Here is a 450328-nt window from a genome sequence, read left to right on the forward strand (position 1 = left end):
GTGGTGACCACCATGGCGTGGCCGTTCGCCGAGTCCGGCGCGGACGGGCACACCTGGTGGGGCGTCGCCTGGATGAGCCTGCTGCGCACCCTGGATCCAGGCACGATGGGGGGCGACGACGGCAATCCGATCTTCGTCCTCATGATGCTGGTCGTGACGATCGGCGGCCTGTTCGTCGTGAGCGCCCTGGTCGGCGTCCTCAGCGCCGGTCTGGACAGCAAGCTCGAAGACCTGCGCAAGGGCCGCTCCCGGGTGGTCGAGCAGGGCCACACGATCATCCTCGGCTGGTCCGAGGAGATCTTCGCCATCGTCGCCGAGCTTATCAAGGCGAAGGAGAGTGAGCGGCGCGCCGTCGTGGCCGTGCTGGCCGACAAGGACAAGGTCGAGATGGAGGAGCAACTGCGCGCCAGACTGGGTGACACCGGCCGGGCACGCGTCGTCTGCCGCTCCGGCGACCCGGCGGAACAATCCGCTCTGCACCTGGTCAGCCCGGACGCCGCCGCCTCCGTCCTGGTGTTGCCCACCGATGACGCCGAGCTCATCAGGATCATGCTGGCGCTCAGCAGCAGGACATGGAGCGGCGTGCGGCCTCCCGTCGTGGCCGCCGTCTCGGACAGCGACAATCTGGCAGCCGCCCGCCTCGCGGGCGGCCCGCACGCCGAGGTGATCGACTCTCAGGACATCGCGGCACGGCTCGTCGTGCAGTCGTGCCGCCAGTCAGGGCTGTCGGCGGTCTACAGCGACCTGCTCGACTTCGACGGCGACGAGATCTACATGCGCAGTGAGCCCGTGCTCGTCGGCAGGATGTACGGCGAAGCGCTGTTCGCCTACGAGAGCGCCACGCTGATCGGGCTGCGAACGAACGACGGCCAGGTGATCGTCAACCCGCCGAGCGACACGGTGATCCGGCAGGGCGATCTGTTGATCCTCATCGCGCCGGACGACTCGATGATCAGGCTGGCCGGCGCCGCTCCCGCGGTCGTGCCGGAAGCGATCTGCGGTCCGCGGGCCGCGCGGAGGCAGGCGTCCAGGACGTTGATCCTCGGCACCAACAGCCGCAGGCATCGCATCCTGCGCGAGCTCGCCCCCTACCTGCCGCCGGGCTCAGAGATCCATCTCGCGGGCGCGCCCGCCGACGCGGTTCCCCTTCCGGCCGGGGTGCTCGTCAGCGCCAAGGAGTGCGACACCACCAGCGGCGCCGCGCTCAAGGCCTTGGACGTGTCCGGTTACGACCACACGATCGTCCTGTCCGACGAGGCCTACGACGTGCAGAAGGCCGACGCGCGCACGCTCATGACGCTGCTGCATCTGCGCGACATGCGCTCAGGGGGCACGATCGTCAGCGAGATGAACGACGAGCGGAACCGCCACCTCGCCGAGGTGGCCAGGGCCGACGATTTCGTGGTCGGCGGCAAGCTGGTCAGCCTGCTGCTCACCCAACTGGCCGAGAACAGGCACCTCGCGCAGGTCTTCGACCAGCTGTTCTCCCACCAGGGGTCGGAGATCTACCTCAAACCCGCCGAGGACTACATCCGGGTCGGCGCTCCCGCGACGTTCGCGACCGTGCTGGAGGCGGCCAGGCGACGCGGCGAGACGGCCATCGGCTACCGGCTGGCGGCCGGCTCCGCTCGGGCGCCCGGCTACGGCGTCGCGCTCAACCCGGACAAGTCCCTGTCGCTGCGATTCGGGCCGGGCGATCGGGTGATCGTGCTCTCGGAGGACTAGCGGCCGGACTGGTGCTGCTCGGGCAGGCGGCTCTGCGGGTGCACCCACAACAGGATGTTGTCCGGCCGTGCGGACCCGAGCCGCCGGAAGAACTCGAGGATCTCCCGATCCGAGTGACGCAGGCTGAAGTGGGTCAGGACGAAGAGAGTCTCCGGGTGCGCCTCGACCACGGGCCTGAGCCTGCTCCAGACCGTGTGCCCGACCCGGTCCGCGCGGTCCAGCTCGGCGTCGTCGAGAAAGGTGCACTCGGTGATGACGACCGGGTACTCGAAGAGCCACGGGTTCCGCTCGAACACGTTGACATGCGTGTCGCCGAGGAAGGCGAACAGCGGCCGCCGGACCGCGTCGTCGACCTCGGCCCCCTCCTTGCGCTTCCGCGCCATGATCCGGCCGAACTCCCCGCCCCGGCCCTCCCGCGCCAGGGACCGGCGTAGCTCCTCGAACTCCGGCCGCAGGACCTTGCGCCGCTCCGAGAAGGCGTACCCCACGCAGGGCACCTTGTGCTCGCACTCCACCACCCGCACGTGGTGTCCCCGACGTCCGAAGACGAACTCGTCGTCGTGTCGCACGCCGTGCAGGCGGTAGCCGCCCGCGAGGGCGGGGTCGAACCCCGGCCCGTGGTTCAGCTCGGCGGACGCGCGCAGGTAGGACTCCACGTACGGCACCGCCGCGGCGGGCAGGAAGACGTCCGCACCCTGGGCGGCCAGGAAGTCGAGGTCCTTGGAGTGGTCGTGGTGGGTGTGGGTCAGGAAGACCGTGTCCACCTGCCGCCCTTCGCACAGCCCCGCGTCGAGGCTGCAACGCAGCTCGGGGAGGTGGAAGAAGGTCTTGTCGTTGGCGCGGGAGTAGCCGGTGAGGGTCAGCTCGGCGCCGGGTATCCGCCATGTCTTCCACTGCCGGAACGGATGCCCGCGCTCCAGCGGCTCGGGATGTTCGGCCCGTCGTTCCGGCGCCTGCGTCATCGGGTGCGCCCCCTCGAAGAGCCCTCGTGTTCCTGGCGCCGTGATCAGGCGTCCGCCGATCGTAGCGGCCCACATTCCACGCGCACGAGGAGTTTTCCGCCGGGCCCCGGCCCCACCCGCGGGCGGGTACGGCCGGGGCCGCGCCGCTACCTGTTGAGCGGATCCAGCTTGAGGTCGCCCTTCCACCGGGGGTTCGGCTTGCTGTAATCGGCGAAGCGATAGGTGTGGCTGCCGCCCCACGTGCCCTCGATGAGACGCCAGTCGCCCTCCGTCTTGATGCCGAGCTCGTGGCGCATCGGCGGCTTCGGCGGGATGGCGTTGGGGTTGTAGTTCTCCCGGATCGGGACCTTGAGGTCGCCCCGCTCGGCGATCAGGAGGCGGTAGACGAACCTGTCGCCCGAGCTGGTGGTGAACACCAGGGTGCCGTCCTCGTTGAAGACGGCGCCGTCGCGGTCGGCCACCTCGCTCTCGGGGATGTCCACGTACGGACCGTTGACCCCGTCGTCGTCGGCCGCGTCGGCGTCGCCGTCGCCGTCGAGGTCGCAGTCATCGCATTCGAGACCGTCGGCGTTGTAGTTGAGTTTCTCCTGGACCAGGATGGCGTGGTACTTGATGAGGCGCATGTCGTCGTTGGTCAACTGCGCCCACTCGCTGGCGAGGGCGTCGTTGACGAAGGCGGTGAGCTCCTGCTGGTTCTTGATGTCCCGCTTGAACTTGTCGATGATCGCCTTGATCACCTCCTTCAGCACCCGCTTCGCGAGGACGGGAACGATCATCCGCTGCTGGGCGGAGACGGACTGGGTCGCAACGGTGGCCGCCTGCGCGGGCGGCGGGACGAGCACGAGGCTCGATACGGTGGCGATGCCGGCGACGGCGCCGGCGAGTCGTGTCTTCATGGACGCCGATCCTGTGCCACCGCGATAGACAGCTGATGTCTGTACTGCCGACGCCCCGTCCCGACGGGGCCGTCGGCTCAGCCCTCGCGGGCCGGTAGGTCGGCCAGCAGCCCGAGCGCCTCAGCCAGAACGACGCGGTCGTCCTCGTCCCGGCAGAGGTTCCGGCAGAGCGTGACCGCCCGCTCGATGTGCGGGCGGGCTTCCTCTTCGCGGGCGGTGGAGGCGAGGATCCAGCCGAGGGTGTAGGCGGCCCTGGCCTCGCCGCGGGGGTGGCCCCGCCGTACCGACTCGTCGAGGACGGCCACGGCCGCGCCCTCCAGCTCGGCCCGGTGGCGGCCGTCCTCGCGCAGGATGCCGAGGGAGAAGAGCAGGTCGGCGGCCGAGGACAGCGGGCTGTGGGGGACCCCGACCAACTGCGTGATCAGGCCGATCATCGCCAGGGCCTCGGCGTCGATCCACTCGCGAGCCTCCTCTGCCGACGCGAACGACGCGAGGGACGCGAGGGACGCGTCGGCGGCCGGAGCGGAGACGAGCGCGCGGGAGTTGAGCATCCGCACAGCGTCGGCCTGCGTGGCGAGCAGGTGGTCCAGCAGCCTGAAGAGCGCGGCGCGGCGCTCGTGCGGGTGCTCCGACTGCTCGGCGAGGTTTCGCCCGTAGAGGCGCAGCAACTGGTGGAAGCGATAGCGGCCCGGGGTGGGCGAGTCGAGCATGCCCAGGTCGACGAGGCTCTCCACGATGTCCTCCGCGTCGAGCGGCTCAAGGCCGAGGATCGCCGCCGCGGCGGGCAGCGAGAACGAGGTGGTCTCGGGGATCGCGAGCAGCCTGAAGGCCCGTGCCTGTTCCGCGCCGAGTCGCTCGTAACCGAGCTGGAAGGTGACCTCCACGGTCATGGTGCCGAGACGCAGCTCGGACAGCCGTCGTCGCTCGTCGGCCAGCCTCTCGACCAGGGAGGAGATCGTCCATAGCGGCCTGGAGACCAGCCGGGACGCCGCGATGCGCACCGCGAGCGGCAGGAACCCGCACAGGACGACCGCGTCCTCCACCGCCTCCGGCTCGGTGGCGACCCGCTCCTCCCCCACGATCCTGGTGAACAGCTGCACGGCGTCGCGGGGCGTGAGCACGTCGAGGTCGACTCTGCGGGTCGTCGGCAGGCCCGCGGGCTTGGCTCTGCTCGTCACCAGTACGGCGCAGCCTCCCGTGCCGGGAAGGAGCGGCCTGACCTGCGTGTCGTCCACGGCGTTGTCCAGGATGACCAGCATCCTGCGGTTGACCATGAGGCTGCGGAACAGCGCCGCCCGCTGTGTCAGGTCATCGGGGAGGTCCGCGTCCGAACGGCTGAGCGCGCACAGGAACTCGCGCAGTGCCGCGGTGGGCTCGACGGGCAGGCCTCCTGCTCCGCACAGGTCGATGTAGAGCTGACCGTCCGGGAACGCCTCGCTGAGCAGGTGCGCGACATGGATCGCCAGAGCGGTCTTGCCCACCCCGCCCTTGCCGGACAGACTCACCACGGTGGTCGCCTGCCCGGAGCCGGACTTCAGCACCTCGGTGAGGAGAGCGACCTCCTCCTCCCTGCCGGTGAAGTCGGACAGGTCGGCGGGTATCTGGGCCACCGGCGGGAGTCCGGCCGTCGGGACCTCTTGGGGGGCGGGCGACGGCCCGGGGGCGGGCCGGGCGGGCAACAGTTCGGGGTCCGACGTGAGGATGCGGTGATGCAGCTCCCTGAGCTCGCCTCCTGGGTCGATGCCCAGGTCCTCGGCGAGCAACCGCCTGGTCCGGTCGAACACCTCCAGCGCTTCGGCCTGCCGTCCGCACCGGTACAGAGCCAGCATCAGCAGACCGCTCAGCGATTCCCGCAGGGGATGTGCGGCGCTCAGCATGGTCAGGTCCGCCACGGCCTCAGTGGCCCGTCCAAGCTCGATGTCCAGTTGGAGCTTGGCCTGCAGGGCGCTCAGGCGGCGGTCGCCGAGCCGGTCGCGCTGAGCCTCGGCGTACGGCCCGACCGTGCCGTCCAAGGCGTCGCCCTGCCACAGGCCGAGGGCCTGTGTCAGCAGCGTGCGGGCGCGAGCGGGGTCGCCTTCGGTCCGGGCCTTCTCGGCCTCGGCGTACCTCTCTTCGAAGACCTGCGCGTCCAGCGAGCCCCTGGGAAAGGACATGGCGTAGCCGGTGCCCACGGAGACGACCGTGCCGGGCCTCGACCGGTCGGCTTCCAGCACCTTCCGCAGCCGGTAGGCGTAGGTCCGCAGGGTACTGAGGGCGCGCGATGGCGGGTCCTGTCCCCAGATCGCGGCGATGAGCGCGTCGCTGGTGATCGCCCGGCCCTCATGGAGAAGGAGGGCGCCGAGCAGGGCGCGCTGCTGTGGCGAGCCGAGGTTGAGCTCCTCGTCGCCTTGCCACGCCCGCACGGGGCCGAGTACCGAGAAGCGCAAGCCATCAGATCGATCCATACCCCGCCTTTGAAATATTCGTACGAATGATAGCCATTTGATCTGTTCGGCGGGCTTGGCCGTAGATCAGGCGGCGGCAGAGTTGGATAACGTATACGCGATTGGCGGGGGAATTCCGGTATTTGTAGTGCATTGTTATGGCGACGGAGGGTTAAGGGTGAGTTACGGTACGTTGCCGCCTGCGCAGTTACCGGCTGACATCCCTGACTTCACCGGCAGAGAGCATGTGATCGCCAAGCTGGCGGAGCGGCTCACCACCACCGCAGGCAACGCGCTGACCGTGGTGGCCGTCTCAGGGGCGGGCGGGATCGGCAAGACCACCCTGGCGCTGCACGTGGCGCACGCCGTACGAGGCGCGTTCCCCGACGGGCAGCTCCACGCGAGCCTGCGCGGAGCGGGAGCCGCGCCCCTGCGCCCCGCAGACGTGCTCGCCGACTTCCTGCGGGCGCTCGGCCTCAGCGACAGGGAGATCCCCTCGGGGATCCACGCGCGGACCGCGCGGCTGCGGTCGGCGCTGTCGGGACGGCGGGTGCTGATCGTGCTCGACGACGCCATGGACACGAGCCAGGTCGCGCCCCTGATACCCGGAGCCGCCACCTGCGCGGTGCTGGTGACCAGCAGAGCGTGGCTGGGCGACCTGCCAGGCGCCCACCCGGAGCGGCTCGACCTCTTCAGCCGGGAAGAGGCGCTGGAGCTGCTGGCCCGTGTCGCGGGGGCGGAGCGTGTCGCGGCCCAGCCCGCGGAGGCGGTCAAGCTGGTCGAGTCCTGCGGCCTGCTGCCACTGGCCGTGCGGATCGTGGCGGCACGGCTGGCCGCGCGGCCGGGTATGAGCGTGGAGGTGCTGGCGAGCCGGCTCCTCGACGAGCGGCGCAGGCTCGCGGAACTCAAGATCGGCGGCGACGCGGTGGAGTCGTCCTTCGCGCTCGGCTATGCGCCACTCGGCGCCGATCACGCCAGGGCGTTCAGGCTGCTGGCACTGATGGACGGGCCTGACCTGTCGGTCGCCGCCGCGGCGGCCGTCCTGGATGTGAGCCAGGCCGAAGCCGAGGACCTCTGCGAGTCGCTCGTCGACCTGAGCCTGCTGCAGTCGCGGGGGCTCGCCCGCTACCGCTACCACGATCTGGTGCGCCTGTACGCCAGAGGGCTGGCCGAGCGGGTGGACTCGGCGCAGGAACGGACGGCCGCGTCCGACAGACTGCTCGACCACTACCTCGCGGGAATCAGAGGAGTGTGCAGGGTCTCGCTCCCCGGGTTCGTCCATCAGGCCGGGCACCAGGCCCCCGAGCTGACCTTCGCCGACGCGCCCGCGGCCCGCGACTGGGTACGCGCGGAGCAGGCCAACGTCAGCGCCGCGATCGAGCAGGCGGGACGTTCGGGAACCCGTGCCCTCGCGGAGGAGGTGCCGCTGCTGACAGAGGTGACAGGTCTCTCCGACCTCGACGACCGGATCATCCTCGGCGCCGTGCTGATGGCGCTGGGGCTGGGCGCGCTCCGGGTGCGCGGCCCCGACGAGGCGACCAGCCTGCTGTCGGCGGCGCTGACCGTCGCCGAAGCCCAGGACAGCCCTCGGCTGGCGGCCAGTGTCCACGGTCTCCTGGCCATGACGCTGGGCGATGCCGGCTTCGTCGGAGAAGCCAGGGCACACGTGGCGCAGGGGCTCCGGCTGGCGTACGAGATCGATGACGCCCAAGGGATCGGGGTCAACCTCCTGGGCGCGGCGGCGGCGGCGTTCCGTTCCGGCGACATGGAGGAGGCCATCGACAGCCTGCTCAGGAGCGCCCAGGCCTACCGCGACGGCGGGCTGCCGCTCAGGGCGGCGTGGGCGGCACACCGCCTGATGGACGCCTACCGCGCTCTGGGGCGCCACGAGGAAGCGGTGCAGGTCGGCGAGGAGGCGCTGCCGCTCTATCAGTCGATGAACGACCCCCTGCTGTTCGGTTGCGTCCTGAGCCGCCTCGGACAGGCGTGGACCGACCTCGGGGACCCCGATCGCGCCCTGCGCTGCTGGAAGGAGGCCGACGCGATCCTCGGCCCGTACGACGTGCCCGAGGGACGCGCTGTTCGCCGTCGTCTCGGCATCACCTGAGGACAGAGCGCGGCGAGTGCGCCGCCTGACAGGGCCCGAATACCCCTTGGTGATCGGACGTCAATCGCCCTCCGGCAGGCTCAACCCGGTTTCACGAAAGGAAAACGACGTTGAGCGGACGATCCAGCATCAACGAGGGGAGCGCGTCAGCGGCCCAGGCCGCCGACGATCCCGGCGACCACTTCGCGACGAGGCTCAGATCCGCGGTGAAGGGCGCCGTACTGTTCCCTCGCGACCCCGGCTTCACGGCGGAGCACGCCGGCTTCAACCCCGCCGTCCGGCACACGCCCGAGGCGATCGTGGTGCCCGACGACGCCGGCGACATCCGCGCGACCGTCCGGTTGGCGAGCCTTCTGGGGCTTCCCGTCGCCGTGCAGGCCACCGGCCACGGCATCAGCGCCGCCGCCGACGGCGGGATCCTGATCAACACCCGGCGGCTGGGCTCGGTGACGATAGACCCGGTCGAGCGCGTCGCCCGGGTCGCGGCAGGCGCGAGGATGCGGGAGGTCGTCGAGGCCGCCGCGGCGCACGGTCTGGCGGCGATCAACGGCGCCTCGCTCGACGTGGGCGCGGTGGGCTACACGCTGGGCGGAGGTCTCGGGCCGCTGGGCCGCAAGCACGGCTACGCCGCCGACCATGTCAGGGCCATCGACCTGGTCACGCCGGGCGGCCGCCTGCTTCGCCTGTCACCGGACCAGCACGAGGACCTGTTCTGGGCGGTTCGCGGCGGTAAGAGCAACTTCGGGGTGGTCACCAGCATGGAGATCGGCCTGGTCACGATGGCGGCCCTGTACGGCGGGGCGCTGTTCTTCCTCGGCGAGGCGGCCGACCGGGTGGTGCGCGCCTACCCCGCCTGGGCGGCCGAGCTACCCGAGGAGATGACGACGACGCTGGCGTTCATGCGCCTGCCCGAGGCGCCCACGGTGCCTCCTCCCCTTCAGGGCCGGGTGGCGGTGCGCCTGACCGCCGCGTACCTCGGCGGCGAAGAGGAGGGCGAGCGGTTGCTCGCGCCGATGCTGGCCGCCGGGCCGAAGCTCGGCTCCATGGGCGCGCTGCCGTACGAGAAGATCGGCACGATCGCCAACGACCCGCCCGTCGCGCCCCTTCCCGTCTACGAGCGCACCGGGCTGCTCCACACTCTGGACGACGCCGCCGTCGAGCGGCTGCTAGCCCTGGCGGGCCCGGACGCCACGCTGCCCCCCGGCGTGATCGAGCTCCGGCAGTTGGGCGGCGCCCTCGCCCGTCCGGCCGCGGTGCCCAACGCCATCGGCCACAGAGACGCCGGGTTCCTGCTCTTCATGGCGAACCCGGCGCCCGCCGATCAGGCCCGAGAGGTGAAGGGGCTGCAACAGAACCTGATGGACGCCCTCGAGCCGCACCTCACGGGCGGCATGCTGCCGAACTTCATGAGCAGCTCCGACCTCGCTCCCGAGCGGGTCCGCGCGGCCTACACGCCGGCAGACTACGAGCGGCTGGCGCGGCTGAAGCAGCTGCACGATCCGCGCAACCTGTTCCGCGTCAACCACAACATCGAGCCCGGTGACGTGACTCGGCCGGCCGCCACGCCGTGACCTCCGGCCGATGCCGGGTGCGGCGTGGCGCCGGCCCTTGCGCGCGGGGCGGTTACGCGGCCGCGCTGGCCATCTTGCGGAGGCGGGCCAGGGCGTCGCGCTCGATCCGGCGGGCGCGGTCGCGGCCGATGCCGTAGCGCTCGCCCACCTCCGTCAGCGTGTGCTCGCGACCGTCGACCAGCCCGTAGCGCCAGCGCAGCATCTCGCGGGTGTCGCCTTCGAGGTCCGTCAGCCACTGGTCGAGGCGTTCCCGCTCCAGGATGTCGATCGCCTGCTGCTCCGGGTCGGCCCATGTCTCGTCGGCGATCATGTCGCCCAGCTCGGTCTCGTCCTCGTCGCCCACGCCGAGCTGCAACGACACCGGGTCGGACGCCCAGCGGCGCAGCTCGCGCACCCGCTCGATCGGCAGGTCGAGGAGCTCGGCGAGGTCGTCGTCGGTCGGCTCGGTGTCGAACTCCGCGAGCAGGTCGCGGCGCACCCGCATCAGCCGGGTCATCTGCTCCCCGGCGTGCGTCGGCAGCCGCACCGGGCGGGCCTGCTCGTGGATGGCGCGCCCCACCGACTGCCTGATCCACCACGTGGCGTAGGTCGAGAACTTGTACCCGCGCTTGTAGTCGAACTTCTCCACCGCCCTGACCAGCCCCAGGTTCCCCTCCTGGACCAGGTCGATCAGCGGCATCCCCCGCCCGGAGTACTTCCGGGCCACCGCCACCACCAGGCGCAGGTTGGCCTGGATGAACTCGTCCTTCGCCCGCTGGCCGGAGACGGCCAGGCGTTCCAGCTCCTCGTCGGCCGCGTCGCTGACGCGCGGCTCCGAACCGCCGCTGTCGAGCAGCTGCTCGGCGAAGAGACCCGCCTCGATCCGCTTGGCGAGCTCCACCTCTTCCTCCGCCGTGAGCAGCGGGACCCTGCCGATCTCCGCCAGGTACGTCCCCAGCAGATCGCGCTCGGCGACGTGCTGCTCCTGCGTGCGACTCCCCGTAGGCCTTGCCATCCCCAGGCACCTCGTTCCGCAGCTGCGTTCTATACCGTGGCAACGTCCGGCCAGATGCAAAGATTCCCTAAAGCACTACGACCAAGGGACGGTTCTGGATGTCCTCCTAGAGGAGGAGACCGTCGTGAAACACCTGGCGAACGAGGGGAACACCGGGTCGGTAAGCGAGGTGCACGTAGGAAGGGGCGTCGAGGACGACGAGGTCCGCGCGGGCCCCCGGGCGCAGCCAGCCTACGTCCGTACGGCGCAGCGCGCGCGCCCCTCCGTACGTCGCCGCCCTGACCGCCTCCAGCGGCGTCATCCGCATCTCCCGGACGGCGAGCGCCACACAGAACGGCATGGACGAGGTGAACGACGAGCCCGGGTTGCAGTCGGTCGCGATCGCCACGGTCACGCCCGCGTCGAGCAGCCGCCGGGCGTCGGGGTACGGCGACCGGGTGGAGAACTCGGCCCCCGGCAGCAGCGTCGCCACCGTCGCCGACGAGGCCAGCGCCTGGACGTCGGCGTCGGACAGGTGCGTGCAGTGGTCGGCCGAGGCCGCGCCGAGCTCGCACGCGATCCGCACGCCGGGGCCCTCGCCGAGCTGGTTGGCGTGCACCCTGGTCTGCAACCCGGTCTTGATCCCCGCGGTGAGGATCTCCCTGGTCTGGTCGCCGTCGAACGCGCCACGCTCGCAGAAGACGTCCACCCACTTCGCGTACGGCGCGCAGGCTTCGAGCATCTCCCCCGTGACCAGCCGGACGTAGTCGTCGGCGTCGATGCCGGCCGGCACCACGTGCGCGCCCAGGTAGGTGGTCTCGTCGGTGAAGCCGCCGGCGATCTCCAGTGAGCGGCGCTCGTCCTCGACGGTGAGCCCGTAGCCGCTCTTGATCTCGACGGTGGTCGTGCCCTGCGCGAGCATCTCGTCCACCAGGGCGGCGGCGCGGGTGGCGAGGGCGGCGTCGCTGGCCTGCCTGGTGGCCTCGACCGTGGTGCGGATGCCGCCGGCGGTGTAGCTCTGACCGGACATGCGGGCCGCGAACTCGGCGGTCCTGTCGCCGGCGAAGACCAGGTGGGCGTGGCTGTCGACGAAGCCGGGGATCACGCACCGGCCGCCCGCGTCGACGCGCACGTCGGCGTCGGGGGCCTGGCCGGCCTCGCCGACCCAGGCGATCCGGTCGTCCTCGATCACCACCGCCGCGTCGCCGATCTCCTCCCGTTCCGGGTCGCCGGTGTAGAGCAGCCCGATGCCGCAGATCACTATGGATGTCATCGCAGTCGTCCAATCGCCTCGGTGAGCATGGTCCCGACGTCGCCCAGCACGTGCCTGCCGTCCCTGACCACCCGGCGGCCTCCGGAGACCACCGAGTGGACGTCCGCCGCCGTGGCCGCGAACACCACGGCCTCCAGCCCGGACGTGCCCGCCGTCCGGACCGTGTCGGTGCGCACCGAGACCAGGTCGGCCCAGGCGCCCGCCACCAGCAGCCCGGCGTCGGGGAAGCCGAGCGAGGTGTGGCCGACGGCGGTGGCCGCGCCGAGCAACTCGGCCGCCCGCCAGGTGCCGCGGCGCTCGCACGCCAGGCGCTCGTCCAGCTCGACCGCGCGGGCCTCCTCGAACAGGTCGATCATCGCCTGGCTGTCGGAGCCGAGCGTGATCGCCGCGCCGCGGTCGAACAGGGTGCGGGCGGGGCCGATGCCGTCGGCCAGGTCGCGTTCCGTGGTGGGGCACATGCAGATGTAGGTGCTCGACTGGGCGAGCAGCTCGATGTCCACGTCGGCCAGGTGGGTGGCGTGGACGGCGGTCGAGCGCGGCCCGAGCGCGCCGGCCTCGTGCAGCACCCGCACGGGGGTGGCCGCGTACATCTCGACGCAGGCGGCGTTCTCGGCGCGCTGCTCCGACACGTGCGCGTGCAGCGGCGCGGCGTGCCGGTGGGAGAACTCGGCGACCGTCGGCATCTGCTCGGGCGGCACCGCGCGGACCGAGTGGATGGCGGCGCCGATCTCCACGTCGGGCTGCCCCTCGTAGGCGGCGGCCAGCTCCTGTGCCCGGACCGCCCACAGCTCCGCGTCGCCGTCGCCGAACCGCTCCTGCGGGCCCGACAGGCCCGTGCCGAACCCGCCCGTCAGGTAGCAGGTGTCGAGCAGCGAGATGCGCAGCCCGGCGTCGCGCGCGGCCTGGATGAGCGCGTGTCCCATCGTGTTCGGGTCGTCGTACGGCCTGCCGCCGGGACCGTGGTGCAGGTAGTGGAACTCGCCCACGCAGGTGACGCCGGCCAGCGCCATCTCCGCGTAGGTGGCCCTGGCCAGCGCGAGGTAGCTGTCGGGGTCGAGCCGGCCCGCCACCTCGTACATCACCTCGCGCCACGTCCAGAAGTCGCCCTTGGCCTCCTGGGTGACGCCGCGCAGCGCCCGGTGGAAGGCGTGCGAGTGCGCGTTGGCCAGGCCGGGGATGGTCAGGCCCGCCAGCCGTTCCGCACCGCCCGGCTCGCCCTGCTCCACGCTGGCGATGCGGTCGCCGTCGAGCTCGACGAGCACGCTGTCGGCGACCCCGTCGGGCAGCCAGGCCTGCTCGCACCAGTAGGTCAGCGACACAGGTCCTCCAGCACGTTCGCGAGCGCCACCACTCCCGCCTCGCAGTCTGCCTGCTCGGCGTGCTCCTCGGGCGAGTGGGACACGCCCGTGGGATTGCGCACGAACAGCATCGCGCTCGGAACGCCCGCCGTGGCGAGGATCCCGGCGTCGTGCCCGGCTCCCGTGGGCAGCACCGGCGCGGGCGTGTCGCCGCCGCCCCCACCGCCGATCCCGCTGCCGACCGTGCTGCCGACCACGAGGGCCAGCCGGTCTCTGAGCGAGTGCTCGAAGTCCACGACCGGGGTCCACGACTCCTCGGCCACGTCGGCGTCGCGTGCCAGCTCCGTGACCAGGGCGCGGACGCCCGCCTCCGTCGCCCCCCTGGCGTCGAGCCAGGCCGAGACCAGGCCGGGCACGGCGTTGGCGTTGTTGGGGGTGATCCGCACCTTGCCGACGGTCGCCACCACGCCTTCGCGCTCGGCCACCTCGCGCGCCGCGAGCACCATCCGGGCGAACGGCAGCATCGGGTCCTCGCGGTCGGCCAGCCTGGTGGTGCCCGCGTGGTTGGCCTGGCCGCGGAAGTCGAACCGCCACCGTCCGTGCGGCCAGATCGCGCTGGCGACGCCCACCGGGCAGCCCTGCTCGACGAGCCCGCGGCCCTGCTCCACGTGGAGTTCGACGAACGTGCCGACGGTGGCGAGGGTCTCGTCGTCGCGCCCGATCCGGTACGGATCGCGCCCCGCCCTGGCCATGACGTCGGACAGGGTGTCGCCGTCGTCGTCGGTCAGCGAGAGCGCCTTGCCGGGGTCGAGCACGCCGGTCATCAGCCGCGACCCCACACAGGGCACGCCGAACCTGGCGCCCTCCTCGTCGGTGAAGCAGGCGATGCCGAGCGGGGTGCGCGGGGAGAAGCCCCGGCCTCTCAGGACGTCGAGCGCGGCGAAGGCCGACACGACGCCGAGCGGGCCGTCGAAGGCGCCGCCCTGCCGCACGGAGTCGAGGTGGCTGCCGGTGACGACGCCCGGCTGCCGGGACGGGTCTCCCCACCAGGCCCACAGGTTGCCGTTGCGGTCCTCGCGCAGGTCGAGCCCGCGTTTCGTGGCCTCGCCGCGGAACCACTCTCGCAGTTCCAGGTCGGCGGGGGACCAGGAGTCCCTGACGTAGCCGTTGGTGGCCGGATCACGTCCGATGCGCGCGAGTTCCTCAAGCATGGACCTACTGTAGTGAATGACTCCATTCAGCACAGTAGGGCCTCATGGTTGACGGGTCCGTCAGGTCGCAGCGCTGGGGCGGAGGGTCAGTTCGGTGAGGTGGGCGTCGGGGCCGGCGTTGACGGCGGCGAGGACGGCCCGCGCCACCGTCGCCGGGGCGAGGTACTTGTCGGGCTCGAACGCGCCGCCCTCGTGCTGCCGGACGCCGCGCTGCATCTCGGTGGCCACCCGGCCCGGGTAGACGGTGGTGACCCTGAGCTCGGGCTCTTCCTCGCGCAGCGCGTCGGCGAAGGCGCGCAGCGCGAACTTGCTGGCCGCGTACGAGCCCCAGCCCGCCCTGACACGCTGACCGGCGCCCGAGTTGACGCAGACGACGTGGCCGTTCGCGCGCCTGAGCGCGGGCAGCAGGAGCCTGGTGAGCTCGGCGACCGCGACCACGTTCAGCTCCATCGTGGCGCGCCACGTGCTCGCGGGGACCTCCTCGATCCTGCCGAGCGGGCTCATCCCCGCGCTGTGCACCAGCACGTCGAGCCGGTCGACGCCGGCGACGTCGGCCTGCGTCACCTCGGTCAGCTCCACGGGCCAGGGACGCGCGTCGGGCAGCCGGGCCGCCAGTTCGGCCAGCGCCCGCTCGTTGCGGCCGCCGAGGATGACGTGATGCGTCGGCGCCAGGGCCTCGGCGACGGCCTGGCCGACACCTCCGGAAGCGCCCGTGATCAGCGCCGTCGGTCGTTCGTTCATGAGGGCAAGCCTAGGGGAGCTTGACAGTTACTCAAATTTGAATACAAGCTTGAGCATGTCCTCGACACGCATCCTCATCCTCGGCAGTCTGCTCGACGGGCCGATGAACGGCTATCAGGTACGCAGGCGGCTGGAGGTGATGGGCGCCGACAACTGGGCCAACGTGGCGTTCGGCTCGATTTATCACGGGCTGTCGAAGATGGCCGACGAGGGGTTGCTGGAGGTCGTCGAGAGCGGCAAGGGCGGCAAGACCGTCTACGAGATCACCGAGACGGGCCGCCTGGAGTTCCACCGGCTGCTGCTGACCTCCTGGCACGAGATCAAGCCGATCGTCGACCCCTTCCAGGTGGCGCTCACGTTCATGGACCGCCTGAGCAAGGAGGAGGTCCTCGACGCCATGCACAGCAGGATCCACCAGCTCAAGATGCAGATCAGCATGATCGAGAACGTCATCGGCGCCAAGCAGCGCTACGGCGCCCCCAGGCACGTGGACGAGAACCTCCGACTCACCTCCGCCATGTACTCCGCCCAGCTCGCCTGGGCGGAGAAGGCCGTCAAGCAGGTCGAGGCGGACGAACTTCCCTGAAAAGGAGCCCCATGATCATTGACGCGCACCAGTTACGCAAGACGTTCACGACCAGAGGCAGGAAGGGCACCCAGACCGTCGAGGCCGTCCGCGGCGTCGACCTCGAAGTGAAGAAGGGCGAGATCTTCGGCGTGCTCGGCCCCAACGGCGCGGGCAAGACCACCACGATCAGGATGCTCGCCACGCTGATCGTCCCCGACGGGGGCACGGCCACCATCGCCGGGCACGACCTGCGCAAGGAGCCCGGCGCCGTCCGGCGCAGGCTCGGCTACGTCAGCCAGGCGGGCGGGGTCGAGGAGAACACCACTCCCCGGACGCAGGTCATGATGGCCGCGCGGATCCACGGCGTCCCCGACCCGGCGCGGGCCACCGGCGAGGTGCTCGACCGCTTCGACCTGACCGAGATGGCCGACCGTCCCGGCCGGACCCTGTCGGGCGGGCAGAAGCGGCGGGTCGCCATCGCGCTCGGCCTCGTGCACAGCCCGCTCCTGCTCTTCCTGGACGAGCCCACCACCGGCCTGGACCCGCAGAACCGGGCCAACCTGTGGGACCGCATCAGGCAGCTCCGCGAGCTGGGCACCAGCGTGCTGCTCAGCACCCACTACCTCGACGAGGCCGACGCCCTGTGCGACCGGCTGGTGATCGTCGACCACGGCCAGGTGGTGGCCGAGGGCACGCCGGGCGAGCTGAAGCGGGAGGTCTCCGGCGACGTCGTCACGCTCAGGCTGGACGAGCCCGAGCGGGCCACCGGCACGCTCGGGCCGCTCGCCCGCGAGATCCGCGCCGACGGGGACCTGCTGCGCGTGTACGTCGACGACGGCGAGCACACGCTGCCCGTGCTGCTGCGGGCACTGGAGGAGCAGGACATCGCGCTCAGCTCGATCGCGCTCGACCGCTCCACCCTCGACGACGTCTTCCTGGCCAAGACCGGCCGGTCCCTTCGCGACGCGGGAGCCGCCGCATGATCCGCCACACCCTGCTCTTCCTGGTCTACGAGCTGCGCAACACGTTCAGGAACCCGATCTGGCCGCTGTTCGGCATCGTCCAGCCGGTGGTCTACCTGCTGCTGTTCGGGCCGCTGGTGGCCGGCTCGATGAACCAGCCCACCTCGGCCGCGCTCACCGGCTTCGCGCCCGGCATGCTGGTGATCACCGCGCTGTTCGGCGCGATCGGGGTCGGCTACGGCATGATCTACGAGCTGCGCAGCGGCGTCCTGGAACGTATCGCGGTCAGCCCGGCGTGGCGCCCGTCGATCGTGCTGGGCCGCACCCTGCGCGACGGCGTGGTGCTGGTGCTGCAGTCGGTCGTGGTGATCCTCATCGCGCTGGCGATGGGCATGCGGGCCAGCCTGCCGGGCCTGGCCGTCATGGTGCTGCTCATCGCGGTGACCGGCCTGTTCTCCTCCGGCATCGGGTACGGCCTGGCGCTGTCGCTGCGGGACGAGAACGGCATGGCGCAGATCATGCAGTTCTTCGCGCTGCCGATCATGCTGCTGTCGGGGGCGCTGCTGCCGATGACGCTGGCCCCCGACTGGATGCAGAAGGTGGCCGTGTTCAACCCGATGTACCACCCGGTCGTCGCCGGGCGCGCCCTGTTCGCGGGAGACCTGACCGACGCCTCGATCCCGGTGGCCTTCGGCATCATGCTGGCGCTGGCCGCGCTCACCGTGACCTGGTCGGTGCGCTCGCTACGCAGGATCGCCGGATAGGAACGTGCCGGTCTCGTCGGTCATCCGCTCGTACTCCTCCAGCCGCGCCTGGGTGCGCAGCGGCGCCGCGTCGGCCATGGCCTCGACCAGGGCCATGGCCAGAGCCAGCGGCGCCGCGTGGGAGTCGAACACGAGCCGGTCGCCGACGGGCGCGTCCAGGACGACCTCGGCGGGGAAGCCCGGCTTGTCGGTGATCACCGCCGTCCTGAGCCCCAGTTTCTCGGCGTACCCGAGCGCCTGGACGGCTTCGGACGGATATCGGGGCAGCACGACCGCCACCACCCACTCGGCCCCCGCCCGCTGGGCCGCGTGCAGCCCGTCGACCAGCTCGGACCCGCCGTGCGTCAGCAGCCGCACGTCCGGATGGATGCGCCGGGCGTAGTAGGCCAGGGTGGTGGCGAGCCCGCACGAGACCCTGAGCCCCAGCACGGGCAGCGGCTCGGTCGCGGCCAGCGCCGCCCCCAGCTCCTTGAGGGGGAAGGCGGCCAGCCGCTCGCGCACCGCGGTCAGGTTCCTGATCTCGCTGTCGATGGCCCCGCGCAGCAGGGTCTCCTGCGGGCCCTCGGGCGGGCCGCCCAGCACCAGCGGGCGCAGGGCCTGCCGCAGCTCCGGATACCCGGCGAAGCCCAGCACCATGGCGAACCGGGTCACGGACGGCTGGCTCACCCCGGCCCGCTCGGCCAGCTCGACACTGGACAGGAAGATCGCCTCATCCAGGTTCTCCGCCAGGTAGTGCGCGATCCTGCGCTGCACCGGGGACAGTCGCCTGCCCCCCAGCAGCCTCTCCAGCCCGCCGTGGTATCCGCCCGTCACGCCACTTCCAACACCGGCCGCCTTCCCTGTCATCCCGCCGGAGCGTCGCGGGTCAGGACTCGCTCATCGGGACGCGCACGCCGCGCTCCCGCGCGACCGTGGCCGCCTCTTCGTAGCCCGCGTCGACGTGGCGCATCACGCCGGTTCCCGGGTCGTTGGTGAGGACGCGGTTCAGCTTCTCCCCCGCCAGGGCGGTGCCGTCGGCGACGGTGACCTGCCCCGCGTGGATGGAGCGGCCGATGCCGACCCCGCCGCCGTGGTGGATCGACACCCAGGCGGCGCCCGAGGCCGTGTTCAGCATGGCGTTGAGCAGGGGCCAGTCGGCGATCGCGTCCGAGCCGTCGGCCATCCCCTCGGTCTCGCGGTACGGCGAGGCGACCGAGCCGGAGTCCAGATGGTCGCGGCCGATGACGATGGGGGCCTGGAGCTCGCCGGAGGCGACCATGTCGTTGAAGCGCTCGCCCGCGACGTTCCGCTCGCCGTACCCGAGCCAGCAGATGCGCGCGGGCAGGCCCTGGAAGTGCACCTTCTCCCCGGCCATGCGGATCCACCGCGACAGCGGCTCGTTGTCGGGGAACAGCTCGAGGATGGCCCTGTCGGTGGCGGCGATGTCCTCGGGGGCGCCGGAGAGCGCGGCCCAGCGGAACGGGCCCTTGCCCTCGCAGAACAGCGGCCTGATGTAGGCGGGGACGAAGCCGGGGAAGTCGAAGGCGCGCTGGTAGCCCGCGAGCTGCGCCTCGCCGCGGATGGAGTTGCCGTAGTCGAAGACCTCCGCCCCCGCGTCCTTGAAGCCGACCATCGCCTCGACGTGGCGGGCCATCGACTCGCGGGCGCGCTGGGTGAAGCCCGCCGGGTCCTTGTCGCGCTCGGCGGCCATGTCCTCGAAGGCCACGCCCAGCGGCAGGTACATCAGCGGGTCGTGGGCCGAGGTCTGGTCGGTCACGATGTCGATCTCGGCGCCGCGGGCCAGCAGCTCGGGCACGGCCTCGGCGGCGTTGGCCACCACGCCGATCGACAGCGGGCGGCGGGCGTCGCGCGCCTCGTAGGCCAGGCGCAGCGCCTCGTCCAGGGTGGCCGCCTCGACGTCCAGGTAGCGGTGCTCGATGCGGCGGGCGACCGAGCGCGGGTCGCAGTCGATGCAGATGGCCACGCCACCGTTCATCGTGATGGACAGCGGCTGCGCGCCGCCCATGCCGCCGAGCCCGGCCGTCAGCGTGATCGTCCCGGCCAGCGAGCCGCCGAACCGCTTGGCCGCCACCGCCGCGAACGTCTCGTACGTGCCCTGCAGGATGCCCTGGGTGCCGATGTAGATCCAGGACCCGGCGGTCATCTGGCCGTACATGGTCAGCCCGGCCGCCTCCAGCCGCCGGAACTCCTCCCAGTTCGCCCAGTCGGGCACCAGGTTGGAGTTGGCGATCAGCACCCGCGGCGCCCACTCGTGCGTGCGGAAGACGCCCACAGGACGCCCCGACTGGACGAGGAGGGTCTCGTCGCCGCCGAGCGTGGTCAGCGTGCGCACCATCGCGTCGAACGACGGCCAGTCGCGGGCCGCCCGGCCGGAGCCGCCGTACACGACGAGCTGCTCGGGGTGCTCGGCGACCTCCGGGTCCAGGTTGTTCTGGAGCATGCGCAGGGCTGCTTCCTGCGGCCACCCCTTGGCGGTGATCGTTGTGCCTCGCGGCGCGCGCACGATGCGGCTCATGCGGTACCCCTTCTGAATGAATATATTCACCTATGTCACTCGAAGGGTACGGTACGGCGGAGCGCCGCGCGAGGGTGCACGACGCTCCATCCTCAAGACTCAGCCGCAGTGGAAGGTCTTCGAGGGGTTGTAGTTGGCCCAGTTGTGGTTCTTGTCCGCCACACCGGCCTGGGCGGTGATGCACTTGCCCTTGCCCTTGACGGAGATCGGGCCCGCGTACTGGCCGTACTGGCCGCTGTCCTGGTCGTGGATCGAGCTCCGGCGGCAGGTGGCAGCGGACGACGTGCCCTTGGCACAGGCCCAGAGCTGGACGATCATCCCGCTCCTGGTGCCGTAGTCGACGACCCGGTCCAGGCGGGCGCAGTTCGTGCCCGTCGAGCCGTTCCAGTAGAGCTTGAGCGTGCCGTAGGTCTTGCCGCTCCGCTTCACGGGGATCGAGTCGACCTGCGATCCACTGCAGGAGGCGGCGCTGGCGGGCGCGGCGATGGTGAGAGGGACGACCGTGGCGCCGATCAGGGCGGCGGCTGCGAGTCCAACGGTGGCGAGCTTCACAAACACTCCTTGCTGACAACAGAAAACTGGTCAGCAAAAAACCGTAGGGATCAAAAGCGGGATCCGGATGGCCGGAACCCGCCTAGATCGTTAACGGATGATGATCAGCAGTTTACGCCGAGGCTTCCGTCAGCCCACCAGGAACTGCGTGGCCGCCAGCTCGCGGTACAGCTCGTCCTCCCCGACCAGCTCCTCGTGGGTGCCGACCGCGCGGACGCCGCCCGCCTCCATGACCACGATCCGGTCGGCGTTGGTCACCGTCGACAGCCGGTGCGCGATGACCAGAACGGTCGTCTCGGCGGCCACCTCGGCGATCACCTCCCGCAGCCGCAGCTCGTTGACCGCGTCGAGCTGCGAGGTGGCCTCGTCCAGCAGGAGCAGCCTGGGCCTGCGCAGCAGGGCCCTGGCGATCGCGACCCGCTGCCGCTCGCCGCCCGACAGCAGCACCCCCCGGTGGCCGACGGCGGTGTCGAGCCCGTCGGGCAGCCTGGACACCAGGTCGTCCAGGCGGGTGCGGGTGATCGCGCGGCGCAGCTCGTCCTCGGTGGCGTCCTGGGCGGCGAAGAGCAGGTTCTCCCTGAGGGTGCCGGCCAGCACGGGGGCGTCCTGCTCGACGTAGCCGAGCGCGGCGCGCAGCTCGCCGAGCGGCCAGTCGCCGATCTCGCGCCCGTCGAGCACGATCGCTCCCGACTGGTGCTCGTAGAACCGTTCGAGCAGGGCGAACACCGTCGACTTGCCCGCGCCCGACGGCCCCACCAGCGCGGTGAGCCCTCCGGGCGGCACCTCGAAGCTGACGCCGTCGTGGACGAGCGGCCGGTCGTCGCCGTAGCGGAACACCACATCGCTGAACGTGACGCCGAGCGGTCGCGAGTCAGACGGGGCGGGGTCGCTGACCGGCTCGGCGGGCAGGTCCTCGATCTCCTTGATCCGCTTCATCGCGGCCAGGCCCTGCTGGAGCTGGACGGCCCCCTCGACGAGCTGCCCGATCGGCGCGACCAGGTAGAACAGGTACAGCAGGAACGCGATCAGTGCCGAAACCTCCAGCGCGCCCGACGCGACCCTGGAGCCGCCCACCGCGAGCACGCACAGGAACGCGATCTGCACCGCCATCCAGGTCGCCACCCCGGCCAGCGAGGTCCACCCGGCCACCTGCAGCCCCCGGTCGCGGGCCCGCTCCGCCGCGTCGGCGACCACGCCGATCTCGCGCTCCTCCGCGCCGCTGGCCTTGACCGTCCGGTACGCCTGCAACGCCCGGTCGAGCACCGAGCCCATCTCGCCGACGGCCTCCTGCGCGCCCTTCTGCGCCCGCTGGATCTTCGGCATGATCAGCCCGGTCAGCCCACCGATCACGACCACCACGAGCAGCGTGACCAGCAGCAGCACGCCGTCCATGGTCGCCATCATGACGATCGCCCCGACCAGCATGAACACCGAGCCGACCGAGTTGACGATCCCGTTGGTCAGCACGGCACGCAGCAACGTCGTGTCACCGGTCACCCGTGACAGCAGGTCGCCGGGCTTGAGGCGGTCGACGTCCGCGACCTTCAGCCGCAGCATCCGGTCGACCAGCTTGCGCCTGGCGCCGAGCACGACACTCTCGCCCGTGCGCTCCATCAGGTACATGCCCCCGGCCGAGACCACCGCTCCGACCAGCACCGCGACGGTCAGCCCGAGTAACGGCCCGGCCATCGACCGGTTCTCGCCGAAGGCGTCCACCACGTACTTGGCCAGCAGCGGCATGGCGAGCCCCGCCAGCGAGCCGATCAGGCCCAGCACCCCGCCCACGATCAGGATCCCCCTGTGCGGGCGGATGTAGGCGAGCAGCTCCTTGATCACCGTGTCTCCTCTCATGGCGAATCCCCGAAACCCCAACGAACAGCGGCACGGATTCGACACCGGTCAACTTAGATTGACGACCTTAGTATGTCAACTTTCGTTGACACCTCCTCCTTGAGGAGGAGATGACACATCCGCCGCGCGCCTTCCGACGAATCAGGCGTCGAGGAACCCGGCCGGAACCTCTCCCACCCGATCGACCCGTCGAAAGGACCGAACATGGAGCTCCGGATCAACCGGCGCGCCCTGATCGGACTGGGCGTCGCGGCGGCGCTGACCGCCTCCTCGTTCGCCCTGCTCCGCCCCGGCTCCGGCACCGCTTCCTCGCACCGCGAGGCCCCGATGATCGCCGGCGACCCGCGCAACGACAACACGGACGTCTACGCGTTCGTCAGCCCCGACAAGGCCGGCACGGTGACCCTGCTGGCCAACTGGATCCCGTTCGAGGAGCCCATCGGCGGGCCGAACTTCTACACGTTCGACACCAGGTCCCGCTACAACATCAAGATCGACAACAACGGGGACGCCAAACCCGACATCACCTACCAGTGGACCTTCCGTGACGAGGACCGGCGCGGCACCGGCACCTTCCTCTACAACAACGGCCCCGTCACGTCCCTGGACGACCAGAACCTCCTCTACCGCCAGCACTACACGCTCAAGCGCATCACCCACGGCGGCACCAGGACGCTCGTCCCCGACGGCATCGTCGCGCCCAGCAACGTCGGCCCGGCCTCCATGCCCGACTACGGGACGCTGCGCGCCCAGTCCATCAAGAGCCTCGCCGGCGGCGGCCGGACCTTCGCCGGGCAGTCGGACGAGGCGTTCTTCCTCGACCTGCGCGTGTTCGACCTGCTCTACGGCGGCAACCTGTCAGAGGTCGGCCAGGACACCACCAAGGGCTACAACGTGCACACCCTGGCCGTCCAGGTGCCCGCCGCGGACCTGGCGCTCAAGGGCGACACCAAGCGCAACCCCGTCATCGGCGTCTGGGCCACCACCGACAAGTGGAGCCCACGCGGCTACGTCCAGGTCTCGCGGCTGGGCAACCCGCTGGTCAACGAGGTCGTCGCGCCCGCCGGCCTGAAGGACGCGTTCAACGCGCTGCCCCCGCACAAGGACGCCGACGTGGCGGCATTCGTCAAGCGGGTCACCGACCCCGAGGTGGCAAGGCTGCTCCAATCCGTCTACGGCATCAAGGCCCCCGCCAGCCCGCGCAACGACCTGGTGGAGATCTTCCTCACCGGCATCGCCAAGGGCAACGGGCCGATCGCCGCCGACCTCAACTCCCAGAGCCTCAACAAGGACGCGGGCAAGCTGCGACCGTCGGAGATGCTGCGGCTGAACATGTCCATCCCACCGGCGAAGGACCCCAACCGCCTCGGCGTCCTCGCGGGCGACCTCCAAGGCTTCCCGAACGGCCGCCGGCTCTCGGACGACGTGGTGGACATCGCCCTCCAGGCGGTGGCGGGGGCGGCCCAGACGGGCAAGCTCGTCCCTGGCTTGACGGACAAGGTGGACAGGAACGACAAGCCCTTGCTGCAGGCGTTCCCGTACATCCCCCTGCCGAGCAACGTCGCGGTCAACCAGCACTGACCCGGCGGCACTCCCCGACCGGCTGTCATCTCCGCGGCCGGTCGGTCCCCCGGCGGACATCCGTCCGCCGCCCCCTCGGCCGGCCGGCCGTGCCGCCCGTCGCGGCCGGCCGGCCACCCTCACGACTCCGGAGCCCACGATGCGATCCCTCGCCCTGGCAGGCGGCCTGGTCCTGGCCGGCGCGCTGGCCTTCACCGCCGTGGCGGTGTCCGCGCCCGGACGCGACCAGCAGCCGGCCGCCGCCGTCGCGCCCTTCACCGAAACCCTGCAGTCCCGCCTGCGGCGCCTCCCCGGCGACTACCGGTCGTGGGCGCGGCTCGGCGTCGAGTACGTCGACCAGGCCAGGGTCACCGGCGACCCGGCCTCCTACTCCAGGGCCGAAGGCGCCCTGGCCACCGCCGCCCGCCTGGCGCCCGACGACGACGCCGTCCTCACCGGGCAGGCCGCGCTCGCCGCCGGACGCCACGACTTCGCCCTGGCCGCACGCCTCGCCGGCCGCGCCGTCGCCGCCAACCCGTACAGCGCCGCCGCCTACGGCGTGCTGGCCGACGCCCGGACGCAACTCGGCGACCTCCGCAACGCGCGCGCGGCCATCGACAAGCAGCTGAGCCTCCACCCGGGGGTCGCCGCCTTCGCCCGCGCCTCCTACGCCGCCGAACTACGCGGAGACGTCCGGGCCGCCCGCGCGTTCATGCAGGACGCGCTCCAGGACGCGAACACCCCGTCCGACATCGCCTACAGCCGGTACTACCTCGGCGAACTCGCCCTCCACGCGGGCCGGCTCGACACGGCGAACCGCTGGTACGCCACCGCCCTGGAGGCATACCCGGCGTTCACGCCCGCCATGGCGGGCCAGGCCAGAGTGGCCGCGCTCAGCGGACGCCTACAGGAGGCCCTGGCCCTCTACGAGCGCGTGGTCGCCCGCCTGCCGCTCCCCCAGTACCTCGTCGAACAGGGCGAAACCCACATAAAGGCGGGGCTTCCCGCCGACTGGACCCTCCTCAGCGCCCAGCGCCGCCTCTTCCAGGCGGCCGGCGTCCGCGACGACCTCACCTGGGCCGAGTTCGAAGCGGACCACGGCGACCCCGCGCGTGCGGTACGGCACGCCAGAGCCGAGTACGCCCGCAACCCCAACCTCGTCGCCGCCGACGCCCTCTCCTGGGCCCTGTACAAGTCAGGAAAACCGCGAGAAGCCCTGAAGTACGCCAAGCGGGCGACGGCGACCGGCTGGCGCAACCCGCTGCTCGCCCACCACCGAGCCGTCATCGAGCGGGCACTCGGCAAGCCCGTGCGAGAGGTCCCGCGCATCGATCCGCAACTGCCCGCATTGGCGAGGTTTTCATGAGACTGATCCGGCTCGGCCTGCTCTCCGTCCTCGCGGGCCTGGTGCTGTCGGCGTGCGCTTCTCTCCTACTCGTCGCCGCCGCCCACGCCCAGCCCCCGCTGACACCCGCCACCTCCGCGCGAACCTCGCCGGCACCCGCCGCCTCCGCGCGGACCTCGCTGGCAGCAAGCCAGGGGCAGACCTCACTGGCGTCCACCACCGGCACACAGACCTCACTGGTGGCCTCCGTCGGCGCGCGGGCCTCGCTGGTGGCCGACGGCGCGCGCCTGGCCGGAACCGCTCGGGCGCACCCGCTGGGCAACTTCACCGTGAACCACTACAACGGCCTGCGGCTCTCCGCCACCAGCGTCACGAACACCGCCGTGGTGGACCTGGCGGAGCTGCCGACCCTCCAGGCCAAACCTGAGGTGAACGCCGGGTACGCGTCCCGCCGCTGCGCCGCCCTGGCCGCCGCGCAACGCCTCACGGTCGCGGGGGCGGCGGTGCCCTGGCGGGTGACCCGCTCGGCGTACACGTACGCGCCCGGCCAGGGGGGCCTCCAAACCAGCCGCCTGACCTGCGCCCTGGTGGCCGAGGCCCGGGTGACCGGCGACGTGCTGTTCACGGACGCCTTCGAGCAGGACCGGATCGGCTGGCGAGAGATCACCGCAGTGGGCGACGGCCTGACGCTCGGGCACTCGTCCGTACCGTCGACCAGCGTCAGCCACGAACTCCGCGCCTACCCCGGTGACCTGCTGTCGGCCCCCCTCGAGCAACGCACGGCCACCATCACCGTCGGCCCACTCCCGGCGACCACCCAACCGCTCCCGGACACCACCCCCACCCCGAACACATCCACCAGCCCGGGCGGGATCTCCACCGGCGGACCGGCGGGGATCACCATAGGCGGGCCGATCGGAGACGCGCTGGCGGCGCTGGATCGCACCTTCACCGGCCTGATCGGCTCAGACGTGCTCACCGTGCCGCTCGGACTCCTCGCGGTGGGACTGGCGGTGCTGCTGGGTGCCGGTCACGCGCTCATCCCCGGACACGGCAAGACGATCATGGCCGCCTACCTGGCGGGACGACGCGGCAGCCCGCGAGACGCCCTGGTAGTGGGCGCAACGGTGACGGCCACGCACACGGCCGGAGTCCTCGTGGTGGGCCTCCTCCTGACGGTGTTCACGACGCTGGCCGGCGAGTCGGTGCTGGCCTGGCTGGGCGTCGCGAGCGGTCTCATGATCGCCGCCATCGGCCTCCGCCTCCTCACGTCCTCCCGCCGTCACGCGTTCGCCCCCCATCACGCCCCCCAGACCGAGGACGAGAGCGGAAGCGACCAACCGGCCCCCTCCCCGCCCCACCCCCACCACTGGCCGGGGCACGACCACGACCACACGCACGGGCACGTCCACACGTACGGCCGGACGCACCGGCACGACCAGGAACACGGCCACAGGCACGGGCACGACCAGGAACACGACCACGGGCAGGAACACGACCAGGGACACGGGCGCGGACACGGGCACGGGCACGGGCATGGGCATGGGCACGGGCACGGGAGACGGATGGGTTTGCTGGGGATGGGGGTCGCAGGCGGGCTGGTGCCGAGCCCGTCGGCGCTGATCGTGCTGCTGGGGGCGATCGCGCTGGGCCGCACCTGGTTCGGAGTGGTGCTCGTCGCCGCGTACGGGGTGGGCATGGCGGCGACGCTCACCGCGACCGGACTGCTGCTCGTCAAGCTCGTCGACCGCCTGGAGAGGCGAGCCGCGAGGGGCCGCCGGATGATGGCCAGGCTGTCGAATCTCGCCCCGCTGGGCACGGCCGCGATGGTGGTGCTCCTGGGCGCGGGCCTGGCACTCCGCTCGATCGCGACCCTCTAGTCACCAGGCGACCAACCCCCCTGACGCCACACACCACCCACGTACACGCCACACACACCACACAGGAACACGCCGGACACATCACACATGAACACGCCACACACACCACGCACGAAGACGCCGGACAACCACGCACGAACACGCCCGGACAACCACCCCGGCGACCGCAGCCGTGTCGCTCCTTACCCTTGGTCGATCAGTCGATGTCCGGGAGGTCGGGGTCGTCGTAGTCGGTGTCTCCGTCATCGGCGCGGCGGAGTTTGATGTCCTCCACCCAGGACATGGCGAACCGCCGGATCTCGACGATCCGCTCGGGGGCCTGCCCGTGCGCTTCGAAGGCCTCGTCGGCGATCTGGTCCGCGAACTCCAGACGGGTGGCGAGTTCGTGCGGCGAGAAGCCCTCCGTGTGCAGCCGGGCGAGGTGTTCGAGGTCGCGGAAGGAGTACAGCCCGGCGACCGATGCGATGTCGATGAGGTCGCGGGCGAGGCAGCGCTCGTGCAGGGCGCGCATGACGAGCCCGACCGCGTCCTCCAGGCCGACCACCCACAGGTCGCCGCACCGGGTCGGCGGCTGTTGGAGGGCCTCGCGCAGCACGTCGACGTCGCAGCCCTGGCCGGTCTCCGGGGCGGTGACGTGGAGGCGGGCCGTCAGGAAGGTAAGGGCGGTGACCGTCGCGTCGAGGCCGGTGCCGCGGAACGTCCGCGCGGCTTCTTCCGCCGCCTCGGCCAGCGGCGTCTCGGCGGCAGTGGCGTAGGCGAGGCCCTCACCAGGACAGGCGGGGAAGCCGTGCGCCCGCAGCGCGTGCCCTCCCGCCATCGCCAGGCCGTGAGGCAGCGCGACCGGCAGCAGCCGCCGCTCGACGCCCCTGAGACCATCGAACAGGCCAGGGCCGTCGAGCGGATCGGGACCATCGAACGGGCCAGGGCCATCGGACGGGCCAGGGCCGTCGAGCGGGCCAGGGCGCTGTGGTTCCTGCCCTGCGCCGGGGCCGGCGTGCGGGCCGGAGGGTTGGGCGTCCTGCCAGGGCGGTGGCGGCATGGGGTCAAGTATGGCGGCGGGTGCGGCGGGTGGAGGGAAGGTCGTGGCGGCCGGAGACGAACTCCTGGAAGGCGATCTTGACCTTGATCACCGGACGTCGCCAGCGCTCCTCCCGTCGGAGGGCCTTGACCAGCTTGCGCGAGGAGCCTCCGTCGAAGAACCAGTGCGCCCACGGCGACCCGGGACGGGCCAGCCGAAGCGCGCCCACCAGCAGCAGGACGGGGACGAACAGCCCCACCAGCCCTGTCCAGATCTTGCCCTTGAGCAGGGTGACGACGGCCAGCACCAGGTTGCCGACGATCAGCACCGCCGGGTCGACCAGGGGGCCGTAGTCCCAGGTGAGCGGGCGCAGCCCGATCAGCAGCAGAGCGGTGACCGCGACGGCGATGAACACCGCGTCGACGGAGGTCCGGCCCTCCTCCTCCCAGTACACGTCGTGCAGGTGCAGGATCAGCGCGAACTCGTCGAGCACCAGCGCGGAGCCGACGCCGAAGACGGACGCGGCGGCGGCGTACCCGATCTGGGACCCGGCCGACAGCACGAATCCGGCGACGCCGCCGATCAGCATGAGCACGACGCCGAACACCACGTGGTGGATGTGCATCTCGCCCACGCTGACGTTGCGGAACCAGCCCACCTTGGCCCTGATCAGCCGGACGTTGATGCGGGTGGCGACGAAGGCGACGATGAGCGCGACGAAGTAACAGAACAGCGGCAGCCGTCCCGTGTCGACAATGCTCTGCTGCAACCAGTTACTCATGACCTAGAAACAGATGTTACGAGCCGTTCCGGTCGCGTGATGCCGCGTGGTTGCCTTATGACCGTCAAGGACCGGTAGAGCCCTGCAAGAGGCGTGTGTGAGGTTCAGGCCAGGAAGGCGCGGAGGAGCGCGGCCGTGCCCTCCAGGTGTTCGGCGACGGCGCGGCGGGCCGCGTCCGGGTCGCCGGCGAGGATGGCGGCCACGATCGCCTGGTGCTGGACGGCGGCGTGGTCGAGGTTCACCTGGAGCATCGGGATGGCGTTGAGCAGGTCGCTGACCCGCAGGCGGGCGTCGGCGCAGGCGGTGGCGAGCAGGGGCGAGCCCGTCAGCTCCGCGATCGACAGGTGGAAGGCGGTGTCGAGGCGGCGGTAGTCGTCCACGCCGGCCTCGTTGAGCTCCGACAGCTTGCGACCGAGCAGCGCCCGCTGCTCGTCGGTGAGTTCGGACGTCGCCAGCACCTCGGCGGCCCCGCACTCCACGGCCATGCGGAAGGTGAGCGCGTCGGACAGGTCGGCCAGCCCCATGTCGGCCACGGCCTTCCGCAGGTCGGCCTGCCCAGGCGGGGGCGGGACGTAGGTGACGAACGCCCCGCCGTAGCGTCCGCGGCGGACGTCCAGGTAACCCGCCTCCTGGAGGGCGCGGATCGCCTCGCGCAGGGTGACCCGGCTGATGCCGAGCTGCACGGCCAGCTCGCGCTCGGGCGGCAGCTTCTCACCGGGCCCCACCACGCCGAGCTTGATCGCCTGGAGCAGCCGTTCCACGGTCTCCTCGAAGGCGTTTCCCGCCCTGACGGGCCGGAGCATCGTCAACGGGTTCATCGTCATGGCAGCCTGCTGCTTCGCCGCGCTCCCACCTCGGGCTCCTCCACTTCGCCGCGCCGAGCCGTCCGCCGAATCGTCCAAGGTGTCCTCAGGTCTTGACAAGCGATCCCACCATGCACCTCAATGGTCTGAGACTAGCCCAATCAACGGGAAAGCGCGTCGGGGAGCGAATGTGAGTGAGCGATCCAGCACCGGCTTCCTCACCGTCGAGGAGCTGCGGGTCGAGGCCGCGGCCGGGCGGATCGACACCGTCCTGCTCGCGATCGCCGATATGCAGGGCAGACTGCAGGGCAAGCGGCTGTCCGCGCGGTTCTTCCTGGACGAGGTGCTGCACCACGGCTCCGAGGGCTGTAACTACCTGCTCGCTGTGGACGTGGACATGACGACGGTCGAGGGCTACGCGATGTCGTCATGGGAACGAGGTTACGGCGATTTCGTGATGAAGCCCGATCTGTCGACGCTGAGACGCGTCCCCTGGCAGGAGGGCACCGCCATGGTCATGGCGGACCTGGCCTGGGAGAGCGGCGAGGACGTCGCCCCCTCGCCGCGCCAGATCCTGCGCAGGCAGCTCGCCCGGCTCGCCGAGCGCGGCCTGGCCGCGTACGTCGGCACCGAGCTGGAGTTCATCGTCTACGAGAACAGCTACGAGGACGCGTGGAAGCGGGCATACCACGACATGTCCCCCGCCAACCTCTACAACGTCGACTACTCCCTCCTCGGTACCGCCCGCGTCGAGCCGCTCCTGCGCCGGATCCGGCGCGACATGGCGGGCGCGGGCCTGTACGTCGAGTCGGCCAAGGGCGAGTGCAACCTCGGCCAGCACGAGATCGCCTTCCGCTACGACGAGGCGCTGCGGACCTGCGACAACCACTCGATCTACAAGAACGGCGCCAAGGAGATCGCGGCCCAGGAGGGCAAGTCGATCACCTTCATGGCCAAGCCGAACCAGCGCGAGGGCAACTCGTGCCACATCCACATCAGCCTCCGCGGCCTGGACGGCGAGCCGGTCATGGCGGGCGACGGCGAGCACGGCCTGTCGCCGATGGGCGCGAGCTTCGTCGCCGGGCAGCTCGCCTGCCTGCGCGAGCTGACGCTGCTCTACGCGCCGAACATCAACTCCTACAAGCGGTACGTCCCCGGCAGCTTCGCCCCGACCGCGATCAAATGGGGCGTCGACAACCGCACGTGCGCGCTCCGCCTCGTCGGCCACGGGCACTCGCTGCGGGTGGAGAACCGGGTGCCGGGCGGAGACGTCAACCCCTACCTCGCCGTGTCGGCGCTGATCGCGGCCGGCCTGTACGGCATCGACCACGAGCTGCCCCTGGAGGACGCGTTCGCGGGCAACGCCTACGCCTCGGGGGCCGAGACCGTCCCGCACACGCTGCGGGACGCGCTGGCCCTGTTCGAGGGGTCGAAGCTGGCCCGCGACACCTTCGGCGAGGACGTGGTGGAGCACTACGCGAACAACGCCCGGATCGAGCTGGCCGCCTTCGACGCGGCGGTCACGGACTGGGAGCTGTTCCGCGGATTCGAGCGCATGTGAAGGACCTGCATTGAAGATCATCAATCCTGCGACCGAAGAGGTCATCGCCGACGTCGAACTGGCCGACACGGCGGAGGTCGATCGGGCCGTGGAGCGTGCCAGGCGGGCGTACCCGGCCTGGCGTGACGTCTCTCCCGGCGATCGGGCGCGGCTGCTCAGAAGGTTCGCCGAGGTCGTGGACGCCCACGGCGAGGAGCTGGCGCGGCTGGAACTCGCCAACGCCGGCCACCCGATCGGCAACGCGACGTGGGAGGCGGGCAGCGTCCGCGACGTCCTGCACTTCTACGCCGGGGCGCCGGAGCGCAACCACGGCAAGCAGATCCCGGTGCCCGGCGGAGTGGACATCACGTTCCAGGAGCCGCTCGGCGTCGTCGGCGTGATCGTCCCGTGGAACTTCCCGATGCTCATCATGAGCTGGGGCGTCGCCCCGGCTCTGGCGGCGGGCAACACGGTGATCGTCAAGCCCGCCGAGTGGACCCCGCTCACCGCGCTGAGGCTGGCCGAGCTGGCCTTGGAGGCGGGCCTCCCCGAGGGGGTGCTCCAGGTCCTGCCTGGCGCAGGGGAGGTCGCGGGTGCCCGCCTGGTCGAGCACCCGGACGTGGCCAAGATCGTGTTCACCGGCTCGACCGAGGTGGGCAAGGAGATCGCGGCAAAGGCCGCAAAGCACGTCAAGCGCATAACCCTCGAACTAGGCGGCAAATCCGCAAATATCGTCTTTGCCGATTCTGATGTGGAAAAGGCGGCGAGAACCGCGCCCTATGCCGTCTTCGACAACTCCGGCCAGGACTGCTGCGCCCGGTCGAGGATCCTCGTCCAGGCCGAGATCCACGACGAGTTCCTCGACCTGCTCGCGCAGGCCGTCCGGAAGGTCAGGGTCGGCGACCCGCTCGACCCGGCCACCGAGATGGGCCCCCTGGTCAGCGCCGAGCACCTGGAGCGGGTCCGCGGCTTCGTCGAGGGCACGCCGTACCTGCGGGGCGGCTGCCCGACCGGCAAGGGCTACTGGTTCCCGCCCACGGTCCTGACCACGCGGGTCACCGACCGGACGTTCACCGAGGAGATCTTCGGCCCCGTGGTGTCGGTGGTGCCCTTCGCGGACGAGGCCGAAGCCGTCCGCATCGCCAACGACACCCGGTACGGCCTGAGCGGCTCCATCTGGACCCGCGACGTCGGCAGGGCGCTGCGGGTGGCCAGGGCCGTCGAGGCGGGCGCGCTGTCGGTGAACTCGCACTCGTCGGTGCGCTACTGGACGCCGTTCGGCGGCTTCAAGGAGTCCGGCCTCGGCCGGGAACTCGGCCCGGACGCCCTGGCCGCGTTCACCGAGACCAAGAACGTCTTCATTTCAACGGATTGACATCCTCCCCCCACTCGAAGTCGAGGGATTTCAACAGCAACTACCTTACGAGGAGGAGGTCGCGTTGAGGTTCACGGTTCACCGGCCCGCCCAGCGGCAGGCCTCCCCGTGCAGCAACCGCATGCCCTGCGGCGGTATCCCGGATGTTCCTGGCCGCGTTGACGTCGGCGTTGTCCTGCCATCCACAGGCGACACAACCGAATCGAGATTGGCTCTCTCTCGATCCGGCCGCGATGTTCCCGCAGGCGTTGCAGGTCTGCGACGTGTAACGCGGGTCGACCTTGACGACCCGGCCGGCAGCCTTGTGCTCCAGCCGGGTCACCAGCAGCCCCCACCCGCTCGCGAGGATGGCCCGGTTGAGCCCCGCCTTCTGCCGGACGTTACGCCCCGGCTCGGCGAGCGTGCCCTTGGCCGACCGGGTCATGCCGCAGATGTTGAGGTCTTCGACGGCGATCACATCGAAGCGGCGGGCCAGATCGGTGCTGGTCTTCTCCACCCAGTCCTTACGCCGGTCTGTCTCACGCACCTTCAGACGCGCGATGGCGGTCTTGACCTTGCCGCGCCGGTTCGATCCACGGCCGGCCCGGGCGAGCTTGCGCAGGAGCCGCTTCAGCCGGGCCTTCTCCGTCTCGCGCAGGGTCGGCGCGTTCAGGATCTGCCCGGTCGACAGGGCCGCCGATGCGGCCACGCCTCGATCCACACCCACCGTCTCGCCCGTACAGGGGGCGGGGATCGGGTCGGAATGGCAGCGAACGCGACATGCCAGCGGCCCGCCGCATCACGGGTGACCCGAAAGGACCTCACCCCATCGGGCACTGGACGAGACCAGCGAAACCGCACCCACCCCACCTTCGGAACCCGCACCTCGCCCACATTCCGGGACACTCGGCGCACATCACCGGGCTTCACCGCGACGATCCGGAACCCTTCACCCCGCCCGCGCCTGCGGAAGGCAGGCCGCCGATGCGTCCCGCCGAAGAAGTTCGCCATCGCCTGCGCGAAGTCCTTCAGCGCCTGCTGCTGCACCACGATCGGCCCAGCCCGCAGCCACGCGAACTCCGCCCGCGCCTCGGTCAGCTGCCTGCACTGCTCGGCGAAGCCAGGCGCGCTCTGACGCCCCGGCCGCCAATACGCATGCTGCTCCACAGCAAGATTCCACACATACCGGGCATGCCCGAAATGCTCCACCAGCACCTGCTCCTGGGCAGGCGTCGGCTGGAGCCGGTAGCGGGACACGCCGATCAACCTACCGACCACCACCGACAAAACCAGGAGACCACAGTGTCCGACCGTTCCGCCTCTCCTCCCCGCCATGAAGGGCGAGGCATCCAGGCTGTAGGTAAAGGGTGAAACACATGCAGCGTTTGCAGGACCGCGTCGCCGTCATCACCGGCGCGGGCAGCGGCATCGGCCTGGCCACGGCCCGCAGGTTCGCCGAGGAGGGCGCCAGGGTCGTCTGCGTGGACGTCGACGAGGAGGCGGGCAAGAAGGCCGCGGCCGAGGTCGGCGGCCTCTTCGTCCGGGCCGACGTGACCAGCGAGGACGACGTCGCCCGGATGTACCAGACGGCGTTCGACACCTACGGCAGCGTGGACATCGCGTTCAACAACGCGGGCATCTCGCCGCCCGACGACGACTCGATCCTGGAGACCGGCCTCGACGCCTGGCGGCGCGTCCAGGAGGTGAACCTGACGAGCGTGTATCTGTGCTGCAAGCACGCGATCCCGTACATGCGGCGGCAGGGCAAGGGGTCCATCATCAACACCGCCTCGTTCGTCGCGGTGATGGGCTCGGCGACCTCGCAGATCTCCTACACGGCGTCCAAGGGCGGGGTGCTGGCGATGTCGCGCGAGCTGGGCGTGCAGTTCGCCCGCGAGGGCATCAGGGTGAACGCGCTCTGCCCGGGGCCGGTGAACACGCCGCTGCTCCAGGAGCTGTTCGCCAAGGACCCGGAGCGGGCGCAGCGCCGCCTGGTGCACGTCCCGGTCGGCCGGTTCGCCGAAGCGTCCGAGATCGCCGCGGCTGTCGCCTTCCTGGCCAGCGACGACGCCTCGTTCATCACAGGCTCGGAGTTCCTGGTCGACGGCGGGATCTCCGGCGCCTACGTCACCCCGCTGTAAGGAGAAGCCGTCATGCGCCGTCCCGTCATCGGCATCACGTCCTATGTCGAGCCCGCCCGGTTCACCGTGTGGGAGCTGCCCGTCGCGTTGCTGCCGTACATGTACGTGGAGCAGGTGGTGCGGGCCGGTGGCCAGCCCGTGATCCTGCCCCCGGCAGGCGACCCGGCCTCGGTGGTACCGCGGCTCGACGGGGTGATCCTGGCGGGCGGCGGCGACATCGATCCCGCCCTCTACGGCGAGAGCCCGCACGAGCGCACCGGCTTCGTCAGAGACTTCAGGGACGAGGCGGAGTTCGCGGTCCTGTCCGCCGCGCTCGACGCGGGCCTGCCCTACCTGGGCGTCTGCCGTGGCCTCCAGATGCTGAACGTGGCGCTCGGCGGAAGCCTGCACCAGCACCTGCCTGACGTGGTCGGGCACTGCGGCCACTCCCCCGCGCCCGGCACGTTCGGCCCGCTGCCTGTCACACCGGTGCCGGGCAGCCGGGTGGCCAAGGCGCTGGGCCCGGACCCCCTGGAGGTCATGCACTACCACCACCAGGCCGTCGACAGGCTCGGCCCCGGCCTCACCGTGACCGCCACGGCCGACGACGGGACCGTCGAGGCGGTCGAGCTGGACCCGTACCCGTTCGCGGTGGCCGTCCAGTGGCACCCTGAGGCGTCTGAGGACGGCGCGCTGTTCGAGGCGCTGGTGGCGGCCTGCTGACCCCCTGGCCGGACCGCGAACTCGGACGTACGCGACAAGAGCCCCGCGACGGCACTAGGCTGGCGGACGACACCGACGAACCCGTGCGGGAGAGCGTCCTGACAGCCGGTCAGGGCCCCTGAAGGAGCAAGCCCTCCCCGCGAACCTCTCAAGGCAAAGGACCGCGCGGACGAGGTGGCTCTGGAAAGCAGGCCGGTTGGCCTCGCCGAAGGTGAAAGTCCGGCAAAACTCGGGCGAATCTCTCAGGCATCGATGACAGAGGGGGAGGATGCTGGCATCCGACTCTGCCCTGAGGTGCGACACATGTCCCGACCCACACCGCTGCGAGACGTCCACGAGAGCCTCGGCGCGACCCTGACCGACTTCGCGGGCTGGCTCATGCCCCTGCGCTACGGCAGCGAGTCCGCGGAGCACAACGCCGTACGGCAGGCGGCGGGGCTGTTCGACCTCTCGCACATGGGCGAGATCTTCGTGACGGGCCCGCAGGCGGCCGAGGCGCTCGACTACGCGCTGGTGGGGCACCTGTCGGCGCTGGCCACCGGCCGCGCCCGGTACACGATGATCGTGGACGAGCGGGGCGGGGTGCTGGACGACCTGATCGTCTACCGGCTGGGCGACGAGGAGTTCATGGTGGTGGCCAACGCCTCCAACTATGAAAAAGTCGCGAATGAGCTGATAAATCGCAGTAAGTCGTACGACGCGGTGGTTGACGACCGGTCCGAGCAGTACGCCCTGATCGCCGTGCAGGGGCCGCGCGCGCAGCAGATTCTCGCCACGCTCACCGACGCCGACCTCGACGGCCTCAAGTACTACGCGGGCCTGCCCGCCCTGGTCGACGGCCGGCAGGCGCTGATCGCCCGCACCGGCTACACCGGCGAGGACGGTTTCGAGCTGTTCGTGGCCAACCAGGACGCGGTGCCGCTCTGGCACGCCCTGACCGAGGCGGGCACGCCGCACGGCCTGCTGCCCGCGGGTCTGTCCAGCCGCGACACCCTCAGGCTCGAAGCGGGCATGCCGCTGTACGGCAACGAACTCTCCGCGAAGCTGACCCCATTCGACGCGGGGCTAGGCAGAGTGGTGAAATTCGACAAGCCGGGCGACTTCGTCGGCAGGTCGGCGCTCGAGGCGGTCAAGGACGACGCGCCGCGACGCAGGCTCGTCGGGCTGGTCGCGCGGGGCCGCCGGGTGCCCCGACACGGGTACCCGGTCACCAAGGACGGAGCCGTCGTCGGCGAGGTCACCAGCGGTGCGCCATCCCAGACCCTGGGCAAGCCCATCGCGATGGCGTACGTCGACGCCGGGGTCAACGAAGGTCTGGCCGTGGACATCCGGGGCAGCCATGAACCCGTGGACCTGATCGAGCTGCCCTTTTACAGGAGGAACAAGTGAGCAACATCCCTGACGAGCTGAGCTACACCAAGGAACACGAGTGGATTTCCGGCCTTGAGGACGCCATCACGGTGACCATCGGCATCACGGCCTTCGCCGCCGAGGCCCTCGGGGACGTGGTCTTCGTGCAGCTTCCGGAGGCCGGCTCGGTCGTCGAGGCGGGCGACTCGGTCGGCGAGGTCGAGTCCACCAAGTCCGTGAGCGAGATCTACACCCCTGTCGGCGGTGAGGTCGTCGAGGTCAACCAGGCCATCGTCGACGACCCGTCGCTCGCCAACAGCGACCCGTACGGCGAGGGCTGGATGTTCCGTGTGCGCGTCCAGGGCGACCCGGAGGACCTGCTCACCGCCGAGGAGTACACGGCGCTCACCTCAGGCGAGTCCTGACCCACCCGCCGGGGTCCTGACCTGGGCCCCGGCCTTTCTGAAGGGCGCACATCAATGGCGATCAGCGTCTTCGACCTCTTCAAGATCGGCATCGGCCCGTCGAGCTCGCACACCGGCGGCCCGATGGCCGCCGCGCACCGCTTCGCCCGCGGCCTGCGCGACGACGGTCTCCTGGAGCGGACGGCGCGCGTCGAGACGATCCTTTACGGCTCGCTCGGGCTGACCGGCAAGGGTCACGGCAGCGACAAGGCCGTTCTGCTCGGCCTGTCGGGTGACAAGCCCGAACTGGTGGACGTCGACGGCATCGACGCCCGCCTCGCCGACATGCGCGCCTCCGGCACCGTCAAGCTGTTCGGCACCCGCGAGATCCCGTTCGTGATCGGCGAGGACCTCGTCTTCGAACGCAAGATCTCGCTCCCCGAGCACCCGAACGGCATGCGGTTCACCGCGTTCTCCGACTCGGGCGAGAAGCTGCGGGAGAAGGTCTACTTCTCCGTGGGCGGCGGCTTCGTCGTCGACGAGAACGCCACGGGCGCCGACCGGATCAAACCCGACGACACCGTCCTGCCCTACCCCTTCACGACCGGGGAAGAGCTGCTCAAGCACTGCTCGAACACGGGGCTGTCCATCTCGGCGCTGATGATGCGGAACGAGCAGGCCTTCGGCCGCACCGAGGAGGAGATCCGCGCCGGGATCCTGAACCTGTGGCGGGTCATGTCCGACAGCGTCCGGCGGGGCATCGCCCAGGAAGGCGTGCTGCCTGGCGGCCTGCGCGTGAAGCGCCGCGCCAACCAGCTCCACCGCCGCCTGCAGGCCGAGTCCTCGGAGAAGGACCCGCTGCACGTGATGGACTGGGTCTCGCTGTTCGCGCTGGCCGTCAACGAGGAGAACGCCGCGGGCGGGCGCGTCGTCACGGCCCCCACGAACGGCGCGGCGGGCATCATCCCCGCCGTCCTGACGTACTACAGCCGGTTCGTCCCGCACGCCGACGACGAGGGCGTCATCCGCTTCCTGCTCACCGCCACCGCGATCGGCGTCCTGTTCAAGGAGAACGCCTCGATCTCCGGCGCCGAGGTGGGCTGCCAGGGCGAGGTCGGCTCGGCCTGCTCGATGGCCTCGGCCGGCCTCACCGAGGTCCTGGGCGGCACGCCCGAGCAGGTCGAGAACGCCGCCGAGATCGGCATCGAGCACAATCTCGGCCTGACCTGCGACCCGATCGGCGGCCTCGTCCAGATCCCGTGCATCGAGCGGAACGCGGTCGCGTCCATCAAGGCCATCACCGCGGCCCGCATCGCGCTGCGCGGCGACGGCCGCCACTTCGTCGCCCTGGACAAGGCCATCAAGACGATGCGCCAGACCGGAGCGGACATGCTGGACAAGTACAAGGAGACATCGCGAGGCGGCCTGGCCGTCAACGTGATCGAGTGCTGACCGACCTCGCAAGTGGTAGGTAGTGCTGTACCACTTGCGAGGGGGATCGTGTCCTACCACGAGGCGGTCGACGGGCGTTACGAGCGGCACGAACTGCTGGGCGACGAGGGTGCTCGGTGAAGGTCGCGTCCACCAGCCAGGGCCGAATGCTAGCGGCGGACGTGCAGGCGGACGACCGCGCCCACCTCGTCGTCGCGGATCTCGCGCCGGATGCGGCCCACGATATCCCGGTCCAGCTTGTTCACCACCGCGCCGACGTCGGCCGAGGACGGGCAGCTCAGGCCGATGCGCAGCCTGTCCGCGTCGCCCACGACCCGGACCGCCGCGTGGCTGAGCCCGTCCACGTCCTTCAGGCCGATGCAGAGCATCGCGGTGCCGGTGCCCGTGCGGGCGCCCCTGCGGCCCCAGCCGAGGCTCAGCAGCAGCCACCGGAGCGCCACCAGGGCCAGCACCGTCATCAGGAACGCCAGCAGCCACAGGGCCCAGGGGTTGTCCGCGGCCGCCGCGGCCGTGCGGTCCGGCAGCAGCCGGGCGCGTGGTGACAGGCCGGGAATCCGGTCCTTGGCCCGCAGCCAGGCGTAACCGCCCGCCAGCAGCAGGAGCGCGCCGACGACGGCCAACCCGATGCGGTTGCCCGGGTACTGCCTCATCAGATCCCCCTCCTGCGCAGCCGCACCACGACCTCGCCGCTGGCCAGCGTGCCCACACCGGCCAGCCGGTCCCCCACCGCGTTGCCCACCTGCTTGAGCATGGCCCCCGAGCTCTCCGGGCCGGTCACCACCGTGACCTCGATCGTCCGCCTGAGCAGCTTGACGCGGGCCTTCTCCACGCCCTCCACCTCCTGCGCGACCGCCCGCAGCGTGCGGCGCAGGCCGATGCGGGTGATGCCGATGACGATCCGCGCGTCGGACGTCTCGACCGGCACCAGCCGCGACCGGCCGGGGACGGCGGCGAGCAGCAACATCACCACGCCCGCGAGCGCCATGACGAGCGCCCAGAACGACACTTCCAGCCAGGACGATCTCCGGGCCGCCGCGATCGCCTCGTCCACCGGCACCCAGCCGAGCGGATTGCCGACCAGCGCCGAGACCACCTCGGCGGCCGTCAGGCCGAGCCCGGCGGTGACCGCGAAGGCCACGGCGACCCCCGCCGGAGTGCGCGCCGGGCGGAGCACGCGGTTCGCCCGGCGGCGCGGAGTCTCGTGCGCGGCGAGCACGGCACCTGGCAGTAGCTGCTGGAACGCGGTCATCACACCGTCCACAGGTACACGTGCCGGGCATCGGCTGGACCGCGCCCCCGCCGCCGGTTTGCACGATCATTACGGACGCCCCAAGAGATATGAACCCCCCTCATGTTCAACTGGGCGCCCTGCCGATACGCTGCTGGTATGGATGACCGCCAGCGCTACGACCGGGCGACGGCGACGCTCGAGGCGCCGTTCGCACTCCTCGACCTGGCCGCCGTCCGCGCCAACGCCGCCGACATGGTCCGGCGGGCGGGGGGCAAGCCGATCCGGGTGGCGAGCAAGTCGATCAGGTCACGGCCGATCCTCGAACGGATCCTGGCCATGGACGGCTTCCGCGGTGTCATGGCCTTCACCCTGCCGGAGGCGCTCTGGCTGGTGGAGCGGGGGTTCAGCGACGTCCTGGTGGCCTACCCCACGGCTGACAGGCACGCGCTCGCCGCGCTCGCGGCCGACGCCAGGGCGGCCGGTGAGATCACGGTGACCGTCGACTCGCCCGGCCACCTGGACTACCTGGAAGCGGCGATCTCCGGGGTACACCCTCGGCACGAGATCCGGATCTCCATCGACATCGACGCCGGATATGTGGCCCTTGGTGGGAAATTTCGGGCGGGGGCGCTGCGCTCACCCGTGCGCCACCCCGACCAGGCCGCCGACCTGGCCGCCGACATCGCCAAACGCCCCGGCCTCCGGCTCGTCGGGCTGATGGCGTACGAGGCCCAGATCGCGGGAGTGGGCGACACACCTCCCGGCCACCCCGCCTACGCCCGCGCCATCAGGCTCATGCAGGCCAGATCGGCCAGGGAACTCGTCCTGCGCCGCGGACGCGTCGTGAACGCCGTCCGCGAGCTCTGCGACCTGGAGTTCGTCAACGGCGGAGGCACCGGCTCCATCGAGCGGACGGTCCGCGAGAAGGCCATCACCGAGGTCGCGGCCGGCTCCGGCTTCTTCCACCCGCGGCTGTTCGACTTCTACCGCGGCTTCACCGGGCACCCGGCGGCGCTGTTCGCCCTCCCGGTCGTCCGCCGGCCCTCGCCCGGCGTCGTGACCGTCCTGGGGGGCGGCTACCTGGCGTCCGGGGCGCCCGGGCCCAGCCGCCTGCCGCAGCCGTACCTGCCCGCCGGGCTCCGCTACACCGCCGACGAGGCGGCGGGCGAGGTCCAGACCCCGCTGCTCGGCCGCCCCGCCGAGGACCTGCGCATCGGCGACCGGGTCTGGTTCAGGCACGCCAAGGCCGGCGAGCTGTGCGAACGCTTCGACACCCTGCACCTGATCGACGGCGACACCCTGGTGGACGCGGTGCCGACCTACCGAGGCGAAGGCCAGACCTTCCTCTGACCCCCGCCACCGAGGACAACGGCCGCCCCTCTCGGCGGCCGTCCTTCTCCTCACGCCCCGTGCCCCCGAGGCCTCCTCCGTCCGGCCCCGGACCCCGGGATCAGCGGCGGCGGCGCCGGAACAGGACGATGGCCGCGCCGATCACCAGGACCGCGCCCACGCCGATCAGCACCGGCGCCAGGCTCGGCGGCTCTTCCTCCCACAGCCGGTCGGCCTCCCCGCCCTCGGCGGGCCGCGGCGTCACCCCGATGGCGTCGCCGACCGACGCCACGAAATGCCCCGCCTTGGTCTTCACGTCCGCGACCGTGCGCTCGGCGACACGCTTGGGACTCACCCGGTCGGCGATGGCGTCAACCGTCTGCGCCAGCTCCGCCCGCGTCCGCGCGATCCGCCGCTCCAGCTCATCGGGATCGGTGTCAGCCATGACTCTCCTTTCGACCGCGCTCATGGCGGGCCCCCTCCGCCTTCGAGCGGACCCGTCGGCGCTGGTCGTGATCAGTCTGTCAGGTCGCCGTGCCGTACGGCACGGCGGGCAGCCAGGTAGGTTTTGCAGGACGAACTCTGGAGGGCCCATGACCGAAACCAAGCTCGCGCCCGGCGACGCCGCGCCCGAGTTCACGCTACCCGCAGCCGACGGCACCGCCATCTCCCTCGATGCCTACCGCGGCAAGCGAGTGATCCTCTATTTCTACCCCGCCGCGATGACGCCTGGCTGCACCAAGCAGGCCTGCGACTTCCGCGACAACCTCGCCCAGCTCACCGCCGAAGGTTTCGCAGTACTCGGCGTGTCGAAGGACAAGCCGGACAAGCTGGCCAAGTTCGTCGAACGCGACAGCCTGACCTTCCCGCTCCTGTCGGACCCCGACCTCCAGGTCCACAAGGCGTACGGCGCGTACGGCACCAAGAAGCTGTACGGCAAGGAGGTGGTGGGAGTCCTCCGCTCCACCTTCGTCATCGACGCCGACGGCAAGATCGAGCAGTCGCTCTACAACGTGAAGGCCACCGGCCACGTAGCGTCCCTCAAGAAGAAGCTCGGCCTCACCTGACCCCCCGCGGGCCCTCCCCGGAGGGCCCGCTCGCGCCACCGCCGGCGCGGCCCGTTCACGCGCCCTTCACGGCCGGGGGTAATGGCGCGAGATGCGCGGGTGAAGGGCCGCCACATTGCTGATCAAACTCAGTGCTGTCGCGTGCCAGTGTGGCGCTAAACTAGCCGAGGCCCGCCATGGCGGGAACTTCGCGGGCGTGGCGAAATGGCATACGCGGCAGGTTTAGGTCCTGTTGGTGGAGACACTGTGGGGGTTCGAGTCCCCCCGCCCGCACTTCTAGCGTTCTGTCTGGCGGCCACGGTTACGTCCGGCGAATGTCACCGTCTGCGAGTGACAGTTCGGGCAGAGGAATCTCAGGTTCTCCCTGCGGTTATCGAGCGGATTACCGTTGATGTGATCGACCTCCAGCGTCAACGGCTCCCCCTGCCACGCCTCTCCGACCTGGCACTTCGCACACACCGCGGGAATTCCGATGTGGACGAGCGCGCGACGGAGGGCCGCCCCCGGCGTGCGGCCGGTATCACGAGGACGCTCCACGAGCACCGCCGCCGGATCTCTGCGCGGCCGACTGAGCAGCGAACTCGACAACTCGCGGGAGAAATGCGAGGTGTCGACCCCGTAGTGTCGGAGGCATCGCAGGACCCGCCGTCTGTTGGTCTCATTGACCGGAAGCTTCATGAAACGCATCATTCCGGCCACGGAACGCGAAGCTTCAGCGGCGGCCCGGACGGCCTCCTCCTCCAGATGCAACCGCCGGAAACGGGCCGGTTCGTCGATGCCGTATTCCCGAAGTTGACGGCGGATCTCCTCACGGACCCTGCCATAGTCGGGCAGGCGCAGGCGTTGAAGGACGTCCCTCATACTTCGCGCCTCCTGCGCGGCTTCGGCGAGGGTGTCGCGGTCGAATCGCCCACAGGAGGAAAACTGCGCACCTGAGGCATGGGAAAAGTGCGATATATCGATACCTGCCGCTCTTATCCTTCGGGCGATGTGGGAATGAGCGCCGCCTCTGCGCGGAATTCCAAGGTAGTCCAGAACGCCGTAGACGCTTGTCGAAGCGGCCACCGCCTCGGCCAGGACGTCGGGCGTGTACTTCGTCCAGGCCATCCGCCGGAAATGCGTGGTGTCAAGGCCCAGCTCGTCTATTCTCCGCCGAATTCCGGTGCGGCGACCGCCGGAGTTCTTCAACCCGAGCATCGACAGCACCTCGGCCATCGACCTGGCCTGGCTCACGCATCGAGCCAGTTCTTCCGGGGAGATATCGGCACGCGACATGAGGGCAGCGTATAGACGCCGACAGACATTTCCTGGCGGCGCGAAATGTTAATAGATCAGGTCACCAGGTTGGCGGGCTGGTTGCCGTTGGCGTATTGGGCGATCTGGGCGGCTGCTGTCCGCCAGGCGCGGTCGTCGGCGTTGTGGACGTCGCCCGCGACGTGCGGGGTGATCAGGACTCCCGGGATGTGCCACAGAGGGTGGTTGCACGGCAGGGGTTCCGGGTCCGTCACGTCGAGGATGGCACGGAGGCGGCCTGATCTGGCCTCCGCCACCAGGGCGTCCGTGTCCACGATGGGGCCGCGGGCCGCGTTGACGAGGATGGCGCCGTCGCGCATCTGGGCCAGGAAGCGTTCGTTCACCAGATGGTGGGTCGTCTCCGTCAGGGGCAGCATGATCACGACCACGTCCTGGTCCGGGAGGAGGGTCCGGAGGTCCGACATGGCGCGGACGTCCTCGCGGGCGTGGCGGGCGATCAGCGTGGTGTCGACGCCGAAGGGGGTCAGGCGGGCCTTCAGGTTCCTCGCCAGGTCGCCCGCGCCGAGGACGAGGACGCGCTTGCCGTCCAGGGTGTCCGTGTCGTGCTCCTGCCAGGTGGCGAGCCTCTGGGCGGCGGCGAAGGACGGGAGGTCGCGGTAGACCGCCAGGAGGGTGGCGACCGTCCACTCGGCCACGGGCGGGCCGAAGACGCCCCGGACGTTCGACAGGCACACTCCGCCCGGCAGGCGGCCCTCCCACTGGTCGGTGCCGGCGCTCAGGGTCTGGACCAGGCGGAGGGAGCGGAGGCCGGCGATGATCGCCAGGATCTCGTCCACCGGGCCTGAGGGGACGACCATGACCTCGGCGTCCGCGGCTTCGTCCGGCAGGGGGGCCGTGAGGTTGTAGAGCAGGGGCCTGACACCGTCGAGGGCGGACAGGACGGCCATGCCGCGCTCTTCGGGCACCAGCGCCAGGATGGTGCGATCTTCCGGGCGGTCTGTCACGGTTCCCCCCGTTCCGCCGCCTGTGGGACTCCCCCTGTCATTGCCCTCGACCGGACGGGGAAACCTCAGAAAAGCCCAGGTGAGAGCCGCCCCCGGCCCATGATGATCACGGGCCGCCGCGGCTTCTAGCCGGTTCGGGTCGGGACGGGCAGGGGCGTCGTGGGCATGATCGTGGGCAGGGGCTTGGGCGCCATCGACGGCCACGGCGTGGGCACCGCGTATGGCGGGTAGACGTAGGGGCCCTGGTCACGGCAGTAGGTGCCGCCCGGGACAGCACGGCAGTCGGGGAAGTCCGGGTAGCGGTGGACGGGGCCGCGATGCGGGCCCCAGCCGTCGCGGCCAGGGAGTCCCTCCCAGTGGGCGTAGCCGATGCTGCGGTGCGCGATGCCGCCGATCAGCGCCACCGCTCCACCGCCGAGCAGCCCGCCGATGACGAGCCCGATCAGCCCGGCGCCGATGATCTGCGCCGGCTTCTGCCGGATGAAGTCGCGGAAGGCGTCCGACCGCGGCGGCCGCGAACCGGCCCAGGCAGCACCCGCCGGCGGCCCCGACGCGCCCGCACCGGCCTGTGGTCCTGACGATCCAGGGGCCGCCCCCTCCTGCGGTCCCTGCCCGCCATGGGCCGCCGCGGCCTGTGGCGGCTGCGTTCCAGCGGGCCCTGCCGCCGCGTGGGCCGCAGCGGAGGTTCCGGCGGCCGTCCCGGACCCAGGCAGGTGAGACGCCGTCCGGACCTCGGTCGGCGCGTACGCGCCTGGCACGGTGTGCGCGGGGTCGGGAGCCGGGCGGGCGCCCTCCGAATCAGCAGCACCATGGGGTGGCGCAAGGTCGACGGACAGATCTGCAGGATCGGCAGATTCACGGGTGTGCGCGGGGTCCGGCGGCTCGGATCCGGCCTCAGGGCCCGGTTGCACGTGGGCCACAGGCTGGGGAGCGGTGGGTTCCGTCGCCGGTGACGCGTCCGGCGCGGGACGGGTGCGGGCGGGGTCCGGTAAGCCGGTGGCTCCAGGGGCCGGGTCGCGCGGCGCTTCCTCTTCGCCGCGCGACCCAGCGTCGCGATCATGATCCGCCATCACGATCTCCCTTTACTCGCCCGCGAGGGCGCTCCCATCGACAAGATTGCCGAATCTCCCGTAAGGCCCGCGTAAGACCCACCCGACGTAAGACTTGGGTCGTACACCAACTTCCCCCTTCAGGTGGACCATACGCCAGCGACCCTTACATATCGTGATGATGTGTTCGGCAGGGTACGAGTGTGGACCACGAGCCACCGCAAGCTGATGGACGCCCTGCGAGTGGCGCCACTCGCCGCGCTGTGCCTGCTGCTGGCCATCCCCTACGCGACCGTCCCCACAGCGGGCGGCGACTACCCGGGGCTCTCCGGCTACTCGGTGCTGTCGGTCCTGCTGCTGGTCCCGCTGCTGTGGCAGCGAGACCGCCCGCTGACCGTCTTCGCCGCCGTCGCGCTGATCAGCTTCGGGCAGTGGCTGGCGCAGGTGAACCCGCTGCCCGCCAACATCGCGGTGCTGGTGGCGCTCTGGTCGGTGGCCTACAGGTGCTCACTGCGATGGGCGCTGGCCGCGGGCCTGGTGGCCGAGCTGGGCGCCTTCCTCGCCGTGGTGCAGTGGGGACAGCCCACATTCGGCATGTTCTTCAGCAGCTCGATCTTCATCGTGACGGTCTGGCTGACCGGCCTGTACGCCAGCACCCGCAGGCGCTACCTGGAGGGCCTGGAGGAGCGGGCCGAACGGGCCGAACGGGAACGCGACCAGCAGGCCAGGATGGCCGCCGCGGCCGAGCGCACCAGGATCGCCAGGGAGCTGCACGACGTGGTGGCCCACAACGTGAGCGTGATCGTGGTGCAGGCCGACGGCGCGGGCTACGCCATCGACAGCGACCCGGAGCAGGCGCGGCTGGCCGTCAAGAACATCTCCAAGACCGGACGCGAGGCGCTCGCGGAGATGCGCAGGCTGGTCGGCGTGCTGCGCGAGAACGAGGCCGGCGGCACCGACTACCTGCCGCAGCCCGGCCTGGCGCAGCTGGAGGAGCTGGTGGGCGGCGCGGGCGTCCCCGCGAGGCTGCGCACCCGCGGCGCGCCGGGCGAGCTGCCGGAGGGGCAGCAGCTCGCGGTGTACCGCATCGTCCAGGAGGCCCTGACGAACGCGCTCAAGCACGGCGGTCCGGGCGTCAGCGCGCTGGTCGAGCTGGACTACGGCGGGGCCGAGCTGGTGGTCAGAGTCACCGACGACGGCAGGGGCGCGGCGGCGCCCCGCAGCCCGGACGGGCACGGGCTGGTCGGGATGCGCGAGAGGGTCGGCATGTACGGCGGCGCGGTCTCCGCAGCGCCGAAGCCGGGCGGCGGGTTCGAGGTGCTGGCACGGCTGCCCGTGCCCCAGCCCAGAGCGGCGTAGAGGAGGTACGGCCGGTGATACGCGTGATGCTCGTCGACGACCAGGAGTTGCTGCGCGCCGGGTTCAGGATGGTGCTGGGCGCCCAGCCGGACATCGAGGTGGTCGCCGAGGCCGCCGACGGGGCCGCGGCGCTGGAGATCCTGGAGCGCACCGAGGTGGACGTGGTGCTCATGGACGTCCGCATGCCGAGGATGGACGGCGTCGAGGCGACCCGCCGGATCGACGGCCCGAAGGTCCTCATCCTGACCACGTTCGACCTGGACGAGTACGCGTTCTCCGCGGTCAAGGCGGGGGCCGCCGGCTTCCTGCTGAAGGACGTCCCTCCTGCCGAGCTGGTGACGGCGATCAGGTCGGTGCACGACGGCGACGCGGTGATGTCGCCGAGCACGCTCAGGCGGATGCTGGACCGCTTCGCCGCGCACCTGCCCACGGAGGAGCTGGCGGCGACGGACGAGCTGACGCCGCGCGAGCGCGAGGTGCTTCTCATGGTCGCGCGTGGCCTGTCGAACCTGGAGATCGCCGCCCGGCTGGAGGTGGCGGAGGCGACGGTGAAGACGCATCTGGGCCGGGTGCTGGCCAAGCTGGGGCTGCGGGACCGCGCCCAGGTGGTGGTGTACGCGTACGAGGCGGGCCTGGTGGTGCCGTCCCATCGGCCGAAAGGCTGAGCGAGGTCATCTCAGGGCCTACACCAAGTCCCTCCTTGAGGCCCATAATTCCTGAACATTCCACTCATAGCGTTGGTCGCGTTCCAGACATGACGACGTTCCAGAAGGACGCTAGGAGTGAACGTGACCCTGACCGAGACCCGGCGCCAAGCGCCTGCCGCCGTGGTGGCCAGAGCCCTGACCAAGGTGTACGGCCAGGGCGACGCGCAGGTGCACGCCCTGCGCGGCGTGGACGTCGCCTTCGCCACGGGCGCGTTCACCGCCATCATGGGGCCTTCCGGCTCTGGCAAGTCGACGCTGATGCACTGCCTGGCCGGGCTCGACTCGGCGACGTCGGGCACCGTCCACATCGGGGACGTGGAGCTCACCGGGCTCAACGACAAGCAGCTCACGCTGCTGCGCAGGGAGCGGATCGGCTTCATCTTCCAGGCGTTCAACCTGCTGCCGACGCTGACCGCCGAGCAGAACATCCGGCTGCCGCTGGAGATCGCCGCCCGCCAGCCGGACCAGCTGCTGTTCGACCGCGTGATCGAGACTGTCGGGCTGAAGGACCGGCTCGGCCACAAGCCGACCGAGCTGTCGGGCGGCCAGCAGCAGCGGGTCGCCGTGGCCAGAGCGCTCATCAGCAAGCCACAGGTGATCTTCGCGGACGAGCCGACGGGCAACCTGGACTCGCGCAGCGGCGCCGAGGTGCTGTCGTTCCTGCGGACGTCGGTGCGGGAGCTGGGGCAGACGATCGTCATGGTCACGCACGACCCGGTGGCCGCCGCCTACGCCGACCGCGTGGTGTTCCTGCGCGACGGCGAGCTGGTCAGCGAGATCACCGCGCCGTCGCCGCAGTCGGTCCTCGACACGTTGATGAAGCTGGAGGCCTGAGGTGCTGAAGACGGCACTGGCCGGGCTGCGCGCGCACACGTTGAGGCTGCTGCTCACGTCCCTGGCCATCACGCTGGGCGTGGGCTTCATCGCGGGCACCTTCGTGCTGACCGACACCATCAAGGCCGGGTTCTCGCAGCGGGTCACGGCGGAGGCGGACAAGGTCGCCGTCGCCGTCCTGGCGAAGAACGCCGAATCCGGCAAGTCCGACGCGGTGCTGCCGGAGGCCACGCTGGAGCGGGTGCGCGCGGTACCGGGGGTCACCGACGCGCGGGGCCTCGTGCGCGGCCCCGCGCCGCTGCTGGGCAAGGACGGCAAGGTGGTCGGGAGGTACACCCCGACGACGGCGGTCTCCGTCGTCACGGGGCCGCTGAACCGCACCTCGATCGTCAGCGGCACCGGGCCCGGGTCCGACGACCAGGCGGCGGTGCTCGACAAGAACACCGCCAAGGCCCAGGGCTTCCACGTCGGCGACACGATCACGGTGCTCGACGCCAAGCAGGGCAAGCACCCGTTCAAGCTCGTCGGACTCTTCGACCCCGGTGTGGACCAGGAGCTCGCCTACACCGGCGCGCTCGGCTTCACCACCGCCACCGCGCAGCGCATGACCGGCGCGAAGGGCTACCACGAGATCGACGTCGCGGGCGCCGACCCGGCGCGGCTCAAGCAGGCCGTGACGGCGGCCGTGGGCGGCGGGGCCGTCGTCAAGACCGGCGCCGAACTGGCCGACAGCCTGGCCTCGGCAGCCGGTGTCGAGGTCGAGACGCTGTCGATCGGGCTGCTGCTGTTCGGCCTGGTGGCGATGCTGGTGGCCGCGCTGGTCATCTACAACACGTTCAACATCCTGATCGCCCAGCGCACCCGGGAGATGGCGCTGCTGCGCTGCATCGGGGCCACCCGCGGGCAGGTGTTCGGCTCGGTCCTGATCGAGTCACTGGTGGTGGGGCTGCTCTCCTCGGTGCTCGGCCTGCTGGCGGGGTACGGCCTAGGGGCGCTCACGATGCTGGTGCTGGGCTCGCTGGACGTCCCGCTGCCGACGGACGCCGCCGTCACGCTGGCCCCGGCGACGGTCGTGATCGGCCTCGTCCTGGGCCTGGCGGTGACGGTGGGGGCGGCGCTGCTGCCCGCGCGCACCGCGACCAGGGTCGCGCCGATGGCGGCGCTGCGCACGCAGGTGGAGGAGCAGACGTTCCGCACGGGCGCGCTGCGCGCGGTGTTCGCCGCGCTCTTCGTGCTGGCCGGGCTGGGGGCGGCCGCGGTCGGCGCGCTGGTCATGAAGCCGGGCGAGCAGACCTCTCTGCTCGTCGTCATGGGCGGCGGCGCGCTGACCTTCCTGGCGGTGCTGATCCTCGGGCCGGTGCTGGTCAAGCCGCTGAGCGCGCTGGTCGGGTGGCTGCCCCGCAGGCTGTTCGGCGTGCCGGGACGGCTGGCCGTCGACAACTCCGGACGCAATCCCAGGCGCGCCGCCACCACGACCGTGGCGCTGACCGTCGGCGTGACCCTGATGACGCTGATCTCGGTGATCACCGCGTCCATGCGGGTGACCATGGACGCCAAGCTGGACCGCCAGTTCCCCGTCGACTACGCGCTCGTCACGCAGTCCGGTGAGGCCGCCATCCCCCGCACCGTCGGCGACGGGCTGCGGGCCCGGCCCGAGCTGGCCTCGGTGGTGCAGATCCGCGGCACCGAGGTCAAGCTCGACAAGGGACGGTACGAGGTCGGCACGTTCAAGGGCCCGATCAAGCCGCAGGTCACGACGGGGTCCATGAGCGCTCTCGGCTCCGGGCAGGTGGCGGTGGCCGACTACGCGGCCGAGCGGCTCGGCGTGCGGGTGGGTGACACGCTGCCGGTGCGCACCACCAAGGCCGGCACCGTCACGCTGACGGTCGCCGCCGTCTTCACCGGCGAGAACGCGCCGCTGGCGGCGCTGACCGTCGGCGAGCGACAGTTCGACGAGTACTTCGGGACGCTGCCGGACGCTCGGGTGATGGTGAACATCCGGGACGGCGTGCCGGCCGAGCAGGCCCGCAAGGTCGTGGACGCGGCGGCTGCCGCCTACCCGGCGGTCCAGGTGAGCAGCTCGACCGAGGTGCGCGGCCAGTTCGACGAGACGCTGGACATGCTGCTCATGATCATCACCGGGCTGCTGGGGCTGGCGATCCTCATCTCGCTGCTCGGCATCGCGAACACGCTTTCGCTGTCGGTGCACGAGCGGACCAGGGAGTCGGCGCTGCTGCGGGCGCTCGGGCTGACCAGGCCGCAGCTGCGGCGGATGCTCTCGCTGGAGGCGCTGGTGCTCGGGCTCATCGGGGCGCTGGTCGGCGTGGTGCTCGGCAGCGCGTACGCGTGGGCGGCGATGCGGGCGATGGTGACGGACGCCGTGTTCTCGGCGCCGGTGTTGCAGATCGCCCTGTTCGTGGTGCTGTCGGGGCTGGCGGGAGTGCTCGCGGCGGTACTGCCGGCCCGCCGCGCGGCCCGCGCCTCGATCGTCGGCTCACTAGCTACCGGATAGATACCCCCGCGACCCGATAAAGGTCGATAAATCGGGATAGAGACCGTGCGGGGCCGCAACGGCGAGTTGCATCCCCGCGGCCCCGCACCTCCCGGCCGGGCGTTCAAGGGGGGCAACGCCCGGCCGCAGTACCCGTACCGCCCGGCAGTCGGCCCGGGCACCGGCTCCTCACCGCACGATTCCAAGCCGACGCGGCCGGCGCGTCTGTCCCCCGGTCAGCGGGGGGTGCGGCCCGGCCACAGTTCGGCGACCGTTTCCGGGTCGAGGAGCGGACGGTTCACCACTTCTCCAGTGGCCCTGTCGATCACGATGCAGCCGCCGCCGACCTCCCTGGGCAGCACCACCGGATCTTCGGAATCCGTCTCCCTGACCCAGGCAACGTAGCCTTCGCTGAACCTGTAGATCCCCACGCAGACGGCCTCGTGCGCGGGGCGGACCCCGTTGAAGTACTCCTCCGCCACCGCCCTGGCCTGGTCGAGGTTCATCGGGGGTGCCCCTGTCTGTCGACGATGACGCAGAACACGCCGGTCACCGTGGTGTACGGCGGTTCGACGGCCATATGGCCGCGCTGCGCGTCGATCCAGATCACCTCGCCGTTGGAGTTGACGGCGTTCCACGCGTGCGCCCCGCCTCCCGGCCAGCGCACCACGATCACCGCCGCCGCCCCGTGACCGGCCTCCAGCAGCCTCCGCGCCACCATCGGGTAGGCGTGCCGTCCCTTGCCCGCGTACTGGAAGCGCTGGCCGATCCACCGTTCCATCCTGGACACGCCACCGACCTCGGGGGTGAGCAGGGGCCTGCCGATCCGGTCGTACTCGCGCAGCCTCGGCGCGGCGGCGGCCGGTTCGCCGTGCCACGTCGAGACCACGGCCAGCGCGCAGTCGGCCGCGTTGGACGCCCGGAACGGGTCGTCGGCAGGCCCGCCACCGTTGATCAGCCTGACCCAGGTGCCGCGCGGGTCCGGGAAGCGGGTTCTGGGGGGCACTGCGAGAGCGAGGTCCTGCTCAACCTGCGCCTCCGGCTCCGCCAGCCCGCCGGGCAGGCCGTACGGTCGGCTGTCGGCGAGCCGGGGCGGCCGATGCGGCCGGTCGAACCAGTCATGCCCGGCAAACCCCACCTGCCGAACAGCACCCCACGCCCCGGCCTCCCCGTCCACGACACCTGCCGGGACTGCCCCAGCGGTGACCGCCCCGGCAGGGAAGCCAGGCGGCACCGTCCCGGCGGAGACAGCACCAGGCAAGACCGTACCCGCAGGCGCACCACCGGACGGCACCGCACTGACAGGCCCACCACCGAGCGCCATACCCACAGACGAAGCACCAGGCAGCGCCGCACCAACCGGCCCAGCACCGGGCAGCGCCGTACCGGCAGGCGCACCACCAGGCGGCACCGTACTGGCGGGCGCAGCACCGGGCAGCGCCGTACCGGGCGGCACCGTACCGGCTGGGACAGCGCCGAGCGGGACGGCGCCGGAGGCTCGCCCGGCCCGCGCGCCACGCTGACCGGTCGGCGGAAGCCCGCCCGCCACGGGTCCGCCTGCAGAATGTTCACTTCCCGGCGCAAGCCCACCCCCCATGAGCCCGCCTGCCGCAAGCAGGCCTCCCACCGACCCAGCTGCCGAAAGCCCGCCTCCCGCCGCCCCAGCCGCCGTAAGTCCGCCTCCCATGGGCCCGCCTGCTGAAGGCCCGCCTCCTGCTGATGCGGCCGCCGCAGGTCCGCCTGCTGTGGGCCCGGCCGCCGAAAGCCCGTCGAGCCCCTCCGCCGAATGTCTGTCCGCCGGAAGTGCGCCCGCCCTGAGTCCGCCAAGTCCCTCCGCCGGAAGTCCGGCCGCGGGGAGCCCGCCAAGCCCCTCCGCCGGAAGTCCGGCCGCGGGGAGTCCGTCAAGTCGCTCTGCCGGGAGTGCGCTCGCAGGCTCGATCGCGGGTGCGCCTGTGAGCGTGCCGTCGGCGCCAACGCCGCCCGTCGAAGCGCGGACCGGCGAACCGCCCACCGGCCTCTCCTTGTGCTCGTCGCCCCCAAGGCTCTCTCCTACCGGAGCCTCTTGACGACCGTCGCTCGCCGAAAGACCTCTCCCCGCAGCGGCCTCGGGGTCACCGCCCACCGGGAATTCCCTCGCCCTCGCAGTCGGAAGGGCGGCACTCGCCGAACGGCTGTCTGGAGGGCCGTCGTCAATGCCGTCACCCGCCGGAAAGCGTCTCACCCCACCGGTCTCAAAACCACCCCCCGTCGGAAGGCGCCTGGTCACACGGGCCTCAGAGCCATCCCCCACAGGAAGGCGTCTCGCCCTACCGGTCTCAAAGCCATCCCCTATCGGAACGCGCCTGGTCACACCGGTCTCAGAGCCATCCCTCGCGGCGAAAGCTCTCGCCGCACCGGCCGGAAGGCCGCTCACCGAGGTCCCCCTCGCCAGAGCACCGTCCATGCCGTCGCTTGCCGAGGCGCTCCCCGCCGCAGCGGTCCCCCTAGAGGTGCCCACCGTCGAGGCGCTCCTCGGTGAGGTGTCTTCGAGGCTGTCGGTTGCTGAGGAATCTCTTGCCTGAGGGTCTCCGAGGCCGTCGCTCGTCGCGGAAGCCCTTGTCGGAGCTTCGGTCGTGGAGTCGTTCGCTGAGGAGTCGGCCGGTGGGAGTTCCCTCGAGGGCGGTGGGGTGTGCTCGGCGGCGCGTTCGTAGTCGCGCCACCTCACCCCCTCGCCCACGACCGGGTCGTAATGCCCTTCGGGAAGGACCCACCGGACGCTGGGCTTGCGGTCGCGGGACACGTCCTGCCTCCTGTCGTGCTTGACGACCGATCGTAGAGGCGCGGCCGTGGCCGGGAGGGGCAGTCAGGAATGTTCGCGCGGCAAACTGGCCGCCGTACCAGGGCAAACACGGAGATCCTGGGCGGACGGCCGCACGTCACGGTCGCCTCCACAGCGCGACCGGACGGCCCTGGGCGGGTGGTCTCACGTCACCTCGACGGCGCGCACCGGGTGGCCCTGGGCGGGCTCACGTCACTGTCAACTCAACGGTGTGCCACCCGGTCGCGCCGTCGGGCGCGGGTGGGGCCTGCTGCTCGGTCTGTGTGCGGCCGTGCGCGTCGGTCGCCCGCACCTGGATCGTGTGTTTCCCGGGGGACGCGTCCCAGTCGTACGACCACTGCCGCCAGGTGTCGGGGCCCGGAACCTGAGCCAGCCGCGCCTGCCGCCACTCCCCCCGGTCGACGCGCACCTCCACCGCGTCGACGCCGGTGTGCTGCGCCCACGCCACCCCGGCCACGGTGGTACGTCCGGCCGGCACGGAGGCGCCCGGCCTCGGCAGGTCGATGCGGGACTGGGTCTTGATCGGCCCCTTGGCCGCCCAGCCCCGGGGTGTCCAGTAGGCCTCGTCCTGGTCGAACCTGGTCACCTTGATGTCCGTGACCCACTTGGTGGCCGAGACGTACCCGTACAGGCCGGGCACCACCTGCCGGACGGGGAAGCCGTGCTCGACGGGCAGCGCCTCGCCGTTCATCGCGATGGCGAACAGCGCGTCGCGGCCGTCCGTCACGACGTCCAGCGGGGTGCCGCAGGTGAAGCCGTCGGCCGAGGTGGACAGCAGCATGTCGGCGTCGGACCTGATGCCCACCTCACGCAGCACGTCGGCCATCCGCACGCCCAGCCAGCGCGCGTTGCCCGCGTACGGGCCGCCGACCTCGTTGGAGACGCAGGTCAGCGTCACGTAGGACTCGGTGAGGGGACGCCTGAGCAGGTCGTCGTAGGTGATCTCGACGGGCCGGTCCACCAGGCCGTGGATGCGCAGCTTCCACTGCCTCGGATCGACCTGCGGGACGATCAGCGCGGTATCGACCCGGTAGAAGTCCCGATTTTTCGTGATGAAGGGTGACAGGCCGTTGATCCGGAGGTCCGCCCCGGCGGGCAGCGGTTTGGCGGGGTACGCGGGGGCGGGCAGCGCGAGCCGGGTCCTGGCGGCGTCGATCATCTTCCGCCCGCCCAGCATCTGCCCGACGACGGCCCCCACCCCGGCGACCGCCACGCCGCCGGCGACCCCGGTCAGCAACCGCCGCCGATCGAACGCGTACGGCTCACCCCCGGCCCGCATGACGGCGGGCCGCTCGGGGCCGGTCGCGCCTTCGCCCGGCACAGCACGCGACTCGGGAGTCGTCTCGCCGCCACTCGGCACGGCGGGCCGCCCGGGACCGGTGTCGCCGGTGCCCGGCACAGCAGCCCTCCGCATCAGCCGGCCGAGCGCCCACCCACCGGCCAGGACGCCCACCGCCGTGGGAAGCGCGTCGACGACCCCGGCGCCCGGCCTGGTCAGCACGGCGAGCACGCCCACGACGCCGAACAGGCCGAGCCCGGCCCACCCGTAGCCTGGCCGCCGCCTGGCCAGGACGCCGATCACGGCCGCGATCAGGGCGAGCACCGCGAGCACCCCGCCGACGAGGACGGTCTTGTCGTTCTCGCCGAAGTTCTCGATCGCGAACTCTTTCAGCCACGCCGGCGTCAGGTCGACGAACGCGTCGCCGACGGCCACGACGGGAAACGTCTCGGGCCCGACCAGCCCGGCCACCAACTCCGCCACGCCCAGCGCGACGCCCCCGGCCACCAGGCCCACCAGCGCACCGGCCCAGACCGGCACGACCACGTTTCTCTGCACGCAACAGACGCTACGCCCCCGCGTGCGGGCCGGTTCTTACACGGTGGTTACGTGAGTGGTTACGTGAGTGGTTACGTGAGTGGTTACGTGAGTGGTTACGTGGGTGCTTACGAGGCCAGCAGGCCGCGGACGACCGGCGCGAGAGCGCGGAAGGCCCGCCCCCGGTGGCTGATGGCGTCCTTCTCCTCGGGCGACAGCTCCGCCATGGTGCGCGTCTCGCCGTCGGGCACCAGGACGGGGTCGTAGCCGAACCCGTTGGTGCCGCGCGGTGTGGTGATGAGCCGCCCGCTGAGAGCGCCTTCCACGACGCGTGACTCGCCCGACGGCAGGGCCAGTGCGGCGGCGCAGGCGAAGTGGGCCGTCAGCTTCTCGGCGGGCACGTCGGACACCTGCGCCAGCAGCAGCTCCAGGTTGGCCTGGTCGTCGCCGTGCCGCCCGGACCAGCGGGCCGAGAACACGCCGGGCATGCCGTTCAGCACGTCCACGCAGAGGCCGGAGTCGTCGGCCACCGCGGGCAGGCCCGCCCCCTGCGCGACCGCGTGCGCCTTGAGCAGCGCGTTCTCCTCGAACGTGACGCCGGTCTCGGCCACCTCGCCGATGGCGGGGAACTCCTCCAGGCCGACGATGTCGAAGCCGGACAGGATGCGGCGGAGTTCAGCGATCTTGCCCGCGTTGCGCGTGGCCAGCACGATCTTCATGCGCTCAGGGACTCCTGTTGGATCAGCGTGAGCTCCTCGCAACCGGCCGCGGCCAGGTCGAGGAGCCGGTTGAGCAGGTCGCGGTCGAAGGGGGCGCCCTCGGCGGTGCCCTGCACCTCGACGAAGCTGCCGTCGCCGGTCATCACCACGTTCATGTCGGTCTCGGCGGAGACGTCCTCGGTGTAACAGAGGTCGAGCATCGGCACCGAGCCGACCACGCCGACCGAGACGGCCGCGACGGAGCCGACCAACGGGTCGCCGGGGCACATCTTGCGCTCGCGCATCCACGCGACCGCGTCGGCCAGCGCCACGTAGGCGCCGGTGATGGCCGCGGTGCGGGTGCCGCCGTCGGCCTGCAGGACGTCGCAGTCGAGCAGCACCGAGTTCTCGCCCAGCGCCTTGTAGTCGACGCAGGCGCGCAGCGAGCGCCCGATCAGCCGGGAGATCTCGTGCGTGCGCCCGCCGATCTTGCCGCGCACCGACTCGCGGTCGTTGCGGGTGTTGGTCGCCCTCGGCAGCATCGCGTACTCGGCGGTGACCCACCCCTGGCCGCTGCCTCTGCGCCAGCGCGGCACGCTGTCCTGGACGGAGGCCGCGCACAGCACGCGGGTGCCGCCGAACTCGACCAGGACGGATCCTTCTGCATGGGCCAGCCAGTTCCTGGTGATGGTGATCGGGCGGAGCTGGTCGGGGTTGCGGCCATCCTGTCGAGACATGCAGTTCACCCTATCTCCGTGCCGTAACACTCTTGACCGAAAGTGTCCGACACATAGATCCTTACGCAATGACAATGGGGGTGTTGCGAAACCCTGACTTTCTCCGGTTCCTCAGCTCCCACGTGGCGAACGAGCTCGGTGCCAATGTCGCACGTGTCTCGCTCCCTCTGGTTGCCGTGCTCGTCCTGCACGCCTCCCCCCTCGAGCTGGGAACCCTCTCCGCACTGCAGACGGTCGCGTTCCTGGTGATCGGGCTGCCCGCCGGAGTCTGGGTCGACCGGATGCGCAAGCGACGCGTCATGCTGACCTCGGACCTGATCCGGTTCGTCCTGCTGGGCAGCATTCCGCTGGCCTACGCGCTCGGGCTGCTGTCGATCCCCATGATGTTCGCGATCGCGCTGCTGGCCGGCACCGCGCAGGTCTTCAACGACGTGGCCGACCAGACCTACACGCCCGAACTGGTCAGCCGGGAGAACCTGGGCGACGGCAACGCCAAGCTGGAGTTCGTGCGCTCCGGCGGCGCGCTGGCGGGGCCCAGCCTCGGCGGCCTGCTCGTGCAGGTGGTCGGCGCCCCGTGCACGCTGCTGGCGACCGCTCTGGCGTCGCTCGGCTCGGTGCTCTTCCTGAGCAGGATCAAGACCCCTGACGCGCCGCCCGGCGAAGTGGAGCGGTCCGGTCTGGTCAAGGGCATCGGCGAGGGGTTCGCGTTCATCTGGTCGGACCGGCTGTTACGGATGATCGTCGCGACCACGGCGGCCACGAACTTATGCGTCAGCGCGGTGCTCGCCCTGTCAGTGCTGTTCCTGGCCGACGTGGTCGAGCTGTCGCCGGGCGTGATCGGCGTGCTGCTCATGTCCGGCGCCGTGGGCGGCCTGCTCGGCGGCGCCACCGGGAGCTTCCTGTTCAAGCGGTACGGGACGGCACGGGTGACGTTCCTGGCCATCACCCTCAGCTCGCCCTTCGGCCTGCTGCTGCCGATGACGCAGCCCGACTGGCGGGTGGCGTTCTTCACCATCGCCTCGATCGCGCTCTCGTGGGGGGCGATCCTCTACAACGTCGGCCAGATCACCTACCGCCAGCTGGTGGCCCCCAGCCACATGCTCGCCCGGGTCAACGCCACGGTGCGGTTCGTGGTCTACGGCACGCTGACCGTGGGGGCGCTGCTCGGGGGGCTGGTGGCCCAGCAGATCGGGGTCCGGCAGGCGCTGTGGCTGTTCATGGCCTGCCGTCTCCTCTCCTTCCTGCCGCTGCTCTTCTCACGGCTGCCGCGCCTGCGCGACTTCACCGAGGCTCAGGCCAAGTCGTAGGTGGCGCCGCTCCTGGCCAGCTCGATCGGCCCCTGGTAGCCGCCGGTCGCCGCCTCGTCCATGACCTTGTTCTGGTCGTTCCAGGGCACCAGGTGGGTGAGCACCAGCCTGCCGACGTCGGCCCTGGCTGCGTGCTCGGCGGCCTGGCGGCCGGTCAGGTGCAGGTCCGCGGGCAGGCCGGGTCTGTCGAGGAAGGACGCCTCGCACAGCAGCAGGTCGGCGCCCTTGGCCAGCCGCACCAGCTCGGACGACTCGCCGGTGTCGCCGGAGTAGGCCAGCACCCGTCCGCGGTCGGCGACGCGGAAGCCGTACGCCTCGACGGGATGGTTCACCAGGCCCGCGGTCAGGGTGAACGGCCCGATCTCGAAGCTGCCCGGCGCGAGCGCGACGAAGTCGAAGGCGCTTTCCAGGCCGGGCTCGTCCGGCATGCCGTACGCGGCCGCCAGCCGACGGGGCGCGTCGGCGGGGGCGTAGACGGGCACCTTCGGGTACGGCGCGTCGGGCCCGTACGTGCGGGCCACGTGGTAGCCGCAGATGTCCAGGCAGTGGTCGGCGTGCAGGTGCGACAGGCAGACGGCGTCGATGTCGTAGAGGCCGGCGTGACGCTGGAGCGCTCCTAGGGAGCCGTTGCCGAAGTCGAGCAGCAGCCTGAACCCCTCCGATTCCAGGAGATAGCAGGACGCGGGGCTGTCGGGGCCGGGAAAGCTACCCGAGCAGCCGACGATGGTCACCTTCATGTGGGCCTCCGTTCCAGGTACTACCCCCCAAAGGTGCGACTTCGACCGCGTCGATCTCCGGGCCGAGGAATCGCCGCCCGAGCTGGGCGAAGAGCGTGGAGTCGCCGGTGGCGAGGAAGCGGTGCCGGGGGGTGGCTCCGTTCCGCGCCGCCAGGTCGCGGTCGTGCAGGATCCGATAGACGTCCTTGGCCGTCTCGTCGGCGCTGGAGACCAGCGTCACCCCGTCGCCCGCGACGTACGAGATCGCGCCGGTGAGCAGCGGGTAGTGGGTGCAGCCGAGGATGAGCGTGTCGCAGGAGGCGGCCCGGATGGGTTCCAGGTAGCCGCGCACGACCTCGATGAGCTCGTCGCTCGTCGTCTCTCCTCGTTCGACGTACTCCACCAGGCGTGGGGCGGCCACGCCGGTGAGTCGCACGTCGGGGGCCGCGGTGAAGGCGTCGTGGTACGCCATCGAGTCGATGGTGGCGCGCGTGGCGATCACCCCGACCCTGCCGGTGCGGGTGGCGCGCACCGCGCGCCGGGTGGCCGGCTGGATCACCTCGACGACCGGCACGTCGTACCGCTCGCGGGCGTCGCGCAGCACGGCGGCGCTGGCGCTGTTGCAGGCGATCACGAGCAGTTTGACGCCGTGCTCGACGAGGTGGTCCATCACCTCCAGCGCGTAGGCGCGCACCTCGGCGATGCGTTTCGGCCCGTAGGGCTGTCGGGCCGTGTCGGCCACGTAGGTGATGGACTCGTGCGGGAGCTGGTCGATGATCGCTCTCGCGACCGTCAGACCGCCCACTCCACTGTCGAAGATCCCAATACTCGCGTCCGGCACAGTTCTAGAGGGTAGGCGACCTGCGGGATCTTCTCTGCGTAAGAATCCTCACACTGCGCGTCGTCAGCCGCGTCCCACGCGGGCGAGCTGGCGTGACTGGGCGACGAGCCTGCCGGTTGAGTCGCGGACCTCGACCTCCTCGTCGAACCAGCCGTCGGAGACCAGGCGGCCGGCGCCGATCAGGGTGAGCAGGCCGGGAGCGGGCAGGGCGCGCAGGTGCCAGGTGAGGTCCACGGTGGGGGCCCAGCCGCGGGCGCCCGCGGAGAACACGACGGGCGGGAGGGCGTCCACGGCCAGGGCCAGCACGTACGGGTCGGGGTCCTGCGGTTCGGCCATCCGGAAGTAGGCGCGCGACTCCGGCCTGCCGGTCGGCGTGCCCGTCAGCCAGCCGATGGTGGGCGGGTCGAACAGCAGCTCCAGCTGGGCGTTCAGCGTCATGTTGGACTCGGGCTTGGGATTGGGCAGCTTCACGCAGTCTTCAGGACGTGGCATGACGAAGGCCGATTCATCGGCGTATACGGGTTCGACGTCGTGCAGCGTGGCCGTCGTGACCAGGCTCTCGATCTGCGCCACGCCGTCCTGGACCAGCGTGGCCCTGGCGAAGGCGGCGGTCCTGCCCGCCCTGAGGTGCTCGACCCGCACCTGGGCGGGGCCCGCGACGGGCGCCTTCAGGAACTGCGCGGACGTGGTCACCGGGTGCTCGAACGGCGAGGCGTCCACCGCGGCGCGCAGGAGCACGGCCAGCAGGTAGCCGCCGTTGAGCGGGCCGCCGATCGCGTATCCGGGGTCGAGGCAGACGTCGTAGGTGCCCTCGTCGACCCGGATCGCCTGCGTGGCCTCGTCGAACTTGGTCATCCGCCCTGCCTCAAAGCCGGAACTATATTCTAGTAGCCTCACACTCTACGACATTCGCCCATCAGCGCGCCTACCTGCGGAAACGGACTCCCGGTGAGAAAGTTCGATCATGGGAAACGTCACAGAGCTGCTGGGGCAGTCGGTCTGGGACTCCAACGGGGTCTGGGTCGGCCAGGTCGTGGACATCCGGGTCATCAAGAACAAGGGCGAGCTGCAGCAGGCCCAGACGATCTGCGGGCTGGTCGTCTCCGGCAGGCGCGGTCCGCTCCTGCGCCGGTTGACGGGCGATCGCCAGGGCAGCCTCGGCTGGCTGGCCGAGCTCCTGGCCCGGGTGTTCTACGTGGGCTGCACGTTCGTCCCGTGGACGGACGTCATCGACTACAGCGGTGGCGAGGTTCACATCAGCACCACCCGTAATACCCTTACCCGCGCCTAAATCCGACTTCAGTACATTGCAAGCGCCTGTCTAGCAACATCAGCTACCTTCTTTGTGGTCAAAAGTCCACATTGTGAGTTGAGTGATGTCTGCGAATAATCCCCCAGGCGGCCAGGATCCCAACCGGACCACGGCGTACCGCTGGAACCAGGAACAGCCGCCAGAGAACCCGGCGTCTCACGGCCAGCCGTACCCGCCCCAGCAGCCCCCGTACGGCCAGCAGCAGTACGGGCAGCAGGGCTCCGCCTCGTACGGGCAGCAGGCGCCATACGGGCAGCAGGCGTCCTACGGCCAGCAGCCCCAGGGGCAGCCGTACGGCCAGCCGCAGTACGGACAGCAGCCCTACGGCCAGCAGCCCGCGTACGGGCAGCAGCAGCCCTCCTACGGCCAGCAGGAGCAGTACGGGCAGTCCGGCTGGCAGCAGCAGGGCCCCGACGGTTTCGGGCCCGCCGAGCCCGCCAAGAAGGGCCGCAAGAGCTGGATCATCGCCATCGCCGCCGCGCTGGCCGTGGTCCTGCTCGGTGGCGGCGCCGTGTGGGCGGTCGGCGCGATCGGCGGCGGCGGCACGCAGCCGCACGAGGTGCTCCCTCCCAACTCGGTCGCCTACGTCCGCTTCGACCTGGACCCCGCGGCCAACCAGAAGCTCGCGCTGTTCCAGATCGCCCAGAAGTTCACGGCCACCAAGGACGTCTTCAAGGGCGACGACCCGCGCCAGGCACTGTTCGAGGCGATCAAGAAGGACGGCGACGAGGACCTCGCCAAGATCGACTTCGCCAAGGACGTCGACCCGTGGCTGGGCAGCAGGATCGGCGTGGCGGTGGTCCCGTCGGGCGGTGAGGAGCCGGACTACGCGCTCGCCGTCCAGGTGAAGGACGAGGAGCAGGCCAAGGCCGGCATCGCCAAGCTGATGGGCAAGGACAAGTACGGCCTCGCCTTCCGCGACGACTACGCGCTCATCACCAGCGAGCAGGCGAAGGCCGACAAGTACGCCGCCGAAAGCGGCAGCCTGGCCCAGAACGCCGAGTTCAGCGACGACCTGAACGCGCTCGGCGAGCAGGGCGTCATGTCGTTCTGGACGCATCTCGGCGAGATCGGCAAGCTGGCCAAGAGCGGCATGACCCCCCAGGAGGCCAAGGCCCTGGAGCAGGTCAAGAACGCCAGGTTCACCGGCGCCCTCCGCTTCGACAGCGCCTACGCCGAACTGGCCGGCGTGATCAGGGGCGGCGAGGGTCTGACGGACGGCGACGTGCCCACCACCAACCTGGCCACGCTGCCGGGCTCGACCGCGGGCGCGCTGTCCATCTCGGGCCTGGACCAGGTCATCACCAAGAAGTGGGCCGAGGTGGAGCAGTCGGCGGCCGCGTCGCCGGAGGTCAAGTCCTTCATCGACCAGGCCAAGACCAACCTCGGCCTCCAGCTTCCCGACGACCTGGCGACGCTCTTCGGCAAGAACCTGACCCTCGCGGTCGACAGCGAGGGCCTCGACGGCAACCAGATCAAGGGCGGCGTCCGGATCGTCACCGACCCGGCCAAGGCCCAGACGGTGGCCGACAAGATCGAGCAGGCCCTGACGTCAGGCGGCCAGCAGGCGCCGAAGCTCGCCAAGATCAAGGGCGACGGCACGTTCACCGTCGCCACCACCGACGAGTACGCCAAGAAGCTGTCGGAGGACGGCAACCTCGGCGACAGCGAGACCTTCCAGACCGCCATCCCCGACGCGGGGAACGCCACCTTCGGCCTGTACGTGGACCTGGACAAGGTGGAGAAGTACTACCTGCAGAGCATGGAGGGCGACGACAAGGCCAACGCCCAGGTGCTCCGGGCGGTCGGCCTGAGCGGCAAGACGTCCGAGAGCGAGGCGACGTTCTCGCTGCGGGTGCTGTTCAACTGACCGAGCGCGAGGGGCCTGGCGGCTCCGTCTGACCCGAGCGGGCGGCCGGCGACATGCCGGCCGCCCGATTCGTTCCCGGCCCTGGCCCAGCCGCGAAGCCTCAGGCCCAGAGCTGGCCTTCGAGCCTCTCCTCGGCCTCGTCCAGGGTGCCCTCGTAGGCGCCGGTGGACAGGTACTTCCAGCCGCCGTCGGCCACCACGAAGACGATGTCGGCGCGCTCCCCCGCCTTGACGGCCTTGCTCGCCATCCCGAGGGCGGCGTGCAGGGCGGCGCCGGTGGAGACGCCCGCGAAGATCCCCTCGGACGCCAGCAGCTCGCGGGTGCGGCGCAGGGCGTCGGCGGAGCCGACGGAGAAGCGCGTGGTGAGCACCGACTCGTCGTACAGCTCGGGGACGAAGCCCTCGTCGACGTTGCGCAGGCCGTACACCAGCTCGCCGTAACGCGGCTCGGCGGCCACGATCCGCACCTCGGGGACGCGCTCGCGCAGGAACCGGCCGACGCCCATCAGGGTGCCCGTGGTGCCGAGCCCGGCGACGAAATGGGTGACCGTCGGCAGGTCCGCGAGGATCTCCGGGCCGGTCGTCTCGTAGTGGGAGCGCCAGTTCGCCGGGTTGCCGTACTGGTACAGCATCACCCAGGACGGGTTCTGCGCCGCGAGCTCCTTGGCGACCCGCACGGCCTCGTTCGAACCGCCCGCGGCGGGCGACGAGATGATCTCGGCGCCCCACATGCGCAGCAGCTGCCTGCGCTCCTCCGAGGTGTTCTCCGGCATCACGCAGATCAGCTTGTAGCCCTTGAGCTTGGCCGACATCGCCAGCGAGATGCCGGTGTTGCCGCTGGTGGGCTCCAGGATCGTGCAGCCGGGCGTGAGCAGGCCGTCCTTCTCCGCCTGCTGCACCATCCAGAGCGCGGGCCTGTCCTTGATCGATCCGGTCGGGTTGCGGTCCTCCAGCTTCGCCCAGAGCCGCACGTCCGCGGACGGCGACAGGCGAGGCAGGCCCACGAGCGGCGTGCGGCCGACCGAGTCGATCAACGATTCGAAGCGCATGTCACCCGCCGGCGACGGCAGGCAGCACGGTCACCGTGTCACCGTCGGACACCGGAGTGCCGAGGCCGCCGAGGAAGCGCACGTCCTCGTCGTTCAGGTACACGTTGACGAAGCGGCGCAGGGCGCCCTGGTCGACCAGGCGGTCCTTGAGGCCCGGATGGCGGGACTCAAGGTTGCTGATGAGCTCGTCGAGGGTGGCGCCCTCGGCGTCGACGGACTTGGCGCCGTCGGTGTAGTTACGCAGGATGGTCGGAATGCGAACCTCGATGGCCATCGCGGTCAGTCTCCTCAGGTCGGGTCGTCCCATCGGCGGCAACGCCGACGGCTGGCTGTGGATTCCAGCTCAGCGACAGTCGTAGACGACAACGGCCGGGGTGTGCGCGAAGAGGAAGCTCTGCACCGGCCGGACCATCATGGGAGAAACCTTACCTCCTCCTCCATGACCGCCCCATCGAGGATCCGGTAGGAGCGGAACTCCACCTTGTCCTCGTCCCTGGTCGACACCAGGACGTAGTGGGCGTTCGGCTCGGAGGCGTAGGTGATGTCGGTGCGCGAGGGGTAGGCCTCGGTCGCCGTGTGCGAGTGGTAGATCACGACGGGCTCCTCGTCGCGGTCGTCCATCTCGCGCCAGACACGGAGCTGCTCCAGCGAGTCGAAGCGGTAGAACGTGGGCGAGCGTTCGGCGTTCTCCATCGGGATGAACCGCTCGGGCACGCCGTCGCGGCCGGCGATCACACCGCACGCCTCGTCAGGGTGGTCGGCCCGGGCATGGGCCACGATCTTGTCAACCAGTTCCTGCGCGATCGTCAGCATGCCCGGAAGCTACCAGAGGGCGCGAACCAGGCTGTCCTGGAGGAAGGTGAGCCAGTCGTAGGTGACGTAGGCCGGGTAGCGGGGGTCGTCCTCGGACATCGTGGCGATCACGTCGTGGATCTCCTCGGTCACCTCCAGCTTGGTGCCGAGCGCCAGCCGCACGTCGTTGAGCGCGCGCAGCCACGCCTGCGCCTGCTCGGGCGTGAGCTCCCTGCGACCGGGCTCGGCGGTGTCGAGCATGGTCTGGGCGTCGGCGCGCTTGCCGTCGCGCAGCGTCGCCTCCGTGTAGCGGCGGAACTCCGCCGCCTCCTCCGGATCCTGGTAGGCCGACGGGAACAGGCGCGCGAGCACCGGGTCGGACGGCGTGCGGGCGTCGCCGATGCCGAGGGCGCGCTCCAGCGGGTCGTCGCTGGTCTCGCCGGGAGCCACCAGGCCGAGGACCTGGCTGACCAGCGAGCGCAGGATCGACACCTCCGCCGCCTCGAACTCCGCGATGACACCGCCGCCGCTCCTGGCCGAGAACCCCGAACTCACCCGCGCCGCCTCACTTGATCGAGTCCGGCTGGACCGTCGCCCACAGGCCGTAGGAGTGAAGAATCTGCACATCGCGTTCCATCTCTTCACGGGTGCCGCTGGACACGACGGCCTTGCCCTTGTGGTGGACGTCCAGCATGAGTTTCTCCGCCTTCTCGCGCGTGTAGCCGAAGACGGTCTGGAAGACATAGGTCACATAGGACATCAGGTTGACCGGGTCGTTCCAGACGATTGTCACCCATGGCAGATCGGGCCGGACGTCCGAGGACGGACGCTCGACGGCGATTGGAGCGGTGCTACCCACATTCACCATCCTGCCCTACCTCGGCCGTAGTCTTCGACTTGTGACAATGACCATGAGCACTGCGTTGCTCACAGATCACTATGAGCTGACGATGTTGCAGGCGGCGCTGCGGAGCGGCGCCGCCCAAAGGCGCGCGGTCTTCGAGGTGTTCGCCCGGCATCTGCCTGGTGGACGGCGTTACGGGGTTGTCGCCGGCGTGGGACGTGTCCTCGACGAACTGGAACATTTCCGTTTCGGTGACGAGGAGCTCACCTTCTTGCGGGAGAACCACGTGGTCGACGAGTCGACCCTGGCGTTCCTCGCCGACTACCGGTTCTCGGGGAGCATTTACGGCTACCGCGAGGGCGACGTGTACTTCCCGGCCTCCCCGATCATGGTGGTGGAGGGCAGCTTCGCCGAGGCCGTGCTGCTGGAGACGCTGATCCTGTCGATAATGAACCACGACTGCGCGATCGCGTCCACCGCCTCGCGGATGTCCAACGCGGCGGGCACCCGTCCGATCATCGAGATGGGCTCGCGCCGCACGCACGAGCGGGCGGCCGTCGCCAGCGCCCGAGCCGCCTACCTCGCCGGTTTCGCCTCGACGTCCAACCTGATGGCCGGACACGTCTACGGCGTGCCCACGGCCGGTACGGCGGCGCACGCGTTCACCCTGCTGCACGACTCCGAGCAGGAGGCGTTCGAGGCCCAGATCGCCTCGCTCGGCCCCGAGACGACGCTGCTGGTCGACACCTACGACGTGGCCGAGGCGGTGCGCACCGCGGTCGAGCTGGTCGGGTCCAAGCTGGGGGCGGTCCGCATCGACTCGGGCGACCTGGGGGCTGCGGCGCAGGACGTCCGCGAGCAGCTCGACGCGCTGGGCGCGTTCAACACCCGCATCCTGGTCACGTCCGACCTGGACGAGTACGCCATCGCCGCGCTCGCAGCCGCCCCCGTCGACGGGTACGGCGTCGGCACCTCGCTGGTGACGGGCTCGGGAGTCCCGACGGCGGCGCTGGTCTACAAGCTGGTGGCGCGCGAGACCGCGGCGGGCTCGCTGGAGCCGGTGGCCAAGCGCTCGGTCGGCAAGCCCTCGCGCGGCGGGCGCAAGCAGGCCTACCGCCTGATGGACGAGTCCGGCCACTTCGACACCGAGCTGATCACCACCTCCGGTCTGGTGCCGGACGGCGGCATCCCCCTGCTGCACGAGCTGGTGCGCGACGGCGAGGTCGTCGGCAGGGAACCGCTGGCGGCGGCGCGCATCAGGCACGCCGAGACGGTCGCCAGGCTCCCCCAGGAGGCGCTCCACCTCGGCAGAGGGTACGCGGCGATCCCCACGGAATTCGCCTGACGTATCGTGCTCAGTATGGGCAGCGCGCTGATCGTCGTGGACGTGCAGAACGACTTCTGCGAGGGAGGCAGCCTCCCCGTGGCCGGCGGTTCCGAGGTGGCGGCCGCCATCACCCGCCACCTGTCGGAGCACGGCTACGACCACGTGGTGGCGACCCGCGACTACCACGTCGACCCCGGCTCCCACTTCTCCGAGACCCCCGACTTCGCCGGCACCTGGCCCCAGCACTGCGTGGCCGGCACCCCCGGCGCCGACTTCCACCCGTCCTTCGACGTGTCAGGGGTCGACGAGTTCTTCAGCAAGGGCGCCCACGCGGCGGCCTACAGCGGCTTCGAGGGCTCCTCGGGAGACGGCGTCACCCTGGCCGGCTGGCTCGACGAGCACGGCGTGCGCGAGGTGGACATCGTGGGCATCGCCACCGACCACTGCGTGCGGGCCACCGCCCTGGACGCCGCCAAGCACGGCCTCGCCGTCCGCGTCCTCCTGGGGCTCACGGCCGGCGTGGCCCCCGAGACCACGAAAGCGGCCCTGGAAGAGCTGAAGGCGGCCAGGATCATCCTCCAGGGCAGCCCGGTGCTCCGCTAGGCGGTTCCCGTGGTTTCAGGAGTCCGGCCTAGGCTTCGGCCCGCTTCTCCAACCGGCTGCCACGCGGCAGGGTGACGGCCATGATGTTGCTGGGGACGTCCAGCTCGATGCGGTGCCATCGCCCGCGCGGGACGATGGCCGCGGTTCCGGCCACCAGCCTGATCTCTTCCTCCTCCTGCCCCGGCAGCTCCGGACGGAGGTAGAGGCGTATCTTCCCGATGAGGCAGGACACGACCTCCTCGGCCTCGGGGTGAACCTCCCAGTGGTCGGCGTGGACGTCGGCGTCGGTCTTCGCGTGGAAGGCCGTCAGCTGCCAGCCGTCCTGGTCGGAGTCCGTTGTTCTGCTCCCGGCGTGGATCTTGCCGCCTTGGTGAAGGTGGATGAAGGACGCGAGGAGCTCGATCGGGGTGACAGTCATGGCGAACCGGCCTTCCTGCGATGATCTTTCAACGAGTGGATCGCTGGTCAATCCCGGACGAGGAGCGAATCGCGGTCATCGCTCTGCTCAGCCCGTGATGGCGGGCTGGTCCGGCGCAGGACGGTGAAGGCGATGAGGACGGCGGCGACCAGGAGCGCGGCACTGACCGTCAGGCCGAGCGCGTACCCGTCGTTGAGGGCCTCGGGCGTGACGGCCTGGCCGGTGCGGTCGTGCGCGACGGTGCCGAGGGCGGCCAGCCCGAGCGAGGCGCCGATCTGACGTGAACTGTTGAGCAGGCCCGAAGCGGTGCCGGTCTCGCGGGGCGCGACGCCGGTGGTGGCGATGGAGACGACCGGTCCGAGGCAGAGCCCGAAACCGATGCTGGTGACGATCGAGGGCCCCAGGACGTCGGTGGCGAAAGCGCCGTCTGGGCTTATCAGGCCGAGCCAGGCCAACCCGGTCGCCGTCAGCAGTCCGCCGATGACCAGCAGGGTCCGCGGCGCGAGACGGTAGCCGAGTTTGACGGCGAGCACGGAGCCGGCGACCACGCCGAGGGCGAACGGCAGGAACTCGATCCCGGTCAGGGCCGGCCCGATCCCGAGCACTCGTTGCAGGTAGAGGGAGACGAAGTAGAAGGCCGAGGCGATGGCGGCACCGGCCAGGAGGTTGTAGGCGTTCGCTCCGGCGACCGAGCGGTTGGCGAACAGGCCGAGCCGGATCAGCGGTTCACGGGCGGTGGTCCGCTCGACGTGGACGAACGCGGCCAGCAGCGCGGCGGCGACCGCCAGGGTCGTCACGGTGATCGGCGAGGTCCACGCGTACTGCTCGGTGCGGACGACGCCGAACACCAGCAGGGTCATGCCCGCCGTGGCCAGGACGGCACCGAGGACGTCCGGACGGCCGCCGCGAACCGGGGGCGGGCCGGCGGCGACTCGCCGGACCATGGCCAGCGCGCAAGCGGCCATCGGCACGTTCACGAACATCACCCAGCGCCAGCTGGCGTACTCAGTGAGCAGGCCGCCGATCAGGACGCCGAGGGCGCCCCCGGCGGCGTTCATCGCGCTCCATACTCCGAAGGCCCGGACGCGGACCCTGCCCGTGGGGAACGTCGCGGTCAGCAGCGCCAGCGCGGCCGGAGCCAGCGCCGCGGCCCCGATGCCCTGTACGGCACGAGCGGCGACAAGATGGCCGGGTTCCTGGGCGAAGCCGCCGACGAGTGAGGCGAGGCCGAACAGGCTGAGCCCGAGCAGCAGGACCCGCCTGCGGCCGTACCGGTCGGCGGCCTTGCCTCCCAGCAGGAGCAGCCCGCCGAAGGTGAGCGCGTAGGCGTGGATCACCCAGGTCAGGCCCACTGCGCTGAAGCCGAGGCCGACGGCGATCTGCGGGAGTCCGACGTTCACGACCGACAGATCCAGCGACACCATGAACTGCACGACGGCCACCGCGGCGAGGATGATCCCCGGCCGGGCACCCGACTCGATGACCACGCTTCCGCCAGCTGATTGTCTACTCAACTCAGTCCTCTGCGCTCGAGGCGTTCTTGACATGGGCGTTTCAGTCGCCGCACAGCGCTTGCTGCCTGAAGGTCGACAGCGCGTCGTCGATGGGGTGGTGCTGTGGCTTACCCGAAGAGTCCAGCTTGTTCCACCGCACGAGATTCATCGCGACGGACATCTGCCGCCTGCCGTCGGCACGGGTCAGAGACACCGTCGCGGCCCCCCAGACCGTGCCGTCGTGGCCCCAGAAGGTGCCGCAACCCGGGATCTTGACCTCAAGCAGGCCGAGGCCGTAGTCGATCTTCTCCCCAGATTGGGCGTAGACCGGGACCGTGCGCTGCATCTGCGCCAGCGATGACCTCTTGACGATCTTGCCGTCGAGCAGCGCGCCGTAGAAGCGGTTGAGATCCGCCATGGTCGACACCAGAGCGGCCCCTGTCCGCACCCAGGACATGTCATAGACGCTGTAGTCGCGCGGCGGGTCGATCAAGCCGTGGAACGCCTCGTACATCCGTGGGTGCGGCCCCTTGATACGCGGCCCGGCCGGAAACGCGGTGTGCTGGAGCCCCGCGCGCTCGATGACGTTCCGGGTGATGTACTTCTCGGCCGTGGTGCCGGTCACCTGCTCCAGGAGCTCGCCGAGGAGCAGGTAATTGGTGTTGGAGTACACCCCCGGCGAGCCTCCCGGCTTGCCCACGGCGGGCGCCGAGAGCCCCATCTTGATCAGCTCAGCTGGGCGGAAATGCCTGAACCGGTTGTCGTCCAGGCTCTTGGGCGAAATATCCGGCAGAGAGGGGTACTTCTCGAGGGACGGGAACGCAGAGAGGAGGTACTCGGCGATGCCGCTGGTGTGGTTGAGCAGCATCCGAACCGTGATCTTCTTGCCGCGTTCGCCCGGCACCAGCCGCGGCAGATAGCGGCCGATCGGCGCGTCCAGCCGGATCCGCCCCTTCTCGACCTGCTGCAAGATTGCGGCGGCGGTGAAGGTCTTGGTGATGCTGCCGACGCGCTGCCTCATGTCGGGCCTGATGAGACGGCCGGTCCCGACATCGGCGACCCCGGAGGCGCCGCGCCATACCTGGCCGGCATCGCGCACCTCGGCGTGCACACCCGGCATCCCCGCGCGGTGGACACCGTCCATGGCGGATTTCAGCCCTGCGGGATCGAAGCCGGTCAACGGGCTCGTGCTGCCGGCCAGCACGGCCCCCGCCTCGTTGGGCGCGGGAACCGCCGTCACCAGGCCCGCACTGACACTCAGCACGGCCACGCTCGCACATGCCATCAGTCGGATCTTCAAGACACCCGTCCTCTCACGATCAATGACGCCGCCTGGGGTTCTCATGACGGCAATCGTCGTCCAGTTGCTGTTCAGGGGCGTCCTACAAGCGGAGTCATCTGCGCTACCGCACCGGGACCAACGACCGACCGGACTACGACGCCGGGAGTAGCCCCGCACTACGGCATCGCAGGGATGATCGGGTCCCGCGGCGTCCTTGATCGCGAAGAGTACGCACTGCGCAACGTTCTGTTGATGTGATATCCAAGACGGCAAAAGCTCTCCGAAGCCGAAGTACTACAGAGAGCTACATACGTCCGTCCGGTGTGAGGTTCTTCATGCTCGCCTTCTGTCTCGGCCTGGCCTGGTTGTTGCTCGCGCCCCTCGCCCTGTGGGTCCTCGTACGCGGCAGGAATCCGGCGCGGGTCGGGGCCGTGCTGACGTTCGGGCTGCTGGAGGCGGCCACCATGGCACTTCAGCCCACCGGCTCGGCGGAGCCCGCGCCGGAGATCGTCGCGCACGGCCTGCCCGCCACCCCGCAGTGCGAGGTGCGCACCCCGGTGCCCGAGAGCGCCCGGCTCGACGGGCCACGCGACGGCCTGCTCCTGTCCTGGCCCGCCGCGTCCGACGAGTGCGCGACCGCCAAGGTGGTGCTGCGCCAGGACGGCCGCAGGCTGCGGGTCTGGGTGCACGAGGGCCCGCTCAAGGGCGAGCACACGGGGGTGCGAACCGTCCCGGTCAGCGTCGCGGGTGGCGCCGCGTCCCTGGTGGTGCCGGTGAAGCTCGCCGGAAAGGGCCGGTACGTCGCGATCGACGGACGTTCCGGCGACCGCATCCCGGCCGAGCCGGCGCACGCGCAGCCGAGCACCACCCCGTAGCGATCGCGGCTTCGGCCCGCAAGTCCGCCGGGCTCGTCAAGGACGCCACCCTCAACGTCTACCCGGGCCCCCGCACGGGCTGGCGGGCGCGTTCAACGGACTTCATCGCCGACCTGCCGGCCTTCACCAAGAGCTGACCCGCCCCCGCCCGACCTGCTCCAGCTCGTCACCGACCATCCGCTGGTGCTCGCGTCGTACGACCTGGCCGAGGGTCACGGCGCCACCCTCCTGTGTGGCGCCATGAGCGTCGACCGCCCGGGTGGTCCGGCGCTCGCGGCCCCGTCCGGCAGCCGGAACCGTGCGGGGCCTGCCGCCCGGGCTTGGGCGGCACACCCGCGCCCGTTGAGGGCGGTCAGCTGAGAGCGGTCAACGTCGTTGGGTGGCCCAGCGGCGAATGGTGTTGATGCGGTCCTGGATCTGCTCCGTGGTGGCCTGGGCGATCGGGGGGCCGCCGCAGGCCCGGCGTAGTTCCGAGTGGATGACACCGTGGGGCTGGCCCGTGCGGTGGTTCCAGGCGCCGACCAGCCCGTTCAGCTCCTTGCGCAGCTCGGCGATCTGCTCGTGCGGGGCCAACTGGGTGCCGGACGCCTCCTCCGGGCGCTTGCGCCGGGCGGCCTGCTGGTCGGACTGCCGTTTGCGGAGCAGTGTCGCGACCTGGTCGGGCTCCAGGAGACCGGGGAGGCCGATGAAGTCCTCCTCCTCCGCGGAGCCCACCTCGGCCCCGGTGCCGAACTCGCCGCCGTCGAACAGGACGCGGTCGAAGGTGGCCGACGTCTCCATCGTCTCGAACGGCAGTTCGTCGCCGAGGACGTCCGGGTTGTCCTTCTGGCGGTTGGCCTGCTCCAGGAGGCTGTCGTCGAGGCCGTCCTCCGGCGGTTTGCGGTTGAGGACGTGGTCGCGCTCGACCTCCATCTCGTTGGCCAGGCCCATGAGGGTCGGCACCGAGGGAAGGAAGACCGAGGCCATCTCGCCCCGCTTGCGAGCGCGCACGAACCGGCCGACGGCCTGCGCGAAGAACAGCGGCGTCGAGGTCGAGGTGGCGTAGACGCCCACGCACAGCCGGGGGATGTCGACGCCTTCCGACACCATCCGGACCGCCACCAGCCACCGGTCCTGGGACGCGGCGAACTGCTTGATCTTCTTGGACGCGCCCGGGTCGTCGGAGAGCACCACGGTGGCGCCCTCTCCGGTGATGTTGCGCAGGTGCCTGGCGTAGGCGCGGGCGGTCTCGTGGTCGGTGGCGATGACCAGCCCGCCCGCGTCGGGGACGCCCCGGCGCACCTCCGTCAGCCGCCGGTCGGCCGCCTGCATGACCTGGCGGATCCAGTCGCCCTTCGGGTCGAGGGCGGCCCGCCACGCCTGCGAGAGCTGGTCCTTCGTCAGCGGCGTGCCGAGGGTGGCGGCGATCTCGTCGCCCGCCCGGGTGCGCCACTTCATCTCGCCGGAATACGCCAGGAAGATGACGGGACGCACCACGCCGTCGTCGAGGGCCGGGCCGTAACCGTAGGAGTAGTCGGCGACGCTGCGCTTGAACCCCTCGGCGTCCTCGTCGTAGGCGACGAACGGGATCGGATTGTCGTCGGACCGGAACGGGGTGCCGGTCAGCTGAAGCCTGCGGGTGGCGGGCTCGAACGCCTCGCGGACGCCGTCGCCCCAGGACTTGGCGTCGCCGGCGTGGTGGATCTCGTCGAAGATGACGAGCGTCTTGCGGGCCTCGGTGCGCGCCCTGTGGAGGGCGGGGTGCATGGCGACCTGCGCGTAGGTGACGGCGACCCCCACGTAGTCGCGGGACGTGGCCCCCTGGCTGTTCTTGAACTCGGGGTCGATGTTGATGCCGACCCTGCCGGCCGCGTCGGCCCACTGGCGCTTGAGATGCTCGGTGGGCGTGACGACGGTGATCGCTCTGATCACCCCGTTGGCCAGGAGCTCGCTGGCTATGCGCAGGGCGTAGGTGGTCTTGCCGGCGCCCGGGGTCGCCACGGTGAGGAAGTCGCGGGGCTCCCGACTGAAGTAGAGGTCGAACGCCTGCTGCTGCCAGGCGCGCAGCTTGGGGGCGGTGCCCCAGGCAGCGCGGTCGGGGTAGGAAGGCGAAAGGTGGGACGCGGCGAACGTGCTCACCGCATCACCTCTGGGGTTCGTGTGCTTCGCTTTCTCACAGTGACCCAAGAGTAATCGGGCCCACTGACAAGACGTGCCGTGCACCGGGAATCCTGGTCAAGCTCATCCTTGCGTGCTAATGGGCGTCACGTGGCTTATCGGACGCCTGACAGCACCGCGTCGAGCGCCTGCCTGCGGTTGCCGTCGTCGGGTTGGAGGAGGCCGACGAGGAGGACATCCCTCCCCGAACGAGTGAGAAGTGTCACGCGCAGGTAAGCCGGACCGTTCACGACATCTCGGTATTCGGCCCTGAGCGCACGGGTGTATCCGTGTTCGAGCGACCTGTCGTCGACGACCACGACACGGTCGCCCTTGAGCAGGAGCCGGGAGTACAGCTCCGCCGCCTCCCGCGCGGCCTTCCGCGCGTCGGCCGCGGAATCGACCACGGAATCAGCCACGGAATCGGCCACCGGTCCCGCCATCACGAGTGCGCCGCCGCCGTCACGCAGCACGGACGTGAACCCCGTCACGGGCGGCACCGCCTCCTCCCGCCACCCCGGAGGCAGGGAGAGGGTCACACCGGCCACCGCGTCGCGGACCTGCGCGGTCACGGCCTCGGGAGCGGCCGGCCGCATCAGGATCACGACCAGCCCGGTGACGAGCCCTCCGGCCAGGACGAGCGCCAGCCCCGCACCCGCCCACCGCCGCCACCGGCGGCCCCTGACCTTCCGCCCCAACCCCGGATCGGCGGGGGCGCCGTAGAGCCGGGCGGACGGCGGCATCGACTCCCACGGCACCTTGTCCCCGACGGCCCTGATCCGGGGGTTCCACCGCTCCTGCTCGCCGGGCTCGTCTCCGGGCCACTCCCCGTCGTCGGGATCGTCACGCCGCCCCCAGGCGGTGGGCGGACGCCGACCGTGCCGGGGCTCGGGGGCTCGGGAGGCGCCCTGCGAGGACGTCAGGTCCCAGGGATCGCGGCGGTCACTCCGCGAGGACTCCGGGGCCGGTGAAGGGGCACGGTCACTCCGACGAGATCCCGGAGCCCGGGAAGCACCCAGCGAAGGCGCCGCGACATAGGGGTCACGACGGTCGCTCCGCGGAGGCTTCACATCACGGGAATCACGGGGGGAACTTCGCGGGGGCGCCAGATCACGGGAATCACGGCCCTCACTTCGCGGGGGCGCCAGATCGCGGGGATCACGGCCGTCAGTTCGCGGGGGCGCCAAATCGCGGGGATCACGGCCGTCACTCCGTGGGGGCTCGGGGGCCCGGGGAGAAGTACGGCGGTGCTTCGGCGGGCCCGGCGGCCAGACACGGCGATCATCCTCCATGGCACCTCCCTGTCCCGCTGTCCTATCACTCCTTGTCGTTCTCGACCGGCGATCCGTGATCGCAGTGACAGGAGATGCGGAATCCCCCTCAAGGACAGGCCCGAAACGCGTATACCGGCCGTGGAGGAACGAACGCGTGCGGGGTGCCGCCAGGGCGCGGAGACGGTTGCCGCGGGCCGTAGCGGCGGCCCGCCCCGTACCGGTCAGCGGCCGTCTCCCTGGAGGCCCTCAGCCCCGTACGGCGGATGGCGCCGGCCCATGCGTGCCGTAACGAAAGGAAGGCGCCACGCCAGCACCGGCCCGCACCGGCGACGAGACGATCAGCGGGCGCGACGGGAGAGCAGCAGCGCGGCGAGGGCGACGAGCGCCATCAGGGCCCCGATCACCCCGAACCCGCGGGCGATCTCGGACGGGCCGTGGCCGATCAGGTTGACCAGCGCGCCGCCCACGCCGAGGGCCAGGGCGCTGCCGAGCATGTCCGTGACCGACAGGGCCGCCGAGTTGGCCCCCTGCTCGTTGACCGGCGACTGCTTGAGCGCCGTGACGCTCACCGTGGTCATCCCGAGCCCCATCCCGAACCCCGCCACGATCCAGGCCGGGACGGCGACCCACCCGGTGACCCCGGGAAGCACCGAGAGCAGCGACAGCAGCACGCCCGCCATCACGCAGGCCGCCCCGGTCCTGATCCGCCGGTACGGCTCGGCGCTGCGCCTGCTCTGCAGGTACGACCCGGTGGACCACCCCAGCGCCCCGGTGGTGAGCGCGATGCCCGCGTCCCTCAGCTCGAACCCCTTGACCTGCTCCAGCGCGAGCGGGATGAACCCGTTCACCCCGAAGAACGCCGCCGAGAAGAACCCACGCAGCATGATCGTGGTCGGCAGCCCCGCCCCGAAGCGCAGCGCCCCTGGCGGCAGCAGTTGGCGCAGCCCGTAGCCGAGCGCGGCCAGGCCGGCGACGACGGCGACCGCGCTGAGCGCGAGCCTGATGTGCAGGTTGTCGATGCCCCACAGCAGCGCTCCCGCTCCCCCGGCGGCGGCCAGGGCGGCCAGCGTCATCGCCACCGGACGGGAGCGCGGCCCCTCCGACGGCGCCGCCTCCTCCTGTGAGGGACGCCTCTTCAACGCGGGCACCAGCATGACCAGGGCGGGCACCACGAGCGGGATGATGCCGTAGAACACCCACCGCCACCCCCAGGCTTGGGCCACGGACCCGGCCACGGCCGGGCCCACCATGGCGGGCACCACCCACGCCGCCGACAGCCCCGCGAACACCCTGGGCCGCACGTCCGCCGGATAGACCCGGGCGATCATGACGTAGATCGCCACGATCGTGCAGCCCGCCCCCAGCCCCTGGACGGCCCGCGCCGCCAGGAACAGCTCCTTGTTCACCGCCGCGCCCGCCAGCCCCATCCCCAGGACGAAGAGCACCACGCCGAGGAGGAACGGCATGGTGTAGCCGCGGCGATCCGCCCAGAGCCCGGACACCACGTTGGCGAACAGGCTGGCGATGAGGAAGGCCGAGAAGCTCAGCCCGTACAGGCCGAGGGCGTCGAGCTGTTCCGACACCATCGGCATGACGACGCCGACGGACATGCCCTCGAAGGCGACCAGCGTGACGACCAGCAGGATGCCGATGGTGGCCGTGCGGTAGGCGGCACCGAAGATGCGGGGTGGTTCGTATGGAGTGTCGACTGCCTTCGGTGCTTTCACTCCGACATCCTATTTCCCACCCGAACGGGGCAAACGCGCGTGGGTGGGAATCGCGGACATGGGGAAGACGGTCGCGACCCCGGCGGGAATGCGGAGGGCCGCCGAAGAGCGGGGGGTGCGGTAGGCGGCCCAGGCTTCGCGCATGCGGGTCGCCTGACCGCTGGTGAACTCGCGCATGCACTGGTCGTCGGCGTAGTCCATGAAGTTGTGCATCGGGTCGTCGCCCGCGTCGGGGCAGGTGTCCTTGGTGGTGGGGCAGCCCTCGGTCGGCCTGGCCTCAGGCGCGGTGTCGGCGATGCCGTCGCCGGGGTCGTCGCAGCCGTTGTCGAAGGTGTGGAAGAGCCCGAGCCAGTGGCCGATCTCGTGGACGCCGGTGAATCCGCGGTCGTAGTCGCCCAGCGACCCGCCAGGCAGGGTGCGCCAGTCGATGACGACGCCGTCGAGGACGGGGGCGCTGTCGTACAGGTACGGGTAGGTGGAGAAGCCGAGGAAGGCCTCGCTGAGCTGGGCGAGGTAGAGGTTCAGCGTCTCGGGCCCGCCGCTGCGGAGCGCCTGCTTCATGGCCGTCTCGTTGCCGACGGGGTCGATGAACCAGCCGGTGTTCTGCTCGACCGAGATCTCGTCAAGACGGAAGCGCACGCCCGTGTCGACGCCGCCGTACCGGCCGGAGTAGGCGGCGTTGAGCGTGTCGATCTGTTCTCTGGCCGCCTGGTCGGACGCCCGCCTGACGCCGTCAGTGAGGACGTGCACCCGGGTCGGCACGGTGACGACGTCGGGCGGGGTGCTGCCGCGCAGCCGCCTGCCCAGGTCGGCGAGCATGTCCGACACCAGATTCGGCCCCAGGGACCTCGGCTCGGGAGATCGGGGGGCGTCGGCGGACCGGCGGCCGGGTTTCGGCTTGACGCAGACGGGTTGCGCGACCAGCGCGGGTTGGGGCGGCAGCGTCGGCCCGGCCGCGAGCAGGCACGCCAACGAGACGGCGGTCGCCCGCCTGGCCATGCGGCCTCCAGTTACGATTTGAGTCGATGTGACTACAAACCGTAACTCGGTCTAGGGTGATGACCAGGCAGCGACACTCACTGGTTCTTGTCGCCGCCGCCCTCGCCGCCGCCGGACGGCAGGCCCTCGTAGATCTCCTTGCACTCCGGGCACACCGGATACTTCTTCGGGTCGCGGCTGGGCACCCAGACCTTGCCGCACAGGGCACGGATCGGCGTGCCGGTCACCATGCTCTCGGTGATCTTGTGCTTGTCGGCGTAGTGGGAGAACCGCTCGTGATCGCCGTCGCCATGGGACGTGCGTGGCGTGGTCTCCTGCTCAGGGAGGATCTTCGTGGTGCTCACCCCGCCAAGTCTATGCCCCGCGGCCCAGCGCTCCCTCCGGCTCGGCGAGCCCCCGGCGTCCCTGGAAAACAGGACGGCTCCCGCCCCGGGAAGGGAGCGGGAGCCGCGAGGAAGTGAGCGTCAGCCGACGTGGACCGGCGCGCCCTCCGTCTTGCGACCGGCCTTGACGAACAGGGCCAGCACCGCGGTCAGGATCGCGATGCCGGTGCTGACCAGGAAGGCCAGGTGCATACCGTCCATGAACGCGTTGTGCACCGCGCCGCCGACCATCTGCTTGAGCTGAGCGGGGGTTCCCGGGGGCAGCCCGCCGAAGGAGGCGGCCTTCTCCAGCAGCGTCATCTGCTCGGCCGGGATCGCCTTGGCCGCCGGGCCGAGGTAGCCGGGCAGCTTGCTGGAGATCTCGGCGGCCATGACGGCGCCCAGGATCGCGGTGCCGAGCGCGCCGCCGACCTGCATGGCCGACTGCTGCACGCCGCCCGCGACGCCGCTGAGCTCGAGGGGCGCGTTACCGACGATGATCTCGGTGGCGCCGACGAACACCGGCGAGAGGCCGAAGGCCAGCAGCAGGAAGGGGATCCCGCTCTCGATGAACGAGGCGTCGATGCTGAGCCGCGACATGAGGAACATGGAGGTCGCGGTGATCAGCAGACCGACGGCCATCGTGATCTTCGGGCCGGCCTTGCCGATCATCATGCCCGCCAGCGGCGAGGCGACGATCATGCCCGCGCTCATCGGCAGCATCCGCATGCCCGCCTCCAGCGGAGTCAGGCCGTGGACGCCCTGGAAGAAGAAGCCCAGGAAGAACATGGCGCCGAACATCGCGAACGCGACCATCATCATCAGCACGGTGCCGATCGAGATCGACGGGTTCTTGAACAGCCCGAGCGGCACCAGCGGCTGCTTGGCCCTGCTCTGCCAGAAGATGAACCCGGCGATCAGCACGGCGAAGCCGGCCAGGAAGCCCAGCGTCTTGCCGTCGCCCCAGCCCCACTCGGGGGCCTTGATGATCGTCCACACCAGCGCGAACATCGCGCCGGACAGCAGCACCACGCCGCCCCAGTCGATGCGCGCGAGCGACTTGGCGCGGTTCTCCTTGATGATCAACACGCCCATGAGCAGGGCGATGACGCCCACCGGGGCGTTGATGAAGAAGACGGACTGCCAGCTCACGTTCTCGACCAGCACGCCGCCCACGATCGGGCCCGCGGCGCTCGACAGGCCGATGATGGCACCCCACGCCCCCATCGCCTGGTTCAGCTTCTCGCCGGGGAACGCTCCACGCAGCAACGCCAGGGCGGCGGGCTGGAGCAGCGCGCCGAACAGGCCCTGCAGCACGCGCAGGCCGATCAGGGCGCCGACCGGCGACAGGCCGGGAATAACGTCCGAGATCTGGGCGCTGAGCCCGATGCCCACCGAAGAGATCGCGAATCCGGCGACGCCGATCAGGAAGACCCGCTTGTGCCCGAACAGGTCACCGAGCTTGCCCGCGGTGATCAGGAACACCGCCAGGGCGAGCAGGTAGCCGCTGGTCACCCACTGCAGGTCCGACAGGGAGGCGCCGAGGTCAGCCTGGATCACCGGGTTGGCGATACCGACCACGGTCCCGTCGAGCATCACCATGATGACGCCCAGACAGACCGCGAGCAGAGTCAACCACGGGTTGCCCGCTCCCGTCTTCTCTGGGCCAGACGACGACGGCGCGTCGACCGTCCTCGTGTGAGCCATAAGTCCCCCTCAAGTACAGCTGCCCCACGCCAGGGCATAAGTCTCGTAAGCCTTAGGTAATATATGTCAGCAGATGACAGATGACAAACGGATTTCATTCGGCGCAGTATGACTTCTGGCATCCTGTGACAGAATGATGTCGAGGGAGTGAAATCTGTGGGGCTGCGGGAGCGCAAGAAGGAGAAGACGCGGCTGGCGATCCTCGACGCCGCGATCGACTTGTTCCTCGAACAAGGGTACGACTCCACCACCGTGGAGCAGATAGCGGGGGCGGTCGACGTGTCGCCGCGCACCTTCTTCCGCTACTTCACCAGCAAGGATCACATCGTGCTGTGGTTCCACGACCACGGCGAGGAGATCATGCGGGAGACCCTGCAGGCCCGCCCCGCCGACGAGCCTCCCTTCACCTCGCTGACGCACGCGTTGCGCGCGGTGCTGAGCGATGTCGCCGATTCAACGCCCGCCGACACCCAGAGGTTCCTGAAACTGCGCCGCGTCATGGAGGAGCACCCGCACCTGGTGGGGCTGTCGGTGGCCAGGGGCACGGAGACCGAGAGGCGCCTGGCCGACGAGATCGCCGCCCGCCGAGGTGTCGACCCGGCACAGGACCAGCTCACCCACCTCATCGTGGCGTTCGCCATGTCGACGATGCGGGTCGGCTTCGAGTGCCCGCAGTCCGAGCAGCACGACCTTCCGCAGATCGTCAGCCGGCTGGAGACGACGATCCAGCTCGCCGAGCAGTCGCTGCGCCCCGGCTGGGACACCTAGTTCAGCGTCGGATCGTCGGGGCAGGTGGCCACGAAGGCCAGCTCGCCGGGCTGCCGCCGCAGGACGTGCCGCCAGAGCTCGCCGGGGTCGGCATGGAAGGTGTCACCCACCTCGGAGTCGACCACGTACCAGGCGCCCTCCGCGATCTCGCTCTCCAGCTGCCCGGACGTCCAGCCCGCGTAGCCGGCGAAGATCCGCATCTGCGCGATCTCGCCCTGCAGGATCTCGGGCGGCGCGTCGAGGTCCACCGTGCCCAGCCTGGAGACGGCGGGCGTGCCCGCGTGAAGCCTGCGCCAGCCCAGCGGCTCCTCCCCGCTCGGGACCGCGGCCAGCGCCAGCGCGCTGTCGGTCTGCACGGGACCGCCCTGGAACAGCACGGGCGGCCCGGTGACCAGCGGATCCCAGACCGGCAGCACCTGCGTGACCGAGATCTCGCTCGGCCGGTTCAGCACCACGCCCAGAGTTCCGCCGTCGTGGTCGTGTTCGAGGATCAGCACGACGCTACGCCGGAAGTTGGGGTCGTCTAGGAGCGGGGTCGCCACCAACAGACCACCGACGTAGATCGCCTCCGCCATACCTCCATCATGAAGGGTCAAACCCGCATCTCGCTCCCCCGTCGTGTCGATGTTACTTTCCGCAACCGAAAGGGGACCATGGGTAGCAGAGATCACTTTCGGAGGAGCAATGCGCATCGGCACCCGCCTCGCCCTGGCAGCGCTGCCTGTCGGGGCGACACTCCTCCTGCCGTCGGCGGCCTGGGCGTGGCCGCAGCCCGACAACCCCGGCGACCCGTTCACCATGTCGACGGACCGGGTGGCCTGCGGCAGAGGGCGCGTGGGGGTCAACCTGACCAACGACAGCGGCGAGGTGGCCAGTTACGACCTGCAGTCCGACTCGCAGACCGTCGCGACCGGCTCCATCGAGGCGCACGACACGATCACCAGGAACATCAGGGTCGGCCGCGGGAGCAGCGTGCGGGTCGAGGCGTTCTCGGTGGACGAGGACGAGGCCGACTCGCTGATCGACTCGACGCTCATCAGGAACGACTGCCCCTGGGGCCGCCGCTTCGACCAACCGCCCTACGCCGGTGGCACCTGGGGCCGCCGCTCCGGCCGCCTGCCCTACACCGGCCCTCCAGCCGACCTGTGGGGCAAGCTCGCGACCGCCGGGGGCCTGGTCATCACCGGCGGAATCATCTGGTGGTACGGCTCGATCTGGCCCCGCCAGACGTACTCCTAGCCGCCACCACGACCCGCCGACGCAGGCCCAGGGAGGCGCGCGCCGTCCAGACGCCGCCACGACCCGCCGACGCAGGCCCAGACGCCCGTCACGCGCCCCCCACGAAGGCCCCGGCACGGGCGGCCGCCAGGGCGCGCGTGGCCGCCAGGGTCGCGACCGTCTCGTCCACCGGCTCCCTGGTGACCACCAGGCGGTAGTAGAGCGGGGCCGAGACCGCCCTGACCAGCTCGCGGCCGTCCGTGCCCGCCGGGAGTTCGCCGCGCTCCACCGCGAGGTCCACCACCTTGGCCCACTCGTCGATCCTGCGCGCGTAGAAGGCGCGCAGCGCGGTGGCCGCCTCCTCGTCGCAGGTGGCGGCCGCGATGACCGCCTGGAAGGTGGCGCTCAGGCGCTCGTCCCTGAGGGCGGCGAGGACGCCGGCCGCGTTCGCGCGCAGGTCCCCCTCGATCGTCCCCGTGTCGGCGTGGGACGCCGACTGCTCGGCAAGCTCCGTCATGAGGTCGGTGACCAGGCCCGCGGCGCTGCCCCAGCGCCGGTAGACGGTGGTCTTGCCCACGCCGGCCCTGGCCGCCACCGCGTCCATGCTGAGGCCGTGGAAGCCGTGTTTCACCAGTTCGTCCTGGGTGGCCTCGAGCACGGCCGACCGGATCCTAGCCGTGCGGCCGCCGGGCCGCACCGTCCCCGCCAAACGGGACTCTTGTTCCATTAGCGCGTCTCCTTGTGTTACCGTCATGCCCACCTTAACGGAACCTCTGACCCATTAAGGGGGATTCATGACCACACTCACCGAGAGCCAGGACGCCCGGATGACCGCGCGCCAGCGGATGGTGCTCGTGCTGCTGCTCGGCTCGCAGTTCATGCTGGCCGTCGACTTCTCGATCCTGAACGTGGCGCTGCCCGTGATCGGGTCCGGGCTCGGGTTCGCGCTGGCCGACCTGCAGTGGGTGGCGACCGCGTTCGCGCTGGCCGCCGCCGGGTTCACGCTGCTGTTCGGACGCGTCGCCGACCTGTTCGGACGCCGACGGCTGTTCCTCGCCGGGATGGCCCTGCTCGGCCTGTCCTCGCTGGCGGGAGGGCTGGCCGCGTCCCCGGCGATGCTGCTGGTCGCCAGGGTCGCGCAGGGCCTGGCCACGGCGATCGTCACGCCCGCCGGGCTGTCACTGCTGACCACCTCGTTCCGCGAGGGGCCGCTGCGGGCTCGGGCGCTGGGCCTGAACGGGGCGTTGATGTCGGCCGGCTTCACCTCGGGGGCGATCCTGGGCGGGCTGCTGACCGACCTGCTGAGCTGGCGGTGGGCGTTCCTCGTCAACGTGCCGGTGGCGGTGGCCGTCCTGGCCGCGGCGCCCGCGCTGCTGACCGAGAGCCGTCCCGTACAGCGGCCCAGGATGGACCTGCCAGGCGCCGCGACGGTGACGGCGGGCCTGCTCGCGCTGGTCTTCGGGCTGACCCGGGCCGGCGAGCACGGCTTCGCCGACCCGGCCGGGCTCGGCGGGCTCGCGGCGGGCGCGGTGCTGCTGGTGGCGTTCTGGTTCGTGGAGCGGCGGGCGTCCTCGCCGCTCGTGCCGGTGACGATCCTCGCCAGGGCCAACGTGAAGTGGGGGAACCTGGCAGGGCTGGTCGCCTTCGCCACCGAGACCTCGCTGGTCTTCCTCATGACGCTCTACCTGCAGAAGGTGCTGGGCTACTCCGCGTTGGCGACGGGGCTGGCGTTCGGCGTGCTGGGGCTCGGCACCGTGCTGGGCGGCGTCCTCGCTCCCCGGGTGCTGTCGCGCCTCGGCACCGGGCGGGCGCTCGCGGCCGGGTTCGCCGTGCAGGCCGTGGCCACGGCCTCACTGGCACTCCTCGGGACGGGGTCCGGCTGGATCTGGCTGCTGCTGGCGGCCACGTTCATCGGCGGTGTCGGGAACATGGTGGCCATCGTCGGCTTCATGGTGACGGCCACCTCGGGCCTGCCCGACTCCGAACAGGGGCTCGCCACCGGCCTGGCCACGATGACCCAGCAGGTCGGCATCGCCATGGGCATCCCGATCATGAGCGCCGTCGCCACCGCCGCCATGGGCTCCTCGGTACTGCGCGGGGTGACCGTCGCGGTGCTGGTCAACGCCCTGCTGACGCTGGCGGCCGGATTCGTCCGCACCGGTCGTGGACGGTGACCGCCGCGAGCTTTACACCCACTCCGAACGGGAAACAGGACCACCGACGGCCCCGACCGGCAAAGGACGCGCCATGAGAACCCACGAGGCGTTGCTGCGCCACTTCCGCGACCTTCGCGACGGCACCCACGGCCACGCCTCCTCCCGCGAGGACAAGGAACGCCTCTTCACCGAGACGGTCGCCCTCATGGACGCGGTGGCCCGCCAGACCCTGGACGAGGTCAACACCGAACTCCTCCTCGGCACGGGCCAGATCCAGGCCACCGGCCTGACCAGGGGCCAGGACGGCGGCCTCATGGCCGCGTGGTCGCTCACCTGGCCGGAGCAGCGGCGGGCCGGAGTCGAGCCCGTCGCCCTGGTGGCGCACTACGGCCGCGGCTTCCAACACCCGCACCTGCGGGGCGGCACGGTCGGCGAGTGGCCGCTGAACGTCTTCAACGCCTCGGACGCGGCCGACCAGCTTCCGACGCTGCGCGCCATCGCCGCGGCCGACGTCCACAACCTGGTCTTCCAGGCCGACTACCGGCTGATCCCGGCCGTCGCCGAGGAGGCGCCCCCAGGCGGCAGGTGACGCCGGGGATCAGGCCTCGGTGAAGCCGCGGGCCCGGCCGCCCGCCGACTCCCGCACGGCCGCCGCGACGGCGGTCGCCACGTCGGGGTGGAAGACGCTCGGGATGATGTAGTTGGGGCCCAGTTCCTCGGGGGTGACGACGGCGGCGAGGGCGTGCGCGGCGGCCAGGAGCATCTCCTGGCTGACCTCGGTGGCCTGGGCGTCGAGCAGACCGCGGAAGACGCCGGGGAAGGCCAGCACGTTGTTGATCTGGTTGGGGTAGTCGGAGCGGCCGGTCGCCACCACGGCGGCGTGCTCGCGGGCGTCGTCGGGCGAGACCTCGGGCTCGGGGTTGGCCAGGGCGAAGACGACCGCGTCGCGGGCCATGCCGGCGATGTCGTCGCCGGACAGGATGCCCGGGGCCGAGACGCCCACGAACACGTCGGCGTCCTTGACGGCGCCGCGCAGGTCGCCCGAGTAGCCCCCGTCGTTGGTGTGCTCGGCGATCCAGCGCAGCGACTCGTCGAGGTCGTCGCGGCCCTTGTGGACGGCGCCGAGGTAGTCGCAGACGACGATGTTGCGGGCTCCGGCGGCGAGCAGGAGGCGCAGCACGGCGTTGCCCGCCGCCCCGGCGCCCGCCATGGTGATCTTGACGTCCTCGATCGACTTGTTGACCACGCGCAGCGCGTTGGTGAGCGCGGCCAGCACGCAGATCGCGGTGCCGTGCTGGTCGTCGTGGAAGACCGGGATGTCGAGCAACTCGCGCAGCCGCCGCTCCACGTCGAAGCAGCGGGGCGCGGAGATGTCCTCGAGGTTGATGCCGCCGAAGCCGGGCGCGATCAGCTGCACGGCGCGGACGATCTCGTCGACGTCCTGCGTGTCGAGGCAGATGGGCCAGGCGTCGATGCCGGCGAACCGTTTGAACAGCGCCGCCTTGCCCTCCATGACCGGCAGCGCCGCCTCCGGGCCGATGTTGCCGAGGCCGAGCACGGCCGAGCCGTCGGTGACGACGGCGACGGTGTTGCGCTTGATGGTCAGCCGCCGGGCGTCCTCCTTGTTGCGCGCGATCGCCATGGAGACCCGCGCCACGCCGGGCGTGTAGGCCATCGACAGCTCGTCGCGGTTGCGCAGCGGCACCTTCGACTTCATCTCGATCTTGCCGCCGAGGTGCATGAGGAAGGTCCGGTCGGACACCTTGTGGATGACCACGCCGTCGACGGCCTCGAGCTGGTCGACGATGGCCTGGGCGTGGTCGGTGTCGCGGGCCGCGCAGGTGACGTCGATGCGGAGCTTCTCGTGGCCCGCGTTGGTGACGTCGAGGGCGGTGACCACGCCTCCCGCCGACTCTACGGCGTGGGTGAGCTGGCTGACGGCCTTGCCGCCTGCGGGCACCTCGAGCCGCACGGTGATGGAGTACGACACACTGGGGACGGTCGCCACGTCAATCGCTCCTTCGCGCCTGACCAGGAAGTCCTCCCATGGTAGGGGGTTTCGGTCAGTCCAGCGCCTCGGCGGCGGTGACGATCAGATCCACGCAGGTCGGCACGGGGATGCTGGTGCTGTCGAGCACCAGATGGTACTGGCAGGGGTCGGCGGCATCGACCCGGTAGAAGTGGCGCACGTAGGCGCTGCGCGCCCGGTCGTTGTCCTCGATGAGCTTGCGGGCCTCGCGCTCGCTCAGCTCGCTGATCGTGGACGTCTGCCGGACCCGGCGTTTCAGCGGGGCGTCGAGCCGGACGTGCAGCGCGCCCGGATGGTCGGCCAGCACGACCGCGCCCGCCCTGCCGAGGAAGACGCCGCCCTCGGCGCGGGCGATGTCCTTCAGCATGCGCTCGGTACGGCGGACGAACTCCTCCGGCGCGAGCGGCATCGCACCGGGAACGTACATGTCCACGCCGCCGAAGGTGACCGTCGGCAGTCGCATCGCTCCGCCCAGGAGCCTGGCGAGGCCGTGCTCGGCCCTGTCGTCGTGCGCCAGCGCCTCGTCCAGGGTGCAGCCCAGCTCCTGCGCCACGGCGCTGGGGATGGCACGGTCGACGAAGGGCACGCCCAGACGTTCGGCGACGGCCGGACCGATGACGCTCCCGGCCGTGCCGTATGTCGCCGAAATCGTGACGACCCGCATACCTTCAGGTTAGAACAATGCGCTCGACAAAGCTCTACGTGCTTTGGCCAGAGATGGGTCATCTGCCGGAAGTGCGGTGAAAAGGTCGAGCAGGTGACGCCTGGCCTTGTCGCGCTCGTCGCCCGAGGTGCGCTTCACCGCCTGGATGATCCGCTCGAACGCCTCGTCGACCGCGCCGGACAGCATCTCCAGGTCGGCAGCCAGCAGCACGGCGTCGATGTCGGACGGGTCCTGCAGGCGGCGCTGGACCTCGGCCGGGTCGGCGTCGGCCGTCCGCTTGATCAGGCCGACGCCCGCCAGGCCCATCTTCGCGTCCTCGTTGCCCGGCGAGCGGGCCAGCAGCCGCTCGTAGGCGGCGGCCGCCGCGTCGAGGTCGCCCTTGTCGATGGCCTCCTCGGCGGCCACCAGGTCGGGGTCGGCCGGGGGCTCGGCGGGAGCCTCCTCCCCGCCCTCGGCCGCGGGCGGCCGGGCGTCGGGATTGGCCTGGTAGAACTGCTCGACGGCGGCCATCAGCTCGTCGAGCCAGCGGCGCACCTCCTGCTCGGGCAGCACCTGCTGGAAGCCGGTGACCGCCTGCCCCTGGAAGATGGCCAGCACGGTCGGCACCGCCTGCACGCGCAGCGCCTGCGCGATCTGCGGGCTGGCGTCGACGTTCACCCTGGCCAGCACCGCCCGGCCGCCGGTCTCACCGACCACCTTCTCCAGCACGGGGCTGAGCTGGGCGCTGCCGGGGGCCCGCGGTGACCAGAGGTCGAGCACGACAGGCACGCTCACGGAGCGGTCGATGACGTCGGACGTGAACGTCTCCTCGGTCACGTCGACGACCGTGGCAGCGGAGGCCGCCTGAGGACCCGCGACCTCCCGCCGGGCCTGCGCCTCCAGTGCCTGCTTGCGCGCGCCCAGGTCGATGGCTCCGTAGAGCGACCCGGGCCTAGAGAAGTCCGCCATGCTCCTCATCTTGCCGCATGTCGGAGGTGGGGAAGTCACCAGCGGCCACCCTGAGCGTGCGCAACTGGTCGAACATCTGCCCCAGCGCGGCCTCGTCGTACATCCCCAGACCGAAATCCGCCGCCATCAGGTCGTCGGTGGCCCGCCGCACGACGTCCCGGCCCGCCTCGGTGATCTCGGCGAGCACGCCGCGCCCGTCGCGCGGATTGGGCATCCGGGAGACCAGCCCCGACTTTTCCAACCTGTCGACCGTGTTGGTGACGCTGGTGGGATGGACCATCAGGCGTTCACCGATCTTTGACAGCGGCAGCGCTCCGGACCTGCTGAAGGTCAACAACACCAACGCCTCGTACCTGGCGAAGGTCAAGTCGTACGGCTTCAGGAGCGAGTCAAGTTGCGACAGCAGGATCTGATGCGCTCTCATGATCGACGTGACGGCGGCCATGGCGGAAGAAGGGCCGAAGTGAACACGCCAGGTCTCCGCGGCGCGCGCGATCGGATCGAACGGCAGGTTGAGCGGCTTCGGCTGCGACACAGCGCTACGGTAGCGCGCCGCTCGTCCGGGTTCGTGCGGTTACTCTGAGCGATCAGATTCACTGCTTGCCCAAGAATCCGGACGACAATCATCACGCTCAGTTATGGTTCTCGCATCAAGGGTGACGCGGAAGCCAAGTCCATCGCCTGTGGGGACCGGCGTGGGCTGCTCCGCTTCCGCATCGCCCACGGGGCACGGGGGGTGCTTGATGGACTTCAACGGGATGATGCGTGCGTGAGCACGCGGGCGTTGCACGCGAGGAGCTGAAGCAGAGCGCGGCCGTCACGGTCGCCGTGCTGCTCGCGCTCGGCCTGGCAGCCGCGTGGAGCGTCCTGATCCCTGGCGTCGACGCGTGGGACAACATCGTGGCCGCCGTCATCGGGTCGCTGCGGCTGACGGGTCCCGTCGCCGCGGCGTTCGCCGCATGGGTGGCCCTGCGCAAGCGCAGGGCCCTGCGCCGCCGCGCGCTCACGCCCTGGCGCGCGCTGAAGGCGCCGCTCGCCATCATCGTCGTGGTGCTCGGCTCGTTCGCGGCCACCGTGCTGGTGCTGGCCGTCAAGACGGTGCTGACCGAGCAGTCCGGACGGCTGAGCCTGCCAGGTCTGGGAGTCGGCGTGGCCGGTCTCGCGCTCTACTCGGTGATCGGCTGGATCGCGGGCTGGGCGCTGCCGCGCGCCGTCACCCCGCCGATGGCCGGGCTCGGCTGCTACGGGCTGTTCACCTGGCTGGCCGAGGGCCAGTCGTGGGCCGACAGGCTGGCCCCGGGCACCGGCGAGCCCTACGACCTGTTCCAGGGGTTCAGCGGGGCGGCCTTCTTCGACCAGACGATCTGGCTGTTCGGCGTCACCGCGGCGCTGCTGCTCGGCTGGGCGGCGATGGTGACCAGGCAGGCGCTGGTGCTGGCGTGCGCGCTGCTCGCCGTGCTGGCCGCCGGCCTGGGCGTGGCCAGGCTGCTGGCCGAGCCGGAACCCGCCGCCGCCCAGGACATCGCCTACAGCTGCCAGGACTGGCCGATCACGGTCTGCGTCCACCCGGGCATGCGGGCGGGCCTGACCGAGCTCGGCGCGGCCTTCACCCCGATCGCCTCCCGGCTCGCGGGCACGCCCGCCGCCTTCACCCGGGTGGAGCAGCGCCCGCTCGACGAGCAGTTGAAGCCGTTCGCCGGGCTCGCCCCGATCCACGTCCCCGATCTGTCGGCCGGGTTCGCCGACGAGTCGGCCTCCGAGTACCTCGAGTCGCTGGCGGCCAGATGCCCCGACACCACCGCCGACGGATACCGCGAGATCGTGATGGCCTGGCTGCGCGGCGAGCCCCTGCCCGGCGGCCCGCTGCCCGAGCACCAGTACGCCGCCGCCTGGTTCTCCGGGCTGAGCGAGCACCAGCGGCGCGAGTGGCTGCGCATGTTCTACAGCGACTTCCAGTCGTGCAGGCTGTCGAGCACCCACTTCGGGGGCGGTCCCGCGCAGGCGGCCGCGCGTCCGACGCCCAGCGCGTCGCAGGTCTACCCGGTCTACCCGCAGCCCACCGCCGGGCCGACCCCGAACTGGGGACCGGAGATGTCACCAAAAGGCTGGAAATGATGATCGCCGTTCGGGTAGTCAAGCCCACATGACGACTTCCCAGACGGCGCCCGCCACGCTCCCCCCGGGGCGGCGCCGAAGGTGGCGATACCTGGCCGGGCTGCTGGTCCTGGCCGTCCTGCTGGTCGTGGGCGGACGGCTGGCGTGGTCCTGGCTCAACCCCCTGGGCGAGCGGACCGTCGACCGCAGCCAGCCGGTGCTGCTGCAGTCCATCAAGGACCTGAGCAGGTTCGAGGCCGCCACCGGCACCTTCCAGGTGGTGGTCGACCTGGAGAAGGACGCCGCGTTCCTGCCCGACGCGGTCAAGGGCACCCGCACGCTGTTCGTCGGCGCGGGCAGCGTCGACGCCTACGTCGACTTCTCCGGCATGGCCGCCAACGCCGTGACCGTCTCCGAGGACCGCACCCAGGCCACCATCCGCCTGCCCCGGGCCCAGCTCGAGAAGCCCAACCTCGACAACCGCCGCTCCTACGTCTTCGCCCAGCAGCGCGGGCTGCTCGACCGGGTGCAGGACTTCCTGTCGTCCTCCCCCGGCGACCAGCGCGAGCTCTACGTGCTCGCCGAAACCAAGATCACCGAGGCGGCGAACGCGAGCGACCTGCGGTCCAGGGCCGACGGCAACACCAAGGCCATGCTGGAGGGGATGCTCAGGTCCCTGGGCTTCACCAAGGTGACGGTCAAGTTCGCCGACGAGCCCTAAGCACCTCCTTAGGCGTCCTGAGCCCTGCCCCCGGCGGGGAGATAAGGCATCCGCCCGATGTGCGAGGGTGGGCCTTAGGCGGAGTCTTAAGAGTGCAAGAAGCCGAACACAAGCACGGGAGCACTCGGATGCACGCCGAACTCGAGTACGTCGTCATGCAGAACCACGCCGCCGAGCTGCGGAAGGCCGCCGCGGAGCACCGGCAGGCGCTGGAGGCGCAGCGGGGCCAGAAGGGCGAGCGCCGCCACCGCTCGCTGTTCGCCCGCTTCCTCGCCTCGTGACCCGCCCAGGACACCCCGGCCGCCCACGCCTGCGCGGCCGGGCCAACCCTCCATAGCGCCACCATCCCCGGAAGGGACAGGCCCCCACCAAAGGGGCACTCCCGAGGGCCGCCCCCGAGGCCCCGGACCCAAGGGGACAGAACCTCGCCCCGAGGCCCCGGACCCGTCCGAGGAGTACCCGACTACGGGACCCGGATGATGAGGGCGTCGCCCTGGCCGCCGCCGCCGCACAGACCCGCCGCGCCGATGCCGCCGCCGCGCCGCTTGAGCTCGTGGGCGAGCGTGAGCACGATCCGCGCCCCAGAGGCCCCGATCGGGTGGCCGAGCGCGATGCCGCCGCCGTTGACGTTCACCTTCTCCATCGGCACGCCCAGCTCCTTGACGGACTGGAGCACCACGCTGGCGAACGCCTCGTTGATCTCCACCAGGTCGAGGTCGTCCGCCGACAGCCCCTGCTTGGCCAGCGCCTGCTTGATGGCGTTGGCGGGCTGCGACTGCAGCGACGCGTCGGGACCCGCGACGTTCCCGTGCCTGCCGATCTCCGCCAGCCACGGCAGCCCGAGCTCCTCGGCCTTGGCCTTGGACATGACCACCACGGCGCAGGCGCCGTCGGAGATCTGCGACGCGGACCCCGCCGTGATCGTCCCGTCGGCGGCGAACGCGGGACGCAGCTTGGCCAGCGCCTCCACGGTGGTGTCAGCGCGCACGCCCTCGTCGTCCCTGACCACCGTCGGCTCGCCACGCCGCTGCGGGATCTCCACCGGGACGATCTCGTCCTCGAACACGCCGTTCTTGATCGCCTGGGCCGCGAGCTGGTGCGAGCGGGCGGACAGCTCGTCCTGCTCCGCGCGCCCGATGCCGAGGCGGGCGTTGTAGCGCTCGGTCGACTCGCCCATCGCGCACTGGTCGAAGGCGCAGAACAGGCCGTCGTGCGCCATCGAGTCGACCACCTCGGCGCCGCCGTACTTGACGCCCTTGCGCAGGCCGGGCAGCAGGTGCGGCGCGTTCGTCATGGACTCCATGCCGCCCGCGACCACGATGTCGAACTCGCCCGCGCGGATGAGCTGGTCGGCCAGCGCGATGGCGTCGAGGCCGGACAGGCACACCTTGTTGATGGTGATGGACGGGACCGTCATCGGGATGCCCGCCTTGACCGCGGCCTGGCGGGACGGGATCTGCCCAGCGCCCGCCTGGAGCACCTGCCCCATGATCACGTACTGGACGTCGGTGGGCGCGACCCCTGCGCGCTCCAGCGCCGACTTGATCGCGCGTCCGCCCAGGTCGACCGCCTGGAGCCCGGACAGGGCGCCGAGCAGTCTCCCGATCGGCGTGCGCGCTCCTGCGACGATGACAGATCCAGACATGACGGCGGGCCTCCTGTGCGCAGGTCGGGTTCTTTGACACCATACCCACGAGTAAGACGCTGTTCGCCATGGAGGTAGGCCACACATGTTCATGCGGATCGACCACATCGGGATCGCCTGCCGCGACCTGGAGGAGAAGATCGCGCTCTTCTCCGGCCTGTTCGAGCTGACCGTGGTGGCCCGCGAGGTGAACGAGGAGCAGGGGGTGAAGGAGGCCATGCTGCACATCGCGGACGGCGAAGGCGGGGGCTCCTACATTCAGCTTCTGGAACCGCTCTCGGAAGACTCACCCGTGGGGAAATTCCTGGCGAAGCGGGGCGAAGGTGTACATCATGTGGCATTTGGAGTCCCCGATGTCTCGGAGGCGATGGAACAGATTGGCGCGAAAGGCGTCAGGCTGCTGGATGCTCGGCCCAGGCACGGTTCCATGGGATCCTCGATCGCGTTTCTGCACCCCAAGGACACGGGAGGAATGCTGACCGAGCTGGTCCAAGCAGCCAAGGCCTAACAAACGCAAAAAACGCTCATATGTAACTAGTCACGCAGAAAGTCGGACGGGGCTTCGAAGGCGGCATCAGCGGAGTACGCTGGCCTTCCACCGGACATGGGGCCTGCCGCGAGGCACGGGCTCCTGGCGCGGATGTCCCGAACCCCCCGTCCGGCACGTGTAGCCGTCTCGACAACCCAGGATCGAGCCTCCATGCAGTCCGACATCGACGCCCAGCTCAACAACTTCTTCGAGGACGCTCCAGCACGCGAGTTCGACGTGGTGCTCCGTGGTTACGACCGCCACCAGGTCCACGACCACCTGAAGCAACTCGACGGTGAGCTTCGCCAAGCCCGCGAGCAGGCAACGTCCCTGCAGCGCGACCTCTCCGACTCTCAGCGGCAGCTCCAGGAGCAGGAGCGCCCCACCTACTCCGGGCTCGGCGCCCGTATCGAGCAGTTGCTCCGGCTGGCCGAGGAGCAGGCCACCGAGCTCGTCCAGGCCGCCAGGTCCGAGGCGAACGAGATCAAGGCGGCCGCCAAGGTGGAGGCCGCCGACATGCGCGCCGCCGCCGAGTCCGAGGCCGCCGACAAGCGCGCGCAGGCCACTCGCGAGAGCGACGAGATGCGCACCACGGCCGAGCGGGAGGCCGACGAGATCCGCTCGACGGCCCGCCGCGAGGCCGACGAGCTGACCAACACCACCGAGCGCGAGGCGGCCAAGCTGCGCGCCACCGCCGACCACGAGGTGGCGGAGAAGCGAGCCGACGCCGAGCGCGAGATCGCCAAGCTGCGCACGACCACCGAGCGCGAGGTCGCCCAGCTCAGGGCCTCCACCAAGCGCGAGCGCGACGAGGTGCTGACCACCGCCAAGCGCCAGGCCGACGAGATGCGCGCGCAGGCTCAGCGGGTGCTGGAGGAGTCCGAGGCCAAGCGGGCCCAGGACGAAGCCGAGTTCGAGATCCAGCTCGCGTCGCGGCGTGAGGAGGCGGAGCGCCAGGAGGCAGAGCGCCACGCCACCGCGCAGGCCGCCACCCAGAAGCTGGTCGCCGAGGCCGAGCAGCGCGCGGCCACGGCCGAGTCGCGGGCCACGAAGGCCACCCAGCAGGCCGACCAGACCCGCCGCGAGGCCGATCTGCACGCCAAGCAGCTGGTCGCCAACGCCCGCAAGAGCGCCGAGACCATCGTCTCCGAGGCCAAGACGAGCGCCGAGACCATCGTCACCGAGGCGAAGAACGAGGCTGAGCGCACCCGCACCTCGATGCAGCGCCAGGTCGACGAGCTGACCCGCCAGCGCGACAGCATCACCAGCCACCTGGCGCAGCTCCGCCAGCTGCTCGGTGGCGCGGCGCTGCCGGGTTCGGAGCCCGAGCCCGCGGTCGCCGCGGCCGTCCCGAAGCCGGCGCTCGCGGCGCCGGTCAGTGACAAGCCGAGCTCGCCCGCGCCCACCGCCACCAAGACGGAGGCCAGGTCCGAGGACGACGCGGAGTGGTGGCAGGAGTAGTCACCGCACGGGGGCTGATCGACGGCTGAAGAGAGCCTGGCGACCGGGAGGTCGCTAGGCTCTCTTTGTTGTCGAGCCCGGTCGTCGAGCCGCGGCCTGCGTCCGGCTCGTCGTGATTGTCCGCGACCCCCCAGGAGTTCCCCGTGTCCGCAGAGGCCCAAGCCCGCGCTGACGACCCACAGGAGACCAGCCGGGACACGGAGTCGCAGACGGGCTCAAGCGCTGACGGCCCGCAGGCGACCACCAGGAGCACGGGGGCACGGGCAGGCTCAGGAGGCGAAGCCGGCGCTGACGGCCCGCAGGAGGGCGGGCGCAGGCGGGAGGCCGACGAGCAGGGCGATTCGCTGCCCTACGGGCTGCCCGGCAAGCCCCTCACGCGCGGGCCGTTCCTGTTCGGGCTGGTCGGCGGGCTCGGCGTGCTGACAGCGATCGCGATCGCGCAGATGGTGGTCCACTCGCTGAGCACGATCATCCTGGTCGTGGTGGCGATGTTCCTGGCGGTCGGGCTGAACCCGGCCGTCGAGGCGCTCCAACGGCGCGGGCTGGCCAGGCGGGCGGCGATCTCGATCGTGTTCGCCGGGGTCATCGTGGCGTTCACGCTGTTCGGCCTGGCCGTGGTGCCGCCCGTGAGCCAGCAGCTCGCGGACTTCGTCGCGGCGGCGCCCGGCTATTTCACCGAGCTGAGCCGCAACCCGACGCTCCGGCAGCTCGACACCGACTACCAGATCCTGCAGCAGCTCCGCACGTTCGTGACCACCACGCTCGGGCCCTCACTGGCCACCGGGATCATGGGGGCCGGTCTGGTGGTGCTCGACGGCGTGTTCACCACGGTGACGCTGCTGGTGCTCATGCTCTACTTCCTCGGCTCGCTGCACACGATCAAGGCGTACCTGCTGAGGCTCGTCCCTGCCAGCAGGCGTGAGCGCACCGGGGCGATCACCGAACAGGTGCTCTCCGGGATCGGCGGCTACGTCGCCGGCAACGTCCTCATCTCGGTCATCGCGGGCGTGCTGACCTGGATCTTCCTGTCGGTCGCCGGCGTCCCCTACGCTCTGGCGCTCGCCCTGGTGGTCGCGCTCACCGACCTGATCCCGCTGGTGGGCGCCACGATCGGCGCGGTGCTGGTGACGGGCGTGGCGCTGCTCGGGTCGGTGCCCGCGGGCATCGCCTGCGGCGTCTTCTTCGTGGTCTACCAGCAGGTCGAGAACTACCTGATCTACCCACGCGTCATGAAGCGCTCGGTGGACGTGACGCCCGCCGTGACGGTGATCGCCGCGCTGTTCGGCGGCGCGCTGCTCGGCATCGTGGGCGCGCTGCTCGCCATCCCCGTCGCCGCGGCCATCGCGCTGATCATTCGCGAGATCGTGATACCCCGCCAAGCCCGTTACTGAGGAACTCCGTCACGGCCGCGTTGAACGCCTCGGGCTGCTCGACCGCGCTCAGATGCCCCGCCTTGGGAATGATCTCCAGCCTGCCGTCGGGGACGGCCCGCGCCATCGCCTCCGCGTCCGCGACGGTCGCCAGCTCGTCCTCCTCCCCCACCAGGACCAGCAGCGGCACCTTCAGCCCGGCGAGCGTGTCGAACGACTCCGGACGGGCCGCCATCGCCCGCTGGGCCCAGGCCACCGCCCCGGGGGGCGCCGACTGCACCAGCCCCTTCACGCGTCCGAACACCATCGCCCTGCGCGCCTTGGTGGTGGGCCCGATCAGCGCGGGCAGCACCTCCGTGACCAGCACCTCGCTGCCGCCGGACAGCACCGCCGCGGCGATACGCTCGCGGTTCGCGCGGGCGGCGTCGGCGTCGGCGCTCGCCTTGGTGTCGGCGAGGATCACGCCCAGCACCCGATCGGGGTGGCGGCGGCAGAACGCCATCGTGACGTAGCCGCCCATGGACAGTCCGCCGACGACGGCCCTGTCGATCCCCTCGGCGTCGAGCAGCCGGGCGACGTCGTCGGCCATCACCTCGACGGACGGCTCGTCGTCGCCCAGCCGGGTGCCGCCGAAGCCGCGCAGGTCAGGCGTGATCACCCGGCAGGTCCGGGCCAGCCCCTCCCGCTGGGCCAGCCACATGGCCGAGGAGAGCGGGAACGCGTGAAGCAGGACGACCGGGAGCCCGGTTCCGGCTGATCTCGAGTAGAGCTGCACGGACCACACGGTAGCCCTGATCTCGCCGACAATCACTCAACGACGTATGCCGATATACCCCTCTCGGCCTGACCGCTTCCCCATCTATCCCGCTTTTTCACTGCACGCGCCTTTTGCACCACCCAACCGCCCCAGGGCAAGCCGCAGGCACGACGGGGCTGCAACGGCGCCCGGCCAGCGGGCGGGCGTGGCGGGTCAGACGTCCGTGGGGAGCGGGTACGCGGCCGGGTTGACCTGCCTGACGATGTTGTTCAGCGCGATACGGACGTAGGGCTCGCCCACCCACAGGTGCTTGGCGCCGTCAACGCCCACGACCTCCGCCTGCGGCACCCGGGCGAAGCGCCTGCGGGCCTCCTCCGGACGGAGGTAGTCGTCGAACTCCGGCACCAGCGCCACCAGCGGACGCCCGAACCGCGCCCAGGCGTCCAGGTCGTCGTCGGTGGCCCGGTGCAGCGGCGGCGACAGCAGGATCGCCCCCTCCACCACCGGGTCGTGCGCCCACTTCAGCGCCAGCTCGGTGCCGAACGACCAGCCGACCACCCACACGTGCGGCAGGTCGTGGTACTCGGCGTACTCCAACGCCGCCGCCACGTCGAACCGCTCGCCCTCTCCCCCATCGAACTCCCCCTGCGAGGTGCCGCGCTCGGAGGACGTGCCGCGGGTGTTGAAGCGGAGCACGGCCAGGTCGGCGAGGGCGGGCAGGCGGTTGGCGGCCTTCTTGTAGACGTGGCTGTCCATGAACCCGCCGTGGGTGGGCAGCGGGTGCAGGGTGACCAGCGTCGCCACAGGCGGGCGGTCGAGGGGTTGGGCGAGCTCGCCGACCAGGGTCAGGCCGTCGCCGGTGTGCAGCTCGATCGGTTCTCGCCGGGCGGGCAGCACGGTCGCCGCGCGAATCTCCACATCGGTCCTTTCTGGGGTGTCGGTCGGGGCTCGGGCTCAGTAACGGCTGCGTCCGGGGCCGCGGTCCAGTCTCTTGCGCCAGCACGCCGCGTGCCAATGGCGGCGCTCCTCGTCGCCTCCTGCCCAGTTCGGCCAGCTCACCAGGTGCGGCAGCCCGCTGGGGATCTCCTGGTCGCAGCCGGGGCAACGGTAGCTCTTGGACGAGGAGGCGCCGGTGAGCATCCGCACCTTCCACTCGCCGTCGGGCCACTCCTCGACCCGGTCCATGCCTCGGGGAAGGCCGACGGGGCGGGATTCGTCCCTGCGGCGTGCGCGACGCGGGCTCATGGGCGCGGGAAGGCGCGCAGGCCCGCGGTGACGAGCTGGTCGAGCAGGGGGGCGGGCGCGTAGGCGGGCTCGCGGTACTCGGCGTACAGGGCACGCAGACCGTCGCGCACCCGGGCCGGGCCGATCGTCTCCAGCATCTCGAACGGGCCCGCCGGGTAGCCGCAGCCCAGCCGCATGGCCGCGTCGATGTCGTCGGCCGAGGCGTATCCGGCGGCGTACATCCGGACGGCGTCGTTGAGGTAGGGGTAGAGCAGCGCGTCGACCACGAACCCGGCCCGGTCGCGGCACTCGACCGGGGTCAGCCCGATGGCCTTCGTCAGGTCGCGGGCGGCGTTGGCGGCCTCCGGCGAGGTGAGGACGGTCGCGGCCAGCTCGGCCACCCGCGAGCCGACGAGGTGGACCCCGACCATGGTCTCGGGACGTTCCAGCCGCACGGCGTGCTCGATCACCGGCCGGTCGCCGAGCTGGAGCACCACGTCGGCGTCGTCGGACAGCTGGAAGCCGGCGGCGGCGAGCCGGTCGGCGAGGTCCGCGCCGCCCTCGCCGAGCACCCGTACCGTGGTGATCTTGGACTTCTCGGGCTCTGCCGGTGTCGCGGGCCCGTCGTGGAAGCCGCGGCCGCTCTTACGCCCCAGCAGGCCTGCGGTGACCAGCTCGCGCAGCGGCGGCGCGGGGGCGTGGCGGCGGTCGCGGGTCTCGTCGAAGAGCGTGCCCATGACCTCGTAGGCGGTGTCGAGCCCGATCAGGTCGAGCAGCGTGAACGGGCCCATGGGCAGGCCCACGCCGAGCGTCATCGCCGCGTCGATGTCGTCGCGCCGCGCGACGCCCTGTTCGAGCAGCCACGCGGCGTGGTTCAGGTACGGCAGGAGCAGCCGGTTGACCACGAACCCGGCCCGGTCCCCCACGGCGACGGGCGTCTTCCCAAGCCTCCGGGCAAGCCCCGAAATTTCCTGAACCATTCCCTCGGCGGTCACCACCGTCCCGACCACCTCGACCAGCTTCATCACCGGGGCGGGGTTGAAGAAGTGCATCCCCACGACCTGCCCCGGACGCCCGGTCGCGGCGGCCACGGCGGTGACGGGCAGCGAGGACGTGTTCGTCGCCAGCACGGTCTCGGGCTTGCAGATCCGGTCGAGGTCACGGAAAAGCGAGATCTTGTACTCCAGGATCTCCGGGATCGCCTCGACCACCAGATCGACCTCGCGCAGGTCCTCGCGGGAGGTGGTGAGCATGATCCGGCCCAGGATCTCGTCGCGCTCACCGCCGGTGAGTTTGCCCTTGTCGACCGCCCTCCCGGTGGACCTCTCCAGATGCCCGCGCCCCCGGGCGAGCGCCTCGGCGTCGGCCTCGACGCCGATCACCCGCAGCCCGGCCCGGGCGAACACCTCCGCGATCCCGGCCCCCATTGTGCCGAGCCCGACGACTCCCACCATGTCGAACGCCATGCCCCCAGTTTTCCAGAGCCGATAGGGTAGGCCGTCATGCGGTTGGTCATCGCGCGATGCAGCGTGGATTACATCGGACGGCTCACGGCGCACCTGCCCATGGCCCCCAGGCTCGTGCTCATCAAGGCCGACGGAAGCGTGTCCATCCACGCCGACGACCGCGCCTTCAAGCCTCTCAACTGGATGAACCCGCCGTGCAAGCTCAAGGAGGACGGCGAGACCTGGACTGTCACGCACGGCAAGACCGGCGAGAAGCTGGTCCTGACCATGGCGGAGGTCCTCCATGACTCCAGCCACGAGCTCGGCGTCGATCCCGGCCTCATCAAGGACGGCGTCGAGGCGCACTTGCAGGAACTGCTGGCGGAGCACATCTCCACCCTGGGCGACGGCTACTCGCTGATCCGCCGCGAGTACATGACCGCGATCGGCCCGGTCGACATCCTGTGCCGCGACGGCGCCGGCGCGACGGTCGCGATCGAGATCAAGCGCCGGGGCGAGATCGACGGCGTCGAGCAGCTCACCCGCTACCTCGAGCTGCTCAACCGTGACCCCCTGCTGGCCCCGGTCCGCGGCGTCTTCGCCGCCCAGGAGATCCGGCCCCAGGCCCGCGTCCTGGCCACCGACCGCGGCATCGACTGCGTCACCCTCGACTACGACGCCCTGCGCGGCATCGAACCCGAGAACCCCACCCTCTTCTAACGCCCCGCGCGGGGCTCCCTTCTGGGGAAACCGCGCACACTCCTGCCTTGACATTCCATAATTGACAGGTCACATCTGAAGGTTCTACGGTCGACCTATCAAGATTGGAGCGTGCACATGACGATCCCCGCCTATCTGAGCGGCAACCTGGCTCCCGTCCCCGACGAGACGGAGGCGTACGACCTGCCGGTCACCGGTGCCCTCCCGCCCGAACTGACCGGCCGGTACTTCCGCAACGGCCCCAACCCGCGGCCCGGCGAGGACCCGGGGCACTGGTTCGCCGGGCACGGGATGATCCACGGCGTGCGGCTGAAGGACGGCCGGGCCGAGTGGTACCGCAACCGCTGGGTGCGCACCAGGAAGTTCACCGACGACGCCCCCTTCTTCACCGACGAGGGCCTGGACCGCACCGCGGTCCGCGCCAACACCCACGTGATCAGGCACTCCGACCGGATCCTCGCCCTGGCCGAGAACGGCCTGCCGTACGAGATGACGCCCGAGCTGGCCACGGTGGGCCCGTGCGACTTCGGGGGGCGGCTGACGACGGCGATGACCGCGCACCCCAAGCAGGACCCGCTGACCGGCGAGCTGCACTTCTTCGGCTACGGGTACGCGCCGCCGTTCCTGACCTACCACCGGCTCTCGAGGGAGGGCGAGCTGGTGGAGAGCCGCGAGATCGAGGTGCCGGGCTCGACGATGATGCACGACTTCGCGGTCACCGAGAACCACCTGATCTGGCTCGACCTGCCCGTCACCTTCGACCCGGACCGCGCCGGCATGCCCTACGCGTGGGACGACGCCTACGGCGCCCGCCTCGGCGTCACGCCACGCGGGGGCGGCGTGACCCGCTGGTTCGACGTGGATCCGTGCTACGTGTTCCATGTCGGCAACGCCTGGGAGGACCAAGAGGGCCGGATCGTGCTGAACGGCGCCCGCTACGCCCCCGGCTCCTTCGTCGCGGGGTGGAAGCGCATCGGCGGCTCGACGGACCCCGCCAGGCACGCCGCCGCCACGGGCGCCGCGCGCCTGCACCGCTGGATCCTTGACCCGGCCTCGGGGGCGGTCAAGGAGGAGGCGCTGGACGACCGCGCGGTGGAGTTCCCGACGTTCAACGACGACCGGCTCGGCCGCGCCAGCCGCTACCTCTACGCGGTCGGCGACGACGCCGTGGTCAAGTACGACCAGCGCACGGGCGGCGGGGCCGTGGTCAGGCAGACCGGGGGCGACACCGGCGAGGCCGTGTTCGTGGCGGCGGAGGGCGCCACGGCGGAGGACGACGGCTGGCTGCTGTCCGTGGTGACCTCGGGCGAGTCGTCCGAGCTGCTCGTGCTCGACGCGAGCGACCTGTCGAGCGTGGCGTCGGTGCGGCTGCCGCGCCGCGTCCCCGCGGGGTTCCACGGGTCCTGGCTGGAGGAGTCATGACCAGCGCTGACATCCGGCCCGGCGACCCGGTAGAGGCCGGCCGGGTGCTGGCGAGGGCCTTCCACGACGCCCCGGTGATCAACTGGATGCTGCCCGGCAGCACGGGTGTGCCCCTGATGTTCGCCATGCTCTCCCGCCACATGCACGCGATCACCGAGGCCGTCCACGACGAGGGCGGGGCGATGGTGGGCGCCGCCCTGTGGGATCCGCCCGGCCACGTGCCCGACTTCGAGAGTGCGGTGCCGGGGTTCGTGGAGGCGATGGGCGAGCGGGTCTCGTACGGCATGGTGCTGGAAGAGACGCTGGCCGCGCACCGGCCGCAGGAGTCGCACTGGTATCTCGCCCAGATCGGCACCGTCCCCGAGCGCCAGGGCTCCGGCCTGGGCGGGGCGCTGATGCGGTCGGGGCTGGCCAGGTGCGACATCGACGCTCTGCCGGCCTACCTGGAGAACAGCAAGGAGGCGAACCTGCCCTTCTACGAGAGGCACGGCTTCGCGGTGACCGAGAAGTTCTGGCTGCCCGACGGCCCGCCGATCTGGGGCATGTGGCGCGAGGCCGTCTAGTAAGCGTCGGCTTACCGGTCTATCGTGGCGCCATGACGACGCCGACCTTCGACTCTCTGAACCCGGCCACCGGCGAGGTCGTCGGCAGCCATCCCAAGCAGCCGGCCGACGCCGTGAGCGCGGCCGTAGGCAGGGCCGACGAGGCCGCGGCCTGGTGGTCGGAGCTGGGCGCCGCCGAGCGCAGGCGGCGGCTGCTCGACTACAAGGCGGTCCTCACCCGGCACCTCAGGGAGCTGGCGGGGCTGGTCCACGAGGAGACGGGCAAACCGCTCGGTGACGCGACGCTGGAGATCGTGCTGGCCATCACGCATCTCGACTGGGCCGCACGCAACGCGGCGAAGGTCCTCGGCCGCCGTCGCGTGGCGACCGGGATGATCGGCCTGAACCTGGCCGCCACCCTGGAGTACCTGCCGCTGGGCGTCGTCGCGGTGATCGGGCCGTGGAACTACCCGGTCTTCACCCCGATGGGCTCGATCGCCTACGCCCTCGCTGCGGGCAACGCGGTGGTGTTCAAGCCCAGCGAGCTCACGCCCGGGGTCGGCGTGCGGCTGGCGGAGCTGTTCGCCGAGTCCGTCCCCGAGCAGCCGGTCTTCCAGACCGTGACAGGGCTGGGCGAGACGGGCGCGTTCCTCGCGCGGGACCCGCGTGTCAGGAAGGTCGCGTTCACCGGCTCGACCGCGACCGCCAAGCGGGTGATGGCGGCCTGCGCGGAGAACCTCACCCCGATCGTGGCCGAGTGCGGCGGCAAGGACGCCTTCATCGTCGACGCCGACGCCGACCTGAAGGCCGCCGCCGACGCCTGCCTGTGGGGCGCGATGTCCAACGCGGGGCAGACGTGCGTGGGAGTGGAGCGCGTGTACGTGGTCGACGCCGTGTACGACCCCTTCATGCGGGAGTTGTCGGAGCGGGTCAGCACGGTCAGGGCGGGCGAGGACTACGGGCCGATCACCATGCCGGGCCAGCTCGACATCATCAGGAGACACATCGACGACGCCACCAGGTCCGGAAAGGCACTGGCGGGCGGCCCTGAGTCCGTCCGCGCGCCGTACGTGGACCCGGTGATCGTCGAGGATGTCCCGGAAGACTCCCCCGCCGTGCGCGAGGAGACGTTCGGGCCGACCATCACCGTACGGCGCACCCGCGACGCGCGTGAGGCGCTGGAGCTGGCGAACGCCTCGGCCTACGGCCTGGCCGGCACGATCTTCTCCCGCGACGCCCGCCGCGCGACGGACCTCGCCCGGATGATGCGCACCGGGATGACGGCCATCAACTCGGTCATCTCGTTCGCGGGGGTGCCCGCGCTGCCGTTCGGCGGCGTCGGCGACTCCGGGTTCGGACGCATCCACGGCGCCGACGGCCTGCGGGAGTTCACCAGGCCAAAGGCCGTCTCCCGCCAGCGCTTCGCGCTGCCCGGCATGAACCTCACCTCGTTCTCCAGAGGCCCCGCGGAACTTGAGCGGCTGATCAGGCTTGTCACGTTCTTGCATGGCCGACGTAAGAGGTAATCCGTCCACTCTTTCCCAAAACGGATCATCCGTCCATAATTGTGTGCTCTGGGGGCTACGATCATGTTGGACGGGTGGAATTGTGAACCGGTCTTACCGGGGAATGACGGCTGAGCAAAGGCTGGCAGACAGACGGGAGCGGCTGATGACAGCCGCCTACACGCTATACGCCAAGCCTGGATTCGCGGCGACGACGATCGAAAGGCTGTGCTCGGAGGCCAGGATCTCCAACCGCGCCTTCTACGAATGTTTCGGCGGGCGCGAGGAACTCCTTCAAGCCCTCCACGAGCGGTGCGTGGAGGAAAGCCTGGCCGTCGTCACCAAAGCGTTACAAGAGGCCCCCGGCACGCTTGACGGCAGGATCGAGGCGGGGATTCGCGCGTACGTCGAATTCACCACCGCCGACTGGCGCAGGGCACGCATCATGCACCTGGAGGTCCGCAGGTCGGGTGACGTTCTCGCGGCCTCGCGGCAGCGCGCGGTGCAGTCCTTCGCCAGGCTTGTCGAGGAGGCGGTGGCCGATTTCCCCGAATCACAATCGCTCAATCGCCGCCTCGTGGCGCGTGGAGCAATTGGAGCGCTACAAGAGCTGCTCATCGAATGGCTGCTGGCCGACGATCCTCCAGAGGTCGGCGAACTGGTCTCCGTGGCCGTGCACATCTTCAGCCGGACCCTCGGTAGACCGTGAGGTGTCGATTACGGTTCGTGATTATCAGGCAATCTGGTAGGACGATAATCAGCTATTCGGCATAACCGTTGTATTGGTCGTCCGGACACCCGAGTCAAGGGCCATCCGAAACTGAAGAGAGCGGGCAACGGCTGATCGCGGCCCGCTCCGATATGTTCGGCGACCGCCGGCGGCACTCCCGTGAACCGCCGGCATCGCCTCAGGCCACCGCGGCCGCGGGCACCTCGACGTTCAGGACCCGATTCAGCCGGGTCACCGCAAGTGTCCGCATGACCCGCGGAGGCACCCTCCGAAGGACAAGGCGACGTTGCACGCTGAGCGCGCGCCGATGTGTGCCCACGAGCACTCCGAGGCCGGTGGCGTCGATCATCTCCAGGCGGGAGACGTCGAGGATCAGGTCGCCCGCCCCGGAGTCGACCGCCGTGTGCAGGCGTTCGCGCACCCCCGCCGACGTGCCGGCGTCGAGCCGCGCACCGATCCGCACCACCTGGGCTCGTGGATTGCCCTGGACGCGCATGTCACCTCCTCATGCCCGCCGCGCATCTCACGCAGCGTAGCCATACCCTCCCATACAGCGAAGGTCGAGCCGAAACCTGACACCTCCACTACCCACGCAGCGGAAGTGACACGGCCACAGTCAGAACAAATGCCCCGTCACCCGTCGGCAGAGCGGACATCTTCCCGCCCACGGCGGCGACCCGCTCGCCCATGCCGGTCAGCCCGCTTCCCACATCGACGCCCTGACGGCGGGCCACCCCGTCGTTGCGCACCTGGAGCTCCGCCATGGCGTCGGTGAAACGCAGGGTGATCTCGCAGTAGGTCGCCATGCTGTGCTTGAGCACGTTCGTGACGGCCTCGCGCACAGCATAGGCGAACACCGGCGCCACTCCGTCCGGCAGGTCGCGGTACGGCAGCCGCACCTCGCACCGGATCCCCGCCGCCTCGAGCACCCCTTGCACGCTCTTCAGCTCAGCGGTCAGGTCGAGGTCGCGGTAGCCGCGCACGGCCTGCCGCAGCTCCCGCAGGGCGGTCCTGGTCAGCTTGTTCACCTCGACCATCTCCGCCTTGGCGGCCGGGCCGTCGCTGTCCGACAGGCGCACGGCGAGCTCGGTCTTGACGGCGATGGCGGAGAGCTGGTGCCCGACGAGGTCGTGCAGGTCCCGGGCGAAACGCAGGCGCTCCTCGGCGAGCGCCAGCCGCGTGTGCGCCTCCCGCCCCTCGTGCGCCTGGACGGCGAGCGTCCAGATCCACGCCCAGATCCGGTTGGACGGCGGGAACGCCGCGCTCATGATGGCGTAGATCACGATGACGGAGACCAGCACCGTACCGCGGTCGGCGCTGCCCGCCAGCGCCATGTCCAGCCCCGTGAACAGGGACAGGGCGCTCAGCGCGACGGCGACCGCGAACGTCGCCAGGGTCAGGAGCACGGCAGTCCGCCGTGACACCCCCACGGTGGCGATGGACAGCCAGACCATGAGCATGAACCCCCAGCCGATGGGGTCGGCCCCGCCCACGGCCGCCGCGAACACGGCGAGAGCGCCGGCCACCACCACGTCCCTGGTGGCGTGCCGACGCTCGAGGATGGCGTTGGTGATGCGCAGGTACAGCCAGGTGAAGCAGATCGCGGCAATCAACGCGGGAGCGACGCGCACCCAGTGCCCCTGGGCGAGCATGAAGCCGGTCGAGACGACGACGCAGACCCACATCGCCACCAGGACCGAGTTCAGCACCCCCCGGGTGAGGCGTCGCGCCCGCTTGATCGCGTCCATCTACTTGGCGCGCAGCACGTCGCCGAGCTTGACCCTGGCCCCGGTGCGCAGCACGGCCCGCTGGTAGACCTTCGCGCCGACGGACAGCACACCCAGCACGCCCAGCACCATCAGCGCGCCCGACACGCCGACCTGCCAGAACGGCACGTCCACGGCGGCCATCCGCACCGGCATGACCATGGACGAGAACGGCGGGACGAACGACAGCACCTCGGCCAGCGTGCCGGTCGGGTCGCTGGTGGCGTAGAACGCCGCGAGGTACGTGATCATGATGAGCATCGTGAGCGGCGACATCACGTTGCTCACCTCCTCCTGGCGGGAGACCAGCGAGCTGAGAGCGGCCGCGAGCGTGGCGAAGAAGGCGTACCCGAGCACGAACCAGACCAGCACCCCTGCCACGATGCCGGGCATGCCGGGCGGGAAGTCGGTCGCGAGGCCCGAGCCGACCGAGGCGGCCACGCCCACCACCAGGATCGTGACCAGGTTGATCAGCCCCAGCACGCCCAGCCCGAGGATCTTCCCGGCGAGCAGCTGCCAGGGACGCACCGAGGCGAGCAGGATCTCCACGATCCGGCTGCCCTTCTCCTCGACCACGCCCATGGCCACCATCATGGACTGCCCGATGATGAGCATGAACAGGACGAGCACCAGCACCACGGCGATCCCGGTCCGGGCGGACTGGTAGCGGGTGTCGGCGCCGACCGACTCCATCTGCAACGGCGCGATCCGCACGCCGGCCGCGCCGAGCTTGACCTCCCGGTTGGTGCTCTGCAGCAGGACGCCGAGCTGCTGGTCGATCTCCCCGTCGGTGATCACCTTGGCGCCGTTGACCAGCACCGCGTCCACGTCACCGTCCAGCACGGCCTTCTTGGCGGCGGCCTCGTCGGGGAAGGTCCGCCACTCGATCTCGGCGTCGGGGGCGGCCGCCTTCAGCGGCAGCTGCTGGGAGTTGACGGTGCCGAGCTTGTAGGAGTCGGGCCCGCCGAAGACCTTCGGCGCGAACGCCGCCGCGCCCACCAGCGCGGCGGTGATGAGCAGGCCGATGAGGAACGCCCTGGTCCGGATCTGCGTGGTGATCTCACGCCGGGCCACCAGCATCACGCCGTTCACGCCACTGCCTCCTTGAAGATGTCGGTGAGGGTCGGTTGCTCGGCGCCGAAGTGCTCGACGTGCCCCGCCTTGAGGGCACGGCGCAGGATCTCCTGGTCGTCGCCGTCCTGGGTGACCAGCACGTGCCGGTCGCCGTTGACGGTGACCGTCCCGGGCAGGCCGTCGGCCCAGCCGGGCGCGGGGTCGCGCACCACCACGCGCAGGGTGTGGCTCTCGGCCGCCCGCAGCTCGTCGACGGTGCCGCTGGCGACCATCCGACCGGCCGAGACGATGCCGACCGAGTCGCACAGCCGCTCGACCAGGTCGAGCTGGTGGCTGGAGAAGATCACCGGCACTCCGCCCCGGCAGCGCTCCTGGAGCGCCGAGGCGAGCGCGTCTACCGCGATCGGGTCGAGGCCGGAGAACGGCTCGTCCAGGATGAGCACCTCGGGGTCGTGCACCAGGGCGACGGCGAGCTGGGCGCGCTGCTGGTTACCCAGCGACAGCGACTCGACCGCGTCGTTCCTGCGCTCGGTCAGCGCCAGCCGGTCCAGCAGCTCCTCGGTCGCCTTCCCGGCCGCGGACGGGCTCATGCCGTGCAGCCGCCCGAAATACTCGACCTGCTCGGCCACCCGCATCTTCTGGTAAAGCCCGCGTTCCTCCGGCATGTACCCGAACCGCCGGCGGTCGGCGTGGTCAAGCGGCCTGCCCTGCCAGCTCACCGAGCCGGAGTCGGGCTGGAGCACCCCCATGACGATCCGCATCGTCGTCGTCTTGCCGGCGCCGTTCGCGCCGACGAACCCGAACATCTCACCCGGGCGCACAGTGAAGCTGACCCCGTCGAGGGCGACCTTGCCGTCCGGCGCGTCCGGGCCGCCCGCGAAGCGCTTGCGCAGTTCACTGATCTCGAGCATCAGATCCACTCCTTCGTCATGCGGTAATCGTGCCTTGCGGGCGATACGCCCAGGTAGTCGCGGAAATCACGGGCCGGATATGGATCCTGAGTCCGTCCGAGGTGACATTTGTCATTACGCTGAGGCCATGACGCGCGCAGACAAGGACAAGCCAGTCGTCCTCTCCCGCATCTACACCCGCACCGGCGACGACGGCACCACCACGCTCAGCGACCTGAGCCGGACGTCCAAGACGGACCCGCGCCTGGCGGCCTACGCGGACGTGGAGGAGGCCAACGCGCACCTGGGCGTGGCCCTGTCGCACGGGACGCTCTCGGAGGACCTGACGGCCGTCCTCGGACGCGTCCAGAACGAGCTCTTCGATCTCGGGGCCGACCTCGCCACCCCGGTCGTGGAGAACCCGGAGTTCCCGCCGCTGCGGGTGGAGCAGCCCTCCATCGACTGGCTGGAAGAGCAGTGCGACCGCTTCAACGCGGGACTGAAGCCGCTGCGCAGTTTCATCCTCCCGGGAGGCGACCCGGCGACGGCGCACCTGCACGTGGCCAGGGTCACGGTCAGAAGAGCGGAGCGGACGACCTGGTCGGCGCTGCACGAGCACGACGACATGAACCCGCTGACGGCCAAGTACCTCAACCGGCTCTCCGACCTGCTGTTCATCGCCTGCCGGGTGGCACACGCGGGCAACGAGGTGCTGTGGAAGCCGGGAGCGACCCGCTAGATCACAGGATCCGGCACGCCGAGCGAGTCAGGCGACGTCCAGGTACGCGCTGGGCGGCGCCGACTCCAGCCAGGCGAGGAACCCCGTGAGCGCGTCGGCGCTCATCGCCAGGGAGACGTCACGCGTGGAGCCGGAGCAGTCGACCGCGTACAGCCCGCCCTCCAGCTCCCTGCGGGCAGAAACGATCAGGCCGCGCCTCGCGATAGCGTGGCGCGGCCTGAGTCGCACACCCATGAGCGGGATCCAGTGGAGTTCCCCGTCGGCGTATCGGGCTACCCCGCTCCGCCAGCTGTGGTCGCCCACACGCAGCCGACAGGGGACGCTTCCCCTGGAGCGGACCAGCGTGAACCAGCGCAGGACCGCCAGGGCGGCAAGCAGCAACACGAAGAACAGAACCGCCGCTACCATGCCGCCCCCTGAGTTGTCGGTAGACCTAGACCTCTTCGCCTGCGGCGCGGAGCCGGGCCCTGGCGCGCTTGGCCTCGATCGCCGCGTCGACGTCTTCCTGGTTGGCCTCGACCGAGGCCTGGGCCCGCTCGAGAGCGTCGCGGGCAGCCGCGACGTCGACCTCGGAACCGAGCTCGGCCACCTCGGCGAGGATCGACACCTCGTCGTCGGCCACGGAGATGAAGCCCCCGTGCACGGCCGCGACGAGTTCGTCCTCGCCCTCACGCTTGACCCGCAGCACGCCGCCCTCGACGAGGACGCCGAGCACGGGTGCGTGTTGCGGCATAATACCGATCTCGCCGTCGACCGTCTTGGCAATCACCATGTCGGCCTCGCCCGACCAGATCTCACGCTCGGGTGAGACAACCCCTACGCGTAGCTTCGCCACTGGTGTAGGTTCCTTTCCGATCAGGTGGCGGCACGGCGTCGCCGCGCCGCCACCGTGGGGCGATTTAGCGGCGCTCGAGTTCCTTGGCCTTGGCGATGGCCTGGTCGATGCCGCCCACCATGAAGAACGCCTGCTCGGGCAGGTGGTCGTACTCACCCGCGCAGAGGCCCTTGAAGGAGGCGATGGTCTCGTCCAGCGGCACGTTCTCGCCCGGCTGGCCGGTGAACGCCTCGGCGGCGTACATCGGGTGCGACAGGAACCGCTCGATGCGACGCGCCCGCTGCACCGTGACTTTGTCCTCTTCGGACAGCTCGTCGATACCGAGGATCGCGATGATGTCTTGGAGCTCGCGGTACTTCTGCAGGATCCGCTTGGTCTCCTGGGCCACCCGGTAGTGCTCCTCGCCCACGATCTGCGGGTCGAGGATGCGGGAGGAGGAGTCGAGCGGGTCCACCGCGGGGTAGATGCCCTTCTCCGAGATCGGCCGCGAGAGCACGGTCTGCGCGTCGAGGTGCGCGAACGCGTTGTGCGGCGCCGGGTCGGTGATGTCGTCGGCGGGCACGTAGATCGCCTGCATGGAGGTGATCGAGTGACCGCGCGTCGAGGTGATGCGCTCCTGGAGCACACCCATCTCGTCGGCCAGCGTCGGCTGGTAACCCACCGCGGACGGCATGCGGCCGAGCAGCGTCGACACCTCGGAACCCGCCTGCGTGAAGCGGAAGATGTTGTCGATGAACAGCAGCACGTCCTGCTTCTGCACGTCGCGGAAGTACTCCGCCATGGTCAGCGCCGACAGCGCGACCCGCAGACGGGTGCCCGGCGGCTCGTCCATCTGGCCGAAGACGAGCGCGGTGTCCTTGAGGACGTCCGCCTCCTCCATCTCCAGCCAGAGGTCGTTGCCCTCACGGGTGCGCTCACCCACGCCGGCGAAGCACGAGGTGCCACCGAAGTTGCGGGCGACCCGGCGGATCATCTCCTGAATCAGAACGGTCTTGCCCACGCCGGCGCCGCCGAACAGGCCGATCTTTCCACCCTGCACGTACGGCGTGAGCAGGTCGATGACCTTGATGCCCGTGACGAGCATCTCGGTGCGGGACTCGAGCTGGTCGAACGCCGGGGACGGCCGGTGGATGCCCCACCGCTCAGAGATCTTGAGCGACGAGGTCGGCACGTCAAGCGTCTCGCCCAGCGCGTTCCACACGTGGCCCTTGACGACGTCGCCGACCGGCACCGAAATGGGAGCGCCGGTGTCCTTGACCGCCTGGCCGCGGACCAGGCCGTCGCTGGGCTGCATGGAGATGGTCCGGACCACGTTGTCGCCCAGGTGCTGGGCGACCTCCAGGGTCAGGGTCTTGGTCTCACCGCCGAGGGTCACCTCGACCTGGAGAGCGTTATAGATGTCCGGCATCGCCTCGACGGGGAACTCCACGTCGACGACGGCGCCGGTGACACGTGCCACGCGGCCCGTGCCGGCCGCCGCGGCCTCTACGTTTTCAACAGCCTCTGCAGTCATTTCACTCTTTCCCCGCTGCGGCGTCAGCGAGCGCGTTGGCGCCACCGACGATCTCGCTGATTTCCTGGGTGATCTCCGCCTGGCGAGCCTGGTTCATCTCCTGGGTGAGCACCCGCATGAGCTCGTTGGCGTTGTCGGTCGCGGACTTCATCGCGCGGCGCCGTGCGGCCTCCTCCGAGGCCGCGGACTGCAGCAGCGCGGTGAAGATACGGGACTCCACATAACGCGGGAGCAGCGACTCCAACACGTCGGCAGCGGTCGGCTCGAACTCGAAGTACGGCGGGATCGCGGTGGCCTCCGTCGCCTCGGTCTCCTCGACCTCCAGCGGCAGGACGCGCTTGACCACGACGTTCTGGGTCAGCATCGAGACGAACTCGGTCGAGACGATGTGGATCTCGTCGATCCCGTTCTCGTCCTTGAACGAGTCGATCAGCGTCTGCGCAATCTCCTTGGCGTCGGCGTAGGACGGCTTCCTGGAGAAGCCGACCCACTGGCCGCCCATGTCGCGGCCGCGGAAGGAGTGCCAGGTGACACCCTTGCGCCCGGTGACGAACGGGACCACGGTCAGGCCGCGGCTCTCCAGCAGCCCGCGCAGGGCCTCGGTCTCGCGCAGCACGTTGGCGTTGAAACCGCCGCAGAACCCGCTGTCACTGGTGACGACGAGGACGCCCGCCTTGGCGGGGTTCTCCTTCGCCACGGTCAGCGGATGGTCGACGCTCGCCGCGTTGCTGACGACGCCGGTGACGGCGCGAGTGATCTCACGCTCGTACGGCAGCGCCGCCTGCATCCGCTGCTGCGCCTTCACGATCCGTGAAGAGGCGATGAGCTCCTGGGCGCGCGTGATCTTCGCGGTCGACTTGACCGAGCTGATCCGCCGCCGCAGCAGCCTTAGCTGGGCACCCATGTCCTACTTCTTCTCCGCCGGACGGACGACCTTCTTGATCTTCTCCTGGCCGACCTCTTCGGCGCCCAGCGGCGCCACCGGCTCGTCCTTGACCAGCAGTTCGCCCGAAGAGGTGGTGAAGCTCTTCTTGAAGTCCGTGACGGCGTCCTTCAGAGCGGTCACCGTGTCGTCGGACAGGTCCCTGGTCTCCCGGATGGTGTCGAAGATGCCCTTGTGCGAGGTCTGGATGTGGTCCAGGAACTCGGACTCGAAGCGACGGACGTCCTCGATCGGTACCTCGTCCAGCTCGCCCGTGGTGCCCGCCCAGATCGAGGCCACCTCGCGCTCCAGCGAGAACGGGCTGTACTGGGGCTGCTTGAGCAGCTCCACCAGCCGCTGGCCACGCTCCAGCTGAGCCTTCGACGCGGCGTCCAGGTCGGAGGCGAAGGCCGCGAAGGCCTCCAGGTCACGGTACTGCGACAGCGACAGACGCAGCGTGCCCGCGACCTTCCGCATGGCCTTGGCCTGCGCGGAGCCACCGACTCGGGACACCGAGACGCCCACGTTGATGGCCGGACGCACACCGGCGTTGAACAGGTCGGTCTCGAGGAAGACCTGGCCGTCGGTGATGGAGATGACGTTGGTCGGGATGAAGGCCGAGACGTCGTTGCCCTTGGTCTCGATGACCGGCAGACCGGTCATCGAGCCGCCACCCATGTCGTCAGAGAGCTTGGCGCAGCGCTCCAGCAGACGGGAGTGGAGGTAGAAGACGTCGCCGGGGAAGGCCTCACGGCCCGGCGGGCGGCGCAGCAGCAGGGAGACGGCGCGGTACGCGTCCGCCTGCTTGGTCAGGTCGTCGAAGACGATCAGGACGTGCTTGCCCTGGTACATCCAGTGCTGACCGATCGCCGAGCCGGCGTAGGGCGCGATGTACTTGTAACCAGCGGGGTCGGAGGCAGGGGCGGCGACGATGGTGGTGTACTCCATCGCGCCGGCCTCCTCCAGGCGAGCGCGCACCTGCGCGATGGTCGAGCCCTTCTGGCCGACCGCGACGTAGACGCAGCGGACCTGCTTGGCGGGGTCGCCGGAGGCCCAGTTCTCGCGCTGGTTGAGGATGGTGTCGACGGCGATCGCGGTCTTGCCGGTACCGCGGTCACCGATGATCAGCTGGCGCTGACCACGGCCGATCGCGGTCATGGCGTCGATCGCCTTGATGCCGGTGGCCAGCGACTCCTTCACGGGCTGCCGCTGGACGACGGTGGGGGCCTGCAGCTCGAGGGCACGAATGGCCTCGGCCTCGATGGCGCCCTTGCCGTCGAGTGGGTTGCCCAGGGGGTCGACCACGCGACCGAGGAAGTTGTCGCCGACGGGCACGGACAGGACCTCACCCGTCCTGCGGACCGTCTGGCCCTCCTCGATGCCGCTGAAGTCACCCAGGATCACGGCACCGATCTCGCGGGTGTCGAGGTTGAGTGCCAGGCCGCGCGTGCCGCCCTCGAACTCGAGCAGCTCGTTCGCCATCGCCGAGGGAAGGCCGGAGACATGGGCGATGCCGTCGCCACAGTCGACGACGGTCCCGATCTCCTCGCGCGCGGCGCCTTCCGGTTCGTACGCCTGGACGAAGCGCTCAAGCGCGTCCCGGATCTCGTCCGGCCGGATCGTAAGCTCCGCCATCTCTACTCTGTCTCCCTATTCGCCTAGCCGGCCAACCGGCGGCGGACTTCTTCGATTCGTCCCACAATGGTGGTGTCGATGATCTCGTCGCCGATGCGGACCGAGAACCCACCGAGCACTCGCTTGTCCACCTCGACGTTCAGGTGCACGTCGCGACCGTAGGAGGTGCGTAGCCACGCGCTCAGGCGCTGCCTCTGCTCCTCGGACAGCGCGATCGCGCTGCGCACCACCGCGACGAGGCGCTGGCGCTGCTGAGCGACGAGCTGGCCGAACTCCTCCAGGCCCGCTTCCAGGCTACGTCCTCTCGGATGTACGGCAGCCTGCGCGATGAGCCGCAGGCTGGGCTCCGCGACCTTGCCGCCGAGCAGGTCGCGCAGCAGCTGCCGCTTGCCCTCCTCGGGGACGGCCAGGTCGACGAGGACGCGACGCAGACCGGTGTTGGCGGCCACGATGCGGCCGAAGCGGAAGAGCTCGTCCTCCACGTCGTCGAGCTTGCCGAGGCTCTCGGCCTCGGCGGTCGCGGCCGCGACGCCGAACCTTTCCAGCGCGTCGGCCAGGTCACCGGGGCGCGACCACTTGGCCGAGACCGCGGTCTCGCTCGTGGCGAGCGCGGCCTCGCTGACCTTGCCCGCGAGCAGCGTGCGCAGCGTCTGCGCCTTCTGCTCGCTGGGCCTGGCCGGGTCGGACATGGCACGGCGCAGGCCGTGCTCCCGGTCGAGCAGGTCGGCGACAGCGAACAGCTCGTCGGAGAGGGTGCCGAGGTCGGCGCTACCGGCGACCGCGTTGAACCGCTCCTCGACCTCTGCCAGCGAACTCCTGCTCAGACCACGCATCAGCGCACCGCCTCTGCGCCCGAGCGCTCCAGCTCGTCGAGGAACCGGTCGACCGTGCGGCGCTGCCTGACCTCGTCCTCAAGGGACTCGCCGACGATGCGGCCGGCCAGATCCGTCGACAGACGACCGATCTCGGTACGGAGCTGGGCGAACGCCGCCTGGCGGTCGGCCTCGATCTGGGCGTGCGCCGCCTCGACGAGGCGACGGGCCTCGGCCTGCGCCTCCTCGCGGAGCTCTGCCTTGATCTGCGCGGCCTGCTCGCGAGCCTCCTCGCGCAGCCGGGCGGCCTCGTGCCTGGCCTCGGCGAGCTGGTCGCGGTACTGCTGCTGCAGCGCCTGCGCCTCCGCCTGGGCCTCCTCTGCCCTCTTGATGCCACCCTCGATGGCGTCGGTGCGCTCGGCCAGCGTCTTCTGGATACGCGGGACGAGCAGCTTGCCGACGACGAAGAGAACGACGAAGAACGAGAAGATACCGACGACGAGCTCGTAGGGATGCGGGATCAGAGGGTTGGCAGGCCCCTCCGCCGCGAGGAGCGTAGCTGCCTTGATCATGTCTGCAGCCTTTCGTCAGAGATTTCTGGTCTTAGAGCTGCGCGAAAATGAACGGCGCGACCAGACCGATGAGGGCCAGGGCCTCGGTGAGGACGAAGCCGAGGAGCATGTTCTGGCGGATCAGGCCGTAAGCCTCGGGCTGGCGCGCGATGGCCTGCACGCCCTGACCGAAGATGATGCCGACGCCGATGCCGGGGCCGATGGCGGCAAGACCGTAACCGATGGCGGTGACGTTGCCGGAGACCTCAGCGAGAACGCTCATTGCTGTTTTCCTTTACTGGACGGCCGGTGATCGGAGTTTCACCGGTCATGGATATTCCGGTCGTTGGTTCTCTAGTGCTCTGGGTGCAGCGATCCACCGATGTACATCGCGGCCAGCATCGCGAACAGGAACGCCTGCAGGAACTGGATGAACATCTCGAACCCGGTCAAGATAATGGTCATGACGACGCCGATGACGCCGACGGGCGCGCCGAGCGGGGTCAGTTTCTCGAACAGGAACCAGAAGCCCACCATGCTGAAGAACGCCAGGAGCATGTGGCCGGCGAACATGTTCGCGAACAGTCGCACGGCGTGCGTGAACGGCGCGATGATCAGGTTCGACAGGAACTCGATCGGCGCGAGGAGCAGGTAGATCGGCTTCGGCAGCCCCGGCGGGAACATCATGTTCTTGAAGTAGCCGATCGGGCCCTGGGTCTTCATGCCGAGGTAGACCTTGAGCACGTAGATCGTCAGCGCGAGCACCGCTGGGAAGGCGATGTGCGAGGCCACGGGGAACTGGATGATCGGGATGACGCCCATGATGTTCCACAGGAACACCAGGAAGAAAAGGGTGACCAGCAGGCCCATGTAGCGGTCGGCGTCCTTGCCCAGGAAGGGCCGGGCGACCTGGTCGCGGACGAACATGTAACCGTATTCGGCGACGTTCTGCACACCCCTGGGCACGATCTTCGGGTTGGCGAAGGCGGACCAGCAGAAGACGATCACGACGATCGAGGTGAGGATGGCGAGCAGAACCGGCTTGGTCAACCAGTCGACCCCAGGAATGATGGGGGGAAGATCGAACAGCTCGTGAGGCGTCGGCGCCCCGAACTGATCGTCAGCGAGGACCGTCAGCGCAATCACGCGGCGTTCCCTTCAACGTCGTAGTGGATCACAAGGATTTCCTCAGCAAAGTGGTCGCGGTGCGGAGCTAGCGACCGTACTTGCGGTAGACCAGATACACGGACAGCACGACCCCCAGGACGACGCCTATGGGGAAGAACGCGGACGTGTCGAGCCAACGGTCCAGCAACCAGCCAGCTCCGCCGTAGATCGCCATCCCGGCGAGCAGGTAGCTGGGGATCGACCATGCGGCGTTGGCGAAGTCCTGGCCGTCGTCTTCCGGCCGGCGTTTCTGTTCGCTCATCGCGCGCCTGACGATAGCAGGCAAGGAGAGGACTAGTCATATCAGGCCTCATCCCTTTACCTGTTGGCTTCGTCATGAGTCGCCATGCCCGGGAACCTTGGCGTCGGGATCGACGTACAGCATTTTCGTCTTGATGAACGCTCGAACCTCGAAGGCCGTCCAGACGATCGTGCAGACCACCACGGACCAGGCGAACGCCCTCGAATTCCAGGCGGTGGTATCGCCGAAAGTGGCCAGCATCAGCATGATGACGACCACTTTGACGAGATAACTGCCCATCGCGGCGATGGCCATCATCTGGGGGGAGATCCGGGAGGCATAGGACACGGCTACCACGCTGATGCTGAAGAAAACGCCGACCAGCAACGTTCCGACCGCCGCGCCCAGCGCACCCTTGCCTCCGGAGAGCAGCAGCGCCACGACGACGGCGACCACCCCCACCGCCAAGGTGGGCAGCGCGGCGCTCTTGAGTACGCGCACGTCGTTGGCCTGCATCAGTGCTCCAGAAACGAGTTGTCAAGCGAGCGTTTGCTACCCCCAGAGCATGTGCATTGGGGGCCCCTGCTCGTGAAAGATATCACAAGCTCACGGAAGACCGCTTTTACCTGCCGTTTCTAGTTCACGATCATGATCGACCCGGGAATGCAGGAATGACCGGTTTCCCCTCGGCGCTCGCCCGTTCCTGCGACGGCCCGTCAGGGCGCCGAGCCTGCCCTCTGACCTGCGTGTCAGGCCTGACGGGCGGCATCGGCCCGGTGGGCGGGCCGTCATCGTCGTCGTCGCGGCTCGACGCGTGCACGCCGCCCCTGCCCCGCCACCGCGGCGCGGCCATCAACACCAGGACGCCGAGGGCGAGCAGAATCAGCGGAAGGAAGAGCAGGACCGGCACACCGATCTTCGACATCACCACGATGCCGAACGCGAACAGGAACGTCCACGCGTACATGATCAGGACGGTCCGGCGGTGGGAGTGGCCGATGTCGAGCAGCCGGTGGTGCAGGTGACCGCGGTCGGGCGCGAACGGCGACAGGCCCTGTGAGGTGCGCCTGACGACGGCGGTTATCAGGTCGATGAGCGGCAGAACCAGCACCGCGGCCGGGATGATCAGCGGCAGCAGCACCCCGAACTTGTTCATGTTCTCGATGACGGACGGGTCGAGCGGCGTGACGGTGACGATCGAGGAGGCCAGCACCAGCCCGATCAGCATCGCGCCGGTGTCGCCCATGAAGATCTTCGCCGGGTGGAAGTTGTGCGGCAGGAACCCCAGGCAGATGCCGATGAGGATGGCGGCGATGGCGGCCGTGGTGTCGATGCGCAGGCCGCTGATGCTCTCCTTGAGGAAGATCGAGTAGGCCCAGGTGGCCATGGCCGCGATGCCGACGATCCCGGCCGCGAGCCCGTCGAGCCCGTCGACGAAGTTGACCGCGTTGATCGCCACGACCACGACCAGGATCGTGATGATCGTGCTCAGCGTGTAGTCGAGGCTGGTGGAGCCGCCCCAGTCCTTCGGCAGCGGGATGTAGGTGAGGCGGAGCCCGAAGTAGACCAGCACCCCGGCGGCGGCGACCTGGCCCGCCAGCTTGATGAAGGGGTCCATCCCCCACCAGTCGTCGAGGAACCCGGTCACCGTGATCAGGCCGCCGGCGATGATCAGCGCCAGCACCGGCTGGCCCTCGGACTTGCTGAGCGCCTCGCCGGTCTTGGTCAGCTCGCTGGCGACCAGCAGCCCCGCGACCAGCCCGCCGTACATCGCCAGGCCGCCCAGCCTGGGTGTCGGTGTGGTGTGCACGTCACGGGCGCGAACCTCGGGCACGGCGCCGATGCGGATGGCGAAACGGCGCACGAGTGGCACGAGCAGGTACGTCACCGCTGCCGCGATGAGCGCCATGAACAGGTATTCGCGCACGGACCTAGTTTCCCGGATGCTCCGGCCAGCTGTGACCGGAAAACGACACAGACCAGCTTAATATTCGCTGAGATATGGCTGATGGATGGCGAGAAGCGCCGCAACCCGCTCCCGCACGCTCGCCGCGGTTCCGGGATGTCGAACGGCCTGTGCCACCAGAGTGCCTACCTCTTTGAGCTCCTGAGGCCCCATGCCCTGGGTGGTGACGCACGGCGTGCCGACGCGCAACCCGGACGTGATGGCCGGTGGTTCTGGATCATACGGGATCGCGTTGCGGTTCAGCGTGATCGCCGCCTCCGCGCAGCGCCTCTCGGCCTCCGCGCCCGACACTCCCAGCTCGCGCAGGTCGATCAGTGCCAGGTGGGTGTCGGTGCCCCCCGACACCGGCCGCATCCCCTCGGCCGCCAGCGCGTCGCACAGCGCCCGCGCGTTGACCACCACTTTCCTGGCGTAGTCGGCGAACTCCGGCCGCATCGCCTCCCCGAACGCCACCGCCTTCGCCGCCACCGCGTGCATGAGCGGGCCGCCCTGGATGAACGGGAACACCGCCCTGTCGATCCGCGCGGCCAGCTCCTCCGTGCACAGGATGCCGCCGCCGCGCGGGCCGCGCAGCGCCTTGTGCGTGGTGAAGGTGACGACGTCCGCGTACGGCACCGCCGACGGGATCGCCCCGCCCGCCATCAGCCCGATCGGGTGCGCCACGTCGGCGAGCAGCCAGGCGCCCACCTCGTCGGCGATGCCGCGGAACACCGAGAAGTCGATCAGCCGGGGGTAGGCGGTGGCGCCACAGACGATCACCTTCGGCTGGTGCCGCAGCGCCAGGTCCCGGACCTCGTCGTAGTCGATGAGCTCGGTATCGCGCCTGACGCCGTACGAGACGACGTCGAACCACCTGCCCGAGAAGTTGACCTTGGAGCCGTGGGTCAGGTGGCCGCCGTGCGACAGCGCCATCGCCAGCATCGTGTCGCCCGGCTGGAGCAGCGCGGCGTAGGCGGCCAGGTTCGCCGACGCGCCCGAGTGCGGCTGGACGTTGGCGTGCTCGGCGCCGAACAGCCTGCGCGCCCGGTCGATCGCCAGCCGCTCCGCGCGGTCGACGACCTCGCACCCGCCGTAGTAGCGCCTGCCGGGATAGCCCTCGGCGTACTTGTTGGTCAGGGTGGATCCGAGCGCGGCCAGGACTGCGGGCGAGGTGAAGTTCTCGCTCGCGATGAGCTGGATGCCGCCGCGAACCCTGTCGAGCTCGTCGAGCAGCACCTGAGCCAGCTCCGGGTCCTGCCGCTGGAGCAGGCCGAAGTCTGGACCGTAGTAGGGTTCACCACCCATTTTCCTACTGTACGACCGATCTACTGGAATGCGTGGGGCGCCCCGGCAGAGCTGGGAATCCAGCGAGGGGTGTCGGCGGCCTCGTCGCTGATCGAGGTGAGCACCGCCTGCCGGTACAGGGCGAGCCTGGAACGCCACTGGGCGATGTCCTCGACGTAGCGCTTGCCCACGGGGGCGTCCCACGTCTGCGGGCTCCTGGCGAGCTGGTAGGCCTTGTCCAGGGACGTTGTGAGCGTGTCCAGGAGAGGCAGGACGGTCTGCCACGCCGTGACCAGGCGCTGGTACTCCGGGTTGAACTCCCAGGTCCTCGGCTGGCCGTCGAGGGGGTTGGCGGAGGAGGACGCGGGCGGCTTCTCGCCGGGTTGGCGGGGCTGGGGGGCGGGCGGGTCCACGTACATCACGCGCTCCTCTCCGGTGTGCCCGGGTCGACCGATCCCGGCGGGCCGTCGGGGCCGACGTCCCTCGGCGCCCACTCGCCGTGGCCGTACTCGCCCGCGGGCACGTCCACGGAGGGCAGGTCGAGGGGCTGGATGTCGCGGGCGTGCTCGACGACCGTCCTGAGGGTGTCGAGGTCCATCGGCCGGGCGTCCACGGAGACCACGTCGCCGCCGTCCGCCAGGGCCGCGCCTGCCTCGGTGGTGTGCTGCGCGACCAGCGTGATCGAACCGTCGCCCGTGGTGGGGGGCCGCGCCACGTGCGTCGCCGTGGCGTCGCCGCCGACCGTGCTCGGGGTCTGCGGGACCTGTGTGGCGGAGGTGTTGTCACCGGCCGGCGCGGTCGGCGGGATGACGTCGCCGGTGCGCGGCGTGGTGGGTGTTGCCGTGCCGTCGGTGGGCGGAGTGGTGGGTGTTGCCGTGCCGTCGGTGGGCGGTGTCGTGGGCTGGGTCGTTCCGTGTGTGGGCGGAGTGGCCGGTGTGACCCGGCCGTCGGTGGGAGGGGTGGTGCCGTCGGTCGGCGGAGTGGCGGGTGTTGTCGTCGTGCCGTCACTGGGTGGCGGCGTCGGTTGGACGGTGCCGTCCGTCGGCGGTGTCGTCGGCCTGGTGCCGTCGGTGGGAGGCGTGGTCGGTTGGTTCGCGCCGTCGCAAGGCGTGGTGCCCGTGGTGGAGGGCGTGTCCGTGGGGTCGTTACGGGGGACGTCGATGGGCTGGACGTTCCTGGCATGGTCGGCCGCGGAGGCGTCGGAGTTCGGCGGGGTGGCGTTGGCGACGTCGCTGCCGTCGTTCGCCCAGGGGTTCGTCGCCTCCGTGCCGGTGCCGGTGGTGCCGTTGTGTGCTCCGTGGGGCATGGCCGGCATGTCGGCGGGACGGATGTGGTCGATGTTCCTCAGCAGGTCGTCCAGCTCGGCCGCGGTGGGCGGGTCGATCGGCACCTGCAGCACCTTGACGCCGTCGACCACGACCACCTGGGGCTTGTGCGCATCGGGGTGGTTGTCGATCGGAGTGGTGCCCGTGGGGGTGTCGCCGGTTTTCGGGGTGCCGGTGGCCCTGGGGTCCTCCGTGGCCCGCGTGCCGTCGCCGGTCCTGGTGTCGTGGCAGGGCTTCCCGTCGTCGCCCGTCCTGACGTCGCCGCCGGTCTTCGGCGTGTCCTTCGGCTGAGCGTCGTCGGCCTTGGGGGTGTCCTTGGGGTGGGTGTCGCCGGTTTTCGGGGTGTCCTTCGGCTGGGGGTCCTCGGCCTTGGGGGTGTGTTTCGGCTGCCCGTCGCCCGTCCTGGGGGTGTCCTTGGGGTGGTCTTCGCCGGTCTTCGGCGTGTCCTTGGGCTGAGCGTCGTCGGCCTTGGGGGTGTCGGCTCGGGGGTTCTCGTACCTGGCGCGCTCGTCGCCGTGCCGCTCCTTGGCGTCGCCGCCGAGCGTGGCCCCCGTTTCGGCCGCCTTCGGCCGGTCGGCCTTCTTCTCCAGCAGCGTCAGCCTGGTGTTGACGTCGCGGACCATCTCCTCGGCGGTGTCGGCCACCTGCGCGGGACGGTACGTCGCGTGCGTCGCCAGCCCGGCCGTGCTCATGGCCTGCGTGACCCGGCCCTCCATGGTGCGCAGCTGCGTGGTGGCCCGCTTCACCTCGGCCAGCAGATCGCGAACCAGCTTGGGATCCATGCCGTCGAACTTGCCCATGCGCCACTCCCGGACCTGTCGCCGCTCCAGGATTCACCGTACGCACGCGAGGCCCGCGGCCGCAGCCGGGATAAGCAGACGGTATACGTCACTCGTCGGTGGCGACGTACCCGATGATGCCGCGCAGCTTCTGCACGGGGATGGCGCCGCTCCTGAGCATCCTGGGCACGGCCGTGGTGAGGTCGAGGATGGTGGACGGCGTGTCGTCGGTGGTCTTGCCCCCGTCGAGGTAGACGGCCACCGAGTCGCCGAGCTGCTCCTCGGCCTCCTCCGCCGTGGTGGCGGCGGGGGCGCCGGAGCGGTTGGCGCTGGAGACGGCCATCGGGCCGGTCTCCTTGAGCAGGTCGAGCGCGACGGGGTGGAGCGGCATCCGCAGCGCCACCGTGCCCTTGGTGTCGCCGAGGTCCCACGACAGCGCCCGGTTGGCCTTGCACACCAGCGTAAGCGGGCCGGGCCAGAACGCGTCGATGAGGTCCTGCCCGTAGGGGCCGAGGTCCTCGACGAGCGCGGTGGCGGCCCTGACCGTGCCGACGAGCACGGGCGGCGGCATGTCGCGGCCCCTGCCCTTGGCGTCGAGCAGGGCGGCGACGGCGGTGTGGGTGAAAGCGTCGGCGCCGATGCCGTACACGGTGTCGGTCGGCAGCACGACGAGCTCGCCGCGCCGCACGGCGGCCGCGGCCTCGGTCAGGCCCTGGGCACGCTGCTCCAGGTCCGTGCAGTCGTAGCGGTTGCCCATGGCGTGCTCCTAGTCCTGGCCCAGTCGGGCGGTGACGAAGCGGTCTCTTCTGGTGAGATCCTGGCGGAGGCGCACGTCGCGCCAGCCGTTGTCTTCGGGGAAGGTCAGGTAGACGTCCCTGCCCTGCTGGTCGGCGTGCTCGACGGCGGCCCAGCCACCGGGACGCAGCAGCCGACGGGCCGTGCGCTCGACGGCCCGCACCTCGCCGAGCCCGTCGTCGCCGGTGCCGTACAGCGCCCGCGTCGGATCGTAGTCGCGGACCTCGGGGTCACGCGGGATCGCGCCGGGCGGGATGTAGGGCGGGTTGGAGATGACCAGGTCGACCTTGCCGTTCAACTCGGGCAGGGCTTCGGCGAGGTCTTCCGGGTGCAGGTGGACGCGGCCCTGGCCGTGCTCGCTGATGTTGCGCTTGGCCCACCCGTACGCGTCGGGATCGACCTCGACGGCGTGCACCTCGGCGAGCGCCACCTCCTGGGCGATCGACAGCGCGATCGCGCCGGAGCCGGTGCCGAGGTCGACGACCAGCGGAGCCGTGACGTCCATCGCGCGCAGCGTCTCGATGGCCCAGCCCGCCATGACCTCGGTCTCGGGACGCGGCACGAACACGCCCGGCCCGACCCTGAGCTCCAGGTAACGGAAGTAGGCGTGCCCGGTGATGTGCTGGAGCGGCTCGCGGGCCTCGCGCCTGGCGATGCCCTCCCAGAACAGGGCGTCGAAGTCGGCGTCCTTGATCGTGTGCAGCTCGCTTCTGCGCACGCCGTGGACGAAGGCCGCTATCTCCTCCGCGTCGGTGCGCGGGGAGGGCACGCCTGCCTCGGCCAGCCGGGCGGTGGCGAGAGCGATCTCGTCCAGCAGAAATGTCATGAGTGTTGTGCGAGCTTCTCCGCCATCTCGGCGTCGATGAGGGCCTGGGTGACGGCGCTGAGCTCGCCGTCGAGAACCTGGTCGAGGTTATACGCCTTGAAGCCGACGCGGTGGTCGGAGATGCGGTTTTCCGGGAAGTTGTAGGTGCGGATGCGCTCGGAGCGGTCGACCGTGCGCACCTGGGACTTGCGCTCCGCCTGCGCCGCGGCGTCGGCCTCCTCCTGGGCGATGGCCAACAGCCGGGCGCGCAGGATGCGCAGCGCGGAGTCCTTGTTCTGGAGCTGGCTCTTCTCGTTCTGGCAGGAGACCACGGTGCCGGTGGGCAGGTGCGTGATGCGGACCGCGGAGTCGGTGGTGTTGACGCTCTGACCGCCCGGGCCGCTGGAGCGGTAGACGTCGATGCGCAGGTCGTTGGGGTCGATCTGGACGTCGACCTCCTCGGCCTCGGGGTAGACGAGCACTCCGGCGGCGCTGGTGTGGATGCGACCCTGCGACTCGGTGACGGGCACCCGCTGCACGCGATGGACGCCACCTTCGAACTTGAGCCTGGACCACACGCCGTCGTCGCCCTTGGCCTTGATCGCGACCGTGACGTCCTTGTAGCCGCCCAGGTCGGAGGGCTGGGAGTCGATGATCTCGGTCTTCCAGCCGATGCGCTCCGAGTAGCGCAGGTACATCCGGAGCAGGTCGCCCGCGAAGAGCGCGGACTCCTCGCCGCCCTCGCCCGCCTTGATCTCCATGATGATGTCCTTGTCATCGTTGGGATCGCGCGGGATGAGCAGGTGCTTGAGCCGCTCCTCCAGATGGGGGATGCGCTCCTCGATCTCGGCGGCCTCGGCGGCGAACGCGTCGTCCTCGCTCGCCAGCTCCCTGGCGGCGGTGAGGTCCTCGCGGGCCGAGTCGAGCTCGCGGTAGGTGCCGACGATCGGGGTGAGCTGGGCGTAGCGCTTGCCGAGCGTGCGGGCCTTGTTCTGGTCGGCGTGCACGGCGGGATCGGCGAGCTGCGTCTCCAGCTCGGAATACTCCTTGAGCAACTCGTCGAGATTCACCGTGCGTCCTTCTTCTGGGTGGTACCGGGCGATTTACCAACAACGCCGACCCGGCGCACGAGCGTGCGTCCGGGCCGGCGTCGGTTGGGCTAGTTGCCCGAGGACTTCTTGCCGAAGCGCTTCTCGAAGCGCGCCACCCGGCCGCCGGTGTCGAGGATCTTCTGCTTGCCCGTGTAGAACGGGTGGCAGGCCGAGCACACGTCGGCGTGGATGACGCCGTTCTTCGCGGTGCTGCGGGTGGTGAACGTGTTACCGCAGGAGCAGGTCACCTGGGTCACGTGGTAGTCGGGGTGGATATCGGCCTTCATGGCTGTCCTTTCGGGGTGCGGCCGCCGGGTCGCCAGCGTGGCGGGAACCGGAACCGCTCAATGGTCAGCTACCAGTGTGCCAGATGCTGTAACCGTCCCAGGCCACCAGGCATTCCCACGATCTTTATGACGAAGGCACCCCAGTCACACTAGGCTCCGGCGCACAAACCATAACTTTCCCCACATATGGGATCGAGCCCGAAGGACAGACCAACACATGAAGAGAAGGGTGCGGTTGCTTCTGGCGACCGCCACGGGGGCCGCGATTCTCCTGGGAGGCGCCGGCCTCTCCGCCACGGCCGCGCAGGCCTCACAGCAGGCTCTGACGGCCGGGGACGACTTCACGGGGGACGCCTCGGCCAACGCCCACGTCCCGCTCCAGAGCGACGTCGAGGCGACCGTGACGCTCAGGCTCAAGGACCCGGACTCGGTCAGGAGCAGCATCACGGGCAGCATCGAGCCGCCCGGCAAGTCGGCCCGCGGGGTGAGCTTCGACTTCACGCCGAGCACCTCGACGGGCACCTCGACGGGCACCTCGACGGGCACCCCCAGCGCCACCCCGTCCCCGTCCGCCGACCGGACCATCACCGGCAGGTGGACGATCAGCAAGGACGACCCCGTCGGCGACTGGAAGCTGACGGTCAACGTCACGCGCAACGGCGGCTCGCAGTCGACCGCGTTCGTCGTCAAGGTCACCGGCAAGCAGGGCATCTCCGGCGCCAACGTCACCCCCGACCCGGTCAAGCTGGTCAAGGGTGAGGACGTCAAGGTCACCGTCGAGGCGTCCGTGAAGGACGCGAGCACGGTCTCCGCCAAGCTCGTCAGCGACACGACCAACGAGTACTACGACCTCGGCGACCTGTCCAAGGACTACGACGGCTACTACCGCGGCACCACGTACTTCAGCGACGACACCGCCCCCGGCGCGTGGACCGTCGAGATCTACGCCAGCCGCGACGGGCAGGCCCTCAAGGGCGTCGGCTCGTTCTCGGTCGAGGCCCCGGCGGGCGGCGCCTCCAAGAAGGCCAAGGCCAGGGTCACCATCAACGCCCCGGCCAAGGTGAAGAAGGGCAAGACCTTCAAGGTCTACGGCAAGGCGTACCGCGGCACCAAGGCCTACAAGAACAAGACCCTGGAGGTGTACTTCAAGGCCAAGGGCGCCAAGTCGTACAAGCTCCTGGGCTTCGCCAAGGCCAACTCGAGCGGCAAGTACTCCAAGACGTACAAGGCCAAGAAGGACGGCTACTTCCGCGTGAAGGCGCCGGGCACCGGTTCCACCCGCAGCGCGCTGTCGCCGCAGGAGTTCGTGGACGTCAGATAGCCGGTACGGCCCGCATCCCCAACCCCGGATGCAGGCCGTATCAGCGCCCTCGGGCATCAGCCCGGGGGCCGGCGCCCGCCACAGAACGCGCAGAGGCGGCCGGGGACTCCCCCCGGCCGCCTCTGTCATGTCATGAGCGGCACGTCACCGCGCCGCGGTCACGACGCTGGACCTAGTCGCGGTCGTTGCTCACGGTGGTCTTCTGGACCTGCAGGAGGAACTCCGCGTTGGACTTCGTCTCCTTCATCTTCTCCAGAAGCAGCTCGAGAGCCTGCTGCATGTCGAGCGCGTGCAGCACCCGGCGCAGCTTCCAGACGATCTGGAGCTCTTCCTTGGCCATGAGGATCTCTTCCTTACGGGTGCTGGACGCGTCGACGTCCACCGCGGGGAAGATGCGCTTGTCGGCCAGGGAGCGGTTGAGCTTGAGCTCCATGTTGCCGGTGCCCTTGAACTCCTCAAAGATGACCTCGTCCATCTTGGACCCGGTCTCGACCAGGGCCGTGGCGAGGATCGTCAGCGAGCCGCCGTTCTCGATGTTCCGCGCGGCGCCGAAGAAGCGCTTCGGCGGGTACAGCGCGGTCGAGTCGACACCACCCGACAGGATGCGGCCGCTCGCGGGAGCCGCGAGGTTGTAGGCGCGCCCGAGACGGGTGATGGAGTCGAGCAGCACGACCACGTCGTGGCCCAGCTCCACCAGGCGCTTCGCCCGCTCGATGGCGAGCTCGGCGACCGTGGTGTGGTCTTCGGCCGGACGGTCGAAGGTCGAGTGGATGACCTCGCCCTTGACCGACCGCTGCATGTCGGTGACCTCTTCAGGGCGCTCGTCCACGAGCACGACCATCAGGTGGCACTCGGGGTTGTTGTGGGTGATCGCGTTGGCGATCGACTGCAGCACCATCGTCTTACCGGCCTTGGGCGGCGAGACGATGAGACCGCGCTGGCCCTTGCCGATCGGCGAGACGAGGTCGATGATCCGCGTGGTGAGGACGTTCGGCTCGGTCTCGACACGCAGGCGGTCCTGCGGGTAGAGCGGCGTCAGCTTGTTGAAGTCGGGCCTGTTGCGGGCCTGGTCCGGGTCCATGCCGTTGACGGTGTCAAGGCGGACCAGGGCGTTGAACTTCTCGCGCCGCTCGCCATCGCGCGGCTGCCGGACGGCGCCGGTGATGACGTCGCCCTTGCGCAGGCCGTTGCGGCGGATCTGGGCGAGCGAGACGTAGACGTCGTTGCTGCCGGGCAGGTAGCCGCTCGTGCGGACGAACGCATAGTTGTCGAGGATGTCGAGGATGCCGGCGATCGGGATGAGCACGTCGTCGTCGCCGATGACGGGCTCGCTGCTGTCGAAGCGGTCGCGGCCACGACCGCGGTTGCGCTCCCTGAAGCGGCCCCTGCGGCCACGCCCGCCGCGCTCGTCGTCGTCACCGCGCTGGTCACCGCGCTGATCGGCACGCTGGTCACCGCGCTGATCGCCACGCTGGTCGCTGCGCTGGTCACCGCGGCCGCCCGCGTCGGCGGCGCGCTCGCGCTGGTCGGCGCGGTTGCCGTCGCGCCCGTCGCGGGAGTCGCGGGAGTCGCGCCCGCTCTCGCCACGGCCGCCCTCTCCGCGGTCGTTGCCGGGCCGGTCGCCACGGTCGCGGCGCTCACCGCGGCTGCGGCGCTCGCGGCGGCTCTCGCCCCGCTCGCCTCGGCTGTCGTTCGCCGGGTCGGCAGACTGCGCAGCCTGCTCGACGACCGGCTCGGCCTGCGCGACCACGGGCTCGGCGGCCTGCGCCACCGGCTCGGGAGCCTCTACGGCAGGCGCCGGGGCGGGCTCTTCCGCGGCCCGCGTACGGGAACGTTCCCGACGGGCACGGGTGGGCCGCTCCGCGGCGGGCGCCGGGTCGGCGGCGGCAGGCGCCTCCGCTGCGGCAGCAGGCGCGCTGTCTCCGGTACCGCCACCCTGCTTCTCCTGGATGGCCGCGATGAGCTGGCTCTTCCGCATCCGCCCGGTCCCGCTGATGCCCAGCTCGGCAGCCATTTTCTGCAGCTCGGGCAGCACCTTGGCGGACAGGCCGGTGCCAGAGCGACGCGCGCGCGGCTTGGCCGCGGCGCGGGTGGGGGTGTCGCCGGACGCACCTGATGCGTCGGAGAGGAGTTCGGTGGTGTCGCTCAACTAAAAGGTCCTTCCCAGGGGTCGGGCGCCGGGTTTGTTCTGCCGGACGTCCCGGAGGTGCTTGCGATCCGGCGGGACAGACCGGGTCGGGGTGCACGTTGCGATCTTCGGCCGCCTCTGGGGACGGCCGCCACTCTTGGGGAGGGGCTCGTCCAGGCCGCCACAGGACGGTGGCGCGTGGATAACACCCCCCAGATTGCTGTCGCCAGCCAGATGTCGAGTGATTCGAACGCGCAGGCCCCCGTCGCCACCGCCTCACGTTGGGCCAACCGGGTGTGGGCCAACCGGAGGCAACGGATTCCGGGGAGACAGCCGCGCTGCTCACGCCTCGCGACGTGAAGCATGATGCAGCGATGTGTGGCTGACAAGCACGCACCCACCAAGGGGGCATCTGGTGCGGCTACCAGCCTAACATCACCAGCGCACACGGCTATTCCCTGAAGGTCTAAAGAGGCATCAGCGTGTCTCGGGGAACCGAACGTCCGCACCAACCGGGTCGACGTCCATTTGCTGGATGTGCCAGTCTTTACCCACTTCTGGCGCGATCAAATCCTGCGTATCCGGTGTCGAAAACGCAAGAACTGTGGGACCCGCTCCCGAAACGACCGCGGGCACGCCCACTGCACGGAGACGTTCTACCAGATCCATGCTCCCCCGCATCGCAGGCGCGCGGTAGGCCTGGTGGAGCCGGTCTTCCGTGGCGGCGAGCAACAACTCCCGCTCCGGCCGCTGGGTCAGCGCGGCGATCAGCAGCGCGGCCCTGCCGGCGTTGAAAGAGGCGTCCTTGTGGGGCACATCCTTCGGCAGCAGCCCCCTCGCCGTCTCCGTGGACAGCCGCGTCGCCGGTACGAGCACGACGGGACGAATCCGCGGATCGGGTTCAAGTTTCACCATACGCGGTGCGCCGGAGTGGTCGGACCAGGCGATGACCAGCCCACCGGCCAGGCAGGGCGCGACGTTGTCGGGGTGCCCCTCGATCTCCGTGGCCAGCGCGAACACCTCGTCGTCGGACATCTCGGCGTCGCTCAGCGCACGCGCGGCGAGGATGCCGGCACTGACGGCCGCGGACGACGAGCCGAGGCCGCGCGCGTGCGGGATGCGGTTGCGGCAGCGCAGCCGGATCCCGGCGGGCTGCGGGACGCGCATGTGGTCGAACGTCTTGCGCATGGTCTGGACGACCAGGTGCCCCTCACCGAGGTCCACCTCGCCCGCGCCCTCGCCCTCGACGCTCACCCGCACGCCCGGCTCGCCGGTGATGGCCGCCTCGACCTCGTCGAAGAGCGCCAGCGCCAGCCCGAGCGCGTCGAACCCCGGCCCCAGGTTCGCCGACGTCGCCGGCACCCGTACCTCAACGGTCCTCATGTCGTCTTCCTCTGGTTGTCTCTCATGGGCACGCCGACGGGACGGGGCACGCCGGCACGGCCCCGTCTGCGCGTCGCGCGCGCTACGCCAGGTTCAGCGCCGCGGCCGCGGCGTGGACGTCGATGGGGATGGTGACGGGCGCCGGAGCGCCGGAGATCGCCCAGTCGGGATCCTTGAGGCCGTTGCCCGTGACCGTGCAGACGACGCGCTGCCCGGGAGCGATGAGGCCCTGCTGGTGCGCCTGCAGGAGCCCGGCGACGCTGGCCGCGGAGGCGAGCTCGACGAAGACGCCCTCCTCCTGCGCGAGCAGCTTGTAGGCGGCGGCGATCTGGCGGTCGGTGACGGCCTGGATCGCGCCGCCCGACTCGTCGCGCGCCGCCGTGGCGAGCTGCCAGGAGGCCGGGTTGCCGATGCGGATGGCGGTGGCGATCGTGTGCGGGTGCGCCACGGGCGCGCCGTGCACGATCGGGGCCGCGCCGCTGGCCTGGAAGCCGAACATACGCGGCGCCTTGGTGGCGACGCCGTCGGCGGCGTACTCCTGGTAGCCCATCCAGTAGGCCGAGATGTTGCCCGCGTTGCCCACGGGGATGCAGTGGATGTCGGGGGCGTCGCCGAGGGTGTCGACGATCTCGAAGGCGGCCGTCTTCTGGCCCTGGAGCCTGAACGGGTTCACCGAGTTGACCAGCGCGATCGGATAGCTGGACGACAGCTTGCGGGTCATCTCCAGGCAGTCGTCGAACGACCCCTCGACCTGCAACAGGGTGGCTCCGTGGACGAGCGCCTGGGCCAGCTTGCCCATCGCGATCTTGCCGCGCGGCACGAGGACGGCGCAGGTCAGCCCGGCGCGCACGGCGTACGCGGCGGCCGAGGCCGAGGTGTTGCCGGTGGAGGCGCAGATGACCGCCTTGGCCCCCTCCTCCACGGCCTTGCTGATGGCCATGGTCATGCCACGGTCCTTGAAGCTGCCCGTCGGGTTGGCGCCCTCCACCTTCAGAAAGACGTCGCACCCGGTGAGCGCAGAGACGCGGTGCGCGGGCACCAACGGCGTGCCGCCTTCGAGGAGCGTGATGACGGGCGTCTTCGTGGTGACCGGAAGCCGCTCGCGGTACTCCTCGATGAGGCCACGCCAGGACCTGCTCATGTTGACTCCCCTACCTGCGGTGTTGGGCACAGAGTCTACCGGGATGCGAAGGCTGGGCCGGAGCCGCGTCCGGCCGCGCGGACAGTCAGCAAATCAGGAAATTCTCAGCATCTCCCGATACAGTCTCGGCAGGGGGGTCATCACCATGAACGCGCGTCCTGCTCTGGCGCAGAACGACTTTTCTCCACTGACGCCACCGCCGCTCGGCGGCTGGTCGCCTGCCCTGTCCGTGAGCGTGGTGATTCCCGCACACGGCGGACCGCACCTGGGCCTGACGCTGGCGGCGCTGGCCGCGCAGACGTACCCGGACCACCTCATGGAGGTCCTGGTCGTCGACGACGGCAGCGAGCCGCCGATCCACCTGGCGGAGATCAGGCCGGTCAACACCCGCGTCGTCAGGGTGGAGACGGGCTGGGGCATCTCGAACGCGGTCAACACCGGCGCGCGGGCGGCCGACGGCGAGATCATCCAGCGCCTCGACGCCGACATGCTGCCGAGCCGCGAGCACATCGAGGCGCTCGCCCGCTGGCACCACCTGACCGACTACCTGGTCACGATCGGCATGAAGAAGTTCGTCGAGGCGCCCTCGCTCACTCCTGAGCAGGTCTTCCGGGCCGGGCAGCTGTCGGACCTCGTCGACCTGGACCGGGCCGTGGCCAGCTCCACCGAGGCGACGATCGCCAAGACGGACGGCCTGCGCAAGAGCCGCAACCCCTACCACGTGTGCACCGGGCCCACCGTCTCCCTTCCCCGGGACGTCTTCCACGCGGTGGGCGGCCTGGACCCGACCGTGGTCCGCGGCGAGGACACCGAGTTCGCCTACCGCCTGGCCATGCACGGCGTCGTGTTCATCCCCGACCTGGACGCGCAGGCGGTGCACCTGGGCCTGCCCGCGCAGCACCTCGACAGGGAGCGCGCGGTCCGCGCCGTCGAACCGTACCTGGCGCACCGCGTCCCGCTCCGTCGCGACCTGCGCAAGGACCGCGGGCGCCGATGGCTGGTGCCGTACGTGGAGATCGTCCTGGACGTGACGGACGCGTCCGAGTCCGTGGTGCGGGAGGCGGTCGCGGCGGCCCTGGACGGCAAGCTGCAGGACGTCGTGGTGACACTGGTCGGCCCGTGGTCGCGGCTGGCCGGCGGGCGGCGCTGGTCGCTCGGCGACCCGGACTTCGAGCTGCGGCTGATGCGCGACCTGTTCTCCCATGACGAGCGCGTCAGGCTGATCGACGAGGCCGCGCCGACGCCCGCGCCGACGCCGTTCCGCTACCGGGGCCCGGTGGACGTCCCGCTGCACAGGGCGACGCTGGAGCGCATGATCGAGACGGTCCAGAAGGACCTGACGGGCGTGCTGGTCGTCGACCTGGACGACGGCAGGACCGCGCGTCTCGAGCGCACGTCCGCCCTGGCCCGCGCCCTGCTGCTGGCCGATCCCGGCGACGACCTGGACGGGATCATCGCGACCACGCACGGCGTGCGGCACGCCGAGCCCGCCCGCTACTGGCCGCCGGCCCCCGCGCCCCAGCCGGTCACGATCCCGGCTCCCGCGACGCCCGCCCCCGAGGCCGCCGCCCCGGAGGAGGGGGACAAGAAGCTGCTCCGCCGCCTGCGCTCGGCCCTGCGCGCCAACTGACGGGCGCGATCGCGCAGCCCGCGCTCGGCCCCGCGCGCCACCTGACGGGCACGGTCGCGCAGCCCGCGCGCCAACTGACGGGCACCCGGCCCATCGGTCAGGTGCGTGGCTTCTTGCCCAGGGCGCGCTTGACCGTGGTCGAGAGCAGGGCCCGCATGCCGGGCTGGGCGCGGTTGGCGGCGCTGAGCTTGCGGCGCAGCGTGCCGACCTCGCGGCGCAGTTCCACGGCGCTCTTGCGCCAGCGCTTCGACTCGTCACGCCACTTGGTGACCTGGCCGCGCAGCCGCTCGACCTCCTTGGCCAGGCGGGCGGCCTCCGCCTGGGCGTCGACCCTGGTGCGGTAGGCGCTCCTGCGTCCGGCGGGCTCTCCGGGCTCGCGAGTGAAGCCGTAGGTCTCGCCCTCGACCCAGGACACGCCCGACACGTCGTCGACGGCGTCGTCCAGCGACTCTCCCGGCCGGACGACCAGCGCGGCGCGGGCGAAGGCCGACACGCGCTCAAGGCGGGCGGAGACGACCCCCTGCTCCGACTCGTCCAGCAGCACGTTGACCAGCCCCAGCCCCTCGTCGCGGGCCAGGTCGAGGAGCCTGGCGAGGCTGTCCTCCCCCGGGGCCCAGCCGGGCGGCAGGCGCAGCACGTACGGCGCGCCGGGGTCGGGCTCGCCGGTTTCGGCCAGGCACACCCGCCCCTCGTGCAGGTAGTGGCCGTGGACCAGCACCAGTTCGAGCGAGGGGTCCTTGAGCGGGGCACGGCGGTCGCGCTCCAGCGAGGCCCACGGGCCGACCAGCGTGACCGAGACGTCCGGGACGGTGCCGGCCAGCAGGGCGTCCACGGCGGGCCGGACGACGTCGTAGCCGGCCGTCCCGTCGAGGACGGCCGCGACGTACGGGACCTTCCACTGCCGGGACGGATGCGAGCGCAGCCAGCGGTAGGCCGGGATGCGGTCGGCGACGAAGGCGTGGCTGACCCGGTCGATGCGCTGCTTGTCGCGCATCCGCATGGTGGGGCCGAGGTGGTAGGCGCGAGCCCGCGGCTCCGGCACGAACACCGCGCCGGCCTGCGCCAGCCGGTAGCCCATCTCGGTGTCCTGGCCGAGGATCAGCTCGTCGTCCATCGGGCCGGCGGCCTCGACCAGGCGGGCGTTGACCGAGGTGGCGCCGCCGACGTGCAGGCTGAACGGGCGCTGCGGGTTGTCGGTGAGCCCGTTGGTGCGCTCGACCAGGTCGACGATCCAGGCGTGCGGCTCGGCGGGCTCGAACGCGCGCTCCAGGTCGTCGGGCAGGCTCACGGGCACGGGGGCGTCGGTGAACCTGATGTAGCCGGTCACGACCAGGTACGGCGCGGCGTGGTGCCAGCGCATGTGCGCCTCGACCGCGCCGGAGGTGAGCACGACGTCGGAGTCGAGCCAGTGGATGACGTCGCCGCTCGCCTCGGCCAGCCCGGCATTGCGGGCGGCGGCGCGTCCGGGCTGCTCGCAGACGAGCAGGCGGGCGGCCGAGCCGGACGGCAGCGTGAGCGGGGGCGAGCTGCCGTTGTCGACCACGATGATCTCGGTCAGCTCTGCCGGGTAGGTCTGCCGGTCCAGCGCCGCGAGGACGAGGTTCAGCTGGTCCTGGCCTCCGTAGGCCGGGACGATCACGCTGACGCGCAGCTCGGGCGTGAACCGTTCCGGCGGCTGGAGGACGCGGTAGTCGTTGCCGCGTACCCTCATGCCGCTTCCATCAGCAGGCTCGGGCGGAAGCCCCGCCACTGGTTGGCGGCGATCTTGAGGAAGTGGGCGAGCGGCAGCTGCCAGGTGTGCTCACCGCTGAGCATGCGGCGCAGCACGTATCCGAGGCCGTGGGTGCGGTAGATCCGGGCGCCCGCCTCGTGGGCGGCCTTGAGGAATTCGCGGTCCACTGCACTGGTCAAGGCGGGAAATCCACCAATATCGCGGAATTGCGCTCGGGCTAACAAGATCGTTCCGCCCGCGACATGATCACTCCAGACCTCGCTCGGATAGGCGGCGCCGCTGCCGAATGTGGTGCGCCTGATCGTCGCTTTCAGGGGCTCCAGATAGAAGAACTCGGCGGCGGCGCCGACGATGTCGGCCCCCGAGTACGACTGCGCCATCACCAGGTCGGTCAGGTGGTCGGGGCCGTACCAGTCGTCGTCGTCCCACTTGGCGACGAAGTCGCCGCTCGCCATGGCCGCCACGTCGTTCAGCACCTGACCGAACGGCACCTCGGCCGCCGCCTCGAGCCACGCGACCGGCAGCGGACAGCCTTCGACGGCCTCCCGCACCTGCTCGAAGGCGAGCCCGTGCAGGCCGAGCAGCACCTCGACCTCCAGGCCGCGCTGGCGGGCGAGCTGCGCGAGCGCGCCGCCGAGCAGGTGCGGACGCCTGGTCGACATCACCGCGCTGACCTTGGGCGGGTTGGCCGCCGGATGGTGGGCCAGGCGGCGCAGCCGGACGCTGTGCTCCTCGCGGCGCAGGTCGGCCAGGCAGCGCGCGGTGCCGTCGGCGGCGTGCGCGAGCCAGGCGCGGTCGGTGAGCAGCGCGGCGAGGCCGGCAGGCAGCCAGGCGGGGGTGCGCTCGGCGGTCAGCGGCACGCCGGCCGCCGCCAGCCGCATGAGGCCGTCAAGCGGCACCGCGGCCTCGGGCCACTCGATCTCCAGGCCGCGCAGCGGGCGCAGGCTGTCGACGTCGGCCGGACAGCCGTCGACGGCCCAGCCTTCGCTGGACCAGTGCAGGCGGGCGAGCCCCTTCTCCGGCGTGCGGGCGAAGCCGCAAGGGGTGACGGGCATGGGTGGTGCTCCTTGACCGGCGGGACTCAGTCAGGCGCCTACCTTACGCCGGTTTTACGGAAGTCTGACCAAGACTTCACACCCGGCAGGGCAGGCGATGCAGGTCGAGCGCCGGGGAGATTCCCAGTTTTCGCCCAGGAACCTATGGCACCGTAGTGGTGGCTGTTTATTAAGGTGTCAATATCCCCTGACATCCCCGACGCCCGTTTAAGTCCTGATGTGAAAGGTATGCGCGGATGCTCTCGCCCCGTCGACTGGCAGCGACCGCCGCAGTATTCGGAGTTCTGGCCTTCGCCGTACTCGTGCTGCTCGTCCTGACGGACGCGCTCACGCTCGCCGCTGCCGCCGCCACGGGGGCGTTCCTGCTCTCGCTCGCCGCCCTCGCCTTCCTCGTGCTGACCGTGCGCCGCCTGGACGGCAAGGCGCACCGCATCGACCTCCGGGTCAAGAAGTACGAGGCCGAACTGGCCAGGACCACTGCCGCGATCAGACAGATCGAGGCCGACCTCGACAGGCTGACCGGGGCCGTCGAGGAGTCCAACGCGCGGCGCGGCGAGGACCTCGGCGCGATCCTGGCCTCGCTCGGCGAGGACCGGGTCAACGCCATGACGCGCGCGCGAGAGGTGGAAGAGCTTCGCGAAGAGGTCCGGGCGCTGGTCAAGGGGCGGACGTGAGACGGGTCAGGCACAACGACTACGGGACGTTGGAGCCGCCGCCCCTGGGCGGCTGGCAGCCCTCGCTGACGGTCTCCGTGGTCATCCCCGTCTACGACGACCTGGCCGGGCTGGAGCGGACGCTCACCGCCCTCGCCGCGCAGACCTACCCGGCGGACCTGGTCGAGGTGGTCGTCGCCGACGACGGCAGCGAGCCGCCGATCGACCTGCCCGGCGTCCGGGTCGTCCGGGTTCGTGACGGCTGGGGACGCGGCGCGGCCAGGCAGGCCGGCAGGCTCGCCGCCGCCGGCCAGGTGATCCACTGGCTGGACGCCGACATGATCCTGGACGAGGACCACCTCGAGGCGCACATGCGCTGGCACCACCTGATCGACTACGCGGTCGTGATCGGCGACACCCGGTTCGTGCAGGAGCTGGGCGAGGAGGGCGTGCAGAGCGAGTACACGAGGAAGACCCTGGAGGCGACCGACCGGCTGAAGACCGCCGGGTCCAACGCGTACCTGCTGCACACGGGGGCGTCCACGTCGGTCAGGGCCGACCTGCTCAGGGCCGCCGGGGGCGTCGACACGTCGCTGAACATGGCCGAGGACACCGAGCTCGGCTACCGGCTGGCGCAGGCGGGCGCGGTGTTCGTCCCCGACCCGCTGGCGCGCGGCTTCCACGTCGGGCCGTCCACGGTGATGCTGCGCGAGAAGGAGGTGCACCGGCACAACTGGTCCTTCCTCGGCGACTACATCCCGGACCTGCGCTGGCTGCGCAACCATCCGCGACGCGGCTGGCTCGTCCCCTACGTGCGGGTGGTCGTCGAGGCCGGCGGCTACGAGGAGACGCGCGCCGGCGTGGACTCCGCGCTCGCGGGGACGCTGCCCGACACCTCCGTCACCCTCGTCGGCCCCTGGGGCAAGCTGACGGACGAGCGCCGCTCCAACCTGGACGAGCCGCTGCTCGACCTGCGGCTGCTGCACAACCTGTACAGGCACGAGCCGCGCGTCGCCTTCGCGGAGTCCGTCCCGGAGTCGGCCGCGCCCTCGCCCTTCTCGCTGACGCTGCCCACCGGCTGGGTGCTCGGCGCCGACACGCTCACCAGGCTGGTGCGGCTGGCCGAGCCGGACCAGCTCGGCCTGGTCAACGTGGCCCTGGAGGAGTCGGCGTCCGGCGTGCTGACGGCTCGGCTGCGGCGCACCTCCGCCTTCGCGCGGGCCGCCAGGTTCGACGGCCCGGCCGGCGAGCAGGCCGACGACCTGGTCGACGAGATGTTCGGGACGATCTGGGTGAGCGGCGCCGAGTACGGTTTCACGTCCGAGGACGAGGCCGAGCCGCTCGCCGGGGACGCGGCGAAGTGGCGGGCGCTGGCGGAGCGGCGGCAGGGCGAGGTGAAGTCGCTGCGCCAGGAGGTGGCCCGGCTGACGGCCGAGGTCGAGCGGCTGTCCGAGCAGCCCGCCGAGGAGCCGCAGAGCGGGCCGATCACGTCGCTCATCAGGCACCTGCGGAGCGCGGGGTGATCCGTCAGCTGATGGCGGAGATGCCCACGGCCCGGGTGTTCTTCGCGGGCGTCGAATCCCCGCCTGCCCCCTCCCATGACCTGGACCGCGACCTCCTGGAGCCCACCAGCCCGCAGCAGGTCAAGGAGGTGCTGGTGGTCGCCCGCACACCGGCCGACCTCCGGCGCGCGGCCACGCTGCACAAGCTGCTGCCCGACGCCGAGCGCGTGGTGGTCGCCGTCCTGGACACGCCGGCCTCCCACCCGGCCCCCGTCCCGACGCCGACGCCCGCGCACCGCTGGCGCGCGCTCACCGAGCTGCGGGTCCACCAGCCGAAGGCCCGGGTGTGGGTGGTGGACGCCCGCTTCTCCGCGTCCGTCCCGGCCGGCCGCACGGTGACGGCGACGGCCCGCGCGTTCGCCGGGCACCGCCTCGACGTCATCGCCGCGCCCGCCGCGGCCATCGCCGGAGTGGGGGCCGCCGACTGGCGTCCCGGCGACCCCAACGCCACTCCCGCGGAGGTCACCGGCCCCGTCCCGGAACGCGTCGGCGCGCCCGGCAGCGACGTCGTCCTGCGCACCCTCGACCCGGAGACCCCTGCCGCGGCGCACGCCCTCCACCTGGAGGCCACAGCCGAGCCCGTCTCTGAGGGCGGCGGGCTGGCCGAGTGGGCCGGAGCGGAGACGCCCATCGAGCGGCCCACCCTGGGGGCCGTGAGCTGGGAGCGGATCGGGCGTCCTGGCATGGCCGAATCGCCGCTGGCCGACCCCGACGTGCTCGGGGAGCCGTCGATGATCCCGCCCGTGGACGAGCGGCTGGTGAACCCGCAGGGCTTCGTCACCACCCCGTCCCGGGGGACGGCGTCGCTGGCCGAGCGGGACGGCCGATGGTCGGTCCTGCTCGACGGCAAGGTGGTGACGGCGTTCGCCGAGTCCGGCGGCGTCACCGACGCCGAGGTGTCGAGGCTGCGCCAGATCCGCGCCGTCGAGGTCGACTGGCACCACGCGCACAGCGGGCCGCTCGCCGCCGTCCGGGTGCTGGCGGGGCTGGCCGCCGCCGGGGTCCCGCTGGTCGCGGACGCCGTGCCGCGCTGGGCGGGGGCGCTGGGCGACGACCTCGTCGCCCAGCTGACGAAGCAGCCCGACCTCTCGGACGACCTCCGCCGGGAGGAGCACAGCATCAGGCTCCGCCGGGAGGCCCTGCGCACGCACGGCGTCGCCGCCCGCTGGGAGCAGCTCGGCTCCCCCAGCCCCGCGCCCCCGCTGACGTCCGTGCTGCTCGCGACGCGGCGCACCGACATGGTGGGCTTCGCCCTCGACCAGGTCGCCCGCCAGCGCGGCGTCCAGCTCGAAGTGATCCTCGCCCTGCACGGCGTCCCCCGGCGCCACCCGGACGTGGCCGCCGCCGTCGAGCGCTTCGGCGGGCCGATCACCGTCCTCGAAGCCGACAACCAGGCCGTCTTCGGCGAGGTGCTGAACGACGCCGCTGCCAGGGCGTCGGGCTCCTTCCTGCTCAAGATGGACGACGACGACTGGTACGGGCCCGACTTCCTGTCCGACCTGCTCCTCGCGCACTCCTACTCGGGCGCCCAGGTCGTGGGGACGGTGCCGGAGTTCGTCTACCTGTCGTCCATCGACGTCACCGTCCACCGCAAGCAGGTCACCGAGCAGATCACCAGCTTCGTCGCGGGCGGGACGATCCTGGTCGAGCGCTCGGCCTTCCAGGCGGTGGGCGGCTTCAGGCCGCTGCGCCGCTCGGTCGACACCCAGTTCCAGGAGGCGCTGCAAGCGGCGGGCGGGCAGATCTACCGCACCCACGGCCTCGGCTACATCCTGCGCAGGGGCCCGGCGGCCAACCACACCTGGCAGGAGCCGATCGGCACCTTCCTGCAGCGCAACAGGAACCAGTGGCGCGGCTTCCGCCCGAGCGCCCTGATGGAGCTGGACGGGAGCCCGCGACCATGACCCCGGTGCCGCGCATCCCGCACAACGACTTCGGTGTGCTGACCCCGCCCGCGCTGGGCGACTGGGACCCCACGCTCACCGTCACCGTCGTCATCCCGGCCCACAACCGGCAGGACACGCTGGACCTGACCCTCGCGGCCCTGTCAGCGCAGAGCTACCCCGCCGACCTGATGGACGTCATCGTCGTCGACGACGGCAGCGCCGTCCCCCTGCGCCTCCCCGCCCTGGCCCCGGCCAGAACGCGGCTCGTCCCCAGCCCGGAGGGGGGCTGGGGACGGGCCTGGGCCGTCCAGACCGGGCTCGACCTGGCCACCGGCGAGATCGTCTTCGTCCTGGACGCCGACATGGTCCCGCACAGGCAGCACGTCGAGGCCCAGCTCCGCTGGCACCACCTGGCCCCCTACCTGGTGGTGCTCGGCTGGATCGACTTCACCCCCGCCGAGACGCTGCCCACCCCGCACGAGGTGCGCGAGTCGCTGGAGTCGGGCACCGAAGCCAAGCTCTTCCCCCTGTCGCCGCACCGCCACGACTGGGCCGAGCAGATCATCGCGGACCACGACGGCCTGCGCACCGCCCCCAGCTCCCTGGCCACCCGGGTGCACGTCGGCGCCACGGCCTCCTACCCGGCCGCGCTGCTGCGGTCCATCGGCGGGATGGACACCTCGCTGGTGCTGGCGGAGGACACCGAGCTCGGCTACCGGCTCACCCAGGCGGGCGCGGTCTTCGTCCCGGACCCGGAGTCGCGCGCCTGGCACCTCGGGCTGCCCACGGCCATGCGCGAGTTCGCGGCGCTCAAGCGGTACAACGACCCGTACGTGGCGGACCGCGTCCCCTACCGTCGCTACCTGCGCACCGACCACGGCAGGCAGTGGCTGGTGCCGTACGTGGCGGCGACGGTGCCGCCGGGCTCCTACGAGGACGTCCGCGCGACGGTGGACGGCCTGCTCGCCGGCTCGCTGCCGGACCTCGCCGTCACCGTCCCGGCGCCCTGGAGCTCCCTGACCGCCGCCCGCCGCTCCCCCCTCACGGACCCGGACCTCGACCTCCGCCTGATCCACGCCACCTTCGAACACGACCCCCGCGTGCGCCTGACAGACGAGGCCGCACTGCGGGACCCCCTGGCGATGGCCCCTTTCCGCCTGCTCGTCCCGCCAGGCTGGGTTCCCGGCAAGGACACCGTCGAACGCCTGGTCGCCCGCCTGGAGGACGGCGACGCCGGCGCCCTGTCCGTCGCCCTCGACGAGACCCAGGACGGCGTGGTGGTCGCCCGCCTGGAACGCACGTCCGCCCTCTCGCGCGCCGCCCTGGTGGCCCGGCCCGGCGACCGCCTGGACGACCTCCTCGACGACCTGTTCGGCCTGGAATGGCTGGACGGCGCCTCGTGGGGCTTCAAACGCCGCCCCAGGACGTACCCGCCGCGCAGGCGTCCCGTCCCCGAGCACGACCTCCTGCTGGCCCAGCGCGACAAGGAGATCCTGCGGCTCCGCAACAGGACCGCCACCCTCCGCGCCGAACTGGCCCAACTCCGCAGGCAAGCCGGAAAGGCGGACAGGGACGCGGCCCGCTGGCGCGAAAAGGCGGAAACCTGGCGCCAAAAGGCGGTTGCCCTCTCCCGAGCCCAGAACCGCACGGTCCTCAAACGGGCCGCCCGCCGAGTCCGCAACCTGGCCTTCCCCGACAACTGACCACCAGACACTGCCCGGTCCTCACGATGGGGCGCGCCACGTTTCGCCGTTCCAGTCGCCAGATCACCCCTCCCTGAGTGCGGCAAGAGGCGCGAGCGTTCCCCTCGACAAGCAGAATCCCGGCGTACGGCCGCCGCCTTGACCTGCCCGGCAGTCTCCAGTCCCTCCGGGTGCGCGCGTGACTTGACCATCGGCGTGAACAGTTTCCGGACGGTCGGCGAAGGAGGAGCGACAGAGAGGCAGGGAGATGAGACGAAGGACCACGAGGTGATCGCGATGACACGGGCGCTCCCGACTCAGGACGCCGGGGACGCCGTGATCATCGAACAGTCCTGGCGGGAGCCGGAACGCTTCGCCGCCCTGTTCGACCGCTACTACACCCAGATCCACGGGTACGCCGAGCGCAGGCTGGGCCGGAGCCTGGGCGACGACGTCGCCGCGGAGACGTTCTTAATCGCGTTCGACAAACGCACGCACTACGACGTGTCCCGCGCAGATGCCCTGCCCTGGTTGTACGGGATCGCCTCCAACCTGATCGCCCGGCACCGCCGGGCGGAGGTGCGCCAGTACCGGGCACTGGCCAGAACCGGCGCAGCGGAGTTCGCCGAAGATCATGCTGATCGGGTCGCCGGCGAACTGGACGCCGCGGCTCGCAAGGGCAGGCTCGCGGCGGCCCTGGCGAAGGTCTCCAGCAGGGACCGGGACGTGCTGCTCCTCGTCGCCTGGGCCGAGCTGACCTCCGAGGAGGCGGGCCGAGCGCTCGGCATTCCGGCGGGCACGGCGCGCTCACGGCTGCACAGAGCACGGAGAAAGATCCAGACAGCGTTGGGAGAGGACTGATGATGAGCGACCTGGACGCGCTGCGCGAGGCATGGGGCCGCCCTGAGCCTCCTTCCTCGTCGGCCCACTCCTCCGCCAGAGCGGCCCTGCTGGAGCGTGCCGCCGCGCCCGCACCGCGGCGCGGGCGCAGGTGGACCGTGCGACTGCTGGCCGTCGCAGCCTCGGCGGTCGTGATCGCGGCTGGAATGACCGCCGTCCAGACCGTCGGAGGGGTGGATGACAGGGCTCCCGGCCTGACGATCCCCGCCGCCAACGCGCAGGCGGTGCTGAACAAGGCGGCGGGCGTCGCACAGGGCAGGGAGTTCGTGGCGCCACGCGCTGATCAGTGGATCTATCTGGAGGTGCGAGGCCAGTACCAGCGCCCCGGGGACGGCGAGACGGTCACGCCACAGACGCCGCTGAAGACCACGGTCACCGCCGACTGGACGAGGGCCGACGGCAAGGTCCTGGCCAACTTCGAGGACGGCAAGCTCGTGACCTCGCCCACCGGGGGCGCGATGCCGCCGAACGACTACCCCACCATCGCGTCCCTGCCCACCGACCCGGACGCGCTGCTGTCCTGGTTCCGCGAGCGGACCAGGCGGGCCCCCTGGAACTCGACGCAGCAGGACGTGGAAACCGACAACTTCCGGATGCTGAGCGGTCTGCTGGCCAACAACCTGGTGCCGCCTGCCCTGGAGGCGGCGATCTACAAGGCGATGGCGAAGATCCCCGGGGTGACGGTGAACGAGGGGGCGAGGGACATCGAGGGACGGCCGGCCCTGGCGGTCACGCGCGTCATCGAGGGCTGGCTGAGCTCCGAGATCCTCATCGACCCGATCACGTACACCTTCCGAGGGACGCGCGACACCGTCGTCAAGGACCACACGGGTTACAACGGGGTCAGGGAGTTCAAGAAACAGGATGGGAAATGGGTGGCCCTTTCCACCCCGGACCCGAGCCGCATGTGGACCCTCAAAGCGGGGACGGTGAACAGCCGTTCCACGAGGATCGTGATCGGAGTGGTCGACCAGCCCGGGCAGAAACCCTGACGCACTCGTCCGAGGTGGGGGCCGGAGAAATTCGCCCCTTCCTCAGCTCCGGCGGGCGCGCCCAGGCAGGATGGGTCGGCACGCGCCGACAGGCGCGCCCGGGCCGGTGGTCAGCACGCACCGACGGGCGCGTCATGGCCGGTGGTCAGCACGCACCGATGGGCGCGTGCTGGCCTGTGGTCAGCACTGCCCAGACCGCGCGCCGCCTCCCGCCCAGCCGGCGTACGCCCCACTCGGCCGCGACCTGCTCGACCAGCCACAGCCCCCGCCCGTGGCAGTCACCGTCGCCGAACTCGCGTGGACGAGGAACGGTGTCCGCGCCGTCGTCAGCGACCTCGACCCGGACCGTGACGGCGTCAACGGCGACGACCTCCACCACGACCACACCACCGTGCAGCCCCGAGGCGGTGTGGACCAGGGCGTTGCTCACCAGCTCGCTGACGACCAGCCGCGCGTCGTCCACCTCCCGATGCCCTGACGCCGTCAGGATCTCGCCGAGGCAGCGGCGGGCCACCGCTACCGAATGTGCCACCCCTGGCAACACGATCTCACCGAGAAAGCGTTCGTCCACCGCGACACCTTCCAGCGCCGCGGAGCCGGCTCCACGTCCTGCGCGGCGCCACCCCGCGACCCGAAAGACGACCCCGTCCTTGTCCACCGGGGCCACGCCGCGGTTCCAGGCGAACCGCCCCAGGTCGAGGTGCTGCTTCTGCCTGTCGGGCAGCGGTTCCGTGGTCATACGATCACCTCGTACCGGGCCGCGAGCACCGATCCCCGGACACGCCCATCGCGCTGCCCCTCACCCGTCCGTCTGAGGCGCGTACGCCGCTCCCCCGCGACAGACATCTCGTCTTGTACGACCGCGTGGATTATCAGCATGCGCATTCGCTCGGGCTAATGGAGCGCTTACCTTATGAAAGCTGGGCGACAAATAACGACACACGAACTGTATTGATTGTCACAGCTCTGTCACTGTACTGTCACGCACAGTGATTTACCTGGGACGCGGCAACGGGGGAGGTGGATTGGACACCAACGATCGGACGTCTCCCCGGGCGCACTTCGCCTTCGACCTGGCGCACTACCGCAAGGAAGCGGGCATGTCCCAGGTGGCGCTGAGCACGCGAATGCGCTGTCACACGTCCCTCATCAGCCATGTCGAAAGGGGACGGCGAGCCCCCACCCTCGACTTCGCCGAGGCGCTGGATCGCATCTTTCAGCTCGACGCGCATTTCGCGAATCTATATAGGCAAATATCCCATTCGCCCACTCTCGGGTGGTTCGCGCGCTGGGTGGAGGAGATCGAACCACAGGCGGTCATCCTTCAGTCGTGGGATCCGCTCCTGGTACCGGGCTTGCTCCAGACCCCGGAGTACGCGAGGGCGATCTTCGCCACCATGGCCTCCGCCGATCAGATAGAAGACCGCGTTCAGGCTCGAACGCGACGCATGCAGATCTTCGACACTCCCGACCCTCCGGTCTTCCTCGCCCTGATCGACGAGGGCGTCCTCCATCGTCCGATCGGAGGGCCGAAGGTTCTCTCGGAGCAGCTTCGCTACCTGCTGGACATGTCAGAGCATCCGCGGATCACCATCCAGCTCGTGCCGGTCGTCGCCGGTTGCGCGGCCGGCATGATGAGCGCGTTCGCACTGGCGCGGCTACGCGACGGGACCGAGGTCGTGTCGGCCGACTCCGTCCTGTCCGGCCAGGTCACGGGGGATCTCGATTCTGTCGCACAGCTCAAGATGAGGTATGACACCATCAGAGCAGACGCGTACCCACAGTCACAGTCGCAACAGGCAATAGAGGATGCGGAAAGAAAATGGACCAAATGAACCTAGAGCAAGCGGAGTGGCGCAAGGCGACTGCCAGCGGCGACAACGGCCAGTGCGTCGAGGTGGCGACCAACCTTCCCGACGTCGTGGCGGTGCGTGACAGCAAGCACCCGAACGGATCCGCCCTGGTCTTCACGCACCAGGAGTGGCGGGCGTTCCTGCACGGAGCCACCCACGGCGAGTTCAACATCTGACCGCACAGCGCCCTCCCGGCCCATCCGCCAGGTCCGCCGTCGCGAGGACCACGGATCACACCAACATCCTGACGACCCATAACCTCGCTCGTCACCCTTGGTTACCCTGGCGGGAACGCTTGAGCATCGGATCCGACTGCTCGTCCGGTGGTTGTCGGCCTCAACTCGCTCAACGCCGGGGTGCAGGAGGCCACCTGCCAAGGGGCGCGGGGGAGCTCGGCTCCCCCGCACAGTGCAGCCCGAGCCGGTACGCGCGAAGCGCGCCCATCGTCGAGGGCCACCCCGTCAGGACCTTCGTCTAGTCGTCGCCCTCGACGCGCATGACGCTGGCCACCGCGCGGACGATGTCCAGGTCGCGGAGGCCCTCCATGGTGGCCGTCAGAGCCGCGTCGGTGGCCCGGTGGGTGACGATGACGAGCTGGGCGTCGTCGCCGTGGCCTTCCTGGCGCACCGTCTGGATCGAGACGTCGTGCTTGGAGAACAGCTCCGCCACCCGCGCCAGCACGCCGGGCTTGTCGGCCACGTCCAGCGCGACGTGGCAGCGCGTGACCGTCTCGCCCATCGGGTGGACCGCCAGGTCGGCGTAGGTGGACTCTTCGGGGCCGCGGGTGCCGGCGAGGCGGTTGCGCGCGACCGCGACCAGGTCTCCGAGCACCGCGGACGCCGTGGGCGCGCCGCCCGCGCCCTTGCCGTAGAACATGAGCTGCCCGGCCGACTCGGCCTCGACGAAGACCGCGTTGTACGCCTCGCGGACCCCGGCCAGCGGGTGGCTCCGGGGGATCATCGCGGGGTGCACCCTGACCCCGATGGTGCGGCCGTCGTCGGAGCGGGCGCAGATGGCGAGCAGCTTGATGACGTAGCCCATCGCCTTGGCCGAGGCGACGTCGGTGGCGGTGATCTCGGTGATGCCCTCGCGGTGCACCTCGGCGGCCGTCACACGGCTGTGGAAGGCCAGCCCGGCCAGGATCGCGGCCTTGGCGGCGGCGTCGAAGCCCTCGACGTCGGCGGTGGGGTCGGCTTCGGCGTAGCCGAGAGTCTGGGCCTCTTCCAGGGCGTCGGTGAAGGACGCGCCCGTGGAGTCCATCTTGTCGAGGATGTAGTTGGTGGTGCCGTTCACGATGCCGAGCACGCGCTTGACGTGGTCTCCGGCCAGCGACTCGCGCAGGGGGCGCAGCAGCGGGATGGCGCCCGCGACGCTGGCCTCGAAGTAGAGGTCGCCGTTGCCTGCGCGGGCGGCCTCGTGCAGCGTCGCGCCGTCTTCGGCCAGGAGCGCCTTGTTGGCGGTGACGACGGACTTGCCCTTGCCGAGGGCGGCCACGATCAGCGACCGGGCGGGCTCGATGCCGCCGATGACCTCGATCACGATGTCGACGTCGTCGCGGGTGACGAGCGACTCGGCGTCGGTGGTGAACAGCCCGGGATCGATCTCGACGTCGCGCTTGCGGCCCAGGCGGCGGACGGCGACGCCCGCCAGTTCCAGCGGCGCCCCGATGCGGGCCGCCAGGTCGCCGGCCTGCTCGTGCATGAGCCTGATGACCTGCGAGCCCACCACGCCACAGCCCAGCAGGGCCACTTTCAGCGGTTTCACAGCTGCCCCCTCAACAGGTCGTCCTCGGTCTCGCCTTGCACGATCACCCGGGCCTTGCCGCCCGAGACGGCGACCACCGCGGGCTTGGGCAGGTAGTTGTAGTTGCTGGCCAGCGACCGGCAGTAGGCGCCGGTCGCGGCGATCGCGATCAGGTCGCCGGGCGCGAGGTCGGCGGGCAGGAAGCAGTCGCGGACGATGATGTCGCCGCTCTCGCAGTGCTTGCCGACGATCCGGCTCAGCATCGGCTCGGCCGTGCTCTCGCGGCTGGCGAGCACGGCGGTGTACTCGGCGCCGTACAGGGCGGTGCGCACGTTGTCGCTCATCCCGCCGTCGACGCTGACGTACGTGCGCAGCCCCTCGACGTCCTTGACGGTTCCGACCTCGTAGAGCGTGATGCCGCCGGGCCCGATGATGGTGCGGCCCGGCTCCACGGTCAGCCGTGGCACCGGCAGCTTCGCGTCGCGGCAGAGCCTGGTGACGATCTCGCGCAGGCTGTCGGCGAGCTCCTTGAGGTCGGGGGCCTCGTCGCCCTCGACGTACGCGATGCCGTACCCGCCGCCGAGGTCCAGTTCGGGCAGGACGACGCCGTGCTCGTCCTTGATCTGCACGAGCAGCGCGGCCAGGCGGCGCGCGGCCACCTCGAAGCCGGCGGTGTCGATGATCTGCGAGCCGATGTGTGAGTGCAGGCCGACGAGTTCCAGCTGCGGGAGCGCCAGGACGCGGCGGACGGCCTCGGCCGCGGCGCCGGTGTTCAGCGACAGGCCGAACTTCTGGTCGTCGTGGGCGGTGGCGATGAACTCGTGCGTGTGCGCCTCGACCCCGGTGGTCACCCTGATCATGACCTTGGGACGCTTGCCGTGCTGCTCGGCCAGGTAGCCGAGCCTGGCGATCTCCTCGTAGGAGTCGACCACGATGTGCCCGACCCCGGCTTCCAGCGCCCTGGTGAGCTCGGCCGCGGACTTGTTGTTGCCGTGCATGGTGATGCGCTCGGGCGGGAACCCGACGCTGAGCGCCACCGCCAGTTCGCCGCCGCTGGCGACGTCGAGGCCGAGCCCCTCTTCCGCAAGCCAGCGGACGACCTCCTTGCACAGGAACGCCTTGCCGGCGTAGTGCACCTCGGAGCCCGCGAAGGCGGCGGCGTAGTCGCGCATACGGGAGCGGACGTCGTCCTCGTCGAGGACGTACAGCGGAGTGCCGTGCTCGCGGGCGAGGTCACGGACGTCCATCTGGCCGATCGTGAGCGTGCCGTCGGCCCGGCCCGACGTTCGGGGCCAGATCGCGGGGTTGATCCGGTTGAGGTCGTCGGGCGCCAGCGGAGGGCGCTCATGGGGCAGCATCTCGGCGTGCCTGTCCCCGGCGGGATGGACGAATCGACTCACCCGAACGAGGCTATCGGAACCGCCGCTCCTCTCGGACCGCTGCCCACGTATCGAGACACCATCCGCCCCAGAAGTGGGATATTTTCACACGATTCGTTGTTTGGCCGGATATTTTGCGACCCATCACAGCCGTTCCGGCCCTGGCAGCACCCCGCGCACCGCGGCGGCCAGCCGCACCCGCGCGGTGTGCACCGGCGCGGGCGCCTCGTCCCCCCTCGGGACGGCGGGCGCCAGCTCGTGCGCGTCGTGGTAGGCCAGGGCCAGTCGCACCAGGTAGGGCTCCCATCCGGCGTCGCGGCTCACCAGCCGTCCCGGGATCTCGGCCAGCACCCGCAGCACGGCCCGGTCGCGGACGTCGTCCAGCAGCTCGGGCCGGAACCCCGCCGCGGGCACCCCGAGGTCGCGGGCCCACCTGAGCACGGCCGCGGCCCGCGCGTGCCCGTAACGCACCACGAACCCGGGGTTGTCCCAGGTACGCGGCAGATCGGGCCAGACGTCCGGCAGATCCAGCGCGGGCGTCTCGTCGAGCAGCGCCCCCGGCACGTCCACGACGATCCGCAGGAAGCCGTTGCGCAGCACCTCGCACCCCGGAATCCGGGCGGCCAGGACCTCGGGCGGGATCCCGCGGCGCAGCGCGGCGGCCGAGACGTAGACGGCCTCCCGCTCCCACGTCCCCTCGGGCACCGGCGGCTCCCCCAGCACCTCGGCGAGCCGCCCGGGCGTCACGCGAGCCTCAGATGAGCGCGTGCGGCTCGGCGGAGCCGTACTCGACGAGCTGCGCCGCGCCCAGCAGCCACCGGTCCTCGTCACGCACCCGGACGTAGCCGAACCGGTCGGCGGAGAAGACCTTGACCCCGTCGGCGCGGCACTGCCGCATCATGACCTCGTCCCAGCCCTCGGTGAGGTCGGCGAAGCCCAGCTCGCGCAGGGTGTTGCGGCGGGCGAGCAGGGTGGCGCCGATGATCTCGGGCAGGTAGGAGTACTCGGCGTCGGGCTGCTTGAGCAGCGTCGCCTGCGGCTTGCGCAGGTGCGCGTAGAAGGCGGCCTTGCCGACGATGTCGGCGGTGCTGAACAGGAAGGCCCGGCTCAGGTCCGACAGGTAGTGGGTGCCGTAGACGTCGCGCGGGTCCATCACCGCCACCAGGTCGGACTCGCACAGGTCGAGCCCGCGGCCGAGCATCGCGCCGGTGGAGCGGGCGGCGTGGAGGTGACGGAAGACGACGTCGACGTCCGGTAGGACGTCACGCGCCCGCTGCTCGGCGTCCGGAGGGCCGAACAGCACCAGCTGCGAGACCCCCGACTGCCGCGCGACCTGGGCCAGGGCGTGTTCGAGCAGCGACGGGTCGGTGACGGGCAGCAGCACGGAGACGTTCAGCGTGGCGCGGGCGCCCGGCAGGCCGATGGCGTCGAGCAACTGGTCGACCCGCTCGGTCATGGTCCCGCCCAGGTAGGCGCGGCGCATCGCGACGTGCGCCCTGCGCGAGTCGGGCTCGGCGCCGATCGACGTGCCGCAGGCGGCGATCTCGGCGAGCCGCCACTGCGGCGTGCCGGGCGGCACCTCGACGGCGGCGGGCCACCGGTAGGACGTCAGCACGTCCGGATAGCTCAGGTGGTCGGGCAGGAGCTGCTCCAGCGTGAGCACCCGATCGACCCGGCCGCCCGACAGCGGCATCGGGTTGTGCACGCGCGGCTGCACGCCGAACTGCAGGCGCGGCCAGCCCACGGTCAGGTCGGTGGTGAAGCGGTGCTCGAACAGCTCGGCGGCGGCCGCGTAGTCGGCCACGTCGCCCCCCGTGTGCCAGAACACGGTGCGGATGCCGCGCTCGGCGCACCAGGCCAGCAGCGCCCTGAGGCCCTCGCCCGGCTCGCCGACCAGCTCCTCCACCCACGGCCCCTGCGTGACGGACTCGACCACGAGCAGGTGCGGCACCTCCAGCGGCAGCACCCTGGCGAAGTCGCGCGGCGTGAAGCCGGTGGTCTGCCGCCACTCGTAGCGCAGCAGCGCCTCGACGTGCGGGTCGGCGACGACGGCGGCGGTCAGGTGCGGACGGGTGTTCGGGCCGGTCGGCACCCGGAACGGCTTGAGCTTGAACGAGGCCCCTTCCAGGACCCTGGTGGAGGTGGTGGCCTGGAAGGCGGCACCGGGCCTGTCGGCCTTCTGGCCGGCGGCGACGGGCTTGCGCTTGGGCGCGACGGGCCGCTTGACCGGCTTGGCCGCGCCCTTCAGCCCCCTGGCCAGGCGGACCGGGTTGCTCTTGCCGCTCTTGATGGCGTCGCCGAGGCGGTTCCAGCGGGCGACCTTGATCGAGGAGAGCTTCCAGTTGGCCACCTCGGCCTGGTAGCGCTGCTCGGCCAGCTCCTTGCGGAGCTTCTCGGCGGCGGCGCGCTCATCCTCCAGCTGCTCCTCGGCCGCGCTGAGCCGCTCGGCCAGCGTCCGGGCCTCTTCCGCGCTCTGGTCGGCGGCGGCCAGCTTCGCCTGGGCGGCGTCGAGCAGCCTGGCCAGCTCGGCGGCGTGCTCCGCCTGGGCGATCGCCTCACGCAGTGCCCTGCGCGTGCTTTCCAGCTCGGTTGACAACTGGACCTCCGCTCTCTCAGCCCGGCAAAGGATACTCTTTTGCGGGAAGCGTCTCGAAGGGATGAGATCCGGTGCAGTTCAATGTGCGGCCCTATGTCTGCGGCGCTCTCGGCCGGATCGACCCCGTCATGCTCGGCAAACTGGCGGGATCGGGCCCGAGGGTGCGTCCCGCGTTGCAGACCGCCGAGGCCGCTCTCTTCAGCACGGCTCCCCTGCCGCCGTACCACCGAGGCGAGGGCACGTTCGCGTTCTCCTGGGGCGAGCGTCGCCCGTCGGGCCCCAGCGAGTGGATGACGATCGCCGAGACGTACGAGACTCCCGGGCTGATCGGCGACGGCAGGCGGGTCACGCTGCACGCGGGCGCGCTCGGCCTGGTCGACGTCTACTACGTGCGGCTGGGCGAGGCGGTCTACTTCTCCTCGCTGATCAAGCCGCTGCTGTCGCTGGTGCCGATCGAGCTCGACTGGTCGGCCTGGGCGTCCATCCTCCAGGTGACCTTCCCGCTCGGCGACGCCACGCCGTACCAGCAGGTCAAGCGGCTGCCCGGGTCGAGCGCGCTGGTCTTCGAGGAGGCCCTGTCGACCGAGCGCAGGCTGCCGCGCTGGCTGCGCAGCGAGCCGTACGAGGCGTGGACCAGCGCGAACGAGATCCTGGAGATCCTGCACGAGGTCTACAAGGAGTACGACGGGCGCAGGCTGCTGGTGCCGGTCAGCGGCGGGTACGACTCGCGGCTGCTGGCCAGCGTGGCCATGGCCCGCGGCGCGGACGTGGAGTCCTGGACGACCAGCCCCGACGACGGCACCGACACCGACATCGCGTTCGCCAGGGCGATCACCCGCGAGCTGGGCATCCCGCACCGCGTCATCACCCAGGACCCCGCCGACTACCCGGCCGACGCCCGGGAGGTGGCGCGCAGGCTGGAGTATCTGACGCCGCACCACGCCTGGTACGCGCCGTTCGCCAAGGAGGTGCACGGGGCCGGGCGGGTCCTGGTCGACGGGCTGGCGGGCGGGCCGCTGCTGAAGAACTTCATGGTCAGCGGGGCCGCGCTGGAGGCCACCTCGCAGGCGGAGCGGTCGGCGGCGATCCTGAACTCGCTGTCGCTGGGCACGCCGTCGCAGCCGTTCCTGTCACCGCGGGCGCTGGTGTGGATGGAGGAGGCGGTCAGGGAGCAGTTCACCGCCGCGACCTCGATGCTGCACGGCCACCGGGCCGAGCTGCCGCTGTCGGTCCTGCACACCCGCACCGTGCGCGGCATCGCCCGCTCCGCGGTCAACCTGGTGGGCCCGGAGGCGTCGTTCGCGGCGCCGTTCATCCATCCGGAGTTCTTCGACGCGGCCCTGTCGGTGGGCGTGGCCCGCAAGGACAAGGGCCGCTTCTACCGCGAGCTGCTGCACGCGGCCAACCCGCGGGTGGCGGCGCTGCCGTCCACGAACGTGGTGAAGCAGCCGCTCCAGCGGGTGCCGCTGCGCTCCACGGCCGCTCCGGCGCGTCAGTACTCGCACCAGTTGCTGGAGACGCTCGCCTCGCGGGTTCCCGGGCTGCTGTCGGACGAGTTGTGCGAAGTGATCTCCGGTGGACCCGACGCGTTGACGCGTTTCAATGGGTGGAACGACCGGTTCTGGGTGCGCGGGCTGGTGCTGTTCGGGCTCTGGTTGAATGACATGGAAAACGACCTGGTAGACGTGACGCCGCCGTTCTAGGTGAACCGTGGGTAACAGGACGATTACACCGCGATCTCGTGGGTATTAAAGGTCCCACAGCAATAGCGGGTTCCGGAAAGCCAACGGGCTGGTAGTGTTCGGCCCGTAAGCGCCGCACAAGCGGGCACCGGATCACAAATCCGGTCCGTCAAGGGCATGGAGTTCGCAGGGATGACGACTCCAGGCGGCGCGGTCACCAGATAAACGCCGGGGTAACCGGTGACTTCGTCCTGCCCACATCTCTTCCTGTGAGCGACATATGATCAACACATCCCCAACACCGGAGCCGATCTCGGAGGCGTTCGTCTCCGAGGATCCCTCCTGGTACAAGCGGGCGGTGTTCTACGAGGTACTCGTCCGGGGGTTCAAGGACTCCAACGGCGACGGCACCGGCGACCTGCGCGGTCTCATCGAGAAGCTCGGGTACCTGGAGTGGCTGGGTGTCGACTGCCTGTGGCTGCTCCCACTGTACGAGTCACCGCTGCGCGACGGCGGCTACGACATCTCCGACTACATGAAGATCCTGCCTGACTTCGGGGATCTTGGGGATTTTGTTCAGCTGATCGAGAAGGCTCACGAGCGCGGGCTGCGGATCATCACCGACCTGGTAATGAACCACACAAGCGACCGTCATCCCTGGTTCCAGGCGTCCCGCCACGACCCCGAGGGGCCGTACGGCGACTTCTACGTGTGGGCCGACGAGCCGACCGGGTTCCCCGACGCGCCGATCATCTTCATCGGCGCCGAGGAGTCCAACTGGACCTACGACCCGGTGCGCAAGCAGTACTACTGGCACCGCTTCTTCCACCACCAGCCGGACCTGAACTACGACAACCCGGCCGTGCAGGAAGCCATGCTGGAGGTCCTGCGCTTCTGGCTGGACCTGGGCATCGACGGCTTCCGCCTGGACGCCGTGCCGTACCTGTTCGAGCGCGAGGGCACCGCGTGCTCGGGGCTGCCGGAGACGCACGCGTACCTGAAGAAGATCCGCGCCGAGGTCGACCGCCTCTACCCCGACCGGGTGCTGCTCGCCGAGGCGAACGGCTGGCCCGAGGACGTCGTCGAGTACTTCGGCGACCCCACGGCCGGCGGTGACGAATGCCACATGGCCTTCCACTTCCCGCTGATGCCGCGCATCTACATGTCGGTCAAGAAGGAGACCCGCGAGCCGATCTCCGAGATCATGTCGCGCACTCCCAAGCTGCCCGAGACGGCCCAGTGGGGCATCTTCCTCCGCAACCACGACGAGCTCACGCTCGAGACGGTGACGGAGGAGGAACGCGACTACATGCACAAGGAGTACGCCAAGGACCCGCGCATGCGCGCCTACCTGGGCATCCGCCGCAGGCTCGCGCCGCTGCTCGACAACGACCGGGACCGGATCGAGCTGTTCACGGCCCTCCTGCTGAGCCTGCCGGGTTCGCCGATCATGTACTACGGCGACGAGATCGGCATGGGCGACAACATCTGGCTCGAAGACCGCGACTCCGTCCGGACGCCGATGCAGTGGAGCCCCGACCGCAACGCCGGCTTCTCCGCCGCCGACCCCGGGCGGCTGTACCTGCCCGTGGTCATGGACCCGATCTACGGCTACCAGGCGGTCAACGTGGAGGCGCAGCAGAAGAACGAGGGCTCGCTGCTCCACTTCACCCGCCGCATGCTGGAGATCCGCCGCAACCACCCGGTCTTCGGCATCGGCGCGTACACCGAAATGTGGTCGTCGAACCCGTCCGTGCTCACGTTCGTGCGCGAGGACCGCGACGACATCATGCTGTGCGTGAACAACCTGTCGAAGTACCCGCAGCCGGTCGAGCTGGACCTGCGGCGCTTCGAGGGGATGACGCCCGTCGAGGCGCGCGGCGGAGTGCACTTCCCGCAGATCGGCGAACTGCCGTACCTGCTGACGCTGCCGGGCCACGGCTTCTACTGGTTCGCGCTCAAGCCCTAGCTTTGAGCTAGCGCGAGGCGACGGGAACCTGGGCACGGGCCGCGCGGCGGGCCGGGATGAGCGCCACCGCGAGGGCCGTGCCCACGGCGATCAGCACCGCGACCACCAGGGTCAGCACCGAGGGCGGGCGGCCGATGCCCGCCCCCACCCCGCTCGTGTGCCCCTGCAGGTCGATCAGCCCGGTCACGACCGAGGCCCCGGCGGCGGTGCCCGCCACGACGCCGAGCACGACGAGCAGCCCGGTGCCCGTCACGAGCGTGGCCATGACCTGCCGGGGTGTCAGCCCCATCGCCTTCAGCACGGCCAGGTCGAAGGCGTGGTCACGCAGCCCGAGCGCGCTGGCGGTGAGCAGGTTCGCCAGGCCGATCAACGTCAGGACGGCGATCAGCGCCACGATCACCACCCGGATGATCGACAGCCGGTCGGCGGGGTTGACCGCCCGCTGCACGTCCAGGCTCTCCCCGGACGCGGCCAGCAGCCTCGCACGCACCTCGGCCGGGTCCGCGCCGGGCCGCAGCGCCAGCGCGTAGAACTCGGGTGGCACGGAGTCCTTGGCCGCCAGGCTGTCGAGCCCGACCGAGAGCACCTCGCCGTCGGAGTCGGGCTCCACGGTCCGGCCCACCACCCGGACGATCAGCGGCGTGCCGCCCACGGTCAGCCGCACCCGGTCGCCGATCTTCACGCCCAGCAGGTCGAGCAGCCCCTGGCCGGCGACGGCCTCGCCCTGATCGCCGTACGCGCGCCCCTCGACCACCGGGTACGGGTACGGCTCCGTCGAGCTGCCGATGGCCCGCACCCTGACCGAGCGCGCCTCTCCCGGCGCCAGCGCGTTCACCTCGGTGCCCGGATAGACGGTGCGGACGTCCTTGTCGTGTTCCGCGATGCTCTGGGCATCGGCCGGCTCGAGCTTGCCCGGCCTGACGTACAGGCCAGCGTGCTGGCCCACCTGCTCGGGGTGGCTGAGGAAGTTGTCGAGCGTGGCCCACACGCCGAGCCCGATCGTGATCATCATCATCGGGACGGCCAGGCCGAACGCGGTCAGGAACGCGGGCACCCGCCGGGTGAAGGCGTCTCGGGTGCCGAGGATGAGCGCGGGCGGCAGCCGGACCAGCAGGGCCAGCCTGGCCAGCCGTGACAGGTGGCCGCGCGGCGGGGCGGCGGGCGCGTCCGGGATGGGCGGGGTGCGCCCGCCGCGCCACGCGGGCAGCCCCACGGCGGCGAGCACCACCAGCGCCGTGCCCGCGACGAGGGCGAGCACGGGCATCGGCGCGACCGAGGTGGCGCCGAGCACGGCCACCGTCGCGCCCCACCCGATCAGCGTGCCGACGCCGATGCCGAGCAGGCCCAGGGCTCCGTGCTCGACCAGCAGCAACAGCGCCACCTGCCCCCTGGTGAAGCCCATGGCCTTGAGCGTGGCCAGGTCGCGCAGCTGGCCGAGCACCCGGCCACCGGCCGCGTTGGCCAGCGCGAGCGCCGCGGCCACCAGGCCGACCACGCCGAACAGCGCCAGCAGCGTGCCGAGCAGCCGGTTGTCGAGCTCCATCGCGGCCCGCACCTCGCGCCAGTTGTAGACCCGCTGGAGCTGGTCCTCCAGCATGACGACCACCCGCTGCGAGACGACCTGGGTCGCGTCGGGGTCGGCCAGGCGCAGCCCGGTCACCCATTCGCTGCGGCCGAGCATGGGCTCGACCTGGTCCAGCGTGGCGGGCAGCACCCAGGCCAGGCCGGGAGTCCACTCCGGGTAGAAGCCCTGTTCCGCGGAGTCGGCGATGCCGCGCACGTACAGCGTGTGGCGCTCGCCGCTGAGCGCGATGACCGTGAAGGGGGCGCCGGGCCTGAGCCGCAGCGCGCGGGCGAAGGAGTGCTCGACCACCACGCCGTCGGGCTGTGACCGGTCCAGCCACTGCCCCTCGACCACCACCGGGTGCGCCACCTGCGGCTGCGTTTCCGGCATGGCGCGCAGCGCGGCGGGGTCCTTCTTGCCGTCCTGCACCACGGTGACGGGCGCCGACCGGTAGGGGCCGGCCGTCTGGGTGACGCCGTCGATGTCGTGGAAGCGGGCCTGCGGGCTGTCGCGGGTGTAGAGCCAGACGTGCGCGCCGTCGGTCTGCGCGAACAGGCTGCGCCACGGGTTGGTGCCGTCCTCCAGCAGGGTGACGGCGGTGATCAGGGCGGCCACGATCCCGGCCACGACCAGCACGGTCAGCGCGGCCTGGCCCTTCCTGGCGCGCAGGTCGGCCCTGATCCACCGGCTGCCCGCCCGTGCTGTGCTCATGGGGTGCTGCTCATCGGAGGTCGATCACCTGTCCGGCGGTGCCGGTGCGCCTGCGGGCGATCCGGCCGTCGTCGACGATCTCGCCGTCGAACAGCGAGACCAGGCGGTCGGCGAGGCCGGCCACGCGGGCGTCGTGGGTGACCATGATGATCGTCTGGCCTTCCTTGTGCACCTCGCCGAGCAGCCGCAGCACGTCGCGGGTGTTGCGGCTGTCGAGGTTGCCCGTCGGCTCGTCGGCGAGCAGCACGCTCGGCTGGTTGGCCAGCGCCCTGGCCAGCGCGACGCGCTGCTGCTCCCCGCCGGACAACTGGGCGGGCGCGGCGTCGGCGCGCTCGGTGAGGTTGAGCGCGCCGAGCAGGTGCTCCCTGCGCTCGCGGGCGTCCTTCGGGGACGCGCCGGCCAGCAGCGCGGGCAGTTCCACGTTGTCGGCGACGGTCATGTTGGCGACCAGGTTGAAGAACTGGAAGACGAACCCGATCTTCTTGCGCCGCAGCAGCGCCCAGGCGCTCTCGGAGAGCGTGTCGACACGCTTGCCGTCGAGCCAGATCTCGCCGCTGGTGCGGGCGTCGAGCCCGCCGAGCATGTGCACGAGCGTGGACTTGCCCGACCCGGACGGCCCCATGACCGCGACGAACTCGCCCGGCTCGACCTGGAGGTCCACGCCGCGCACGGCGGGGACGGGCACCGCGCCGCCCGAGTAGATCTTCACCAGGTTGACCGTCTTGATCACGGGGCTCGTCACGCGAGGTCCTCCTGACAGCGTTCCAGCCAGTCGAGGTCCGCCTGCAGGTGCAGCATGGCGCCCTCGATGAGGAGGGTGGCCACCCGGTTGTCGGGGTCGGTGCGGGCGAGCAGGTCGTTGAGGTCGCCCATGAGCGAGAGGTAGTGCCGCCGCTGCCGGTTGATGAGGGCCATGCGGTCGGCGATGCCGGTGAGGGGCGCCAGGACGAGCTTCATGAAGAACTCGTCGCGCACGCGCGGGCCCTCGGTGGGCTCGTCGACCCAGATCGTGAGCAGCTCGCGGCCCTTGGCGGTGAGGTAGTAGACCTTCTTGTTCGGACGGTTGCTCTGCTCCACGTCCACGGCCCGGACGAGGCCGTCCTTCTCGAGCCTGCCGAGCGTCACATAGATCTGGCCGATGTTGGGAGACGGGTAGGCGCTGCCGAAGGTCTGTTCGAGCGCCTGCTTGAGCTCGTACCCGTGGGCGGGCTCCTTGGCCAGGAGCGCCAGCAGGTGAAGCCGCACGCCTCACCTCCCCGCTGTGTTACGTAGGCGTTACATGGTTATCCGTTGACCTCCAGATTACCTCTGTGCATAACATGAATGCATCTACCTAACACGTATGTAAACCATCCTCACCATGGAGGTAACAGGGTGAGACGCTCGTTTCCCCTCATGCTGGCCGTCCTCCTGGCGGCCGGATGCGGAACGGCGAGCGACGAGGACGGAGGCGAGACCGGGAGCACCGGCACCGGCCCGATCACCTTCGCCACCGGACGCGACACCACGGCGTACCTGCAGCCCTTGCTGGACCGCTGGAACCAGGCCCACCCGGCCGAGAAGGTGACGCTCCTCGAACTGCCCGAGGCCGCCGACGAGCAGCGCGCGCAGATGGCGGCCAACCTCCAGGCCCAGAGCACCCGGTACGACGTGCTGGGGCTCGACGTCGTATGGACCGCCGAGTTCGCGGAGAACGGCTGGATCATCCCCCTGGAGCGCGGGCTCTTCCCGCTCGACAGGTTCCTGCCGCCCGTCGTGGACACGGCGGTCTACAAGGACAAGCTCTGGGCGGTGCCGTACACCAGCAACGCCGGCCTGCTCTACTACCGAACCGATCTGATCAAGAAGCCGCCCCGCACCTGGGCGGAACTTCGCGAAAAAGCACTAGAAGTAACGAAAAAGCATGATATCGGAGGTTATGCCGGGCAGTTCCTCGCGTACGAGGGGCTGACCGTCAACTTCTCCGAGGCCGTCCAGTCGGCCGGCGGGCAGATCGTCAGCCCCGACGGCACCAAGGTGACCCTCGACCTCGCCAAGGCCAGAACCGCCCTGAACTTCCTCACCCAGGCCCTGCGCGAGGGCTGGATCCCCAAGGAGTCGCTGAGCTACAAGGAGGAGGAGTCCCGCCTGGCCTTCCAGGAGGGCCACCTCGCCTTCGCCCGTAACTGGCCGCACGCGTACGGCCCCGCCAAGGCCAAGCTCGGCGACAGGTTCGCGGTCACCAGGCTCCCCGGCCTGGACGGCCCCGGGTCCAGCTCACTCGGCGGCGTCAACCTGGCCATCAGCGCCTACTCCAGGCGCCAGCACACCGCACAGGAGTTCATCCGCTACTTCACCGGCCTCGACAACGAGCGTCGGGTGCTCACAGAAGGCTCGTTCCCGCCCGTGTGGACCGAGCTCTACGACGACCCCGAGCTGATCAGGCGCTTCCCCTACCTGCCGGTGCTCAAGGAGAGCATCCTCGCCGCCAAGGCCCGGCCGGTGAGCGCCAACTACAACCAGCTCAGCCTGGTGATCGCCAGTTCGGTCGCCAAGGGGCTCAGCCCGCCCTTCGCCGAGTCCGCCGACGACGTCGCGGCCTCCATGAAGTCAGAACTCGAAGAGATCATCAGAACCCAGTGAGGCAAGCCATGCGAAATGCCAGAGCAGCAGCGATCCTGGCCGGGCTCGCGGTAGCGGCCGCGGCCTGCGGCAACGCGCCGACGACGACGGAGCCGACCGCGTCCGGCTCGGCGTCGGCACCGGCCGGCGCCGCCAAGCCGCTCCAGGGCGTCAAGCTCGAGGTCGCCGCGAAGTGGACGGGCAAGGAGCAGAAGAACTTCGAGGAGGTGCTCAAGAAGTTCACCGAGAAGACCGGCGCGCAGGTCACCTACGCGTCCACCGGCGAGGACACCGGCGCCTACCTCGGCCCGCGCATCCAGGGCAAGAACCCGCCCGACGTGGCCATCCTGCCGCAGCCGGGCCTGGTGCAGCAGTACGCCAAGCAGAACGCGCTCAAGCCGCTGACCGACGCCGTGATCAAGGAGATCGACGCCAACTACACGCCGTACTGGAAGGAGCTGGGCTCCGCCGACGGCAAGGTGTACGGCGTGCTGGTCAAGGCCGCGCACAAGTCGCTGGTCTGGTACCGCTCGTCGGCGTTCGACGAGGCCGCGGTGCAGCCGCCCACGAACTGGGACGAGCTGATCAAGGCCGCGCAGACCATCGCCGACTCCGGAACCGCGCCCTTCTCGCTCTGCGGCGCGCACGGCTGGACCCTGACCGACCTGTTCGAGAACGTCTACCTGTCCACGGCGGGCCCGGAGAACTACGACAAGCTCTCCAAGCACGAGATCCCGTGGACAGACCCATCGGTGGCCACCGCGCTGGAGAAGATCCAGCAGATCGTCGGCAAGAAGGAGTTCGTGCTCGACGGCACCTCGGGCGCGCTGCAGACCGACTTCCCCACCTGCGTCACCAAGGTCTACAGCACGAAGAAGGCGGCCATGGTGATCGAGGCCGACTTCGTGGCCACGGAGGCCACCCAGTCCGGCGCGAAGGTGGGCGAGGAGGCCAAGGTCTTCCCGTTCCCGAAGGTGGGCGACACCGCGCCGGTCATCCTCGGCGGCGACGTCGGGGTCGCGATGAAGGACTCCCCCGGCGCCATGGCCCTGCTGCAGTTCCTCGCCTCCACCGAGGGCGGGTCGATCTGGGCGAAGCTGCCCGGCTACCTCTCGCCCAACAAGAACGTCTCCCCCGACAACTACCCGGACCCGCTGACCAAGCAGCTCGGCCAGACCATCATCTCGGCCGGCGACTCCGTCCGGTACGACATGTCCGACCTCGCGCCGAGCGCCTTCGGCGGCACCGACGGCAAGGGCGAGTGGAAGGTGCTGCAGGACTTCCTGCGCAACCCCAGTGACATCAAGGGCGCCCAGACCAAGCTCGAGGACGAGGCCAAGAAGGCCTGGAAGTAAGAGGTAAGGCCGTGACCGAACGGTTGGACGGCCCGCAGGACCCGCCTTCGGGCGGGTCCCCCACCGGACCGGCTGAAACCCCCCGCACTCGACGACGCCTCGGCCCCTCCCCGGCGGTCGCCATCGCCTTCCTCCTCCCAGCTGCCCTGCTGCTGGGCGTCTGGGTGGTCTACCCGATCGTCTACTCCGTCTTCCGCAGCCTGTTCGACGCGTCGGGCAGCGGATTCGTCGGGCTGGGCAACTACACCACGATCTTCACCGACCGCGGCATGCTGACCACGGTCCGGAACAACCTCATCTGGGTGGTCGTCGCGCCGATCGTGGTCACCACGCTGGGGCTGATCTTCGCGGTGCTGACCGAGCGCCTCAGGTGGTCGACCGCGTTCAAGCTGATCGTGTTCATGCCGATGGCGGTCTCGCTGATGGCCGCCGGCGTGATCTTCCGTCTCGTCTACGACGAGGACCCCGGCAAGGGCGTGGCGAACGCCGTCCTGACCACCGTGCACGACACGTTCTCCTCGTCCCAGGGCTACCCGGAGGCGCGCCCACGCGAGGGCGACCAGTCGTCGGTCGTGGCCGACAAGGGCGCCGTCGTCACCAAGCAGCCCGTCCAGGCGGGCCAGCCGGTGCTGATCCCGATCGTCGGGATCAAGCAGGAGATCATGCCGGGCAACGCGCAACCCGCCAAGTCCCCGCCGGGCGGCGGCGGGCTGTCGGGGACGGTCTGGTTCGACTTCACGCCGGGAGGCGGCGGCAAGAACGGCGCCGTCGACCCCAAGGAGAAGGGCCTGCCGGGGATGACCGTGGAAGCGGTCAAGGACGGCCAGGTCGCCGGCACCGCCACCACCGCCGACGACGGCTCGTTCCGCTTCGAGGGACTGCCCGCGGGCTCCTACGTGGTACGGCTCCCGCAGTCGAACTTCGAGGCGTCCTACCGCGGCCTGACCTGGCTCGGCCCGACCCTCATCACCCCGGCGATCATCGGCGCGTTCGTCTGGGTGTGGGCCGGTTTCGCGATGGTGCTGATCGCGGCGGGCCTCGCGGCCATCCCACGTGACGCGCTGGAGGCCGCCCGCATCGACGGCGCCACCGAGTGGCAGGTGTTCCGCCGGATCACCGTGCCGCTGCTGTCGCCGGTGCTGCTCGTCGTCTTCGTGACGATGATCATCAATACGCTGAAGGTGTTCGACCTGGTGTTCATCATCGCGCCGCCGTCCGTCCAGCCGCAGTCGAACGTGATCGCGCTGGAGATGTGGCGGGTGTCGTTCGGCGGCGGGAACAACCAGGGGCTGGGCAGCGCGCTCGCGATCTTCCTGCTCGTCCTGGTCCTTCCCTTCATGATCATGAACATCCGCAGGTTCAGAAGGGAGAACACATGACCACCGCAACGGCCGAGGCGCACGTGGCCCGGCATACAGGGGCGCCGCGCAGGGGCGTGCTCGGCCGGATCGTCGACCGCCTCGGAGGCGGCGCCGTCCAGGTGGTGATGGTCGTGCTGGGCCTGTTCTGGCTGGTGCCGACGCTCGGCCTGCTGGTCGTCTCGCTGCGCACGGTGGAGGTCAACAACGCCGAAGGCTGGTGGACGGTCTTCACCAAGCCGGCCGAGCTGACCATCAAGAACTACCGCGACCTGCTGGCCAGCGGCTTCACCGCGTCCTTCTGGAACACCGTGCTGATCACGGTGCCGACCACGATCCTGGTGATCGGCATCGCCGCGATGGCCGCCTACGCCTTCGCCTGGATGGAGTTCCCCGGCCGCGACCTGCTCTTCCTCATCGTCGTCGGGCTGTTGATCGTGCCGATCCAGATCGCGCTGATCCCCGTCGCCGTCTTCTACGGCAACGTAGGGATCTTCGGCTCGATCCCCGGCGTGGTCCTGTTCCACGTGGCGTTCGGACTGCCTTTCGCGATCTTCCTGCTCAGGAACTTCTTCGTCGGCATCCCGTCCTCGCTGCTGGAGGCGGCCCGCATGGACGGCGCGCCCGAGTGGAAGATCTTCGCGTCGGTGGTGTTCCCGCTGGGCAAGCCGGCGATCGCGTCGCTCGGCATCTTCCAGTTCCTGTGGGTGTGGAACGACATGCTCATCGCGCTGGTCTTCGCCAACACCGACAACCAGCCGATGACCAAGGCCCTGCAGTCTCAGATGCGGCAGTTCGGGTCCAACGTGGACATCCTCTCGTCGGGAGCCTTCCTGTCGCTGATCATCCCGCTGATCCTCTTCTTCGCCTTCCAGCGGTACTTCGTCCAGGGCATGATGGCCGGCTCGGTCAAGTAACCGCACTTGTGATCATTCTGGTACGGCCTGTACCCCGGTTTCGGGCACGGGCCGTACCAGACCTGGATAGGCTCAACGGCCATGGCCGGACGTCCACTACACGAAGTCGTTGAAGCCGGATGGGCCCGTGCGCTCGAGCCCGTCTCCGAGCGGATCTCCCACATGGGCGAGTTCCTGCGCACGGAAATCGCCGAAGGCAGGCAGTACCTCCCCACGGGCGCGAACGTCCTGCGCGCGTTCAACCAGCCCTTCGACGAGGTGAAGGTGCTGATCGTGGGCCAGGACCCGTACCCCACTCCCGGCCACCCGATCGGGCTGTCGTTCTCGGTCGCCGCCGACGTGCGGCCGCTGCCGGGCAGCCTGCTCAACATCTACAAGGAGATGGAGAGCGACCTCGGGCTCCCCCGCCCGTCCAACGGCGACCTGACCCCCTGGGCCGAGCAGGGAGTCCTGCTCCTCAACAGGGTGCTCACCGTCATGCCGGGCAAGCCCGCCTCGCACCGCGGCAAGGGCTGGGAAGAGGTCACCGAGCAGGCCATCCGCGCCCTCGTCGACCGCGGCAAGCCGCTGGTCGCCATCCTGTGGGGCCGCGACGCCCGCAACCTCGCCCCCATGCTCGGCAGCGTGCCGCGCATCGAGTCGGCCCACCCGTCGCCGCTGTCGGCACGAAGCGGATTCTTCGGCTCCCAGCCCTTCAGCCGGGCAAATCAGCTCCTCGTCCAGCAAGGCGCAACCCCTGTGGAGTGGAAGCTCCCGTAGCATCTCCTCCCATGAGCGATAAACCAAGCTTCCTGCGCCTCACCGTCGAACTGACCGTCGAAGTGCTCGACGTCGACGCGCTGCAGGCAGCGGCGCTGGCCGAGATCCGGCACCCCGAGGCCGATCTGAGCGACGAGGAGCGGGCCGAGCAGGCCGACCTCGTCTCCTCCGACGAGACCGGCGCGTCCGCGCTGCAGTGGCTGATCGAGCCCGACCACGTGCTCGCGCTCGTCGACCACATCGACGAGATCGAGCCTCGTGAGGCCATGCTGGGCGTGGAACCGTCCGAGGGGCCCAGCGAGGAAGACGACGAAGAAGCGCACGCCCACTGACTTTGCCGCCGATGGCCACGGCGCCGCCGCGCGTCGTGGCCATCGGCGTGCCCTCCGCTAAGCTCGGACCCGGCCCAGCCGTCATCCCTCCGGGAGGCATCTCGTGATCGTCGCCTTCTCCATCACCCCGCTCGGCGTAGGCGAAGGCGTCTCCGAGCCCGTGGCGCGGGCCGTCAAGGTCGTCCGCGACAGCGGGCTCCCCAACCGGACCGACGCCATGTTCACCACCGTCGAGGGTGACTGGGACGAGGTCATGGGCGTCATCAAGCAGGCGGTCGACGCGGTGGCGGAGGTGGCTCCTCGGGTGAGCCTCGTCCTCAAGGCCGACCTCCGCCAGGGGGTCACGGACGGGATGACGAGCAAGCTCGAGTCCCTGGAACGCCACCTCCCCTGACCGCCCGGGCGTGACGTCTGTCACAACCACGCGCGCGACGCCTGCTGTGTGTGCCGATGTCAGGCTTTGAACGAGGACAGGCGAGCGGTGCCGAGGGTCTGCTCCGCGCCGAACTCCTCGAAGGTGCTCTCGTGGCGGAAGCCGAGGCGGGCGGCGAGTTTCAGAGAGCGCTCGTTCGCGGTCTGGGTCACCACCAAGACCGGCTGGTCGGGGAGCTCGTCAGCGGCGGCGCGCAGCGCGACCGTCGCGGCCTCGAACGCGAGCCCGGCGCCCCACGCACTGCGCCGCAGCACATAGGACAGTTCCAGTTCCTCGCCGTCCTCGGTGACGTGCCCGGGCCGCTCCGCGGACCGACGGTCGAGCATCAAGGTTCCGAGGAGCCGGTTCGTCGTGTTGTCGGCGATGACATAGCTGCCGGGCGTGGACGTCGCGTTGGCGGTGCCGACGGCATCGAGGTACTGCTCGACGTCGCTCCGGGGCCGCGGACCGCCGAGGTATGCCCGGACCTCGGGATCGGTGAAGAGCTCGATGAGTCCTTCGCGGTCAGCATCGTGCGCTTTGCGCAGCAGGAGTCGATCGGAGAGGACTTCCGTGGCGGACAGCGTGGGCAATCGGATCATGGGCCCCCATCCTTGCTGTGAACGCCCTGGCGTTCAACCGTGTGCACCGCACCCGCCCATGGTCGCTGGTGGCAGATACTCCTTGTCATGACCGTGATCGAAACGGAACGACTCGTCATGCGACCCCTGACCGGCGACGACTTCGACGACTACGCCGAGATGCTCGCCGATCCCGAGGTCGCGGGCGGGCTGGCGGAGAGCGTGGGGACCTCGCCGAGCGACGCCTGGAGGAGCCTCGCCACGTTCATCGGGCACAGGGAGATCCGCGGCTACTCGCATTGGGCGCTCGTCGAGAAGGCCACGGGCCGGTTCGTCGGCCGCGCCGGGCCTTGGCGACCGCACGGCTTCCCCGGGCTGGGGGTCGGCTGGTGCCTGGCCCGCGAGCACTGGGGCAAGGGCTACGCCACGGAGGCCGCCCGCGCCGCCCTCGACTACTGCTTCGGCGCACTGGAGGCGCAGGAGGTGATCTCCCTCATCCGCCTCGGCAACGTCCGCTCCATTTCCGTCGCCGAACGCATCGGGCACCGCTATCTGCGCGACACCGACTATCGCGGACAGACCGTCCACATCTACGGCCAGCGCGCCGCCGCACGACCGTAGCCGCCCGAAATCCGCTCGGGACTCCGGGCCGGCTTCATCGGGCCGTTGATCGTGGCAGGTCAACGGTGTATCGCCCGGTCTACGGGAAGCCAGCCGCAGCGGGTCGGCGGGTGTGGAACGTTACATCGCACAGGAGGTAGCGGAAGGGCGCCACGCAGAGGAGCGAATCTCGACCGCGTTCCTGGCCAGATCCCTAGTATCGAGATATGTCTTGACTCGCCTCAGAGACGCGACATATCGTGTCGTTCGACATTGACGCGATATTACGCGTTCCGGAGGTGGACATGGAGCACGAGCGAGTACCCGTCCTCATCGTCGGCGGCGGCTACGCGGGCCTGAGCGCCGCGGCGCTGCTCGCCTGGCGCGAGGTCCCGGTCATGCTGGTTGAGAAGCATGCGAGCACTTCGATCCAGCCCAAAGCGTTCGGCGTGGGGCCCAGAGCCGTGGAGATGCTCCGGCCGGCCCACGGCATCGAGCAGGAGCTGAGCAAGATCTGGCAGGGCATCGGCGACAACATGCGCATGGCCATAGCCTCAAGCCTCACCGACCCGAACCCACGCATGATCATAGAAGACGAGTCGGAGACGTTCGCCTTCCTGGCCGACGCGACCCCCGCCGTGCGGATCGGCGCCCCGCAGGCCGAGGTCGAGCGGGTGCTCCGGGCCAAGGCCGAGGAGTTCGGGGCCGACCTGCGCTTCTCCACCGAGCTGGTCTCCCTGGAGCAGGACGCCGACGGCGTGACGGCGGTGATCCGCTCGGACGGCGTCGACAGCACCGTCCGCGCCGACTACGTGGTGGCGGCCGACGGCTACAGGAGCCCGCTGCGGAGCCGGCTGGGCATCCCGACGTCCGGCAAGGGCGAGCTGGGCCAGATGTGCTCGATCATGTTCGACGCCGACCTGACCGACCTGGTCCGCGAGCGCGAGGTGACGCTCTGGTACCTGCAGAACGAGGTCTTCACCGGCGTGTTCATCACCGGCACCGGCGTCGGCGCGCACGTGGTGGGCGTCAACTACTCCCCCGGCCAGGGCGCCGACGACTTCACCCCCGAGCGCTGCGTCGAGCTGGTGCGGCTCGCGGTAGGCGTCCCCGACCTGGACGTGCGCATCCTCGACACGACCACCTTCGCCATGGCCCACGTCCTGGCCGACCGCTACCGGGAAGGCCGGGTGTTCCTCGCCGGGGACGCGGCGCACACCATGCCCCCCACCGGCGGCCAGGGCGGCAGCACCGCGCTCCAGGACGGCTGCGACCTCGCCTGGCGCCTCTGGCTGGTCACCACCGGCCAGGCGGGCCCGGACTTCCTTGACAGCTACGACGCCGAACGCCGCCCGATCGGCGCGCTCACCGCCGACAGCCAGCTGGCCAACCTCGGCGTGCGCATGCCCCCGGCCATGCGCACCGACTACCCGGAGCCGCTCGAGGACCCGATGGAGGTCATCCTCGGCTACCGCTACCACTCCGCCGCCATCCTGGCCGAGCCCGGCGACGACGGCGCCATCACCGAGAACCCCCGCGTGCCGACCGGCCGCCCCGGCAGCCGCGCCCCGCACCTCGTCCTCGACTGGGACGGTCAGCGCATCTCCACCATCGACCTGTTCGGCTCCGGCTTCGTCCTGATGGCCAAGCAGCCCGCCGGGCAGCCGTGGCTGGAGGCGGGGCGCGTGGTCAGGGACCGGCTCGGCATCCAGCTCACCCGCCTTCTCCTGGACGACGAGCTGAAGGACGTGGACGGCCGCTGGCAGGACCGGTACGGCGTGAGCGGGGGCGGCGCCGTGCTGGTCAGGCCCGACGGCTACGTGGCCTGGCGCTCCTCGGGGCCGGACCCGGACCCGGCGTCCACCCTGGAACGCGTCCTCAGGCGGCTCCTCAACCGCTGAAGCCGTCGGACCCGGCGCTCCCCGGGGCGTCCGCTCAGAACAGCCGGAGCTGGCCGGTGCGCTGCGCCCGCGCCTCGCCGACCCGGAGCGCAACCACCGCCGCCAGCAGCAGCACCCCCGACAGCAGGCCGAGCCCCAGCAGTTCCCCGGCGAGATCCCCGACGCCCTGCCCGTCGAGCAGCGCACCACGCACGACCGCGAGACTGCCCGTAAGCGGCAGCACCGCGCCGATCGCCCGGATCCAGCCGGGCAGCGCGAACAGCGGCAGCCGGACCCCGCTGGCGAACCACATCGGGTCGTCGAGCACCGTGTAGAGGAACGCGGCGTCGCGGGAGAACATCAGCAGGCTGTTGAGAAACGCCCCCCACGCCACCGCGGGCACCAGCAGGGCCAGGAACACGACCGCGTACATGCCCGGATGGGCCACGTGCGCCACGTCCAGCACGGTGAACATCGCCACCGTGAAGCAGGCGAACAGCCACACGTTCTGCACCAGCGCGCCGAACCCGTTGGCGACGACCACGACCAGCCGGTTCGCGGGCGACAGGAACAGCAGCTCCAGGGTGCCGGTCCTGCGCTCGAAGGTGAAGTGCCAGGCCGACTGCACCAGAGAGAAGAAGAACGTGAAGCCGAGCGCCCCGGTGGCGAGGAAGGCGAGCAGCCGTTCCGGGTCGGCGGCCAGCGGCCAGCGCCCGGCGATGCCAGGCGTCTCGGCCAGCGGCCTGATCGTGTAGTAGGTCTCGGCCAGCTTCACCAACGGCCAGAGCAGCATCGAGAAGACCACCAGCTTGCTGCCGAAGATCTGGCGATGCTGCTTGAGCGCCTCCGCCCGTACGATCTTGAGTGCGTGCCTCACCTGGCCACCTGCCAGGGGATGACCAGGCACGGGCACAGGGCGCTGGGCGACGGCTCGCACGCGGCGCACAGGACCGCCCGCGCGGGGTCACACGCGGTGCACGGGGTGCCGGTTCCGCGGCGGCGGCTCGTCCAGATCACGCGACCACCGCTTCGGGACGCGCGGTGCGGTCGTTGAGCGCGAGGATCGCGTCCTCTAGGGAGGGCTCGGCGATCTCCAGACCGCCCAGCGCGCCGCCCGCCTCGATGATCGTCGTGGTGAGCGCGCCCGCCAGGTCGTCGGGGTGGCTGAGCTCGACCACCCCTCCCGGCGCCAGCCGCACCCCGGGGTCGAAGGCCAGGGCGGCGGACTCGATCTCGGGCGACAGGTTGGTGACCGTGACCCGGACCGTGCGATAGCAGCCGGTCTGCGCCATCAGCTCGGCGGGCGTGCCCTCGGCGAGGTGACGTCCCTCGCCGATCACGTAGACGTGCTCGCAGAGCTGCTCGACCTCGGCCAGGTAGTGGCTGGTGAGCAGCACCCCCTTGCCGCGCTCGGCCAGCCCGGCCACCACCCGGCGCAGGTCGCGGGCGATCGGCGCGTCGAGTCCGAGTGTGGGCTCGTCGAGCAGGAGGTAGTCGGGGTCGTTGACGAGCCCGCGGGCGATGGACAGCCGCTGGGTCATGCCTCGCGAGTACTGCTCGACCCGCGTGCCGGCGGCGTCCGACAGCCCGACGAGGTCGAGCAGCTCGGCGATCCGCGGCCTGAGCACCTTGGTGGGGATGTCGTAGAGCTGGCCGAAGTACCAGAGGTTCTCACGGCCGGTCATCCGCGCGTAGACCATGCGCTCGCCGCCCGCGATCAGGTTGATCCGCCTCCGCACGGCGTGCGGCTGCCTGATCGGGTCGAGCCCGCCGACGCTCACACTGCCGGACGTCTGGCGCAGCAGCGTGGCGAGGATCTTGATGGTGGTGGTCTTGCCCGCCCCGTTCAGCCCGAGCAACCCGGTGACCCGGCCGTTCGGGATGGCCAGGTTCAGCCCGTCGACGGCGACCTTGGCGCCGAACTGCTTGCGCAGGTTCACAGTCTCGATCATCAGTAACTCCTTTCCAGGGCTCTGCGCTCCGCCCACGGCATCGTGAGGAGCCCGGCGACGATGTATCCGGCGCTGACCAGCGCGGCGGTGGCGAGGCGTCCCGCGTCGAGGCCGGCGCCGCCGGTGAAGACGCCGCGGATCACGTCCATCGCGGCCGTCACCGGGACCACCTCGCCGAGCCACTGGAGCGCCTGCGGCAGGTACTCCCTCGGGAACGCGAACCCCGACAGCAGGGCGATCGCGTGGAAGACGGTGTTCTGCGTGATGTGCGCCTCGCCCGCGACGATCATCACGTTGCTGAGCACGACGGACATCCCGAACACGGCCAGCGCCAGCCCCGCCAGGGCGAGCACCGCGTCGGCCGCGCCCGTGACCCCGACCCGCACCCCGAACAGCGCGGCGACCCCCAGCAGGACGGCCACCTCCAGCGCGACGGCCGTGAAGGCGAACGCCGAGAACCCCAGCAGGTACGGCAGACGCCGCGCCGGGGCGACCACCAGCGCCCCCATCGTGCCCTCGCGCTGCTCCTGGATCACGGCCTTGCCCGTCCAGAGGACGCCGTGCACGACGAACATGTACGCGGCGGCGCCCACGGCGATGTACCCGAGGTAGTCGCCCGTGCCCGCCATGCCGCGGAACTCCGCGGAGATCTCACCGCCCGCGATCGCCCACAGGCCCAGGTACGCCAGGCCGACGGTGAAGACCCCCAGTAAGAGGGTGCCGACGAAGTACGACCACGGGTACGCCCGCCTTGTCACCAGCCACGACCGTCTCATGGTCGCCCACGCCACTGTCATAAGTCTCCTTTGGGAACTGACTGAGTTTCTATCAGAGACTCACTTGCGGGTAAAGTCGGGTCATGGCCAGGGAACTGCGTTCACAGGACGTCGAGTGCTCGATCGCCCAGGCGGCCGCCGTCGTCGGCGACTGGTGGAGCCTGCTCATCGTGCGGGAGGTCGCACGGGGTCATCAGCGCTTCGAGGATCTCCTGAACGAGCTGGGCATTTCCCGAAAAGTCCTGACAGAACGGCTCAAGCATCTGGTGGATCACGGGGTGCTGTCCCGCGAGCCGTACCAGACGGGGCCGGTGCGGCACGAGTACGTCCTGACGGACGCGGGCTGGGCACTGGCGCCCATGCTGATCACCATGCAGGACTGGGCGGACCGCTGGCTCCTGGGCGACGGCGCCCTCACGGGGGTCGCCGGCCCGCACAGCGCTGAGTCGGCCCGCGTCCACGCCCTGCTCGACGCCCGAATCCCGGCGCCGCTGCGCCTCCCCACCACCCGGCCTGATGACGAGCACGCGCCCCCGCTGCGCCTCCCCACCACCCGGCCTGGCGACGAGCACGCGCGCCCGCTCCTCGACGTGGTCGCGGACGCCCCGGTCACCGTGCTGTTCGGCTACCCGGCGACCGGCATGGCCACCTCGCTGCCACCCGACTGGGAGCAGGTGCCCGGCGCCACGGGATGCACCCTGGAGAACCGCCTCTTCAGGGACCGGCAGCCGGAGTTCGCCGCGGACGGCATCGCCATCCGCGGCGTCAGCACCCAGCGCCCTGACCAGCAGGCCGCCTTCGCCACCGCGGAAGGCATCCCGTTCCCGCTGCTCTCCGACATGGACCTGCACCTGACGGCGGCCCTCCGCCTGCCCACCTTCCGGGCGGGCCAGGCGCTGCGCCTCAAACGCGTGATCCTCGTGATCGACCGCCTGCGGACGATACGGCACGTCATCTTCCCCGTCGTGGACATCCCGGCCGCGATCGCCGACTCCCTGCAAGCAGCCCGCTCCGTGCTCACCTCACCCACCCGCTGAGCAGCCCGCCGTCAGCAGGTGAACCGGCCGGGCCCAGACGGGCAGCGGTGCGCGGGCCCGACGCGGCAGCCGTGCGCGGGCCCGACGCGGCAGCGGCGACGGGACCTGCCCGTCGGGGCGGGCCGCCCCCGGCCCGGCTAGGCGACGTGGAAGAGCCCGCCTTCGCCGCGTTCGGCGACCGCGAGGACGAACGTGCGGAACTCCTCGAAGTCGTCCTTGATGAAGTCGTGTTCGTCCGGCCCGTCGTACACGTCCTCGAACCGTACGCTGCTCAGCCAGTCGGCCAGCTCGGCGATGAGGCCCGAATCGAGCTCCATGGCCTGGCTGCGGTCGTCGTCCTCATCGTCGTCGAGGGCGTCGCCTTCGTCGTAGTCCCAGTTCAGGTCGAGGTAGTCCGCGCCCATGAACACGTTGACGGGCGCGTCCCGGACCAGGCTCTCCCACAGGTCGAGCGAGAAACGTTCGATGTGAAAGGTGGTGCGCCGAACGCTGAGGCTCGAGTCGAGCGGGGTCTCGTCGCCCTCCGGGAGCTCGTTCAGCAGGTGCGCGGCGTACGACGGGTCCTGGCGCGCGCGGGCCATCTGCTGTTCGGTGACGCTTCGGAAGGTCGCGGTGACGCCCACAGGGTTGGCCTTTCACGCAGTGGCACAACACAAGATCGACCTGGCGGATCGTACCAGGCGGCGGCGGGGTTGCCCGGGACCCGCCAGACCCCGAGCGCGTCCTTGAGGGCGGCGCGATCGTGCACCTGCGGCGCAGGCGGTAGGCGGCGACCAATCCGGAGTGGCCGATCACGCACGTCGTTCACCACGGGGTGCGCCGCGACCAGTCCATGGCCCGGCACAAGGCCGACCACGCCCAGATCGCGGACGCACCGGACGGCGCGACCGCCGACACGGCACTCGTCGCGAAGGCGGCGTTCTTCCAGCGCCTGAGCGTCGAGGCCCACGACTCGATGACTCAAGGACTACGCGAACAATGTCCGCGCCCATGCATAGTCGAGTTTGCCCACGGGAGTCCGCTTGATCTCGGGCACGATCCGCAGCGCTCGCGGGATCTTGTAACCCGCGAGCCGCCCACGGCAGTGATCAGCCAGCTCCTCCAGCGTCACCTCACCTGCGACCACTGCTGTCACCCGCTGGCCGAACCGCGGATCGGGCGTGCCTACCACCAGCGCGTCGTGCACCTTCGGGTGGCTGCGGACGGCGATCTCCACCTCCTCGGGGAACACCTTCTCCCCGCCGGTGTTGATCACCATCGAGCCCCGGCCGAGCATGAGCGCGGTGCCGTCCTCGTGCAGGATCGCCTGGTCGCCCTGCAGCGCCCAGCGGGTCCCGTCCGGCCCGGTGACGAAGGTGCTCGCCGTCTTCACCGGATCCTTGTAGTAGCAGAGCGGGATGTTTCCTGATCTGGCCAGCACGCCCTGCTCGCCCGGCCGTACCGGCAGGTGATCGGAGCCGAGCACGGCGAAGCCGGGACCCAGCGCGAACCTGGGCCGCTCCTCCTCGGCGGCGGTCCCTACCGCGCCCGTCTCCGACCCGCCGTAGTTGTCGACGATCATCGCGTCGGGCAGCGCCGCGCGGATTCTCTCGCGCGTCGTCGCCGACAGCGGCGCCCCGCCGGAACCCACCGAAAAGACCTCCAGCTTGTACGGCCGGCGCCCCAACTCGTCGGCGACCGGCCTGACCATGCCGTCCCCCGCGAACGACAGCACCTGCGACCGCTCGCGCTCGGCCAGCTCCAGCACCGCGGCCGGATCGAAGTGCCGCCCCGTCCACAGGATCACCGTGCCACCCGCCGACAGGCAGATCCAGGTGCTCCACTGCCCGTTGCCGTGCATCAGCGGCGCGTGCACCTGGAAGCGCAGCCCCTCGGGCCCGAAGCACAGTTCCGAAACATCCTCGATGGGCCCCGAGTAGACGCTCATCGCCGCGAGGTAGATGTCCTCCGAACGCCACAACACGCCCTTGGGCAGCCCGGTCGTGCCGCCGGTGTACAGGATGTACGGGTCGTCCCCCGACCGCGGCCCGAAGTCCCTGCTGCCCGGCACACCCGCCAGCGCCCGCTCGTACGGCTCGCCGAAGGCCAGCTTGGGATGGTCGAACGGCGCCCTGGCCAGCAGGTCGGCCTCGCCCAGCAGCGCCACACAGTCGGCGTCGCCGAGCAGATGGGCCAGCTCCCGCTCGACGTAACGGTAGTTGACGTTGACCGGCGCCACCCTGGCCTTGAAGCAGCCGATCATGCTCTCCAGCCATTCCGCCCGGTTCCAGGACAGAATGCCCACGTGCTCGCCCGGCCGTACCCCTTGGGTCTGGAGCCAGTGCGCCACCCGGTTGGCGCGCTCGTCCAGCTCGCGGTAGGTCAGCCGGACCTCGCCCGCGACCAGCGCGAGCCGGCCGGGCACTGCGTCCGCGGCGCGTTCGAAGACGTCCGCGAGGTTGATCACCGCGCCTCCAGGACGATCGGGAAGGACGTGACGCCGCGCACGAACGAGTTGCGCATCAGCCGCGGCCCCTCCGCGTCGGCCCACGTGGCCGAGCCGACCCTGGCCACCCACTCCTCGAAGAAGATCTTCAACTCCAGCCTGGCCAGCGCCGCGCCGAGGCAGAAGTGCGTGCCCAGACCGAAGGCGATGTGGCCGCCCTGCTTCCTGGTCACGTCGAACACGTCGGGGTCGGCGAAGACCGCCGGGTCGCGGTTGGCCGAGCCGTACATGAGCAGGACCTGCTTGCCCTTTCTGATGGTGTGGCCGTGCAGCTCGGTGTCGCGGGTGGCGGCGCGGCACATGTTGAGGATGGGGGTGGTCCAGCGGATGAACTCCTCGACCGCGTTCTCCACCAGCGACGCGTCCTCGCGTAGCAGCCGCCACTGGTCCGGGTGCCTGATCAGCGCGTCGATGGCGGTGGCGATCACCGTGCGGGTGGTCTCCGCGCCGCCGTCGAGCAGCAGCAGCGCCTCGTTGGCCAGGTGCTCGTCGTCGAAGTCGGGCCGTGCCGACCACAACGACATGAGGTCGTCGTGCGGGCACTTGCGGCGCTCGGCGGCCAGGTTGAGCACGGCCAGGCCGAACTCCCCGGCGGCGACCGCGGCCTCGTGAGTGACGTAGCGCAGGCCGCCCCCCGCCGCGATCGTCGTCTCCGACCAGTGCTTGAGCTTAGGCCAGTCAGTGTCGGGGAAGCCGAGCAGCCAGCCGATCATCTGGGCGGGCAGCGGCGCGGCCAGCGCGGGCACCGCGTCCACCGTGCCCTCCTCCAGCGCCTGGCCGATCTGCTCGACCACCATCGCCCTGATTCGCTCGGCGTAGCGTTCGTGCACGTACCGCGGGGTGAAGCGGCGGTAGACGAGGCGGCGGCGCTCGGCGTGCTGCGGATCGTCTATGCCGATCATGGAGGGGTCGGACGGCAGCTGCGGGCGGTAGCCGCCGGTGCTGGTCCAGAGCTTGGGATCGCGCTCGATGGCGGAGATGTCGGCGTGGCGGGAGACGCCCCACAGGTCGTTCGCCTCGTCGTAGTGGACGGGGGAGTGCTCGCGCAGCCAGGCGTACAGCGACCAGGGGTCGTCCGCGTACATGTCGCCGTCGAGCAGGTCGATGCCGGTCCGGTGGCCGGCCGCCGTGGCCTTCCTGGCCGCGATCGCCGCTTCCGTGGTCCTGAACAGTTCGCTCATGCTCCGCCTCTGATCAGCCGGCCGGGCAGTGCCCCGGTGTGCTCACCGTGAGAGAAGGTCTGGGTCCCGCCGACGAAGGTGGCGACGTAGCCATCGGCCTGCTGGATGAGCCTGCGTCCGCCCGCGGGCAGGTCGCGCACCATTCGCGGGCGGTGGTTGCCGACCCGCTCGAAGTCGATGAGGTTGAGGTCGGCCTTCATGCCGGGGAAGATCGTGCCGCGGTCGTGCAGGCCGTACAGCCGGGCGGTGTCGCGCGACATCAGCTTGACGACGTGCTCCAGCGGCAGCCGCGCACCGCGCGAGCGGTCGCGCGCCCAGTGCGAGAGCATCGTGGTGGGCATGGAGGCGTCGCAGATGAAGCCGCAGTGCGCGCCGCCGTCGCCGAGCCCGAGTACGGCCTGCGGGTGCAGCAGCATCTCGCGCTGGGGATCCAGGTCGCCGTTGGCGTAGTTGAGTAGCGGCAACAGGAAGATCGTCTGGCCGTCATCCTCCAGCATGAGGTCGTACAGCAGCTCGAGCGGCTCGCGGCCCTGGCGCTCGGCTTGGGCCTTGACGGAGGTGCTGGGGTGCGGCTCGTAGTCTGGGTTTTCCGGATTCAGCGGAAAGAGGCGGTCGGTGAAGCCGCGGCAGAGGGCCGCGAGCATGTCCTCGTCTTTCGGGACCTCGTGGAGGATGCGGTGCTTAACCTGGGAGTCGCGCATGCGGTGGACACGCTCGTGGCGCGGCAAGGTGGAAATTTCCTGATATGAGGGGCGATCGGCGAAGGCGTGCAGCGCCTCCAGGCCAATGAGCATCCCGAACGGCCGGCAGGCCACCTGCGGGTGCAGCCGCGCCACCTTGGCCGACTCGCTCAGCAGCTCACGCCACAGGTCGGGCACCGAGTCGATCTGCAGCAGCGCGAAGGTAACCGGCCGATCGATCGCCTCGGCCAGCCTGCTCATCCAGGCAACCTCCTTCATCGGCGCGTTGACGTCCTCGCCCGCGGCTCCGGCCGGTGCGATCTCATAGACGCCCCTGTCGAGCTCGCGCAGTGCCTCCCCGATGCCGAACAGCTCGTCCTCGGCCGCGAACGTGCCCGGCACAGGCTCGCCGTCGATCGCCTTGTGCGCCAGCGTCCGGCTCGTCGAGAACCCCAGCGCCCCGGCCTCGATGCCCTCCTTGACCAGCTGCTTCATCCTGGCGACGTCATCGGGCGAGGCAGGTTCGTTACGCGCGCCGCGCTCGCCCATCACGTACGCGCGCAGCGCCCCGTGCGGCACCTGGGTGCCGATGTCGAGCGCGTGCGAGTGCCGCTCCAGCGCGTCGAGGAACTCGGGGAAGCTTTCCCACTCCCAGGCGATCCCCTCGGACAGGGCGGTGCCGGGAATGTCCTCGACGCCCTCCATGAGGCCGATCAGCCACTCGCGCCGGTCCGGCCTGGCAGGGGCGAAGCCGACGCCGCAGTTGCCCATGACCACGGTGGTGACGCCGTGCCAGCACGAGGGACCGAGCAGCGGGTCCCAGGTGGCCTGGCCGTCATAGTGGGTGTGCAGGTCGACGAAGCCGGGCGTGAGCAGCAGCCCGTCCGCCTCGACGGTGCGCCGGGCGCGCCCTGGCCGATCCGCGCCGTTCTGGCGGGCGACCTCGGTGATGCGGCCGTCCGTGACGGCGACGTCGGCGGTATACGGCGGGGCGCCGGTGCCGTCGACGACGGTGGCGGCGCGAATGACAAGATCATGCATGTCAGCTCCGGTGGGGGGAGTGTTACGGAGCCGCCGCATCGCTCGCGGCCGACGATTTGGCGGTCATGCAGAAAGTTCCTGATATGTCCGGCGCTGGCGCCGGACATATCAGGATGGGGTCTGGCTGGGTGTCACCCCTCTCAGGCCGTCGCGGCCGTAGGCGGGTTCGAGCCAGGGGGAGAAGTCGGGGCCGCGGCGCAGCGAGTGGCCGCCGTCCACGTTGATGACCTGGCCGGTGATCCACGAGGCCTCGGGCGACAGGAGGAAGGCCGCCAGCGCGGCCACGTCCGCGACCTCGCCCACCCTGGGCAACGGGGTGCATGCTTGGTAGTCGGCCAGAACCGGGTTCTCCGCGTCAGTGATGATCGACACCATCTCGGTGCGGATCAGACCGGGACGGATCGCGTTCACCCGGACGCCGCTGGGGCCGAGCTCGTCGGCGGCCAGCATGCACAGGTGGTCGATGCCCGCCTTGGCCACGCCGTACGGGCCGAACCAGCGGTGGGTGTTGGAGGCGGCGATCGAGGAGATCGCCACGAACGAACCGCCGCCCGCCGCGGCCATCAGCGCGGCGGAATGCTTGAGCGCCAGCATGGTGCCGGTCAGGTTCGTCTCGATGACCTTCTGCCACTCCTCAATCGGCAGCCGGGTGATCGGGCCCAGCCAGCCGGAGCCGCCCGCCGAGGCGACCACCCCGTCCAGGCGGCCGCCCGCATGCTCCCACGCCCGCCGTACGGCGGCCGCCATCTGCTCCTCGTCGGCCACGTCGGCCACCACGTAGTTCGCCTTGCCGATCTCCGCGCAGGCGGCGGCCAGCCGGTCCTCGGTGCGGCCGCAGATGGTCACGGCGGCGTCCGAGGCGGCAAGGCGCTTGGCGACGCCCAGCCCGATGCCGCTGCCGCCGCCGGTGACGAGCACTCCCGGGCCGCCGAGGTTCATGGCTGCTCCCTCCACAACGGTTCGTCGACGGTGAAACCGACCGGGTCGCCCCACCGGTTGCGATAGCTCACCAGATGCACCGGGCGGCGGGGCGCAACGCCCCAGCGGCCGGTCGGGTAGCCGAACGTCACCGTGCACGCCAGCCGCCAGCCCTCGCCGTCGGGCACGCCGAGCACGCTCAGCGTCTGCTTGGGGTAGAAGATGCCGAGAATGCTGGTGAGAGCGGTGCCGACGGCGTGCGCGCGGGCGGCGAGCTGGGCGTTCCAGACGGCGGGGAAGATCGAGCCGCCGCTCGGGTCATGCTGCACGAAGGCGAACAGCATCAGCGGGTAGTTCTCGAAGTTGTCGGCCAAGTGCTGCGCCGAGGCGAAGACGCGGCGGGCTTGATCGTCGGCCTGGTCCAGCAGCGGCCTGTAGTAGCTGTCGAACAGCTGGCGCAGCCCGTCCCGGTAGAGCGGTCCGAGCTCGGCCTTGACCTCGGGGGAGTCGACCAGCATGAAGCGCCAGTTCTGCTGGTTGCCGCCGCTGGGGGCGCGGACCGCGGCGTCCAGGACGGCGCGCTGCACCTCGAGCGGGATCGGGTCCGGCTTGACCCGGCGCATCGCGCGCGTGGTGTAGAGAGCCTCGAAGACGTTCATGCTCATGGGTCACTCACCACTCCTCATTCGCTCCATCAGGCCAGCACCCCGCCTGCCGCGGTTTCCGCGCCCTCGCTCAGGCACCAGGGCGACAGGTCGGTCAGCTGGGTCGCCAGGGACAGACCGGGCGCGGGCGCGCCCGGCAAGCGTGGTGCCGGGGACTTCAAGTCCGGCCCGATCGTGTGCTTGCCGCGGTCCATGACGTCGACGCGCGGCTTGTCGGAGACCGTCTTGACGCGGTCGACGCGCAGCACCTCGGCGCCGTGGTCGGCGGGCGAGCATCATCCCGGCGAACGGGCCCGGGGCGAGCCCGGCCGGCTCCAGCGCCCGCACTCCGGCCAACGGACCTTCAGGCATGGACATCTCCTCGACTCTAAGTCCGTACGACTATCACAAGCAAGCGCTTGGTGACATGCCTGTTCCGTCGCCTCAAGGGAGCACATCGCCGAGATGCGGGGGCCGGTAACGAAGGTGTCTTGAGGTACACGCTCTTGCTCCGGCGCAGGTCAGTACGGGCAGCTACCGCGGCCGCAGGCGCGCTCGCCCGAGGCATGGCCACATGACCTGCGCGAACGCAATCGCCTGTACCTGGGCTGGGCCGGACCGGGGCGCAGTGCTGACCTTGCGATCAGTCCGATTCCCCGGCCCGCCCGCCGCACCCGGCATGCATGTCGCATGTCGTGGAGACGCCCCCCAGAACCCCGGCTGCGGCGCAGCGCCCGCCCAGGTCGGGGCTACGCTGCGAGCAGCCGGCGCGGGCGGGCGGTGGAGGTCGGGGGGATGGCTCCGGCTTGCTGGGTGGCGCAGAGCCAGTCGTTCACCGAGCCGTCGAAGCCTGAGGGTGGGCCGACCTTGAGGCAGGCGGGGCGGCCGGTACCAGGGGCCGGGCCGACCTTGAGGCAGGCGGGACGGCCGGTGCCGGGGGCCGGGCCGACCTTGAGGCGTCTGATGCCGCCCAGTTCCACCGGGTCGGTGTCGCACGGAGTGAGGCGGACTCCGAACGTCTGGTCGGCTCCTTCGATCCGCAGGTGGTCGTCGATCGCGCGGACCTCGGCCCGTGGGTGGGCGGAGACGAACGCGAGTTGGTCGGCGACCAGGCGTTGGGCGACCGTGCGCAGGAGGTTGGTCGCGCACAGGGTGTGGGCGCAGGCGGCTCCGCCGACGGTGATCTCGGGCAGGGCGAAGCGGCCCAGCCCCTTGGAGGTCACCCGCAGGCAGTCGCAGGCGGCGGCGTCGGCCGGGCCGGACTGCGGGCAGACCACGTCGCCGTGCGCCTGGACATCCCAGCCCAGCCAGTCGTCCGCGAGCCTGAACTCGGTTGGCTCGCCCGGGCACCTGTCGCAGCTCAGCACGCTCGCGCCCGTCAGCGGGTCGATCACCAGGCCGCCGCACCCGCGCGCGAGCGCCCGTGCGGTGGCACGGGCGAGCTGGGCGCCGCCCGGCAGCTCGGACGGCGGCGCCGTGGACGAGACCAGCAGGTGCTGCCTGGTTCTGCGCAGCGCGCCGCGTTCCTCGTCGCTGAGGTCGACCCCGGCCGGCTTCCAGGGGGAGCTGTGATGGGTGACGGTCAGCAGCGGGCTGCCCAGCGCGGCGACCGCGGCCTGTCTGTACGGCCGACCGACACGCCAGGGCAGGAACGACCCGAGGTCGAACGGCATGCGCTCGACGGCGACGACGAACAGGGACGTCAGGAGCGCGGGCAACGGCAGGTTGATCTTCATGCGAGCCTCCGGGGCCTTCGGTGAGGCGCCCAGCATGAGCGACTCCGGAACCCCGGCAAGGAGCAGAACGCGACTCTGTGGATAACTGCGGCTTCCGAGAAACCCTGTGTGGATTGACGGGTGCGGCTGCCCGGGTGGGTCAAGGTGCCGGGTGGCAGATCACCATGGCCTGCCCGGGGAGGCGCAGGCCGTCCTGACCTGCTCGGACTGGTTCGTCCGAGGCCAGCAGCACGGCTCCGACGTTGATCGGCAGCGTCACCGACTCCTCGGAGAAGTTGACGACGACGCAGAGCGACCCGCGCCACATGACCAGCCAGTTCCCAGCGGGGTCGGTGTCTATCCTGACCCGGTCGAGGCGGGGGTCGGACAGCTCGGGCAGCGCCTTGCGCAGCGCGATCAGGTCGCGGTACCAGCACAGCAGCGACCAGTGCTCCTCCTCCTTGAGCTCGTCCCAGTCGAGTTTGGACTGCTGGAAGGTCTCCTCGTCGGACGGGTCGGGCGCGTCCCAGACGTACCCGAACCCGTCGAACTCCCGCTGCCGCCGGCCCCCTTCACCGTCGCGTAGTTCCTGTTCGACGTGGTCGGAGAAGAACAGGAACGGCGTGCGGGCCCCCCACTCCTCGCCCATGAACAGCATGGGCGTGAACGGCGAGGTGAGCAGCAGCCCGGCGCCGAGTTTGAGCGCCGGCATCGGCAGCCTGTCGCCCAGCGGCCGGTTGCCGATCTGGTCGTGGTTCTGCAGGAAGGCGACGAGCCGGTGGCCGGGCACCCCGGCGTACGGCCGTCCGTGGGAGCGCTCGCGGAAGCTGGAGTAGCCGCCGTCGTGCAGCACTCCGGACGTCAGCACCTTGGCCAGCGCCGACAGGTCGGCGAAGTCGCTGTAGTAGCCGTGCGCCTCGCCGCTGACGGCGGCGTGCAGCGCGTGGTGGACGTCGTCGTCCCACTGCGCGGTCATGCCCAGCCCGCCCGCGTCGAGCGAGCGCACCATGCGCGGGTCGTTCAGGTCGGACTCGGCGATCAGCGACAGCGGCCTGCCGACGGAGCAGGCCAGCGCGTCGACCTCCTCTGCCAGCTCGGCCAGCAGGTGCGTGGCCCGTTTGTCGTGCAGCGCGTGCACGGCGTCGAGCCGCAGCCCGTCGAGGTGGAAGTCGCGCAGCCACTGCAACGCGTTCTCGATGAAGTAGCGGCGTACCTCGTCGGACCCCGGACCGTCCAGATTGACTGCCTCACCCCAGTAGCTCCCGTCGAAGCCGGAGAAGTACGGCCCGAACGGATGCAGGAAGTTCCCCGAGGGCCCGAGGTGGTTGTAGACCACGTCGAGGAGCACGCCGATGCCCATCCGGTGGCACGCGTCGACGAACGACTTGAGCCCGTCGGGGCCGCCGTAGGTCTCGTTGACCGCGTACAGGTCCACGCCGTCGTAGCCCCAGTTGCGCCCGCCCGGCACCGGGGCCACCGGCATGACCTCGACGAAGTCGACGGAGAGCTCGACGAGGTGCTCCAGCTTCTCGACGGCCGCCTCGAACGTTCCCGCCTGGGTGAACGTCCCGACGTGCAGCTCGTAGATCACCGCCCCGCGCAGGTCGCGGCCGGTCCACTCGTGGTCGGACCAGGTGTAGCGGGCGTGATCGTAGACGGCGCTCGGCCCGAACACTCCGTCGGGCTGGCGGCGGGAGCGGGGGTCGGGGTAGGGGCCGTCGCCGTCGAGGACGTACCCGTACCGGGTGCCGTGCGCGGCCTCCGGCACCTCCGTACGCCACCAACCCCTCTCCCCCGAGGTCATCGGCCGGCGCCCGCCCAGGACGTCGACCTCAACAGCCGTGGCCTTCGGTGCCCAGACCTCAAAGATCATGTCTCTCCAGGAGTGCGACGGGATGCTGACCCAGCAGATGCGCCAGGGGGATCCGGCCGGTGTAGAGGCCGCCGGTGAGCAGGTCGCGCCAGGTTCCGGCGGGCAGGGTCAGGGTCGTGCCCCTCCACCCCAGCCGCACCTCTCGCTCCCCCAGTTCGTTTCCCCGATGTCCGCCGATCTCTCCGGCCTCGACTGTGACGGCCTCGACTGTGACGGCGTTGTCAGGGCCGACCAGGGTGCCGGCCCGGCTGCCGGCCCCTGAGACGACCAGGTCCGCCTCCAGTTCGGCGACCTCCATGACGTCCGCGCGGAGGCCGCGGCGCGCCAGGCCCACGGGGAGCCTGGTGGCGACCGCGATGGCGTGCGGCCGGGAGGGCACGCCCCTGGCGGCCGCGCGGTCGCGGCGGAAGGCGATCACGTGCTCCGCCGCCTCGCCTTCCGCCCGCAGCGGCGTGTACGGCGCGGCGGGGTCGAGGCGGCGGCGCAGCCGCAGCGCCTGGGTGGTCACGAGCAGCTTGGCGGAGTCCCAGGACGAGGACGGCGTGCGCGGGTAGCTCACCGGCCGCCGGTTATCGGGATCGACCAGGGAGAAGTCGGTCGTCTCGTTGCCCTGGTAGACGTCCGGCACCCCGGGCATCATGAGCTGGACGAGCTTGGCCCCCAGCGAGTTGGACCTGGCGAAGACGTCGATCCGCGCGGTGAACTCCCCGACGGGCAGCCGCACGGCCTCCCGGGCGAACTCCCGCAACCCCTGCTCGTACGACGGATCCGGATTTATCCAGGAAATGGCGGTCTTGGCCTCGCGAGCCGCCTTGAGCAGGTAGTCCGTGAAGCGCTCGGCGGAGATCGGCCACGCGGCCATGAGATTCTGCCAGGCCAGGTAGTCGAGGTGCGGGTCGAAGCGCAGAGCCGACGACCACTCGGACACCGCCTCGGCCCACTCCTCCGGCATCTCGGACAGCACGGACAGGCGCGCCCGCACGTCCTCGGACCGCTTGGTGTCGTGCGTGGAGAGCGTCGTCATCGTGTGCGGACGCAGATCGGCGCAGAACTCGTGGAACTCCTCGACCGAGACCCCGAACGCGTCGGGCTCGCCCCCGACCTCGTTCAGGCACGACAGCGGGAACCACCGGTACAGCGCGGTGTCCTCGACGCCCTTGGCCATGACCGGACCGGTGGTCTGCTGGAACCGCGTGATCGCCTCGGCGGCGCCGTACAGGACCCGCGGGACGAGCGACCGCGCGGCCGGCGAGCATCCGGCGGCGGCACGCTCGACGATCTCGACGGACATGCGCGGCGGCGCCTCCCCCGGCACCACGTACGCCCGGTAGACCGGCATCGCGGCGAGCAACTCCGCGACGGCCGCCCGGAGCGTCTCCCGCCCGTCGGGGCTGTCAGCGCCGTCCGGGCCGAGCGCCTTGGCGAGCCTGGCCACCTCGGCGCCGAAGAACAGGTCGATCACCTCGCGCTTGGCCCGCGCCATCACCGCCTGGTAGTCGCCGGGCTGCCCGGTCAGCCGGGTGAACAGCTCGACGAGCGGCCCCTCGCTCGCGGGATCGACGAACAGCCCGTTGACCTTGTTCAGCACGTCGTAGCCCGACGTGCCGTCGCACGCCCAGTCGTCCGGCAGCCGCTCGTCACCGATGAGGATCTTCTCCACGACCGTCCACACCCCGCCCGACCTGGCGCGCAGCCGCTCCAGATAGCCGCGCGGGTCGGCCAGCCCGTCGGGATGGTCCACGCGCAGCCCGTCGACCAGCCCCTCGTCCAGCAGCCAGAAGAGCACCTCGTGGGTGGCGAACAGCACCACGGGGTCCTCGGCCCGCAGCCCGATCAGCGACGACACGTCGAAGAAGCGCCGATACCCCGGCCCCTCACGCCAGTCGACGAGCCGGTAGTGCCCGGGGTGGGGGAACTCGTGCTCGTGGTAACGCAGCACGTCGCCGTCGACCACCGGCTCGGTGCTGTCGCCGAGCACCGGCAGCGCGACCTTCCCGTCGACCCAGTCGATGTCGAACCAGTTCGCGTACGGCGAGGCCGGGCCGTCCTTCAGCACCGACCAGAACTGGGCGTTGGCGGTGTTCATGTGGTTGGGCACGATGTCCAGGACGATGCCCAGATCGTGGGCGGCGAGCTGCTCGGCCATCTCGCGGAATCCCGTCGCGCCGCCGAACTCCGCACGGATCCTGGAGTGGTCGATGACGTCGTAGCCGTGCCGCGAGGCGGGCGTCGCCTGCAGGACGGGCGACAGGTAGACGTGGCTGACCCCCAGCTCGCGCAGGTACCCGGCGATCTCGGCCACCTGCGCGAAGCCGAAGTCGGGCGTGAGCTGGACCCGGTAGGTCGAGACCGGCCTAGACACGCCGGAGCACCCGTACGCTGCGGCCCGGCACGGGCACTCCTTCCCCGGCGTGACAGATCCGGACGTCGACGCTGATCGGCATGGCGGTGTCGATCTCGGTCTGCCACAGGTCGCCGTAGTCCTTGGGAACGGTGAACTTGATCGTGTCGTGGTGGGCGTTGAACAGCAACAGGAACGAGTCGTCGATGATCGGCCGGCCGCGACGGTCGGGCTCGGTGATGGCCTCGCCGTTGAGGAAGACGGCCAGCGACTTGGCGTATCCGACGTTCCAGTCGCTGTCGGTCATCTCCTCCCCCGACGGGGTGAGCCACGCGATGTCGCTCAGCCCGCGCACCGGTTTGCCGTAGAAGAACCTCCTGCGGCGGAAGACCGGATGTCTCTTGCGCAGCGCGGCCAGGCTCTGGGTGAACTCGAGCAGCAGCCAGTTCTCCCTGATGTCGGACCAGTCGACCCAGGTCAGCTCGTTGTCCTGGCAGTAGCCGTTGTTGTTGCCCTTCTGGGTGCGGCCCAGTTCGTCGCCGTGCGAGAGCATCGGGACGCCCTGCGACAGGAACAGCGTGGTCAGGAAGTTGCGCTTCTGCTGCTCGCGCAGCGACTCGATGCTCAGCCCCGCCGGACCTTCCTCGCCGCAGTTCCATGAGCGGTTGTCGTCGGTGCCGTCGCGGTTGCCCTCCTTGTTGGCCTCGTTGTGCTTGCTGTTGTACGAGACGAGGTCCTGAAGGGTGAAGCCGTCGTGGCAGGTGACGAAGTTGATGGAGGCGGCGGGGCGGCGGCTGTCGTCCTGGTAGAGGTCGCTCGACCCGGTGATCCTGGAGCCGAACTCGGGCAGCGTGGCGGGCTGCCCGCGCCACAGGTCGCGGATCGTGTCGCGGTAGCGGCCGTTCCACTCCGTCCACCGGGAGGGGAAGTTGCCGACCTGGTAGCCGCCGGGGCCGACGTCCCAGGGCTCGGCGATGAGCTTGACCTGCGACAGCACGGGGTCCTGCTGGACCAGGTCGAAGAAGGAGCTCAGCCGGTCGACCTCGTGCAGTTCCCGGGCCAGCGTGGACGCCAGGTCGAACCGGAACCCGTCGACGTGCATCTCCGTGACCCAGTAGCGGAGCGAATCCATGATCATCTGCAGGACGTGCGGCGACCGCATGAGCAGGCTGTTGCCCGTGCCCGTGGTGTCCATGTAGTAGCGGCGATCGCCGTCGACCAGCCGGTAGTAGTCGCGGTTGTCGATCCCCCTGAGCCCCAGCGTGGGACCGAGATGGTTGCCCTCGGCCGTGTGGTTGTAGACGACGTCCAGGATGACCTCGATGCCCGCCTCGTGCAGCGCGCGCACCATCGCCTTGAACTCGAGCACCTGCCCGCCGCGCTGCCCCTGGCTGGAATAGCGGTTGTGCGGCGCGAAGAAGCCGATCGAGTTGTATCCCCAGTAGTTCGACAGCCCGCGCTGCTCGAGGATGTCGTCGCTGACGAACTGGTGCACCGGCATCAGCTCCAGCGCCGTCACCCCCAGCTTCGTCAGGTGGTCGAGGATCTCCGGGTGCCCAAGGGCCGCGTACGTGCCCCTGATGTGCTCGGGGATCTTCGGATGGCTGACCGTCAGGCCGCGCACGTGCGCCTCGTAGATCACGGTGTCGTGGTACGGCGTGGCCGGCGGCCGGTCGTGGCCCCAGCCGAAGAACGGGTTGATCACGATCGATCGGGGGACGTACGGCGCCGAGTCGAGGTCGTTCCTGCTGTCGGGCTGGCCGAAGCGGTACCCGTACACGGCCTCGTTCCAGGTGACGTCGCCCTCGATCGCCATCGCGTACGGGTCGAGCAGCAGCTTGGCCGGGTTGCACCGCAGCCCGCGCGCCGGATCGTGGGGCCCGTGCACCCGGTAGCCGTACCGCTGGCCCGGCCCGATGCCCGGCAGGTAGCCGTGCCAGATGAACCCGTCGACCTCGCTGAGCGGCACCCTGGACTCGGTGTTGTCCTCGTCGAAGAGGCAGAGCTCGACCTGGTCCGCGACCTCCGTGTAGAGCGCGAAGTTGGTGCCCGCGCCGTCGTAGGTCGCCCCGAGGGGATACGGGTCTCCCGGCCAGACTTCGATCATCGAGGCTCCCTTGCGGTCTCTCCCATGTTCCGTTCCCCCGCTCCACCGGACAAGCCCGGCCTCGTAGGCGACGATGACCGGATGCGCCCGGCCCCGTGCCGACCTGGCCGATCCCCTCGGGGAGCCGGACGACCATCACGCTCTTTCCCCCGCGCACGCCGATTACCACTCACGGCGTCGGCCCACTCCGAGGTTTCGCGCCGCGCCACGCGGGCGAGCGGCGGCCGGGGCGGGGGTGTGGCGCTTTCCTGGCCGGGCTGCGCGGAGCGGGGCGGCCGTTCGACACAATGGGGTGGATGAGCGTTGAGTTGATGGTCTGGGACGAGCCGGAGCCGATCACCCGGGATCAGGCGCGAGCCGTGTATCTGGCGGTCAAGAAGTCCGAGCCCGTCGGGGGCGTGCTACCGGAGATCGTCAAGGAGCTGCCCGGCCAGGTCACGGTGTATCCGGGGCACGTGCTGGTGGGCATGGACCTCGAGTCGATGGACGAGATGTCGGCCCAGGTGTTCACGATCGCCAGGGAGCACGGGCTCGTCTGCTACGACCCGCAACGCGACCTGGTGCACAACGTGGCGCCGCTCGGCGTCTACCAGGGGATGCAGCTCCACACGGGCGACGGGATGATCGTCCACGACCCCGACCTCGGCCTGGTGCGGGACGTGCTGGCCACCATGTCGCCGCAGAACCCGTTCGTCGCCCTGGTCAACTTCGGCCATCACTTCCTCCAGGTCTCGCCGGGGTACGAGCTGGAGTACAAGGAGCAGGTGCTCCAGCGCGCGCTGCTCACCGACCTCGCCGACGTCCAGCGGGCGTTCCAGGAGTACGCCACGGGCGAGCGCGCCTTCCTGACCAGGCACGAATGGACGGTCATCTGACGGACAGGCGCCCACCGGATCCCGGACATACTGGCTACATGAGATCTCTGTACCCTCCGATCGAGCCGTATGACTCCGGGCTGCTCGACGTCGGCGACGGCAACCAGATCTACTGGGAGGTCTGCGGCAACCCCGACGGCAAACCCGCCGTCATGCTGCACGGCGGTCCCGGCGGCGGATGCAGCGAGAAGCACCGCCGCCAGTGGAACCCGGAGCTGTACCGGATCGTCCTGTTCGACCAGCGCAACTGCGGGCGCAGCCTGCCGCACGCGAGCGACCCCGAGACCTCGCTGGCCGCCAACACCACCTGGAACCTCGTCGCCGACATGGAACGGCTCCGCGAGCACCTGGGGATCGACAGGTGGCAGGTGTTCGGCGGGTCGTGGGGCAGCACGCTGGCCCTGGCGTACGCGCAGACCCACCCCGACAGGACGACGGAGCTGGTGCTGCGCGGCATCTTCATGCTCCGGCCGAAGGAGCTGCGCTGGTTCTACCAGGAGGGCGCGTCGTTCGTGTTCCCCGACATCTGGGAGTCGTTCGTGGCGCCGATCCCCGAGGAGGAGCGCGGGGACCTGATGGCGGCCTTCAGGGCGCGGCTGGAGGGCCAGGACCCGGACGCGCAACTGGCCGCCGCCAGGGCGTGGGCGCAGTGGGAGGGCAGCACGATCCACCTGCTGCCCGATCCCGGACTGGTCGAGAAGTTCGGGGAGGAGAAGATGGCCGTCGCGTTCGCCAGGATCGAGAACCACTACTTCACGCACGGCGGCTGGCTGGAGCCCGAGCAGCTCCTCAGGGACGTCGACAGGATCAGGCACATCCCGGCGGTGATCGTCCAGGGCCGCTACGACATCTGCACGCCCATGGCCACCGCCTGGGACCTGCACAAGGCCTGGCCCGAGGCGGCGTTCGAGATCGTGCGCGACGCGGGGCACTCGGCCACGGAGCCCGGCATCATCGACCGGCTTGTTGCGGCGACAGACGGCTTCGCGCCAGCCGCACCACCGGCGTGACGGCGCCCACCAGCAGCAGCGTGAACAGCGGAGCCAGGGCCAGGCCGATCAGGTAGCCCGCGGCGACGTCGTGCGGGTAGTGCACGCCGACGAACACCCGCGAGAACGCCATCAGCGCCGACAACGGGAGCACCACCCAGGCCAGCGCCCGCCAGGCCAGGATCAGCGCGCCCGCGGCGCCGGCGGCGATCACCGAATGGTTGCTCGGGAAGGACCAGTCGCCCACGGGCGGGCACGTCGCGATCGTCGCGACGCCGCCCCGGCACGGCCGGTCCTCCTGGATGAAGACCTTGAGCACCTCGCTGACGACGTACGCGCCCACCACCCCCGCCGGCCCCGCGACGGCGATCGCCAGCTCGCGGGCGGGGGCGGACCGGGCCCGCCACCAGCACAGCGCGAACAGCGCCACGAAGAGGAACAGCCCGGCGTCGGTGCCTGTCTCGGCGAGCGAGTGCAGCCACGCCGGCGTGCTGAGAGCGAAGTCGACGATGTCGCGGTACACACGTGTCCAATCAGTAAACGGGTGATGGACACGACCTTACGAGTGATCAGTGGGTGAACGCCTCGACCGAAAGTCCGACTGCCGACCGGCGCTCTCGCGTAGCCCCTGTTCGGAACGGGTAAGGAGGAGTTCGTGATCGGAGAGCACGTCGTCGTGGGATACACCGCCGACTCGGGCGGGCGCGACGCTCTCGCCCTCGGCGCCGCGATCTCGCGGATCACCGGCGGCGAGCTGACGGTGGCGACCATCTACCCGCCGGGAAGCCCGGGGCTGGCCGTCGAGGCCCAGGCGAACCTGGCCGACGCCGCGTCGGAGCTGGGCGCCGAATCAGGAGACGTGCCGGCCGAGTTCCTGACCTTCGAGAGCCGCGGCTCGGGACGCGGGCTGTCAGTGCTGGCCAGCAGGATCAGGGCGGACCTCATCGTGGTCGGCTCGGCCGGCGGCAGGCAGCGCGGGCGCATCGGCATCGGGTCCACGTCCGACCACCTGCTGCACCTGTCGTCCGAGGCGGTGATGCTGGCACCCGAGGGGTACCCGCCGTTCGACGGCGTCGCCCGGCTCACGCTCGCCTACGTCCACCGCCCGCAGTGCGACGAGGCCGTGGAGCGGGTGGCGCAGGCGGCGCTGCGGCTCGGCGTGCCGCTCCGCCTGATCACGTTCGACCTGCGGACGGAGGATCAGGGACGCCTCAGGGACGACCTGGCGCTGGCGGTGCGGCTCGCGTGGGAGTCCACCGGGATCGAGGCGGAAGCCGAACTGGCCGAGGGGCACGACGTGACGGCGGCCATGGCGAACGTCGAATGGCTGCCGGGCGAGCTTCTGGTCTGCGCCGCCAGCGAGGACGCGCAACCGCACCGGGTGTTCCTGGGCGAACTGGCGATGAAGGTCCTGCGCGCGTCCCCCTGCCCGGTGACCGTCCTCCCCCGGGGGTTCACGTAGTCATCGGCGGCTGACGGTCTCGTACAGCTCCAGGTAGCGCTCGGCCATGACGGACGGCGAGAAGCGGCGGCGGGCCTCCCTGCGGCACTCCTCCGGGTCCAGCTCGCCGACCCGCAGCACCCACTCCGCCAGTTCCTCCTCGGTGTCGGTGAGGAAGCCGGTGCGGCCGTGCTCGATGATCTCCGGGAGGCAGCCGCGGCGCAGGCCCACCGGGGGGACGCCGAGCGCCAGGGCCTCCACCACGGCGGTGCCGCCCGGTTCGTCCCACTGGATGGGGAAGAGGGCGGCGCGGGCGGAGGCGTAGAGGTCGTCCCTGGCCTGGCCGCCCACCGCGCCTATCCAGCTGACCAGGTCGCCGTCGAGGTAGCGGGAGACCTGGTCCAGGTGGTAGCGGACGTCGGGGTGGCCGTGCAGGGGGTGGTCGGGGTCCTGGGCGACCTGGTCCAGCTCCGCGCGGGTCTGCAGGCCGCTGACCGGGCCCGCGAGGACGAGCGGGAGGCCGAGCTTCTGGCAGATCCTGGCGGCCACGTGCTGGCCCTTGAGGTGACAGACCCGTCCCATGACGATCAGGTGCTCGCCCGGCTCCGCGCGCACGTCCTGGCAGGCCAGCGGGGTGGCCAGGTGGACGGCCCCCAGGGAGGCGTCGCGCAGGGCGGCGGGGGCGCGTGCCAGCTGTGACTCCGACACGCCGTTGACCGCGATCGACTGCGGGAACGCGCCGTAGAAGGCGGGGTGCTTGCACAGGTCCCAGTGCAGCGTGTGCAGGACGGGCGGCCCTGCCAGGGCGGACAGGACGGCGGGCCCGACGACTTCCAGGTGGTCGTGCACCAGGTCGATGTCGTCGCGCGCGCGCAGCTCGGCCACCACGCGGGCCTGGTGGGCGTGGGCGATGCCCATCACCTGGTTGTACGGCTTCTGCAGGTGCGGGAACTGGCCCTCGTCGTACGCGCTGATCAGCTCGTCCACCTCCAGCGTGCTCGACCCGACGGAGGCGAGCACGACCCGGACCCCGCGCTCGCGCAGGGCGGGCACGAGGGTGGCGACCACGTTCTCGATTCCGCCGTATCCCGGCGGCGGGACGGCGAGCCACGGTCCCGCGTTCACCAGCACGTTCATGCCACGTCCTCCTCAACGTCCACCCCGACGGCGAGGGAGGCGAGGGGCGGCCGTTCCGCGACGGAGACGTCCACCACGCCGGCCTTCCCGCCGATCCCGAACTGCAGCAGCGTGGACACGGGCGGCTCCGCGACGCGGGCCCGTCCCTGGCGTTCCAGCCGCGACCAGGCGGTCAGCATGATCTGCCCGGACATTTGGCCGAGCGCGGCCAGCGACTGGTGGCTGTGGGCGCGGACGCCCAGGTCCACCTGGGACATCGCGTCCAGTCCCGCCAGGTCGAGCAGGTCCACCAGCAGCCCGAACTCCACCCCGTACTCGGTGACGAACGGCACCTGCTCCAGCACCTGGCGGCGGCCCGCGTACTCGCCGCCGAGGGGTTGCACGAAGCCGGCCAGTTCCGGCCAGAACATGTTGAGCAGCGGCCTGGCGACCAGCTCGGTGACGCGCCCGCCGCCATCGCGCAGCATCACCCCGTCGTCGCCGGTCAGCGGCCGCTCGTAGGCGCCTTTCACGAACTGGATGTCCTTGTCGAGCAGCAGCGGCCCCAGCAGCCCCGACACGAAGTGGGCGCCGAAGTTGCGCAGGTCGGAGTCCACGAACACGACGAGGTCGCCGGTGGACGCGGCGAGCCCCTTCCACAGCGCCTCGCCCTTGCCCGTCAGAGGCGGCAGGTGGGAGAGCACCGCTTCCTGCGCCACCACGCGGGCCCCCGCCGCCGCGGCCCGTTCGGCGGTCGCGTCGGTGGAGTTGGAGTCGACGACGATGATCTCGTCCACCAGCGGGGTCCGCTCGACGAGGTCGCGGCGGATCACGGTGACGATGTCTCCAACGGTGAGCTCTTCGTTTCGAGCGGGCAACACCACGCTCACCGTTGTGGCCCCCTTGGCAAGGAGGAGGGAATCGAGCGGCCACTCTGCCGCTGTGCTGGAATGTGGCCCGTACCATTCCCGGACCTTGGCCAAGGCCCGCAGATCTGTGTCCATGCGGTCAGCCCCGATCTCACGAGGTCACGGTCGGCGACTTCTGCCCGATCAGTGAGGCTTGGAACATCTTTGTTTGGTTTCAGTCAGATGTGGGATATGCCGAACTGTGTCCCCAACTCGTGTCGGCATCATCGGCGCCGGAAATGTCGCCGCTCGCCATGCAGACGTCCTGTCCGGCTTTCCCGATGTGACGATCGCCGGAATCGCGGACACCGACCTCCACAGGGCAGAGGCACTGGCTTCATTGCACGGTTCCCCCGCCTATGGCGGCCATGCCGACCTCTTGGAGGCCGGCGGTCTGGATGCTGTCTACGTGTGTGTGCCTCCTTTCGCGCACGGTAATCCGGAGTATGACGTATTGTCGTGCGATCTACCTATTTTTGTGGAAAAACCGCTGTCTCTTGACCTCGCAACCGCAGAAAAGATCTCAGCCGAAATAGACCGCCGAGGGCTTCCGTCCGCCGTAGGGCATCACTGGCGATATTTGGACATTCTCGAACGTGCGCGTGACCTACTTGCCGACCGGCCGGTACGGCTGGCGCTGGGGCACTGGCTGGACAAGGTGCCCCCGGTCGGCTGGTGGCTGAAACCCGAGATGTCGGGCGGGCAGGTGCTGGAGCAGGCCGTCCACGTGCTCGACCTGGCGAGGGTGCTCGTAGGCGAGGTGACCATGGTGCACGCCGTCTCGGCCGAGAACGGCGTGCACGGCGAGGTGGACAGGGCCACCGCCACCGTCCTCAGGTTCGCGACAGGCGCGGCCGGGCTGCTGGCCGCCACCAGCCTGCTGCGGCACAAGCACCGGGTGGGCCTGGAGGTGCACGCCGAGGGCGTCACGCTCGACCTGAGCGAGACCCGGCTGATGATCGACGGCGAGACGCTCGTCCAGGACGGCGGGCAGGCCAAGGTCCGGGTCGACAGGGAGTTCGTCGACGCCGTACGGGGCAGGCGGGCCGACGTGCGCGTCCCGTACCGGGAGGCGCTGCGGACGCACCGGCTGGCCCACGCGGTCGCCCGGTCGGCGCTGGAGCGGACGCCGGTGACGCTCGATGGGTGAGGTGCTGAGCATCGAGGCGCCGGGCGAGATCACGCTGGTCCAGGAGCGGTTGACCCGCGTCCCCGACGGCGGGTTCAGGGTGGCGACCACGCACAGCGGGATCTCGGCGGGCACCGAGCTGACCTACGTCAAGGGCAGCAACCCCTACCTGACCTCCAGCTGGGACCCGGCGCTCGGCCTGTTCACGCGGGGCACGCCGTCGATCTCCTATCCGGTGCGCGGCATCGGATACATGCAGGTCGGCATGGTCGTCGAGACCCGGACCCGGGTGGTGCGCGAGGGCGCGCTGGTGGCGATGGCGTACGGGCACCGCTCCGCCTACGTGGCCGACCCGATGGCCGACCGGTTCGTGGAACTGCCCGGCGACCTCGACGGCATGCTCGGCATCTACGTCGCCCACATGGGCCCGATCTGCGCGAACGGGCTGCTGCACGCGGCCCACGACCTGCACGGGCCGAACGTGCGCGACCTGGGCGACGGCGTGCGCGGGCGGCGCGTCGTCGTGGTGGGCGCGGGCGTGGTCGGCCTGCTGACGGCGGCGTTCGCGATGGCGCACGACGCGGCCGAGGTCGTGGTCGTGGACGAGACCCCGGCCAGGCTCGGCGTCGCCGAAGCCCTGGGCGCGAACGTCCTGTCCGTCGAGGACGACCCGGCGGCCGAGCTGAAACACCGGTGGCGGCACGCGCCCAACGACCGCGGCGCCGACGTGGTCTTCCAGTGCCGGGGTCAGGCCAGGGCGCTGGCGCTGGCGCTCAAGCTGCTCAGGCCGCAGAGCACGGTGATCGACCTGGCCTTCTACACCCGGGGCGCGGACGAGGTGCGCTTCGGCGAGGAGTTCCACCACAACGGGCTGACCCTGCGCTGCGCCCAGATCGGCAGGGTGCCGCGCGGGCTCGCGCACGCCTGGGACAGGGAGCGGCTGTCGCACGAGACGATCAGCCTGCTCAGGAGGTACGGCGGGCTGCTACGCGAGCACGTGATCACCGATGTCGTCGGCTTCGCCGAAGGACCCCGGCTGCTTGCCGACCTTGCCGCCCGCCGGCGGCACGCCGTCCAGGCCGTGCTCCGCGACCACGTCCAGGATGAGGGCGGCTGACCAGCTGAAGTCGCGGCAGCCGTGGCCCTGCAGGGTGAACGGGTCGAAGTACTCGCGGAACCCGGACCGCGTGACAGCGGTGATCATGCCGTCGGCCAGCGGCGCCGCCAGGTCGGACCGGCGGTGCCTGAGCCCCTGCCAGACCAGCCAGGTGAGGTTGATCCAGCTCGGCCCGCGCCAGTAGCGCGCCGGGTCGAACTCGGGCGCGGCGGGCGCGAAGCTGGGCAGCACGCCATCCTTCAGCGCGAAGCGGTCGAGGCCGGTGCCGATCAGCCCGTTGACGATGTCGCGCGGCAGGTCGGGCAGCATCAGCGGCACCAGGCCGGCGGCGCTGTTGGAGCGGACCAGGCAGCCGGTGAGGACGTCGCGGGCGTGGAACAGGCCGTCGTCGTAGAGGTGCTCGACCATGGCGACGGTGGTCGCGGCGGCCTCGCGGTGATGCGGCTCGGGGTCGAGCCCGCACGCCTTGGCGATCTTCGCCAGCGTCACCTCGGCCACCCCGTAGGCGGCGTTGAACAGCGGATCCTCGACGCGGAACGCCCCCGCGCGGCGGTAGCCGGTGTCGCGGTAGGCGCGGGCGAGGCCGACATAGCGCTCGTAGTCGCGGTCGGTCGGCCGCTCGTCGGCGCTGACGTGGGTGAGGTCCCTGCGCCTGACCCCGGTAGGGGACGCCTCGACCGCGGCGAGCGGGAGGTCCCAGGCCGGGCTGTTGTCCATGCCCGACTCCCAGGGATGGACGATGGAGATCAGCCCCTCGTCGGACCGCCTGGCGGTGCGCAGGAACTGCTGCTGGGCCACCAGCCGGGGGTAGATCCGGCGGAGGAAGGGAATGTCGGGCTCGGCCAGGTGCACCCGCCAGGCGGCCAGCGCGTGCACGGGCGGCTGCACGATCCCGGACGTCGCCACCCCCGACGGCGCGCTCACCTGCCAGAAGTCGGGCCCTGGAAAGTAGGCGCCGTCGGGCACCTTCGGGTTGAACGCGATGTGCGGCACCCGTCCGTCGCGCCACTGCGCGCCGAACAGCGTGAGCAGCTCCGACCTGGCCCGCCTCGGCGACCAGCGGGCGTTGCCGATCGCGATGAAGGCGGAGTCCCAGCTCCACTGGTGGGGGTAGAGCCGGCGCGACGGGACGGTGTAGCTCCCGTCCCAGTTGGAGACCAGGACGCGGACGGCATCGCGCAGGATCATAGGAACTTCCTGATGAAGGCGGCGGTCTCGGGGAGCACGGTCTCGGGCTCGCCGCGCAGGCGGCACTCCAGGGCGAGGTAGCCGTCGTAGCCCGCGGCGTCGAGCGCGGCGAGCTGCGCCCCCCAGTCGAGGTGGCCGGTGCCCGGCTGGTTCCTGTTCGACTCGCTGATCTGCATGTGCGCGAGGTAGGGCGCGGCCTCCAGCAGCGAGCGGCAGGGGTCGTCCTCCTCGATGTTCATGTGGTACGTGTCGCCGACGACCCTGATCGAGTCCATGGAGCAGTACGACACGGCCTCGGCGAGGGTGTTGACCATGTGGTTCTCGTACCGGTTGAGCGGCTCCAGCATGATCAGCACGCCGTTGCGCTGGGCGTGCTCACCGAGGACGCCCAGCGCCTCCGTCAGCACCTCACGGTCCTCCTGCGGGGAGCGCGGCGGCTCGAACGGCGGCAGGCGGCGGGAGAACTGCCCCCACGAGGCGGGCGTCATCACGCCGAGACCGCCCAGCTCGGCGATGACCGTCAGCTGCGACCGGAGCTGCTGGATGGCGTCCATCCGCTTGGCCGGGTCGAAGTCGCCGATGAAGTGCGGCATCTCGACGCACACGGTCGGCATGACCACGCCGTCGGCGAGCGCCCGCTTCAGCTCGGTCAGCCGGTTGGCGAAGTGGAACTCGCCCTTGCCGCGCAGCTCGATCGCGTCGAACCCGGCCTCGACGGCGAAGGCGAACTTCTCCTGCAGCGTGCGACCGGGCAGAAGCTGCTCCTGGACGGAAAGCTTCACTGTGCTACTCCTCGAATCGGAAGACGAGCTGGAGGACGTCGGAGGGCTGCCTGTCGAGCAGGTCGTACGCCTCGGCGGCCTGTTCGACGGTCATGACGTGGCTGACGAGCTCGTGGACGTCGACCTCGCCGCGGTACACCAGCTCCATGAAGGTGCGCTGGAGGCGTTCGATGTCCCAGCGGTGCGCGAGCCAGGACGCGACCCCGCCGATCTGGGACGAGACGAGCTGCACCTGGTTGTGGTGGAACTCCTCGCCGAGCCGCAGCCCGACCCCGTCGCCCTGGTAGAAGCCGGCGGCCACGACCCTGCCGCCCTTGCGCACGGTGCGGATCGCCTCGTGCAGGCCCTGGTTGCTGCCGCTCAGCTCGATCGCGGTGTCGGCGCCCTCGACGCGCTTGCGCATGAACTCGGCCACGGAGCCCGACTGCACGTCGAACGTCTCGGCCGCGCCGAACCGCCTGGCGAGCTCCAGGCGGGCCGGGAGGGCGTCGGCCGCGACCACCCTGGCGCCGCTCAGCACGGCGAGGCGGGTGGCGAGCAGGCCGATGACCCCCTGCCCGAAGATCGCGATCTGGTCGCCGAGGTGCACGTCGGCGGCGTGGACGGCGTTCAGCGCGATGGCGCCCACCCGCGCGAAGACGCCGGTCAGCGGGTCGATGCCCGGCGGCAGGACGTGGCCGACGAGCTTCTCCGCCGGGACGACGGCCTCGGCGCGATGGCCCCAGATGCCCCAGACGAGGCTGCCGACGGGCGGGTCGGCGACGTCGGGCGCCGCCTCGACCACTTCGCCGACCTCCTGGTAGCCCCAGCCGCTCAGCGGGTAGGCATGGGTCTGACCGTCGAGGAACAACCGGCGCTCGGTGTCCCACTTGCGATTGAGATAGGGATTGGTTCCGCGATAGGCGGTGAGCTCGGTGCCCGCGGAGACTCCCGAGTACACGGTCCGGACCCGCACGCTGCCCGGCACGAGTTCGGCGGACGGCTCCGCGGTGACGCGAACCTGGCCCGGCTTTTCAAAGGTTATGACGCGCATTCCTCAACACTTACGCTTTTTGATCATACAAAAGTCAAGGGATTATAGATTGTTCGCCTACGATAGTTGCGCCCAGAACACTCTTAAGTCTACGACTTCTGCCGGAGGTGACTGATGAAATTGGGTTTCTTGACAGCGTGTCTTCCGGAAAGCGATCTTACCGACATAGCACACTGGGCCGCACAGCAGGGTTTCGAGGCGCTCGAAGTGGCCGGATGGCCGTCCACGGATGACCGAAATCACATCCGGGTCGATCATTTCGACGAGGCAGAATGTGATCGCGTCAGCGGAATCTTCGCGGAGACCGGGCTCACGCTCTCCTCCATCGCCTACTACGAGAACAATCTGCACCCCCGCGAGGGGGCTCAGGTGAACGCGCACGTGCGCCGGTGCATCGACGCGGCGGCCGCACTGGGCTGCCCGACGGTCGGCACGTTCGTCGGGCGCGACCCCGGGCTGCCTGTGCGCGACAACCTCAAGCTCGCCGCCGACGTCTTCAAGCCGCTCGTCGCGTACGCCGCCGACCGCGGGGTCGAGATCGTCATCGAGAACTGTCTGATGAAGAGCTGGCATCCCGACGGCTACCCGGGGAACCTGGCCTACTCCCCCGAGCTGTGGGAGTGGATGTTCACGCTCGGGCTCAAGCTGAACTACGACCCGTCGCACCTGGTGGCGCTGGGGATCGACCCGGCCGCGGCAGCCATGCCGTACATCGCGCACATCGCGCACGTCCAGGCCAAGGACACGCAGATCATGCCCGAGAAGATCAACCGGTACGGCTACTACGGGCCCATCACCGGCGAGAAGGGGTGGTACCAGTTCCGGGTGCCCGGGCTGGGGCAGGTCGACTGGGTCCGGGTGATCGACGCGCTGCAGGCGGGCGGGTACGACGGCGTGGTCTCCGTGGAGCACGAGGACCCGGTCTACAGCGGAAGCACGGAGAGGGTACAGACCGGTCTCGGTATCGCCTACCACACGTTGCGCCATCTCGTGAAGGGGTAAGTCGGGCTTATCCCCAAGCAGAGGAGCGTGCCATGCCGAGGCAGGTAACCGCCGTCCTCTCCGTCGCACTGCTGTCGGCGGCCGCGCTGGCCGCCTGCGGCAGCGACGGCGGCAACGACAAGAGCGCCGGTCAGATCACGGTCTGGACCGAGGAGAACCTCGCGGACCGGATGGGCGCGCAGCAGTGGATCGTCGACGAGTTCACCCGCAGGACCGGGATCAAGGTCAAGCTGGTCGGGGTGGGCGAGGACCAGTTCAGCCAGACCATCACGGCCGCCGCCGCGGCGGACGACCTGCCCGACGTGATCGGCGCGCTGCCCCTGGCGTCCGTCCGCGAGCTGGAGGCCAACGACCTGCTCGACACCGAGACGCCCGGCAAGGTCGTCGACCAGCTCGGCCGCGGCTCCTTCTCGCGGCGCGCGCTGGAGCTCGACTCCTCGGGCGGCAAGCTGCTCGCCGTCCCGAGCGACGGGTGGGCGCAGCTCATCCTCTACCGCAAGGACCTGTTCCAGAAGGCCGGGCTTCAGCCGCCCGACACCTACGAGCGGCTGGAGGCCGCGGCGGCCAAGCTGAACACGGGCGGGGTCGCGGGCATCACGCTGGCCGTCGCGCCCAAGGACTCGTTCACGGCGCAGAGTTTCGAGCACGTCGCGCTGGCGAACGGCTGCCAGCTCGTCGACAGTTCCGGAAATGTCGCTCTTGACTCGCCGCAGTGCGTGAAGGCGTTCGAGTTCTACGCGAAGCTCGCGAAGAACTACTCCGTCAAGGGCAAGCAGGACGTCGACTCGACCAGGGCCACCTACTTCTCCGGCAAGGCCGCCATGACGATCTGGTCGTCCTTCATCCTCGACGAGCTGGCGGGGCTGCGCAACGACGCGCTGCCGAGCTGCGCCGAGTGCCGGAACGACCCGCAGTGGCTGGCGCGGAACACCGGCGTGGTCACGGCGCTGAAGGGCCCCGACGGCCGGGCCCCCGCCCAGTACGGCGAGATCGTGTCGTGGGTGATCACCCGCGACGCGGCCAAGAACTCGGCGGCCAGGTTCGTCGCGTACCTGATGAACGAGGGCTACCAGCGCTGGATCGGCATGGCCCCCGAGGGCAAGTTCCCGACCCGCGAGACCTTCGCCGCCGGGTGGAACAAGCTGCCCGCCGGGGTCGACGCCAAGAAGCCGCTGGCGGACGTGTACCCGTCCGAGGTGCTCGACGCGCTGCGCAGGAGCCCCGACACCTTCGCCCGCTGGGGCATCCCGCAGGGCCAGGGCAAGCTCGTCGGAGCCATCATGGGCGAACTGCCGGTGCCCAGGGCGCTGAGCGGCATCGTGGAGGGCTCGCTCACCCCGCAGGCCGCAGCGGCGCAGGCCAAGGCGAACGTGGAGACGATCAAACGCGGGATCCGGCAGTGAGCCCGCGAGGGAGCGCCGTCGCCTGGACTGAGGAGCGGCGGGAGCGCAGCGACCAGAGCGACGAAGGAAGGCGACGGACCCCAGCGACCGAGCCGCCGCACGGAGTGCGGCAATGAACACGCGCCGCCAGGAGGGACGCGCCGGGCTGGCGTTGATCTCCCCCACGCTGGTCATCACGCTGGTCGTGGTGGTCGTGCCGCTGCTGTGGGCGGTCATGCTGGCCTTCCAGGACGCCCGGCTGATCAACATCCGCCGGGTGGGCGTCTTCGGGCACTACACGCTGGAGAACTTCGGTTACGTGATCTCCGAGCCCGGGTTCTGGTCGGCGCTGGTCAACACGCTGGTCTACACGGTGGCGGGCACGGCGCTGTCGATCGCCCTCGGGCTGGTGGCCGCGCTGGCGCTGCGTGACAGGTTCCGGGGTAGGACCCTGGTCAGGGCCTCGATCCTGGTGCCGTACGTCGCGCCGGTGGTGGCCGTGGCGTTCCTGTGGGAGACGATGCTGAACCCGCAGTACGGCATCGTGAACTCCTGGCTCGCCGAGCCGATCGCGTTCCTCACCCAGGCGAAGGGGACCTTCCTCGGCGTCCAGGTGCCGGTGGCGCTGCTGACGGTGATCGCGTTCGAGGCGTGGCGGTACTTCCCGTTCGCGTTCCTGTTCATCCTGGCCAGGCTGCAGGCGCTGCCCGCCGAGCTGGAGGAGGCCGCGGTGGTCGACGGCGCGACGCCCACGCAGCGGTTCCGGTACGTGATCCTGCCGCAGCTCTGGCGGGTCATCGCGCTGCTGTCAGTGCTGCGCTTCGTCTTCACCTTCACCAAGTTCGACGACGTCTACCTGCTGACCGGCGGCGGGGCGGGCACCGAGGTCGTCAGCGTGCGCGTCTACAACTTCCTGACCTCGCGCGACGACATCGGCGCGGCGGCGGCCCAGGCGATCGTGCTCGCCGTGGTGCTGGTCGTGTTCCTGGCCCTCTACCTCAGGTTCTTCGCGGGAGGCGAGCGTGAGCAGGGATAGGTTCGAGCGGGGGCTGTTCAGGGTCCTCAGGCCGCTGGTGATCGCCTTCCTCTTCGCGATCACCGCGTTCCCGTTCCTGTACATGGTGACGCTGTCGGTGCGCGACATCCAGGAGCTGATCCTGGACCCGGGCTCGCTCTGGCCGCAGCACCTCACCCTCGGCACCTACGCCGACGTGCTGACCAGACAGGGCTTCCTGACGTTCATGCGCAACAGCGCGATCGTGGCGGTGGCGTCGGTGGCGGCCACCCTGCTGATCTCGATCCCGGGCGCGTACGCGGTGGCCAGGCTGCGCTTCTTCGGACGGCGGCAGGTGCACTTCCTGTTCCTGGCCATCTATCTGTTCCCGGCGATCGTGCTGGCCATCCCGCTGTTCGTGCTCTTCACCATGCTCGGGCTGCGCGGGTCGTTGGCCGGGTTGATCCTGGTTTACAGCGCACAGACGGTGCCGGTCACGGTATACATGCTCCGCAACTACTTCGAGACCGTGCCGCAGAGCGTGGAGGAGGCCGCTGCGATCGACGGCTGCTCACGGCTGTCGACGATCTGGCGGGTGGTGTTGCCGCTGTCCAAGCCCGCGCTCATGGCGACAGGTCTGTACGCGTTCATGATCGCCTGGAACGAGTTCCTCTTCGCCCTGCTCTTCCTCGTCGAGAAGCGGGAGAGCTGGACGGTCTCCCTCGGGCTGTCACAACTCGCGGGGAGCATCGAGATCCCGACTACGGTGCTCATGGCCGGTTCGGTGGTGCTGACGCTGCCCATCGTGATCGTGTTCTTCGCCAGCGAGCGACTGCTGACCGAGGGCCTCACGGCCGGGGCGGAGAAGGGATAGACCATGCTCACGGCAGGGCAGATCCTCCAGCTCATCAGGAATGGCGCCTGCCGTACGCGCAAGGAACTCATCCAGTACACCGGTCTGTCCCGCTCGACGATCACTGACCGGGTGGACCGGCTGATCGAGGCCGGGTACATCCACGAGTCCGGCGTCGCGACGTCCGGGGGCGGGCGGCCGCCTTCGGTGCTCGACATCGACGCGGCCAGGCACCTCGTCCTGGTGGCCGACCTGGGCGCCAGTCACGCCCTGGTCGCGCTGACCGATCTCGCGGCCCGGCCGCTGGCCGAGGAGCGGACGGAGATGCGCATCGAGCGCGGGCCCGAGCCGGTCCTGTCGTGGGTGCGTGAGGCGTTCCAGCGGCTGCTCGACCGCACCGGGCGGAGCGCCGGCCAGGTCTGCGGCGTCGGGCTGGACCTGCCGGGCTCCGTGGACCGCACCGGGGGCAGGCTCATCAGGTCGTTCCTGATGCCCGGCTGGGACGACTACCCGATCGGGGAGGCGATGCGGGGCTCGTTCGACGTCCCGATCCTGGTGGAGAACGACGCGAACGCGATGGCGCTCGGCGAGTGGTGGTCGTCCTGGCGGGAGTCGAGGGCGCTGGTGCTGGTCAAGGTCTCGACCGGGATCGGCGCGGGGATCGTCCTGGACGGGCGGATCTATCGGGGGGTCGAGGAGGCTGCCGGAAACATCGGTCATGTGCGGTTGCGTGAGACCGACGACCGCGTCTGCACCTGCGGCTCGCGCGGCTGCGTCGCCTCCCTGGCGAGCGGCCACACCGTGGCCGTCGAACTCGGCCAGCAGACCAGTCAGGACGTCGTGCGCCTGGTCCAGGCCGGCGACCCCACGGCCATCGCGCGCACCCAGGAGGCCGGGCGGACCCTGGGGATCGTCCTGGCCACCACGGTCAGCCTGCTCAACCCCGGCGTGCTGGTGCTGGCCGGGGACATGGCCGAGACCGGGGAGCACTACCTGACCGGCATCAGGGAGAGCGTGTACCGGCGCAGCCTGCCGTTCACGACCCGCAACCTGGAGATCGTCACCAGCTCGCTCGGGGACCGCGCGGGCATCGTGGGGACGGCGGTGCTCGTCATCGAGCACGTCCTCTCCCCCGCCGCCGTCGACGCCGCCCTGGCCATCGCCCCCGAGACGCGAACCTGACTCCCTGCGTCTGGCGCCTTCCTTGGGACGACGGGCAGGCGGAGCCAGGAGGCCCACCACCCGAGAGCGAACGGGCCTCCCTGCGGACGACGGGCAGGCGAGGTGGTCAGGGTTCCAGGCAGGGGCGGAGGTGGGCGGGCGCTTCGATGAGGGAGGGGCCGTACCAGGTGAGATAGCGCCCGCTGACCAGGGCGCAGGGGAGGCCGGGGAACGCCTCGGGTCCGTCGTCCTCGCTGAAGGCGTAAGGCTCGTCCGGCAGCACCACCAGATCCGGATTTTTCCCGACAAGCTGGTCCAGTGGGATCTTCGGGTACCGCTCGGGATGATCGGCGTAGAGGTTGGCCACGCCCAGCCGCCTGAGCACGTCCCCGGTGAACGTGTCGCGCCCCACCACCATCCACGGACGCCGCCAGATCGGCACGATCGCGGTCCTCAGCACCGGCGGCGGCTCGCCCCACGCCTCCCGCGCCCGGTCGAGCCACTCCGGCCGCCCGGTGCGGCAGGCGTGCCTGAACATCCGGTCCAGCGACAGGAACGCCTCGTCCAGCGTCTCGATCCTGGTCACCCAGACCGCCACGCCCGCCTGCCGCAGCGCCTCGATGTCGGGTGCCCGGTTCTCCTCGGCGTTGGCCAGGACCACGTCGGGTTTGAGCCGCCTGATCGCGTCGAGATCCGGGTTCTTCGTCCCCTTCACCCGGGTGACGTCCAGGTCAGCCGGGTGGGAACACCAGTCGGTCGCGCCGACGAGCGCGTCCGGCAGCGTCGCCGCCACCGACTCGGTCAGCGACGGGACCAGCGACACGATCCGGGAGACGTTCTCCGGCACCGGCACGGGCACGCCGGTGTCGTCTGCTTGGATGCTCACATCTGAACCCTAGGCCGACGAAGCCGGTAGAACCGGTTGTGAAAACATCTCCACAAGCATGGTTACTAATCCGTAGAATCCCAAAAAAGATCGTTAACTCTAGATCGGGGGATCGCTGGTTGGACCAGGAACCGCTGGGCTTCGATCCGACGACACCGAACGTCGCCCGGCTGTACGACTACTACCTCGGCGGGAAGGACCACTTCCCCGCCGACCGCGAGGCCGCCGAGAGGCTTCTCAGGGTGGCCCCGGAGGTGCGCGCCGCCGCCCGTGCCAATCGGGCGTTCCTGGGGCGAGCCGTGCGATTCCTCGCCGACTCCGGCATCACGCAGTTCCTCGACATCGGGACGGGTCTGCCCACGCAGGGCAACGTGCACGAGGTGGCGAGAGCCGTCGCGCCCGAGTCCCGCGTCGTCTACGTCGACCGCGACCCGGTGGTCCTGGTGCACGCGCGGGCCCTGCTGGCGGGGGACGAGCCCACGAGGGTGGTGCAGGGCGATCTCCGCAGACCAGAGGAAATCCTGAAAAATCCAGATTTACTGGATTTGATCGATTTCACTAAGCCCGTCGGGGTGCTGCTGGTGGCGATCATGCATTTCATCAGCAAGTCGGACGATCCACAGCGGATCGTGGCCACCCTGCGGGAGGCGATGGCGCCGGGCAGCTTCCTGGTCATGTCACACGGCACCAGCGACGCCCGTGCCGACGCCGTGCGCAAGAGCACGGAGGTCTACCGCACCTCCACGTCCCCGCTCAGCCTCCGCAGCCGACAGCAGGTGGAGGAGCTCTTCGAGGGCTTCGACCTGGTGGACCCCGGGGTGGTGTGGCTGCCGGAGTGGCGTCCCGACCAGGCCGACACGATCGACTTCGTCAACGGCCCGGAGTCGTCGCTCATCCTGTGCGGGGTGGCCGGGAAGAGCTGACATGAGGGGCGGGTGGGACACCCGCCCCTCATCAGCCTCTTGCCCCTACTTGATGGCGCTGAGAGCGCCCTCGTAGTCGGGCTCCTGGGTGATCTCGGGCACCAGCTCGGAGTAGATCACCTTGTTGTCGCCGTCGAGCACGATCACCGCGCGGGCGGCGAGCCCGGCCAGCGGCCCCGACTCCTGCGCCACGCCGTAGTCCGTCAGGAACTCGCGCCCCCGCATGAGCGACAGCATGGTCACGTTCTCGATGCCCTCGGCGCCGCAGAAGCGCTTCTGGGCGAACGGCAGGTCGGCCGAGACACACAGCACCTGGACGTCGGGGTAGTCGGCGGCCAGCTCGTTGAAGCGGCGCACGGAGGCCGCGCAGACGCCGGTGTCGACGCTCGGGAAGATGTTCAGCACCTTCTTGACGTCGCCGAAGTCGGCGAGCGTGGCCTCGGAAAGGTCGCCGCGGACCAGACGGAACGCGGGCACGTCATCGCCGGGCTTCGGGAAGGTGCCGCCGACGGTGATGGGGTTGCCCTTGAAAGTGACATCGGACATAAGAACCTCCTGGTTAACTGTGGTGCCCCGAGGTGGTGATCCTATCGGCGCGGGTTCCGCCCGAAGGGCGAGCCCCGCCCGGCGGCGAGCCCGCCCAACAGGAGCTCAACACATCCTCAACAGCGCCCTGCCTACCTTCCTCTCATCAGCCGAATCGCAGAGGGAGAAGGCAATGACCACCATCCGCAAGTCGCTGGCCGTCCTGACCGCCGTGGGCGCCGCCTCGCTCGGCCTGCTGGCCACCGCCCCCGCCCAGGCGAACGCCGACGCCGCGACGGCCAGTGGGAGGGTGCCGTCCTGCGTCCGCGTCTGGCAGGCGACGGGCACCATCAAGAAGACCGGCTACGCCTACAACGGGTGCGGCCGCCAGATGAACATGAAGATCGTCTGGGCGCACGGCGCCGACGGCCCCTGCGACACCGTGTACCCCGGGGCGACTCTCAGGCACCGGGTCCCCAGGGGGATCCGCACGTTCGACGGCGCGAAGACCTGCTGACCCCGCGTCCGGCCTCCCCGGCGAAAGGGAGGCCGGCGGTCGGGGAAGGTCAGACGTTGCGGCGGTACTGACCTCCGGCTTCGAACAGGGCCTCCGTGATCTGCCCCAGGGAGCAGACCCTGGCCGCGTCCATCAGCACCTCGAACGCGTTGCCGTCGGACATCGCGGTCTCGCGCAACCGGGCCAGTGCCACGGGGGCCTCGGCCCGGTTGCGCTCCTGGAAGGCGTGCAGGCGGTCGAGTTGCGACCGCTTCTCCTCTTCCGTCCCCCTGGCGAGCTCCAGCTTGTGCGGCTGGGGCTCGTCGCCGCGCGGGTTGCGGAAGGTGTTCACGCCGATGATCGGCAATGAGCCCTCGTGCTTGCGGGTCTCGTACAGCATCGACTCGTCCTGGATCCTGCCGCGCTGGTAGCCGGTCTCCATGGCGCCGAGCACGCCGCCTCGGTCCGACAGCCGCTCGAACTCCCGCAGCACCGCCTCTTCGACCAGGTCGGTCAGCTCGTCGATGATGAACGCGCCCTGGAGGGGGTTCTCGTTGCGGGCCAGGCCCCATTCCCTGTTGATGATGAGCTGGATCGCCATCGCCCTGCGCACCGAGTCGGGCGACGGGGTGGTCACGGCCTCGTCGAAGGCGTTGGTGTGCAGGCTGTTGCAGTTGTCGTAGATCGCGATCAGGGCCTGCAGGGTGGTGCGGATGTCGTTGAAGTTCATCTCCTGGGCGTGCAGCGACCTGCCGGACGTCTGGATGTGGTACTTCAGCTTCTGCGAGCGTTCCGCCGCGCCGTACCTCTCGCGCATCGCGACCGCCCAGATCCGCCGGGCCACCCGGCCGAGGACGCTGTACTCGGGGTCCATGCCGTTGGAGAAGAAGAACGACAGGTTGGGCGCGAAGTCGTCGATCCGCATCCCGCGCGCCAGATACGCCTCGACGTAGGTGAAGCCGTTGGCCAGGGTGAAGGCGAGCTGGCTGATGGGGTTCGCCCCGGCTTCGGCGATGTGGTAGCCGGAGATCGACACCGAGTAGAAGTTGCGCACGCGGTTCCGGATGAACCACTCCTGGATGTCGGCCATCATCCTGAGCGAGAACTCCGTGGAGAAGATGCAGGTGTTCTGGCCCTGGTCCTCCTTGAGGATGTCGGCCTGCACGGTGCCCCGCACGGTGGCGAGCGTCTGCTCCCGCAGCTCGCCGGCCTCGTCCTCGGACGGTTCGCGTCCCTGCAGCGCGCGGAACCTGTCGAGGGCCTGGTCGATGGCGGCGTTGAGGAAGAAGGCGAGGATGGTCGGGGCCGGGCCGTTGATCGTCATCGACACGGAGGTGTTGGGCGCCGACAGGTCGAAGCCGTCGTAGAGCGCCTTCATGTCGTCGAGCGTCGCGATGGACACTCCAGACGTACCGACTTTTCCGTAAATATCCGGCCGCAGGTCGGGGTCGTGACCGTACAGCGTCACCGAGTCGAACGCGGTGGACAGCCTGGTCGCCGGCTGGCCCTCCGACAGCAACTTGAAGCGCCTGTTGGTGCGGAACGGGTCGCCCTCCCCCGCGAACATCCTGGTGGGGTCCTCGTCGTCGCGCTTGAACGGGAACACCCCCGCCGTGAACGGGAAGGTGCCCGGCAGGTTCTCGCTCCGCAGGAACCGCAGCAGGTCGCCGTGGTCGGTGTGCCGGGGCAGCGCGACGCGCGGGATCCGGTTGCCCGACAGGGTCTCGCGCCACAGCGGCGTGTGGATCTCCCGGTCGCGCACCTTCACCACGAGCTCGTCGGCCGTGTACCGCTCCCTGACGGCCGGCCAGCCGTCGAGCAGCGCCCGGCTCTCGTCGCTCAGCTCGCCGTCGGCCCGCGCGGCCAGCTCGGCCAGCCTGGCGTCGTCGCCGTCCAGGAGGGAGCGGACGGCGGCGAGCTGCTGGCGGCGGCGCGCCACCTCGGCCTGGTCGAGCGTCTCGGCATGGTAGCCGCGGACGGTATCGGCGATCTCGGCGAGGTAGCGCACCCGCGCGGGCGGGACGATCGCGTCGGTCTCGTGCGAGGTGCGGCCCCGCACCACCGGCAGCAGCCCGGGCCCCGCCGGCATGCCCTTACCTGCCAGCAGCCCCTTGAGATGCTGGTAGAGCGCGGTTACCCCGGCGTCGCTGTAGCGGGAGGCGATCGTCCCGAACACCGGCATCTCGTCGGGCGACACGCCGAAGGCCCCGCGGTTCCTGACGAGCTGGCGGCGCACGTCGCGCAGGGCGTCCTCGGCGCCGCGCCGCTCGTACTTGTTGATCACGACGGCCTCGGCGAAGTCCAGCATGTCGATCTTCTCCAGCTGGGACGCGGCGCCGAACTCGGGCGTCATAACGTAGACGGGCACGTCCACGTGCGGCACGATGCCCGCGTCGCCCTGGCCGATGCCGGGGGTCTCGACGACGATCAGGTCGTATCCGGCTGCCCGGCAGGCGGCGAGCACGTCGTCGAGGCAGGCGGGCACCTCACGGGCGGCGCCCCTGGTGGCGAGCGAGCGGAAGTAGGTCTGGGGGCCCAGGCTGTTCATCCGGATCCGGTCGCCGAGCAGCGCGCCGCCGCCGCGCCTGCGGGTCGGGTCGATCGCGATGACCGCGATGCGCAGCTTGTCGTCGTTGTCCACCCGCAGTCTGCGCAGCAGCTCGTCGGTCAGCGACGACTTGCCCGAGCCGCCGGTGCCGGTGACGCCCAGCACGGGCGCGCGGGTGCCGCTCGCGGCCGCCGCGCGCAGGCCGTCGAGCAGGCCCTCGGGGGCGCGATCGGCCTCGATCAGGGTGATCGCCCTGGCGAGCGCCGCCTGGTCGCCCGAGGCGACGGCCTCGACCGAGGGAGAGCCGTCAAGCTCGACGTCGCACTCCTCGATCAGCTTGTTGATCATGCCGGGGAGTCCGAGGCGCTGGCCGTCCTCGGGCGAGAAGACCCGGGTGACGCCGCGCGAGTGCAGGAGGTCGATCTCGTCCTGGACGATGACGCCGCCGCCACCGCCGTAGACCTTGACGTGCCCTGCGCCGCGCTCGCGCAGCAGGTCGACCAGGTAGGAGAAGAACTCCACGTGCCCGCCCTGGTAGGAGCTGATCGCGACCCCCTGGACGTCTTCCTGGATGGCGGCGGTGACGATCTCCTCCACGGACCTGTTGTGCCCGAGATGGATCACCTCCGCCCCCTGGGTCTGAAGGATGCGCCGCATGATGTTGATCGCCGCGTCGTGGCCGTCGAACAGCGCAGCAGCGGTGACGAACCGGACGGGATGGATCGGGACGTGCACGATCACTCCTTCGTGAAAGGGCCTCACTCACGAAGATACTAGGACGTCCTACTAATTCCCAAGAGACGCGACATCACGCCTGTCCTCGTGCTCCCGCGGCTCGTACGGCCTGCGCCGCGTCCCGGCGGGCGGCCCGGCCTGCTTGGGGACGGTGGCCACCAGGACGGGACGGCCCATCGGCTCCGGGAGCTCCAGCTCGACCGGTTCCGCGGGCGGGCCGGATGGCGCGTTCCACGGCAGCGCGAACCCGCGGCGGACGCCGCGGCGGCGGCCCGCCAGCCGGAAGGAGACCACGACCGTGGTGAGGACCATCGCCGCGAGCAGCGCCTGCGGCGTGCCCAGGAAGTCCAGCGGAGAGCCCTGCGACTCCCGCGGCCCCACCCGGACGAACGGCTGCTCGGTCGAGCGGATCTCATCCACCGGGGCGTCGGGCTTGACCAGGCGCGGCAGGCCGTACCCGACGACCTTGTCCGTCTCGCGGGTCTTGCGCTTGAGCCAGACGCGGTCGACGTTGGCCTCGATCGTGTGGATCTTCTTACCCTCGACCCGCTCCACCACGCCGACGTGGTCGATGCCCTTGTAGCTCTTCCCGCCGCTCCAGTCGAAGAAGACCAGGGCCCCCGGCTCGGGCTTGCGCGACCAGGCGCCCTGCTTGATGAACCAGGCGGCGTGGGACGGGGTCCAGGCGAACTGGCCGACCTGGTGGGCCACGCCGGCCTTCTGCGCCGCCCACGCGATGAACATGTCGCACCACGGAGCGTTGCGATACTGCGCGTCCTGGACGCGATCCGCGTACCAGTGGCCGAACTTGGTGTACTGGCCGCCTTTCTCCCGGTAGCCGACTTCCCGGCGCACCTCTTTCAGCAGGGATTCCGCGATCGGGTCCAGGGTGACACCTCCCAGAAAACCGCCAGATCACGATGGACTGTAGTAGCGGCATCGCGTTCCCGCGCGGAACACCCAGAAAGTGTCGAGCTATGTACCGAAATTTCGGTTTTGTTGCTGGTGGGGCAGGTGAGGCTGACTACTATCGACGCTAGGAGCCGGCGCCGACCCGGTAGACCTGCGCCTCCCCGGCGCCCGGCGCGACCACGTCCGCCACGATGACGGTCACGTTGTCGGGAGAGCCTCCCTCGTTGGCCAGGTCGATCAGCCGCTGGACGGCCGCGCCCGGGTCTGCCACGGTGGTCAGGACCTCGTGCAGGACCTCGGGCCCGAGCACGGTCGTGAGCCCGTCGGAGCAGAGGAGGTAGCGATCATCAGGCTCGGCCTCGCGCAGCGCCATGTCCGGCTCGGCCCTGCCCTCGCTGCCCAGCACCCGGAGCACCATCGACCGCCGGGGATGAACGGCGGCCTGATCCTCCGTTATCCGCCCTTCGTCCACCATCGACTGCACAAGTGTGTGATCCTTGGTCATCTGGTAAAGAGCACCGTCGCGAAGCAGGTATCCGCGGGAGTCACCAAGATGAGCCAGGGCGAACCGGTAGCCGTCCCACAGCATGGCGGTCACCGTGGTTCCCATCCCTCTGCGGGCGGGGTCGATGTCGGCCAGCTCGACCAGCCTCCGCGCCGCCTCGTGCACGGCGCTCTCAAGGGCGGCCTCCAGGTCGGACCCCGACTCGGGAAGCGTGGCATCCAGCTCGCGCATGACGGCGATCGCGGCCGAGCTCGCCAGCTCTCCCGCCGCGTGCCCGCCCATCCCGTCGGCAACCACGAGCAGCCGGCCGCTCGCGTATCCAGAATCCTCGTTCTGCTCCCTGCGGCGCCCCACGTCTGAACCGGCGGCATAGCGGATGTTGTGCTTCATACCATGCAGTAAATCATTGGTTGAAAGACTTCACAAGCAGATGCGGTGAAGACTCTTGTGAACTACTGTGGGCTCCATGAGCCACGACCCGACCGTGAACGCCGGGGACATCGCCCGGCTCGCCGGTGTCGGGCGTGCCGCGGTGAGCAACTGGCGCCGCCGCCACGACGACTTCCCGCAACCCACCGGCGGCACCGCCAACCAACCGCTGTTCTCGCTGCGCCAGGTCGAAGCCTGGCTACGCCGCTATGGGAAGTCCTACCAGGTCTCGCTGGGAGATCGGGTGTGGCAACGCCTGAAAGCCGCGGGAGATTTGCGGCTGGGCGAGCTCGTGGCCCAGGCGGGAACGCTGCTGACCACGGGTGAGAGCCCGCTGGAGCCCGAGCTGGCCGCCCTCGTGTCGGAGCTGGCCGCGCAGCACGGGGCGCTCACCGCGTACGAGTTCCTCGTCGAGCGCTACCTGGAGGCGCACTCCCGGCAGCTCTCGGTCACCCGCGACGACGTCGCCGAGCTGATGGTCAGGCTGGTCGACGCCGGCGGCACCACGATCCTCGACCCCGCCTGCGGCGTCGGCACGCTGCTGCTCGCCCCGAAGGCGGCCAGGGTGCTCGGGCAGGACCTGAGCGAGACGTCCGCGTCGATCGCCGCCGCCAGGCTGCGCCTGCGCGGCGCCGAGGCGTCGGTGGTGGCGGGCGACTCGATGCGGCACGACGGGTTCGCGGGCGACAAAGCCGACGCGGTCGTCTGCGATCCGCCGTTCAACGAGCGGGCGTGGGGCTACGAGGAGCTGACCGGCGACCCGCGCTGGGAGTACGGCCTGCCGCCGCGCGGCGAGCCCGAGCTGGCCTGGGTGCAGCACTGCCTCACCCACGTCAGGCCGGGCGGCCTGGTGGCCGTGCTGATGCCTCCGGCCGCCGCCAGTCGCAGGGCGGGCAGGCGCATCAGGGCGAACCTGCTGCGGGCGGGCGCGCTGCGGGCCGTGGTGGCCCTGCCGGGGTCCGACCTGTGGCTGCTGCGCCGCCCGTCGGCGGGTGAGCGGCCGCCGTCCGAGGTGCTGATCCTCGACGCGACGGCCGACCTGTCGGCGGTCGAGCCCGCGTGGCGCGCCTACCTCGACGACCGCTCCGACCAGACCGTCCGCATCATCGACCTGCTCGCCGACGAGGTCGACATGACCCCGGCCCGCCACCAGCGCCGCGGCGACCTGGGCCGGGCGTTCACCGAGGCCCGCGACCGCTTCCTCGCGGCCGGCGCCACCCCGCCCGACCTCAGGGTCCTCGACGAGCCGCTCGACCAGCCGGTCACCACGGTCGGCGACCTGATCAAGGAGGGGCTGATCATCGCGTTGCAGGCGCCGGCGAAGATGGCGGCGCACGGCGGCGAACTGCCCGTCCTCACCGCCGACGACGTCGCCCACGGCACCCCGCCGTCCGGCCGCGCCACCGCCCAGCAGGGGCTGGTCCACGTACAGCCGGGCGACGTGGTGGCGTCCTACTCCAGCGTCCGGGTGCTGGCCGACGGCGGCTGCGTGCTCGGCCCGCACCTGACGCTCTACCGCGTCGACGCGCGCCGGCTCGACCCCGACTTCCTGGCGGGCTTCCTCAGGGCCGCGGGCAGCCGGGTGACCACCGGCTCCAGCCGGTTCGACGTGCGCCGCACCCGCCTGCCGCGGCTCTCGCTCAAGGAGCAGGAGCCGTACGGCGCGGCCTTCCGGCAGCTCGCGGTGCTGGAGGACGCGCTGCGCGAGATCTCCACCCTGGGCCAGACGCTGATCCGGCTGGGGCTCGACGGGCTGACCGACGGCCACCTGCACCCGCCTGCTCATGGCCTCACTCCGTAAGGCGGGCTCGGTCGTTGGGAGCCGTCGCCTTCCCTCGTCGCTCTGGTCGCTACGCTCCCGACGCTCCTCAGTCCAGGCGACGGCACTCCCTCGCCTGACGGTGTAGTTTTTTCCCGATGGACGGCGGGAGGGGCTAATGGTCATCGGCGACCGCTATGAGCTCGACGACCTCCCTCTCGGGCAGGGCGGCATGGGCGCGGTCTACGCCGGGCACGACAGGCACCTCGAACGCCGGGTGGCGGTGAAGCTGCTCAGGCTGCCGAGCGGGCCCGACCAGGAGCTGGAGCGCCGCTTCATCCGCGAGGCGCGCATCCTGGCCAGGCTGGAGCATCCGGGCGCGCCGGTGCTGTACGACTTCGGCACCCACGAGCAGCGGCTCTACCAGGTCATGCAGTTCATCGAGGGCGTCACCGTCGCCGACCTGGTCATCGAGCACGGCCCGCTGCCGGTGTCCTGGGCGGCCGCCATCGCGGCCCAGGCGTGCGCGGTGCTGTCGGCGGCGCACGCGCTGTCGATCTGCCATCGCGACCTCAAGCCGACCAACCTCATGCTCTGCCCCGACGGCAGCGTGAAGGTGCTCGACTTCGGCCTGGCGCTGCTGCGCGACGCGGACGTCACCACGTTCACCCGGATCGGCCAGATCCTGGGCACGCCCGCGTACATGGCGCCCGAGCAGATCCAGCGCGGTGTCGCCGAGCCGCGCAGCGACCTGTACGCGCTGGGCTGCGTCCTGCACGAGATGCTCACCGGGCAGCAGCTCTTCACCGGCCCGACCGACTACGTGGTCTTCGAGAAGCAGGTCAAGGAGCGTCCGCCGACCATCCCCGGCCTGCCACCCGAGCTGGCCAGGCTGCTGGCGGAGCTGCTGGAGAAGGAGCCGGCCGCCCGTCCGGCCGACGCCGACGAGCTGTACGCGCGGCTGGAGCCGTTCGCGGTGGCCCTGCCGATGCTGCCGGGTTTCCTGGCCAGGTCGCCGAGCCCGGGGCGGATGTACGCCCGGATGGTCGGCCGCGTGCTGAGCGGCTGAACACGCTCTCTCCGTAGCCCGGATCGTTACCCAACCACCGTTGACAGCTCGGCGTGATGGCCATGACTCTTGCGAGAGAGCGCTCTCTCAACCACCCCCCAGGCACGAACCCAGGAGGGTTCCATGACCCCTCGCGTCCGACGGCTCGCCCTGCCCCTGCTCACCGCGTCCCTGCTCGCCCTGACGACGGCGGCCTGCGGGGGCGGCGGCGGTACCGGCACCGGGACCGCCGCGAAGCCGGGAGAGAAGATCAAGCTCACCATCGGCCTCTTCGGCGACTTCGGCTTCAAGCCGCTCTACGAGGAGTACAAGAAGACCCACCCCGACATCGAGGTCGTCGAGCAGGTCACGCAGTTCAACGACCACCACAACAACCTGATCAAGCGGCTGGCGACGAACGCGGGGGCGGCTGACATCGAGGCGGTCGAGGTCGGCTACATCAGCACGTTCACCGCCCAGCCCGCCAAGTTCTACGACCTGAAGCAGTTCGGGCTGGAGAAACGGCAGGGCGACTACCTCGACTGGAAGTGGCAGCAGGGCGTGAGCAAGAGCGGCGGGCAGCTGCTGGGGCTCGGCACCGACGTGGGCGGCCTGGCCATGTGCTACCGCAAGGACCTGTTCAAGAAGGCCGGGCTGCCGACCGACAGGACCGAGGTCGCGGGCCTCTGGCCGACCTGGGAGCAGTACATCGGGACCGGCAGGAAGTTCGCCGCCGCCAACGTCGCAGGGGCCAAGTTCGTGGACAGCCCCGGTGAGATCTTCCGCGCGATGGTGAACCAGGCTCCGCTCGGGCTGTACGACGCACAGGACAAGATCATCGTCGACACCAACCCGGACGTGAAAAAAGCCTGGGACCTGTCCAACCAGCTCACCCAGGGCGGCCTGACCGCCAAGCTCGCGGCCTTCTCCCCGCCGTGGAACACCGGTTTCGCCAAGGGCTCGTTCGCCACGATCATCTGCCCGGCCTGGATGACCGGCTTCATCCAGGAGCAGGCCAAGGACTCGGCCGGCAAGTGGGACATCGCCACCGTGCCCGGCGGTTCCGGCAACAGCGGCGGCTCGCACCTGATGCTTCCAAAGCAGGGCAAGCACCCCAAGGAAGCCGCCGAGCTGATCGACTTCCTCACCTCCAAGGACAACCAGGCGAAGGTCTTCAAGGAGGAGGGGACGTTCCCGTCGATCCCGTCGCTCTACGACGACCCGTCGATCCAGAACTTCACCAAGCCGTTCTTCGGTGACGCCCCGATCGGCAAGATCTACTCCGAGGCGGCCAAGGCGCTGAAGCCGCAGCACCTCGGGCCGAAGGAGGCGGACGTCCGCGTCGTCATCGGCGACGGGCTCGGCCGGGTGGAGCAGGGCAAGCAGACGCCCGACCAGGCCTGGGCCCAGGTGCTCGAGGACGTCAAGAAGATCAAATGAGCAGCCTTCCCCTGGCGGCGCCGAGCCGGCGCCGGCGGAGCGTGCGGCACACCCTCGACGTGAGGGTGTCGCCGTACGCCTACGTGGCCCCCTTCTTCCTGCTGTTCTGCGCGTTCGGCCTGTTCCCCCTCGCCTACACGGCCTGGGTGAGCCTGCACGACTGGACGCTGCTGTCCGAGGAGCACACCTTCGTCGGCCTGGACAACTTCGCGACGCTGCTGGGTGACGGGTACTTCTGGAACGCGACGTTCAACACGCTGTCGATCGGCGTGCTCTCGACGGTGCCGCAGTTGCTGCTGGCCATCTGGCTGGCGCACCTGCTGAACCGGCGGCTGCGCTGGCAGACGCTGTTCCGGATCTCACTGCTGCTGCCCAACGTGACCAGCGTGGTGGCGGTCGTGGTGATCTTCAGCCAGCTCTTCGGACGCGACTTCGGGCTGATCAACTGGGTGCTCTCGTGGTTCGGGGTCGGGAAGATCGAGTGGGCCGCGGGCACCGCGACCTCGCACATCGCCCTCTCGACCATGATCATGTGGCGCTGGACCGGCTACAACGCGCTGATCTTCCTGGCGGCGATGCAGGCCGTCCCGCGCGAGCTGTACGAGGCGGCCACCATCGACGGCGCGTCGAGCTTCACCCAGCTCCGCCGGATCACGATCCCGATGATCCGGCCGACGATCATCTTCGTGGTCATCGTGTCCACGATCGGCGCCATGCAGATCATCGCCGAGCCGCTGCTGTTCGGCATGAGCAGCGGCAGCGGGGGCGGCGCGGTCAGCGGCGGGCCCGACCGGCAGTTCCAGACGCTGGCGCTGTTCGTCTACGAGCAGGGCTTCACCAAGTTCGACTTCGGCTACGCCTCGGCCGCGTCCTGGTTGATGTTCCTGGTCGTGGTGGTGATCGCGACGGTCAACTACCTGCTGACGCGCCGGATGAGGGGTGGGCTGGCATGAGGCTGCGCTACCTCACCCTGACCGCGGTGGCCTTCTTCTCGGCGTTCCCGCTGTACTACAGCGTGGTCGTGGCCTCCAGGCACAACTCGGCGCTGGCCGAGGTGCCGCCGCCGCTGTGGCCGGGCGGGAACTTCTTCGCCAACGTGTCCCGGGTCTTCGACACCGTGCCGTTCGGGCTGGCGTTGCTGAACTCGGTCGTCGTGGCGGGGTCGATCTCGTTCGCGGTGATGTTCTTCTCGACGCTGGCGGGCTTCGCCTTCGCCAAGCTGGCGTTCAGGGGCAGGAACATCATGTTGCTGATCACGGTCGGGACCATGATGGTGCCGACCCAGCTCGGGATCATCCCGCTCTACCTGCTCATGGTGAAGCTGGAGTGGACCGGCACGGACTACGCGCTCATCGTGCCCGCGCTGGTCAACGCGTTCGGCGTGTTCTTCATGACGCAGTACCTGTCCAGGGCGCTGCCGACCGAGCTGCTGGAGGCCGGGCGGGTCGACGGGTGCACGACGTGGGGGCTGTTCTGGCACGTCGTGCTGCCGGCCGCGCGGCCCGCGGCGGCGGTGCTCGGCATGCTCACGTTCATGTCGGCCTGGAACGACTACTTCTGGCCGCTGGTCGTCCTCACTCCGGAGAACCCGACGGTGCAGGTGGCCCTGTCGTCGCTGGCGAGCGGCTACGTCAACGACTACGTCCTGGGTCTGACCGGGACGGCGGTGGGCACCCTGCCGCTCGTCCTCGTCTTCGCCCTGTTCGGCAAGCAGATCATCGGCGGAATCATGCAAGGAGCTGTAAAAGGATGATTTTCCCGGAAGGCTTTGTCTGGGGTGCCGCGACGGCTTCCTACCAGATCGAGGGGGCGGCCAAGGAGGACGGGCGGGGCCAGTCCATCTGGGACACCTTCTCCCATACCCCCGGGAAGGTGGCCGGCGGCGACACCGGGGACGTGGCCTGCGACCACTACCACCGCCACGCCGACGACGTCGGTCTCATGCGCGAGCTGGGGCTCGCGGCCTACAGGTTCTCGGTGGCCTGGCCGCGCATGCTGCCCGAGGGTCAGGGCCGGGTCAACCCCAAGGGCCTCGCCTTCTACGACAAGCTGGTGGACGAACTCCTAAACGCCGAAATTTCGCCGTACGTCACGCTTTATCACTGGGATCTCCCCCAAGCTCTGGAGGACCGCGGCGGCTGGACGTCCCGCGACACCGCCTACCGCTTCGCCGAGTACGCCCAGATCGTCCACGAGCGGCTCGGCGACCGGGTGAGCCACTGGACCACGCTGAACGAGCCGTGGGTCGCGGCCTACCTCGGCTACGGCAACGGCGTGCACGCGCCCGGCCGCCGCGACCCCGCCGCCGCCATGCGCGCCGCCCACCACCTGCTGCTGGGCCACGGCCTGGCGGCGCGGGCGCTGCGCGAAGCGGGCGCGCGGAGTCTCATGCTGGTCGTGAACTCCGCCCCGGTGCTCACCCCCGCCCAGGTCAACGATCCGGAGGCGGCGCCGGGCGAGGCGGACGCCGCCGCCGCCCACCGCATCCACGCGTTGCTGACCAGGCAGTTCCTCGATCCAGCCGTGCACGGGAGCTATCCGGCGGAGGTCCTGGACGCCGCCGCGCGCAACGGCGGCCTCGGCCACGTCCAGGACGGCGACCTGGAACTGATCAACGCCCCGATCGACCAGATCGGGATCAACTACTACAACCCCTGCGTGGTGGAGGCGAGCCCGGGCGAGCCCGCCGACGCCGCCTGGCCCGGCTCCGAGGGGGTCAGGTTCGCCGGCGCCGACGCGCCGACCACCGCGATGGGCTGGCCGATCGTGCCTGACGGCCTGTCGAGGCTGCTGGCGCGGCTCTCGCGCGACTACCCGCGGGTCGGGCTCATGGTCACCGAGAACGGCGCCGCCTTCGACGACGTCGTCGAGGACGGCCGCGTCCGCGACCGGGACCGGGTCGCCTACCTGCGCGGCCACCTGCGCGAGGTGCACCGGGCCATCGAGGCGGGCGCCGACCTGCGCGGCTACCTGGTGTGGTCGCTGCTGGACAACTTCGAGTGGGCGGAGGGCTACCGCCGCCGGTTCGGCATCGTGCACGTGGACTATCCGACCCAGACCAGGACGCCGAAAGACAGCGCGCTGTGGTACCGCGACGTCATCGGGAGGAACCGGCTGTGAGGCCAAAACGGTCTTCTGTGAGGATTGGGGCCCGCTAGTGCTCGCTCGTCCCGGAGTCTCCCACCGTGTCACGTGGTACGAAGATCGTCGCATCCCTGCTCACCGCCGCCGTCCTCCCAGGTTGTTCGGCCCTGCTCCCCCACCCGGCGCCGCCGTCGGCGGCCCCCTCGTCGGCCCACTCGTCGGCGCCTTCCCCGACGACCTCGACGGCGGGGCCCGCCATCGACGCGGCGGGCGCGCAACGGCAGCTGGAAACCTACGTCGACCTGAACAACAAGGCCAACAAGGCCAGGGACGGCGAGCAGCTGAAGGCCTACGAGGCGGGTTCCAGCCTGCCCATCGACCAGGCGTCCTACCGGTCCAGCAAGATCCTCTACCCGAAGCAGCGCTCCTACACGCCCTTCGGGTACACCGACGCCACCTTCCACACCCCGGCGGGCCAGCCGTGGTTCGCGGCCGACGTGGTCTCCACGAACCTCGTCACGAAGAAGCCGAGCAAGGTACGGACCCTGCTGCTCTTCCGCAAGGGCGAGGACGGCTGGCGGCAGGTGTACTCGCCCTACACCCTGGAGGCCAAGCCGTTCCCCGGCCTGGCCAAGGACGGCTCGGGCCAGGCTGTCGCGCGCTCCCTCACCGACGGGACCGGCCTGCTCAGCTCCCCGGCCGAGTTCGTCAAGCTGTACGCCAGGCAGCTCGCCGGAAAGACCCCCACCGAGCAGCAGCGCCTGTTCGCCGACGACGCGTGGGTCAAGGACGCGGTCGCCGAGCGGGTCAGGATGAGTCAGTACGCCAAGGTCAGCACCACGGTGCGGCCGGCGCCCGACTACCCCTCCTACGCCCTGCGCACCGCCGCCGGCGGCGCGCTGGTGCTGAGCACGCTGTCCAGGACGGTCCGCTTCGACGTGAAGCCGGGCATGAACGTCTTCCACTCCAAGGAGGGCCTGCTGAAGGGCAAGTTCTACCGCTTCATGCAGCGCAGGGAGCTGATCCAGATCGTGGCCCACATCCCCGCCAAGAGCGCGCAGAACGGAAAGTTCCGGCTGGTTGCCGCGTACGGCGGAATCGTGGAAGGGTCTGGCCGCTGAACCAGCCGGCAGGTGCCATCATTCCTCTCGTGGCCTTGTACTCCCTGTGCTCCCCGCAGTGCCGGATCCCGGCATGAGGCGTCCCACGCTGGAGGCGGTCGCCGCCCGCGCCGGGGTCTCGCGCGCGACCGCGTCCCGCGTCGTCAACGGGCAGGCGACGGTGGCGCCCGGGATCCGCGACGCCGTGCTGCGCGCCATCGACGAGCTGGGGTACGTGCCCAACCCGGCGGCGCGCAGCCTCGTCACCCAGCGCACCGACTCCGTGGCCCTGGTCGTCTCCGAGCCGCCGACCAGGGTCTTCTCCGAGGACCCGCTGTTCTCCACGGTGATCCGCTCGGCGAGCCTGGAGCTGGAGGCGGTCAACAAGCAGGTCGTGCTGATGCTGGCGTCCTCGGCCAAGAGCCACGCGCGGGTGGAGCGCTACATCGCGGGCGGGCACGTCGACGGGGTCATGCTGATCTCCATGCACGGCGCCGACCCGCTGCCCGCCGCCCTGTCGCGGCTGCGCGTCCCCGTCGTCTCGTACGGCAGGCCGGCCGTGCCCGTCGAGATCCCGTTCGTCGACAACGACAACGTGGGCGGGGCCGAGACGGCGGTCCGCCACCTGGTGGAGTCGGGCAGGCGCAGGATCGCCACGATCGCCGGCCCGCAGGACATGATCGCCGGCCAGGACCGCCTCGCCGGCTACCGCAACGTCCTGCGCGACTCCGACCGCCGCTCGATCGTCGCGGTCGGCGACTTCACCAGGGAGTCGGGAGCGGTGGCGATGCGCCAGCTGCTGGGCGACGACCCGGCGCTCGACGCCGTCTTCGTGGCCAACGACCTGATGGCGGTGGGCGCGCTGCAGTCGCTCAGGCAGGCGGGCCGGACGGTTCCGGGCGACGTCGCGGTGGTCGGCTTCGACGACATCGAGGCGGCGCAGTACACCGAGCCGCCGCTGACCACGGTCCGCCACCCGGTGGCCGAGCAGGCGGCGGCGATGGTCCGCCTGCTGCTCGGCCTGTTCGTCGGCGGCCCCGCCGCCCCGGTCATCCTGCCCACGGAGCTGGTCGTCCGCGAGTCCGCCTGACCGGCCCGCGGCTCAGCCAAGCCGCCGCACGCGCCTGACCGGCCCGCGGCTCACCCGGAGCCCGCACCCGCCGGACGGGCCAGCGGGTCAGCTTCCGGGCTCCTGGGTGCCGGCGGGGGCCTGTTTCGGCTGCCAGGGGAGGCGGCCCTCCAGCTCCACCTGGAGCGAGAAGCTGAGGAACGTCCGGACCGCCACGATGACGGCCAGCACTCCCACGCTCTGGAAGGTGGGCGAGACCGCCACGGTCCTGATGATGTCGGCCGCCACCAGGAGTTCCAGCCCGAGGAGGATCGCCCGGCCCACGTCCTGCCGGAACAGCCGGTAGGAGTCGCCCACGCGCCACACCCTGACGTAACGGACGACGAACGCGACGGTGGCGATGGCGGTGCCCGCGGCGATCACGAGCACTCCCGCGAAGTCCAGCACCTCGCCGATGCGTTCGATGATCTCCTTCATCCGTCCGCCACACCTCCACTCGTCTCCTTCCTGCCCGCGGGCGGGGTCGCGAAGACGCGGAGCTGGAGGGCGAGCGTGCCGTAGTAGCCGACCAGCGTGGTCAGCTCGACCAGGACGCCGGGCTCCAGCTGCGCGTACTCCTCGTCGTTCAGCTCGCCGCGGGTGACCAGCGCCCGCGCCACCCGCAGCACCGCCGCCTCCTCGGGGTCGTCGAGGTGCAGCGGCGCGCCGGTGCGCAGGGCGTGGAGCTGGGCGTCCGTGAGGCCGAGGCCGCGGGCGATCGGCTCGTGGACCCCCTGCTCGAACGCGCTGTCCTGGTGGCCCGCCACCACCAGGATGGCGATCTCCCTGGCCCGGTCGCCCAGCCGGGAGCGGTAGCGGATCGCCGCGCCGAGCTCCTGCAACGCCTCACCCACCGGCGGGCTGAGCAGCATCGCGTTGAAGGGGCCGATGAGCGCGCCCTGGCCGTCGAGCATCGACCTGCCGCGCGGGCCGGCGATGATCTTCTCGTACAGGGCCAGGGCGTCCGCGTCGAGCCGGTCCGGCGGCAGCGGTGGGAGGCGGTTCACTCGAGCGATGTTAGCCAGACGGTCGTGTCGGGCGGCAGGTCTCCGTCCGCCATGGGGCCGCTGGCGAGGACGGTCCGGCCCGGCGGGAGCGGGATCGGTCCGGGGCCCAGGTTGGTCACGCAGATCAGGCCCGACGAGCGGATGAAGGCCAGGACACCGTCGCCGAGCGGCAGCCAGCTGAGCGAGCCGTCGCCGAGCAGTTCCCGGCGCAGGCGCAGCCCGGTGCGGTAGAGGTTCAGCATCGAGCCGAGGTCGGCCTGCTGCGCCTCGGCCGTGAGCTTGCGCCAGCTCTCCGGCTGCGGCAGCCACGGGTGCGGCCCGCCGAAGCCGAACGGCGGCTCCTCGCCCGCCCAGGGAAGGGGGACGCGGCAGCCGTCCCTGCCCGGGTTGGCGCCCTGCGACCTGGCGTACATCGGGTCCTGGCGGAGCTCGTCCGGGAGGTCCTCGACCTCGGGAAGGCCCAGTTCCTCGCCCTGGTAGACGTACAGGGAGCCCGGCAGGGCCATCGCCAGCAGCGCCGCCGCCCGCGCCCGGCGGTAGCCGAGCTCCAGGTCGGAGGGCGCGCCGTGCAGGCGGCCTCCGTGGGCGAAGGCGGTGTCGGCCCTGCCGTACCTGGTGACGGGGCGGGTGACGTCGTGGTTCGACAGCACCCACGTCGGCGGGGCCCCGACGGGGGCGTGCGTGGTGAGCGTCAGGTCGATGACCCTGCGCAGCTCCGCCGGGTCCCAGGGGCAGGAGAGGAAGTCGAAGTTGAAGGCCGTGTGCAGCTCGTCCGGACGCAGGTAGCGGGTGAAGCGCTCCTGGTCGGGGAGCCAGACCTCGCCGATGAGGATGCGGTCGCCGTACTCGTCGGCGATCCGTCGCCAGCGGCGGTAGACGTCGTGGACCTCGTCCAGATCCTCGTAGGCGGTCGCGGACTTGAACAGCAGAGCCGCCGAGTCGATGCGGACGCCGTCGACGCCCTTGTCGAACCAGAAGCGCAGCACGTCCTCGAACTCCTGGTGGACCTCCTCGTTGGCCCAGTTGAAGTCGGGCTGCTCCGGGGCGAACAGGTGGAGGTACCACTGGCCGTCGGGAACCTGGGTCCAGGCGGGGCCGCCGAAGATCGACTGCCAGTCGTTCGGCTCGTCCCTGAACCAGAAGCGGTCTCTCGCCGTCCTGTCGGTGAGCGCGCGCCGGAACCAGGCGCTGGCCGTGGAGCTGTGGTTCGGCACCACGTCGATGATGACCTTGATGTCCAGCTCGTGCGCCTCCGCGATGAATTTCTCCGCCTCGGCCAGGGTGCCGAACACGGGCTCGATGTCGCGGTAGTCGGCCACGTCGTAGCCGCCGTCGGCCATCGGCGACGGGTACCACGGGTTCAGCCAGATGGCGTCGATGCCCAGGTCTTTCAGGTACGGCAGGCGCGCGCGCAGCCCGGCGAGGTCGCCGACGCCGTCGCCGTTGCCGTCGGCGAAGCTGCGCAGGTAGACCTGGTAGATCGCGGCCCCCCGCCACCACGTGTGGGACATGCTCACCCCTTGATGCTTCCGGCGGTGAGGCCCGCCATGATGTGCCGTTGGAAGATGAAGAAGACGATGATCGTCGGGATGCTCGCGATCACCAGGCCGCCCATGATGGCGTTCTGGGTGACCGCTCCCGCCGTCTGCGACAGGCCCACGCTGATCGTCATCTTGTCGCTCTCGGACATGACCAGCAGCGGCAGGACGAAGTCCCTGAAGGCGTTGACGATGGTGAAGATGGAGACCACGCCGAGGATCGGCCTGGAGACCGGCAGCACCACCGACCAGAGCACGCGCAGCGCTCCCGCGCCGTCGATCTGGGCGGCCTCGACCAGCTCTCTCGGGATGGAGTCGAAGAAGCGCTTGAGCAGGAAGATGTTGAACCCGTTCGCCGCCGCCGGGAACCACAGGCCCCACGGGTTGTTCAGCAGGTTCAGGTCCACGATCGTGACGTAGGTCGGGATCAGCACCACCATCGGCGGGATCATCAGCGTGGCCAGCATCGCGCCCAGCACCACGTTGCCGAACAGCGGCCTGAGCTTCGACAGCGCGTACGCCGCGGCGACGTCCACGGCCATCGAGAACAGCCAGCCGCCCACCGCGTAGTAAGCGGTGTTGCGCAGCAGCAGCCCGATGTCGAACAGGTCCCACGCCTCGACGAACGCGTCGAGTGTCGGGTGGGCCGGGAAGAGTGACGGCGGCATCTGGGCGATCTCCTCGCCCGTCTTCATGGCGCCGGTGATCATCCAGTAGAGCGGGAAGACGAAGACCAGCGTGAAGCCCACCACGACCGTGACCAGCACGCTCCAGTAGATCCGCCGCCCCCACCTGCTGTTGAGCTGGTGCGGGGAGACGATCGTGCGGAACTGCACCTCGATCGGCTTCGGTCTGCGTCTCTCGCGTCTCCGCCCGGTGACGGCGCGCGCGCCGACGGAGATCATGCCTTGTCCTCTCGGGTCAGCCGGAGCTGGAAGGCGGCGAAGAGGAGCAGCACGATCATGAGCATCATGCCGAGCGCGCCGCCCGCGCCGTAGTTCTGGTAGGTGAACGCGTACTGGAACATCAGGTAGGCGACGGTGACCGTGGCGTTCTCCGGGCCGCCGCCCGTGAGCATGTACGGCTCGATGAACACCTGCATGGTCGCCACGATCTGCAGCATCAGCATGAGCAGCAGGATCAGCCGCGTCTGCGGGATGGTGACGTGCCTGATCCGCTTGAGGATGCCGGCTCCGTCCAGCTCGGCGGCCTCGTACAGCTCCGGCGGGATGTTCTGCAGGGCGGCGAGGTAGATCAACGTGGCGCTGCCCATGTTCATCCAGGTCGAGACGATGATCAGGGAGATCAGCGCGGTGGCCGAGGAGTCCAGCCAGGCCAGGGCGGGCAGGTGGAAGAAGCCCAGGATCTGGTTGAACAGCCCGGGGCCCGGGTCGAAGAACCACCTGAACATCAGCACCGCCACGATCGGCGGCAGCATGACCGGCAGGTAGACCACGAACCGCAGGTAGGCGCGGGCGTGGCGGAGCTCGTTGAGCACGAGCGCGACGCCGAACGGCACGGCGTAGCCGCACACCAGCGCGAGGAAGGTGAACTCCACGGTGCTCAGCCAGGCCTGGCCGAACGCCGGGTCCTGGCTGACCGCGCGGAAGTTGTCCAGCCCCACCCAGGTGGGCGGGTCGATCAGGTTGGTCTTCTGGAAGCTCAGGATGAACTCCCTGGCCATCGGATACCAGGCGAACACCGCGAAGCAGGCGAGTGCCGCGCACAGGAACCCGTAGGCCGTCAGGTTGCGTCTCAGGACACCCATGCGGGTCAGCCCTTGGCGGCCAGCATGGCGTCGGCCTTGGCTGCCGCGTCGGAGAGCAGCTGGTCGAGGTCGGCGTCCTGACGGCTCAGCACGCCGGACATGGCCACGTCGAGGATGGCGTACAGCTCCTGCGCGTGCGCGGGCTCGGCCTTCGGCGGGATGGTCGCGGCGGCCTGCACGTACGGCTCGTAGTTCTGCACCGGCAGCGAGGCGTTCGTCACCCGGTCCTGCTGGATGGCCTTGCCAGTGGGCGAATCGCCGTAGACGGCGTTGTCGGGGACGCCGACGGGGTTGCCGATGGCCTTGCCCCTGGCGAAGTCGAAGCGTCCCTTGCCCACGGTGTTGAAGCGGAAGTCGACCCACTCCAGGCCCGCCTTGGCCTCCTGCGGGGTGGCCTTCGGGTTGATCATGAAGGCTTCACCGCCGCTCAGGGACGCCTTGGCCTCGGGGAAGCCGGTGATGCCGTAGTCGGCGACGTTGCCCTTGAACTTGTTGACCACGTCGGTGACCACGTCGGGCGCGCCGAGCATCATGCCGACCTTGCCGCCGCCCATCGCCATCATCAGCGACTCCCAGCCGACCAGGAGCTTGTTGCCCATGCTGTTGTCGACCCAGCGCATGTCGTGCAGGTTCTGCAGGACGGCCTTGCCCTCGGGCGAGTTGAACGCGGCCTTCTTGCCGTCGTCGGTGAGGATGCTGCCGCCCCGGCCGTAGATGGCCTGGGTGAAGTGCCAGCCTCCGGTGTTGCCGCCGGAGTACTCGCCGTAGCCGACGTAGCCGGGGCCGAGCCCGGCGATCTTCTTGGCCGCGTCGCGGATCTCGGCCCAGGTCTTGGGGGGCGCGTCGGGGTCCAGGCCGGCCTGGGTGAACAGCTTGCGGTTGTAGACGAGGCCCACGCCGTAGTGGACGTTGGGGACCCCGTAAACCTTGCCGTCCTTGGTGACCAGTTCACGCACGTCGGGACGCAGGTCGTTCCAGTTCTTGACCTCGCCGGTGTACTGCGTGATGTCCAGCGCCTGGCGCTGCCCGATGACGTCGGCGTAGTTGGTCACGGGCACCACGAAGACGGTCTCCATCTGGCCGCCCGCCAGTTTCGGCCCGAACGTCTTGGGGTCGAAGCAGGGCTGCTGGTCCGTGCTCTTGACCGTCACGCCGGGGTGGGCCTTCATGAACGTGGCCACGTCGTCGTCCCAGGCCTGGCGCTCCTTCGGCGCGGACTTGGCGGGCTGGCAGGCCACGGTGATCGTCACCGGTGCGGCGCCGCCCGCCGTGGGCTTGGCCGGCTCGCTCGAACCACAGGCGGTGGCGGAGAGCCCGAGCACGGTGACGATCAACAGCCCTGTGGATCTTCTCTGCATGGGTCTGACCCTTCTGATGCGAGGTGCCCACACCATAGGATCGCCGACCGAACACTGCAATATTTCGACGGACTATTGCAAGATAACGACTGCATTACGCCCGAGCGCGGGCAGTAGACGCCCTGACCACCAACTCCGGCTCGAACAGCAACTCGTCGGCGGGCACCACGGCCTTGTCGATCTGCGCGACGAGCAGGTCGACGGCCGCCCTGCCCATCGCGTCGATCGGCTGGCGGACCGTGGTCAGCGGCGGCTCCGTGCAGTTCATCAGCGCGGAGTCGTCGAAGCCGATGACCGACACGTCGGCGGGCACCGACAGCCCGGCGCGGCGGGCGGCCCTGATCGTGCCGAGCGCGAGCAGGTCGCTGGCGCAGATCACCCCCGTCACCCCCCGCCTGACCAGCCTGGCCGCCGCCGCGTGCCCGCCCTCCAGGGAGAACATGGTGTGCTCGACCAGGGCGGGGTCGCCGCCCTGCGCTTGGAACGTCTCCAGCTTGCGCCGCGAGGGCATGTGGTCCTTCGGCCCGAGCACCATGCCGACGCGCTCGTGGCCGAGGGCGCGCAGGTGGGCGAGCGCCATCTCGGCGGCCACCACGTCGTCGCACGACACCTGCGGGAAGTCGAGGTGCTCGACCGCCGCGTTCACCAGGACCGTCGGCAGCTTGCGCTCGTGAAGCAGTTCGTAGTGCCCGTGGCCGGCGTCGGCCTGCGCGTACAGGCCGCCCGCGAAGACCACGCCGCTGACCTGCTGCTGCAGCAGCAGGTCCACGTAGTCGGCCTCGGAGACCCCGCCGACCGTGCGGGTACACAGGACGGAGGTGAACCCCTGCTGCGCGAGGGCGCCGCCGACGACCTCGGCGAACGCCGGGAAGATCGGGTTCTGCAGCTCGGGCAGCACCAGCCCCACGAGCCTGGCCCTGTCGCCGCGCAACTGGGTGGGCCGCTCGTAACCGAGCACGTCGAGCGCGGTCAGGACGGCTTCGCGGGTGGCTTCCGACACCCCGGGCTTGCCGTTGAGCACGCGGCTCACGGTCGCCTCGCTCACCCCGACCTTCTTGGCCACCTCTGCGAGTCGTCGTGTCATGCGCAAACTATACGGCTGTCCGCGCAAACGCTTGCAACCGCTTACGCCGATCAGACGTCGCCACTTGCGCAGGTCTGTGGCAGATTAGTCGCCTCTTGCCCCACTCTGACCAGCCGAAAAGCCCTTCACGCTCCGCTGCTCGACTGTCAATAGTTTGCGAAATCTCGTCGAAATATTGCTGTCATCTGATTGACAGCCTATGGTTCGGCCATCCGTCTCCTTCGAAGGGCCAACCCCCCATGAGAGCTCTCTTAGCCGCCCTTACGTTAGTGCTCGGAGTCCTGGTCAGCCCCGCCCTCGCGGCCGAGACCAACCTCGCGGCGGGCAAGCCCGCCACCGCCAGCAGTTACACCGACGTCTACCCCGCGCCCAACGTCACCGACGGCGACCAGGCCACCTACTGGGAGTCGGCCAACAACGCCTTCCCGCAGTGGGTCCAGGTGGACCTCGGGGCGGCGGCCACCGTGAACAAGCTCGTGCTCAAGCTGCCGAACGGCTGGCCGAGCCGCACCCAGACGCTGACCGTGCAGGGCAGCGCCGACGGTTCGAGCTTCACCACGCTCGCCGCGTCGGCCGCCTACACCTTCGCGCCGGCCGCCACCGTCACCCTCACCCCGGCCTCCGCCCGGTACGTCCGGCTGCAGATCACCGCCAACACCGGCTGGCCCGCGGGCCAGCTCTCCGAGTTCGAGGTGTACGGTCAGCCCGGCAACGGCGGCGGAGACGGGACGAACCTGGCGACCGGCAAGCCGATCACCGAGTCGTCGCACACCCAGACCTACGTGGCCGCCAACGCCGACGACGGCAACGTGGCCACCTACTGGGAGGGAGCGGCGTACCCGAACCTGCTGACCGTCCAGCTCGGCGCGAACGCCGACCTCACCTCGGTGGTGCTGAAGCTCAACCCCGACCCGGCCTGGGCCAGGCGGACGCAGACCATCCAGGTGCTCGGACGTGAGCAGAGCGCGAGCGGGTTCACCAGCCTGGTCGCGCAGGCCACGTACACCTTCGACCCGGCCTCGGGCAACACGGTGACGATCCCCGTCACGGCCAAGGTCGCCGACGTGCAGCTGAGGATCACCGCGAACTCCGGCGCGCCCGGCGGGCAGGTCGCCGAGTTCCAGGTCTTCGGCACGCCGTCCGCCAACCCCGACCTGACGGTCACCGGCGTCACCGCCAGCCCGGCCGCGCCGGTCGAGACCGACACGATCACGCTGTCGGCCGCGGTCAGGAACGCGGGCACGGTGGCGTCCGGGGCGACCTCGGTCACCTTCTACCTCGGCAGCACCAAGGTCGGCACCGCCGCCGTCGGCGCGCTCGCCGCCGGGGCCTCCGCCACTGTGACCGCCGGCATCGGCGCCAGGGACGCCGCCACCTACCAGGTCACCGCCAAGGTGGACGAGGACGACAAGGTCATCGAGACGAACGAGACGAACAACTCCCTCACCGTCCCGCTGACCGTGAAGCCGGTGGACACGGCCGACCTGGTCGCGTCCTCGGTGTCGTGGACGCCCGGCAACCCGGCGCAGGGCGACAGCGTGACCTTCGCGGTCTCGATCAAGAACCAGGGGACGATCGCGACGTCCAGCGGCTCGCACGGCCTCACGCTGACGGTCGCCGACGCGTCGGGCACGGTCGTCTCGACGATGACCGGCTCCACCAGCGGCGCCATCGCCCCCGGCGCCACCGCCAGCCCCATCTCCATGGGCGCCTGGACCGCGGCCAACGGGCGGTTCACGGTCAAGGTGGTGCTCGCCGACGACCCCGCCGAGCTGCCGGTCAAGCGCGCCAACAACACCAGCACGCAGCAGCTGTTCGTCGGCCGCGGCGCGCACCTGCCGTACGACACCTACGAGGCCGAGGACGCGGCCATCGGCGGCGGCGCCGTCCGCGTCGGGCCGAACAGGACCATCGGCGACCTGGCGGGCGAGGCGTCCGGACGCAGGGCCGTGACGCTCGGCACGACCGGCTCGTACGTCGAGTTCACCACCAGGGCCAGCACGAACACGCTGGTGACCAGGTTCTCGATGCCCGACGCGCCGGGCGGCGGCGGCACGACCTCCACGCTGAACGTCTACGTCGACGGCGTCTTCCTCAAGGCCATCGACCTGACCTCGCGCTACGCCTGGCTCTACGGCGCGGAGGCGAGCCCGAACAACTCGCCGGGCTCGGGCCCTCCCAGGCACATCTACGACGAGGCCAACCTGCTGCTGGGCACGACCGTCGCGAAGGGCAGCAGGGTCAGGCTGCAGAAGGACGCCGCGAACGGCTCGACCTACACGATCGACTTCGTCGACTTCGAGCAGGTCTCGCCCATCGCCAACCCGGACCCCGCGCGCTACGCCGTCCCCGCCGGCTTCACCCAGCAGGACGTGCAGAACGCGCTCGACAAGGCCCGCCAGGACAGCACGCTGACCGGCGTCTACCTGCCTGCCGGCGACTACCAGACGTCCGGCAAGTTCCAGGTCTACGGCAAGGCCGTCAGGCTCGTCGGAGCAGGCCCCTGGTTCACCCGCTTCTACGCGCCGTCAGGGCAGGAGAACACCGACGTCGGGTTCCGCACCGAGGCGTCGGCCAACGGCTCGATGTTCGCGAACTTCGCCTACTTCGGCAACTACACCTCGCGCATCGACGGCCCAGGCAAGGTGTTCGACCTCTCCAACGTGGCGAACATGGTGATCGACAACATCTGGGTGGAGCACCAGGTCTGCATGTACTGGGGCAGCAATACCGACAACATGACGATCAAGAACTCGCGGATCCGCGACACGTTCGCCGACGGCCTCAACATGACCAACGGCAGCACCGGCAACCTGGTCACCAACGTCGAGGCCCGCTCGACCGGCGACGACAGCTTCGCGCTGTTCTCCGCCATCGACAACAACCCCGGCGAGCAGCGCGACAACGTCTTCGAGAACCTGACGTCGCTGCTCACCTGGAGGGCGGCCGGCGTCGCCGTCTACGGCGGCTACGCCAACACCTTCAGGAACATCTACGTCGCCGACACGCTGGTCTACTCGGGCGTCACGATCAGCTCGCTGGACTTCGGCATCCCGATGAACGGCTTCGGTGCCAGCCCGCCCACGAGCTTCGAGAACATCTCGCTGGTCAGAGCCGGCGGCCACTTCTGGGGCCAGCAGACCTTCCCGGCGATGTGGTTGTTCTCGGCGTCGAAGGTGTTCCAGGGCATCAGGGTCAGCAAGCTGGACATCGTCGACCCGACCTACCACGGCATCATGTTCCAGACGAACTACGTGGGCAACCAGCCGCAGAACCCCGTCAAGGACACCGCCTTCACCGACGTCTCGATCAGCGGGGCGCACCGGAGCGGCGACGCCTTCGACGCCAAGTCCGGGTTCGGCATCTGGGCCAACGAGCTGCCGGAGCCCGGCCAGGGGCCGGCCGTCGGCTCGGCCACCTTCACCAACCTCAGGTTCTCCGACAACGCCCAGAACATCAGGAACACGACCTCGACGTTCACCATCAACGTGAACTAGGGAGCTCGGCCCTGACGGGCAGCCCCTGCCAGTCGCTCGCGCTGGTCACCGCGGCGGCGCTCAGCAGCGCCCCGCGGTGCAGCCGTTCCTGCGGGGTCAGCCCGTCCAGGGCCGCGCTGATGTATCCGGCCACGAACGCGTCGGCCGAGCCGGACGTGTCGACGATCGGCACCTGGATGACGGGCTGGTCGTAACGGACGCGATCCGCCCGCACGCTGGCGCCCTTGACGCCGCGGTTCACCACGACCTCGCGCTCGGGGGTCAGTGCGGGCTTGACCAGGTCCAGCTCGTCCTGGTCGAGGAAGAGCAGGTGGGAGTGGCAGGCGAGCTCGCCGAGCACCTCCTCGGCCTCCCGCACGGACGGCCACAGGTCGGGGTGGTACTCGACGCTGAAGGAGATCATCACCTCCGCGGTCCTGGCTGCGCCGACGGCGGCCCGGACCGCCTCCAGCGCGTCCCTGCCGAGCGCCGCCGTGACGCCGCTGACGTGCAGCATCTTGGACGCCGCGATCCGGTCGATCGGCACGTTCCCCGGCGACAGGCCCGAGCCCGCCGAGCCGGTGCGGTAGTGCGTGACGTGCGGCTGCCCGCCCACGCGCGACTCCCTGAGCAGCAGCCCGGTCCGCGCGCCCGCGGCCACCCGCATGTCCGTGACGTCCACGCCCTCGCCCCGCAGGACGGTGCGGATCCTGGCGCCCAGCTCGTCGCCGCCCACCTTGCCCAGGTAGGCGCACTGGTGCCCGAGCCTGGCCAGGGCGATGGCCAGGTTGAACTCGGGGCCGGTGACGTCCAGCCTGGCCTCGCTCTCGTGGCGGACCCTGCCGCTGGACACCACGCCCAGGGCCTCACCCAGCGTGTAGACGTCGGTCATGCGCCAGACTGTAGTCCCCCCAAGAGCACGCAAATCGGATTTTTCCGTAACGGTGCTGGTGGCGGGCGTGATCAAATTTTTTCTATATTTTTAGACAACCTTTCTCCCTTCTCATGCCTCAAAGTAGTAGAGGGGCTGGCGATCCCGAGCCGGCCCTAGCGTTACGGGGAAATGAGAGGAATCAGCACCCTCATGAAGAAGATCGCTGTAGGCATCGTCTCCGCCGTCGTCGGCGGAGCCCTCCTGGTGACCGGCGGGCCCGCGTTCGCCGCCAAGAAGGCACCCACGGTCGAGATCCAGTCGATCTCGCCGAACCCGGTCGTGGTCAAGGCCGGTAGCGAGACGGAGGCCTTCTTCAAGGTCGCCGCCAGCTCGGACCTCGACAGCGTCAAGCTCAGCGTCCAGCCGGTCAACCCCGAGCGGCGCACGCTCGCGGCCAAGGACGTCAAGCCCCTGGAGAGCTGGCGCTTCTCCGTCCCGTTCAACGAGAACGACGAGGACGGCAAGTGGAAGGCCACCGCCACGGGCATCAAGGACGGCAAGGTCGTCGTCACCGACGACGCCGTCTTCTCCGTGGAGATCGAGCAGGGCAAGTCCGACACCCGCATCTCGCGCTTCAGCGCCGACCCCTACAAGGTCCGCAAGGGCAGGACCATCGAGTTCACCGGCCGTCTCCAGGCGGACGACGACGGGTGGGAAGGCGTTCGCGGTGAGAAGGTGAGCATCTACTACCGCGCCGACGGCTCGAGCGGCTGGAAGTGGGTCGCCAACAGCACGACCCGCTGGGGTGGCAAGTTCTACGCCACCACCCGCGCCTACCGGAGCGGCTCGTTCAAGGCCGTCTTCGAGGGCAACGACGAGCTGACCGGCTCCGAGAGCCGCAGCGACTACGTCCGCGTGGTCAAGCGCTGGTGGCACTGAGCACCAACTGACTGAAGGCTCGGTTCCCGCTCCGGCGGGGCCGGGCCTTCGGCATGTCCACACCCGCGGCCCCCTCGCCCGCCCGTTCTTTGCTCGTTGGTTCCCCCGGCCCGCGCACTCCCCAGCTGCGTTTCTTGCCGTGAATAGGTGACGCCCTGCGGGTAGCGTCCTGGTATGGGTGAGGACCTGCTGAAACAGTGGAACCCGTTCGACATCTTCGACACCGAGGCGGCCAGGCTCGACGGCTTCTTCTCGGGGCTCGCGGAGGGCGACGAGGAGTGGCAGCGGCCGTCCCGCTGCGCGGGCTGGTCCGTCCGCGACGTGCTCGCCCATCTCGCGGGCGAGGAGCTGTACAACCACGCCTGCCTCGACGGGAACGTCCAGGACCTGCTCGCCCGGCTCGCCAGGGAGGGCGTGAACGGCTTCCACGACTTCAACGAGTGGTCCGTACGGCAACGCCGGGCGCTGCCGGTGGGCCAGGTGCTGGACGAGTGGCGCACGCAGAACGGCGAGACCCGCGCCCGCATGCGGGCCCTCGGCCGCGACGCGCTGATCGACACGATGGCGGGGCCGTACCCCGTGGGGTGGCAGACCTTCCACTACGACTCGGAGTACGCGACGCACGCCGACGACGTCGGCGCGCCCGTCGCGGACGCCGAGGCCGACGGCAGGACGCTGTGGCGGGTCGCGGTGGGCCGGTTCGTGCTGGCCGAGCAGGAGTCGAAGGCGCAGGTGGAGCAGACGGCCGACGAGATCTGGGTGTGCGCCGACGGGGTGACCACCACGCTGTCGTACCCGGAGTTCGTCGCGGCCACGGTGGGCCGCCTGGGGCCCGGCCACGAACTGGACCCGCGCGTCGCCGCGGCCCTGAGGTGCCTGGCCTGAGCCCGTCTGGGAGGAGGCCGATCATGTGGTTGCGGAATCGTGCGGGCACCGAGCCGGTGACCGCGCTCAGCGCGCTGCGCGCCCGGCGGATCCTGTCGATCATCGCGCTGGTGGTCGGCGTGGCGGCGGCGGGATTCTTCGGCTGGCTCGCGGCGGGCACCGGCGAGGCGGTCTGGGACTGGGAGGCCGCGATCGCGGCCGCGGTGGCCGTCATCGCGGCGGTCGACCTCGCGATGATCGCCAGGCACCGCGGCCGGAACTCACCGTCCGGACACCATCAGGAGCAGGCGGGACGGTGATCGCCAGGGCTCGGCGTCGGGACGGTGATCGCCAGGGCCCTGTGTCGGGTCGGTGATCGCCAAAGGACTCCGCCAGGTCAGGACGTCGCCACGGCGAGTATCAGCAGGATCACCGTGAGTACTCCGGCCAGGACGATCACCCATACGTGGCCGAGTGCCCACACCCGGATCCGCTCGCCGTACAGACGGGGCGACGAGTCACCGCCCTCGATCCTGTTGATCGCCGCCACGCGCCGGGCCAGATCGGGATCCTCCAGCTCCAGCGCTTGCTCGATCTCAGCGAGGATGCGGCGTTCCTTCCCAGAGAGACTCATTGCGATCACCATCGCTTCCACGCCGGTGAAAGCCTTGTACCCATAAGTAACCGCCGCATGCGCCGCCCGCGGCTCGTGCGGACGCTTCGATGATGACACCGATTCGCCGCGACGGCACCCCTGACCGGCGACCTGGTGGAACGACGAAGCCCCCGGCCTCCCGGCTTGGGGAGACCGGGAGTTCGGGGGCCTGACGTCACCGCTTGCCGTAGCGCTGCCTGAAGCGCTCGACGCGCCCGGCGCTGTCGAGGACGCGGCCGCGGCCGGTGTAGAACGGGTGGCTCGCCGACGAGACGTCGACGTCGATGACGGGGTAGGTGTGGCCGTCCGCCCACTCGACGGTCCTGTCGCTCGTCAGGGTCGAGCGGGTGAGGAAGGCGAAACCCACGCTCGGGTCACGGAAGACCACGGGACGGTACGAGGGGTGCAGGTTCTTCTTCATGCCCCCTCCAACCATATGACAATGGTTTTCATTCCTTGACTTCCGGATCCTGTCCGAGGACGGCGCGACCGCCAACGACGAACCCATGGCCACGACGCTAGGCGATCGCCGTGGGCGAACAGGGCGATCGCACTCCGGCGAACACGTAAGGTAGCCGCATGGATACCCCCACCGAGGTCCTCCACCGCGTGTTCGGCTACGACTCCTTCAGGGCGGGCCAGCAGGAGATCATCGAGCACGTGGTGGCGGGCGGCGACGCGCTCGTGCTCATGCCCACCGGCGGCGGCAAGTCGCTGTGCTACCAGATCCCGGCGCTGGTGCGCCCCGGGGTCGGGGTGGTGGTCTCGCCGCTGATCGCGCTGATGCAGGACCAGGTCGACGCGCTGACCGCGCTGGGGGTGCGGGCGGGCTTCCTCAACTCGACGCAAGACTTCGCCGAGCGGCAACAGGTGGAGTCCGCGTTCCTGGCGGGCGAGCTCGACCTGCTCTACCTCGCGCCCGAGCGGCTCAGGGTCGAGGCCACGGTGCGGCTGCTGGCCAAGGGCGAGATCTCCGTGTTCGCCATCGACGAGGCCCACTGCGTCTCCCAGTGGGGCCACGACTTCAGGCCCGACTACCTGGCCCTGTCCGAGCTGCGCGAGCTGTGGCCGGAGGTGCCGCGCATCGCGCTGACCGCCACCGCCACCCCGGCCACTCACGCCGAGATCTCCTCGCGGCTGGGGCTCGACGGGGCCAGGCACTTCGTGGCCAGCTTCGACCGTCCCAACATCCAGTACCGCATCGCGCCCAAGAGCGAGCCCAAACGGCAGCTCCTCGAGTTCCTGCGCACCGAGCACCAGGGCGACGCGGGCATCGTCTACTGCATGTCGCGCGCCTCGGTCGAGAAGATCGCCGCGTTCCTGGTCGACAACGGCGTCGACGCCGTTCCATACCACGCCGGGCTCGACTCCCGCACCCGCGCCGCGCACCAGGCCCAGTTCCTGCGCGAGGAAGGGCTGGTCGTGGTGGCCACCATCGCGTTCGGCATGGGCATCGACAAGCCCGACGTCCGGTTCGTCGCCCATCTCGACCTGCCCAAGTCCGTCGAGGGCTACTACCAGGAGACCGGGCGGGCCGGGCGCGACGGGCTGCCCGCCACCGCCTGGATGGCGTACGGCCTGCAGGATGTCGTACAGCAGCGCAAGCTGCTCACGGAGGGCGACGAGGCGCACCGCCGCCGCCAGGCGCTCCACCTCGACGCGATGCTGGCGCTCTGCGAGACCGTCGGGTGCCGCCGGGTGATGCTGCTCGACTACTTCGGCCAGCAAGGGTCCGAGCCGTGCGGCAACTGTGACACCTGCCAGGCGCCGCCCGAGTCGTGGGATGGCACGGTCCCCGCGCAGAAGGTGCTGTCGGCCGTGCTGCGGCTGAAACGGGAGCGGCGGCAGAAGTTCGGGGTGGGGCAGATCGTCGACATCCTGCTCGGCAAGCAGACGGCCAAGGTGCTGCAGCACGGCCACGAGTCGCTGACCGTGTTCGGCGTCGGCACCGAGCTCGGCAACGCCGAGTGGCACGGCGTGGTGCGCCAGCTGCTGGCGCAGGGGCTGCTGGCCGTCGAGGCCGACTACGGGGCCCTGGTGCTCACCGACGCGAGCGGCGACGTGCTGCGCGGCCAGCGCCAGGTGCCGCTGCGCCGCGACGCCCCGCGTCCCCTGCGCGCCAAGACGGCCGCCGCCGCCAAGTCCCGCCCGGCGGCCGAGCTGCCGCAGGAGGCCGCCCCGGTCTTCGAACGGCTCCGCGCCTGGCGCGCGGCCACGGCCAAGGAGCAGGGGGTGCCCGCGTACGTCATCTTCCACGACTCGACGCTGCGTGAGATCGCCACGCTGGCGCCGTCCACGCTGGAGGAGCTGGCGACGGTCAACGGGGTGGGCGAGAACAAGCTCGCCAAGTACGGCGAACAGGTCCTGGAGGCGCTCACCGCCTGACGCCTTGGCGGGGCTCTCCCCCTCCCTGGCCCGGAACGCCGCCGCGTCCCGGGGGCCGGAGAGGAACATCCCATCAAGCGGCGTCGAGGGCTGCGGTGATCTTGCGGGCCATGTCAGCCATGGTGGGGCTGGGCGGGCGGGCGTACCGGGCGCGGGCTCGGCGTCAGTCGTCGATCGCCTGGTAGAGCGTGGTCCAGAAGTCGTGGATGAGCCGCGCCGCATTCGGGACGGACATCCCGACCTGGGTGAGCAGGATTCCGGTGAGCTGCTTGTCCGGGTCGGCGTAGGTCGAGGTGCCGCTTCCGCCGTCCCAGCCGAACTGGCCGACGGGCGCGTAGTCGCCACGGTAGGTGCGCACCGCCATCCCCATCCCCCAGCCGCCGTGCTGCCCCTGGCCGAATGACAGATGGACGTTGTCGCGGGCCATGGCGTTTCGGGCGGCGTTCTGCTCGGGCGTGAGGCGGTTGGTGGTCATCAGCTCGACGGCGGGCCGGGACAGAATCCGGTCGCTCCCGTGCATCCCGCCGTTCAGCAGCATCCGGAAGTAGGCGTGGTAGTCGTCGACGGTGGAGACCAGCCCGCCGCCACCGCCCTGGAACGCCGGAGGCCGGCTCCACCGTCCACCCTTGGCCTCGTCCCACACGTTGAACTCGCCGGTCTGCGGGTCGGGGGCGTACAGGGTCGGCAGCCGGTCGATCTTGTCGGCGGGCACGTGGAAACCGGTGTCCTTCATCCCCAGCGGATCGAAGATGCGTTCACGCAGGAACGTCTCGAACGACTGGCCCGTGACTCTGGCGACGAGCACGCCGAGTAGATCGTTGCTGATGTGGTACTGCCAGCGCTCTCCGGGCTGGTACATCAGCGGAAGCGTGCCCAGACGGCGCATCCACTCATCCGGCTCGGGCATCGGCTCCGGCAGATCGGGTGTGAGCCCCTGCTCGAAGATCGCGCCCATGATCGGAGTGCCCAGCGACGTCATATCCATGCCGATCCCGAACGTGGAGGTCAGCAGGTCCCGTACGGTGATCGGCCGCCGCGCCGGCACGGTGTCGTCCAGCGGGCCGTCGATCCGCTTCAGCACCCGCCGGTCGGCGAGTTCCGGCAGCCAGGGCTCCACCAGGTCATCCAGCCGCAGCCTGCACTCGTCGAGCAGGACCATCGCCGCCGCGACCGCGACCGGCTTGGACGTCGAGGCCATCCGGAAGATCGTGTCCCGGCGCATCGGCGCGCCACCGTCATGACGCATCGTCCCGATCGCTTCGACGTGCGTCTCGCCGCCCCGGCCGACCAGGGCGACGAGCCCGGGAATCTGCCCGGACGCGACATGCCGCGCCAGCACCTCGCGCAGTCTGCGCAGCCCTGCTTCGGAGAAGCCGCTGTTGCCAGTTCCCATCATGAATCTCCTTACACACAGTGTTCGATCTTGCGAGACCCGTCCCGGCGTGGCGCTCATGGGCTGCCATGAGCGACGCACGAGGGTCGGGAGTGAGCTCGGCGTGGCCCAGTTCGCAGCCCCGAGGCCGCCATCGCTGAACCGTGCATGGCGTCCACCATCGCCGACCGCTCTGATACCGGGCTGTCGCCGTCCTGACGCCGCCGCTGACACCACACCGCATGGTCGAGGACGTCGCGCGGCTGTCAGCTCAGATCCGGGGGCCGAGGAAGCGGCTGAGCACCTCGATGGCGGCCTTGCTCATCGCGTACGGCTGCTCGGGCATCGCGATCCTGGTCGCCGCCGTGGACACGTTGATGATGCGGCCGCCGTCGTTCAGCAGCGGCAGGGCCCGCTGGGTGATGAACAGCGGCGCCTTGGTGTTGACCGCGATCAGGTGGTCGAACGCCTCCGGGGTGATCGTCTCGATCGAGTCGGCGGTGACGGCGGCGTCGTTGACCAGGATGTCCAGCCGCACCTGGCCGGTCCACGCGAGCAGGCCCGCCTCCAGCTCGGCGAATTCGGCACGGCCGCCTGACCCGCCACTCGCCGTTCAGGCGGCTGCGGCCGTGGTAGCGGGGCGGAAGGTGCGGCGGTATGCCTGGGGGGTGACGCCGATGGCGGCGTGGAGGTGCCGGCGCAGGGAGACGCCGGTGCCGATCCCGGCGCGGTGGGCGACGAGGTCGACGGGCCAGTCGGTGGTCTCCAGGTAGTGACGCGCCAGGTCGACGCGCTGGCGGATCAGCCATTGGCTGGGGGTGGTGCCGGTCTCGTCGCGGAAGCGGCGCGTGAAGGTGCGCACGCTCATGTTGGCGTGGGCGGCCAGGTCGGCCAGGGTGAGGGATTCGGCGAGTCGTTCCATGGCCCATGCCTGGGTGGGGGCGGTGCCGGTGGCCGCCGGGTCGGGGACGGGGCGCTGGATGTACTGGGCCTGTCCGCCGTCTCGCCAGGGCGGCACCACGCAGGAGCGGGCGACGTCGTTGGCGATCTGGCTGCCGTGGTCGCGGCGGACAAGGTGCAGGCACAGGTCGATCCCGGCGGCGACGCCGGCGGAGGTGAGGATGTCGCCGTCGTCGACGAACAGCACGTCGGGGTCGATGCGGGTGGTGGTGAACATCCGCTGCAGGCGCTCCGCTTCGCGCCAGTGCGTGGTGGCGGGACGGTGGTCGAGAAGCCCCGCGGAGGCCAGGACGTACGTGGCGGTGCAGATGCCCACGATCCGGGTGCCGGGGCGGATGGCGGCCAGGGCGTCGCGCAATGGGGCGGGCAGGCGGCCCTCCTCACGGATGGGGCCGAGGGCGTGGGAGGGCGGGATGACGACGGTGTCGACGCCGGCCAGCAAGGAGGCGTCATGGGTGACGGTGAGGCCGTAGTCGGCCTCGGCCCGTACCGGGCCGCCGTCGATGCTGCACGTGGTCACGGTGTAGAGCCGGTTGCCCGCCCGGTCGCGGGCGGCGCCGAAGATGCGAGCGGGGATACCGAGCTCGAAGGGGACGACGCCGTCCAGTGCCAGAACGCCAACGTGGTGCATGGCCAGATCTTTTCAGGACGTGGCCGGCACGCCGCTACTGGGGACCCTCGGGTCCCGGCAGTCTGATGGCGCGCCCGAGAGAACCGGCACAAACCACACAGAAAGAGGACGTCATCATGTCCCAGACCACCACCATGCGTGCTGTCTCCCAAGACACCGCCGGAGCCCCCGACGTCCTCAAGGTCATCGAGACCAGGCGGCCGGAGCCGGGCTGGGGCGAGATCCTGGTCCGGGTGCACGCGGCGGGTGTGAATCCGGCCGACTGGAAGACCCGGGAGCGGGGGGTGTTCCCCGACGGGACGCAGCTTCCCTTCACCCTGGGATTCGACGTCTCCGGGGTGGTCGAGGAGACCGGCTACGGGGTGACTCTCTTCCAGCCGGGCGACGAGGTCTTCGGGATGCCATGCTTCCCGCACCCGGCCGGCGCCTACGCCGAGTACGTCACCGCCCCGGCCCGCCACTTCGCCCCCCGCCCCCAGGGCCTGACCCACATCGAGTCGGGCGCCCTGCCGCTGGCCTCGCTCACCGCCTGGCAGGCCCTCGTCGACACCGCCGACGTCCGGCCCGGCCAGCGCGTCCTCATCCACGCTGCCGCGGGCGGCGTCGGCCACCTGGCCGTCCAGATCGCCAAGGCCCGCGGCGCCCATGTGATCGGCACCGCCAGCGCCGCCAAGCACGACCTGCTGCGTTCCCTCGGCGCGGACGAACTGATCGACTACCGCACCCAGAACGTCGCCGAGACCGTCCGCGACGCCGACGTCGTCCTGGACACGATCGGCGGCGCCAACTGGGCCCACTCCCTGCGCACCCTGCGCCCGGGTGGACGGCTGGTCTCGATGCTGCCTCTGGACGACACCTTCCCCTACAAGGAGGCCGAGGCGGCCGGGGTGCGGGCGGGGTTCATGCTCGTCGAGCCCGACCAGCAGGGCCTGCGCGAGATCACCAAGCTGGTCGAGGACGGCCGCCTGCGGGTGATCGCCGACGCGGTCTTCCCGCTGGAGGACGCCGCCGTCGCCCACACGCTGGGCGAGGCCGGCCGCACTACGGGAAAGATCGTCCTTTCCGTCACGTCGTAACCGGCCCTACTACTAAAGAGACGCCCGCCGCATCGATCGGCAGATGTGGCCACGCCGCCCCTGATCCAAGGTGGGGCCATGGCACCAACACACACGGCCGGCAGGTGGAAGACCCCTGCTCCCCTCCATCGCAACGTCTGGTTCCCTGGCCGGGTCATCGGCGGAGCGGCCCTCGTCGTGGCTCCCGTCGTGTGGTTCGCGGGGCTGCTCCTGCGCTACCTGGCGCTCCACGCGGGGGCCTTCACTCCGGAGCGGCTGGAGCAGTTCGACAGGCAGCCGTTCGCGGCTCCGTCGCAGCTGGCCGCGTACGTGGAGAATCCGGCGCTGGTCACGGCCGGCTACGCGTGCTTCGCCGCCGGCGCCATCCTGATGTGCCCCGCCGTCATCACCCTGGCCAGGATCGTCGCCGCGAGAGCCCCGCGGCTCGCCCTCGTGGGGGGCACGCTGGTCGTCCTGGGTCTCTTCTCGCGCCTGTACTGGGCGGGGGTCGACCACACCGCCTTCCAGCTGATCGGGCAGCTGGGCCTCGAACAGGCCACCAAGATCGTGATGGACACCTATGTGGAGATCTCGTACGGGCCGTGGAGGGTCCCGGTCACGGCGGCGTTCGGCCTGTACGTCGGCGCGATGGTGCTGGCCGTCGGGGCCTTCCGCTCGGGCGTGTTCGGTGTGGGGCGTCTCGTGCTGTTCCTCTGGTCGGGGACCCTGTGGACCGGCGTGCTCAAGGGCAGCACCCTCTTCGACGGCGTCGTCTCGTCGGGCGTGCTGTGCCTGGTGTTCGTGCCGCTCGGCATCCAGGTGCTGCGCGACGCCGTGCCCGAGTTGCGGGCCGAGCGGCTGCCCGCCGCCGACCGCAGGCCGTTGAAGATCGTGAGCTGGTGACACGCCGTTCCTGGCATCGCTCTACGCTGGGGCCGGTGGGGGGCTTGTCATCGATGCGCGACCGTCTGACGCCATGGCTGCTCCCCGCCGCCGCCTTCTGCGGCGCGTTCTTCCCGTCGGTCCTCCCCGACGCGCGGGTGTACAGCGATGAACTGCCAGGGCTCGCGTCGGTGCCCGGGTACGTCCAGGCCGCCGTGGTCGGGTTGCTGGCCGTGGCGGCGGTCCGGATCTCACCCGAGCGGCGCTGGCCCCTGTTCGTCCTCGCAGCCGCGGATTCCCTGGTGCGGTCGCCGGGGCTCCTGCTCGCCGTGACGACGTATCTCGCCGCCACCACCTGTCGACGGCCGCTCAGCCTGACGGTGTACGCGGCGGTCGCGAGCCTCGTCGCGGTGGTGCCGCAGCCCGGCACCGAAATCGCCTCCTCGCTCGGCGGCGCGCCCCTGTTCGTCTGGCTGCCGCTGGCGCTCGGGCTGTGGGCCGGCGCGCGCAAGCAGGTGGTGGCGGGGCTGCGGGAGCGTGCGGAACGACTGGAGCGCGAGCAGGCCGCCCGCACCGAGCAGGCCCGCGCGGAGGAGCGCGCCCGCATCGCCCGCGACATGCACGACGTGGTGGCACACCGGGTCTCGCTGATGGTCCTGCGCGCGGGAGCCCTGGAGATCAACGCCGCCGATGAGCAGACCGCGGCGGAGGCCGAGCTCATCCGCGCGACGGGCAAGGAGGCGCTCACCCAGCTCAGAGCCGTCCTCGGGGTGCTCGACCGGTCGAGCGGGAAGCCCTTCCATCCGCAGCCGACGCTCGCCGACCTCGACTGGCTGCTCGACCAGTCCCGATCAGTGGGCGTCCCCGTGGAACGGCGCGACGAGGGCACGGCCGGCGAGCTGCCCATCATGGTGGAGCACACCGCCTACCGGGTCGTCCAGGAGGCCCTCACCAACATCCACAAGCATGCGGGGCCCGCCGCGACACAGGTGGTGCTGCGCCATCATCCCGCCGCGCTGGAGGTCACCGTGAAGAACGTCGCGCCGCCCGACGGCACGCCACCGCTGCCCGGCAGTGGGCTCGGCCTCATCGGGCTGAGAGAGCGCGTCGAGCTGCTGGGCGGCGAGTTCAGCGCCAGGGCGGAGGCCGATGGAGGGTACACCGTCTCCGCGAGGCTGCCGGCATGATCCGGGTGCTGATCGTCGACGACGAGGCCCTGGTACGCACCGGGCTGCGGATGATCCTGGAGGCCGCCGGCGACATCGAGGTGGTCGCCGAGGCGGAGAACGGCGCGGAAGCCGTGACCGCCGTCGCCCGATACTGGCCGCACGTCGTGCTCATGGACGTGCAGATGCCCCGCATGGACGGCGTGGCCGCGCTCAAGGAGATCAACCGCTCCCCCGACCCGCCCAAGATCGTCATGCTGACCACCTTCGACCGCGACGAGTACGTCTACAGCGCCCTGCGTGCCCGGGCCGCCGGGTTCCTGCTGAAGGACACCGCGCCCCGCGACCTGATCGCCGCCGTCCGCACGGTGGCCGACGGGAGCGCCATGCTCGCGCCCTCGGTGACCAAGCGGATGATCGACGCCTTCGCCGGGCAGCAGGCGCCCGACACCCGTGCCGCGCGGGAGCGCCTGGCCGTCCTCACCGAGCGCGAACGGCAGGTCGTGCAGGCGGTGGCCCGCGGGCTGGCCAACGCCGAGATCGCCCGCGCGCTCGCCATGACAGAGACCACGGTGAAGGCCCACGTCAGCCGCTCGCTCACCAAGCTCGGGCTGAGCAACCGGGTGCAGATCGCCCTGCTCGTCCGCGACGCCGGCCAGGACCAGCGCGGCACGGGCTCCGCGTGATCAGCGGGCGTTCCCAGTCGCCGCGAGCGCGTGATCAGTGGGTGCTCAGCTCCATGCGGGGCCAGGCAGACGGCGGGCGCCCCCCTGCCTGCGGAGCCCGGGGTGAGCGGTGGGTGCTCGTCTCCATGCGGGCGCCTATTCGTCGGTGGGGACCTTCGTGATGGACGGATGGACCGCGACGAACAGCCTGTGCTCGCGTCCGCCCTCGGCGTTCTCGTCGTGGTACTTGCCGACCAGCGAGGTGACCGCGTTCGACAACTCCTCGGCGAAGGCCGCCCTGTCGGCGGCCGACGCGAACCGTACGTCGGCGTCCAGCGCGAACGTCGCCACCCGCTTCCGCGCCCTGTCCGCGCCCGTGAGGAGGATGCCCACGTCGCGCACGAGGCGCGCGGCCAGCGCCAGCAACCAGCGGGCCGAGAGCTGGTCGGGCGATCGGGCGGGGTCAGGCTGCACCGCCGCCAGCGCCGTGGGCGAGATCACGTACGAGGCGGCGGAGGCCTGCATCACCCGCTCCGTGCAGTTGCCCTTGCGCCGTTCCTCGACCAGTTCCACCAGCCCGTGCCGCTCCAGCGCCCTGAGGTGGTAGTTGACCTTCTGCCTGGCCAGTCCGACCTTGGCGGCCAGGGTCGTGGCCGATTCCGGCTCGGACAGCTCGGCCAGCAGCCGGGCGCGCACCGGGTCCAGCGATATCTCGGCGGCGGCCGGGTCCTCAATCACCGCGACTTCATACATGGCTCAACGCTGACACCGACAATTATTACTGTCAAGGTCCTGACAGTTGTCCAAGCGCCACACGCCTCCCCCTCCCGTCACGGCGGGCCTTCGGTGGGCGGCTGCCAAGGTCTCCGCAGCCGTCCGGCGGCCTGGTGCGGGTCGCGGCCGAGGAAGGCCAGCAGGCGGTCGGCCGCCGAGGCGTGCGGCGGGAGCGGGCGCGGCGCGGCGAACCGGTCGGGACGGTCATCGGGCGCGACGAGGAGGGGCGCCAGATCGACCAGCTCCTCGGCCATCGGCTCCGGGATCGGCAGGGAGCCGCCGCAGGCCCGGACGACGTCCCAGCCGTGTACGGCGACCTCGACGGCCCCGACGGCGGCCACCATCGCGGACGTCAACCAGCAGTCGCCGACCACCACCCGGCCACGCGCCACGCCGGCCCACGCCCCCAGCAGCCCAGAGGCACACCTCCGAAGAGCGAACACCGGATCGCCCGGCCCGCACCGAACGCCCCCTCCCCCAGCGACGTGGACGCGCTCCACCTCACCGGCCTGATTCGGGTTCGGGGGGTGGACGGCGCCCGCGATGGCGGCCTGGTGCAGGGCGGCGAAGGAGTCGTTCAGATGGTGCAGGAGGGCGCGTACGTCCCAGGCCGCACAGGGGGTCGGGCGGGTGAGGGTGTTGGGAGTGATCAGGCACAGGGCGCCAAGGGTGTAGGCGACGGCTCGCTCCAGCAGGGCGACGCCCCCCAGAAGGGCCGCCGGGGTCTGTTCGTCGGTCATCGGATGCTCGCGGCGAAGCGTGTCATGGCCACCTTCCTTCACAGGGAAGACAGCTGAGCGGCGGAGGAATCATCGGCCCGGCGACGACTTCCCGGCGCGGGTCAGCCCGTCCCGTGCGCCTCCGGAGAAGCCGACAGAGTTGATTTTTATGGCGAAAAGCCGCGGTGCGGATTTCGCCAATTAACCGGCGCGGGTTCCCGCGTATTCTCTGTGGCATGGATCCGAACCTGGGTCGCGACGAATGGGGTGATGGGGGAAGGCGCCACACCTTCGTCCCAGGTTGCCTGGTCCTCTGCATCGTCGGCGCGTTTATCTGGATAATTGCGTTGAGCATTGTCGTTTATTTGATCGTGCGATCTTAATGGCGTCTGGAACCTCGTGGCGCGCTGGAGCGTACGTGAGGCATGAGAAGGTTGATGACGGTGGCCGTTCTCGCCCTGGCGGCCGGATGCGCGACCGGCGGGCGGGCGGCGACCTCGCCGAACGTCGTACCCACTACTTCTGGCCCACCCGCGGCGACCTCGCCGGGCGCCGGGCCCTCCACCGCCCGCACGTCCGCCACCCCGGCCGTGACCAGCGCGGGCTGTAACGGCACGACGGTGGTCAGGCAGGGTCGCGACGGCTTTCCCGAGGTGCGCGGTGTGGCGACGGACGCCGAGTTGTGGGGGCTGCTGTTCGCGCCGGTGCCGTTCCGGCGCGGCGAGGAGATCAAGATCGTGTGGCGGATGACGGGCGAGGGGCCGCTGAAGGTCACCGCCACGCTCCCCGACGGGACTCGTGCCAGGCGCGTGTTCGGGCCGGAGCAGCACAGCGGGTCGACCTGGGAACGTCCGGGCGAGGAGTGGGGGACGGGGTTCGCCTTCCCCAAGAAGGGGTGCTGGAAGCTGGAACTGACCCGGACCCGCGGGTCCGGGTACGTCTGGCTGCCCGTCAGCTGAGCATCCGGCCCGCCATGTCCGGCAGGTGCCTGAGCGGACGGCTCGTGGCTCGGGTCAGGCGACGACGCCGTCGATGAAGGCGGTGACGTCCGCCAGTACCTCGTCCTTGTTGGTCTCGTTGAAGACCTCGTGTCTGGCTCCCGGGTAGACGCGCTCGGTGAGGTCGTCGCCGCGGATCGCCTCGACGCCTCCGCGACTGCCCGAAAGCGGGACGAGTTGGTCGTCCTCGCCGTGGACCCAGAGCGTCGGCAGGGTCCCGAGCGTGCCGCCCTTGGCGATCGCGGCGAGCGTGGCGGCGAACGCCTCCAGCGTCGGACGTTTGAACGGCCCGTGCCAGACCAGCGGGTCCTCGGCGTAGGCGGCTCCCACCGCCAGGTCGCGGGAGAGCGTGGCCGTGTCGATGGGGACGTCGGGAAGCTCGTCCAGGGCGAGCAGCGTGGGGACGACCTCCCACTCGCCGATCACGGGCCCCGACAGCACCAGCGCGGCCAGCCCGTCGCCGTAGCGCTGGGCGTAGCGGGCCGCGATCATGCCGCCCATGGAGTGGCCGATCAGGACGACGGGCAGGTCCGGGTGGTCGGCTCTGGCACGTCCCTCGACGGCGTGGACGTCGGTGACCACGTCCTCGAAGTCCTCGACGAGGACCCGGTCGCCTTCGGACCTGCCGTGCCCGGCATGGTCGAGGCCGTAGACGGCGGCGCCGTGCCGTACCAGGACGTCCGCGACGTACTCGTACCGGCCGATGTGCTCGCCGTAGCCGTGGACCAGGACGGCGAGGTACCTCGGACGCTCGTTCGGCCACACCCGTGCCACGTTCGTCCCCCGCGTTCCGGAGAAGGGGTACTCTCGCGATTCCGCCATGTCAGCTCCCTTTGTCCGAGTTTCGGAGAGGGTACGCCGCAGCTTGATGATCAGTCCAGGTTGCCGGGTGCCTCGAGGTCCGAAAACCGCCGACTTCTGGCGGGCTCACGTTGTTGTACAGGGCATGAGCATCTACACGACCATCGACAGCCCGCTGGGTGAGATGCTGCTCGTCGGTGACGGCCGGGCGCTGACCCGCGTGGCCTTCCTCGACGGCGCGGCCGTCGACCCCGGCTGGCAGCGGGATCCGGCTCCGCTCGCCGAGGCGGCGCGGCAGCTGCGGGAGTACTTCGCGGGCGAGCGCACCGCTTTCGACCTCGACCGGGCCGGTCAGGGCAGCGAGTTCCAGGAGCTTGTCTGGGCCGCCGTGGACGCGCTCCCGTACGGAGCCACGACCACGTACGGCGAACTGGCGGCCGAGATCGGCGTGTCACGGGACCGCGTCCGCGCGGTGGGCGCGGCGATCGGCGCGAACCCGCTGCTGGTCGTCCGGCCGTGCCATCGGGTCGTCGGCGCGAACGGGTCGCTGACCGGGTACGCGGGCGGCGTGAAGCGCAAGCAGCGACTGCTCACGCTCGAAGGCGCCCTCCAGCCGCAGCTCTGGGAGGTCTCATGAGCACCGAGCCGGAAGGCGTCGTGAGCGCTGACTGGGCCGCGCTGGCCGAGGAGGTCAACGCCTACGGTTGCGCGCTGACGCCACAGGTCCTCACGCCGGACGAGTGCGCGAGCATCTCCGAGCTGTACGACGACGAGGCCCGGTTCCGCTCCACGATCGACATGGAGCGGTACCGGTTCGGCCGCGGGCAGTACCGCTACTTCCGCAGCCCGTTCCCCGAGCTGGTGGCGGAGCTGCGGGCGGCGTTCTACCCGCAGCTGCTGCCGATCGCCCGTGACTGGGCGGCCAGGCTCGGGCAGCCCGCGCCCTGGCCCGACTCGCTGGACGAGTGGCTGGCCATGTGCCACGAGGCCGGGCAGACCAAGCCGACGCCGATCCTGCTGCGGTACCGGGAGGGCGACTGGAACGCCCTCCACCGCGACCTGTACGGGGACCTGGTGTTCCCGTTGCAGGTCGTCATCGGCCTCGACCGGCCGGGCCACGACTACTCGGGAGGCGAGTTCCTGCTGGTGGAGCAGCGTCCCAGGGCGCAGTCGCGGGGCACGGTGACGATGCTGCCGCAGGGGCACGGGCTGGTCTTCACCACCCGCGACCGTCCGGTGCGGTCGGCGCGCGGCTGGTCGGCCTCCCCGGTGCGGCACGGTGTCAGCACGGTCCGCTCCGGCCTGCGTCACACGCTGGGCCTGGTCTTCCACGACGCTGCCTGATGTTCACACTGACCAGCGCGGACGGCGACTACCTCAGCCCCACACCGGGCACGCTGGGCGGCCACCGCCGCGCCCGCCTGTACGGCCGGCTGGACTGCCCGTCGGCGCTCCGCGCGATCGCGCGTGGCGGCTACGTCCGGCACCGTGTCTTCTTCGCCGACGAGGCCGCGGCGGTGGCGGCCGGCTACCGCCCCTGCGCCTCCTGCCTCCCGCAGCGGTACGCCGAGTGGAAGGAGCAACGCGCCGCGGCCGGGCACACCGATGCCGAGCTGGGCGCGCTGATCGGGTTGCTGGAGCGGGAGCGTCCGCGCGTGCGGGCGGTCGTCGTGGGGCACGGCCGCGACGCCGCCTCCACGACGGCCGCCGAGGCGTTCGCGCGAGCCTGGGACGGGGACCTGCTCGCGGTCGTCGACTGGCCGGAGGAGGCGGCGTCCTGGTTGCGCCAGGCCAGGCGGTTCGCCTCGGGCGAGCCCGACGCGTGGGTGGTGGCGGGGGCGCCGCTCGGCTGGGCCAGGATGAGCCGCCGCCTGCGGCTCAGCACCGCCTGGGATCCGGCGCGGACGTTCGGGTTCGCCTCCGTCGCCCGCGCCGTCGCCCTGGCCCCACCTGGGACGATGGAAGGTGTCCGCGGCGCCGACCCCGACGGCCGCGCCTGGCGGATCGGCCGCAACCTGATCACCTACCACGAGGACGAACGATGATTCCGCTACCGGCGCGGGAGATCGCGCCAGGCGCCGTCCACGTGCCGGGCTGGCTGACACTGGACGAGCAGCGCCACCTGGTGACGGCCTGCCGCGCGTGGGCGACGGGCCCGGTGCCGATCCGGCACACGGTGCTGCCGCGCGGCGGCGTCATGTCGGTGCAGACGGTGTGCGTGGGCTGGCACTGGCAGCCCTACAAGTACACCCGCACCGCCGAGGACGTGAACGGCCGCCAGGTCGCCGACTTCCCCGGCTGGCTGGGCGACCTGGGCCGCCGCGCCCTGGCCGTCGCCTACGGCGCGCCCTCCGACGGGTACGCGCCCGACACCGCCCTGGTCAACTTCTACGACGACCAGGCCAGGATGGGCATGCACCAGGACAAGGACGAGAGGTGCGACGCCCCGGTGGTGTCGCTGAGCGTCGGCGACGACTGCCTGTTCCGCTTCGGCAACACCGAGACGCGCGGCAGGCCGTACACCGACGTCCGGCTGGCGAGCGGCGACCTGTTCGTCTTCGGCGGCCCGTCGCGGTTCGCCTACCACGGGGTTCCGAAGGTCTACCCGGGCACCGGCGACCCGGCCACGGGCCTCGCCTCGGGCCGCCTGAACATCACGATGCGGGTGACCGGCCTATGACTCGGGGTACTCGGGGGTGACGTAGTCGAACTCCGACGGGTCGAGCTTGCGCTGCAGGATGCGGATGACCTTGCCGGGGTCGTCGTTGGGCCCGGCGACGAAGAACGGCCTGCCGTCCCTGCCGAACGTGATCGCCGAGTCGCCCTCCCACTTGCCGAGCAGGTCGGACACCGGCGGGAAGTCCTCGTGCGGCTCGAACCCGAGGGTCTGCGCGTAGTCGGCGGACCCGAAGACGATGTCGCGCGCCAGCTCGATCGGGGCCTCCTGCCAGCCCGCGTAGTCGCCGAAGAAGTAGTCGCGGAAGGCCCGCAGCTGCCGCTCGTCGAGGACGTCGGGGCCGATGGTGTTCTTGACGCCCAGGCAGTACACGTCGGCGAGGTAGCCGCAGACGGTCATCTTGTCCCAGGTGTGACGCCGGGCCAGCAGCACGCTCACCATGCCGCCGGGCCCCGACGGGTTCTCGTCGACCCAGCCGCGCGCCGGGTCGACGCCGAGGCCGACGCTCCAGCCGACGTTCACCCAGCAGCCGACGACCACCGGCTCACGGGCGGTGCTGCCGCCCTCCGCCGCGATCTCCCGCACCAGCGGCGCCACGGCCGACGGCGACACGCCGAGCGCGCGGGCGATCTCCTTCGGTGACCCGCCCTGCGCCCGCAGTTCGCGTACCCGGTTCTTCAGTTCTGCGCTGTCCACGGGCGAAGCCTAGCCGCTCCACCGGCTCCCGATAGGATGATCTTCCCCGGTTGAAAGGAACTTTGTGCTCACCGCGGCCTTCGTCCTCAACCCCGACGTTTTCGACGACGTGTACGGCCCGTGCCTGGACCGGCTGCGGCGCTTCGCCCGCGTGGCGTACGGCCCTGCCGCCAAGCCCGACCCCGACCTGATGTCCGGCGTGGAGGTGCTCTGCACGAGCTGGGGGGCACCGGTGCTCGACCGGGCCACACTCGACGCGCTTCCCCAGCTCAAGCTGGTCCTGTACGCGGCGGGATCGGTGCGGGCGATCGTCACGCCCGAGTTCTGGGAGCGTGACATCCCGATCGTGTCGGCGTACCGGGCCAACGCGCTCCCGGTGGCCGAGTTCACGTTCGCGCAGATCGTCTACGCGCTCAAGCAGGGGTGGCGGCACGTCCTGATGGCGAGGGAGCGGCGGGCGGCGGCCGACCGCGTGGCGGCGGCGGGCACGTACGGCTCCCGGGTCGGCCTGCTGTCGCTCGGGGCGATCGGGCGGCTCGTCGCGTCCAGGCTGGCGCCGCTGGACGTCGAGGTGATCGCCCACGACCCGTTCGCCGACCAGCGCGAGGTGGCTCCGCTCGGCGTCCGGCTGGTGGGGCTGGACGAGTTGTTCGGCACCAGCGACGTGGTGAGCGTGCACACGCCGCTGTTGCCCGAGACCCGCGGCCTGGTGAGCCGCGAGCTGGTGGCGTCGATGCGGTTCGGCGCGACCCTGGTCAACACCTCGCGCGGCGCGGTCATCGACGAGCCGGGGCTGGTGGAGGTGCTGGCCGAACGTCCGGACCTGTTCGCGGTGCTCGACGTCACCGCCCCCGAGCCGCCGCCGGTGGGCTCGCCGCTGTTCACCCTCCCGAACGTGGTGGTGACCCCGCACATCGCGGGCAGCCTCGGCGCGGAACGGGGCCGGCTCGGCGACCTGGTGGTGGCCGAGCTGGAACGCTTCGCGACGGGCCAGCCCCTCGAGCACGCCCTGACCAGGGAGGCCGCCGAGAGGCTGGCGTGACCGCTGCCGGGTCAGGACGGCAGCGGCGGTGCCTTCTTGGCGGAGCCCCGGTACTGGTCGGGGTGGTAGCGGCGGTCGCTCTCGTCCAGCTTGGCGTGGGCGGCCTCGACCAGGTCCACGCCGAGCCGGTCGGCGAGCCGCACCAGGTAGAGGGTCACGTCCCCCAGCTCGGAGCGGACCCTGGCCAGTTCCTCCTCGCCCAGGCCCGCCGACTCGTCGGCGGTGAGCCACTGGAACTCCGCCACCAGCTCCCCCACCTCGCCGGCGAGGGCCATCGCGAGGTTCTTGGGCGTGTGGAACTGCTCCCAGTCGCGGACGCTCGCGAACTCCCGCAGCCGCCCCGCCAGTTCCTCCAGTTCTGTCCTCACAGGTGACGACCCTAGTCGCCCGCCAGAGCACGCCGCGTAAGCGGTGGAGGCGGCGGGCGTCAGGCCAGTTGGCGGTGGAGGCGGCGGGCCTCCTCTGCCACGCGGCTGGCGCCCTTGCGGGCGGCCACGTCCGCCAGGCCGGGGAGGTCGCCCCGCGCGCCCGTCAGGGCGGCCGCCTTGGCGGCGATGGCCAGCAGCGGGCCGAGCCCGGCCTTCGGCGTCGCCCCCGGGGTGGGCAGCAGGCTCGGCAGCGCCTCGGCCAGGATCGTCCACACCGCCGCGTGCGCTCCGGCCATCGTCGCCTCCTCCAGCGCCGAGGCGAGGCGGTTGACCTTCACCAGGTCCTCGGAGACGAGCCGCCCGATGGCCCGCCCGAAGTCGGCGGCGGGGACCTCGTCGCGGGACGCCAGGGTGATCAGCGCGTCAGCGGCGGCGGCCCGCTGGGCGGGCGCCCGGTGCCCCATCCCGAGCGTGATCGCGGCGGCGGTGACCGCCCCCACCGGGCCGTCTCCGTGCACCAGCCGCGCCACGACGTCGATGTGCCCGTCGCGGCTGTTCATGGCCTCGCGCATCGGGTGCATCAGCCACGCGGCCACGGCCTCCCGGTGCGAAGGCATCAGGGACGGCCACCACATCGTGTCGCGCGCGTAGGTCGGCATGTCCCCCACGGTCCACAGCCGGCGGATGTCCTCCGGCAGCTCAGGCGCGGTCGCCTCCTGCCGTGGGGCGGCGTCACCGTCCACGGTGCCGATGCATGGCGGGGTGATCCCGCGGTCGGTGGCGACGGGGTCCGGCAGCCCGCCCGCGCGCAGCCAGGCCGCCAGGTTCCGGCCCGCCTCCGAGGTCAGCCTTCCCGCCCGTTCGGCGAAAGCCTGGTCGATCCGGCGCGGCAGCCGCAGGAGGGCCTGGGCGAAGTCGGCGGGCAGCGGTTCCGCCCCCTCGAGCCGCTCCATCCGGGCCACGAGGGTCTCCGGATCGAGGTGGCCCGTCGGGGCCGTCGGCGTGGCCAGCAGCACCGGCAGTGTCGCGCCCGACTCCAAGAGGGTGACGATCTCGCGTATCCGTCGACGGACGAACAGCTCCGCCGCGCCGCTGTATGAGTAGGGCTCCCTGCGCCCATTCAGCATCGCGGTCAGCCTGCGACTGCTGGCAGGCGCGATGACCGCCAGCGCGCACCGCGCCAGAAGCGGCTGCGTGTGGTCGTCGTAGTAGTCGTGGGCGTAGCTATGGACCTCGGTCTCGACCATCGGCTGCCACATCCGCTCGAACCACGGCCGCAGCGCCTCCGCCAGGCCCCCACGGTCGTGGTGCGCCGTCTCGACCAGCGCGGCGAGGATCCGCTCGACCTGCTCGGGCTCGTCCGGCCACCTCAGCGACTCGACCTCGTCAGCCAGTTCCTCCAGCGAGGCGATCGGCGGCAGCAGCTCCGCCAGCGCGTTCACGACCGGCGCCGAGAGCACGGGGACGTCCTCGACCGCCGCCTCGACCTCGCCGAACACCGCCGCGATCCGCTCGCGCAGCTCGTCCGGCAGCCCGGCGGCCGCCTCGCGGACGGCCTCCCACCCCGCCCCGCCGACGGCCTGGCTCTTCGCGGCCGGGCGGGAGGCGAGCTTGACCGCCAGCCGCACGGCGCGGTCGCGGAGGGCGGGGGTGTCCTGGGCGAAGACCAGCGCGAGCGCCGCGAGCGCGCCGTCAGTGCGGGCGGGGCCCGCCTTGGCGATCCACTGCAACGCGGACGTGACGTGCTTCTTCTCCGGCCGGAACGCCAGCGCCTCCACCGCCTCGGCGAACAGCGCGTCGGACAGGCTGCCCGCGTCGTCGACCCGGCGCAGCTCCTCGACCGCCAGCTGGGCGAACGCGGACGACGACGACGGCAGCAGCCGGACGAAGTCGAGCGCCGGAACCTCGGTGACCTCGACGTCCAGAGCACGCCAGAGCGCGACGAACGGCGCGATCTCCTCGGGCTCGCCACCGACGAGGAACCGGCCCGCGCACCCGTGGAGCAGGTCGTCGCGCTTCAGCCTGCCCTCCGCCTCCAGTTCGGCGAGCGCGTCGACGAGGGTGTGCTCGGAGTTCCACATCTGGTCCCAGGCCAGCGCCTCCGCCACTCCGTCGGCTTCGAAGATCCTCGGCACCATGGCGTCGAGCAACGGGTCGTCGCGCAGGACCGCCGTGCGGCCGCGCACGCCCGCCATCCGCCACACCCATCCGGCCACGAACGCGTCGGCGCCCGAAGGGTCGATTCCGGTCTCGACCGCCAACCCGGCGGCCAGGTCCCAGCCGGCCGGCCCCTGGTCGCGCTGCCAGCGCGCCACGCCAGGCCTGAGCCGTTCGACCAGCCGGGCCGCCAGGTCCTTCCGCCACTCCTCCGGCCGGTTCCTGATCAGCGACAGGATGCGCTCGGCGTCGGTGCGGGGGCCCTCGACGTCGCGCAGCTCCCGCCGGTTCAGCCAGGACGCCACCTGCGCGGCCCCTCCCAGGCAGGCGGCTCCTGCCATGCGGAACCTCGCCGCCTCTCTCTCGACCTCCCATCGCGCGTCCCAGCCCTGGCCGAGCCGCTCCGACAGGTATCCGGGCAGTTGGACGGCCACCGCCCGGCGTCCGAGGTCGTTGAGCGACGCGAGCAACCGGGCCATGGCGACGCTGTCGCCTCCCTCGATCTGCTCGACCACCTCACGCCAAGGGTTCATACCGCCACCTCCGTCACGTCCGATGCCTCGTTGCGGACCCGCTGGGCGGCGAGCACGTGCTTGCACGGCCCCCGCGTGCCCCGGTAGTCGACCCACCACGGGCAGGTGCAGGTCGGGCCGTCGGCGGTGAAGCGGACCCTGCGCTCGCCGACCTCGGCCACGCCGGGCGCGGTGAAGCGCACCGCGCCCCGCGCCACCAGCTCCATGGCGCCCTTCAGGCGCGGGTTCATCGCCAGCACCCGCCCCGCGTCGTAGGGCAGCTCGCGGTGGAAGTGCGCCGCCTCCGCCACGTCGTAGCCGACCCGGCCCGCGGTGCCGAGCTGGGTGAGCGCCGCGCGGACCCGGTCGCGCGACAGCCCGGACTCCTCCGCCAGCAGGTCGGCGTCGAGCCTCGGCTCGAACGCCAGCAGGACGCCCACCAGGTCGGCGTCGTCGGCGGCGTGGTCGGTGGACAGGTCGTCGAGCACCGCCCCCTCGCCGGAGAAGCCGCGCTTGGGTTCGGGCGACAGCGTGAGGACGTACCGCATGCCCGGCAGCTCCAGCTCCCAGGCGCTCGCGATCGGCAGCCCGTTGGACGGCACGGCCGGGCCGTACGCCTTCAGCCCGGTGGCGAAGCGCAGCAGCGGCAGCAGGGTGGCCAGCCGGTCGGGGCCCGGCAGGCAGACCGCCCCAGCGGCGGGACGCGCCGACAGCCGCAGCGTCCGCCCGGCCGGCACCGCCCAGAGCACCCCGCGCTTCGGCAGCCCGCGCAGGAACCGGACCGCCTCCGGGCCGGTCAGCTCCGCGCGCAGGTCGAACCCGGAGGCGATGACCTGGACCTCGGCGAACCCGCGCACCCACCGCTCAGGCAGCGGCACCTTCTTCTCCACCACCGCCCCGTCGAGCGTGGTGGCGACCAGCTCGTCGGCGCCGACCGCCAGGTGCAGCGGGTCGCCGCCGCCGACCCGGGCCAGCGCCTGCCTGAGCGGGTTGTTGACGTCGACGTTCGTGGTGCCGAGTTCGACCACGTCTCCGTCGAGCGCCTCCTGGAGCACGTCGAGCCTGGCGTACACGCCGCCGCAGGCCGAGAACGACTCGAACCGCAGCCGGTCGCCGTTGCACGTCACCACCGGGTCGCGGACGATCCCGGTCGGGCGGGCGTCGTAGTAGCGGGCCCTGGCCACGTCGGCCACGCCGAGCAGCCCGGACGCCGCGCAGGCGGGCCGGGTGAGCAGCCCGCTGAAGAAGTGGGGATGGGCCACCAGGCCCTGCCGGGTCATTCCCCCGGACGTGGACAGGCCGAGCTGGCCAGCTGCCAGGTCGAGCCCGGATGAGCGGGCGTATGAGTACGCCACCACCGCGTCTGCCATGCCCCGGGACAGTAATGATCGTCACCGACAATCCGGGCAGCGCAGCCGGGACGGCCCAGAGGGTACGGGTGGCGGCGAGCACCTGGCAGACGACGGGCTGCGGGCGTGAGGAGTGGTGAAACGGCAGGTGGCGGGCTGTGTCGGGGGGAGACGGCGGCGACGTGACCCGGCCCAGGCGGCGGCCGGCAGCGTGCCTCCTGACGGGATGGGGGCCAGGTCGAGGAGCGAGAGACGGTCGGAAACCAGGCCGTCAAGCGCGCTCCAGCGCGCACGCCGCCGCCTCCGCGACCGTTTCGGCGAATCCGGGCAGCGCGTCGCGGTCCTCGACGAGAAGGAAGAGCCAGGCGAAGATCGGGCCGAGCAGCAGCGCGTGCACCGTGACGGGATCGGGGCGGCTCGGCAGCTCGCCGCGCGCGACCGCCCGATCCAGGACCTCGGTCACGCAGGCCCGCTCGGCGGCGACGAAGGTGCTCGTGAACGCGGCCGCCAGCGCCGGGTCGGCGTGGACGTCCGCGAGCAGCCCCGGCACGGCGTCGGCGGCGGGCACGGCCAGGGTGGCGACGATCTCGCCGGTCAGCGCGGCGAGGTCGGCCCGCAGGGAGCCCGCGTCGGGGGGCGCGACCAGGGCCAGGTCGTGCATCACGGCCGAGAAGATCATCCCCTGCTTGGTGGCGTGGCGGCGGTAGATCGCGGCCTTGCCCACGCCCGCCCTGGCGGCGACCGCGTCCACGGTGAGCTGCGCGTACCCCTGCTCGGCCAGCAGTTCGCGCGCCGCCGCCGCGATCGCCTCGTCCACCCGTCCCTCGCGGGGCCGTCCGCTCCGTGTCGTCATGCCGGACATTCTACGGAACTCATAGTTCCGTAATGTGTGACGCAGCCGACATTGCGCGCCAAGCTCACCAGGAGCAAGATTCGGAACTATGAGTTCCGATACTAAGGTTTCCGTAACGAGCGCGCTGTGGGCGGGACGAATCCTGGCGACCCTCTCCTGCCTGCACCTGGCGCTGACCGGAGTGGCCAACGCGCGGCACGTGACCGGCTGGCTCACCGGCGGGCTGTGGATGACCCCGCGCGGGCTGGACGACCTCGCCACGCTGGGCCCGGACGGCGCCGGGTTCTGGATCTTCTGGGGCAGCTTCGCCGTCCCCCTGGGGCTGCTGGGCGCCTTCGTCGCCAGGATGGCCAAGATCGGGCAGGTCCCGCCGCCGTACGTCGCGGTCGTCGTGGCGATCTGGGCGCTGGTGGCGGCGGTCGTCTTCGAGCCGTCCCCGTTCGTGCTCGGGGTCGTACCGGCGGCCATGCTGCTGGCGGCCTGGCGCAAGCAGCGGGCGGCGGCCGCATGAGGACGCCGCCGGCGCCGCTCGGCCGCTAGCGGGTCAGGTGTCGTCCGCCCGCCACCGAGAGGACCTCGCCGTTGACGTGCCCGTTCGCGGCCGAACCGAGGTAGGCGACCGCCGAGGCGACGTCCTCCGGGGTGCAGATGCGGCCGGTCGGCGTCTTGGCGCCCTCGGCGTCGACGGCCTCCTGCCCGAACCTGGGCGCGGTCAGGGCCCGGTCCGTCAGCGTGAAGCCGGGCCTGACGACGTTGGTGAGGACGCCGTGCCGAGCCTCCCGGGTGGCGAGCACCTTCACCGCCGTCTCCAGCGCCCCCTTGGCGGCCGGGTACGCCACGCCCGCGGGCATCGGCTGGTCGACCACGTCGGACGAGATCACCACCAACCGCCCCCACCCGGCAGCCCTCATGCCGGGGAGGACGGCGTCGATCATGGCCAGCGTCCCTGTCACATTCGCGGTGAAACCGTCCGTCAGGGTGTCCCACGTCTCCGGTGTCCACGTGGGCCAGACGACCGCGTTGGCGAACAGGACCGCGATGTCGCCGAGCTCGCGCTCGACCTGGCGCGCCGCCGCCTGCGCCGAGTCGCGGTCACGCTGGTCGATCCGGACCGTCGTGCCCTTCCCACCCGCCTGCGTGATGGCGTCGACGACGGCGCGCGCCCGCCCTTCGTCGCTGTGCCAGCCCGCGGCGACGAGCGCGCCCTCCTCCGCGAACATCCTGGCGATCGCCGAGCCGATGTCGCCGGACGCCCCGGTGACCAGCACGACCCGACCGTCGAGACCGAGATCCATTGTCCCTCCAATAGTTAGCCGACTATCTATTAGCCGACTATATACCTAGTACAATGAGGGACGTGGATGCAAGCGAGGCGATCCGCGTCAACCGGGCGCTGAACAAGATGAGCAAGCTCTACCGCGCCGCGAAGGCCCGCAAGCTCGCGGCGCTCGGGCTGCACCCCGGGCAGGATGTGCTGCTGTGGTTCCTGGCGCAGGAACGTGAGGGGATCACGGTCTCGGAGCTGGCGGCGCGGCTCGGCATCGAGCCGCCGACCGCGACCCGCAGCCTGGCTCGGCTGGAGAGCGGCGGATGGTTCCGGCGCGAGCCCGTCGCCACGGATCGCCGCCAGGTGCGCATCGTGGTCACGGACGCCGGGCACGAGCTCGTGCCCGACATCGAACGCGCGTGGGCCGAGCTGGCCGAACTGGCGATGGGCGACACGAGCGAGGAGCAGCGCGAGGTCGCGATCGCCGCACTCGAGCGGGCAAACGACCGGCTCCGCCGGGTCGTCGGGGAATCCGTCCTGAGCGAGGAGTGACACCGACGCGCGAGGAACGGCGCGCACGCCGCCACTCCGAGCGCGAGGACCCGATCGCCGACCGCAAGCGAAGGGGCAGCCACGGGGGCGCGGTCACCTTCAAGGGTCTGCGCGCTACTGACTGACCCGCTCCCAGATCTGCGTGGCCTTGGGCGAGAAGGCGGCGTCGAAGTCCTTGCCGCACTCGATGTCGTCGACCGCCGTCTTGATCTCTTTCTGCAGGTACTGACGCTTTTCCTGATCGGTCAGCCTGGTGGTCCCGTACGCCACTCCGCTGTCGGGGTCGTAGGGGGGAATGTCCTTGTCCTCCTTCCTGGCACGCTCGTGAAGTTCCCGTTCGACGGACTGTCTGCCCCAGTCCCCCATGAGCGTCGGCTTGGTCGAGCTCACCTGGTAGCCCTTGGCGGTGAGGCAGTCGGCCTTGGCCGTGGCGAGTTCGACGAGCTGCGGGTCGCCGTCGAGTTCGCGCTTCATGCGCTGGGCGTACAGCTTGTTCATCTGCTGCACCAAGTCGCCTGCGGACGTCACGACCTTGCCGGTGACCTTCTTGATCGCCTCGGCCTCGCACCCGTCCGAGGCCGTTCCGTAGGCCTTCTGCTGGGCGGGCGACAGGTCGTCCCTGATGGCGCCGTTGGGGTCGACCGGGGCGTCCTTGGCGCCCTCGGGCCGCCCGTGGATCTGGCGGTACATGATGTCGTAGCCGTGCGTTTCGCGATACGCCTTCCGTGTCGCGAAGTCAGGGGAGAGACGCTGCTCATCCTCGTCGGTAAGGGGCACGTCGGGATAGACCCAGGCGACATACTTGAACCCCTTTCCTTTCATGCAGTCCGCCTTCAGGGTCTGGATCTGGAAATCCCTGCCCTGGGTCGAGGTGGGACTGGCGGACGGCTGCGCGGCGGCGCCGGTGCCCCCGCAACCGGCGACAAGGGCGAGGGCGGCCAGCGCCAATGATCTTCTCGGCATGAGCACAGACCATACTACGTTGAACGAAGTATGGTCAATCGTCACGCGTACTGGCTAGCCGGTCTGGGGAGGTCGTCCCAGAGCGCGGTCACCACCTCCAGGAACCCGTGCGCCCCGGCGTACCGCTCGGCGTGCACGGGGTGCTCGTCCAGCACGCGGTGCGGCTCGGCGCCCCGGTAGCGCCAGGCCGCCTCGTGGTGGCCCGCGGGGTAGACGAGCTGTCTCACAGGGCTCCTCCTGTCACGCCGAGCGCCCGCAGCAGCTCGGCCCTGGTCTCGGTGCTGCTCCTGCCGGGGCCGAGCCGCTGTTCCGCGGCGATGCGTCCGTCCCGGAGGACGAGCACCCGGTCGGCGAGTGCGATGGCCTCGTCCACGTCGTGCGTCACCAGCAGCACGGCCGGGCGGTGCTGCTGGTGCAGGCGGCGGAGCAGCGCGTGCATCCTGATGCGCGTGAGCGCGTCGAGCGCGCCGAACGGTTCGTCGGCGAGCAGCAGCTGCGGCTCCCGCACCAGGGACCTGGCCAGCGCCACCCGCTGCTGCTCGCCGCCCGACAGCTGGTACGGCCAGGCCCGCTCGCGCCCGCCGAGCCCGACCTCCGCCAGGCTGTCGCGTCCCTTGCCCTCGGCTCCGTCGAGGCCGAGCACGACGTTGTCGAGCACACGCTGCCAGGGCAGCAGCCGCGCGTCCTGGAACACCACGGACACCTGGTCGGGCACCTCGGCCAGGCCGCTGCCCGCGACGTCGTGGTCGAGCCCGGCCAGCGCCCTGAGCAGGGTGGACTTGCCCGACCCGCTCTGGCCGAGCAGCGCCACGAACTCGCCCGCCGGGATCTCCAGGTCCAGCTCGTCCAGGACCTTCCTGTCGCCGTAGCCGCGCGTCAGCCTCTCGATCCGGACGGCGGGCGCGGCGGTCAACTCGCCAGGGTACGCCGCCACGACAGCGCCCTCCTCTCGACGAGGCGGACCGCGGCGTCCGAGAACAGCCCGAGCAGGCCGTAGAGCACGATGCCGACGAGGATCACGTCCGTCTGCCCGTAGGTGCGGGCCAGGTCCATCAGGTAGCCGATGCCGCTGGTGGAGTTGATCAGCTCGGCCACCACCAGGAACAGCCAGGCCGTCGTCACGGCGAACCGCATGCCGAGCAGGAATCCGGGCAGCGCGCCCGGCAGCACGACCTTGCGGACGAACGTCCCGCGGCGCAGGTTCACGGTCTCGGCCAGCTCGACGTAGCGGCTGTCGATGCCGCGCAGCCCGTTGTGCGTGTGGATGTAGATCGGGACGAGCACGCCGACGGCGATCACCGTCACCTTCATCACCTCGCCGATGCCCAGCCAGAGGATGAGCAGCGGCATCAGCGCGAGCGCCGGGATGGCCCGCTTGATCTGGATCGGCCCGTCGATGACGGCCTCGCCCCAGCGGCTGAGCCCCGACACCAGCGCCAGCACCGTGCCCACGGGCACGCCGAGGGCCAGGCCGAGGGCGACCCGCCGGACGGAGGTCAGCAGGTTGTCCTGGAGCCTGCCGCTCTCGACGAGGTCCGCGGCCGAGGCGACGACGGTCCAGGGCGCGGACAGGAAGCGCGGGTCGAGCAGGCCCGTGGCGGAGCCCACCGCCCAGAGCGCGAGCAGCAGGGACGGGCCGACCAGGGAGCCGAACCTGAGCGCCGGGCCGGGACGCAGCCCCCGCCGGGCCCTGGCCCGTGCGACCGCGGCGGGCCGGGTGGCGACGAGGGTCATCGCACACCGTCCTTGATCGCGTCGGCTTCGACGGACTGGAACCGCAGGTCGTACAGGTCCCGCGCGTTCAGGACCGGGTTGCCGGTCTCCGCGGCGAGGATCTCCACCGTCTCCTGGTGCCGGGCGATCGCGTCGGACCAGTCGGCGGGAAGGTCGGGCTCGCCCGCGAGGTCCACCAGGTACTGGCCGTCGGCGGCGCTCAGCCCCTGGTCCTTGACGTAGTAGCCGTCGATCCACTCCTTGGGGTGCTCGTAGGCCCAGACCGAGGCCCGCGCCCACGCGGCGACGTACTCGCGGATCGCGGCGGCCTTGGCCGGGTCCTGGAGGGTGGAGGTGCGCACGTACAGGTGACCGGGGTCGTCGCGCAGGCCGTGCCTGATCGTGGCGGCGCCGTCCTTGCCGAACTTGGCCAGGTACCGCCTGATGTAGACGCCGCCGAGCGGGGCCACGTCCACCTGCCTGGCGGCCAGCGCGTTCGGGTAGACGTCGCCGGTGCTCGGCAGCTCGACCAGCGTGACGTCCTTCTTGGTGAGCCCGGCCTTCTTCAGCACCCGGAGCACCAGTGCGCCCTGCGCCTGGCCGGGGCTGTAGGCGATCTTCTTGCCCCGCAGGTCGGCGAGGGTCTGCACGCCGGCGCCGGGCGCGATCCCGAGTTCGTAGACGGGATGCGCGAGCGGGTCCTTGCGGAACTTGGAAGCGACGATCTTCACGGGGAGGCCCGTCCAGGTCGCGTGGATCGCGGGGATGTCGGCGACCGCGCCGACGTCCAGCGCGTCGGCCCTGAAGGCCTCGCTGGTCTGCGGGCCGCCGCTGATGTTGGCCCACTCGATGTCGAACGAGAACGCGTCGAGCTCGCCGGAGAGCTGGAGCGCCACCTTGGTGACGGGGTCTCCGACTCTCAGCGTGGTCCCCTTCGGGACGGTCGTGGGCAGCGGCGCGCCGGCCGCGAGGGTCGCCGCCTGCTTCCCGTCGCCGCACGCGGCCAGGGCGGTGATCAGCAGGAGCGCGGCGAGCGCGGGACGGAACAGCAGGGGAACAGGCATACGGGGAAGCCCTTCGGCAACGCGGATGCGGGGACTCGCGCTCGCCACGATAGGCAGACTCCACCCGTTAAATCAACATTTCCTACTGGTTTTACCGGAAATACCCGACCTTAAGCCGGCGCGAAGGAGACCGTAAGCCCCGTCCGGCATCGTCGAAGACATCAGCCGAACACCACCGAAGGACACCACGATGAGCCAGACCGCCGAGTACGAGATCACCCGGGTCTTCGACGCCTCCCGCCAGGACGTCTACGCCGCCTGGACCGAGCCGGCCCGCTTCGCCCAGTGGTTCGGGCCGCGCGCCATGGCCACCCCCGAGGAGAAGGTCGTCCTGGACGTCCGCCCCGGCGGGACATGGCAGGCCACGCTGGTCGGAGACGGCGGGTTCGAGGTGACGCTGAACGGCGTCTACCGCGAGATCCACGCCCCCCACCGGCTCGTCTTCACCACCGGCGACCCCGACAACCCCGGCGACGGCCCCGCCTCCGTCGTCACCCTCACCCTCACCGACCTCGACGGCAAGACCGAGATGCGCTTCCACCAGTTCGGCGTCAACACCGACGCGGCCCACGCCGAGCAGGCCAAGGCCGGCTGGATCGAGTTCTTCGACCAGCTGGGCGAGCACCTCATCCGGCAGTGAACGGCGGGGATCAGGCCAGGCCGGCCGCGTCCTCGGGTTTCAGCCTGGTGCCCTGCTCGTACTCGGCGGTGAACGCGGCGTCGCCGAGCGCCTCGCGGGCGCGGGACGCGACCCGCTCGAGCTCCGCGGCGTCCGCGATCCCCGCCGGGGTCTGGCCGGCCTCGCGGGCGGCGGCGGCCAGGCCCAGCAGGCGGGCGGCCCGCTCGTGCCTGCCCGATGCCGCCAGCGCCGAGGCCAGCCCCTCCGCGGCGAGGGCCGTCGTGGCGGGGTCGCCCACCTTCTGCGCGGCGACGATCGCCTCCCGTTGCAGGTCGCGGGCCGTCGCGACGTCGCCGCGGCGCTCGTGCAGGAAACCCAGCTCGACGAGGGTCGTCGGGACGTGCAGGAGCGGTTCCCCGTCGGGGTCCCTCGGGACGCCTTCCAGCAGGTGGTTGAGGTGCTTCTCGGCGAGGTCCAGCTCGCCCGCCCGGCGCGCGGCGAAGGCGAGCCCCATCTCGGCCATGATCTCGCCCTCCTTGTAGCCCTGGCCGATCGCCAGCCGCATGGCCCGCTCGCAGTGCTCCATGGCTCGCCCGTACTTCCCGGACTGCAGCGCCACCCAGCCGAGCCAGGAGATCCGCCGCGCGACCTCCGGCCACAGGCCCAGCTCTTCGGCGATCCGCAGCCCCTCCTCGAACAGCCGGTTGGCCTCGTCGGGGTCGGCGCTCATCTCGGCCAGGCCGCCCAGCCACTCCACCGCCTGGAGCTGCCCCCACCGGTCGCCGAGCTGCCGGAACAGGCGCAGGCTCTCGTTGCCGTCGCGGTCGAGCGCGATCACGTCCCGCAGCACGAAGGCGTCGCGGGCGCGCCTGCTCAGCGCCGTTTTCCGGGCGTGCAGAACCCTGGGGTGGCCGCCGCCGGGCGGCTCCCGTGGGCGGCACTTGGCAGGGTATGTTCCAGTTTGTGAACACGGTGATCGATGGGCGGCCGGCGGGCGCCGGGGACGTGGCGCTGGCCGTCACCGCCCGGTACGGGCACTTCACGGCCATGCAGGTGCGCGGACGGCGGGTGCGCGGCCTCGCCTTCCACCTCGACAGGCTGGACTCGGCGACCAGAGAGCTCTTCGGCCAGGAGCTCGACCGCGACCTCGTCCTCGACTCGATCCGCACGGTCCTCGACCGGGACGACGCGAGCGTGCGGGTGTACGTGTGCGAGGTGGACCGGCTGCGGGTGATCGCCACGGCCGCGCCACCCGCCCAGGTCGCGACGGTCCCGCAGCGGCTCAGGTCGGTCCGTCATCAGCGTTTCCTCGCGCACGTCAAGCACACGGGCGGCTTCGCCCAGGGCTACCTGGGCAGGCAGGTGCAGGCGGAGGGGTTCGACGAGGCGCTCTTCACCGGCGACGACGGAGTGATCTCCGAGGGCTCGATCACGAACCTGGGCTGCTTCGACGGCTCACGGATCGTCTGGCCCGACGCCCCGATGCTGCGCGGCATCACGATGCGGCTGCTGGAGGTGTCCGGCATCCCGTCGGAGAGGCGGGTGCTCCGCGTGGCCGACCTGCCGGGCTTCGAGGCGGTGTTCCTGAGCAACTCGCACGGGGTCGTGGCCGTCGGCCAGGTGGACGACGTCACCCTCAAGGTGAACGACGAGGCCGTGGCCACGGTCGTCGGCGCCTACGAGGCGACACCATGGGATGCGCTGTAACGCGCCGCGCCGGTCGCGGCGGAGCAGGCCAGCCAGGACGCGCCGTGACGGCCGCGGCCGAGCAGGCCGGTCAAGGACACGCTAGGACGGCGGCAGGGCGGGCGGGTCCGGGACGCGGAGCGGCGGGGCCGACGGGGCGAACGGCACCGCGAGCCTGAGCCCGACGCTGGGCGCGAAGCCGAGCAGCGAACTCTGCGCCATCGGCGGCAGCTTCCCGAACCATCCGGGCGACGGCACGCCCCACTGCCCCGGCCCGGGGTTGAACAGCCGCCCGACGGCCCCGTTGAAGCCGCCCGCGATGCCGGCGAACAGCGCGACGTCGCTCCACGTCTGGCCCCACGACTTGCCCTCGATCCTGGCGTTCCAGAACGCGGGCACGCCGCCCGCGATCGCGCCCATCGTCACGTTGTGCGTCATCGGGCTGACGGCGTTGAGCCGGGTGAACGCGCTGGTCGCGCCCAGGGGGCCGGTCAGCCCGGCGACGGTCGAGGCGTTGGCGGTCTGGGCCAGCGACAGGATGGAGACGTCCAGCGGGTTCTGGCCGAAGGCGCCTCTGGCCACGCCTCCGGCGAGCAGGTTGCCGCCGGCCGACCAGCCGTAGATCTGGCCGTACTTCTTCAGCGCCTCCAGGGCCGTCCGGCCGAAGCCGCGCGAGCCGTACATGGCCAGCCCGCGCACCAGGCGCGACCTGCCGACGGCCGCCAGTCCGCGCACGACGGCCGCGGCGGCCCTGCGCAGGGCGAAGAACCTGCTGAGGATGTTCGTGGCGGTGGCGGCGCCGCGGGCGGCGGTCGCGGCCGACGACGCCCAGGCCGCGAACGTGCTCACACCCGCCGACGCGAGGGCGACCGCGCCGCCGGCGGCCACCGAGATCAGCAGTGACCTGATCAGCTCTTCGACCGCCTGCCTGGTCTTGCGGGTGGCCTCGATCGACTGCCGGAGCACCTGGGCGGCCGTGTCGAGGTGGCCGATGGCCTCCCGCCTGAACCGGGGGTCGAGGTGGTCCGCCCACTTGGCGCGGAAGGTGTTCGCGTCGTCGCCCACCCAACCGTCCAGGGAGTTCGGGACGGGGGCGAGGCGCTGGCCGGCCTGCTCCATGGCCTCCTTGAGCCGCAGGCAGGAGGCGGCCATGACGGCGAGCCGCTGCTCCTGTCGCTCGTCCCCGAGGGACGCGACCGCGTTGCGCAGCGTCCTGACCAGGTCGAGGACGGGGTCGAAAGGACTGGGCACTCAGCCTCCTCCTTGGCTGCGGGCGCTCTCCCGCAGGCCGGTGGCCGTCTCCGCCAGCTTGGCGGTGAGGTCCTCGGCGAAGGCGAGCAGTTCGGCGTGGAAGTCCCGGTAGGACTCGGCCAGCTCCTGGGAGCCTCGCTCCACGAGGCCGAAGCAGTCGTCGGTGGGCGCGGCGGAGGTCCGGAAGTCGTCGACGGCGGGCCGCAGGCCGTTCCCGGTCTCCTCGCACGCGCGGGCCGCGTCAAGGAGTGTTTCCGGTTCGATCCTGATCCCGTCGCTCATGGGTTCACCGTGCCGTAACAAAAGGCAACAAATCAATGAATCACCTCACACTTCAATTTTTCGCGAAATGGAGCGGGAAAGCGTCCCGAGTTTGGAAGGGTTCGTGAAGTGAACGGTTTTGACGAATTCCGTCCTGAGGATCTGGAGCGCATCACCGCCCAGGCCGAGGACATGCTGGCGCGTATCGAAGGCATCCGCGGCGAGGTCGGCGGGCTGGTGGGCCGGGGCGAGTCCGCAGACGGGCAGGTGCGCGTCAGCTCGGACGCCAACGGGCGGCTCACCGGGATCGAGCTGGCCCCGCGAGCCATGCGGCTGGACAGCCAGAAGCTCGCCGAGGAGTTACTCAAAGCCGCTCAGCAGGCGCAGGACGACGCCGACGGCAAGGTCAGGACGGTGATGGCCGAGACGCTGGGCGAGCCGCTCGCCGACCCGGCGGCCGTCGAGGAGCGCTTCGGCCGCGTCCTGGAGTCCTTCGAGTCGTCGCTGGACGTGCAGTTGCAGGCCATCGAGGAACTACGCAGGAACCCAGCCTGACATTTCGAGGTTGTTTGAAGGGTCGCCGCCGGCCGGCCGCGCCGTTCTAGGGTGTCCGCGCACGCATGGGCCCAAATGTCACAGGATGTGAAACGGTTGGCCATTCAGTGGCAGAAGGCGACGAGACGCCGCATCGCCGGTGTGGTGGCGCTCGCCCTCGTCGTCGTGCTGACAGGCGTCGCGGTCTTCGTCAGCACGGGCGTGTCCAGTGCCCGTCCCAAGCTCGCCGACGTCGGCGCGTGGCTGGCGAGCGCGCTCAACGGCGAGGTCGTGCACGCCAACGGCCTGTCCGGGCAGGTGGACGGCCGCGTGGACCTCGCCTCCGCGAAGAGCGACCCGCTCAAGGTCGTCCAGGACGGCACCAGCGTGCTCGTCGTGAACGAGTCGACGGGCGAGGTCAGCCGCATCGACCCGACCCAGCTCGACGTCGCGCAGACCAAGGACGTCGGCGCGGGCGGCACGCAGCTCACGATGGGCGCGGGCAAGGCGTACGCGGTGGACCCGAAGGCGGGCACCGTCCAGCAGATGGACCCGACGTCGCTGGCCACCGTCGGCGCGCCGATCACCCTGAAGCCGCCGCTCGGCCAGGCGGGCATCGACAAGAACGGCACCCTGTGGGTGCCGGTCCCCGGCGACGGGACGCTCGCCCAGATCAACGGCGCCCAGCAGGGCAAGCCCGTCTCCGTGGGTGAGCCCGGTGACCCGCTGACGCTGACCATGGCCGGCGGCGTGCCCCTCGTCACCAACGCCGCCAGCGCGTCGGCCATGGTGATCGGCCCGACCGGCGCCCGGCTCACGGTGAGCCTGCCCAGCACGGTGACGGAGGCCGGGCGCGGCGGGATGCTGGTGCCCGCGGTGGCGGAGGGCGTCACCGTCCCGATGCTCGCCCCGAAGCAGGGCGCGCTCGTGCTGGTGGACACCGCCAGCGGCGCTCTCACCACCGTCTCGGTCAAGGGCGGCAAGCTGGGCGCGCCGCAGGCGCTCGGCCGGCGTGTCTACCTCGCCGACGAGAGCACCGGGCGGCTCATCGTCTACGACACGGTGACCAAGGCGTTCGAGGCCGACAAGGTGGTGACGGGCAAGGCCGGGCCGCTGGAGGTGTTCGTCAAGGACGGCCTGCTCTGGGTGAACGACCAGTTCAGCGAGGCGGCGCTGGTCATCGAGGAGGACGGCAGGTCGCACCGGGTCGGCAAGTACGACGAGGCGCTCGGCCAGAAGGACACCCCGACCCCGCTGCCCGTCCCGACGGACACGTCCGCGATCGTCCCGCCGACCACCGTGCCTACCAGGGCGACGGCGAACCCGACCGCGAACCCGACCGGCAAGCCCACCACCAGGCCGACAAGGGCGACGGCGACCGCCACGCCCAAGCCGACGGTGACCGTCACGGTCACGCCGACGTCCACGCCGACCACGACGCCGACTCCCACCCCCACGCCGACCGAGACGCCCGGCCCGCCGGGCTCCGTCACGGCGAACTCCGGGCCCGGCTGGATGGAGATCGTCTTCACCCCGTCCAGGCAGGGAACCGTCACCGCCTACACGCTCAGGGGCGCGCCGGGCGGCGCGGACGTCACTCCCAACCGGGTCCAGCCCGACGGGCCCTTCCAGTTCCGGGTGACCGGCGGGCAGTGCGACCAGGAGTACACGTTCCGGGTCGTGGCCGAGTACAAGGGCGGCGAGTCGGTCTCCGAGCCGACCATCCCGGTACGGCCCTGCGTGGCGCCCGGCAGGCCCGCGGGCTTCGAGGCGAAGGGCAAGAACCACGGCGCGGACCTCACCTGGTCGGCCCCGGAGAACGCCAAGGACGTCAGCTACGTCCTCGACGGCCCCGGCCAGCACCCCGGCACCCCGGACGGCACCAGCGCCGAGGTGACGGGCCTGCGGAACGGCCAGGACTACACCTGGACCTTACGGGCCAAGAACGCCGCGGGCGAGAGCCAGGAGAAGGCCGAGGCGCGGGCGTCGCTGCAACCGCCTCCCGCCCAGTTCCGCAACGCCAACAACAACAATCGCGACACTCTGATCCGCGGCGGGCCGTCGGCGGGGGCCGAGGTGGGGCGGATCCCGAAGGGCGAGTACATCACGATGACCGTGATCTGCCAGACCAAGGGCGCGTCCTACACCGACGCCGACACCGGCATGAGCAGCGACGTCTGGAACAAGGTGGAGTCCAGCCGCGGCAACGGCTGGCTCAACGACGCGCTCATGGAGACGCCCAAGGGGGGATATCCGGCCGCCCCCCTCTGGGAGTGCGAATGATCACCAAGGCGGGCTGGGGGACGCTGGCCGCGTCCGCGCTGCTGTACGCAGCCGGGGCGCCGCTGGGCTACCAGCAGGCGGCGACGCTGTCGGCGGCCGGGGTGGCCGCCGTCGGCGCGAGCCTGCTGTGGACGCTCCGCCGCCCCCGGCTCCGGGTCCGCCGCGACCTCGCCCCCGCCAAGGTGGCCAGGGGCGAGCCCGCCATCGCCATGCTGCACGTCACCAACACCGGCCGCCGCCGTCGCGACGGTCTCAGGGCCCTGGACGCCTGCCGCGACACCGCCATCGCGGTGGACCTGCCGTCGCTGGCGACAGGCGCCTCCAAGACCGTGTCCTACCGGCTGCCCACGCGCAGGCGCGGCGAGACGCCGGTCGGACCGCTGCGACTGGACCGCGCCGACCCGTTCGGCCTGGCCCGGCGCACCACGTCCTACGGGCAGCCGGACACGCTCCTGGTGCGGCCGAGGACCGTCGCGCTCGGGCCGCTGAACTCCGGCAGGCAGCGCCACCTCGACGGCCTCGCGTCCCGCTCCGCGCCGAGCGGGACGATCACCTTCAACGGGGTGCGCGACTACGTCATCGGCGACGACCTGCGCCACATCCACTGGCGTTCCACGGCCCGCACCGGCGTGCTCATGGTCAAGGAGCTGGTGGACGTCAACCTGCCGCACACGACCGCCGTCCTCGACACGCGGGACGCCTCCTACAGCGGTGACGACGAGTTCGAGCTGGCCGTGGACGCCGTCGCCTCGGTGGCCTGGTCGGTGGCGCGCAACCGGTTCCCGCTGCGGCTGCTCACCGGTGACGGGGAGCTGCTGAACGTCCGGGGCGGGCCGGAGGAGGCCGAGGAGGTGCTCGACCGGCTCGCCCTGGTGGAACGCTCGGCGGCGGCGCAGGCCCCGTCCGACGCGGCGCGCCGGGCGGGCTCGTGCGGCTCGCTGGTGCTGGTCAGCGGGAGCCGGGCGGCGCTCGCGGGCGCGGCGTCCGTGCGGCGGCGCTTCGACCAGGTGGTGTGCGTGTGGGTACGCGACCCGGAGGACGACGACCCGCTCGCCGTGGCAGGGGCGACGGTGATCGAGGTGACCGACCTGGAGGACCTGGCGGCGGCATGGCCGCTGTAGCACCGCCGTCCGGAGACCGCGCCGACGTCGGCGCCGCGAACGGGGTCCCCCTGCCCGGCGCGATCCGGCAGGAGGGCACCGGCCGGGAGGCCCCGCGGCCCGATCCGGGGGGCGAGGTCCGGCGGGTGGCGGCCGTGAGCGTCGTCGCGCTGCTGGCCTGCGCGGCGGGGCTGGCGTTCGACGGCGTGTTCACGCTGGGCGCGCTGGTCCCGGTGGTGGTCGTGGCCTCGGTCGCGCCCTGCGTGCTGTCGGCGCTGCTCGCATGGCGGCTGCCGGTGGCCGGCGGCGGCGGGCGCGTGCCGTTGCGGGCGGGGCTGTCCGTGAGCGCGCTGGCGTGGCTGGTGGCGGTGTCGGCGACCGTGTACCGGGCGGAGGCGTTCGCCGGGTTCGTGCCGAGTCCGGCGAGCGTGCGGGCGGCGCTGCTCGGGGTGCGCGACGCGTGGAAGGCGCTGCTCACCACGATCCTGCCCGCCGACGACGCCGGCCGGACCGTGGTTTTCGCGCACTTCCTGGTGTGGGTGGCAGCCGTCGCGGGAGCCGAGCTCGCGCTCAGGACCCGGACGGTCGTCCTGCCCGCCGCGCCGGCCGTGCTGGTGCTGGCCGTCGCCGTGGTGCTCGGCGTGGGCGGGGCGGGGTCGCGGCTGCCGTCCGTGGCGGTGTTCGCCGGGCTGGTGCTGCTGCTGGCGCTGGTACGGGCCGCCGGTTCGGTGCGGACGGTCCTGCTGGGGGTGCCGCTGCTGGTCTGCCTCACGCTGGTGGCCGTCGCCGCGGGCCCGGTGCTGCCGCGGGCGGCCCGGCCGTACGACGTCCGGCAGCTGGTGGAGCCGCCCCCGGCCCGTCCGATCAAGGGGATGAGCCCGCTCGACCAGGTGTCCGGGTGGCTGCAGAACCCCTACCGGGAGCTGTTCACGGTCCGGTCCGCGGCGGAGGAGAACTGGCGGCTGGCCGTCCTCGACCGGTTCGACGGCGTCACCTGGACGTCCAGCGCCGGGTTCGTCCCCACCGGCGGCCGGGTTCCCGTCCAGGACGGCGATGGCCCGCGGGACGTCGTCCAGCAGCAGGTCACCCTGCAGAAGCTGCCCGGACCGTGGCTGCCGGCCGCGGACCGCCCGCGCCAGGTCTCCGGCACCGGCCTGCTGGTGGACCCGGCGACGGGCATGCTGGCCGCCGCCGCGCCGCGCGAGGGCATCACCTACCGGGTGACCTCGGACGTCCGCCGCTACTCGGCCGCGGAGCTGCGCGAGGCCGTCCCCACCGCGAACCCGCGGGCGCTGGAGCTGCCGGACGGCCCCGACGGCCGCACCCCGCCGCAGCGGGCCCGCCTGCGCGCCGTCGCCCGGCGCGCCACGTCCGGCGCCACCAGCCCGATGCAGCAGGCGGCCGGGCTCGCGGCCTACCTGCGCAAGCACGCCGTCAACGACGTCAACGCGCCCCCCGGGCACAGCTACCGCAGCATCCAGTTCTTCCTCACCGAGTCGCGCAAGGGGACCACCGAGCAGTTCGCCACCTCCTACGCGCTGCTCGCCCGCACGCTCGGCCTGCCCACCAGGGTCGTCGTCGGCTTCCGTCCCGGCGCCGCCGGCAAGGACGGTACGCGGCAGGTCCTGGCGGGGGACGTGCTGGCCTGGGCCGAGGTCGAGTTCGCCGGGATCGGCTGGGTGCCGTTCTACCCGACCCCGTCCCGCAGCCGCTCGGGCCGGCGCGGGGACGTCGCGGAAGGCGTGTCCAAGCAGCAGCAACAGATCGAACAGCAGCTCAACTCCGACAACGCCCGCCCGCAGCCCACGCCGACGCCCACCAAGCCGTCCCCCACGCAGGCGCCGCGCCCCGGCAGGCCGGGCTCCGCGACGTCCTGGCTGCCGCTCGCCGGAGCCGCTGCGGCCACCCTGCTGGCCGGCTACCTCCTGCTGGTGCTCGCGCTCCCGCCGCTGCGCCGGACCGTCCGCCGCCGGGCGCGCGACCCGCGGGTCCGGCTGGCGGGAGCGTGGCGGCAGACCCTGGTGCGGCTGCGCGTGGCAGGCGTCCCGGCGGCGTCACGAGCGCTGACGGCCGGCGAGGTCGCCGTCCTCGGCACGTCGGCCCTCGGCCAGGCCGCCTGGGAGCCGCTGACCGGGCTGGCGGAGCTGGCCAACCTCACCGGCTTCGGCGACACCCCGGTGGACCACGTCACGGCGGACGCCGCCTGGCGCCACCACGCCGCCGTTGACGCCCTGGTGAGACGGCACGTACCGCTCCGGCGCAGGCTCCTCCACCGCCTGGCCCCCACCTCCCTGGTCCGCTGAGCCGTCGCTACGAGGTCGGCGGGGTGGCGAGGGGGAGCACGATCGGGGGCTGGACCTGGTCCTCGTCGTCCACCTCCGTGGCTCCGCGGATGCACAGCGAGGGCGACCAGGCGACGGACGACGGCCGGCCCAGGCTGACGACCGTGCCGACCTTGAAGCAGTAGCCCGTGGCGGGGTCCAGACCGCCGATCGTGTACGTGGTGCTGCCCGCGGCCGTCGCCATCATCCGGGCGCCCGGCGACTGCTGGAGCACCATCGGGTAGTCGCTCGTCCGCCGGGCCTTCCACGCCAGCGTCACCGTCGTCCCGTTGTCGGCCACCATGGTCAGGTCCTTGGGGCGGTGCGCGGCCAACGTCCGCGGGTCTGCGGTCCGCGCGGGGCGGAGCGTCGCGGTCGGGTGAGCGGTCGGTTGAGCGGTGGGCTGGGAGGGCGTCTGGGTGGTGGGCTGGGAGGGCGTCTGGGTGGTGGGCTGGGCCGTCGGGGTGTCCGCGACGGTGGGCCGGTCGCTGTGCTGACCGCCGTCGTCGGTTCCCTGGTCGGGGCTCTGGCCCTGGTCGCCGCTGAGCGTCCCGCTGGACTCCTGCGCCACCGGGCGCGTCCCCGCCAGTTGCCCGTTCACGGCCACCGCCACGCTGGCGACGCCGATCACGACGGCCGCCGCCGAGATCCCCGCGATCAGCAGCGGAACCTTCCTGCCGCTCCCCCGCTCGTCGGCCTTCTTGCCGTCCTCCGGCTGGTCGGCATCGGCCTGCGGCGGCGCCGCAGGGGCGAGAGGCGCGGCGGGCCCGTCCCAGCCGGTCGGGGGCGGGTCGGGATCGACGGTCCACACCAGCCGCCGCGGCTCCTCGACCGCGGCGGACGAGACGAGCAACCGATCGCCCGGCGGCATCCCACCCGCCGGAGCCCCCACGGGGTGACCGGTCAGCGAGCCCGGCACCACGGAGTCGGCGGCGGGGGTCGTCGCGGGGTGGCCCGGCAGGCCGGTCGGGGAGTTCGGAGTCGAAGGGGTCGTCGCGGGGTGGGCCGGGAGGCCGAGGGTGGGGTGGCCTGGCGGTGCGGTCGAGGTGGGTGGGAGGGCGGCGGCCTGTTCGGCCAGGCGTTCGCCGAAGGCCGCCGCGCTGGGACGGGCGGCGGGGGCCTTGGCGAGCGCCTCCTCGATGGTCTCCGCGATCGGGCGCGGAATGCCGGGACGTCCGAGAGGCGGAGGCTTCTCCGTGAGGACGGCGAGCGTGAAGCGGGCCGCGGTGCCGGGGCCGTCCAACGGGAACGGGGGGCGGCCGGTGAGAAGCTCGTAGAGCGTGGACGCGAGCGAGTACACGTCGGACGCGAAGGCCGCCGGTCGGCCCTCCAGGAGTTCGGGGGCGACGTGCACCGACGGGGTCGTCCCGTCCGGGAGGTCGGCGAGGGACATCAGGCCGCTCATCCCGAACCCCGTCAGCACGGGCGCGCCGCCGTCCGGGAGGACGATGTTCTCGGGTCTGACGTACCCGTGCGCGCCGCCGGCCGCGTGGGTGGCGGCGAGCACGTCCGCGACCGCCCGCACCACGCGCAGCGCCTGGTCGAGCGGCATCGGCACGCCGCGCCCAGGCCGCTCGGCGAGCGTCAGCCCGGCGTGCGCGCTCGTCACCAGGTACGGACGTCCATCGCCGGTCGCGCCGAGGTCGAGCACCGGGACGACCCCGGGGTGCGCGGCCAGTTCGGCGGGGAACACGAAGCTGCGCGCCAGCCACTTGAGCCTGCGCTTGTCCACCCGGCGGCACGCCAGCGTCTTCAGCAGCACCCGCTCCCCGCCGCCACCGTCCTGGGCCAGGTAGGTGGTCCAGGGGCCGTCCTGGCCCGCTCGTTCGACGAGTCGGTAGCCGCGGACCCGCTCTGGCGCCGTCATGCGATCACAGCGGGACCGCCCAGGTCATCGGTCTCGAAGACCTCGTCCTCCACCAGCGGGTACCGGGTGCGCTCGCGGTCCTGGTCCTGGCCGGACCCGCCCGCGCCTGTCATCGGCGGCATCATGCCCATCGGCATGCCGTTCGCCCCCGCCCTGATCCCGGCGCCCCCCAGCGAGCCGGTGATCCCCTGGGCGGCCGTGGCGGAGCCGACCGGGCTCTGCGGCCCGCCCGTTGTGGGAACGGACGTGTGCAGCGGGTTGGTCAGGTTGGTGTTGGGCAGGCCCGACAGGTCCGCACGAGTGTCGGGCTGCGGCAGACCGGGCGTCTTGAGGTCGGGGTTCTGGAGGTCGGGCGTCTTCAGGTCGGGCGTCTTGAGGTCGGGGTTCTGCAGGTTCGGGTTCTGCACGTCCGGCAGCTTGGGCTGGTTCGTCCCGGGAAGCTGCAAGCTCGGGTCGGACGTGCCGGGCGACGACAGGCCGGACGGGTCTCCGAGGCCGGGCGTCCGCGGCCCGTCGAGCCCGGACGGGTCGTAAGGGCTCAGGCCGGCCCCCGTGTACGGGTCGCCGACCCTGCCGAGGTCCGGGGTGCCGAGTCCGGTCATGCCCGGAATGTTCGGGGAGGTGCCTCCGGCGCCGGAGGGCGCGGTGGCGCGCTGCGCCATCTCCGCCGGCAGCGCGCCGTAGACCTGCCCCATGAACCTGTTGAGCTGTTGCAGGTGGTGACGGGCGAGGGTGTGGGCGTTCGTGTCGGTACCGAACTGCTCGCCCACCCAGTCGTCGAGGGCGGCCTCCCCCGTCCTGGGCACGTTGTCGCGGAACCAGGGCAGCACCTGCTCCCCGTACGTGACCAGCGGCTTCCCGACGGACTGGGCGGTCCAGTCCACCCGCGCCAGGTCGTCCTGGAGCTCGCCGATCTTCTTGAAGACGCCCTCGAGAGGCTCTCCGCCGAGGTACTCGGCGATGCGCTGGGCCTGCCCGTACAGCGTCTCCACCGAGTTGCGGCACATCTCGGCGACCTCCAGATAGGCCCTGCCTGCGTCGGCGATCCTTCTCGGATTGGTGGCCTGGAGCAGCTCGAAGATCCCGTCGCTGGAGTCGGAGTCGCCGCCCTTGACGGCGGCGATGTCCTCGACCAGCGGCTCCCTGCCGTCCCTGATGACGTAGTTGGTCATGTGCGCTTCCGAAGGCCGTCAGCCGTGGCCTGGTCCGCCTGCTTGGCGGCCTGCACGGTCTGGTCGAGTGTTTCCACGATCGCCTCGTAGACCGAGCAGAGCTGGGCGACGGCGCTCCTGAGGCTGTTCTGGGCGGAGTCCGTGCTCGCCTTGAGGTCGTCGGCCGCCTGCCAGGCGCCCAGGTCGCGGTCGGTCAGCGTGGCGCGGGCGACGAGGACCTCGGCGCTCGGCTTGTCTCCCAGCCCCTGGAGGCGTTCCAGATCGCGGCGGAGGGTCTCCACGGGCGAGTCGTAGAGCGGCTTGCCGGTCTTCGGGTCCTCGAACTGGGCGATCTTGATGAACATCTCCTTCTTCGGTGCCCCCGGGTCGACGTGTTGGGAGGCGAGCCACGCGTCGTTCTTGGCGGGCGGCAGCGGGATGTCGTCCGGGTAGTCGCCGATCCTGTGCCACTCGGCGTGGTCGGCGGGGGTGTCCATGGTCATGGGGGCCCGGCTGATGTAGTCGGCGTAGGCGTCCTCGACGCTGCCGGCATCGGCGGGCTCCTGCTCGGGGGCGCCGAACTCCGTGGACCTGGTGACCTGTTCGCGCTCAGCCGCCGGGGTACCGATGCCTGGCCGCCGCTGGCCGTCGGCGGTGCCGCCCTCTTCTGGTTTCGGCATGGAGTCCCCCTCGCGCATGTGCCTGCAGGCAAGTACCTCTCTATCCCCCGCGGCGACACCCTCAGCGCCACTTCAAGATATTTCGAAGAGAAGCGAGATATGTACTCTCAGTGCCGCAAATAGGGCACACTCCATCTCCGTGCCCCTTCCATGGAGCGGTACGGCGGCCGTCGCCCTCGTACTGGCTCTCACCCCCACACCCGCCTCGGGGCAGAACGCCGTGCCCGCGTGCAGCCCCGAGGCGGGCGTGGCCGAGATCACCGGCAGGCCGTGGCCGCAGGAGCGGCTGCGGTTCCAGCGGGTGTGGCGGCTCAGCAGGGGCGAGGGCGTGACCGTCGCCGTCGTCGACAGCGGCGTGGACGCCTCCCACCCGCAGCTGTCCGGAGTCGTCTCCGGCTCCGTGGACCTCACGGGGACGGGCGAGCGCGACTGCGTCGGGCACGGCACCGCCGTCGCGGGCATCATCGCGGGCCGCGACCTCACCTCGCGCGGCATCCCCTTCCTGGGAGTGGCCCCCGGCGCACGCATCCTGGACGTCAAGCAGACCGACACGCAGGACGGCGAGGTGACGAAACTCGCCGAGGGCATCAGGCGGGCGGCCGAGCTGGGCGCGAAGGTGATCAATGTGTCGGTCACGGCGCACGACCTGCCCGAGCTCAAGTCGGCGGTGGCGTACGCGCAGAGCAGGGACGCGGTGATCGTCGCGGCGGCGGGCAACGTGAAGCGGGAGGACGGCGCGGTCACCCCCGCCTATCCGGCCAGCTACCCGGGCGTGATCGCGGTCGGCTCGGCCTCGCGGGACGGCAGAAGGTCCGAGTTCTCCAACAGTGCCACCCGCGTGTCCGTCACCGCCCCCGGCGCGGAGATCACCAGCACCTGGACCGGCGGCGGCTACCGGGCCGACCTCGACGGCACCAGCTTCGCCGCCCCGTACGTCTCGGGCGTGGTGGCGCTGGTGCGGGCCCGGCATCCGGAGCTCGACCACTGGCAGGTCAAGCGCCGGGTGGAGTTGACCGCGGAGGGCGGCGGCGCTTCGGGCACCGGCGCGGGCCTGGTCAACCCGATGCAAGCCGTCAGCGCCGTGCTCCCCTCGGCCGCCGAACAGCCCGCCGGCGGCGCGCGGCCGGTCGTGGTGGCGAAGCGTCCCACGCCGGACGAGGAGACGAGGAACGCGGCGGCCGGGATCGCGGGGGCGGCGCTCGGCGCGACAGGCCTGGTGGTGTTCGTCTCACTGACCGTGCCGAGGGCGCGCAGGCGCGGCTGGCGAGCCGGGCTGTCGCAACATTTCCAGGAAAGTTGAAGTTGCGGACGCCCGGAGTGATCACACATAGGTTGCTCGCGTCGTCCGACGTCCTTCAGGCGCCGAATCCGGGGCCTGCCCGAACCGGGAGGTGAACCGTGGCGCAGCCGACGACGTATCAGCAGGGAAGCCAGCACGACGCGGCCATGCGTGCGCTCTCCGCGCACGAGAGCATCATGCAGATCCACAACAGGCTGGTTCAGATCCCCGAGCAGCTCGGCGCGTCATGGAAGGGCGAGTCCGCCGCGGTCTACGCGCAGGTGCTCAACGAGTGGAACCCGCAGTTCAAGAAGGTCATCGACGCTCTGCAGATGATCGCGGAGAACCTCAAGGGCTCAGGCATCCAGTACGAGGAGGCCAGCACGGGCGCGCGTGAGGTGGCGCAGAACCTCATGGCGGCGCTCAACGGCGGCACCGTCCGCTGACCCATGGCCGAGACGAGAAGGGGACCGCGATGACCGGTGGCGGAGAGATCATTCTCGCCCATTTCGACGAGATGGAAGAGATCGCGGCGGAACTCGGACGAGCCTACGCCAACCTGGTCGGCGAGCTGACCGACCTGGAGGCGGACCTGAAGGTCCTGGAAACCTGGGAAGGCGCCGCGAAGGACGTCTACCTGGAGGCCAAGCGCGAGTGGAACGAGGCGGTCGTGTCCATGGGCGACACGATGCAGCGTTTCGGCCCGGCCCTGCACGACGCCACCGAGATCATGCGCGACGCCGAGAACGCCAACGTCAGGCGCTGGGGCGGCTGAGCCGGTTGATCGATGGCTGAGGGCGAGAACGGCCGGCGGCCGGATCTCATCGACCCGGCGCAGGCGGCGGACCAGGCTGTGTGCAGGCCCGACGCGCTGCTCGACGTCGCGGCGAAGATGTCGAAGGACCTGCTCCCGCGCCTCCGGTCGGCGCCGGACGGCCTGCTCGACCTGCCGCTGACCGCCGCCGGCGACTGGGACGTCGCCCGAGGCTACGGCGAGACGGTGCAGCGGGCGCGGCTGGCCACGGACGACGCCCTGCGGTTCGTGGCGGAGCAGGTCCAGCGGATCGTCGACGACCTGGTGGCCACGGCGGACGCCGCGAGGGACGCGGACCAGCAGGCGAGCGACGCGGCCCGCCGCACACGAGGTTCCGGATAGGGGGCACATGGGAGAGCCGAGAGCGATCAAGGAAGGCGGGCTGACGGGCGGCGAGCCCGCGTCGTACGGCGGGTACGCCCAGATCGGCCTGCTGCTCACGCCGACCAGGCCCGAGGAGTTCGAAGGGGTCGCGCAGACCTACGGGGCGGCGGCCGAACAGCTCGGCCAGGCGTTCACGGAGCTGAAGAGTCACGCCTCGCGCCTGGTGGCCGACGGCGACTGGGGCGGCGAGTCGGCGCGGGCCATGCTCGGCCGCATGGCCCGGGTTCAGGCGTACCTGGAGACGCTGAAGGGCGCGATCGACCGGATCCCGCCCGCCGTCCGGTCGGCGGGCCACGACCTCCAGCGGGCCAAGGACGCCTTCGCCGGCCTCGAGCAGCGGTACGGCACCGCGCGGGTTCCCGAGAACGACGTGGACGAGGCCGCCAGGGAGGTGATGGGAGCGCTGAACGGCAAGCTCGCGCAGGCGTACGGCTCGCTGCCCGACCGGCTCCCGTGGGACGCGGACCTGGCCTCCGGCGCCCCCTGCCTGCCGCCGCCCGTCCGCGTGGAGGCGGGTACCGGCGACTCCCTCTCCGGCCTGGAGACGGCCGGCGCGCCCGCCCCCACGACGAGCCTGTCCGGCGCTCCCGGCACGCCCGGCGTCCCGGGCGTCCCCGCCGGGCCGACCGCTCCCGCCGGGCCGGTGGCTCCCGGCGTCCCCGGCACGGCCCCGCTCGCCGGAGCCCCGGCCTCGCCGCAGCAGCTTTCCGCGATGGCCGCGCCGCTGCCGAACACGTCCACGGCGGCGCTGCCCGCCACGGTCGTCCCGCACCTCTCAGGGACGCCCGCGACGCGCACGGCGTCGCCCCTGGTGGGCGCGCCGGTCCGGACGCCCGAGCCGCCGATCGGCGCCCGCGCCACGCCCCAGCGCAGGACGGGCGACCCGGCCACACCCAGCTCCCCCATCCACGACCAGGCCGCGCCGCCCGGCTCCCCGCGGGAGACGGGCCCCACGGTGCGTCGGGCGTGGTGCCGGTCGTCGACGGATCCTGGCCCGCCACCAGAACGCCGGTCGCCGCCGCCGGCGAGCCCGGCCACGGGGGCATGCCGTTCCTGCCCGTGGGCGCCCCTCCGGTCGGCGCGGACCTGCCGTCCGGCCGCCACACCCCCGCGCCCTCCCCTGACGACGCCGCCTTCTGGCGTTCCAGCAACGACTCCGGACCTTCGGTGGTGACCTGACGTGGACGAAGCCCAGCGCCTCAAGGTTGAGGTCGACACCATCCTGGACATGGGCCGCCGGATCGCCGACGCTCCGATGAAACAGCTCGACAGGCTGAACGCGACCGTCTCCGCGGTGGAGCTGTCCTCCGGTTCCTACGGCGTGTTCGGCATCCTGGGCGGCTCGCTCGGCCAGGCGCACGACGAGGTCAAGGAGGCCGCCCGCCACTACCTGGCCTCCCGGCGCGAGCACGTCGCGGGCATCAGGCGCAAGGCGTTCGACACGGCCAACCAGTACGGCGAGGGCGACGGCGACGCCGCCAGGACCGCCGCCGCCACCCAGTCCCACGCGTGAAAGGCGAGTAACAGGCATGCTCGAACAACCCTGGTCGGTGGTGCAGGGCGCGGCCGTCGCCTCTCTGGGCTCGATGCTGCTCGGCATGGGCCGCGCCCGCTATGCCGCGCTGCTCATCCCGCTCATGTACGGCAGGCCCGACGAGCAGCGGGAGGCCGCCAGGGTGTGGGAGGAGATGGAGGCGGGGCTGCGCGCGCACCCCGCCGAGGTGGAGAAGGCTCTCGACGGCCTCGCCTGGACCGGCAGGAGCGCGCAGTTCTTCGACCAGACCATCGCCGCGCACACGGCCGACACGCTGGAGAAGGCCGACTCGCCCAAGGCCACGGCGCACGCGCTGCGGGTCTCCGCCGACGTCTACGACACGCTCGGCTACGCCGCGTTCGGGCTCGGCACGGCGATCTTCACGGCGGGTGTGATGCACCGGGTCTCCCAGGTGAACCCGTTCCTGCGGCCGGCCGCCGAGGTCGGCGCGACGATCTTCGGCCGCCAGGCCGACCGGCAGGCCGGTCAGACGGCCGCCAGGGCGAGGGCGTTCATGGAGGGCGGCAGGGGCGTGCTCGGCTCGGTGCTCAGGCGGCTGGCGCAGATGTCACCGAGGAGGGTGGCGCTGCTCGGCGGGGCCGCCGCCGTCGTGGGCGGCATGGAGCTGCAGTCCACGGTCGCGTCCGGGCTGACGGACACGGCCATCAAGACGGGAGGGCAGGCATGATGGCGACGTTCGACGAGGCGGCCGTCGACCGCCTGATCGCGGCCGCCCAGCAGCCGCTCGACGGGCTGCACGAGGCGTACCTGGAGGTGCTGGCCGTGCACGGGGTCGCGCAGGACCCCGACAAGCTGGTCAGCGTCGAATGCTCCGCGCAGGGCGTGACCGGGTTGGACATCGACCCGCGCGCCCTGCGCTGGGGCTCGCGGCGGCTCGCCGACACGATCCTGGAGCTGATCGCCCAGTCGCTGGCGGACCTGCAGGCCAAGTCGGACGCGATCATGGCCGATCGGCTCGGCGAGGGCCCGCTGGACCTGACGTCCGACGACAACGCGGCCGTCCGCCTCATGCAGGACACGCAGCTCGCCTACGACCAGGCCATGGACGGCGCCATGGCGGAACTCGCCCGTATCCGGAGCACCCTGGACGGCCCATGACGCGGCCCGGGCGACGGCGCGGGCCGCGAGGCCGGCACGCTGCGGAGCCGCCGCGAGGCCCGCGCCGTCAAGCCTGCCTGTCCAGCCCCGCCGTCTAGGCTGGTGGGGCCGGGTCCGGCGGGGTCAGGTAGGCCGTCTGGATGAGACGGGCCCCCGAGCGCCGGTCCACATAGAAGCCGCGTCCCGGCGGCAGCTGCTGGGGCCGGACGTTGCCGAACAGCTGCCCCTCGTCCCTGGACCCCGACAGCATCACCGCGGGCGTGTTCATCTCCTTGAGCCGCCGCACCACCGGGTCGATCATGCTGCGGCCCGCGCCGCCCATGGCCCGCGCCAGGACGAGGTGCAACCCGATGTCGCGCGCCTGCGGCAGCAGATCCCCCAGCACGGCCAGCGGGTTCGCGGAGGTGGCCACCAGGTCGTAGTCGTCCACGATCACGTACAGGTCCTGCCCGGTCCACCAGCTCCTGGTGCGCAGCTGCTCGGACGTGAGGTCGGGCGGCGGCAGACGGGTCTGCATGACCTCGTGCACGCCCTTGAGGACGGTCGCCGCGGCGGTGCTGGAGGCGGCGTAGCCGATGCGGTGCTCGGTGTCGGCCGTGTCGAGGAGCGAGCGCCGGTAGTCGACGACGATGAGCCGCGCCTCCATCGGCGTGAACCGCGCCACGATGCCCTCGGCGACCATCCTGAGCAGGTTGGTCTTGCCGCTCTCGGTGTCGCCGAAGACGACGAAGTGCGCGTCGGCGTCGAAGTCCAGCGAGACGGGCGCGAGCGCCGCCTCGTCGATGCCGATGGGGATGCGCGGGCCGCTCTCGGCGGGCCCCGGCAGCGTGTGCACGGGGAAGCGGTCGGGCAGCAGCCGCACGGGCGGCGCGGGGTGCTCGTGCCAGGCGTCGGCGGCTGCCCGCACGAGGGCGGCCACCCCGTCGGCCAGGTCGTCCACGGTGTGCCGCCCGTCGCAGCGGGGCAGCGCGGCGAGGAAGTGCAGCCCCTCGCGGGTGAGCCCGCGCCCCGGAGCCCCCTCGGGGACGTTGGCCGCCGCCTTGCGGTCGATCTCCGACTCGAACGCGTCGCCGAGCCTGAGCTCCAGCCGGGTCGCGAACATGTCGCGGACGCTGGAGCGGAACTCCGACCACTTGTTGGCCGTGCCGATGACGTGGATCCCGAAGCCCAGTCCCCTGGCGACCAGCTCGCCGAGCGCCGGCTCCAGCGCCTCGAACTCCTGCCGGACGGTCGCCCACCCGTCCACGGCGAGGAACACGTCGCCCCAGCCGTCGCCCTTGTACTCGCCGGCGGCGACCATGCGGCGGTAGGTGGCGATGGAGTCGATGCCACGTTCGACGAACACCTGCTCGCGGCGCTGGAGCAGAGCGGTCAGCTCGGCGACGGTCCGCCGCACCCGGTTGGCGTCCAGCCTGGTGGCCACCCCACCGACGTGCGGCAGTCCGGCCAGCGCCGACAGCGTGCCGCCGCCGAAGTCCAGGCAGTAGAACTGCGCCTCTCTGGGCGTGTGGGTGAGCGCGATGGACGCGATCAGCGTACGCAGCAGCGTGCTCTTGCCGGTCTGCGGCGACCCGACGATCGCGGCGTGGCCCGCGGCCCCCGACAGGTCCAGCCAGTACGGGTCGCGCCGCTGGTCGAAGGGGCTGTCCACGACGCCGACCACGGCGTGCAGCCGTCCAGGACGGGCGGGGCCGCTGCCCGCGGCGGTCAGCCCGTGCGCGGGCGTGGTCTCGATCGGCGGCAGCAGCCGGTCGAGCGGGGCGGGCTCCCTGAGTGGCGGGAGCCAGATGCGGTGCGCGTCAGGGCCCTGCCCGGTCAGGCGGCTCACCACGATGTCCAGGAGGCTGTCCCGCAGCTCGCGGTCCTCGGCGGGCGGCTCGGGCTCGACCTGGGGAGGCGGCGGCAGCGGCACGCGTTCGCAGCCGTACCAGACGATCTTCCCCTGGTGCCCCGACCTGGTCGCGACGGCCTTGCTCTCCTGCCGGGCGACCTGGTAGGGGCCCGACACGTAGGCGGCCTTGAACCGGGTCATGCCGGTCGTCTCGAACATCAGGTAGGCGTTGCCCGGCTCGGGCGGCAGCGAGTAAGCGTCGGCGACGCCCAGCACGGCGCGGCTCTCGGCCGCCGAGAAGGTGCGCAGCCCGATCCGGTACGACAGGTGCGTGTCGAGGCCGCGCAGCCGTCCCGACTCCAGCCGCTGCGAGGCCAGCAGCAGGTGGACGCCGAGCGAGCGGCCGAGCCGTCCGATCATCACGAACAGCTCGATGAACTCCGGCTTGGCCGACAGCAGCTCGCTGAACTCGTCCAGCACGATGAACAGGGTCGGCAGCGGGCGCAGCGGCGCGCCCTGCTCGCGGGCCTGCTCGTAGTCGCGCAGCGAGGCGTAGTTGCCCGCGGCGCGCAGCAGCTCCTGGCGGCGTACCAGCTCGCCGTGGAGCGCGTCGTGCATGCGGTCGACCAGCGGCAGCTCGTCCTCCAGGTTGGTGATGACGGCGGAGACGTGCGGCAGCGTGTCGAGCCCGAGGAAGGTGGCGCCGCCCTTGAAGTCGACCAGCACGAAGTTCAGCACCTCGGACGAGTGCGTGATCGCGAGCGCCAGCACCAGCGTGCGCAGCAGCTCGCTCTTGCCGGAGCCCGTCGCACCCACGACCAGCCCGTGCGGGCCCATGCCGCCCTGCGCGGCCTCCTTGATGTCCAGCTCGACCGGACGGCCGTCGGCGCCGAGCCCGAGCGGCACCCGCAACCGGTTCCTGACCGGCCGGGCCTGCCAGGTGAGCGCGGGCGACAGCCGCCGCGCGTCGCCGATGCGCAGCAGGTCGGTGAGCGTGGTGTTGGTGGCGAAGACGTCGCGTTCCTCCTCCGCGCCGCCCCCGGTGCCGGCCCGCAGGGGGGCGAGCTGGCGGGTCAGCGCGGCGAACGCGGACGCGCCCAGCCGGTCGGGACGGCCGAGCCCGGTCCTGATCTGCTTGCCCAGCTCGTCCTCCACCACGCGGACGACCTCGTCCTCGGTCACCTCCAGGTGCAGGGTGAGCTGCGCGGGGACCTGCCCGGCCGACCCGCTCAGGTCGATCACGGTGACGCCCTCGATCGCGTCGGCGCCGAGCTGGCTGCCGGGCGGCACCTTGCCGCCGTCGACGATGACCAGGTGGTACGGCAGCGCGTCCGGGGAGAGGCCCCTGCTGAAGCGGGGCCGGTCCTTCAGCTCGAAGCCCAGCAGGTCGTCCAGCTCGCCGAGGTCGCCGGTGACCAGCCGGACCGGTCCGGCGCCGTCCTCCTCCGACGGGTGCAGGGCGTGCGGCAGCCACTTGACGCACTCCCAGGCGGGCCCGTCGGCGCATACCGAGATCCGCAGGTCCTCGGGCGAGTGCAGGGCCACCGCCTGGGCCAGCGCGGCGCGGACCAGGCCGCGCGCCGCCGCCGGGTCGCCGGTGAGCGCGATCCGGGCGAAGGAGTGCACGGCCAGCGCGACCGGCAGCCCCGGCACGGTGGCGTGGGTGCGGACGAAGCGGCGCAGCGCCCCGGCCGCCATCGGGTCCAGGTCCTCGATCGGCGCGCTCTCCGGCGGGATGAGCGGCAGGGCCAGCCGCTGCGCCGAGGTGGCGATGCGGAGCTGGCCGAAGTCGTCGTCGCGGGGCCGCCGCTCCCACAGCCGGGACGTCATCACCAGTGACCAGAGCGCGGCCGGTTCCGGATGGTTCCAGGTCATGGCCTGGCGCTGCTGCTCGGCGGCCCGGCGGACGCGCCTGCGGACCTGCTCCAGGTAGCGGTAGTAGTCGCGGCGCTGGCCGTTGATCCGGTTCTTGCGGTCGCCGGAGTTGCGCGCCAGCTGGCCCAAGGACATGCCGACCATCGAGAAGGCGAACAGCCCGCTGGACACCATCATGATCGGGTTGGCGGCGCCGCCGCCGGTGAACATGAGCGCCATCGCGCCCGCCCCGGCGATCATCGGCAGGTAGGTCAGCACCTGGGTGAGGCCCCCGCCCGAGACGGTCTCGGGGATCTCGGGCGGCGCTTCGAGCAGCACCTCGCCCGAGGGTTGCTCGGGCGGCCTGCGCCGCTCAGGCCGACGGACCATCACCGTGTTGCCGCTCACCGCTCGTATAAAAGCGCGTCATCGCACCTGTTAGGCGACATTTCAAATTTTCTCGAGATATTCGCACCCGCCATTCGGAGTCCCTAAACTCCTCCGCGTGAGCGCCACCGGAACCGACCTCTGCAAAGTGACGGTCGTCACGCCCCGGGGAACGCTCGATCTGGGGCTGCCCATGGACATGCCGCTCGCCGGCATGCTGCCGACGCTGCTACGCATCGCGGGCGAGGGGCTGGCCGAGGCGGGCCTGGCCCACGGCGGCTGGGTGCTCCAACGCGTAGGCAGCAGGCCGTTCGACCTGGACGCCTCCCTGTCGGAGCTGGCCGTCCACGACGGCGAGACGCTGCATCTGCGCCCGCGCGGGCACGAACTGCCCGAGGTGGCCTTCGACGACGTGGCCGACGCGGTCGCGACCGGCGTCACCGAGCGCACCAGCCGCTGGCAGCCCGCCGCCACCAGGGCCTACGGCCTGCGGGTCGCGGTCGTCGCGCTGGGCGCGGGCGCGCCGGCGCTGCTGCTGACCGGGCCGCCCTGGACTCCAGCGGCGCTGGTGGCGGGCGGGATCGCGCTGGTCGTCCTGCTGGCGGCGGTGGCGCTGTCGCGGGCGCTCGGCGACGCGGCCGCCGGGGCCACGCTCGGCTACGCGGCGCTGCCGTACGGGTTCGTCGCCGGCCTGCTGGGGCCCGCGTCCGCCACGTCGGGGCTGGACGGGCTGGGGGCCGCACACCTGCTGTCGGCATTCGGCGTGACGCTGATGCTGGCCACGGCGACCGGGTTCACGGTCGCGCACGGGCTGCCGTCCTTCGTCGGCGTGGCCGTCGCGGCGTTCTGCGAGCTGCTGGCGTCGTGCGCCGTCATGATCTTCGACGTGCCGGCGGCCGGGCCCGCCGCGGTGCTGGCCACCCTGGCCGTCGGCCTGACCACGGTGATCCCGTCGGTGTCGGTCCGGCTGGCCGGGCTGCCGCTGCCCGCGCTGCCGACGACGGCCGAGGAGCTGCGCCGCGAGAGCGGCGACCTGGACGGAAGGCTGGTCATCGACAGGACGGTGGTCGCCGACGGCTTCTGCACCGGCCTGATCGGCGGCGTGGCACTGATCGCGCTCGGCGCGCAGGCGCTGCTGGCCGCGCAGGGCACCTGGGCGGCGGTCGCGATGAGCCTGGCGATCTCGCTGGCGCTGCTGCTGCGGGCGCGCGTGTTCGAGGGCCGCGGGCAGCGGCTCTGGCTGCTGACGGCGGCCCTGCTCGGCGCGGCCCCGCTGGTCCCCGTTCTGGCGCTCGGGACGTCGCGGTCGGTGCTGCTGTTCGGGGTGGTGCCGGGGCTGGCAGTGCTCGGGCTGGCGGTGACCGGGGTGGCGCTCTGGCTGTCGGCCTCGCGTCCCACCCCGTTCTGGGGGCGGCTCGGCGACATCGTGGACATCGTGCTGATGATCGCCCTGATCCCGCTGGCCCTGGCCGTGCTGGACGTGTACGAGACGATCCGCGGCCTGGTGAGCTAGCCGTTCTCGGCGAGCACCTGCCGCACGGAACCCGTGATCGGGATGAGCTCGTCCCTGAGCACCTGGCGGACCCCACCGATGGCCCCTGGGGCTATGTAACGCGTGTCCGGCTTCACGCGGCTCACTATGTAATAGACCGGAGGAATTCGGGCGGCTCTTCACTTGATGGCCATTTATCTGCCACCAGCGATTCGGAAATTTCGCTAAATTAGGCCCGACAGAACGGATCGAGAGCCGGGGGTGTGGGGTTGCACAGCCAACGCGACCTCTATCAGGCGTACCGGCTCACCGTCCAGCGGATCGGTCTGGCCCTCATCCGCGCCCAGCCGAACCAGCCCGAGTGGCCGCTGCGGCGGCAGAACGTCGGCTTCCTCGCCGGGGCGATGGTCGCGGTGCTGCTGTGCGTCGGGTTCGCGGTGTTCGGGCTGCTCCGTCCGGGCGGCACCAAGTCGCTGGAGGACCCGGGGACGCTGATCATCGAACGGGAGACCGGCGCCCGCTACGTCTACAGCCAGCCGGAGCACCGGCTCGTGCCCGTCGCCAACTACGCCTCGGCCCGGCTGGTCCTCGACGCGCCGCAGGTCACCGAGCGGGTGGTCGCGCGGGAGGCGCTGAACGGCTACGAGCGCGGCGTGCCCGTCGGCATCCCTGACGCGCCCGACTCCCTGCCGCCTTCCGGGCAGCTCGCGGGCGGACCGTGGTCGGTGTGCGTCAGGGAACGCGACACCGACACGGGACGCGAGCCGTACGTGTCGCTGGTGGCCGGCCAGCGGGTCGGCGGGCAGCCGGTCGCCGACGGCAGCGCGATGCTCGTCGGCGTCGGCGGGCAGGCGTGGGCGATCTGGCACGGGGTGCGGATGCGCGTGCCCGCCGGGATCGCCCGCGGACTGACCGACGCCGACCCCGCGCCCGTCCCCGTGGCCTGGCTCAACGCGCTGCCGGAGGGACCCGACCTGGCCGCGCCGGCCGTCGCCGGGCGCGGCAGGCCGGTGGCGGGCCCCGGAGGCCGGGCCGCCGCCGTGGGCCAGGTGTTCAAGGCCGCCGCCGTCGCCGGAGGCGAGCCCCGCTGGTACGTCCTGCTGCCGGACGGGCTGGCCGCCATCACGCACGCGCAGGCCGTCCTGTTGCTGAGCGACCCCGCCAGCAGGGCCGCCTACGGCGGCGGGGCGGTCACCGAGGTCGAGATCGACGCGGCGACCGCCAACGCGGCGCCGCGCTCGCGCACCAGGATGGCGGCCGATGGGCTGCCGTCCGCGATGCCGAAGATGGCGGCCTACGACCGGGCGCGCCCGCTCTGCGCCGTCTACGCCGAGGCCGACAAGGGCTCGGCCCGCGCCCGCCTGGTGGTGGGCGGCGACCTGCCCGCACCGCGCGGCGACGGCGCCGACCTGGTGCGGCTGCCGCCGGGGCGGGCGATCGTGGCCGGGGTGCTGCCCGGCGACGGCCAGCTCAACGCCGTCCAGACGTACTACCTGGTGACCGGCGACGGTCGGCGCTACCCGGTGCCGAACGCGGACGTGCTGACCAAACTCGGCTACGACGCCGCCCGCGCGACCCCGGTGCCGGCGAACGTGCTCCAGCTCATCCCCGAAGGGCCGGCGCTCGACCCGGCCCGCGCCGCGAAGCCCGTTACGGCCGCGCCCCAGTAACGGCCGCCGTCCCGACGCTCTCGCGCGGCTCTGTGCCCCCCGCCACGATGACCGGCCGTCCCGAGGCGCGGTGATGGCCGCCGCCACCGTGACCCGCCGTCCCGAGGCGCGGGTCAGTAGCCGCGGTAGCCTCCGCCCGCCCTCACGCCGACGATTCCGGGGACGTTCGAGACCGACCCGTAGCGTCCGATCGCGTACCGCACCCCGGCGATGATGTTGTCGACCGGGTCGTAGATGTTGTCATGGCCCGGCAGCTTCCACCGGTTGAAGGTGGGGTCGATGGTCTGCATCAGCCCCTTGGAGGGCGTCCCCTTGGCGGCGTTGGAGTCCCAGTTGTTGATCGCGTGCGGGTTGCCACCCGACTCGTGTCTGATGATCGTCCAGATGTCGTTCGGGTTCATCTTGTCGAGCGGGTAGCCCTGCGTCTGGAGGATCCGGATGGCCTCCGCGATCCAGTCGGCCGCCTGCCCCTGCGGCACGGGTCCCGAGGGGGGCGGCCCGCTGGGGCCGTACCCGCCGAAACCGGGCGAGCCGCCGGAAGGCGCGCCGGCCCTCGCCAGCGTGGTGCCGTCCCCCTTGGCCGGCGTCCAGTTGAGCGAGTGCCCGGGCGCGGGCGCGAACGGCTGCGTGTCCGGCTCGCCCAGGTTCCTGAACGGCTCGGCCAGCTCGCCGATCGCGCTCCTGATGCCCTGGGCGGCCTGGCCCAGCGCGGTGTTCGCGGCGCTGACCTGCTGGTCCAGCGCGCCGCGGGCGTGGGCGAGCAGCGGTTGCGCGCCTTGCGCCAGCTGCTCGGGCGTGGCCTGCGGATTCCTGGCCTGGAAGTCGCGCACGGCGGCGGCGTAGTTCCGGCAGATCTCGGTGGCCTGCGACTCGGCGGTCCGTAGTGCCTCCGCGGCGGCGGCGAGCCGGCCGGCGCCCTGCTCGAAGGCGCGCTGGAGCGCGTCACCGCACCTGGTCGCCGTGTCCATGTACGAGACGAACGCGCCGGCGCTGGCACCCTGCCAGGCGGCGCCCACGTCGCCGACCGCGCCGCGCAGGGCCGCGGTCTGCTCCCTGCCCGTCGCGGCCGCGGTGCTCCAGGTGGTGGCGAGACGGCTGAGGGCGTCCGGGTCGCCGACGACCTTGGCCGCCTGGCCGGCCAGCTCGGGGCCGCCGGGCAGGCCGGCCAGTTCGGCGAGCACGCTCACCGGCGCACCGCGCCGCCGTCGGCGCCGGTGAAGGTGCGCTCCACGGCGTCCAGGGCCTGCTCGACCGCCTGCATGCGGCTGCCGAGCGTGCGCGCGTTCTCGCCGGCGACCCGTCTCAGCTCGGCCACCGCCGCCGCGAGCGCGGGGGCGTTGTCGAGGCCGCCGTACGCGGCGGTTCCCTCGTCGGAGCCCTGCGCCGCCAGCCCGGCGAACGCGCCTGACGCGCTCTTGGCCGCCGCCCCGCACCGGTCGAGGGCCTCACGGTGGAACTCCACTACTCCTCCTCAGCGCCGGAACAGCTCCAGCAGCGACTCCGCCCGGTCCGTGCGCGCGATCCACACCTCGCGCCCGCGCCGCTCCCGGCTGATCAGCCTGGCGGCGTGCAGCCGGTCGCAGTGGTAGGTGATGCCGCTGGGCGCGATCTTCATGTTCGACGCCAGCATGCTCATCGTCATCGGCTGGTTCAGCGAGCAGAGCAGGTCCCCGCGCACCGGGCCGACCAGGGCGGTCAGCTCGTCCGCGGCGGGCGCGATCGGGCGCCGCCACAGCGACTCGGCGCCCGGCACCGGGTAGGCGATCCACACGGCGTCGGGATGGTCGAGGCTGACGATGACCGCGTCCTTGCCGGAGAGCATCGGGACCAGCACGATGGGCCGGTCCCCCAGCTCGTAGACGCTGGACTCGAGGTCGGCGATGAGCAGGCCGTGCTCGCCGTACTGGATGCGCTCGTTGAGCGAGCCGAGCAGCAGTTCCGGCCCGCCGCGGACGCTGGCGACGCCGACCCGCTCGATCTCCCTGTCGAGCAGCGGGCGGGCCCGCTGCCAGAGCGGTTCGGTGGTGTTCCAGACGTCGGACAGGGCGCTGGCGTACCCGCGCAACCAGCCGACGGGGTTGTCGGCGGCGCCCCGCCAGTGGACCGGCAGCGGCCCTGAGCCGAACGCCTGCTCCAGGTCCTTGAGCAGCCAGTCGGGCGGGATGTCGCGCAGCATGCCGATGTGCGCCTGGACGGAGACGTCCTCCAGGGGCGCGCGTGGTGCCACGCTGTCGGGGACGACTGAGTGACCGGGTGCGGCGAGCGGCAGCACGGCTTCGCGTCCTGGTCTGCCCACTCTTGACTGCACGGCGCGCCGCCACAGTTCGGGTAGGCCGCGTTTACGTCCGGCCAGTGCGTCGGCGATCACCGCGACGGCGGTGAGACTCGGGGAAATCGACACGGATAGGTGCGGCGGGGAGGAGACTCGCAGCTCGCTCCACACCTTCATTCTGGATACCGGGGCCCCCACGGGTCGCAACTGTAATCAGAGATCGCATATCTCCATGGATGCTTCAAAGAAGCTGGAAATGGTGGAGACCGGCCCAGCGCCGTCCGGTCTCCACCGCCATCCATGGGTCAGGTGATACGAATACTCCGCATGATGTGCTCCGTTCGTGATCATTTTTCATCCCTTGCGGCAAGGGAGAACTTACGACCAGTCACTCACATCTGGCTTACAAGTCACTTAAAAGGGGAATCGCGGCGATTGTCAGATCATTGCTGTCTGTCCGAGAACCGGGCCAGCACCAGCGACTCGACCACGCCGACGGCCGCGTAGGCGAGGATCGACACGGCCGTGACGACGACGATGTCCGCCCAGACCTCGTCGTAGCGGAAGCCGCCGATGGCACGCAGGATCCCGGCCCCGATGCCCTGCCCGGTGGCCAGCCACTCGGCGATGAGCGCGCCGATGATCGAGGCGGGCACCGAGATCCTGGCCGACGCGAACACCGACGGCATCGCGGTCGGCACCGCGACCTTGCGCAGCACGGTGAACCTTCCGCCGCCGTAGGCCATGACCAGGTCGGTGGCCTGCGGGGACGCCGAACGCAGCCCGAAGGCGATGTTGACCAGCGCCGGGAAGAACACCACGATGCCGCCGATCACCGCCACGCCGACGAGGTCCCGGCCGAACACCAGCGTGATCAGCGGCGTCATCACCACGAGCGGCACAGACCGCAACAGCATCGCGACCGGCATGAACGTATGCTCGACCGTCCTGAGCAGGACGAACGTGATGGCGACGGCCATCGCCGCGACCATGCCGCTGGCGAAGCCGATGGCCGCGTCCCTGATCGTGACGCCGAGCGCGCCGAACACGGCGTCGCGGTGCGCGGCGGCCTCGGGCACGGTGAACAGGTAGTCCCAGACCTGGGGCGGACGCTTGCCGACGAGCGGGCTGATCCCGAACGCCTCCAGGAGCAGCCACCAGGCGGCGACCACGATGACCACCGAGGGCAGCAGCGGGCCGACGACCCGCAACACGGTACGGCCGATCACACGCTTCTCCCTGACGACCAAGGGGTCACCACGCGCGCGACCACGGCCACGAGCGCGTAGCCGAGGCCCGCGATCAGGCCCGCGACGAGCGCCAGCCCCCACGTCCTCGACACCTGGAACTGCTGCTGCGAGATCATCAGCGACACGCCGAGCCCCTGGTCGTTGCTGCCGAGGTACTCGCCGATGATGGCCCCGAGCAGCGCGGACGGGGCCGAGATCTTCAGCCCGGCGAACGTGCTCGGCAACGCCGAGATCACCTGGACGTGCCGGAGCTTGGCCAGCTTGCCGCCCCCGTACACCGTGATCACGTCCAGGCTGGCCCGGTCGGCGGAGCGCAGCCCGAGCAGGGCGCCGATCAGCGTGGTGAAGAAGACCGAGATCGCGGCCAGGAACACCACGGCGGCCTGCCCACCGAAGACGACCAGGATGATCGGGCCGATGGCCAGCAGCGGGATGCAGTAGCTGATCACCGCGAGCTGGGTGGCGACGGCCTCCAACCTCGGCACGAGCAGCACGACCACGGCCACCGCGAGCGCCAGCCCGTTGCCCCAGAGGAAGCCCTGCAGCGCCGCGCCCAGCGTGGCCGAGGCGTTCGGCCAGTAGAAGGCCCAGCCGTCGTGCGCCATGCCCGACAGCACCGCCCACGGGGTCGGCACCGCGCCGCCACCGGCGAAGACGGTCACCGCGAGCAGCCACCACAGCGCGACCAGCGCGACGACGCCGACCAGCCCCTGCAGCCGCCTCATGCGCCGTGCCCGAACAGCAGATCGCTGAGGTGGTCGTGGATCGCGTGGAACTCGGGGGTGCGCATCATCTCGGGGGTGCGCGGGCGCGGCAGGCCGATCTCCACCATCTCGACGACCCGGCCGGGGCGCGGGCTCATGACGGCGACGACGTCCGACAGGAAGATGGCCTCGCCGATGCCGTGGGTGACCATCAGCGTGGTGGCGGGCTTCTCCGTCCAGATGCGCAGCAGTTCCAGGTTCAGGCGCTGGCGGGTCATGTCGTCCAGCGCGCCGAACGGCTCGTCGAGCAGCAGCACGCTGGGCTTGACCACCAGCGCGCGGGCGATCGAGACGCGCTGGCGCATGCCGCCCGACAGCTCGGCGGGCCTGGCCTTCTCGAAGCCCTCCAGGCCGACCAGCTTGACCAGGTCCTCGATGACGCCGGGTTCCGGCTTGATCCCGGCGACCTCCAGCGGCAGCCGGATGTTGGCGGTCACGCTGCGCCAGGCCAGCAGGGCCGAGTCCTGGAAGGCGATGCCGAGGTGGTGGCTCCTGCGCAGTTCCTCCGGCGTCTCGCCGTTCACCCGGATCTCGCCCGTGGTGGGCTCCTCCAGCCCGGCGAGGATGCGCAGCACGGTCGACTTGCCGCAGCCTGACGGGCCGAGCAGCGACAGGAACGAGCCCTTGGGCGTCTGGAGGTCCACGCCGTCGATCGCGGTCAGCCCTTTGCTGAACGTCTTGCTCAGCCCGGTGATGCTGATGCCGCTCATGCGAGCTTGAGGCTCGGATCGGCCTTGTACACCTCGTCGATGATCGACAGGTCGAAGAGCTGTTCGGCCTTGATGGTCAGCCCGGCCTTGGCGAGGGAGGCGATGTTCTGCTCGATCAGCTGGGGGGTCATCGTGAACAGGCCGTTGGCCTTGGCGTCGGGGGTGACCACGAGCTCGTTCTGCATCTTGGCCTCCTCCGTCTGCTCCTTGACGTCGAGGTTCTGGTCCTTGCCGTAGGTGCCGGCGGCCAGCTCGGCCGACTTGGCCGGGTCGGCCACCGCGTCCTTCCAGCCCTTGATCTCGGCCGTCAGGAAGGCCTTGAGCTTGTCGCGCTCGCTGTCGATGGTCTGCTGCGCGACCGTGAACGTCTCGGCGACCAGCGGCAGGCCGTGGTCGGCGAAGAGCATGTGGGTCGCGTCGACGCCCTGCATCTTCAATCGCACGGGGCCGCTGGTGACGAAGCCGACGTAGCCGTCGAGCTGTCCGGACGTCAGCATCGACGGGTCGGACTGGAACGGCACCCTGGTCACGCTCGACGGGTCGATGCCGTTGGCCTTGAGCAGCGCGTTCCAGACCAGCTCGTTGGAGTCCTGGACGCCGATCTTCTTGCCCACCAGCGCCTTGGGGTCCTCGATCGGGTTCTTGCCGAGCGAGACGATGGCGAAGGGGTTCTTCTGGAACGTCGCGCCGACGATCTTGAGCTGGGCGCCCTGCAGGATGGCGGGCGCGGTGATGGTCGGCGCCGACAGGCCGATCCAGCAGCGCCCGGTGGCCAGGCCCGACTCGACCGAGGTGCCGGAACCGCCGCCCGACAGCAGCTCGACCTGGGAGAACCCGGCGGCCTTGAAGTAGCCCTTGCTGTCGGCGAAGTACTCGCCCGCGAACTCGACGTTCTTCTTCCAGGACAGCTGCAGCTTGACCGAGCCGTGCCCGCCTTCTCCGCCGCCGGCCCCGCTGGTCGTGCCGTTGTCGCCACAGGCGGCCAGGCCGAGCGCCAGTCCGGCCATACCTGTCGTCCGCAGGAACGCGCGACGGTCGAGGGTAGCCATAATTCTCCTTGAGCGGGCGGTGAAGATGCAGGTCAGGAGGGTATATATCGATTATTACCATCATGTGACGGAATTTCGGGCATCGCGGTGGAGGTGGGCCGCGCGACCCGGGCCGGGCGGCGAAAGCCCTGTACACGCTGGCGGGCCACCTGTAGGTAGCTACGAGAGCGCCCCACGAGGTCCGTAGGTCTCTCCAGCCGCAGGACGGAGCCGGTAACGTCGGGCCTGACATGAGACTTGACGGAATCCCGCTTTGGGACGGTACCGAACCCCGCGGCCCCGTGGACCTGTCCTGGGAGCCTGACGAGATCGTCGACGTCCGGCCCGCCGCCCAGCGCCACGACGAGCTGTGCGTCATCCCCGGCCTGGTCGACACGCACGTCCACCTCATCGGCGACGCCAGTCCGCGGCAGTCCGACTTCGCCACCTGGCCGCTCGTCACCACCCGCGACGAGCAGGTGCTGCACGGCGTCGCCCACGCCCAGCGCGCCATGCGCCACGGCGTGACCACCCTGCGCGACCTGGCCGGCGACGAGGCGCAGATCGCGCTGCGCCGGGCCTTCGACACGGGCGTGCTGCCCGGCCCGCGCATCCAGGTCCACGGCGTCGTCGGGATGACCGCCGGGCACAACGACCTGTTCGTGCCGCCCGCGTTCCCGATCCGCAAGCCCACCGCCGACGGCCCCGACGACTGCCGCAAGCTGGTGCGCACCTGGGCCAGGGCCGGGATGGACGGCATCAAGCTCACCACCAGCGGCGGCGTCCTGTCGATCGGCGACAAGAACGCCTGGCGCAACTACACCCGCGACGAGATCCGGGCCGTCGTGGACGAGGCGCACGCCCTCGGCATGCTGGTCGCCTCGCACGCCCACTCCGAGGAGGGCATCCGCGTCGCCGTCGAGGAGGGCGTCGACTCGATCGAGCACGGCACGCTGATGGCCCGGGACCTCGCCGAGACCCTCGCCGCCCGCCGCACCCCGGTCGCGCCCACCCTGCTGATCAACGAGGCGATCGCCGCCGGCCGGGTGCCGGTGACCGAGGAGGCCATGGCCAAGGCCGCCGAGCTGGTCGCCAGGCGCGACGTGCTGCTCGCCGAGGCGTACGCGCTGGGCGTCCGGTTCGTGCTGGGCACCGACGCCAACGGGCACCACGTCCAGTTCGGCGACCAGCTCGCGGAGGTCGTCCACATGACCCGGGTGCTGGGCATGGACGCCGAGACGGCGCTGCGCGCGGCCACGTCCGACGCCGCCGACTCGATCGGCATGCCGGTGGGCCGCATCGCCCCTGGTCTCGGAGCCGACCTGGTCGTGCTGCGCGGCCGTCCGTGGGAGCGGATCGAGGATCTGGCGACCGAGAACGTCGTCGCCGTGGTGTCACGGGGCCGGCTGGTCGCCGGGCGGCTGCCCTGACCTGAGCGCGAGGTACAGGTCCGTGCGGTCGCGCATGGACGACATGCGCCGGCCGGTCAGCTCCTCGATCCGCTGCATCCGGTAGCGCAACGTGTTGACGTGCACGTACAGCTCGTCGGCCGTGCGCTGCCAGGAGCCGCACGTCTCCAGGAAGACGTCCAGGGTGCGCAGCAGCTCCGAGCCGTGCCTGGCGTCGTACTCCTCGACGGGCCCGAGCAGGTGCTCCCTGAACGACCTGCGCACGCTCGCGGGCAGCGAGGCCAGCAGCAGCTCGTGGGTGTCGACGTCGGCCGCGGACATGATCGACACGGGGCCCGCGCCGTCGCCGGCCGCCTCGACGCCGCGCCGCGCGGTCTCCAGCGCCTCGGCCAGCCGCGACACGCTGGACGCCGCCTCGCTGATCCCCGCCGCGATCCGCAGCCCCGGCCTGGCCGCCGCCAAGCCGCGCAGCTCCTCACTCAGGCTCTTGCGCGTGGTCTTCCCGTTGACCAGCACGACCGCCTCGCCCGGCAGCCCGCCGACGATCAGGTGCCGCCCCTTCCTGGCCAGCCCCTCGTGCAGGACGGCGGGCAGGTCGTGGCCGTCAGACCCGCCTGTCAGCCGCACCACCAGGGCCGTCGTCGGCAGCCCCGGGTCGGCCCCCAGCAGCCGCAGATGGGCCGACACCTCTCCTGGCGGGATCTGCTGCGTGCCCAGCACGTCCAGCAGCGTCTGCGCCCTGGCCCGCTCGGCCCTGCGCTGCTCGACGGCGAACGACTCCTCCGCGACCGCCTCGGTGATGGCGCCGAACGACTGGTCGGGCGCGGCCAGGATCAGCGGGAGGTTGCGCCGCTCGCACGCCTCGACCAGGGCGGAAGGCAGCTCGCCGAGCACGACCAGCCCGACGACCAGGCCGGCCACGTCGGCCGCCCAGAGCGCGTCGGCGAAGGAGTCGCAGTCGGACGGCCGCCGATACCAGACGCCGCTGGTCAGCACGAGATCACCGGCACGCAGGTAGCGGCGCGGATCGGGCAGGTCGGTAGGGTAGGCGCGGCACACCTCGCGGCCCAGGTGGCCGTGGCCCGTGACCGGCGTCAGATGCAGGTCGTCGCGCGCCAGCAGATCCGCCAGTCTCAAGAGCGCCACCTCCCGAAATCTGATGTTATGCCAGCTCATGCGGTGATAGTTCGGAGGTTCGCACGATACCGTGAGCCGCGGCCGTCCGGTTTACTCGACGCCATGCGCCCCAAAGCGGAACTCCACCTGCACATCGAAGGCACCCTCGAACCCGAGCTCGTCGTCGAGCTGGCCCGGCGCAACCGGATCGAACTGCCGACCTTCGACGTGGAGGCCATCAGGGCCCGCTACGACTTCACCAACCTCCAGTCGTTCCTCGACATCTACTACGAGAACATGGCGGTGCTCAGGACCGAGCAGGACTTCTACGACCTCGCCACCGCCTACCTGAAGCGGGCCGGGGTCCAGCACGCCGAGATCTTCTTCGACCCGCAGGCCCACCTGATCAGGGGCGTGCCGCTGGAGGTGGTGTTCGGCGGGCTGACGGCGGCGCTGCGCGACAGCGACGTGTCGGCCGAGCTGATCCTGTGCTTCCTGCGCGACCGCGGGGCCGAGGAGGCCGAGCAGGTGCTGCGGGCGGCGCTGCCGTACCGGGACCAGTTCATCGGCGTCGGGCTCGACTCGGCCGAGGTGGGCTACCCGCCGTCGCTGTTCAGGCGGGTCTTCGAGATCGCCGCCGCCGAAGGGCTGCACCGGGTGGCGCACGCGGGCGAGGAGGGCGGCCCCGACTACGTGTGGGAGGCGCTGGACATCCTGCGGGTCGAGCGGGTGGACCACGGCATCCGGGCCATGGAGGACCCGCAGCTCGTGGCCCGGCTGCGCGAGGAGCGCATCCCGCTGACGGTGTGCCCGCTGTCGAACGTGCGGCTGCGCGCCGTGCCGTCGCTGCGCGACCACATCCTGCCCGCCATGCTGGACGAGGGCCTGCTCGTCACGGTCAACTCCGACGACCCTGCCTACTTCGGCGGCTACGTCGAGGACAACTACCGCGCCCTCCGCGACGAGCTGGGCATGACCGAGGACCAGCTCGACCAGCTCGCCCGCAACTCCTTCGAAGCCGCCTTCAAAGCCCGACACAGCGCCTGACGGCGCGGACCCACCGCGAGTTGCCTTGACACTGGCGACAAGGTTCTAACGTGGCCGCGGTGGACAGGAGGCGATCGCGCATCCGCCGATTGAAGGAGTGACGGTGAAGTTCGGGATCAGCTACAACACGGCCTACTACGGCGTCGACCCTGAAATGATCACGGCCTACGCCCGGCACGCCGAGGACTGCGGCTTCGAGTCGCTGTACCTGCCGGAGCACATCGCGCTGTACCCCGGTGCCATGGTCGGCCCCTTCGAGCTCCCGCCGTCGCTGCCGTACGGCGATCCGCTCGACTGCCTGAGCTTCGTCGCCGCGGCCACGCAGCGGATCCTGCTCGGGACGGGAGTGCTGCTCCTGCCGTACCACCACCCGGTGGTCCTGGCCAAACGCCTGGCGACCATCGACGTGCTGTCCAAGGGCCGGATGCGGCTGCTGACCGTGGGGCTCGGCTCCCTACCGGGCGAGGCCAAGGCGACGGGGGTCGACTTCGGCACCCGCGGCCGCCGCGCCGACGAGGCGATCGACGTGCTGCGGCTGCTCTGGGCCGGCGGCGAGGAGGGTGTCAGCCACGACGGTGAGTTCTTCGCCTTCGACGACCTGTGCCAGTTCCCGAAGCCCTACGGGGTCACGCATCTGCCGATCCACATCGGCGGGTCGAGCAGGGCGGCCGCGCGCCGCGCCGGGCGACGCGGCGACGGCTACTTCCCCGGCGGCAGGCTCGACCTCGAAGAGCGCGCCATCCAGATGGGCCTCGCCCGCTCGGCCGCCGTCGAGGCCGGACGCGATCCGGACGCGCTGGAGTACACCCGATGGGGTTCGACCGACATGTCCGCCGAACAGGTCGAGGCGTTCGCCGAGCAGGGCGTGACCCGCATCGTCGTGAACCTCAGCGCCGCCGAACCGGAGCAGCAACGCGAGGAGATGTCCGCGTTCGCCCAGCGCTTCGCCCTCCTTCCGGAGTAGCCCGCCCGGCCGTCGGCAGTTACCGGATCGACGTTCCGAGACGGGCCACTAGCGCGAAGACCGCCGGGCAGTGGTCACGCCAGATCGAGCAGCTGCTCGTAGAAGCCGCCGAAGCCGCGAGCGCGGTCCACGAAGTGCAGCTCCAGAATCCAGTGACAGGTCCTCCCCGCACGGTCAGTGCGCCGCAGCGGGGTGTCGTTCTCCGGGGTGATGTAGGACTCCGCCTTCGCGCCGTCGTTCACCTCGTGCGGAAACTCCCCCACGAGATGCCCGGCGTGCCAGATGCCGATCTCCCAGCCGGCTTCGCCCGCCAGCCGTTCCACCTCGGTGTACAGCTGCCGGCCGGTGATATCCGGATCGGCCGCGAACGCCGCACGTCCGGCGTCGAAGACGCGCGGCAGGTCGTGCAGCAGCCGGTGCTTGTCCGGGTCGTCGCCGAAGACGTACGTGCGGCCGAAGTCGGCTTCGTACTCCTCGAAGATCGGACCGAAGTCGGCAAAGGCGACGTCGTCCTCGCCGATGATGCGGTCAGGCGGGTTGTCCCGGTACGGGAGCAAGGTGTTGGGGCCGGAGCGGATGATCCGCTTGTGCCAGTGCTTGGTCGTGCCGAACATGTCGTTGGCCAGGTCCCGGATGCGATCGCTCACCTCCCGCTCCCCGACTCCAGGTGCGACCAGTCCGCGTGCCTCCACTTCGCCGAACAAGGCGATGGCCTTCTCCTGCGCCGCCACCAGGCCCGCGACCCGCCGAGCCTCCTCCGGCCCGGAATGATCAGACGTCATGCGTGTCCCCTGTGTTCTTCATGTCGTGGTGCCCCCTGCCGACGCGAGCGACTCAGCCGGCCCGGAGATCGAACGCCAAGCAGTCTCCCAGACGCCTGCGGCTGGGATGAGGTGAGGTCGGTCGCGTGACGGGCCCCTAGCTCCCGCCGTCCCCGCGCAGGGCAGGCGGCGGGACGGGGATGGCGGGGAAGGGGTTGTCCGGCAGCAGGATGACCCGGCGGGCCTGGTCGGGCTGCATCGCCGCGTCCAGGTGCAGCAGGGCCGCGCCGATACCCGCCGCGCCCACCATGTACCCGGTGTCGGCCGACACCTCCCCCGGACGCAGCCGCCGGTACGCCTGGTACCAGCGGAACCCTCTGCCGTCGTGGTCGGTGGCCCGGCCGATGAGGTGGTCGGCGAGCGTGCGGGCGTGGTCGAGGTAGGACCGCCACCCGGTCGCCGCCCACAGCCCCACGAACAGTTCGAGCAGCCCGGCGGTGCCGCAGCACTGGCACGACACGTTCCAGTATCCGGACGTCTGCCGGTGCGGCGCCCCGCTGCGGACGATGCCGTGCGCGAGCCGTACGGCCCAGTCGAGGTCCTCGACGTCGCCGGTGACGCGGTACAGCTCGTAGAACGTCCGGGCGACGCCCGCGGAGCCGGAGCAGAAGCCCAGGTAGTGCAGTTCCCTGCCGTGCGGCAGGTGGTGGGGCACGGCCGCGCACCTGTCGGTGATGACGCTGACCGTCCTGATGAAGTCGGCGCCCCGGTGTGCCGCTTCGAGGAACGCGTGGTCGCCGGTGACGCCGTACAGGCGGGCGAGGAGGTAGGCGGTGCCGGCCGTCCCGGACAGGAAGCCTGGGGTGACGGCGTCGACGGGCAGGTCGGCGCAGTCGCCGAAGCGGTGGCCTGGCACGGAGAGCCCGGCGATGCGGGCGCCCGCTTCGACGGCCACGTCCTCGTAGGCGGGCGTGCCGAGCATGGCGGCGGCGTGCAGGAGGCCGAGCACCACGCCGCCGTCGCCGCGCTGGGCGTGCTCGCGTGACCAGCCGAGGCCGCCGTCGTCGAGGCGGCGCGCGGATCTGACGATCCGGTCGGCGGCGCCCGCGGCGGCTTCGTCGAAGCGGCTGTCGCCGAGCACCCAGCCCGCGTGGGTGAGGGCGACGGCGATCCCGGCCAGGCCGTGGTAGAGGGTGACGTCGGTGACGTCCTGCCAGGTGGCGGCGAGGTAGCGGGCGCCGGCGCGGGCGTCTTCGAGGTACGCCTCGTGGCCGGTCGCGGCGGCCAGTTCCAGGAAGAACAGCACGATGCCGGGCGCGCCCGCGTAGAGGGACGCGGGTTCCGGTGCGACGGCCGATCTGCCCCGGACGTCGGGGTTGGCCCGCCAGTGGCGGCCGTGCTCGTCGTCCACGGCGGCCGAGCGGATCCACCGACCCGCCATGATCGCGGCGGTCAGCGGTGTCTCGGCGCGTTCGCTCGATGAGCGCGTGCGATCCAGGCTCATACCTCAGTATCCCATATATCTGGTAGGGAATTGAGGTTAACCTGAAAGGCATGCCTTTACCGAACTTCTTGGTGATCGGCGCACCCAAGGCCGGGACCACCGCCCTGCACTCAGCCCTCCGCGCCCATCCGGCCCTCTACCTGTCGCCGGTGAAGGAGCCCAAGTACTTCCTCACGGACGGCCCACCCCCGGCAAGGGGCGGCCCGGGCGACGCCCGCACGTTCCGCGAGTGGATCTGGCGGCGCGCGGACTACGAGGCCCTGTTCGCCGCCGCCCCCGCCGGGACGCTGTGCGGTGAGTCCACCCCGTTCTACCTCTACGACCGCGCCGCGCACCACCGGATCAGGAAGACCCTCCCGCAGGCCAGGCTCATCGTGATCCTGCGCGACCCCGTCGAGCGGGCCCACTCCAACTGGACGCACCTGTGGTCGGCCGGGCTCGAACCGATCGACGACATCGTCCAGGCCTGCGCCGCGGAGGAGCAGCGGATCGCCGCCGGCTGGGACCACTTCTGGCACTACACCGCCCTCGGCCGGTACGGCGAGCAGCTGGCGAGCCTGTTCACGCTCTTCCCCCGCGAGCAGGTGCTGATCTTCCGGTACCGCGACCTCGTCGACAGGCCCGCCGGGACGCTCGACCGCATCTGCGCCTTCCTCGGCGTGGAACAGGGCCTGCTCGCCGAGGCCCCACGGGAGAACGTGACCGCGCATCCGGACCCCGGCCAGCGGCACCGGATGCTCGCCACGTTCCGCCGCTTCCTGCCCGGCGCGCTGGGCGAGCCGATCGAGCGCCTGCTCCAGCGCCGGGGACGGTCGCGACGTCCTCTCACCTGGGAGCAGCGGCAGCAGCTCATCCCGTACTTCGCGGCCGACGTCGAGCTGTTGCGGAAGGTCACCGGCGACGACTACTCCGACTGGCTCCGCCCCAGGGAGCGCTCGGGCGGGCTGATCGGCGCCCGCCCGCCGGGCCAGCGCCAGGCCAGGAACGGCCGTTTCGCCGACTCGTGACCGTCAGCGGAGTTCGGTGCGGAGTTCGTGGGCGCCGTCGGCACGGGTGTACTCGTAGTAGAGGCGCACCCGCCCGCCGGGCAGGTCCACCAGGTCCAGGTAGCGCAGCCCGCCGCCGCGGTGCGGGGAGGACGCGGCGGGCGCGGCGCCCACCGGGGTCAGCGCGGCAGGATCCGTGCCCACCGCGAGGCCCGTGCGCTCCTCATAGTTCTCCCCGGCGCCGGCCCGCCCGTCGTAGTACGCGAGGACGCGGTCGCCGTCGAAGCGCACGGCGGTGATCCGGGCCCCGCGGGAGTCCCAGGCGCCGGGGCGGCCGGTCAGCGCCGTGCCGTGCCAGGTCCAGTCGAGACCGTCCGCGCTGGTCGCGTAGTCGCTGACCATGCGGTCGGTCTCGTCGGGGTCCTGCAGCGGGTGGCAGCACGCCCACAGGTGCCACCTGCCGCCCTTCCGGACGATCACCGGGTCCTTCACCCCGGTCTTGGGGTCGCCGGGCAGGACGGTCCGGCGCTCGCGCGGGTCGAACGCGGCCGGGTCGTCGGCTTCCAGGACCTCCACGCGCCAGTGCTTGGTGTCGCGGGTGGCGCAGCTCAGGTAGAGCCGCCAGCGCCCCTCGGGCGTACGCATCAGGGCCGGACGTTCGAGGGAGTCGGTGTCCATCTCGTCCTGGGTGATCGTCGTCAGCGTCTCGAACCGCTCGCCGTCCGCGGAGACGGCGACCACGATCGCGTAGCCGCGCCCCTCCCCCACGGGACGCCGCAGGCGGTAGGCGAGGTAGATGCGGCCGTCAGCCGCGACCGCGCTGGGCGCGCCCGCCCAGTGTCCCTCTCCCGCGACGGGCGGGACCACCGCGACCACCGAGCGGCCAGGCTCTGGAAGCACATCGATCGACATGGGGACGAGGGTAGGAGCCGGCTGGCGCGCACTCATGGAGATTCACCGATCCTTGGCTGGCATCATAGGTTTTCCTGTATTTCCTATGAGCTTAATGGGAAAGCGGGCGCCGGTCGTGGCGCCCGCTCCCTCCCCGGTGTCAGCCGACGATCTTGGCGGTGGCCGTCTGGCCGCCGCGCACGGGGACGACGGCCATCGTGTACCGGACCCCGTCGATCACCTTGGGGAGCCCGGCGACGCGGTGGCCGTTGACCTCCAGCCAGCGGTGCTCACCCAGGAAGCGCGCCTCCCAGAAGCGCGGCCCGTCCGACCCGTTGGTGAACGTCGTGGACGTCTGCCCGTCGTGCCGGACGCTCACCGTCCCGTTGCCGACGGGCACGTCGTCCACCTGCAGCCAGCCGATGTCGGCGGGCAGCCGCGACAGCGTGGCCACGGTGCGCCTGGGCGCGTCGGGCTGGATGCCCATCAGCCCCTCGACCGTCTGGCTGACCAGCGTGAACGACACCTCCGGGTAGTCGCCGTTGAGCCCCTGGCGGCTGCTGACGTGCTTGCTCTCGCGCTGGTCGTAGACGTACTGCATCCACTTCCAGGCGGTCTCGTTCCTGTTGTGCCTGAAGAAGGTGTCGGGCAGGTACGTGATCGCCTCGATGTTGCCCGGCTTCCCGGCGCCGCTCGCCTCGGCGTCGATGAAGTCGAGGTAGGCGTCGTTGCGCGGGCCCGCGTCGATGATCCCCTTCATCGGCATGAACCAGCTGTTCTCCTTGCCGAAGCCGGTGAGCGGGGTGCCGTCGACCGTGTAGGCGCGGACGAACTCGCCGGTGCCCGGCTTGACGCTCCAGGTGTCGTTGAAGTAGCGCTTCAGGTCTCGCGCCTTCTTGGCGGCCGCGAGCGACGCCTTGACGTCGCGCTTGTCGAAGGCGAGGTCGGCGAGCGCCCGGTACGCCTGGTACTGCGCGCCGATCGCGTCGCCGGCCTCCGCCAGCGGCTCGTCGCCGGACTCGTTGTAGCTGGCGGCCCCCTGGAAGATGCCCTTGCCGGTGCCTTCGGCCACTCCGTTGGCGCGCCGGCCGTCGTGCAGGGTGACGAACTCGCCGGTGGCGTGCCGGTAGTAGTCCCAGAACACCGGGTCGTCCACGTAGGAGCGGTCGCCGCTCCAGCGGTAGGCCTCGTTGGCCTTCTCCACCAGCTCGAACGTGGCCGGCACCTCGCGGACGAAGTTCGTCGGCGACCGGTAGTCGATGTCCAGGTAGGTCTTGGCGTCGAAGTTCAGCGCCCACACGGGGTAGAACTTGTGCTCCTCGGTCGCGGAGGCGGCGAAGGAGCGCAGCATGTTCTTGTTCTCGTTCGCCAGCCCCAGGATGTGCGCGCCCGCGAGCTGGTGGGCGAAGTCGCGCGAGTAGTAGCCGCTGCGGTGGGCGTACCCGGCCCAGTACGACGGGGCGTAGGTTCCCTCGCCGGTGCCGCCGGGCTGGCGCTCGTCCACGTTGAGCGGGCCGGGCGCGCCGTCCTGGTGGACCCAGCTGCCCGCCTTGGCCTTCGACCACTCGAACAGCTCGACGACCTTGGGGTTGGACGAGGTCACGCGGGGATTGGCGGTGGCCCCCGGCGAGATCATCACGTCGTCGGCGTTGACCCAGCCGGACCCGGAGCCGAACACGATCTCCAGCCGGTCGCCCTCGGCCAGTTCCACGTTGGAGATCGTGTACCTGCTGTAGGTGGAGCGCGCGGGCAGCGTGACGGTTCCGGCGTCGGCGCCGTTGCGCCGGACGGCGAACGTGCCGCCGGGGCCGCCCGTCGCGATCCAGGCCGAGATCGTGTAGCGGCCGGCCGCCGGGGATGTGATGGCCTGGCTCACGCTCCTGCCGGGGCCCGCGTCGAGGTAGATGAGCTTGGCGCCGCCGTGGGGCTTGTTCGTGGCGACGCCGGTGCCGTCGGTGAACGTCCAGCCCTCGGCGTCCTTCTCGAAGCCGGGGTTCACCACGACCAGCGGACCACCGCCGGCCGCGGCGTGCGCGGGCGTGAGCGCGGCGGCGGCGAGCAGCGAGGAGCCCAGCAGGACGGTTAACACTCTCATGTGATTCTCCCGATGATCGGATGACTGGGGGGTGAAGGAGAGGATGAGAAAGGGGGATCGCGAACGTCTAGCGGGGGTCGCGCGGAAGCGCCGTGGAGCCGCGCACCACAAGCTCGGGGCTGAACAGCAGCTCGCCCTTCGGGACCTCGCGGTTGCTCACCAGGGCGATGATGGTGCGGGCCACCTCCTTGGCCAGCCGGTCGATCGGCTGCCGGACGGTGGTCAGCGGCGGGTCGACGAACTCCATGATCATCGACCCGTCGTGCCCCACGATCGAGACGTCGCCGGGGACGGTCAGCCCCTGCCTGCGCACCGCCCTGACGGCCCCGAGCGCCATGTAGTCGCTGGCCGCCACGACCGCGGTCACGCCGCGCCTGAGCAGCTCGGCCGTCGCCGACTGCCCGCCCTCGATCGCGTAGTGCTGCCTGACCACCAGCGCCTCGGGGTCGTCGACCCCGCGACGCCGGAGCGCGGCGATGAACCCCTCGACCCGCCTGTCGGCGGGCCGGTTCCCCGCCGGCCCTGAGGCCAGCCCGATCCGGCGGTGCCCGAGAGTCCACAGGTGGTCGACGGCCAGCTCGGCTGACAGGTAGTCGTCGGTGGAGAAGACGGGCGCGTCGTACCCGTCGAAGCCGCCGTTGACGCCGATGAACGGGATGCGCCGGGCGGCCAGCACGTTGTACGTCTCGGGGTCGGCGTTCTCGATCGTGTTGCTGGCCGACAGGAACACCACCCCGGCCACCCCGTGGTCGGCCAGCGCCGTGACGAACTCGCGCTCCTGGATCCCTCCCGGCATCGCCGGGCAGACGACCCCCTTGAGCCCGTGCGGGGCCAGCGCGGCCTCGATCAGCTCGGCGACGTCCGCGAAGAACGGGTTGGACAGCCACGGCGTGATCACCGCGACGATCTGCCCACGGGTGCTGCGCTCGTAGCCCAGCTCGGCCATGGCGCGCTCCACGGCCTCGCGGGTCTTCGCGGACACCCCGGCGCGGCGGTTGATGACGCGGCTGACGGTGGCCTCGCTCACCTCAGCCCTCGCCGCGACCTCGGTGATGCCGATCCTCACACTCTCACCTCCAGCACCGCCAGCCCGGAGGGCGGGACGTCCAGCGAGCACAGGCCCGGCCGCAACGTCCCGGCCGTCGGCACGATCATAGAGCCGTCCGCGGCCCGGGTTTCCGAGACGGAGAGACCGTCGCGGGCGACGTCCAGCACGAGCCTGCCGGACGAGGTGCCGTTCACCACGGTGACCTTACGGAACGCCCCGACGGTGACCACCCGGTCGCTCGTCACGCTGATCACGCACTCGTCGCCCAGGGCCGCGCTGACCACCGGGTACAGCTCGTCGGGGCGGCCTGGCTCGACCTCCCCGTCAAGGAGCAGCGGCCGCAGCTCCTGCCAGCGCCGCAGCCAGAACGCGACCGTCCGCCGGTGCTCGTCAGGAAGCTCGCCGAGCCTGGCCGAGATCTGGGGGACGGCGTGCAGCGCGCCGATGAGCTGCCGCGCGGCGGCGTGCGCGGGGGCGGACGGGTCCCACATGAGCATGTCGGCGTGGACGACGCCGCGGATGGCGAGCAGCCCGACGTCGATGGTGCGCACCCGGTTGGCGACGGCGTCGGCGGGGCAGTCGTCGGCCCGCAGCATGGAGCCGAAGGGCGCCATGCCCGGCCCGACGTACGGCTGCCGCAGCTCGATCAGCGCTCCCGGCCGCACCGCCTCGACCGCCGCGACCAGGTCCGACAGCATGAGCAGCATGGCGGTTCCCACGTCCGGGACGTCACAGCCGGGCCCCGGCCGCCCCGCGTAGACCATCGTCTGGTCCAGGAAGTCGATCTTCAAGCCGTCGAGCCCGTAGTCGGCGACCAGCCGCGCGCACAGGTCGACGACGTGCGCGCGCACCTCCGGCCTGCGCGGGTCGAGCACCTGCGCGCCCGGCGCCCAGCCCGGCTGCGGCGCGTACTGCGACAGCTCCGCGTAGCACCGGGCCTCGGGCCCGAGCAGCAGCGGAGCCACCCAGGCCAGGTACTTCAGCCCGTATCCCTGTACCCGAGCGACATGCCCCGCGAAATCCGGAAATTTCGTCGTATCGGGTTGCCAATCCCCCAGGCCCTGGTAGCCCCGCCCGTTGCCCAGCTCCTGCCACCCGTCGTCCAGGATGATCACGCCGCAGCCCAGCTCCGCCGCCAGCCGCGCCTCCTCGGCGACGGCCGCGTCCTCGACCGCCTGGCTGAACCCGTACCAGGTCGAGTAGACCGGCAGCCGCGCCCCCTCCGGCGCCCCCGCCTGGCCCTCCCCCAGCCCGCGGCGCAGCACCCGCATCGCGGCGGCGACGCTCGGCGAGCGGCGTGCGAACGCGATCCGGTACGGCGAGCGCCCAGCCGGCACGTGCAGGTGCACCACGAAGGTCTTGTTCTCCTCCGAGACGCCGAACCGCATCGTGGTCTCCGGCACCGGGTCGAGCGCGGCGAACGCCAGCATGGACGCCCCGGCGTTGTCGTACAGGCACCCCGCGACGGCCCCCTGCACCAGCGAGACCCGCGCCTGCCCGGCCCAGTCGGCGACGACCGTCCGCTCCCAGCCCGCGTCGGGATGCCAGAACCCCACCGCGTCGCCGAGCGGAACCGACAGCCTGATCTCCAGGTCGTCGTCGGCGCGCACCTCCAGCACCTCCGTGCCGTCCGACGTGCTGTCTGACGTGCCGTCCGACTGGGGCTCCAGGGACCACCGGGCAGGCGCGCCCTTCGTCAGGACGGCCAGCCGTACGTCGTCGAGCAGGTGCTCGGTGGGCGCGGGCGCGAGCCCGGCGGTAGTGACGCTCACTCTTTTACAGCTCCCGCGAGAAGTCCGGATACGAAGTGTCGTTGTAGCAGCAGGAAGAGGATCGCCATCGGGATCGCGGCGACGGCCGTACCCGCCAGGATCTGGCCGTAGTCGGTCTCGGTGGCGCCCTGTAGGGACGCGATGGCCAGCGGGATCGTGTAGGCGTCCCGCGTGCGCAGCGCGATGAGCGGCCAGACGAAGTCGTTCCACTGGTAGAGGAAGAGGTAGATGCCCAGCGCGGCGAGCGCGGGCCGCATCGGCGGCAGCACCACCCGGACGAACAGCCGCAGCTCGCCGCAGCCGTCGACGCGTCCGGCCGACAGCAGCTCGGTGGGCAGCGCCGACATCGACTGCCGCATGAGGAAGATGCCGAACGGCAGCGCCAGGTTGGGCAGGATGATCGCCTGGTAGGTGTTCAGCCAGTCGAGCGCCAGCATCATCTTGAACAGCGGCACCAGCGTCACCTGGCTGGGGATGATCAGGCCGAGCATCAGCAGGCCGAACAGGAGCTCCTTGCCGCGGAAGTCGTACTTGGCGAAGCCGTACCCGGCCATCGTGCAGACCAGCCCGGCGAGGACGGTGTAGATCGTGGCGATCAGCACCGAATTGAGGACGACTCTGCTGAAGCCGATGGAGGACTCCAGGTTGGCCAGGTTCTCCAGGAGGTGGGCGCCCGGCAGCAGCGGCGGCGGGTTGCCGAACACCTCGGCCGTGCTGTGCGTGCTGGCGACGACCAGCCAGTAGAAGGGCGCCAGCACCAGGGTGACGGTGATCAGCAGCGACGAGGTGAGCATCACACGGCGGGTCACGGGCGCTCTCCCAGGAAGCGGAACTGGATGACGCCGAGGATCCCGATGATCACGGCGAGCGCGTAGGCGATGGCCGAGGCGTAACCGAAGTCGAGGAACCTGAAGCCGTTGTTGTACAGGTACACGCCGACGGTCATGGTGCTGTTGTCGGGCCCGCCGTTGGTCATCACGTACGGCTCGTCGAACAGCTGGAGCGTGCCGATCGTGGACATCACCACCGTGAGCAGGATGACCGGGCGCAGCCCCGGCAGCGTGACGTGCCTGAAGCGGCTCCAGGCGCCGGCCCCGTCGACACTGGCGGCGTCGTAGTGGTCCTTGGGCAGCGACTGCAGCCTGGACAGGAAGATCACCGCGTTGTAGCCGGTGTAGTGCCAGGTCAGCGCCAGCCCGATGGAGATGCGGGCCCACAGCGCGTCGGTCAGCCACGGGATCGCCGGGACGCCGAACAGCCCGATGACCCAGTTGACCAGCCCTGACTGCGGGCTGAGCAGCACCGCGAAGAGCAGGCCGTACGCCACCAGGCCGGTGATCATCGGCATGAAGAAGCCGAGCCTGATGAAGCCCTTGAACCTCAGCAGCGAGGAGTTGAGCGCCACCGCCAGGCCGATCGCCAGCGCCAGCATGATCGGCACCTGGACCAGCAGGATGATGCCGGTGTTCTGCAGCGACTTCCAGAACAGCGGGTCGGCGGCCAGCCGCTGGTAGTTGGCGGCCCCCGCGAAGGTCTGGAGCGCGCCGTCGGTCCTGAACAGGCTGAGCCAGAAGGACCAGGCGATCGGATACAGCTTGAAGATCGCGAACAGGGCGATCGCGGGCAGCACGAACAGGTACGGCGCGAGCCGCATGCCCTGCCGCCTGTCCCGCGCCCTGGTCGCCGGCCTCGCCGTCACCCGTTCGGAGAGCGCGGTCATCGCAGGACCTTGCGCCCGGTCTGCTGGGCGATGAGGTCGGCGGCCTCCTTGAGCACGGCGGCCGGGTCGGCGCCCTTGAGCAGCACCTTGCCCTGGGCGTCGTCGACGGCCTTCAGCGCGCGCGGGTAGTCGGCCGAGTAGTTGGTCACGTACGACGGCTGCTCGAGCGCGTTGAGGAAGATCTCACCCTTCTTCTGCCCGCTGAAGAACGCCGACGGCTCGTGGAAGACCGGGTCGTCGTAGGCGGCCATCAGCGCGGGCGCGATGCCCTTCCCCTTGTAGATCTTCACCTGGTTCTCGGGACGGGTGAGGACGAACTCGGCGAAGGCGAAGGCCGCCTCCCTGTGCTTGCTGGTGCCCGCCACGGCCAGGTGGGTGGAGTTGACGGTGGCCGAGACCTTGCCGCCCGCCGTCACGGCCGGGGGCAGCCGCACCTTCCACTTGCCCTTCTGGTCCGGGGCGGTCTCCTCGATGATGCCGCCGAACCAGGTCGGCATCGCCTGGACCGCGACGCTGCCCTTCTTGATCGAGCTCATCATCGTGTTCCAGCCGCCCGCCAGGTCCGCGACGAGTCCGGCGTCGTTGAGCTTCTTGATGATCGTCAGAGCGGTGACGGCCTGGGGCGTGTCGAGCGTGACGTTGCCCTGCATGTCGAAGTAGAAGCTGTCCTGCAGTTGCAGCAGCATCTGGAAGAGGCCGGCGGAGTCGGCCTGCGTGGCGGGCTTGTTGATGCCGAGGAGCTGGACCCCGGTCTTCTCCTTGAGCTTGATCCCGGCCTCGATGACCTCGTCCCAGGTCTGGAGCGCGTCCACGTCCACGCCGGCCTTCTCGAACAGGTCGGCGCGGTAGTAGAAGCCGGCCGAGTTGGCCTCCCAGGGCAGGGCGTAGACCTTGCCGCTGCGGCTGACCGTCTCCCACATGCCCTGGGCGAACTTGGCCTTGTGCTGGTCGGCGCCGAGCGGCACCAGGTCGGCCAGCCCGTCGGGGAACTTCTCGATGTAGGCGGGCAGGTAGTCGACACCGATGTGCAGGACGTCGCCGAGCCCCTGGCCACCGGCGGCCATACCGGACGTGATCTTGTCCCAGATGGCGGGGTTACCGATGTCCTGGACGTCCACCTTGATCCCGGGGAACTGCTTCTGGAAGTCCGGGACGAGGGCCTTCATCATCGCGGCCGGGCCCTGCCAGCTCCACACCGTGATGTCGCCGGTGGCGGCCGTGCCGGTGGGTCCGACGGTGGCGGGAGCCGAGGCGGCGCCTCCGCCGCCGCACGCGGTGAGCGCCGCACCTCCCGCGGCCAGAGCACTGAGCTGGAGGAATCGGCGGCGGTCGAGGTTGGCCATGGTCGGTCTCCCGGGGGGCGCAGAGATGGGCCTGATGCGCCGAGACGTTACATCCAGGTTTCTCGGACTTGCAAGAGTCGAACGAAAGCTTTCAGTCCAAGCGACGACAATCGACCGCAAGCCATTGACACACGCCCGTAGCGCCGCTGAAATATGGGAAACCAACATAGATCCGCAGAAATCCGGAGGATTTGCGTTGGAACGTGTGCGAACCAGGCGACCGCCCTGATCGCGTTACCTCTGGCCTCCAGTCACTGATGCCGAGAGGTCATGGCATCGGGATCCCGGTGTCGGCGCCGATGCAGACGAACCCCGCCGAGGCGGCCAGGGCCTCGTCGGTGGCCGACTGCTGGACCCGCGCCAGGGCGGCCGCGGCCGAATGGCCGGCGGCGAGCAGCCGGTGCAGGGCGATCATCAGCGCGGTGGTCTCGGCGTCGGGGACGGGGATGACGGACGCGACGATGGTCCTGGAGCCGTGCGCGAGGAAGGTGGCGCTGAGCCCGAGCAGCTCGTCGCCGGCCCGCACGATCGGCCGTCCGCTGTCGCAGGCGGCCAGCACGACCAGCCGCGGGGCGCGCCGCAGCCGTTCCAGGTCGTAGATGGTCAGCGGGCCGTCGGCCAGGTGCAGGGCGGAGAAGAGCGGGTTCGTGGCGTGCAGCCGCCCGTGCGCGGCCAGATGCGCGAGGCGGGCGCCGTCGAGCCCCGCCAGCACCGCCTCGGCCGTCGCCTGCCCGCCGACCAGCGCCCCGGCCGCGTGGATGCCCGCCACCGCCTCCGCCTCCACCCGCGCCCCCGGCAGCCCCGGCCCGGCGACGCACAGCACGTGCCCGTCCCCGGCCGCTGCCCCCGCCCCGGTCTCCGGGGACACGGCCGCGTGCCAGAGCGTCGCGGACGGGGACACGGTGACCGGACGGCCCGCGCACGACGGCAGGAGCGACCACGGCAGCGCCTGCAACGGCCCGGTGGGGATCACCACGAGGGGACGGTCGGCGAGGCGGCGGGAGAGCGGGCGCAGCAGCAGGTCGTCCAGGTGCTCGACGGCGTGGCCGAGCATCTCCGCCGCCGCCTTCCTGCTCGCGTTGCTCGTGCGGCCCGCCAGCCGGCGCAGGGCGAAGGGGACGCGGTCGATGAGGTCGCGGACCGGCGCGGCGGGCCCGAGGTGGTCCAGCCAGAGGCGGCCCCCGTCGACGGTGACCGCGTGCAGCTCCCCGTCCAGCAGGACGAACTCGACCAGGACGGCGTCCCCCGCCGCCTCGGCCAGCCGCCCGGCCGGGACGGGCCGCGCGGGCAGGCCGGGACGGGCGGCCGGCTGGCGGCGACGGTGGTCACGGATCTCCCGCTCGAGGGCGAGCTGGTGCTGGTCGAGCAGCGTGGTGGGCTGCCCCGCGCGCCGCCGGTCGTGGATCTCGTCCACGACCATCCGCAGCTCGCTCAGCCGCTTGGCGAGGTCGGGGTCGTCGGACGGGTAGACGGGCGGCATCAGCAGATGGCTCGCCCGCCCCTCCTCCGCCCAGGCGAGGACGGCGGCGGGGCGGCGGGCGCTCAGGGCCGTCCGCAGCCCGAGTTCGGCCAGTTCCACCCGGTACTGCGCGCTGTGCGCCCGTAGATCGGTCGCCCCCAGCGTGGCCCGGTGCTCGTCCAGGACGCGCAACCCGGCCCGCGCCGCCGTCGCCATCCCCCGCCGGTTGCCGGTGGACGAGCGCAGCAGCGCGGCGGCGTACCAGGCGCGGGCCCGCAGCAGGGCCGGCCCGCGGAAACGGGCCGCGGCGGCCCGGCCTAGCTGGCCGCGGGCCCGCTCGGCCACCCCCCGCTCCATGGCGAGCCGGGCGGCGAGGATCTGCGCCTCCAGCGCCGCACCCGGCCAGCCCGCCTCGCCCAGCTCCCGCGCCGCCCGCTCCAGCGTCGCCACACCCGGCGGCCTCGCCCCCCTCGATCCGGCCAGGGCGACCCGGGCGCGCAGGACGGCGAAGCGGGCCAGGGCCGCCCAGTCGGGGCGGCCCTGCCTGGTGAACTCGGCGACGGCCCGCCTGGCCTCCTGCTCCGCTTCGAGGTGGGCGCCGTCCAGGCCGGACGTGCGGGCGAGGAGGAGGCGCACCTCGGGCAGGCCGATCGTGCGCCGGCCGCTCTGGAGCTCCTCGACGGCCTCCTGGGCGGCGTGCCGGGCCTCCGTGACCAGGCCGACCGACAGCAGCAGCTCGCTGCGGTCGGTGAGGAGCCAGCCGAGCTGGTGCGTGCCCAGCGCGCGGAAGCGCTGCTCGGCGCTGTCGAGGTAGGCGAGCGCGGCCGGGATGTCGCCCCGCACGGCGCTCACCCAGCCCAGGTTCATCCGGACGATGGCGAGCGACAGGTCCAGGTCGAGCGCGGTGCAGAGCTCCTCCGCCTCGCGCAGGTCGGCCTCGGCGGCGGCGAACTCGTGGCGGTAGCCGTGCACGATGCCCCGGTTCGACAGCACCCGTTGCAGCCACAGGTGGTCCCTGGCCCGGCGCAGGGCGGGGACGGCGATCCGGTATCCGGCGAGGGCGTGGTCGCGGCGTCCGAGATGGTTGAAGACGGCGGCGCGCTGGGCTTCGGCGCGCGCCCGCGCGACGCCGTGCAGGGCGGGCAGGGCGCCGTCGATCTCTGTCAGCGCCTGCTGCGGCTTACCGCGCAGGCTGATCACGAACGCCAGCCTGATCCTGGCCTCGGCGGCCAGTTCCGGTGAGCCGGCCCGCTGGCCCAGGCGGATGGCGGCGCGCAGGTGCCGGGTGGCGGTGGCCAGGTCGCGCAGGTGCGTGGCGGCCACACCCATGGCGCGCTCGGCCACGGACCCGAGCGCGGCGTCGCCTCCGGCCCTGGCCCGCTCGGCGGCCTCGGCCGCGTCGCGCATCAGCCGGGCCGGATCGGCTTCGGCCAGGCGCAGCAGCTCCTCGGCTTGATCCGTCGTCACCACACGAAGTCTGGCGGACATTTTTCCGCCTGTGATGTATCAAGCGGGCGACAACCCTTCTCTCTAGCTCTAGGCACCATTCCGCTCACGGCGGCAGGAGGCATTGGATGCGGGAAGACCCGACGGTCATCGCCCTGGTCACACGGGCCGGCAAGGGCGATGAGGCGGCGTGGAACGAGTTGCTCGATCGGTACCTGCCCTTGATGTGGTCGATCTGCAACCGGTACCGGGTGGGCCGGCCCGACGCCGACGACGTGGTGCAGACGGTCTGCCTGCGGCTCGTCGAGCAGCTCGCGGTGCTGCGCACCCCTTCGGCGCTGCCGGGCTGGATCGCCGTGACGACCCAGCGGGAGTGCTTCCGGGTGCTCCGCTCGGCGCGTAGACGGGAGCTCGCGGAGTCGCCGCTGGGCGGCGACCTGGCGGGCGACGGCTCGGAGGTGATCGAGCGGGAGCTGGAGCGCGCGGAGTTCCAGGCGGCGATGCGCGCCGCCTTCGCCCAGCTGCCGCCGATGTGCCGGGATCTGCTGACGACGCTGATGGGCGACCCTCGGCCTTCGTACGCGGAGATCAGCCAACAGCTGAGCATGCCGGTCGGCGGCATCGGCCCGAGCCGGGCCCGTTGCCTGGCCAAGCTTCGCCGAAGCCCCTATCTGACCGCTTACCTGGGCCTTGACGAGGAGGGCGAGGGCAATGCCTGAAGGACGTTGGAGCGACGAGGAACTGCTGGCCGAGCTGGCGGCGGCACTGAGAGCCGAGGAGACGGTGCCGCCGGAGGTCGTTCACGCGGCGCAGGCCGCGTTCCTCGCCCGCGACCTCGACGACGAACTGGCCCGGCTCGCCTACGACTCCGAGGTCGACGGCCTGGCGGCGCTCACCCGCGCCGAGTCGGCCTCGCTGCGGGCGCTCACCTTCGTCTGCCCGGCGCTGACGATCGAGCTGGAAGTCACCGATGACGCCCTGGTCGGCCAGGTGGTGCCCGGCCAGGCTGTGGACATCCAGGTGCGTGTCCTGTCGAGCCAGGACACCACCGTCCACGCGGACGAGATCGGCGGGTTCTCCATCCGTCCGATCCCCGGCCACCCGTTCTACCTGCAGTGCCGCACAGCCGACGGGACAAGCGTGTCCACGAGCTGGATCACCCTGTGACCAACGAAGAGGAGCAGTTCATGCCGATCCATCGCACGAGCACCGGCACCTACCGCCTCGACGAGATCGTCGTCGACGCGCAGCACGACCAGCTCGTGCTCGACAGGCTGAAGAGCGTCACCGCCGGCCACGACACCGACCCGGTGCTCGGGCTGACCCGGCTCCAGCTCGTCGACCTCGGCCAGTTCCCCCTCAGGCCCGACCTGCAGACCCGGCTGACCGGGGAGCCGAGCGTCCTCGACAGGGTGCTGTTCCAGCTCCGCGAGGAGTTCAGGGAGGAGCACCACGGCTGGACCCCCACGATGGCGAAGGTCCGCATGTACGCCGAGGGCACCCCGTACACGGGCGGCGGCGCGGGCGACCCCGAGCGGCTCGCGCCGGGCGAGCGGGTGGAGATCCCGGCCCGCGCGTCCACCAGGGGCCGCCGCGTGCGGGTCGGGATTCTCGACTGCGCGCTCTACCGCCACCCGCAGCTCGACAAGCGGTACCTGACCGACTCCGCCGCCTTCGAGCAGCCCGCCGACCCGCCCCCGGCGACCCTGGGCCACGCCGTCTACCTGAGCGGCATCGTGCTCCAGCGCGCCCCGGGCGTGGAGCTGGTGGTGAGGCAGGCGCTCGACGGCTCCAACCAGGTCGACTCCTGGACCCTGGCCAGGACGATGGCCGAGTTCAGCCACGACGTGGACATCCTGCTCACCTCGCTGGGCGGCGCGACCTGGGACGACCAGCCGCCGTTCGTGCTGGAGCGGGCCGAGTCGCGGCTCGGCTGCCTGCACGTGGCGAGCGCGGGCAACTGGGGCAGCGTCACGCGGGCGGCGTCGTACCCGAGCCCCACCAGGGAGAGCACGATCTTCCCCGCCGCGCTGCCGGGCGTGATCGCCGTGGGCGCGCTCGACGAGACGGGTGAGCGGGCGGCGTACTCGCAGTCGGGGCCGTGGGTCGACCTGATGGCCCCCGGCCGCCACGACGGCCTCTTCCTGGAGCACGCCAGGCTGCTGCGCCGCGACGAGACGGGCGTCCTGCGTCCCGGCGACCCTGTCGGCTTCGACGGCGTCACCAGGTGGGAGGGCACGTCGGCGGCGGCGGCGTACGTCGCGGGCGGCATCGCGGCGGTCGCGCTGGAGCGGGGCGTGACCATCCAGGAGGCGGCGGAGGCGCTCCTGTCGGGCGACCCTTACCTGGCCCGCGACGTGCCCGCGGTCGCCGGCGTCCGCCCCTACGCCCCCGAGAGGGACGGCTACCGGTAACGGCGACGGGCCTGCCGCACCCGCGCGGGTGCGGCAGGCACCCGGCTAGCCGATCGTGATCCTGTCCAGGTTGGGGCCGCCGTTGGCCGTGGTGGCCGTCGCGCGGATCGTGTTGGCGCCCGCGGTCAGCGGGACGGTCAGCGTGGACGTCGCCCAGGTGTCCCAGGTGGCCGTGGCGTCGAAGGCCCGCTCGTCGGCCACCAGGACCCCGTTGACCGTGATGTCCATCGGCCTGTTCGCCGCGGTGCCGTTCGCGTAGCGCAGCGCCAGCGGCACGTCGCCCGCCTGCGCGGCGGTCACGGTGAACTCGACGTAGCCGCCGGCCAGGTTGTCGTAGTTGACGAATCCGGTGCCGGTGAAGCCGGTGTGGTTGGACTCGACCACGCCCTGCGAGATCGTCGCGTTCTCGGCCTGGTAGTCGACGGGTGCCGGGCCCTGCGCGGTCACGTCCAGGTAGTCGAGGTTGGGGCCGCCGTTCGCGGTCGTCGAGGTGGCCCTGATCGTGTTGGCGCCCGCGGTCAGCGGGGCGTTGACGACGGCGGTCGCCCAGGTGTCCCAGTTGGCGGTCGGCGGGAAGGTGAGCCCTCCGGCCACCGGGACTCCGTTGACCGTGATGTCCATCGGCCTGTTGGACGTGGTGCCGTTCGCGTAGCGGACGTTCAGCGCGGCGTTGCCCGCCTGGGCGGCGTTGGCCGTCCACTCGACGTAGCTCCCGGTGACGTTGTCGCCGTTGACGAAGCCGGTGCCGCTGAACCCGCTGTGGTTGGACTCGACCACGCCCTGCGAGATCGTCGCGTTCTCCGCCTCCAGGAAGTCGGTGCCGCCGGGGGTGCAGCTCTGCGTGGAGCCGGTGGCGCTGGTGCGCAGCGCGCCGCCCGTGGTGTTCTGGCTGTTGGACACGCAGTAGCCGCTGATCGACTGGAAGCCCATGTCGAACGGGCTGTTGCTGCCGCGTTCGGCGGTGAAGCGGTCGAAGGTGACCGTGCTGCCCGTGTTGGCGATCACGGCCGGGCGGCAGTCGTTGCTCACGAACCGCACGGAGCTGTCCACGAACGAGACGTCGTGCGCGTTGTGGATGTACCACCCGTACGCCGGGCGGGTGCCGATGCTGTTCGGGTTGTAGTCCGTCGCGTTGTTGCTCGGAACCCCGGTGCCCATGCAGGAGTTGCCGCCGGGAACCGTCAGGTCGACGTTGGTGAACGTGACGTTGCGGATCCGGTTGGCGGTGTTGGACTCGCCCCACAGGGTCGCGGTGAAGTTGGCGCTGCTCTGCCCGGTCGAGGTGACGTTCTCGTAGGTGATGTTCTCGATGCGGCCGACCCCCGGGCTGTTTCCGCACCGTCGTCGGGTGCCGATCTTCTCCATGATCGCGCTGCGCACGTTGCTCATGGTGATGTCCTTGTAGTGGACGTCGGAGATCACCGTTCCGTCCATCGACACCATGCCGAGGCCCGACTTGTTCGCGCCGGTGATGTTGATGCGCTCGAAGTGGTAGCCGGTGAAGTCGCCGCAGGTCTCCGAGCCGAACATGAGGGCGTTGCAGCAACCCGCCGACAGGTGGCTGTCGGTCACGGTGACGTTGCCGTTGGGGTAGGTCTGCCCGAGCGCCCAGTCGCTCTTGAACACAAGCGCGTCGTCGTTGCCGGCGATGTCGGCGTTCTTGATGGTCACGTTCCTGGCGCTGATCACGTTCCAGCCGTCGCGGTCGCTGGCGGTGTCGATACGCAGCCCGTCGGAGGTGATGTTGTTGCAGGCGTTGGTCAGCATGGCGAAGTGGCCGCCGCGCCGCAGCTTGATGCCGTTCACCGTGAGCCCGTCACAGCGGGTGAGCGAGATGATCTTGTCGGCTTCGCCCGAGTTCGGGTTGCCGGTGATGAGGTTGCCGCCTCCGTCGATCGTGCCCGACCCCACGAAGGCGATGTTGGTCAGGCGGTCGCCCCAGATCATCGCGTTGTGGAAGTGGCTGTGCCCGTAGTCCTGGTAGTTGTCGTTGGGGTTGGACTCGGGCGCGTCGTAGGTGTCGTTCGGCGAGCCCATGATGGTCGAGCCGGCGTCGAGCTGGATCGTGACGTTGCTCTTCAGGTGGATGGAGTTGGCCGACCGGTAGGTCCCTGACGGGAACTGGACGGTCCCGCCGCCGGCGCTGTTGGCGGCGGTGATGGCCGCGTTGATCGCGGACGTGTCGTTGGTTGAGCCGTTCCCCGTCGCCCCGTAGTCCCTGACGTTGAAGACCGCCGCGGCCACGGCTGGGGTGGCCGGGACGGCGATCGCCAGGGCGCTCAGGCTGGCGGCGGTGAGAGCAGCGACCCAGGCGGCTGCTCTCCGTAAGGCGGTCTCGCTCATGGATCTCTCCTGACTGAGAGTCGCAACAAAGCCCCCGCCGCTTCAAGTTAGAGCGAAAGATCGGATGTAACAAGCATGCACTTGGCATTACAACCGATATTTTCTCCCACCCACAGGCGCGGACGAGAGAAGACCTCGGGTCAATCGCGGACGGACACCACGCGGTACCGCGTCACCAGCCGCCCGTCGTCGCCCAGCATGTGGAAGGCGACGGACGGCGGGCAGTCGTAGTCGGCGACCTCCGGCCCCTGCTCCCACGGCAGCCTGAGCTCCGACACCACCCCCGGGGCCACCAGCAGCGGACGGCCGGCGAAGGTCGACGCGACGGCCGCGTGCGCGTGCCCGCAGAGCACCGCCGCCACGTTCGGGTACGCGCCGACCAGGTCCGCGAGCGGCTCCGGGTTGCGCAGGCCGATCGTGTCCAGGTACGGGTGGTTCAGCACGATGGGCTGGTGGTGGAAGGCGACGAACACCGGCGTGCCGGACGGGGTGTCGCCGAGCACGCCCGCGAGCCAGTCGAGCGTCTCCTCGGCGAGGAAACCCGCGTCCTCGCCGGGGATCGTGGAGTCGCAGAGCGCGAAGACCGCCTTGGGCGTGCGGTGCACCCTGTTGATCGGCCCGTCGGAGGCGGGCCGGTCCAGCAGCCCCCGGCGGAACTCCGCGCGCACGTCGTGGTTGCCGGGCAGCACGTGCACCGGGTGGCGGAGGTCGAGCAGCTTGCGCGCGTCCGCGTACTCGGCGGCCAGGCCGTGGTCGGCGATGTCGCCCGTGACGAGCACCGCGTCGAAGTCGTAGGGCAGCTCGTCGAGGTAGCGCGTGACGGCCCGCGCGCGTGCGGTGCTGCGCCGGCCGCCGTCGAGGTGGGTGTCGCTGACCTGGGCGATCACGATCATGAAGGGTCCTTTCCCGAGGTTCCGGGGTCACCCTAGGCGCCCCACCGGCCCTCCCCGAGATCCACTCCTCGCGCGGATCGCCGAACCACTTTCCGGCCCCTACCTGCGGTGACGTCAAAGGGGGGACCCTTGTCCGGAGCTGAGGCTTGCATTAGGTAGGCTCCACCTGCCCTAATTTAGGTAAGCCTTTCCTATTGTCATGCGGGAGTGACGGTGTTCGCCAGCTACCTCATCGGCCTGCGCGAAGGTCTGGAGGCGACACTCGTCGTCTCCGTCCTCGTCGCCTTCCTCGTCAAGAGCGACCGCAAGGACAAGCTCCCCCAGGTGTGGGTCGGCGTCGCCGGCGCCGTCGCCCTGTCCGTGGGCTTCGGCGCGCTGCTGACCTTCACGGCCGCCAACCTCGGCCACACCGGCCAGGAGCTCTTCGACGCGATCACGTCGCTGCTCGCCGTGGTGTTCGTCACCTGGATGATCTTCTGGATGCGCCGGGCCGCCCGCGCGCTCTCCGGCGAGCTCAGGGGCAGGCTCTCCGACGCCCTCGAGATGGGCTCCCTGGCCGTCGTCGTCATGGCCTTCCTGGCCGTGGCCCGCGAGGGCCTGGAGACGGCGCTGCTGTTCTTCGCCTCCGTCCAGGGCGCCACCGCCACCGCCGCGCCACTGATCGGCATCAGCCTGGGCCTGCTGACCTCGGTGCTGATCGGCTGGGGCATCTACCGCAGCGCCCTGAAGATCAACCTCACCAAGTTCTTCACCTGGACCGGCCTCCTGCTGATCCTGGTCGCCGCCGGGATCTTCAAGTACGGCGTGCACGACCTCCAGGAGGCCAACCTGCTGCCGGGGCTGACCACGTACGCGTTCGACATCAGCGCGGCCGTCCCCGCCGACTCCTGGTACGGCGCGCTGCTCTCGGGCATGCTCAACATCACGCCGCAGCCGAGCGTCCTGGAGGCCATCGCCTGGCTGGTCTACCTGGTGCCCACCCTCTTCTTCTTCCTGCGCCCGCAGCGGACGAAGTCCACCCCCGCGCCCGCGTCCACCGCCTCCGCGGCCTGAACAGGAGCATCATGCCTACCACCGCCCGTATTCTGGGCCTGTCCCTCGGTGCGCTCGGCCTGGCCGGGCTGACCGCCTGCGGCTCGGGGACGACGACCGACGCGACCGCCGGAGCCGGCAAGCCCGGGAAGATCACCGTGACCGCGTCCGACACCGACTGCAAGGTGGCCGCCACCGAGGTGGCGGCGGGCACCAGCACGTTCGCCATCACCAACGGCGGCACCAAGGTCACCGAGTTCTACGTGTACGCGCCGGGCGACCGGGTGATGGCGGAGCTGGAGAACATCGTGCCGGGGCTGACCCGGGAGTTGGTCGCGGAGCTGCCCGCGGGCGCGTACGAGGCGGTGTGCAAGCCCGGCATGGTGGGCAAGGGCATCCGCAACCCGCTGAAGGTGACGGGCGACCACAAGCCGCTCTCGAAGGACGCCAAGCTGGCCGACGCCATCGCCAGCTACAAGCGGTACATCAAGACCCAGAGCGACACGTTGCTGGTCAAGACGCAGGAGTTCGCCGACGCGGTCAAGGCGGGCGACGTCGCCAAGGGCAAGCAGCTCTACCCGGTCGCGCGGACGTACTGGGAGCGGATCGAGCCGGTCGCGGAGATCTTCGGCGACCTCGACCCGGCCATCGACGCCCGCGAGGCGGACCTGGCCGCCGGCGAGAAGTGGACCGGCTTCCACAAGATCGAGAAGGACCTCTGGATCACCAAGGACGTCAGCAAGGACGGCCCGGTCGCCGACAAGCTCGTCGCCGACGTCAAGACCATCGTGGCCAAGTCCAACGCCGCCGAGCTGACCCCGCTGAACCTGGCCAACGGCGCCAAGGAGCTGCTGGACGAGGTGGCGTCCGGGAAGATCACCGGCGAGGAGGACATCTGGTCGCACACCGACCTGTGGGACTTCGACGCCAACGTGCAGGGGTCCAAGGCCGCCGTGCAGGCGCTCCGCCCGGTGCTGGAGGAGCGCTCGCCCGACCTGGTCAAGACGCTGGACGAGAAGTTCGCCGCCGCCGAGGCCGCGCTGGGCGCGCACCAGCAGGGCGACGGCTGGAAGCTGCACAACGAGCTGTCCAAGGCCGAGCTGAAGTCGCTGTCCGACGCGATCAACGCGCTGGCCGAGCCGATCAGCAAGATCGCGCCGATCGTCGCGAAGTGACCGAGGGGAGAGTCATGGGCGAGCGCATGAGCCGCAGGACGCTGTTCGGCCTGGGCGCGGCGGGAGCGGCGGTGGTCGGGGCGGGCGCGGTGGCCACCCGCTCGCTGCTCGACGAGCCGCCGGCCGCGCACGCGTCGTCCACGTCCGACCCGGTGGTCTTCTACGGCGAGCACCAGGCGGGCATCGTCACGCCCGCCCAGGACCGGCTGCACTTCGTCGCCTTCGACGTGATCACGAAGAGCCGGGATGAGCTGGTCGACCTGCTGCAGGAGTGGACCGCCGCGGCGGCCAAGCTGACCCAGGGCAAGGACGCGGGGACGTTCGGCGCGGTCGGCGGCGCCCCCGAGGCCGCCCCCGACGACACGGGCGAGGCACTCGGGCTGCCCGCCTCCGGGCTGACGCTGACGATCGGGTTCGGGCCGTCGCTGTTCGACGACCGGTTCGGGCTGGCGTCCAAGCGTCCCGCCGCCCTCGCCGATCTGCCGAAATTTCCGGGAGAGCAGCTCATACCGGAAATTTCCGGTGGCGACATCTGCGTGCAGGCGTGCGCGCACGACCCGCAGGTCGCCGTGCACGCCATCCGCAACCTGGCCAGGATCGGCTTCGGCAAGGTCTCGGTCCGCTGGTCCCAGCTCGGGTTCGGACGCACCTCGTCCACGTCCCGCGCACAGGCGACGCCACGCAACCTGATGGGCTTCAAGGACGGCACGAACAACCTCAAGCTCGAGGACGCCGACCTGCTGCGCGACCAGCTCTGGGCGGCGGCCCAGGACGGCACGGACTGGATGGCGGGCGGCAGCTACATGGTGACCAGGAAGATCCGCATGATGATCGAGACCTGGGACCGGACGTCACTCGCCGAGCAGGAGCAGATCTTCGGCCGCGACAAGGGCGAAGGCGCCCCGCTGGGCGCCAAGGCCGAGTTCGACCCGGTGAACTTCGCCGCCAAGGGCGCAGACGGCCGGCCCGTCATCAAGGACGACGCCCACGTCAGGCTGGCCCACCCGAGCAGCAACGGCAACGCCCACCTGCTGCGCCGCGGCTACAACTACGTCGACGGCTCCGACGGCCTCGGCCGCCTGGACGCGGGCCTGTTCTTCATCGCCTACCAGCGCGACCCGCGCAAGCAGTTCGTCACGGTGCAGACGCGGCTGGCCAGGAACGACTCGCTGAACGAGTACATCAAGCACGTCTCCAGCGGCCTGTTCGCCTGCCCACCCGGCGTCCGCGACGCCGGCGACTACTGGGGGCGCACACTCTTCGCCTGACAAAACTGTCAGCCAGGTCTGGTCACACAGGAGGCCGTGCCTGACGGCAGGTCCAGGCAGCCCCCGAGAACGACGCCAACCATCACGACCTGACCAGGGCGCCCCATCCAGTGTCCGTCAACTGGCCGTTCTGAGCTGCTGAACGCGCTTCGCCGACAGGCCGAGCAAGATCGCCGTGTCCGCATCGGACACGCCCGCGCTACCCAGGACTTGAGCTGCCCTCTGCGACCGGGCCGGATACTGGGCGCGGAGCCTGGCAGCTTCGAGATAGCGGTTGAGGGCCTCGGTCGCCTCGGCGTCGAGTTGGTAGTCGTACTCCACGGTGATGGTCTCGCTGGTCGGCAGGTCGAGAACGAAGTGCTTGATCGCTTCGGCTTCCTCGTGCAGGTCGGCAAGCGTGAACGCGCTGACGCAGCCGATCGTGTGCCCCACAGGTCCGGCCACCCAGACAGGTTCGCCGGTGTCCACGGTGGGTTCGCGTGTGACGCGGAAGGTCACCTGGTGGGCGGTGGTGGCCGTCATAGGAGCCAGTCCTTTCCGAAGAGGTGCTCGAGTGCACGTTCCAGTTCTGTTAACGCCCGGACGGTGACGGGCTGGACGGGCACGATGGCCCGCCCGGCTTCAACCTGGTCACGGTTGTAGAGCAGAAGCAGACGCGCCGAACGCGTGGTTTCTCGCCAGTCCGGCCGTAAGCCGTGCTCGCGGGCCAGGCTGTAAATCCGGTCTCGGATCTGGGGGTAAGCCATTACCACGGGTCGAACCTAACACGTTAGACGCTCGCACCCTTTCGTGTTTCCTCAGAAACATGTCTCACAACTACGTCGACGGCTCCGACGGCCTCGGCCGCCTGGACGCGGGCCTGTTCTTCATCGCCTACCAGCGCGACCCGCGCAAGCAGTTCGTCACGGTGCAGACGCGGCTGGCCAGGAACGACTCGCTGAACGAGTACATCAAGCACGTCTCCAGCGGCCTGTTCGCCTGCCCGCCCGGCGTCCGCGACGCCGGCGACTACTGGGGGCGCACACTCTTCACCTGACGAAACTGTCGGCCGGCTCTGGTAGGACAGGACGCGCCAACCCCCCGACCGAGGACGTCCTATCCATGATCGAGTACGACCAGTACCACGGCTACCAGCACCAGTACACCGAGACCTACGCCGGCCTGCCGGTCGCCCATCTGTCTTCCGAGGAGAGGCCGTCCGACCCCGGCGCGGTCGCGTGGCGGCTGTGCGCGAACGAGTACGGCGGCGACGATCCCAAAACCATGGCCGAGACCTTCGACCTGTTCTTCGAGCAGGTCGACACCGCGCGCGTCACCGCGATCGTCATCGGCGAGTGGGAAGACTGCTACTCGACCAGCTCAGCAACGATCGTCGAGCGGCTGGCGGGGAGCGCCGCGAAGCTCCCGGCGCTGCGCTCGCTCTTCTTCGGCGCGATCAGCAGCGACCAGGCCGAGATCTCGTGGATCCAGCAGTCCGACATCACCCCGCTGCTGGAGGCGTTCCCCCGGCTCGAACGGCTGGAGGTGCGCGGCGGCACCGGCCTGGCGCTGCAGAGCGTGCGGCACGAGTCGCTGCGGATGCTGCGCATCGAGTCGGGCGGCCTCCCCGGCGAGGTGGTGCGGGCCGTCGCCGGCTGCGACCTGCCCGCGCTGGAGCACCTGGACCTCTGGCTCGGCGTCGACTCCTACGGCGGCGACTCGACGGCCGCCGACCTCGACGGCGTCCTGACGGGCGAGCGGCTGCCCGCGCTGCGCCACCTCGGCCTACAGGACAGCGAGATCCAGGACGACATCGCCGCCGCCGTGGCCTTCGCGCCCGTCGTGGCGCGGCTGGAGACGCTGGCCCTGTCGATGGGCACGCTCACCGACACCGGGGCCGAGGCGCTGCTGAGCGGCCAGCCGCTGACCCACCTGCGCGAGCTCGACCTGCACCACCACTATCTCTCCGACGCGATGATGAAGCGCGTCGCCGCAGCCCTGCCGGGCGTCGAGGTCAACCTGTCGGAGCAGGAGCGTGCCAGCGGTAAGGACGACTGGCGCTACGTCGCGGTGAGCGAGTGACGTACGCACCCGACGACTGGAACGAGGAGATCCCCGCAGACCCTCGTGATCCTGGAGAGGTGTTCATCCCCGAGAGCGGCGCCTACCGCCACGACATGGCCGGCGCGCACCGCGAGCGCTTCGCCGGGCTGCCCATCATGCGGGCGGCGGACTGGCAGGCCGGGGCGGTCGCCGCGGGGCCGGCCGAGGTGGCACATCCCTATCCGTGGCAGGTCGCCTGGGAGCTCGTCGTCGGCGAGACCGACGGGTCGCTGGAGAACCTCCTCGACACGGTGGAGGGGCACCACGTCCGGGCGATCGTCTTCCCGGACGGCGGGGCGCGCGACGCGCCGGAGATCCTCGCCGCGAACGCCCATCGGCTGCCGCGCCTGCGCTCGGTGTTCCTGGGCATGATCGAGCCGGAGTACTTCGAGATCTCCTGGATCCAGCAGGGCGACCTCACCCCGCTGCTCGAGGCGTACCCCCGGCTGGAGCGGCTCGACGTGCGCGGCTCCGACGGGCTGGAGCTGTCGCCGGTCAGGCACGAGCACCTGAAGGTGCTGCGCTTCGAGTCCGGCGGGCTTCCCGGCAAGGTCGTCAGGGCGGTCGGCGAGTCGGCGTTCCCCGGGCTTGAGCACCTGGAGCTGTGGCTCGGCGTCGCGCACTACGGCGGCGACGCCACGGTCGCCGACCTGCGCGGCATCCTCTCGGGCGAGCGGCTGCCCGCGCTCAGGCGGCTCGGCCTGCGCGACAGCGAGTTCCAGGACGACGTCGCCGCAGCCGTGGCCGCCGCCCCCGTGGTGGCACGGCTGGAGTCGCTCAGCCTGGCCATGGGCGAGCTCACCGACACCGGCGCGGAGGCGCTGCTCAGCGGCCAGCCCTTCACCCACCTGCGCCACCTCGACCTGCACCACCACTTCGTGAGCGACGAGATGGCCGACAGGCTCCGGCGCGCCCTGCCCGGCGTCACGGTCGACCTTTCCGAGAAGCAGCCCTTCGCGGAAGGCGCGACGTACGTGGCGGTGAGCGAGTGACGATCCGCTTCGCCGTCGTCGGAACTCCCGGCGACCGTCGTTTCACCATGTTCCGCGACGCCGTCCTGTCCCACGGCCTCCCGGAACCTCACCTGATCCCGTGGCGCGACGTCCTGGCACTGGGGGGCGCGAGCGCGTCCGGGCTGGTGCCCGAGGGAGCGCTGGTGCGGATCGACTCGCCGGGCGAGGACGCCGAGGCCGACGCGCTGTTGCGCGGGCCGGGCGATCCGACGCGGGTCGGCGGAGGCGCCGCCTGGTACGCGGCGTTCACGCGCGGGCTGCGCACGATCGCCTCGATCCCCGGCGTCACGCTGCTGGGCGACATCGACGAGATCGCCGTCCTGTTCGACAAGCGCCGCTGCCACGCCGTGCTGGAGCGCGCCGGGGTCCCGGTGCCGCCCGCCTTCGAGGCCACCTCGTACGACGACCTGCGGGAGAAGATGGCGGAACGGGGCTGGGCCAGGGTGTTCGTGAAGCCCGCCCACGGCTCGTCGGCGTCCGGAGTGATCGCCTTCCAGACCCACGCGGGTCGCGTCAAGGCCGTCACGTCCGCGGCGTGGGTCGGCGGGGTGCTGTGCAACTCGCTGCGCGTCCGCTCCTACGAGGGCGAGGCGGACGTGCGGCGGCTCGTGGACGTGCTCGCCCCCGACGGGCTGCACGTCGAACGCTGGTTCCCCAAGGCGTCGATCGGTGCCGAGGTGTTCGACCTGCGGGTGGTGACCGTGGCCGGGGTGCCGACCCACGCGGTGGTCCGCGCCAGCCGCACCCCGATGACGAACCTGCACCTCGGCGGCCGGCGGGGCGACCTGGAGGCGGTGCGCTCCCGTCCGGCCCTGTGGGAGCGGGTGCTGGACGTCTGCTCGCGGGCGGCGGCGTGCTTCCCCGGCAGCCTGAGCACGGGCGTCGATCTCATGGTCGGCGGCGACTGGAGCTCCCTGGCGGTGGCCGAGGTCAACGCGTTCGGCGACCTGCTGCCGGGCCTGGGCGACCTGTCGGGCAACCATCGCGACACCTACACAGAGCAGGTCAGAGCCATCCTCGGCGCGGCATACGACGGCACGAACCATCCCAAAGCGAACCGCCCCGACAGCGCGAGGAGGGCGTCGTGGACATGAACGAGGTCGTGGGCAGCCACGACATCCTTCTGGTCACGCTCGACACGCTGCGCTACGACGTGGCGGCCGAGTTGGCCGACGCCGGGCGGCTGCCCAACCTGCTGCCGACCGGCGCGCGCTGGGAGCGGCGGCACAGCCCCGGCAGCTTCACCTACGCCTCGCACGCCGCGATGTTCGCCGGGTTCCTCCCCACTCCGGTGACACCGGGGCCGCATCCGAGGCTGTTCGCGGCGACGTTCCCCGGCAGCGAGACGACGGCCGGCGGCACCTGGGTGTTCGACGCGCCCGACCTGCCCACCGGCCTCGCGCGGGCGGGCTACCACACGGTCTGCATCGGAGGCGTCGGCTTCTTCAACAAGCTGACCCCGCTCGGTTCGGCGCTGCCGGGCCTGTTCGCGGAGAGCCACTGGGCTCCGGAGTTCGGCGTGACGAACCCCGCGTCGCTGGAGCACCAGATCGACCGCGCCGCTGCCCTGCCCCGGCAGCCGGGGCGGCCGCTGTTTCTGTTCGTGAACGTGTCGGCGCTGCACCAGCCGAACCACGTCTACCTGCCCGGCGCCGCCACCGATTCGAAGCGGAGCCAGGCCGCCGCGCTGGAGTACGTCGACCGGCACATCGGCCGGCTCTACGCCCTCATGCGCCGTCCCTGCCTGGTGATCGTCTGCTCCGACCACGGAACCGCGTACGGCGAGGACGGGCACGTCGGCCACCGAATCGGCCACGAGGTCGTCTGGACCGTCCCCTACACCGAGTTCATCCTGGAGCGTCATGCGGCCGTATGAGGGATATGTCTACGCCTACCCGCACAAGACCGCCTACCGGCCGCTCGACCCGCGTCCCCTCCTGAAGGACGTCTGGGCGGGGGAGCGTGCGGGCGCGCTGTACGTGCACATCCCGTTCTGCGAGATGCGCTGCGGGTTCTGCAACCTGTTCACCCGCACCGGCGCTCCCGAGGACCTGGTCGCCGCCTACCTCGACGCCCTCGAACGGCAGGCCGGGGCCGTCCGCGACGCCCTGGAGGCGTCCGCCTCCACCGCTTTCAGCACGGCCGCGTTCGGCGGGGGCACGCCCACCTATCTCAGCGCCCGCGAGTTGTCCCGCCTGTTCGACCTCACCGAGCGGACCATGGACGTCGACCTGACGAGTATCCCGCTGTCGGTCGAGACCTCCCCCGCCACGGCCACGCCCGACCGGCTCGCCGTGCTGGCGGAGCGCGGGACGTCCCGGATCTCCATCGGCGTGCAGAGCTTCGTCGACGCCGAGGCCCGCGCGGCCGTCCGGCCGCAGAGGCGCGCGGAGGTCGACGCCGCGCTCGACGCGATCCGCGCGTCCGGCATCGCGACGCTCAACATCGACCTGATCTACGGCATCGACGGGCAGACGCCCGATACGTGGCAGTACTCGCTCGACACCGCGCTCAGCTGGAAGCCCGAGGAGCTGTACCTCTACCCGCTCTACGTCCGGCCGCTGACCGGGCTCGGCAAGCAGGGGCGGGCCTGGGACGACCAGCGGCTGGAGCTGTACCGGGCGGGCCGCGACCACCTCCTCGCGGCGGGGTACGAACAGGTGTCGATGCGGATGTTCCGGTTACCCGGTTCCGGCACGTCCACCGAGTACTGCTGCCAGACCGACGGCATGGTGGGGCTGGGCTGCGGGGCGCGATCGTACACGAGCACGCTGCACTACTCCTTCGAGTACGCGGTGGGTGTGCGGCACGTCCGGTCGATCATCGACGACTACCTGCGGCGCGCCGACTTCGACATGGCCAACGTGGGCTTCACGCTCTCACCGGGCGAGCAGCGGCGGCGGCACCTCATCCAGTCGCTGCTGCAGGCCGACGGGCTGTCACGCGACGTCTACCGGGCGCGGTTCGGCGGCGACGTGCTCGACGACTTCCCGCTGGAGCGGTTCGACGACTGGCTCGTCGTGGAACCGTCCGTGATCAGGCTGACCGCCGAGGGGCTCGCCCACTCCGACGCGATCGGCCCCGCGCTGTTCTCCCCCGAGGTCAGGCAGCTCATGGACGGGTACGCGGCATGCTGACCTCCAAGGCACGGCGACTCACGGAGAGGGCTGACCGTAGAAGCGGGACGGCTCAGGAAAAGGGACGCGATGTGCTGACCATCCTCTATCGGGGGCCGCTGGCGAGCTGCGACTACGACTGCGCCTACTGCCCGTTCGCCAAGCGACGCGACACGCCCGAGCAGTTGCGAGCCGACAGGGCCGCGCTGGAGCGGTTCGCGTCCTGGGTGGCGGCGCAGGAGTTCGACGTGTCCGTGCTGTTCACGCCGTGGGGTGAGGGGCTGGTGCGGTCCTGGTACCGAAGGACGCTGGTGGAGCTGTCGTGGCTGCCGAACGTCCGGAAGGTGGCCATCCAGACGAACCTCAGCTGCCGCGCCGACTGGCTCGCCGACGCCTCGGACCGGGCTGCGCTCTGGGTCACCTACCACCCGACGCAGGTGCCGTACGACCGGTTCGTGAGCAAGGTCCGGTCGCTGCCGGTACGGCACAGTGTCGGCATCGTGGGCGACCCGGCCCACCTCGAACCCGCCAGGCGGCTCAGGGCCGACCTGCCCGCCGAAACGTACCTTTGGGTGAACGCCGAAGAGGGCCGCCTCTACACGGACGCCGAGGCGGCCGAGTGGTCGGCCATCGACCCGCTGTTCCACCACAGCCGCTTCCCCCACGCCAGCGCGGGGCTGCCGTGCCGTACCGGCGACAGCGTGATCTCGGTCGACGGCGACGGGACCGTCCGCCGCTGCCACTTCGTCCCGCAGGTGCTTGGCAACCTCTACGACGGGTCGTACCGCGCGGCGCTGCGCCCGCGAGGGTGCCCGGCGGCGGCCTGCGACTGCCACATCGGCTACGTCCACCTGGAGCCGACGGGTCTGTACGACGTGTTCACGGGCGGCATCCTGGAACGCGTCCCGAGCGCCTGGACTCGTTCGTAGCGGCGGCCCGTGACGGTGGCCAGGTGCGCTTGCGCACACTTCGGAGTCACCTTGCCGGACGGCTCGTCTGGTCGCGCCACATGGCGAGAAGCCCGCCGATTCCCGGGACGACCGCGAACCAGCGGGCGCTCGGCGAGGCGTCGGTCCTGGCCAGCAGAGTGGTGGCGACGACGACGAGGTAGGCCATGCCGTGCAGCGGGCCGACGATCGTCGCGACCGCCTTGGTGTGTGTGGTGAGCAGGTTGACCAGCAGGATCACGAGGGAGACGGCCTCGGCCCAGGCCGCGATCCGCAGCGCGCGCACCAGCTCACGCTCCCACGGTCGAGCCGGGGCGGACGATCATGAGGACGACGACCACCGCCCACAGCAGGTTGTAGATCCCGGCGAGCATGGAGAGCGTGCGCAGCTGCTTGCCGTCGTCTGGTTCGGCGAGGGCTTCGCGTTGGCGCGGATAGATCTGCAGGGCCAGCAGGCCGCCCGCCGCGGCGGTGAGGACCATGGAGACCATGATCCAGATTTCGCCCGTCCGGCCTTGGACGGTGGCCAGGACGATCCCGACGAGGGGCACGACGACGCCGAAGACACCGTAGCCACGGGTGATGCGGTGCAGCGCGACGGCCACGGCCCGATTCCGCTCCCCCGAGGCGTCCGCCGACAGCTCAGCGGTGCCACCCCCGACGACCGCACCCGCAGGCACGTCCCCGACAGCGGGGCCTGCAGCAACGCCGGCGGTGACCGGTGCGTAGCGGGAGAACAGGCTGGCCGCGACGGCCGAGCCCCCGACGAACACGATGCCGGCAAGCACATGAACCGACAGCAACACGGCTTCCATGGATTCTTCCTCACAATCCTTCAGGCAGCCTAAAGCTTAACAGAAAGCTTCAGTCTGCTTGAAGGTTGCTGGGGTGCGAAGAGTCACCTAGCCGGGCGGAGCCGCCTCACGAACGGGTCAACGCATGGAAGAACTAACCCGGCCAGCGGGCCCCGCGAACAGGTCAGGGTGTTGACAAACCCACGTGATTCGCACAGTCGGCACAGCGCGTGGAATGACCACGCGGCCAGCTGGGTCGCGCCGACAACGGGTCAGGGTGCGGAGAAGCCCTTGAAGGCGGCGCGGACGGCGTCGGCGACCTGCCGTTGAATCGGGTCCGCATCGGGGCCGAAGAGCCGATCGTCGACCTCGGACGCCGCCTCTTGGGCCGCCTGGAGGAGACGCGCGCCGTCAGGGGTGATCTCGATGGTCGAAGCAGCGCCGGCACGGGCGGTGTTATCGCGCACCAGCCCCGCACCGGCGAGCACCTTCACCGCGGCGTGGACGCTCTGGACCGTGGTCCCCGACATCCGCGCCAGATCGCTGAACGACACTCCTGGCACGCCCGCGATGTGACCGAGCAGCCCGAGCCTGCTGACCGTGAGATCGAGCGACGCGAGGGCGGCGTTGAGCTCGGACTCGATCCGGCGCGCCAACGTGAGCAGCACGATGGAAACGCTCGTGGGCGGGCTGGGGCGGTCGTTCTCGATACTCACGCCCTCAGTCTCCCCCACCACGCCTCCAGAGACCGCCGCCATGTCACCAGACGGCCGACCCAGCCTCCCGCCCCTGGCTCTTCAAGTACCTTCAGCCGCCCCACTCCGCGCCAGCGGCTCCGTCGAGCAGCCCACGAAGCGCCCCACCTCTCCAAGGCCCAGCCTTCCCCCGGCCCTCCAGCCGCCCCGCCTGCCGGCCCACAAACGGCTGAGTCTCCAGGGCTCCTGCCTTCTCTGCCCTTCTCAGCGGCCCCCAGCTCACCGCACCGGCGGCCCGTCCTCGAGACTGGCTTTCGCCGCCACTCCTCAGCAGACCACTCCCCCGATCCAGCGGCCCGACGCCGAGGCCAACGTTCCCGGACCTTCGGCAGCCCCGTCCCCGGTCCAGCGGCCCTGGGTGGTGCGGGTCAGGTCTCGTGTTGGGGGATGTAGTCCTGTTCGGAGAGGCCGAAGGTCCAGGCGACGCCTTCGCGGGCGCGCCGCACCCATGGCGGCACTCGCAGGAAGTAGGTGCGGCGGGTGCCGTCGGGCTCCGGTGTGGAGTTGACGACCTCGACCATGGCCACCGGCTCGTCGTCGAGCAGTTCGATCCGCCACAGGACGCCGGTCTCGTCGGAGTGCTGCGGCTGCGCGCCCGACTCGGCCAGGTAGCGTTCGAGGCCGAAGTGCTCCAGCATGACGCGGCGCAGCTCCGCGTTCTCCTCGTCGCGGATCCGTTCGGGGGTGAGCTCGCTCATCGTCGCCCCGAACTCGGCGGGGACGGGCATGCCGTGCCAGGCGTTCAGCGCGAACCCGTCGGAGAAGGCCATCGCGGGACCGTCGGCCCGGTGCAGCCGCCCCAGGTCGTCAAGGTGCAGCTCCGCCGGACGCTCGGTGACGATCGCCAGCCGCTCGTACGGCCACCACCACCCGGACGCCTCGGCCGCCCGCTTGAGCCCGTCGAGGCCGTCGAACGCCGACAGCCAGGGCGCCTCGTGCTGGCCGAGCACCGCGTCGAGGGTGACGTGCCGCAGGTCCTCACCGAGGTCGGCGACCGAACGGCGAAGGTCGGCGACGATCCGGTTCACCTGCGGCCAGAGCCGCCCCCCGGTCTCCGCCCACAGCGCCGCCCACCCGGCTGGGCCCAACTCGGCGTGGGCCGCCGTCCGGGCCCGCTCCCACGGCACGGTCCGGACCGCATCACGCACAGACCGCCCCGGGTCGAACCCCTCCCGCCCGGACAACACCTCCAACTCACGCAGCAACCCCTCCCAGCTGAACGCCTCACCCTCGACGGGCCCGGCCACCTGTTCCACCCCACCGGACGAGCCGGTGCCGACGGATGCCCCGGCTCGGGCCGAGCTTCCAAGGCCGGCCGACGCGCCCGGGACAGTCGGCCTCCCAGGGACGGTGGAAGGTTCAGGGCCGGCGGGCATCCCGGAGCCGGTAGGGGCGCCAAGGGCAGCGGCTGCCTCGGCGGGAGCCTTGAGATCGGCGGACGTCTCGGGGGCTGCGGGAGCCTTAAGGTCGGCAGGTGCCCCGGGGCCCGCGAGTGTCACATGCTCGGGAAGTGAGCGGAGGACGGTCTGTTTCAGGCGTTCGCGCAGCGCGGCGTCGCCCGTCAGCCAGGCCGCCGCGACCGCCCCCGCCGCCGGCGAGCCGAGCGTGATGATCCACTCCGGCTCCGGCAGCCCGGCCTCGCGGTACGCCTGCCGTACGCCCGCCTCGGCGTCGCCTCCCGCCCCGGTGGCGAAGGCGACCCGCTCCCATGACAAGGTCTCCATCAGTCGGCCACCACCCGGTACGACCCCGGCACGTACTCGCGCTGCCGCACCACCCGGTACCAGCCCTTCGGCAGGGAGATCGGATCATGCTCCTCGTGGACGACCCTGCCGCCCTCGGGCAGGTGCAGGTAGCCGCCGGACAGGGTGCCGGGCCCGGGGATCGCGTGGCAGTGCCCGGTGGCCTCGCCGTAGGCCAGTACCAGCCTGCCGCGGGCGTCGCGCGGCTCCGGACGTAACGTGCGCGGCGCCGTCTCCTCAGGCACCGGCATGATCAGGATGTCGCCCTGTCGGTACATCGACCAACCTCCATCGCGTCGGGGGATGATCGAAAGCTATCGACCGCCACCGACAGTTCCGGCCCACCGAACGTCCCCCACAGAACAAGCCGCACCACCCCGGCCGACGCCACACAACGGACGCGAAGCCACTGATGCGGCGAGGCGGCGGGAGCGAAGAGGCACCGAGACGAAGAACCCGAGGTTGTCGGCGCAAGGGGTTCCGTGCTCGACCACCGGGCTCCCACAGGTCTGTGGGAGCCCGGTGGCGGATCTACCGGTTCACGGGAACGGTGACGTCACTCCTGAGGGGCGGACGCCGAGCCCGGTTACGCGGGCAGGATCGCGCCGCTCCACAGCAGAACGGCGTCAGAGTAGACCTGCCCCAGTTCGCCATCGAAGTACGGAGAGAGGCTCGTGTCGTAACGCAGGTTGCGATCGGTGTCGGCGACGCTGACGGTGATGCCGTTGAGGTAGCCCATGCGGCTGCTGTTGTTATAGCGCACCAACCAGGAGGAGCCGAGGGAGCCTTCACCGGTGAACGGGGAATCGACGGCGATGAATTCCTCAGCCTTCAAGCTGGGGACCGTGGCGGTGGTCATGCGACCGCTGGACGATTCGATGGTCTCACCTGTGTAGGGCCGCTTGCCGTCGGGATGAGGGCCGGCCGGGTAGCCGAAGACGTCGACCGAGGAGGCCAGCGGCTGGTTCCAGGCCATGCCCTGTCCGCCGACGTTGTCGCCCAGCCTCCCGAAGTTGGTCAATCCACCTGAGGGAGAGGAGACGACGCCGCTGTAGACCACGACGAAGGCGTAGTCGCGGTCGTAGTCGTCGTACGTAGTGAAGTCGTAGTGCGTGTAGGCCTGCTTTCCGACGTAGAGACCCCATGGAGTCGTGCCGTCGGAGTAGCCGGGTACGAAGACCCACTTGTCGAGGGTGCTGCCGGGGCGCTGGGTGTCGTACCCGCAGTGCCCTGCGGTTGCCACGAGGTTGTGGTATTTCGATTGCACGGAGGTGCCCGTGCACCAGTGCGGCTGGCCGTCGGCGCCGATGAAGAACACCTTGCCCGCGGTGGTGGGCGTCTTGGCGCCCACCACGCCTGAGGTGGACGGAGGCAACGGCTCGATGGTGACGGGCTTGTTATCGGGGGAGACGCCGCCGCGGGGAAGGGCTAGGTCGACGGCGGTCTGGACGTTGTACGGAGTCGCGTTCTTCAGGTTGGCGCCGCCATCGCCAAGCCAGAACGTCGCGACCTCGACAGCGGCGCCTTGAGAGGAGACCAGAGGGTCGGTCTTCACGCTGAACGCCTCGGCGGGCGCGGCCACGAGACCGGAGGCCAGCAGGCCGACGGCTAATGCAACTAGTGTTCGCTTCATCTCATCATCTCCAGATACGCTCGGGAGCACGCGGCGATAATTCGAACAGGTGATCGCCACTGAGAGTAGACGCTACCTGTCCGACTCATGATGATCAACGGGTTTGTGAGCCGTCTGTAAACCACTGTGAGATGACAGGTCGAGGGGCGGGCGGGTAGAGCTGCTCCATCAACCACCCGGAGGTGCACGACCTGGGCGCCCCGAAGGAGTCGCCCTTGCCGCCTGCGAGCTCCAGGGGCGGGGAATCGCGGCCGGCAGATTCCACGCAGAAGCACCTGGTGGGAGGCGGTGGCAGCGGTCATTTCGGTGGCGAGCCCGGGAGGCGGTGGCAGCGGATCGTACGGCTTGGAGGCGGTCAGGTCCGGTGGCGGGCTCGGGAGGCGGCGGCGTGGGCTCGGTTGGCGCAGCGGGTCGAGCAGAACTGGCGGCGTCCGGGCCGGCTGCGGTCGACGAACGCGTCGCGGCAGGGCGAGGCGGCGCACAGGCGCAGGCGCTCCCAGTCTCCGTCCGCGGCGAGGTCGAGCAGTTCGCGGACGGCGCGGACGGCCAGCCGCGCCGCCAGCCCCGCCTCGTCGGACGCGATGAGCCGCAGTTCCGGAAGGCCGCCGGCGTCCTGGACGAGCGCGCGCAACGGCAGGTCGGCGGCCCAGCGGGCGAGGGCGGCGGTGCGCCCACCGGGCTCGGCCAGGAGGACGGCACGCAGCCGCTCGCGCACCGCCCGAACGGCGTCGAGGTCGCCCCTGTCCAGGCCCGCCATGGACGTGGCAGGTCTGCCTGCGGCGGTCGTGTCCGGCGGTTCGTGGAGTTCGTGGCAGAAGCGGAGCAGAGCCGCGACGTCCGGTAGCCGTTCCGGGTCGTCGAGGTACTCGTCCCACGTGTTGGCCAGGTCGATGGCCACCAGGCCCGTCTCGGCGTACTGGCGCATCCCGCCCACCTCCTGTTAACGTCACGACTATGAACACAATAACCCCTGACAGCCGCTACGCCGTCCTCGACGCCCCATCCAACCTCGGCCTGCGCCCGCCCGCGCCCGACGTGATCCCCGGCACCTACAAGGCCCCGTGGGCGCTGCGCGACGCCGGCCTGGTCGAACGGCTCGGCGCGCACGACGCGGGAGCGGTCGTTCCGCCCCGGTACGTGGCCACCTGGCAGCCTGGTGACGGCGTCCGGAACGGGCGGGCGATCGCCGCGTACACCAGGAAGCTGGCCGGGCGGGTGGCCGCGATCCGCGAGTCGGGCAGGTTCCCCGTGCTGCTCGGCGGCGACTGCTCGATCGCGCTCGGCCCGGCCCTGGCGCTGCGCAGGACCGGCCGGTACGGCCTGGCCTACGTCGACGCGCACCCCGACTTCCGCCACCTCGGCAACTCCCCGCACGTCGGCGCCGCCGCCGGCGAGGACGTGGCCCTGGTGACCGGCCGAGGCGACGACTACCTCACGGACATCGACGGCCTGCGCCCGTACGTCAGGGACGAGGACGTGATCGTGCTCGGCGTCCGCGACGAGGAGGACATGCGCGACTTCGAGGGCTCCGGCGTGGCGTTCGCGTCCACCGCGGACATCGTCGCGGGAGCCGGGCTGGAGGCCGCCAGGAAGGTGCTCGCCCGCGACGACCTGGACGGCTTCTGGATCCACCTGGACGTGGACGTCCTCGACCCGTCGGTGCTGCCGGCCGTCGACTCGCCCACCCCCGGCGGCCTGGACCCCGCCCAGCTCTCCGGCCTGCTCCGCGGCCTGCTGGAGCTGCCGGGAGCGGCCGGGCTGGAGGTCTCGATCCTCGACCCGGACCTGGACGAGGACGGCTCCCAGGCCGCCCTGATCGTGGACGTCCTCACCGAGGCCCTGACGACGGCCCCGACGACGGCCCCGACGACGGCTCTGACCACAGCCGCGGCGCCCGCGCCGGGTCGGCGATGATCTGCTGGATGACCAGCCCGGCGGCCCCCAGGACGGCGGCGTCCGCTCCGGTCTCCGACACCGCGAGCGGCGGCGGGACCCTGCGCATCTGCCCGAGCCGGGCGGAGAGCGTCGCCCTGACGTCCCCTTCCAGCCAGGGGAACAGGGGCGCGTACACGCCGCCCAGCACGATCATGCCGGGGTCGAGCAGGTGGACCGCCGAGGTGAGCGCGAGTCCGAGCGCCCGCCCGGCCTCCGCGCAGCCCGCCAGGGCCGTCCGGTCGCCGGCTTCCAGCAGCGCCACCAGGTCGGCCATGGACGCGGCGCCGCCGAGCAGGGCGTCCTGACCCGCGTACACCTCCAGGCAGCCGCGCCCGCCGCACCTGCAGGCGGGCCCGTCGGGCGTGACGACCACGTGGCCCAGCTCGCCGGCCAGGCCGTGCGTCCCGCGGAAGACGGAGCCGTCCACGACGAGCCCCGCGCCGATGCCGATCTCGCCGGACACGTAGAGGAAGTCCGGCTCCGCCGAGCCGAACCACAGCTCCCCCAGCGCGGCCAGGTTCGCCTCGTTCTCGACGGCGAGCGGCAGGTCGAGCAGGTCGGACACGCGCACGTCCCGCCAGCCGAGGTGGGGGGCGTTGCACAGCAGGCCGTCCTGTACGGGGCCGGGCACGGCGAGCGCGGCGCCGGCGATCCGCAGCCCTGAGCGCTCGGCCTCGGACGTGGCCGCGTCCGCGAGCTCGCGCAGCCGCCGCAGCGTGTCGTCCGGACGGGAGTTGCGGTTGTCGACCGGCAGGGTGCGGCGCAGCCGTACCGCGCGGGTGAGGTCCACGACGCAGACGGCCAGGTAGTCGACGTTGATCTCCAGGCCGAGCGTGGCCACCCGGTGGCCGCTCAGGCTGACCGCCACACCGGGCCTGCCGCGCTCGCCGTCGCGCACCGCCCCCGACTCGACCGCGACTCCGCTCTCCAGCAGGTCCGCCACCAGCGTGGACACGGTCGTCTTGGTCAACCCGGTCAGCTCGGCGAGCGCGGCCCTGGTGAGCGGCCCGCCCCGGTGCAGCTCCCCGAGCACGACGGCCAGGTTGCGGGCGCGCATGGAATCGTGCCGCACGCCCGTTGACGAGATCACGTCCACCTCCCAGGATTATGTGCAGATTATGGACTAAATGTGCGAGAAGGGGTCACTGCATGCCCACGTTCTCTCCCACGCCCGATGATCGCTTCACCTTCGGCCTGTGGACGGTCGGATGGCAGGCCCGAGATCCGTTCGGCGACGCCTCCCGCCCGCCGCTCGACCCGGTGGAGAGCGTCCACCGGCTGGCCGAGCTGGGCGCGTACGGCGTCACCTTCCACGACGACGACCTGCTCGCGGTCGAGCCCGACCGGGAGCGGGCGGTCGCGGCGTTCCGCAAGGCGCTCGCCGAGACCGGCATGAAGGTGCCGATGGCCACCACCAACCTCTTCACCCACCCGGTCTTCCGCGACGGCGCGTTCACCAGCAACGACCGCGACGTCCGCCGGTACGCGCTGCGCAAGGTGCGCCGCAACCTGGACCTGGCCGCCTCGCTGGGCGCGCGCACGTACGTGTGCTGGGGCGGGCGCGAGGGGGCGGAGTCGGACGCGGCCAAGGACGTCCGCTCGGCGCTCGACCGCTACAAGGAGGCGCTCGACCTGCTCTGCGCGTACGTCAAGGAGCAGGAGTACGACATCCGCTTCGCGATCGAGCCCAAGCCGAACGAGCCGCGCGGCGACATCCTGCTGCCGACGATCGGACACGCGCTGGCGTTCATCGACGAGCTGGAGCACCCGGAGATGGTGGGACTCAACCCCGAAGTCGGGCACGAGCAGATGGCCGGGCTGAACGTCGTGCACGGCATCGCCCAGGCGCTCTGGCACGGCAAGCTGTTCCACCTGGACCTCAACGGCCAGCACGGCCCCCGCTACGACCAGGACCTGGTGTTCGGCCACGGCGACGTGAAGAGCGCGTTCTTCCTGGTGGACCTGCTGGAGCACGGCGGCTACGAGGGCCCGAGGCACTTCGACTACAAGCCGCTGCGCACCGAGGACCCCGAGGACGTGTGGGTGTCGGCCGCCGCCAACATGCGCACCTACCTGATCCTGCGCGAGAAGGCGCGGGCGTTCCGGGCCGATCCCGAGGTGCGGGAGGCGCTGCGCGCCTCGCGCGTGGACGAGCTGGCGACCCCCACGCTGGCGCCCGGCGAGACCCTGGCCGACCTGTCGGACGACGGCTTCGACCCGGACGTGGCCGCCGAGCGCGGCTACCACTTCAGCCACCTCAACCAGCTCGCCCTGGAGCATCTGCTGGGCGTGCGAGGGGCGGCCTGATGACCGGCGTCCAGCTCTACACCGTCAGGGACCAGCTCGCCGCCGACCGCGACGGCACGCTGCGCAGGATCGCCGGCATCGGCTACGACTCGGTCGAGCCGTTCGACCCGATGGCCGACCCGGCGGGCTTCCGCCAGGTGGCCGACGACCTGGGGCTCAGCGTGTCGAGCACGCACGCGTACGCGCTGCTCGGCCAGGAGTCCGGCCCGGTCTTCGACGCCATCGCCACGATCGGCACCGACCTGGCGATCATCCCCGGCGGCATCGCGCACGAGGAGTTCACCACCCACGACGGCCTGTCGCGCACCGCCGACCTACTGAACGGCCTGGCCGAGCAGGCGGCGGAGCACGACGTGCGGATCGGCTACCACAACCACTGGTGGGAGATCGAGCCCAGGATCGACGGCAGGCACGCCCTGGAGGCGCTGGCGGACCTGCTGGCCCCCGAGGTGTTCCTGGAGGTCGACACCTACTGGGCGGCGGTCGGCGGCGCGGACGTGCCCGACCTGCTGCGCGGCCTCTCCTCCCGCACGCTGGCCCTGCACGTCAAGGACGGACCCGGCGTCAAGGACGCGCCGCACACGGCCGTGGGCGCGGGCGTCATGCCGGTGCGGGACATCCTCGCCGCCGCGCCCGGCGCGCTGCGGATCGTCGAACTCGACAGCTGCGAGGGGGATGTCTTCGCCGCCCTCGCCGACAGCCACGCCTATCTGGAGGCCTCTTGACCAGCGGACCGGTGGGCGTCGCCGTCGTCGGCGCCGGCGTGATCAGCGGCCAGTACCTGCGCAACCTCACCTCCTTCCCGGACGTCCGGGTGCTCGGCGTCGCGGACCTCGACGAGGACCGGGCCGCCGCCGTCGCGCGGGAGCACGGGGTGCCCGTCTCCGGCTCGCTCGACGCCGTCCTCGCGGTGCCCGAGGTGGAGATCGTCGTCAACCTCACCATCCCGGCGGCGCACGCGCAGGTGGCGCTCGCGACCCTGCGCGCGGGCAAGCACGTGTACGGCGAGAAGCCGCTGGCCCTGGACATGGATGAGGCCGCGAAGGTCCTCGCGGAGGCCGGCGACCGGGGGCTGCGCGTCGGCAACGCCCCCGACACCTTCCTCGGGGCGGGCATCCAGTCGGCCTTACACGCGCTGCGCTCCGGTCTGATCGGCGAACCCGTCGCGGTGTCGGCGGCCACGCAGGGCCTCGGCCCCGAGAGCTGGCATCCCAGCCCCGAGTTCCTCTACCAGCGCGGGGCCGGCCCGCTGTTCGACCTCGGCCCCTACTACCTGACCACGCTCGTCGCCCTGCTCGGGCCCGCCTCCCGGGTCGCGGCGGGGGTCCGTCGGGCCCGAGCGCACCGCGTCGTCGGCTCGGGGCCGAAGGCGGGGACGGCCTTCCCCGTCGAGGTGCCCACGCACGTCAACGCGCTGGTCGACTTCCCGGGCAGCGCGACGGCCGCGGCCACGTTCAGCTTCGACTCGTCCGTCAACCGGCGGATGATCGAGATCATCGGCACCGAGGGCGCGCTGTCGCTGCCGGACCCCAACACCTTCGACGGCCCGCTGCACGTGCGCGGCCCGCACGACGCCGACTGGCGGGAGCAGCCGCTCGCCGGCACCACCGCGGGGCGCGGGATCGGCGTCCTGGACCTGGCCAGGTCCCTGCGCGCGGGAACCCCGCACCGCGCGTCCGGCGAGCTCGCGCTGCACGTCCTGGAGCTGATGGCGGCCATCAGCGACTCGGGAGAGCAGGGCGAGTTCCAGCGTCTCCGCTCCACGGTCACCTCGCCCGACCCGCTCCCCGCGGACTGGGACCCGCACGCCGCCACCCTCTAGCGCATCACGTAGCCGCTCCTGCTGGAGCGGCCCGCGCCGTTGGTCGCGGCGACGGAGATCCACGCACCGCCCGCGTCGCCGAACGCGAAGGGCGCCCAGGCGTGACCGCCCCGCTGCTCCAGCGGGGCGGTCACGCTCTTCCCCTGGTACGTGACGCGCAGCGTGCCGCCCTTCAGGTTGTAGCCCTCGACCGCGATCCCGTCGCGCCCGTCCACGCTCTTCCTGGACGCGTCCACGATGATCGGCTCGTTCCATCCGGAGGCCAGGGTGTCGCTCAGGGAGGGCCTGGCGAAACCGTCCTGGCAGGTGAAGAACGGGTCCCAGCCGTAGGAGATGATCTTGGAGGTGAACGGGGCCGCGGCCGCGACCTGCCGGTCGATCCGGCCCTTGGCGGTGCGCCCCCTGAGCGGCAGCGGATCGGCCCGTCCGCACTCGCCGGCCACCTGGGTGGGCTCGAAGGACTCGACGTTCGCCCACAGCTCCACCCCCGGCAGGGGACGGCTCGCCGCCGCCGCGAAATAGTCGCGCGTGGGGCCGTAGTAGGCCTGCCTGTTGGTCACGTCCCCCACCATCGGGGCCAGCCTCGGGTCCACCCTCGCGTCGCTCTCGTCGGCTCCGTAGACCGGCGCCTTCCCCGTGCCGCGCCCGTCCTGCGCCGCGATCGCCATGGGCGCGCCCGCCCGCGTCGCCGCGATCTCCTCCAGCCCCCGCGCCACCTGCCCGGGCGGGAAGCCGTGCGTCCTGCGGGCGTCGAAGTAGGGGCTGACCAGGATCTTGCCGCCGGGCAGCGCGGCGGCGACGACCGCGTGCTGGGCGGTGTACAGGGCGAGCGTCGGGTCGGACCTGGGCCGGTCCTTCATGGCCAGCTCGAACGACTGGTACACCCCGCCGAACGCGGGTGAGGCCGCGTACCGCTGCCGGTAGTCGGACAGCACCCGCTCGGTGAGCCTGTCGAGCGCGGTCAGGTGGGCGAGATCGGGCAGCCACGGCCGGGCGATGTCCTGCGGCGCGGCGGGCAGGCCGGGGAACACCTTCATCCCCAGCGTCGCCGCCTCCGCCAGCAGGTTCCCGACGCCGTCGCCGTCCGTCGCGACCAGGACGAGGTCGTACGCACTGTCGTCGCAGGACCCGCCCAGCAGCAGGCGGTAGTAGACGCGCCCGCGGCTCTCGATCCGGCGGTCCAGCCCGGGGCAGCGTAACAGCACGGGCCCGAACAGCTCGTTCACCGCGTACCCGTAGACCTGGCGGATCGTCTTCCCCCGGACCGCGTCGCGGGCCGCCAGGTAGCACGGCCTGCCGCCGTCCACGCAGTCGGCGAAGTCGGGATCGACGCTCCCCTCCCTGAGCAGCCGTCCCGCGCCGTCGACCGCGCTCGGCACCAGCCGGGGTCCGAACGTGATCAGCGTGTCGCCGCCGATCCCGTGGATCGCCTCGACCGTCCGCCGGGTCACGCACCGGTCGGGACGCGGCACCAGCCAGTACCCCGTGATCGGGTAGGGGGTCGCCACCCGCGGGTCGGGAGGCGGGCACTCCCCGGGGGCGTACCGCGCCGACGCCCAGCTCTCCGGCACCACGATCCCGAGCACCGCCGCGACGGCCACCACCCAGCGCAGGACGCGACCGGCCCGCTGCCCAACCACCACGTATCCCCCCGCACCAGGACGCTGTGCCTCAATCCTGCCCTGTGTGCGGGTGTGCCTCTAGAACCACTGCTCCTTGTCGACGACGTTGACCAGGTCACGTCCCTCGGCGAAGCGGCGGGCGTTCTCCAGCAGGACCGCGAAGCGGCGCTCGTCCGCGTGCGGCCCCGACCCGGCGACGTGCGGGGTGAGCAGCACGTCGGTCCGCTGCCACAGCGGGTGCGACGCGGGCAGCGGCTCGGTCTCGAACACGTCCAGCGCGGCGCCCCTGAGCCGCCCGGCCTCCAGCGCGGCGACCAGGTCGTCCAGCCTCACGATGGCGCCGCGTCCCACATTCACCAGGTACGCGGACGGCTTGAGCAGCGCCAGCCGCCCGGCGTCCATCAACCCCTCGGTCTGCGGCGTGTGCGGGACGGTGAGGATCACCAGGTCCGCCTCGGGCAGCAGGTCGTCCAGCCGGTCGGCGGGGAGGATGCCGGGGCCAGTGCGGCGGGCGTCCACGCCGACCACCCGCGTCCCGAACGCCTCCAGCAGCCTGCGCACCTCCGCCCCGACCGCGCCCACCCCCACCACCAGCGCGGACGTCTCCGCCAGCGCCAGCACCGCGCCCGGGTCCCAGTCTGGTTCCCACCGCGCCGCCGCCTGGTCGCGCACGTACCGCGGCACGTTCCTGGCCAGCGCCAGCACGAGCGCCAGCGTGTGCGCCGCCACGTGGTCGGTGTACGTGTCGCGCATGTTGGTGACCTGGACGGGATGCTCGACCAGCCCTCGGTGGTAGAAGCCCGGAGGCGGGCCCGCCTGCGGCGCCTGGAGCCAGCGCAGCCGGCCCGCGTGCCGGAGCAGCTCGGCGGGCAGCGCGCCGTAGGCCGCGTCGGCCTCGCGCAGCGCGTCCGCGGCCTCCTCGGCGGTGTCCGGCCGCAGCACGCGCAGCCCCGGAACGGCCTGCGCCAGCCGTCCCGGCCACGAGGCGGTGGCGTCCTGCTGAGGCGGCAGCATCGCCAGGGTGAAAGTCATCTGTCCTCCATGCCCGTCGCGGCGGATCTCGCTCGCGCCCGCCTCCACGAGCCGGGCCACGCGGGCGGCGGAGCCCCTTCCACCACTCGGCCCGGGCCGGGAGGTAGGCCACCCGTTCCGGTAAGCGCTTACCGGTCCGAGGGTAGGGGAATCCGCCGCGAACGACCAGGGCGCTTCCAGGCGCTTCTCAGGCCGCCGAGCCCGCGATCCGGAACGGCACCTCGGCGATGTTCGACGTCACGCCGAGCTTGCGCAGGTCCTCGGCGTCGATGCGGCCGTCGCCGGTGAGGTCCTTCACCGTGTCAGGTGCGTCGTCGAGCACGCCGTTGCGGTTCAGGTCGCCCACGACCGCGACCGTGAGCACGCTACGGACGTCCTTTCCGAACAGCGGCTTGCCGACCAGCCACGAGTCCCACAGTTTCACCGCGTTGCCCGCCTTGTCCCGCTCGGCCACGCCCGTGACGTTGAACAGGTTGGCCAGGTTCGTGCCCGGTCCCGAGAAGCCGGTCGTCGTGGAGAGCAGCACCACCAGGCCGGGCAGCTTGTCGTCCTTGCCGGGGCCGAACGTCCCTGTCCCGCCCTGGGGGCCGGTGACCTGAGGCCCGCTCCACCCGGCCGCCTTGAGCCCGTCGCGGTAATCCACGGAGAGCTCCACCATCCAGGCGGCTCCTTCCACACCGGTCGCCGTATCGGCCTTCGGCGAGTGAACCTGCACGTGGGCGCGCCGCTCGGACCCGTTGCCCTGCTGGGCCAGCGCCGGCCCCGCGCTGGTGGCGGCGGCGGTCACGGCGAGTCCAAGCACCAGTGTCCCAACAACTGCTCGCATGACTGATCCCTTCTCTGTCGCTGATGACGAGGGGGTGTACGGAGGCGAGGCGGGTGGTGTTCAGGCGATGTCTGCTGCTGACTGGTGAACGACCAGCGGCCCTGCCCCGCCGGGTCATCGGCACGGATCTCCCTCAACTGCGCCGACTGATCCCCATACCGGATCGAGACCTTCGCCCGACCGTACGCTTCACGACGCTCCTGCAACGCCGCGTTGTACAACGCCCGATGATCATCCAGCATCGCCGCCAGCATGATCTGCTGCTTGACCGTGGGACGCAACAGGAACTTGAACGACCTACGCATCAACGCCCCCACCGTTGCCGGGGACACACTCGAACCAGGTCTCGATACAACCCTGCACGCTCGCCACGCTGGAGGATCCACTCCTCCAGCCGGGTTGTGACCCGGCCGCCCAGGACGCGGTGCTGGAACAGGGAGCACCACACCACGCGGTAGCCCAAGACGTACGCCGCACCGGGGGAAGTGCGCACCTGACGCGACACTCGATCACTATGAGATCCGCGCTCCTAGAAGCGCAGTGGTTTCTGAAGAAAGCCGAAATCCGCAGGTTAAGGCACACTCAGGCGCCAGAGCGCCTTCCCGCTCGGCATTCCCCGCTCCCGGAAGGAAGCGGGTACCCTGCCTTCCATTTGATGGATGAACGCCGCAGCGATTCGTTCCGTATGTCCATCGGAACGGCAGGAGGAGACGTGCGGCTGGATGACGAGGCCACCTTGCAGGCGGTCTATGACGACTACGGAGGCGAGCTGTTCGCCTTCGCCAGAAGGTCCCTGGGCGACACAGGGCTGGCCGAGGACGCGGTTCAGGAGACCTTCGTGCGGGCGTGGCGTAACGCGGGGCGATACGACCGCAAGCAGTCGTCTCCCCGGACGTGGTTGTTCGCGATCTGCAGGAACGTGGTGATCGACCTTTTGCGCGCGCGTTCCGTGCGACCGCAGCTCTCCGCCGTCCAGGAGACCGATGTGCCAGGGGACACCGACCTGGAGCAGTTGCTCCTCGGCATGCAGGTCGAAGAGGCGCTGCGGCGGCTGTCGCCCGAACAGCGGCACATTCTGGTGGAGGTGCACCTGCGAGACCGCGCTCCCGCCGAGGTCGCCGCCGAGTTGCGCATCCCCCCGGGTACGGTGCGCAGCAGGGTGTTCTACGCGCTCAAGGCGCTGCGCCTGGTACTGGAGGAGATGGGGTGGGACGGTGACTAGCTGCCGCGACTATCACTCTCTGCTGGGCATGCACGCGCTGGGACGCCTTCCGGATGCCGAGCTGGCAACCCTGCTCGCCCACACCGACGGCTGCCCCGGTTGCAGGGCCGAACTCGACTCCCTCGACCAGGTGGCCGGCGCCCTCGGTCACGCCAATCCCGACCGGGTCGCCTCTTCGCCCGCGCCGCCGCCGTGGCTGCGTGACAGCGTGGTGACCGCGGTCGGCGTCCAGCACCTGCGCCGACGCAGGCGCAGGCGCTTGCTGGCGTGGACCGGCGGGCTCGCGACCGCGGCGGCCTCGGCCGCCATCATCGCGACGGTGCTGGTGTCCGGTGCCGGAGGGCACACGGTGAGCTACGGGGCGCAGGGCATGCAGATTTCGGCCGAGCTGGACGCCCGCCAGTGGGGTACGGCCGTGAACCTGAAGGTCAGTGGCCTCGACAACGGTCAACGCTACCTGGTCTGGCTCGAACGAGGTGACGGCAGCCGGGTCCCCGCGGGCAGCTTCACCGCCAGAGGCATGGGATTGACCATGGAGCTTTCGGCGGCCGTTCAGGGGGACGACACGGTCGCCCTGGGTTTGAGTACCGTACCCGGCGGCCCGGCCGTCCTGCGCGCCCCGATCAGCCGCTGACGGGCCGGCCCCGCCGCTCGGGTGCGGCGGGGCCGTTCGGTCAGAATCCGGGGCGGTTGAGCGGGTCCTCGCTCAGTGGAAGAGGCTTCCGGCTCTGACCAGGTCCCACCGGGCCACCCGGGCTCCGAGTTGCGCGCCGGTCTCGTCGGAGAAGCGGAAGTGGATACCCGACCAGACGCGGCCGTTGACGTTGTCCGTGGTCAGCTGCCGCCACTCCGTATAGGTTCGCCGGGTTCCTTCCGGCCCGGTGATGGCGAACGGCGTCGTCTTCGGGCCGGCCAGTTCGTTGAGCACCTGTTCGGCGGCGCCCGCGTAGGTGGAGTGTCCGCCCGGGTACTCGGGATGCGGCGGGGTTGCGATCAGCGGCTCCCACGTCGTGTCGCCGCCCGCCCTGATCGCAGTGATCGGCCGCCAGCGGGTATAGGCGTATTTCGCGTCGAACACCGCGATCTGCGCATCCACCGTCACCGCATGGAAGACGGCGACCAGTTCGGCGCGCCTTGCAGGCGACTGCCCCGGCCGCGAGAGCGCCGCCCTCAGCGCCTGGGTGTAGCCGGACAGCGAGGCCTGGGACCAGAGTTTCGCGATCATGGTCTGCTCCGGCGTCCGGGCCGAAGCGTCCTTGACCCCGTACGTGCGTACCTCGTCGAGGTGCTTGAGGTATCGCGCCGAGTCGAGCGCCGGCGCGGGGCCGGGACGGAACCGGTCGGCCTGGCCGAGGAGGAACAGCTTGCCGCGCGCCTGCCCTGCCCCGACGGCGCTCTCCTCGCCGGGAGGGGTGGGGCGCCAGATCCCGGGCGCCGCGGGAGCGGGCGTGTACGCCGGGTTGACCGACGCGGGGTCGAGGCCGTCACCCGTCCGTTCCTCCAGGATTCTGCGGGCCTGCTCGCGCCCGGCCCGCACCCCCTTGTCCTTGGCGTTCCCGGCGGGGATGCGGGCGAGCGTGTCGGCCAGGGCCTGGTCGAGCGCCTCCGCTCGGCTGGGGACGAGCGCGATCAGCGCATCGTGCAATGCCTGCGCGAGCGCCGCCTCCTGGAAGTCGCGGGACGGATCGCCACGGCGCAGGGCGCGGCTCGCGGCGATCCAGCCGATGGCCCAGGCACGGCCGTTGGTGACCTGCGGGTTCTGCCGGGTCGAGGGCGGAACCGCCGACGTGTACACGTCGAACCATTCCAGGACCATATCAGTGCGCGCGGCGTGCGCGGGCCGGGCGGGCGTGGCCATCGTCAGGGCCGAGGTCACGATCATGACCCCGGCGAGGAGAGCTCCTCGTGGCATGGGGGTTCCCTTCTACGGGTCGTCGAGAGACGCAAGGGAATACGGATCCCAACCCATGCGCGTTGAGACCTGACCTGAACGCCTCCCAGCGCAAGGAGCGAAACCATGCACGTCGTCGTCACCAGGGGCACGGCAAGGTCGGGCGCGCAGCCACGCAGGCCCTGATCGCGGCCGGTCACGGGGTGACCGCGGTGGACCTCACCCGTCCCGTGTGAGAGCGGGTGAGATCTACGGAGGTCTCACCTTGTCATTGCCAACTCGGCCTATGACCTCGAAGACCACGGGCAGGGGTGACTGAACCGGGGAGCTTGACGGACGGCATTCACATCGGAGGGTGGAATGCGGATGCGACGCAACCTGAGCAGCCTCGCCGCAGCCGTGATTCTCGCCGTCGCCACCGCGGCGGGCGGCCTCGCCGGTAGCCCCTCGCCGCCATCGGCGCCAGAAGGGGCTCCGCTGCGTGACCCGCCGCAACTGGTGAGCCACCACGGACACCTGCGGACGCGGCTCGTCGTGGAACGGCGGCAGGTGGACGTGGCCGGCCGCAAGTTGTGGGCCCTGACCTACAACGGCCGGTACATGCCGCCCACGCTGCGGATCCGGCCGGGAGACCGGGTGGAGCTGGCGATGGAGAACCGGCTGGAGCCCTTCACGAACCTGCACGTGCACGGGCTGCACGTGTCGCCGAGGGGCCACTCCGACAACGTCCTCATCCACATCCACCCGCGTCAGACGTTCCACTACTCCTACCGTTTCCCGGACAACCTCCTCCCCGGCACCTACTGGTACCACTCACACGCGCACCCGATCTCGGGGCCGCAGGTCGCCGGAGGGATGTCGGGCGTCATCGTCGTCGAGGGGCTCAAGCGGTACCTGCCGCCGGGCCTGCGCGGCATCAAGGAGCACGTCATCGCCCTCAAGGACTTCCAGGTGCAGGGCGATGCGGTCAAGACCAAGGATCTGCACATCAGCGCGCCGACCAACCGGACGGTCAACGGCCAGCTGAACCCGGCCATCCACATCCGGCCAGGGGAGGTCCAGCTGTGGCGGCTGGCCAATGTCAGCGCCAACATCTACTACAAGGTCCACCTGCAGGGGCAGCCCTTCCAGGTCATCGCGCACGACGCCAACCCCGTCGACCGGATCTGGCCCGCCGACTCGCTCCTGCTCGCGGCCGGTGCCAGGTTCGACGTGCTCGTACGAGGCGGGCCGCCCGGCCGCACCCAGGTGCAGACGCTCCCGTACAGCACCGGGCCCGCCGGCAACACCTTCCCGCAGGCGACCCTGGCCACCCTGGTCTCCGAAGGCGCGCCGGTGCACCCGGAGGCCTTGCCCCCGACCTTCGCGCCGACGCAGGACCTGGGCCGCGCCACCGTCGCCGCCCGGCACACCATCGTGTTCTCCGAGAACACCGCCGGGACGAAGTACTACATCAACGGCAAACAGTTCGACATGAACCGGGTGGACATCCGGTCGAAGCTGAACACGGTCGAGGAGTGGACCGTCCGCAACGACAGCAACGAGGAGCACTCCTTCCATGTCCACACCAACGACTTCCAGCTGATGAGCATCAACGGCCGGCGGCATCAGGGCCACGGCTGGCAGGACACCGCGAGCGTGCTCCCCAAGGGGCAGATCGTGGTCCGGATCCGCTTCGCCGACTACACCGGAAAGACCGTCCTGCACTGCCACATCCTCAACCACGAGGACGCGGGCATGATGGCGATCCTTGAGATCGTCAAGTGACAGGGGGATCGCCATGAACGTGGGGCTCGGTCTGCCCATCGGTGACCCCGGCAAGCTGCGGTCCTGGGCCCGTCGTGCCGAGGACGGTCCTTTCACGACCCTGGCGCTGCTCGACCGTCTCGTGTACGACAACCCGGAGCCGCTGGTGACGCTGGCGGCCATCGCCGGGGCCACCTCGCGGATCCGGGTGATGACGGAGGTGCTCATCGTGCCCGTGCGCCAGACGGCCGTCCTGGCAAAGGAGGCCGCGACCCTCGATCGCGTCTCCGGCGGCCGCTTCACGCTCGGCATCGGAACGGGCGTGCGGGAGGACGACTTCCAGGCGGCACAGGCCGAGTACCGGGGGCGCGGCCGCCGTCTCGACGAGCAGATGACGGCCATGCGACGGGTCTGGTCAGGTGAGCCCTACAGCGAGGACATCGGCCCGATCGGGCCCGCACCCGCGCGTCCCGGAGGCCCCGAGGTGCTGTTCGGCGGATTCGTCCCGGCCACCGCCGACCGCGTGGCCCGATGGGGGGACGGGTTCCTGGGCGCGACGTTCTCCCCGGAGGAGATGGGCCGGTTCTTCCGCGGCGTCGAGAGAGCGTGGCAGGCGGCCGGACGTCCCGGCAGCCCCCGGCTGGTGGCCCAGGCCAACGCCGCGCTCGGCCCCGAGCCCGTCGTGGACGAGGCCCGGCGCGCCGTCCGCGCGTACTACGGCTTCGCCGACTACACGGACAACGTGGTCAACGGGATGCTGACCACGCCCGAGGCGGTCCGGCAGGCCGTGACCGCCTTCGGTGACGTCGGCGCCGACGAGGTGATGCTGTACTGCTGGTCCACCGACGTGGACCAGGTCGACCGCATCGCCTGCACCCTGCCCTGACGGCGACCTCGCAGCGGTCAGCGGGTGGCGGGAGGCAGGCCGGTGGCGGGGGTGGTGGCTGATGGCGGGTTCACGACAAGTCAGGACCTCGCCACATCCGTCACATAGACAACAGGAGATGACGACCATTAGGAAATCGGTAGTTTGCCTTACCGATTTCCTGGAGGTCGTCCATGCTGCATGGCTCGGGACGAGTCGGACGATGGCGGCGCGGGACGGCGGTGGCCGTCTCGGCGGCCCTGGCCGCCTCGGCGCTCGCGACGCCCGGCGTGGTCACGGGAAGCGGGGTGGCGTTCGCCGCCGCCTTACCGTCCGGGCCAGCGCCCGGCGGCGAGATCACGCTGATCACGGGTGACCAGGTGCAGGTCAGGGCCGTCGATGGCGGGCACAGGGCGGTGACGGTCACCCCCGCCCCGCGTGCGGACGGCTCGGTGCCGACCTTCCAGGTGCTGGAGACGGGCGGCGACCTGACCGTCATCCCGGACGACGTCGCGTCCCTCGTGCCGACGCGCCTGGACGACGCCCTGTTCAACGTGACGGACCTGGCCGAGGAGGGCTACGGGACGGCGATCCCGCTCATCCTCACCTACACGAAGAACGCGAAGAACGCGACGAAGGCCGCGATCCCGTCCGTCAAGCAGGTGCGCTCGCTGGAGAGCATCGACGGGGCCGGGGTGACGGTCCAGTCCGGGGAGGCGGCCCGGTTCGGCGCCGAACTGGCCCGGCTCGCCGCCCCTGGGGCCACGACCCGCGCGGCGGGACCGCTGGCCGGCGTGTCGAAGATCTGGCTCGACCGCAAGGTGGAGCCGGTGCTGGAGAACAGCGTCCCGCAGATCGGCGCGCCCGAGGCGTGGGCCGCCGGGTTCGACGGCACCGGCACGACCGTGGCCGTCCTCGACACCGGCGTCGACGCCGCGCACCCCGACCTGGCGGGGAAGGTCACCGGCCGACGCGACTTCACCGGCGAGAACGCGACCGGCGACCCCCACGGCCACGGCACCCACGTGGCCAGCACGATCGCCGGGTCGGGCGCCGCGTCCGACGGCCGCCGCAAGGGCGTGGCGCCCGGCGCCAGGCTGGTCAGCGGCAGAGTTCTCGGCGGCGACGGCTACGGCCAGCTGTCCTGGATCATCGACGGCATGGAGTGGGCGGCGGGCGAGCAGCACGCCGACATCGTCAACATGAGCCTCGGCAGCCGCGACGCCGGCGGGCCGCTCACCTCGGCCGTCTCCCGGCTCTCCCAGCAGTACGGCACCCTGTTCGTGGTGGCGGCGGGCAACGACGGCTGCGACAGCTGCGTCGGCGCCCCCGGCGACGCCCCCGAGGCGCTGACCGTCGGCGCCGTCGACCGCGAGGACAAGCTGGCCCCGTTCTCCAGCAGGGGCCCGATCGCCGCCGACCTGTCCGTCAAGCCGGACGTGACCGCGCCGGGCGTGCAGATCACGGCCGCCAGGTCGGGCGGCGGCATCGCCGACCCGTACGTCACGATGTCGGGCACCTCGATGGCCACCCCGCACGTCGCGGGCGCGGCCGCGCTGCTGCGGCAGGCCCGTCCCGGAATCACGGGGGCCGAGCTGAAGTCGCTGCTGATGGAGACCGCCAAGCCCACCCAGGGCACGCCGGTCGACTCGCAGGGGACCGGCAGGATCGACGTCGCCGCGGCGCTCAAGGGCCAGGTCGTGGCGACGCCGAGCGTGGTGAACCTCGGCAGGCTCGCCGAGGGCGCGGGCAAGAGCGCCGCGGTGACGTACCGCAACCTCGGCCAGACCCCCGTCGAGCTGGACCTGTCGAGCGGCGGCGGGTTCACGGTGGAGCCGGCGAAGGTCACCGTCCCCGCGTCCGGCTCGGCCGAGGTGAAGGTCACGCTCGACGGCGCCCAGCCCGGCCTGCTGCGCGGGGAGCTGAAGGCGAGCGTCGCGGGCGGCACAGCCGTGCGCACCTTGCTGACCGGCAGCGTCGAGCAGCAGCGCGTCGAGCTGCGGGTACGCGGCATCGCCAGGGACGGCCGCACCGCCCGCGGCGGGTTCACCGTGCTGAACCTGGACGAGGGCACGCTGGTCGGCCGCCTGCTCCCCGGTGACCCGTCGCAGCCGTGCACCGACCAGAAGTACGGCACCGGCACCTGCCTGCTCGTCAAGCCCGGCAGCTACTCGGTGCTCGGCCACATCTTCACCATGCCCGCCACCCAGGACAGCACCGCGAGCGGCAAGCCGCTGCACGAGAGCCTCGTCGGCGACCCGGAGATGAAGATCACCGAGAACACCGAGGTCGTCCTGGACGCCCGCAAGGCCGTCGAGGTCCAGGTCGAGACCCCCGACCACAGGACCAAACGGAACATGGGCGCCGCGGCGCAGCTCATGTGGTACCGCTCGGCCGGGCAGGGCACCGCGCTGCGCGGAGGCACCTACATCTCGCCCGGCGCGCAGGTCGAGGAGCGGCTGTTCGTCCAGCCGACCAGGAAGGTCACCAAGGGGACGTTCACCGTCGGCACCCGCTGGCGGCTGGAGGCCCCGGCGATCGCCTTCACCGCCCCCGGCGTCGAGCTGAACCCCGACTACTACGACCCGGTCTCGTTCAGCGACTTCGCCACGGAGTACCCGCGCCTGGACGGCACCCACCTGCTCCTCGCGGTGGACGCCGGCAGGGGCTCGGCCGACGAGATCAAGGCCCGCGACCTGCGCGGCAAGCTGGCCGTCATCCGCCGCACGCCCGGCGTGCCGGTCTCCACGCAGTCCAACGCCGCCGCCGCGGCAGGGGCCAGGATGGTCGCGATCTACAGCGACCAGCCCGGCTGGGACGTCACCTCCGGCGGCAGCGGCGTCAAGCTCGCCGTCCCGACCGTGCGGCTCACCCACGAGGAGGGGCTGAAGCTGGTCGAGCGGCTCAGGCGGCTGCCCGTGCCCGTCGTGGCCAAGGGCGTCGTCGCCAGCCCGTACGCCTACGACCTGTACCTGCGTGAGAAGGGCCAGGTGCCGGACGAGCTCAGGTACGTCGTCAGGGACCGGTCGCTGGCCAGGATCGAGACCGGCTACCGCAGCCAGCTCGCCGACGACGTGACGGTGAACGAGGCCCGGTTCGTCTTCGAGCCGTGGGACACCTCCTCGATCTCGACCAACCGTCCGATGGCCAAGGCGCCGCGCACCCGCGTCGACTACGTCACCCCCGACCCCGACCTGCGGTGGGCCACGTCGGCCGGCAGCCCGGAGCGCGCCTACAACAACATGTGGCCGCACGAGGAGACCCCGCGCATCGCCCTCAACGCGCCGGAATTCCGCGGCTACGAGGCGGGCGAGAGGCTCAGCCGGTCGTGGTTCAGGCAGCCGCTGCTGCCCGGGACCAACCCGCGCAACCCGCTGCGCAGGGAGGGCGACAAGCTGCGGATCTCGATGCAGGGGTTCGTGGACGCCGACCGCAACTACGGCGAAACCTACACCAACCAGTTCGCGCACGGCATGAAGACCGACTTCCGCCTCTACCGGGACGACACGCTGATCCAGCAGACGACCCACCTCCCGTCGGGGACCGTGTCGGTGCCGCCGGAGAAGGCGTCCTACCGGATCGAGTACGACCTGGCGAACGAGGCCACCTGGGCGGAGATGTCCACGCGCAACAAGGCCGTGTGGACGTTCGGCTCCCAGCACGCCGACTCGCCCACCACGGTGATCCCGCTGCTGATGGCCGCCTTCGACGCCCCGGTGGACCTGGAGAACCACGCGAGCTCGCGCAGGCTCGGCGTGTCGCTCTACCACCAGGACGGCTCCGAGCAGAGCGCCGTGAAGGAGGTCTCCCTGGAGGTCTCCTACGACGACGGCGCCACCTGGCAGGCGGCCCGTCTGCGGGCGAAGGGCGTGGGCGGCTACGAGACCACCCTGGACCGGCCCACGTCCGGCTTCGTCTCGCTGCGTCTCAAGGCCGCCGACGTCGACGGCAACACCGTGTCGCAGGAGGTGATCCGCGCCTACGCGCTGCGCTGACCCCCGAAACGGCCCCGCCCCCACGTCCTGCCGCGTGAGGGCGGGGCCTCTCGCTAGGAGCCGCCCAGCATCCGGGCGGCGATCCCCCGGATGACCACCCGCCGGATCTTGCCCGTGGCGGTCTTCGGCAGCCCCTCAAGCACCAGCACCTCCCGGGGACGCTTGAACGAGGCCAGTCCCTCACGGCAGAAGGCGACGAGCTCCCCGGCGTCGACCGTCGCGCCCGCGGCGGGCACCACGCACGCCACCGGCTTCTCCAGGCCGTCCGCGTCGGTGAAGGCGACGACCGCGCACTCGGCGACCGAGGCGTGCTCCAGCAGCCGGGCCTCCACCTCCATGGGCGACACCCAGATGCCGCTCGCCTTGATCATGTCGTTGGACCGGCCCAGGCAGGTGAAGTAGCCGTCCCGGGAGCGGACGTAGGTGTCACCGGTACGCAGCCACTCCCCCTGGAACACCTGGCGGGTGGTGGCCGTGCGGCACCAGTAGCCGGTCGCGATCGAGTCACCCCTGACGTACAGGTCGCCGGGGTCGCCGTCCTTGACGGGCGCGCCCTCCGTGTCCAGCAGTCTGGCCTCGTAGCCGGGCACCTCCGTGCCGGACGTGCCCGGCCGCACCCGCCCCGGACGGTTGGAGATGAAGATGTGCAGGGCCTCCGTCGAACCGATGCCGTCGATGACGTCCACGCCGTGGCGGGCGGTGAAACGCCGGTAGATCTCGGGCGGCAGGGCCTCACCGGCCGAGACCGCGAGCCGCACGGACGCGAACGTGTCCGCGGGGAGGTCGGCGGCGAGCAGCGCGGCGAAGAACGTCGGCGCGGCGAAGAACAGGGTGGGCCGCTCCGCCCGCACCCGCTCCGCGACCCCGGCCGGGGTGGGCCTGGACGGCTCCAGGACGGTGGCGCCGCCCACGGACAGCGGGAAGAACAGCGAGTTGCCGATGCCGTAGGCGAAGAACAGCTTGGCGACGGAGAAGCACCGGTCGCCGGACGTGATGCCGAGGACCTGGCGGGCGTAGGTCTCGCAGACGACCCTGATGCCGCCGTGCCGGTGCATGGCCGCCTTGGGGGCACCGGTGGTGCCCGAGGTGTACAGCCAGAGCGCGGGCGAGTCGGCCCAGGTCGGGTAGGCCCCCTCCGCGCCGGACGCCCGCCCTGCGGCGAGGACGTCCGTCCAGGCCAGAACCTCCACACCGGCGACCGGCTCGTGGCTGCCCTGCTCGTGGCTGCCCGGCTTGTGGTCGCCTGCCAGGATCAGGGTGGTGACCTCCGGCGCTCGGCCGAGCGCGATGCTGACGGCGTCCGCGAACTCGGGGGTGGCGACCACCGTCCTGGCGCGGGCGTCGCGGAAGAGCGCCCCCAGCTCGGCGCCGGTGTACATGGTGGAGACCGGCACGGCCACCGCGCCCATCCGCATCACGGCGAGGATGGTGGCGAGCGTCTCCGGCCGGTCGGACATGACCATCAGGACGCGCTCCTCGGGCCTGATCCCGTGGATCCTGAGCCCGGCGGCGAGCTCCGCGACGAGTCCGGCCAGTTCGGCGTAGCTGAGGGTCCCTGACGGTCCGGTGACGGCGGTGCGATCACCTAGGCCGGCCTCGACCTGGCGGTCGACGAGATAGACGCTGGCGTTGAACGACTCGGGGGTGTCGGGCATGGCCGTCCCTTATCTGCCGACGGGTGCATCCTAGGCAAATCCTCTACACAGAATTTATGCAGCGTCAATGACCTGTAGCATTCATGGAATACTTGCCGGTAGAAGCCACGAGAGGAGACCCCGCCGGTCATGCCCCGCGAGCCCGTCCAGCCGTCCTACTCCCGCCGCCACCAGGCCGGGTCGGGGAGCGCCAGGTCGCTGCTGCTCACCGTCCTCGGCGAGTACGTGCTGCCGGACGGCGAGCCGGCGTGGACGTCGACGCTGCTGCACGTCCTCGGCGGCCTGGGCGTGGAGGAGAAGTCGACCCGGCAGGCGCTGGCCAGGATGGCGGCCGACGGCTGGATCGTCGCCGAACGGTCGGGGCGCCGGGTCCGCTGGTCACTGACGCGTCCCGGGCGCGTCCTGCTCACCGAGGGGGCCGAGCGCATCTACTCCTTCGGCCGCGACCGCGACTCCTGGGACGGCCGGTGGGTGGTGCTCGTCGTCACCGTCCCGGAGAGCAGGCGCGAACTGCGCCACCAGCTGCGCACCCGGTTGACGTGGGCGGGCTTCGGCAGCCCCGCGCCCGGCGTGTGGGTGAGCCCGCACACCTCGCGCGAGGACGAGGCCAAGCAGGTCGTGACCGAGCTGGGCCTGGACGTGGGCGCCCTGTCCTTCAACGGCCCGTACGGCGGCATCGGCTCCGAGCGCACCCTGGTGGAGCAGGCCTGGCACCTGGACGAGCTGGCCGCCGACTACGAGGGCTTCATCCAGGAGTTCGCGGGGCTGCGTCCGGAACCGGGCGACGCCACGCTGCTCGCCCAGATCCGCCTGGTGCACGAGTGGCGGCGCTTCCCCATGCTGGACCCGCAGCTGCCGCTGGACCTGCTGCCGCCCGGCTGGATCGGCGTCCGCGCGGCCAACGTCTTCGCCGACCTGCACCACGCCTGGCACGAACCCGCCCAACGCCACTGGCGCACCCTGTCTCCGCCCGCGACAGAGCCTGTAAGTCACGCCGACGCCCAGTCCGCATAGCACGTTCCACGATTCCCCCATGTAGCGTCAACAACTTGTAGCATGACCCTCGTGAACGGCACCCTGCGAATCGAAGCGGCGCCAGGCCGCCTGCTGGTCCGGCTCGACCGGCCACACGTGCGCAACGCGATCGACGCCGCCATGGTGGCCGACCTGCACGAGGTCTGCGCCGACCTGGAACGCGACCCCCGCGTGCTGGTGCTCACCGGCGCGCCGGGCGTGTTCGCGGCCGGCGCCGACCTCCGAGAGCTGCGGGAACGCGGCCGGGAGGACGCGCTCGCGGGCATCAACAGCGGCCTGTTCGACCGCGTCGCCCGGCTCCCGCTGCCGACCATCGCCGCCGTCGACGGCCCCGCGCTCGGTGGCGGAGCCGAGCTCGCCTACGCCTGCGACTTCCGCCTCGCGACCCCGCGTGCCCGCTTCGGCAACCCGGAGACAGGTCTCGGCATCATGGCCGCGGCGGGAGCCTGCTGGCGGCTGCGCGAACTCGTGGGCGAACCGCTGGCCAAGGAGGTCCTGCTGGCGGGCCGCGTCCTGTCGGCCGCCGAAGCCGCCGAGGTGCGGCTGGTCAACGAACTGGTGCCGGAGGAGGACCTGTTGGACGCCGCCGCCAGGTGGGCCGACCGCATCCTCACCGGCGCGCCCCTCGCGCTACGCCTGACCAAACTGGCCCTGGCGGCCCCGCCGGGCGCGCACCCGCGCTTCGACGACGTCGCCCAGGCCGTCCTCTTCGAAACCGACGAGAAACGCCAGCGCATGACCGCCTTCCTCAACCGCCCCAAACGTTCCGATCGCTGAGGCCGCCCGGGGACGTAGGGCATGGCCCCACGCAGTGGCCGCGCTTCGCGCGAAGGTGTTCGGAGCCGCACTTCCAGCAGGCCGCTCAGGCCGGACCGTGACCCGCTGGCGAAGCCTGGTCGAGCAGGTCGCGGATGGCGTGGAGGACAGCATCCGGGCGGTCCACGTGCATCCAATTGTGCCCGGCGTCGTCGAGCACGCGGTGTTCACCGCGTGGCGCCGCCTGGGCGAGTTCGGCGTGCAGCGCGAGTTTGACATCGTTGATCTCGCGCTCGAGTTCTTCGGGCACCTGCGCCGCGCGGGCAGGATCGTCCCCCATCGCGGAGAGGACGATCAGGGGCACGTCAGGCGCCTGTCCTGCGCGACGGAGTTCGTCGCCGACCTCATCGAGGTTCTCCATCTCCCGCATGCCGGTCCGCCAGTGGGTGAGATGGTGCTCGATGAGCGGCTCGCGCACCGCCTCGGGCCACCGCGCCAGCTTCTGCTCGAACAGACCGCGAAAGAGCTCGATGATCTCCTCGGTCGGCTCCGGCATGGGCTGGTTCTTCAGGTGTTCCTGCATCTCGAGCACCTGCTGGGGCATGCGGGTGGTGTTGTCCTCGTGGTAGGGGTCGAGGAGGAGCAGGCCGGCCACCTCCTCAGGGAAGCGCTGGGCGTAATGGCGGGCGTAGACCCCGGCCAGGGAGTGGCCGACCAACAGGTAGGGGGCGGGCACGCCGGCGGCGCGCAGCAAGCTCCGGAGCTCGTCGGTGACCTCGGCGGCGCTGCGGGGCAGCTCGGCGTGATCGCTCCAGCCCGTTCCCGCCCGGTCGTAGAGCACGCTTGTGGCGACCTCGGCAACGAGATCATGGACGTTCAGGAAGTCCAGGCCGACCACACCGGCTCCGGGCAGGAACACCACGGCCGGGCCTCCAGTACCCGAGCGGTGCAGCAGTAGCCGACGCCCCTCGACGTCATAGAGCTCCCCAAGCGGCGGCGCGGCAACAGGCGTCACGGTTTTCTCCCAGCACTCAGCAATAGTCCCAACTTTGGGAACAGTACCAGATGTGGGATCATTGAGCGTGGACTCGGTCAACCTGCTCCTGCACCCGCTGCGGCTCCGTATCGTGCACGCCATGTCCGGCAGGAGAACGCTCACGCCCACGCAGTTGTCCGCTCGGCTACCCGACGTTTCGCGGACCAGCCTCTACCGCCATGTCGGCCTGCTGGCCGACGCAGGCGTCCTGACGGTGGACGGCGAACAGCGGGTACGCGGAGTTGTGGAACGCAGCTACCGGCTGAACTGGGAGCGGGCCGCGATCGACGCCGACATGGCTGCGTCGATGTCGCCGGAGGACCACCGTCGAGGGTTCCTCGCGGCCATGGCGGCCCTGCTCGCCGAGTTCAACGCCTATCTCGATCGAGACGACGCCGACCCGGTCGCCGACTCCGTGGGGTACCGACAGCTCACGCTCTGGCTCAGCAAGGACGAGCTCACCGAGATCATCGATCAGCTGCGCGAGATACTCCTATCCCATGCGAACAACCAGCCCACGCCGGATCGCTCGCCTCACCTGCTCAGCCCGATCGTGTTCCCCACCGAACAGCCTTTCCCGACCACAGCCGGTAACGAGAACGCCAGATGACGATCTCGAACCAGCCGAACGGGCCGCCGGACCGAACGAAGCGCAGGCGCCGTTGAACTGCGGCGAGCGCCTGGTTCGACCGCCGGAGCAGCGTGCCCGAGTGGGCTCGCACGGCCCCCGAAGTGGCCTGGCCCCGTGGCCGAGAAGGGCCAGGCCGGCTTCCGCACGGTACGTGACCGCCGGACGCCGTTACACGGGCAGGAGGCCGAGCAGGTGCGCCGTGGCGGTGAGAAGTGCGGCCAGGGACGTGATGACGGCGGCGATCGTCGTCGGCGCGACAGCGGAGAGTCGCCGGATCGCGTAGTAGGTCAGCCACAGAACGGCGATGATGACGGACGCGGCGTACAGAAGAGGCAGCTGGGACATTGATTTGCCCCCTTTCAGACGCGGGGAGGGCCCCCATTTGACTGCTTCGCGGAGCTATATCGACAATGTCCGTATTGCGACGGTTGGTAAGTGCCCGACTACAGATTGTCGATGCAAGAACTGTACGCCTGAAGATCCAGGCGAGTGCGTCACCACACGAGACGAAATCCGAGAAGTTCCCTGGAGCCACCTTTTGATTACTCTGCGCATTCGGTCACGAGCAGAGGGTATTGTCGAAGACCGGCGCTGACTCTTCGCGGAGCTCTTTGCCCTGCGGTGACGGCGGCCGGGGTGGTATCCGGCCCCTCACCCTCTGTTACATACTCTCCAGTCGCGGAACCTGAGCGTCGAACGCCACGACGACTCGGCCCTCTGGCTGCCTGTCAGCGTCTGAGCCGTGTTCGTTGGCTACGGTCGAGGCCATCGCCGCGAGGCGGCGGGCGAGCCGGGCGACCGCCTCCCGCAGCTCCGGAGGCTCCAGCACCTCCGCCTCGAAGCCCAGCCGGGCCACGTGCACGGCGAGCCAGTCCAGGTCCTCCCCGCCGACGACGAGCACACACCATCCGTCGCGATCGTCCTCGACGCGCCCCACCTGGGGCGGCACCAGCTCCCGCACCCGGTCAGACTGGGCGTGCACCCGCACCCGGGCGAGATACCGGTACGGCGCCTCGGTCACGGACCGCTGCACGTAGGCGACCGGGTCCGGATGCTCCCGCGCCCGGAAGCGCCAGGTCGTCGCCACCACATCGCGCATCCGGTCCAGCCGGAAGGTGCGCCAGTCGTCGCGGTCGACGTCCCAGGCCATCAGGTACCAGCGGCGGCCGGTGGCGACCATCCGCACCGGCTCGACCGTGCGCTCGCGCTCCCCGCCGTCGCGGCCGGCGTACCGGAAGCACACCCGCACGGCGTCGCGACAGGCCCGCGCGAGCGTCACCAGCAGCTCCGGGTCGATCTCGATCCCGGGGCCGACCAGGGTCTCGGTGGCGCCGTGCACCGCCCGCACCTCGGCGCGCAGCCGGGGCGGCATCACCTGGTCGAGCTTCGCGAGCGCCCGCAGTGCCGCCTCGCCCGCCCCGGCGACCGTGCCCCCCGACGCCAGCCGCAGGGACACCGCCGTCGCGATCGCCTCCTCGTCGTCGAGGAGCAGCGGCGGCAGCCGGGTGCCCGCGCCGAGCTGGTAGCCGCCGCCGACGCCCGCCGTCGCGTGCACGGGGTAGCCGAGCGCGCGCAGCCGCTCCACGTCGCGGCGCACCGAGCGGTCGGTGACCCGCAGTTCGGCGGCGAGCTCGGCGGCGGTCCAGGACGGCCTGTGCTGCAGCAGCGCCAGCAGCCGCAGCACCCGCTCGGTCGTCGCCTCGACGGTCATGCGCTCATCGTTCCACAGATCTAGGAACGACTCTGTCCGCTATATGCGGGAGGGTAGCGACCGTGACCAACCAGACCTTGCTCCACATCAACCGTGAGCTGATCCACCATCTGGCCGAGGTGTGCCTGCTCCGCGACATCCACCTGCACACCCACCAGCAGACCCGGCGGGAGGCGAGCTGACATGGCCCGCGACGTCCAGATCACCTTCGACTGCGCCGACCCGGCCGGGTTGGCGATGTTCTGGGCCGAGGCCCTCGGCTACCAGCTGCAGGACCCGCCCAACGGCTTCGAGTCGTGGGAGCAGGCCCTGGAGGCGGTGGGCGTGCCGCCCGAGAGCCGCAACGACGCCTCGGCGGTGGTCGACCCCGAGGGCTCCGGGCCGCGGCTGTTCTTCCAGCGGGTGCCGGAGCGCAAGCAGGCCAAGAACCGCGTGCACCTCGATGTGCGGGCCGCCCCCGGGCTCAACGGCGACGCGCGGATGGCGGCCCTGGAAGCGGAGGCCGAGCGGCTCGTCTCCCACGGCGCCACCCGGCTCCAGCGCCACGAGCCCGCTCCCCCGCTCGGCGCCGGTCACATCGTGATGGCCGACCCCGAGGGCAACGAGTTCTGCCTCGACTGATCAGCCGCACGGCGCGTCTGAGCACTCGCGCGCCCTCTGACGGCACCGTCGGATATCGGAACTGTCCGAATGGGTCGCCAGAGCACCGTGATGGACCGTGATCAATCCTGGTGCGGCGCTGCTGTCGGGTGGGTTACCTTCGCGTGATGGCAGACGAGGCGCGGGCTTATCGCTATGTCGGTCCAGCCGAGATACTGGCGGCGATGCGGCACGCCCCTGCTGGCCAAGTGATCAGGACGACGGAAGACCTCATTGCCTGGTTGGGGGTCGTCGGCCAAGACGAGTTGGCGAACCCGTTCACGTTCGTCGTTGACGTGCAGGGGGACCTTCGGCTGGCGCCGCGGCGTAGCGAACATGTGGCGTGCGCAGGCGGCGGTGTGGTGTTGAGCGCGGGTGAGATCGCCTTAGCGCAAGGGCCTGGTGGTTGGGAGGTTGCTGAGGTCAGCAACCAATCGACGGGTTACTGTCCGGAGGCAGGTTCCTGGCCTGCGGTCGAGGAAGCGCTTGATCGGGTTGGGGTGGCTCATCCTGGCCGGTTCACCGACGAGTTCGTCTTCCGCCGCTGCCCTGAGTGCGGCGAGCGCAACGTGGTCAAGGACGGCTCCTTCGTGTGCGCCGTCTGCGACGGGGATCTCCCGGCCACCTGGAACTTCGACGTGCCGGCAGAGGGCTACTGATCGCCATCCAGGTCGTGTTCGGGATCAAGAGCCCTGCAGGCGGCGGTGAGGTCTCCCGTGGCGATCAGATCGGCAACGGCGTCGACCATCGCCGGGATCCCCGGCCGACGCGTGATGATCAGGTCTGTGGTCCAAAAGTAGGCGCCGCTGCTGCATTCGCCGGTGTCGCGGTGGCGGTCCATGACCTGCTGGACCGCATCGAGGGTCATGAAGGACGCGTAGTGGCGCGAGCCGTTCGGAAGAGTGATCGTGGCGTCGGCCTCGGGGGTGTCTTCCGGGGCGTGTCCTTCCCAGCGTGGAATGGTCAGAGTGAACCCGTCGGCTCTGACCTGGTAGAACGGCCCGTTGATTTCGATCATAAGCACATTCTTCCGCTGGGATGGTGTGACGCGGTCATGAAGGGGTCGTGCGGCGGCTGAGGTCGGCGGCGTAGGTCATCCAGTCGCCTGCGGATGCTTGTTGCCAGGCGACGGCGACCTTGATGTGGATGCCGAGCATGCGGGCGAGGATGGCGGCGGGGATCTCGGTGGCGAGGCCGAACAGGGCCGTGGAGCGGTCGCGGCCGGCGTGGATGCCGATTTTCTTGAGTCGTTGGCCGAGGTAGTCGGGGCTGAGGGGGTGGCCGTGTCGGCGGCCGGGAAACAGCCAGGGCGTGTCGGCGGTCTTGTTGAGGATGGTGTTGCCTCGACGGGTCTCGACCAGTTCGAGGACGAGGTCGGCGAGCGGTTCGGGGAGGACGACTGGTGAGGTGCCGAGCAGGAGCTCGACGTGGTTCCCGTGGGCGTTGACGTGCTCGGTGGTGAGGCGGCTGATCGCGCTGAGGTTCTGTGCGTAGAGCAGTAGGAGGAGACCGACGACCCGGTCGGAGGTCTTGAGGTTGGTGTCCTGGAGGAGCCGTCGGGCGTCGTCCCAGCGTTTCTCGCTGTCGAGGAGGCCGGTCGGTCCCTGCCAGCGGACTGCGGGGAAGGTGAGGTGGTGGGCGTGCCGGTGGCCGAGGGCCCAGCGGACGAAGTGCCCGGTCTCGTGCCGGTAGCTGACGTCGTCGGTCGCCCATCGGTCGAGGTCGGCCTGGGTGCAGGTCGCCAGGGTGAGGCCGGTGCCGCTCAACCAGTCGAGGAGGTTAGCCGCGGCCGTGACGTGGGAGCGGACGTTGAGGCATTGCAGGTGGGTGGCGCGGGCTCCGTTGAGCCGTCGACGCAGCCGCCGCAGATGGTGCCAGACCGCGTAGGCGTGCAGGATCTTGCGTTCGTTGGGGTCGGTGCGGGCGGCGAGCGTGGTGGCCGTCCATCGTTCCAGCCCGACGAGCCGTTCGTCGCGTTCCGGCAGCGATCCACTGGCCACGAGAACGCTGCGTAGGTGGTCAAGCGTCTTGCTGGACGGCAGCTCGTCGAGCGTGTCGTGGGAGATCTTTCGCGAGTCACGGCCGATCCCGGTGAGGAGCTCCCGGACCTGGGGGCGTCTCAGCCAAGCCATGGCGACGTCGGGCCGCTCGACCTTGGTCAGCGCTCGCTCCAGAGACACCAGATCGTCTGCGATGCGACCGCCCTCGTCCGCGAGGAGGGTCCGGATGTCCTGGCCGAGGAGGCAGCGCTGGCAAGGCCGGACGCTGAGAACCCAGGTTGTCTCGCAGATCGGGCATCGATCCCAGAAGTCGGGGTCGGGGTTGACGCATCTCGCGCACAGGGGTTGATCGAGCGTACCGCCGCGAAGCTGGGCGGTGGTGTCGCAACCGCTGCATCGCATCCACCGGTGCTGGCAATTCTCGCACCACGGCTGGCCGGTGGCGCGGGAGATCTCGCAGTGCGCCTCACGGCCGCAGATCCCGCAGGTCATGATCGGTCGAGGGCGGCAGTTCTGGCAGAACGGGCCGGCGACGGTGCGGGCCGCGACGCGGCGGCGCTGCCCGCAGCCGGAGCAGTCCTCAAGGTTGATCGGGTCGTTGACCAGGCAGTTGGGGCACAGGGGTCCACCGTCGGCGTCTCGGGCCGCGGGTTCCCGGACGCCGCCGCAGCGTGAACACGGAACGGCTCTGGTCTTGGCGAAGCAGTTCCGGCAGATCCGCTGCCCATCGAGCTGTTTGGAGAGTGCGACGACCCGCTGGCAGCGCGGGCATGACGGCGGAAGGACCTTCGTCGCCCCGGCTTTGATTAGCTCGTCGATGAACCGCAGCACCGCGGGCGCCGGGGCGAGGGAGCCTGCTCCGGTGAGGAGCTCGGGGTTGTCCAGGACGGCCCAGGCCAGGCGCCTCTGTCCGGCGGGGCGGACGGTAGCCCGTTCGAGAGCATCGAGCACGATCCGGTCGTTGAGGGCGGACTCGAGTTCGGCGACCAGGAGGGTGAGCAGCCGCACCGGGTCGCCGTCGAGGTCGGGGCAGTGCTCGCAGCGCGGGCGGCCGTGTCGGTCCCGGGTGCAGACCCGTCGTTCCTCCCCGCACTTGGCGCAGGTCTCGGGCTTGTCCCGGCAAGGCGAGCAGATCACGCACCCCTTCCGGCTGATCAAGTACGAGACAGTCCGGCCGCATTCGCCGCAGCAGGGCGCCGCGACGGCTGTCGCGCCCGCGGCGCGCAAGCCCAGCAGCAACTGGCCTACCGACCACGGAACGGGAGGCCCGCCGCCGGTGAGCAGCGTCGGATCGGTCAGGAGGTTCTGAGCGAGGCGTCGGCTCTTGGCTCGCCCACCTGCGACCTTGGCGACCTCCTGCCGGACGGCTTCGGCAGTCAACGTCGGCTTGATGCCGGTCACGAGCCGGACGACCAGGCCGATCGGATCGGCGATGGCCTCGGCCTCAAGGACGACGTTCATTCGCCGGCCGGTGCGATGCGGGCCCGTTTGGGCCGCAGTTCTCCGACCCCGGCCTCCCCGCCGACCACCTTGGTCTTCTTAGCCTGCCCGGCGACCGGCATGGGCTCGATGAGCTCCTCCATCGTGCAGTCCAGGATGTCCAGCAGCGCCATCAGGATCTTCAGGCTCAGCCGTTCGGGACGATCGACCACGAGGCGATAGACCTGGGAGGACGACAGCTTGATGCCCCGTTCGGCCAGCGGCGCGAGCAGGTCCGTGGTCGAGAACATGTCCCGGGTGGCCATGACCTGCCGCAGATGCCACCGGTAGTCGAGCTTGGCCGTCATCGTCGTCCCTTCCGTCCAGAGTCACCGTTCTCGGCCCCGAGCGCGGGAGCGAGGGCACGCCGCAGCGCAGCGTTCATGAAGGCGTCGCTGACGTGGGTGTATACGGCCGTCGAGCTGTCATTCTCGTGGCCGACCTGAGCCTGGATGAACCTGCGGTCGACCCCATCTTCCGTGAGGTGGGTCACGTAAGAATGCCTGAGCGAATGGGGCACCAAGGCAACCGGCAGCTTGAGCGCGTCACGGTAGGCGACGAACCTGGCGTTGATCTCGGCCGGCTTCACCCGGCCACCGCGTTCGGTTACCCACAGAGCCGGATGGTCCTTGCATCCAAATCGAGGTCGGACGTTCTCGACGTAGTCGGCGACCGCCTCGACCGCCCAGTCCATCACCGAGGCGACGTTCCGCCGCCGCGGAGGCTGGCCGCGCTTGGCCTTGCCATAGCGGACATTCAGCATGCCGTACGGACCGAACTCTGGCGCGGCCGGGTTCCGGCCGAAGTCGACCAGATCGAGCTTGGACGTCTCGGTCCGTCGCAGCCCCCACCCGTAAATGACCTTGAAGAGGGTGGCGTCCCGGTAGGCGGCCAGCGCGCCCTTGCGCTTCGAGTTCACCGCCCGGTCCACCTGGTCGTCGGCGTAGTCCAGGAACCTCTGCAACTCGGCGCGGGTGAACGGACGCGCTTCGGGATTGCCCTCGTAGTCGTTGAGGTGCGCGATCGTGTTCCACTCGTGCGCGATCGCCACCGGATGCTGTCCGGGCCCGAACTCCCGCTCACAGGCGACAGCCCAGCCGTAGCGGCCGTCGATCAGGAACTCGGTGAACTGCCGGATCGTGCACTGGAAGCTGCGGATGGTGGACGGAGCCAGGTGAAGCTCGGCCGTCAGGCTCAATGACCATTCGTCCATGTGGCCGGGCGTCCAGGCCCACGGATAGTCGTTGGTGAACTCCAGGAAGCGCCGCACCAGCCGCTCCCGCGGCACGATCGTGTCCTCCTTCAACCCTCGCGCCGTCTGCTGAGCACGCCAACCCCGGAGCATCGCCTCGACCATCGCGTCCTCAGGACGCAACTGAACGACACCCGAGACCAGCTCCATGTGAGCCGCTCCCGCGAGCTCGACCCTCCGCTGCTGCACTCTCCAGACCGTCCCTTCTGGAGAGCATATCTTGCATCAGACGGGATCATTCTGGCAAACTCACTGCTCAAGCAGCCAAGACCAAGGCCTCTGGAAGCCCCGCTTGACCTTCCGGCGACCTGGCGACCTGCCGCTTCTCGCCCGTCTGATGCAATTCCTGAGGGTTGGCGTACGCCCCTGCCCTGTCACGGCAGACGATGCGGACGCCGGGATGCTCACGCGGCCGGGTGGTCTCCCTCGCGCGAGGGAGGCCACCCCCTGGGGACGAGTGTGATCCTCGAAGGAGTCAATCCGTGACGTCGTTCGAGGAGAACCCCCATGGCCGCGCACACCCTCTGGCGCAGGCTGCATGGCCGGACCGCGGCAGACGTGCCCCGCTGGGCCGTGCTGGCCGCCTACGCCATCCCGCTGGTCGTCCTGCCCTCCGGCCTGTGGCGCATCGCCGCCATGATCTTCAACGCGCCGCTGCTGGAAGTCGACACCACGCCTTCCGGCGGCGACCTGGAGGGGCTGGCCGGCGGGTGGTGGTACATCCTGCTGCTCAGCGTGGTCAGCGAGGCGGCCGCCTTCCTCGCCGTCGGACTGGTCAGCGAGTGGGGCGAGGCGTGGCCGCGTTGGATACCGGTTCTGGGTGGCCGCCGGGTGCCGGTCATGGCCGCGGTCATCCCCGCCGGCCTCGGCGCCCTCGCGTTGTTGATCTTTCCGTACGCGATGATCATGATCAGCTTCGGGATGAAGATCAACGGGGATCCCGGCGGGATGGTCACGCACGGCTGGCAGACGGTGATCTTCAACGTCACGTACTGGCCGCTGGCCGCCTGGAGCCCCCTGCTCGCCCTGGTGACCGTGCACTACTACCGCCGCCGCACCACCTCGCCCCGCGACCTCGCCGTGGAATCGCGCCGCCAGGACGGCCCCGCGACGGTAGGCGGCGTTACTCGCCGGGGTCGTGGTCGGTGAGCGTGTCGGCCCATCGCTGGGACCATTGCACGAGAGGGCGCAGCGCCTGGTACGCGTCCTCGCCGAGGGATGTGAGGGCGTAGCGCCTGTCGTCCGCTTGGCGGATCAGGCCTGCCTCGGCCAGTTCGAGAAGCCGTTGGCGCAGCACGCTGGAGGACATGCCGTCGCAGCGCTGCTGTAGCGGGCGAAAGCCTGACGGGCCGTCGTGGAGCTCCCAGACGATCTGCAGGCTCCAGCGCCTCCCGAACAGGTCGAGCGCGGCCATGAGGGGCCGGCCTGTGCGGGAGCCCCGGACCGGCCGGCCCGGCCTGGGTGTCGCCACAGTCGTCGTCTCGGCAATCTGTCTGGTGCTTCTGTTTCCGAAACGATAGCATCCCAAGGCGCTTCGAAAACAGAAGCGTTGACTGGAGGGTGGAATGTCGAACGCGCTGGTAACGCCCGTATGCGACCGCTTGGGCATCGACCTGCCCATCGTTCAGGCCCCGGTCGGCTCGGCCGTCACGCCTGAACTCGTCGCGGCCGTCTCGAACGCCGGAGGGCTGGGGATGCTGGCGCTGACCTGGGTCAGCGAACAGGAAGCACGCCGGCAGATCCGACAGGTCCAAAGCCGCACAAAGCGGCCGTTCGGCGCGAACCTTGTGCTGGAGTTTCCGATCGACGATCTTCTGGGCGCGTGCCTGGACGAAGGCGTGACGATCATTTCCACTTTCTGGGGCGACCCGGCCATCGTGACCGAGCGCGTGCATGACGCGGGCGCGCTCCACCTGCATACCGTCGGCTCAGTGGAGGAGGCCAAGCCGGCCGTGCAGGCGGGCGTCGATATCGTGGTCGCGCAGGGCTGGGAGGCCGGAGGACACGTCCGAGGCCAGATCACCACGATGGCGCTCATCCCAGCGGTGGTGGACGCGGTAGGAGCGGTACCGGTCATCGCCGCCGGCGGCATCGGCGACGGGCGCGGACTGGCCGCCGTGCTCGCCCTGGGCGCTCAGGCGGGCTGGCTGGGCACGCGGTTCCTGACGGCCGAAGAGGCAGCCACCCATCAGGTCTACCGCCAGGCCATAGTCGACGCGGCCGGACAGGACGCCGTACACACCCGTTGCTTCGACGGCGGCTGGCCGAACGCTCCTCACCGGACCATCCGCAACGCCACCATCGCCAGGTGGGAGGCCGCCGGATGCCCGGCGGCCCCGCACCGGCCCGGTGAGAGAGAGGTGGTCGCCACCGACGCCCACGGCCGTACCCACCTGCGCTACGGCGACATGATTCCCGTCCCCGGCATGACCGGAGATCCCGCGGCCTTGGCTCTCTACGCCGGTCAGACGGTCGGCCTCATCCACGGCCAGGCCCCGGCCGGGCAGATCGTGACGACGATCGCCTCTCAAGCCGGGCGCCTGCTCAGCGAAGCCACCAGATAGCCCATGCCGGCCGGACCGGCGGAGGTCCCGGCGGCGAGCAGGTCTGCTGCGGTGTCGTATCAGCGGCCGTGTCAGTGCCGCAACGGCTCGGTGTCAGGACGGTCGGTGATGGTGGATGCCATGAACGGTTCGGAGATTGCGGCCTCGGGGCTGCGCACAGACAAGATCGTTAATAGTGGCCGTATGCGGGTCTTCCGGCGCGTGGGGGTCGCCACGACGCTGGCGGCCGCCCTGCTGGGCGGGGCGGCCACATCCGGGGTGGCCGCCGCAGACAGCAGGGCCGTGTCGAATGCCGCCGCTGCTGCCGGGCAGGATCGCCCGGAACTGCAGAAGGCCATCCAGGCATTCGTCGACGCCGGTTTCGCCGGGGTGCAGATGCGCGTGAACGATGAGCGAGGCCAGTGGGTCGGCAGCGCCGGCGTGCGCAAGCTGAGCACGAGCGCCAAGCCGCCGACGAACGGACACTTCCGGATCGGCAGCACCACCAAGAACTTCACCGCGACCCTGGTGCTGAAACTGGTGGACGACGGCAAGATCAAGCTGGACGACCCGGTGGCCGACTACCTGCCCCAGTACAAGCTGGACCGGCGGATCACCGTGCGGATGCTGCTGCAGCACACCAGCGGGCTGTTCGACTACACCTTCGACTTCGACCCCGACGGGAAGCCGGTCTCATTGATCCCCTGGCAGGGCAAGGAGTGGGTGGCCAAGCGGTTCCACACCTACAAGGACGACGAACTTGTACGGCTGTCGTTGTCCAAGCCGACGAAGTATGAGCCGGGGACGAGCTGGAGCTACGCCAACGTCAACTACGTGCTGGCCAAGCTGCTGATCGAGAAGGTCACCGGCCACTCCTACGCCACGGAGATGAAGCAGCGGATCCTGGGACCGCTCAATCTGAAGCACACCGTGGTGCCGGGCGCCCGCTCGGATATGCCCGCGCCGTACGCCCACGCCTACTACCGCTACGAAGACGCCCCTGGCCAGTGGAAGGTGATCGACGTCACCCGCCAGAACCCCTCCTGGATCTCGGGCGCCGGTGAGATGATCTCGACCACCGAGGATCTCCAGACGTACTTCTCCGCGCTGAATGACGGCAAGCTCATCTCAGCCGAACTGCTGGCCGAGATGCGCAAGCCGCACCCGAAGAGCGCCGGCCTCTTCGGCAGCTACGGCCTCGGACTGTACGTACTGGACACCGGCCCGAACTGCGACGGCATCATCCTCAACCACAACGGCAGCAACAACGGCTACGGGGCGCTGATGTACAGCACGCCCGACGGCAAGAAGACCCTGACCGCCTCGATCACCAGCGGCGACGCCGCAGTGGACGTGGCAACGGAGTTCCCGAAGGCGTTGAACAACCTCGTCAGGACGGTGTTCTGCGACGGGCAGGCCGGGTCGGCTGATGAGGCCAAGCCGGCTCAGTAGACGGGGCCCTTGAGGCTGGACTCCCTACGTCGCGCATCAAACAGAGCGTGAACCGGGCCACGCCGAGCTCACCAAGCTCGGCGTGGCCCGTCCACACGCGCGGAGGCCCTGCATGTGATGGTCGACTTCCGCACGTGACCGGAGCCAGTGGCGAAGAGGACGGCCAAGCGTGCCGATCGTGCGGGCAAGCCCGCCCGACGTCGTCTCCGCTGGGAGACCGAGCGCGAACGGACCAGGCGCTCTCAGCCGATCCGACAACCGGAGAGACCCGCATGAACGCCCACGGCGGGAGCCGGCACCCCGGCCGGACACCGTCATCACCGCCACGGTGAAGGCGGACGAGCTCCGCTTCGACGAGGTGCCGCGGACACACGTCGCATTCGACGGCTCCCCCGGCCACGAGTCCGGCTCCGGCAGCGACCGGGCCAACCTGCCGCCTGGTCGCGTGGAGGAGAGCGTGACCTACCGGCACGTCTGGGTCGATTTCCGCCTCACGTCGAGGCTTGCCACCCCACCGACGAATAGCGCGCGCCGCGCACTCGCAGCGGAGCATTCGCCATTCGTACAGCTGGGCAGAGGTTGATCGCTCGCCCGATCAGAGCAGATGCGTGCCGTCGTGGTGGCGAATGGCCGGCGTGTGGTCGCCTTGCATGGCGTCCAGGACGCGGACGGCGAACGCCTCGGTTGCGAGCGCGCGGACCTCGTCGGCGGCGGCCCACCGGAAAGAGCGGGTTTCGGTGGTTTCGGTGAGGTCGCCACCGATGACCTTGCAGCGGAAGACCAGGGCCACGATGCCGCGGGTCATGTTCTTGTAGACGCCCGTCCGCCCCATCCTCTTGGTAAGCAGGGTTGAGAGCATCCATCGACGAGCCTTCTGGAAGCCGGGCGAGCCTCAGAGCCCGTCGCTGTCTCTTGATGCAGAACGACGCTGATGCCTGGGCGTGCCAAGGATTCGATCCTCTCGGAAGACAGATAGTGCTCCGTTCAGGGCCAGGCTTCCCCAGTTAGCGGGTGAGCGCAGGCGAAACCTGCGCTCCAAGAGAGCGCCCGAGCGAAGTGAGGCCCAACAGGGGTCGGGCCTTGGCCCGACTGGAAGGACGCCTGAGCTGATGGGCGCGAAGCGCCGCTTGCGAAGGCCTTTGTGCCCGGAAAAGTCTCAGAAGTGGACGTACTCGTAGTTGAAGGGCTGGCCGTTGATGCCGTTGCGGGGTGGGGCGACCCAGGCTGCGATTTTGCCCGGTTCGTAGACGGGACGCATCAGGGACTGGACGTGGAGCTTGTCGTCGGCCGTCGGCAGCCAGCGTGGCCTGCCCGCCTCCCAGGTGGCCTGGTCCACCAGGCGGCCGTCTGGGGTGAGGTGGTGGGCGGCGAAGGCGCCGACGTGGCGGTTGAAACCGAGGTGCGGCAGGCTCAGCCTGGTGTCCACGCCGTGGTCGGCGAGGATGCGGTTCCAGCGGGTGACGCCGTTGCGGCAGTCGGCGGCGTACTCGGCGCGCAGGTCGGCGTTGAGCGCTGTCAGCGCCGGCACGTGGACGTCCACCAGGCGGCCGTTCTCCACCTGCTGGATAGCGGCGGTCGCCTCGGTGAGCTGGTGGTCGTCCTTGCGGCGTTCCTCCTGCCAGCGTCCTTTGAGGCCGGCGGTGTAGTAGTTCGCCACGTTGGTCGAGGTCTCGCCGCCGAACAGGTCCAAGCTCACGCTGTAGTGGAAGTTGATGTACTTCTGGATGATATTGAGCGGTATACCGCCAAATTTCCGGATGTCGTCGGTGTCGTGGTCCCGCATGAGCTGGGCGGTCCGCTCCACCACGCGGTCCACGCCGGTGGTGCCCACGAACATGTGGTGGGCCTCCTCCTTCAGCATGAACTCGCAGGTACGGCTGAGCGGGTCGAACGCCGACTCCTTCAGGGTGCCGAGCTGGTACTTGCCGTCGCGGTCCGTGAAGTAGGTGAACATGTAGAACGACAGCCAGTCGGGGGTCTCCTCGTTGAACGCGCCCAGGATGCGCGGGGAGTCCTCGCTGCCGGAGTTGCGGAGCAGGAGGGCTTCGGCCTCGTCCCGTCCCGTACGCCCGAAGTAGGCGTGCAGCAGGTAGACCATCGCCCACAGGTGGCGGCCCTCCTCGACGTTGACCTGGAACAGGTTGCGCAGGTCGTACAGCGAGGGGGCGGTGAGCCCGAGACGGCGCTGCTGCTCGACGCTGGCCGGTTCGGTGTCGCCCTGCACCACGATCAGCCGTTGCAGCTCGGCCCGGTACTCGCCCGGCACCTGCTGCCAGACCGGGCGGCCCTTGTTCTGGCCGAACGCGATGCGCCGGTCGGTGTCGCGCTCGGCCAGGAAGATCCCCCACCGGTACTCGGGCAGCGCGACGTGCCCGAAGTGGGCCCAGCCCTCCCGGCCGACCGCCACGGCGGTGCGCAGGTAGACGTCCTGGGTGGGCAGGGTCGGGCCCATCTCGCCCCACCACTGCAGGAAACGGGGCTGCCAGGATTCCAGGGCCCGCTGCAACCGGCGGTCGTCGGCGAGGTTGACGTTGTTGGGGATGCGCTCGCTGTAGTCGATGGACATCGTGTCACACCCGCTTCCTGTCGAAGACGGCCCGCTGACCGGTCCCGTAGCGCCGCAGGGCGCCGTCAGGGCCGGAGGCGTTGGGACGGTTGAAGATCCAGTTCTGCCACGCCGTGAGCCGTGCGAAGATCTTCGTTTCCAGGGTCTCGGGTCCGGCGAAGCGCAGGTTGGCCTCCATGCCGGTCAGCGCGTCGGGGCTGAGCGCGGCGCGTTCCTCCAGGGCGATGCGGATCTCGTCGTCCCAGTCGAGGTCGTCGGGGGCGAACGTCACCAGGCCCAGCTCCAGCGCCTCCGCGGCGTCGATCGCCCGGCCCGTCTCCTGGCGCAGCCCGGCCAGCCGGTCGGGGTCGCCGTGGTAACGGGTGGCGAGCCTGGACAGGCCGTTGGCCATCGGGTACGTCCCGAAGTTGGCGGACCCGGTGAGGATGATCCGGGCCGGTTCGCCTTCCTGGTCGTCCAGCATGTACTGGCGGTCGCAGGCCAGGGCCAGTTCCAGCAGCGGCCCGGCGAAGCAACTGTCAGGCTCGATCAGCGCGATCAGGCTGCGGCTGGTGACGTCGAGCCGTTTGAGCGTGCGCTTGTAGTAGTGGCGGATCTCGCGCGGCAGCCAGCCGTCGCCGTCGAGGAGCGGCTCGTAGGACAGGACGCGATCGGGGTCGCCCTCGGTCCTGATCACCCACGTGCCCAGCTCCAGTTCGTTGGTGCGGAGCCGCAGGATCAGGTCGTCCAGCTCGCGGGTCATCGCCAGCGGCCAGAATCCGGCGTTCAGCTCGCGGACGGCGGCCGCGTCCTCGCGCGGGCCGCTGACCGTGATCGTCACCAGCCCGGACGGGCGGTCCAGCTCGGCCCTGACCGACGAGTACGTGATCGTGTCGGCGTCCTGCTCGCGGCGGAGCGGTGTGAGCGCGATCCCCTTGGCGTCCGCGGGACGGTCCGAGCGGGCGGCGGCCTCGGCGGCGCGCTGCCGCACGGTCGCCTCGAAGCGGCTGCGGGGGACGGCCTCGTCCACCAGCCGCCAGGCGACGGCGGTGGTCCCGCGCACGCCCTCGCTCCTGGTGGCGAAGACATCGGCCAGGTCGCGGCGCACCCCGCGCTTGTCGACCAGCCGGGTGAGCCCGCCGGTGCCGGGCAGCACGGCCAGCAGCGGCACCTCCGGCAGGGACACCGCCGACGAGCCGTCGTCGACCAGGATGATCCGGTCGCAGGCCAGGGCCAGTTCGTAGCCGCCACCGGCCGCCGTGCCGTTCACCGCGGCGAGGTAGGTCTGCCCGGAGTTCTCGGTCGCGTCCTCGATGCCGTTGCGGGTCTCGTTGGTGAACTTGCAGAAGTTCACCTTCCAGGCGTGCGGCGAGCTCGCCAGCATGCGGATGTTCGCGCCCGCGCAGAACACCCTCTCCAGGCCGCCGGTGACGACGACCGCGCGGACCTCGGGATGCTCGAAGCGGAGCCGCTGCACCGCGTCGTACAGCTCGATGTCCACGCCCAGGTCGTAGGAGTTGGCTTTCAGCTCGTAGCCCGGCCTCAGCCCGCCGCCCTCGTCCACCTGGAGGACCAGGCGGGCGATCTCGCCGTCGAGCTCGATCCGGAGGTGGCGGTAGCGGGCGGGGTCGGTGTCGAAGGACACCTCGGGCGCCGCCACGGCTTCGGTAACGGACATCACGCCGCCTTCCTGGTCTGCGCTCCCTCCTCATTCTCGACACGCTCGTCTCGCGACGTCAATGGACTGTAGTATTTCTAGCCGACGTGGACGTGCGGCCTGCGTTCCGGGACGGGCTCGGCCTGGCGCAGCACCTCGCGCGTCACCGGTGGCACGTCTCCACCGCCGAAGACCACGTAGCGCAGCATGGCCAGGATCGGGTTGCCCTCGGCCCAGTGGAAGTAGATGTGCGGCACGCCGCCGGTGCGGTCGCGCAGGTAGAGCAGCAGCGCGGCCAGCGAGTTGGGCACCGCCGAGCTCTCGAGGCGCAGGATCTTGTGCCCGTACCGCTCATCGCCCTGGACGTGCAGCTCGGTCTCGAACTCCGAGGCGTCCGGGACCGACACCTCGACGAACATGATCGGCTCGGAGCTGCGCAGGCGGTGGTTGATCCAGGTCTCGCGGATCTTGTCGTTGTACTCGCGCTGGTCGCGCTCCTGCGGCTCGTTGGCGATCAGGTGGATGTCGCCGCACGCCTCGTTGACGAACTCCTCCGCCAGCGGGTCCAGGCGCACGTCGGTGACGCGCAGCTCAGTGGAGCGGGTGGCCCGCGAGATCAGCGACGTGACGATGATGGCCGCGATGAAGAACGAGGCGATCTTGACCCCGTCGGGACGCTCGATGACGTTGTCGACCAGTGTGTACGCCAGGACCGCCGCGATCAGGCCGAACCCGGCCATGGCCCCGCGTTGGCCCTTGTCCCTGGCGGAGAGGGTCACCGCGACCGCGGCCGACAGCATGACCACCAGCACGCCGGTCGCGTACGCGCCGCCCTGCGCGTCCACGCTCGCCCGGAAGATGATCGTGATGGCGAACCCGATGACCGAGAAGACCAGCACGAGCGGGCGCACCGCGCCCGTCCACTCCGGCGCCATGCCGTACCGGGGCAGGTAGCGCGGCACCAGGTTGATCAGCCCCGCCAACGCCGAGGCACCCGCGAACCAGAGGATCGCGATCGTGCTGACGTCGTACGCGGTGCCGAACCAGTTGCCCAGGTAGCCGTGCGCCAGGTAAGCCAGGGCGCGCCCGTTCGCCTTGCCGCCTGCCGCGAACTCCTGGTGCGGGATGAGCACCGTGGTCACGAAGCTGGAGGAGATCAGGAACACGCTCATGATCACGGCGGCCGTGGTCAGCAGCCTCCTGGCGCCGTGGATCCGCTGCTGGATGTCGCCCTTGACCACCGGCATCACCGCCACGCCGGTCTCGAACCCGGACATGCCCAGCGCGAGCTTGGGCATCACGAGGAGCGACAGCCCGATCATCGCCAGCGGGCTGCTGTAGCTCGTCGTCAGCGCCTGTTTCCAGTTCACGACGGCGCCCGGCATCTCCAGGACGTGCACGATCGCCGCGGTCACCACCACCGCGTTCAGCCCGAGGTAGACGAAGACGAGCACGACCGCAATGCCGATCGCCTCGGTGAACCCCATCAGGAACACCCCGCCGAGCAACGCGAGCAGGACGAGCGTGACCAGCACCCGCTGCCCCTGCAGGAAGCCGGGGACGAACGGGTTCTCCAGGATGTGCGCGGTGGCGTCGGCCGCCGACAGCGTCATCGTGATGACGAAGTCGGTGGCCGCGAACCCGAGCAGGGCCAGCACGAAGAACTTGCCCCACCACTGCGGGACGAGCTTCTCCAGCATCGCGATCGAGCCCTGCCCGTACGGGCTCTCCGCGGCCACCCGCCGGTAGACCGGCAGCGCCCCCAGCAACGTCAGCGCCACCAGGAGCAGCGTGGCCAGCGGCGACAGCAGCCCGGCCGCCAGCGCGGCGATCCCCGGCTGGTAACCCAGCGTGGAGAAGTAGTCCACACCGGTCAGGCACATCACCCGCCACCATGAGTGCTTCACGTGCGGGCCCTGCTCGATCTGCTTACGGTCGGTCTGCAGGCCCTCCAACAGCCACGATCGCAGCGTTCCTTCCGTCGGCCCCGGCCGCCCCGCCAGCACCATTCCGGCCACCCCCACATCAAAGGCCGCAAGGCACCTTACTCACGCCAGGAGGGGGAAACGGCTGGTGAGAGCGTCAAGAACCGGTCAATATCACGGCAGTTCGATCTTCCCGACCGGGACGACCTCGTTGACCAGGACGCCGATCTCGGCGATGCCGATCTCCACCCGGTCGCCGGGAAGCAGGGTGAACTCCTGGCCCGGCACCAGGCAGGTGCCGGTCGACAGGATCACTCCGCGGGGGTGCCGATCCGCCACGAAGAGGTACTCCACCAGCTCCTCGACGCGCCTGTGCAGGTCGGCCGTGCTCGCGGACCCCGACCAGGCGACCTCGCCGCCACGGGAGATGGACATCGCGATCCCGAGGTCGTACGGGTCGGCGACCTCCCAGACCGGGCGGATCCCCGGACCCATCGCGGTCGCCCCCAGGTACATCTTGGCCTGCGGGAGGTACAGCGGGTTCTCCCCCTCGATCGAGCGGGAACTGACGTCGTCGCAGACGGTGTAGCCGACGATCTCGCCGCTGGCCGCTACCACCACGGCCAGTTCGGGCTCGGGAACGTCCCAGGTGGAGTCGGGGCGCACGCCGATCGTCCGGCCGGGGCCGCGGACCCGCCACCCCACCGACTTGAAGAACAGCTCGGGCCGCTCCGCTTCGTAGACCCGCTGGTAGATGTCGGGCTGGGTGCTCTCCTCGACCCTGGCCTCGCGGGAGCGCCGGTAGGTGACCCCGGCGGCCCACACCTCGGTGTCGGGGTCCACGGGCGCGGCGGGCGACACCTCGCCGAGCTCGCCGGACGCGCTCTCCAGCAGGTCGCGGAAGTGGCCGAGGTCGGCGGAGAGCGCATCGCCGAGCGAGAAGCCGTCAGGCAGGGGACGGTCGCCGGTTTCGGTGCGGACGGCCCAGCGGGCGGAGCCTGCGCAGCGGACGAGATGCATGGGTGCCTTCCTGTCGGGGGCGAAAGGTCTGCCATCCAAGGTAGCCGCCGGGCTCACGCTTCCCGTGTCGCCGCCGATCAGCGAGCGCCTGACGGCGTCACCCTCAAGCTCCGCTGTCGCCGGGAGTCTGGTGGGACGCCGGCTCGTCGTCCACGGCTCGGGCCTGCTCGCCCACCCACACGGCGATCTGGGCGCGCGAGTTGAAGCCCAGCTTGTTCAGGATGTGCTCGATGTGCCCTTCGGCCGTGCGCTGGGCGATCACCAGCGCGGCTGCGATCTCCTTGTTGCTCATCCCCTGGGCGACGAGCCCGGCGATCTCCGTCTCCCGCCGGGTGAGCGGCGCCGCGTCCTTCCTCGCCCCCGGGCCGCCCCTCGCGGCCTGCGCCTCGCCGGGCATCTCCTCGTGCAGCCCGAAGGCGATCGCGTCGTCGTAGCTGAGCCGGGCGCCCTGCCGGAACACGGTGTTGAACGTCGACTCCCCCAGCGCCGTACGCGTACGGAGCTCGCATTCGTCGTGATACTGAACCAGATGCCCGTAACCGGACAGGGGCGCGCCGATCGAACGCCAGAGGGTCTCCAGGATTCCCAGCAGCCGCGCCGCCCGCCGAAAGTTCCCCTGTGTCGCCGCGACCCAGGCCAGCACCTCGAGGTTGACCCCGACGCCCAGCGGATCGTCCAGCGAGCGGTTGACGGCCAGGCTCTGCTTCTCCAGGTCGATCGCGCGCTCGGCCGCCCCCTGCCGCCAGACCTCCACGCCGAGCGCCATCATCGTGTACGCCTTGTGCCAGCCCTCCCCGTACGAGTCGCACACGGCCAGGCAGTCGTCGCCCAGGGAGATCGCGAGGGCCGAGTCGCCCAGGTAGGAGTGCGCGAGTGACAGCCGGATGAGCGCGAGGGCCATGCCCACGGGGTCTCCGACGGCCCGCAGCCGCGACAGCGCCTCCTCGTAGAGCTTGATCGCGGATTCGGCGTCGCCGCCGTACATGGCGATCATGCCGCAGTACAGCGACACGTACCCGCGGACCGAGTCGTCCTCCAGTTGCTCGCCGATGCGGCGGCTCTCGTCCAGCATCGTCGTGGCGGCGGTGATGTCGGCCTGGATGATGGCCAGCCAGCTGTTGGCCCACAGCGCCTGCGCGCGCGCCCGGGTGGGGTCGGTGTCGGCGGCCAGCCCCCGGTCCAGCCAGCGCCGGCCCTCGCCGAGGTAGTAGCTGGTGATCCAGTGGTAGAGCATGTCCGTGGCCATGGTGAGGCCGGACCTGACCTCCGACGGTTCGCTGAAGCAGTGTTCGAGCGCGGCCCGCAGGTTGGCGTGTTCCAGCTGCAAGCGGTTGAACCAGTCCACCTGCGACGGTCCGAACAGCTCCTGCCGCGCCTGAGCGGCGAGGTCGCGGTAGTAGTCGCGGTGCCGCGCCTTCATCGCGGCCTCCTGGCCGGACGCGACGAGGCAGTCGCGTCCGTACTGCCGGATGGTCTCCAGCAGCCGGTACCGGACGCCGCCCACCCGGTGTTCCTCCCTGATCAGGACGGACTTGTCCACCAGGCCGATCACCAGGTCGACGACCTCGTCGTGGTCGATGCCGTCGACGGAGCAGACCGCTTCCGCCGCGTCCAGGTCCAGGCCGCCGGCGAACACCGACACCCGCTCCCACAGCAGCCGTTCCTTGTCCGAGCAGAGGCCGTAGCTCCAGTCGATCAGCGCGCGCAGCGTCTGGTGGCGGGGCAGCGTCGCCCGTGATCCGGCGGTGAGCAGCCGGAACCGGTCGTCCAGCCGATCGAGCAGTTGCTGGACGGACAGCGCCCGCAGCCGGACGGCCGCCAGCTCGATCCCGAGCGGGAGGCCGTCCAGCCGGCGGCAGATCCGGGTCACCAGGCTCTGGTTGTCCTCGGTGATGGCGAACGTCGGCAGCACGGCCTTGGCGCGCTCGGTGAACAGCCGCACCGCGTCGAACTGCATGAGCGACTCGACGGACGGCCGGGCCCCTTCGAGGTCCGGCAGCGCGAGGGTCGGTACGGGCAGGGCCTGTTCACCGGCGATGCCCAGCGCCTGCCTGCTGGTGGCGAGGATGCGCAGCTCGGGGGCGGAGCGCAGGAGCGTCTCGGCCAGGATGGCGGACTCTTCGACCAGATGTTCGCAGTTGTCCAGGACGATCAGCGCCTGCTTGTCCCGCAGGTGTTCGATGAGAATCTGCAGGACGGGGTCGACGCTGTGATCGCGGATCTCCAGAGCCTCGGCCACGGCCTGGCCAAGCAGGTCAGGGCTCTCCAGCGCGGCGAGCTCGACCAGCCACACGCCGTCGCGGAACGCCCGCCGCACCTCGTTCGCGACGCGCAGGGCCAGCCGGGTCTTGCCCACCCCGCCCATTCCGGTCAGGGTCACCGCGCGTGAACCGGACAGCAGCTGCTTGACCTCGGCCACCTCGTGCCGACGTCCCACGAAACTCGTCACCTCGGCGGGCAGGCTGCCTGTCTGCTGCCGCTTGGAGGTGCCTGTAACAGATGTCATCAGCCGCCTCGTGACGGCCCGTCCAGCCGGTCACCGTGATGCTGGATTCGGACCCTCATTATTCAGGTTATGCGAAGGCCGTTTCCCGTGCGGCGCCGTGCTCACCGGCCCGCAGCCTGAGGCGGGTGCGAAGTTTGACATGGTATGGGCGCTCGGCGTCCCGACCTTGAAGGTGGCGCTCCTAGCGTGGGCGGTGAGGCCACAGGGCCTCAAGGGGGAGGCGTGATGTTCATCCAGCTCATTCAAGGTCGGCCGGCCGACGCCGGAGAGCTGCGGTCGGCCCTGGGCCGGTGGGCCCGCGAACTGTCGCCGGGGGCGCCCGGCTGGCTCGGCACGACGGCGGGTCTGACGGAGGACGGCCAGTTCGTCGCCGTGGTGCGCTTCGCGTCGCGAGAGGCGGCACAGCGCAACGCCGACCGTCCCGAGCAGACCCAGTGGTGGATCGAGACCGCGAAGCTGTTCGCCGGGGAGGTCGTCTTCCATGACTGCGTCCGGGTCCACCAGTATCTGGACGGCGGATCCGACTCGGCGGGGTTCGTCCAGGTGATCCAGGGGCGGACCCGCGATCCTGAGCGGATGAGCGAGATCGTCCGCCGCACCGAGCGGGATCTGGCCGCCTTCCGGCCCGACCTCATCGGCGGCATCATCGCCCTGCACGAGGCCGACGGATACACCGAGACCGCCTACTTCACCTCCGAGAAGGAGGCCAGGGAAGGCGAGCGCAAGCAGCCCCCGCCCGAGCTGCGCGGCCCGCTGGAGGAGTGGATGGGCCTGTTCGAAGGCCGGCCCGCCTACGTCGACCTGCGCGAGCCGTGGCTGTACTCGCCCGGCGCGTGAGCACGTTAGAAGAACGCCGGGGCCGATCGGTGACCGGCTCGGCCCCGGCGTTCCCTGGGGTGGGGGCTCAGGATGGCTCGTAGGCCTTCAACGCGGGGCGGCACGGGCTCAACGCGGGGAGGACGAGCGCGGGCAGCTCGAACCAGACGATCTTCCCCGGGCCGGCGGGCTCGGCGCCCCAGCAGCAGGCCAGCATGTCCACCAGGTGCAGCCCGCGCCCTCTCTCGTCGTCCAGGCGGGCCGTCCGCACGAACGGCAGCCGCGGGTCGGCATCCTCGACCTCGCAGCGCAGCAGGCCGTCCTCGACCGACAGGCTCAGCCGGAAGGTGGTTCGGGTGTGCCGCATCGCGTTCGTGGTCAGCTCGGTGACCAGCAGTTCCGCCACCTCGCTCTGGCCGTCGAAGCCCCACGCCTCCAGCTGGGCGCGCGTCAGCCTGCGCGCCCGGGGGATGGAGACGGGCTTGGCCGCGAACGTCCACGAGGCACGATGGGGTACGACGGGGTGGCCGCTCAGCAGGGCGACGAACCTGCCCCAGAGTCGTGCGATCATGCCGCACGTCCGGAGGTGCAGGTGCAGGCGGGGATGCTGCGTCCGTCGGGCAGGAGTTCCCCGGCGTCGTCGAAGCACACCACCCCGTTGCAGAGCAGACCCCATCCTTGCTCCGGGTGGTACGCCACGAGACGCGCTGCCTCGCGGTTGGGAGCATCCGCGGGCGGACATGGGGGCTGGTGCTGGCACATGGCTCGTACCTTCGATCCTCACTTCCAGTGGTGGAGATTCCTGTTCTCGTCACCCTTCCTCACAACCCACCTACGGGGGACGTGAGAAATCCCCATATCGGTACCTATTTCCTACGTAGGTAGTGGTGCCGATGGTCGGCGAGGCCAACTCCCGCGTGGCTGGCGTAGGAACCTGCTCCCAGGGCGAGTTCCTCCCTCCGGCTGACGGACCAGCCGGGGCTGCGGGGCGGGCGCGTCGCCTTCGGGAACGGGTTCATCACGCTGAACGAGGCCGCCTTCGTGCCTGGAGTGGCGGTGAGCGGGAAGATCGCGCTCACGCCGGAGGGCAGGGCCACGGCCTCGCTCAGCGTCCAGGCCCCGGTTCCCCGGACGGGCGGGTGAACCGGGTGGAGCTGGCGTGGGAGGCGTTCACCGCGCACGAGCGGCCCGCACTGTCCGGCACCTTCGATGGCACGCCGTTCGAGGTCCGCGAACTACACTGAACCGCCCTTAGCGGCATCCGATCATGTAGGGTCAGCCTCGTCGGCTGTGTTCACGACGCATCCCGCAGGGCGGGATCTGTTGCGGTGCTCTTGCGCTGTGGAGCCGGGGTTCGATATCACGATTGCCCGGGAGTCGCAGGGAGATCCCGTCCGCCTCTCGCCTCGGATCCCATCGGGCCTTGGAGCGGGGCCCAGTATCGGATGGACGACCGGCGACGGCGGCTACTGCTCGAAGCGCTTCATGGCCTCCGGGGTGACCGGTGTGAAGAAGTTGACCATGTTGCCGTCCGGGTCCCTGAACAGCAGGGAACGGTTGCCCCAGGGCTGGGTTGTGGGTTCGTTGACGAACTCGATGTCGAACGGGCGGAGCTTCTCGTACTCGCGGTCGACGTCGTCGACGCGGAACTCGATGATCACACTCCGGTTGGCTGCCGGCCGCGGTGCCTGGGCAGCGAGCGCCTGCACCGTGCGGACGCTCGCGAGGGCGAGGGTTCCGGCCGCTGTGCGGATCTCGGCGAAGTCGTCGGTGAAGCGCTTCGCGGTCTCTCCTGTCACCCTCTCGTAGAACTCGACCATGCGGTCGAGGTTGCCGGTGATGACGCGGATCGAAGCGAACTGCATGGGGACTCCCTGGACTATGTCGGGTCTTGTGAAAGACCGTAGGACGGATACAGGACAGAATCCGCCCGGTATCCGGGAGAGACTTGGTCGTATGAGTCGTCCCACCGCGCGCGTGCTGGCCCTCCTCGAGATTCTTCAGGCGGGAGGCGTCCATCCGGTCGGCGGCCTCTCCGAGCGGCTGGGCGTGGACGCGCGCACGGTCCGCCGCTACGTCGATCATCTGGTCGACCTCGACGTGCCTGTCGAGTCGGTGCGCGGGCGCTACGGCGGTTACCGGCTGGCACGCGGGTACCGGATGCCCCCGCTGATGCTGACGGAGGACGAGGCGCTGGCCACTGTGCTCGGCCTGATGACCGTGCACAAGGCGGGACTCGCCCCGACGGCGGACGTGCCCCCTGACACCGCCGCTGACACCGCCGCCGCCAAGCTCCGCCGCGTCCTGCCGAAACCGCTCGACCGGCGGTTGGACGCACTGCTGGCGACGACACGATTCACCGCACCGGCTGACCGCACCGCCGACGGGCCCGGCGGGCACGTCCTGCTCATGCTCGCCGAAGCCGCCGCGGACCGGCGCCCTGTGTCGATGGAGTACCGCAACCGCCGCGGCGAACCCAGTCAGAGAGTCATCCACCCCTACGGCCTCGTGGCCCACTCGGGCCGCTGGTATGTCACCGGCGCGGATTCCGAGCGGGGAGACGTACGGACCTTCCGGGTGGACCGGGTTGGTCACCTGCGCGTGCTGCCTGGCTCCTTCGTCCGGCCGGAGAACTTCGACGCCGCGGCGCACACGCTGACCACGCTCGCCGAGACGCCGTGGGCACACGACGTCGAGATCCTCGTGCAGGGCACGCTGGAGCACATTCGGTCGCAGTTCCCCGAAGGAATCGCGCTCCTTGATGCAGTCCAACCAGCGACTGCCACCCGCATGCGGTCCCAGGGCCCGGACGAGCCGACTCGGCCCGACCAGTGGTTCCGCGTCCGGATCCGCGCGGAGCGGCTGGACTGGATCCCGCCCTTGATCGCCGCGCTCGACTGCCCGTTCGTACTGAAGAGACCGAGCGAACTGCGCACCCTTGTCCAGGAGTTCGCGCAACGGCTCACCCGGTTCGCGGGCGTTGTACCGGACGACGATCGGGCCGACCGGCTCGCCCGCCGCCATCGTCTGCCGTAGCGCGGCGATCTCCCGCTCGTCGGTCGCCGTGCGCGGCCCGGCCGCCGTGTCCGGGCGCCTGTCAGTCCAGGACGCCGGGCAGCGGGCGGCAGACGGACTGCTGGTCGTCGAAGGCGACCCCGATCCGCATGATCATCTGCGGGTAGTCGCCCGAGCACAGCTCCTGGCGCAGGAACTCGCGCAGGTAGTGCACCCCCAGAGCCTGGCTGTGGAACGCGGCGCTGAACCCGCGGGCCGACGCGCGCAGCAGGATGCTCTGCAACGCCTGCCCGGTCGCGATCCACTCCTGCTGGCTGTCGCGCGGGGTGCTGAGCAGCGCCACCACCCCGGTCTCACCGCCCGCGCCGGCATCTGCCCGGCCGTCCCGCTCGTCGCGCCTGTGGCCGTTGGCGTGGGACGCCCCCAGGGGCCGGGTCCAGTGCAGCATCTCCAGCGCGAACCGTCCCCCGCCCTGAGCCTGCACCGCCTGCGCGGCCTGGGTCAGCACGGCGAGGACGCGCACCGCATCGGGCGAGCCGATCACGGTCAGCTTGGCCCCCTCACCGGCCGCGTGCCTGGCCAGCGACTGGATCACGACGCTGGGCACGGGAAGCCCGGTGAACCCGACCCGATGGATGGCCCGCGGTTCGTACCCCTGGACCAGCATCCGCGCCTGGGCGTCGGCCGGCATCTCCGTCCCCACGTCGACCGTGGCCAGCAACGACGGCCGGTCCGGATCGGGCATGACCCGCACTACCGGCCTGTACCCCTCACCCAGCAGCGCGGTCCGCATGTTGAACAGCGCCGCTCCGCAATTGATCAGCAGCTCTCTCCCGGCTGGATCGTCCGCGTGCTGCCCCCCGTCGCCGTCGGCGCACAAACCGATCTCCTCGCCTGCGACGTCGAACGACAACGGCTGATCGTCGTGCACCGACGACGCGGAACGCGCCGCCTCCAGCGCAGCGTGTACCGCTTCGGCACGCTGCTTTACGATCATGCTAGGCCCCCTCCACCTGCTCTTACGTCCTAGCTGAACAGGAGCGGAGGGGTCGGCGTGAGGGTCTAAAGTCCTCTCCTGGCAGGACGTCGGCCCTCGGTGACGGCCTCGCGGGGGTGCGACCCCAGGACGGCGACCGGGCACGGCGCGTGCTGCAGCACCGTCTCCGCGCCGCCGAGATGGCCGTCCTCGCCGCGTCCCACCACCATGAGCGTCGCCTGCCGGCCCGGGTCCAGGGCCGCCTTGACCTCCATGTCCGGGTGGCCCGCCCGCCAGGCCGCGAGGTCTCCGGCGGCGACGACGGCGAGCTGGCGCATGGCCGCCTCGTCGAACGCGAACCCCAGAACGGCCTCGGACGGTTCCCTGTCGACGACCACGACCGGCCCCGGGCGGGTCGGGGCGGGCAGCGGGCCCGGCCCCCGGACCACGATCACCGGGCAGCCGGCGTGCGCGGCGACGTACTCCGCCACCGAGCCCATGACGGCCCTGGGCAGCGTGCTCAGCCCGCGCGAACCGACGACGACCAGGGCCGCCCCGTCGGACAGCGACACCAGACGCCGGGCGGCGGACCCCTCGAACAGGTCCGTCTCGACGTCCACCACCGAACTGGTGGACCGGGCGCACTCCGCGCCGTGCCACAGCACGTGTTCGGCCGCCTTGCGCAGGTGCGCCTTGGCCTCGTCGTCGGCCTCGCCGTACGGCCACTGCCAGGCGTGCGCGACGGTCAGCGGCAGTTTCCGGTACTCGGCCTCGTCCATCGCCCAGTCGAGCGCCTGCATGGAGAAGTCCGAACCGTCATAGCCGACCACGACGCGGTTCATGTCAGCTCGCTCCTGTCGGTCGGGGGTCCCATGCCAGCGTCCAGCAGCCGGGAGCCGGCCCGTAGGGTCGAGCGGCCCTGCCCCGGTGGGACCTTGGTCCTCACCCGTCCAGGCCGTCGACCCACCGGCTCGACGGCGGCGCCCACGCCTGTGGCGTGCTCAGGGGCGGGCGGAGCGGCGGATCACGATGTCGCCGTAGGCCGTGCGGGCGTGCACCTCGACGGTCTCGTCAGAGGGCGCCGGACCGTCGCTCGGGTTCAGGGAACTGCGGACGGTCCCGGACAGCGTGCGGACGTCCAGCCAGGCGGCGGTGCCCTCGCGCACCCCGAGCTCCAGCTCCCCATAGGCCGTCTGGAGGCTGACCGAGCCGCGCACCACCTCGCCGATCCGGACGCTGCCGTACGCGGTTCTGGCGTCGACCCCAGCGAGGGCCCGGTCCACGGTGATGTCGCCGGAGGACGTGTTCAGCCGCAGGTCGCCGGTCACCTCGCCCAGCGTGATGTCGCCGTTGGCGGTCCTGAGCACCGCCCTGCCGTCGATCCGGCCCATCCGGATCTCGCCGTTGGCCGTGGTCACCTCGGCCTGCCCGGACGTGCCGGACACCGAGATGTCGCCGGAAGCCGTGTCCAGCCGCAGTTTGCCGGTTTCGTCCAGCCAGATGTCGCCGGAGGCGGTGGTGAGCCTGCAGTCGCCGAGCCGGCCGTCGGAGCGGAAGCCGCCCGTGCTCTTCGCGTCGAGCCCCGACCCGGACGGCAGCTCGACCGTCACGTCCACCGAGCCTCCCCATCCGAACAGCGACCAGTCCCGCTTCCTGGGCCCCTTCACCAGCAGCCTGCCGTGGGAGTACTCGACCCTGGTCTGCTCGGCGGCCCGGACGTCGGCGTCGCTGGAGGGGTCGCTCGGCCGCACGTCCACGACGGTGTCGGCGCGGTCGCTCGCGTACACGCGCACGTCGCCGACGGCGAGGTCGATGGTGACGTCGATCGGCTCGGGCGTGTCGAACGCCGGCATGACGCTCCCCTCCTGGCGGTGGCAGTCACGGCTGCCGGGACGAGTGACAACTGACGGGCCGATGGGACCGACGCGTGCTGTGTGACGGACCTGTGGGTCTGTGACAGGTGACGGACCGGTGGGCCCGATGGCGTCAGCGGACCCAGCCGGTGTGGTGCCGGCCGATCTGCGAGTCGCGGCGGCCGGAACGGCGGTCGTCGCCTTCGAGCGCGGCGGAGACGGCGCGGACGAGCCAGGCGTTGACCGACAGCCCCTCCTGGGCGGCCGCCTGGTCGATGCGCGGCTTGAGATGCTCGGGGACGCGCAGCGAGATCCGCGCCGTGCCCCCCTCGTCGGCCTCCGGCGGCGGGGACTGGACCGGAGGCCGGGTGGTGGGCACACCGGCCTGTGCGCCCTCGGCCGCCTCCTCGAACATCCGGCCGCCCGGCGGCGCGGTGACGACGAAGTCGGGGTCGCGTCCGCGAAGCCGTACGTCGACCGAGCCGGGCGCGAGATCGCGGGTGATCTCGTCCGCGGCGGCCGACAGCGCCTCCAGCAGGGCCAGCCTGGCGGCCGACTCCAGCGGCGCGGCCAGCCGCTCGGCAAGGGCGCGCGCGTCGGGGCCACCGGCGTCGGCGGCGACCGCGAGCTCACGGCGGAGATAGTCAACGTAGGGCGCGAGGTCCATGACGCCATTATGGCGCCGCGACCGCCGACCGCCGGCCGACCGTCTCCCCGCGAACCTCAACCCACCGCACCACCGACGACGCCCCGCAATCCACGCGGAATCCAGTAGTGACGTCGTCACGACGCCACCACGACAATGAGAGCCTCCGCGGCGGTGCACGCCTCCAGCGTTCGACGCCACCTCGCCGGGCGAGCACTGCGCGCGTCCGCGGAACGGCACCCGCCTCGTTGGGGGATGCCGCTTCGCCGGGCGAGCGTCGCCCGCGTCCCATGAGCGGCGCCGCGTCGTTGGAACGTGTCCCGTCAAGCGCGGGCGCCGAGTTGTGACTCGATGAGGGCGACCAGGTCGGGGGTCGGGGGCAGTTCGTGGCCCATGCCGTCGATCGTCACCAGCCTGGCGCCGGGCACCGCCTCCGCGGTCGCCACGCCGTGCGGGTACGGGAAGAAGGGGTCCTCGGTGCCGTGCACCACCAGGGTGGGCGCGGAGACGCCCTTCAGCAGCTCGCGCCGGTCACGGGAGGACGAGATCGCCTGGGAGTGATTCTGCGAGCCGTCGCCTCCCGGGCCGTGCGCGAGCGCGCGCTCGGTCTGCCGGCGGAAGGCGTCCTCGTTCAGGAAGCCGCGGCTGCCGGTCGCCGCCCTGGCCAGCCGCAGCGCTGCCGCCACCGGGTCGCCGCCGTCCGGCGCGGCGGCGAACACCGGCGCGAGCCTGGACAGGTCCATCGGCGGCAGGTCGGCGACGAACTCGGTCGGGTTCGCCTGCTGGTTGACCGTGGGCGTGGAGATCATGGACGTCAACGTCAGCACCCGCTCGGGATACCCGATCGCGATCTCCTGGGCGACCATCCCGCCCATCGAGGCACCGACGACGTGGGCGGCGGGCACGTCCAGCGCGTCGAGCACGCCGACCGCGTCGCGCGCCATGTCCGCGAGCGTGTAGGGCCGGCTGCCGAAGTCGACGCGGCTGGAGAGCCCGGTGTCGCGGTGGTCGTAGCGGATGACGTACCGGCCGGGCGCCGCCAGTGCCTGGCACAGCTCGTCGGGCCACGACACCCCGGACGCTCCCACGCCCATGACCAGCAGCACCGCCGGATCACCGGCCCGGCCGAAGGCCTCGCACCAGATCTCCACGTCGTCGAGGCGTACCAGTTGTCGCATCGAGGCATCCATCCTTCGCTGGGCGGCCGTACGAATGTTGCCGTACCCAGGTCCGCGGGGGAAGTCAACGGGAAGGTGATCCGCCTCGACGGGGCCGCGCGGTAGCCCTACCGCGGCGTCAGCCGCAGCACCTTGCCCTTCCTGTCCGCCGCGAGGTAGCCGCCGCCGTAGTCGTCGGCGACGTAGACGAGCAGGACCGGCTGGTAGCCCGCGAACGGCCAGGCGGCCTCCACCGTCACGTAGTGGCTGGTCGGCTTCTTGACGCCGAGTCTCCGGTCCGCCGTGCGCAGCAGCGCCGGGAGCGCGTCCCAGTTGAACGAGCTCAGCTTGACCGGGGCCTCGCCCGGCATCAGCGTGGCTCCTTTCGCCCGGCTGACCTGCCCGTCGCGGTAGGAGAGGGTGTCGTAAAGCTTCTTCTCGCCGCGGACGAGGACCTTGGCGGCCGCGTAGTCGTCGTACACGGTGAAGTCGGCGAACTGGGCGCCGCGCGCCTCCTTCTCCAGCACGCCGATCACGTCCTTGATCCGGCTCGGAGTCAGCAGCGTCCCGGGTTCGGGGCTCTCCGGCTCCGTCTCGGAGGTCGCGGGAGGCGCGGTGGCGGGAGTCTTGCGCTTCATGGTCGCGGTGGCGGGCGTCGAAGGATCGGGGGTCGTCCTGGCGACGGCGCCGTCCTGGACCTTGGGGAGGAGGATGAGGACCGTGGTGAGGATCGCGCCGATCCCGGCCACCCCGGCGATCGTCACCGCGCGACCCCGGCGCGAGCCGGGACGCGACCCCGGGGCGGTGGTGTCGGCGGGCGAGATCTGGCCGGACGCCTGCGCCAGCATCCAGTCGAGCTCCGCGGCAGCCGGGCGGGCGGCGGGGTCCGGCACCAGCAACGCCCTGAGGACGTTCGTCAACGAGCCTGCCTGGCGGGGCGGCGGGAGCTGCCCGTTGAGCACGGCCGCGAGCGTGGCGATGGGCGTGTCGCGGCGCATCGGGTGGCGGCCCTCCACCGCCACGTACAGCAGCATGCCCAGTGACCACAGGTCCGAGGCGGGGTTGCCCTCCTGACCGCGCAGCCGCTCCGGCGCGATGTACTCGGGCGAGCCGACCACGTCGCCGTTGGCCGTCAGTCCGGGCGAGTCGTGCAGCGCCGCGATGCCGAAGTCGGTGAGCACCGGGCTGCCGTCCGGCCGCAGCAGGACGTTCGCGGGCTTCACGTCGCGGTGGCAGATGCCCGCCGCGTGGGCGGTCCGCAGCGCGGCCAGGATCCCGCGCCCCAGCCGTGCCGCCTCCACCGGGGACAGCAGCCCCCGGGCGAGGCGGTCCTGGAGGGAGCGGCCACGCACCAGCTCCATGACGATCCACGGGTGCGGCATGCTCGGCGCGTCCACGATGTGGTGGATGGTCACCACGTTGGGGTGATCGAGCCGGGCCAGCGCGCGCGCCTCGCGCAGCACCCGCTCGCGCAGCATCCGCGCCCTGCCCAGGTCCTGCTCCTCCGGGCCGGACGCGCGGACCTCCTTCAGCGCCACCTCGCGCTGGAGGGCGAGGTCGTAGGCGCGCCACACCGTGCCCATGCCGCCGCTGCCCAGCTGCTCCAGCAGCTCGAAACGGCCGTCGATCACCATCCGCCCGGGAGTCACAGCGCACAGCCTAGAGCCATCGAAAGCGGGCGAACCACGCGGTTCGCGGCAAGGAGGAAAGCGCCGGCTGGGCGAGGAAAGGGGCAGCTGTCTCCTTCCAGGGGTGTTGTGATCAGAACGCGCCCACGTCAGAACTGGTAGCGGAGTATCCAGCCGCTCTCTCTCCAGGACGGAACCATGCTGATCAGGGCGCACAGTGCCCGGTAGTAGAGCGGAGTGCGCGCGAGCAGGGGCGTGTCCAACTGGTTCTCCTTGTCCACGAAGAGCAGGCGGTCATCGAGCTTCTCGGCTCCCCGCGCGTCGTCGAGCGCCCATTTCTCTTCGATGCCGAACTTCGTGAAGAGCGCTGACGGTCGCTTCTCATGTCGTTTCTTGATCGACGACGAAATGTTGTTGAAGACGAACTCCCCTCGCGGGAAATGGTCCATGATCTGCCGGAAGACCTGTCGTGCCTCGTCCTCGCTGAGAAACCCGAACAGGCCGTCGGCCACCACCACCACGGGTCTGTCGCCCGGGATCTGCGCGAGCCAGCCCGGATCGACGACGGACGCGCCGATGGTGCTGTGTTCCGCGCGTTCGGGGTAGAGCTGCCGCGCTACCTCGATGACGTCGGGGAAGTCCACGTCGTACCAGTGATGGCCAGGCGGCGGATCGATCCGGAAGACCCTGAAGTCGAGCCCGCACCCGAGATCCAGAACGACCGCATCCGGGTTGTTCGCCAGATACTTCGCGACCCACCCGTCCATCACGCGTGACCGGACGGCCACGGCGAACCGTGCGATGGCCATGGACTTGAACGGAGAGAAGTCGAAGCCGAGGCGCTGTACGGCCCGTTGTGGCCAGGGATCGCGGAGGATGGGGCGCCGGTCTCGGCTGTCCAGCCATCGAAGGTACAACTCGAGGAGCGCGGTTGCCCGCACGCCGGTGAAGTCGGCCGGGATCTTGTCCATGAGCCCTCCTGGTTCTGGTCGTCATCTGTGAGGTTGTGCGGGCTCAGCCGACCGGCAGGTCACGGCGTCGCAGGCCCACCAGGCCGAGCCCGATGAGCACCACCGCCATCGCCGTCAGCACGACCAGCGGCAGCACCCTGACCTCACCGCCGGGAAGCTGCGGGATATGGGCGAACACCGACAGGTCGATCACCCACTGGCTGAGTTGCAGCTCCGCGCCGACCCAACCGAACAGCGTGCTCACCAGGAGTACGGCGAACGCGCCTGCGGAAAGGCGGGGCAGCAGGCCGAACAGCGCGAACGCGACCCCGGCGAACACCCATACCGCGGGCAGCTGGACGAGAGCGGCGCCCAGCATGCGCGGCAGTTGCCGGCTGACGTCACCGGTGCTCGTCCCGTACGCCAGTCCGACCGCCGCTCCGAACACGACCAGTCCGAGTGTGCTGCCGAGCAGCGCGAAGGTCAGGTGGCCGCCCGCCCACCGCAGCCGATCGACCGCGGTGGCCAGGACGGATTCCACGCGCCCGCCGCTCTCCTCCGCCCGCAGTCGGAGCGCGGCCTGGATGGCGAGCCCGGCGGAGACCACGCCGAGCATGGTCATCATGCCCACGAGGAACTGGTCGACGACGGTGCCAGGACCGCCTATCCGGGCGAGGATCTCTCGCGCTGCCGGAGTGCTGTTGTTCATCATTTCGCCGAGGCTCTCCGCGATGCTGCCCAGAGCGAATCCGACCAGGGCGAAGCCGGCGACCCTGCCGACCAGTGCCCCGCGGTGCAGCCTCCATGCGAGCGCCAGAGGCGTGCGCAGTCCGGGTGCGGCGTCGGCAGGACCGAGACGGTCGTGGAACAGGCCGCCGCCGAGGTCCCGCCGTCCGGACAGGGTGACGGCCACCGCGGTGAGCGCGGCGACCGCGCAGGCGGCGATCCCGAGGACCCACCAGCGTTCGCCGCTGAACGGCCGGAACTGGCCGGCCCAGCCGATCGGCGACAGCCAGGACACCCAGCCGAGCCCGCCGCCGGCCTTGCCGCTGACATCGCCGATGCCGCGCAGCAGGAACGCGGCGCCGAGGACGACGATCCCGATGCCGCGGGCGCTCCCCGCCCCGGTGGTGAGCTGGGCGACCACCGCCCCCACCGCGGCGAAGACGCACCCGACGGCAGCGAGCCCGGATCCGAACGCCAGCGAGCCGGCGGCGGGCAGGCCCTGGCTGATCAGCCCCAGCGCCGACAGCAGGCCGAGGGCCAGGCTCGCGCCACCGGCCATGATCAGGACGGCTGCCAGGCCCGCGTGGCGGGAGACCACGGTCGCGCCGATCAGTTCGCGCCGGCCCGCCTCCTCCTCCGCGCGGGTGTGCCGGATGACCGTCAGCATGCTGCACAGGCCGACCACGATCGGGATGAAGCCCGCGCGCCAGGTGACCAGTTCGCCCAGGCTCGATCCGTGCAGTGCCCCGTACGTCACGGTGAAGGCCGTGTTGTGGATGCTCGTCTCCGCGTACTCCTGGCGCGCCTGTGCGGTGGGGTACCCGCTGTTGAAGGCTGCGACGAACGCCAGCGGGAACAGCCACGGGAGGAAGACCCACAGCGGGAGCAGTGCGCGGTCACGCCGCAGCGCGAGGCGGATCAGCTTGCCGGTGCCGGTCATCGCTTCGCCTCCGTGTGCCGTCCGGTGCCCACGCCGGCCCGGTCGTAGTGCCGCAGGAACAGCTCCTCCAGCGTGGGCGGCTGGCTGACGAGGCCGCGCACGCCCACCGCCGTGAGCTGCCGCAGCACCGCGTCCAGCGCGGCGGCGTCGACGGCGAGGCGGACCCGGCTGCCCTCGGTGCGCAGGTCGTGCACGCCCGGCAGGCCGGCCAGCCCGTTCACCGGCCCGGCCAGCTCGGCCTGGATGACGGTGTGGGTCAGGTGGCGCAGGTCGGCCAGGGTGCCGGCCTCGACGGCCCGGCCGCCGCGGATGATGGTGATCCGGTCGCACAGCGCCTCGACCTCGGACAGGATGTGGCTCGACAGCAGCACGGTCCGGCCGCGGCGCTTCTCCTCCAGGACGGCCTCGCGGAACACCTCCTCCATCAGCGGGTCCAGGCCCGAGGTCGGCTCGTCGAGGATGAGCAGTTCGGTGTCGGACGCCAGCGCGGCGACCAGCGCCACCTTCTGCCGGTTGCCCTTGGAGTAGGCGCGGCCCTTCTTGCGGGGGTCGAGGTCGAAGCGCTCCAGCAGGTCGGCGCGGCGCTTCTGGTCGAGCCCGCCGCGCAGCCGGCCGAGCAGGTCGATCGCCTCGCCACCTGACAGGTTGGGCCACAGCGTGACATCGCCGGGGACGTAGGCCAGGCGGCGGTGCAGCGCGGTCGCGTCGGACCACGGGTCGCCGCCGAGCACCCGGGCGGTGCCCGCGTCCGCGCGCATCAGACCCAGCAGGACGCGGATCGTGGTGCTCTTTCCCGCGCCGTTCGGCCCCAGGAAGCCGTGCACCTCGCCGGTGCGGACGACGAGGTCGAGGCCGTCCAGGGCCCGGGTGGTACCGAAGGTCTTGACTAACCCTTCCACCGAGATGGCGTCAGTCATGGTCGTGCTCCTCGTCTCGGCGGAGCGCGATCACGCGTTCCGCTTGTGGTGATGTGCCCCGGACCTTGTCGAGGGCGTCCCGCATGGCGGCGGCTTCGTCCGGGCTGATCATGGGGTGGGAGTAGATGTCGAGCATGGCCCTGGCCACCAGGTGGTCTCCCTCGGGGCTGGACATGTCGACGCCCATGTTCCGCGACAGGTGCCGGTGGAGGATCTGGACGCCCAGCGCCATCGCGACGCCCAGCGCCGCCCTGACCTTGCGGTCGGCGTAGGGAGGGTCGGAACGCTTCCCGTCGACCTCTTCGAGCCACTGCTCGCCCATCTCGACCAGCCCGTCGAACACGGGCGCGGCCCATCCCTCGGCCAGGGCGCGCGCCAGGTACTGCTGGTACGGGCCCAACGCGGCCCTGCTGAGGGCGATGTAGTTCACGTCGTCGGGCGTCATGTCGGCCCGGACCTGGTCGTTGAGCCTGCGGATCATCTTGGTCAGGTAGGCGTCGCACGCCTCGCGCAGCTCCTGCTTGGAGCCGAAGTGGTGGCGTACCAGGCCCGAGGACACGCCAGCGGTGTCGGCGATCCCCCTGATGGTCGTGCGCTCGAACCCGTGCTCGCCGAAGTGCCGCAGCGCCGCGTCCCTGATCCGGGCGCGAGCGGTGAGGTCCTCAGGGTCGGGACCGGACGTCGTCACTGTCACTAGCTCCTATCCACGCGTGCAGAAGACTACCCATGCGAAAAGCAGCCTACACATGTGTGTAGTAGCCGTCCACTGCCCCCGTGCCTGGCGCATATGACCCGACTGCGACAAGTCGCCCTCAAGTCGGCGGGACGCGGCGTCGAGCCGCTGCCAAGTGGGCGCCAAGGACGGCGTCCTAACGTCATCGGCGCAAGCGGGACCACCTGTTTCCCGACGCACGCCGGAGGGCGCCCGCGCCCGCCTCCCCCGGCCGACTCCAGAGGAGAAAGTCATGCTCAGCTCGACCCGCGCAGCCGCGACGGCCCTGCTCGCCACCGCCGCCGTCATGGCGCTCGCCGTCCCGGCGCACGCCGACGCCGGCGAGACGACGACCCAGGTCTCGAACTTCGCCGCGCTCAGCGCGCAGACCTACGGCCACGTGATAGCGAAGTGCCCTTCGACGGAGCCGTACGCCTTCAGCACCGAGGTCAGCTCGGGTCACCCGAACCCGGCGGACTCGGTGTTCCAGAAGTACGACGACATCTACACGACGCTCGACGGCCAGTCGGTGCGGGTAAACTTCCACAACTCGCAGACGTACGCCGAGGCGGCGAAGCACCCGGTCATCGTGACGGTCAGGCTGACGGTGAACTGCTCCAGCGTGGACCACGGCCGCCCCACCGTCCACCCGTTCACGGAGCGCTCGATGATCCCGCCGAGCGGTGACGCGACCATCACCGCCACCTGCCCGCCCAACTTCCCGAAGGTCCTCGACGTCGTGGAGCTCCACTCCAACGGCGCCGCCATCATCAGGCGTACGACGTCGGGCAGCAGCGCGTCCATCACGTATCACAACAGCGAGGAGGCGGTCCCCGGCTCCGGCGCGGTCACCGCCATCTGCGGAACCTGACCCCGAAGGCGCTCACCCTCCCTCCCGAAACCCGGCACAACGACCCGGCGGGCGAACGCGGCCGAAGCGGCGCCGCCCGCACGCGCACCACCCCATGTCGAAACGGCGCCGCCCGCACGCGCACGCCCCCATGTCGAAACGGCGCCGCCCGCCTGCGCACGCCCCCACGCGCGAGCGGCGTCGGCGCCGCAACCTCCGTCGCCCCCGATCCGTCCCGGCACCACAGCGTCCGTCGCCCCCGACCCGTCCCCCACCTCGTGCGACGTGGAGGACGGGCTGCTGCCAGAATCAGTGCATTGTCAAGGTTTGGGGGGCGGCACAGTGAGCCTGGGAGCGGTGGCCATCACCGGCGCGGCGGGACGAATCGGCTCCGTGGTACGGAGGGCGCTGCGAGGCGAGGTGAACCGGCTGGTCCTGCTCGACCACGTTCCTCTCCAAGCGGAGACCACGAACGAGGAGACCCACGTCGTCGACCTGCGGGACGCGGCGGCCATGGAGTCGCCCCTTTCCGGCACGGACGCCGTCCTCCACCTCGGCGGCCTGCCGGACGAGGCCCCCCTTGCCGACCTTGTGGACACGAACGTGCTGGGCACCCACAACGTCCTGGAAGTCGCCCGGCGCGCGGGAACCGCCCGCGTGGTGCTGGCCAGCAGCAACCGCGTGACCGGCTTCTACCCCAACGCCCACCGCACCGGGCCTCTGGAACCCGTGCGCCCCGACGGTCTGTACGGCGTGAGCAAGGTGGCCGTCGAGGCTCTCGGACAGCTGTACTCGGACAAGTTCGGCCTCTCCGTGATCTGCCTGCGCATCGGCAGTTTCGAGGACGCCCCGACCGAACCCCGGCACCTCGCGACCTGGCTGAGCCCGCGCGACGCCGTCGGCTACGTCCGGGCGGCGCTCACCGCGCCGCCGTCCACCCGTTTCGCCACGGTGTACGCCGTTTCCGGCAACACCCGCCGCTTCTGGGAACTCCCCGAGGAGTCGGTACTGGCCTACACGCCGGTGGACGACGCCGAACTGTACGCCGACCGCATCGCCGGCGCCCACGTCCCCGCCGACCCCTCAGCCCCGCAGGCCGGCCCGTACGCCCTGCCCGAGTTCACCCTGAAGCACATCCGCCCCTGACCTGCGCTGATCCCCAGCAGCCCAGGTGCGCACCGCCCCGTCTCCCCGACAGACCGGCAATCAGCTGACCGTCGCCGTCGTGCGGGGCGTGGAGAACGGGCTCGCGATCGCCCGGTCCCGCGAGCGGGGCAGGTGGTCATCAGCGACCCGCACGGCCGCACCGTGGCGGAGGCGGCCACCACGGACGCCGAATTCGTCGCGGTCACGGCACCCTTCCGGCCCCGAGCGCGACGACCCTCTACACGAGGCTCGGCGACTGGTTCGCCCTGCTCGTCCTGACCCTGGGTGGCGCGCTGCCCCTCCGGCCACGCCGGGGCAGCACGGGCTGCCCCGGCCGAGGCAGGTCTGATGGTGGTTGGCGGCGGAGGTCCGATCGATGGAGGTGTGGGAGTGTTGCGGCTCCGGGTGCTAGGCGGAGCCGGGGAGGACGGCGGCCAGTTCGGGGATGCGGGCGCGGTAGCCGTCGAGCAGCTTGTGCGCCGTGCCGACCGAGTCCACCAGGGGGTGCAGCGCGAACGCCTCGACCGCCAGCCGGGACGAGCCCGACAGCGCGGCCGCGATGGTCGTCTGTTCGACCGCCTTGACCTGCTGCACGAGACCGAGGAAGCGGCCGGGGAGCGGGCGGGTGGCCAGGGGGCGGACCCCGGAGCCGTCGACCGCGCAGGGGATCTCGACGACCGCGTCCGCGGGCAGGCCCGCCACCGCGCTCCCGTTGCGGACGTTGAGGATCATGGTGGACGGCTCGCCGCGGGCGATGGCGGCCATGAGGGCGAGCGCGATGCCCTCGTACCCCCCGGCCTGTAGGTCGGCGGCGTCGCGCGCACCCGCGTCGGTGGTGTCGCGGGCCTCGGCCATGTAGGTCGCGTCGCGTTCCCTGCGCGCCCTGCCCCACTCGGTGAGGGCGTGCTCGGGCCGCTCCCGTACCGCCGCGTAGAACCGGTCCTGCTGGCCGAGCAGCGACTCGCCGCGGGTGTGCTCGGCGCCGTTGATCGCGGCGACGGACTCGCGGGTGAAGTAGTAGTAGTACAAATACTCGTTGGGCAGCGCGCCGAGGGTCCGCACCCAGTCGCTGCCGAAGATCCGGGCCTCCTCGACCTGCCGCAGCGCGTCGTCGTCGGCGAGCAGGCCCGGCAGGACGTCCTGGCCCTGGTAGGTGAGGCCGCGCAGCCAGCCGAGGTGGTTGAGCCCGACGTAGTCGGGCGAGACGCGCGACGGCTCCAGCCCCAGGGCGGCGGCGGCGCGCCGGATCAGCCCGATCGGCGAGTCGCAGATGCCGACCACGCGGTCGCCGAGCACGGTCCGCATCGCCTCAGTGATCATGCCGGCCGGGTTGGTGAAGTTGATGACCCAGGCCCGGGGCGCGAGGGCGGCCACCCGCTCGGCCACGCGCACGGCCTCCGGGACGGTGCGCAGCCCGTAGGCGATGCCGCCAGGGCCGGTGGTCTCCTGGCCGAGGAGGCCGAGGTCCAGCGCGACCCGCTCGTCGGCGGTCCGCCCGGCCAGGCCTCCGACGCGGATCGCCGAGAAGACGAAGTCGGCGTCGCGCAGCGCGGTGTCGAGGTCCGTGGTGGTCAGCACCCTGGGTGGGTGGTCGTGCCCGGCGGCGAGCTGGTCCAGGACGTGCCGGATGGCGTCCAGCCGCTCGGCCGACACGTCGTAGAGCATCACCTCCTCCACACGCGGCTTCGCGGTGTCGCGCAGCAGCGCGCCGTACACGAGCGGGACCCGGAAGCCTCCGCCTCCGAGAACGGCCAGTTTCATCGCGGCCCCCTCACCTGCCTCTCATCAGAACCACGTACGCCTCATGAGCGCGCACGATCGAACCCATGCGGACGAAATCCCACGTCATGCGAGCAGCACCTCGGCGCCCACCGCCGCGCAGTTGCGCAGCGTCGTCTCGTCGGCGCCCTCGTTCGTGACGATCACGTCGATGTCCTCGGGGCCGCACACGCGCAGGGCGCCGGTGCCGGGGAACTTGTGCCGGTCGACCAGCAGCACCACCTGCCCCGCAGCCGCGATCATGGCGCGTTTCAGCGGCACCTCGGCGAGCGTGGTGTCGACGAGCTGCCCGTCCGGCCGGACACCGCTCGCGCCGAGGAACACGCGGTCGGCGCACACCTGGCCCAGCGCCTCCTCGGTCAGCACCCCGACCAGGGAATGGTAGGTGCGGCGGACCATGCCGCCGAGCAGCAGCAGTTCGACCGTCGGGTCGGCACGGAGCACGTCGAGGACGGCGAGGCTGGAGGTGACCACGGTGACGCGGCGGCCGCGAAGCCTGCGGGCCAGGCGCATCGTCGTCGTGCCGATGTCGAGCAGGATCACGTCGCCGTCCTGGACGAGTTGCGCGGCGCGGTCGGCCACGGCCTCCTTGTCCTGCTCGTCGACGGCGGCCACTTCGGCGAACGTCAGGTCGTCGTCGGCGTCGACGAGCGCGCCACCACGCACACGCCGCAGCGTGCCGTCGCGGTCGAGCACCTCAAGGTCCCGGCGGATGGTCGACGGGCTCACGCCGAGTTGCCTGGCGAGGTCGCGAACGCTGGTGGCACCTGAGAGCCGGACCCGGCGCATGATCTCCGCATGCCTGAGGTGCTGTAGCACGGTGTGATCCTATCAGTCATTTCCGAGCACAAGCGAGCTTTTTGCACCAAATACCCGCGCAAAGCACTTGATATGCGCGAGCAAACGTGCAAGATTGCGCACATCTCGGCCTGTCAAGGAGGAAGCAATACCGTGTCTGGCCAGGCGTACGACCCACTCTCCGATCAGCGAACCCCGGAGGGGCCGCAGTTCGACGTCTTCTTAGCGGGCACTGTCTTCCTGGACATCGTCTTCACCGGCCTGCCCGCGATGCCCGCCTCGGGCACCGAAATCTGGGCCGAGGGCATGGGCTCATGTCCGGGAGGCATCGCCAACCTCGCCATCGCCACCAGCCGGCTGGGCCTGCGCACCTCGCTGGCCGCCGCGTTCGGCGACGACGACTACGGCGACTTCTGCTGGCGCACGCTCGCGGAGCAGGAATCGGTGGACCTGTCGAAGTCACGGCGCTTCGAGCACTGGCACTCGCCGGTGACGGTCTCGATGGCGGTCAACCGCGACCGCAGCATGGTGACCCACGGACATCCCGCTCCCATGTCGGCGACGGAGATGATCGGCACCCCGCCGCGCTCCAGCGCGGTGATCGTGTCGCTCTCCGCCGAGGAGCCGCTCGGCGTGCCCGGCGTGTCCGGCTGGGCCGAGCTGGCCCGCCGCAACGGCGCGCTCATCTTCGCGGACGTCGGCTGGGACCCGTCGGGCGCCTGGTCGCCCGCCCTGCTCGACCAGCTCTCGGTCTGCCACGCGTTCATGCCCAACGCGGTCGAGGCCATGGGCTACACCGGCACCGACACCCCGCGCGACGCCCTGTACGCAATCGCCGACCGGGTGCCCCTCGCCGTGGTCACCGACGGGGCCAACGGCGCCATGGCCATCGACTCCGCGACCGGCGAGGAGGCGTACGTCCCCACGCCACGGGTGCGGGCGCTCGACCCGACCGGCGCGGGGGACGTCTTCGGCGCGGGCTTCGTGCTCGGCACCCTCTGCCGCTGGCCGCTGGCCGACCGGCTGGCGTTCGCCGGGCTCTGCGCGGCGCTGGCCGTGCAGCAGTTCGGCGGGTCGCTGGCCGCGCCCGGCTGGGGCGACATCGCCGACTGGTGGCACGAGGTACGGGAGGCGGGTGGTCACGGCGGCGCCTACGCCGACTCGCTGGCCCGCCGGTACGCCTTCCTCGACCGGCTGGTCCCCACCGTCCCGGTGGGCGCGGTACACCGGGCGGCCGCCACCATCGCCCGGTACGCCGACCTGGAGGTGGCCCTCCCGGTGTCGGCCACCGAGAGATCCGAGAAGCCGCCGGCCAGAAAGTCCGCCGAGACGTCCGGCGGGCCGGAAGGCGCCACCCCGCACCAAGCACGCGCCGCCGCGTCCGAGGCCGCCGCCCCACCGGAGGCACAGCCCGAGGACCCGGACGCCTCGCGTGCCTGCTCAGAAGGAGTAACACCATGATCGCCTCGACGCGAGAGCACCGGCCGCCGAACCCTCGTGGCGTCCGGACGCGGGCCGTCCTGGCCGCCGGTGCCGTGGCCCTCGCCGCGACCGCGTGCGCGCCGGGGTCCTCGGCCCCGCCCACGGCGTCCTCGGCGCAGCCGAGCGCCTCGGCGGTGCGCACCGACGCCGCGGCCCTCGGCAACGTCACCCTCACGGTCTGGGACCAGGAGGTACGCGGCGGGCAGGCCGCCCAGATGAAGCAGCTCAACGCCGCGTTCGAGGCGAAGTACCCGAACATCAAGCTCAAGCGGGTCTCCCGCTCCTTCGACGACCTCAACACGACGCTGCGCCTGGCGCTCAGCGGCAACGAGCCTCCGGACGTGGTGGAGGCCAACAACGGCCGGCCGTCGATGGGCGCGTTCGTGAAGGCCGGCCAGCTCCGCCCGCTCGACGCCTACGCCGAGGCGTACGGGTGGAAGAAGCGCTATCCGGAGTCGGTGCTGCGCTACTCGCAGTACAGCGCCGACGGCAAGGTGTTCGGCCAGGGCAACCTGTACGGCCTGCCGCAGGTGGGCGAGGTCGTCGGCCTCTACTACAACCGCGCCAAGCTGACGAAGCTCGGCCTGCAACCGCCGAAGACCTGGGACGAGTTCCAGGCCGCGCTGGACAAGGCCAAGGCCGCCGGCGAGGTGCCGATGCAACTGGGCAACCTCGACAAGTGGCCGGCCATCCACGTGTTCGGCACCGTGCAGGGCCGTGCCGTCCCGGCCGACCAGATCAGCACGCTGGCGTTCGGCCGCAAGGGCGCCTCGTGGACCACGCCCGAGAACACCAAGGCCGCCGAGCAGCTCGTCAGCTGGGTCGACAAGGGCTACTTCAACGACGGCTTCAACGGCCAGGGCTACGACCCGGCCTGGCAGGCGTTCAGCAAGGGGCAGGGTGTCTTCCTGATCGCGGGCACCTGGCTGCTCGCCGACCTGGACAAGGCGCTGGGCAAGGACCTCGGCTTCATGCTCCCGCCGGGCGCCACGGCCGACGCCCCGCCCATCGCGACCGGCGGCACGGGCCTGCCGTTCGCCATCACGGCCAAGAGCCCCAACCCCGACGCGGCGGCGGCGTACATCGACTTCATCACCAACGCCGACGCCATGAAGGTGCTCACGACCACGGGCAACCTGCCGGTGGCCGACACGGCGGAGCAGAGCGTGAAGGCGGGCCCGCAGCAGGACGTGTTCACGGCCTTCGGCACGGCCACCAAGAGCGACGGCCTCGTCCCCTACCTCGACTACGCCACCCCGACGTTCGCCGACACGCTCGGCGCGGCGCTGCAGGACCTGCTGGCCAAGAAGTCGACCCCGCAGGAGTTCCTGGCGACGCTGGAGAAGGACTACAAGACCTTCGCCGAGAGCAACGGGTGACCGCGGGCGCATGGCCACGACGCTTCCCCGGGCCACCGGGCGGCCACACGTGAATGTGAAGAGAGCGCAGGCGGGGCATCCTCCCGGAGAGCCCCGCCGCGTCGCCTACCTCTACGTGCTGCCCGCGTTCGCCGTCTACGCGGCGTTCCTGCTCTACCCGATCGTCCGCGCGGTGCACCTGTCGCTGTACGAGTGGGACGGGCTGAGCGTCGGCACCTGGGCGGGGCTCGACAACTACGTCGCGATCGTCGCCGACGAGGGGCTGCGGTCGGCCTTCGGCCACGCCCTGGTGCTCATGCTGTTCTACGCGGCGGCGCCGCTCGCCATCGGGCTGACACTGGCCGCGATTCTCAACCACGCCAAGGTGCGCGGGCTCGGCTTCTTCCGTACGGTGGTGTTCCTGCCGCAGGTGGTCGCCATGGTCGTGGTGGCGGTCGCCTGGCGGCGCGTGTACGCCCCCGACGGCACCCTCAACAGCCTGCTCAGCGCGCTCGGGCTGGACTCCCTCACGAGGGGCTGGCTGGGCGACTACACCTTCGCGCTGCCGGCGGTCGGCGTGGTCGGCACCTGGTTCGAGACCGGCCTGGTGACCGTGCTGCTGCTGGCCGGGATGAGCCGCATCCCGCTGGAGCTGTACGAGGCGGCGCGGCTCGACGGGGCGGGCGCGCTCAGGGAGTTCTTCTCGGTCACGCTGCCCTCGGTGCGCGGGGAGATCGCCGTCGCGCTGACGCTCACCGTGATCGCCGCGCTGCGCACGTTCGACCTGGTGTACGTCACGACGCGCGGCGGGCCCGGCGACTCGACGTCGGTGCCGTCGTACGAGGTCTACCATCGGGCCTTCGGGCTGGGCCAGGTCGGCTCGGCCGCGGCGATCGGCGTCACCCTCACCGTCGTCATCTTCGCGGTCTCGTTCGTGATCAACCGCTTCGCTGACAGGGGCGACTCGTGATCTCTCGTGCGGAGCGTCTGGCCAACTACGTCATTCTGACGGCGTTCGCGGCATTCGCGCTGTTCCCCATCCTGACGATCCTGTCGGCCGCGCTCGGCCCCGACGACAGCGCGGGCGCGGCCGGGCAGGGGCTCAGCGTGGCCGGGCTGCACCTGGGCAACTTCGGCGCGGCGTGGGAGGTCGGGCGGTTCGGGACGTACCTGCGTACCAGCCTGATGGTGTCGGCGTTCGTCGTGGTCGTCAGCGTGGTCTTGTCGATCATGAGCGGGTACGCGTTCGGCACCATGCGCTTCCGCGGCCAGTCCGTGCTGTTCTACCTGTTCCTGCTCGGCATCATGATGCCCAGCGAGGCCGTCGCGGTCCCGCTCTACTTCGACCTGCGCACGCTCGGCCTGATCGACACGTTCTGGTCGGTCGCGCTGCCGCAGGTGGCGCTGTCGGTGGCGTTCGGCACGTTCTGGATGCGGGCGTACTTCCGCACGAGCAGCCGCGCGATCGTCGAGGCCGCGCGCATCGACGGCGCCTCGACCTGGCGCATCCTGTGGAAGGTGCTGGCGCCGCCGGCCCGGCCCGCCATCGTCACCCTGACCGTCCTGGTCTTCATGTGGACGTGGAACGAGTTCCTCATCCCGTTGATCATGGTGACCAGCGAGTCGCTGCGCACGGCGCCGCTGGGTCTGGCCTTCTTCCAGGGCCAGTACACCTCCGGCTTCACCCTCCTCGCGGCCGGATCCGTCATCGTCGCGACCCCGGTCGTGATCTTCTACCTGTTCCTTCAGCGCCATTTCATCCGCGGGCTGCTCCAAGGAGCCGTCCGCGAGTAACACCCGGAGGTTGCATGCGAACCCCGCACCCCCCATCGCGACCCACTCCGCCGTCACGGGCACCGGGTCGCCTGGCGGTGCTGGCCACCGCGGCCGTGCTCGCCCTCGTCCCCGCCGCCCCGGCATTAGCCGGAACAGCCCAAACCACCCCGTCCACCACAAACTCCCCCGCCGACCTCGACGCGCTGTTCATCGGCGCCCACCCCGACGACGAGGCCTTCAGCCTGTCGACGCTCGGGCAGTGGAGCGAGGACCACGGCGTCCGCACCGGCGTCGTCACCGTCACCCGGGGCGAGGGCGGCGGCAACGCCGTCGGCCCGGAGGAAGGCCCCGCCCTCGGCCTGCTGCGCGAGGCCGAGGAGCGCACGGCCGTCGGCAAGGCCGGCGTCCGCGACGTGTTCAACCTCGACGATGTCGACTTCTACTACACGGTGAGCGCCCCGCTGACCGACCAGATCTGGGGGGACGACACCCTGGAGAAGGTCGTCCGGATCGTCCGCCAGACCAGGCCCGAGGTCCTGATGACCATGGACCCGGCCCCCTCCCCCGGCAACCACGGCAACCACCAGCAGGCGGCGCGGCTGGCCGTCAAGGCGTTCTACGCGGCGGCCGACCCCAAGGCGTTCCCCGAGCAGATCACCCGTGAGGGGCTGCGCCCCTTCGCCCCCTCCCGCGTGTTCCTCGGCGGGGGCCGCGGCACCTCCAAGAGCGGCCCCGACTGCGCCTCGACGTTCCGCCCGGCCAACCCGGCGCAGAACGTGTACGGCGTGTGGAGCGGACGCCCCTCCCAGAGCCAGGGCCGGACCTGGGCCGCCATCGAGCGTGACGCCCAGCGCGCGTACGCCTCCCAGGGCTGGGCCGTCTTCCCCGACGTGCCGTCCGACCCCGCCCAGCTGGGCTGTGACTTCTTCACCCAGGTGGACTCGCGGGTGCCGTTCCCCGAGCCCGGCTCCGCGGCGGCCACCGCACCGACGGCCGCCCTCGACGGCGCGCTGGTCAGGGCGGCAGGCGCCGTCCCGCTCGGCACGCTGCTGGACCTGCGTCCCAGCACGTTCGACGTCCGCCCGGGTGCGGCGTTCACCGTCAAGGTCACCGCGACCGCGCCGTCTCGCGAGCCGCTCGGCCGGTCGGCCGTGACGCTGCGCGCACCGGAGGGCTGGCAGGTCAGCGGGTCCGGCGACCTCGGCAGGCTCGCTCCGGGACGCACCGGATCGGCGACGTTCACCGTGACGCCGCCGAAGGGCGCGTCCCCGGGCGTCCGGGCGCGGGTCGCGGCGACGCTGACCACCGACCAGGGCCGCGGCTACACCGACCGGCAGGTCGAGGTCAGCCCGGCCGTACGGGGAAGGCAGCAGCTGCTGCCCCAGGTGGACCAGTACGAGAAGTGGGCCGCGGACCTCGACGCGCCGCAGCTTCGCGGCCTGGTCACGCCCGTGCTCACCCTGCCGTCCGGCGGGGCACGCCAGGTCGGCGTCGTGGTCACCAACGTCAGCGACGCCCCCCAGACCGGGACCGTCCGCCTGGACCTGCCCGCCGGCTTCACCGCCGACCGCGCCGAGGCGAGCTACAGCGCGCTGGCGGCCGGCGCCTCGACGACGGTGCAGTTCACCGTCACCAACTCCGACGCCTCGCTGAAGACCTCCAACGAGGGCGGCGACTACGCCTACACCATCACCACCACCACCAGCGCGGACGGCTCCAGCGTGAGCAAGCCCGCGCTCGAACTGGTGCCGAAGACGTCGATCCCGCAGGCGGCGTCGGCGCCGGCCGTCGACGGCGTCGAGGGCGACGGCGAGTACACCGGCCCCGCCCTGGACATCTCCCGCCTGTGGGAGGGCACCGCCTGCTCGTCGGCGGCCGACTGCTCAGGCACCGCCAAGCTCGCCTGGCATGACGACACGCTGTTCGTGCTGGTCAAGGTGAAGGACGACGTGGTCGGCACCCGGCTGCCCGCGTCCGACTGCAAGCGGCACTGGCGTACCGACGCGGTGGAGGTGGCCATCGACCCGCGCGGCACGTCGGAGAACACCTCCACGACGTTCAAGGCGGCGGTGCTGCCGGTGACCGCCGAGGGCCCGCCGTGCTTCGAGCGCGACGCCGACAACCGTCAGGGTCCGGGCGAGCAGACCGCGCCTGGGATGCGGGTGGCGTCGAAGGTCGCCACCGGGGAGTACACGGTGGAGATGTCCATCCCGATGGAGGTCCTGCCGGGGGCGGTCGATCCCGAGCACCTCGGGCTGAACATCCTGGTGTACGACTCCGACACCCAGGACAAGACCGGTCAAACCCGGATCGGCTGGTCCACGTGGGGTGGCGTGCAGGGCGACCCGTACCGCTGGGGCGTCGCGACGCTGCCGGGCTACCACCCTCCGGCGGGACGGCCGACCACGCCGCCCGACCCGGTGATCCCCGACACCGGCCTGTCCAGCCTGGACTCACCGCAGTCGCTGGAGCAGGCGGTCCGCCTCGGCCTTCCGCTCGCGGGCGGTCCCGCGGCGAAGGCGTCCGAGAGCGGCCGGGTCACGGCCGCCACCGGCGCGCGGGACGCCGTGAAGGTGACGCTCCGCGCCGGCTCGGCCGGCAAGGCGCACCTGTTCGTCCGCGACGACCAGGGGACCGCGGGCAGCCACGTCGTCACCGTTCCCCGGAGCGGCAGCACGACCGTGAGCGTGCCGCTGACCCGCGCCACGGCCGGCCACCCGACGGTGGTGGCCGGATGGCAGGCGCCTGACGGAGGCACGCTGGCCTCCCAGGCGCGCGTGCGCTGACGTTCGCCGACCGGGAGCCCGACCGGGCTCCCGGTCGGCGAACGCGGTCGGCTGAACGCGGTCGCCGTGTGCCGCCCCGGGGATTCGAACCCCGACTGCCCGCGTCCGAGCGCGGTGCCTCCTGCCGTTGGGCTAGAGCGGCGAGCCCGCGGCCCGCGATCATCTGGGGCGTTGGACGGCGCCCGTGATGACCATCGCGTCACCGTCCGGTCATGCCGTACGGCGGGCCGCGGGGAGAGCCGCAGCGGGGTCTCGAACCCCGTCCTGCTGGTTGGAAGCCAGCTGCCTTACCCGTTCGGCCTCTGCGGCGGGACTTCCCCTCGGAATGTCTATGGAGTTTTCTGCTCAGGCGGCTGCCGGCTGGAACGACCGAAAGAAAAAGCCGCCAGGTGCAATTCCCGGCGGCTTCGGTATTCCTCTGTCGAGGATCATCCAGAAGCCCGCCGACCGGCGCCGCCGCCGAACAGGACCGCTCGCCCGTGCAGGCAGGCGGCCGGCATGAGGTCGCTGAGCATGTTCACCGCTGTCCTTTCACCGCGTCTTTCTTGCTGTGTGATCACAGTAGCCGCGGGCATTTCCCGGATGCCACACATTAAAAAACGAGGGGATGTCACGGACTCGGCTGAAAAGCGGCCGTGACATCCCCTCGCGAAACCTCAGCCCTTGGGGCTCGCGCTCTCGACGACCTCGAACGTCCAGAGCTCCGACCCGGACGCGGCAGCCCCCTGGCCGTGGCCGTGCCCCTGGGCGGCCTGAGCAGCCTGCGCGTGCCCTCGCTGGAAGGCCTGCCCCTGCTGCCACTTCTGGAAGTCTTCCTCGCTACGCCAGCGGGTGTAGACGAAGTACTGGTCGGTGCCCTCGACGGGCCGCAGCAGCTCGAACCACTCGAACCCGTCGGCGGATTCCACCATCCCGGCCCGGTTGGAGAAGCGTCGCTCGAGCTCCTCCCGCATCTCCGCCGGCACGGTCAACACGTTGATCTTCACGACTGACAACGGAAACCCCCTCTCGTCCACCCCAACGCTAGCGTCCGGGTAGCCGGGGGTGGCCGAGGGCATCGTGCCCCCGGTGGCGCTACCGCATGAGCCAGGCCTGCTCCGCGGTGTCGCGGCACGTCCACTGGATGAGCCACTTGCCCGGCTTGGCCTCGCCCTTGCCGACCGCCAGGCACAGGCCGGAGGCCCGGTTCTTCAGCCGCTGCAGGTCGTCGTACATCCACTCCTGCTCGATGCCGCCGTCGGTGCACGGCCACTGGATCGCGTACTTGCCCTTGGCCCGGGAGCCGTGCGCGATCGCCAGGCACATGCCGGTCTTGGCGTTGACGAGCTTACGATCCCGGTAGATCCACTGCTGGTCCTTGTTGTTGGAGCACGTCCACTGGATGACCTTCTTGCCCGCCCGCACCTCGCTCTTGCCCACGGCCAGGCAGAGCTCGGTGGCGGCGTTCATCAGGCGCGAACTGCCCGCCTGGCGCGAACCGCTCGCCGCCGAGGCGGGGGCGGCGGCGAGGGAGAGCGCCATGGCGGTCGTCGCGGCGACGGCGAACAGCTTGCTGGGGGTGGCGACCACGTCGGTGACCTTCCTGAGAGGTGTTGATCTCTATGACGCCCGCAATCCCCGATTTGTTGTGAGATTCCCGGCATCAAGCGGGCGCGTTGACGTGCAACCAGTACGCCCACAAGGTTGAACTCGTCAGTACAATCAGGGGATGACCACATCGCGTGGACGGATCGACAAGCGGCAGGCGATCCTGGACGGCGCGTTCACCGTGTTCGCCCGCCAGGGATACGCCCAAGCCTGCGTGCAGGAGATCGCCGACGAGGCGGGCGTGGCCAAGCCGACGGTGTACAACCACCTCACCGACAAGGCCACCCTGTTCAGGCACGCGATGGAGGCCGCCGCGCAGGCCGCGCTGAACGAGCGGCTCGCCGCGCTCGAACCGCTCGTCGAGCCCGGCGAAGACCTCCCCGCCACGCTGGAACTCGTCGGATACGACCTGCTGCGCCTCCACTGCGACGACCGCTCGTGCGCGCTGCGGCGGCTGCTCTACTCGGAGAGCACCCACTTTCCCGACATCCTCGACATCGTCCGGCAGAGCGGGCCGCACCGTCTCAACCAGGCGCTCGCCGACCGGCTGGCCCGGCTCGCGCTCGCCGGCCAGCTGCGCACGACCGACCCGGCGCTGGCGGCCGAGCAGTTCATGGCGCTGCTCACCGGCCCCATGGAGGCCCGCTCCCAGATGGGGACCCGCCCGATCGACGACGCCGAGTTGCGGGACGTGGCCCGCGCCGCCGTCCACACGTTCTGTCAAGCCTTCGCCGCCGACGCCTAGAGACCGGTTCTCCGACATCGCCGGTGCGAGAAGGGCGAGCCCCCTCAGCGACCGGCCGGGGTGATACCGGAGATCCGGGCGGCGAGCTCGGACAGGCGCGCGAGCGTGGAGTCCGCTGACGGGTCCGGGACGGCCACGATGACGTGGTCGATGCCCTGGGCGGCCAGGTCGCCACACCGCTGGACGCTCTCCTCGACGCTCTCGCCGTCGGGAACGCGCATGTGGAGGGTCTTCTCGATCTCCTCGTAGGGCCGTCCCAGCCGTTCGCAGTGGGCGCGCAGCACGCCGAGCTTGTGCGGCACGTCGGCGCCGTGCAGGAGGTTGCAGGCGTCGGCGTACTCGGCGACGAGCCGGAGCGTCTTCTTCTCCCCGCTGCCGCCGATCAGGATCGGCGGGCGCGCCTGCGGCGCGTTGAGCGTGCGCTCCAGCCTGTAGTACCGGCCCTCGTACGGTTTGTCGTCGTCGCTCCACATCTGCTTGGCGATCTGCAGCGTCTCCTCCAGCCGCTCGAACCGCTCGGCCAGGGACGGGAAGCGCAGGCCGAGGCCGCGGGCCTCCTGCTCGTACCAGCCGGCGCCGATGCCGAGGACGGCGCGTCCGCCGGAGAGCGCGTCCAGCGTGCTGACCTGCTTCACCAGCACCCCAGGCGCGCGGTAGACGGCGCCGGTGACCAGGGCGCCCAGCGTGACCCGGCTGGTGAGGGCGGCGGCGTAGGACAGCGCGCCGTACGCCTCCAGCATCGGGTCCTCCACGGCGCCGAAGTTGGGGATCTGGAAGAAGTGGTCCATCACCCACAGGCTGTGCAGCCCCGCCTCGTCGGCGCCGCGGGCGACGGCCGCGAACCGCCCGGCGATCGCGGCGTCGCCGCCGGGCCAGGTGAAGCGGGGACAGGTCAGACCGAGTCTCATCGAAAACTCCTTGATCGGGTGGGGGCATGCCTGCCGCAGGATGACGTCACTGCGGGCATGAAAAAACCCTCTCGCCCGGGTTGCTGCACCCGAGGCCGAGAGGGCTCCGTAGGAGTAATCATCTCATGTGCCGCAGGCGGCTCTCGCCCGGCACCGGCGTCCCCCGCCAGAGCACGGGTCAGGTCACGACGCCGCCTGGTGGAAGTGCTCGACCACGCGCTGGACGCGCAGACCGGCCGCGAAGTCGGCCAGGGTCGGCTCCTCGCCGCGGATGGCGCTGGCGAACGCGCTGAGCCGGGTGTGCTCGCTGCCGTGTTCTCCGTGACTGAACAGCGTGCCGCCGTCCGCAGCCCGGCACAAACGGTGTCACGTCTACCGGTGCCGCTCGACGTGCGCGAGGTGGTCGGGCCTGTTGGTCATGATGCCGTCGACGCCGTACGAGATCAGCTGACGGATGACGGCCCGCCTGTGCACCGACCACGTGTAGACCCGCATCCCCTGATCATGGACCTCTTTGACGTATTCCGGGGTGAGGCCGACGTGCGGCAGATTGACCGAGTCGGCGTAGGCGGCCACCTCGGCGAGCCGGTCGACGGCCGGCTTGCCGAGCAGCGCGATCGGGACGTCGGGCATGAGGCTGTGGAAGTTCCGCATCGACTGCCAGTCGAACGCCTGCACGGCCAGCCGCTCCTTGGTCCACCATCTACGGTTGGCCTGCAGCTCGGCGGCCACCCGCCGGTCGATGTCCTCCGGGGTGCGCGGGGCGTGCTTGATCTCCAGCAGCAGCCTGATCCTGCTGCCGCTCGTCGCCCGCAGCATCTGTTCGAGCGTGGGCACTTGCACGCCCCGGTAGCGCGGGGAGAACCACGAGCCGGCGTCCAGCTGCTGGATCTCCGCGAGCGTGAAGTCGGCGACCCGCCACGGCGATCGTCCGGGGAAGAGCTGCTCAACGTTGGTGGTGCGGGCCAGCGTCGCGTCGTGCATCAGGACGAGCTGGTGGTCCCTGGTCTCCTGGATGTCGAGCTCGCACGCGTCGGCCCGCAGCTCCCGGGCCAGGGCGCAGGACGCGATGGTGTTCTCGGGCGCGTACGCGGAGGCGCCCCGGTGCGCGATGTTGTCGACTTCTGGCGGCGAGGCGGAGGCGGCTCTCGGCATGACGGGGAGAGCGGTCAGGGCGGCGGTGACGACGGCACCGAACTGTCGGTACATGTCCCTCCTCGGGCTTGCCTGCTGCCTGCAACCCGAGCCGGACAATTGAGTCGTATGTCGAGTCAGAGAGATAGTTCCCATTTGTGCCAGCAAAGACCGTTTTGGTGTGGCGTGTCGGACGCGTCAGAACGAACTCTTTGCCACGGCAGCAGGGCCGCTTGGCGAGGGGGCGAGGGCATCAGGGGACTCGCGCCGCCGACGGGCTAGGGCCGCGGCGGCTTCCTCATACGCGACACGGTAAGGCGCTCAGCGGAAGATTCCCGTATGGCCGAGCGAGTAGCGTCCGGGCTGCGGGTACACGCACAGGCCGTGCGGTCCCTGGCCGACCTTGATCTTGTGCAGCAGCTTGCCGGTCACGGTGGAGAACACGTAGACGACCCCGTGGTACCTGCCGGAGAGCCAGAGCTGCTTGCCGTCCGCCGACACCCCGCCCATGTCGGGCGAGCCGCCCCCGGGGATCTGCCACCGGTCGACCACCTTGCGGTCGGCGAACGACACCACGGAGACCGAGCCCTCTCCCCTGTTGGAGACGTAGAGCAGCCGCGAGTCCCTGCTGACGTACAGGCCGTGCGCGCCCCTGCCGGTGCGCAGGAATCCGACCCTCCGGAGGGTGTCGGCGTCGATGATCCACACGCCGCCCGCCATCATGTCGGCCACGTAGAAGCGCCGCCCGTCGGGTGACAGCTTGACGTCCTGCGGCATGTTCGCCGGCTCCACGCTGATCACCTTCAGCACGCGCGGACGCTTCCAGTCGATCGCCACCAACTGGCCGGAGAACTCGCAGCTCGCCAGGAACACCGATCCGTCAGCGGTGAAGTCGCCGTGGTTGACGCCCCTGCACGGCAGTTCCAGGGAGTGGATCAGGCGCATCGTGTCCGGGTCGCGAAAGTCGAGCCGGTTGTTGCGTTCGGCCATCACCAGGGCGTACGAGCCGTCGGGCGTGAAGTACAGGTTGTACGGGTCGTCCACGGGCACCGGCTTGCCGGGACGGCCGGTGACCGGGTCGATGGGGGTGAGCCGGTTGCCCTTGTTCTCGTTGACCCACAGCGTCTTCATGTCCCAGGACGGCACGACGTGCTGCGGCAGCATGCCGACCCGGTAGCGGTGGACGACCCGGTACGTCCGCGGGTTGATGACGTCCACCGTGTTGGATTCGCTGTTGGGCACGTACACGCGCGGGGTCAGGCCCCTGACCTTCGGGCTGAGCATCCCTGGCCTGTCGTGGGCGTAGACGTCGGTCACCTTGTCCCGGGCGCGCGGCTCCGCCTGCTGCTTGTGCGGAGACGGGCTCGGCGGCGGGGCAGGGGTGCCGGCGACCACCGCGGGCGGCGCGGGCGGCGCGGTACACGAGACCGCGGCCATGGCGGTCGCACCAAGCACGCTCATCACCCAGGGCAGACGCATGCGGCACAGCCTAGGAAGGTGTTCGGCAGCGTACGCCCAGGTCAAGGTCAACATCGTGGCGGCGCATGATCAAGGGATGGCATGCACGCCCGCCGCCCTCCAGGTGGGGGCGGGGAGCCGGGCGTGCCAAGGTAAGCGCCGCGCCAACCGGATGCTGTTTCGTCCGTTCCTACCGTGGCCGCATGATTTCCGGCACTACGCGCAGAGTGAGCGGAGGCCGGCGGGCGCTCCAGCTCCCCACCTACCTCGGCCGTGCCCGCAGGGGCGGCCTCCGCGCATCGGTCATCTGACCGGGCTCGCGGGGCTGTCCGCATCAGAAGCGGTAGCGCGCGACCACGGTGCCCAGCCTGGAAAAGGACGTGCTGAGTGCCCCCAAGCGGGTCCACAGGCGCAGGGCCGGCGGATACTGGGCGACCTCCGGCTCTCGGGTGAGCATGATCTCCTCAATGAGCGTGAGCTTGGGATTCCAGCGCACGGGGTCCAGGCGGTCGAATCCCGGGGACTTGAAGAGGGGGACCAGAAACCGGACGCTGGGGGCGAGTTTCGCGGCCCGGACCGTGAACTTGTTGTAGACGTTGAACGCGATCTCCCCGCTGTGGAGATGGTCGGTGAGCCGCTGCAGCAGGGAGATCATGTCGGCTTCGGCGAGAAACGCCATCAGGCCGTCGGCGACGATCACGGCGGGGCGGTCGGCGGGGAGGCTCTCCAGCCAGGCCGGGTCGGTCAGGTCCGCGCCAATGGCCTGGACGTGCGGGCGGTCGGGGATGAGCCGTCGCCGGGCGGCGACGACGTCAGGGAAGTCGACGTCGTACCAGTCGACGGTGGGCGGCGTGTCGATGCGGAACGCCCGCGTGTCCAGGCCGGCGCCCAGGTCGATACCGATCGCGTCGGGGTGGCGGGCGATGAACCGCTGCGCGACCTCATCCAGTTTCTTGGCCCGCTGGGCGACTTCGACGCAGGAAACCCTGGTCCAGCGGAGCTTGTCGTCGGTGTAGCCGCTCTTGCGGACGAGCTCGTCGGCCATCGTGTCGCCGAGGATCGGGTCCGGCAGGCGGCTGTCGAATGCCCGGCCGGTCAGGGTGATCCACAGGGTTTGCTCCACCGGGGTCAGAGCGGGAAGGGAAAGCGTCATGGGAGTTTCCGTCCTTTCTGCGCCGACGTACGTGTCGGCATCCTCGATTCAATGACACCTGGACTAAAAGTAGTCCAAGTATAACCATATGCCTGGTGTAGGCTCTCTGGCATGGCGGACGAGACACGACGCGAGCGCAAGAAACTCCAGACGAGACAACTGCTGGTCGACACGGCGCTCAGGCTGTTCGCCGAACAGGGATACGAGCAGACCACCATCGCGCAGATCGCCCAGGTGGCCGACGTGGCCAAGAAGACGTTCTTCAACCACTTCCCCACGAAGGAAGACGTGCTGTTCGCCGACACCGACCAGTACGTCCAAGCGGCCGTCGAAGTGATCGGCGAACGAGCGCCGGAGGAACACGTCTCCGACGTCCTGCTCGAGATCTACGAAGGAGTCTTCGCCCGGCGTCTGGCCGGGGGGCCGTTCTCCGAGGCCGGCAAGAATCTGAAGCACCTCGACGACACGGTCATGAAACTGCCTGCCGTGCAGGCCAAGGCCCTGCACGTGCTGTTCGACCTCCAGCAGGCGATCGCCGACGCGCTCCTGAAGGCCTACCCCCGCGTGCTCGACCCGGTCACCGCGGCTGCCGCCGTCGGATCCCTGATCGGAGCCGCTCAAGCCGCCGCCACGGTCAGCCTCCGCCAGGGCCCCTCAATGGAGGAGTACCTGACCTCGATCCGGCGCGCCCTCGACGTCGCCCTCCAGGGGCTGCGCTCGTTGTAGAAGGGATTCCGCGGGTGTTCGACGGCCTGGCCCAGCGGGGCGGTGCAGCGGGGTCGGTCGCGGAGCCCGTCCGGCACATCCCGCTCGTCAGAAGTCGGTACGGTGGCCACGTGCGAACCGGCTCACCTGGCACGGCACTCATCATCATTCGGGGCAACTCTGGATCCGGCAAGACCAGCGTCGCGCGAGCCCTCCGAGAGGCGTACGGACGCCGAGGCCTGGCCCTGATCAGCCAGGACGTGGTGCGGCGCGACATCCTGCGCGAGCTCGACAAGCCGGGCGCCGTGAACATCGGCCTCATCGACACCATGTGCCGCCACGCCCTGGACACCGGCTACCACGTGATCGTGGAAGGCATCCTCGCCGCGAGCCGGTACGGGCAGATGCTGCACGCGCTCTGCCGCGATCACCTCGGCCGGACCTCGCTCTACTACCTCGACATCCCTTGGGAGGAGACCCTGCGCCGACATGAGACGCGCCCTCAACGTTCCCAGTTCGGCGCGGATGACATGCGGCAGTGGTACATCGAGCGAGATGTGCTGCCGGAAGAGCGCGAGACGATCTTCGGAGAAGATGCCTCCCTGGAGGACATCGTGCGGCGGATCTACAAGGACGCCGGTCTTGAGGCTGACCGGCAGGCCGATTCTCCAGCCGCAGGACGGTAATGGTGGGATGTCGGGCATGACCCTGCAGATCTCGGCTGATCAGCTCGTGATCGTCCCCGCCAACCAAGCGTCGTGGGACGACCTGAAGGCGATCTTCGGCACAGCGGACTATCCGTCCACGTGCCAATGTCAGCACTACAAGATCTTCGATTACCAGTGGCGCTCCGTCTCCGTCGACGAACGTGCCGAGCGCCTGCGCGAGCAGACCGGTTGCGGGGACCCCGGAGCCCCTTCGACCAGCGGTCTCGTCGCCTATCTGGACGGTGAACCGGTCGGGTGGTGCGCGGTCGAGCCGCGATCGTCCTACCCCCGCCTGCTCCGTGCCCGCGTCCCCTGGACCGGACGCCAGGAGGACAAGACCGATGACAGCGTCTGGGCCGTGACCTGCTTCGTCACCCGCAAGGGCTTCCGCCGACGCGGCATCACCTACGCGCTCGCCCGCGCCACGGTCGACTTCGCACGCGAACGCGGAGCTCGCGCGCTCGAGGCGTACCCGATGATCACACAGCCGGGAGTGGAAGTCACCTGGGGCGAACTCCACGTCGGCAGCCGCGACGTTTTCGCCGACGCGGGGTTCACCGAGGTAGGCAGGCCGACACTCAGACGCGCCGTCATGCGAATCGACTTCTGACCGGTCATGCAGGAAGGCGCGGTGCGACGGATCGAGTTCCGGTGCGTGGACGGAGGGCTCGTCGAGATCGCCATTGACGACGTGCCGCTGCTCGAACTGGTACGGCAGGCCGAGCTTCCGTACGCCCGCTCCGAGCAACTCGAACGGCAAGAGGAGTTCGCACCCGAGCCGGCGCCGCTGCTCGCGGGCGACTACACCTACTTCTCCCGGAACCAGTGCGGCTGGCCGAGCCGCCACTACCTGGACGAGCCGGCAGAGGTCGCCTACAACCAGGAAGACGATGAGACATGAGACCATGCTGCTCGGCTGCACATGCGGCATCGCTGAGTGCTGGGCGCTGCTCGCGAAGATCGAGCTCACCGACTCCGTCGTCCGCTGGTCGGGTTTCCGCAACAACCATCGCGACTGGGACTTGTCCCTTCTCGGACCGTTCGTCTTCTCCCGCCGGCAGTACGAGCGGGCCCTCCGTGCGACGGCACCAGAGCCGCGCGTGAGCGATGCTCCGCGCTTGGCGGTCGTTGACGACGTCCGGCTGGTACCGGTGATAGATGTGTTTTCCGGCATCGTCCACGACCTGACGCCGAGTCATCCCGACCCCCCAGCCGACGATGCGCTCTAGGACGCCCTGGTCGTGCTGTGGCAGCACGGCCAGAGCGCGATCCGCGAGCTCGTCGAGGAGCTCCAGGCATCCTGCGTGACGTCGCAACCTCCGCCACCAGCTAGCCGCACGAAGCGCAACGCGCTGACCGACCCACCATGAAGGAGCCTTCAAGTTTCGAGAGGCGCCCGGTCCCAGCACCTGGGTCAGTGCTCGGCGTCGACACGGGAGACGTGGTACTGGCGGATCCGCCAGCCGGCGTCGTCGAGACGGAGGACCAGCGACAGATGCACATGGACCTCCCAGCCGTGCGCGTCGCCGAACGTGACGTCCGCGAAGCCTCCGGCGACCTGCTCGCCGATCGTGTATGTGTGCAGGACCGTCACCTCGGCCCTTCGGCCGGCCGGTACGACTTCGTAGTAGCCCCGCACCGCGTCCCGGCCTGTGAGGACGGCGGGTCCGAAGCCCTGGAAGAGGGCGTCCGGGGTGAACAGATCGGCCATGGCGTCGGGCTGATGGCCGTCGAAAGCGGCCTTCCAGCGCCGAAGGACGTCATGCATCGGATGGTTCATTGCTTCAGCTCTCATCTGCGCGTGGGCGTGCGGACAGCGGCTCCCGCCCTGAGCGGTCGCGGACTGCGACCGAACGGTCCCGGTGAGTTGCTAGCCGACCGGTCTAGTACAACGTAGTCGGGCGGTCGTATACTTGCAACCATGGGACGGACCAGTGACGCCAGGGAGAAGATCATCAGCGCCGCGCAGTCGCTCATCGAGCTGCGTGGATACTCGGCGCTCGGCGTGGCCGAGATCTGTAAGGCGGCCGGGGTGCCCAAGGGGAGCTTCTACTACTTCTTCGAGTCCAAGGAGACCCTGGCGCTGACCGTGCTCGACGAGCACTGGGCCGTCCAGCGTCGCGAATGGACCCGTGTTCTGCGCGGCGACGCCGACCCCCTGCAGCGGCTGCGGCAACTCTTCGAGGAGACCGAGGCGAGCCAGCGCGCGGGGCAGAAGAGCTGTGGCACCGTCTCCGGCTGCTTGTTCGGGAACCTCACGCTGGAGCTGAGCAATCAGACCGAAGCGATCCGCCTGCGCCTGCAGGAGATCTTCGACGCCCAGGTCGACATGGTGGAGTCGGTCGTCGTCGAGGCGCGCGAGCGTGGCGAGGTCACGGTCGCCGACACCCATGAGGCGGCGCGATCGGTCGTCGCGCAGCTCGAAGGACAGGTGCTGCTCGCCAAGCTCTACAACAACACGTCCCAGCTGAGCGTTCTGTGGGCGAACTGCCTGGCCCTGCTGGGGGCCCGGACGCCACAAGAGGCAGCGGCCGGGGCATGAGCCCTGGTCCGCTACCGGCGGGCCGGAGTCCCGGACCGCCGGTGCCTCGGCGTGCGTCGGGCGCCGAGGGCGTTCAGACGTGGGAGGCCAGTCTCCGCAGGATCTGGGCGGCGGGCTCGGCGGTGGCCTGGCGGTACCCGGTCCCGGCCCACAGATTGATCCGCTCGGGGTCGCCGGCCGCGGCGGCGGCCTGGCGCATCGGCCTGGTCAGATGATGCAGGGCGGGATAGCCAGAGGGGGCGAGGCCGCTGTAGCGGTCGGTGAACCGGTTGGCCAGCGCCCGCGCTGGTCGGCCCGTGAACGCCCTGGTCACCACGGTCCGGCGGCGCTTCGGGTCGGCCAGGGCCGCCTTGTGCGGGAGTGACGTACCGGCTTCGTCTGCCCGCAGCAGGACCGTACCGACCATTACCGCCTCGGCTCCGGCGTGCAGCGCCTCGGCCACGCCGGCCGGGGTGGCCAGCCCGCCCGCGGCGACGAGCGGCAGCGACACCGCCTCCCGTATCCGCCCCAGCAGATCAGTCAGCGGGACGGAGGCCGGAACATGCTCGGGGGTGAGTGTGCCGGAGTGCCCTCCGGCGGCCGACGCCTGTACGGCCAGCGCATCGGCGCCCGCGTCCGCGGCCAGGCGGGCCTCCGCCGGTGACGTGACCGTCTGCACGACCAGGGTTCCGGCGGCGCGCAGCGGGGCGATGACGGCTGCGTCCGGGACGGCGAAGGTGAAGCTGACGACCGGTACCGGTGCGGACAGCAACAAGTCGATCTTGTCCGACCAGTGGTCGTCGTCCTCGACGATTCCCGCTGCCTGGACGTCGAGTTCGTAGGCCCGGGCTTCGGGGGCGATCGCGGCGGCATAGCGTCGGAAGGCCTCCGGATCGACCCGCAGGGGGTTGGGGGCGAAGAGGTTGACCCCGAAGGCGATGTCGTGGCGTCGGACCTCGGCGATCTGCTCGGCCAGTGCGTCCGCGGTCTTGTATCCGCCGGCGAGGAACCCCAGTCCGTTCGCCCGGGCCGCCGCCACGACCAGTGCGGGGGTGCTGGGACCGCCGGCCATCGGCGCGGCCAGAACCGGGTTGTCCACGGCGAGACCATTGAGTGGCGAAGTCATGCAGTGTCTTCCCTCCTCGTGAGATGGGGACGGACTCGGTCCGGAACGAGGCAGTGGCCCGCCCGGGCCGGTCCCTGAGGTCGTCGTTGGCACCGGACGGGCCGCCGGCAGGGGCACGGGTGGCGCGCCCCCGCCTCGGGCCCGCGCGGGCGAGGCCGGCGGTGAGTGGCCGCGCTCAGTACCCGGCGATCTGGCCGCCGTCGACGTGGAGGATCTCGCCTGTGACGAACGGGGCGTTCTCGAGGTAGACGACCGCGTCGACGATGTCGCTCACCTCGCCCATGCGGCCGACAGGATGCAGTGCCGCGAGTGCCGCGTGATGCTCTTCGGAGTGCATGGGTGTCTTGATGACGCCCAGCGCCACGGCGTTGCTGCGGAGGCCGCGGCCGGCGTACTCGATGGCCAGCGCCTTGGTGGCGGACTGCAGTCCGCCCTTGGTCAGAGAGGCGAGTACGGAGGTCACGCTGGAGTTGGCCTGGTCGGCGAGCGTGCTCGTGATCTGCACGACGTGGCCGCCGCCCTGCTCGAGCATGCGCTCCACCGCGAGCTGGGTGATGCGGAAGAAACCGTCCAGGTTCACGCCGATCACCGCGTCGTAGTCGTCCTCGGTGTAGTCGGTGAAGGGCTTCGCCACGAAGATCCCCGCGTTGTTGACCAGCGTGTCGATACGGCCGAACCGCTCGACGCCGGCGGCGATGACGCGCTCTGCGGTCGTGCGGTCGGCGATGTCGCCTTGAACGGTGACGACGTCGGGGTCGTCCGACGCGGGGATGTGGCGCGAGGTGGCGACGACGCCGTAGCCCAGCTTGCGGTAGGCGGTGACTATCCCGGCTCCGATGCCCTGCGACGCACCTGTGACGACCGCGACCTTCTGAACCTGCGTGCTCATGATGACCTTCTTCCAGGGAGATGAGAATGACCGTCAACTAGCCGACCGGTCGTCTATGGCAAGATAGACGACCGGTCGAAATATTTCAAAAGGTGTGCGTGCCGCCGGGCGGCAGGGTGTGCGCCCGCGGAATACACGGGCGGCGACACCGACCGCCTTCCGTACGTCGCCCCGAGGGGCCAGTAGGCCCCCGCAGGAAGAAGGAGAAGCGCCATGAAGGAGTTCCTGGTCGAGCTCACCACCACCGTCCCCGAGGGCACCGACCCGGCGGAGGTCGACCGCTGTCGCGCCGAGGAATCTGTAAGGGCCGGGGAACTGGCCGCGGCCGGTCACCTCGTCAGGCTGTGGCGCCCGGTAGGCGAACTGCGCAGCATCGGTCTGTGGCGGGCCGCCGACGAGGGTGAGCTGTACGAGAAGGTGCTCGGCACGCTGCCGCTCTGGCCGTGGATGACCTCGGCGGTAACGGTCCTGGAGTCTCACCCCAACGACCCGGGCAGGACTGCCGTCACCACCTGATCGCACGGGCCGACGGGCCTCGTCGCTCCCGCCGCAACCGCGACACCCGGTTTTGACTCATCTAGACCGGTCGTCTACCTTGGAATAGTCGACCGGTCGTCTAGTTCACCAGAATCCCCAACAAGGAACGGAGCCACCGCTGTGGCCACTCCCGTCAAGCTTTCGATCGTCTACTACTCCTCCACCGGCACCACCGCCGAGATCGCCAAGGAACTGCGCGATGCCAGTGTGAAGGCAGGTGCCGAGGTCCGTCTGGTGAAGGCCGCCGAGCTGGCCCCGCGGGCGGCCATCGAGGCCAATCCGGCGTGGGCGGCCAACCACGCCGCCACCGTGGACATCCCCGAGGCGACACCCGAGGACATCGAGTGGGCCGACGCCGTACTGTTCGGATCCGCCACCCGGTTCGGCAACACCTCCTCGCAGCTCCAGCAGTTCATCGACACCCTCGGCGGGCTGTGGGCGCAGGGGAAGCTGGCCAACAAGGTCTACAGCGGCTTCACCTCGTCCGCGCTCCTCCACGCCGGCCAGGAGACGACGCTCCAGGCGCTCTACACCAGCGTCCACCACTTCGGCGGCATCGTGGTCGCCCCCGGCTTCACGTCCCCCGTCAAGTTCGTCGACGGCAACCCTTACGGCACCTCGCACGTGGACGGACAGGGCACGAACCCGGTGGACGACACCACCCGCGCCGCCGCCCGTGTCCAGGCCGAGCGCGTGGTGAGGATAGCCGCTCAGCTCAAGGCAGCCTGACCCGCCCACCGGCCGCGCGGCGGGTGGTGCGGTCGGTGCCGGCGAACCCTCATGAGATCAGCTTCTTGTGGACATCGTCGGCGCCGATGCGGCCGTGGGATGTCTCGATGAACTCATCGATCATCTTCACCCTCCGGGCCTAGCCGGTGGGATCCGTCCCGGCCCGGGGTGCTTGCGCGACCCGGGCCGGGACGCCGCATGGATCAGGACGCTCCGGCCCGGTCGGACCCCCGCGACGGTGTTGATCAGGTCGTAGGCGGTGGTGGTGACCCCACCGATAGCCTGTGTCATCATGACGCGCGCTTTGATCTTGCCGATATTGCTCCTGGTGGGCGGCTTGGTCGTTGCGGCCGCGCAAATCGCCGCAGGGTCCCCGGGCGCCGCCGCTGTCCTACTGCTGATGTTCGTGCTGCTCGCCGGACTGTATTCGCCGCTGGCGTTCCCGAGATCGATCGGTGCGGTGGAGGCACAACGCCGCAGCGCGGTCGACGGCCAGCCGATCGTCTATTGGCGGACGGGCTGTAAGTACTGCCTGCGGCTGCGGATCCGATTGGGCCGCGACGCCCGCCGGCTGCACTGGGTCGACATCTGGCGCGACCCGGCCGGTGCGGCGGTGGTGAGGGCCGCCACCGGTGGCGACGAGACGGTGCCGACCGTGGTGCTGGCGGGCCGGCCGTACATCAACCCCGATCCAGGATGGGTGCGCGGACAGCTCCCCCGATCCCGGTGACGAGACCGTCGTCGATGCGCACCGCCATGACGGCGTCGATCTCGCCGTTGAGCTGGAGAATCAGCGCCGGGTAGCCATTGCCCCGGCCGCAGCGACGCCACGGCCCTGCCCAGCACGTCGCCACCCGCTTGTGGCGCACGTCACATAGCAGCGCTGTCACAAGAATCGGGTCGTCGGCATCTTGTGTTCGTTCAGTGCAGCACGCAACAACACAAGGGACGCGTCTTGGAACCCCGTTTGAACCTCTCCGGCAGCCCGCTCGCGGCCAAGTCCATGAGGCACTTCGCCTCGGCGAGCAAGGTGATCATCGATGGCTCGACGCTGCCGTCCGCGACCCATGACCTGGTGATGCTCCGCGCCAGTCAGATCAACGGCCGCGGCTTCTGCACCGACATGCACAGCAAGGACCTCGCGCACGCCGGGGAGACCTCCGTGGCCAACCGCCTGAACGTCATCGTCCAGCAGCCCGCCGGCGACTACCAGCCCGGCCAGTTCGGATAACGAAGATTCTCCTGTGTGGAAGGAACGTCATGAGCTCAGCGCTTGAAACCCTTCGCCGCGACTTCGGCGGCGACATCATCGAACCGGGCGGAGCGGAGTACGAGTCGGCCAGTCGCTCGGTATTGGCTTCGGGTAGTCCGGCCTATGTTCTGCGGCCCAAGAGCGTCGGAGACGTGCAAGCAGGGGTCAGATTCGCTGCCGACGCAGGGCTTTCGCTGTCCGTGCGAGGCGGCGGCCATGCCTTTCCGGGCTTCGGCACCAACGACGACGGCGTCGTGATCGACCTCGGCAACCTCGCGAACGTGGAGATCATCGACAACGAACGTCACGTCGTGCGGATCGGCGGCGGCGCCACCTGGGGTCAGGTCGCGGCCGCCCTGGCCCCGCATGGCCTGGCGATCTCCTCAGGCGACACCAAGAGCGTGGGTGTCGGCGGGCTGACGTTGACCGGCGGCATCGGCTGGAAGGTCAGGAAGTACGGCCTGGCCCTGGACAACGTGGTCGCCGCAGAGGTGGTCACTGCCAACGGACAGGTCGTGCGGGCGAGCGCGGAGGAGAACCCGGAGCTGTTCTGGGCGATTCGCGGTGGCGGCGGCAATTTCGGGATCGTGACCGCCTTCGAGTTCGTGGCACACCGCACGACAGACGTCTACTACGGCAAGATCGCCTTCCCGGCATCGGAGGCGGCCGGCGTGCTCCAGGGTTGGGCGGACTACCTCCGCACCGCCCCCGAAGAGCTCACCTCCATCGCGAGCTTTGCCAATCCCTTCGCCGGCGGACCCGAAGCGCCGGTCGAGATCCAAGTCGCCTTTGACGGCGATGACCCGGAACTCGCAGCGCAGGCCATCGACCCGATCCGCCGGCTCGGCACGGTGATCGACGACGATGTCGCGCTGAAGCCCTATGCGGACACCCTCGTGGAGGGCGCGACCCCGCCGCCCGGCATCCGGCTTGTCACCCGAAGCGCATTTGCCGACAAGGAATCGGTGCCCGAGGTCCTTCAGATCCTTGCCGAGGTTGGGGCATCGGAGCGGTCGCCGTTCATCGCCGTTCGCAGCGTCGGCGGTGCGGTGTCCCGAGTCCCCGACGACGCCACCGCCTATGCGCATCGCCAGGCGGAGTTGATGTTCGTGACCACCACCGCGGGTCCGGAGCCGGTCGTCGAGGCCGCTCGTCCAGCTCTGGAAGCGATCTGGCGGAGACTCGCACCTCACGTCAACGGCGCCTACGCGAACTTCCTCGCTTCCGCCACCGAGGAGGATGTCGCCGCGATCTATCCCACGGAGACCTACAAGCGGCTCGCCGCGGTCAAGCGTCAGTACGACCCCGGCAATCTGTTCGCCGGCAACCACAACGTCCGGCCCCAGTAGGCCGTGCGGACAGGCAACGCCCCCCGGCCAGTTCTTGGACGCCCACGGACACGCCCCGCAGCCGCCGCTCGGCCCGACCCGACAGCAGGGCAACGGCCCCACCCCCGAGCGTGCGTACGCCTCGGCAGGGTGGGGAGCGCGGGCGTCGAGAAGAACAGTCGTGACAGGACAGAAAGGGAGTCGTCATGCAAGACGCGACCGGTGGCCGCCGTGCACTGGTGGTCGGGCTCGGGATCGCGGGGATCGCCACCGCGCTACGGCTACGGCAGGTCGGCTGGGAGCCGGTGCTGGTCGAGCGGGCCCCCGCGCGCCGCTCGGGGGGTTACTTCGTCATGCTGTTCGGCACCGGCATCGCGTCCGCTCGGCGCATGGGCGTCCTGGATGCCATCGGAGACCGCGGCAGCCCCCTGCTCACCTCCTACGAGGTGAACCGGGCCGGACGCCGTACCCCGGGGATGAACCCGGCGAATCTGCCCGGCAAACCCCGGCAACTGCTGCGCGGCGACGTGGAGCAGGGGCTGTTCTCCGCACTGCCGGACGATGTGGAGATCCGCTACTCCACCGTGCCCACCCGCATCACCCAGGACGACTCCGCCGCCGAGGTCACGCTGCACGACACCGCCTCAGGCACCGTCGTCACCGAGCGCTTCGATCTGGTGGTGGGCGCCGACGGGCTGCGCTCCACCGTACGCAGTCTGTCCTTCGGCCCGCAGGAGTACCTGCATCCGCTGAACTACATGATCGCCGTCACCCTGCTGGACGAGCCGATCGAGGGCTTCGGCCTGCACGAGGGCCTGATCCTGGCCGAGCCGGGACGCTCGGCATGGACCTTCCCCTTCCGCAACCACCCGCCGAGCCTGCTGTTCTCCTACCGCACCGGCGACATCGACGCCGAGTTCGCCCGCCCGCCGATCGAGTCGATCCGCGCCGCCTTCGGCCCGCAGCCCGCAGGGCCCCTGCTGGAGAGCTTGTTCACGCGGTTCGAGCAGGCCCCGGAGTTTCTGTTCGACTCCGTCCAGCAGGTCAGGATGCCGCGCTGGCATCGGGGCAGGGTCGTCCTGGTCGGCGACGCCGCCTGGTGCGTGACCTTGTACGCGGGCATGGGCGCCTCCAGCGGCATCGCCGGAGGCGAACTGCTGGGCACCATGCTGCAACGCCACCCCGGCGACCTGCCCGGCGCGCTGCGGGCGTGGGAGGCCCGGATGCGGCCGTTCATCCGCACCGAGCAGGACGCCGCACTGACCATGCGCAGGCTCTTCACGCCCCACGACCGCAAGGAACAGATCATGCGCACCGCGATGCTGCGCCTCATGCGCGCGCCGGTCATCGGGCAGGCCGTAGGCAAGATGGTGAACGGCGCCGACATGAAGAACAAACAGCTCGACGTCGCCGCCGTGTGATCACCGCGATCATTCTGTGGCAGGCTCCGGGGCGGCCGTGGCGGCGAGCGCCCCGGAGCCCGTGGTCATGTCATCCAGGCGTGATGAGCCCCCGCTGGTAGGCGCGGACGAGACGGCGTGGGACCAGCAGGTCCCGCCCGTTCACGGTGATCGGGACGAGGTCGGGGGTGGTCGCCTTCCACTGACTGCGGCGGTGCCTGGTGTTGCTGCGGGAGGTCCTGCGCTTGGGGACGGCCACGGCTACCAGCTCGCTTTCGTGACGCCCGGAAGCTCGCCCCGGTGAGCCATCTCGCGGAAGCGAACGCGGGAGAGTCCGAACTTTGTCAGGTGGCCGCGGGGGCGGCCGTCGACGGAGTCACGGTTGCGGATGCGCGTGGGGCTGGCGTCGCGCGGCTGACGGCGGAGTTCCCGCACGGCTCGTTCCCGCTGCTCCGGACTGCCCGTACGGATCAGCTCCTTGAGCTCGGCCCGTCGTGCGGCGTAGCGGAGGACCACGTTCTTCCGCCGTTCGTTGGCCGCGATCTTGCTTGTCTTGGCCATCAGACCTTCTCTCCTCGGGCGCGGATCTGGGCGATGGCCTTCTCGATGCCGATCCTGTCGATGGTTTTGATCGCTCGGGCACTGAGCGTCAGCCGGACGAAACGGCCCTCGCCCGGCACCCAGTAGCGGCGGTGCTGGATGTTGGGATTCCACTGCCGCCGGGTGCGCCGGTGGGAGTGGGAGACGTGGTTGCCGAAGATCGGCTTGGCGCCGGTGAGCTGGCAGTGGGCGGACATCAGCGTTCCTCCCGGAACGGCACGTGCTGACGGATGATCGGGTCGTACTTGCGGAGCGTGAGCCTGTCAGGGTCGTTGCGCCGGTTCTTCCTGGTCGCGTAGGTGTATCCGGTCCCGGCGGTGGAGCGGAGCTTGATCAAGGGACGGACCTCATTTCGGGCCAAAGTGGATCCTTTCCAGTCGCAGAACTGTGCCATGATAACGACAACGGTTTTCATTTCTGCAACAGGAGGCCTCGTGTCCACCCCCGTCGTCCTCGTCGCGGGCCTGCACGCCTCGGCCCGCACGGCCGCCGTCGACCGGCTGTTGGCGGAGCACCCCGGATCGGTCGCGGTCCACCACGACCTGCGCTCGGTCACGCTCGATCGCGTTCGCCGAGTGGTTCGCGACAGCTCGGGGACGCTCGACGTCGCCGACGTGCTGCTCGCGCACGGCTGTGTCACCTGCACCGTCCGAGAGGACCTGCTCCCTCAACTGGTACGGCTGGCGGCCACCGCCTCGCTGCTGGTCGTGGACCTGTGGGACTCGGTCGAGCCCCGCTCGGTGGCCGAGGCGATCGACTGCGAGGAAGCCCACGACGACCTGCGACTGACGTCCGTGCTCACCGCGCTCGACGCCGCGTACCTGCCCGTCGACATCACCCGCGGCGACCGCCTGGCCGAGATCGGCAAGCCCGCGGCGAGCGGCGACCGGCGCTACCTGGCCGAGGTCCTGGCCCGCCAGCTCGAGTACGCCACCGGTCTGGTCCTGCACGGTGGCGACGAGGAGGACACCGACCTCTCCCGGACGGTGCTCGCCCACCTCGCTCCCGTCACGCCGGTTCACCGGGTCACCGGGCTGCCCCACCCGTCCGGCCCCACGCTGTGCACCGCGGAACTCGCCGAACGCGTGGACCCCGCCACCGCCCAGCTCCCGTGCGACGCCCAGACCGACGAGATCACCACGGTCGTGTGGCACCACACGCGCCCGCTGCATCCCGCCCGCCTGTTCGAGGCCGTGGACGAGCTGGTCACCCAGTCGGTCCGCTCCCGCGGTCGATTCTGGCTGGCCAACAGGCACGAGCGGATGCTCGCCTGGGACGCGGTCGCGGGCGTCGTCTCGGTGGAGGACGCCGGCCCCTGGCTCATCGCGCTCCCCGAGGCCGCCTGGGACATGATCTCCCCCGCCCGCCGCACGGCCGCCACCCTGGACTGGAACCCGGTCCGCGGTGACCGCGTCCAGCACCTGGTCTTCACCGGCCCCGACCTCGACCGCGAGCGCATCCACACACTGCTCGACTCCTGCCTGCTCACCCCCCAGGAAGAACAGGCCGGCCCCGACGCCTGGGCCGGCTACGACGACCCGTTCGCCCCCATCCTCAGCCTGAAGGAGGCCGCGTGAAACCGCGCCGCGCCCCACGCAAGAAGATCAACCCGTTGCGGGACGTCGACTACGTCGACTACAAGGACACAGACCTGCTTCGCAGGTTCATCTCCGATCGCGGGAAGATCCGCAGCCGCCGCGTCACCGGCGTCACCGTCCAGCAGCAGCGCCAACTGGCCCGCGCCATCAAGAACGCCCGCGAGATGGCCCTGCTCCCCTACGCCTCCCGGCCCCACGCATGACAGGCGCCCCGCCCCTACCGAAAGGACGTAGCGCCATGAACACCGTTGGCGCTGGTTGAGCAGCGTCTCCGCGGGGTCTTTCGGACCGCACACGATGACCGGGAAGATTCATGTCGCCCGACTCCTGGAACCGGGTCACGGTGACCAACTTGGCCATCAGGTCAGCGACGTGGGCGCGGAATGTCCGCACCGACACGATGGAACCCCACGAGGTCTGGGAGAACGCGACCCACCTACGCGACCTCACCGCCGAACTGGACACGATCGGAGTGCAGCGCCACTGGCCCGTCCCCACCGGCTACTGAGGAGGACCGACCATAGCCCTCGAGGGGGACATCACGTGGTCACGTGAGGCTCACTCGCCGTCTCGCCGTAGTCGCGACCGCAGCCAGACGGTGAGTCGTGTGTCGGGGTCGTTGAGGTCGAGACCGCGGGCGGCCAGGCGGCGGATGCGGTAGCGGATCGTGTTGGGATGGACGCCGAGCCGCTCCGCGGCGGCCCGCACGTCGCCGTTGCACTCGATCCAGGCCGGCACCGAGTCGGGCAGCGGATCGCCCTCGTGCAGGAGGAGTCCCGGGTGGTCCTCCAGGACGGCCCGCAGTTCGGCGAGCGTGGCGGCGGCGCGCACGTCGTCGATGCCGGCGACGACGCCGCCCCGGGTGACGGTGATTCCCGGGAGTGGTGCCGTACCCGATGACCTGAGGACCGACAGCACCAGGTTGGCGTGGTGCAGGGAGCGGGGCAGTTCGTCCGGGGTGGCGCGGCCGCCGACGGCGGCGGCGAGCCGGCGGCGAGGGCCGAGCTGGCGGGTGAGGTCGACGGCGAACTCCCGAGCGCCCGCGGCGGGCATCAGGCAGTAGACGACGCCGTCGCGCAGCAGGCAGGCGGCCGAACGGCGGAAGGCGTCGAGGTAGGTGGCGACCCGGTCGAGCAGTTGTTCGCCGCGATGAGGCTCGGCTGTCGTGGCGGACGGCCGGCCGGAGGCGTGGGTTCCGGCGGCGGGGGGCGGGGCGTCGGTGGGGTGGAGTGTGGCGGCGTCGAGGTCGGCCACGGCCACGACGGCCAGGCCCGAGTCCACGGCGAGGCCGAGCCGATGACAGGCGGCGCGGGGGTCGCGCCCCTCCAGCGCCTGGGAGACGAGCGCGCCGTGCCGCTCCCGGTCGGCGCGGCGGGTGGTACGCAGGTGCAGCACGTGCGCCCCTGCCAGCCGGGCGAACTCCTCGATGAGGACGATCCGGTCGGCGGGCAACTGTTCGCGCCCCTCCAGCACCCAGAGCATGCCGAGCGGCTCGGGCCCGGCCCTGATGCCCGCGCCGATGCGCCAGATCTCGTGCCCCACCTCGTCGTACGGCGGGCCGGTCATGAACCGCAGCGCCCGCTCACCGGTCAGCAGCAGGTAGCGAGTCTCGCGGGGGGCGTTGGTGACCGGCACCGCCCGGCTGAGGATGACGTCGCGCTGCAGCGCGTCGTTGGTCTGCCCCGGCACCGCGGAGTAGGCGAGCAGTCGCCACTGCGTGTCGACGATGCCGACCGGCCGGTCGAGGGTCTCGGCGACGGCGTTGACGAAGGCGTTCAGGTCGCCCGCCGGAGTACCGCCGAGGTCGGGACCTGACTCGGCGAACGTGAGGCCACCCAGCAGCGCCTCCTCCACCACGGTGTGCACGTGACTCCAGGTCATCGCGCCCGGCAGGGCCAGAAGCGCCACCCCGGCCGCGGCGGCCGCCGGCGCCAGCGGTTGGAGCGCCCCCGGCTCGTCACGCAGGATGGCCGCCGCGGCGCCCTTGAGCCCGCGCAGCGCCTCCTCGACGCCGGGCGAGCCGGCGGTCAGGCCGACCAGCAGCACCACCGAACCGGGCGGCGGCGTGCCGTCGCGCAGCGGATCGTGGATCGACGGCCCGGCGACGGGCACACCCAGGCCGCGCGGCGCGATCACTACGGAGACCAGCCGCTCGCCGATGTGCTCGATGACCTCCGCCAGGGTGGGCTCCAGGTACTCCATCCTTGCAGTATCGGATAAGAACGCCTGCGCACCCTTATCCGATCGGCCAACGAATCCGCCTGGTGTTTGCTCCAGGGTTACGCCATGAACACCACCTGGGGCACCGCCCGGCTCCTGCGCGACGAACACGGCACGCCGCTGATCGAGGGCGACACCGAGCCGGCCGCCTATTTCGCGCTCGGCTACGCGCAGGCGCAGGATGACCTGCCCGGCCTTCTCAGGCAGTATCTGCTGGTCCGCGGCGAACTGGGTGACCCGGTCAGGGACGCCAACCAGCGACGCTGGCAGGTCCTGGAGGAGGCCAGGCGCGGCTTCGGAGAGCTGCCACCGCAAGCGCGCAGCCGCTACGAGGCCTTCGTCGCGGGCATCGCCGCCTACCAGGAGGAACACCCCGAACAGGTGCCCGGCTGGGCGCCTGAGCTAGAGCCGGCGCTGCCGATCGGCGTCAACCGCACGATCATGCTCTTCTGGATCATCACTGACGGGGTGGAGGCGCTGAAGGCCGAGGGGATCGACCCCGACGGCCCGGCCTCCGAGAAGGACCTGGCGCTCGCGCCGATGGGCTCCAACGCCTGGGTGCTGCGGCCGTGGCGGACCGCGACCGGCGAGACGGTCGTGGTCAGCGACCCGCATCTGCCGTTCGGCGGCGCGTTCGCGATGCACGAGGCGGTGCTCAAGGCGGGCGAGCTGCACTACAGCGGCTTCACCTTCCTGGGCGCGCTGACGCCGCCCCTGGCCCACAACCGGAGCCTGGCGTGGGGGCTGACCACGGGCGGTCCCCGGGTGTCGGACGCCTACCGGATCGCCGTGGACGGTGACTCCTATCTGTTCGACGGCGAGCGCAGGGCGGTGCTGCGACACGACGGGCACGAGTACGTCGTGCACAACGGGGTCGTGGCACCGGTCCTGGCCAGGGACGAGCAGGCGATCTATGTGGTCTGCACGCCGTACATGGGGCTGGCCGCGCAGTGCGAGCTGCAGATGATGGCCATGGTGCGGGCCCGCTCGGTCGGCGAGTTGCGCGAGGCGCTGGCGGCCTGTGCCTTCCCTCCGCAGAACGTGCTGGCCGGTGACGCGGCGGGCGACTGCCTCTACATCCGGAGCGGGCGGGTGCCGGTGCGGCCGTTCGCCGAGCGGGGGGTGCTGGACGGCAACACCTCGGCCACGGCCTGGCAGGGGATCATGGACGTCGACGAGCTGGTCCAGGCGGGCAACCCCGAGTGCGGCTATCTCCAGAACTGCAACACCGCCCCCGACACCGTGGCGCCCGACCCGCGGCTGGCGGCCGGCAACTGGCATCCTGACGCCTTCAACGACGTACCGGGCCGTACCACGAGCCGGGGCAGACGCGCCGACGAACTGCTGCCCGCCGCCTTCGCGGCCGAGGCCGAGCAGGTGATCGGGTGGGCACTGGACGACCGCTGGCCGGACACCGGCCAATGGCAGGCCAGGCTGCTTCAGGCCGCCCAGCGGCAGCCGTCCAGGGTGCGCGCGTGGCCGCCGGAGCACCGGGCGCTGCTCCACCTTCTGCTGCACTTCGACGGCCACACCGGGCCCGGCTCCACCGACGCGACGGCGTGGCTGGCCTGGCGCACGGCGGTCGGCGTGGACGCCACCGACGTGGCCGCCTGGACGCGACCCGGTGACGACCGGCTGCTGGAGGCGGTGGAGCGCAGCGGCCCCGCGGCCGAGCCGTACGGGGAGGCGCACCGACTGGCCGCCGAGGTACCGGGCAGGGCCGGAGGTCTGGGCCTGGACGTACCGCTGCGGGCGACCTACTACGCGGGCGGCCTCGCCTTCGCGGGGGGCCCGTGCCTGCGCGTGGTAGCCCTGGGCGAGGCGGGCATGCGCTCGTGGAGTGTCGCGATGCCCGCCCAGGCCGGGCTCTACAGCCGTGGCGAGGTCAAACCGATCACCTTCGAGCTGCCGTGAGGCTCTATCCGGTCTACGCGATCGGCATGCTGGCGATCACCGACGCCTTCGTCAACCAGGCGCTCAGCGTGCTCGCCCCCGACATCACCGGCTCGCTGCGCGTCTCCACCGCGGCGCTCAGCTCCCTGCTGGCGATCCAGTTGCTGGCCGTGGGAGCCGGTCCCTTCCTGATGGCCGCGCTGGTCAGGGGCCGGCCCATCCGGGCGGGTGTCTCGATCGCCACCGGCCTGCTGTGGAGCGCGGCGACCTTCGCGATGGCCTTCGCCCAGGACCTGTGGACGCTCGGCGTCCTGCTGTTGCTCAGCGGCCTGGCCAACGGCAGCCAGATCGCGTTGCACTCGCCGCTGCTGGCCGACCTGTACGCGCCGGCCGTACGTGGCAGAGTCCTGGCCTTGTACGGCGCCGCCATGCCGGCCGGGGCGATCCTCAGCCCGCTGACGGTCTCGCTGCTGTCGGGCGGGTTCGGCCTGGATTGGCGGGCCGTCTACACGGTGCTCGGGCTGTTGTCGCTGGCCGGCGTGCTGTCGGCGCTGCGGCTTCGCGACCCGGGCATCGGCCGGTTCGATCCGCCCGCCGCCACCGGCGGCGGCCTGCTGCGCTCGCGCACGCTGCGGCGCGTCTTCGCCACCTTCGTGGCCTACGGCATGCTGCTGGTGCCCACGGCGACGTTCCTGTCCACGCACCTCAAGGAACGCTGGGGCCTGGCGGCGGACGTGCGCGGACTGTTCACCGCCTTCTGCTCGGCCCTGGCGATCGTGCTGCTGGCCACGCTCGGCCGCAGGCTGGACGGGCTCCTGCGCTCGGGCGGGCTGCCGAGGACGGTCGCGTGGACACTGGCCGGCTCCGCGCTGGCCTTCGCCGCCGGAGCGGTGGCGCCGGCCATGCCGCTGACGCTGGCCGCGTTCCTGGTGGGGCTGGTGCTGACCCCGCTGATCGTGCCCATGATCACCCTGATCATGGTCGCCGTGACCGACGCCGCCCGGCGCAGCCTCACCGCCAGCCTGTTCGGCATCGGCCTGGCCGTCGGCGGCCTGGCCGGGGCCGCGCTGCTCGACACCGTCGACCGGTTGTACGGCACGGCCGGCGCGGTGGCCGCGATCGCACTGCCCGGACTGGTCGCCGGGCTCATCGTGGCCAGTACACGCCATACCATCCAGAACGATCTCGTTCCCGTCCGGCAGGAGAGCCTCGATGTCTAGCGTCTTCGGCGAGTCCGCCTTCACCCGCCTGCCGGACGGCCGGCGCCTGCACCACGTCACCCGCGGCTCCGGTGGGCCGGTCGTGGTCCTGGAGGCCGGGCTGGGGGCCACACGCACCGAATGGGGCCTGGTGCTGCCGGGACTGGCCGAGCGCACCCGGGTCGTGGCCTATGACCGGGCCGGGATGGGCCGCAGCGACCGTGACCCCGGCCGCCGGCACCTGCAGCGCATGGTCGAGGACCTGGGCCACCTGCTCGACCACCTGGGCGAGGAGCGGTACGTGCTGGCCGGGCACAGCCTGGGCGGCCCGATCATCCGGGCCTACGCCGCCGAGCGTCCGGAGAGGGTGGCCGCGCTCGTCCTCATCGACCAGGCCGCCGAGGAGATGGCGCACTACTACAAGCCGGGCACCCGGATCCTGGGCGCTGGGCTGTACCGGGGACTGGCGGCGTTGTCGAGCGTCGGCGTCAAGTACGTCCCGGCCGAGATCCGGCGGCTCATGGCGTTGTTCCCGCCGCAGATGGCGGCCGAGGCCCTGGCCGAAATGACCAGGCCGGCGGAGATGCGCGCGGCCGCCGCGGAGATGAGCGCGCTCGCCGAGGGCTTCGCCCGGCTGCGGGACTCGGGCAGGCCACTGCCACCGGTGCCGGTGACCGCCATCAGCGGAGCGCTGGCCTCTTCCAAGATGGAGCGGCGCCTGCGGCTAGAGCTCGTCGACTGCCATCGGCGGTTGGCGGAGGCACTGCCGTACGGCAGGCATGTGACGGCGAAGCGCTCCGGCCACATGATCCCCCAGGACGAGCCGGAGCTGGTGGTGGAGGAGATCCTCCGGCTCGCGGGCTGAGGATCCTGCGATGCCGCGGTGAACACCCCTGTCTCGGGCACTGGTCGGCGACGGGGCTGCGGATGGTGTCAGCATTCGAGACTGGCAGAGATGAGCGTGAGCACCTTGATCATCGCCTGATCAGCTTTCTACATCTGTAGTGACGATCTGGTAATCTACGTTCGTAGAGCGCTGGTCGAAGGCGGATGGGAGACGGTGGTGACGGAGAGCTTGACACGACGGCAGCAGATTGCGGATGCGGCGATCGAGACGCTGGCAGCCGCAGGTCTGCGGGGGCTCACCCATCGGGCTGTCGATCGGGCGGCGGGTCTGGCGGAGGGCTCTTGCTCCGCCTACTTCCGGACTCGGCAGGCGCTGCTTCAAGCCACTCTCGACCGGCTCGTCGAACTCGACACCGCGGATGTCATCGCACTGCCCGAGATGAGCGGTGACAGCCCCGAGGAGAGGGCCGCTGAGGCTGCGATGCTCGCCATCGAGCATTGGACGACCAAGGGGCGGGTCCGGATGCTCGCCCGTCACGAACTCTGCCTGGAGGCGACCCGCCAGCCTGAGTTGCGCGCGGCTCTGCAGACGGCGGCTGAGGTCGTCCGACAGCCGATTGTCGACCTGCTGGCGGCGGCTGGCATCCGGGAGCCGGCCAAGCGCGCACACCTGTTCGTTGCCTGCACCGAGGGCATCATCTTGGAGCACCTGACCGGCCCCGCCGGGCTCGACCTCGACCCGTCCGAGCTGCACGCCGCACTCCGGGGCCTGATGAGCGCCTTCTCCACCTGATCCTTTGCCCGGCATCGCCGGCGAACACCAGCCGCCACGGGCGCGTCACGACCTGGCGGTCGTCGGCTCTTTGAGAAGAGAAGCACTATGGAACCCGTGCTGATCGCCGGAGCAGGCACCGGCGGCCTCACCCTCGCGGCCGGACTCGCCGGCCGGGGCATCCCGGCGGTCGTCCTGGAGCAGGCCGACCAACTCGCGCCCGTCGGGCGGGGCTGACCGTCCAACCGAACGCGGTGCTCGCGGCTGGCCGCCCCCTTTGAGTTGAGGCAGCCGATGCACCGCTGTCCGGCCGCGTGCCGCTGCAGCCGACTGCTGACGTCAGCGACCGTCCGCCGATCATCCAGTGGGGCCGCGCCCGCTGCCACGCTGCTCGGGGGCGCGGCGGACCCGATGACGCCCAACCCGTCCTCGTGCGGCAGATGCGCTCCTCCTGGCAGCTTCCTGACCCCGCCAGCTGACCCCGGCCGACCAATCGACCCGCGGCGATGGCCGGCCACCAGGCAGCGCGCGGTTCGGCTACTTTCCGGCGGTGTGCGCATCGGCACGCGTGCCACCACCCCGCCCGAGCGGGTGATGAGCTGTCTTTTAGGAGAGGCATCGGCGCTCCAGGGAGCTGTCGCTTGTGTTGGCCCTGACGTAGCGCGGCTGCCAGAGGGTGCGGTACAGGAGGCGGTCGGTCGGCGGGAGATGGGTCAGGACGGAGTCGCGGATGGTGTCGGGCGCGCCGTCGAGAAGCCACGGGTAGAAGTAGCCGGCTCCTTTGAGGCCGGTGAGGCGGCGGCGCTCCCAGTAGAGCTCGACGCGCTCGGTGCTGGTGAGCAGGCCCGCGGCCCCCTCGGCGAGGCGGGTCTCGTGCCGGTGGTGGCGCGCGAGGGCGACCACAAGGTTCGAGAACGCCGCCCATACCCGATCCGGGGCAAGGGGGAATTCCAGGGTGGTGTCAATGGCGCCGATCAGCGCGGCCAGTGTCTGGCGCTCCTCGGCGAGGAGTTCGAGCAAGGCCAGGTCGGTACGGGCGGCTTTGGTGCTCAGGACCGGCCATAGGTAGGTCTGGTCAGTGCGCTGGTGGACGAGCAGGAAGTATTTGAACCAGGCCCATCGGGCCCGCGTTTGCGCGTCACCGCCGCCCGGCCGGGCGGCGGCGGGGGCCAGCAGGGCCAGGTCGCGTTCGAAGGCCTCGTGCAGCGCGGCTCGCATGCGGGCCTCGTCGGACGTGGTGACGGTGGGCATGGTCAGTGTCCTTTCACGAGCTGGCAGCCGGGGAAGGTGCGCGCTTCGCTGAAGCCGCCTGGTTCGACTCCATACCGGGCCTGCTGTCGTGGCTGGTGGATAGCTGGAGGCGGAGGCGCCGGGTGCTGTGGCCCGGGGGGCGGGACGCTTTCATCACGATCCTTTCCGTCGTGGCGAGGCTGCTTTCGACACCGCCGCCACTTGGTGAGCGACCGAACCGCTGGAGCCGGTTGACCAGAGCCGGTCAGCCGGAGCGTCCGGTCAGGCCATGGAAGGTCAGGGCTGACCCGCGAGTGGCACTCACCTGCTGACCCTCCGGCCGGGAATGCCTCGCATCACCGCGATGCACCCCCCGGGACCGGACATCTACTTTTGTAGAGAGCCGGTCAATTGGCTATTCTACTTTTGTAGAAGGCTGGTCAGGACGGAGGGGCGAGACTGTGACGGAGAGCTCAACACGACGCCGACAGCTCACGGACGCAGCGATCGAGACGCTGGCCGTCGCGGGTCTGCGCGGGCTCACCCACCGGGCCGTCGACCAGGCCGCGGGCGTACCGGAGGGCTCCTGCTCGTACTACTTCCGGACCCGCCAGGCACTGCTGCAAGCGGCCCTCGACCGGCTCCTCGAAGCCGACACCGCCGACATCGTTGCGCCGCCCGAGATGAGCGGCGACGGCGGCGCGGAGACGATCGCCGAGACCGCGGCCGTGATCGTCCAGCATTGGACGACCACGGCCCGCAGCCGAACGGTGGCCCGCCACGAGCTCGCCCTGGAGGCCACCCGCCGGCCTGAGCTAGGCGTGGTCTTGCAGATCGGGGCCGCGCACGTCCGCCGGTCGATCGTCGACCTGCTAGCGGCAGCCGGCATCCCCGAGCCCGACAAGCACGCCCCCTTGATCGTCGCCTTCATCGACGGCTTCATCTTGGAACGCCTGACCGGCCCGGGCGAGCTCGATCTCGATCCCATCGAGCTGCGCACCACACTCCTGCGCCTGATGAGCGCCCTTTCCACCTGACTCCCCCGGCCGTCGCCAACAAGCACACCGCTGCCGACGGGCGACGCCCGAGACCTACGTCATCACCTGAAGGAGCAACGCCCCCATGGATTCCTCACTCATCGGATCTTCGCTGGCCACAAGGAGGACATCGTGCACATCCTGATCGTGGGTGGCGGCTATGTGGGCATGTATACGGCGCTGCGGTTGAACCGGCTGCTGCGCAGCGGCGAGGCCACTGTGACCGTTGTGGAGCCACGGGGTTACATGACCTACCAGCCGTTTCTCGCCGAGGCTGCGGGCGGGACGATCGAACCTCGGCATGTCGTGGCCTCGCTGCATCGTGTGCTTGCCGGGGTGCGGGTGCTCAACGGCCGCATCACCGGGATCGACCACACCGCCCGGCGCGCCGAGTTCCGGCCGGTGCAGGGCCCGAACCAGACGCTGACCTACGACATCCTGGTGATGGCCGCAGGCTCGATCACCCGCACGCTGCCGATTCCCGGCCTGGCCGACAACGCGATCGGCTTCAAGACGCTGGCCGAGGCCGTGCGTCTGCGCAACCAGGTCCTGGCCCAGCTCGCCGTGGCAGTCTCGACCGATGATGAGGCCGTGCGGCGACGGGCGCTCACCTTCGTGGTCGTGGGCGGCGGGTTCGCCGGCGTCGAAGCGCTGGCCGAGGCCAAGGCGCTGGCCGAGGACGCGATCCGCTACCACCAGGGCATCGAGGCAGGCGACATGCGCTGGGTGCTGGTCGAGGCGACGGGGCGGATCCTGCCCGAACTCGACGAGGACATGGGCCGCTGGACCGCCCAGGCCCTGGCCAAGCGCGGCGTCGAGGTCCGGCTGCACGCGCGGCTCACCTCGGCCGTGGACCGGCACATCGTGCTGAGTGACGGCACCGCCTTCGACGCCGGAACCCTGGTCTGGGCGGCCGGCGGGCGAGCGAACCCGCTCGCCCGCGAGAGCGGCCTACCCACCGACGAGGCCGGCCGGATCACGGCGACCGCGTTCCTGACCGTGGACGGCATGCCAGACGCGTTCGCCGCGGGCGACGGCGCGGCCGTGCCCGACCTGACCCGGCCCGGACAACTGTGCGCGCCCAACGCCCAGCACGCCGTGCGCCAGTCCAAGGTGCTGGCCCGCAACATCGTGCACCGGCTGCGCGACAAGCCGCTCAAGGAGTACAAGCACGCCTACCTCGGCTCTGTCGCGGGGCTCGGCCACCACCAGGGAGTTGCCCAGGTGTACGGCATCAAGTTGCGCGGCTTCCTCGGCTGGCTGGTCCACCGCGTCTACCACCTGGCTTGTGTACCCAGTCTCAGCCACAAGGCCCGGGTCCTCGCCGACTGGTCCCTCGCCCTCTTCTTCCGCCGCGAGGTCATCCAGCTCGGCGCCCTCGAACAACCCGACCAGGACTTCCGCGACGCGGCCAAAGCCGCTTAGCGACTGATCGGTCATAGGTGCCGGCCGGAGAGAAAGCCATCTGAGTTCTGATCTCTCCCCTCGGCCGTCGCCTTCAGTGAGCCGACATCAGACCCGTCAAGCCGTCGTCACCACCTGAAAGAGAACCACCCCAATGGAATTCCTTACCCATCTGGATCACCCCGCAGAAGCGGCAGACCGATGACCGACCACCCCTCGAGCACAGCACTGCGGGACGAACATGGGCCCGGGCGCATGCCCTGCCGCAAGCCCACCCTCGACGCCACCGACGGACCGAGGGTCGTCTTCGGTCCCGGCTTCTGGGAGCGCGGCGAGGGCGAGGTCAGCGACCAAAGGGGAGCGTCATGAACACGGTCAACGTCCCCAAGGCGATCGGCGGCATCGGCGGCTGGCTGGACGACCGTCTGGGGGCGGCGAACTTCGTCCGGCGCAACATGCGCAAGGTCTTCCCCGACCACTGGTCGTTCATGCTCGGCGAGATCGCGCTCTACTCGTTCGTCATCCTGCTACTCACCGGCACCTTTCTGACGTTCTGGTTCAAGCCCAGTATGGGGCACGTCATCTACGAGGGCCCGTACGGGCCGCTTCGGGGCGTCCTGATGTCCGAGGCGTACGCGTCGTCGCTGGAGATCAGCTTCGAGGTGCGCGGCGGTTTGCTCCTCCGGCAGATCCACCACTGGGCGGCGCTGCTGTTCCTCGCCAGCATGATGGTGCACATGCTCCGCGTGTTCTTCACCGGCGCCTACCGCAAGCCGCGCGAGCTGAACTGGATCATCGGCATCCTGCTGCTGACGCTGGGACTGGCTGAGGGCGTCACCGGCTACATCCTGCCCGACGACCTGTTGTCCGGCGCGGGCCTGCGGATCAGCCAGGGGGTGGCGATCTCGCTGCCGCTGGTCGGGACGTACATCCAGTTCTTCCTGTTCGGCGGCGAGTATCCCGGCGAGGATGTCATCTCCCGGTTCTACTCGCTGCACATCCTGCTCATCCCGGGCATCCTGCTGGCGTTGATCTCGGCGCACATGGTGCTCATGTGGGTGCAAAAGCACACCCAGATGCCGGGCAAGGGCAGCACCAACGACAGAGCCAGGGGTGTGCCGTTCTATCCGTCCTTCATGGCCAAGGCGGGCGTGTACTTCCTGTTCGCCCTCGCGGTCCTGGTAGGTCTTGGCACCTTCGCGCAGATTAACCCGATCTGGTTGTCCGGTCCCTTCAACCCGGTCGACATCTCAGCGGGCTCCCAGCCCGACTGGTACATGGGCATCCTGGACGGCGCCCTGCGGGTCATGCCGGCCTGGGAGATCAACGCCTTCGGCCACACACTGCCGCTGAGCGTGATCATCCCGGCCCTGGTGCCCCTCGGCGTCATCATGACGGGCCTGGCGCTCTACCCATTCATCGAACGCTGGATCACCGGCGACAAGCTCGAGCACCACATCGCCGACCGTCCGCGCAACAACCCGGTCCGCACCTCGATCGGCATGGCGGGCATCACGTTCTACGGCGTGCTGTGGCTCATAGGGGCGAACGACGAGATCTCGGCCAACTTCCACCTTTCACTGTTCGCGACCACGTGGTTCGGCCGGATTGGGATCTTCGTCCTGCCGCTGGTCGCGTACCTCGTCACCTACCGGATGTGCCTGGGCCTGCAGCGCAAGGACGCCGAGATCATCGCCCACGGCGTGGAGTCCGGCGTGATCAAGCGCCTGCCCCACGGCGAATTCATCGAGGTCCACGTGCCCGCGGACGAGGACATCGAGGCTCACATCCGCGGCAAGGAGGCGATCCCGATGATCGACGCCGCCGAGACCTACGGGGTGCCGCCCAGCGGTCGACGCGGCCTGCTGGGCCGCCTGCGCACCCGGATGAGCCGCGCGTACGGCGGGGAGAAGATCCCGCTGGACGCCGGCCACGACACCGGACACGGCGAGGGGCATAGCAAGAGGCACGGCCACGGTGACGAGCCAGCGGCCGTAGGCCCGGCCTCGGACGAGGACACGTCGCTGACCCGCTGAGCACCGATGACAGCGCACCGGCCCGGACACGGATTCCGCGTCCGGGCCGGTGGCTTTCGCGCGCTCTCAGGGAAGCCGGCTCAGGTCGCAGTCGAGGTAGTGCCTTCGCGCGCACGCCGTAGGCCGACCTTGGGGAACATCGGTACAGCGGTTCTCGGTGAGAACGACCACGGTCCGGTTGTCGCCGCTGGGAGGGCGGGTGACAGCGGTAGGGCTAGCCATACCCGAACAATTCGGGCATACAGGATCGATCGTGACATACCTCCGCCGACATGCTGGGCAGCGTCACGTTTCGTCATCAAGCAGGGAGTCCCTTGGTGCGTCTTTTCACCGCTATGTCCCCAGCGTGCACCCGCCTCCTGGCCCTGGCCACCGTAGGAGCCGTAGCCGCCGGCACCCTCGGTCTGGGTACGGCTGCCGCCAGCGCCGCCACGCGGACCGGTCCCGACGATGTCGTACAGACAAGCCTGAACAAGCTGGTTCGCACCGGCGATTTCCCCGGTGTCGTGGCCGCGGTGCAGGGACGCGACGGGCGGGTGCGCGACTACACCGCCGGGGTGGCGGACCTGGGGACGCGGGCCAAGGTGCCCGTCAACGGGACGGTACGCATCGGCAGCCACACCAAGACGTTCGCCGCCGCGGTCGTCCTGCAACTGGCCGGTGAGGGCAAGCTCGACCTGGATGCGCGAATCGAGAAGTACCTGCCCGGCGTGGTCCGTGGCAACGGCAACGACGGCCGCGGGATCACGTCCCGCCAACTACTGCAGCACACCTCCGGACTGCCGGAGTACACGGACTTCTCGACGCTGTTCGACATCCGGCACACCTATTTCGAGCCACGGGACCTGATCGACAAAGCCCTTGGGCAGAAGCCGCAGTTCGCCCCCGGCAAGGCCTGGACATACAACAACACGGGATATGTACTCCTCGGCCTGATCGTGCAGAAGGTCACGGGCCGGCCCATGGGAGATGAGGTCACCAACCGGATCATCAAGCCGCTCGGCCTGCGGGACACTTACTGGCCCCGCGTCGGCGAGCAGACCATCCGCGGCACCCACCCGAACGGCTACCACGCCAACAAGAGCGGAGAACTAGTGAAATTCACCCGGATGGACCCCTCCTGGGGGTGGACGTCCGGCAACCTCATCAGCACCCCACGCGACGTCACCCGTTTCCTGGGCGCGCTGCTGGGCGGCAAGCTCCTCAAGCCGGCCCAACTGAAGGAGATGAAGCGGACGATCGAGGCTCCAGCGCTCCCACCCGGTTGGGAGTACGGGCTCGGCCTGATGAAGATCAAACTGAGTTGCGGTGGTTACGCATGGGGCCACGGCGGCGACATCCCCGGTTACGAGACCCGCAACGGCATCACCGAGGACGGCCGGTCAGCCACGCTTACCGTGACCGCACTACCGACCTCGGACGCTGCCGCCCAGCGCGTCGACAGCACCCTCGACACCCTGCTTTGCGCCCAGAGTTAAGCCTTTTGCCGGGCCTTCTCCTCCTCGGTGGCGGCCTCCTCCAGGGCGGTGACGACGTCCTGGCCGAGGTGCAGCCCGGCGGCGTCGTGGTGGTCCCGGGCGGTGGTGGAGTCCACACTGACGAGGGACACGTCCACCTCGCCACGTCTCGCGATCAGGCCCTCAAGCAGGGCTTCGAATCCCATCAATCATGACGTGACGGCGCTCGCCGTGCCTTTCGGATATTCGTTGGATCCGTGGACACGGGATTGGCGCCCACGATGTTCTGGAATTCACGAACAAGTGGCCTGTCGTCGCCGACGCGGGTGGCTAGCTGGACGGTGCTGCGCGCGTTCGTGTCAGCGAGTTCAGCGATCACAGTGCCTTCGGGCAATGGATGTGTTGCGCCCCGTGGGGCAATGGTGACGCCGATCCCAGCGGCGACGAGGTGGAGGATGGTGTTCCATTCCGATCCCTCGAAGATGATCTGAGGTTCGAGGAACGCCTCGCGGAAGGGCTGGAGATTCCGTGCGTGGGCGTGGGGTCCGGCGTTCGGTGGGTACAGCACGAGCGGCCATGAAACCAGTTGCGCGGCGGTGACTGTGCCGCTCGTCGCCAACGGATGCGTCGACGGCATCACGGCCAGGAACTCTTCGTCCAAGAGCGGGGTCAGGGTGATCCCATCCCGTTCGCCGGCGTCTCGAACGATTCCGACGTCGGCGGTGCCACGCTCCAATCGGTCCAGTGTGGTGCTGGTGAACCCTTCATGGAGCCGCACCTGCACCTCCGGTCGATCCTGGGTGAAGGTGCGCAGCACCGAGCTCAACGCGCTGGCGGCTGAGGAGATGAAGGCGACGTCGAGCCGCCCGGCCTCGCCTCGCGCGACGCGCGCAGCCTCGGTCACGTCCGCGGACAGTCGGGCAAGGAGGTCGCGGGCGCGCGGCAGGAACGCCTCGCCCGCGGCGGTGAGGCGCACGGATCGGGACGTGCGTTCGAAGAGCATCGCGCCGATCAGTCTCTCAAGCTGGCGGATCTGCTGTGAGAGCGCCGGCTGAGCGATCCGCAGACGTTGTGCGGCACGACCGAAGTGGAGCTCGTCGGCGACGGCAACGAAGTAGCGCAGATGCCGGAACTCGATCGGGCTATCCATAGTCTCAGTTTATCGATTTCCGCCATTACAGGTATTGGAGTTATTGATGCTTGCGCTCCACACTTGAACCATGCCTCCCTTGATCAGCGCAGAACTCCGCATCGATTCTCTGGCGTCTGAAGCCGATGCCGAGGCGTTCCGACAGATCAACGAGGAGTGGATCAGCCGACTCTTCACTCTCACCGACGACGATCGCACGTTGCTGAAGGATCCCTTCGGGCAGATCGTCGCCCCAGGCGGCGATGTTCTCGTGGCCCGCATCGGGGGCGGAGTGGTTGTGGGATGCGTCGCGCTCGTCCCCTACCCGAACGAGGTCGTCGAACTGGCCAAAATGGGGGTGACCCCGCAGGAACAAGGGCAGGGCATCGGGCGAAAGCTCGTTGCGGCAGCGGTGACCCGGGCATGCGAGCTGGGCGTCCGGCGCGTCTTCCTCGGCACCAACTCACGGCTCGCTCCGGCGATCCACCTGTACGAGGGTGCCGGATTCACCCGCATCACCCGCGAGCAACTGCCCGTGGCGGACTACTACGCGCGTGCCGACATCCTGATGGAACTGCCCCTCCAGTGATTCTGCTGACAACTCTCGGTCAGCAGCCCGCCGGCGTTGCCGTGCGAGTGCCGGACATTCGTCCGTGCCGAACGCTCCGCGCTGACTGCGGCTGGGCAACTGCAACCCGGGTTGACTTTGGAGATCATCGACTCGGCGAAGCGAACCGCCGATGACGACGGTCAGGCGGGCGGGTTACCCCACGAAGCCTTCTTGACCAACTCGCTTGACATGCGGATCCGGCCATGCGGCCGGACAGCAGGCCATCCACCTACCTCACCATGAGTTACTCCAAGCGTTCACTCAGGTTGACCCCATAGCTTGACCAGATGTCTATCAACCTGGCCGCCCGGGAAGGCGGCGGGCTGCAGGCCGTGGTCCAGACGCAGGTGCCCCCGCCGGCCCGCCGACACGCATGGCTGGACGCCCTACGCGGGGTGGCCGTGCTCGCCGTGCTCTTCGAACACTTGCTGGATCCCCTCTTTCCCGAGGTTCGCGCGAACATCAGCCCCTGGTTCGACTTCGGCCAATACGGCGTCATGGTGTTCTTCCTCGTCAGCGGCTACGTGGTGCCGGCCTCGCTCGAACGGCGCGGCAGCGTGGCCGGTTTCTGGATCAGCCGCCTGTTCCGCCTCTACCCCCTGTGGATCGTCGCGGCGATCATCGGCACCGTGTTCGGTCTCGTTCAGGTGTACTCGGCCCTGCCCGACCAATTGAGCGACCACCCGGTCGCGTCCGGCATCGCTCACCTGACGATGCTCCAAGATTTCCTTCAGGTGGTCAGTGTCGTCAACGTGTTCTGGACGCTGTCCTACGAGATGGTGTTCTACCTGCTGGTGACCGCGATCTTCGTCTTCAGGCACCGCGCGGGCAGCACCGGCACGTTCACCTTCGCGATGGCAGGCGTGTTCGTGGGCGGTGTGCTTCCGGCCGGCGCCCTGTCACGCGGTCTCGGCGGTGACCTCGTCGTACTGATCGCGACCGTCGTGCTGATGTCGGGACTCGCCGCGATCCTCGGTGGCGGTCATCGCGTACGGCTGTGCGGTGCGGCCGCCGTGGCCGTCCTGGCCGTCGTACTGCTCGGGGTCAACAGCCGGATCGGCGCCTGGCAGAGCCTGGCCATCGTGTCCACCATGTTCGCCGGGACGGCGCTCTATCGACTGGACCAGGGGCAGCTCCGTCGGGGGGTGACGAGATGGGTGATCGGACTGGTGCCCGTCGTGTCCATCGCCGCCGCGATCTGGTTCGGCCCCGGCTGGGGCATGTCCGACGAGCAGGCGCTGGCGTTCAGGTGGAGTTGGTCCGCCGCCGTGGCGGCGGCCTGGCTGACCTTCGTGATCGGCCGCCTGCTGCGGTCATCCGCCCTGCCTCGCTTCCTCGTACGCCTCGGGCTGATCAGCTACTCCGTCTATCTGCTGCACCCCCTCGCGGTGGAGGTCCTGCGACGGTTGATCCCGGATGCCACCCAGGTCCCCCTCCCTGAGCGGATCGCATGGTCCGTGGTGCTGCTGACCGTGGTGGTCGCCTGCGCCGCCCTGAGCTACCGGTTCATCGAGCAACCGGCTCAGGAACTCGGCCGCCGCCTGGCTCGCTCGGCCACTCGAAACCGACGCGAGACCACCGTCTGACCCGAATCGTTCCGGCTACGTGGCCAGGCCCGGCGGCCGGCCGCGCATCGCGACCTCGGCGCCGGGCGCCGTAGCGCCTGCCCAAGCTCGCTACTGCCGCGGCCATCATGCGGGAGCTCGCCGTACACCAGCGCGACGAGCTGACCGGCTGGGCCAAACTGTGCTCGATGAAGTCCACGCGCATGGGGAGTTGACCGTTCGTGAGAAGAGTGGTGAATCCTTTCGCGCGGTGCGGGCCTCTTATGTGGTGATGGCCGCTGAGAGGAGATGTGGATGGGTGACGTGGTGATGCCGGCCGTACGGCAGACGCTCCGCAGGGCCTCGTTCGAACGGAAAGGGCATGGACATGGCTGACGGGTCCTGGGCGAGCAGGCAGCTCATCGAGGCCGCGCAGGCCGGTGATCCTGAATCGCTCACGGCGGTGATCTATGGGGCCCATTCTCACGTGCGGCGCTTCGCGGAGCGCCTCTGCACCTCCCCTCAGGATGCCGAGGACGCCGCGCAGGAAGCGCTGATCATCCTCTATCGAAAGATCGGGTCGCTGCGCGCCACTGGGGCCCTGGCGTCGTGGATGTTCAGAATCGTCCGCAACGAGTGCCTACGCCGCGCTCGACTGCTGTTCGACCGCTATGACGACGACGGCGGCGGCCTGGTGACCTCAGCCGAGGACGAGGCCATCCGCCATCTGGAAGCCGCGTTCGTCGCGCAGGCGATCGAGAAGTTGCCAGATGTTCAGCGCAGAGTATTGATCATGCGTGATGTGCTGGGCTACCCCGGCCGGAGCGTCGCGCAGACGCTCGGCTTGAGCAACGCCGCGATGAAGTCCCAACTCCACCGGGCCCGTAACGCAGTCCGGCTCAGCCTGCGCGGCCCACAGGACGCTGGAACCGCTGACGCCTGACCCGACTCAACGGCATCTCCGCAACCCAACCTCGAAAGGGAAGTTTCGCCATGCTTGACACTGGATCACCCGCGCCCGACATCGTGTTCGAGGACACCGAGGGCCGGACCGTCCGCCTGTCCGACTACCAGGGCAAACAGGCTGTGCTGGTCTATTTCATGCGGTCGACGTCGTGCCCGGTCTGTAACAAGCACGTCCAAGAGCTCATCCGGAGCCGCAACGAGTTCGAGGCCGACAGCGTCCAGGTGCTTGTCGCGGTGCCTGAGGGCCGCCAAGAAGCGGCCGCGTGGAAGGCCAGGCGTCAGGTCCCGTTCCCCGTCCTCCACGGCCGGAGCAGCGCCCCGCACACGATGATCGGCCTGGAGCGAAAGGTCTTCGGGTCGATGCAGCAGTCGGGCAGCATCCTCATCGATTCCCAGGGCGTCGTCCGCCACGCCCACGGTGCCACCATGCCCACCGGCAGCTACGACAGGAAGGGGATCGCCGCCGCCGTCCAGGGCCTCCGCACTCACGGATGATCCGCTGCGCGGGCGCGGCTCTTCTGACCTGCGACCCCAACCGCGTACCGCCGGCACTTCGGTCCCGTGATGGCTGCTGACAGTGCAACCGGTCGCTCCCGGCTCCACGACGGAGCCGAAATCCGGTCGTCGCGGGGAAACCGGCGGCGGCCCGCCAGGCCGCCGCCGCGGCCGCCCTGGTTACTTGGGCAGCCTGGTGGACCTGTCGCACAAGCTCAGGTCGGGGACACGCTCGTAGTTGCCCCCGCCGGAGACCATGGTCGCGGGGAACCAGCCCCACCCTCCGTCCGCGTAGGCCTTGTCGCCCTTGGTGTACAGCCAGTAGTTGTTGCGGGCGCCGCCCACGGCCGGGTTCTCGGCGCCCAGCTTCTGGCAGGCGAACCAGTTGCGGCCCGCGTTGAGGTAGCCGACCTTCACCGCCCCGTTGTAGAGCGCGCCGCCCACGTAGTTGCGGCAGTAGGTGGTGGGATAGCGGTGCCCCCCGGGGTCGGTCACCAGCGGGCCGTTCCCGCCGCAACTGCCGGCCGCGGCGGTCTGCGCCGAGGCAGTCGCGTCGAACAGTCCCACTCCACCGACGGCGAGCACCACGGTGGTCATGGTGGCGGTGGCCAGTGTCTTCAGCTTCATACCGTTCCCTTGTGTTCGTCTACTGACAAACCGAGATGGTAGAAAGCGGCGGAGTTGTCGAACGCTCGTTTCAACGATTCTCGAAACCTACTCGTGGGCAAGCCGGTCTTCATCGGCCTGGCCGCCGCCGGATCGGAGTCAACCGACGCCTGAGGCGACTTCCTGACCGATCTGGCCGATCGGGGTCTCCGATGGGGTTGGGCGGCATACGCGGTGAGCGCGTTCAGCCATTCCAGCAGCGCGGCCCGCGCATCCGGCTGGGCGGCCGAGTTCGCGGGCACTCCGGAGGAATTCGGCAGCCGGCCCTGCCTCTCCCAGCAAGCAACTTCCCCCAGGCCGGGACGGGTGTCGAAGGCCCGGGGTGCTTCGGACTTCTCGATGAGTGCTTGATGCGACACGGATCGCTATCTACGCTCACGGTCATGGGTATCCCTACCGAACCTATCGGCAGTATCCCCCGTCCCTCCGCCCTGCTGGCCGCGCTGGCCGAGCACGCCGCGGGAAAGATCGGCGATGACGAACTGGCCGCGGTGCGGAATGAGGCCGTCGTCGACACCCTCGCCAGGTTGGAGCAGCTGGGCTGCCCGGTCCTGGTGGACGGCGAACAGGCCAAGCCGAGCTTCGCCACCTACCCCATCAGCGGACTGGCGCACCTGGCCCCGGACGGCGTGGTCATCCCGTTCGCCGACGGGCACACTCGGCAGCTGCCACGGCTGACGGCGGGCCCGTTCCGCTACGCCGTGCACGCCGCGACCTACCTGCGCCAGGCACAGCAGCACACACGGTTGCCGGTCAAGCAGGCGGTCATCGCCCCGTCGGCGCTGAGCCTGCTGTACCCAGCCGAGCCTCTGGCCGACTATCCCCGCAAGGCGTTTCTGGACGACCTGACCGCCGAGGCCGAGGCCGATATCCGGGGGTGCCTGGAGGCCGGAGCCCATGTCGTCCAGCTGGACTTCACCGAGGGACGGCTCTCACTCAAGCTGGACCCCGGCGGCGGGCTCCTGGAGGACTTCCTGACGCTCAACCGTCAGGTGCTGGAGCGCTTCAGCGCGGATGAGCGGTCCCGCATCGGCGTGCACACCTGCCCGGGCGGCGACCGCGATTCCACTCACAGCGCCGATGTGGACTACGCCGGACTGCTGCCCAGGCTCCTGGCGTTGCCGGTAGGCAGCTTCTACCTCCAGCTGGCCAGCGAGCCCGACCCGGAGCGGGTGCTGGGCATCGTCGCCGAGCACCTGCGGCCAGGTGTTCGGGTCTTCGTCGGGGTGATCGACCCGATCGACCCGCGGGTGGAGAGTCCCGAGCAGGTACGCGACCGCGTGCTGCAGGCCGCCCGGCATATCCCGGTTCAGCAGCTGGGGACCTGCGACGACTGCGGCTTCTCGCCGTTCGCCGATGATGTCTCCACGTCCAGGGAGATCGCGTTCGCCAAGATCGCCGCACGGGTTCAGGGGACCGCGCTGGCCGCCGAGATGTTGGGAGTCTGACAGCGTCGTCGTGCCCGCCCTCGCCATCGCCCTCGTGGTGGACGTCCGCCGCGCGCCAGGTTCGGACGGCTCCTTCTGAACTTCGTCGTCGGGGCCTCTGCCGCGACGCGACAAGGGAGACGCACGTCACATGCGTTCCTGTCACATCTTGCCGAGCTGTTCCGTCAGAGAGGTGTAACCAGGAACAACGACACAGGAGCGCACCATGGATGCTCGGTTGAACCTCTTCGACAACCCGGTCGCAGCCAAGTCCCTGAGGTACTTCATCTCGGCGGGCAAGGTGGTCGAGGACACGACGCTGCCGGCCGCGACGCAGGAGCTGGTGAAGATCCGCGCCAGTCAGATCAACGGCTGCGGTTTCTGCACCGACATGCACACCAAAGACGCCGCGCACGCCGGGGAGACTTCGACGCGCCTCAACCTGGTCGCGGCCTGGCGGGAGGCCACGGTGTTCACCGACGCCGAGCGCGCCGCCCTGGAGCTGACGGAGCAGGGCACCCGCATCGCCGACGCGGCCGGCGGTGTCACGGACGAGGCTTGGGCGAATGCCGCCAAGCACTACGACGAGGAGCAGCTCGCCGCCCTGGTGTCGCTCATCGCTCTCATCAACGCCTTCAACCGCGTGAACGTCATCGTCCAGCAGCCCGCCGGCGACTACCAGCCCGGCCAGTTCGGATAACGAGAAGCACCTGGCCGGTGCCGTCCGCCGGCCCCGCTTCGGCGTCCGGTCCGGGAGTGTCCGTTCGATCCGCGCCCCCTGCGCGTCGGTCAACGGCACACCCGGACCAACGCGACCTGGTTGTGGGGCTGAACCGCCTTGCCGCGCCTCGCGTATCTCCATGCATGCGGTGGAGGATGGCGGTCGTAGCTCTGCTGAGCCTCGCGTTGACGGCGGGATGCGCCGCGGCAGCGGGTACGCCGGTTGACCATGTCCAGGCGGATGTGCGTTTCAACCAGGACATGATCACGCACCACCGTCAGACCATCCAGCTGGCTGAGCTGGCGGCCGACCGTAGCAGCAGCTCGTATGTGCGCGGGCTGAGCAAGAAGCTCATCGCGGGCGAGGAGGCCGACATCCAGGTGATGTCGACGTGGCTGCGGTCCTGGCAGGCGCCGGTGCCTTCGGAGCAGGACGCGAAGACGGGCTCCGAGTTGCGGGCCGGGCCGGGGTTCGACCGGCGGTGGCTGACGGTGCTGTCCAAGCAGTTCGACCACGGGATCCAGATGGCCGAAGTGGTTCGGGCGGCCGGTAGGCACGGCCCCACGCTCCAGCTTGCCGACCGGCTCATCACCGAGCAGCGCGCACAGTTGGCGGACATCACCAAGCAACTGGCCTGACCGCGGCCAGGGCCTGCCCTGCGTGGGAGCATGTGGGCGTCATGCGCGCCCGGCCCCGCCAAGGTGGCCACGAGCATGGCCTTCAACACCACCCTCAAACTTCACGGCGAACCCCCACCGGCCTGATGCCAGTCGCAGGCCGCAGGTGTACTGGACGATCAGGAGTAGTCGTCTTCGTCGTACTGTTCCAGGTGGAGTAGGGTGCGGATCTTTCCCACCGCCGGTTTCCCGTCGTGGCGGGCGGCGTTCAGCACCTCCTGGACGAGCGCGTCACGGGCACGGGCACGCGCGGCCAGGAGCCAGTGCCGTTGCGCCTGGAGCGATTCGGCCTTGAGCTGCCCCACCAGCCCGCGCAGCGCCCTGGGCCAGGCGGTGTCGGACAAATGCCGGACCTGCGTCCTGTTCGCGGTGGCGACCTGCGCTGCTCGGCGGCGTAGCACCGCGACAGGCTGGCCGCCGTTGATCGCCTGCTCGAGTCGCTCGAGCGCGATGTTGTACGGCCGCACGATGCCCAGATAACGCCGGGCCGCCTGATCGACGGTCAGCGGCACGGGGCTCGGCGTCGCCCGCGGCGAAGGAGTTACGGTCTCCACGCGCGGCTCGGGGCTCACGGCCGTGGACGAAGGGAGCGCGAGCGCGACCGGCGGCGCCGCGTCGACGGGGTCGCTCGAGCACCCGGCGACCATGGTGGCGACCACCAGTATTCCTGCAAGGATGCGCACAAGTCCGCTATTGATCCACTCAGCCGTCGGCATGTCAAGAGGCTGAACCGCCCGCCGGGAGTCATGCGGCTGCGGACGGGATCGCCGGCAAACAGCTCCCGTTCAGCGGCACACCCGACACCGGCGGCCAGGCAACCCCACCGGACGCCTCGCTGACCGTGCAACGCACCTTCTCCCATCGCAAGGAATCCCTCACCACCCCCTGCCGGCCGTGACGCCCTCCGCGCCGTGGACAGGTGGCGTGACAACGCGATGCGCAACGTCGGGCGGTAAAAGCAACGTGCCATGCAGGCGCTCGACGTGTCGCCCGCACAGCACGTTTGTTTCTACAGAATGGGAATGTCCTGCTGTGTTGCCTGGTCCACCAAACGGCGCCCGGCAAGTGACCCCTTGAGGTGGAACTGATACTTGCGCGCAAAGCCAAAGTTCGTTGACGTGCCCCCGTCTTCCCACGGGAAGATCGGCTCACAAACGTCGCGAACCTTGATTCCCACGACAACCTGCGCCGAGGTTTCTGACACCTCGGTATCGGTGACCTGCACACAGAACTTTCCATCGGAGCCCGGCCTGCCGGTGAGGATCACGGCGGTTATCGTGCGACCGCCTGGGTCGGCAGCAGCGGACTCGATGGGATACCAGCGTGCTTGCCGGGCACACCCGGCAGTCAGCAGGACGCTGATGACCGCTAACGCCAATCCCAGGCGATTCAGCATGATCTACTCCGGCTTCACTCAGGTGATCTTGCGTTTCTTGATGTCGCCGCCGAACGCCTTGGCCGCCAGCCTGATATCAGTGAAGTACTGGGTGCATATTCCGGAACCGGCTTTGCTCCCACCGCTGATGATGCCCTTGGCCGTGATGTACCCCTGGGCGGGTCCGCTGTCGATGATGGTGTATACGGGTCCACCTGAGTCACCGGGCCAGGTGCACGTTCCTAACCTGCCACCGGACACCACGGGGAGCACCTGCTCGACGGGGTCTGCCGGGTTTTCCTGGTATTCCGCTATCGCCGTGGGGTCATCGACCACCCATCCGCACTCCTGCCCCGTTCTGTAGCCACCGGTGCAGTACTCGTCGTTCTCCCTGGGGCTACGGCTCCACTTTCCGGCTACCGGAGTTTTCTCGCTGTCCGACTTGTTGTCGCTGGTGAAAATGGAAGCCGTCTGCTGACGCGTGGTGAGCTTGATCCGGGCCAGGTCCCCATGGAAGCCGCCTTGCGGTGCCGGACGGATAACGGATCCCTTGCCGTCGGTATACGTGGTGCCCGCCTGATCGCCAAGAATGCGGGCGCCTGCGACGAAGCCATAGTCGGTCAGCCTGGCCGCGTCGGCCGCCGGCAGGTTCGTGGGGAGGCAATGTCCAGCCGTGAGGTAGAAGTTGTCGGTCTTCGTCCCCCAGGCGAAGCCCGTGCTGCATGATCCTCCGGCTGCGGTTCTGAAGCGGCTGCCGCCGTTGATGTAGAAGTCGAGGCCGAGACTCCATCGGGGATTATTGACGATCCCATCCTTCAGGCGGCAGTCGAGCTCCTTGCCCTTGCTGTCGTTCGAACACTTGAAGGTGCGGACGTCCGGGTCGGGGTCGTTCGGTCCCGCAATCAGGCGGGTCGGGTGTTCCAGACCTGGACGCAGCCAGATGGATACCGTTGTTGCTCCGTACCGCTGCGCGAGGCCCAGCCGCAGTTCCGGGGTCACCTCACTGGCTTGCACCATGACCTGGTTGCGTGCTGCCCAGATGGAGCTTTCGATGAGCTTGTCGGCGCCGGGGATCTGGCCGTCCAGGGTGAGGATTTCGCTCGCGATGGTCTTGAGCCGGGCAGAGCTGTTACTCACCATCGGAATGCGGGAGTTGAAGGTGAAGGGTTCGGTGACCCCCGGTACCCCGTCGCCGTCTTCGTCTGTTTCGTCGGCGCCGTCGTAGCCACTGTCGTAACTCCACTCCGCGCCGCCGTTGCTCAGGTACGCCGTGCCGACCAGCGGCTGGGACGCGGTGTCTCGTCCCCCGCTGGTGACCGCCGGTGTCACCACCTCGCCTGTGACCATGTCGACCAGGGGCGGCGCGAGCGCGTCCGAGCCTGCCTCGACACGCGTGTCGGCGACGTCCAGGGCGTGAGCCTGTGCCTCCGCGATCGGCATGCCGCGGCGCCACAGGTCGGGCGCGGTGAACACCTCGACACCGTCAGCTCCCGCCGGGTTCACGATCGTCGGCTCGCCGAAGCTCTCGAACGTGGCCGTCAGCTTCGGCGTCGTGTCCGGTCCGCCGTACTCCGCCGAAGCCAGTGCGCGCCAGTTGTCGTCCGGACTTGTCTCGTTGGCGGCGCGGAGTTCGAGGCCGAAGTTCCCGCCGAGAGTCCAGCTCTGCATGATGTCGGTGACAGGCCATTCGAGCCGGTCAGGCCCGCAGTC

The 450328-nt window shown here is 70.6% G+C and carries 432 protein-coding genes, 3 tRNA genes, 1 pseudogene and 1 riboswitch (2 of these 437 only partly in view); of the genes and pseudogenes, 195 read left to right on the forward strand and 241 right to left on the reverse strand.

Annotated elements, in window-relative coordinates:
* Positions 1-1725: the 3' portion of a CASTOR/POLLUX-related putative ion channel gene (locus ABT294_RS01235; protein ID WP_350802677.1), read on the forward strand. The gene continues 102 nt to the left of window position 1, outside the view; only the last 1725 of its 1827 coding nucleotides appear in the window; its start codon lies beyond the left edge, outside the window; it ends in the stop codon at positions 1723-1725.
* On the opposite strand, the gene ABT294_RS01240 is transcribed toward ABT294_RS01235, so the two are convergent.
* The 3 genes from ABT294_RS01240 to ABT294_RS01250 all read right to left on the reverse strand — a co-directional run bounded on the left by ABT294_RS01240 (position 1722) and on the right by ABT294_RS01250 (position 6027).
* Positions 1722-2687 (reverse strand): MBL fold metallo-hydrolase, encoded by a 966-nt coding sequence (locus ABT294_RS01240; RefSeq protein WP_350802678.1) that lies wholly within the window; start codon positions 2685-2687, stop codon positions 1722-1724. The two genes, ABT294_RS01235 and ABT294_RS01240, sit on opposite strands and share 4 nt — an antisense overlap.
* 146 nt (positions 2688-2833) lie before the next feature.
* On the reverse strand, positions 2834-3583 hold the full coding sequence (locus ABT294_RS01245; protein ID WP_350802679.1) for a hypothetical protein: 750 nt from the start codon (positions 3581-3583) through the stop codon (positions 2834-2836).
* A gap of 77 nt (positions 3584-3660) precedes the next feature.
* On the reverse strand, positions 3661-6027 hold the full coding sequence (locus ABT294_RS01250; RefSeq protein ID WP_350802681.1) for an AfsR/SARP family transcriptional regulator: 2367 nt from the start codon (positions 6025-6027) through the stop codon (positions 3661-3663).
* A gap of 157 nt (positions 6028-6184) precedes the next feature.
* Between ABT294_RS01250 and ABT294_RS01255 the strand changes: the two genes are divergently transcribed.
* Together ABT294_RS01255 and ABT294_RS01260 are read left to right on the forward strand one after the other, a co-directional pair.
* On the forward strand, positions 6185-8113 hold the full coding sequence (locus tag ABT294_RS01255; RefSeq protein ID WP_350802682.1) for an ATP-binding protein: 1929 nt from the start codon (positions 6185-6187) through the stop codon (positions 8111-8113).
* Positions 8114-8223: 110 nt separating this feature from the next.
* Entirely contained in the window at positions 8224-9684 is a 1461-nt protein-coding gene (locus ABT294_RS01260; protein ID WP_350802684.1) for an FAD-binding oxidoreductase, read from the forward strand.
* Positions 9685-9736: 52 nt separating this feature from the next.
* Here ABT294_RS01260 and ABT294_RS01265 read toward each other — a convergent pair whose 3' ends face one another.
* From ABT294_RS01265 to ABT294_RS01285, 5 genes are all read right to left on the reverse strand, one after another.
* A complete protein-coding gene (locus tag ABT294_RS01265; RefSeq protein ID WP_350802685.1) occupies positions 9737-10678 on the reverse strand; it encodes a sigma-70 family RNA polymerase sigma factor in 942 nt (313 codons plus the stop codon).
* 106 nt (positions 10679-10784) lie between these two features.
* Complete coding sequence (gene hutI, locus ABT294_RS01270) at positions 10785-11930, reverse strand: imidazolonepropionase (protein WP_350802687.1); 1146 nt, start codon at positions 11928-11930, stop codon at positions 10785-10787.
* Positions 11927-13249, reverse strand: coding sequence for a formimidoylglutamate deiminase (locus ABT294_RS01275; RefSeq protein WP_350802689.1), 1323 nt, complete (start codon positions 13247-13249; stop codon positions 11927-11929). The genes hutI and ABT294_RS01275 overlap by 4 nt, the downstream gene beginning before the upstream one ends.
* Complete coding sequence (locus ABT294_RS01280) at positions 13240-14439, reverse strand: allantoate amidohydrolase (protein ID WP_350802690.1); 1200 nt, start codon at positions 14437-14439, stop codon at positions 13240-13242. The genes ABT294_RS01275 and ABT294_RS01280 overlap by 10 nt, the downstream gene beginning before the upstream one ends.
* Before the next feature lie 60 nt (positions 14440-14499).
* Positions 14500-15180 carry an SDR family oxidoreductase gene (locus ABT294_RS01285; RefSeq protein ID WP_350802692.1) on the reverse strand — a complete coding sequence of 227 codons (681 nt, stop codon included), beginning with the start codon at positions 15178-15180 and terminating at the stop codon, positions 14500-14502.
* Between the two features lie 55 nt (positions 15181-15235).
* Between ABT294_RS01285 and ABT294_RS01290 the strand changes: the two genes are divergently transcribed.
* The 3 genes from ABT294_RS01290 to ABT294_RS01300 are packed head-to-tail and all read left to right on the forward strand — an operon-like array spanning position 15236 to position 17474.
* Positions 15236-15766 (forward strand): PadR family transcriptional regulator, encoded by a 531-nt coding sequence (locus ABT294_RS01290; protein ID WP_350802694.1) that lies wholly within the window; start codon positions 15236-15238, stop codon positions 15764-15766.
* 11 nt (positions 15767-15777) lie between these two features.
* On the forward strand, positions 15778-16731 hold the full coding sequence (locus ABT294_RS01295; protein WP_350802695.1) for an ATP-binding cassette domain-containing protein: 954 nt from the start codon (positions 15778-15780) through the stop codon (positions 16729-16731).
* The gene (locus tag ABT294_RS01300; protein ID WP_350802696.1) at positions 16728-17474 is read left to right on the forward strand and encodes an ABC transporter permease; all 747 of its coding nucleotides are present in this window, start codon (positions 16728-16730) and stop codon (positions 17472-17474) included. Before ABT294_RS01295 ends, ABT294_RS01300 begins: the two co-directional genes overlap by 4 nt.
* Here the strand turns inward: ABT294_RS01300 and ABT294_RS01305 are convergent.
* From ABT294_RS01305 to ABT294_RS01320, 4 genes are all read right to left on the reverse strand, one after another.
* The gene (locus tag ABT294_RS01305; protein WP_350802697.1) at positions 17454-18287 is read right to left on the reverse strand and encodes a MurR/RpiR family transcriptional regulator; all 834 of its coding nucleotides are present in this window, start codon (positions 18285-18287) and stop codon (positions 17454-17456) included. The genes ABT294_RS01300 and ABT294_RS01305 overlap by 21 nt on opposite strands.
* Before the next feature lie 52 nt (positions 18288-18339).
* On the reverse strand, positions 18340-19989 hold the full coding sequence (gene hutU, locus ABT294_RS01310) for a urocanate hydratase (protein ID WP_350802698.1): 1650 nt from the start codon (positions 19987-19989) through the stop codon (positions 18340-18342).
* 99 nt (positions 19990-20088) lie between these two features.
* A complete protein-coding gene (locus ABT294_RS01315) occupies positions 20089-20541 on the reverse strand; it encodes a hypothetical protein (RefSeq protein WP_350802699.1) in 453 nt (150 codons plus the stop codon).
* Between the two features lie 129 nt (positions 20542-20670).
* Positions 20671-22392, reverse strand: coding sequence for an ABC transporter ATP-binding protein (locus tag ABT294_RS01320; protein WP_350802700.1), 1722 nt, complete (start codon positions 22390-22392; stop codon positions 20671-20673).
* A gap of 204 nt (positions 22393-22596) precedes the next feature.
* Here ABT294_RS01320 and ABT294_RS01325 point away from each other — a divergent pair, with 204 nt between their 5' ends.
* The 3 genes from ABT294_RS01325 (at position 22597) to ABT294_RS01335 (ending at position 27177) form a co-directional block, all read left to right on the forward strand.
* On the forward strand, positions 22597-23973 hold the full coding sequence (locus tag ABT294_RS01325) for a DUF4331 domain-containing protein (RefSeq protein ID WP_350802702.1): 1377 nt from the start codon (positions 22597-22599) through the stop codon (positions 23971-23973).
* 139 nt (positions 23974-24112) lie between these two features.
* Positions 24113-25318, forward strand: coding sequence for a tetratricopeptide repeat protein (locus ABT294_RS01330; protein ID WP_350802703.1), 1206 nt, complete (start codon positions 24113-24115; stop codon positions 25316-25318).
* The gene (locus ABT294_RS01335; protein WP_350802704.1) at positions 25315-27177 is read left to right on the forward strand and encodes a nickel/cobalt transporter; all 1863 of its coding nucleotides are present in this window, start codon (positions 25315-25317) and stop codon (positions 27175-27177) included. The genes ABT294_RS01330 and ABT294_RS01335 overlap by 4 nt, the downstream gene beginning before the upstream one ends.
* A 196-nt stretch (positions 27178-27373) precedes the next feature.
* Here the strand turns inward: ABT294_RS01335 and ABT294_RS01340 are convergent, their stop codons facing one another.
* The 3 genes from ABT294_RS01340 to ABT294_RS01350 all read right to left on the reverse strand — a co-directional run bounded on the left by ABT294_RS01340 (position 27374) and on the right by ABT294_RS01350 (position 29800).
* Positions 27374-28216, reverse strand: coding sequence for a hypothetical protein (locus tag ABT294_RS01340; protein WP_350802706.1), 843 nt, complete (start codon positions 28214-28216; stop codon positions 27374-27376).
* A gap of 4 nt (positions 28217-28220) precedes the next feature.
* Positions 28221-28976: a hypothetical protein gene (locus ABT294_RS01345; protein ID WP_350802707.1), complete on the reverse strand. Its 756-nt coding sequence runs from the start codon at positions 28974-28976 to the stop codon at positions 28221-28223.
* 104 nt (positions 28977-29080) lie between these two features.
* Positions 29081-29800: a FadR/GntR family transcriptional regulator gene (locus tag ABT294_RS01350; RefSeq protein ID WP_350802708.1), complete on the reverse strand. Its 720-nt coding sequence runs from the start codon at positions 29798-29800 to the stop codon at positions 29081-29083.
* Between the two features lie 169 nt (positions 29801-29969).
* On the opposite strand from ABT294_RS01350, the gene ABT294_RS01355 reads away from it, so the two are divergent.
* Both ABT294_RS01355 and ABT294_RS01360 read left to right on the forward strand, forming a co-directional pair.
* Positions 29970-31340 (forward strand): glutamine synthetase family protein, encoded by a 1371-nt coding sequence (locus ABT294_RS01355; protein WP_350802709.1) that lies wholly within the window; start codon positions 29970-29972, stop codon positions 31338-31340.
* Between the two features lie 10 nt (positions 31341-31350).
* A complete protein-coding gene (locus tag ABT294_RS01360; RefSeq protein WP_350802710.1) occupies positions 31351-32694 on the forward strand; it encodes an aldehyde dehydrogenase family protein in 1344 nt (447 codons plus the stop codon).
* A 40-nt stretch (positions 32695-32734) separates the two neighbouring features.
* Here ABT294_RS01360 and ABT294_RS01365 read toward each other — a convergent pair whose 3' ends face one another.
* Both ABT294_RS01365 and ABT294_RS01370 read right to left on the reverse strand, forming a co-directional pair.
* On the reverse strand, positions 32735-33382 hold the full coding sequence (locus ABT294_RS01365; protein ID WP_350802711.1) for an RNA-guided endonuclease InsQ/TnpB family protein: 648 nt from the start codon (positions 33380-33382) through the stop codon (positions 32735-32737).
* Entirely contained in the window at positions 33343-33930 is a 588-nt protein-coding gene (locus tag ABT294_RS01370; protein WP_350802712.1) for an RNA-guided endonuclease InsQ/TnpB family protein, read from the reverse strand. The genes ABT294_RS01365 and ABT294_RS01370 overlap by 40 nt, the downstream gene beginning before the upstream one ends.
* A gap of 119 nt (positions 33931-34049) precedes the next feature.
* Here ABT294_RS01370 and ABT294_RS01375 point away from each other — a divergent pair, with 119 nt between their 5' ends.
* From ABT294_RS01375 to ABT294_RS01395, 5 genes are all read left to right on the forward strand, one after another.
* Positions 34050-34814 (forward strand): 3-oxoacyl-ACP reductase, encoded by a 765-nt coding sequence (locus ABT294_RS01375; RefSeq protein ID WP_350802714.1) that lies wholly within the window; start codon positions 34050-34052, stop codon positions 34812-34814.
* A gap of 12 nt (positions 34815-34826) precedes the next feature.
* Positions 34827-35516: a gamma-glutamyl-gamma-aminobutyrate hydrolase family protein gene (locus ABT294_RS01380; RefSeq protein WP_350802715.1), complete on the forward strand. Its 690-nt coding sequence runs from the start codon at positions 34827-34829 to the stop codon at positions 35514-35516.
* Positions 35517-35592: 76 nt separating this feature from the next.
* Positions 35593-35690, forward strand: a riboswitch (glycine riboswitch).
* A 129-nt stretch (positions 35691-35819) separates the two neighbouring features.
* A complete protein-coding gene (gene gcvT / locus ABT294_RS01385; protein ID WP_350802716.1) occupies positions 35820-36905 on the forward strand; it encodes a glycine cleavage system aminomethyltransferase GcvT in 1086 nt (361 codons plus the stop codon).
* A complete protein-coding gene (gene gcvH, locus ABT294_RS01390) occupies positions 36902-37291 on the forward strand; it encodes a glycine cleavage system protein GcvH (protein ID WP_350802717.1) in 390 nt (129 codons plus the stop codon). Before gcvT ends, gcvH begins: the two co-directional genes overlap by 4 nt.
* A gap of 54 nt (positions 37292-37345) precedes the next feature.
* The gene (locus ABT294_RS01395; protein WP_350802718.1) at positions 37346-38722 is read left to right on the forward strand and encodes an L-serine ammonia-lyase; all 1377 of its coding nucleotides are present in this window, start codon (positions 37346-37348) and stop codon (positions 38720-38722) included.
* A 149-nt stretch (positions 38723-38871) separates the two neighbouring features.
* Here ABT294_RS01395 and ABT294_RS01400 read toward each other — a convergent pair whose 3' ends face one another.
* On the reverse strand, positions 38872-39372 hold the full coding sequence (locus ABT294_RS01400) for a hypothetical protein (protein ID WP_350802719.1): 501 nt from the start codon (positions 39370-39372) through the stop codon (positions 38872-38874).
* The gene (locus ABT294_RS01405) at positions 39372-39971 is read right to left on the reverse strand and encodes a DUF6286 domain-containing protein (RefSeq protein ID WP_350802721.1); all 600 of its coding nucleotides are present in this window, start codon (positions 39969-39971) and stop codon (positions 39372-39374) included. Before ABT294_RS01405 ends, ABT294_RS01400 begins: the two co-directional genes overlap by 1 nt.
* Before the next feature lie 138 nt (positions 39972-40109).
* Here ABT294_RS01405 and ABT294_RS01410 point away from each other — a divergent pair, with 138 nt between their 5' ends.
* Positions 40110-41303, forward strand: coding sequence for an amino acid deaminase/aldolase (locus ABT294_RS01410; RefSeq protein WP_350802722.1), 1194 nt, complete (start codon positions 40110-40112; stop codon positions 41301-41303).
* Positions 41304-41403: 100 nt separating this feature from the next.
* Here the strand turns inward: ABT294_RS01410 and ABT294_RS01415 are convergent, their stop codons facing one another.
* On the reverse strand, positions 41404-41727 hold the full coding sequence (locus tag ABT294_RS01415; RefSeq protein ID WP_350802723.1) for a DUF3618 domain-containing protein: 324 nt from the start codon (positions 41725-41727) through the stop codon (positions 41404-41406).
* Between the two features lie 148 nt (positions 41728-41875).
* Between ABT294_RS01415 and bcp the strand changes: the two genes are divergently transcribed.
* Together bcp and ABT294_RS01425 are read left to right on the forward strand one after the other, a co-directional pair.
* A complete protein-coding gene (gene bcp, locus ABT294_RS01420; RefSeq protein WP_350802725.1) occupies positions 41876-42349 on the forward strand; it encodes a thioredoxin-dependent thiol peroxidase in 474 nt (157 codons plus the stop codon).
* 190 nt (positions 42350-42539) lie between these two features.
* Positions 42540-42622: transfer RNA gene (locus tag ABT294_RS01425), tRNA-Leu, on the forward strand.
* A gap of 3 nt (positions 42623-42625) precedes the next feature.
* On the opposite strand, the gene ABT294_RS01430 is transcribed toward ABT294_RS01425, so the two are convergent.
* The 3 genes from ABT294_RS01430 to ABT294_RS01440 all read right to left on the reverse strand — a co-directional run bounded on the left by ABT294_RS01430 (position 42626) and on the right by ABT294_RS01440 (position 45365).
* Entirely contained in the window at positions 42626-43624 is a 999-nt protein-coding gene (locus ABT294_RS01430) for an HNH endonuclease (RefSeq protein WP_350802726.1), read from the reverse strand.
* Positions 43625-43680: 56 nt separating this feature from the next.
* Positions 43681-44607, reverse strand: coding sequence for a 2-hydroxyacid dehydrogenase (locus ABT294_RS01435; protein WP_350802728.1), 927 nt, complete (start codon positions 44605-44607; stop codon positions 43681-43683).
* A gap of 125 nt (positions 44608-44732) precedes the next feature.
* Positions 44733-45365, reverse strand: coding sequence for a hypothetical protein (locus ABT294_RS01440; protein ID WP_350802729.1), 633 nt, complete (start codon positions 45363-45365; stop codon positions 44733-44735).
* A 474-nt stretch (positions 45366-45839) separates the two neighbouring features.
* On the opposite strand from ABT294_RS01440, the gene ABT294_RS01445 reads away from it, so the two are divergent.
* The 4 genes from ABT294_RS01445 to ABT294_RS01460 all read left to right on the forward strand — a co-directional run bounded on the left by ABT294_RS01445 (position 45840) and on the right by ABT294_RS01460 (position 51068).
* Complete coding sequence (locus tag ABT294_RS01445; protein ID WP_350802731.1) at positions 45840-47015, forward strand: sensor histidine kinase; 1176 nt, start codon at positions 45840-45842, stop codon at positions 47013-47015.
* 14 nt (positions 47016-47029) lie between these two features.
* Positions 47030-47680 (forward strand): response regulator, encoded by a 651-nt coding sequence (locus ABT294_RS01450; RefSeq protein ID WP_350802733.1) that lies wholly within the window; start codon positions 47030-47032, stop codon positions 47678-47680.
* 123 nt (positions 47681-47803) lie between these two features.
* Positions 47804-48556 (forward strand): ABC transporter ATP-binding protein, encoded by a 753-nt coding sequence (locus ABT294_RS01455; RefSeq protein WP_350802734.1) that lies wholly within the window; start codon positions 47804-47806, stop codon positions 48554-48556.
* 1 nt (position 48557) lies between these two features.
* On the forward strand, positions 48558-51068 hold the full coding sequence (locus tag ABT294_RS01460; RefSeq protein ID WP_350802735.1) for an ABC transporter permease: 2511 nt from the start codon (positions 48558-48560) through the stop codon (positions 51066-51068).
* A 215-nt stretch (positions 51069-51283) separates the two neighbouring features.
* Here the strand turns inward: ABT294_RS01460 and ABT294_RS01465 are convergent, their stop codons facing one another.
* From ABT294_RS01465 to rph, 5 genes are all read right to left on the reverse strand, one after another.
* Positions 51284-51553: an SUKH-4 family immunity protein gene (locus tag ABT294_RS01465; RefSeq protein ID WP_350802737.1), complete on the reverse strand. Its 270-nt coding sequence runs from the start codon at positions 51551-51553 to the stop codon at positions 51284-51286.
* Positions 51550-52224: a toxin glutamine deamidase domain-containing protein gene (locus ABT294_RS01470; protein WP_350802738.1), complete on the reverse strand. Its 675-nt coding sequence runs from the start codon at positions 52222-52224 to the stop codon at positions 51550-51552. The genes ABT294_RS01465 and ABT294_RS01470 overlap by 4 nt, the downstream gene beginning before the upstream one ends.
* Positions 52225-54052: 1828 nt before the next feature.
* Positions 54053-55702 (reverse strand): molybdopterin-dependent oxidoreductase, encoded by a 1650-nt coding sequence (locus tag ABT294_RS01475; protein WP_350802739.1) that lies wholly within the window; start codon positions 55700-55702, stop codon positions 54053-54055.
* A 107-nt stretch (positions 55703-55809) separates the two neighbouring features.
* Positions 55810-56400 carry an RdgB/HAM1 family non-canonical purine NTP pyrophosphatase gene (gene rdgB, locus ABT294_RS01480; RefSeq protein WP_350802742.1) on the reverse strand — a complete coding sequence of 197 codons (591 nt, stop codon included), beginning with the start codon at positions 56398-56400 and terminating at the stop codon, positions 55810-55812.
* The gene (gene rph, locus ABT294_RS01485) at positions 56397-57116 is read right to left on the reverse strand and encodes a ribonuclease PH (RefSeq protein ID WP_350802744.1); all 720 of its coding nucleotides are present in this window, start codon (positions 57114-57116) and stop codon (positions 56397-56399) included. Before rph ends, rdgB begins: the two co-directional genes overlap by 4 nt.
* 83 nt (positions 57117-57199) lie before the next feature.
* Here rph and ABT294_RS01490 point away from each other — a divergent pair, with 83 nt between their 5' ends.
* The gene (locus ABT294_RS01490; RefSeq protein WP_350802746.1) at positions 57200-58423 is read left to right on the forward strand and encodes an MFS transporter; all 1224 of its coding nucleotides are present in this window, start codon (positions 57200-57202) and stop codon (positions 58421-58423) included.
* On the opposite strand, the gene ABT294_RS01495 is transcribed toward ABT294_RS01490, so the two are convergent.
* From ABT294_RS01495 to ABT294_RS01505, 3 genes are all read right to left on the reverse strand, one after another.
* On the reverse strand, positions 58408-59160 hold the full coding sequence (locus ABT294_RS01495) for an MBL fold metallo-hydrolase (protein ID WP_350802747.1): 753 nt from the start codon (positions 59158-59160) through the stop codon (positions 58408-58410). The two genes, ABT294_RS01490 and ABT294_RS01495, sit on opposite strands and share 16 nt — an antisense overlap.
* On the reverse strand, positions 59129-59980 hold the full coding sequence (murI, locus tag ABT294_RS01500) for a glutamate racemase (RefSeq protein ID WP_350802748.1): 852 nt from the start codon (positions 59978-59980) through the stop codon (positions 59129-59131). The genes ABT294_RS01495 and murI overlap by 32 nt, the downstream gene beginning before the upstream one ends.
* A 63-nt stretch (positions 59981-60043) precedes the next feature.
* A complete protein-coding gene (locus ABT294_RS01505; protein ID WP_350802750.1) occupies positions 60044-60835 on the reverse strand; it encodes a thioesterase family protein in 792 nt (263 codons plus the stop codon).
* 109 nt (positions 60836-60944) lie between these two features.
* Here ABT294_RS01505 and ABT294_RS01510 point away from each other — a divergent pair, with 109 nt between their 5' ends.
* Positions 60945-61271, forward strand: coding sequence for a hypothetical protein (locus tag ABT294_RS01510; RefSeq protein ID WP_350802752.1), 327 nt, complete (start codon positions 60945-60947; stop codon positions 61269-61271).
* A gap of 85 nt (positions 61272-61356) precedes the next feature.
* Positions 61357-63162, forward strand: coding sequence for a DUF3352 domain-containing protein (locus tag ABT294_RS01515; protein WP_350802753.1), 1806 nt, complete (start codon positions 61357-61359; stop codon positions 63160-63162).
* 100 nt (positions 63163-63262) lie between these two features.
* Here ABT294_RS01515 and ABT294_RS01520 read toward each other — a convergent pair whose 3' ends face one another.
* The 5 genes from ABT294_RS01520 to clpS all read right to left on the reverse strand — a co-directional run bounded on the left by ABT294_RS01520 (position 63263) and on the right by clpS (position 65870).
* Entirely contained in the window at positions 63263-64210 is a 948-nt protein-coding gene (locus tag ABT294_RS01520; RefSeq protein WP_350802754.1) for a PLP-dependent cysteine synthase family protein, read from the reverse strand.
* 1 nt (position 64211) lies between these two features.
* The gene (locus ABT294_RS01525; RefSeq protein WP_350802756.1) at positions 64212-64484 is read right to left on the reverse strand and encodes a MoaD/ThiS family protein; all 273 of its coding nucleotides are present in this window, start codon (positions 64482-64484) and stop codon (positions 64212-64214) included.
* Positions 64485-64621: 137 nt separating this feature from the next.
* Positions 64622-65023, reverse strand: coding sequence for a M67 family metallopeptidase (locus ABT294_RS01530; protein ID WP_350802757.1), 402 nt, complete (start codon positions 65021-65023; stop codon positions 64622-64624).
* 9 nt (positions 65024-65032) lie between these two features.
* Positions 65033-65557, reverse strand: a complete 525-nt coding sequence (locus ABT294_RS01535; protein ID WP_350802758.1) for a DUF2017 domain-containing protein — start codon at positions 65555-65557, stop codon at positions 65033-65035.
* A 10-nt stretch (positions 65558-65567) separates the two neighbouring features.
* Positions 65568-65870 carry an ATP-dependent Clp protease adapter ClpS gene (clpS, locus tag ABT294_RS01540; RefSeq protein WP_301309461.1) on the reverse strand — a complete coding sequence of 101 codons (303 nt, stop codon included), beginning with the start codon at positions 65868-65870 and terminating at the stop codon, positions 65568-65570.
* A gap of 37 nt (positions 65871-65907) precedes the next feature.
* Here clpS and ABT294_RS01545 point away from each other — a divergent pair, with 37 nt between their 5' ends.
* Positions 65908-67191 (forward strand): nicotinate phosphoribosyltransferase, encoded by a 1284-nt coding sequence (locus tag ABT294_RS01545; protein WP_350802759.1) that lies wholly within the window; start codon positions 65908-65910, stop codon positions 67189-67191.
* 15 nt (positions 67192-67206) lie between these two features.
* Complete coding sequence (locus ABT294_RS01550; protein WP_350802760.1) at positions 67207-67776, forward strand: nicotinamidase; 570 nt, start codon at positions 67207-67209, stop codon at positions 67774-67776.
* 28 nt (positions 67777-67804) lie between these two features.
* Here the strand turns inward: ABT294_RS01550 and ABT294_RS01555 are convergent, their stop codons facing one another.
* The 3 genes from ABT294_RS01555 to ABT294_RS01565 form a co-directional block, all read right to left on the reverse strand.
* Entirely contained in the window at positions 67805-68194 is a 390-nt protein-coding gene (locus ABT294_RS01555; RefSeq protein ID WP_350802761.1) for a cupin, read from the reverse strand.
* Between the two features lie 47 nt (positions 68195-68241).
* Complete coding sequence (locus ABT294_RS01560; protein ID WP_350802762.1) at positions 68242-69681, reverse strand: MFS transporter; 1440 nt, start codon at positions 69679-69681, stop codon at positions 68242-68244.
* Positions 69682-69748: 67 nt separating this feature from the next.
* A complete protein-coding gene (locus ABT294_RS01565; protein WP_350802763.1) occupies positions 69749-70957 on the reverse strand; it encodes a serine hydrolase domain-containing protein in 1209 nt (402 codons plus the stop codon).
* A 347-nt stretch (positions 70958-71304) separates the two neighbouring features.
* Between ABT294_RS01565 and ABT294_RS01570 the strand changes: the two genes are divergently transcribed.
* Entirely contained in the window at positions 71305-71844 is a 540-nt protein-coding gene (locus ABT294_RS01570; protein WP_350802764.1) for a hypothetical protein, read from the forward strand.
* Between the two features lie 366 nt (positions 71845-72210).
* On the opposite strand, the gene ABT294_RS01575 is transcribed toward ABT294_RS01570, so the two are convergent.
* The 6 genes from ABT294_RS01575 to ABT294_RS01600 form a co-directional block, all read right to left on the reverse strand.
* Positions 72211-73962 (reverse strand): DEAD/DEAH box helicase, encoded by a 1752-nt coding sequence (locus ABT294_RS01575; RefSeq protein ID WP_350802765.1) that lies wholly within the window; start codon positions 73960-73962, stop codon positions 72211-72213.
* A 134-nt stretch (positions 73963-74096) separates the two neighbouring features.
* Complete coding sequence (locus tag ABT294_RS01580) at positions 74097-74723, reverse strand: hypothetical protein (protein ID WP_350802766.1); 627 nt, start codon at positions 74721-74723, stop codon at positions 74097-74099.
* A gap of 869 nt (positions 74724-75592) precedes the next feature.
* Complete coding sequence (locus tag ABT294_RS01585; protein ID WP_350802767.1) at positions 75593-76981, reverse strand: MFS transporter; 1389 nt, start codon at positions 76979-76981, stop codon at positions 75593-75595.
* Positions 76982-76990: 9 nt separating this feature from the next.
* Positions 76991-77980: a zinc metalloprotease gene (locus ABT294_RS01590; protein WP_350802768.1), complete on the reverse strand. Its 990-nt coding sequence runs from the start codon at positions 77978-77980 to the stop codon at positions 76991-76993.
* Positions 77981-78057: 77 nt separating this feature from the next.
* Entirely contained in the window at positions 78058-78324 is a 267-nt protein-coding gene (locus ABT294_RS01595; RefSeq protein ID WP_350802769.1) for a DUF3039 domain-containing protein, read from the reverse strand.
* Between the two features lie 120 nt (positions 78325-78444).
* Positions 78445-80049 carry an MFS transporter gene (locus ABT294_RS01600; protein WP_350802770.1) on the reverse strand — a complete coding sequence of 535 codons (1605 nt, stop codon included), beginning with the start codon at positions 80047-80049 and terminating at the stop codon, positions 78445-78447.
* A gap of 156 nt (positions 80050-80205) precedes the next feature.
* Between ABT294_RS01600 and ABT294_RS01605 the strand changes: the two genes are divergently transcribed.
* Positions 80206-80817 (forward strand): TetR/AcrR family transcriptional regulator, encoded by a 612-nt coding sequence (locus ABT294_RS01605; RefSeq protein WP_350802771.1) that lies wholly within the window; start codon positions 80206-80208, stop codon positions 80815-80817.
* Here ABT294_RS01605 and ABT294_RS01610 read toward each other — a convergent pair.
* Positions 80814-81392, reverse strand: coding sequence for a YqgE/AlgH family protein (locus ABT294_RS01610; RefSeq protein ID WP_350802773.1), 579 nt, complete (start codon positions 81390-81392; stop codon positions 80814-80816). The genes ABT294_RS01605 and ABT294_RS01610 overlap by 4 nt on opposite strands.
* A 109-nt stretch (positions 81393-81501) precedes the next feature.
* Between ABT294_RS01610 and ABT294_RS01615 the strand changes: the two genes are divergently transcribed.
* On the forward strand, positions 81502-82056 hold the full coding sequence (locus ABT294_RS01615) for a hypothetical protein (protein ID WP_350802774.1): 555 nt from the start codon (positions 81502-81504) through the stop codon (positions 82054-82056).
* An 88-nt stretch (positions 82057-82144) separates the two neighbouring features.
* Here the strand turns inward: ABT294_RS01615 and ABT294_RS01620 are convergent, their stop codons facing one another.
* A complete protein-coding gene (locus ABT294_RS01620; protein ID WP_350802775.1) occupies positions 82145-82762 on the reverse strand; it encodes a TetR/AcrR family transcriptional regulator in 618 nt (205 codons plus the stop codon).
* Between the two features lie 67 nt (positions 82763-82829).
* Here ABT294_RS01620 and ABT294_RS01625 point away from each other — a divergent pair, with 67 nt between their 5' ends.
* Positions 82830-84209, forward strand: a complete 1380-nt coding sequence (locus tag ABT294_RS01625; RefSeq protein WP_350802776.1) for an MFS transporter — start codon at positions 82830-82832, stop codon at positions 84207-84209.
* 73 nt (positions 84210-84282) lie between these two features.
* On the forward strand, positions 84283-84780 hold the full coding sequence (locus ABT294_RS01630; protein WP_350802777.1) for a hypothetical protein: 498 nt from the start codon (positions 84283-84285) through the stop codon (positions 84778-84780).
* Between the two features lie 9 nt (positions 84781-84789).
* Here the strand turns inward: ABT294_RS01630 and ABT294_RS01635 are convergent, their stop codons facing one another.
* Genes ABT294_RS01635 through ABT294_RS01650 form a run of 4 tightly spaced genes read right to left on the reverse strand, consistent with a single transcriptional unit; the run spans position 84790 to position 88367 of the window.
* Positions 84790-86199, reverse strand: a complete 1410-nt coding sequence (locus ABT294_RS01635) for an NAD-dependent malic enzyme (RefSeq protein ID WP_350802778.1) — start codon at positions 86197-86199, stop codon at positions 84790-84792.
* A 55-nt stretch (positions 86200-86254) separates the two neighbouring features.
* Complete coding sequence (locus ABT294_RS01640; RefSeq protein WP_350802779.1) at positions 86255-86884, reverse strand: cytidylate kinase-like family protein; 630 nt, start codon at positions 86882-86884, stop codon at positions 86255-86257.
* 9 nt (positions 86885-86893) lie between these two features.
* Positions 86894-87832, reverse strand: coding sequence for a tetratricopeptide repeat protein (locus tag ABT294_RS01645; RefSeq protein ID WP_350802780.1), 939 nt, complete (start codon positions 87830-87832; stop codon positions 86894-86896).
* Entirely contained in the window at positions 87816-88367 is a 552-nt protein-coding gene (locus ABT294_RS01650; RefSeq protein WP_350802781.1) for a MarR family winged helix-turn-helix transcriptional regulator, read from the reverse strand. The genes ABT294_RS01645 and ABT294_RS01650 overlap by 17 nt, the downstream gene beginning before the upstream one ends.
* 230 nt (positions 88368-88597) lie before the next feature.
* On the opposite strand from ABT294_RS01650, the gene ABT294_RS01655 reads away from it, so the two are divergent.
* From ABT294_RS01655 to ABT294_RS01665, 3 genes are all read left to right on the forward strand, one after another.
* Positions 88598-89947 carry a hypothetical protein gene (locus ABT294_RS01655; protein ID WP_350802782.1) on the forward strand — a complete coding sequence of 450 codons (1350 nt, stop codon included), beginning with the start codon at positions 88598-88600 and terminating at the stop codon, positions 89945-89947.
* Positions 89948-89975: 28 nt separating this feature from the next.
* Positions 89976-90647: a DUF4230 domain-containing protein gene (locus ABT294_RS01660; RefSeq protein ID WP_350802783.1), complete on the forward strand. Its 672-nt coding sequence runs from the start codon at positions 89976-89978 to the stop codon at positions 90645-90647.
* A gap of 128 nt (positions 90648-90775) precedes the next feature.
* Positions 90776-90928, forward strand: coding sequence for a hypothetical protein (locus tag ABT294_RS01665; RefSeq protein ID WP_350802784.1), 153 nt, complete (start codon positions 90776-90778; stop codon positions 90926-90928).
* A 182-nt stretch (positions 90929-91110) separates the two neighbouring features.
* Here the strand turns inward: ABT294_RS01665 and ABT294_RS01670 are convergent, their stop codons facing one another.
* The gene (locus ABT294_RS01670; protein WP_350802785.1) at positions 91111-92292 is read right to left on the reverse strand and encodes an acetyl-CoA C-acetyltransferase; all 1182 of its coding nucleotides are present in this window, start codon (positions 92290-92292) and stop codon (positions 91111-91113) included.
* Positions 92293-92377: 85 nt separating this feature from the next.
* Here ABT294_RS01670 and mce point away from each other — a divergent pair, with 85 nt between their 5' ends.
* From mce to ABT294_RS01685, 3 genes are all read left to right on the forward strand, one after another.
* Positions 92378-92800, forward strand: coding sequence for a methylmalonyl-CoA epimerase (gene mce / locus ABT294_RS01675; protein WP_350802786.1), 423 nt, complete (start codon positions 92378-92380; stop codon positions 92798-92800).
* A 192-nt stretch (positions 92801-92992) separates the two neighbouring features.
* On the forward strand, positions 92993-94282 hold the full coding sequence (locus tag ABT294_RS01680; RefSeq protein WP_350802787.1) for a DivIVA domain-containing protein: 1290 nt from the start codon (positions 92993-92995) through the stop codon (positions 94280-94282).
* Positions 94283-94425: 143 nt separating this feature from the next.
* The gene (locus ABT294_RS01685; RefSeq protein WP_350802788.1) at positions 94426-95673 is read left to right on the forward strand and encodes an AI-2E family transporter; all 1248 of its coding nucleotides are present in this window, start codon (positions 94426-94428) and stop codon (positions 95671-95673) included.
* On the opposite strand, the gene ABT294_RS01690 is transcribed toward ABT294_RS01685, so the two are convergent.
* The 4 genes from ABT294_RS01690 to ABT294_RS01705 all read right to left on the reverse strand — a co-directional run bounded on the left by ABT294_RS01690 (position 95633) and on the right by ABT294_RS01705 (position 99099).
* Positions 95633-96427: an alpha/beta fold hydrolase gene (locus ABT294_RS01690; RefSeq protein ID WP_350802789.1), complete on the reverse strand. Its 795-nt coding sequence runs from the start codon at positions 96425-96427 to the stop codon at positions 95633-95635. The genes ABT294_RS01685 and ABT294_RS01690 overlap by 41 nt on opposite strands.
* Positions 96428-96622: 195 nt before the next feature.
* A complete protein-coding gene (locus ABT294_RS01695; RefSeq protein WP_350802790.1) occupies positions 96623-97327 on the reverse strand; it encodes an alpha/beta hydrolase in 705 nt (234 codons plus the stop codon).
* 36 nt (positions 97328-97363) lie between these two features.
* The gene (locus ABT294_RS01700; RefSeq protein ID WP_350802791.1) at positions 97364-97654 is read right to left on the reverse strand and encodes an Rv1322 family protein; all 291 of its coding nucleotides are present in this window, start codon (positions 97652-97654) and stop codon (positions 97364-97366) included.
* Complete coding sequence (locus ABT294_RS01705) at positions 97651-99099, reverse strand: 3-hydroxyacyl-CoA dehydrogenase family protein (RefSeq protein ID WP_350802792.1); 1449 nt, start codon at positions 99097-99099, stop codon at positions 97651-97653. Before ABT294_RS01705 ends, ABT294_RS01700 begins: the two co-directional genes overlap by 4 nt.
* A gap of 36 nt (positions 99100-99135) precedes the next feature.
* On the opposite strand from ABT294_RS01705, the gene nucS reads away from it, so the two are divergent.
* The 5 genes from nucS (at position 99136) to ABT294_RS01730 (ending at position 103976) form a co-directional block, all read left to right on the forward strand.
* Entirely contained in the window at positions 99136-99798 is a 663-nt protein-coding gene (nucS, locus tag ABT294_RS01710; RefSeq protein WP_350802793.1) for an endonuclease NucS, read from the forward strand.
* Positions 99799-99915: 117 nt separating this feature from the next.
* A complete protein-coding gene (locus ABT294_RS01715; protein WP_350803330.1) occupies positions 99916-101220 on the forward strand; it encodes a carotenoid oxygenase family protein in 1305 nt (434 codons plus the stop codon).
* Complete coding sequence (locus ABT294_RS01720) at positions 101217-101783, forward strand: GNAT family N-acetyltransferase (RefSeq protein ID WP_350802794.1); 567 nt, start codon at positions 101217-101219, stop codon at positions 101781-101783. The genes ABT294_RS01715 and ABT294_RS01720 overlap by 4 nt, the downstream gene beginning before the upstream one ends.
* 32 nt (positions 101784-101815) lie before the next feature.
* The gene (locus tag ABT294_RS01725) at positions 101816-103288 is read left to right on the forward strand and encodes an aldehyde dehydrogenase family protein (RefSeq protein ID WP_350802795.1); all 1473 of its coding nucleotides are present in this window, start codon (positions 101816-101818) and stop codon (positions 103286-103288) included.
* Between the two features lie 145 nt (positions 103289-103433).
* A complete protein-coding gene (locus ABT294_RS01730) occupies positions 103434-103976 on the forward strand; it encodes a TetR/AcrR family transcriptional regulator (RefSeq protein ID WP_350802797.1) in 543 nt (180 codons plus the stop codon).
* A 199-nt stretch (positions 103977-104175) separates the two neighbouring features.
* Here ABT294_RS01730 and ABT294_RS01735 read toward each other — a convergent pair whose 3' ends face one another.
* The 4 genes from ABT294_RS01735 to ABT294_RS01750 all read right to left on the reverse strand — a co-directional run bounded on the left by ABT294_RS01735 (position 104176) and on the right by ABT294_RS01750 (position 107748).
* Entirely contained in the window at positions 104176-104493 is a 318-nt protein-coding gene (locus ABT294_RS01735; protein ID WP_350802798.1) for an STAS domain-containing protein, read from the reverse strand.
* 88 nt (positions 104494-104581) lie between these two features.
* On the reverse strand, positions 104582-105745 hold the full coding sequence (locus tag ABT294_RS01740) for a sensor histidine kinase (RefSeq protein ID WP_350802799.1): 1164 nt from the start codon (positions 105743-105745) through the stop codon (positions 104582-104584).
* On the reverse strand, positions 105746-106855 hold the full coding sequence (locus ABT294_RS01745) for an ABC transporter permease (RefSeq protein WP_350802800.1): 1110 nt from the start codon (positions 106853-106855) through the stop codon (positions 105746-105748).
* Positions 106852-107748: an ABC transporter ATP-binding protein gene (locus tag ABT294_RS01750; protein ID WP_350802801.1), complete on the reverse strand. Its 897-nt coding sequence runs from the start codon at positions 107746-107748 to the stop codon at positions 106852-106854. The genes ABT294_RS01745 and ABT294_RS01750 overlap by 4 nt, the downstream gene beginning before the upstream one ends.
* Positions 107749-107875: 127 nt before the next feature.
* Between ABT294_RS01750 and ABT294_RS01755 the strand changes: the two genes are divergently transcribed.
* Positions 107876-108466 (forward strand): cob(I)yrinic acid a,c-diamide adenosyltransferase, encoded by a 591-nt coding sequence (locus ABT294_RS01755; RefSeq protein WP_350802802.1) that lies wholly within the window; start codon positions 107876-107878, stop codon positions 108464-108466.
* Between the two features lie 27 nt (positions 108467-108493).
* Here ABT294_RS01755 and ABT294_RS01760 read toward each other — a convergent pair whose 3' ends face one another.
* The 19 genes from ABT294_RS01760 to rpmE all read right to left on the reverse strand — a co-directional run bounded on the left by ABT294_RS01760 (position 108494) and on the right by rpmE (position 124453).
* The gene (locus tag ABT294_RS01760; protein ID WP_350802803.1) at positions 108494-108874 is read right to left on the reverse strand and encodes a DUF2550 domain-containing protein; all 381 of its coding nucleotides are present in this window, start codon (positions 108872-108874) and stop codon (positions 108494-108496) included.
* Between the two features lie 25 nt (positions 108875-108899).
* A complete protein-coding gene (locus ABT294_RS01765) occupies positions 108900-109301 on the reverse strand; it encodes a F0F1 ATP synthase subunit epsilon (protein WP_350802804.1) in 402 nt (133 codons plus the stop codon).
* Between the two features lie 64 nt (positions 109302-109365).
* A complete protein-coding gene (atpD, locus tag ABT294_RS01770) occupies positions 109366-110814 on the reverse strand; it encodes a F0F1 ATP synthase subunit beta (protein WP_350802805.1) in 1449 nt (482 codons plus the stop codon).
* A gap of 1 nt (position 110815) precedes the next feature.
* Positions 110816-111718, reverse strand: coding sequence for a F0F1 ATP synthase subunit gamma (locus ABT294_RS01775; protein ID WP_350802806.1), 903 nt, complete (start codon positions 111716-111718; stop codon positions 110816-110818).
* A 3-nt stretch (positions 111719-111721) separates the two neighbouring features.
* Positions 111722-113371 carry a F0F1 ATP synthase subunit alpha gene (gene atpA, locus ABT294_RS01780; protein WP_350802807.1) on the reverse strand — a complete coding sequence of 550 codons (1650 nt, stop codon included), beginning with the start codon at positions 113369-113371 and terminating at the stop codon, positions 111722-111724.
* Between the two features lie 23 nt (positions 113372-113394).
* Complete coding sequence (locus tag ABT294_RS01785) at positions 113395-114204, reverse strand: F0F1 ATP synthase subunit delta (RefSeq protein ID WP_350802808.1); 810 nt, start codon at positions 114202-114204, stop codon at positions 113395-113397.
* Positions 114204-114755: a F0F1 ATP synthase subunit B gene (locus ABT294_RS01790; protein WP_350802809.1), complete on the reverse strand. Its 552-nt coding sequence runs from the start codon at positions 114753-114755 to the stop codon at positions 114204-114206. Before ABT294_RS01790 ends, ABT294_RS01785 begins: the two co-directional genes overlap by 1 nt.
* A 31-nt stretch (positions 114756-114786) precedes the next feature.
* A complete protein-coding gene (gene atpE / locus ABT294_RS01795; RefSeq protein ID WP_350802810.1) occupies positions 114787-115017 on the reverse strand; it encodes an ATP synthase F0 subunit C in 231 nt (76 codons plus the stop codon).
* Positions 115018-115088: 71 nt separating this feature from the next.
* Positions 115089-115880 (reverse strand): F0F1 ATP synthase subunit A, encoded by a 792-nt coding sequence (atpB, locus tag ABT294_RS01800; protein WP_350802811.1) that lies wholly within the window; start codon positions 115878-115880, stop codon positions 115089-115091.
* A gap of 67 nt (positions 115881-115947) precedes the next feature.
* A complete protein-coding gene (locus ABT294_RS01805; protein WP_350802812.1) occupies positions 115948-116163 on the reverse strand; it encodes an AtpZ/AtpI family protein in 216 nt (71 codons plus the stop codon).
* Between the two features lie 72 nt (positions 116164-116235).
* Positions 116236-116658: a Cg1360 family ATP-synthase-associated protein gene (locus ABT294_RS01810; RefSeq protein ID WP_350802813.1), complete on the reverse strand. Its 423-nt coding sequence runs from the start codon at positions 116656-116658 to the stop codon at positions 116236-116238.
* A 130-nt stretch (positions 116659-116788) separates the two neighbouring features.
* Positions 116789-118069 carry a glycosyltransferase family 4 protein gene (locus ABT294_RS01815; RefSeq protein ID WP_350802814.1) on the reverse strand — a complete coding sequence of 427 codons (1281 nt, stop codon included), beginning with the start codon at positions 118067-118069 and terminating at the stop codon, positions 116789-116791.
* Positions 118070-118126: 57 nt separating this feature from the next.
* Positions 118127-119392 (reverse strand): serine hydroxymethyltransferase, encoded by a 1266-nt coding sequence (gene glyA, locus ABT294_RS01820; RefSeq protein WP_350802815.1) that lies wholly within the window; start codon positions 119390-119392, stop codon positions 118127-118129.
* 20 nt (positions 119393-119412) lie between these two features.
* On the reverse strand, positions 119413-119790 hold the full coding sequence (locus ABT294_RS01825) for a hypothetical protein (protein WP_350802816.1): 378 nt from the start codon (positions 119788-119790) through the stop codon (positions 119413-119415).
* Positions 119790-121496 carry a hypothetical protein gene (locus ABT294_RS01830; protein ID WP_350802817.1) on the reverse strand — a complete coding sequence of 569 codons (1707 nt, stop codon included), beginning with the start codon at positions 121494-121496 and terminating at the stop codon, positions 119790-119792. Before ABT294_RS01830 ends, ABT294_RS01825 begins: the two co-directional genes overlap by 1 nt.
* Before the next feature lie 88 nt (positions 121497-121584).
* Positions 121585-122232: an L-threonylcarbamoyladenylate synthase gene (locus ABT294_RS01835; protein ID WP_350802818.1), complete on the reverse strand. Its 648-nt coding sequence runs from the start codon at positions 122230-122232 to the stop codon at positions 121585-121587.
* A gap of 9 nt (positions 122233-122241) precedes the next feature.
* Positions 122242-123096: a peptide chain release factor N(5)-glutamine methyltransferase gene (gene prmC, locus ABT294_RS01840; RefSeq protein ID WP_350802819.1), complete on the reverse strand. Its 855-nt coding sequence runs from the start codon at positions 123094-123096 to the stop codon at positions 122242-122244.
* Positions 123093-124145 carry a peptide chain release factor 1 gene (gene prfA, locus ABT294_RS01845; protein WP_350802820.1) on the reverse strand — a complete coding sequence of 351 codons (1053 nt, stop codon included), beginning with the start codon at positions 124143-124145 and terminating at the stop codon, positions 123093-123095. Before prfA ends, prmC begins: the two co-directional genes overlap by 4 nt.
* A gap of 89 nt (positions 124146-124234) precedes the next feature.
* Positions 124235-124453, reverse strand: coding sequence for a 50S ribosomal protein L31 (gene rpmE / locus ABT294_RS01850; RefSeq protein ID WP_350802821.1), 219 nt, complete (start codon positions 124451-124453; stop codon positions 124235-124237).
* Between the two features lie 217 nt (positions 124454-124670).
* Between rpmE and ABT294_RS01855 the strand changes: the two genes are divergently transcribed.
* Positions 124671-125774, forward strand: a complete 1104-nt coding sequence (locus ABT294_RS01855; RefSeq protein WP_350802822.1) for a hypothetical protein — start codon at positions 124671-124673, stop codon at positions 125772-125774.
* A 172-nt stretch (positions 125775-125946) separates the two neighbouring features.
* On the opposite strand, the gene rho is transcribed toward ABT294_RS01855, so the two are convergent.
* The 3 genes from rho to thrC all read right to left on the reverse strand — a co-directional run bounded on the left by rho (position 125947) and on the right by thrC (position 130426).
* On the reverse strand, positions 125947-127923 hold the full coding sequence (gene rho, locus ABT294_RS01860) for a transcription termination factor Rho (RefSeq protein ID WP_350802823.1): 1977 nt from the start codon (positions 127921-127923) through the stop codon (positions 125947-125949).
* A gap of 456 nt (positions 127924-128379) precedes the next feature.
* A complete protein-coding gene (gene thrB, locus ABT294_RS01865; RefSeq protein WP_350802825.1) occupies positions 128380-129285 on the reverse strand; it encodes a homoserine kinase in 906 nt (301 codons plus the stop codon).
* Between the two features lie 82 nt (positions 129286-129367).
* A complete protein-coding gene (gene thrC / locus ABT294_RS01870) occupies positions 129368-130426 on the reverse strand; it encodes a threonine synthase (protein WP_350802826.1) in 1059 nt (352 codons plus the stop codon).
* Between the two features lie 145 nt (positions 130427-130571).
* On the opposite strand from thrC, the gene ABT294_RS01875 reads away from it, so the two are divergent.
* Complete coding sequence (locus tag ABT294_RS01875; RefSeq protein ID WP_350802828.1) at positions 130572-132056, forward strand: glycosyltransferase family 2 protein; 1485 nt, start codon at positions 130572-130574, stop codon at positions 132054-132056.
* 97 nt (positions 132057-132153) lie between these two features.
* Here the strand turns inward: ABT294_RS01875 and ABT294_RS01880 are convergent, their stop codons facing one another.
* Entirely contained in the window at positions 132154-133767 is a 1614-nt protein-coding gene (locus tag ABT294_RS01880) for a glycosyltransferase family 2 protein (protein WP_350802829.1), read from the reverse strand.
* Complete coding sequence (locus tag ABT294_RS01885) at positions 133764-134843, reverse strand: glycosyltransferase (protein ID WP_350802831.1); 1080 nt, start codon at positions 134841-134843, stop codon at positions 133764-133766. The genes ABT294_RS01880 and ABT294_RS01885 overlap by 4 nt, the downstream gene beginning before the upstream one ends.
* A gap of 236 nt (positions 134844-135079) precedes the next feature.
* Between ABT294_RS01885 and ABT294_RS01890 the strand changes: the two genes are divergently transcribed.
* The 6 genes from ABT294_RS01890 (at position 135080) to ABT294_RS01915 (ending at position 142518) form a co-directional block, all read left to right on the forward strand.
* Positions 135080-135517 carry a hypothetical protein gene (locus ABT294_RS01890; protein WP_350802832.1) on the forward strand — a complete coding sequence of 146 codons (438 nt, stop codon included), beginning with the start codon at positions 135080-135082 and terminating at the stop codon, positions 135515-135517.
* Positions 135514-137019 (forward strand): glycosyltransferase family 2 protein, encoded by a 1506-nt coding sequence (locus ABT294_RS01895; RefSeq protein WP_350802834.1) that lies wholly within the window; start codon positions 135514-135516, stop codon positions 137017-137019. The genes ABT294_RS01890 and ABT294_RS01895 overlap by 4 nt, the downstream gene beginning before the upstream one ends.
* A complete protein-coding gene (locus ABT294_RS01900; protein ID WP_350802836.1) occupies positions 137016-138962 on the forward strand; it encodes a glycosyltransferase in 1947 nt (648 codons plus the stop codon). Before ABT294_RS01895 ends, ABT294_RS01900 begins: the two co-directional genes overlap by 4 nt.
* The gene (locus ABT294_RS01905) at positions 138959-140647 is read left to right on the forward strand and encodes a glycosyltransferase (protein WP_350802837.1); all 1689 of its coding nucleotides are present in this window, start codon (positions 138959-138961) and stop codon (positions 140645-140647) included. Before ABT294_RS01900 ends, ABT294_RS01905 begins: the two co-directional genes overlap by 4 nt.
* 276 nt (positions 140648-140923) lie before the next feature.
* Positions 140924-141487 carry an RNA polymerase sigma factor gene (locus ABT294_RS01910; RefSeq protein WP_350802838.1) on the forward strand — a complete coding sequence of 188 codons (564 nt, stop codon included), beginning with the start codon at positions 140924-140926 and terminating at the stop codon, positions 141485-141487.
* The gene (locus ABT294_RS01915; RefSeq protein WP_350802839.1) at positions 141487-142518 is read left to right on the forward strand and encodes a CU044_5270 family protein; all 1032 of its coding nucleotides are present in this window, start codon (positions 141487-141489) and stop codon (positions 142516-142518) included. Before ABT294_RS01910 ends, ABT294_RS01915 begins: the two co-directional genes overlap by 1 nt.
* Before the next feature lie 145 nt (positions 142519-142663).
* On the opposite strand, the gene ABT294_RS01920 is transcribed toward ABT294_RS01915, so the two are convergent.
* Positions 142664-143257, reverse strand: a complete 594-nt coding sequence (locus tag ABT294_RS01920; protein WP_350802840.1) for an ATP-binding protein — start codon at positions 143255-143257, stop codon at positions 142664-142666.
* A gap of 286 nt (positions 143258-143543) precedes the next feature.
* Here ABT294_RS01920 and ABT294_RS01925 point away from each other — a divergent pair, with 286 nt between their 5' ends.
* Together ABT294_RS01925 and ABT294_RS01930 are read left to right on the forward strand one after the other, a co-directional pair.
* Positions 143544-144353, forward strand: a complete 810-nt coding sequence (locus ABT294_RS01925) for a helix-turn-helix domain-containing protein (RefSeq protein ID WP_350802841.1) — start codon at positions 143544-143546, stop codon at positions 144351-144353.
* Positions 144350-144547, forward strand: a complete 198-nt coding sequence (locus ABT294_RS01930; protein WP_350802842.1) for a DUF397 domain-containing protein — start codon at positions 144350-144352, stop codon at positions 144545-144547. Before ABT294_RS01925 ends, ABT294_RS01930 begins: the two co-directional genes overlap by 4 nt.
* A 298-nt stretch (positions 144548-144845) precedes the next feature.
* On the opposite strand, the gene ABT294_RS01935 is transcribed toward ABT294_RS01930, so the two are convergent.
* The 4 genes from ABT294_RS01935 to ABT294_RS01950 all read right to left on the reverse strand — a co-directional run bounded on the left by ABT294_RS01935 (position 144846) and on the right by ABT294_RS01950 (position 150089).
* The gene (locus tag ABT294_RS01935; RefSeq protein ID WP_350802843.1) at positions 144846-146135 is read right to left on the reverse strand and encodes a homoserine dehydrogenase; all 1290 of its coding nucleotides are present in this window, start codon (positions 146133-146135) and stop codon (positions 144846-144848) included.
* Positions 146132-147514, reverse strand: a complete 1383-nt coding sequence (gene lysA, locus ABT294_RS01940) for a diaminopimelate decarboxylase (protein ID WP_350802846.1) — start codon at positions 147512-147514, stop codon at positions 146132-146134. The genes ABT294_RS01935 and lysA overlap by 4 nt, the downstream gene beginning before the upstream one ends.
* Before the next feature lie 123 nt (positions 147515-147637).
* Entirely contained in the window at positions 147638-148240 is a 603-nt protein-coding gene (locus ABT294_RS01945; RefSeq protein ID WP_350802847.1) for an anticodon-binding protein, read from the reverse strand.
* A 7-nt stretch (positions 148241-148247) separates the two neighbouring features.
* A complete protein-coding gene (locus tag ABT294_RS01950) occupies positions 148248-150089 on the reverse strand; it encodes a hypothetical protein (protein ID WP_350802848.1) in 1842 nt (613 codons plus the stop codon).
* A gap of 71 nt (positions 150090-150160) precedes the next feature.
* Here ABT294_RS01950 and ABT294_RS01955 point away from each other — a divergent pair, with 71 nt between their 5' ends.
* Both ABT294_RS01955 and treS read left to right on the forward strand, forming a co-directional pair.
* The gene (locus ABT294_RS01955) at positions 150161-151792 is read left to right on the forward strand and encodes an asparagine synthetase B family protein (protein ID WP_350802850.1); all 1632 of its coding nucleotides are present in this window, start codon (positions 150161-150163) and stop codon (positions 151790-151792) included.
* A gap of 259 nt (positions 151793-152051) precedes the next feature.
* Entirely contained in the window at positions 152052-153740 is a 1689-nt protein-coding gene (gene treS / locus ABT294_RS01960) for a maltose alpha-D-glucosyltransferase (protein ID WP_350802851.1), read from the forward strand.
* A gap of 7 nt (positions 153741-153747) precedes the next feature.
* On the opposite strand, the gene ABT294_RS01965 is transcribed toward treS, so the two are convergent.
* The 3 genes from ABT294_RS01965 to ABT294_RS01975 are packed head-to-tail and all read right to left on the reverse strand — an operon-like array spanning position 153748 to position 157260.
* Positions 153748-156015, reverse strand: a complete 2268-nt coding sequence (locus ABT294_RS01965; protein ID WP_350802853.1) for an ABC transporter permease — start codon at positions 156013-156015, stop codon at positions 153748-153750.
* 10 nt (positions 156016-156025) lie between these two features.
* Positions 156026-156757 (reverse strand): ABC transporter ATP-binding protein, encoded by a 732-nt coding sequence (locus tag ABT294_RS01970; RefSeq protein ID WP_350802854.1) that lies wholly within the window; start codon positions 156755-156757, stop codon positions 156026-156028.
* Positions 156754-157260: a PadR family transcriptional regulator gene (locus ABT294_RS01975; RefSeq protein ID WP_350802855.1), complete on the reverse strand. Its 507-nt coding sequence runs from the start codon at positions 157258-157260 to the stop codon at positions 156754-156756. The genes ABT294_RS01970 and ABT294_RS01975 overlap by 4 nt, the downstream gene beginning before the upstream one ends.
* A gap of 129 nt (positions 157261-157389) precedes the next feature.
* Here ABT294_RS01975 and ABT294_RS01980 point away from each other — a divergent pair, with 129 nt between their 5' ends.
* From ABT294_RS01980 to ABT294_RS02010, 7 genes are all read left to right on the forward strand, one after another.
* Positions 157390-158637, forward strand: coding sequence for an ABC transporter substrate-binding protein (locus tag ABT294_RS01980; protein ID WP_350802857.1), 1248 nt, complete (start codon positions 157390-157392; stop codon positions 158635-158637).
* Positions 158638-158645: 8 nt separating this feature from the next.
* Positions 158646-159971: an ABC transporter substrate-binding protein gene (locus tag ABT294_RS01985; RefSeq protein ID WP_350802859.1), complete on the forward strand. Its 1326-nt coding sequence runs from the start codon at positions 158646-158648 to the stop codon at positions 159969-159971.
* An 11-nt stretch (positions 159972-159982) separates the two neighbouring features.
* Positions 159983-161350, forward strand: a complete 1368-nt coding sequence (locus ABT294_RS01990) for an ABC transporter permease (protein WP_350802861.1) — start codon at positions 159983-159985, stop codon at positions 161348-161350.
* On the forward strand, positions 161347-162246 hold the full coding sequence (locus ABT294_RS01995) for a carbohydrate ABC transporter permease (RefSeq protein WP_350802863.1): 900 nt from the start codon (positions 161347-161349) through the stop codon (positions 162244-162246). The genes ABT294_RS01990 and ABT294_RS01995 overlap by 4 nt, the downstream gene beginning before the upstream one ends.
* A gap of 81 nt (positions 162247-162327) precedes the next feature.
* Positions 162328-163005 carry a uracil-DNA glycosylase gene (locus tag ABT294_RS02000; RefSeq protein WP_350802865.1) on the forward strand — a complete coding sequence of 226 codons (678 nt, stop codon included), beginning with the start codon at positions 162328-162330 and terminating at the stop codon, positions 163003-163005.
* 11 nt (positions 163006-163016) lie between these two features.
* Positions 163017-163337 (forward strand): hypothetical protein, encoded by a 321-nt coding sequence (locus ABT294_RS02005; RefSeq protein WP_350802866.1) that lies wholly within the window; start codon positions 163017-163019, stop codon positions 163335-163337.
* Positions 163338-163440: 103 nt separating this feature from the next.
* On the forward strand, positions 163441-163731 hold the full coding sequence (locus ABT294_RS02010) for an MTH1187 family thiamine-binding protein (RefSeq protein WP_350802867.1): 291 nt from the start codon (positions 163441-163443) through the stop codon (positions 163729-163731).
* A 59-nt stretch (positions 163732-163790) separates the two neighbouring features.
* On the opposite strand, the gene ABT294_RS02015 is transcribed toward ABT294_RS02010, so the two are convergent.
* Positions 163791-164342: a GNAT family N-acetyltransferase gene (locus ABT294_RS02015; RefSeq protein ID WP_350802868.1), complete on the reverse strand. Its 552-nt coding sequence runs from the start codon at positions 164340-164342 to the stop codon at positions 163791-163793.
* 96 nt (positions 164343-164438) lie between these two features.
* Here ABT294_RS02015 and ABT294_RS02020 point away from each other — a divergent pair, with 96 nt between their 5' ends.
* Both ABT294_RS02020 and ABT294_RS02025 read left to right on the forward strand, forming a co-directional pair.
* On the forward strand, positions 164439-164951 hold the full coding sequence (locus ABT294_RS02020) for a GNAT family N-acetyltransferase (protein WP_350802870.1): 513 nt from the start codon (positions 164439-164441) through the stop codon (positions 164949-164951).
* Between the two features lie 239 nt (positions 164952-165190).
* Positions 165191-166831: an FAD-dependent monooxygenase gene (locus ABT294_RS02025; protein WP_350802871.1), complete on the forward strand. Its 1641-nt coding sequence runs from the start codon at positions 165191-165193 to the stop codon at positions 166829-166831.
* Between the two features lie 34 nt (positions 166832-166865).
* Here the strand turns inward: ABT294_RS02025 and ABT294_RS02030 are convergent, their stop codons facing one another.
* From ABT294_RS02030 to ABT294_RS02045, 4 genes are read right to left on the reverse strand one after another with little or no spacing between them, the layout of a single operon-like run.
* On the reverse strand, positions 166866-167687 hold the full coding sequence (locus tag ABT294_RS02030; protein WP_350802872.1) for an ABC transporter permease: 822 nt from the start codon (positions 167685-167687) through the stop codon (positions 166866-166868).
* Positions 167684-167827, reverse strand: coding sequence for a hypothetical protein (locus ABT294_RS02035; RefSeq protein WP_350802873.1), 144 nt, complete (start codon positions 167825-167827; stop codon positions 167684-167686). The genes ABT294_RS02030 and ABT294_RS02035 overlap by 4 nt, the downstream gene beginning before the upstream one ends.
* Entirely contained in the window at positions 167824-168762 is a 939-nt protein-coding gene (locus ABT294_RS02040) for an ABC transporter ATP-binding protein (RefSeq protein ID WP_350802875.1), read from the reverse strand. The genes ABT294_RS02035 and ABT294_RS02040 overlap by 4 nt, the downstream gene beginning before the upstream one ends.
* Positions 168762-169559: an ABC transporter permease gene (locus ABT294_RS02045; protein ID WP_350802876.1), complete on the reverse strand. Its 798-nt coding sequence runs from the start codon at positions 169557-169559 to the stop codon at positions 168762-168764. Before ABT294_RS02045 ends, ABT294_RS02040 begins: the two co-directional genes overlap by 1 nt.
* A gap of 62 nt (positions 169560-169621) precedes the next feature.
* Here ABT294_RS02045 and ABT294_RS02050 point away from each other — a divergent pair, with 62 nt between their 5' ends.
* Positions 169622-170575, forward strand: a complete 954-nt coding sequence (locus ABT294_RS02050) for a winged helix-turn-helix transcriptional regulator (protein WP_350802877.1) — start codon at positions 169622-169624, stop codon at positions 170573-170575.
* Positions 170576-170712: 137 nt separating this feature from the next.
* Here the strand turns inward: ABT294_RS02050 and ABT294_RS02055 are convergent, their stop codons facing one another.
* The 11 genes from ABT294_RS02055 to glgX form a co-directional block, all read right to left on the reverse strand.
* On the reverse strand, positions 170713-171198 hold the full coding sequence (locus tag ABT294_RS02055) for a hypothetical protein (RefSeq protein ID WP_350802879.1): 486 nt from the start codon (positions 171196-171198) through the stop codon (positions 170713-170715).
* 344 nt (positions 171199-171542) lie between these two features.
* Positions 171543-173021 (reverse strand): AMP-binding protein, encoded by a 1479-nt coding sequence (locus tag ABT294_RS02060; RefSeq protein WP_350802880.1) that lies wholly within the window; start codon positions 173019-173021, stop codon positions 171543-171545.
* Positions 173018-174241, reverse strand: coding sequence for a cytochrome P450 (locus tag ABT294_RS02065; protein ID WP_350802881.1), 1224 nt, complete (start codon positions 174239-174241; stop codon positions 173018-173020). Before ABT294_RS02065 ends, ABT294_RS02060 begins: the two co-directional genes overlap by 4 nt.
* The gene (locus ABT294_RS02070) at positions 174238-175962 is read right to left on the reverse strand and encodes an N-acyl-D-amino-acid deacylase family protein (RefSeq protein ID WP_350802882.1); all 1725 of its coding nucleotides are present in this window, start codon (positions 175960-175962) and stop codon (positions 174238-174240) included. Before ABT294_RS02070 ends, ABT294_RS02065 begins: the two co-directional genes overlap by 4 nt.
* A gap of 108 nt (positions 175963-176070) precedes the next feature.
* On the reverse strand, positions 176071-176901 hold the full coding sequence (locus tag ABT294_RS02075; protein WP_350802884.1) for an SDR family oxidoreductase: 831 nt from the start codon (positions 176899-176901) through the stop codon (positions 176071-176073).
* On the reverse strand, positions 176898-177545 hold the full coding sequence (locus ABT294_RS02080) for a nitroreductase family protein (protein WP_350802885.1): 648 nt from the start codon (positions 177543-177545) through the stop codon (positions 176898-176900). Before ABT294_RS02080 ends, ABT294_RS02075 begins: the two co-directional genes overlap by 4 nt.
* Before the next feature lie 29 nt (positions 177546-177574).
* Positions 177575-177793 carry a hypothetical protein gene (locus tag ABT294_RS02085; RefSeq protein WP_350802886.1) on the reverse strand — a complete coding sequence of 73 codons (219 nt, stop codon included), beginning with the start codon at positions 177791-177793 and terminating at the stop codon, positions 177575-177577.
* Positions 177794-178273: 480 nt separating this feature from the next.
* On the reverse strand, positions 178274-179260 hold the full coding sequence (locus tag ABT294_RS02090; RefSeq protein WP_350802887.1) for a hypothetical protein: 987 nt from the start codon (positions 179258-179260) through the stop codon (positions 178274-178276).
* A 139-nt stretch (positions 179261-179399) separates the two neighbouring features.
* Positions 179400-181112, reverse strand: coding sequence for a malto-oligosyltrehalose trehalohydrolase (gene treZ, locus ABT294_RS02095; RefSeq protein WP_350802889.1), 1713 nt, complete (start codon positions 181110-181112; stop codon positions 179400-179402).
* A complete protein-coding gene (treY, locus tag ABT294_RS02100; protein ID WP_350802890.1) occupies positions 181102-183474 on the reverse strand; it encodes a malto-oligosyltrehalose synthase in 2373 nt (790 codons plus the stop codon). The genes treZ and treY overlap by 11 nt, the downstream gene beginning before the upstream one ends.
* Complete coding sequence (glgX, locus tag ABT294_RS02105) at positions 183467-185560, reverse strand: glycogen debranching protein GlgX (RefSeq protein WP_350802891.1); 2094 nt, start codon at positions 185558-185560, stop codon at positions 183467-183469. Before glgX ends, treY begins: the two co-directional genes overlap by 8 nt.
* A 296-nt stretch (positions 185561-185856) precedes the next feature.
* On the opposite strand from glgX, the gene ABT294_RS02110 reads away from it, so the two are divergent.
* Both ABT294_RS02110 and pip read left to right on the forward strand, forming a co-directional pair.
* Positions 185857-186435: a hypothetical protein gene (locus tag ABT294_RS02110; protein ID WP_350802892.1), complete on the forward strand. Its 579-nt coding sequence runs from the start codon at positions 185857-185859 to the stop codon at positions 186433-186435.
* 38 nt (positions 186436-186473) lie between these two features.
* Positions 186474-187445, forward strand: coding sequence for a prolyl aminopeptidase (pip, locus tag ABT294_RS02115; protein ID WP_350802894.1), 972 nt, complete (start codon positions 186474-186476; stop codon positions 187443-187445).
* On the opposite strand, the gene ABT294_RS02120 is transcribed toward pip, so the two are convergent.
* A complete protein-coding gene (locus tag ABT294_RS02120; protein ID WP_350802895.1) occupies positions 187387-187947 on the reverse strand; it encodes a phosphatase PAP2 family protein in 561 nt (186 codons plus the stop codon). The two genes, pip and ABT294_RS02120, sit on opposite strands and share 59 nt — an antisense overlap.
* 132 nt (positions 187948-188079) lie before the next feature.
* On the opposite strand from ABT294_RS02120, the gene ABT294_RS02125 reads away from it, so the two are divergent.
* Positions 188080-188886, forward strand: a complete 807-nt coding sequence (locus tag ABT294_RS02125; protein WP_350802896.1) for a universal stress protein — start codon at positions 188080-188082, stop codon at positions 188884-188886.
* Here the strand turns inward: ABT294_RS02125 and ABT294_RS02130 are convergent, their stop codons facing one another.
* Positions 188887-190002, reverse strand: coding sequence for a glycosyltransferase (locus tag ABT294_RS02130; RefSeq protein WP_350802897.1), 1116 nt, complete (start codon positions 190000-190002; stop codon positions 188887-188889).
* Positions 189999-190985: a glucosyl-3-phosphoglycerate synthase gene (locus tag ABT294_RS02135; protein WP_350802898.1), complete on the reverse strand. Its 987-nt coding sequence runs from the start codon at positions 190983-190985 to the stop codon at positions 189999-190001. Before ABT294_RS02135 ends, ABT294_RS02130 begins: the two co-directional genes overlap by 4 nt.
* A 106-nt stretch (positions 190986-191091) precedes the next feature.
* Here ABT294_RS02135 and ABT294_RS50790 point away from each other — a divergent pair, with 106 nt between their 5' ends.
* Together ABT294_RS50790 and ABT294_RS02150 are read left to right on the forward strand one after the other, a co-directional pair.
* Positions 191092-192039 carry a Gfo/Idh/MocA family protein gene (locus ABT294_RS50790; RefSeq protein WP_502911938.1) on the forward strand — a complete coding sequence of 316 codons (948 nt, stop codon included), beginning with the start codon at positions 191092-191094 and terminating at the stop codon, positions 192037-192039.
* On the forward strand, positions 192032-193135 hold the full coding sequence (locus tag ABT294_RS02150; RefSeq protein ID WP_350802899.1) for a zinc-binding dehydrogenase: 1104 nt from the start codon (positions 192032-192034) through the stop codon (positions 193133-193135). The genes ABT294_RS50790 and ABT294_RS02150 overlap by 8 nt, the downstream gene beginning before the upstream one ends.
* A 9-nt stretch (positions 193136-193144) precedes the next feature.
* Here the strand turns inward: ABT294_RS02150 and ABT294_RS50795 are convergent.
* From ABT294_RS50795 to ABT294_RS02160, 3 genes and pseudogenes are all read right to left on the reverse strand, one after another.
* Positions 193145-194323: pseudogene (locus tag ABT294_RS50795) on the reverse strand (MGH1-like glycoside hydrolase domain-containing protein); the annotation flags it as partial.
* Positions 194320-195105, reverse strand: coding sequence for a sugar phosphate isomerase/epimerase family protein (locus ABT294_RS02155; RefSeq protein ID WP_350802900.1), 786 nt, complete (start codon positions 195103-195105; stop codon positions 194320-194322). The pseudogene ABT294_RS50795 and the gene ABT294_RS02155, both read right to left, overlap by 4 nt.
* A 4-nt stretch (positions 195106-195109) precedes the next feature.
* Positions 195110-196138: a zinc-dependent alcohol dehydrogenase gene (locus ABT294_RS02160; RefSeq protein ID WP_350802901.1), complete on the reverse strand. Its 1029-nt coding sequence runs from the start codon at positions 196136-196138 to the stop codon at positions 195110-195112.
* A 114-nt stretch (positions 196139-196252) separates the two neighbouring features.
* Between ABT294_RS02160 and ABT294_RS02165 the strand changes: the two genes are divergently transcribed.
* From ABT294_RS02165 to ABT294_RS02185, 5 genes are all read left to right on the forward strand, one after another.
* Complete coding sequence (locus tag ABT294_RS02165) at positions 196253-197140, forward strand: sugar phosphate isomerase/epimerase family protein (protein WP_350802902.1); 888 nt, start codon at positions 196253-196255, stop codon at positions 197138-197140.
* Positions 197141-197172: 32 nt separating this feature from the next.
* Positions 197173-198543, forward strand: a complete 1371-nt coding sequence (locus ABT294_RS02170) for an ABC transporter substrate-binding protein (protein WP_350802903.1) — start codon at positions 197173-197175, stop codon at positions 198541-198543.
* Positions 198544-198655: 112 nt separating this feature from the next.
* Positions 198656-199558 (forward strand): carbohydrate ABC transporter permease, encoded by a 903-nt coding sequence (locus ABT294_RS02175; RefSeq protein ID WP_350802904.1) that lies wholly within the window; start codon positions 198656-198658, stop codon positions 199556-199558.
* Positions 199545-200390: a carbohydrate ABC transporter permease gene (locus ABT294_RS02180; protein WP_350802905.1), complete on the forward strand. Its 846-nt coding sequence runs from the start codon at positions 199545-199547 to the stop codon at positions 200388-200390. Before ABT294_RS02175 ends, ABT294_RS02180 begins: the two co-directional genes overlap by 14 nt.
* A 3-nt stretch (positions 200391-200393) precedes the next feature.
* A complete protein-coding gene (locus ABT294_RS02185) occupies positions 200394-201551 on the forward strand; it encodes an ROK family transcriptional regulator (RefSeq protein ID WP_350802906.1) in 1158 nt (385 codons plus the stop codon).
* Positions 201552-201657: 106 nt separating this feature from the next.
* Here ABT294_RS02185 and ABT294_RS02190 read toward each other — a convergent pair whose 3' ends face one another.
* Complete coding sequence (locus ABT294_RS02190) at positions 201658-202410, reverse strand: helical backbone metal receptor (protein ID WP_502911950.1); 753 nt, start codon at positions 202408-202410, stop codon at positions 201658-201660.
* 125 nt (positions 202411-202535) lie between these two features.
* On the opposite strand from ABT294_RS02190, the gene ABT294_RS02195 reads away from it, so the two are divergent.
* The gene (locus tag ABT294_RS02195) at positions 202536-203339 is read left to right on the forward strand and encodes an SAM-dependent methyltransferase (protein WP_350802908.1); all 804 of its coding nucleotides are present in this window, start codon (positions 202536-202538) and stop codon (positions 203337-203339) included.
* A 45-nt stretch (positions 203340-203384) separates the two neighbouring features.
* Here ABT294_RS02195 and tpx read toward each other — a convergent pair whose 3' ends face one another.
* Entirely contained in the window at positions 203385-203885 is a 501-nt protein-coding gene (tpx, locus tag ABT294_RS02200) for a thiol peroxidase (protein ID WP_350802909.1), read from the reverse strand.
* A 172-nt stretch (positions 203886-204057) separates the two neighbouring features.
* Here tpx and ABT294_RS02205 point away from each other — a divergent pair, with 172 nt between their 5' ends.
* On the forward strand, positions 204058-204381 hold the full coding sequence (locus tag ABT294_RS02205) for an alpha-amylase inhibitor (RefSeq protein WP_350802911.1): 324 nt from the start codon (positions 204058-204060) through the stop codon (positions 204379-204381).
* 49 nt (positions 204382-204430) lie between these two features.
* On the opposite strand, the gene icmF is transcribed toward ABT294_RS02205, so the two are convergent.
* The 3 genes from icmF to ABT294_RS02220 all read right to left on the reverse strand — a co-directional run bounded on the left by icmF (position 204431) and on the right by ABT294_RS02220 (position 209450).
* Entirely contained in the window at positions 204431-207643 is a 3213-nt protein-coding gene (gene icmF, locus ABT294_RS02210; RefSeq protein WP_350802912.1) for a fused isobutyryl-CoA mutase/GTPase IcmF, read from the reverse strand.
* A gap of 51 nt (positions 207644-207694) precedes the next feature.
* Complete coding sequence (locus ABT294_RS02215; RefSeq protein ID WP_350802913.1) at positions 207695-208498, reverse strand: CHAP domain-containing protein; 804 nt, start codon at positions 208496-208498, stop codon at positions 207695-207697.
* A 181-nt stretch (positions 208499-208679) separates the two neighbouring features.
* A complete protein-coding gene (locus ABT294_RS02220; RefSeq protein WP_350802915.1) occupies positions 208680-209450 on the reverse strand; it encodes a PP2C family protein-serine/threonine phosphatase in 771 nt (256 codons plus the stop codon).
* A gap of 76 nt (positions 209451-209526) precedes the next feature.
* Between ABT294_RS02220 and ABT294_RS02225 the strand changes: the two genes are divergently transcribed.
* From ABT294_RS02225 to ABT294_RS02260, 8 genes are all read left to right on the forward strand, one after another.
* Positions 209527-211290 carry an N-6 DNA methylase gene (locus tag ABT294_RS02225; protein WP_350802917.1) on the forward strand — a complete coding sequence of 588 codons (1764 nt, stop codon included), beginning with the start codon at positions 209527-209529 and terminating at the stop codon, positions 211288-211290.
* A 136-nt stretch (positions 211291-211426) separates the two neighbouring features.
* The gene (locus tag ABT294_RS02230; protein WP_350802918.1) at positions 211427-212317 is read left to right on the forward strand and encodes a serine/threonine-protein kinase; all 891 of its coding nucleotides are present in this window, start codon (positions 211427-211429) and stop codon (positions 212315-212317) included.
* 123 nt (positions 212318-212440) lie between these two features.
* The gene (locus tag ABT294_RS02235; RefSeq protein ID WP_350802920.1) at positions 212441-213736 is read left to right on the forward strand and encodes an ABC transporter substrate-binding protein; all 1296 of its coding nucleotides are present in this window, start codon (positions 212441-212443) and stop codon (positions 213734-213736) included.
* Entirely contained in the window at positions 213733-214689 is a 957-nt protein-coding gene (locus ABT294_RS02240; protein ID WP_350802921.1) for a carbohydrate ABC transporter permease, read from the forward strand. Before ABT294_RS02235 ends, ABT294_RS02240 begins: the two co-directional genes overlap by 4 nt.
* Complete coding sequence (locus tag ABT294_RS02245) at positions 214686-215489, forward strand: carbohydrate ABC transporter permease (protein WP_350802922.1); 804 nt, start codon at positions 214686-214688, stop codon at positions 215487-215489. The genes ABT294_RS02240 and ABT294_RS02245 overlap by 4 nt, the downstream gene beginning before the upstream one ends.
* A complete protein-coding gene (locus ABT294_RS02250) occupies positions 215486-216856 on the forward strand; it encodes a GH1 family beta-glucosidase (protein ID WP_350802923.1) in 1371 nt (456 codons plus the stop codon). Before ABT294_RS02245 ends, ABT294_RS02250 begins: the two co-directional genes overlap by 4 nt.
* A gap of 65 nt (positions 216857-216921) precedes the next feature.
* Positions 216922-217941, forward strand: a complete 1020-nt coding sequence (locus ABT294_RS02255; RefSeq protein ID WP_350802925.1) for a DUF8094 domain-containing protein — start codon at positions 216922-216924, stop codon at positions 217939-217941.
* 73 nt (positions 217942-218014) lie between these two features.
* Positions 218015-219010 carry a LacI family DNA-binding transcriptional regulator gene (locus tag ABT294_RS02260; protein WP_350802926.1) on the forward strand — a complete coding sequence of 332 codons (996 nt, stop codon included), beginning with the start codon at positions 218015-218017 and terminating at the stop codon, positions 219008-219010.
* An 87-nt stretch (positions 219011-219097) separates the two neighbouring features.
* Here the strand turns inward: ABT294_RS02260 and ABT294_RS02265 are convergent, their stop codons facing one another.
* From ABT294_RS02265 to ABT294_RS02295, 7 genes are all read right to left on the reverse strand, one after another.
* On the reverse strand, positions 219098-219466 hold the full coding sequence (locus ABT294_RS02265; protein WP_350802928.1) for a DUF1622 domain-containing protein: 369 nt from the start codon (positions 219464-219466) through the stop codon (positions 219098-219100).
* Positions 219463-220035, reverse strand: a complete 573-nt coding sequence (locus tag ABT294_RS02270) for a carboxymuconolactone decarboxylase family protein (protein ID WP_350802930.1) — start codon at positions 220033-220035, stop codon at positions 219463-219465. The genes ABT294_RS02265 and ABT294_RS02270 overlap by 4 nt, the downstream gene beginning before the upstream one ends.
* The gene (locus ABT294_RS02275) at positions 220032-221546 is read right to left on the reverse strand and encodes a glycoside hydrolase family 13 protein (RefSeq protein ID WP_350802931.1); all 1515 of its coding nucleotides are present in this window, start codon (positions 221544-221546) and stop codon (positions 220032-220034) included. Before ABT294_RS02275 ends, ABT294_RS02270 begins: the two co-directional genes overlap by 4 nt.
* A gap of 2 nt (positions 221547-221548) precedes the next feature.
* Positions 221549-222478, reverse strand: a complete 930-nt coding sequence (locus ABT294_RS02280) for a carbohydrate ABC transporter permease (RefSeq protein WP_350802932.1) — start codon at positions 222476-222478, stop codon at positions 221549-221551.
* Positions 222475-223341 (reverse strand): carbohydrate ABC transporter permease, encoded by an 867-nt coding sequence (locus tag ABT294_RS02285; RefSeq protein WP_350802933.1) that lies wholly within the window; start codon positions 223339-223341, stop codon positions 222475-222477. The genes ABT294_RS02280 and ABT294_RS02285 overlap by 4 nt, the downstream gene beginning before the upstream one ends.
* Positions 223342-223346: 5 nt before the next feature.
* Positions 223347-224699: an ABC transporter substrate-binding protein gene (locus ABT294_RS02290; RefSeq protein ID WP_350802935.1), complete on the reverse strand. Its 1353-nt coding sequence runs from the start codon at positions 224697-224699 to the stop codon at positions 223347-223349.
* Between the two features lie 94 nt (positions 224700-224793).
* Positions 224794-225783 carry a LacI family DNA-binding transcriptional regulator gene (locus ABT294_RS02295; protein ID WP_350802936.1) on the reverse strand — a complete coding sequence of 330 codons (990 nt, stop codon included), beginning with the start codon at positions 225781-225783 and terminating at the stop codon, positions 224794-224796.
* A gap of 269 nt (positions 225784-226052) precedes the next feature.
* Between ABT294_RS02295 and ABT294_RS02300 the strand changes: the two genes are divergently transcribed.
* On the forward strand, positions 226053-229280 hold the full coding sequence (locus tag ABT294_RS02300; RefSeq protein WP_350802938.1) for a discoidin domain-containing protein: 3228 nt from the start codon (positions 226053-226055) through the stop codon (positions 229278-229280).
* On the opposite strand, the gene ABT294_RS02305 is transcribed toward ABT294_RS02300, so the two are convergent.
* A complete protein-coding gene (locus ABT294_RS02305; protein WP_350802940.1) occupies positions 229267-230151 on the reverse strand; it encodes a sugar kinase in 885 nt (294 codons plus the stop codon). The two genes, ABT294_RS02300 and ABT294_RS02305, sit on opposite strands and share 14 nt — an antisense overlap.
* A gap of 192 nt (positions 230152-230343) precedes the next feature.
* On the opposite strand from ABT294_RS02305, the gene ABT294_RS02310 reads away from it, so the two are divergent.
* From ABT294_RS02310 to ABT294_RS02320, 3 genes are all read left to right on the forward strand, one after another.
* Positions 230344-231072: a hypothetical protein gene (locus ABT294_RS02310; protein WP_350802942.1), complete on the forward strand. Its 729-nt coding sequence runs from the start codon at positions 230344-230346 to the stop codon at positions 231070-231072.
* A 174-nt stretch (positions 231073-231246) separates the two neighbouring features.
* Complete coding sequence (locus tag ABT294_RS02315; RefSeq protein ID WP_350802943.1) at positions 231247-231957, forward strand: maleylpyruvate isomerase family mycothiol-dependent enzyme; 711 nt, start codon at positions 231247-231249, stop codon at positions 231955-231957.
* Positions 231958-231980: 23 nt separating this feature from the next.
* Positions 231981-232256, forward strand: a complete 276-nt coding sequence (locus ABT294_RS02320) for a DUF6343 family protein (RefSeq protein ID WP_350802944.1) — start codon at positions 231981-231983, stop codon at positions 232254-232256.
* Positions 232257-232333: 77 nt separating this feature from the next.
* Here the strand turns inward: ABT294_RS02320 and ABT294_RS02325 are convergent, their stop codons facing one another.
* Both ABT294_RS02325 and ABT294_RS02330 read right to left on the reverse strand, forming a co-directional pair.
* On the reverse strand, positions 232334-232570 hold the full coding sequence (locus tag ABT294_RS02325; protein ID WP_350802946.1) for a DUF3040 domain-containing protein: 237 nt from the start codon (positions 232568-232570) through the stop codon (positions 232334-232336).
* Between the two features lie 196 nt (positions 232571-232766).
* Positions 232767-233012 (reverse strand): type B 50S ribosomal protein L31, encoded by a 246-nt coding sequence (locus tag ABT294_RS02330; protein WP_350802947.1) that lies wholly within the window; start codon positions 233010-233012, stop codon positions 232767-232769.
* Between the two features lie 158 nt (positions 233013-233170).
* Here ABT294_RS02330 and recQ point away from each other — a divergent pair, with 158 nt between their 5' ends.
* Positions 233171-234976 (forward strand): DNA helicase RecQ, encoded by a 1806-nt coding sequence (recQ, locus tag ABT294_RS02335; protein ID WP_350802949.1) that lies wholly within the window; start codon positions 233171-233173, stop codon positions 234974-234976.
* Between the two features lie 163 nt (positions 234977-235139).
* Here recQ and ABT294_RS02340 read toward each other — a convergent pair whose 3' ends face one another.
* The 3 genes from ABT294_RS02340 to ABT294_RS02350 form a co-directional block, all read right to left on the reverse strand.
* The gene (locus ABT294_RS02340) at positions 235140-236369 is read right to left on the reverse strand and encodes a serine hydrolase domain-containing protein (protein ID WP_350803332.1); all 1230 of its coding nucleotides are present in this window, start codon (positions 236367-236369) and stop codon (positions 235140-235142) included.
* Positions 236370-236619: 250 nt separating this feature from the next.
* Positions 236620-236886, reverse strand: a complete 267-nt coding sequence (locus tag ABT294_RS02345; RefSeq protein WP_350802950.1) for an SDR family oxidoreductase — start codon at positions 236884-236886, stop codon at positions 236620-236622.
* Positions 236887-236961: 75 nt separating this feature from the next.
* Entirely contained in the window at positions 236962-237939 is a 978-nt protein-coding gene (locus ABT294_RS02350; RefSeq protein WP_350802952.1) for a GlxA family transcriptional regulator, read from the reverse strand.
* 116 nt (positions 237940-238055) lie between these two features.
* Between ABT294_RS02350 and ABT294_RS02355 the strand changes: the two genes are divergently transcribed.
* The 4 genes from ABT294_RS02355 (at position 238056) to ABT294_RS02370 (ending at position 241728) form a co-directional block, all read left to right on the forward strand.
* Positions 238056-239015, forward strand: a complete 960-nt coding sequence (locus tag ABT294_RS02355; protein WP_350802953.1) for an NADP-dependent oxidoreductase — start codon at positions 238056-238058, stop codon at positions 239013-239015.
* Between the two features lie 78 nt (positions 239016-239093).
* The gene (locus tag ABT294_RS02360; protein ID WP_350802954.1) at positions 239094-239897 is read left to right on the forward strand and encodes a hypothetical protein; all 804 of its coding nucleotides are present in this window, start codon (positions 239094-239096) and stop codon (positions 239895-239897) included.
* Positions 239898-239932: 35 nt separating this feature from the next.
* Entirely contained in the window at positions 239933-241063 is a 1131-nt protein-coding gene (locus ABT294_RS02365; RefSeq protein WP_350802956.1) for a sensor histidine kinase, read from the forward strand.
* Positions 241060-241728, forward strand: coding sequence for a response regulator (locus tag ABT294_RS02370; protein ID WP_350802957.1), 669 nt, complete (start codon positions 241060-241062; stop codon positions 241726-241728). Before ABT294_RS02365 ends, ABT294_RS02370 begins: the two co-directional genes overlap by 4 nt.
* A gap of 135 nt (positions 241729-241863) precedes the next feature.
* On the opposite strand, the gene ABT294_RS02375 is transcribed toward ABT294_RS02370, so the two are convergent.
* Both ABT294_RS02375 and ABT294_RS02380 read right to left on the reverse strand, forming a co-directional pair.
* Positions 241864-242460 carry an ArsR/SmtB family transcription factor gene (locus ABT294_RS02375; RefSeq protein WP_350802958.1) on the reverse strand — a complete coding sequence of 199 codons (597 nt, stop codon included), beginning with the start codon at positions 242458-242460 and terminating at the stop codon, positions 241864-241866.
* A gap of 77 nt (positions 242461-242537) precedes the next feature.
* Positions 242538-243221 (reverse strand): TIGR03086 family metal-binding protein, encoded by a 684-nt coding sequence (locus ABT294_RS02380; protein WP_350802961.1) that lies wholly within the window; start codon positions 243219-243221, stop codon positions 242538-242540.
* Between the two features lie 422 nt (positions 243222-243643).
* On the opposite strand from ABT294_RS02380, the gene ABT294_RS02385 reads away from it, so the two are divergent.
* Positions 243644-244159: a hypothetical protein gene (locus ABT294_RS02385; RefSeq protein WP_350802962.1), complete on the forward strand. Its 516-nt coding sequence runs from the start codon at positions 243644-243646 to the stop codon at positions 244157-244159.
* A 54-nt stretch (positions 244160-244213) separates the two neighbouring features.
* On the opposite strand, the gene ABT294_RS02390 is transcribed toward ABT294_RS02385, so the two are convergent.
* A complete protein-coding gene (locus ABT294_RS02390; protein ID WP_350802963.1) occupies positions 244214-245020 on the reverse strand; it encodes an alpha/beta hydrolase in 807 nt (268 codons plus the stop codon).
* Positions 245021-245144: 124 nt separating this feature from the next.
* Between ABT294_RS02390 and ABT294_RS02395 the strand changes: the two genes are divergently transcribed.
* Genes ABT294_RS02395 through ABT294_RS02410 form a run of 4 tightly spaced genes read left to right on the forward strand, consistent with a single transcriptional unit; the run spans position 245145 to position 247679 of the window.
* Positions 245145-245636: a methylated-DNA--[protein]-cysteine S-methyltransferase gene (locus tag ABT294_RS02395; RefSeq protein WP_350802965.1), complete on the forward strand. Its 492-nt coding sequence runs from the start codon at positions 245145-245147 to the stop codon at positions 245634-245636.
* Positions 245633-246343 (forward strand): 2OG-Fe(II) oxygenase, encoded by a 711-nt coding sequence (locus ABT294_RS02400; protein WP_350802966.1) that lies wholly within the window; start codon positions 245633-245635, stop codon positions 246341-246343. The genes ABT294_RS02395 and ABT294_RS02400 overlap by 4 nt, the downstream gene beginning before the upstream one ends.
* Positions 246343-247044, forward strand: coding sequence for an Ada metal-binding domain-containing protein (locus ABT294_RS02405; RefSeq protein WP_350802967.1), 702 nt, complete (start codon positions 246343-246345; stop codon positions 247042-247044). Before ABT294_RS02400 ends, ABT294_RS02405 begins: the two co-directional genes overlap by 1 nt.
* Positions 247041-247679, forward strand: a complete 639-nt coding sequence (locus ABT294_RS02410; RefSeq protein WP_350802969.1) for an alpha-ketoglutarate-dependent dioxygenase AlkB family protein — start codon at positions 247041-247043, stop codon at positions 247677-247679. The genes ABT294_RS02405 and ABT294_RS02410 overlap by 4 nt, the downstream gene beginning before the upstream one ends.
* Here ABT294_RS02410 and ABT294_RS02415 read toward each other — a convergent pair.
* Entirely contained in the window at positions 247674-248372 is a 699-nt protein-coding gene (locus tag ABT294_RS02415; protein WP_350802970.1) for a helix-turn-helix domain-containing protein, read from the reverse strand. The two genes, ABT294_RS02410 and ABT294_RS02415, sit on opposite strands and share 6 nt — an antisense overlap.
* Before the next feature lie 64 nt (positions 248373-248436).
* Here ABT294_RS02415 and ABT294_RS02420 point away from each other — a divergent pair, with 64 nt between their 5' ends.
* A complete protein-coding gene (locus ABT294_RS02420) occupies positions 248437-249414 on the forward strand; it encodes a hydroxyacid dehydrogenase (protein WP_350802971.1) in 978 nt (325 codons plus the stop codon).
* Between the two features lie 11 nt (positions 249415-249425).
* Here ABT294_RS02420 and ABT294_RS02425 read toward each other — a convergent pair whose 3' ends face one another.
* The 4 genes from ABT294_RS02425 to ABT294_RS02440 form a co-directional block, all read right to left on the reverse strand.
* The gene (locus tag ABT294_RS02425; RefSeq protein WP_350802972.1) at positions 249426-249782 is read right to left on the reverse strand and encodes a nucleotide pyrophosphohydrolase; all 357 of its coding nucleotides are present in this window, start codon (positions 249780-249782) and stop codon (positions 249426-249428) included.
* Between the two features lie 59 nt (positions 249783-249841).
* Positions 249842-252472, reverse strand: a complete 2631-nt coding sequence (locus ABT294_RS02430; RefSeq protein WP_350802973.1) for a DUF7824 domain-containing protein — start codon at positions 252470-252472, stop codon at positions 249842-249844.
* Positions 252469-253821 (reverse strand): SWIM zinc finger family protein, encoded by a 1353-nt coding sequence (locus ABT294_RS02435; protein ID WP_350802975.1) that lies wholly within the window; start codon positions 253819-253821, stop codon positions 252469-252471. The genes ABT294_RS02430 and ABT294_RS02435 overlap by 4 nt, the downstream gene beginning before the upstream one ends.
* Before the next feature lie 250 nt (positions 253822-254071).
* Positions 254072-254653, reverse strand: coding sequence for a TetR/AcrR family transcriptional regulator (locus ABT294_RS02440; RefSeq protein WP_350802976.1), 582 nt, complete (start codon positions 254651-254653; stop codon positions 254072-254074).
* Between the two features lie 88 nt (positions 254654-254741).
* Here ABT294_RS02440 and ABT294_RS02445 point away from each other — a divergent pair, with 88 nt between their 5' ends.
* Positions 254742-255164 carry a DUF6463 family protein gene (locus ABT294_RS02445; protein ID WP_350802977.1) on the forward strand — a complete coding sequence of 141 codons (423 nt, stop codon included), beginning with the start codon at positions 254742-254744 and terminating at the stop codon, positions 255162-255164.
* A 25-nt stretch (positions 255165-255189) separates the two neighbouring features.
* Here the strand turns inward: ABT294_RS02445 and ABT294_RS02450 are convergent, their stop codons facing one another.
* A complete protein-coding gene (locus ABT294_RS02450) occupies positions 255190-255948 on the reverse strand; it encodes an SDR family NAD(P)-dependent oxidoreductase (RefSeq protein WP_350802978.1) in 759 nt (252 codons plus the stop codon).
* 62 nt (positions 255949-256010) lie between these two features.
* Between ABT294_RS02450 and ABT294_RS02455 the strand changes: the two genes are divergently transcribed.
* On the forward strand, positions 256011-256472 hold the full coding sequence (locus ABT294_RS02455) for a MarR family winged helix-turn-helix transcriptional regulator (protein ID WP_350802979.1): 462 nt from the start codon (positions 256011-256013) through the stop codon (positions 256470-256472).
* A gap of 114 nt (positions 256473-256586) precedes the next feature.
* Here ABT294_RS02455 and ABT294_RS02460 read toward each other — a convergent pair whose 3' ends face one another.
* The 5 genes from ABT294_RS02460 to ABT294_RS02480 are packed head-to-tail and all read right to left on the reverse strand — an operon-like array spanning position 256587 to position 260212.
* Positions 256587-257480 (reverse strand): hypothetical protein, encoded by an 894-nt coding sequence (locus tag ABT294_RS02460; RefSeq protein ID WP_350802981.1) that lies wholly within the window; start codon positions 257478-257480, stop codon positions 256587-256589.
* Positions 257477-257662 (reverse strand): hypothetical protein, encoded by a 186-nt coding sequence (locus ABT294_RS02465; protein WP_350802982.1) that lies wholly within the window; start codon positions 257660-257662, stop codon positions 257477-257479. The genes ABT294_RS02460 and ABT294_RS02465 overlap by 4 nt, the downstream gene beginning before the upstream one ends.
* Positions 257659-258369: an ABC transporter ATP-binding protein gene (locus tag ABT294_RS02470; RefSeq protein ID WP_350802983.1), complete on the reverse strand. Its 711-nt coding sequence runs from the start codon at positions 258367-258369 to the stop codon at positions 257659-257661. Before ABT294_RS02470 ends, ABT294_RS02465 begins: the two co-directional genes overlap by 4 nt.
* Positions 258345-259169 (reverse strand): ABC transporter permease, encoded by an 825-nt coding sequence (locus ABT294_RS02475; RefSeq protein ID WP_350802985.1) that lies wholly within the window; start codon positions 259167-259169, stop codon positions 258345-258347. Before ABT294_RS02475 ends, ABT294_RS02470 begins: the two co-directional genes overlap by 25 nt.
* Positions 259166-260212, reverse strand: coding sequence for an ABC transporter substrate-binding protein (locus tag ABT294_RS02480; RefSeq protein WP_350802986.1), 1047 nt, complete (start codon positions 260210-260212; stop codon positions 259166-259168). The genes ABT294_RS02475 and ABT294_RS02480 overlap by 4 nt, the downstream gene beginning before the upstream one ends.
* A gap of 190 nt (positions 260213-260402) precedes the next feature.
* Here ABT294_RS02480 and ABT294_RS02485 point away from each other — a divergent pair, with 190 nt between their 5' ends.
* Positions 260403-260852 (forward strand): SRPBCC family protein, encoded by a 450-nt coding sequence (locus tag ABT294_RS02485; protein ID WP_350802989.1) that lies wholly within the window; start codon positions 260403-260405, stop codon positions 260850-260852.
* A 10-nt stretch (positions 260853-260862) separates the two neighbouring features.
* Here the strand turns inward: ABT294_RS02485 and ABT294_RS02490 are convergent, their stop codons facing one another.
* The gene (locus tag ABT294_RS02490) at positions 260863-261669 is read right to left on the reverse strand and encodes a tetratricopeptide repeat protein (RefSeq protein ID WP_350802990.1); all 807 of its coding nucleotides are present in this window, start codon (positions 261667-261669) and stop codon (positions 260863-260865) included.
* A gap of 125 nt (positions 261670-261794) precedes the next feature.
* Between ABT294_RS02490 and ABT294_RS02495 the strand changes: the two genes are divergently transcribed.
* Complete coding sequence (locus ABT294_RS02495) at positions 261795-262538, forward strand: aminotransferase class IV (protein ID WP_350802991.1); 744 nt, start codon at positions 261795-261797, stop codon at positions 262536-262538.
* 81 nt (positions 262539-262619) lie between these two features.
* On the opposite strand, the gene ABT294_RS02500 is transcribed toward ABT294_RS02495, so the two are convergent.
* Together ABT294_RS02500 and ABT294_RS02505 are read right to left on the reverse strand one after the other, a co-directional pair.
* A complete protein-coding gene (locus ABT294_RS02500) occupies positions 262620-263768 on the reverse strand; it encodes a hypothetical protein (RefSeq protein ID WP_350802992.1) in 1149 nt (382 codons plus the stop codon).
* On the reverse strand, positions 263769-264050 hold the full coding sequence (locus ABT294_RS02505) for a hypothetical protein (RefSeq protein WP_350802994.1): 282 nt from the start codon (positions 264048-264050) through the stop codon (positions 263769-263771). It lies immediately after the preceding gene.
* Positions 264051-264158: 108 nt separating this feature from the next.
* Here ABT294_RS02505 and ABT294_RS02510 point away from each other — a divergent pair, with 108 nt between their 5' ends.
* From ABT294_RS02510 to ABT294_RS02525, 4 genes are all read left to right on the forward strand, one after another.
* Positions 264159-264584 carry a YbaB/EbfC family nucleoid-associated protein gene (locus tag ABT294_RS02510; RefSeq protein WP_350802995.1) on the forward strand — a complete coding sequence of 142 codons (426 nt, stop codon included), beginning with the start codon at positions 264159-264161 and terminating at the stop codon, positions 264582-264584.
* 96 nt (positions 264585-264680) lie between these two features.
* Positions 264681-266846: a hypothetical protein gene (locus ABT294_RS02515; RefSeq protein ID WP_350802997.1), complete on the forward strand. Its 2166-nt coding sequence runs from the start codon at positions 264681-264683 to the stop codon at positions 266844-266846.
* Positions 266843-267967, forward strand: coding sequence for a DUF58 domain-containing protein (locus ABT294_RS02520; RefSeq protein WP_350802998.1), 1125 nt, complete (start codon positions 266843-266845; stop codon positions 267965-267967). Before ABT294_RS02515 ends, ABT294_RS02520 begins: the two co-directional genes overlap by 4 nt.
* Positions 267955-270249, forward strand: a complete 2295-nt coding sequence (locus ABT294_RS02525; protein ID WP_350802999.1) for a transglutaminase TgpA family protein — start codon at positions 267955-267957, stop codon at positions 270247-270249. Before ABT294_RS02520 ends, ABT294_RS02525 begins: the two co-directional genes overlap by 13 nt.
* 7 nt (positions 270250-270256) lie before the next feature.
* On the opposite strand, the gene ABT294_RS02530 is transcribed toward ABT294_RS02525, so the two are convergent.
* From ABT294_RS02530 to ABT294_RS02540, 3 genes are read right to left on the reverse strand one after another with little or no spacing between them, the layout of a single operon-like run.
* On the reverse strand, positions 270257-272134 hold the full coding sequence (locus tag ABT294_RS02530) for a protein kinase domain-containing protein (RefSeq protein WP_350803001.1): 1878 nt from the start codon (positions 272132-272134) through the stop codon (positions 270257-270259).
* Positions 272131-273306: a hypothetical protein gene (locus ABT294_RS02535; protein ID WP_350803003.1), complete on the reverse strand. Its 1176-nt coding sequence runs from the start codon at positions 273304-273306 to the stop codon at positions 272131-272133. Before ABT294_RS02535 ends, ABT294_RS02530 begins: the two co-directional genes overlap by 4 nt.
* A complete protein-coding gene (locus tag ABT294_RS02540; RefSeq protein ID WP_350803005.1) occupies positions 273303-273965 on the reverse strand; it encodes a hypothetical protein in 663 nt (220 codons plus the stop codon). Before ABT294_RS02540 ends, ABT294_RS02535 begins: the two co-directional genes overlap by 4 nt.
* Positions 273966-274104: 139 nt before the next feature.
* On the opposite strand from ABT294_RS02540, the gene mycP reads away from it, so the two are divergent.
* The 8 genes from mycP to ABT294_RS02580 all read left to right on the forward strand — a co-directional run bounded on the left by mycP (position 274105) and on the right by ABT294_RS02580 (position 279095).
* Positions 274105-275265 (forward strand): type VII secretion-associated serine protease mycosin, encoded by a 1161-nt coding sequence (gene mycP / locus ABT294_RS02545; RefSeq protein WP_350803006.1) that lies wholly within the window; start codon positions 274105-274107, stop codon positions 275263-275265.
* Positions 275266-275363: 98 nt separating this feature from the next.
* Positions 275364-275690, forward strand: a complete 327-nt coding sequence (locus ABT294_RS02550; protein ID WP_350803007.1) for a WXG100 family type VII secretion target — start codon at positions 275364-275366, stop codon at positions 275688-275690.
* 29 nt (positions 275691-275719) lie between these two features.
* Complete coding sequence (locus ABT294_RS02555) at positions 275720-276019, forward strand: WXG100 family type VII secretion target (protein WP_350803009.1); 300 nt, start codon at positions 275720-275722, stop codon at positions 276017-276019.
* 12 nt (positions 276020-276031) lie between these two features.
* Complete coding sequence (locus ABT294_RS02560) at positions 276032-276400, forward strand: hypothetical protein (protein ID WP_350803011.1); 369 nt, start codon at positions 276032-276034, stop codon at positions 276398-276400.
* Positions 276401-276407: 7 nt separating this feature from the next.
* On the forward strand, positions 276408-277616 hold the full coding sequence (locus tag ABT294_RS02565) for a WXG100 family type VII secretion target (RefSeq protein ID WP_350803012.1): 1209 nt from the start codon (positions 276408-276410) through the stop codon (positions 277614-277616).
* Between the two features lie 6 nt (positions 277617-277622).
* Complete coding sequence (locus ABT294_RS02570; protein WP_350803014.1) at positions 277623-277955, forward strand: hypothetical protein; 333 nt, start codon at positions 277623-277625, stop codon at positions 277953-277955.
* Positions 277956-277971: 16 nt separating this feature from the next.
* Entirely contained in the window at positions 277972-278664 is a 693-nt protein-coding gene (locus ABT294_RS02575) for a hypothetical protein (RefSeq protein ID WP_350803015.1), read from the forward strand.
* The gene (locus ABT294_RS02580) at positions 278661-279095 is read left to right on the forward strand and encodes a hypothetical protein (RefSeq protein ID WP_350803016.1); all 435 of its coding nucleotides are present in this window, start codon (positions 278661-278663) and stop codon (positions 279093-279095) included. Before ABT294_RS02575 ends, ABT294_RS02580 begins: the two co-directional genes overlap by 4 nt.
* Positions 279096-279189: 94 nt before the next feature.
* Here the strand turns inward: ABT294_RS02580 and eccCa are convergent, their stop codons facing one another.
* Positions 279190-283188 carry a type VII secretion protein EccCa gene (gene eccCa / locus ABT294_RS02585; RefSeq protein ID WP_350803018.1) on the reverse strand — a complete coding sequence of 1333 codons (3999 nt, stop codon included), beginning with the start codon at positions 283186-283188 and terminating at the stop codon, positions 279190-279192.
* 97 nt (positions 283189-283285) lie between these two features.
* On the opposite strand from eccCa, the gene eccD reads away from it, so the two are divergent.
* Both eccD and eccB read left to right on the forward strand, forming a co-directional pair.
* A complete protein-coding gene (gene eccD / locus ABT294_RS02590) occupies positions 283286-284680 on the forward strand; it encodes a type VII secretion integral membrane protein EccD (protein WP_350803019.1) in 1395 nt (464 codons plus the stop codon).
* 248 nt (positions 284681-284928) lie between these two features.
* Entirely contained in the window at positions 284929-286329 is a 1401-nt protein-coding gene (eccB, locus tag ABT294_RS02595) for a type VII secretion protein EccB (protein WP_350803020.1), read from the forward strand.
* A 113-nt stretch (positions 286330-286442) separates the two neighbouring features.
* Here eccB and ABT294_RS02600 read toward each other — a convergent pair whose 3' ends face one another.
* The 7 genes from ABT294_RS02600 to ABT294_RS02630 all read right to left on the reverse strand — a co-directional run bounded on the left by ABT294_RS02600 (position 286443) and on the right by ABT294_RS02630 (position 292374).
* Positions 286443-287516, reverse strand: a complete 1074-nt coding sequence (locus tag ABT294_RS02600) for a transglycosylase SLT domain-containing protein (protein WP_350803021.1) — start codon at positions 287514-287516, stop codon at positions 286443-286445.
* Complete coding sequence (locus ABT294_RS02605; RefSeq protein ID WP_350803024.1) at positions 287513-287791, reverse strand: hypothetical protein; 279 nt, start codon at positions 287789-287791, stop codon at positions 287513-287515. Before ABT294_RS02605 ends, ABT294_RS02600 begins: the two co-directional genes overlap by 4 nt.
* 9 nt (positions 287792-287800) lie before the next feature.
* Positions 287801-288730 (reverse strand): ArsR/SmtB family transcription factor, encoded by a 930-nt coding sequence (locus ABT294_RS02610; RefSeq protein ID WP_350803025.1) that lies wholly within the window; start codon positions 288728-288730, stop codon positions 287801-287803.
* Positions 288731-289044: 314 nt separating this feature from the next.
* Entirely contained in the window at positions 289045-289830 is a 786-nt protein-coding gene (locus tag ABT294_RS02615; RefSeq protein ID WP_350803026.1) for an ABC transporter permease, read from the reverse strand.
* Positions 289827-290576: an ABC transporter permease gene (locus ABT294_RS02620; RefSeq protein ID WP_350803027.1), complete on the reverse strand. Its 750-nt coding sequence runs from the start codon at positions 290574-290576 to the stop codon at positions 289827-289829. The genes ABT294_RS02615 and ABT294_RS02620 overlap by 4 nt, the downstream gene beginning before the upstream one ends.
* Entirely contained in the window at positions 290573-291325 is a 753-nt protein-coding gene (locus ABT294_RS02625) for an ABC transporter ATP-binding protein (RefSeq protein WP_350803028.1), read from the reverse strand. The genes ABT294_RS02620 and ABT294_RS02625 overlap by 4 nt, the downstream gene beginning before the upstream one ends.
* Positions 291322-292374 carry an ABC transporter substrate-binding protein gene (locus ABT294_RS02630; RefSeq protein WP_350803029.1) on the reverse strand — a complete coding sequence of 351 codons (1053 nt, stop codon included), beginning with the start codon at positions 292372-292374 and terminating at the stop codon, positions 291322-291324. Before ABT294_RS02630 ends, ABT294_RS02625 begins: the two co-directional genes overlap by 4 nt.
* 230 nt (positions 292375-292604) lie before the next feature.
* Between ABT294_RS02630 and ABT294_RS02635 the strand changes: the two genes are divergently transcribed.
* On the forward strand, positions 292605-293783 hold the full coding sequence (locus tag ABT294_RS02635) for a metal-dependent hydrolase family protein (protein WP_350803030.1): 1179 nt from the start codon (positions 292605-292607) through the stop codon (positions 293781-293783).
* On the opposite strand, the gene ABT294_RS02640 is transcribed toward ABT294_RS02635, so the two are convergent.
* Positions 293748-294899: a PucR family transcriptional regulator gene (locus ABT294_RS02640; RefSeq protein WP_350803031.1), complete on the reverse strand. Its 1152-nt coding sequence runs from the start codon at positions 294897-294899 to the stop codon at positions 293748-293750. The genes ABT294_RS02635 and ABT294_RS02640 overlap by 36 nt on opposite strands.
* A gap of 102 nt (positions 294900-295001) precedes the next feature.
* On the opposite strand from ABT294_RS02640, the gene ABT294_RS02645 reads away from it, so the two are divergent.
* On the forward strand, positions 295002-295925 hold the full coding sequence (locus ABT294_RS02645) for an adenosine deaminase (RefSeq protein WP_350803032.1): 924 nt from the start codon (positions 295002-295004) through the stop codon (positions 295923-295925).
* Between the two features lie 103 nt (positions 295926-296028).
* Positions 296029-296889: an LLM class F420-dependent oxidoreductase gene (locus tag ABT294_RS02650; RefSeq protein ID WP_350803033.1), complete on the forward strand. Its 861-nt coding sequence runs from the start codon at positions 296029-296031 to the stop codon at positions 296887-296889.
* Between the two features lie 74 nt (positions 296890-296963).
* Here the strand turns inward: ABT294_RS02650 and ABT294_RS02655 are convergent, their stop codons facing one another.
* Entirely contained in the window at positions 296964-297671 is a 708-nt protein-coding gene (locus ABT294_RS02655) for a M24 family metallopeptidase (protein WP_350803034.1), read from the reverse strand.
* Positions 297672-297807: 136 nt separating this feature from the next.
* Positions 297808-299154, reverse strand: a complete 1347-nt coding sequence (locus ABT294_RS02660; RefSeq protein WP_350803035.1) for a lanthionine synthetase LanC family protein — start codon at positions 299152-299154, stop codon at positions 297808-297810.
* A 50-nt stretch (positions 299155-299204) separates the two neighbouring features.
* Between ABT294_RS02660 and ABT294_RS02665 the strand changes: the two genes are divergently transcribed.
* Positions 299205-300161 (forward strand): sulfotransferase family protein, encoded by a 957-nt coding sequence (locus ABT294_RS02665; RefSeq protein ID WP_350803036.1) that lies wholly within the window; start codon positions 299205-299207, stop codon positions 300159-300161.
* Positions 300162-300164: 3 nt separating this feature from the next.
* On the opposite strand, the gene ABT294_RS02670 is transcribed toward ABT294_RS02665, so the two are convergent.
* From ABT294_RS02670 to ABT294_RS02705, 8 genes are all read right to left on the reverse strand, one after another.
* Positions 300165-301052 (reverse strand): glycoside hydrolase family protein, encoded by an 888-nt coding sequence (locus tag ABT294_RS02670; protein WP_350803037.1) that lies wholly within the window; start codon positions 301050-301052, stop codon positions 300165-300167.
* Positions 301053-301191: 139 nt separating this feature from the next.
* Entirely contained in the window at positions 301192-303126 is a 1935-nt protein-coding gene (locus ABT294_RS02675) for a carbohydrate-binding protein (protein ID WP_350803039.1), read from the reverse strand.
* Between the two features lie 67 nt (positions 303127-303193).
* Positions 303194-304192, reverse strand: coding sequence for a LacI family DNA-binding transcriptional regulator (locus ABT294_RS02680; protein WP_350803040.1), 999 nt, complete (start codon positions 304190-304192; stop codon positions 303194-303196).
* Complete coding sequence (locus ABT294_RS02685) at positions 304189-305946, reverse strand: glycoside hydrolase family 36 protein (RefSeq protein WP_350803041.1); 1758 nt, start codon at positions 305944-305946, stop codon at positions 304189-304191. The genes ABT294_RS02680 and ABT294_RS02685 overlap by 4 nt, the downstream gene beginning before the upstream one ends.
* Positions 305943-306755 (reverse strand): carbohydrate ABC transporter permease, encoded by an 813-nt coding sequence (locus tag ABT294_RS02690; protein WP_350803042.1) that lies wholly within the window; start codon positions 306753-306755, stop codon positions 305943-305945. The genes ABT294_RS02685 and ABT294_RS02690 overlap by 4 nt, the downstream gene beginning before the upstream one ends.
* Positions 306752-307666 carry a carbohydrate ABC transporter permease gene (locus ABT294_RS02695; RefSeq protein ID WP_350803043.1) on the reverse strand — a complete coding sequence of 305 codons (915 nt, stop codon included), beginning with the start codon at positions 307664-307666 and terminating at the stop codon, positions 306752-306754. The genes ABT294_RS02690 and ABT294_RS02695 overlap by 4 nt, the downstream gene beginning before the upstream one ends.
* Positions 307663-309009, reverse strand: a complete 1347-nt coding sequence (locus ABT294_RS02700; protein WP_350803044.1) for an ABC transporter substrate-binding protein — start codon at positions 309007-309009, stop codon at positions 307663-307665. The genes ABT294_RS02695 and ABT294_RS02700 overlap by 4 nt, the downstream gene beginning before the upstream one ends.
* 268 nt (positions 309010-309277) lie before the next feature.
* Complete coding sequence (locus tag ABT294_RS02705; protein ID WP_350803045.1) at positions 309278-311935, reverse strand: CHAT domain-containing protein; 2658 nt, start codon at positions 311933-311935, stop codon at positions 309278-309280.
* Positions 311936-312042: 107 nt separating this feature from the next.
* Between ABT294_RS02705 and ABT294_RS02710 the strand changes: the two genes are divergently transcribed.
* From ABT294_RS02710 to ABT294_RS02720, 3 genes are read left to right on the forward strand one after another with little or no spacing between them, the layout of a single operon-like run.
* Positions 312043-312633 (forward strand): RNA polymerase sigma factor, encoded by a 591-nt coding sequence (locus tag ABT294_RS02710; protein WP_350803046.1) that lies wholly within the window; start codon positions 312043-312045, stop codon positions 312631-312633.
* Entirely contained in the window at positions 312626-313081 is a 456-nt protein-coding gene (locus tag ABT294_RS02715) for a hypothetical protein (protein ID WP_350803047.1), read from the forward strand. Before ABT294_RS02710 ends, ABT294_RS02715 begins: the two co-directional genes overlap by 8 nt.
* Positions 313078-314328 (forward strand): S8 family peptidase, encoded by a 1251-nt coding sequence (locus ABT294_RS02720; protein ID WP_350803048.1) that lies wholly within the window; start codon positions 313078-313080, stop codon positions 314326-314328. The genes ABT294_RS02715 and ABT294_RS02720 overlap by 4 nt, the downstream gene beginning before the upstream one ends.
* 45 nt (positions 314329-314373) lie before the next feature.
* Here ABT294_RS02720 and ABT294_RS02725 read toward each other — a convergent pair whose 3' ends face one another.
* On the reverse strand, positions 314374-316671 hold the full coding sequence (locus ABT294_RS02725) for a glycosyl hydrolase family 28 protein (RefSeq protein WP_350803049.1): 2298 nt from the start codon (positions 316669-316671) through the stop codon (positions 314374-314376).
* A 140-nt stretch (positions 316672-316811) separates the two neighbouring features.
* Positions 316812-317564 (reverse strand): metallophosphoesterase, encoded by a 753-nt coding sequence (locus ABT294_RS02730; RefSeq protein WP_350803050.1) that lies wholly within the window; start codon positions 317562-317564, stop codon positions 316812-316814.
* Positions 317565-317771: 207 nt separating this feature from the next.
* Between ABT294_RS02730 and efeU the strand changes: the two genes are divergently transcribed.
* From efeU to efeB, 3 genes are read left to right on the forward strand one after another with little or no spacing between them, the layout of a single operon-like run.
* Complete coding sequence (gene efeU / locus ABT294_RS02735) at positions 317772-318617, forward strand: iron uptake transporter permease EfeU (protein WP_350803051.1); 846 nt, start codon at positions 317772-317774, stop codon at positions 318615-318617.
* Between the two features lie 11 nt (positions 318618-318628).
* Positions 318629-319771: an iron uptake system protein EfeO gene (gene efeO / locus ABT294_RS02740; RefSeq protein ID WP_350803052.1), complete on the forward strand. Its 1143-nt coding sequence runs from the start codon at positions 318629-318631 to the stop codon at positions 319769-319771.
* Entirely contained in the window at positions 319768-321039 is a 1272-nt protein-coding gene (efeB, locus tag ABT294_RS02745; protein WP_350803053.1) for an iron uptake transporter deferrochelatase/peroxidase subunit, read from the forward strand. The genes efeO and efeB overlap by 4 nt, the downstream gene beginning before the upstream one ends.
* Before the next feature lie 117 nt (positions 321040-321156).
* Here the strand turns inward: efeB and ABT294_RS02750 are convergent, their stop codons facing one another.
* The gene (locus ABT294_RS02750; RefSeq protein ID WP_350803054.1) at positions 321157-321561 is read right to left on the reverse strand and encodes a hypothetical protein; all 405 of its coding nucleotides are present in this window, start codon (positions 321559-321561) and stop codon (positions 321157-321159) included.
* A gap of 283 nt (positions 321562-321844) precedes the next feature.
* Between ABT294_RS02750 and ABT294_RS02755 the strand changes: the two genes are divergently transcribed.
* The 7 genes from ABT294_RS02755 to ABT294_RS02785 all read left to right on the forward strand — a co-directional run bounded on the left by ABT294_RS02755 (position 321845) and on the right by ABT294_RS02785 (position 328179).
* Complete coding sequence (locus ABT294_RS02755) at positions 321845-322075, forward strand: hypothetical protein (RefSeq protein ID WP_350803055.1); 231 nt, start codon at positions 321845-321847, stop codon at positions 322073-322075.
* Positions 322076-322140: 65 nt separating this feature from the next.
* On the forward strand, positions 322141-323100 hold the full coding sequence (locus ABT294_RS02760) for an STM4015 family protein (protein ID WP_350803056.1): 960 nt from the start codon (positions 322141-322143) through the stop codon (positions 323098-323100).
* On the forward strand, positions 323097-324113 hold the full coding sequence (locus ABT294_RS02765; protein ID WP_350803058.1) for an STM4015 family protein: 1017 nt from the start codon (positions 323097-323099) through the stop codon (positions 324111-324113). Before ABT294_RS02760 ends, ABT294_RS02765 begins: the two co-directional genes overlap by 4 nt.
* The gene (locus tag ABT294_RS02770) at positions 324110-325228 is read left to right on the forward strand and encodes an STM4014 family protein (protein ID WP_350803060.1); all 1119 of its coding nucleotides are present in this window, start codon (positions 324110-324112) and stop codon (positions 325226-325228) included. Before ABT294_RS02765 ends, ABT294_RS02770 begins: the two co-directional genes overlap by 4 nt.
* On the forward strand, positions 325225-326010 hold the full coding sequence (locus ABT294_RS02775; protein WP_350803333.1) for an STM4013/SEN3800 family hydrolase: 786 nt from the start codon (positions 325225-325227) through the stop codon (positions 326008-326010). The genes ABT294_RS02770 and ABT294_RS02775 overlap by 4 nt, the downstream gene beginning before the upstream one ends.
* Complete coding sequence (locus tag ABT294_RS02780; RefSeq protein ID WP_350803061.1) at positions 325997-327271, forward strand: STM4012 family radical SAM protein; 1275 nt, start codon at positions 325997-325999, stop codon at positions 327269-327271. The genes ABT294_RS02775 and ABT294_RS02780 overlap by 14 nt, the downstream gene beginning before the upstream one ends.
* A gap of 71 nt (positions 327272-327342) precedes the next feature.
* Positions 327343-328179 carry an STM4011 family radical SAM protein gene (locus ABT294_RS02785; RefSeq protein WP_350803062.1) on the forward strand — a complete coding sequence of 279 codons (837 nt, stop codon included), beginning with the start codon at positions 327343-327345 and terminating at the stop codon, positions 328177-328179.
* Between the two features lie 46 nt (positions 328180-328225).
* On the opposite strand, the gene ABT294_RS02790 is transcribed toward ABT294_RS02785, so the two are convergent.
* The 7 genes from ABT294_RS02790 to ABT294_RS02820 form a co-directional block, all read right to left on the reverse strand.
* Positions 328226-328483, reverse strand: a complete 258-nt coding sequence (locus ABT294_RS02790) for a DUF3817 domain-containing protein (RefSeq protein WP_350803063.1) — start codon at positions 328481-328483, stop codon at positions 328226-328228.
* Positions 328484-328487: 4 nt separating this feature from the next.
* The gene (locus tag ABT294_RS02795; protein WP_350803064.1) at positions 328488-329012 is read right to left on the reverse strand and encodes a hypothetical protein; all 525 of its coding nucleotides are present in this window, start codon (positions 329010-329012) and stop codon (positions 328488-328490) included.
* A 251-nt stretch (positions 329013-329263) separates the two neighbouring features.
* The gene (locus tag ABT294_RS02800) at positions 329264-329707 is read right to left on the reverse strand and encodes a MarR family winged helix-turn-helix transcriptional regulator (protein WP_350803065.1); all 444 of its coding nucleotides are present in this window, start codon (positions 329705-329707) and stop codon (positions 329264-329266) included.
* A 407-nt stretch (positions 329708-330114) separates the two neighbouring features.
* Positions 330115-331470, reverse strand: a complete 1356-nt coding sequence (locus ABT294_RS02805; RefSeq protein WP_350803066.1) for a DUF6745 domain-containing protein — start codon at positions 331468-331470, stop codon at positions 330115-330117.
* A complete protein-coding gene (locus ABT294_RS02810) occupies positions 331470-331766 on the reverse strand; it encodes a DUF8820 family protein (protein WP_350803067.1) in 297 nt (98 codons plus the stop codon). Before ABT294_RS02810 ends, ABT294_RS02805 begins: the two co-directional genes overlap by 1 nt.
* 308 nt (positions 331767-332074) lie before the next feature.
* Positions 332075-333181 carry a trypsin-like serine peptidase gene (locus ABT294_RS02815; RefSeq protein WP_350803068.1) on the reverse strand — a complete coding sequence of 369 codons (1107 nt, stop codon included), beginning with the start codon at positions 333179-333181 and terminating at the stop codon, positions 332075-332077.
* 295 nt (positions 333182-333476) lie between these two features.
* Positions 333477-334046, reverse strand: coding sequence for a CGNR zinc finger domain-containing protein (locus ABT294_RS02820; protein WP_350803069.1), 570 nt, complete (start codon positions 334044-334046; stop codon positions 333477-333479).
* A gap of 29 nt (positions 334047-334075) precedes the next feature.
* Here ABT294_RS02820 and ABT294_RS02825 point away from each other — a divergent pair, with 29 nt between their 5' ends.
* The gene (locus ABT294_RS02825) at positions 334076-335035 is read left to right on the forward strand and encodes an arginase family protein (RefSeq protein WP_350803070.1); all 960 of its coding nucleotides are present in this window, start codon (positions 334076-334078) and stop codon (positions 335033-335035) included.
* On the opposite strand, the gene ABT294_RS02830 is transcribed toward ABT294_RS02825, so the two are convergent.
* Positions 334950-336146, reverse strand: coding sequence for an ROK family protein (locus ABT294_RS02830; protein ID WP_350803071.1), 1197 nt, complete (start codon positions 336144-336146; stop codon positions 334950-334952). The two genes, ABT294_RS02825 and ABT294_RS02830, sit on opposite strands and share 86 nt — an antisense overlap.
* Positions 336147-336205: 59 nt before the next feature.
* Here ABT294_RS02830 and xylA point away from each other — a divergent pair, with 59 nt between their 5' ends.
* Genes xylA through ABT294_RS02845 form a run of 3 tightly spaced genes read left to right on the forward strand, consistent with a single transcriptional unit; the run spans position 336206 to position 339185 of the window.
* Positions 336206-337363, forward strand: coding sequence for a xylose isomerase (gene xylA, locus ABT294_RS02835; protein WP_350803072.1), 1158 nt, complete (start codon positions 336206-336208; stop codon positions 337361-337363).
* Positions 337363-338088, forward strand: a complete 726-nt coding sequence (locus tag ABT294_RS02840) for a sugar phosphate isomerase/epimerase family protein (protein WP_350803074.1) — start codon at positions 337363-337365, stop codon at positions 338086-338088. The genes xylA and ABT294_RS02840 overlap by 1 nt, the downstream gene beginning before the upstream one ends.
* Positions 338085-339185, forward strand: coding sequence for a Gfo/Idh/MocA family protein (locus ABT294_RS02845; protein WP_350803075.1), 1101 nt, complete (start codon positions 338085-338087; stop codon positions 339183-339185). Before ABT294_RS02840 ends, ABT294_RS02845 begins: the two co-directional genes overlap by 4 nt.
* Here the strand turns inward: ABT294_RS02845 and ABT294_RS02850 are convergent.
* The 4 genes from ABT294_RS02850 to ABT294_RS02865 all read right to left on the reverse strand — a co-directional run bounded on the left by ABT294_RS02850 (position 339182) and on the right by ABT294_RS02865 (position 342970).
* A complete protein-coding gene (locus tag ABT294_RS02850; protein WP_350803076.1) occupies positions 339182-340825 on the reverse strand; it encodes a DUF4434 domain-containing protein in 1644 nt (547 codons plus the stop codon). The two genes, ABT294_RS02845 and ABT294_RS02850, sit on opposite strands and share 4 nt — an antisense overlap.
* A gap of 60 nt (positions 340826-340885) precedes the next feature.
* Positions 340886-341839, reverse strand: coding sequence for a D-2-hydroxyacid dehydrogenase (locus tag ABT294_RS02855; protein ID WP_350803077.1), 954 nt, complete (start codon positions 341837-341839; stop codon positions 340886-340888).
* Positions 341840-342026: 187 nt separating this feature from the next.
* Complete coding sequence (locus ABT294_RS02860; RefSeq protein WP_350803078.1) at positions 342027-342665, reverse strand: hypothetical protein; 639 nt, start codon at positions 342663-342665, stop codon at positions 342027-342029.
* On the reverse strand, positions 342623-342970 hold the full coding sequence (locus ABT294_RS02865; protein WP_350803079.1) for a helix-turn-helix domain-containing protein: 348 nt from the start codon (positions 342968-342970) through the stop codon (positions 342623-342625). The genes ABT294_RS02860 and ABT294_RS02865 overlap by 43 nt, the downstream gene beginning before the upstream one ends.
* A 407-nt stretch (positions 342971-343377) precedes the next feature.
* Between ABT294_RS02865 and ABT294_RS02870 the strand changes: the two genes are divergently transcribed.
* Complete coding sequence (locus tag ABT294_RS02870) at positions 343378-343887, forward strand: sigma-70 family RNA polymerase sigma factor (protein WP_350803081.1); 510 nt, start codon at positions 343378-343380, stop codon at positions 343885-343887.
* On the forward strand, positions 343880-344521 hold the full coding sequence (locus ABT294_RS02875) for an anti-sigma factor family protein (protein ID WP_350803083.1): 642 nt from the start codon (positions 343880-343882) through the stop codon (positions 344519-344521). The genes ABT294_RS02870 and ABT294_RS02875 overlap by 8 nt, the downstream gene beginning before the upstream one ends.
* A gap of 72 nt (positions 344522-344593) precedes the next feature.
* On the opposite strand, the gene ABT294_RS02880 is transcribed toward ABT294_RS02875, so the two are convergent.
* Complete coding sequence (locus tag ABT294_RS02880; RefSeq protein ID WP_350803084.1) at positions 344594-345799, reverse strand: vanadium-dependent haloperoxidase; 1206 nt, start codon at positions 345797-345799, stop codon at positions 344594-344596.
* A gap of 345 nt (positions 345800-346144) precedes the next feature.
* On the opposite strand from ABT294_RS02880, the gene ABT294_RS02885 reads away from it, so the two are divergent.
* The 3 genes from ABT294_RS02885 to ABT294_RS02895 all read left to right on the forward strand — a co-directional run bounded on the left by ABT294_RS02885 (position 346145) and on the right by ABT294_RS02895 (position 352384).
* Entirely contained in the window at positions 346145-347545 is a 1401-nt protein-coding gene (locus ABT294_RS02885) for a multicopper oxidase family protein (protein WP_350803086.1), read from the forward strand.
* 13 nt (positions 347546-347558) lie between these two features.
* On the forward strand, positions 347559-348410 hold the full coding sequence (locus ABT294_RS02890; protein WP_350803087.1) for an LLM class flavin-dependent oxidoreductase: 852 nt from the start codon (positions 347559-347561) through the stop codon (positions 348408-348410).
* Between the two features lie 173 nt (positions 348411-348583).
* Positions 348584-352384: a S8 family peptidase gene (locus ABT294_RS02895; RefSeq protein WP_350803088.1), complete on the forward strand. Its 3801-nt coding sequence runs from the start codon at positions 348584-348586 to the stop codon at positions 352382-352384.
* Positions 352385-352437: 53 nt separating this feature from the next.
* Here ABT294_RS02895 and ABT294_RS02900 read toward each other — a convergent pair whose 3' ends face one another.
* Positions 352438-354039, reverse strand: coding sequence for a benzoate-CoA ligase family protein (locus ABT294_RS02900; protein WP_350803089.1), 1602 nt, complete (start codon positions 354037-354039; stop codon positions 352438-352440).
* A 129-nt stretch (positions 354040-354168) separates the two neighbouring features.
* Between ABT294_RS02900 and ABT294_RS02905 the strand changes: the two genes are divergently transcribed.
* Together ABT294_RS02905 and ABT294_RS02910 are read left to right on the forward strand one after the other, a co-directional pair.
* Positions 354169-355053, forward strand: coding sequence for a PaaX family transcriptional regulator (locus ABT294_RS02905; protein ID WP_350803090.1), 885 nt, complete (start codon positions 354169-354171; stop codon positions 355051-355053).
* Between the two features lie 51 nt (positions 355054-355104).
* A complete protein-coding gene (locus tag ABT294_RS02910) occupies positions 355105-355851 on the forward strand; it encodes an enoyl-CoA hydratase/isomerase family protein (RefSeq protein ID WP_502911941.1) in 747 nt (248 codons plus the stop codon).
* Between the two features lie 85 nt (positions 355852-355936).
* Here ABT294_RS02910 and ABT294_RS02915 read toward each other — a convergent pair whose 3' ends face one another.
* On the reverse strand, positions 355937-356752 hold the full coding sequence (locus ABT294_RS02915) for an alpha/beta fold hydrolase (RefSeq protein WP_350803093.1): 816 nt from the start codon (positions 356750-356752) through the stop codon (positions 355937-355939).
* Between the two features lie 145 nt (positions 356753-356897).
* Between ABT294_RS02915 and ABT294_RS02920 the strand changes: the two genes are divergently transcribed.
* Positions 356898-357476, forward strand: coding sequence for a helix-turn-helix domain-containing protein (locus tag ABT294_RS02920; RefSeq protein ID WP_350803094.1), 579 nt, complete (start codon positions 356898-356900; stop codon positions 357474-357476).
* Between the two features lie 189 nt (positions 357477-357665).
* On the opposite strand, the gene ABT294_RS02925 is transcribed toward ABT294_RS02920, so the two are convergent.
* On the reverse strand, positions 357666-357842 hold the full coding sequence (locus ABT294_RS02925; protein ID WP_350803095.1) for a hypothetical protein: 177 nt from the start codon (positions 357840-357842) through the stop codon (positions 357666-357668).
* 316 nt (positions 357843-358158) lie between these two features.
* Entirely contained in the window at positions 358159-359208 is a 1050-nt protein-coding gene (locus ABT294_RS02930; protein ID WP_350803096.1) for a helix-turn-helix transcriptional regulator, read from the reverse strand.
* A gap of 183 nt (positions 359209-359391) precedes the next feature.
* On the opposite strand from ABT294_RS02930, the gene ABT294_RS02935 reads away from it, so the two are divergent.
* Together ABT294_RS02935 and ABT294_RS02940 are read left to right on the forward strand one after the other, a co-directional pair.
* Positions 359392-359829, forward strand: a complete 438-nt coding sequence (locus ABT294_RS02935) for a VOC family protein (protein ID WP_350803097.1) — start codon at positions 359392-359394, stop codon at positions 359827-359829.
* A gap of 146 nt (positions 359830-359975) precedes the next feature.
* Positions 359976-360506 (forward strand): TFIIB-type zinc ribbon-containing protein, encoded by a 531-nt coding sequence (locus ABT294_RS02940; RefSeq protein ID WP_350803098.1) that lies wholly within the window; start codon positions 359976-359978, stop codon positions 360504-360506.
* Here ABT294_RS02940 and ABT294_RS02945 read toward each other — a convergent pair.
* Genes ABT294_RS02945 through ABT294_RS02960 form a run of 4 tightly spaced genes read right to left on the reverse strand, consistent with a single transcriptional unit; the run spans position 360500 to position 364767 of the window.
* Positions 360500-360865, reverse strand: coding sequence for a hypothetical protein (locus ABT294_RS02945; RefSeq protein ID WP_350803099.1), 366 nt, complete (start codon positions 360863-360865; stop codon positions 360500-360502). The genes ABT294_RS02940 and ABT294_RS02945 overlap by 7 nt on opposite strands.
* 34 nt (positions 360866-360899) lie before the next feature.
* Positions 360900-363308 carry a hypothetical protein gene (locus tag ABT294_RS02950; protein WP_350803101.1) on the reverse strand — a complete coding sequence of 803 codons (2409 nt, stop codon included), beginning with the start codon at positions 363306-363308 and terminating at the stop codon, positions 360900-360902.
* Entirely contained in the window at positions 363305-363634 is a 330-nt protein-coding gene (locus tag ABT294_RS02955; protein WP_350803103.1) for a helix-turn-helix domain-containing protein, read from the reverse strand. The genes ABT294_RS02950 and ABT294_RS02955 overlap by 4 nt, the downstream gene beginning before the upstream one ends.
* Positions 363631-364767 carry a tyrosine-type recombinase/integrase gene (locus ABT294_RS02960; protein ID WP_350803104.1) on the reverse strand — a complete coding sequence of 379 codons (1137 nt, stop codon included), beginning with the start codon at positions 364765-364767 and terminating at the stop codon, positions 363631-363633. The genes ABT294_RS02955 and ABT294_RS02960 overlap by 4 nt, the downstream gene beginning before the upstream one ends.
* Before the next feature lie 318 nt (positions 364768-365085).
* Here ABT294_RS02960 and ABT294_RS02965 point away from each other — a divergent pair, with 318 nt between their 5' ends.
* A complete protein-coding gene (locus ABT294_RS02965; RefSeq protein ID WP_350803105.1) occupies positions 365086-365727 on the forward strand; it encodes a hypothetical protein in 642 nt (213 codons plus the stop codon).
* Here the strand turns inward: ABT294_RS02965 and ABT294_RS02970 are convergent.
* Positions 365702-366049 (reverse strand): winged helix-turn-helix transcriptional regulator, encoded by a 348-nt coding sequence (locus ABT294_RS02970; RefSeq protein ID WP_350803106.1) that lies wholly within the window; start codon positions 366047-366049, stop codon positions 365702-365704. The two genes, ABT294_RS02965 and ABT294_RS02970, sit on opposite strands and share 26 nt — an antisense overlap.
* Positions 366050-366143: 94 nt before the next feature.
* Between ABT294_RS02970 and ABT294_RS02975 the strand changes: the two genes are divergently transcribed.
* Positions 366144-367142: an NAD(P)H-dependent flavin oxidoreductase gene (locus ABT294_RS02975; protein WP_350803107.1), complete on the forward strand. Its 999-nt coding sequence runs from the start codon at positions 366144-366146 to the stop codon at positions 367140-367142.
* A gap of 120 nt (positions 367143-367262) precedes the next feature.
* Positions 367263-368573, forward strand: a complete 1311-nt coding sequence (locus tag ABT294_RS02980; protein WP_350803108.1) for a serine hydrolase domain-containing protein — start codon at positions 367263-367265, stop codon at positions 368571-368573.
* Positions 368574-369168: 595 nt separating this feature from the next.
* Here ABT294_RS02980 and ABT294_RS02985 read toward each other — a convergent pair.
* From ABT294_RS02985 to ABT294_RS03010, 6 genes are all read right to left on the reverse strand, one after another.
* A complete protein-coding gene (locus tag ABT294_RS02985) occupies positions 369169-369432 on the reverse strand; it encodes an NUDIX hydrolase (protein ID WP_350803109.1) in 264 nt (87 codons plus the stop codon).
* A gap of 297 nt (positions 369433-369729) precedes the next feature.
* Positions 369730-371139 (reverse strand): benzoyl-CoA 2,3-epoxidase subunit BoxB, encoded by a 1410-nt coding sequence (gene boxB / locus ABT294_RS02990; RefSeq protein ID WP_350803110.1) that lies wholly within the window; start codon positions 371137-371139, stop codon positions 369730-369732.
* Positions 371140-371143: 4 nt separating this feature from the next.
* Complete coding sequence (gene boxC, locus ABT294_RS02995) at positions 371144-372796, reverse strand: 2,3-epoxybenzoyl-CoA dihydrolase (RefSeq protein ID WP_350803111.1); 1653 nt, start codon at positions 372794-372796, stop codon at positions 371144-371146.
* Positions 372797-372873: 77 nt separating this feature from the next.
* A complete protein-coding gene (locus ABT294_RS03000) occupies positions 372874-374784 on the reverse strand; it encodes an APC family permease (RefSeq protein ID WP_350803334.1) in 1911 nt (636 codons plus the stop codon).
* A gap of 90 nt (positions 374785-374874) precedes the next feature.
* Positions 374875-375720, reverse strand: a complete 846-nt coding sequence (locus ABT294_RS03005) for a fumarylacetoacetate hydrolase family protein (protein ID WP_350803112.1) — start codon at positions 375718-375720, stop codon at positions 374875-374877.
* Between the two features lie 103 nt (positions 375721-375823).
* Entirely contained in the window at positions 375824-378226 is a 2403-nt protein-coding gene (locus ABT294_RS03010) for an ATP-binding protein (protein WP_350803113.1), read from the reverse strand.
* 225 nt (positions 378227-378451) lie between these two features.
* Here ABT294_RS03010 and ABT294_RS03015 point away from each other — a divergent pair, with 225 nt between their 5' ends.
* A complete protein-coding gene (locus tag ABT294_RS03015; protein WP_350803114.1) occupies positions 378452-379063 on the forward strand; it encodes a hypothetical protein in 612 nt (203 codons plus the stop codon).
* Between the two features lie 67 nt (positions 379064-379130).
* On the opposite strand, the gene ABT294_RS03020 is transcribed toward ABT294_RS03015, so the two are convergent.
* The 3 genes from ABT294_RS03020 to ABT294_RS03030 form a co-directional block, all read right to left on the reverse strand.
* A complete protein-coding gene (locus ABT294_RS03020) occupies positions 379131-379613 on the reverse strand; it encodes an ATP-binding protein (protein ID WP_350803115.1) in 483 nt (160 codons plus the stop codon).
* Complete coding sequence (locus tag ABT294_RS03025; protein ID WP_350803117.1) at positions 379610-379804, reverse strand: DUF5999 family protein; 195 nt, start codon at positions 379802-379804, stop codon at positions 379610-379612. The genes ABT294_RS03020 and ABT294_RS03025 overlap by 4 nt, the downstream gene beginning before the upstream one ends.
* Positions 379805-380508: 704 nt before the next feature.
* Positions 380509-380907, reverse strand: coding sequence for a VOC family protein (locus ABT294_RS03030; protein ID WP_350803118.1), 399 nt, complete (start codon positions 380905-380907; stop codon positions 380509-380511).
* A gap of 91 nt (positions 380908-380998) precedes the next feature.
* Here ABT294_RS03030 and ABT294_RS03035 point away from each other — a divergent pair, with 91 nt between their 5' ends.
* Entirely contained in the window at positions 380999-382078 is a 1080-nt protein-coding gene (locus ABT294_RS03035; protein WP_350803119.1) for a helix-turn-helix transcriptional regulator, read from the forward strand.
* Positions 382079-382139: 61 nt separating this feature from the next.
* Here ABT294_RS03035 and ABT294_RS03040 read toward each other — a convergent pair whose 3' ends face one another.
* From ABT294_RS03040 to ABT294_RS03085, 10 genes are all read right to left on the reverse strand, one after another.
* Complete coding sequence (locus ABT294_RS03040; RefSeq protein WP_350803120.1) at positions 382140-383054, reverse strand: nitroreductase family protein; 915 nt, start codon at positions 383052-383054, stop codon at positions 382140-382142.
* 65 nt (positions 383055-383119) lie between these two features.
* Entirely contained in the window at positions 383120-383875 is a 756-nt protein-coding gene (locus ABT294_RS03045) for a universal stress protein (RefSeq protein WP_350803121.1), read from the reverse strand.
* 159 nt (positions 383876-384034) lie between these two features.
* Positions 384035-384886 (reverse strand): DUF4097 family beta strand repeat-containing protein, encoded by an 852-nt coding sequence (locus tag ABT294_RS03050; RefSeq protein WP_350803122.1) that lies wholly within the window; start codon positions 384884-384886, stop codon positions 384035-384037.
* 133 nt (positions 384887-385019) lie between these two features.
* Complete coding sequence (locus ABT294_RS03055; protein WP_350803123.1) at positions 385020-385553, reverse strand: toxin-antitoxin system HicB family antitoxin; 534 nt, start codon at positions 385551-385553, stop codon at positions 385020-385022.
* A gap of 302 nt (positions 385554-385855) precedes the next feature.
* Entirely contained in the window at positions 385856-386710 is an 855-nt protein-coding gene (locus ABT294_RS03060; protein ID WP_350803124.1) for an alpha/beta fold hydrolase, read from the reverse strand.
* Positions 386711-386817: 107 nt separating this feature from the next.
* Positions 386818-388338, reverse strand: coding sequence for a serine/threonine-protein kinase (locus ABT294_RS03065; RefSeq protein WP_350803126.1), 1521 nt, complete (start codon positions 388336-388338; stop codon positions 386818-386820).
* Positions 388339-388466: 128 nt separating this feature from the next.
* Complete coding sequence (locus ABT294_RS03070; RefSeq protein ID WP_350803127.1) at positions 388467-389288, reverse strand: class I SAM-dependent methyltransferase; 822 nt, start codon at positions 389286-389288, stop codon at positions 388467-388469.
* 43 nt (positions 389289-389331) lie between these two features.
* The gene (locus ABT294_RS03075; RefSeq protein ID WP_350803128.1) at positions 389332-390933 is read right to left on the reverse strand and encodes an ABC transporter permease; all 1602 of its coding nucleotides are present in this window, start codon (positions 390931-390933) and stop codon (positions 389332-389334) included.
* The gene (locus tag ABT294_RS03080; RefSeq protein ID WP_350803129.1) at positions 390930-391850 is read right to left on the reverse strand and encodes an ABC transporter ATP-binding protein; all 921 of its coding nucleotides are present in this window, start codon (positions 391848-391850) and stop codon (positions 390930-390932) included. Before ABT294_RS03080 ends, ABT294_RS03075 begins: the two co-directional genes overlap by 4 nt.
* The gene (locus tag ABT294_RS03085; RefSeq protein ID WP_350803131.1) at positions 391843-392538 is read right to left on the reverse strand and encodes a TetR/AcrR family transcriptional regulator; all 696 of its coding nucleotides are present in this window, start codon (positions 392536-392538) and stop codon (positions 391843-391845) included. The genes ABT294_RS03080 and ABT294_RS03085 overlap by 8 nt, the downstream gene beginning before the upstream one ends.
* 277 nt (positions 392539-392815) lie before the next feature.
* Between ABT294_RS03085 and ABT294_RS03090 the strand changes: the two genes are divergently transcribed.
* On the forward strand, positions 392816-393433 hold the full coding sequence (locus tag ABT294_RS03090) for a hypothetical protein (RefSeq protein ID WP_350803132.1): 618 nt from the start codon (positions 392816-392818) through the stop codon (positions 393431-393433).
* A 321-nt stretch (positions 393434-393754) separates the two neighbouring features.
* Positions 393755-394558: an NAD-dependent epimerase/dehydratase family protein gene (locus ABT294_RS03095; RefSeq protein ID WP_350803133.1), complete on the forward strand. Its 804-nt coding sequence runs from the start codon at positions 393755-393757 to the stop codon at positions 394556-394558.
* A gap of 408 nt (positions 394559-394966) precedes the next feature.
* Here the strand turns inward: ABT294_RS03095 and ABT294_RS03100 are convergent, their stop codons facing one another.
* The gene (locus ABT294_RS03100; protein ID WP_350803134.1) at positions 394967-396319 is read right to left on the reverse strand and encodes a 6-phospho-beta-glucosidase; all 1353 of its coding nucleotides are present in this window, start codon (positions 396317-396319) and stop codon (positions 394967-394969) included.
* A gap of 84 nt (positions 396320-396403) precedes the next feature.
* Positions 396404-397156 carry a DeoR/GlpR family DNA-binding transcription regulator gene (locus ABT294_RS03105; protein WP_350803135.1) on the reverse strand — a complete coding sequence of 251 codons (753 nt, stop codon included), beginning with the start codon at positions 397154-397156 and terminating at the stop codon, positions 396404-396406.
* A gap of 132 nt (positions 397157-397288) precedes the next feature.
* Here ABT294_RS03105 and ABT294_RS03110 point away from each other — a divergent pair, with 132 nt between their 5' ends.
* The 5 genes from ABT294_RS03110 to ABT294_RS03130 all read left to right on the forward strand — a co-directional run bounded on the left by ABT294_RS03110 (position 397289) and on the right by ABT294_RS03130 (position 404537).
* Positions 397289-398596, forward strand: a complete 1308-nt coding sequence (locus ABT294_RS03110) for a carbohydrate kinase family protein (RefSeq protein WP_350803136.1) — start codon at positions 397289-397291, stop codon at positions 398594-398596.
* Entirely contained in the window at positions 398593-399996 is a 1404-nt protein-coding gene (locus tag ABT294_RS03115) for an extracellular solute-binding protein (protein WP_350803137.1), read from the forward strand. The genes ABT294_RS03110 and ABT294_RS03115 overlap by 4 nt, the downstream gene beginning before the upstream one ends.
* 49 nt (positions 399997-400045) lie before the next feature.
* Positions 400046-400945, forward strand: a complete 900-nt coding sequence (locus ABT294_RS03120; RefSeq protein WP_350803138.1) for a carbohydrate ABC transporter permease — start codon at positions 400046-400048, stop codon at positions 400943-400945.
* Positions 400942-401769, forward strand: a complete 828-nt coding sequence (locus ABT294_RS03125) for a carbohydrate ABC transporter permease (RefSeq protein ID WP_350803139.1) — start codon at positions 400942-400944, stop codon at positions 401767-401769. The genes ABT294_RS03120 and ABT294_RS03125 overlap by 4 nt, the downstream gene beginning before the upstream one ends.
* A gap of 77 nt (positions 401770-401846) precedes the next feature.
* Complete coding sequence (locus ABT294_RS03130) at positions 401847-404537, forward strand: sugar-binding protein (RefSeq protein WP_350803140.1); 2691 nt, start codon at positions 401847-401849, stop codon at positions 404535-404537.
* 69 nt (positions 404538-404606) lie between these two features.
* Here ABT294_RS03130 and ABT294_RS03135 read toward each other — a convergent pair.
* The 4 genes from ABT294_RS03135 to ABT294_RS03150 all read right to left on the reverse strand — a co-directional run bounded on the left by ABT294_RS03135 (position 404607) and on the right by ABT294_RS03150 (position 406106).
* A tRNA-OTHER gene (locus ABT294_RS03135) sits at positions 404607-404679 on the reverse strand.
* 95 nt (positions 404680-404774) lie between these two features.
* Positions 404775-404846 (reverse strand) — tRNA-Gly (locus ABT294_RS03140).
* Between the two features lie 347 nt (positions 404847-405193).
* The gene (locus tag ABT294_RS03145; RefSeq protein WP_350803141.1) at positions 405194-405532 is read right to left on the reverse strand and encodes an antibiotic biosynthesis monooxygenase family protein; all 339 of its coding nucleotides are present in this window, start codon (positions 405530-405532) and stop codon (positions 405194-405196) included.
* Positions 405533-405611: 79 nt separating this feature from the next.
* A complete protein-coding gene (locus ABT294_RS03150; protein WP_350803143.1) occupies positions 405612-406106 on the reverse strand; it encodes an RICIN domain-containing protein in 495 nt (164 codons plus the stop codon).
* Between the two features lie 139 nt (positions 406107-406245).
* Between ABT294_RS03150 and ABT294_RS03155 the strand changes: the two genes are divergently transcribed.
* A complete protein-coding gene (locus tag ABT294_RS03155; protein WP_350803144.1) occupies positions 406246-406869 on the forward strand; it encodes a TetR/AcrR family transcriptional regulator in 624 nt (207 codons plus the stop codon).
* A gap of 44 nt (positions 406870-406913) precedes the next feature.
* Here ABT294_RS03155 and ABT294_RS03160 read toward each other — a convergent pair whose 3' ends face one another.
* From ABT294_RS03160 to ABT294_RS03180, 5 genes are all read right to left on the reverse strand, one after another.
* Positions 406914-407777 (reverse strand): LLM class F420-dependent oxidoreductase, encoded by an 864-nt coding sequence (locus ABT294_RS03160; protein WP_350803146.1) that lies wholly within the window; start codon positions 407775-407777, stop codon positions 406914-406916.
* A 183-nt stretch (positions 407778-407960) separates the two neighbouring features.
* Complete coding sequence (locus ABT294_RS03165) at positions 407961-408137, reverse strand: hypothetical protein (RefSeq protein WP_350803149.1); 177 nt, start codon at positions 408135-408137, stop codon at positions 407961-407963.
* 12 nt (positions 408138-408149) lie between these two features.
* Entirely contained in the window at positions 408150-408986 is an 837-nt protein-coding gene (locus ABT294_RS03170) for a glycerophosphodiester phosphodiesterase (RefSeq protein ID WP_350803151.1), read from the reverse strand.
* A gap of 246 nt (positions 408987-409232) precedes the next feature.
* On the reverse strand, positions 409233-410390 hold the full coding sequence (locus ABT294_RS03175; protein ID WP_350803152.1) for a YVTN family beta-propeller repeat protein: 1158 nt from the start codon (positions 410388-410390) through the stop codon (positions 409233-409235).
* A 313-nt stretch (positions 410391-410703) separates the two neighbouring features.
* Positions 410704-411522, reverse strand: coding sequence for a class I SAM-dependent methyltransferase (locus ABT294_RS03180; protein WP_350803153.1), 819 nt, complete (start codon positions 411520-411522; stop codon positions 410704-410706).
* A 111-nt stretch (positions 411523-411633) separates the two neighbouring features.
* Between ABT294_RS03180 and ABT294_RS03185 the strand changes: the two genes are divergently transcribed.
* The 5 genes from ABT294_RS03185 to ABT294_RS03205 all read left to right on the forward strand — a co-directional run bounded on the left by ABT294_RS03185 (position 411634) and on the right by ABT294_RS03205 (position 414163).
* Positions 411634-412248: a TetR/AcrR family transcriptional regulator gene (locus ABT294_RS03185; protein ID WP_350803154.1), complete on the forward strand. Its 615-nt coding sequence runs from the start codon at positions 411634-411636 to the stop codon at positions 412246-412248.
* Positions 412249-412358: 110 nt separating this feature from the next.
* Positions 412359-412913 (forward strand): kinase, encoded by a 555-nt coding sequence (locus tag ABT294_RS03190; RefSeq protein ID WP_350803155.1) that lies wholly within the window; start codon positions 412359-412361, stop codon positions 412911-412913.
* Positions 412914-412929: 16 nt separating this feature from the next.
* Positions 412930-413544 (forward strand): GNAT family N-acetyltransferase, encoded by a 615-nt coding sequence (locus tag ABT294_RS03195; RefSeq protein WP_350803156.1) that lies wholly within the window; start codon positions 412930-412932, stop codon positions 413542-413544.
* A 21-nt stretch (positions 413545-413565) separates the two neighbouring features.
* Positions 413566-413835 carry a hypothetical protein gene (locus ABT294_RS03200; protein ID WP_350803157.1) on the forward strand — a complete coding sequence of 90 codons (270 nt, stop codon included), beginning with the start codon at positions 413566-413568 and terminating at the stop codon, positions 413833-413835.
* Entirely contained in the window at positions 413825-414163 is a 339-nt protein-coding gene (locus ABT294_RS03205) for a hypothetical protein (RefSeq protein ID WP_350803158.1), read from the forward strand. Before ABT294_RS03200 ends, ABT294_RS03205 begins: the two co-directional genes overlap by 11 nt.
* A gap of 185 nt (positions 414164-414348) precedes the next feature.
* Here the strand turns inward: ABT294_RS03205 and ABT294_RS03210 are convergent, their stop codons facing one another.
* Positions 414349-414702: an SgcJ/EcaC family oxidoreductase gene (locus tag ABT294_RS03210; protein ID WP_350803159.1), complete on the reverse strand. Its 354-nt coding sequence runs from the start codon at positions 414700-414702 to the stop codon at positions 414349-414351.
* 153 nt (positions 414703-414855) lie between these two features.
* On the opposite strand from ABT294_RS03210, the gene ABT294_RS03215 reads away from it, so the two are divergent.
* Positions 414856-415476: a TetR/AcrR family transcriptional regulator gene (locus ABT294_RS03215; RefSeq protein ID WP_350803161.1), complete on the forward strand. Its 621-nt coding sequence runs from the start codon at positions 414856-414858 to the stop codon at positions 415474-415476.
* A 73-nt stretch (positions 415477-415549) separates the two neighbouring features.
* On the opposite strand, the gene ABT294_RS03220 is transcribed toward ABT294_RS03215, so the two are convergent.
* Both ABT294_RS03220 and ABT294_RS03225 read right to left on the reverse strand, forming a co-directional pair.
* Positions 415550-416581 carry a nitronate monooxygenase gene (locus ABT294_RS03220; protein ID WP_350803162.1) on the reverse strand — a complete coding sequence of 344 codons (1032 nt, stop codon included), beginning with the start codon at positions 416579-416581 and terminating at the stop codon, positions 415550-415552.
* Between the two features lie 175 nt (positions 416582-416756).
* The gene (locus ABT294_RS03225; RefSeq protein ID WP_350803164.1) at positions 416757-417470 is read right to left on the reverse strand and encodes an SDR family NAD(P)-dependent oxidoreductase; all 714 of its coding nucleotides are present in this window, start codon (positions 417468-417470) and stop codon (positions 416757-416759) included.
* A 213-nt stretch (positions 417471-417683) separates the two neighbouring features.
* On the opposite strand from ABT294_RS03225, the gene ABT294_RS03230 reads away from it, so the two are divergent.
* From ABT294_RS03230 to ABT294_RS03255, 6 genes are all read left to right on the forward strand, one after another.
* Entirely contained in the window at positions 417684-417986 is a 303-nt protein-coding gene (locus tag ABT294_RS03230) for a muconolactone Delta-isomerase family protein (protein ID WP_350803165.1), read from the forward strand.
* Positions 417987-418127: 141 nt separating this feature from the next.
* Positions 418128-418736: a flavodoxin family protein gene (locus ABT294_RS03235; RefSeq protein ID WP_350803166.1), complete on the forward strand. Its 609-nt coding sequence runs from the start codon at positions 418128-418130 to the stop codon at positions 418734-418736.
* A gap of 292 nt (positions 418737-419028) precedes the next feature.
* Positions 419029-419466, forward strand: a complete 438-nt coding sequence (locus ABT294_RS03240; protein ID WP_350803168.1) for a glutaredoxin domain-containing protein — start codon at positions 419029-419031, stop codon at positions 419464-419466.
* A gap of 225 nt (positions 419467-419691) precedes the next feature.
* Positions 419692-419967 carry a carboxymuconolactone decarboxylase family protein gene (locus ABT294_RS03245; protein WP_350803169.1) on the forward strand — a complete coding sequence of 92 codons (276 nt, stop codon included), beginning with the start codon at positions 419692-419694 and terminating at the stop codon, positions 419965-419967.
* Positions 419968-419996: 29 nt separating this feature from the next.
* A complete protein-coding gene (locus ABT294_RS03250) occupies positions 419997-421337 on the forward strand; it encodes an FAD-binding oxidoreductase (RefSeq protein WP_350803171.1) in 1341 nt (446 codons plus the stop codon).
* A 185-nt stretch (positions 421338-421522) separates the two neighbouring features.
* Entirely contained in the window at positions 421523-422737 is a 1215-nt protein-coding gene (locus ABT294_RS03255; protein WP_350803172.1) for an FAD-dependent monooxygenase, read from the forward strand.
* A 70-nt stretch (positions 422738-422807) separates the two neighbouring features.
* On the opposite strand, the gene rpmF is transcribed toward ABT294_RS03255, so the two are convergent.
* Genes rpmF through rpmG form a run of 4 tightly spaced genes read right to left on the reverse strand, consistent with a single transcriptional unit; the run spans position 422808 to position 423677 of the window.
* Positions 422808-422975: a 50S ribosomal protein L32 gene (gene rpmF / locus ABT294_RS03260; RefSeq protein ID WP_350803173.1), complete on the reverse strand. Its 168-nt coding sequence runs from the start codon at positions 422973-422975 to the stop codon at positions 422808-422810.
* 2 nt (positions 422976-422977) lie between these two features.
* On the reverse strand, positions 422978-423277 hold the full coding sequence (rpsN, locus tag ABT294_RS03265; RefSeq protein WP_350803174.1) for a 30S ribosomal protein S14: 300 nt from the start codon (positions 423275-423277) through the stop codon (positions 422978-422980).
* Positions 423277-423513: a 50S ribosomal protein L28 gene (rpmB, locus tag ABT294_RS03270; protein ID WP_350803175.1), complete on the reverse strand. Its 237-nt coding sequence runs from the start codon at positions 423511-423513 to the stop codon at positions 423277-423279. The genes rpsN and rpmB overlap by 1 nt, the downstream gene beginning before the upstream one ends.
* Positions 423513-423677, reverse strand: a complete 165-nt coding sequence (gene rpmG / locus ABT294_RS03275; RefSeq protein WP_350803177.1) for a 50S ribosomal protein L33 — start codon at positions 423675-423677, stop codon at positions 423513-423515. Before rpmG ends, rpmB begins: the two co-directional genes overlap by 1 nt.
* Before the next feature lie 73 nt (positions 423678-423750).
* Here rpmG and ABT294_RS03280 point away from each other — a divergent pair, with 73 nt between their 5' ends.
* From ABT294_RS03280 to ABT294_RS03290, 3 genes are all read left to right on the forward strand, one after another.
* A complete protein-coding gene (locus tag ABT294_RS03280; protein WP_350803178.1) occupies positions 423751-424893 on the forward strand; it encodes a CobW family GTP-binding protein in 1143 nt (380 codons plus the stop codon).
* On the forward strand, positions 424890-425117 hold the full coding sequence (gene rpsR, locus ABT294_RS03285) for a 30S ribosomal protein S18 (RefSeq protein WP_350803179.1): 228 nt from the start codon (positions 424890-424892) through the stop codon (positions 425115-425117). The genes ABT294_RS03280 and rpsR overlap by 4 nt, the downstream gene beginning before the upstream one ends.
* Before the next feature lie 110 nt (positions 425118-425227).
* Positions 425228-425422, forward strand: a complete 195-nt coding sequence (locus ABT294_RS03290) for a hypothetical protein (RefSeq protein WP_350803181.1) — start codon at positions 425228-425230, stop codon at positions 425420-425422.
* Positions 425423-425472: 50 nt separating this feature from the next.
* On the opposite strand, the gene ABT294_RS03295 is transcribed toward ABT294_RS03290, so the two are convergent.
* Entirely contained in the window at positions 425473-427116 is a 1644-nt protein-coding gene (locus ABT294_RS03295; protein WP_350803182.1) for a PucR family transcriptional regulator, read from the reverse strand.
* An 84-nt stretch (positions 427117-427200) separates the two neighbouring features.
* On the opposite strand from ABT294_RS03295, the gene ABT294_RS03300 reads away from it, so the two are divergent.
* The 5 genes from ABT294_RS03300 to ABT294_RS03320 all read left to right on the forward strand — a co-directional run bounded on the left by ABT294_RS03300 (position 427201) and on the right by ABT294_RS03320 (position 432081).
* Positions 427201-429048, forward strand: a complete 1848-nt coding sequence (locus ABT294_RS03300) for a penicillin acylase family protein (protein WP_350803183.1) — start codon at positions 427201-427203, stop codon at positions 429046-429048.
* On the forward strand, positions 429045-430247 hold the full coding sequence (locus ABT294_RS03305; RefSeq protein WP_350803185.1) for an MFS transporter: 1203 nt from the start codon (positions 429045-429047) through the stop codon (positions 430245-430247). The genes ABT294_RS03300 and ABT294_RS03305 overlap by 4 nt, the downstream gene beginning before the upstream one ends.
* On the forward strand, positions 430240-431091 hold the full coding sequence (locus ABT294_RS03310; RefSeq protein WP_350803186.1) for an alpha/beta fold hydrolase: 852 nt from the start codon (positions 430240-430242) through the stop codon (positions 431089-431091). Before ABT294_RS03305 ends, ABT294_RS03310 begins: the two co-directional genes overlap by 8 nt.
* A gap of 210 nt (positions 431092-431301) precedes the next feature.
* Positions 431302-431865 (forward strand): TetR/AcrR family transcriptional regulator, encoded by a 564-nt coding sequence (locus ABT294_RS03315; protein WP_350803187.1) that lies wholly within the window; start codon positions 431302-431304, stop codon positions 431863-431865.
* Between the two features lie 87 nt (positions 431866-431952).
* On the forward strand, positions 431953-432081 hold the full coding sequence (locus ABT294_RS03320; protein ID WP_350803188.1) for an FAD-dependent monooxygenase: 129 nt from the start codon (positions 431953-431955) through the stop codon (positions 432079-432081).
* Positions 432082-432450: 369 nt separating this feature from the next.
* Here ABT294_RS03320 and ABT294_RS03325 read toward each other — a convergent pair whose 3' ends face one another.
* The gene (locus tag ABT294_RS03325) at positions 432451-433095 is read right to left on the reverse strand and encodes a hypothetical protein (RefSeq protein ID WP_350803189.1); all 645 of its coding nucleotides are present in this window, start codon (positions 433093-433095) and stop codon (positions 432451-432453) included.
* Positions 433096-433535: 440 nt separating this feature from the next.
* On the opposite strand from ABT294_RS03325, the gene ABT294_RS03330 reads away from it, so the two are divergent.
* The 4 genes from ABT294_RS03330 (at position 433536) to ABT294_RS03345 (ending at position 439029) form a co-directional block, all read left to right on the forward strand.
* A complete protein-coding gene (locus ABT294_RS03330) occupies positions 433536-434111 on the forward strand; it encodes a TetR/AcrR family transcriptional regulator (protein WP_350803190.1) in 576 nt (191 codons plus the stop codon).
* 132 nt (positions 434112-434243) lie between these two features.
* On the forward strand, positions 434244-435536 hold the full coding sequence (locus tag ABT294_RS03335) for an NAD(P)/FAD-dependent oxidoreductase (RefSeq protein WP_350803191.1): 1293 nt from the start codon (positions 434244-434246) through the stop codon (positions 435534-435536).
* A gap of 344 nt (positions 435537-435880) precedes the next feature.
* Positions 435881-437551 (forward strand): cytochrome bc1 complex cytochrome b subunit, encoded by a 1671-nt coding sequence (gene qcrB / locus ABT294_RS03340; RefSeq protein WP_350803192.1) that lies wholly within the window; start codon positions 435881-435883, stop codon positions 437549-437551.
* Between the two features lie 272 nt (positions 437552-437823).
* Positions 437824-439029, forward strand: a complete 1206-nt coding sequence (locus tag ABT294_RS03345) for a serine hydrolase domain-containing protein (protein ID WP_350803193.1) — start codon at positions 437824-437826, stop codon at positions 439027-439029.
* On the opposite strand, the gene ABT294_RS03350 is transcribed toward ABT294_RS03345, so the two are convergent.
* Together ABT294_RS03350 and ABT294_RS03355 are read right to left on the reverse strand one after the other, a co-directional pair.
* Positions 439026-439214, reverse strand: a complete 189-nt coding sequence (locus ABT294_RS03350) for a hypothetical protein (protein ID WP_350803344.1) — start codon at positions 439212-439214, stop codon at positions 439026-439028. The two genes, ABT294_RS03345 and ABT294_RS03350, sit on opposite strands and share 4 nt — an antisense overlap.
* Positions 439214-440158, reverse strand: coding sequence for a LysR family transcriptional regulator (locus tag ABT294_RS03355; RefSeq protein ID WP_350803194.1), 945 nt, complete (start codon positions 440156-440158; stop codon positions 439214-439216). The genes ABT294_RS03350 and ABT294_RS03355 overlap by 1 nt, the downstream gene beginning before the upstream one ends.
* Before the next feature lie 70 nt (positions 440159-440228).
* On the opposite strand from ABT294_RS03355, the gene ABT294_RS03360 reads away from it, so the two are divergent.
* The 4 genes from ABT294_RS03360 (at position 440229) to ABT294_RS03375 (ending at position 443752) form a co-directional block, all read left to right on the forward strand.
* Complete coding sequence (locus ABT294_RS03360; protein WP_502911944.1) at positions 440229-440726, forward strand: GNAT family N-acetyltransferase; 498 nt, start codon at positions 440229-440231, stop codon at positions 440724-440726.
* Positions 440727-441034: 308 nt separating this feature from the next.
* On the forward strand, positions 441035-442333 hold the full coding sequence (locus tag ABT294_RS03365) for an acyltransferase family protein (protein WP_350803197.1): 1299 nt from the start codon (positions 441035-441037) through the stop codon (positions 442331-442333).
* Between the two features lie 340 nt (positions 442334-442673).
* On the forward strand, positions 442674-443234 hold the full coding sequence (locus ABT294_RS03370; protein ID WP_350803199.1) for an RNA polymerase sigma factor: 561 nt from the start codon (positions 442674-442676) through the stop codon (positions 443232-443234).
* A gap of 50 nt (positions 443235-443284) precedes the next feature.
* Positions 443285-443752 carry a peroxiredoxin family protein gene (locus ABT294_RS03375; protein ID WP_350803200.1) on the forward strand — a complete coding sequence of 156 codons (468 nt, stop codon included), beginning with the start codon at positions 443285-443287 and terminating at the stop codon, positions 443750-443752.
* Positions 443753-443932: 180 nt separating this feature from the next.
* On the opposite strand, the gene ABT294_RS03380 is transcribed toward ABT294_RS03375, so the two are convergent.
* Positions 443933-444379, reverse strand: a complete 447-nt coding sequence (locus tag ABT294_RS03380) for a hypothetical protein (RefSeq protein WP_350803201.1) — start codon at positions 444377-444379, stop codon at positions 443933-443935.
* Between the two features lie 422 nt (positions 444380-444801).
* Here ABT294_RS03380 and ABT294_RS03385 point away from each other — a divergent pair, with 422 nt between their 5' ends.
* The 3 genes from ABT294_RS03385 to ABT294_RS03395 all read left to right on the forward strand — a co-directional run bounded on the left by ABT294_RS03385 (position 444802) and on the right by ABT294_RS03395 (position 447204).
* The gene (locus tag ABT294_RS03385) at positions 444802-445866 is read left to right on the forward strand and encodes a cobalamin-independent methionine synthase II family protein (RefSeq protein WP_350803202.1); all 1065 of its coding nucleotides are present in this window, start codon (positions 444802-444804) and stop codon (positions 445864-445866) included.
* A gap of 205 nt (positions 445867-446071) precedes the next feature.
* Positions 446072-446545, forward strand: a complete 474-nt coding sequence (locus tag ABT294_RS03390; RefSeq protein ID WP_350803203.1) for a carboxymuconolactone decarboxylase family protein — start codon at positions 446072-446074, stop codon at positions 446543-446545.
* Between the two features lie 263 nt (positions 446546-446808).
* On the forward strand, positions 446809-447204 hold the full coding sequence (locus ABT294_RS03395; protein WP_350803205.1) for a DUF305 domain-containing protein: 396 nt from the start codon (positions 446809-446811) through the stop codon (positions 447202-447204).
* 158 nt (positions 447205-447362) lie between these two features.
* Here ABT294_RS03395 and ABT294_RS03400 read toward each other — a convergent pair whose 3' ends face one another.
* The 3 genes from ABT294_RS03400 to ABT294_RS03410 all read right to left on the reverse strand — a co-directional run.
* The gene (locus ABT294_RS03400) at positions 447363-447902 is read right to left on the reverse strand and encodes a hypothetical protein (RefSeq protein ID WP_350803208.1); all 540 of its coding nucleotides are present in this window, start codon (positions 447900-447902) and stop codon (positions 447363-447365) included.
* 350 nt (positions 447903-448252) lie between these two features.
* Entirely contained in the window at positions 448253-448639 is a 387-nt protein-coding gene (locus ABT294_RS03405; protein ID WP_350803209.1) for a hypothetical protein, read from the reverse strand.
* A gap of 18 nt (positions 448640-448657) precedes the next feature.
* On the reverse strand, positions 448658-450328 hold the 3' portion of the coding sequence (locus ABT294_RS03410) for a DNRLRE domain-containing protein (protein ID WP_350803210.1). Its footprint extends 1023 nt past the window's final position; only the last 1671 of its 2694 coding nucleotides appear in the window; the start codon falls outside the window, past its right edge; the stop codon is at positions 448658-448660.

It is taken from the genome of Nonomuraea sp. NPDC000554, from assembly GCF_040300065.1.
Lineage (GTDB): Bacteria > Actinomycetota > Actinomycetes > Streptosporangiales > Streptosporangiaceae > Nonomuraea.

What these genes read in the sequence shown, in the direction of transcription:
- ABT294_RS02560 (WP_350803011.1), top strand. Translation starts at nt 276,032, where the DNA reads ATGGCTGAGGGCGAGAACGGCCGGCGGCCGGATCTCATCGACCCGGCG.
- ABT294_RS01550 (WP_350802760.1), top strand. Translation starts at nt 67,207, where the DNA reads ATGGGCAGCGCGCTGATCGTCGTGGACGTGCAGAACGACTTCTGCGAG.
- ABT294_RS01280 (WP_350802690.1), bottom strand. Translation starts at nt 14,439, where the DNA reads ATGCTTGAGGAACTCGCGCGCATCGGACGTGATCCGGCCACCAACGGC.
- ABT294_RS02730 (WP_350803050.1), bottom strand. Translation starts at nt 317,564, where the DNA reads ATGATCGTGATCGCCCAGGTCAGCGACACCCACCTCGACGGCGGCCGG.
- hutU (WP_350802698.1), bottom strand. Translation starts at nt 19,989, where the DNA reads ATGAGCCGCATCGTGCGCGCGCCGCGAGGCACAACGATCACCGCCAAG.
- ABT294_RS02005 (WP_350802866.1), top strand. Translation starts at nt 163,017, where the DNA reads ATGAGCGATAAACCAAGCTTCCTGCGCCTCACCGTCGAACTGACCGTC.
- ABT294_RS02485 (WP_350802989.1), top strand. Translation starts at nt 260,403, where the DNA reads ATGAGCCAGACCGCCGAGTACGAGATCACCCGGGTCTTCGACGCCTCC.
- ABT294_RS01375 (WP_350802714.1), top strand. Translation starts at nt 34,050, where the DNA reads ATGCAGCGTTTGCAGGACCGCGTCGCCGTCATCACCGGCGCGGGCAGC.
- ABT294_RS02330 (WP_350802947.1), bottom strand. Translation starts at nt 233,012, where the DNA reads ATGAAGAAGAACCTGCACCCCTCGTACCGTCCCGTGGTCTTCCGTGAC.
- ABT294_RS01680 (WP_350802787.1), top strand. Translation starts at nt 92,993, where the DNA reads ATGCAGTCCGACATCGACGCCCAGCTCAACAACTTCTTCGAGGACGCT.
- ABT294_RS01625 (WP_350802776.1), top strand. Translation starts at nt 82,830, where the DNA reads ATGACCACACTCACCGAGAGCCAGGACGCCCGGATGACCGCGCGCCAG.
- ABT294_RS02985 (WP_350803109.1), bottom strand. Translation starts at nt 369,432, where the DNA reads ATGCTCTCAACCCTGCTTACCAAGAGGATGGGGCGGACGGGCGTCTAC.
- ABT294_RS02925 (WP_350803095.1), bottom strand. Translation starts at nt 357,842, where the DNA reads ATGTCCCAGCTGCCTCTTCTGTACGCCGCGTCCGTCATCATCGCCGTT.
- ABT294_RS03100 (WP_350803134.1), bottom strand. Translation starts at nt 396,319, where the DNA reads ATGAAACTGGCCGTTCTCGGAGGCGGAGGCTTCCGGGTCCCGCTCGTG.
- ABT294_RS03405 (WP_350803209.1), bottom strand. Translation starts at nt 448,639, where the DNA reads ATGCTGAATCGCCTGGGATTGGCGTTAGCGGTCATCAGCGTCCTGCTG.
- ABT294_RS03010 (WP_350803113.1), bottom strand. Translation starts at nt 378,226, where the DNA reads ATGACATCTGTTACAGGCACCTCCAAGCGGCAGCAGACAGGCAGCCTG.
- ABT294_RS01905 (WP_350802837.1), top strand. Translation starts at nt 138,959, where the DNA reads ATGACCCCGGTGCCGCGCATCCCGCACAACGACTTCGGTGTGCTGACC.
- ABT294_RS03180 (WP_350803153.1), bottom strand. Translation starts at nt 411,522, where the DNA reads ATGACGCTTTCCCTTCCCGCTCTGACCCCGGTGGAGCAAACCCTGTGG.
- ABT294_RS02275 (WP_350802931.1), bottom strand. Translation starts at nt 221,546, where the DNA reads ATGTCCCACACGTGGTGGCGGGGGGCCGCGATCTACCAGGTCTACCTG.
- tpx (WP_350802909.1), bottom strand. Translation starts at nt 203,885, where the DNA reads ATGTCCGATGTCACTTTCAAGGGCAACCCCATCACCGTCGGCGGCACC.
- ABT294_RS03310 (WP_350803186.1), top strand. Translation starts at nt 430,240, where the DNA reads ATGTCTAGCGTCTTCGGCGAGTCCGCCTTCACCCGCCTGCCGGACGGC.
- gcvT (WP_350802716.1), top strand. Translation starts at nt 35,820, where the DNA reads ATGTCCCGACCCACACCGCTGCGAGACGTCCACGAGAGCCTCGGCGCG.
- ABT294_RS03000 (WP_350803334.1), bottom strand. Translation starts at nt 374,784, where the DNA reads ATGGTGCTGGCGGGGCGGCCGGGGCCGACGGAAGGAACGCTGCGATCG.
- ABT294_RS03345 (WP_350803193.1), top strand. Translation starts at nt 437,824, where the DNA reads ATGCTGGGCAGCGTCACGTTTCGTCATCAAGCAGGGAGTCCCTTGGTG.
- ABT294_RS02630 (WP_350803029.1), bottom strand. Translation starts at nt 292,374, where the DNA reads ATGGCTACCCTCGACCGTCGCGCGTTCCTGCGGACGACAGGTATGGCC.
- ABT294_RS02375 (WP_350802958.1), bottom strand. Translation starts at nt 242,460, where the DNA reads ATGTATGAAGTCGCGGTGATTGAGGACCCGGCCGCCGCCGAGATATCG.
- ABT294_RS01825 (WP_350802816.1), bottom strand. Translation starts at nt 119,790, where the DNA reads ATGTACGTGGACCCGCCCGCCCCCCAGCCCCGCCAACCCGGCGAGAAG.
- ABT294_RS02950 (WP_350803101.1), bottom strand. Translation starts at nt 363,308, where the DNA reads ATGAACGTCGTCCTTGAGGCCGAGGCCATCGCCGATCCGATCGGCCTG.
- ABT294_RS01250 (WP_350802681.1), bottom strand. Translation starts at nt 6,027, where the DNA reads ATGGATCGATCTGATGGCTTGCGCTTCTCGGTACTCGGCCCCGTGCGG.
- ABT294_RS02340 (WP_350803332.1), bottom strand. Translation starts at nt 236,369, where the DNA reads ATGGGAACTGGCAACAGCGGCTTCTCCGAAGCAGGGCTGCGCAGACTG.
- ABT294_RS02580 (WP_350803016.1), top strand. Translation starts at nt 278,661, where the DNA reads ATGATGGCGACGTTCGACGAGGCGGCCGTCGACCGCCTGATCGCGGCC.
- ABT294_RS01830 (WP_350802817.1), bottom strand. Translation starts at nt 121,496, where the DNA reads ATGGGCAAGTTCGACGGCATGGATCCCAAGCTGGTTCGCGATCTGCTG.
- ABT294_RS03230 (WP_350803165.1), top strand. Translation starts at nt 417,684, where the DNA reads ATGAAGGAGTTCCTGGTCGAGCTCACCACCACCGTCCCCGAGGGCACC.
- hutI (WP_350802687.1), bottom strand. Translation starts at nt 11,930, where the DNA reads ATGACATCCATAGTGATCTGCGGCATCGGGCTGCTCTACACCGGCGAC.
- ABT294_RS02235 (WP_350802920.1), top strand. Translation starts at nt 212,441, where the DNA reads ATGACCCCTCGCGTCCGACGGCTCGCCCTGCCCCTGCTCACCGCGTCC.
- thrB (WP_350802825.1), bottom strand. Translation starts at nt 129,285, where the DNA reads ATGAGGACCGTTGAGGTACGGGTGCCGGCGACGTCGGCGAACCTGGGG.
- ABT294_RS03015 (WP_350803114.1), top strand. Translation starts at nt 378,452, where the DNA reads ATGTTCATCCAGCTCATTCAAGGTCGGCCGGCCGACGCCGGAGAGCTG.
- ABT294_RS01400 (WP_350802719.1), bottom strand. Translation starts at nt 39,372, where the DNA reads ATGAGGCAGTACCCGGGCAACCGCATCGGGTTGGCCGTCGTCGGCGCG.
- ABT294_RS01875 (WP_350802828.1), top strand. Translation starts at nt 130,572, where the DNA reads ATGAACGCGCGTCCTGCTCTGGCGCAGAACGACTTTTCTCCACTGACG.
- ABT294_RS02325 (WP_350802946.1), bottom strand. Translation starts at nt 232,570, where the DNA reads ATGAGTCTCTCTGGGAAGGAACGCCGCATCCTCGCTGAGATCGAGCAA.
- bcp (WP_350802725.1), top strand. Translation starts at nt 41,876, where the DNA reads ATGACCGAAACCAAGCTCGCGCCCGGCGACGCCGCGCCCGAGTTCACG.
- thrC (WP_350802826.1), bottom strand. Translation starts at nt 130,426, where the DNA reads ATGAGCAGGTCCTGGCGTGGCCTCATCGAGGAGTACCGCGAGCGGCTT.
- ABT294_RS02070 (WP_350802882.1), bottom strand. Translation starts at nt 175,962, where the DNA reads ATGCATGATCTTGTCATTCGCGCCGCCACCGTCGTCGACGGCACCGGC.
- ABT294_RS02400 (WP_350802966.1), top strand. Translation starts at nt 245,633, where the DNA reads ATGAGCACCGAGCCGGAAGGCGTCGTGAGCGCTGACTGGGCCGCGCTG.
- ABT294_RS02050 (WP_350802877.1), top strand. Translation starts at nt 169,622, where the DNA reads ATGGCCAGGGAACTGCGTTCACAGGACGTCGAGTGCTCGATCGCCCAG.
- ABT294_RS02150 (WP_350802899.1), top strand. Translation starts at nt 192,032, where the DNA reads ATGGGTGAGGTGCTGAGCATCGAGGCGCCGGGCGAGATCACGCTGGTC.
- ABT294_RS02090 (WP_350802887.1), bottom strand. Translation starts at nt 179,260, where the DNA reads ATGAAGATCAACCTGCCGTTGCCCGCGCTCCTGACGTCCCTGTTCGTC.
- ABT294_RS01590 (WP_350802768.1), bottom strand. Translation starts at nt 77,980, where the DNA reads ATGGCCAGGCGGGCGACCGCCGTCTCGTTGGCGTGCCTGCTCGCGGCC.
- ABT294_RS01345 (WP_350802707.1), bottom strand. Translation starts at nt 28,976, where the DNA reads ATGAGTAACTGGTTGCAGCAGAGCATTGTCGACACGGGACGGCTGCCG.
- ABT294_RS02245 (WP_350802922.1), top strand. Translation starts at nt 214,686, where the DNA reads ATGAGGCTGCGCTACCTCACCCTGACCGCGGTGGCCTTCTTCTCGGCG.
- ABT294_RS01525 (WP_350802756.1), bottom strand. Translation starts at nt 64,484, where the DNA reads ATGGCCATCGAGGTTCGCATTCCGACCATCCTGCGTAACTACACCGAC.
- ABT294_RS02480 (WP_350802986.1), bottom strand. Translation starts at nt 260,212, where the DNA reads ATGCCTGTTCCCCTGCTGTTCCGTCCCGCGCTCGCCGCGCTCCTGCTG.
- ABT294_RS03290 (WP_350803181.1), top strand. Translation starts at nt 425,228, where the DNA reads ATGTCGCCCGACTCCTGGAACCGGGTCACGGTGACCAACTTGGCCATC.
- ABT294_RS02380 (WP_350802961.1), bottom strand. Translation starts at nt 243,221, where the DNA reads ATGACCGACGAACAGACCCCGGCGGCCCTTCTGGGGGGCGTCGCCCTG.
- ABT294_RS03195 (WP_350803156.1), top strand. Translation starts at nt 412,930, where the DNA reads ATGACCCTGCAGATCTCGGCTGATCAGCTCGTGATCGTCCCCGCCAAC.
- ABT294_RS02900 (WP_350803089.1), bottom strand. Translation starts at nt 354,039, where the DNA reads ATGCCCGACACCCCCGAGTCGTTCAACGCCAGCGTCTATCTCGTCGAC.
- ABT294_RS01645 (WP_350802780.1), bottom strand. Translation starts at nt 87,832, where the DNA reads ATGGCGGACTTCTCTAGGCCCGGGTCGCTCTACGGAGCCATCGACCTG.
- ABT294_RS03390 (WP_350803203.1), top strand. Translation starts at nt 446,072, where the DNA reads ATGGATGCTCGGTTGAACCTCTTCGACAACCCGGTCGCAGCCAAGTCC.
- ABT294_RS02565 (WP_350803012.1), top strand. Translation starts at nt 276,408, where the DNA reads ATGGGAGAGCCGAGAGCGATCAAGGAAGGCGGGCTGACGGGCGGCGAG.
- ABT294_RS01910 (WP_350802838.1), top strand. Translation starts at nt 140,924, where the DNA reads ATGACACGGGCGCTCCCGACTCAGGACGCCGGGGACGCCGTGATCATC.
- ABT294_RS02655 (WP_350803034.1), bottom strand. Translation starts at nt 297,671, where the DNA reads ATGACGTCTGATCATTCCGGGCCGGAGGAGGCTCGGCGGGTCGCGGGC.
- ABT294_RS02370 (WP_350802957.1), top strand. Translation starts at nt 241,060, where the DNA reads ATGATCCGGGTGCTGATCGTCGACGACGAGGCCCTGGTACGCACCGGG.
- ABT294_RS03360 (WP_502911944.1), top strand. Translation starts at nt 440,229, where the DNA reads ATGCCTCCCTTGATCAGCGCAGAACTCCGCATCGATTCTCTGGCGTCT.
- ABT294_RS01325 (WP_350802702.1), top strand. Translation starts at nt 22,597, where the DNA reads ATGGAGCTCCGGATCAACCGGCGCGCCCTGATCGGACTGGGCGTCGCG.
- ABT294_RS02280 (WP_350802932.1), bottom strand. Translation starts at nt 222,478, where the DNA reads ATGATCTCCGTCGGCGCGCGCGCCGTCACCGGGCGGAGACGCGAGAGA.
- ABT294_RS02175 (WP_350802904.1), top strand. Translation starts at nt 198,656, where the DNA reads ATGAACACGCGCCGCCAGGAGGGACGCGCCGGGCTGGCGTTGATCTCC.
- ABT294_RS01700 (WP_350802791.1), bottom strand. Translation starts at nt 97,654, where the DNA reads ATGAGCCCGCGTCGCGCACGCCGCAGGGACGAATCCCGCCCCGTCGGC.
- ABT294_RS02575 (WP_350803015.1), top strand. Translation starts at nt 277,972, where the DNA reads ATGCTCGAACAACCCTGGTCGGTGGTGCAGGGCGCGGCCGTCGCCTCT.
- ABT294_RS01735 (WP_350802798.1), bottom strand. Translation starts at nt 104,493, where the DNA reads ATGCGCGTCCAGGGCAATCCACGAGCCCAGGTGGTGCGGATCGGTGCG.
- ABT294_RS02555 (WP_350803009.1), top strand. Translation starts at nt 275,720, where the DNA reads ATGACCGGTGGCGGAGAGATCATTCTCGCCCATTTCGACGAGATGGAA.
- ABT294_RS02450 (WP_350802978.1), bottom strand. Translation starts at nt 255,948, where the DNA reads ATGGATCTCGGTCTCGACGGTCGGGTCGTGCTGGTCACCGGGGCGTCC.
- rpmE (WP_350802821.1), bottom strand. Translation starts at nt 124,453, where the DNA reads ATGAAGGCCGATATCCACCCCGACTACCACGTGACCCAGGTGACCTGC.
- ABT294_RS02440 (WP_350802976.1), bottom strand. Translation starts at nt 254,653, where the DNA reads ATGACGACACGGAGCGGACGGCCCCGCGAGGGACGGGTGGACGAGGCG.
- ABT294_RS02760 (WP_350803056.1), top strand. Translation starts at nt 322,141, where the DNA reads ATGATCGAGTACGACCAGTACCACGGCTACCAGCACCAGTACACCGAG.
- ABT294_RS02715 (WP_350803047.1), top strand. Translation starts at nt 312,626, where the DNA reads ATGCCTGAAGGACGTTGGAGCGACGAGGAACTGCTGGCCGAGCTGGCG.
- ABT294_RS03205 (WP_350803158.1), top strand. Translation starts at nt 413,825, where the DNA reads ATGAGACATGAGACCATGCTGCTCGGCTGCACATGCGGCATCGCTGAG.
- atpD (WP_350802805.1), bottom strand. Translation starts at nt 110,814, where the DNA reads ATGACTGCAGAGGCTGTTGAAAACGTAGAGGCCGCGGCGGCCGGCACG.
- ABT294_RS01915 (WP_350802839.1), top strand. Translation starts at nt 141,487, where the DNA reads ATGATGAGCGACCTGGACGCGCTGCGCGAGGCATGGGGCCGCCCTGAG.
- ABT294_RS02285 (WP_350802933.1), bottom strand. Translation starts at nt 223,341, where the DNA reads ATGGGTGTCCTGAGACGCAACCTGACGGCCTACGGGTTCCTGTGCGCG.
- ABT294_RS01415 (WP_350802723.1), bottom strand. Translation starts at nt 41,727, where the DNA reads ATGGCTGACACCGATCCCGATGAGCTGGAGCGGCGGATCGCGCGGACG.
- ABT294_RS01335 (WP_350802704.1), top strand. Translation starts at nt 25,315, where the DNA reads ATGAGACTGATCCGGCTCGGCCTGCTCTCCGTCCTCGCGGGCCTGGTG.
- ABT294_RS02620 (WP_350803027.1), bottom strand. Translation starts at nt 290,576, where the DNA reads ATGAGGCGGCTGCAGGGGCTGGTCGGCGTCGTCGCGCTGGTCGCGCTG.
- ABT294_RS03300 (WP_350803183.1), top strand. Translation starts at nt 427,201, where the DNA reads ATGAACACCACCTGGGGCACCGCCCGGCTCCTGCGCGACGAACACGGC.
- ABT294_RS03030 (WP_350803118.1), bottom strand. Translation starts at nt 380,907, where the DNA reads ATGCAGTTCGCTTCGATCCGCGTCATCACCGGCAACCTCGACCGCATG.
- ABT294_RS02530 (WP_350803001.1), bottom strand. Translation starts at nt 272,134, where the DNA reads ATGACGGCGCCAGAGCGGGTCCGCGGCTACCGACTCGTCGAACGAGCG.
- ABT294_RS02160 (WP_350802901.1), bottom strand. Translation starts at nt 196,138, where the DNA reads ATGCGCGTCATAACCTTTGAAAAGCCGGGCCAGGTTCGCGTCACCGCG.
- ABT294_RS01395 (WP_350802718.1), top strand. Translation starts at nt 37,346, where the DNA reads ATGGCGATCAGCGTCTTCGACCTCTTCAAGATCGGCATCGGCCCGTCG.
- ABT294_RS01330 (WP_350802703.1), top strand. Translation starts at nt 24,113, where the DNA reads ATGCGATCCCTCGCCCTGGCAGGCGGCCTGGTCCTGGCCGGCGCGCTG.
- ABT294_RS03320 (WP_350803188.1), top strand. Translation starts at nt 431,953, where the DNA reads ATGGAACCCGTGCTGATCGCCGGAGCAGGCACCGGCGGCCTCACCCTC.
- ABT294_RS02265 (WP_350802928.1), bottom strand. Translation starts at nt 219,466, where the DNA reads ATGAAGGAGATCATCGAACGCATCGGCGAGGTGCTGGACTTCGCGGGA.
- ABT294_RS01285 (WP_350802692.1), bottom strand. Translation starts at nt 15,180, where the DNA reads ATGAACGAACGACCGACGGCGCTGATCACGGGCGCTTCCGGAGGTGTC.
- ABT294_RS03175 (WP_350803152.1), bottom strand. Translation starts at nt 410,390, where the DNA reads ATGCGTCTGCCCTGGGTGATGAGCGTGCTTGGTGCGACCGCCATGGCC.
- ABT294_RS02535 (WP_350803003.1), bottom strand. Translation starts at nt 273,306, where the DNA reads ATGACCAACTACGTCATCAGGGACGGCAGGGAGCCGCTGGTCGAGGAC.
- ABT294_RS01340 (WP_350802706.1), bottom strand. Translation starts at nt 28,216, where the DNA reads ATGCCGCCACCGCCCTGGCAGGACGCCCAACCCTCCGGCCCGCACGCC.
- ABT294_RS02880 (WP_350803084.1), bottom strand. Translation starts at nt 345,799, where the DNA reads ATGCCACGAGGAGCTCTCCTCGCCGGGGTCATGATCGTGACCTCGGCC.
- ABT294_RS02320 (WP_350802944.1), top strand. Translation starts at nt 231,981, where the DNA reads ATGTGGTTGCGGAATCGTGCGGGCACCGAGCCGGTGACCGCGCTCAGC.
- ABT294_RS01790 (WP_350802809.1), bottom strand. Translation starts at nt 114,755, where the DNA reads ATGATCAAGGCAGCTACGCTCCTCGCGGCGGAGGGGCCTGCCAACCCT.
- ABT294_RS03375 (WP_350803200.1), top strand. Translation starts at nt 443,285, where the DNA reads ATGCTTGACACTGGATCACCCGCGCCCGACATCGTGTTCGAGGACACC.
- ABT294_RS03160 (WP_350803146.1), bottom strand. Translation starts at nt 407,777, where the DNA reads ATGAGACTCGGTCTGACCTGTCCCCGCTTCACCTGGCCCGGCGGCGAC.
- ABT294_RS02940 (WP_350803098.1), top strand. Translation starts at nt 359,976, where the DNA reads ATGGCAGACGAGGCGCGGGCTTATCGCTATGTCGGTCCAGCCGAGATA.
- ABT294_RS01835 (WP_350802818.1), bottom strand. Translation starts at nt 122,232, where the DNA reads ATGGGCAACCGCTACGACTGCACGGACCTGGAGCAGCGTGCCCAGGGC.
- boxB (WP_350803110.1), bottom strand. Translation starts at nt 371,139, where the DNA reads ATGTCCATCGACTACAGCGAGCGCATCCCCAACAACGTCAACCTCGCC.
- ABT294_RS03040 (WP_350803120.1), bottom strand. Translation starts at nt 383,054, where the DNA reads ATGATCGTAAAGCAGCGTGCCGAAGCGGTACACGCTGCGCTGGAGGCG.
- ABT294_RS02725 (WP_350803049.1), bottom strand. Translation starts at nt 316,671, where the DNA reads ATGAGCGAGACCGCCTTACGGAGAGCAGCCGCCTGGGTCGCTGCTCTC.
- ABT294_RS02240 (WP_350802921.1), top strand. Translation starts at nt 213,733, where the DNA reads ATGAGCAGCCTTCCCCTGGCGGCGCCGAGCCGGCGCCGGCGGAGCGTG.
- ABT294_RS03240 (WP_350803168.1), top strand. Translation starts at nt 419,029, where the DNA reads ATGACGCGCGCTTTGATCTTGCCGATATTGCTCCTGGTGGGCGGCTTG.
- ABT294_RS03170 (WP_350803151.1), bottom strand. Translation starts at nt 408,986, where the DNA reads ATGTACCGACAGTTCGGTGCCGTCGTCACCGCCGCCCTGACCGCTCTC.
- ABT294_RS03090 (WP_350803132.1), top strand. Translation starts at nt 392,816, where the DNA reads ATGCTCAGCTCGACCCGCGCAGCCGCGACGGCCCTGCTCGCCACCGCC.
- ABT294_RS02395 (WP_350802965.1), top strand. Translation starts at nt 245,145, where the DNA reads ATGAGCATCTACACGACCATCGACAGCCCGCTGGGTGAGATGCTGCTC.
- nucS (WP_350802793.1), top strand. Translation starts at nt 99,136, where the DNA reads ATGCGGTTGGTCATCGCGCGATGCAGCGTGGATTACATCGGACGGCTC.
- ABT294_RS01725 (WP_350802795.1), top strand. Translation starts at nt 101,816, where the DNA reads ATGACGACGCCGACCTTCGACTCTCTGAACCCGGCCACCGGCGAGGTC.
- ABT294_RS02710 (WP_350803046.1), top strand. Translation starts at nt 312,043, where the DNA reads ATGCGGGAAGACCCGACGGTCATCGCCCTGGTCACACGGGCCGGCAAG.
- ABT294_RS01240 (WP_350802678.1), bottom strand. Translation starts at nt 2,687, where the DNA reads ATGACGCAGGCGCCGGAACGACGGGCCGAACATCCCGAGCCGCTGGAG.
- ABT294_RS02840 (WP_350803074.1), top strand. Translation starts at nt 337,363, where the DNA reads ATGACCGGCGTCCAGCTCTACACCGTCAGGGACCAGCTCGCCGCCGAC.
- ABT294_RS02935 (WP_350803097.1), top strand. Translation starts at nt 359,392, where the DNA reads ATGGCCCGCGACGTCCAGATCACCTTCGACTGCGCCGACCCGGCCGGG.
- ABT294_RS02205 (WP_350802911.1), top strand. Translation starts at nt 204,058, where the DNA reads ATGACCACCATCCGCAAGTCGCTGGCCGTCCTGACCGCCGTGGGCGCC.
- ABT294_RS01295 (WP_350802695.1), top strand. Translation starts at nt 15,778, where the DNA reads ATGATCATTGACGCGCACCAGTTACGCAAGACGTTCACGACCAGAGGC.
- ABT294_RS03295 (WP_350803182.1), bottom strand. Translation starts at nt 427,116, where the DNA reads ATGGAGTACCTGGAGCCCACCCTGGCGGAGGTCATCGAGCACATCGGC.
- ABT294_RS01665 (WP_350802784.1), top strand. Translation starts at nt 90,776, where the DNA reads ATGCACGCCGAACTCGAGTACGTCGTCATGCAGAACCACGCCGCCGAG.
- rph (WP_350802744.1), bottom strand. Translation starts at nt 57,116, where the DNA reads ATGTCTCGACAGGATGGCCGCAACCCCGACCAGCTCCGCCCGATCACC.
- ABT294_RS03255 (WP_350803172.1), top strand. Translation starts at nt 421,523, where the DNA reads ATGCAAGACGCGACCGGTGGCCGCCGTGCACTGGTGGTCGGGCTCGGG.
- ABT294_RS02080 (WP_350802885.1), bottom strand. Translation starts at nt 177,545, where the DNA reads ATGAGCATGAACGTCTTCGAGGCTCTCTACACCACGCGCGCGATGCGC.
- ABT294_RS01705 (WP_350802792.1), bottom strand. Translation starts at nt 99,099, where the DNA reads ATGGCGTTCGACATGGTGGGAGTCGTCGGGCTCGGCACAATGGGGGCC.
- ABT294_RS02520 (WP_350802998.1), top strand. Translation starts at nt 266,843, where the DNA reads ATGATCACCAAGGCGGGCTGGGGGACGCTGGCCGCGTCCGCGCTGCTG.
- ABT294_RS03035 (WP_350803119.1), top strand. Translation starts at nt 380,999, where the DNA reads ATGAGTCGTCCCACCGCGCGCGTGCTGGCCCTCCTCGAGATTCTTCAG.
- boxC (WP_350803111.1), bottom strand. Translation starts at nt 372,796, where the DNA reads ATGTCCGTTACCGAAGCCGTGGCGGCGCCCGAGGTGTCCTTCGACACC.
- ABT294_RS02645 (WP_350803032.1), top strand. Translation starts at nt 295,002, where the DNA reads ATGCGCCCCAAAGCGGAACTCCACCTGCACATCGAAGGCACCCTCGAA.
- ABT294_RS03045 (WP_350803121.1), bottom strand. Translation starts at nt 383,875, where the DNA reads ATGAACCGCGTCGTGGTCGGCTATGACGGTTCGGACTTCTCCATGCAG.
- ABT294_RS03365 (WP_350803197.1), top strand. Translation starts at nt 441,035, where the DNA reads ATGTCTATCAACCTGGCCGCCCGGGAAGGCGGCGGGCTGCAGGCCGTG.
- ABT294_RS02310 (WP_350802942.1), top strand. Translation starts at nt 230,344, where the DNA reads ATGAAGAAGATCGCTGTAGGCATCGTCTCCGCCGTCGTCGGCGGAGCC.
- ABT294_RS03115 (WP_350803137.1), top strand. Translation starts at nt 398,593, where the DNA reads ATGATCGCCTCGACGCGAGAGCACCGGCCGCCGAACCCTCGTGGCGTC.
- recQ (WP_350802949.1), top strand. Translation starts at nt 233,171, where the DNA reads ATGGATACCCCCACCGAGGTCCTCCACCGCGTGTTCGGCTACGACTCC.
- ABT294_RS02305 (WP_350802940.1), bottom strand. Translation starts at nt 230,151, where the DNA reads ATGACCGACGTCTACACGCTGGGTGAGGCCCTGGGCGTGGTGTCCAGC.
- atpE (WP_350802810.1), bottom strand. Translation starts at nt 115,017, where the DNA reads ATGAGCGTTCTCGCTGAGGTCTCCGGCAACGTCACCGCCATCGGTTAC.
- ABT294_RS01530 (WP_350802757.1), bottom strand. Translation starts at nt 65,023, where the DNA reads ATGCTGACGATCGCGCAGGAACTGGTTGACAAGATCGTGGCCCATGCC.
- ABT294_RS02315 (WP_350802943.1), top strand. Translation starts at nt 231,247, where the DNA reads ATGGGTGAGGACCTGCTGAAACAGTGGAACCCGTTCGACATCTTCGAC.
- ABT294_RS01265 (WP_350802685.1), bottom strand. Translation starts at nt 10,678, where the DNA reads ATGGCAAGGCCTACGGGGAGTCGCACGCAGGAGCAGCACGTCGCCGAG.
- ABT294_RS02225 (WP_350802917.1), top strand. Translation starts at nt 209,527, where the DNA reads ATGAGCCACGACCCGACCGTGAACGCCGGGGACATCGCCCGGCTCGCC.
- ABT294_RS03020 (WP_350803115.1), bottom strand. Translation starts at nt 379,613, where the DNA reads ATGATCGCACGACTCTGGGGCAGGTTCGTCGCCCTGCTGAGCGGCCAC.
- ABT294_RS01805 (WP_350802812.1), bottom strand. Translation starts at nt 116,163, where the DNA reads ATGAGCGAACAGAAACGCCGGCCGGAAGACGACGGCCAGGACTTCGCC.
- ABT294_RS03350 (WP_350803344.1), bottom strand. Translation starts at nt 439,214, where the DNA reads ATGGGATTCGAAGCCCTGCTTGAGGGCCTGATCGCGAGACGTGGCGAG.
- ABT294_RS03055 (WP_350803123.1), bottom strand. Translation starts at nt 385,553, where the DNA reads ATGGACCTCGCGCCCTACGTTGACTATCTCCGCCGTGAGCTCGCGGTC.
- ABT294_RS02885 (WP_350803086.1), top strand. Translation starts at nt 346,145, where the DNA reads ATGCGACGCAACCTGAGCAGCCTCGCCGCAGCCGTGATTCTCGCCGTC.
- efeO (WP_350803052.1), top strand. Translation starts at nt 318,629, where the DNA reads ATGCCTACCACCGCCCGTATTCTGGGCCTGTCCCTCGGTGCGCTCGGC.
- ABT294_RS02000 (WP_350802865.1), top strand. Translation starts at nt 162,328, where the DNA reads ATGGCCGGACGTCCACTACACGAAGTCGTTGAAGCCGGATGGGCCCGT.
- ABT294_RS01640 (WP_350802779.1), bottom strand. Translation starts at nt 86,884, where the DNA reads ATGCGGGTCGTCACGATTTCGGCGACATACGGCACGGCCGGGAGCGTC.
- ABT294_RS01580 (WP_350802766.1), bottom strand. Translation starts at nt 74,723, where the DNA reads ATGCCGCCGTCCGCCCGGCTCTACGGCGCCCCCGCCGATCCGGGGTTG.
- ABT294_RS02165 (WP_350802902.1), top strand. Translation starts at nt 196,253, where the DNA reads ATGAAATTGGGTTTCTTGACAGCGTGTCTTCCGGAAAGCGATCTTACC.
- ABT294_RS02895 (WP_350803088.1), top strand. Translation starts at nt 348,584, where the DNA reads ATGCTGCATGGCTCGGGACGAGTCGGACGATGGCGGCGCGGGACGGCG.
- ABT294_RS01715 (WP_350803330.1), top strand. Translation starts at nt 99,916, where the DNA reads ATGACGATCCCCGCCTATCTGAGCGGCAACCTGGCTCCCGTCCCCGAC.
- ABT294_RS03215 (WP_350803161.1), top strand. Translation starts at nt 414,856, where the DNA reads ATGGGACGGACCAGTGACGCCAGGGAGAAGATCATCAGCGCCGCGCAG.
- ABT294_RS02350 (WP_350802952.1), bottom strand. Translation starts at nt 237,939, where the DNA reads ATGCACCACGTTGGCGTTCTGGCACTGGACGGCGTCGTCCCCTTCGAG.
- ABT294_RS02695 (WP_350803043.1), bottom strand. Translation starts at nt 307,666, where the DNA reads ATGACCGCGCTCTCCGAACGGGTGACGGCGAGGCCGGCGACCAGGGCG.
- ABT294_RS01430 (WP_350802726.1), bottom strand. Translation starts at nt 43,624, where the DNA reads ATGTCGCGTGCCGATATCTCCCCGGAAGAACTGGCTCGATGCGTGAGC.
- ABT294_RS01515 (WP_350802753.1), top strand. Translation starts at nt 61,357, where the DNA reads ATGTCTGCGAATAATCCCCCAGGCGGCCAGGATCCCAACCGGACCACG.
- rpsN (WP_350803174.1), bottom strand. Translation starts at nt 423,277, where the DNA reads ATGGCCAAGACAAGCAAGATCGCGGCCAACGAACGGCGGAAGAACGTG.
- ABT294_RS01670 (WP_350802785.1), bottom strand. Translation starts at nt 92,292, where the DNA reads ATGTCTGGATCTGTCATCGTCGCAGGAGCGCGCACGCCGATCGGGAGA.
- prmC (WP_350802819.1), bottom strand. Translation starts at nt 123,096, where the DNA reads ATGACATTTCTGCTGGACGAGATCGCTCTCGCCACCGCCCGGCTGGCC.
- ABT294_RS02980 (WP_350803108.1), top strand. Translation starts at nt 367,263, where the DNA reads ATGAACGGTTCGGAGATTGCGGCCTCGGGGCTGCGCACAGACAAGATC.
- ABT294_RS02865 (WP_350803079.1), bottom strand. Translation starts at nt 342,970, where the DNA reads ATGCGTAGGTCGTTCAAGTTCCTGTTGCGTCCCACGGTCAAGCAGCAG.
- ABT294_RS02820 (WP_350803069.1), bottom strand. Translation starts at nt 334,046, where the DNA reads ATGCGCCAGTACGCCGAGACGGGCCTGGTGGCCATCGACCTGGCCAAC.
- ABT294_RS02135 (WP_350802898.1), bottom strand. Translation starts at nt 190,985, where the DNA reads ATGGACACAGATCTGCGGGCCTTGGCCAAGGTCCGGGAATGGTACGGG.
- ABT294_RS03355 (WP_350803194.1), bottom strand. Translation starts at nt 440,158, where the DNA reads ATGGATAGCCCGATCGAGTTCCGGCATCTGCGCTACTTCGTTGCCGTC.
- ABT294_RS02430 (WP_350802973.1), bottom strand. Translation starts at nt 252,472, where the DNA reads ATGAACCCTTGGCGTGAGGTGGTCGAGCAGATCGAGGGAGGCGACAGC.
- ABT294_RS03325 (WP_350803189.1), bottom strand. Translation starts at nt 433,095, where the DNA reads ATGCCCACCGTCACCACGTCCGACGAGGCCCGCATGCGAGCCGCGCTG.
- ABT294_RS02445 (WP_350802977.1), top strand. Translation starts at nt 254,742, where the DNA reads ATGAGTTCCGATACTAAGGTTTCCGTAACGAGCGCGCTGTGGGCGGGA.
- ABT294_RS02405 (WP_350802967.1), top strand. Translation starts at nt 246,343, where the DNA reads ATGTTCACACTGACCAGCGCGGACGGCGACTACCTCAGCCCCACACCG.
- ABT294_RS03210 (WP_350803159.1), bottom strand. Translation starts at nt 414,702, where the DNA reads ATGCATGACGTCCTTCGGCGCTGGAAGGCCGCTTTCGACGGCCATCAG.
- ABT294_RS02750 (WP_350803054.1), bottom strand. Translation starts at nt 321,561, where the DNA reads ATGACGGCCACCACCGCCCACCAGGTGACCTTCCGCGTCACACGCGAA.
- ABT294_RS01730 (WP_350802797.1), top strand. Translation starts at nt 103,434, where the DNA reads ATGACAGCCGCCTACACGCTATACGCCAAGCCTGGATTCGCGGCGACG.
- ABT294_RS01775 (WP_350802806.1), bottom strand. Translation starts at nt 111,718, where the DNA reads ATGGGTGCCCAGCTAAGGCTGCTGCGGCGGCGGATCAGCTCGGTCAAG.
- ABT294_RS02020 (WP_350802870.1), top strand. Translation starts at nt 164,439, where the DNA reads ATGACCGTGATCGAAACGGAACGACTCGTCATGCGACCCCTGACCGGC.
- ABT294_RS02930 (WP_350803096.1), bottom strand. Translation starts at nt 359,208, where the DNA reads ATGACCGTCGAGGCGACGACCGAGCGGGTGCTGCGGCTGCTGGCGCTG.
- ABT294_RS01610 (WP_350802773.1), bottom strand. Translation starts at nt 81,392, where the DNA reads ATGGCGGAGGCGATCTACGTCGGTGGTCTGTTGGTGGCGACCCCGCTC.
- ABT294_RS03075 (WP_350803128.1), bottom strand. Translation starts at nt 390,933, where the DNA reads ATGACCGGCACCGGCAAGCTGATCCGCCTCGCGCTGCGGCGTGACCGC.
- ABT294_RS03250 (WP_350803171.1), top strand. Translation starts at nt 419,997, where the DNA reads ATGAGCTCAGCGCTTGAAACCCTTCGCCGCGACTTCGGCGGCGACATC.
- ABT294_RS02860 (WP_350803078.1), bottom strand. Translation starts at nt 342,665, where the DNA reads ATGCGAGCAGTTGTTGGGACACTGGTGCTTGGACTCGCCGTGACCGCC.
- ABT294_RS01760 (WP_350802803.1), bottom strand. Translation starts at nt 108,874, where the DNA reads ATGGTAGCGGCGGTTCTGTTCTTCGTGTTGCTGCTTGCCGCCCTGGCG.
- ABT294_RS01600 (WP_350802770.1), bottom strand. Translation starts at nt 80,049, where the DNA reads ATGGCTCACACGAGGACGGTCGACGCGCCGTCGTCGTCTGGCCCAGAG.
- ABT294_RS02905 (WP_350803090.1), top strand. Translation starts at nt 354,169, where the DNA reads ATGCCCCGCGAGCCCGTCCAGCCGTCCTACTCCCGCCGCCACCAGGCC.
- ABT294_RS02855 (WP_350803077.1), bottom strand. Translation starts at nt 341,839, where the DNA reads ATGACTTTCACCCTGGCGATGCTGCCGCCTCAGCAGGACGCCACCGCC.
- ABT294_RS03070 (WP_350803127.1), bottom strand. Translation starts at nt 389,288, where the DNA reads ATGGACAAGATCCCGGCCGACTTCACCGGCGTGCGGGCAACCGCGCTC.
- ABT294_RS03080 (WP_350803129.1), bottom strand. Translation starts at nt 391,850, where the DNA reads ATGACTGACGCCATCTCGGTGGAAGGGTTAGTCAAGACCTTCGGTACC.
- ABT294_RS02040 (WP_350802875.1), bottom strand. Translation starts at nt 168,762, where the DNA reads ATGATCGAGACTGTGAACCTGCGCAAGCAGTTCGGCGCCAAGGTCGCC.
- ABT294_RS02355 (WP_350802953.1), top strand. Translation starts at nt 238,056, where the DNA reads ATGTCCCAGACCACCACCATGCGTGCTGTCTCCCAAGACACCGCCGGA.
- ABT294_RS02945 (WP_350803099.1), bottom strand. Translation starts at nt 360,865, where the DNA reads ATGATCGAAATCAACGGGCCGTTCTACCAGGTCAGAGCCGACGGGTTC.
- ABT294_RS01300 (WP_350802696.1), top strand. Translation starts at nt 16,728, where the DNA reads ATGATCCGCCACACCCTGCTCTTCCTGGTCTACGAGCTGCGCAACACG.
- ABT294_RS02540 (WP_350803005.1), bottom strand. Translation starts at nt 273,965, where the DNA reads ATGCCGAAACCAGAAGAGGGCGGCACCGCCGACGGCCAGCGGCGGCCA.
- ABT294_RS01810 (WP_350802813.1), bottom strand. Translation starts at nt 116,658, where the DNA reads ATGCAGGCCAACGACGTGCGCGTACTCAAGAGCGCCGCGCTGCCCACC.
- ABT294_RS02295 (WP_350802936.1), bottom strand. Translation starts at nt 225,783, where the DNA reads ATGACACGACGACTCGCAGAGGTGGCCAAGAAGGTCGGGGTGAGCGAG.
- ABT294_RS02360 (WP_350802954.1), top strand. Translation starts at nt 239,094, where the DNA reads ATGGCACCAACACACACGGCCGGCAGGTGGAAGACCCCTGCTCCCCTC.
- ABT294_RS03370 (WP_350803199.1), top strand. Translation starts at nt 442,674, where the DNA reads ATGGACATGGCTGACGGGTCCTGGGCGAGCAGGCAGCTCATCGAGGCC.
- ABT294_RS01740 (WP_350802799.1), bottom strand. Translation starts at nt 105,745, where the DNA reads ATGGACGCGATCAAGCGGGCGCGACGCCTCACCCGGGGGGTGCTGAAC.
- ABT294_RS01630 (WP_350802777.1), top strand. Translation starts at nt 84,283, where the DNA reads ATGAGAACCCACGAGGCGTTGCTGCGCCACTTCCGCGACCTTCGCGAC.
- ABT294_RS01290 (WP_350802694.1), top strand. Translation starts at nt 15,236, where the DNA reads ATGTCCTCGACACGCATCCTCATCCTCGGCAGTCTGCTCGACGGGCCG.
- ABT294_RS02635 (WP_350803030.1), top strand. Translation starts at nt 292,605, where the DNA reads ATGAGACTTGACGGAATCCCGCTTTGGGACGGTACCGAACCCCGCGGC.
- ABT294_RS02660 (WP_350803035.1), bottom strand. Translation starts at nt 299,154, where the DNA reads ATGAGCCTGGATCGCACGCGCTCATCGAGCGAACGCGCCGAGACACCG.
- ABT294_RS03155 (WP_350803144.1), top strand. Translation starts at nt 406,246, where the DNA reads ATGACCACATCGCGTGGACGGATCGACAAGCGGCAGGCGATCCTGGAC.
- rdgB (WP_350802742.1), bottom strand. Translation starts at nt 56,400, where the DNA reads ATGAAGATCGTGCTGGCCACGCGCAACGCGGGCAAGATCGCTGAACTC.
- ABT294_RS01405 (WP_350802721.1), bottom strand. Translation starts at nt 39,971, where the DNA reads ATGACCGCGTTCCAGCAGCTACTGCCAGGTGCCGTGCTCGCCGCGCAC.
- ABT294_RS03060 (WP_350803124.1), bottom strand. Translation starts at nt 386,710, where the DNA reads ATGCGACAACTGGTACGCCTCGACGACGTGGAGATCTGGTGCGAGGCC.
- ABT294_RS02805 (WP_350803066.1), bottom strand. Translation starts at nt 331,470, where the DNA reads ATGGAGACCTTGTCATGGGAGCGGGTCGCCTTCGCCACCGGGGCGGGA.
- ABT294_RS03005 (WP_350803112.1), bottom strand. Translation starts at nt 375,720, where the DNA reads ATGCATCTCGTCCGCTGCGCAGGCTCCGCCCGCTGGGCCGTCCGCACC.
- atpA (WP_350802807.1), bottom strand. Translation starts at nt 113,371, where the DNA reads ATGGCGGAGCTTACGATCCGGCCGGACGAGATCCGGGACGCGCTTGAG.
- ABT294_RS01930 (WP_350802842.1), top strand. Translation starts at nt 144,350, where the DNA reads ATGAACCTAGAGCAAGCGGAGTGGCGCAAGGCGACTGCCAGCGGCGAC.
- ABT294_RS01885 (WP_350802831.1), bottom strand. Translation starts at nt 134,843, where the DNA reads ATGCCCGTCACCCCTTGCGGCTTCGCCCGCACGCCGGAGAAGGGGCTC.
- ABT294_RS02755 (WP_350803055.1), top strand. Translation starts at nt 321,845, where the DNA reads ATGTCTCACAACTACGTCGACGGCTCCGACGGCCTCGGCCGCCTGGAC.
- ABT294_RS01505 (WP_350802750.1), bottom strand. Translation starts at nt 60,835, where the DNA reads ATGACCAAGTTCGACGAGGCCACGCAGGCGATCCGGGTCGACGAGGGC.
- ABT294_RS02625 (WP_350803028.1), bottom strand. Translation starts at nt 291,325, where the DNA reads ATGAGCGGCATCAGCATCACCGGGCTGAGCAAGACGTTCAGCAAAGGG.
- ABT294_RS02795 (WP_350803064.1), bottom strand. Translation starts at nt 329,012, where the DNA reads ATGGAAGCCGTGTTGCTGTCGGTTCATGTGCTTGCCGGCATCGTGTTC.
- ABT294_RS01620 (WP_350802775.1), bottom strand. Translation starts at nt 82,762, where the DNA reads ATGGAACAAGAGTCCCGTTTGGCGGGGACGGTGCGGCCCGGCGGCCGC.
- ABT294_RS02890 (WP_350803087.1), top strand. Translation starts at nt 347,559, where the DNA reads ATGAACGTGGGGCTCGGTCTGCCCATCGGTGACCCCGGCAAGCTGCGG.
- ABT294_RS03050 (WP_350803122.1), bottom strand. Translation starts at nt 384,886, where the DNA reads ATGCCGGCGTTCGACACGCCCGAGCCGATCGACGTCACCATCGACCTC.
- ABT294_RS02775 (WP_350803333.1), top strand. Translation starts at nt 325,225, where the DNA reads ATGAACGAGGTCGTGGGCAGCCACGACATCCTTCTGGTCACGCTCGAC.
- ABT294_RS01995 (WP_350802863.1), top strand. Translation starts at nt 161,347, where the DNA reads ATGACCACCGCAACGGCCGAGGCGCACGTGGCCCGGCATACAGGGGCG.
- ABT294_RS02110 (WP_350802892.1), top strand. Translation starts at nt 185,857, where the DNA reads ATGAGCGTTGAGTTGATGGTCTGGGACGAGCCGGAGCCGATCACCCGG.
- ABT294_RS01545 (WP_350802759.1), top strand. Translation starts at nt 65,908, where the DNA reads ATGACCATGAGCACTGCGTTGCTCACAGATCACTATGAGCTGACGATG.
- ABT294_RS03380 (WP_350803201.1), bottom strand. Translation starts at nt 444,379, where the DNA reads ATGAAGCTGAAGACACTGGCCACCGCCACCATGACCACCGTGGTGCTC.
- ABT294_RS01660 (WP_350802783.1), top strand. Translation starts at nt 89,976, where the DNA reads ATGACGACTTCCCAGACGGCGCCCGCCACGCTCCCCCCGGGGCGGCGC.
- qcrB (WP_350803192.1), top strand. Translation starts at nt 435,881, where the DNA reads ATGAACACGGTCAACGTCCCCAAGGCGATCGGCGGCATCGGCGGCTGG.
- pip (WP_350802894.1), top strand. Translation starts at nt 186,474, where the DNA reads ATGAGATCTCTGTACCCTCCGATCGAGCCGTATGACTCCGGGCTGCTC.
- ABT294_RS01320 (WP_350802700.1), bottom strand. Translation starts at nt 22,392, where the DNA reads ATGAGAGGAGACACGGTGATCAAGGAGCTGCTCGCCTACATCCGCCCG.
- rpmB (WP_350803175.1), bottom strand. Translation starts at nt 423,513, where the DNA reads ATGTCCGCCCACTGCCAGCTCACCGGCGCCAAGCCGATCTTCGGCAAC.
- ABT294_RS02185 (WP_350802906.1), top strand. Translation starts at nt 200,394, where the DNA reads ATGCTCACGGCAGGGCAGATCCTCCAGCTCATCAGGAATGGCGCCTGC.
- ABT294_RS02230 (WP_350802918.1), top strand. Translation starts at nt 211,427, where the DNA reads ATGGTCATCGGCGACCGCTATGAGCTCGACGACCTCCCTCTCGGGCAG.
- ABT294_RS02955 (WP_350803103.1), bottom strand. Translation starts at nt 363,634, where the DNA reads ATGACGGCCAAGCTCGACTACCGGTGGCATCTGCGGCAGGTCATGGCC.
- ABT294_RS02390 (WP_350802963.1), bottom strand. Translation starts at nt 245,020, where the DNA reads ATGGCGGAATCGCGAGAGTACCCCTTCTCCGGAACGCGGGGGACGAAC.
- ABT294_RS01570 (WP_350802764.1), top strand. Translation starts at nt 71,305, where the DNA reads ATGCTCGCCTTCTGTCTCGGCCTGGCCTGGTTGTTGCTCGCGCCCCTC.
- ABT294_RS01750 (WP_350802801.1), bottom strand. Translation starts at nt 107,748, where the DNA reads ATGCTCGAGATCAGTGAACTGCGCAAGCGCTTCGCGGGCGGCCCGGAC.
- ABT294_RS02045 (WP_350802876.1), bottom strand. Translation starts at nt 169,559, where the DNA reads ATGACAGTGGCGTGGGCGACCATGAGACGGTCGTGGCTGGTGACAAGG.
- ABT294_RS01755 (WP_350802802.1), top strand. Translation starts at nt 107,876, where the DNA reads ATGACGCGCGCAGACAAGGACAAGCCAGTCGTCCTCTCCCGCATCTAC.
- ABT294_RS01495 (WP_350802747.1), bottom strand. Translation starts at nt 59,160, where the DNA reads ATGAAGGTGACCATCGTCGGCTGCTCGGGTAGCTTTCCCGGCCCCGAC.
- ABT294_RS02780 (WP_350803061.1), top strand. Translation starts at nt 325,997, where the DNA reads ATGCGGCCGTATGAGGGATATGTCTACGCCTACCCGCACAAGACCGCC.
- ABT294_RS02665 (WP_350803036.1), top strand. Translation starts at nt 299,205, where the DNA reads ATGCCTTTACCGAACTTCTTGGTGATCGGCGCACCCAAGGCCGGGACC.
- ABT294_RS03185 (WP_350803154.1), top strand. Translation starts at nt 411,634, where the DNA reads ATGGCGGACGAGACACGACGCGAGCGCAAGAAACTCCAGACGAGACAA.
- ABT294_RS02410 (WP_350802969.1), top strand. Translation starts at nt 247,041, where the DNA reads ATGATTCCGCTACCGGCGCGGGAGATCGCGCCAGGCGCCGTCCACGTG.
- ABT294_RS02505 (WP_350802994.1), bottom strand. Translation starts at nt 264,050, where the DNA reads ATGAGCGACGGGATCAGGATCGAACCGGAAACACTCCTTGACGCGGCC.
- ABT294_RS01520 (WP_350802754.1), bottom strand. Translation starts at nt 64,210, where the DNA reads ATGCGCTTCGAATCGTTGATCGACTCGGTCGGCCGCACGCCGCTCGTG.
- ABT294_RS01920 (WP_350802840.1), bottom strand. Translation starts at nt 143,257, where the DNA reads ATGACCACGGAACCGCTGCCCGACAGGCAGAAGCAGCACCTCGACCTG.
- ABT294_RS01720 (WP_350802794.1), top strand. Translation starts at nt 101,217, where the DNA reads ATGACCAGCGCTGACATCCGGCCCGGCGACCCGGTAGAGGCCGGCCGG.
- ABT294_RS01555 (WP_350802761.1), bottom strand. Translation starts at nt 68,194, where the DNA reads ATGACTGTCACCCCGATCGAGCTCCTCGCGTCCTTCATCCACCTTCAC.
- ABT294_RS03385 (WP_350803202.1), top strand. Translation starts at nt 444,802, where the DNA reads ATGGGTATCCCTACCGAACCTATCGGCAGTATCCCCCGTCCCTCCGCC.
- ABT294_RS02170 (WP_350802903.1), top strand. Translation starts at nt 197,173, where the DNA reads ATGCCGAGGCAGGTAACCGCCGTCCTCTCCGTCGCACTGCTGTCGGCG.
- ABT294_RS02670 (WP_350803037.1), bottom strand. Translation starts at nt 301,052, where the DNA reads ATGTCGATCGATGTGCTTCCAGAGCCTGGCCGCTCGGTGGTCGCGGTG.
- ABT294_RS01245 (WP_350802679.1), bottom strand. Translation starts at nt 3,583, where the DNA reads ATGAAGACACGACTCGCCGGCGCCGTCGCCGGCATCGCCACCGTATCG.
- ABT294_RS01380 (WP_350802715.1), top strand. Translation starts at nt 34,827, where the DNA reads ATGCGCCGTCCCGTCATCGGCATCACGTCCTATGTCGAGCCCGCCCGG.
- ABT294_RS02675 (WP_350803039.1), bottom strand. Translation starts at nt 303,126, where the DNA reads ATGAGAGTGTTAACCGTCCTGCTGGGCTCCTCGCTGCTCGCCGCCGCC.
- ABT294_RS01890 (WP_350802832.1), top strand. Translation starts at nt 135,080, where the DNA reads ATGCTCTCGCCCCGTCGACTGGCAGCGACCGCCGCAGTATTCGGAGTT.
- ABT294_RS01350 (WP_350802708.1), bottom strand. Translation starts at nt 29,800, where the DNA reads ATGACGATGAACCCGTTGACGATGCTCCGGCCCGTCAGGGCGGGAAAC.
- ABT294_RS02825 (WP_350803070.1), top strand. Translation starts at nt 334,076, where the DNA reads ATGAACACAATAACCCCTGACAGCCGCTACGCCGTCCTCGACGCCCCA.
- clpS (WP_301309461.1), bottom strand. Translation starts at nt 65,870, where the DNA reads ATGGTGAATGTGGGTAGCACCGCTCCAATCGCCGTCGAGCGTCCGTCC.
- ABT294_RS03220 (WP_350803162.1), bottom strand. Translation starts at nt 416,581, where the DNA reads ATGACTTCGCCACTCAATGGTCTCGCCGTGGACAACCCGGTTCTGGCC.
- ABT294_RS01615 (WP_350802774.1), top strand. Translation starts at nt 81,502, where the DNA reads ATGCGCATCGGCACCCGCCTCGCCCTGGCAGCGCTGCCTGTCGGGGCG.
- glyA (WP_350802815.1), bottom strand. Translation starts at nt 119,392, where the DNA reads ATGGGTGGTGAACCCTACTACGGTCCAGACTTCGGCCTGCTCCAGCGG.
- treS (WP_350802851.1), top strand. Translation starts at nt 152,052, where the DNA reads ATGATCAACACATCCCCAACACCGGAGCCGATCTCGGAGGCGTTCGTC.
- ABT294_RS01985 (WP_350802859.1), top strand. Translation starts at nt 158,646, where the DNA reads ATGCGAAATGCCAGAGCAGCAGCGATCCTGGCCGGGCTCGCGGTAGCG.
- ABT294_RS01965 (WP_350802853.1), bottom strand. Translation starts at nt 156,015, where the DNA reads ATGAGCACAGCACGGGCGGGCAGCCGGTGGATCAGGGCCGACCTGCGC.
- ABT294_RS02290 (WP_350802935.1), bottom strand. Translation starts at nt 224,699, where the DNA reads ATGCAGAGAAGATCCACAGGGCTGTTGATCGTCACCGTGCTCGGGCTC.
- ABT294_RS03025 (WP_350803117.1), bottom strand. Translation starts at nt 379,804, where the DNA reads ATGTGCCAGCACCAGCCCCCATGTCCGCCCGCGGATGCTCCCAACCGC.
- ABT294_RS02065 (WP_350802881.1), bottom strand. Translation starts at nt 174,241, where the DNA reads ATGAGCGAACTGTTCAGGACCACGGAAGCGGCGATCGCGGCCAGGAAG.
- ABT294_RS02075 (WP_350802884.1), bottom strand. Translation starts at nt 176,901, where the DNA reads ATGAACCTCGGCGGCCCGGGAGTGCTCGTCACCGGCGGCGGCAGCGGC.
- ABT294_RS01785 (WP_350802808.1), bottom strand. Translation starts at nt 114,204, where the DNA reads ATGCGTGGTCTGAGCAGGAGTTCGCTGGCAGAGGTCGAGGAGCGGTTC.
- mce (WP_350802786.1), top strand. Translation starts at nt 92,378, where the DNA reads ATGTTCATGCGGATCGACCACATCGGGATCGCCTGCCGCGACCTGGAG.
- ABT294_RS01855 (WP_350802822.1), top strand. Translation starts at nt 124,671, where the DNA reads ATGAAGAGAAGGGTGCGGTTGCTTCTGGCGACCGCCACGGGGGCCGCG.
- ABT294_RS02810 (WP_350803067.1), bottom strand. Translation starts at nt 331,766, where the DNA reads ATGTACCGACAGGGCGACATCCTGATCATGCCGGTGCCTGAGGAGACG.
- ABT294_RS03225 (WP_350803164.1), bottom strand. Translation starts at nt 417,470, where the DNA reads ATGAGCACGCAGGTTCAGAAGGTCGCGGTCGTCACAGGTGCGTCGCAG.
- ABT294_RS02975 (WP_350803107.1), top strand. Translation starts at nt 366,144, where the DNA reads ATGTCGAACGCGCTGGTAACGCCCGTATGCGACCGCTTGGGCATCGAC.
- ABT294_RS01410 (WP_350802722.1), top strand. Translation starts at nt 40,110, where the DNA reads ATGGATGACCGCCAGCGCTACGACCGGGCGACGGCGACGCTCGAGGCG.
- xylA (WP_350803072.1), top strand. Translation starts at nt 336,206, where the DNA reads ATGCCCACGTTCTCTCCCACGCCCGATGATCGCTTCACCTTCGGCCTG.
- glgX (WP_350802891.1), bottom strand. Translation starts at nt 185,560, where the DNA reads ATGATCGAAGTCTGGCCGGGAGACCCGTATCCCCTCGGGGCGACCTAC.
- ABT294_RS02435 (WP_350802975.1), bottom strand. Translation starts at nt 253,821, where the DNA reads ATGGCAGACGCGGTGGTGGCGTACTCATACGCCCGCTCATCCGGGCTC.
- ABT294_RS02525 (WP_350802999.1), top strand. Translation starts at nt 267,955, where the DNA reads ATGGCCGCTGTAGCACCGCCGTCCGGAGACCGCGCCGACGTCGGCGCC.
- ABT294_RS02130 (WP_350802897.1), bottom strand. Translation starts at nt 190,002, where the DNA reads ATGAACGTGCTGGTGAACGCGGGACCGTGGCTCGCCGTCCCGCCGCCG.
- treZ (WP_350802889.1), bottom strand. Translation starts at nt 181,112, where the DNA reads ATGATCTTTGAGGTCTGGGCACCGAAGGCCACGGCTGTTGAGGTCGAC.
- ABT294_RS01880 (WP_350802829.1), bottom strand. Translation starts at nt 133,767, where the DNA reads ATGAGGGTACGCGGCAACGACTACCGCGTCCTCCAGCCGCCGGAACGG.
- ABT294_RS02965 (WP_350803105.1), top strand. Translation starts at nt 365,086, where the DNA reads ATGGCCGCGCACACCCTCTGGCGCAGGCTGCATGGCCGGACCGCGGCA.
- ABT294_RS02250 (WP_350802923.1), top strand. Translation starts at nt 215,486, where the DNA reads ATGATTTTCCCGGAAGGCTTTGTCTGGGGTGCCGCGACGGCTTCCTAC.
- ABT294_RS02260 (WP_350802926.1), top strand. Translation starts at nt 218,015, where the DNA reads ATGAGGCGTCCCACGCTGGAGGCGGTCGCCGCCCGCGCCGGGGTCTCG.
- ABT294_RS02475 (WP_350802985.1), bottom strand. Translation starts at nt 259,169, where the DNA reads ATGACCCTCGTCGCCACCCGGCCCGCCGCGGTCGCACGGGCCAGGGCC.
- ABT294_RS01510 (WP_350802752.1), top strand. Translation starts at nt 60,945, where the DNA reads ATGGGAAACGTCACAGAGCTGCTGGGGCAGTCGGTCTGGGACTCCAAC.
- ABT294_RS02220 (WP_350802915.1), bottom strand. Translation starts at nt 209,450, where the DNA reads ATGAAGCACAACATCCGCTATGCCGCCGGTTCAGACGTGGGGCGCCGC.
- ABT294_RS01465 (WP_350802737.1), bottom strand. Translation starts at nt 51,553, where the DNA reads ATGAACCTCGACCAGGCCAGGGCGGTGGCGGAGGAGTACTTCAACGGG.
- ABT294_RS02700 (WP_350803044.1), bottom strand. Translation starts at nt 309,009, where the DNA reads ATGGCCAACCTCGACCGCCGCCGATTCCTCCAGCTCAGTGCTCTGGCC.